This window comes from Streptomyces malaysiensis subsp. malaysiensis, from assembly GCF_040653035.1.
GTDB lineage: Bacteria > Actinomycetota > Actinomycetes > Streptomycetales > Streptomycetaceae > Streptomyces > Streptomyces malaysiensis.
This window is the reverse complement of the sequence record NZ_JBEZNG010000006.1, coordinates 1-457,044: the sequence shown is the minus strand read 5'-3', so window position 1 is coordinate 457,044 and position 457,044 is coordinate 1. Positions and strand designations below refer to the sequence as shown.

Genomic DNA, 457,044 nt, shown 5'->3' with positions numbered 1-457,044 from the left:
CACGTTGATGCCCGCCGTCTCCAGCCACTGCTTGGACCAGGTCTTCAGATCGCGCCCGCTGGTCTCCTCCAGCGCGCCGAGCAGGTCCGACAGCCGGGTGTTCTGGTAGGCGTGGCGCTTGAAGTACGCCTGGACGCCGCTGAAGAACTCGTCCATCCCGACGTACGCGACCAGCTGCTTGAGCACCGAGGCGCCCTTGGCGTACGTGATCCCGTCGAAGTTGACCAGGACGTCGTCCAGGTCACGGATCTCGGCCATGATCGGGTGGGTGGACGGCAGCTGGTCCTGCCGGTAGGCCCACGTCTTCATGGAGTTGGCGAAGCTGGTCCAGGCGTGCGGCCACCTGCTGCCCGGCGCGTGGGCCTGGCAGGCGATCGAGGTGTAGGTGGCGAACGACTCGTTCAGCCACAGGTCGTTCCACCACTCCATGGTGACCAGGTCGCCGAACCACATATGGGCCAGCTCGTGGAGGATGGTCTCGGCCCGCGCCTCGTACGCCGCGTCGGTGACCTTGGAGCGGAAAACGTACTGGTCACGGATGGTCACCGCGCCCGCGTTCTCCATCGCGCCCGCGTTGAACTCCGGCACGAACAGCTGGTCGTACTTGGCGAACGGGTACGCGTAGTCGAACTTCTCCTCGAACCACGCGAAGCCCTGCCGCGTCACCTCGAAGATCGCGTCCGAGTCGAGGTACTCCGCGAGCGAGGGGCGGCAGTAGATGCCCAGCGGCACCGAGCGGCCGTCCTTCTCGTAGGAGCTGTGCACGCTGTGGTACGGCCCGACGATCAGCGCGGTGATGTACGTGGAGATGCGCGGGGTCGGCTCGAACCGCCAGACATTGTCCTTCGGCTCCGGCGTCGGCGAGTTCGAGATCACCGTCCAGCCCTCGGGCGCCGTCACGGTGAACTGGAGCGTGGCCTTCAGGTCGGGCTGCTCGAAGTTGGCGTACACCCGGCGGGCGTCCGGCACCTCGAACTGGGTGTAGAGGTACGCCTGCTGGTCGACCGGGTCGACAAAGCGATGCAGCCCCTCACCGGTGTTGGTGTAGGCGCAGTCCGCGACCACTCGCAGCTCATTGCGCCCGGCCAGCAGCCCCGGCAGGGCGATCCGCGAGTCCTTGAAGACCTCGTTCGGGCTGAGCGCGTCGCCGTTGAGCACCACCTCGTGCACCGTGGGCGCCACCAGGTCGATGAACGACTCCGCGCCCGACTCGGCGGCGTCGAAGCGCACCGTGGTGACAGAGCGGTAGGTACCGCCCTCCTGGGCGCCGCTCAGGTCCAGTTCGATCTCGTACGCGTCCACCGTGAGGAGGCGCGCCCGCTGCTGCGCTTCCTCCCTTGTGAGGTTGGTGCCAGGCACGTCGGCTTACTCCCGTTCGTCATGTGCGGTACGCCATGCGTCAGGCGGATGGCCATCCTCGCATGTCGGACGGTCGGCGCCGGTGGACCGGTTTGTCCACGGCGGAAAGCGCGGGGTGAACACGGCGACGGGGCTGACGGCGGTGGCGGGCGGCGCGGTACGCCGAAGGGGGGAGCACGCCGAAGGGGAGCACGCCGAAAGGGGGGAGCGGCCGGGTGGTCGCCTCCCCCTTCGGGCTTTCGGGCGATGCGCGGGCGTCAGCCCAGTTCGGCCGCCACCAGCTCGGCGATCTGCACCGCGTTCAGCGCCGCGCCCTTGCGCAGATTGTCGTTGGAGAGGAACAGCGCGAGACCGTGCTCGACCGTCTCGTCCACCCGGATCCGGCCCACATAGCTGGGGTCCTGGCCCGCCGCCTGGAGCGGGGTCGGGATCTCCGAAATCGCCACGCCCGGGGCCGCGGCCAGCAGCTCATAGGCGCGCTCCACGCTGATCGGGCGCTCGAAGCGGGCGTTCACCTGGAGCGAGTGGCCGGTGAAGACGGGGACCCGGACACAGGTGCCGGACACCTTCAGCTCCGGGATCTCCAGGATCTTGCGGCTCTCGTTGCGGAGCTTCTGCTCCTCGTCGGTCTCGAACCGGCCGTCGTCGACGATCTTCCCGGCCATCGGGAGCACATTGAACGCGATCGGGCGCGCGTACACCCCGGGCTCGGGGAAGTCCACGGCCGCGCCGTCGTGGGTGAGCTCGGCCGCGCGGTCGGCGGTCTTGCGGATCTGGCCGTCGAGCTCGGCCACGCCGGACAGCCCGGAGCCGGAGACGGCCTGGTAGGTGGTGGCCACCAGGGCGGTGAGCCCGGCCTCGGCGTGCAGCGGGCGCAGCACGGGCATGGCGGCCATGGTGGTGCAGTTCGGATTGGCGATGATGCCCTTGGGGCGGTCCACCGCGGCATGCGGGTTGACCTCGGCGACGATCAGCGGCACCTCGGCGTCCATCCGCCAGGCCGAGGAGTTGTCGATCACGACCGGGCCCTGTGCGGCGACCTTCCCGGCCAGCGCCTTGGAGGTGGCGCCGCCCGCGGAGAACAGGACGATGTCCAGACCCGAGTAGTCGGCCGTGGCGGCGTCCTCGACGGTGATCTCGGTGCCGCGCCACGGGAGCGTACGACCGGCCGAACGGGCGGAGGCGAACAGCCGCAGCTGCTCGGCCGGGAAGTCACGCTCGGCGAGCACCCTGCGCATCACTCCGCCGACCTGGCCGGTCGCGCCGACGATTCCGATCCTCATATCAGCCCTTTTCCTCGGTTGTGCCTGTTCGAGGCGCCTACCCTCCTGCCAAGTGTCTCAGGCGGCTTCGTTACCCGCCCGTGATTTTTCCCATGGCGGGGCCCGGTTCCCAGATCGGATGAACACCGAGTGAGCGGAAGAATTCCTGTTCACAAGGGCGCGATGACCGTTTGCTACCGCCAAGATCCACGTGTCGATATAGGCGATCGGCGTTGCCGTCTCGTTCACTCCCAGGCCATTCCCGATGCCAACGATCCGAGGTGAGGGCAGCCGTGCTGCCCGCCCGTTTCCGCGTGTCCACTCGGGGAGATCGCGCATGTCCCGCATACGGTCCGTACGGTCCGCCGCAGCTGCCGTCGCCACCCTCGACCGGCGCACCTTCCTCGCCGCTGCCGCCGCCACCGGTGCCACGGCCGGTCTGGGGCTCGCCTTCGGGCCCGGCAGCGGTTCGGCCGGCGCCTCGCAGCCCGCCACCGCGCACGCCGCGGGCCGCCGGGTGGTGCAGGCCCCGGCGGCGCCGTCGACGGCCGGTACGACGCTGGAGACGTTCTCGGCCGCACACGGTGCCACCGGCTACCGGCGGCTCGCCGACGGCCCTGCCTGGAGCCGTGAGGTGCGGAGCGAGATCACCGGCGCCAAGGGCGGCCGCGAGGACCGGCGCACCGCGCTCGCCTCGTTCGTCCAGCTCACGGATCTGCATCTGACCGATGTCCAGCACCCGATGCGCTACGAGTTCCTGCGCGCCGGGCGCCCCGGGGCGTGGCGGCCGCACGAGGCGCTGACCATCGCCGGCGTCGCCTCGCTCATCGAGCGGATCAACGGGCTGCGCGGCGGACCCGCCACCGGGGCGCCGCTGTCGTTCGTCATGACCACCGGCGACAACACCGACAACAACGCCAAGATCGAGCTGGACTGGTTCCTGACCGCCATGAACGGCGGCCGGATCACCCCCAACACCGGCGATCCGCGCCACTACGAGGGCGTCCAGAACAGTGGGCACAAGGCGTTCTGGCACCCCGAGCAGGCGCTGCGCGACGCCGACAAGAAGCTCGGCTTCCCGCGCGTCGACGGTTTCCTCGCCGCCGCGCTGCGCACCGTCAACAGCCCCGGGCTGCGACTGCCGTGGTACTCCACCATCGGCAACCACGACGATCTCGCGGGCGGGGTCTACTCCTTCGGGCGCGGCTACTACACGGATTTCGCCACCGGAAAGCGCAAGCTGGAGATCATCCCGGCCGCCGACGCCGAGCGGCTCTTCAAGGGGACACGCGTCGGGGACGACCCCAAGGGCGCGCAGATGAAGGCGCTGCTGGACGCGCACGCCAAGGACATGCGCACGGTCACCCCCGACGAGCGCCGCGCGCCCTTCACCCAGGACGAGTACCTGGCCGCGCATCTGGACCCGGCCGCCACCGGCCCCGGGCCGGTCGGCCACGGCTACACCAAGGCCAATCTCGAACAGGGCACCCTGTACTACTCGTTCCGGATCTCCGAGAACGTGATCGGCGTCAGCCTGGACACCACCGACCCCGGCGGCCACTACACCGGTTCGCTCGGCACCGCCCAACTGCGCTGGCTGGAGCGGACGCTGAAGGCCCACAAGGACGACTACGTGATCGTCTTCAGCCACCACTACAGCCGCAGTCTGGACAACATGAACCGCGACCCGGGCCGGCCGGGTGAGGCCCGCCACGGCGGGGACGAGGTCGTCGCCCTCTTCCAGCGCCACCCCAAGGTGCTGGCCTGGATCAACGGCCACAGCCACAAGAACGAGATCACCCCGCGCGGCACCTTCTGGGAGATCACCACCGCCTCGCATGTGGACTTCCCCCAGTTGGCCCGGGTGTTCGAGGTCGTGGACAACCACGACGGCACGATCTCCCTGTTCACCACGCTCATCGAATCGGCCGCGCCGCGCCGCACGGACTTCTCGGACCTGTCCCAGACCGGTCTCGCGGCCCTCTACCGCGAGCTGTCCTTCAACGCGCCCGGCGCCAGCCAGAAGCTGGCCGGTGACGCGACGGACCGCAACACCGAGCTGCTGCTGCGCAAGCCCTGACCCCTCCCGTTCCCCTCCCGCTGCCCTCCCAGTCCCCTCCCGCTCCCGCGAGGCCCCCTGGGGCGCGTTCCCGCGAAGCCCCAGGGGCGTCAGCGCGGCAGGACCACCACATAGGAGGCCGGGTCGCGGTCGGCCGCCGCGACCAGGGCGGTACGGACCACCGCTGCCTGCTCCTCGGGGGACTCCCGGAGCTTCTTCGGGGTCATGCGCACGACCGTGATGCCGAGCCGCTCCAGGTGCTCGCGCTTGCGGCCGAGGCCGCCGCGCCAGACCTCCTCGTCCTGGCGCGGCGCCCGGGCGTCGATCTCCACCGCCACCGCCTGCTCACGCCAGTAGGCGTCCACCCCGCCGAGGGCGGGCCCGCCGGGCAGCCGCAGCTCCACGTTCCACAGCGGCTCGGGCAGGTGGTGGCCGCGCACCATGTCGTAAAGCCGCCCCTCGGCGATCGCCCGGCCCTCGGCCAGCAGCGCGTCCACGGCGTCCACGACATGCGGGCGGGACAGCAGCCGGGCCGAGTTCAGCTCCGCGACGAGGGCCGCGGCCTCGCAGTGGCCGTGGCGTACGGACTCGGTGAGCAGTCTGCGGACCAGTACGGCGTCGGTGAGCCGGGCGACCGCGTCGGCGAGGGCGCGGGCCACCGGGGCGGTGGGCACCCCCGCGAGGTACTGGGGGCCGGGCAGGGGGCCGCCCCGGACGAAGCGGACGAAGCCGGTGGCGCGCAGCCGCCGGGTGCGCGGCACCAGGACGTCGATGTGGTCCAGGGAGGCCAGCGGGGGAGCGGAGGAGAAGTGGCGCAGGGCGAGCGCGGCCAGCCCGGTGATCATCGCCTCGCCGTACGGACCGCCGTCCGGCCGCGGACCGCCGGCCCCCTGGCCACGGCTCGCGGTGTACAGCAGCGCGGCCAGCAGCCGCTCCTCGCTGGTCGCCGGGCCGGGGTGGAGCAGATGGACACCCGGCAGAAGCTGCTGCCAGGGCCCGTCGGCCCGGCTGCGCTCCGCGGCGACGGACGCGGTCACACCGTGCTCACGCAGCTGACGTGTCGTCAGGACGCGGCGCTGGACATCGGAGAGGTGGTGGAGGGGGCGGGGGGACAGCGGCATGTTGTGGCTCATGCCACCGCCATTCCCGCCTCCGCTCCACCCGCTAACCGCTGTTACACAGTCGTCGACATAAGCGGACAATGCTGTACTAAAGTACGGCAGTTCGAATGCCGAAAGGGCTGCCCGGTGCCGGTGCGGAGCTTGTGCCCCGGGCTCCTGTTCCGGTGCGGCCGTATCGCGCGATACGGCCGCAGGACGTGGTGGGGCGGCCCGACCGCGTGGGGCGGGCGAAGCGGTGCGGCGCGGGGCCGCGGTGTTCGGCTGCGGCGCCGGTCGTGGCGTGGGCGGGCGCCGCACCGGCACCCGGCCGCGTGGCCCGGCCGTGCCCGCGCGACCCCCTGCGGCGCCCGCCCGGCGGTGAGCCGGGGGCGCCGCCGGGCGTCCGTTGGCCGCAGGGCTCCCTCGGGGCCGCCGGGTGCGTCAGGTGGTCGCCCTCGCGTCGCACTCCTGGCCGCGCAGGGCGCGGGCGAGGTCGTCGCGGGCCTCCAGGACCAGCCGGCGCAGTGCGGGCGCCGCGTCCGGGTGGCCGTCCAGCCAGGCGTCGGCCGCCTCCAGGGTGGGGGCGTCGCCTTGGACGGCCGGGAACAGCCCGCGCACGATCGACATCCCGATCTCGATCGACCGCTCCTGCCAGACGCGCTCGATCACCTCGAAGTAGCGCGATGCGTACGGCGCCAGCAGATCCCGCTGCCCCGGCTGGTCGAAACCGGAGATGGTGGCCTCCACCAGCGCGTTGGAGAGCCGGTCGGACTCCACCACCGCGTCCCACGCCTCGGCCTTGACCGCGGCGGAGGGCCGGGCGGCCAGGCACCGCACCTGGTGGCGCTTGCCGGAGGCGGTGTCGTCGCGGGCCAGCTCGGCGGCGATCAGCGCCTCGTCGGCCTCGCCGCTCGAGGCCAGCGCGGCCAGCAACGTCCAGCGCAGCTCCTGGTCCACATCCAGCCCGTCGATCCGGGCCGTGCCGTCCAGCAGCCCGCGCAGCAGCCGCAGCTCGGAGTCGGCGACGGCGACCTGGGCGAAGAACCGCGCCCAGGCCAGCTGGTGCCCACTGCCCGGCTCGGCCAGCCGCAGCTCGCTCAGCGCGCCCTCGGCCAGCCGGGCGGCCGCCTCCTCGCGCGCGTCCGGCGCCGAGTAGTGGTGCAGGGCGGACAGCGCCCACGCCTGGACCATCTGGAGCACCCCGATATCGCTCTCGGCCCCGGCGAACCGCCGCACCAGCTCCAGATAGTCGCGGGCGGGCAGCAGCGCGTCGCGGGTGAGGTTCCACAGCGCGGACCAGCTCAGCGCGCGGGCGAGCGGATCGGTCAGCTCACCCAGGTGCTCGCGCAGGGTGTCCAGCGACCCCTCGTCGAAGCGGATCTTGCAGTAGGTGAGGTCGTCGTCGTTGACCAGGATCAGATCGGGCCGGGCGACGCCGGTCAGCTCGGGGACGACCGTACGGGGGCCGTCGACGTCCACCTCGGCGCGGGCGTAGCGCACCAGCGCCCCGGCGCGCTCACCGATCGGGGCCTCCTTGCGGTACAGCCCCACGGCCACCCGGTGCGGCCGCAGCGTCCCACGCGGCGGAGCCGCATATTCGGAACCAGCGCTCCCGGCGGCCTCCTGGACCACCGCCAGCTCGGTGATGTGCCCCTCGGCGTCATAGGTGGCGTGCGGTGTGAGCACGTTGACCCCCGCGGTCTCCAGCCAGGCGCGCGACCAGGTGGCCATGTCCCGGCCCGAGGTCTCGCCGAGCACCGACAGCAGATCCGACAGCCGGGTGTTGCCGTACGCGTGCCGCTTGAAGTAGCGCCGCGCGCCCTCCAGGAAGGCGTCCTGCCCGACATAGGCCACCAGCTGCTTGAGCACGGACGCGCCCTTGGCGTAGGTGATCCCGTCGAAGTTGAGCTTGGCGTCCTCCAGGTCACGGATGTCGGCCGTGATCGGATGGGTGGAGGGCAGCTGGTCGGCGCGGTAGGCCCATGCCTTGCGGCGGTTGGCGAAGGTGATCCAGCCATCGGTGAAGCGGGTCGCCCCGACCAGGGAGAACGCCCCCATGAAGTCGGCGAACGACTCCTTGAGCCACAGGTCGTCCCACCACTCCATGGTCACCAGATCGCCGAACCACATATGCGCCATCTCGTGCAGGATGACGTTCGCCCGGCCCTCGTAGGACGCCTTCGTGACCTTGCCGCGGAAGATGAACTCCTCGCGGAAGGTCACACAGCCCGGGTTCTCCATCGCGCCGAGGTTGTACTCCGGCACGAACGCCTGGTCGTACTTGCCGAACGGGTACGGATAGTCGAAGTGGTCGTGGAAGAAGTCCAGGCCCTGCTTGGTGACGGTGAAGATGTCGTCCGCGTCGAAGTGCTTGGCCAGCCCCTTGCGGCACAGCGCGCCCAGCGGGATCTCCAGCTCCGAGCCGTCGGGCAGCGTGCGGCGGTAGTGGTCGCTCACATAGTGGTACGGACCGGCGACCACGGCCGTGATGTACGTCGAGATGGGCCGGGTCGTGACGAAGTGGCTGGTGGTGGCCCCGTCGCCGGCGCCGGACGGCTCCACCCGGTCCACGTCCCCGTTGCTCAGCACCGTCCAGCCCTCCGGGGCGGTCACCGAGAAGGTGAACGGGGCCTTGAGGTCGGGCTGTTCGAAGTTGGCGAAGACCCGGCGGCAGTCGGCCGGCTCGTACTGGGTGTAGAGGTAGACCTCGCCGTCCTCCGGGTCCACGAAGCGGTGCAGCCCCTCGCCGGTGCGGCTGAAGGCGCACTGCGCGTCCACCACCAGCTCGTTCTCGGCGGCGAGGCCGTCCAGCGCGATCCGCGAGCCGTCGAAGACCGCCGCCGGGTCCAGCTCCCGCCCGTTGAGCCGCACCGAGGTCACCGAGGGCGCCAGCAGATCGGCGAAGGTCGCCGCGCCCGGCTCGGCGCAGCGGAAGCGGATGGCCGTCGTGGAGCGGTAGGTGCGCGGTCCGGACCCGGTGTGCTCACCGACCGCGGACCGCAGATCGAGCGCCACCTCATACGCCTCGACGGCCAGCAGCTTCGCCCGCTCACGGGCCTCGTCACGGGTCAGGTTCTCACCGGGCACGAGCGACTCCCTCGGCACTGTCTCGCATCTCGGATATCGGACAGCGGGAATCATGTCACGGTGCACCGACAGGCGGAATCGGGGAATGGGCTCCGTCCCGCCCGCGTTGGTTGAAGTAGCCAACTCTCTATTCGTTTGCGATATCTATGTGCCCGCTCGAGGAGAAACCGTGACCGAGACTGCCAAGACCCCCGCTGATTTCTGGTTCGATCCGCTGTGTCCCTGGGCCTGGATGACCTCGCGCTGGATGCTCGAGGTGGAGAACGTGCGCCCGGTCGAGGTGCGTTGGCACGTCATGAGCCTCGCCGTGCTCAACGAGCCCAAGCTGGACGAGCTGCCCGAGGAGTACCGCGAGCTGCTGAAGACGGCCTGGGGCCCGGTGCGGGTCTGCATCGCCGCCGAGCAGAAGCACGGCAGCGAGGTCCTCGGCCCCCTCTACACCGCCCTCGGCACCCGCTTCCACAACCAGGGCCTGGAGAAGAGCCGCGAGACGATCGTGGCCGCCCTGGAGGAGGCCGGCCTCCCCGGCGACCTCGCCGACTACGCCGATTCCGACGCCTACGACACCGAGCTGCGCGCCTCCCACAAGGAGGGCATCGACCTGGTCGGCCAGGACGTGGGCACCCCTGTGATCGCCGTCCCCGGCTCGGACGGTGAGCAGATCGCCTTCTTCGGCCCGGTGGTCACCCCGGCCCCCAAGGGCGAGGAGGCCGCCAAGCTGTGGGACGGCACCCTGATGGTCGCCTCGATCCCCGGTTTCTACGAGATCAAGCGGACCCGCACGGTCGGCCCGATCTTCGACTGACGACCGCTCCCCACGGCCGCCGCTACGGCAGGGCCCCCGCGCGAGTCGACCGCGCGGGGCCCTTTTCCGTTCTCCGCCGGCTCAGCCCCGGCGGCCCACCAGCTTCCAGGCGGCCGGCAGCGCGCCCATCGCCAGCGCGGCCTTCAGCGCGTCGCCGATCAGGAACGGGGTGAGCCCGGCCGCGATCGCCTCGCCGAGGGAGATGTGGGTGGCCAGCGCGAGGTAGGGGACGCCCACGGCGTAGGTGACCGCGGAGCCGACCGCCATGGTGCCCGCGGTGCGCAGCACCCCTCGGTCGCCGCCGCGCCGGGCCAGCGCGCCCACCACGGTCGCCGCCAGCATCATGCCCAGCACATAGCCGAACGACGGCATGGCGGCACCGGAGGAGCCCTCGGCGAACCACGGCATGCCCGCCATGCCGACCAGGGTGTACAGCGCCAGCGACAGGAAGCCGCGCCGGGCGCCCAGCGAGGTGCCCACCAGCAGCGCGGCGAACGTCTGGCCGGTCACCGGCACCGGCGAGCCGGGGACGGGCACCGAGATCTGGGCGGCCAGGCCGGTGAGCACGGCGCCCCCGATGACCAGCGCGGTGTCCCGGGCCAGGACGCGCCGGGCGGGGAAGACCGCGTCCGCGAGGACCGTACCGGGCGAGGCGGCGGCAGAAACAGTGCTCATCAGCGAAGCTCCCAGGTCAGAGGGTGATACCGCGACGCTAACCCGGCGCGGGGGCCCCGGACACCGTCGGATGGCCACAAAGGCGGACGCATCGGGTTGGCGGCTTCCGGCAGACATTCCCGATACGGAGCGTGACATCGGCGTCCGATATCCAGAAAAGATCGTCCGCGATGTTGTCCCGCCAGGGCGCGCCCTTCACACTGGGGACGTTTTGCATCCGCCACCCCCGGCCCTCGTAAGGGACAGAGAAGAAGAATGAACCGGACATCCGCGTCCTCCGCGCCATCCGGCGCCGTCGAGGAGACGGGGGCGGGCGAGACCGCCGCGTCGTCGCTTTCCCACGGCCTCAAGCAGCGCCATCTGTCGATGATCGCTCTCGGAGGTGTGATCGGCGCGGGGCTGTTCGTCGGCTCCGGCGCCGGAATCGCCGCCGCCGGTCCGTCGATCGTGGTCGCCTATGTGCTGTCCGGGCTGCTGGTGCTGCTCGTAATGCGGATGCTCGGCGAGATGTCGGCGGCCAACCCGGCCTCCGGCTCGTTCTCCGTCCACGCCGAGCGGGCGATCGGGCCCTGGGCCGGGTTCACGGCGGGCTGGATGTTCTGGATCACGCTGTGCGTGGCCCTCGCCGCCGAGGCGATCGGCGCGGCCGGGATCATGGTCCAGTGGTTTCCGGGCACCGAATCCTGGATGTGGGTCGCCCTCTTCATGGCGGTCTTCTGCGGAACGAACCTGGCTGCGGTCAGCAACTTCGGCGAGTTCGAGTTCTGGTTCGCCGCGCTGAAGATCGCCGCGATCACCATCTTCCTCGTCCTGGGCGTGCTCGCGATCCTCGGCGTCCTGCCGGGCACCGACGCCCCCGGCGGCTCCCATCTCAGCGGTGACGGCGGCTTCCTGCCCAACGGTGTGAACGGCCTGGTCGTCGGCCTGCTGGCGTCCGTCTTCGCCTACGGCGGCCTGGAGACGGTCACGATCGCGGCGGCCGAGTCCGAGAACCCGGTCAAGAGCGTCGCGGTCGCGGTGCGCACCGTGATGTGGCGCATCGCCCTCTTCTACGTCGGCTCGATGCTCATCGTGGTCACGCTCATCCCGTGGAACGACAAGGCCGTGGTCGAGCAGGGCCCGTACGTGGCCGTGCTCAACTACCTCGACATCCCCGCGGCCGGCGACATCATGAACGTGATCGTGCTGATCGCGCTGCTCTCCGCGATGAACGCCAACATCTACGGCGCCTCCCGCATGTCCTACTCCTTGGTCACCCGCGGAGAAGGCCCCGCCTTCCTGGGCCGGGTCACCGGCGGTGTGCCCCGCCTCACCGTGCTCGCCTCCTCCTTCTTCGGCTTCGTCGCGGTGCTGCTCAGCTACTGGTGGCCGGACACCATCTTCAAATGGCTGCTCAACATGGTCGGCGCCGCGGTGCTGGTGGTCTGGAGCTTCATCGCCGTCGCCCAGCTGCGGATGCGCACCCGCTTGCAGCGCGAGGCCCCGGAGAAGCTCGTGGTGAAGATGTGGCTCTTCCCCTACCTGACCTGGGTCGCGCTGGCCGGCACGGCCGGTGTGCTGGTCCTGATGCTCCGCGAGAGCGACACCCGCAGCCAGCTGTACGCCACGGCCGCGCTGGCGATCGCGCTCGCGATCACCGGAGCCGTACGGCAGCGGATGGCGGTGGCCCGCCAGGAGGGGTGATCAGGGCTGGGTTTCGGCTTCGGCTTGCCAGGCGGCGAGCCACTCGCGGTTCTCCGCGATGAACGGGTGCTCGGGTCCGAGCGCCCGTTCACGTCGTTCGATGAGCTCCTTGAGCGCCGCGATGGCCTCGTCGTACTTGCCCAGCCCGTGCGCGACCCTGGCAGTGAGGCTGAGTGCGGCGAGGGCCAGGGGGTGATCCTGTCCCTGGACGCGGGCTTGGTCGGCCAGTGCGCGGCGAGCCACCGGTTCGGCTTCCGCATAGCGACCGAGCGCTCGCAGCGCGTCGCCGTAGTTGTGGCGAACCATGAGAGCCGAAAGGTGGTCGGGGGGCAGGAAGCGCTCGCAGTCCTCGAGGAGACGGGCTGCCTCCTCGTCGAACTGCTCCCGCTTATCGAGCGCGGACAGCGTCAGAACCAGTAGGGACCGGCTGAGGAAGGTCTCCAACGCATCCGCGCCCAGTACCCGGCGCTGGGTGACGGCTGCTTGGCGGAGCAACTGCTCAGCCTCTTCCGAGCGGTCCAGCAACCTCACTGCCATCGCCAGGCCCGTACAACTCCACAGCGTTTCGGGGTGATCCTCGCCGAGCACGCGCCTGCGTACGGTCCAGATCCGACGATGCAGCGCTTCGGCATCCGTGCGCCGCGCCAGGGAGAGCAACGCCCGCGCCTCGGCGTCGTGCGCGGACAACGTGACGGAGTGTTCTCCACTCAAAGTCCGCTCGGCGGCGTCCGCGGCGTATCGAGCATGCCGTAAAGCGCCCGCGAAGTTTCCCGCGTGCTGCATCTGCCGTGCGACGCGGACCATCAATGCGGCCGACCGTTCCCCCGGAGCGGCCCGCAGCAGACGGGTGACGTGGGGGGCCAGCAGCTCCCACCCGGTGTACGTCTCCGCCGGTACGGCTTCGTCCGGCGGCAACGCCGCCTCCAGCAACCGGCCCGCCGCCTCGGCCAGCACCCCACGCTGCACCTCCGGCACCCCCGCGGCGACGCTGTCCAGCAGCACCCCATGAGCCTGTACGCACCGGCGGCCGTCCGCCTCGACCATGCCGATCAGCGAGTGGTCGAGCAGCCCGCGCAGCGCGGGCTCGACCCGGTCCGCCGCGAGCGGCGGGTCGAGATGGCCGAAATCCACCTCGCCCCGTGCCACCGGCATCAGCAGCGACAGCGGCACCGGGTCCGCCGCCCAGCAGGACAGCAGCCGCAGCAGCGCCGTGGCCTCCGGCAGCCCCTGCCCGGCGAGGGCGTCCAGGGACAACTGCCAGGTGCGGCCGACGAGATGGCGGGACTGGCCGCTGCCGGTGCCCGCCGCGCCCTGGTCGACCAGGGCCGTTGAATCCTCGCTCAGTTTCCGGTCGTACTCGTCCATGGACCACGACTCCAGAAGTTGATGCGACAGATGCGAACCCGCCAGGGTGAGGGCCAGCGGCAGACACCCCAGCCGTCGCGCCACTTTCTGCGCCGACTCCACGGTGCCCGCGTCCGGGGCCAGATCGCACAGGACCTGCGCCGCGTCGGCCTCCGGTAGCACCCCCACCGGGTGCCGGGCCGACCCGATGCCTCGCCACAGCGGCGAGGTCGCGTGCCGGGTGGTCACCAGGACCGTGCCGAGCGGGCTGGTGCGCAGCCAGCCGCCCTCCTCCAGGACCGTCGGGTCGTCGGCGTTGTCCAGGACCAGCAGCCAGCGCTGGGCGGAGTGGTCCAGGTAGTGCCAGACAAGATCGGCCGCGGCGCGCTGACCGCTGGCCGCGGCGGCCAGCTCCCCGGTGGTCGCGCCGCGGTCGCCCGCCACGGCGAGCATCCCCGCGCGCAGGGAGATCCGCTCCGAGGCGTTCACCCAGAGCCCGACGCGCTCGTGGTCCCTTACCGCCTCCGTGAAGAGCGCGTGTGCCACGGCCGTCTTACCGCAGCCGCCCAGGCCGTGCAGGACGTGCACGTCGCCACCGGGGCCGGTGACGGCCGCTCGCAGCCGCTCCATGAGGTCGGCGCGGTCCCGCAGGATGCCCGGTGCCCGGCCGACGAGCGGCACCCTTACGGAGTCGGGGACCGCCGCGCCCTGGGGCGGCCGGGGGCCGACCGGTTGCGGGGCGAGGAGGGACCCCGTTCCGGCCCCGTAGTGGTGGTGATGTTCCTCGATGTGCTGGTCGCCGCTGGTCTGGAAGACCCGGCCCTGGCCGGAAGCGCGGCCGTCGATCGGCATGGGGCCGCTCACCGCTCGGTGATGTGCTGGTCGCGGCCGGCCTGGTAGACCCGGCCGCTGCCGGACGCCTCGGCCGTCATATGGATCTCGCCGACGGCGGGTCGCTCATCGGACAGCCGGGGGTTCAACTCGTCCAGGATGCGGCGCAGTTCGTCCGCGACCTCCGGCTGGGCCACCAGCAGTCGGCGCACCCGGCCCTGCCATTCGGCGGCCAGCTCCGCCTCGGACTCCGCGTCGCCCGTCTCGCGCGCGAGCAGCAGATCGGCGCGGCTCGCCTCGAACTCCTCGCCGATGCCGTCGGCTCTGGCGGGCTGGAACCGCTGCCAGAGCGAGACCAGGCCGTCCCTGGCCGACTCCCAGGCGGTGGTGGCCATCAACGTGACCATGGTGGTGCCCGCCGTCCTGGCGAGATCGGCGATCTGCGGATCCATGCCCTCCCCCTCCGAGCGACCTTTGATCATAGGTCCGCCGCTCAGCCCGTGCATGGCTCAGATCAGGCCACTCCCCGTTCCCGGTTCCCGATCCCCGTCGCCCGGCTCTCGGCCGGAGTACGTCCGGTGGCGCAAAACGCTCTTGCTGCTAGCGTGTACTTGCAAGTTAATTGCAATAAGCGGTCCGAAGGGCTTCGCATGGCCATCTACACACTTCCTGAACTTCCGTACGACTACTCGGCGCTGGCCCCGGTCATCAGCCCCGAGATCATCGAGCTGCACCACGACAAGCACCACGCCGCCTACGTCAAGGGCGCGAACGACACGATGGAGCAGCTCGCGGAGGCACGGGACAAGGATCAGTGGGGCTCGATCAACGGGCTCGAGAAGAACCTGGCCTTCCATCTGTCCGGCCACATCCTGCACAGCATCTACTGGCACAACATGACCGGCGACGGCGGCGGCGAGCCGCTGGAGAAGGACGGGGTCGGAGAGCTGGCCGGCGCCATCGCCGAGGACTTCGGCTCCTTCGCGGGCCTCAAGGCCCAGCTGTCCAAGGCCGCCGCCACCACCCAGGGTTCGGGCTGGGGCGTGCTGGCGTACGAGCCGGTCAGCGCGCGGCTGGTGGTGGAGCAGGTCTACGACCACCAGGGGAACGTGGGCCAGGGCTCGGTGCCGATCCTGGTCTTCGACGCCTGGGAGCACGCCTTCTATTTGCAGTACAAGAACCAGAAGGTGGACTTCATCGAGGCCATGTGGAAGGTCGTCAACTGGCAGGATGTGGCCCGCCGCTACACGGCCGCCAAGGAGCGCGCCCACAACCTGCTGCTGGCCCCGTAACCCGTAACCCGTAACTCCGTAACCCGGAGCGCCCACCAGGCCACCTGCTTGCGTGATCGTCTTCTCACCGAACACACGGGCAGGCGGAAAAGGGGCCCCCGCGCGGTCGACTCGCGCGGGGGCCCTGCGTTTCGTTCGGCGGTCAGCCCGCCGTCTCCGGTTCGCGGTCCCGCGTTCGGCGTAGCGCCCGTGCTGCCATCGGGCCGACCAGGGCGATCAGCGACAGGCACAGGATCGACGCGGAGAGCGGGCGGCTGAAGAAGATCGTCCAGTCGCCCTCGCTGAAGGCCATCGCGCGGCGGAACTGGGTTTCCGCCATCGGGCCCAGTACGGCGCCCAGGATCAGTGGGGCGACGGGATAGCCGGTGCGGCGCATGCCGAAGCCCAGGAGGCCGAAGAGGACCGCGATGCCGAGGTCGACCGCGTTCTGGGACAGTGCGTACACCCCGAGGGCGGCGAAGACCAGGATGCCCGCGGTGAGCAGGGGGCGCGGCAGCCGGAGGAGTTTCACCCACAGCGGGATCAGCGGCAGGTTGAGTACGAGCAGCATCACATTGCCGATGTAGAGGCTGGCGATCAGCGTCCAGACCAGCGCCGACTGGGTCTCGAACAGCTGCGGGCCGGGCTGCACGTTGTACATCTGGAACGCGATCAGCAGCACCCCGGCCGTCGCCGAGGTGGGGATGCCCAGTGTGAGCAGCGGCATCAGCACTCCCGAGAACGCGGCGTTGTTGGCCGCCTCGGGGCCGGCCACGCCCTCGATGGCGCCCTTGCCGAACTGCTTCTTGTGCCGGGAGAGCCGCTTCTCCACGTTGTAGCTGAGGAACGTGGGGATCTCCGCGCCGCCCGCCGGCAGGGCGCCGATCGGCAGGCCGATCGCCGTACCCCGCAGCCACGGCTTCCAGGACCGCCGCCAGTCCTCGGGGCTCATTCCGATCCTGCCGCCCACCGGGAGCATCTGCTCCTCGGGCGCCCGCCGCATCCGGGCCGCGGTGTAGAGCGCCTCCCCGATCGCGAAGAGGCCGACGGCGACGGCCACGATCTGGATCCCGTCGTACAGCTCCGGCACCCCGAAGGTGTAGCGCGCCTGGCCGGTGAGGCTGTCGATGCCGACGAGCCCGATGGCCAGGCCCAGGAAGAGGCTGCACAGCCCGCGCGCCGGGGCGTCGGCCACGACCGCGGTGACGGTGGCGAAGGCGAGCACCATCACCGCGAAGTACTCCGCGGGCTGGATCTTCTCGGCGATCTGCGCCATGGCCGGGCCCGCGAAGGTGATCCCGACGGTGGAGATCGTGCCCGCCACGAACGAGCCGATGGCGGCCGTGGCGAGCGCGGCCCCGGCGCGTCCGGACCGGGCCATCGGATGGCCCTCCAGGGTCGTGGGGACCGACGCCGTCTCCCCGGGCACGTTCAGCAGGATGGCCGTGGTGGAGCCGCCGTACATCCCGCCGTAGTAGATGCCCGCGAAGAGCACCAGCGCGCCGGTGGGGTCGAAGACGAAGGTGAGCGGGAGCAGCAGCGCCACCGTGGTGGCGGGGCCCAGTCCGGGCAACACGCCGACCAGCGAGCCGAGGGTGCAGCCCGCGAAGGCCAGCAGCAGATGCAGAGGGCTGAACGCGCTGCCGAAACCGCCCATGAGGTCGTTGAGGACATCCATGGTCAGAACGCCAATCGGACGATGCCGGGCGGCAGATGGATGCCCAGCAGACGGTCGAAGAGGAAGTACACGGCCAGGGCGAGCACCAGGCCGATCAGGGCGTCACGGACGATCCGGCGGCTGCCGAGCACCCGCGCGACCAGTGCGAAGAGCACGGTGGTCGACTGCCAGTAGCCGCACGGGGCCAGCGCGAAGAGGTAGCAGACCAGCAGTGCGAGCAGGGCCGCCACCGGGCGCCACTCGGTCAGCCGGGCCTCCTCGCGCACCTGCTCGGCCAGCGCCGGGTCGCTGCCGCGGAACGCCTGGACGACGGCGACCGAGGCCGCGGCGCACAGCCCCACGCCGACCAGCAGGGGGAACGCCCGCGGGCCCACGTCCTGGTCGATGGCCCCCTCCGGAATGGCGAAGGCCCAGCCCAGCACGGCGACGCCCGCCGCGAGGAAGAGCAGTGCGGCTATCCGGGGGCTCCAGGGGCGCCCGTCGGGCGGGGCCGTGCTGTCCGTGGCAGCGTTGGCCGGGTTCGCCGTGGTATCTCGTGCGCTCACCGCGCTCACCGCCTCGTCCCGCGCGCTCATGAGCCGAGCCCCACGGACGTCAGCGCCCGGCCGACCTGGCGCTGCTGCTTGTCGATCAGGGCGCCGTACTTCTTCCCCGGCACCCACACCGCCTTCCAGTCGTTCTGTCGCAACGCCCGCTTCCAGCACGAAGTCCGGCGCATCCGGTCCACCACCCTCACGATCGCCCGCTGTTCGTCGTCGCTCAGACCAGGCGGGGCCATCACCCCGCCGACGCTGACCACGCTCTCGTCCCCGTAGCCGAGTTCGGCGAGGGTGGGAGCGTCGATGCCCTCGGGCGCCTTGTCGCCGCTGACCGCGAGGACCCGCAGCTTTCCGGCCTCGATCTGCGGACGGAGCTCCGTCAGCGTGGACAGCCCGACCTTCGAGGCCCCGCTCAGCAGCAGGTTGAGCACCTCACCGCCGCCACCGGTGGGCACATAGGTGACCTTGCGCGCGGAGACGCCCTCCGCCTTGGCGAGGGAAGCCACCATGATGTGGTCCGGGCCGCCCAGCGAACCGCCCACCCAGGACGTCTTCTTGGGGTCCTTCCGCATCGCGGCCAGCACCGAGCGGAGGTCGCGGAAGGGGGAACGCGCGGGCACCACGATCGCGGAGGTGCTCACCGTGAGCCCGGCCACGGGGGTGAGCTCGGACAGCTCCACGGGGGAGTGGTTCTGGATGGCGCCGCCGATCATGGTCACCGTGTCCATGGTCATCAGCTGGTACGGATCGCCTCCCCGCCCCGCCATCCGGGCCAGCCCGATGGTGCCGCCCGCGCCCGGGGCGTTGGTGACCGTGACGTCCTCGTCGATGATCTCGCAGCTGGTGAGTGCGGAACCGATTCCGCGCGCCCGCGAATCCCAGCCGCCGCCGACGCTCCCGGGCGCGAGGATCGACAGACCTCGGGAGGGGTAGTCGGCGACGGCGCCCGAGTCGTCCATCGAACCGATGGCGCACGCACTGCTCACCGTGGCCACGAGGGCGGCCACCACTGCCAGACGGGGGCCGTTCCTGAGGAGAGGGGGCATGGGAACGCTCCAGGCGAGGGAGGGGAAGGCGAAGTGGGCTGGAGCTTGCGCCTCGTCCGACGGCCCCCACAAGACGATTGACTCGAAGCCATCAATGGCCGACGCTGCCCGGATGCCCGTCGTGATCGAACTGGGGTCCGCCCCGGAGCACCACATCAGCACCCGGCTGTCCCCCCTCGCCGAGCTGTGCGCCTGTCTGCACGCGCTGGACGGGCCACGCCACCATCCGGCCAGCAGGCGCTGGGTGGGTGCGGTCCTGCACGGCGCGGACGAGCGGCTGCTGGAGCGGGCCGTCGAGTGGGCACCGCTGTGGGGCGCCTTCCGCGCCCGCTATCTGCTGCCCCTCGCCCCGGGCCCGGAGCGCGAGCTGGAGGAGGAGCTGGCGGAGGTCGCGCGGCTGGACGAGGAGACGTTCAGGACGATGACCGAGCAGGCGCTCGTCGGCAAGAACGGCCATGGTCCTGGCTCCGGACCGCGGCACGGCGGCCGCTCGCCGGAGCGCTTCCTGGCCCGGCTGCGACAGCTCTCCGAGCGCCGGTTCTCCCTGGGGCTGCGGCTGCTGGCCGATCCGGCCGGCTTCCGCGACGGCCTCATCGCCTTCCTGTCCGCCGTGGCCGAGGAGGTCTTCGAGGCGGAGTGGACGCGGCTGCGCGCCACCCTGGAGGCCGACGCCCGGGTCCGCTCCCATGAACACTCCCGCTACGGGGCGACGGTGCTGGCCGGGTTCCCCACCGCCCGGATGGAGCAGGACCCGCCGCGCGTGGTCTTCGACAAGCTCTACAACGCGCGGGCCAGCCTCGCCGACAGCCCCTGTCTGCTGGTGCCCTCGCTGCACATCAACCCGCATCTCGCGATCAAGCACTACCCCGGCTACCCGGTCGTGGTGCAGTACCCGGTGCGCGACGGGGCGGGCGCGGAGCCGACCGCCCTGGACGTGGTGATGCGCGGGCTGCGGGCGCTGGACGAGCCGCTGCGCATCCGGATGTGCCGGGCGCTGCTGCGGCAGTCGATGACGACGACGGAGCTGGCCACCCAGTTCGAGATGACGCCCCCGCAGATGTCACGGCATCTGCGCAAGCTGAGGGAGGCCGGAATGGTGCACACCCATCGGGAGGGGGCCCGGGTGCACTATCAGCTGGACGAGGCGGCGGTGCGCAACCTGGGCGTCGATCTGCTCTCCGCGCTGCACCGCTGATGCCGTCCGAGCGGCTCATGCCGTCGTACGTACGGCCCGCTCATACGGCCTGCTCGTATCGCCCGCTCGCGCCGCCGCTCGTACCGCCGAAGGGGTCGAAGGTATTGACGCTCAGGCGGCAATCATCTTGAGCGGTGTGCGGGCCGTTGCCGATCGTGGCGGCACCCGCGACGGCAGAAGGAAGCGATACGTGACCACCCCCCGCGTCAAGACCACCAAGGCGTTCTACCGCACCGGCTCCACCACCTGGTTCGCCTCACGGCACGACCAGCGGTTCTCGTACTGCCTGCACATCCCGTCCGTGCACGAGACCACCGACACCCCGCTGCCCCTGATGGTGATCCAGCACGGCACCGGGCGCACCGCGGCCCAGTACCGGGACGCGATGGCCGAGTTCTCCGAGCGGCACGGCTGTGTGGTGCTCACCCCGATGTTCCCTGCGGGCATCGGGGACCCGGATGACCTGCACAACTTCAAGTTCATCGAGTACGGCGGCATCCGCTACGACGAGGAGCTGCTCGCGATCGTGGCCGAGGCGGGGGAGCGGTTCCACATCGACACCGAGCGCTTTCTGCTCCAGGGCTTCTCGGGCGGCGGGCAGTTCGCGCACCGCTTCCTGTATCTGCACCCCGAACGGCTCAGCGGGGTGTCCATCGGCGCGCCGGGCCGGGTCACGCTGATCGACCCCGACCGCGAGTGGTGGCTGGGCACGAAGGGGTTCGAGGAGCGCTTCGGGGCCCCGGTGCGGCTGGCGGAGATCCGCAAGGTGCCGGTGCACATGGTGGTCGGATCGGAGGACACCGAGACCTGGGAGATCAACAACCCCGGTGACTCCAACTGGATGGACGGCGCCGACGCCGTCGGCCGCACCCGCGTGGAGCGCATCACCGCGCTCCGGGACAACTACACCGAGCTGGGCATCGAGGTCACCCTCGACATCGTGCCCGGCGTCGGGCACCGGGGCATGGGGGTACTGGACGCGGTCCGGCGCTTCGCGGAGCGGATCCTTCCGCGCGTCGCCTGAGCCGCGGCGCAGGGCCCCTGGGCGTACCCCTGAACACTGCTGTGCCCCTGGGCGGCGGTCTACGGGCCGCCGCCCAGGGGCACGGGGAATCAGCAGAGCGCGCGCTCCTACCGGGCCGCCGTCTCCTCGGCGGAGGCGTCGGTGGCGTCGTCGGCGGACGTGGCCGCGGCGGGCCGGGGGCCGCCGGTGATCCGGTCCCGGACCAGGGCGAGGGCCACCACGAGCACGGCCACCAGCGCGGAGAGGATCACCTGCTCGCGCCCGTCCTTGTCGGTGAGCATATAGACCAGGACGAACGAGATCATCGCGATCGTCGCCCAGGTCAGATACGGGAAGAGCCACATCCGGACGATCAGCTTCTCGGGGTTCTCGCGCAGGATCATCCCGCGCATCCGCAGCTGGCTGAAGCAGATCACCAGCCATACGAAGAGCGCGACCGCACCCGAGGAGTTCAGCAGGAAGGTGAAGACCGTGTCCGGCCACTGGTAGTTGAACCAGACCGCGACGAAGCCGAAGACGACCGAGCCGAGGATGGCGGCCTGCGGGACGCCGCGGCTGTTGGTGCGGGCGAAGGCGGCCGGGGCGTCACCGCGCTGGCCGAGCGAGAAGGCCATACGGGAGGCGGTGTAGAGGCCGGAGTTCAGACACGAGAGCACCGCGGTCAGCACGATCACGTTCATGATGTCGCCGGCGTGCGGAATGCCGATCGAGTCGAGCGCCGCGACATAGCTGCCCTTGTCGGCGATCGCCTTGGCGTCCCAGGGCAGCAGGGTGATCACGACGAAGATCGAGCCCAGGTAGAAGACCGCGATACGCCAGATCACGCTGTTGGTGGCCTTGGTGACGGCCCGCTGCGGGTTCGCGGACTCACCGGCCGCGAGGGTGACGATCTCGCTGCCCATGAAGGAGAAGACCACCAGCAGTATGCCGGTGAGGATGGCGCCCGGCCCGTGCGGCAGGAAGCCGCCGCTGTCGGTGAGGTGGCCCAGACCCGCGCCCTCGTTGTCCGAATGCGGCAGCAGCCCGAAGACCGCGAGCCCGCCGATCACGATGAACGCGCCGATCGCCACGACCTTGATCCCGGCGAACCAGAACTCGAACTCACCGTAGGAGCCGACCGAGACCAGGTTGGTCGCGGTGAGCACCACCATCACGATCAGCGCCCAGCCCCACTGCGGGACGGCCGGCCACCAGCCCTCCAGGATCTTGGCGCCGGCGGTGGCCTCGACCGCCAGCACCACGACCCAGAAGAACCAGTACAGCCAGCCGATGGAGAAACCGGCCCAGCGGCCGAGCGCCCGGTCGGCGTAGGCCGAGAAGGAGCCGGACGTGGGATTGGCGGCGGACATTTCGCCGAGCATCCGCATGACGAAGACGACCATGAGGCCGACCAGCGCATACGAGATGAGAATGCCGGGCCCGGCCTTCGCGATACCCGCGCTGGAGCCGACGAAGAGACCGGCGCCGATCACCCCGCCGATCGCGATCATCGAGAGATGGCGGTTCTTGAGCCCCGCCTTGAGGCCGTCGGGAGAACCCGGGTCGCCGGGTGGCTGCTGCCGCTCCGGCTTGGTCGCAGATTGTGCGCTCATATGCTCGATTCCTTTGCTCTCGGGTTACGAGCGACGCCAGTGAATCTCAGGAGGTCCGCCAGCTGAACCTTTGATTCCAGATCGTTACTTGAGGTTTTCATGAGGTTCTTTGGCATTTCAGAGATTTATGCGAACGCCTACCCGAGGCGGCGGCGATCACACGGCCATGACAGACTCGGCACATGCGCGTGTACCTCGGTTCCGACCATGCCGGTTTCGAATTCAAGAACCACCTTGTGGAGTGGCTCAACGCGGCCGGCCATGAGCCCGTCGACTGCGGCCCGCACATCTACGACCCGCAGGACGACTACCCGCCGTTCTGCCTGCGTGCCGCGGAGCGGACCGCCGCCGACCCGGAGAGTCTCGGCATCGTCATCGGCGGTTCCGGCAATGGTGAGCAGATCGCGGCGAACAAGGTCAAGGGAGTGCGCGCGGCGCTGGCCTGGAGCGAGGAGACCGCGTCCCTCGGCCGTGAGCACAACAACGCCAATGTGATCAGCGTGGGCGCCCGGATGCACACCCAGGACGAGGCGACCAGGTTCGTCGAGGTCTTCCTGAACACCCCGTACTCGGGCGAGGAGCGGCACACCCGCCGTATCGAGATGCTCACCGGCTACGAGACCACCGGCGAGCTGCCGCCCATCCCGGCCCACCACCCGCAAGGCGACTGATGCCCGAAGGGCACACCATCCACCGGCTGGCCGCCGACCACGTCGAGACCTTCGGCGGCCGGCCCGTCCGGGCCACCAGCCCCCAGGGGAAGTTCGCCGACGGCGCCGGGCTGATCGACGGTCAGCCGCTGCGCCACGCCGAGGCGCACGGCAAGCACCTCTTCCTGGACTTCGCGGCCACCGGGTGGGTCCATGTCCACCTGGGGCTCTTCGGTACGTACGCCTTCGGCCCGGCCCCCGCCCCGCCGCCCACCGACACCGTCCGGCTGCGGCTGGCGAACCCCGAGGGGTACGCGGATCTGCGCGGCCCGACCGCCTGTGCGCTGATCACCGATGGCGAGAAGCAGGCGATCCACGACCGGCTGGGCCCCGATCCGCTGCGCCCGGCGGACGACGGGGAGCGGGCCTGGGCCAGGATCTCCCGCAGCCGCGTCAGCGTGGCCGCGCTGCTCATGGACCAGAAGGTGATCGCGGGTGTGGGGAACGTCTACCGCGCCGAGGTGCTCTTCCGGCACGGCATCGACCCCTACCGGCCCGGCCGTGCGCTGACCCGCGCCGAATGGGACGCGATATGGGCCGATCTGGTGGTGCTGATGCGCGAGGGGGTGCGGAACAACCGGATCGACACCGTCCGCCCCGAGCACACCCCCGAGGCGATGGGCCGCCCGCCGCGCGTGGACGACCACGGCGGTGAGGTCTATGTCTACCGGCGCGCCGGACAGCCCTGCCATGTCTGCGGTGGCGAGATCCGCACCGCCGATCTCGCCGCCCGCAATCTCTTCTGGTGCCCCGACTGCCAGAGCCCCTTGTCCTGACCCTTGCCCGGCTGTCGCGGACCCCGAGGTCTCAGAAGCCGTGCGGCAGCCATGGGGCGACCGGGGACGCGAAGGCGGCCGCGGCCTCCGTAAGGGCGCCCTGACGGGCCTCCTGGACGCGTCCCGCACCCGCCAGCGCGGTCAGCGAGACCCCGCCGAGATACGCCGCTCCCAGCTCCCGCACCCCCAGCCGGAGATCGGGGGCGTCGCTCGTGCGCTCGCAGGAGGCGCCCTTGGCGTCGCCGCTCAGCCGCCAGCGCCCCTCGTTCCAGGGGCAGAAGGGGTCCGTGACCTCCAGGACGGCATCCACCGGGGCCGTGTACGCCCGCGCCTCGAGCGCGGCGCCCACGTCCACCAGACGGACGTACAGCGAATCGCGCGTCCTCATGGCGCACCGCCGGATGTCCGAGACCAGATGCTGCCAGGGATCGTCGACCGGGCGGGGGCCGGTCCGCAGCACCGAGGTCAGGTCGAGGTCGAAGAGGAAGCGCCACAGCGCCGCGTAGGACGCCGGGTCGAGGGCCTCCAGATCGCGCAGGAGGACCGTGCCCTTCGCCCCGGTCAGATCCCAGTCGGGCTTGACCGCGAACCGCGCGTAGCCGCTGACCTCGCCGCCCGACTCGGCCAGCACACAGCGCAGCGGGGACGCCCCCTCGCGCTCGCCCTGCGGGTCCAGCACCGGCAGCCGCTCCCAGCCGGGGAGCCGCTCCAGCATGGCCGGCCGCGCGGTCACCCGTCTGGCGTAGACGGCCTCGCACGCCTCGACGGCGGACTCCGGGGGCACGGCGCGCAGCCTCACGTCGTCGGTGCCCTCGGGGACGGCCAGCCGCACCCGGGCGGTGTCGATCTCGGCGTAGGCGTTCTGGGTGGCCGCGCCGTAGCCGAACCGTCCGTAGATGTCCGGTTCCGAAGCGGTCAGAACGGCCAGCGGCTCATCACCGGCGGCACGGATGTCGTCCAACTGCCGCCGCATCATGGCCCGGAGCACCCCGCGCCGCCGGTGCGTGGCCTGCACGCTCACCATCGTGACACCGGCCGCGGGGACGATCCCGCCGCCCGGGACCGACAGCCGGAAGCTGAACAGCCCCGCCGTGCCGACGATGTCGGCGCCGTCCCACGCGCCGATGGAGCGCTCGCATTCGGTCAACTCCCGCCAGAGCGCGGATTCCTCCGGCGCTTCGGGAACTCCCCCGAACGCGAGTACCAGTTTTCCGTACCAATCATCCCAAATCGATGGGTCGAGCACGCGCAGCTCAGTCCTCATATTCCCATCCCTAGCAGCCGTTTCCCGTACACGCGAACGAATTTCGCTTACGATTGCCCCCCTGGCTGGGTGGTTCAACGCGCCACGAATCGACGCGCGTCCGAACGGGTGGGTAGGGTCCCGATGCAATGATTGGCGGCGTGGACACTCCGTGGGCCCGGATGCGCAGAGCTCTGCACCGGGCTCGCACAGGCGTGCGCAAAGCCGGAGTCGACTACTTCCGGGGTGAGGGGTCCGACCGGCTCGCCCTGACCGCGCTGCTCCTCGGCGTCCCCGCCATCGCCGGTGGCACCATCGCCCAGCCCGACTGGTGCTCCCCGTCCGCCCTCGTCCTGCCCATCGTCGCGGGCGGGCTGCTGCTGCGCCCGGCCAGTCTGCTCGCCCTGTACGCGGCGGCCGCCACGGCCCTGATCGTGGAGTCCGCCGTGCTCGGCCCGTACACCGAGGAGGACGCCTCCTCCCGGGTCACTCCCGGCACCATCCTGGTCGTCGCCGCCGTCGGCTTCTTCGGTCTGTTGATCGCCCAGTTCCGCAGCCGCGTCGGGGTGCCCTGGCGGCGCGGCGGCACCATGCTCTTCGACCTGCGCGAGCGCATCCGCGTCCAGAGCAAGCTGCCCGGTCTGCCGCGCGGCTGGCACCGCGAGATGGCGCTGCGCCCGGCCGGGGGACAGTCGTTCTCCGGTGACTTCGTCGTCGCCGCCCGCACCGGCGGCGGCCGCACCCTCGAGGTCGTCCTCACCGACGTCTCGGGCAAGGGCATGGACGCCGCCTCGCGCGCCCTGCTGCTCTCCGGCGCCTTCGGCGGCCTCCTGGGCTCCCTGCCCCCGCACGGCTTCCTCCCGGCCGCCAACGGCTATCTGCTGCGCCAGGACTGGGATGAAGGGTTCGCGACCTCCATTCATCTCGTCCTCGATCTCGACAGCGGCGACTTCGAGCTCTTCTCCGCCGGACATCTGCCCGCGCTCCAGCTGAGCGCGGGCACCGGCAAGTGGGAGGAGAAGACCGCCGATGGCCCGCTGCTGGGCGTCTACGACGGCGCCCAGTTCGACCCCACCAAGGGCACCCTCCGCCCCGGCGACGTCCTGATGCTCTTCACCGACGGCCTCGTCGAGACCGCCGACCGGGACATCAGCGAAGGCATCGACCGCCTTACCGGCGAGGCGGACCGCTATGTCGGCTCCGGCTTCCAGGGCGCGGCCTGGCACCTGATCGAGACGGTCGCGAAGGACGTCAACGACGACCGGGCCCTGCTGCTGATCTGCCGCCAATAGCGAGCGCCCGCTGCTGATCCGCCGATGGCAGCCGCGCTTCCCGGTCCCGCCAGGCCGCCCTGTGGCGCCCAGGGCGGGCCCGGCGGGGGATGGCCCCACCCCGGATACGCCGGTGGCCGTCATGGCCGCCGAGGGGCCGTGATCCCTACGTTCGAGGGGAATCGGGCGAACTCCTGGGAACGGTCACCACCATGTGGCCGCGCAAGCGGCGAGGGACCGCGGCACCGACGCCGCACCACCACGCCCCCGCCATCGAACTCCAGGGCGTCCAGCGCCGCTACGGCCGTGGCCGCACCGCCGTCCATGCGCTGCGCGGTATCGACCTGGCCCTTCCGCACGGCAGCTTCACCGCCGTCATGGGCCCCTCCGGCTGCGGTAAGTCGACCTTCCTCCAGTGCGCCGCCGGGCTCGACCGGCCGACCGCCGGGTCCGTCAAGCTCGGTGGTACCGAAATCACTCGAATGAGTGAGAACAAGCTCACAGCGCTGCGCCGTGCCCGCCTCGGGTTCGTCTTTCAGCCCTTCAACCTCCTCCCCTCCCTGACGGTCGAGCAGAACGTGCTGCTCCCGATGCGGCTCGCGGGCGCACGCCCCGACCGCCGGCGGGCCCGTGCGGTGCTCGCCCAGGTCGGTCTCGAGGACGGACCAGGCGGCGGCCCGGTGAGCTCTCCGGCGGGCAGCAGGGGGCACCTCCCGGCCGAAGGCTGGGGGAGGGTCGCGTGCACACCGGCGGCGGCCGCGGCGCCATCGAGGAGCCCACGCTCGCCAACGCCAAGGCGATGCTCATCGCCCTCGGCGGCTCCTTCGGCGGCATCGCCACCGCCGTGGCCGCCTTCACCACCGCGGGCACCGTCGCCCTCTCCGTCGGCCGGCGCGGCCGCGAGGTGGCCCTGCTGCGGGCCATCGGCGCCACCCGCGCCAGATCCGCCGCTCCGTCGCGGCCGAGGCGATGCTGGTCGCCCCGCTCGCGGGCGCGGCCGGTCTGCCGCCCGGCTACGCCCTCGCCCGCCGGTGGTTCGGGCAGTTCGAGGAGAAGGGCGCCATCCCCGGGCCGGTGGAACTTGCCGTCTCCTGGATCCCGCTCGTCGTCGCCGTCGGCGCCGGCCTCCTCACCTCGCTCCTGGCGGGCCTGCTGGCCGCCCGCCGCCCGGCGCGGATCCCACCGGGGCGGGCGCTCGGCGAGGCGGCCGTGGAGCGGCTGCGGCCCGGTGTCATCCGTACGGTGCTCGGCGTCGCGGCCCTGGCCGGTGGCATCGTCATGACCGGCGTCGCCGCCTCCGCCTTCGGGGACGACGCGGCCAACGCCGCCCTCGGGGTCGTGATGCTGTTCATGCTCGCCGTGGCCCTGCTCGGCCCGCTCATCGCCCGCCCGCGCGCATGGCTGATCGGCCTGCCGCTGCGCGCCGGACCGGCACCGGCCCATCCGGCCTCGGCCAACAGCCGGGCCAACGCCCGCCGCCTGGCCTCGGCGATCACCCCGATCGTGCTGGCCATGGCCTTCGCCTCGACCCTGGTCTTCATGCACACCAGCCAGGACCACGCGGGCGCCCGCCAGCGGCGGGCGGGCATCGTCGCCGACCAGGTGATCTCCGCCCCGGGGACTCCCGGCCGGTACCGCGGCTCGCGCCGCCTCGGTACCGGGCGTGGCCGCGTCGGTGGGGCTGCCGCGCACCGGGGCGCTGGTCCCGGTGGGTTCGGGCGACGGCCGCTGGATGCGGCCCCCGTCCGTACAGGACGTCTCAGGCAGCGGCCGTGACCTGGTGGCCGTGCAGGACCTGGACGTCCGCCAGGGGCGCCTGGACGCCCTGGGGCCGGGCCGGGTGGCCGTGGACGCGCTCCTGGCGAAGGCGGCCCATGCCCGGGTCGGCCACCGGCTCGCCCTCCACCTCCCGGACGGCACGAAGATCTCGCCCACGGTGGTCGCGATCTACGGGCGCGGGCTGGGGATCGCCGAGCTCACCCTCCCCCGAGCGGCACTTATCGGCCATGTGACGTCGTCGTTCGACAGCGATGTGCTGGTGCGGGACGCCGGGGGTGCCGGGCCGCGCTGGGCCGCGCTGGGCCGCGCTGGGCCGGCAAAAGGGCCGGCCCGCGGAGTCAGTCCGCGGGCCGGCCCTTCGCTGTCGTGACCTCGGCGCGCTAGGCCGAGGTCGTCGTACGGCTCCGTGCCTGTTCGGCGGGGTCCTTACGGAAGGCCCAGGCCATCTTCGGCTCCATGGCGAAGCGGAAGGCGCGCTGGACGGGAGGCGTGCACAGCACGGTGATCACCGAGGCGGCGATGATCGTGACCGTGATCTCACCCAGCGGCTTGTGCAGCCACTGGTAGTCGTCGAACCAGCCCCAGAAGCGGGAGCCCTTGGCGAGGAAGCCGTGCAGCAGGTAGCCGTAGAGCGTGCCCGCGCCCAGCACCGTGAACCACATGTGGCGCCGCGGCACCCAGGCGAAGAAGCAGCTGACGAGCACGACCGAGCAGCCGAAGAGGGCGAGCGTCATCACCGGGCCGGTCCACGGCGGCGCGCCCAGCTCCTGGACGCTGTCGCGGTGGTAGAACCACGCCGAGCTCATCCGCGGCGCCGCCCAGTAGGCGAACACGAAGGCACACGCGAAGATCGGCACGGACGCGATCCGCACCGAGCGCCGGCGGATCATCTGGAAGTGCTCGGGCTTCATGCACAGGCCGAGGACGAAGAACGGCAGGAACTGGAGCAGCCGCTGCATGTCCAGGTCGTCGCCGATGTCGGGCGAGACCGCCGCGAGCGTGGCGACCGCGAGCGAGAGCGGGATCGGCCAGCGCACCAGCTTCCAGAGCGGAGTGGACATCCGCCATACGAACAGCGCGATCAGGAACCAGGTGAGGTACCAGGGGTCCAGCAGGCTGAAGTCGTACGTCGGATCGTCGTCCGCCCAGCGCTTGAACAGCGTGTACGCGACCTCGAAGACCAGGTAGGGCACCGCCACCCCGGTGATCAGCCGCTTGAGCCGGTCCGGCCGCATGTCGAAGCTGCGCGAGAAGTAGCCGGAGATCAGGATGAAGGCCGGCATGTGGAAGGTGTACACGATCATGTACAGCGCTTCCGCGGTGCGACTGCTGTCGGTCAGCGGCTCCCACGAGTGGCCCATCGCGACCAGCACGATGGCGAGGTACTTCGCGTTGTCGAAGAACGCGTCCCGCTGTTTGGGCTTCTGTCCGGCGGGGGAGGTGGGGGCGGGCGGGGCCGTCGCCTGCTGCCCTGGTTCTTCGGCCCGCGGCGTGGGGGGAGTGGGCGCGGTCTCCTCGGGGAGCGGGGTCCGCTGATAACCGTGTGGGCGCAGGGAGTTGGTCACAGGCCCTCCCACCAGGAACTGGGGGAGACCACCCGGGACCTCACTGCGCGTGGGGGAGTCATGGCAGCGTGAAACATCTGAGGCACGATAGCGCTGAAACCTGTATTGCGTAAAACCTCGTTCAGTTTGCTTTCCGTTCATAGTCTTCATGGCGCGGCCGATAGTCGGCCCCACGAAGTCGACCGGAGAGTCGACAAAGCGATGCGATCATTCGATATCCTGGCTCAGGCCGTCCGTTCTGACGGCTTTCATCCCACTTAATTGGTGCATATGCCCCGCAGGGGGCTCCGGTGGAATGTCTGATTCATTGGTGTTTTGTCACCCTGCCGAGTGATCGCCGGGCGAATTCGGAATTCCTGTCCTAGATCATCTGGAGCGGTGGGGCGGGGCGGCTCGAATTCATCGCTCGGGCGCTTCGCCGAGTTGTGGGCAGCGTCACCCATGCCCCTTTGAATGAACGGATACCGGACGGGTACCGGTGAGGTGGGTGTCGTGTGCACAAGTGACCGTTTATCGCTCCACCCCACTGCTGAGCGGGGGGAGTTGATGGCACGATGGGGGCTGCGGGGGTGTGCGGGGTCGCGTGCTTCCGGGGCCTGTGAGACGTGTGCGACCGAGGGTGGGATGTTGTGGCCATTTCCCTGTCATTGGTACTGCTGGTGGGCATCATCCTGGTGCTGATGATCCGTAATGGTCGAGTCAAGTGGGGGCCGGCCCTGGTCGCGATCCTCTTCGGGTTCCTGCTCGCCTCGTCCAACGTCGCGCCGGACATCCAGGACTTCCTCAACTCGGCCGCCGAGGCCCTTGCCGACATCAACCCCTGACCCCAGCCCCTGAGCATCGACCCCGAAGCGTCCGCGGCCCCGAGTCACCGGGGCGCGGACGCCCGGGCGTGTGCACATGGGCGAGTGTGCGCGAATGCGAACGGCCCGGTCCGGGGAGTTCCCCGGACCGGGCCGAAAGTCATGGAGCGGGCGACGGGAATCGAACCCGCGTAGCCAGTTTGGAAGACTGGGGCTCTACCATTGAGCTACGCCCGCACACGCCGCGTACACGGATGCACCGGTCTCCCGGAACACCCCGCCCAGGCGTGATCACCCGAACCGCGGCACGGCATGCATCGTAGCGGTTCCTCCCCGCTCCCCGCACACCCTTGCCCACCAGTCGAATAAGCGGCAGCCGGGGGGTCCGCGGGCATGTACCCTACGTGTCGCACCGACGGGGTGTGGCGCAGCTTGGTAGCGCGTCCGCTTTGGGAGCGGAAGGTCGTCGGTTCGAATCCGGCCACCCCGACCATCCACAGACGTCAAGATCGCGTTGTGGGGCCCGTCATGCTTGCGGTTACTATGCAAGCTGCGCGTCTGTGTCTTTTAACCGGACGCGAGTCCGCTGCGACGCGACAGCGCACCGCAGCCGAACACCACACGTCAGCCCCCAAGGAGACCCAACCGTGAAGAGCGCCGTGGAGAACCTGAACCCGACCCGGGTTCGGCTCACTGTCGAGGTGCCCTTCGAGGAGCTCAAGCCCAGCCTCGACGCGGCGTACAAGAAGATCAACCAGCAGGTCTCGGTGCCCGGGTTCCGTAAGGGCAAGATCCCTGCCCGCATCATCGACCAGCGGTTCGGCCGTGGCGCCGTGCTGGAAGAGGCGGTCAACGAGGCGCTCCCGAAGTTCTACACCGACGCGGTCAATGAGGGTGAGCTGAACCCGCTCGGCCAGCCCGAGGTGGACATCACCGAGCTCAAGGACAATGAGCTGCTGACCTTCACCGCCGAGGTCGACATCCGTCCGGCCATCGAGATCCCGGACTACTCCGGTATCGAGGTCACCGTCGACTCCGTCGAGGTCTCGGACGAGGACATCGACAAGTCCGTCGAGCAGCTGCGCGAGCGCTTCGCCACCACCACCCCGGTGGAGCGCGCCGCCGCCGAGGGCGACATCGTCGTGATCGACCTCGAGGCCAAGGTCGACGGCGAGGTCCTGGAGGACGGTGTCGCCACCGGCGTCACCTACACCATCGGCTCGGGCGAGCTGCTGGACGGCATCGACGAGGCCGTGACCGGCCTGGAGGCGGGCGGCGACGCCACCTTCACCTCCGAGCTCAAGGGCGGCTCCGCCCAGGGCAAGGAGGCCGAGGTCTCGGTCAAGGTCTCCGAGGTCAAGGCCCGTGAGCTGCCCGAGCTCGACGACGACTTCGCCCAGCTGGCCAGCGAGTTCGACACCCTCGAGGAGATGCGCGCGGACAGCCGTACGCGCCTGGAGCGGTCGAAGAAGTTCGAGCAGGCCACCCAGGCCCAGGAGAAGGTGCTGGACGCCCTCCTGGAGCTGGTCGAGGTGCCGATTCCGGAGAAGCTCCTCCAGGAGGAGATCAACACCCGTAAGCACAACCTCGAGCACCACCAGCTGGCCCAGATGGGTCTGAACCTCGACTCGTACCTCCAGATGCAGGACAAGACCGCCGAGGAGTTCGAGGCGGAGCTCAAGGAGCAGGCCGAGAAGGGCATCCGGACCCAGTTCGTCCTCGACGAGCTGGTCAACAAGGAGCAGCTGTCCGTCGGCCAGGAGGAGCTCACCGAGCACCTCATGCGCCGTGCGCAGTCCTCCGGTATGAGCCCCGACCAGTTCGCCCAGGCCGTCGTCGAGGGCGGCCAGGTGCCGATGCTCGTCGGCGAGGTCGCCCGCGGCAAGGCGCTGGCCGTGGTGGTCGAGGCCGCCAAGGTCGTCGACGACAAGGGCGAGACCGTCGACCTGGACGACGAGGAGGACGAGACCGGCGAGACGGTCGAGGTCACCTCCGAGGCCGCGGAGAAGCCCGCCGAGGCCGCGACCGAGGCCGCCGAGGAGCCCGCGGAGCCCCAGGAGAAGCAGGACAAGGCCGAGAGCTGATCCCGGCCCGCTCCACAGCCCGTACGAACGGGCCCGAACGTCTGCGCGCGTCCGGGCCCGTTCGTGTTCCGCGACGCCGCCCCGGTGCCGGGACATGCGCTCAGAGCGAACAGTTCCTGATGCGGGATGGCGCCCGCCGACCAGCGCGTTAGGGTCCGTAGATACGAGGGCAGGGGAGTCTCACAAGCCCGCCGGGGCCGCACCGGCACCAGATCCCCGAACCCCAGAAGAAGACGCTGAGACGGCCAGTAAGCCGTCAGAGACGAGCAGGTGGATACGTGACGAATACGATGCCTTCCGCCGCCGGCGAGCCGACCGTCGGTGGCCTCGGCGACCAGGTCTACAACCGGCTGCTCGGCGAGCGGATCATCTTCCTCGGCCAGCCGGTCGACGACGACATCGCCAACAAGATCACGGCTCAGCTGCTCCTGCTCGCCGCCGATCCGGAAAAGGACATTTATCTCTACATCAACTCCCCGGGCGGCTCGATCTCGGCCGGCATGGCGATCTACGACACCATGCAGTACATCCAGAACGACGTGGTCACCATCGCCATGGGCCTCGCCGCCTCGATGGGCCAGTTCCTGCTGAGCGCGGGCACCCCGGGCAAGCGCTTCGCGCTGCCCAACGCCGAGATCCTGATCCACCAGCCCTCCGCGGGCCTGGCGGGTTCCGCCTCGGACATCAAGATTCACGCCGAGCGGCTGCTGCACACCAAGAAGCGCATGGCCGAGCTGACCGCCTTCCACACCGGCCAGTCGGTTGAGCAGATCGTCCGTGACTCCGACCGCGACCGCTGGTTCTCCGCCGAGGAAGCCAAGGAGTACGGCCTGGTCGACGACGTCATGACGTCCGCCTCCAGCGTTCCGGGCGGGGGCGGCACCGGGGCCTGAGTCCCGCCGTCCCGCTAGCCGACCTCCAGCCCCCAGATCGCCACAGGATGGTGAAGACCCAGATGAGCAACTTCCCCGGCAGCGGCCTGTACGACGGCCCGATGGCCGAATCCCGCTATGTCGTTCCGCGATTCGTCGAGCGCACCTCCCAGGGCATCCGCGAGTACGACCCGTACGCGAAGCTCTTCGAAGAGCGCGTGATCTTCCTGGGCGTCCAGATCGACGACGCCTCGGCCAACGACGTCATGGCGCAGCTGCTGTGCCTGGAGTCGATGGACCCGGACCGTGATATCTCGGTTTACATCAACTCGCCCGGCGGCTCGTTCACGGCGCTGACCGCCATCTACGACACGATGCAGTTCGTCAAACCCGACATCCAGACGGTCTGCATGGGCCAGGCGGCGTCCGCCGCGGCCGTACTGCTCGCCGCCGGTACGCCGGGTAAGCGGATGGCCCTGCCCAATGCCCGGATCCTGATCCACCAGCCGTACAGTGAGACCGGGCGTGGTCAGGTCTCCGATCTGGAGATCGCGGCCAACGAGATCCTGCGCATGCGTTCTCAGCTCGAGGAGATGCTGGCCAAGCACTCCACCACGCCCATCGAGAAGATCCGCGACGATATCGAGCGGGACAAGATCCTCACGGCCGAGGAGTCCCTGTCGTACGGTCTTGTCGACCAGATCGTTTCCACCCGCAAGACGTCGGTCGGGCTCGGCTGAATCTTCGGTGGTGACACCCCCCTTGGACCGAGTAGGTCCAAGGGGGGCCCGAACCGGGGGCCCGGCAAGGTACCGTCGTAGAGGGCTGGGGGCCCCGGCCCACGGGAAAAGAAGCAGAAAGCGCAGCGCAAGCACCCGGTTCCGCGGAGCAAAGCGGATCCAAGGCGAAGGGGAAGCACCTCGTGGCACGCATCGGTGACGGCGGCGACCTGCTCAAGTGCTCGTTCTGCGGGAAGAGCCAGAAGCAGGTGAAGAAGCTCATCGCGGGCCCGGGTGTGTACATCTGCGATGAATGCATCGATCTCTGCAACGAGATCATCGAGGAGGAGCTCGCCGAGACCTCCGAAGTGCGCTGGGAGGAACTCCCCAAGCCGCGCGAGATCTATGAATTCCTCGAGGGCTATGTGGTCGGCCAGGAGGCCGCCAAGAAGGCCCTCTCGGTCGCCGTCTACAACCACTACAAGCGGGTCCAGGCGGGTGAGAACGGCGGCCACAACCGCGACGACGGCATCGAGTTGGCCAAGTCCAACATTCTGCTGCTCGGCCCCACCGGCTCCGGCAAGACCCTGCTCGCGCAGACCCTCGCCCGGATGCTGAACGTCCCCTTCGCCATCGCCGACGCCACCGCGCTCACCGAGGCGGGCTATGTCGGCGAGGACGTGGAGAACATCCTCCTGAAGCTGATCCAGGCCGCCGACTACGACGTCAAGAAGGCCGAGACGGGCATCATCTACATCGACGAGATCGACAAGGTGGCCCGTAAGAGCGAGAACCCCTCGATCACCCGTGATGTGTCCGGTGAGGGCGTTCAACAGGCGCTGCTGAAGATCCTGGAAGGCACCACCGCCTCGGTTCCGCCGCAGGGCGGCCGGAAACATCCGCACCAGGAGTTCATCCAGATCGACACCACGAATGTGCTGTTCATCGTGGGCGGCGCCTTCGCCGGTCTGGAGAAGATCATCGAGGCGCGGGCGGGCGCCAAGGGCATCGGATTCGGCGCCACGATCCGCTCCAAGCGCGAGATCGAGGCGAGCGACCAGTTCCAGGAGGTCATGCCCGAGGACCTGGTGAAGTTCGGAATGATCCCGGAATTCATCGGCCGTCTCCCGGTCATCACCTCCGTCCACAACCTCGACCGCGAGGCGCTGCTCCAGATCCTCGTCGAGCCGCGGAACGCGCTGGTGAAGCAGTACCAGCGGCTGTTCGAACTCGACGGTGTGGAGCTGGACTTCGACCGTCCGGCCCTGGAGGCCATCGCCGACCAGGCGATCCTCCGCGGCACCGGGGCCCGGGGGCTGCGCGCCATCATCGAGGAGGTGCTGATGTCGGCGATGTACGAGGTGCCGTCCCGCAAGGACGTGGCCCGCGTCGTCATCACCGAGGACGTCGTGCACTCCAATGTGAACCCCACGCTGGTGCCCCGCTCCCGTGGCACCGAGCCGGGCGAGCGGCACGAGAAGAGCGCGTAGGCGCCCCGCTGAGAGCGTACGAAGAGGGCCCCGGTCTCCCGGGGCCCTCTTCGTGTCGTACGCGCCCTGTGGGCTTCTTGCGGGCGGTTCAGGCGGGCTTGCGGGTGTCCTGGTAGATGCCCGCGGTCACCTTGGCGAAGGCTTCCATGTCGGCGTCCGACGCCGAGGTGTTCTCAGCGTTGACGTCCAGCACCATCGCCGCGTCCGTCTCCACCGCCCAGGCGCAGGCCGGGGCGTAGATCCGGTCGTAGAGCTTGACCACCTCGCACTCCACCGACGGGCCGTCAGCGCCCTCCGGCTGGAACCGCTTGCGCCCCTTCTCCACCGAGGGGGAGCCGTCGCCGCCCTCGAAGCCCTTGAACATCTCGTCCCGGACCGTGTCCGGGTCGCTGATCTCGCCGTACATACCGGAGAAGGCGAGCCCGGAGTTGTCGTCGTCCGACCGCTTGTACTGGGCCAGGACCGAGGTCGCGCCCTCGGGCATGCTGCCCTGCACGCTGGTGCCCTCGTGGTCGAGGTCGTCCGTGCCCTTGTCGAGCGTGTAGGTGCCGTCGGCGAGCGTCTTGGGGGTGACCAGCTTCATCGCCTTCGGGCCGTCGTCGCCACCGGCCAGCACCACGGCGCCGGTGACGATCGCGCCCACCACCACGAGCCCGGCCACCGTCACCGCGATGATCTTGGTGCGGTTGCCGCCCCCGGAGCCCCCGCCCGGCGCGGGCGGCGCGGGGTAGGGCGGCTGGCCGTAGGGACCCGCCTGCTGCGGGTAGCCGTAGCCCTGCGGGGGCTGCTGCTGCGGATAGCCGTAACCCGGCGCCTGCGCGTACGGGTTGGGCTCCGCGGGCTGCTGCTGCCCCCCGCCGTACGGATGGGGCTGAGCGCCCCCGTACGGGCCGGGTCCGCCGCCGTAGGGACCCGGCGGCGGTGGCTGGTTGTGGCTCATGGCTGTGGGGGTCCCCCTCCGGATCGGCTGCTGCCTGTGAACTGGGTGGCCCGCTCGGCTACTTGATCTCCTCGCGCGCGTCGTTGCGGACCTTCGCGGTGATGTCGCCGGCGTCGTCGAGCGACATGCTGTTGCCGGACAGCGCCGCGGCCGCGTCGGAGACGACCACATAGCCCACCGTGCTGTGGTCGCCCCACATGCAGATCGGTATCGAGAAGCCCTTGCTGGGAATGCCGCTGGAGCTCGAGTCCCCGGTCGGGGTGAACTTGGTGTTCTGGCACTTCATCACGGCGTTCTCGAAGCCGCTGGGCGTCACCGACTCCGGGCTGCCCACGAGCTCGGCCTTCATCCCGCTGCTGGTCGAGGAGTCCTTCTCGGCCTCTTCCGCGATCTTCGCGAAGGCGCCGTCGACGACCTTCTCGGGGTCCTTCACCTCACCCCAGACCCCGCTGAGCTGGAGCTTCTTCATGCTCATACCCTCGCCGGACTTGTAGTCCGCGCTCACCGGCTCGGGGTTGCTGACGCCGAACTTCTCGAAGTCGTCCGCGTCCGAGGAGGTGAGCCCGCCCCCGCCGGAGGAGTCCTTGGTGTAGTCGCCGGCCACCGTCTGGGGGGTGATGAGCTTGTACCGCTTGCCGTCGTCGGCGACCTTGCCGCCGCCACCGTTGTCGTCGTCCCCGCCGCCCTGGACCACCAGGATGCCGCCGACGACCGCGGCCACCACGACCAGCGCGCCGATCGCGATCGCCAGGCCCTTCTTCTTGCCGCCCTGCCCCGGGTCCGGCTGGTACGGGCCCGGCATGCCCGGCTGGCCGTACGGCTGCTGCTGGGCGTACGGGTTCGGGGGCTGTCCGTAGGGGCCCGGCTGCCCCTGCGGCTGGCCGGGGTAGCCGTAGCCCTGCTGGGGCGGCTGCGGCGGCTGCCCGTAGGGACCCGGCTGCCCCGGCTGCTGCGGCTGTCCATAGGGACCCGGCTGACCCGGCTGCTGCGGGTAGCCGTAGCCGGGCTGGCCGGCCGCTCCACCCTGTCCGTAGGGACCCGGCTGTTGGGGCTGCTGGCCGTAAGGGCCCGGCTGGTTGTAGCTCATCTTCATCCCTCGTTAGAAACTGCTCTTTTGTTGCCGTCGCCGGTCGCGGGCTAGCCGTCGATCTCGACGCGCGCGTCCTCGCGCACCTTGGCCGTGATGCCGGCGGCGTCCTCAAGGGACATGCCACCGCCGAGCACCGCGGCCGCCGGGTCCGCCATGACCGTGACGCCCAGGGTGTCCTTGTCGCCCCAGACGCACGCGGGCGCCTCCATGGATCCCTGATCCGAGGTGAACTTCATGGACTGGCACTTCAGGACGTCCCCGTCGAAGCCGTCCGGCGAGAACGTCTGGGGGCTGCCCTTGGGCTGCGCCGTGCCGTTGTCCCGCAGCGTCTTGACGATGACCGCCAGCGCGAGGTCCGCGCCCCGCTGCGGGTCGGTCACATCGCCCCAGACGCCGGTGAACTTCAGCATCTCCTTGCCGGAGGTCTGGTAGTCGGCCGCCACCAGATGCGGGTCCTTGACAACCGGCACCTGCTGGAGGTCCTTACGGCCCGCCGCGGACAGATCGCTGTCGTCCGTGCCCGAGCCCTGGCGTTCGTAGTCCGCGGCCACGGTCTTGGGCGTGGTCAGCTTGTACGGGCCGCCGCTGCCGCCGCCGAAGAGCGCGTAGGCCCCCACCCCCAGCGCCGCCACGACCACCACCGCGCCGACCGCGAGACCGGCCTTCCTGCCCTTGCCGGGGCGACCGGACGCCGGTGCGGGGGCCGGGGCGGGCGGCGGCGTCCGGGGACCGCCGTAGTAGCCCGGACCCTGCGGGGGTACCTGGCCCTGCTGGGGCGGGGGGCCCGGCTGGGGCTGCTGGCCGTAAGGGTTCGCGGGCTGGGGGTGGCCGTAGCCACCGGACCCGCCGTACGGACCCGGCTGGCCGTAGCCGCCCTGCGGTGGCCCGCCGTACCCCGGGCTCTGCGCGTACGGATTGGGCACCGGCGGCTGACCGGCGCCGTACGGCCCGGGCTGCCCCCCATAGGGGCCGGGCTGCGGCGGCGGCTGCTGATGGCTCATGTGCCTCTCCTTATGCGCATGACAGGTACCAAACATCCTTCCCGACGCCCCTGGGGGCCTCGGCCCCGGGGCCACAACGGGTTCGTAACGGAAGGCCGCGGCCCTTTACACTGCGGGCGTGACCGAGAACGCTTCGCAGCGCCCCACGAACGGGCCGAACAGCCACCCCGAACTGCCGACCCAGTACGCGCCGGCCGATGTAGAGGGGCCGCTGTACGAGCGCTGGGTAGAGCGCGGTTACTTCGAGGCGGACGCGAAGAGCGACAAAGAGCCCTACACCATCGTCATCCCGCCCCCCAATGTGACCGGCTCGCTCCACCTCGGCCATGCCTTCGAGCACACGATCATCGATGCGCTCACCCGGCGCAAGCGGATGCAGGGCTTTGAGACGCTCTGGCAGCCCGGTATGGACCACGCCGGCATCGCCACGCAGAACGTGGTCGAGCGCGAGCTGGCCAAGGAGGGCGTCTCCCGGCACGACCTGGGCCGGGAGACGTTCGTCGAGCGCGTCTGGCAGTGGAAGCGCGAGTCCGGCGGGCAGATCTCCGGCCAGATGCGGCGCCTGGGCGACGGCGTCGCCTGGAACCGCGAGCGCTTCACCATGGACGAGGGGCTCTCCAAGGCCGTCCAGACGATCTTCAAGCGGCTCTACGAGGACGAGCTGATCTACCGCGCCGAGCGCATCATCAACTGGTGCCCGCGCTGCCTCACGGCCATCTCGGACATCGAGGTGGAGTACGACGACGATGAGGGCGAACTCGTCTCGATCCGGTACGGCGAGGGCGACAACTCGATCGTCGTCGCGACGACCCGTGCCGAGACGATGCTGGGGGACACCGCGGTCGCGGTCCACCCCGACGACGAGCGCTACCGCCATCTGGTCGGCACCGAGATCGAGCTGCCGCTCACCGGCCGCCGGATCCCGATCGTCGCCGACGAGCACGTCGACCCCGAGTTCGGCACCGGCGCGGTCAAGGTCACCCCGGCCCACGACCCGAACGACTTCGAGATCGGGCAGCGGCACGGCCTGCCGAACCTGACCGTCATGGACGAGCACGCGGTCATCACCGCCCACGGCCCCTTCCAGGGCCTGGACCGGCTGGAGGCGCGCAGCGCCGTGGTCGGCGCCCTGCGCGCCGACGGCCGGATCGTCGCCGAGAAGCGCCCGTACACCCACTCCGTGGGCCACTGTTCGCGCTGCAAGACGACCATCGAGCCGCGGCTGTCCATGCAGTGGTGGGTCAAGGTCGGCCCGCTGGCCAAGGCCGCGGGCGACGCGGTCCGCGACGGCCGGGTGAAGATCCACCCGGAGGACATGGCCAAGCGCTACTTCGACTGGGTCGACAACCTCCACGACTGGTGCATTTCGCGCCAGCTGTGGTGGGGTCACCGGATCCCGGTCTGGTACGGGCCGAACGGCGAGGTCGTCTGCGTCGGACCGGACGAGGAGCCGCCGGGCGGCGAGGGCTGGCACCAGGACAGCGACGTCCTGGACACCTGGTTCTCGTCCGGCCTGTGGCCGTTCTCCACGCTCGGCTGGCCCGAGCCGACCGAGAGCCTGGAGAAGTTCTATCCGAACTCGGTCCTGGTCACCGGCTACGACATCCTCTTCTTCTGGGTCGCCCGGATGATGATGTTCGGCCTGTACGCGATGGACGGCACCCCGCCGTTCCACACCATCGCGCTGCACGGCATGGTCCGTGACCAGTTCGGCAAGAAGATGTCCAAATCCTTTGGGAACGCGGTCAACCCGCTGGACTGGATGGACGCCTATGGATCGGACGCGGTCCGCTTCACCCTGGCCCGGGGCGCCAACCCCGGGGTGGACGTCCCGATCGGCGAGGACTGGGTCCAGGCGTCCCGCAACTTCGCCAACAAGATCTGGAACGCGACCCGCTTCGCGCTGATGAACGGCGCCACGGTCGAGGGCGAACTGCCCGCCCCCGAGCGGCTGTCCGCCACCGACCGCTGGATCCTGTCCCGGCTGAACGCGGTGGTCGCCGAGGTCGACGCGTACTACGAGGACTACCAGTTCGCCAAGCTCTCCGACGTTCTCTACCACTTCGCGTGGGACGAGGTCTTCGACTGGTACGTCGAGCTGTCCAAGACCACCTTCGCCAAGGGCGGCGCGGAGGCCGACGCCGCCCGGCGCGTCCTCGGCGAGGTCCTGGACGTCACGCTGCGGCTGCTGCACCCGGTGGTCCCGTTCGTCACCGAGAAGCTGTGGACGTCGCTGACCGGCCAGGAGTCCGTCGTGATCGCGGACTGGCCGGGCGACAGCGGCTTCCGGGACGCGGCGGCCGAGCGGGAGATCGAGAACCTCCAGCAGGTGGTCACCGAGGTCCGCCGGTTCCGTGCCGACCAGGGCCTCCAGCCCGGTCAGCGGGTCCCGGCCCGGCTGGAGCTCTCCGGCACCTCGCTCGCCGCCCACGAGGACGCGATGCGCTCCCTGCTGCGCCTCCAGCCGGCCGGTGAGGACTTCACGGCCACCGCCTCGCTGCCGGTCGCGGGCGCGACCGTGGCGCTGGACCTGTCCGGTGCGATCGATGTCGAGGCCGAGCGCAAGCGGCTGGCCAAGGACCTCGCCGCGGCCGAGAAGGACAAGGCGCAGACGACCGCGAAGCTGTCCAACGAGGGCTTCCTGGCCAAGGCCCCCGACCATGTCGTGGAGAAGATCCGCACCCGGCAGGCGACCGCCGATGCCGATATCGCCCGGATCACCGCCCAGTTGGCGGCCCTCCCCAAGGGCTGACCGAAGGCCGGTCGGCACCGACACACATCACAGCGCCCCCGCCGGGCTCCGGCGGGGGCGCTGCGATGTGTGTGATGTGTCATAGATGCCTTATGTCGCAGATGCCCTGATATCCCCCCACAGACACCTCATAGCCACCTCATAGGAAAGCCCCACCGGGAACCAAACACTGCCTTCCGGGAGTTATCCGGCCGTACGTCCCGGAAGGAGCTCACCCCTCCATGAACAAGCCGCTGCGCAAGGCGTCCGTGTTCTCGCTGCTGCTCGTGCTGGCCCTGCTCATCTGGGTCACCTATGTGCAGTTGGCGAGAGGCGACGGCCTCCGGGACAACACGCACAACGCCCGTGTGGCCATCTCCGAGTACGCGGGACCCCTGGGCGACATCATGGCCGGCGGCAAGCCGGTCACCGGCTCGGCCACCACCCACGGCAACCTGAAGTACAAGCGCACCTACACCGACGGCGAGCTCTGGGCGCCGGTCACCGGCTATGCCTCCCAGTCCTACGGCAGCACTCAGCTGGAGGCCCTGGAGCGGCAGGTCCTCGCCGGCTCCGACAGCCGGCTGAAGAACCCGCTCGAGGCGGTCACGCGGGAGCGGTCCAAGCCGGGCGATGTGATCACCACGATCAATCCGGCCGTCCAGAAGGCCGCCTACGAGGGCCTGGGCGACAAGACCGGCGCGGCCGTGGCGATCGACCCCACGACCGGCGCCGTCCTGGGCCTGGCCAGCACCCCCTCGTACGACCCCGGCACCTTCGCGGGCACCTCCAAGGCGGACGAGAAGGCGTGGGTCGCGCTCCAGAAGGACGAGAAGCAGCCGATGCTGAACCGCGCGCTGCGCCAGACGGACCCGCCGGGCTCGACCTTCAAGGTGCTGGTGGCCGCCGCGGCGCTGGAGAACGGGCTGTACTCATCGGTGGACGAGCCCACCAAGAGCCCGGATCCCTACCGGCTGCCGGGCACGGTCACCGATATGCACAACGAGAACAGGTCGGCGCCCTGTGAGAACGCGACGATACGCACCGCCCTCCAGTACTCGTGCAACACGGTCTTCGCGAAGATGGCCGTGGACCTGGGCCAGACCAAGGTGGCGGCGCAGGCCGAGAAGCTGGGCTTCGACGACTCCAAGCTGGACATCCCGGTGCGCGCCGCGAAGAGCGTCTACCCCAGCGGGATGGACGACTCGCAGACGGCCCTGAGCGGTATGGGCCAGTTCGATGTGACGGCGACCCCGCTTCAGATGGCGATGGTCTCCTCGGCCATCGCGAACGACGGCAAGCTGATGACCCCGTACGAGGTCGACCGCACCACGGACGGCAGCGCGTCCGCGCTGGACCGTACCCGGGCCAAGACCTATAGCCAGGCGATGTCCCGGCACACCGCGTCCGAGCTCCAGTCCGCGATGCGTACGGTCGTGGACCAGGGCACCGGGACCAACGCGAAGATCCCCGGGGTGACGGTGGGCGGCAAGACCGGCACCGCCCAGCACGGTGAGAACAACAGCGCCAATCCGTACGCGTGGTTCATCAGTTACGCGGACGCCGGCGGCGGCCACAAGGTCGCGGTGGCGGTGGTGGTCGAGGACAGCGACGCGGCCCGCGCCGATATCTCCGGCGGCGGCCTGGCGGGCCCGATCGCCAAGTCGATGATGAAGGCCGCGCTGGCCGACACCGGGTCGTGACCGGCGCACCGGCCGATACCGGGCCGATACCGGGCCGTGACCGGCGGATGGCGCTGGCGGGGCTTGTCACCCCCGCCTCGTAGACTTGTCGGCGTGAGCGAGGAGCGCCCCAAGAACGAGTCCGACGAGTTCGATGAGATCGTCGGAGCCGAGACCGACCGCGACCCCGATCTGGCGGTGATCGAGGCCGGCAGCCGGACGCTGCGTGCGCAGTCCGGGCCGCCGCAGGGGGACGGCATCCCCACCCGCCCGGCCGACCCCGAGGTGGACCGCGCCCTGCGGGAGGTGGAGGGCGAGCTGGCCAAGCGCTGGCCGGAGACCAAGCTGGAGCCGTCGCTGGTGCGGATCGAGTCCCTGATGGACATCCTCGGCTCGCCGCAGCGGGCCTACCCCTCGATCCACATCACCGGTACGAACGGCAAGACCAGCGCCGCCCGCATGATCGAGTCGCTGCTGGGCGCCTTCGAACTGCGCACCGGCCGCTACACCAGCCCCCATGTCCAGTCGATCACCGAGCGGATCAGCCTGGACGGCGCGCCGATCTCGGCCGAGCGGTTCATCGAGACGTACCAGGACATCCGGCCGTACATCGAGATGGTCGACGCCCAGCAGGAGCACCGGCTGTCCTTCTTCGAGGTGCTCACCGGCATGGCGTACGCGGCCTTCGCGGACGCGCCCGTGGACATCGCGGTGGTCGAGGTCGGCATGGGCGGCTCCTGGGACGCCACCAATGTGATCGACGCGGGCGTCGCGGTGATCATGCCGATCTCGCTGGACCACACCGACCGGCTGGGCACCACCCCGGAGCAGATCGCCACGGAGAAGGCCGGGATAGTGAAGCAGGACGCCACCGTGGTGCTCGCGCAGCAGCCGGTGGAGGCCGCCTCCGTGGTGCTCAAGCGCGCGGTCGAGGTGGACGCCACGGTCGCCCGTGAGGGCATGGAGTTCGGTGTGCTGTCCCGGGAGGTGGCGGTCGGCGGTCAGCTGCTGACGCTGCGCGGCCTCGGCGGGGAGTACCCCGATGTCTTCCTTCCGCTGCACGGCGCCCACCAGGCGCACAACGCGGCGATGGCGCTCGCGGCCGTCGAGGCGTTCTTCGGCGTCGGCTCCCAGCACGCCCGCACGCTCGACATCGACACCGTCCGCTCCGCCTTCGCCTCCGTGACCTCGCCCGGCCGGATGGAGGTCGTGCGCCGCAGCCCCACCGTGGTGCTGGACGCCGCGCACAACCCCGCGGGCGCCCGCGCCGCGGCCGAGGCGGTCACCGAGTCCTTCGACTTCAGCCGGCTGGTCGGCGTGGTCGGGACGAGCGACGACAAGGATGTGCGCGGTCTGCTGGAAGCCTTCGAGCCGATCTTCGCCGAGGTGGTGGTGACCCGCAATTCCAGCCATCGCTCCATGGACCCGGACGAGCTGGCCGCGATCGCCGTCGAGATCTTCGGCGCCGACCGGGTGCAGGTCGAGCCGCGGCTGGACGACGCCCTGGAGGAGGCCATCACCCTGGCGGAGGAAGAGGGCGAATACGCCGGGGCGGGTGTTCTGGTGACCGGGTCGGTGGTCACGGTCGGCGAGGCCCGGCTGCTTCTGGGAAAGGGCTGATATGCGAACGCTGTGCGCTTCCACCCTCATCGGCGAGTTCTTTGTGATCGGCTTCGCCGGGCTGGTCGCGATGAAGACCTCCGGGCTGTCGATGGGCACCGTCTGGACGGTCAGCGGGATCGCCATGGCGCTGTGCCTGCTGCTGTGCGGGCTGCTGAGCCGTCCGGGTGCGGTGCAGATCGGCTGGGCCCTCCAGATCGGCCTGGTGCTGAGCGGTTTCGTGGTGACCACCATGTTCTTCCTCGGGGCGGTGTTCGCCGGGCTGTGGTGGGCCTCGGTGCACTTCGGCCGCAAGGTCGACGAGGCGAAGGCGCGGTTCGCCGCGTCCTCGGGTGCGTCACCTGACACTGCGTGATCTGGGCGTCGTTCACCCATGTAGCCTCTGCCCCACAGCCCCACCCGCATGACGTTTTCCCAAAAGGAGCCCGCACGTGAGCCAGCGCACGCTCGTCCTTCTGAAGCCCGACGCCGTCCGACGAGGTCTGGTGGGCGAGATTCTGGGGCGGATCGAGAAGAAGGCGGGCTGGACGATCAGCGCCCTCGAGCTGCGTCAGCTGGAGCGCGAGGTGCTGGAGCAGCACTACGCGGAGCATGTCGGCAAGCCGTTCTACGAGCCCCTGGTGGAGTTCATGGCCTCCGGGCCGGCCGTGGCGCTGGTGGTGGAGGGTGAGCGGGTGATCGAGGGGGTCCGGGCGCTGGCCGGGCCGACCGACCCGATCGCCGCGGCGCCGGGCTCCATCCGTGGCGATTTCGGCACCATCGTTCGGGAAAATCTGATCCATGCGTCGGACTCGGCGGAGTCCGCCGAACGGGAAATCAAGATTTTCTTTCCCGGGCTCGCCTGAACCCGATCCGATCGGAACTGATCGGCCATCAGTTTGATCATCGGTTTGCCACACCCCTGCTGACCTGGGGGCGGTCGAATTGCTCGGCTGCCCCCCGGCATATGCGAGCCGATCGGGGGAACGCATCTCCGCGACACGACGTCACCATTAGAGGAGGCGGGGTCGTGTTCTGCTGACAATGGCGGAGGACCCCCGCAGCGTGTTCGAGCGGGCGTGACTACGATGAAGCCTCCGCGCCTCGCAGCGCACACCCATCCTGCCGACCTCTAGCAAGCAATCGCTCCAGCAGGGAAGGCCTGACGTATCCTCATGGGGAACAACATGTCGTTCATCGGCCGTGACATGGCTGTCGACCTCGGGACCGCCAACACGCTGGTGTACGTCAGGGGCCGCGGGATCGTCCTCAACGAGCCATCCGTCGTCGCCATCAACACCAACACCGGCGGAATTCTCGCCGTGGGCGCCGAGGCGAAGAAGATGATCGGCCGCACCCCTGGCAACATCGTCGCTGTGCGTCCGCTCAAGGACGGCGTTATCGCCGACTTCGAGATCACCGAGCGGATGCTGCGGTACTTCATCCTGAAGATCCATAAGCGCCGCTATCTCGCCCGGCCCCGGGTGGTCGTCTGTGTGCCGTCCGGTATCACCGGTGTCGAGCGCCGCGCCGTTATCGAGGCGTCCACCCAGGCGGGCGCCCGCCAGGTGCACATCATCGAGGAACCCATGGCCGCGGCTATCGGTTCCGGCCTTCCGGTCCATGAGGCCACCGGCAATATGGTCGTGGACATCGGCGGCGGCACCACCGAGGTCGCCGTCATCTCGCTCGGTGGGATTGTCACCGCGCAGTCCATCCGGGTGGCGGGCGATGAGCTGGACAACGCGATCATCCAGCACATCAAGAAGGAGTACAGCCTGCTGCTCGGTGAGCGCACCGCCGAGAACATCAAGATCACCATCGGTTCGGCCTACGAGGGTGATGAGGAGGAGCACACCGAGATCCGCGGCCGTGACCTCGTCAGCGGCCTTCCCAAGACCGTGGTGATCTCCGCCGCGGAGGTCCGCAAGGCCATGGAGGAGCCGGTCAACTCGATCGTCGACGCGGTCAAGACCACCCTCGACAAGTGCCCCCCGGAGCTCTCCGGCGACGTCATGGACCGCGGCATCGTGCTCACCGGCGGCGGTGCGCTGCTGCGCGGCCTGGACGAGCGGCTGCGCCGTGAGACCGGGATGCCGATCCATATCGCCGAGGACCCGCTGGACTCCGTCGCGCTCGGGTCCGGCAAGTGTGTGGAGGAGTTCGAGGCGCTCCAGCAGGTGCTGGACGCCCAGCCCCGCAGATGAGACAAACCCGGCGGACCGGCCGTGCGGGTGGTTGGGCGCCCGTGCGGCGGAACGCTGATATACAGGCATAAGGCTCCCCAGGACCGGCCGGTCACCATGTCTCCGGCACCCGGTCCGACTTCGACGAGGAAGGCACGTCGCCGCACGTGAGGGACACACGAGAGAGCCGGCTGCTCCTGGTGCTGCTGGTCGCCATCGCGTTCGCGCTGATCACGGTGGATATCCGCGGCGGCGAGGACTCCCCCCTCGATGGCGCCCGTCAGGCCGCCGCTTCCGTCTTCGGGCCGGTGGAGGACGGCGTGGCGTCCGCCGTGGACCCGGTCGGCAACGCCGTCGCGGCCGTACGGGAATCCGGTGACCGGCATGACCGGGTCCGCCGGCTGGAGGAAGAGAACACCAAGCTCAAGCAGCGGCTCGGCAACAACGCCCGTGACCGGGCCCGCTCCGCCGAGCTCGACAAGCTGCTCAAGACCGCGGGCGCCGGTCAATACGGCATCAAGGGCGCCCAGGTCATCGGCATCGGCGCCGCCCAGGGCTTCTCCTGGACCGTCACCATAGACATGGGCAGCAACGACGGCATCCGCCGCGACATGACCGTCATCAACGGTGACGGGCTGGTCGGCCGGGTCACCACCGTCGGCTCCTCGACGGCCACCGTGCTGCTCGCCATCGACCCGGACTTCACCGTCGGCACCCGTATGGAGGGGTCGGGCGAGCTCGGCTTCGCCACCGGGCGCGGCGACCGCTCGCTCCATGTGCAGCTGCTCAACGGAAAGGCCCGGATCAAGAAGGGCGACCGGATGGTCACCTTCGGCTCCCAGGCGGACAAGCCGTTCGTCCCCGGTGTCCCGGTCGGCAAGGTGGTCCGCGTCGATCCCACGGGCGGTGACCTCACCCGCACGCTCCAGGTGCGCCCCTACGTCCAGTTCAGCAAGCTGGACATCGTCGGGGTCGTCATCCAGCCGCCGCGCGACAACCCGCGTGACACCGTGCTGCCGCCCAAGCCCGCGAAGCCCAAGCCCGCGCCCACGGTCACTGTCACGGCCAACCCCTCCGCCTCCGCCACCAGCCCGGCCGCCAACAGGAGCTGACCGATGCTGCACCTCAACCGGATCGTCCTGTCGACCTGCCTGGTGGTCTTCGCCCTCGTCGTCCAGGTCTGTGTGCTGGCCCGGCTGCAACTGCCCGGCGCCGTCCCGGACCTGCTGCTGCTCGTCGTGCTCGGCCTCGCGCTCGTCTACGGCCACACCGGCGGCGCGCTCATCGGCTTCGGCGCCGGGCTGCTCGCCGACTTCGCCCCGCCCGCCGACCACGCCGCCGGCCGTTACGCCCTGGTGCTGTGCGTCATCGGCTATCTGGCGGGGCTCGCCAAGCCGGAGACCGGCCAGCTCAGGTCGGCCACCGGGCCGATGCTGGTGGTCGTGGCGGCGGCCATCGGCGCCACGCTGCTGTATGCCGGGGTCGGCATCCTCGTCGGCGACGACGCGGCCCGTCAGGTGGGCCTGGGCAAGCTGCTGTTCACCGCGGCCCTCTACGACCTGCTGCTGGCACCCTTCGCCGTGCCGGTGATCATGGGGCTCGCCAGACGGAGTGAGAACGATCCGATGGCCGACAGCGCGGGCGGTGGCGGTGAGGGCCCGTCCCGCTGGATCAGCACGGCGGGCGGCGTCAGCACCGGCCGGCTCGGCCGGATGAGCCGGCTCAGGCGTCCGGGCCGGGCGGCCCGGATCGGCAGCCAGCGCGGCGGGCTGCTGGCCCGCACCGGGAAGAGCAGGACGGCACGCATCAAGGGGGTCAAGCGCCTGTGAGCAATGCCCGCCCGTCGCCCGCCGCCGCCCTCAGGGGATGCCATGAGTAATATTCCTCAGACCGGACGCACCCCCCGGGTCACCATCCGGCTCGTCGGCCTCCAGATCCTGGTCTTCTCGCTGCTGCTGACCCTCGGCGGACGCCTGTGGTACCTCCAGATCCGCAACGGCGACGAGTACACCGCCGAAGCCGCCAACAACCACGTCCAGCAGGTCGTCCACCCCGCCGTGCGCGGCTCCATACTGGACGCCCGCGGGGTGCCGCTGGCCGACAACGAGACCCGTCTCGTGGTCTCCGCGAGCCGCACCGAGTTGATGAAGATGCCGGACGACGGCGAGGCCGTCCTCACCCGTCTCGCCGAGGTCCTGGGCATGAAGCCCAAGGACGTCTTGGACAAGGTCCGGCTGTGCGACGCCAAGACCCCTCAGCCCTGCTGGAACGGTTCCCCGTACCAGCCCATCCCGATCACCGACGAGGCCAGCGCCAAGCAGGCGCTCCAGATCCGTGAGCGCGAAGAGGACTTCCCCGGCATCAGCGCCGAGCCCACCGCGGTGCGCCGCTACGCCGCGCCCGCCGGCTCCAACGCCGCCCAGGTGCTCGGCTATCTCTCCCCGGTCACCGATGAGCAGGTGAAGGAGGCGGAGGACACCAAGTCGCCGCTCCTCCGCTCCGACCAGGTCGGCAGCAACGGCCTCGAGCGCCAGTACGACAGCGAGCTGCGCGGCGAGGCGGGGGTGACCCGCTATGAGGTCGACAACCTCGGCCGGGTCATCGGCCAGCGGGAGAGCCAGCGGGCCCGCCCCGGCGCCAACGTCGTCACCAGCCTCGACTCACGCGTCCAGGCGGTCGCGGAGAAGGAGCTGGACCAGGCGATGCGGGACGCCCGCAAGCAGCACGACCGCAACACCGGCACCAACTACAAGGCGGACTCCGGCGCGGTCGTGGTCATGGAGGCCAAGACCGGCCGGGTGGTGGCCATGGCGTCCAATCCGACGTACGACCCCAACGCCTGGGTCGGCGGCATCTCCGGCAAGGACTACAAGCAGCTCACCGGCAAGAAGTCCAACTTCCCGCTGCTCAACCGGGCGATCCAGGGCCAGGCGGCCCCCGGCTCGATCTTCAAGGTGATCCCGACCACCGCCGCGGTCAACGCCGGCTACGACTTTAACGGCCCGTACGCCTGCACCAGCTCGTTCAACATCGGCGGCCAGGTCTTCAAGAACTTCGAGTCCGAGAACTACGGCGGGATCAGCCTCGGCCGCGCGCTGGAGGTCTCCTGCGACACCGTCTTCTACCGGATCGCCTACGACGAGTGGAAGCGGGACGGCGGCAACAAGCCCAAGAAGAAGCCGGGGGACTGGTTCTACCGGACCGCCCACCAGTTCGGCCTCGGCAAGGAGACCGGCATCGACCTCCCCAACGAGGTCACCGGCCGGGTCCCGGACCGCCAGTGGAAGAAGGACTACTGGAAGGCCAACAAGGACGCCTGGTGCAAGAGCGGCAAGAAGAACGGAAGCTACGGCGAGCGGATCGCCTACGAGAACTGCCTCGAGGGCATGAAGATGCGCGCCGGTGACTCCGTGAACTACTCCATCGGCCAGGGCGACACCCTCGTCACCCCGATCCAGATGGCCACCATCTACGCGGCCATCAGCAACGGCGGAACGCTCCACGACCCGACCGTCGGCAAGGCGATCGTCAGCCCCGACGGCAAGGACATCACGGAGATCAAGCCGAAGTCGCACGGCAAGCTGCCGATCAGCGCCTCGCTGCACAAGAGGATCGACAGCGCGCTCGCGGGCGTGGCCACCCGGGGCACCGCCGCCTGGCGGTTCCAGGGCTGGCCGCAGGACAAGATCCCGATGCACGCCAAGACTGGTACCGCGGAGGTCTACGGCAAGCAGACCACCTCGTGGTTCGCGACGTACACCAAGGACTACACGGTCGTCATGACGATCTCCCAGGGCGGCACCGGCTCCGGGGCCTCCGGCCCCGCCGTGCGCAAGATTTACAACGCGCTGTACGGGGTCGACGCCAAGGGCGGCATCGACAAGAAGAAGGCGCTGCTGCCCCAGCCGCAGGCCAAACTGCCGAAGATCTCGTCGGACGGCTCGGTCGAGGCCCAGCCGCTGGGCAAGCAGTTCGAGGCGGCCGGCCGGGAGCGGCGGCGGGGAGCTGACTCGTGAGCGACGCACGCGCGGCCGCCGGGTCGCAGACGACGATGAAAGGCGCGCTTCTGCGCCGCGCGGGCGGAGAAGCGAACAGGAGGCAGGCGTGAGCGACGCACGCGCGGCCGCCGGGTCGCAGACGACGATGAAAGGCGCGCTTCTGCGCCGCGCGGGCGACGGTGACATGAGCCGCTGCCGCGGCGGGGCGAACAGGAGGCAGGCGTGAGCACATCCACGCATGGGTACTCCGTCCGCCGCTTCACTCCCGAGCGCGGCGCCTGGAGCAAGCTCATGGCGCGCGACTCGGTCGTGCGCCGCCTGGACTGGGTGCTGCTGCTCACCGCGCTGGCCCTGTCCGCGGTCGGCGGGGCGCTCGTCTACTCGGCCACCCGCAACCGCACCGAGCTCAACCAGGGCGATCCGTACTACTTCCTGGTGCGGCACGCCCTCAACACCGGTATCGGGCTGGTGCTCGCCATCGGCACCATCTGGCTGGGCCATCGCACCCTGCGCGGCGCGGTCCCGGTCCTCTACGGGCTGTCCGTCGTCCTCGTCCTCGCCGTGCTCACCCCGCTGGGCTCGACGATCAACGGTGCCCACGCATGGATCGTGATCGGCGGCGGATTCTCCATCCAGCCCGGTGAGTTCGCCAAGATCACGATTATTCTGGGGATGGCGATGCTGCTGGCCGCGCGGGTGGACGCGGGCGACCGGCTCAACCCCGATCACCGCACCGTCGTCCAGGCGCTCGGCCTGGCCGCGCTGCCCATCGCGATCGTGCTGCTGATGCCGGACCTCGGCTCGGTGATGGTCATGGCGGTGATCGTGCTCGCCGTGCTGCTCGCCTCCGGCGCCTCCAACCGCTGGATCGCCGGGCTGATCCTCACGGCCGTGGTCGGCGCACTGCTCATCTGGCAGCTGCACATCCTCGACCAGTACCAGATCGACCGCTTCGCCGCCTTCGCCAACCCCGCGCTCGACCCGGCCGGGGTCGGCTACAACACCAACCAGGCGCGGATCGCGATCGGCTCGGGCGGACTCACCGGTAAGGGGCTCTTCCACGGCACCCAGACCACGGGTCAGTTCGTGCCCGAGCAGCAGACCGACTTCGTCTTCACGGTCGCGGGTGAGGAGCTCGGCTTCCTCGGCGCGGGCCTGATCATCCTGCTGCTGGGGGTCGTGCTGTGGCGCGCCTGCCGGATCGCGCGCGACACCACGGAGCTGTACGGGACCGTCGTCGCGGCCGGGATCATCGCCTGGTTCGCGTTCCAGGCGTTCGAGAACATCGGGATGACGCTGGGCATCATGCCGGTGGCCGGTCTGCCGCTGCCGTTCGTCTCCTACGGCGGATCCTCGATGTTCGCCGTATGGATCGCGATCGGGCTGCTCCAGTCCATCCGTGTGCAGCGGCCCGTCTCCGCTTAGGGCTGAGAAAGGGCTGATAAGCCCGAGTTTGGGTACGTGACACACATGGTGGACACGAAGCGGGAGATCGAGCGCAAATACGAGGCCACCGCCGAGGAAGCCGGTCCGTCCGGGCGGCCCGACCTGCCGGGTCTGCCCGAGCTGACCGGGGCGGGCCCGGTCGCGACCGTGGTGGGCCGGGGTGTCGCCACCCTCGAGGCCACCTACTACGACACCCCCGGCCGACGGCTGCTGGCCGACGGCATCACCTTGCGCCATCGCACCGGCGGCCATGACGAGGGCTGGCATCTGAAGCTGCCCGTCGGCCCGGACGTCCGGGAGGAGCTGCACGCGCCGCTCGGCGGCGAGGTGCCCGCCGAGATGGCCGCGCTGCTGCGCTCGCGGGTCCGCCACGATCCGCTGCGCCCGCTCGCCCATCTGCACACCGAGCGGGACCGCAAGGATCTGGTGGACGCCGACGGCACCGTGCTCGCCGAGGTGTGCGTCGACCGGGTGACGGCCCGGCGGCTGGCGCCCGAGGAGAGCGAGCCCGTGCGGTGGACCGAGGTCGAGGTCGAGCTCGCCGAGGGCCGTGGCCACGATCGGCGGCTGCTCGACGCGGTCGAGGTGCGGCTGCGCGACGGCGGGCTGCACCGCGCCGACACCCCCTCCAAGCTGGCCAAGGCCCTGGCCGAGACGGAGCGGGCCGCGGTCGCCGTCGAGACCGGCGGAGACGGACCCGGCCGGCCGGCCAAGCCCGGGAAGCCCGCGAAGACCGCCCGTCAGGTCGAGCGGGCCGCCCCGGCGCCCCGGCGGCCCCTCGGCGCCGACGATGTCGTCCTGGACTATGTACGCCGTCAGATCGACGCCCTGGTACGGCTCGACCCCGCCGTGCGCAGGGACCTGCCGGACGCGGTGCACCGGATGCGGGTCGCCACCCGGCGGCTGCGCAGCGCCTTCCGCTCCTACCGCGCGGTCCTGGACCGTACGGTGACCGATCCGCTCGGCGACGAGCTGAAGTGGCTGGCCGGTGAGCTCGGTGTGGAGCGCGACCGCGAGGTGCTCACCGAGCGGCTCGAGGGCCGGCTCGCCGAGCTGCCGGGCGACCTCCGGCTCGGCCCGGTCCGGGACCGGCTGCGTCAGTGGTCGCAGGGGCAGCGCGACGGCGCCCGCGCGACCGTCCTGGCCGCGCTGGACAGCGAGCGCTATCTCGCGCTCCTGGACACCCTCGACGCCCTGGCGGCCGATCCGCCGCTGCGCCCCGCCGCCGGAAAGCCGGCCACACCGGTGGTCGTCAAGGCCGTGCTGCGTGACTACGAGCGGCTCGCCGGCCGTATGGCCACCGCCCTGGAGGCGCCCCGGGGGCCGGACCGCGACGTCGCCGTCCACCAGGCCCGTAAGGCCGCCAAGCGTGTGCGCTACGCGGCCGAGACGGCCCGGCCCGCGCTCGGCAAGCCCGCCAAGACCTTCGCCCGCCGTATGCAGGGCGTGCAGGATGTGCTCGGCGACCACCAGGACAGCGTCGTCACGCGCGAGGCGTTGCGGACGCTGGCCACCCAGGCCCATGGCGCGGGGGAGAGCGACTTCACCTTCGGCCTGCTCTACGGCAGGGAGGAGGGGCGGGCCGCCGCCCGCGAGCGTGAGCTGCCCGGCCTGTGGGCCGAGGTCTCGCGCAAGAAGCACCGGGCGGCCCTGGAGGCGTGATCCATGGCGAAGGAGCCCCGTGGGGGCGGGTACGCTTGAGGGTCACCCCTGTCAGCTCACGAAAGTCCGCGATGTCTGTCGAGTCGGTCTTCCCACAGCTCGAGTCCCTGCTGCCGCATGTGCAAAAGCCCATCCAGTACGTCGGTGGCGAGCTCAATTCCACTGTCAAGCCGTGGGAGAGCTGCGATGTCCGCTGGGCTCTCATGTACCCGGACGCCTACGAGGTCGGGCTGCCCAACCAGGGCGTCATGATCCTCTACGAGGTCCTCAACGAGCGCGAGGGCGTGCTCGCCGAGCGCACCTACAGCGTGTGGCCGGACCTCGAGGAGCTGATGCGCGAGCACAAGGTGCCGCAGTTCACCGTCGATTCGCACCGCCCGGTCTCCGCGTTCGACTTCTTCGGCGTCTCCTTCTCCACCGAGCTGGGGTACACCAACCTCCTCACCGCGCTCGACCTCGCCGGTATCCCCCTGGACGCCGCGGACCGCACCGAGGACCACCCGGTCGTGGTCGCGGGCGGCCACGCCGCGTTCAACCCCGAGCCGATCGCCGACTTCATCGACTGCGCGGTGATCGGCGACGGTGAGCAGGCCGTGCTCGACATGACCGGGATCATCCGCGCCTGGAAGGCCGAGGGCCGCCCGGGCGGCCGCGACGAGCTGCTCTTCCGTCTCGCCCGCACCGGCAGTATCTACGTCCCGAAGTTCTACGACGTGGAGTACCTGGCCGACGGGCGGATCGCGCGCGTCGTGCCCAACCGCTCGGGCGTGCCGTGGCGGGTGTCCAAGCACACCGTCATGGACCTCGACGAGTGGCCCTACCCGAAGCAGCCGCTGGTGCCGCTGGCCGAGACCGTCCATGAGCGGATGTCGGTGGAGATCTTCCGCGGCTGCACCCGCGGCTGCCGCTTCTGCCAGGCGGGCATGATCACCCGCCCGGTGCGCGAGCGGTCGATCACCGGGATCGGCGAGATGGTCGAGAAGGGGCTGAAGGCCACCGGATTCGAGGAGGTCGGCCTGTTGTCGCTCTCCTCCGCCGACCACACCGAGATCGGCGACATCGCCAAGGGCCTCGCCGACCGGTACGAGGAGGACAAGATCGGCCTGTCCCTCCCGTCGACCCGGGTGGACGCCTTCAACATCGACCTCGCCAATGAGCTGACCCGTAACGGGCGCCGCTCGGGCCTCACCTTCGCCCCCGAGGGCGGCAGTGAGCGCATCCGTAAGGTCATCAACAAGATGGTCTCGGAAGATGACCTCATCCGTACGGTGGCCACCGCGTACGGAAACGGCTGGCGGCAGGTGAAGTTGTACTTCATGTGCGGGCTGCCCACCGAGACCGACGAGGACGTGCTTCAGATCGCCGACATGGCCACCAAGGTCATCGCCAAGGGCCGCGAGGTGTCCGGTAAGAACGACATCCGCTGCACCGTCTCGATCGGCGGCTTCGTCCCCAAGCCGCACACCCCCTTCCAGTGGGCCCCGCAGCTGAGCGCCGAGGAGACCGACGCCCGGCTGGAGAAGCTGCGCGAGAAGATCCGCGGCGACAAGAAGTACGGCCGCTCGATCGGCTTCCGCTACCACGACGGCAAGCCCGGCATCGTGGAGGGCCTGCTCTCGCGCGGCGACCGCCGGGTGGGCGCCGTCATCCGCGCCGTCTACGAGGACGGCGGCCGCTTCGACGGCTGGCGCGAGCACTTCAGCTACGACCGGTGGATGGAGTGCGCCGAGCGCACCCTGCCCGACTTCGGCCTCGACCTCGACTGGTACACCACCCGCGAGCGCACCTACGAGGAGGTCCTGCCCTGGGACCACCTCGACTCGGGCCTGGACAAGGACTGGCTGTGGGAGGACTGGCAGGACGCGCTCGACGAGACCGAGGTCGACGACTGCCGCTGGACCCCCTGCTTCGACTGCGGCGTCTGCCCGCAGATGCAGACCGAGATCCAGATCGGCCCCACCGGCCGGAAGCTGCTGCCGCTGTCGGTGAAGTAGCCCTCCGGTGCCGGTGAAGTAGCCCTCCGGCGGTGAGGCGGCCGTCCGGCGGCCCTCCGTCACCGGGCCGCCCACAAAGTACGCTGGAAGAGACCGGGGCCCCGGTGGCCCTGGTGTTCGACCGCAAGGAATACAAGGAGACAGTCCCCTGGGCAAGCGACAGCCCGAAGGCCCGCCGCCCGCTCCCGCGGTGCAGCGCATCCGTTTGCGTTACACCAAGCGCGGCCGCCTCCGGTTCACCAGCCACCGCGACTTCCAGCGCGCCTTCGAGCGCGCGCTGCGCCGCGCCGAGGTGCCGATGGCCTACTCGGCGGGCTTCACCCCGCATCCCAAGGTGTCCTACGCCAATGCCGCACCCACCGGCACCGGCAGCGAGGCGGAGTACCTGGAGATCCAGCTGACCGAGGCACGCGACCCCGAGAAGCTGCGGGCGGTCCTCGACGAGTCGTTGCCCGCGGGTCTCGATGTGATCGAGTCCGTGGAGGCCCGCACTCCGGGGCTCGCCGACCGGCTGGAGGCGTCCGAGTGGGAGATCCGGCTCGACCAGGTGGCCCGGACGGACGCCGAGCGGGCCGTCGCCGCCTTCCTGGAGGCCGACACGGTCGAGGTCGAGCGCCGGACGAAAAACGGGTTGCGAACCTTCGACGCCCGTGCCGCGGTGGCCCGGCTGGAGACGCTTCCGCTCCGGGCCGATAGGCCCGGCGACGGTGGTTGTGCGATACTGCGGCTGGTGGTGCGGCATCTGACACCTGCCGTACGACCCGACGACGTCCTGTCCGGCCTCCGCGCTACGGCCGACCTGGCGCCGCCGGTCCCCGCAGCGGTGACCAGGCTGGCGCAGGGGCTGCTCGATGAGGAGTCCGGCACGGTGACCGATCCGCTCGCGCCCGATCGCGAGGCAGCTCAGGCCGCGACATCCGCGGCCGGCGAGCTGACCGCCGCGATGGCGCCGGGAGGTCCCGCGTAGGGCCGCCGTCGATGCGCCGCCGACGCACTTGGGAGCCACCCGGGTCCGGCTGGCGCACTGACCAGAAGACTTTCGCCGGTCCCGACATATCCGGTCCCGGTGAGCGAGACGACAGCTCCCGTGCGGCGCCCGCGCCCCGGACGGCGGCACACGCGCACAGTGCGCGAGTGGCCGGCCGGAAGCAGGCGCGGCGCCCGGGAGCGTGACGGGAGAAACGCCCGCATGCTCGAACCAATTGAGCCGACCGAACACATCCAGTCCCCAGGGCCCATCGCGCCGCGTGCCGCGGCGCCCGGGGAATCCATCGAGAGCACGCCCAGCGACACTCTGCCGCCGCGCCGCCGCCGTGCGGCGTCCCGCCCGGCGGGCCCACCGCCCGGTGCGGTGAGCGAGGCCGAGGTCACCACGTCCTCCGCACCGGCCATACCGGCAGATCAGATCGCCGTCGCCGAGGCCGCTTCCGAGCCCGTCGCCGCCGGTGCCGCCATGGCCACCGCGTCCGCGGCCGGGGCCGACCCCGAATCCGCCGCTCCACCCGCCCGTACGCGGCGCCGGGTGGCGCGCAAGGCGACGTCCCCGGCGGGTTCGCCGGAGGCCGCGGAGACCGTGGTGTCGGCCGATGCCGGACGTGGCGGCGAGGAGACCGAAGCCGCCGCGGAGCCCGTGTCGGAAGCCGTGTCGGAAGCCGCCCCCGAGGCCGCTCCGCCCGCCCGTACGCGCCGTCGTGCGACCCGTAAGGTGACCGCTCCGGCCGGTACGCCGGCGGAGGCGGAGGTCGTGGAGCCGGAGGAGCCCGAAGAGTCCGAGGAGGCCGAGGAGTCCGCGGCCGCTTCTGAAGCCGAGGCCGAGGCGGAGACCGTGCCCGCGGCGGCCGCCCGTTCCCGCCGTCGTGCGACCCGTAAGGCGACGGCCCCCGCCGGTCCGCCGCAGGCGGAGACCGCCGACGCGGACGCGTCGTCCACGGCGGCCGCTGGTGGCAGTGGCGACGAGACCACGGCCCCAGCCGCAGTCGCGGCCGATGCCCCGGCCGACGAGGCCCCGCCCGCCCGTACGCGCCGTCGTACGACCCGTAAGACGACCGCTCCGGCGGAATCCCCCGTGGAGCCGGAGCGGGCCGAGGAGCCCGCGGCCGCTGCGGAGGCCGAGGCGGAGACCGTGCCCGCGGCGGCCGCCCGTACGCGCCGTCGTGCGGCCCGTAAGGCGACCGCTCCCGCCGGAGCGCCCGCGGAGGCCGAGGCTTCCGAAGAGCCCGCCGCCGAGGAGCGGCGGGGCGAGAGCGCCGAGGAGCCCGCCGGTGCGCAGGCCGAGGAGGCGCCGCGCACCCGTACCCGCCGCCGTGCCGTCCGGGGCACCGCCCCCGCCGCCGAGGAGCCGAGCGGCGCCCCGGAGGCGCAGGGCGCCGGGCCCGAGGCCGGGGCCCCGGCCGCCGAGGCCGCTTCCGAGCCGGAGCCCGCGCCCCGTTCGCGGCGCCGGGCGGCCCGCCCGCCGACAGCCGTGTTCCAGGCGCCCGTCTTCACCGAGCCCGTCTTCCAGACGCCGGAGAGCGCCGCCGCCGAGGCCGCCGCCGCGCTGGAGGGCGCCGACGACGCGGACGAGGACGAGGACCAGCCGACCGCCGAGGCCGTCGAGGCCGTCGAGCCCGAGACGTCCGCCGGCCGTCGTCGGCGCCGCCGCCGTGGTGCGCCCGCCGAGGAGCACCCGGAGCCCGAGGAGACCGAGGCCGCCGAGTCCGAGGCCGCCGAGTCCGAGACCGAGGCCGAGTCCGGCCACCCCGAGGGCGAGCACGGCGAGGAGGAGCCGGGCGACCGTCCGGCCCGTCGCCGTCGCCGTGGCGGACGTCGCCGCCGCCGGGGCGAGACCGCCGAGGGCGCTGAGGGCGCCGAGGGGCGTTCCGAGGGCGAGACCGGTGAGCGCTACGAGGACGAGTCGGCCGCCGACGGCGAGGGCGCCGAGGAGCAGGGCGAGGGCCGCGACGAGTCGGGCGCCGAGTCCGGTGAGTCCGGCGGCTCCACCAGCAGCCGCCGTCGCCGTCGCCGCCGCCGTCGCAGCGGCGAGGCCGCCGAGGCGGAGACGACGGGCGGCGACGACCCGGAGCGTACGGTCGTCAAGGTCCGCGAGCCCCGGGAGCGGCGCGGCAAGGAAGCCGAGTCCAGCGCCGACGAGGTGCAGTCGATCAAGGGGTCGACGCGTCTGGAGGCCAAGAAGCAGCGCCGCCGCGAGGGTCGTGAGCAGGGCCGCCGCCGGGTCCCGATCATCACCGAGGCCGAGTTCCTGGCCCGCCGCGAGGCGGTCGAGCGGGTCATGGTCGTCCGGCAGAACGGCGATCGCACCCAGATCGGTGTGCTGGAGGACAACGTCCTCGTCGAGCACTTCGTCAACAAGGAGCAGGCGACCAGCTACGTCGGCAACGTCTACCTGGGCAAGGTCCAGAACGTGCTGCCGTCGATGGAGGCCGCCTTCGTCGACATCGGCAAGGGCCGCAACGCCGTGCTGTACGCGGGCGAGGTGAACTTCGAGGCGCTGGGGCTCGCCAACGGGCCGCGCCGCATCGAGACCGCACTGAAGTCCGGCCAGTCCGTTCTGGTGCAGGTGACCAAGGACCCGATCGGCCATAAGGGCGCCCGGCTGACCAGCCAGGTCTCCCTCCCGGGCCGCTATCTGGTCTATGTGCCCGAGGGCTCGATGACCGGTATCAGCCGCAAGCTGCCCGACACCGAGCGGGCGCGGCTGAAGCAGATCCTCAAGAAGATCGTCCCCGAGGACGCGGGCGTGATCGTCCGCACCGCCGCCGAGGGCGCGAGCGAGGACGAGCTCTCCCGCGACGTCGCCCGGCTCCAGGCGCAGTGGGAGGAGATCAAGAAGAAGGCGAAGAACGGCGGCGCCCCGTCGCTGCTCTACGGCGAGCCCGACATGACCGTCCGGGTCGTCCGCGACATCTTCAACGAGGACTTCTCCAAGGTGATCGTCAGCGGTGACGACGCCTGGCAGACCATCCACGGCTATGTCTCGCATGTGGCGCCCGACCTCGCCGACCGGCTCCAGAAGTGGACCTCGGACGTCGACGTCTTCGCCACCTACCGGATCGACGAGCAGCTGATGAAGGCGCTGGACCGCAAGGTCTGGCTGCCCAGCGGCGGTTCGCTGGTGATCGACCGGACCGAGGCGATGGTCGTCATCGACGTCAACACCGGCAAGTTCACCGGTCAGGGCGGCAACCTCGAGGAGACGGTCACCAGGAACAACCTGGAGGCGGCCGAGGAGATCGTGCGCCAGCTGCGGCTGCGCGACCTCGGCGGCATCATCGTGATCGACTTCATCGACATGGTGCTGGAGTCCAACCGCGATCTGGTGCTGCGCCGACTGCTGGAGTGCCTGGGCCGGGACCGTACGAAGCACCAGGTGGCGGAGGTCACCTCGCTCGGACTGGTCCAGATGACCCGTAAGCGGGTCGGCCAGGGGCTGCTGGAGTCCTTCTCCGAGTCCTGTGTGCACTGCAACGGCCGCGGCGTGATCGTCCACATGGACCAGGCGTCGGCCGCCGGTGGCGGTGGCGGCGGTGGCAAGCGCAAGAAGAAGAAGTCCGCGGCCGGTGCCGGTCAGCAGCCGGCCGAGCAGGAGCCGGCCGCCGTGGCCGGGGCGGAGGCCGAGCCCGAGGACGTCACCGAGGCGGCGGCCGAGATCGCGGCGGAGGCCACCCAGCCGAAGCCGCTGCCCGAGCCGGTCTTCGCGGCCGACGAGGAGCTGTACAGCAGCGCCGCGGAGGCCGAGGCCGCCGCGACCCGTGGGCGTACCCGCCGCCGTGCCACCCGTAAGGTGTCCGCCCCGGCGGGCGCCCCGAAGGCCGCCAAGGAGCCCGAGGGCGTGGTGGTCGTGGTGGCCGACGAGCCGAGGGAGGCGGCCGAGCCGGAGCCGGAGGCGGCCGCCGCGGCCCCCGCTTCCGCTTCCGCCGAGGAGCTGGAGGCCCCGATCGAGGGCGTTCCCGCGCCGCGTACGCGCCGCCGTGCGACCCGTAAGGTGTCCGCCCCCGCGGGCTCGCCGACGGGTTCCGAGGAGGCGGCCGTGGTGGTCGTGAGCGGGTCTTCGGCCGAGCCGGAGCCGCAGTCCGAGCCGGATGCGCGGTCCGAGTCGGAGGCGGCGCCCGAGAGCGCCTCCGCCGAGGGCGAGGCCGAGACCGAGGCGCCGGCGAAGAAGCGGACCGCCCGTAAGGCCGCCAAGAAGGCTCCGGCCAAGAAGGCGACGGCCAAGAAGACCGCCGAGAAGAAGACGACGGCGAAGAAGACGGCCGCCAAGAAGACCACGGCCAAGAAGACGACCGCCAAGAAGACGGCGGCGAAGAAGACCGCGGCGGCGGAGCAGCAGACTCCGCAGTCGGTCTCGGCGGCGGCCGACGACTGACACGGCCGTCCGGCCGACCGGGGGCACACTGTCACGTGGCAGTGTGCCCCTTGGGTTCTGCTAACCTTGACCCTCGGCGTCTGTACGCCAAACCCCTGAGCACATCCCTTCCGCTTCGCCGGAAGAGGCCGTTCGGCCGATGGTGAATCGCATGATCACTCGGTTGTCACGACCCTCGTGGGCCGTGTTGGGCGGCTGGCATCAGAGGTCCTGTTTTCTAGCGAGAGAGTGAGAACCGCGTGTACGCAATCGTGCGCACCGGCGGCCGCCAGCAGAAGGTGGCCGTGGGCGATGTCATCGAGGTCGACCGTCTGGCCGGCAACAAGGTCGGCGACACCGTCGAGCTCTCGACTCTGCTCGTTGTCGACGGCGATGCCGTCACCAGCGACCCGTGGGTGCTGGCCGGTGTGAAGGTTCACGCCGAGGTCGTCGATCACCACAAGGGTGACAAGATCGACATCCTGAAGTACAAGAACAAGACCGGTTACCGGAAGCGGATCGGCCACCGCCAGCTGCACACCGCGCTGAAGATCACCGGCATCGACCCGGCTGCGAAGTAAGGGACTGAGGAGACATGGCACACAAGAAGGGCGCATCGTCCACTCGGAACGGTCGCGACTCCAATGCCCAGCGGCTCGGCGTCAAGCGCTTCGGCGGCCAGGTCGTCAACGCGGGTGAGATCCTGGTCCGCCAGCGCGGTACGCACTTCCACCCGGGCGCGGGTGTCGGCCGCGGCGGCGATGACACGCTGTTCGCGCTGGCCGCCGGTGCGGTGCAGTTCGGCACCAGCCGGGGCCGCAAGGTCGTGAACATCGTCCCGGTCGCCGAGTAATCAGCCCGGGCGTAGACGCACAGCTTTTCCGAGGGCGGACCGCTCTTCCCGTGACGGGAAGCGGGTCCGCCCTCGGCGCGTTACGAGCCTGAGGCACATCACCACACACCTAACCCGTATGTAACTGGAGGCACCCGTCATGACCACCTTCGTGGACCGCGTCGAACTGCATGTCGCCGCGGGTAACGGAGGCCACGGCTGCGCCTCCGTGCACCGCGAGAAGTTCAAGCCGCTCGGGGGGCCGGACGGCGGCAACGGCGGCCGTGGCGGCGATGTGATCCTGGTCGTGGACCAGTCCGTCACCACCCTGCTCGACTACCACCACAGCCCCCACCGCAAGGCCACCAACGGCAAGCCCGGCGAGGGCGGCAACCGCTCCGGCAAGGACGGCACCGACCTGGTCCTGCCGGTCCCGGACGGCACCGTCGTCCTCGACAAGCGGGGCAACGTCCTGGCCGATCTGATCGGACAGGGCACCACCTACATCGCCGCCCAGGGCGGCCGCGGCGGCCTCGGCAACGCCGCGCTCGCCTCGGCCCGCCGTAAGGCCCCCGGCTTCGCGTTGCTGGGCGAGCCCGGTCACTCCGGGGACGTCGTCCTCGAGCTCAAGACCGTCGCGGACGTGGCGCTCGTCGGCTACCCGAGCGCCGGCAAGTCGTCGCTGATCTCGGTGCTTTCGGCGGCCAAGCCGAAGATCGCCGACTATCCGTTCACCACGCTGGTGCCCAACCTCGGTGTGGTCACGGCCGGTTCGACCGTCTACACCATCGCGGACGTCCCCGGGCTGATCCCCGGCGCCAGCCAGGGCAAGGGCCTCGGCCTGGAGTTCCTGCGCCATGTCGAGCGCTGCTCGGTGCTGGTGCACGTACTGGACACCGCGGCCCTGGAGTCCGAGCGCGATCCGCTGACCGACCTCGATGTCATCGAGGCGGAGCTGGCCCAGTACGGCGGTCTGGACGACCGGCCGCGGGTCGTGGTGCTCAACAAGGTCGACATCCCCGACGGCCAGGACCTCGCCGATATCATCCGGCCCGATCTGGAGGCCCGCGGCTATCAGGTCCTCGAGGTCTCGGCGGTCGCCCATCTCGGCCTCAAGGAGCTGTCCTTCGCTCTGGCGAAGATCGTCGCGGACGCCCGGGAGGCCAAGCCCAAGGAGGAGGCGACCCGGATCGTCATCCGGCCGAAGGCCGTGGACGACGCGGGCTTCACGGTCGTCGCCGAGGAGGGCTTCTACCGTGTGCTGGGCGAGAAGCCCGAACGCTGGGTCCGCCAGACCGACTTCGCCAACGACGAGGCCGTCGGCTATCTCGCCGACCGCCTGGCCCGCCTCGGCGTCGAGGAGGAGCTGGTGAAGGCGGGCGCCCACGGGGGCGACGAGGTCGTCATCGGCCCCGAGGACGACGCGGTCGTCTTCGACTGGGAGCCGACCATGGCGACCGGCGCGGAGATGCTGGGCCGCCGCGGCGAGGACCACCGCTTCGACGAGCCCCGTCCGGCAGCGCAGCGGCGCCGCGACCGGGATGCCGAGCGGGACGAGGCGGAGCAGGAGTTCGACACCTTCAAGCCGTTCTGAGGGGTGCGGCTGCCGCGGCGGGGCGCGCCGCCGGCCCGGAGGGCCGCTTCACGGGCCCTGAACGGGCTTCTGGGCGCCGTCCGGCGGGTGTCACGAGGAAGGGCCCGGGGAATCCTCCCCGGGCCCTTCCTCGTGACCTGTGCTTATCGGCGCCTCGGTCCGTTCTGCCGGTGTCTCAGACCGTCGCGGTCTCCTCCGGCTCCGGCGAGCCGGACTCCAGCTCCATCTCCTCCGCCGCGTCCCGGGCCTCGCGCTGCGTGGGGATCTCGTCGGACAGCCGGGTGGCCATCCGGGCCCGGCGCTCGTCGGCCTTGCGGCACAGGTCCTGCGCGGCCTGGTTGAAGCGGACCAGCGACGGCGGGTCGGACGGGCCGAGCAGATGCACCTTCAGCTCGGCGCGGGCGGCCGCGAGGGTGTCCTTCTCGGGGTCCCGGACCGCCTCCAGCAGTTCGGGCACGCCCTCGGCCTCCGGCGTGAGGATCGTGGCGGCGCGCACCGTCGGGAAGCCCGACCGGAACTCCTCCTCCGTCAGTCCGCTGGTGTTCGCCACCGCGTACGGCTTCTCGCTCGTCAGGTAGTCCGAGACCACGCTGGAGACATCGCTGATCAGCACGTCGGCCTGGTTGAAGCAGGTGAAGATCGCCGGACGCGGACCGGTGATGATCTGGTGCTCCCAGACCGGTAGCGAGGCCCAGTAGGCGCTCTCCCAGGCGGTCGTGGCCGCGACGACGGCCGCCGCGCGGTCCCCGTCCGGGGCGCCCTGGAGCTTCATGCGCTCGATCTCGTCCGCGCTGGCGCGGAAGTCGGTGCTGGTGAGGCGGTTGAGCTCATCGGCGCACCGCGTCAGCTCCGCGGCGGCCTCCGGACCGGGGCGGTCGCCGGTGCGCCTGGTGTTCGCCTCGGCGATCATCGCCCTGATGCGGTCGTTGGCACGGCCCGCGCGCGGGTCCACCGAGCCGGTCATCGGGTGCGGCTTGTACAGCAGGCGCACCTTGGGGTCGGCGAGCAGCTCGCGGACGATGTTCTCACCGGCCAGGATCACCGAGGTGTTGCCGGGGTTCCCGTCCCAGCCCTCCCAGGTCGGCGCGTACAGCACGGTGGTGAAGTGCTCGTCACCGGCCCCGCCGAGGGCGCCGGTGGGCACGCCCGCGTAGGGGCGGATGGGGGCCAGCTGCGGCCGCCCGACCTCCACGACGTCCTTGTCCTCGACGCCGATGTCGGCGAGCTGGTAGCGCTCGCGCGCCGCCGGGCCAGCGACCCACACCTCGTCGTACGCCTTGGCGTACGGGTTGCAGCTGGAGAGCTTGTCGCTCTCGCCGTGGTTGATGAAGGCGTGCTTGATCGAGGGGATGCGCAGCACCTGCGAGGTCTTGCCGGAGTTCGCCGGGTGCAGCAGCACCTTGAGCGTGGAGTGCTCCATCCGCATCAGATGCGCGACCTTGGGGAGGCAGACGATCGGCACGTCCGTCGCCTCCAGCTTCTGCACCATGAACCGCTCGCGGAGCAGGATGATCGGCTTGCCGTCGAGCGCGGCGAGCGTGGAGAGCCACATGTTCGCCTGGTACGCCGAGGAGTTGCCGCCGGAGAAGTACATGCCCACGGTCGGCTTGTAGTCGGCCAGCCAGGTGTCCAGCCACCGCAGGGCGGTGGCCTCGTTCGCCACCCGCTTGCCCGGCAGCATCCAGCTGGCGAGGTGGGCCGTGCCACCGATGCCGATCAGCAGCGAGATCGCCAGACCGGCACCGCCCCAGACCGCGTCCTTGGTGGCGGCGGTGATCAGCAGACCGGCGGTGACGGGTGCGGCCAGACGCAGCAGACGGCGCCCGTGCTGGCGGGCGAACAGCCGCGGCGGGGCATCGCTCAGGCGCAGCGCGGACGCGTCGATGTTGCGCGTGACGAACGGCAGCTGCCGGCTCCGGCGGACGAGTATGGCCGCCGCCTGGCACGCGAAGTGCACCAGATAGAAGAGCAGCAGCCCCACGGTCAGGGGCGCCTGCTCATGGAGGGGATTGATGCCCTCGATGCGGAGCAGCCCGACCATGATGAGCATGTCGCGGAACAGCTGGCGCACCGTGACGTCGAGGCGGATCTTGCCCAGCAGCGACAGCAGACCGGGCTGCTTGTGCTGAAGGAAGAGATCGAGCGCGAGACCGCACGCCGAGGCGGCGATGAAAAGCGGTACGTTCGGAAGCACGGCGCCGACGAGCTGTGTGGCGAAGAACACGAGCATCGCGAGCAGCGCCGTCAGCTGTACGACCCGACGTGGGGCGATTCCGGCAGAGGGCACGGGGTGGGCTCCTGGCAGGAGGGCAACGGACTGATGGGGGGACCCCTGACCGTATGCCGCCGCCCTGCCCGGTGACAATCCGCGCCGGTGCCAACCGGTCGCAATCGGTGCCAAAGGTCCCCCGGAGGATCCCCGCGGGGCGCTCATGGCGGTGTGTGAGGCGGTGTGCGCGGGCGGTGTCCGGAGGCTGAAATGCCGAGGCGGGCCGGGGCTCGCCTGTCGTAGATTGCCCACTTGTCATGATGAGTGTGTAGGGCATGCGTTTCTTCGGGGCGTGTGGCGAGCCGGGGACGAGCGAGGGAGCGGCGTGGCGGAGCAGGACGGGTCGGCGGTGCGGGACGAGGTGGCCGCCGCCCGCAGGATCGTGGTCAAGGTCGGCTCGTCCTCCCTCACCACCGCGGCGGGGGGTCTGGACGCGGACCGCGTGGACGCGCTGGTCGACGTGGTCGCCAAGGTGCTCGACGGCGACGGTAAGGGCGACGGCGGCAGGGACGGCGACGGTAAGGGCGGCGCGGGCGGCAAGGAGATGGTCCTGGTCTCCTCCGGCGCCATCGCCGCCGGTCTGGCGCCGCTGGGCCTGGACCGGCGCCCCCGCGACCTCGCCCGCCAGCAGGCGGCCGCGAGCGTCGGACAGGGGCTCCTGGTGGCCCGCTACACCGCCTCCTTCGCGCGCTACGGGCGCCGGGTCGGCCAGGTGCTCCTCACCACGGACGACACCAGCCGCCGCGCCCACTACCGCAACGCCACGCGCACCCTGGACCAGCTACTGGCCATGGGCGCGCTGCCGATCGTCAACGAGAACGACACGGTGGCCACGGACGAGATCCGGTTCGGCGACAACGACCGGCTCGCCGCCTTGGTCGCCCATCTCGTACGGGCGGATCTGCTGGTGCTGCTCTCCGATGTGGAGGGCCTGTACGACGGGGACCCCAGGACCCCCGGCACCTCCCGGATCGACGAGGTCCGGGGCCCGCAGGACCTCGATGGCGTCTCCATCGGCAGCACGGGCCGCTCCGGGGTGGGCACGGGTGGCATGGTCACCAAGGTCGAGGCGGCCCGGATCGCCACCGCGGCCGGCGTCCCGGTGGTGCTCACCTCGGCCAGCCGGGCCGGTGACGCGCTGCTCGGCCGCCCTACGGGCACGTACTTCCACCGCACCGGCCGCCGCTCGGCCAACCGGCTGCTGTGGCTCGCCCACGCCTCCGCGCCGCGCGGCGCCCTCACCCTGGACGACGGCGCCGTACGGGCCGTCGTGGAGCGCCGGACCTCGCTGCTGCCGGCCGGGATCGCGGCCGTGGAGGGGGAATTCACCGCCGGTGACCCGGTCGAGCTGAGGGACACCGAGGGCCGCCCCGTGGCCCGTGGCCTGGTGAACTTCGACGCCAAGGAGATCCCCCAGCTGATCGGCCGCTCGACCAGGGACCTGGCCCGGGAGCTCGGCCCCGCTTACGAGCGAGAGGTGGTCCACCGCGACGACCTCGTCGTCCTGGATTGAGCCGGCGGGCGGCGCAGGCGTCCTGAAGGCGGACCGGGGCCCGGCCTGGCCCCGGAAATAAGCAGCCTCCGAAAAACCTCAAAAGCGCCCCGCGGGCGGGCGAGGACTGGTCAACTTTGTTCAACGGGGTCGCGCGGGGCAGCGCGTCCGCTGTGGGAGACGCGGCGGAGACGGAGCGGAATGCCGCGACCACCGCACCGTCACGAGATGCTCCGCCCGCGCGTGAGCGGAGCAGCGAGTTACAGGAGGCCGCCGGTGAGACGAGGGCGCCCGGGGGCGTCGCCCAGAGGGGCGGCGGAGCGCACGCTGACCAGTGTCGGAACGGGCGAGGCCGGGCCCGGCGACGCCGTGGCGCACGACGCCGCGCGCGCCGAGGCGTCCCGGCTGTGGCACATCACCCTCAGCGTCTCGGGGAGCGAGGCGCCGCTGCGGGAGGTCCGCAGGGCCCTGGAGCAGCTGGCCCATGACCATCCCTTTCTGCTGACCAGCCGCTATGCCACCGATCACGCGGAGATCCGCTACTGGGAGGAGGCCCGCGATCTGCATGACGCCGCGGCGGTCGCGCTGCGGCTGTGGGGCGAGCACCGGGCCTCGGCCAAGCTGCCGCCCTGGGAGATCGTGGGGCTCGAGGTCATCGACCGTGATACGTATCACCAGCGGGTCGCGGAGGGATACGGTCCGCCTCCGGCGTCCCCGGTGGGCGTACATCCGTTCTGAGGACGGATGTGCGGCACCGGGATATGAGAACACCATCTCGAAGTGCGGAATACCGCATGGCCCCCGCCCCTGGGCTCAGTAGGCTTCCTGCATGACCAGCGCACCCACGTCGCCGCTCACCGACCCCTGGCCGAAGTCCCCGGTCCTCCAGGCCGCCTACCGGTCCCGGGCCGCGGCCGCCGATCTCGCGCCGCTGCCGCGCGCCGTCAAGGACGACGCGCTGCTCGCGATGGCGGACGCGCTGGAGGTGCGCACCAAGGAGATCGTCGAGGCCAACGCCGCCGATGTGGAGCGGGCCCGCGAGGCCGGCACCAGCGACGCCATCGTGGACCGGCTCACGCTCACCCCCGAGCGGGTGCGGGCCATCGCCTCCGATGTCCGCGATGTGGTCGCGCTGCCCGACCCGGTCGGCGAGGTGGTGCGCGGCTCCACGCTGCCCAACGGGATCGACCTGCGCCAGGTGCGCGTGCCGCTCGGTGTCGTCGGGATCATCTACGAGGCCCGGCCGAATGTGACGGTGGACGCCGCGGCGCTCTGCCTGAAGTCGGGCAACGCGGTGCTGCTGCGCGGCTCCTCCTCGGCGTCCCACTCCAACGCCGCGCTGGTGAAGGTCCTGCGCGACGCCGTCGGCGGGGCGGGACTGCCCGCGGACGCCGTGCAGTTGGTGCCCGGCGAGAGCCGGGAGTCGGTGCGCGAGCTGATGCGCGCCCGCGGCCTGGTGGACGTGCTGATCCCGCGCGGTGGCGCGTCCCTCATCCGTACGGTGGTCGAGGAGTCCACGGTCCCGGTCATCGAGACCGGCACCGGCAACTGCCATGTGTACGTGGACGCCGACGCCGACCTCGACATGGCGGTCGAGATCCTGGTGAACTCCAAGGCCCAGCGGCCGAGCGTGTGCAACGCGGCGGAGACGCTGCTGGTGCACCAGGACATCGCCCCCGTGTTCCTGCCCCGCGCCCTGGAGGCGCTGGCCGAGGCCGGGGTCACCGTCCATGCGGACGAGCGCGTCATGGCCCTCGCGGAGGGCTCCAAGGCCACGGTGGTCCCGGCGGCGGTCGAGGACTGGGAGACCGAGTACCTCTCGTACGACATCGCCGCGGGCGTCGTGGACTCCCTGGAGGCCGCGGTGGGCCACATCCGGCTGTGGTCCTCCGGGCACACCGAGGCCATCGTCACCTCCTCCCAGCAGGCCGCCCGGCGCTTCACCCAGCTGGTGGACTCCACCACGGTCGCCGTGAACGCCTCCACGCGGTTCACCGACGGCGGGCAGTTCGGCTTCGGCGCCGAGATCGGCATCTCCACCCAGAAGCTGCACGCCCGGGGGCCGATGGCCCTGCCCGAGCTGACCTCGACGAAGTACATCGTCACCGGGGACGGCCACATCCGCTGACTCACCCGTTCGGGGGATGTCCGATTCCTGGCGACGCTGGGGTGGATCTTCCCCCGAATACCATTTCACCCTGCCCAAATTGACCCGTCCGGTCTACTCTGAATGGGTGCCGGACGACGTGGGGGGCAAGCCGTTCCCGGACGGCGACGAGCCCGACGACCGCAGCCACGGCGAGACGAACGACGAGTTCGCCGCCGTGGTCTTCGACGAGGACTTCGTACGGGCGGCCCCGATCCATGAGCCCACCGCCATCGAGCGGATGCTGGCCGCCGCGGAGGCCCGTGCCGAGGCCGAGGCGTCCCGCCGCCGCAGGTCCGGCGTCCCGCCCGAGGACGAGCTCTTCGACGACGGCTACGGCCAGGAGGCCGAGTTCTACGGCGCGGACGACCCCGACGGGCGCTTCGGCCCCGGGCGGGACGCGGACGACGCCTACGGCCCCTATGGGCGCTACGGCAGCGCGGGACGCCCTTACCGCGGCCACGCCCGCTGGCACCGCCCGGTGGCCTGGCTGCTGGCCGTCCTGATGGGCATCGGAGTGGTCGCCCTGGCCTTCACGGCGGTCTACCGGGGCGCCTCTGGCAACCGCCAGGACCCCGCTCCACCGCCCGCAACCAGCGGCGTCGACGGATCGCCCGCGGGGCAGCCGCGGCTGGAGCCGTCGGGGTCGGAGTCGGCCCCGGAGCCCACCGGTGCCAAGGGTTCGCCCGCCTCCGCCGTACCGCCTTCGCGGTGACGTCCTCGCATATCGCTGGGTATTGCCGCATATCGCTCAGCGGATCGGCGGAAGTCGGCCGCTGTTCGCGGGGCGCCCTGAAGGGGCGCGGGGTCGCGTCGATATGCGGCTCCGCCGCGTGGGCGCAGCCGGCCACGGCGGAGCCGCGGACGGCCGAGGGCATCTCAAGGCGCGTCGGCGGAGTGCTTAGCACGTCGCGGCGTATGGGGCGTTTCCTCCCCACCCGCCTCCCAAGTTGTGGAGTACCACCGCGTTTACCGTCGCCCCCCGCGACCTACTCTTGAGATATGGCCGGGCGTGGAGACCCTCCCGAGGGGACACCCGAGGGCGTCCCGGGAGGTGGTGAGGACGAGTACCGCTCCGTCGTATTCGACGAGTCGTTCGTCCGTGCTGCCCGGCTCCAGGAGTTCTCCGCCCAGGAGCGCATGGGCGACCACGCGCGGGCCGTGCGCAGCCGGCACGCCTGGGCCAGGGCCGGGGCGTCACGTCAGGCCGTGGCGCTCGTCCTGCTGATCGCCATCGCCTTCGCCGCGGCCGTCTACATGGGGGTGCGCCACCCGTACCAGACGCCGCAGCCGCAGACCGTCGAGCCACTGCACAGCAGCATGGTGCCGCTCGCGCCGCGCGGTGAGGTGCCCGGAGGGCCGCCGGACCTGTTGTTCCGCCACAGCCCGGCCGCCGAGTTCCGCACCGGCGCCGAAGGGGTCACCGTGCCCGGCGCCGGGCGCACCCAGAGCTTCTCCGAGAGCCAGGTGATGACGGCGCTCACCACCGCCAAGGAGTACCTGGTCAAGTCCGCCATCGACCCGGGTGTGCTCACCGGCGGCCCGGTGCAGGCCGTAAGGCTGCTGCTGGACCCCGCCCAGCAGACCCAGTTCGACCAGAGCTTCGAACACCCGGTCGACGACGGACGGCATGCGGCCACCGGCTGGCTGACCCGCTTCAACCCGGCCGAGGTGAGCATGGTGGACACTCCGGTGCGGGTCCGTGGCACCCTTACGGTCGTCGAGCGCAGCCCGGCCACCCTGGAGGTCGCCGCCGACCACGTCTTCGTCTACGCGCTCCAGCGGGCCCATGAGCGCGGACCGGACCACGCCTCGCTGTTCACCGTGCGCCGTGAGACGCGGTTCCGCTTCGACCGGGACGATCTGCGCGACCACCATGTGGAGCTGGTGCAGAGCACCGTACTGGCGGGCCCGCAGGCATGCGCCGCGAACGCTTCCGGCTATCTGCGGCCGATGCTCGCCGGGCAGAGCGCCAAGGGCGACGCCCCCACGGGCACCGACCCGTACACCACGGGCCGCACCACGGTCTCGCTGTGCGGCGTCATGGCCCCCGGAACCCAGCCCGCCGTCGATGGGCAGTCCTGAGGGCCTCCGCAGGGGCTCTGAGCCCTCCGGTGGCTCTGAGAGCCTCCGCGGGGCCGTGAGGGCCCTCCTCGGGGCCGCCTCAGCCCTTCGGCGGGGTGTCCCCGGGCCCGTCGTTCCCCGGCCGCTCCTCCGGCCCGTCGTCCCCGGGCCGCCGGTCCTGAGCCCCACCCCGGGGCTCGTCCTGGCCGCCGCCCTGGGGCTCGTCCCGGGGTGGCGTGCCCTCATCGGAGGCCGTTTCGCCGTGCCTGGCCCCGGCGCCGCCGGTGAACCGGTCGCGGAGCTTGCTGCCCAGGTCCCCGGCGCCGCCCGCCACGTCCCTGACGAAGGCGAACAGCGGATCCTTGCTGCTGCGGACCGACTCCGCGTAGTGGTTCGCGGACTCCCGGATCGAGTCGCTGACCGAGGTGTCCTTGTCCTCGTCGCGGCGCGGGTAGTGGCCGTCCATGAGCCGCTGGTAGTCGCGGGTCGCGGCCCACTTCTTGAGCTCGGCGGCGCGCACGGTGGTGAACGGATGGCTGCGCGGCAGCATGTTCATGATCTTGAGGACGGAGTCCCGCAGATCGCCGCTCGACTCGTACTCCTCCGCCTGCTCCAGGAAGGCGTCCACGTTCATCTCATGGAGGTGATGGCCGCCCGCGAGCTTCATCAGCCCACGCATCGAGGCCCGCAGATCCTGCCCGACCAGCAGCCCCGCCCGGTCCGCCGACAGCTCCGACTTGCGGAACCACTCCCGCAGCGCCGTCACCAGCGCCAGCACCGCCACATTGCCGAGAGGGATCCAGGCGACCTTCAGCGCGAGGTTGGTGAGGAACAGCAGTATCGTCCGGTAGACCGCGTGGCCCGACAGGGCGTGGCCCACCTCATGGCCGATGACCGCCCGCATCTCCTCCTCGTCGAGCAGCTCGACCAGACCGGTGGAGACCACGATGATCGGCGCGTCCATGCCGATGCACATCGCGGTGGGCTGTGGGTTCTGGGTGACGTACATCGCCGGGACCCGCTCCAGGTCCAGGATGTAGCAGGCGTCCCGCAGCATGTCGTTGAGATGGGCGAACTGCCGATCACCGACCCGCACCGAGTCGGACAGGTAGAGCAGCCGCAGACTCCGCTCGGGCAGCAGACCGCTCATCGCCTTGAAAACCGTGTCGAAGCCGGTCAGCTTGCGCAGCGCGACCAGCGCGGAGCGGTCCGCCGGATGTTCGTACGCCCGTGAGGAGATCCCGGGGAACCGCCGCCGGGCCCGGTCGGGCACATGCTCCCGGGCGTCTCCCGCCCCGTTTCCGCCGCCCGTCTCATGAGTGTCGCTCATCTGGCCCCCTCGTGGATCGCCCGCTCGACGGGGGCCGCCCGGTCCGGGCCCTCGTCCGGCGGACCCCAGCCTAGGCCCTGGAGGTCCGGGGGTTAGCGTGGAGACATGCCCGATATGACTGGCCTCACCGAAACCCTCGCCGCCACCTCCCACAGCAACGACGGCCCGGGAGCGCTGCTGCGCACCGTCATCGTGGTCGGCGTCGTGGGCGCCGGCCTGCTCGCCTGGTTCCTGCTGCGCGGATACAAGCAGGACTGATACGGGCGGGGCCGGTACCGACAGGACCGATACCGACAGGACCGATACCGACAGGGCCGGTACGGACAGCGCCGGTACGGACAGCGCCGGTACGGGCAGGACTGATGCGAGGCAGGACGGACATCAGGACCGAAAACCGCCTCGCATACGATGTGGCCGACGTGTTGTGACGCCTAGACCCGGATAGGTACTGCCGCGATGACCGCTTTCAGCACCGCACATGCCGCCCTGACCACGCTCGCGTCCGAGGGCGGTGAGCACACCGACACCCACCCGAGCATCAGCCCCTTCATGACCGGCGGTGCGGCCCTGGTGATCCTCTTCCTGCTGCTGTGGATCACCACGCGCTTCAACCGGGACCGCTGAGCCGGGCCATAGCCCCTATGGGCCCCGGCTCCGGGCCGGGCCCAGTAGGGTCTGCACGCATGGAAGAGCAGAAAGGGGCCGGCAAGCGGCGGCTGGGTGTGATGGGCGGGACGTTCGACCCGATCCACCATGGTCACCTGGTCGCGGCGAGCGAGGTGGCCTCGCAGTTCCACCTCGACGAGGTGGTATTCGTACCGACCGGTCAGCCCTGGCAGAAGAGCCACAAGAAGGTCTCACCGGCCGAGGACCGCTATCTGATGACGGTCATCGCGACCGCCTCGAATCCACAATTCTCGGTCAGCCGCATCGACATCGACCGCGGCGGGCCCACCTACACCACCGATACGCTCCGGGAACTGCGCGGGCTCAACAGTGACGCGGATCTCTTCTTCATCACCGGGGCCGACGCACTCGCCCAGATCCTCACCTGGCGCGACGCCGAAGAGCTCTTCTCGCTGGCCCACTTCATCGGGGTGACCAGACCCGGGCACATACTGGCCGACCCGGGGCTGCCGGAGGGCGGGGTGTCGCTGGTGGAGGTTCCGGCACTGGCGATCTCGTCATCGGACTGCCGGGCGCGGGTCGCTCATGGCGACCCCGTCTGGTACCTGGTGCCGGACGGCGTGGTGCGCTACATCGACAAGCGCGAGCTGTACCGGCACGACTGCTGAAGGGGTACCGGTGAACGACCGGCAGGATCCTTACGACCCGTACGCACAGGACCCGTATGGCCAGGAGCCGCAGATCTACGGCTATGACGCCTATGGGCGTCCCGTGTACCAGCCGGAGGCGGCACAGCAGCAGGGTTACGACCCGTACGCGCAGCAGCAGGCGCAGCAGTACGGGCAGCAACAAGAGCACGACGGGTACGGCTACGACCCCTACACCCAGCCGCAGCATCACCAGCACCAGCAGCCCCAACAGCAACACCCTCAGCAGCACCACCAGACGCAGAGCTACGACCCGTACGCCCAGCAACAGCAACAGCAACAGCAACAAGCCCAGCAACACCAGGCCCAGCAGCATCAGTACCAACAACAGCCACAGGGCTATGGCTACGACTACCCACCGGCCGCCGCTCCGACCGTCCCCCCGCAGCGCGAGCCGCAACGTGAGCCGCGGCACGAGCCCAACCCCTATGAGGAGCTGAGCCCGGAGCAGCTGCGCGGCGGCTCCGAGACGGCTCCGGCCGAGGAGCCCCGGTCCACCGGGCCCCGCTCCGCGCAGCCGAGGCGGCCCGGGGGCGCCGATCAGGAGGAATACCACACCGAGCAGTTCTCCTTCGTCGAGGAGGAGGACGCCGAGTCCGACGACGTCATCGACTGGCTGAAGTTCGCCGAGACCCGCTCCGAGCGCCGTGATGAACGCCGCCGTAAGGGTCGCAACCGAGTCGTCGCGCTGGTCGTGGTCCTGGTCCTCGCCGCGGCGGGCGGTGTCGGTTACCTCTGGTACGCGGGCAAGCTCCCGGGGCTGTCCGACGGCGCCGACGACCAGGCGGCCGCGAGCGGTCCGCAGAAGCGCGATGTGATCGTCGTCCATCTGCGCGAGACCAAGGGCGGCCGCACCTCCACGGCCCTGCTGGTGGACAACGAGACCACCAAGAAGGGCACCACCGTCCTGCTGCCGAACGCGCTGGCCGTCGCCAACGAGGACGGCGCCTCCACGACGCTCGGCAAGTCGGTGACCGACGAGGGCTCCGACTCCACCCGGGACTCCCTGGGCACCCTGCTGGGTTCGAAGATCCAGGGCACCTGGCGACTGGACACCCCGTATCTGGAGAACCTCGTCGAGCTGGTCGGCGCGATCGGCCTCGACACCGACACGACCGTCCCCAGCCCCAAGAAGGGCGAGGACCCCCTGGTCAAGCAGGGCAAGGACCAGATCCTGAGCGGTCAGGCGGCCGTGGCGTACGCCACGTACCGCGCCCCCGGCGAGGCCCAGACCAAACAGCTCGCGCGGTTCGGGCAGGTCATGCAGGCGACGCTGAAGAAGGTCTCCAGCGATGCGAAGGGCGCCACCAGCACCGTGGAGTCGCTGGCCCAGATCCCCGACCCGTCGCTGTCCGAGCAGCAGCTCGGCGCGTCGCTGGCGAGGCTGGCCGGGCAGGCCAAGAGCGGGGCGTACGACACCGCGATGCTGCCGGTCCAGCCGGACGGGACGCTCAGCAGCCAGGCGACCGACCATGTGGTCAAGGACATCCTGGGCGGCACGGTCAAGAACACCGACAAGAACACCGCGCCCCGGGTCAGTGTGACCAACGCCGGAGGTCCCAAGGACGCGTCGGGCGACGCGCGGGTCGCCCTGGTCAACGGCGGCTTCACGGTCGTGGCGGCCAATGAGGGCGGCGGTACGCCGCAGTCGGCCTCGCGGGTGACCTATGCAGACGCCGCCCAGGCGGGCCAGGCCAAGGAGGTCGCCAAGACGCTCGGGCTGCCCGAGACGGCGGTGCGCAAGGCCAAGGGCGCGGCCAACGCGGACATCACCGTCCTCCTCGGCCCGGACTACGACGCCACGGGCTGAGCCTCCTGGGTGCCCCGGGCGTTCCCCCGGGGTACTCCCGGCGTTCCCCTCGGGCACGCCGGGTGGCCGCTCCTCGGCCGCCCGGCGTGACGGTGGGCCGTGAGACCCTGGGGGGAGCCAGACCTTCGAGGTACCACCGACCGAAAGCCTTGCCTGTGACCGCCACGGACCGCTCCCTCGAGCTCATCAACGCCGCCGCCCAGGCGGCCGCCGACAAGCTCGCGCACGACATCATCGCGTACGACGTCAGCGATGTGCTCTCCATCACCGACGCCTTCCTGCTGGCCTCGGCGCCCAACGACCGCCAGGTCAAGTCGATCGTCGACGAGATCGAGGAGCGGCTGAACAAGGACCTGGACGCCAAGCCGGTGCGTCGCGAGGGCGACCGCGAGGCCCGCTGGGTGCTGCTGGACTACGTGGACATCGTGGTGCACGTCCAGCACAGCGAGGAGCGGGTGTTCTACGCGCTGGAGCGGCTCTGGAAGGACTGCCCGCAGCTGGAGCTCCCGGCCGACGCCGAGGCCACCCGCGGCAAGGGGGCGGAGTACGCGCAGGCGCAGGCCGCGGACGGCGGCTCGGGCGGTGAGCTGAGCTGAACGGCGCGTATGGGGGCCGCGGCCGCCGCATCGTCCTGTGGCGCCACGGCCAGACGGCCTGGAACATAGAGCGGCGTTTCCAGGGCTCCCTGGACATAGAGCTCACGGACACCGGTGTCGCACAGGCGCGCCGCGCGGCCCGGCTGCTGGCCGCCCTGAAGCCGGACGCGATCATCGCCTCCGACCTGAAGCGGGCGGCGGCCACGGCCGCCGAGCTGTCCGCCGTCACGGGGCTGTCCATCTCGCATGACGCGGGTCTGCGCGAGACCTACGCGGGCGCGTGGCAGGGGCTGGTCCACGAGGAGATCATCGAGCGCTACGGCGAGCAGTACGCGGCGTGGAAGCGCGGGGAGGCGGTGCGGCGCGGCGGCGGTGAGCTGGAGACCGAGGTCGCCGACCGGGCGGCCCCGGTGGTGCTGGAGAGCGCCGACAAGCTGCCGGACGACGGCACGCTCGTGGTGGTCAGCCACGGCGGCACGATCCGCACCACCATCGGCCGGCTGCTCGGCCTGGAGCCCAGGACCTGGGAGGCGCTGGGCGGCCTGTCCAACTGCTGCTGGTCCGTGCTGGGCGAGGGCGCGCGGGGCTGGCGGCTGCTGGAGCACAACGCCGGATCGCTGCCCGAGCCGGTGCTCGGCGACGACGACTGAGCGGATTTCCTTTCCCGGCAGGTCACCGGCTATGCTCCTTCTCGTTCGAAGCGCTTCGGCGCAGAGAACAGCGGGGCTATAGCTCAGTTGGTAGAGCGCCTGCATGGCATGCAGGAGGTCAGGAGTTCAATTCTCCTTAGCTCCACAGATTCACGATCCCGCCTCCCTCACCGGGGGGCGGGATCGCTGCTTTCAGCGCCGCTTTCGGGCCCGCTTCCGATACCGTCCCCCGCTCACGCGGATGTTGGCGACCGTAAGGCAGCGGGACGCGGCGGACACCGGCGGAGTTCCGGTGACAGCGGCTCAACTCGGCCTGCTCATCGGTGTCGCGGTCTTCGGGGCGGTGTTCCTGGGCGCAGTGGACGGTACCGTGCCCAGTGCGGATGGCTCCGCGGACGCCCTGCGGGTGACCTGCGTCGCCTTGGCCGGGGCCGCGCCGCGCGAAGCACTGATGAGTCTGTCGAGACGAGTGGGGAATCTCCGCTGACCTGCGCGTCGTCCCGTGGCAGAATCGGACAGCCGGAGGGGGATGGGGCCGACACGTCCGATGGGGAGGGCAGGTGGGATGCCGACCAGCATCCTCGATGCGATCGAGGACCCGTCCCGCGGGGAACTACCGGGCATCGTGTGCCCGTCCTGCGGCTCCGCGAATGTGGCTCAGGTCCTCGGTGACAACGGCGGTGTTTCCTACGTGTGTACGGCCTGCGGCCATAGCTGGAGCTGAGTGAGATGGGCGCCCACAGCCGAAAGTGCGACTGGTGCGGCACCGGCACACCGATCGTCCGCGATATGGAGCCGCTCAACCCCGACTACCAGTACTGGTGCGCGGAGTGCGCGCAGGCGCTGATCATCAGGGGCGATCCCATCGAGACCTACCGTGAGCTCGAAGGGGAGCCGATCTACGGCCGGCTCCTCGACGAGCACTGCACGCTGAAGCGTTTCTATTCGTTCGCGACGGCGTAACGGGCACCTGCTCCGGCCCCCGGTCAAACGATTTGGCGGAAGGCCGGGGCATCCGTGTAATGTAGGCGTCGCCGCCGGGGAAACCGGGCGGAGCGAGACCTGGGGCTATAGCTCAGTTGGTAGAGCGCCTGCATGGCATGCAGGAGGTCAGGAGTTCAATTCTCCTTAGCTCCACATCGAGGAGGCGGGTTGTCCAGTGCGGACGGCCCGCCTTTCGCCTTGCGTGACGGGGGTCACCTCCGTGCGGGCCGTCGGTGCCCTGCGGTAACCTGACCCCATGCGTGCCGTACGCCTTCTGCTTAGCGGGCCGCGCTGATCAGTACCGACCGAGAGCAGCTCCGGTCGGCATCAGCGCGGCGTCCCCTCCTGTGCGAGGGGTCTTTTTGTTTCGGAAAGCAGGGATTCGCTGCGTAGCCGCAGGCAGAGACGACCGATGGAGCTTTGAGGACCATGAGCGAGACCAATGCCGCGGCCGAGGTGGCCGCGCCGCACCGCTACACGGCCGCCCTGGCCGCCGACATCGAAGCCCGCTGGCAGGACTTCTGGGCCGCGCACGGCACGTATGAGGCGGCCAACCCGAGCGGTGACCTGGCCGGCGACGCCGAGGCCGTCGCCCGGCCCAAGAAGTTCGTCATGGACATGTTCCCGTACCCCTCGGGCGCCGGACTGCACGTGGGCCATCCGCTGGGCTACATCGCCACCGATGTATACGCCCGCTACCACCGCATGACGGGCCACAACGTCCTGCACACCCTGGGCTTCGACGCCTTCGGCCTGCCCGCCGAGCAGTACGCGGTGCAGACCGGCACCCACCCGCGGGTCAGCACCGAGGCCAACATCGAGAACATGCGGCGGCAGCTGCGCCGACTGGGCCTGGGCCACGACCAGCGCCGCTCCTTCGCGACGATCGACCCGGACTACTACAAGTGGACCCAGTGGATCTTCGTCCAGATCTTCAACTCCTGGTACGACCCGGAGGCGAAGCGGGCACGCCCCATCGACACCCTGGTCCAGCGGTTCGCCACCGGTGAGCGCGCCACCCCCGACGGCCGCCCCTGGGCCGAGCTGACCGAGTCCGAGCGCGCCGACATCCTGGGCGATTACCGACTGGCCTACGCCTCGGACGCGCCCGTCAACTGGTGCCCCGGCCTGGGCACCGTGCTGGCCAATGAGGAGGTCACCGCGGACGGCCGCTCCGAGCGCGGCAACTTCCCGGTCTTCAAGGCCAAGCTGCGCCAGTGGAACATGCGCATCACCGCCTATGCCGACCGGCTGCTGGACGATCTGAACGAGCTGGACTGGCCCGAGGCCATCAAGCTCCAGCAGCGCAACTGGATCGGCCGCAGCGAGGGCGCCCGGGTCGACTTCCCGGTGTCCGGCCATCCCGACGCCAAGATCACGATCTTCACCACCCGCCAGGACACCCTGTTCGGCGCCACCTATATGGTCCTGGCGCCCGAGCACGGCCTGGTGGACGAGATCGTTCCGGCCGCCTGGCCCGAGGGCACCCACGACGCCTGGACCGGCGGCCACGCCACCCCGGCCCAGGCCGTCGACGCCTATCGCAAGCAGGCCGCGGCCAAGTCCGACGTCGAGCGGCAGGCCGAGGTCAAGGAGAAGACCGGCGTCTTCACCGGCGCCTACGCCATCAACCCGGTCAGCGGCGAGCAGGTGCCGGTCTTCATCGCCGACTACGTCCTGATGGGCTACGGCACCGGCGCGATCATGGCCGTTCCGGCGCACGACAGCCGTGACTTCGCCTTCGCCCGCGCCTTCGAGCTGCCCGTGCGCTGCGTTGTCGAGCCCTCGGACGAGCGTGGCACCGACCCCTCCACCTGGGACGACGCCTTCGTTTCGTACGACGCGAAGATCGTCAACTCGGCGGGGGAGTCCGTATCGCTGGACGGGCTGGGCGTCGTCGAGGCCAAGGCGCGCATCACCGAGTGGCTGGAGTCCCGCTCCATCGGCGAGGGCACCGTCAACTACCGGCTGCGCGACTGGCTGTTCAGCCGGCAGCGCTACTGGGGCGAGCCCTTCCCGATCGTCTACGACGAGGAGGGCGTGGCCCACTCCCTGCCCGAGTCGATGCTGCCCCTGGAGCTGCCCGAGGTCGAGGACTACTCACCGCGCACCTTCGACCCGGACGACTCCGACACCTCCCCGGAGACCCCGCTGTCCCGGAACGAGGACTGGGTCAACGTGGTGCTGGACCTGGGCGACGGGCGCGGGCCGCGGCCGTTCCGCCGCGAGACCAACACCATGCCCAACTGGGCCGGGTCCTGCTGGTACGAGCTGCGCTACCTGGACCCGCACAACAGCGAGCGGCTGGTCGACCCCGAGGCGGAGCGCTACTGGATGGGGCCGCGCGAGGGGCGGCCGCACGGCGGCGTCGACCTGTACGTGGGCGGCGCCGAGCACGCGGTGCTGCATCTGCTGTACGCCCGGTTCTGGTCCAAGGTGCTGTTCGACCTGGGGCATGTCTCCTCGGTCGAGCCGTTCCACAAGCTGTACAACCAGGGCATGATCCAGGCGTATGTCTACCGGGACAGCCGCGGTATCGCCGTCCCGGCCGCCGAGGTCGAGGAGCGGGACGGCGCCTACTGGTACCAGGGCGAGAAGGTCACCCGGCTGCTGGGCAAGATGGGCAAGTCCCTGAAGAACGCCGTCACGCCGGACGAGATCTGCGCCGAGTACGGGGCCGACACCCTGCGTCTGTACGAGATGGCCATGGGCCCGCTGGATGTCTCGCGGCCCTGGGACACCCGCGCCGTGGTCGGCCAGTACCGGCTGTTGCAGCGGCTGTGGCGCAATGTCGTCGACGAGGGGACCGGAGAGGTCACCGTCGTCGACGCCGAGCCCGACGAGGCGACGCTGCGCGCCCTGCACAAGGCCATCGACGGCGTCCGGCAGGACATGGCGGGTCTGCGCTTCAACACCGCCATCGCCAAGATCACCGAGCTGAACAACCACGTCACCAAGGTGCGCGAGGTGCCCCGCTCGGTGGCCGAGGGGCTGGTGCTGCTGATCTCGCCGCTGGCCCCGCACGTCGCCGAGGAGCTGTGGCACAGGCTGGGCCATGACACATCGGTCGTCCACGAGACCTTCCCGGTCGCCGACCCGGAGTATGTCGTGGACGAGACCGTCACCTGTGTGGTGCAGGTCAAGGGCAAGGTCAAGGCCCGGCTGGAGGTCGCGCCCTCGGTCTCGGACGAGGAGCTGGAGGCGCTGGCGCTGGGTGACCCCGCAGTCGTGGCGGCGCTGGACGGCGCGGGCATCCGTAAGGTCATCGTGCGGGCGCCGAAGCTGGTCAATATCGTTCCGGCCTGAGCGGGATCCCACACCGTTCCGGTGTGACCGGGAATTCCGCGCCGTTCCGGCCTGGGCGGGAATCCCGCAGCGTTCCCGCCCGACCGGGGTCCCACGCGTGGGCGGGTTGGGGGTTCGTCAGGAACCTCTGGCCCGCCCGGCGCGTTTACGCTGGGAGGACGACCGCCACCGTGCCGTGACCGCCGCCCAAGGAGCGCACATGGAAGCCATCTGGATCCTGTTGCTGCTTTTCGTCCTGATCATGTTGACCGGGGTCTATGCGGCTGTTCGCGCGATCAGGGCGGCCAAGCGCGGTATCGACCGTACGGTGCACCAGGCCCGCCGCACGGTGGAGGACACCAGACTCCGCGCCCGGCAGCTGGCGCAACCGGGCGCGGTCGGTGAACTCGCCCAGCTCCAGCTCTCCCTGCGCGGCTCGATGCGAGCCACCAGCCAGGCGCTCCAGGCGGCCGCCCCGCAAGACCGGTCCCTGTCGGAGTCGTTGGGCCTGTTCCGGCGGCTGAGCGCCCATGCGAAGGATCTGGAAGCGGATCTCAAGCGGCTGGAGCAGGAGCCCGACAAATCCCGTATCGCAGCCCTGCTGCCCGACCTGCGGCAGCGTACGGAGCGGATCACCCATTCGGCCGACTCGCTGCGCTGGGCGGTGCAGGAGCGGACGACACGGATGGCGCACGACGATCTGGACTCGCTGGGCCGCGAGATCGAGATGGAGGCCGGGGCGCTGCGGCACTGGACGGCGGCGGAGCCGGACGAGCCGGGGGCGGACGCGGGGGCGGCGTGGCCGGAGCCCGGGGCGGGGTCTTCCCGGACGGCGCCCGGGGCCGGGGCGCGGACGTCACCCGAGGCGGGAGCGCGATCGGGGCCCGAGGCGGGGGCGTGGCCGGCGCCCGAGGCGGGGCAGCGGCCGGAGCCGCCGCGGCCCCCGCTCGGTGCGAGGCCCCCGACGGAGCCCCCGGCGTGGCAGAAGCCCTGGCAGAAGTCCCCCCGTCCGGAGAACACGGCCTGAGACCCCGGAACCCGGCCAGAGAACAGGATCTGAGTCACGTCTGAACAGGGCATGATCGGTAAGGCAATTGATCATCCGCTGGGGTCGCGCTATCGGCAGGCTCCATCCCCCGATAACCTCCCAGTCATGTACCGCCATGTCGCGATCGTGACCGATTCCACGGCGTACTTGCCGCAGGATGCGATGGAGCGGCATCGCATCACCGCCGTGCCGCTGACGGTGGTGCTCGGCGACCGGGCCCTGGAGGAAGGCACCGAGATCTCGGCCCGGTCCCTCGCACAGGCGTTGCAGAAGCGGAAGCCGGTGACGACGTCCCGGCCCAGCCCGGAGATGTTCGCGGCCGCCTACCGGGCCGCCGCCGAGGAGGGCGCCACGGGCATCGTCTCGCTGCATCTGTCGGCCGAGTTCTCCGGCACCTACGACGCGGCGGTGCTCGCGGCACAGGACGCGCCCGTTCCGGTGCGGGTGGTGGACAGCGGAATGGTCGCGATGGCGCTCGGCTTCTGCGCACTGGCGGCGGCCGAGACGGCGGAGGGCGGCGGCACGCTGGACGAGGCAGTGGCGGCGGCGGAGAAGCGGGCCGAAGGCACCGCCGCCTACTTCTACGTCGACACCCTCGACTACCTGCGGCGCGGCGGCCGCATCGGCGCGGCCCAGGCCCTGCTCGGCTCGGCGCTCGCGGTCAAACCGCTGCTCCAGCTCGACGAGGGGCGGATCGAGCTGCGGGAGAAGGTCCGCACCGCCTCGAAGGCGATCGCCCGGCTCGAGGAGATCGTGGTGGAGCGGGCCGGCCGGAGCCGGGTGGATATCGCGGTACAGCATCTGGCGGCGAGCGAGCGGGCGGCGGCGCTCGCGGAGCGGCTGCGGGAGCGGGTGCCGGGGCTGGCGGAGCTCTATGTGAGCGAGGTGGGCGCGGTGATCGGGGCACACGCCGGGCCGGGGCTGGTGGGGGCGGTGGTGTCTCCGCGGTAGCGGGGGCGGGGGTGTAGGTGGGGGTGCTGGGGCTGGCGGGGGTGTTGGGGTGGGTGTGCGGGTGTTGGGGTCGTACTTGGGCAATGCGCTTCGCCCGGTGGGGTGACGGAGTTATCCACAACCTGGGGGTTATCCCCGGGAATTGAGGCGGCTCGGCGCGATCGGCGGGACGTGTCTACCGTCAGGTGGCATGAGGTCACGATCACGCACAGTAACCACGGGTCCGGGGCTCGGTCCGGGGCGCGGCCGCCATCGCGACGGCGGGGCGGGCCGCCGCCCACGCCCGCCGTCCGGCCCCGGCCTTTTGCGCGCTGGGAGCCACCACCGCGGCGTCCATCACCGGTCCCACGCCTCCACACCCTCGCCCGCGACCCGCGCGGCGGCGCTCTTCGCCATGTCACCGACGTCGCCCCCGATCGCGGTGGGGTCCACCGCTCTGGGCAGCCGGGACGGACCGAAGGGTGCTGCGGGGACGAGGGGCGAGGAGGAGGCGCCGCCCGAGGGAGCGGAAGAGGTACGGAACGACGAACCGTCAGAGGACCTGCCCGAGCACGGGCCTGAAGACGGGCCCAAGGATGCTCCACTCCGCCGACGTGACCGGGCCGGGCTCGCCCTGCGCGAGCGGCTGCCGATGTGGATTCAGCTGCGCTGCGGAATGGAGCTGAGGACGGTCGCCGCCCTGGCGGTCGCTCTGCTCGCCGCGATGGCCTTCGCGGCCTACCACTTCTGGACCGGCCGTCCCCAGACCGTGCGCGCGCCGGACCCGGAGCCCCCGCGCGCCGCCTCCTCCGAGCCCGCCCCGACGCCTGGTGGGCTCACCCCGTCAGGCGGTGGCCGGACGGTCGTGGTGGATGTGACGGGCAAGGTCCGCAGCCCCGGGCTGCGGAAGCTGCCGACCGGGGCGCGGGTCGCCGACGCCCTGGAAGCGGCGGGCGGGGTACGGCCGGGCGCCGACCTGAGCGGACTGAACCGGGCCCGCCCGCTGGTGGACGGAGAGCAGATCGTGGTCGGCGCTCCCGGGAGCGGACCGCCGCCCGGGCCGGGCGCGGCCGCGGATCCGGCGGTCGGCGCGCCGACCGCGCCCAACGGTTTGAACGCCCCGGCCGGACCCGGGGCGCCCGGTGGCTCAATCAGCCTCAATTCCGCGACCACCGAACAACTGGACACCCTCCCGGGAGTGGGCCCCGTCCTGGCCCAGCACATCATCGACTACCGCACCCAGCACGGAGGTTTCCGCTCCATCGATGAACTCCGCGAGGTGAACGGCATCGGAGAGCGCCGGTTCGCCGACCTGCGCCCGCTGGTCCAGCCATGACGGTCGCGAAGCCGACGCGGACCCGCACCCCGGTCCATGCGGCGGCCGCGTCCCCGCGCGGTGCGTCACAGCCCCGCCAGGAGGGCCCACCCGACCTCCGCCTCGTGCCCCCGGCCCTGGCCGCCTGGGCAGCCGCGGCACTCGCCCTGGACGCACCGGCCCCCGTGGTGGCCCTCGCCTGCACGGCAGCCACCCTCGCCGCGGCCGCCTTGCTCATCCGGACTCGCCGACGCGCCCCGGCCCCGGCCGGACGCCGCCGCGACGCACCCCGTCCCCGCCGCGGGCCAGGCACGCCCGCGCCAATACCGCCCCCGGACGACCGGCGCGCCCCCGAACCCACGACGCCACAGCAGCGCGACGAAGAGCCTCGCCAGCGAGGACGGAAGCCACGACCATCGAGGGCCGGACGACCGCCCGATGCCGCCCCCGGGACCGAGGGGCCGCCGGGCACCGGCGAGGGCCGTAACACGCCGGGGTGGCAGGCCGTCCGGTCGCCGCGTGTTGTCGTGCGGCGTGGGGGTCGTTCGGCAAGGTCGCTGGCGGCCGAGCCGTTGTCCGGGGCGGTCACCGGGCGGCCGTCCGGCGCCGCATCCGGGGCCGAGGGGTCGCCGGGCAGCGGCGAGGGCCGCAACTCGTTGGGGTGGCAGGCCGTCCGGTCGCCGCGTGCTGTCGTGCCGCGTGGGCGGCGTGCGGCAGGTGCGGTGGCGGCTGCGCTGTCGCCTGGCGCCGCATCCGGGGCCGACGGGGCGCCGAGCCTCGGCGAGGGCCGTAACACGCCGGGGCGGCGGGCCGCTCCGCAGTCTCGTGCTGTCGCACCCCGTGGGGGCCGTGCGGCAGGGCCGGTGGCGGCTGTGTCCTCGCCCGGTGCCGCACCCGGGGCTGGCGGGCGGCCAAGAGCTGGCGAGAGCCACAACATGCCGGGCCGACAAGCCAGTTGGCCGCCGCGCGGCGCCCTCTGGTGTGGGCGCCGTATGGCGGGTGCGGTGGCGGCAGTGCTGCTGGGCGGAGCCGCCGCGGGGGCGGTCGCCTGGCTGCACGGTGCGGACGTACATCGCAGCCCCGTGCCCGCGCTGGCCCGGGAGTACGCGGAGGCCACCGTCGAGGTGGCGGTCACGGGGGACCCGCGGCTCACCAGGCCACACGTACGGGGCGCGGCGCTCGCGCCCGCGTCCGTGGTCCTGGAGGCCGAGGCCGACCGGATCACCGCCCCCGACGGCACCACGACCACCACCCGTACTCCCGTGCTGGTGACGATCCACCCCAGGGCCGGTAGGGAGCGGACGGCCTGGCTCGGGCTGCTGCCGTCCACACGTCTGCGGGTCCACGGCCGGCTGGCGCCGCCGATGCGCGACGGGGACCGCGTCGCGGCCGTAGTGCGTGTCAGGGGCGGACCACCGCGGATCACGGGCCCGCCCAGCGCGGTCCAGCGGCTGGCCGGACGGCTGCGCGCCGGACTGCGCACCGCGACCGACGACCTCTCCCCGGACGCGCGGGCGCTGCTCCCGGCGCTGGTCGTGGGGGACACCTCACGGGTGCCGCCCGAGCTGGACGAGGCGTTCCGGGCCACGGACATGCTTCACCTCATGGCTGTCTCCGGCAGCAACTTGACGCTGGTGCTCGCCCTGCTCACGGGGCCGCCGCAGCTGGCCGGGCGGGCCGAGCGGCGCGGTCTCGCGGGCGCGCTCGGCATCCGGCTGCGCACGACGGCTCTCCTCGGTGGCGGGCTCACGCTCGCGTTCGTCATCGTGTGCAGACCCGAGCCCAGCGTGTTGCGCGCCGCCGCCTGCGGGCTGATCACGCTGCTCGCCCTCGGTACCGGACGCCGTCGCTCCCTGCTCCCCGCGCTGGCCGGCGCCGTCCTCGCGCTGGTGCTCTACGACCCCTGGCTCGCGCGGAGCTACGGCTTCCTCCTGTCCGTGCTGGCCACCGGTGCCCTGCTGACCATCGCGCCCGGATGGAGTGCGGCTCTGCGGCGCCGGGGCGTACCGCCACGGGTGGCCGAGGCGCTGGCGGCCGCCGCCGCGGCCCAGGCGGTCTGCGCGCCGGTCGTGGTGGTGATGGCCGCCCGGGTGAGCCTGGTGGCGATTCCCTGCAACCTCATCGCCGAGGTGGCGGTCGCCCCCGCCACCGTCCTCGGGTTCATCGCGCTGGCGGTGGCCGCTGTCGCCCCGCCGATCGCGGAGTGGATCGCCTGGCCGGCGGGCTGGCCCGCCGGGTGGATCGCGAAGGTGGCCCGTACCGGCGCGGAGCTGCCCGGGGCCGAGGCGGACTGGCCGGACGGCTGGACCGGCGGGCTGTTGCTGGCCGCCGTCACCCTGGCCGCGGTCCTCGCGGGCCGCCGCCTCCTGCGCCACCGCCTGCTGTGCGCCGTATGCGCGCTGCTGGTGCTGCTGGCCGTCGTACGCCCGGCGCCACTGGCCCGGGTCATCACCGGTTGGCCGCCGCCCGGTTGGCGGATGGTGGTATGCGATGTGGGCCAAGGCGACGCCCTGGTCCTGGCCGCGGGCCCCGGCACGGCCGTCGTCGTGGACACCGGCCCCGAGCCGCGAGCCGTCGACCGCTGTCTTCGCTCGCTGGGCATCGTCCGGATCCCGTTGCTGGTCCTGACCCACTTCCACGCGGACCATGTGGCGGGGCTGACCGGTGCGTTACGCGGTCGCGCGGTCGGCGCCATCGAGACCACCGGCCTGGAGGAACCACCCGGCCAGGCCGAGTTCGTACGTCGCAGGGCCCGTTTGGCGCATATCCCGGTCATCCAGGCGGCGCCGGGGGAGCGGCGGCGCTTGGGCCCGCTGTCCTGGGAGGTCCTGTGGCCCGCTCCGCCACCCGCCCCGGCCGCCGCCGAGGGGCCGAACGACGCGAGCGTCACCCTCCTCGTCCGTACGTCGGGCCTGACCCTGCTCCTCCTGGGCGACCTGGAACCCCCGGCCCAGCAGGCCCTGCTGACGGCGCACCCCGCCCTCCCCGAGGTCGATGTCCTCAAGGTCGCCCACCACGGCTCCGCCTACCAGGACCCCCAGCTCCTCCGTCGCCTCAGCCCCCGCCTGGCCCTGATCTCCTGCGGCGCCGACAACCCCTACGGCCACCCATCTCCCCGCACCATCGGCTCCCTCCGCGCCCGGGGAGCCGCCGTGCTCCGGACCGACACCGATGGCCCGATCGCGGTGACGGGGGACCCGGGCCTACACGCGGTGCTAGGAGGCCGTAGCACGGCCGCGAAACGCTCTGCGGGCCGACGTGGCGGACGACGTAAGGCCAGGCCGTTCCAGGAGGAGGCCGTAGAGGCCGGGAAAGCCGGGTAAATCACTCCAACTACCGATCATCGCGGGCCGGTTGTACCTTAGAGCCTGTCACCACGGACAAGGCGTGGTTGCTCACCGCCGTCAGGTTGGCCTGACCCCGAAGGGGGAGGGACGGGCCTATCGCAGAGGGCGGTGGGTGGAACCCCTTGGAGGTGGTGACAATGGTCGGCTTCTTCAGGTCGTCCGTGAAAAAAGGAAAAAGGTGTCGCGGCAGTCTCGTGGAGCGCTTCGCGGTGTCCCTAGCGGCGCGAGCCGTCTGGGCGGCGATCGTTGAGGCCCTACGTCACGACTAAGCGGTTTCGGCCGCGAGTGGGGCGCCGGAGGTCTTTCCTTCGACCCTGGCGCCTCACTCATCTCCGCACACCACGATGTAATCGCGGCAAGGCGAGGAAGCTGCGAAGAAGCCGCGCGGAGGGCGTCAGACCCGGTCCAGGGGGCGGTGCGGTTCGGCCGGGAGCTCGGCCCTGATCGGATCGCCTGGGCGGACCGTGCCGCCCTCCTTCACGACGCTCATGATTCCGGCCTTGCGGACGATGTTTCCGGCCTCGTCGCGGCCGACGACCCGCTTCAGGAGGCCGTTCTGGAAGTGGTCGATTTGTAGGCAGGGGTTGCGGAGGCCGGTCACTTCCAGCACCGCGTCATCGCCGATGTGCAGCAGGGTGCCGACCGGTAGGCCGAGTAGGTCGATGCCGCGGGTGGTGATGTTCTCGCCGAGGTCACCGGGCAGAACCTTGAACCCCTCCGCGTCGACCTCGGTGAAGAGCTCTTCGTGGATGAGGTGGACTTGGCGCAGGTTCGGCTGGGTGGGGTCCTGGGCGACGCGTGAGCGGTGCTTGACCGTTACACCGGCGTGTACGTCCCCCTCGACACCGAGGCCGACGAGCAGGGTGATGCTGTCCCGGTTCGGCTTGGTGAACGAGTACTTGCCGTTGCTGCTGACTGCCGTGACTGTTCCACTCACCCTCGGTTCCCCCTTTTCATCGACCACAGTTGGTCCTGCCCTTCGCCGGGACCGGCTATTCGGCCTCCAGCCAGCCGTCGTACTCGTCCGCGAGCGCGTCGAGTGCCGCCGGGTCCAGTTCGCCGGTCGGGTCCTCGATCACCACCAGCCACTGGGCGTCCTCGGCGTCGTCCTCGCCCGCCAGGGCGTCCCGCACCAGCTGCGGCTCCTGGGCGGTGCCGAAGCGCTCGGGGAGAGCCCCGGCCACCTCCTCCGCCGCGTCGCGGTCGGGCAGGACCAGGATATGGCGGGCGCCGGTCAGCCCTTCGCCGGTCAGTCCTTCATCGATCACCGGAACATTGTCGGACATCCGGGCGGACGGGGCTGTCGGCGGTCCGTGGGATGCTGGACCGCGATGGCCAGGAAGACGACGACCGACGATCCGCTCGCCCCGGTGACCCTTGCCGTGGGCCAAGAGGAACTGCTGCTCGACCGCGCGGTGCAGCAGGTGGTGGCGGCCGCCCGCGCGGCCGACCCCGACACCGATGTGCGCGACCTCATGCCCGACGCGCTCCAGCCCGGCACCCTCGCCGAGCTGACCAGCCCCTCGCTCTTCGCGGAGCGCAAGGTCGTGGTGGTGCGCAACGCACAGGATCTGTCGGCCGACACGATCAAGGATGTGAAGGGCTATCTCGGCACCCCCGCCGAGGAGATCACCCTGGTGCTGCTGCACGCGGGCGGGGCCAAGGGCAAGGGGCTGCTCGACGCCGCCCGTAAGGCCGGGGCGCGCGAGGTCGCCTGCCCCAAGATGACCAAGCCCGCCGACCGACTGGCGTTTGTGCGGTCGGAGTTCCGTGCCACCGGCCGGTCCGCCACGCCCGAGGCATGCCAGTCCCTGGTCGACGCCATCGGCAGCGATCTGCGCGAGCTGGCCAGCGCTGTCTCCCAGCTTGTGGCCGATGTCGAGGGCACGATCGACGAGGCCGTCGTCGCCCGCTACTACACCGGCCGTGCCGAGGCGTCCAGCTTCACCGTGGCCGACCGCGCCGTCGAAGGCCGCGCGGCCGAGGCGCTGGAGGCGCTGCGCTGGGCCGTCTCCACCGGGGTGGCGCCGGTGCTGATCACCAGCGCCCTGGCTCAGGGCGTCCGCGCCATCGGCAAGCTGGCCTCCGCGCCGCGCGGCGCCCGTCCCGGCGATCTCGCCCGTGAGCTGGGCATGCCGCCGTGGAAGATCGACCGGGTGCGGCAGCAGATGCGGGGCTGGTCGGCGGACGGGGTGGCGGTCGCGCTGCGTGCCGTTGCCGAGGCCGATGCGGGGGTCAAGGGCGGCGGGGACGATCCGGAGTACGCCTTGGAGAAGGCGGTCGTCACGATTGCCCGCGCGGCGCGGGCGGGGCGTCGTTAGGCGCGATGCGCTGTGCGCTATGCGGTCCGCTGGATGTGCCCTGATCTGCCGTGGGTTGTCTGCGGTGGTGTTGTGGCTGGTCGCGCAGTTCCTCGCGCCCCTTTAGGGCACGTGTTGTTCCCCGCCCCGCCCCTTCCCGAACCGGGGCTGCGCCCCGGGCCCCGCTGGGGCTTCGCCCCCAGGCCCCGCTAGGGCCTCAGCCTCGGGCCCCGTTAGGGCTTCGCCCCGGGCGTTTCCAGGGCTCCCCGCCCAGCCCGGGCCCCGGGCCTTCGGCCGGGCTCCGGGCCTGGGACGGGCGCCGGGCTCCGGCCTCATGCCTGGGCCGGGCTTCATGCCTGGGCCGGGCTCCGGGCCGACGTGCGCCCGGGCCTCCGTGTATCCGGCTCTGTGTGTGTCCGGCCCCAGGCCCGTTCGGCCCGGGTGGTGGTTCGGGCTTGGGGTGGGGCGGTCCCGGTTTACCGCTTCATCTTTTCCAGCGTCGCCTTCGCGCTCTTCTTGAGCATGTCGGTGGCTTCCTCGGGCGTCTTGGCCGTGGCGCTGGCCGAGGACGACACATACTCCGACCAGGTCGACTGATACGTCATCCAGCCGTCCCGCACGGCGAGGATCACATAGGCGCCGGTGGAGCTGGTCCTGCCCTCCTGTTTCACCACATACGCCTCGTCGCCCAGCCCGCTGACCGGGCTCACCTGGTAGCTGTAACTGGAGGTCTTCTGGTCCTCGTAGGCGCGGTACTGGGCCTCGAACTCAGGGGCGGGGTCGGTCTTCTTGTGCAGCGACGCCGTGGTGTAGAGCCACACCGAGGAGTAGTCGCTGCTGCTCGCGGCGTTCGGCTCGAAGTCGATATTGCAGGTCATCGAGTCCAGCGCGGGGTTCTCGGAGCTGCTGTGCTGCGGGTTCGACGTCGACCCGGTGCCGTCCTTCTGCTGATAGCCGGAGTCCTTGAAGCTCTGGGTATCGGTCGGGGTGCACAGATTGGTCGTATAGCGGTAGCCCGCGAGATCGGCCTCCGCGGCGTCCCCGTCGAACCCTCCCGTGGCGAACAGCACCCCGGCCCAGACCGCCGAGGCGACCACGGCCCCGCCCAGCCCCCACAGCCAGCCCTTGCCACCGCCGCCACCGCTCCCGCCGCCGAAGCCAGTGGGCGGGGCACCTGGAGCCATGCCCATCGGCCCGTACCCGCCGCCCACGGGCACGGAAGGCATCGTCGGCTGGGCGTACGGATTGTGCTGGGGCTGCTGGGCCTGGGGCGGCAGCACCTGCCCATACGGGCCGGGCGGCGGGCTCTGCGGCGGGCTCTGCTGCGGTGGCTGAGGTGCCGCCTGAGGCGGCTGAGGCGGCTGGGGCGGCTGCGGCGGCCCGTACGGATTGGGTGTTTCCCCCGGTGTCGACATGACGTGAACATACCCGTATTCAGCGCGAAAGCCCCGCCCTGCCCTGGGGAAAGGGCAGGCACGGGGCCTTCGTGTCGATCGAGTGCGCCGCACCCGCGTGGCGAACGCAGGCCGCGTGCGGCGCGGTGCCGCTGAGGGAGCTGAAGAAGAGCTCTCGGCTGCCGGTTGGAGCGGGTGAGAGGGACCGCTGTGCCCAAATCGGCGGGGTGGGGCGGTGACGCCCCGGAAGGTGTCGGCCTTCGAGATCAGCCGTGCAGGTCGGTCTCGTAAGGTGCCGACCCTGGAGGTCAGCTCCTCCGGCGGGGGTCAGCCCTGGATGCTGGAGACCTGCTGGGCGAGCGCCGACTTCTTGTTGGCGGCGTTGTTCTTGTGCAGAACGCCCTTGCTGACGGCCTTGTCCAGCTTGCGCCCGGCGACGCGGGCGGCTTCGGTGGCCTTCTCGGCGTCACCGGCGGCCACGGCCTCGCGGGTGCGGCGGATGGCGGTCTTCAGCTCGGACTTGACCGCCTTGTTGCGCAGACGCGCCTTCTCGTTCGTCTTGTTCCGCTTGATCTGGGACTTGATGTTCGCCACGTAAAAAGCCTTCGCAGGTTCGATGGGTTTCGCTTGCTTCGTGTGCGTCCGTGCCCACGAGGACGTCCATGGGGATCACCTTCGAGATCACCCTGGAGGTGTCCGTGAAAGAGGGGGCACGAGACACAGTCGACCAGGCTACCAGCAGGGTCCATGGCGTCCCAAACCCGGAAGAGGTCGCCATTCATGGGACCATGGACGGGACTGACCCGATACCGATAACACCGAGTCCCGCCTAGACACAGGACCCTGCGTGCCCGCGACCCCTACCAATGTGCCGGAGCCGAGCCGTACCGACCCGGCTCTGATCCGAAACTTCTGCATCATCGCGCACATCGACCACGGCAAGTCGACGCTCGCCGACCGCATGCTCCAGCTGACCGGTGTGGTCGAGCAGCGGCAGATGCGCGCGCAGTATCTCGACCGCATGGACATCGAGCGCGAGCGCGGCATCACGATCAAGTCCCAGGCGGTCCGGCTGCCCTGGGCGCCGACGAAGGACGAGGGCGGCAAGCCGGCCACCCATATCCTCAACATGATCGACACCCCCGGCCACGTGGACTTCACCTATGAGGTCTCGCGCTCCCTCGCCGCCTGTGAGGGATGCATTCTGCTGGTCGACGCGGCCCAGGGCATCGAGGCGCAGACCCTCGCCAACCTCTATCTGGCGATGGAGAACGACCTCACGATCATCCCGGTCCTCAACAAGATCGACCTGCCCGCCGCCCAGCCCGAGAAGTACGCCGCCGAGCTGGCCCATCTCATCGGCTGCGACCCCTCCGATGTGCTCAAGGTCTCCGCCAAGACCGGCGAGGGCGTGGCCGAGCTGCTGGACCGGGTCGTCGACCTCGTCCCGGCCCCGGTGGGCGTCCATGACGCCCCCGCCCGCGCGATGATCTTCGACTCCGTCTATGACGCCTACCGGGGTGTCGTGACCTATGTGAAGGTCGTCGACGGCACGCTCGGCAAGCGCGAGCGGATCAAGATGATGTCCACCGGCGCCGCCCATGAGCTGCTGGAGATCGGCACCAACTCTCCGGAGATGACCCCCGCCGACGGGCTGTCCGTGGGCGAGGTGGGCTATCTGATCACCGGTGTGAAGGATGTCCGCCAGTCCAAGGTCGGCGACACGATCACCCAGTTCACCAAGGGCGCGCAGGAGGCGCTGGGCGGCTACAAGGACCCGAAGCCGATGGTGTTCTCGGGGCTGTATCCGCTGGACGGCTCGGACTACCCCGAGCTCCGCGAGGCCCTGGACAAGCTCCAGCTCAACGATGCCGCACTGGTCTACGAACCGGAGACCTCGGCCGCCCTCGGCTTCGGCTTCCGCGTCGGCTTCCTCGGTCTGCTGCACCTGGAGGTCATCCGTGAGCGCCTGGAGCGCGAATTCAATCTCGACCTGATCGCCACCGCACCGAATGTGGTCTACCGGGTGGAGATGGAGGACGGCAGCGAGCACACGGTGACCAACCCCAGCGAGTTCCCGGTGGGCAAGATCGACACGGTGCATGAGCCGGTCGTCCGGGGCACCATCCTGGCCCCGAGCGAGTTCATCGGCGCGATCATGGAGCTGTGCCAGAACCGCCGCGGGGTGCTGCTCGGCATGGACTACCTCTCCGAGGACCGGGTCGAGATCCGCTACACCCTGCCGCTGGCCGAGGTCGTCTTCGACTTCTTCGACCAGCTGAAGTCCAAGACCCGCGGCTACGCCTCGCTCGACTACGAGCCCACCGGTGAGCAGACCTCCGACCTGGTCAAGGTCGACATCCTGCTGCACGGCGACAAGGTGGACGCGTTCTCGGCGATCACCCACAAGGACAAGGCGTACGCGTACGGCGTCCGGCTGGTCGCCAAGCTGCGCGAGCTCATCCCGCGGCAGAACTTCGAGGTGCCCATCCAGGCGGCCATCGGCTCCCGGGTCATCGCCCGTGAGACGGTCCGTGCCATCCGTAAGGACGTCCTCGCCAAGTGCTACGGCGGTGACATCTCCCGTAAGCGGAAGCTGCTGGAGAAGCAGAAGGAGGGCAAGAAGCGGATGAAGATGGTCGGCAACGTGGAGGTCCCCCAGGAGGCGTTCATCGCGGTGCTGTCCTCCGACTCCGACGGCAAGGACTCCAAGGCGAAGAAGTAACGGACTCCGGGGCGAAGAAGGGCGAACCGTCCCCCGGGTGGGGGCGGAGCCCCGGGATCAGCCCGGGGAGAGTAGGGTCGGCGGGCCCGGCGTGCGGGATGCGCCGGGCCCGCCGCGCTCGGGGGAACCCCTTGGGCATCTCGTGAGGACAACGTGACGTGGGCCCCCTTACGCCGTAAGGATTCGGCCCCTACTCTGATCACCACTCGAAGGTTACTCGCGAGTCACCAAGCAATGAGGCGGGCCCCGGAGGATGCCGTGACCGACACACAGAACTTGCTCGAGAACCGGCCGCCGTCCTTGGCGACGCACTTCCTCCAGCGCGTCGAGGCGACACCGGACAAGGAGGCGTACCGCTATCCGGTGCCTCCCGCCTCGGGTACGGGCCCCGACGACTGGCGGCCGCTGACCTGGCGGGAAAGCGCGGATCGGGTCTTCGCCATCGCCGCCGGTCTGATCGATCTGGGCATCCGGCCCGAGGAGCGGGTGGCGCTGGCCTCCGCCACCCGCGTGGAGTGGATCCTGGCCGACCTCGGCGTGCTGTGCGCGGGCGCGGCCACCACCACGGTCTACCCGACCACCAACGCCGACGAGACCTCCTTCATCCTCTCCGACTCCGGCAGCCGGGTGCTGATCGCCGAGGACGCGGCGCAGCTCACCAAGGTGCGGGCGCAGCGCGATGAACTCCCCGAACTGGCCCATGTGGTGGTGATCCGGGCCGAGGACGCGGTCCCCGCCGAGGACGACCCCGAGGGCTGGGTGCTCTCGCTCGCCGAACTGGAGAAGCGCGGCACGGCCCTTCTGGAGAGCCGGCCGGATGTCGTACGGGAGCGGATGGACGCCCTGCGCGGCGATCAGCTCGCGACGCTCATCTACACGTCCGGTACCACCGGGCGCCCGAAGGGCGTACGCCTGGCGCATGACTCCTGGTCGTACATGGCCATTGTGATCGGCAATCAGGACGGGCTGCTCTACGCCGACGATGTGCAGTACCTGTGGCTGCCGCTCGCGCATGTCTTCGGCAAGGTGCTGACGGCTGGGCAGATCTACGTCGGCCACACCACGGCGGTGGACGGCCGGGTCGACAAGATCATCGACAATCTGCCGGTGGTCCGGCCGACCTATATGTGTGCCGTGCCGCGGATCTTCGAGAAGGTCTACAACGGAGTGGCCCAGCGGGCGCGCGAGGGCGGGGCGGCCCAGTACAAGATCTTCCAGTGGGCGGCCGAGGTCTCCCGGCAGTACGCCAGGACCTCTCAGGACAACTTCCGCCGTACCGGCACCGCCTCCGTGCCCTTCGGCCTCAGGGCCCAGCACGCGGTGGCCGACAAGCTGGTCTACGCCAAGCTGCGCGAGGCGTTCGGCGGCCGGCTGCGGGCCGCGGTGTCCGGCTCGGCCGCGCTCGCGCCCGACATCGGCTACTTCTTCGCGGGCGCCGGGATCAACATCCTTGAGGGCTATGGCCTGACCGAGTCCAGCGCCGCCAGCTTCCTCAACCCGGAGGACTACCGCACCGGCACGGTCGGCAAGGCGTTCCCCGGCCTGGAGGTGCGGTTCGCCGAGGACGGTGAGGTGCTGCTGCGCGGCCCCGGCATCATGCAGGGCTACCACGGGCTGCCGGAGCTGACCGCGCAGGTGCTGGAGTCCGACGGCTGGTTCCACACCGGGGACATCGGAGAGCTGTCCCCCGACGGCTATCTGCGGATCACCGACCGCAAGAAGGACCTGATCAAGACCTCGGGTGGCAAGTACGTCGCCCCGGCGGAGGTCGAGGGCCAGTTCAAGGCGGTGTGCCCGTTCGTCTCCAACATCCTGGTGCACGGCGCCGACCGCAACTACTGCACCGCGCTGATCGCCCTCGACGAGCCGACGATCATGAAGTGGGCGGCCGACCACGGACTCGCGGGCAAGTCCTACGCGGACGTCGTGGCCACCGATGAGGTGCGGGAGTTGATCGACGGCTATGTGCGGCGGCTCAACGAGGGGCTCCAGCGCTGGCAGACGATCAAGAAGTTCCGGCTGCTGCCGCGCGATCTCGACGTGGAGCACGGGGAGTTGACGCCCAGCCTGAAGCTCAAGCGGCCCGTGGTCGAGCGCGAGTACAAGGACCTGATCGAGGACATGTACGCGGGCGCGCGGGAGGTTTAACGAGCAAGGATACGACCCCGCGCCGGATTTCAGCTGGACCGGCCCGCCGGACACATGAATTTTCCCCTTATCGCGGTTCACTTGCGTAACCCGGTGCATATGAGGGCGGTCCGTCTGTCACCCTGTCGGTGCCGGATACGGTTACGGATACGGCGTTATGACGGAGCTTCTTCAGGAGCCGCACAGTGGGGACGTCATCTTCTGCCACTTCTGGTGGGTCGGTTGAGGACGGTGGGGTGGTTCTACCGGTCGGGGGTGGGGTCGGACCTGTCCGTACCAGCGCCTCGGCGCGCGTCAGCCTGCCCGGTACTCCGCTCGCGGCCTCGGCCGCGCGCCGGTTCGTCCGTGCCGCCCTCGCGGACTGGGCCGCGCTCGAGGTCCCGGCCGCCGACCGGATCACCGACCAGGTCGCGGACGAGGCCGTACTGCTGGTGAGCGAGCTGGTCACCAACGCGGTGGTGCACGCCGGCACCGCCGTCGAGGTGAGCTGTGCGCTGGATGTGTCCGACCGCGAGGGCGAACCGCCGTCCCTGGTGGTGGAGGTGACCGACCGCCATCCCGCCCGGGCGGTGCGCGGCGATCCGCCGGATCCGGACGAGCCGCCGGAGTTCGCCGGTGGCCATGGGCTGCGGCTGGTGGCCGAGATCGCCGAGTCGTGGGGGACGACATACCGGCGGGCGACGAAGTCGGTGTGGTTCCAGATGGCGGTGGCGCCCACGGGCCCGGCCGTCGCGGGGGCGGGCGCCAGGGGCTCCGCCTTCATGGACGCCGCGGTCGCGGTGGACGCGCCGGTGGGCGGGCCGGACGGCGGGTTCGGGGCGGGGGCCGTCGGCGAGGGCCTGGAAACCGTCCCCGAGGGTCTGGCCGCGTCCGACGGCTCGGGACCCGTTCATGAAGGCCGTAAGGAGGCCGTCGAGATCGTCGCGCCCGCGCCGGGCCGCGTCCCCGTCCGCCGCGACCCCGAGTGGATCCAGCGCGGTGCGCTCTCCTTCCTCGCCGAGGCGTCCGATCTGCTGGCCGGGCAGTTCGACGAGGACATGGTGACCTCGCTCGCCGGACAGCTGCTGGTGCCCCGGCTCGCCGACTGGTGCGCGATCTGGCTCGACTCCACGACCGGCCCGCCGCGGCTGGCCCGGGTCTGGCACGCCAGCGAGGGGCGCATCGAGGGCCTGCGGCAGGTGCTGGAGAAGGAGCCGCCCCAGGTGCCCCCCGCCCACCGCGGCAGCGCCGTGGAGTGGCCCTGGCCGGCCGACCCCGCCGCGTACGGGCCGGGCGGCGCGGCGCTGGCCTGCCGGCTGGTCGCGGGCGGCCGCACGCTCGGCACGCTGCTGCTGGGGCGGGCCGGGCTGGTGCGGATGCCGGCCGAAGTGGTCGGCCTCGTCGAGGACTTCAACCGCCGTGTGGCCCTGGCGCTCGCCTCGGCCCGCCGCTACACCCGGCAGGCGACCATCAGCCGGGTGCTCCAGCGCGGGCTGCTGCCGTCCGTCATCCCGCGGATCCCCGGTGTCGAGTCGGCGGTCGTGTACGAGCCGACCGGCGACATCTCGGCCGGGGGCGACTTCTACGACGTCTTCCCGGCCGGTGACGGCCGCTGGTGCTTCGTCCTGGGCGACGTCTGCGGGAACGGCCCGGAGGCGGCCGTGGTGACCGGCCTCGTCCGGCCCTGGCTGCGGCTGCTCGCCCGCGAGGGGTACGGCGTGGGGGAGGTCCTGGACCGGCTCAACCAGCTGCTGGGCGAGGAGGCGGTGGAGCAGGCCGTCGAGGGCGCCGCGGAGGCCGTGGTGGCCGGTATGGAGGCCGCGGAAGGCGTCGGGGTCGTGGAGCTGGTGGACGGCGGTCTGATCGGAGGGGCGGGGCTCCCGGCGGGCGGCGGGGTCGCGCGGTTCCTGTCACTGCTGTACGGGGAGCTGGAGCCGCTGGGCGATGGCCAGGGGGTGCGCTGCACACTGGCCAGCGCGGGGCATCCGCTGCCGCTGGTGCTGCGGCCGGACGGCGAGGTGCGGACCGTCGCGGAGCCGCAGATATTGCTGGGCGTCGTGGACGATGTGACGTACGAGTGTGAATCGTTCGATCTTGCGTCCGGGGAAACGCTGCTGTGTGTGACGGACGGGGTGACGGAGCACCGGTCCGGTGACCGGCAGTTCGACGACGAGGACGGCCTGGCGGCGGCGTTCGCGCTGTGCGCGGGGCTGAGCGCGCGGCAGGTCGCGGAGCGGGTGCGGCGGGCGGTGGACGAGTTCGCGGCGGAGCCGCCGGACGACGACCTGGCGATGCTGGTCCTGAAGGTGCTCTAGGGACCGCTGGGCCGGGGCGTGCGGGGCCCCGCACGCCCCGCACGGGCCCAGCCTGGCGACGATTACCTCATGGTCCCGGGCTGTCCGGCTCGTGGCGGACAATGGGGGCATGCCTTCCGTACTGCCTGATGGTGAGCCCATGCCCGAGGACGGCGCACTGCCCGCGACCGCTTTGGCGGGGGCGGAGCGGCGGCCGCTGGGCTTCTATCTGCATGTGCCGTACTGCGCCACCCGCTGCGGCTACTGCGACTTCAACACCTACACCGCCAGTGAGCTGCGCGGTTCCGGCGGTGTGCTCGCCTCGCGGGACAACTACGCCGAGCAGGTCGTGGAGGAGGTCCGGCTGGCGCGGAAGGTGCTCGGGGACGACCCGCGGACCGTGGAGACCGTGTTCGTCGGCGGCGGCACCCCGACCCTGCTCGCCGCGGCGGACCTCGGGCGGATGCTCGGGGCGATCCGGGACGAGTTCGGGCTGGCCGAGGGGGTCGAGGTCACGACCGAGGCGAATCCGGAGTCGGTCGATCCGCGGTATCTGGAGGAGCTGCGGGAGGCGGGGTTCAACCGGATCTCCTTCGGCATGCAGAGCGCCCGGCAGCACGTCCTGAAGGTGCTGGACCGTACGCACACCCCGGGGCGGCCGGAGGCGTGTGTGGCCGAGGCGCGGGCGGCCGGATTCGACCATGTGAACCTGGACCTGATCTACGGGACGCCGGGGGAGAGCGACGCGGACTGGCGGGCCTCCCTGGAGGCGGCGCTCGGTGCCGGGCCGGACCATGTGTCGGCGTATGCGCTGATCGTGGAGGAGGGCACCCAGCTGGCGCGGCGGATCCGGCGCGGCGAGGTCCCGATGACCGACGACGACGTGCACGCGGACCGCTATCTGATCGCCGAGGAGACCCTGTCGGCGGCCGGGTTCGCCTGGTACGAGGTCTCCAACTGGGCCACCACGCCCGCCGGGCGCTGCCGCCACAACGAGCTGTACTGGCGCGGCGCCGACTGGTGGGGCGCCGGCCCCGGCGCGCACAGCCATGTGGGCGGTGTGCGGTGGTGGAACGTGAAGCACCCCGGGGCGTACGCACAGGCCCTGGGCGAGGGCAGGTCGCCCGGCGCGGGCCGGGAGCTGCTGTCGGCCGAGGAGCGCCGGGTGGAGCGGATCCTGCTGGAGCTGCGGCTGGCCGAGGGATGCCCGCTGGAGCTGCTGCGCCCGGCCGGGGCGGCGGCCGCGGCACGGGCGCTGGAGGACGGCCTGCTGGAGCCGGAGCCGTACGGGCGCGGGCTCGCCGTGCTCACGCTGCGGGGGCGGCTGCTGGCGGACGCCGTGGTGCGCGACCTGGTGGACTGAGCCGGGAGCCGGGAGCCGGGAGCCGGGAGCCGGGAGCCCTGCTCGGCTCTGCTCAGCCCTACGGAGGCGTCAGCCCCGCTCGACCCTCCCGGACCCCCGTCAGCCTTGCGGGGCCGTCACGAAGTCGATCAGCTCCTCGACCTTCCCCAAGAGCTCCGGCTGGAGGTCCTTGTAGGAGTGGACCGAGGACAGGATCCGCTGCCAGGCGGCCCCGGTGTTCTCCGGCCAGCCCAGGGCGCGGCAGACGCCCTTCTTCCAGTCCTGGCCGTGCGGCACCTTCGGCCAGGCCGGGATGGAGAGGGAGGACGGCTTCACGGCCTCCCAGATGTCGATGTAGGGGTGGCCGAGGACCAGCACATGCTCGTCGGTCACCTGCGCGGCGATACGGGACTCCTTGGAGCCCGCCACCAGATGGTCGACCAGGACGCCGAGGCGGGCGTCCGGGCCGGGGGAGAAGTCCTCGACGATGGCGGGCAGGTCGTCCACGCCCTCCAGGTACTCCACGACGACGCCCTCGATGCGCAGATCGTCGCCCCAGACCCGCTCCACCAGCTCCGCGTCATGGCGTCCCTCGACGTAGATGCGCCCCGCGCGGGCGACCCTGGCGCGCGCTCCCGGAACCGCGATCGACCCCGAGGCCGTCCGCCGGGGCGCGCTGGGGGCCGCCGCGCGCGGGCGTACGAGGGTGACGACACGCCCCTCGAGCAGGAAACCGCGCGGCTCCATGGGGAAGACACGATGTTTGCCGAAGCGGTCCTCCAGAGTGACCGTCGGGCCCTGGGCGGTCTTCTCGCAGCGGATCACGGCACCGCAGAACCCGGTGCTGACCTCCTCCACCACGAGGTCCGGTTCGGCGGGAACCTCGGGGGCGGGCCGCTGCCGCTTCCAGGGCGGGGTCAGATCCGGGTCGTACTGTCGCATCCGGGTGACGATAGCGCGCGACGACCGCCCGCTCCCGTAGGCGGACAACTAGCGGACAACTAGGCGGACTACTAGGCGAACGGCTAGATTCGATGTGCGGCTCCGCCGCGGCGGTGTCGATATGCGGCTCCGCCGCGTGGGCGACCAGCCACGACGGCGCCGCAGTCGGCCGACGACGCATCGCGACACTTCCAGCGGAGCGCCTATCCGGACACGCCGAAGCGGGCCGCCAGCTCATCGCGTTGGGCCCGTACGAACGCGGCGTCCACGACCGAGCCGTGCCCCGGGACGTACACCGCGTCCGCGCCGCCGAGGGCGAGCAGCCGGTCGAGGGCGGCGGGCCAGTGGCCGGGGATGGCGTCGGGCCCGGCCTGGGGCGGGCCGGACTCCTCCACCAGGTCGCCGCAGAAGACCACCTCGGGTCGGCCGGGCACCAGAACGGCCAGGTCATGGGCGGTGTGGCCGGGGCCGACATTGGCCAGCAGCACCGGCCGGCCGCCCAGGTCGAGGGTGAGCTCCCCGGAGACCAGGTGATGCGGGCGGACCAGGTGGTCCACGGCCTCGGTGGCGGCGTCCCGGTCCACCCCGTGGCGGATCGCGTCCTCGCGCAGCGTCTCCCGCTCACGGCGCAGCAGCTCGTCCAGGCCCGTGGCCCCGTACACCTCGCAGCCCGCGAAGGCGGCCGAGCCCAGGACGTGGTCGAAGTGCGGATGGGTGAGCGCGATCCGGGTGGGGCGGCGGCCGGTCAGCCGGGTGATCAGGGAGCGCAGCTCGGCCCCGGCGCGCAGGGTCGCGCCGGTGTCCACGACGAGGATGTCGGTGCGGCCGACGACCACGCCGACCGTCTCGTCCCACTCCGGCATCCGACGGCGGGCCACACCGGGGGCGAGCCGCTCCCAGCCTGCCTCTTCCCAACACGTCTCCATACCGCGACGCTAGCTCAACGGGGATGGAGGAGAGTTGCTGCCAGCGGCGGCTCTTGCCCATGCCACCGCACCCCGCCGTACACTGGCGGAGGGGCTCTGGCACTCGTGCCCGGTGAGTGCCAGACGGACGACCTGATGAGACCGCTGGACTGGAGGTGCGCGGGGTGCTCAGCGAACGCAGACTCGAAGTGCTGCGTGCCATTGTCCAGGACTACGTGGGGACGGAGGAGCCGGTCGGTTCCAAGGCGCTCACCGAGCGGCACCGGCTGGGGGTCTCCCCGGCCACGGTGCGTAACGACATGGCCGCTCTGGAGGACGAGGGTTTCATCGCCCAGCCGCATACGAGCGCCGGGCGGATCCCCACGGACAAGGGCTACCGCCTCTTCGTGGACAGGCTGGCCGGGGTCAAGCCGCTGTCCAGCCCGGAGCGGCGGGCCATCCAGAACTTCCTGGACGGCGCGGTCGACCTCGACGATGTGGTGGGCCGCACGGTCCGGCTGCTGGCGCAGCTGACCCGGCAGGTGGCGGTGGTGCAGTATCCGTCGCTGACCCGCTCGACGGTGCGCCATGTGGAGCTGCTGCCGCTGGCCACGGCCCGGGTGATGCTGGTGTTGATCACGGACACCGGCCGGGTCGAGCAGCGCATGGTGGACTGCCCCGCCCCGGTCTCCGAGGATTCGCTGGCCGATCTGCGCGCCCGGCTCAACAGCCGGGTCGTGGGGCGGCGTTTCGCGGATGTGCCGCAGTTGGTGCAGGATCTTCCGGAGTCCTTCGAACAGGAGGACCGGGGGACCGTCTCGATCGTACTGTCAACATTGCTCGAAACGCTGGTGGAGGAGACCGAGGAGCGGCTGATGATCGGCGGCACCGCGAACCTCACGCGTTTCGTGCATGATTTTCCCCTGACGATCCGGCCCGTTCTGGAGGCACTCGAAGAGCATGTCGTCCTCCTCAAGCTGCTGGGCGAGGCCAAGGACTCGGGTATGACCGTGCGCATCGGGCATGAGAATGCTCACGAGGGGCTCAACGCCACCTCGGTCGTCGCGGTCGGCTACGGTTCCGGCGACGAGGCGGTCGCCAAACTCGGCGTGGTCGGACCGACCCGCATGGACTACCCCGGAACGATGGGAGCGGTACGCGCAGTGGCACGTTACGTCGGACAGATCCTGGCGGAGTCGTAAGTGGCGACGGACTACTACGCAGTCCTGGGCGTGCCGCGTGATGCCTCGCAGGACCAGATCAAGAAGGCATTCCGCCGGCTCGCACGCGAGCTGCATCCGGATGTGAACCCGGATCCGAAGACCCAAGAGCGGTTCAAGGAGATCAACGCCGCTTATGAGGTCCTGTCGGATCCGCAGAAGAAGCAGGTCTACGACCTGGGCGGGGACCCGATGTCGGGGGCGGGCGGCGGTGGCGCCGGCGGCTTCGGCGGCGCCGGCTTCGGAAACTTCTCCGACATCATGGACGCCTTCTTCGGCACCGCCTCGCAGCGCGGCCCACGCTCCAGGACCCGGCGCGGTCAGGACGCGATGATCCGGCTGGACGTGGAGCTCAACGAGGCCGCGTTCGGCACCACCAAGGACATCCAGGTCGACACCGCGGTCGTCTGCACGACGTGCAGCGGCGAGGGCGCGGCGCCGGGCACCTCGGCGCAGACCTGCGACATGTGCCGTGGCCGCGGTGAGGTCTCGCAGGTGACGCGGTCCTTCCTGGGCCAGGTCATGACCTCGCGGCCGTGCCCGCAGTGCCAGGGCTTCGGCACCGTGGTGCCGACCCCGTGCCCGGAGTGCGCGGGCGACGGCCGGGTCCGCTCGCGGCGCACCCTGACGGTGAAGATCCCCGCCGGTGTGGACAACGGCACCAGGATCCAGCTGGCCGGTGAGGGCGAGGTCGGACCGGGCGGCGGCCCGGCGGGCGATCTGTATGTGGAGATCCACGAGGTCCCGCATCCGGTCTTCCAGCGGCGCGGCGACGATATGCACTGCACGGTGACCATCCCGATGACGGCGGCGTCGCTGGGCACCAAGGTGCCGCTGGAGACGCTGGACGGCCTGGACGAGGTCGACATCCGGCCCGGCACCCAGTCCGGCCAGTCGATCCCGCTGCACCAGCGCGGCATCACCCATCTGCGGGGCGGCGGCCGGGGCGATCTGATCGTGCATGTCGAGGTGACCACCCCGACCAAGCTGGACCCGGAGCAGGAGGAGCTGCTGCGGCGGCTGTCCAAGCTGCGCGGCGAGGAGCGCCCGACCGGCGAATTCAAGCCGGGGCAGCAGGGGCTGTTCTCGCGGCTGAAGGACGCGTTCAACGGGCGGTAGGCGCCCCGGCCGGGGGTACGGGGGTTGCCCCCGGGGGATGCGGCAAGCCGGGGCAGCAAGGGCTGTTCTCGCGGCTGAAGGACGCGTTCAACGGGCGGTAGGCGCTCCGGCCGGGGGTACGGGGGTTGCCCCCGGGGGATGCGGCAAGCCGGGGCAGCAGGGGCTGTTCTCGCGCTTGAAGGACGCGTTCAACGGGCGGTAGGCGCCCCGGGCCGGGATCGGCCCGTGGTGGGGCCGCCGAGGGTCCCGTGACGCCCCTGATCCGGTGGTGAGCCCGTGCGGAGGGCATGACACGATGTGGCCATGTCCTCCGCGCTGACCGATCTCCACCGGTACCCGATCGTGCAGGCGCCGATGGCGGGTGGAGCCTCCTGCCCGCAGCTCGCCGCCACCGTCTCCGAGGCCGGTGGTCTCGGATTCCTCGCCGCCGGCTACAAGACGCCGGAGGCGATGTATGAGGAGATCAAACAGCTGCGGGGGCTGACCGACCGGCCCTTCGGCATCAATCTGTTCATGCCGCAGCCGCCCAACCCCGACCCGGCCGCCGTCGCGGCCTACGGCGAGCGGCTCGTGGGCGAGGCGGCCTGGTACGAGACCTTGCTCGGCGACCCGGACTCGGGCTCCGACGACGCGTACGACGCCAAGCTCGCGGTGCTCCTCGACAACCCGGTACCGGTCGTCTCGTTCACCTTCGGCTGCCCGACCCGCGCGGTCCTAGACGCCCTCGCCAAGGTCGGCACCCGCACCGTCGTGACCGTGACCTCGCCCGTCGAGGCGCAGACCGCCCAGTGGGCGGGCGCCGACGCCGTCTGTGTGCAGGGCGTGGAGGCCGGCGGCCACCAGGGCACGTACAGCAATGACCCGGCGGCCGACGGGATGGGCGTCGGGCTCGGTCTGCTGTCGCTGATCACGCTGGTCCGTGAGTACGTCCAGATCCCGATCATCGCGGCGGGCGGCATGATGCGCGGTTCGCAGATCGCCGCCGCGCTGGCCGCGGGCGCGGTCGCGGCCCAGCTGGGGACGGCGTTCCTGGTGTGCCCCGAGTCCGGGGCGAACGCGCTGCACAAGCAGGCGATGACGGATCCGCTGTTCGGCCGGACCGAGCTGACCCGCGCCTTCTCCGGCCGTCCGGCCCGGGGCCTGGTCAACCGCTTCATGCGCGAGCACGGCCCGTACGCGCCCGCCGCCTACCCCCAGCTGCACCACATGACCTCCGGCCTCCGTAAGGCGGCCGCCAAGGCGGGCGACCCCCAGGGGATGGCGCTGTGGGCCGGGCAGGGGCACCGGCTGGCGCGTGAGCTGCCCGCCGCGCGGCTTGTGGAGACGCTCGCGGTCGAACTCGACGCGGCGCGGGGCGCGTTGGGCTTTCAGCCCCAGCGGGGTGCGGTGTCGTGAGCGCCCCGGTGTTCGTGGCCGACTCCCTGGCGGGGGCGGTCGCGGGAGCCCGGGTCTGGCTGGAGGGTCCGGAGGGGCGCCACGCGGTGTCCGTAAGGCGGCTGCGCGTCGGTGAGCCGGTGGTGCTGACGGACGGTCACGGCACGGGCGTCCAGGGCATCGTGACGGCCGTGGAGGGCAAGGACCGGCTCCAGGTCGCGGTGGACGAGGTGCGCCAGGAGACGGCCCCGGAGCCGAGGATCACCGTCGTCCAGGCGCTGCCCAAGGGCGACCGGGGCGAGCTGGCGGTGGAGACCATGACGGAGACCGGCGTGGACGCCGTCGTCCCGTGGTCGGCCGCCCGCTGCATCACCCAGTGGAAGGGCGAGCGCGGGCTCAAGGCGCTCGGCAAGTGGCGGTCCACCGCGCGCGAGGCGGGCAAGCAGTCCCGTCGGCTGACCTTCCCCGAGGTCATGGACGCGATGACGACCCGGCAGGTGGCCCGGCTGCTCGCGGAGGCCGCGTTCGCGGCCGTGCTCCATGAGGAGGGCGCCGAACCGCTCGCGACGGCCCAACTGCCCGCGAGTGGCGACATCGTGTTGGTCGTCGGACCCGAAGGGGGCGTCTCCCCGGAGGAGTTGGCGGCCTTCGCCGAGGCGGGCGCGCGGCCGTACCGGCTGGGCCCGAGCGTGCTGCGCACCTCCACGGCCGGAACGGCGGCCGCCGCGCTGCTGCTCGGCCGCACCGGCCGCTGGGGATGAGAAGGCCCTCCGCGGCCTCTGGCGCGCCCTCCACGACCTCTGGAGCGCCCGCCCCTCCGGGGCCTCTTCTGACGGGTCCGCACCTGGCCGAGGACGGCCTTCCGGTTGGCGTCGGCCGATGGGAACCTATCCACCATGGGGGTATTGAGCCAGGCAAGGCGGGGACGGGCGCTGTGTGCCGCCGCGGTGGTCGGCGCGGCGGTGGTCGCGGTGACGGGGTGTGAGCCGACGGGCGGCAGCATCAGCTCCGCGACGATCGCGATCACCACGGACCGGGTGACCACCGAGGCGCTGGAGCGGGGCGGTGTCGGCGTCCGCTGGATGAGCTGCAATGCCGACTTCAGGAGCGGTCGTACGGCAGGTACCGATGCCAGTGCCTCGCCCTCGCGGAGCGAGCGGGCCGGGGAGACCGACGCGCGGGTGGACTGCCAGGGCAGGACCCAGAACGACAAGGACATCAGGATCAGGGGCCGGGTCACCTACGTACGGGAGGACCACTGCGTCCGGGGCGACTTGACCGGCCAGGTGGACGGCCGGAAGGTCTTCCAGGCGAATGTGATCGGAGAGTGTCAGGGCGGCGCCCGGGACACCGAGAGCCCCCGGCCGACCGGCGGTCAGCCCTCGGACGACCGGACCACGGAGGGCCCCGAGCCGACGCGCAGCCATCCCTGGGACCACCGGACGACCGAGGAGCCCGAGCCCACCCGTAGCCACCCGTGGGACCACCGCACCACGGAGGGCCCCGAGCCGACCCGTAGCCACCCCTCGGACCACCCGGCCACCGAGGACGGCGGCGGCCAGGCCGGTGCCGAGGACGGCGCCGGTAAGGACGGCACCGAGGGCGGCGGTCAGGGCACCGGTCCGGGCGAATAGTCCACGATCTCTTCCGCCGGCAGGGCCTCCCGGTACCATCCGGACCGTACGTGCCGACGATCCGTAAGGGAGCCACCGGTGGCGGGAGAACCGCAGGCCGACTGCCTGTTCTGCAAGATTGTGTCGGGGGAGGTGCCGGCCACCGTCGTCCGTGAGACGGACACCACTGTCGCCTTCCGCGACATAAATCCCCAGGCGCCCACGCACGTCCTGGTGATCCCCAAGGTGCACTACTCGGACGCGGCCTCACTCGCGGCGGCCGAACCGCAGATCACCGCGGATGTGCTGCGCGAGGCGGGCGGGGTCGCGGCCGATGAGAAGCTCGACGAGACGGGCTACCGCGTGGTGTTCAACACCGGCTCCGGCGCGGGGCAGACCGTCTTCCACGCACATGCCCACGTCCTCGGCGGCCGCGGGCTCAACTGGCCTCCCGGATAACCCTTGTCCGCACGGGAACTGATCGTCCTCGGCACCGCGAGCCAGGTGCCGACACGGCACCGCAACCACAACGGCTATCTGCTCCGCTGGGACGGTGAGGGCCTGCTGTTCGACCCCGGCGAGGGCACCCAGCGCCAGATGCTGATGGCCGGGGTCGCCGCCCATGACATCGACCGGATCTGCGTCACGCACTTCCACGGGGACCACTCCCTGGGCCTGGCCGGGGTGATCCAGCGGATCAACCTCGACCGGGTGCCGCACCGGGTGACCGCCCACTACCCGGCGAGCGGACAGCGGTTCTTCGAGCGGCTGCGGTACGCGACCGCCTACCGCGAGACCGTGGCGCTGACCGAGGAGCCGGTCGCCGGTGACGGCGCGATGCTGGCCCGCACCTCCGCGTACACCCTGGAGGCGGCCCGGCTCTCGCATCCCGTCGAGTCCTACGGCTACCGCCTGACCGAGCCGGACGGCCGCAGGATGCTGCCCGAGCGGCTCGCCGCGCTCGGCATCCGCGGCCCGCAGATCGGGCGGCTCCAGCGGGAGCGGGTCCTGGAGGTCGAGGGGCGTACGGTCACGATCGAGGAGGTCAGCGAGGTGCGCCGGGGGCAGCGCTTCGCGTTCATCATGGACACCCGGCTGTGCGACGGCGCCGACGCGCTGGCGCAGGGGTGCGATCTGCTGGTCATCGAGTCGACCTTCCTGGACGAGGACGAGGCGCTGGCCGTCGAGTACGGGCATCTGACCGCGGGACAGGCGGCCCGGGTCGCCGCCGGGGCGGGAGTGCGGCATCTGGTGCTGACGCACTTCTCGCAGCGCTACGGCGATCCCACCGACTTCGAGCGCCAGGCGCGGGCCGCCGGGTTCGAGGGGGAGCTCACGGTCGCCCAGGACCTGATGACGGTGGCGGTGCCCAAACGGCGCTGAGCGCGCCGCGGAAGGGTCGGCGGGAGCCGTCCGGACCCGCGGGAAGCCGCGGTACGGCGCGGGCCCGAGACGGGGCAGTCGGGCCCCCGGGCCCGAGATGGGGCGGTGGCGGGCCCCGGGCTGGTGGCGGGCCCCGGTCCCGAGGTGGGGCGGTGGCGGGTCCCCGGGGCTGTGGCGGGGCGGTGGCGGGTCCCTGGGGGCCCGATACGGGGCGGTGGCTGGCTCCGGGCTCGATACGGGCGGTGGCGGGCCCCCGGCCCCGTGGCAGGGCGGCGGCGGGTCCCTGGGCCCGGGGCGGACCCCGGAGGGGGTCGTGGCCGGACCCCGGCCCCTTGTCGGTCCCATCGTGCACACTGGCCGCACCCGCGTCCGACGATGGAGGCGGACCCGCAAGACCTGGGAGAGCGCGGTGACGACACACGACGGCGACAAGCTCATGGCGGGCTACCCCATGCTCGACCCGCTCGCGACCGTGCGTCGGCCCGGTGACCCGGAGTGCGATGTCTATCTCACCGGCACCGTCTTCCTGGACATCATCTTCACCGGTCTCGACAGCGCCCCCGTCCGCGGCACCGAGTCCTGGGCCCGCGGCATGGGTTCGAGCCCCGGCGGCGTCGCCAATATGGCCACCGCCCTGGCCCGGCTCGGTCTGCGCACCTCCCTCGCCGCCGCCTTCGGCGACGACCACTACGGGGACTACTGTCGCGACGCCCTGGACCGCGGCGAGGGCATCGATCTCTCGCTCTCCCGCACCATCCCCGGCTGGCACTCCCCGGTGACCGTCTCCATGGCCTACGAAGGCGAGCGGACCATGGTCTCCCACGGCCATGAGGCCCCGCCGCCCGAGGAGCCCGCGCCCAGCTGCCCGCCCCCGGCCCGCGCCGCCGTGGCCTCCCTGGTGCCCGGCCGCGGCCAGGAGTGGGTGGCCGAGGCCGCCCGCCACGGCAGCAGGGTCTTCGCGGACGTCGGCTGGGACGACAGTGGCCGCTGGGATCCGGCCGACCTCGCCGAGCTGGAGCACTGCGAGGCGTTCCTGCCCAACGCCGAGGAGGCGATGCGCTACACCCGCACCGACTGCCCGCGCGCCGCCGCCCGCGCCCTCGCCGACCTGGTCCCGCTCGCCGTCGTCACGCTCGGCTCCGAGGGGGCGTACGCGGTCGACGGCCGCACCGGCGAGACCGCGCAGGTGCCCGCGATCTCCGTGGAGGCCCTGGACCCGACCGGGGCCGGGGATGTGTTCGTCGCCGGGTTCGTCACCGGCACGCTCGCCGGATGGCCGCTCGCCGACCGGCTGGCCTTCGCCGGGCTGACCGCCGCGCTGTCGGTGCAGGAGTTCGGCGGCTCGCTGTCGGCGCCCGGCTGGGTCGAGATCGCCGCCTGGTGGCAGCACGCCCGCGCCTACGACGACCAGCCCGCCCGCGCGCTGCGCCGCTACGCCTTCCTCGACCGGCTGCTCCCGGGCGCCGCCCGTCCCTGGCCGCTGCGCCGGGCCGTCCCGACGATCGGTTTCCGCCAGGCGTAGGCCGGGCACGGACCGGGCGCGGTGCCGCATCCCGAGCGGAGTGATGAGCGGATGGGAGTAAAAGGGCTCGGGTCTTGTCGGTGCTCCGTCGTACCCTGGAACCCAAGGTTGTCGAGCGGCGAGAACCCTTGTATCGGGAGGTAGGAGCAGGCCAGAGAGCCGGCCCATGACGCAACCAACCACAGCACCGCAGGCGCATGCGCAGTTCACGGTCCCGAACAAGCACCCGATGGTCATGGTGCTGGGATCCGGTGACGCGCTGCTCCGTGTGATCGAGAAGGCGTTCCCGGCGACCGATATCCACGTACGGGGCAACGAAGTCAGCGCCACCGGGGACCCGAAGGAAGTCGCCCTGGTCCAGCGTCTGTTCGATGAGATGATGCTGGTGCTCCGCACCGGTCAACCGATGACGGAGGATGCGGTGGAGCGCTCGATCTCCATGCTGCGCGCGGCCGAGAACGGCGAGGGCGGAGTGCAGGAGACGCCTGCCGAAGTGCTGACCCAGAACATTCTCTCCAACCGCGGCCGCACCATCCGCCCCAAGACGCTCAACCAGAAGCGCTACGTCGACGCCATCGACAAGCACACGGTCGTCTTCGGCATCGGCCCCGCGGGCACCGGAAAGACCTATCTGGCCATGGCCAAGGCGGTCCAGGCACTGCAATCCAAGCAGGTCAACCGGATCATCCTGACCCGGCCCGCGGTCGAGGCGGGGGAGCGGCTCGGCTTCCTGCCCGGCACGCTCTACGAGAAGATCGACCCGTATCTCCGCCCGCTCTACGACGCGCTGCACGACATGCTCGACCCCGACTCCATCCCGCGCCTGATGGCCGCGGGCACGATCGAGGTCGCTCCGCTGGCGTACATGCGTGGCCGTACGCTCAATGACGCGTTCATCATCCTCGACGAGGCCCAGAACACGAACCCCGAGCAGATGAAGATGTTCCTCACCCGGCTCGGCTTCGACTCCAAGATAGTGATCACGGGCGACATCACCCAGATCGACCTTCCCGGCGGGACCAAGAGCGGTCTGCGCCAGGTGCGGGAGATCCTGGACGGCGTCGAGGACGTTCACTTCTCCATGCTCACCAGCACCGACGTGGTCCGTCACAAGCTGGTCGGCCGGATCGTCGACGCATACGACCAGTACGACAGTCGCAACGGAAAGTAACCGCGAACCCACCATGGCGATCGACGTCAACAACGAATCCGGTACCGATATCGACGAGCGGGCGGTGCTCGACGTCGCCCGCTACGCACTCGCCCGGATGCGTATCCACCCGCTCTCCGAGCTCTCGGTGATCGTCGTCGACGCCGACGCCATGGAGCAGCTGCACATCCAGTGGATGGATCTGCCGGGGCCGACCGATGTCATGTCCTTCCCGATGGACGAGCTGCGCCCGCCGGCCAAGGACGACGAGGAGCCCCCGCAGGGCCTCCTCGGGGACATCGTGCTCTGCCCCGAAGTGGCCAAGAAGCAGGGGGAGGAGGCGCCGACCGGGCACTCCATGGACGAGGAGCTCCACCTGCTCACCGTCCACGGCGTCCTCCATCTCCTCGGCTATGACCACGAGGAGGCGGACGAGCGCGCCGAGATGTTCGGCCTTCAAGCCGCCATCATCGACGGCTGGCGCGCGGAGCAGGGCCTGACCGGCCCCTCCCCGGCCCCCACCGTCCGATGAGCGCGCAGCTCGTCACCGCGGCCGTCCTGCTGGTCGTGGTGGCCTGGCTGGCGGCCTGCGCGGAGGCCGGTCTCGCCCGCACCACCCGGTTCCGCGCCGAGGAGGCCGTGCGCTCCGGGCGGCGGGGCAGCGCCAAGCTGATGCTCGTCGCCGAGGACCCCACCCGGTATCTGAATGTGGCGCTGCTGGTGCGGGTCGCCTGTGAGGTCGCGGCGGGCGCGGTCGTCACGTTCGCGTGTCTGCGCGAGTTCCCCGAGACCTGGAAGGCGCTGACCGTCGCGATCGGCGTGATGGTCCTGGTGTCGTATGTGGCCGTCGGCGTCTCCCCGCGCACCATCGGCGCCCAGCATCCGCTCAACACCGCGACCGCGGCCGCCTATGCGCTGATCCCGCTGGCCCGGGTCATGGGCCCCATCCCGCCGCTGCTGATCCTCCTCGGTAACGCGCTCACGCCCGGCAAGGGCTTCCGCAAGGGCCCGTTCGCCTCCGAGGCCGAGCTGCGCGCCCTGGTGGACCTCGCCGAGCAGGAGTCGCTGATCGAGGACGAGGAGCGGCGCATGGTCCACTCCGTCTTCGAGCTCGGCGACACCCTGGTGCGCGAGGTGATGGTGCCGCGCACCGACCTGGTGGTCATCGAGCGCTTCAAGACCATCCGGCAGGCCCTCACCCTCGCGCTGCGCTCGGGCTTCTCCCGGATACCGGTCACCGGGGAGAACGAGGACGACATCGTCGGAATCGTCTACCTCAAGGACCTGGTCCGCAAGACGCATATCAACCGCGAGGCCGAGGCCGAGCTGGTCTCCACCGCGATGCGGCCCGCCGCCTTCGTGCCGGACACCAAGAACGCGGGCGATCTGCTGCGCGAGATGCAGCAGGAGCGCAACCACGTCGCCGTGGTGATCGACGAGTACGGCGGCACGGCCGGCATCGTCACCATCGAGGACATCCTCGAGGAGATCGTCGGCGAGATCACCGATGAGTACGACCGCGAGCTGCCGCCCGTGGAGGACCTCGGCGACGGCACCCACCGGGTGACCGCCCGGCTCGCCCTGGGGGACCTGGGCGAGCTGTACGGCACCGACCTGGACGACGAGGACGTCGAGACGGTGGGCGGGCTGCTCGCCAAGGCGCTGGGCCGGGTGCCGATCGCGGGCGCCAAGGCGGAGGTCGAGGTTCCCGAGGGCGGTGTCGACCCCGCGCTCAAGGCGCTGCGGCTGACCGCCGAGTCCCCGGCGGGCCGCCGCAACCGCATCGTCACGGTGCTGGTCGAGCCGGTTCGCGAGACCGCCGCGGCCGAATAAGCGTTCCGCTGGAAGTGCCGCGATGCGTCGGCGGCCATCCGCGGCGCCGTCGTGGCTGGTCCCACGCGGCGGAGCCGCATATTGACACGGCCGAGGCGGAGCGGCATATCGACGCGGCCGAGGCGGAGCCGCATATCGATACGGCCCCGCGCCCCTTCGGGGCGCTGCGGAACCACAGCGGACTTCTTCCGACCTCTCCGGACCGGCCGCTTCCCGTGCCCCCGCCGTATGCGCGGGGGCGCGGCATCCGGTCGCGCGAAAGCGGGCCGTCGCGCCGGTGCATCGGCAACGCGCGGCTCGCGCTGCGCCATATGAGTGGAATAGCCGTCCGCTCCCTGGCTCATCCGACGTAGGCCCCCGCTTACTTGCAACTACCGACTGGTGGGTCGCCCATACCTCTGTCGGGGGACTGCCGGCTTGTCTGCTTGACGTAGACGGGTCGGCCGTATGGGCACCCCCGTGCAGAGGCCGAGGCCCCGCGTGGCATGCGCCGCGCGGGGCCGGGCGGCTCATCCCCCTGAGATCAGGAAAGGGCGGCCGCTTCCATGTCCACCACCACGGTGACCTCCACACCGAATCCCTCCGTCTTCGGCCAGTCCGTCACCTACACCGCCACCGTCTCCGGCATCACCGCCGGGACCGCTCCGTTCGGAGACGTGACCTTCGTCATCACCGGTGGCCCGACCCTGGGCCCCGTGACGCTCACCGCCACCGGGCCCGACTCCGGCACGGCCAGCGTGGCCGACTCAACCCTCGCCGCCGGGTCCCATCTGGTCACGGCGAACTTCGTCAACTCCACCGATCCGTCGGACAATTCGTCCGGTACGACCATCCAGCAAGTCAACCAGTCGGCGACCACCACCACCGTCACCTTCGTCCCGCCCGCGCCCGTCTGCGGGGAGACCGTGACGCTGACCGCCAGTGTGGCGGCGGTGCCCCCGGGCAGCGGCACCCCCACCGGTACGGTCACCTTCATCATCAGCGCGGACGGGCCCACGGTGACCGGGACCCTCGACGCGTCCGGGAACGCCTCCGTCACCGTCCCCGGGCTGAGCGTGGGCACGCACCAGGTGGCCGCGTTCTACAGCGGCGACGCCGACTTCGCCGCGTCCAACTCGCCGTTGACGCCGCTCACCGTCAACCCGGCGTCCTCCACCACGGCGCTCACCGTGTCCCCCGCCTCGCCGGTCTGCGGTGAGTCGGTGACCCTGTGCGCCCAGGTGTCGGTCGTCGCGCCCGGCACCTGTACCCCGACGGGCACGGTGACGTTCACGGTCGCCGGCGGCCCGACGCTCACGGGCACGCTGGACGCGACCGGCCAGGCGTGTGTGACCACCAGTGACATCCCGGTGGGGACACACGCCGTGACGGCCACCTACGAGGGCAACGGCGATGTCGCGGGCTCGACCGACAGCGGAACGGTCACGGTCGGCCAGGGAGCCTCCACGACGTCGGTCACGGTGACCCCCGCCGCACCCGTCTGCGGTGAGGCGGTGACCATCTGCGCCCAGGTGACGGTGGTGCCGCCGAGTACCTGTACGCCCACCGGCACGGTGACCTTCGTGATCAGCGGCGGCCCGACCCTGACCGGGACGCTGGACGCGACCGGCCAGGCGTGTGTGACCACCAACGCGCTGACCGCGGGGTCGTACACCGTGACGGCCACCTACGGGGGCAGCACGGATATCGCGAGCTCCACCGGCACGGCGTCGATCACCGTGGGCCAGGGCGTCTCGACCATCTCGGTGAACGCCTTGCCCAGCCCGTCCGTCTGCGGTGAGGCGGTGACCATCTGCGCCCAGGTGACGGTGGTGCCGCCGAGTACCTGTACGCCCACCGGCACGGTGACCTTCGTGATCAGCGGCGGCCCGACCCTGACGGGCACCCTGGACGCGACCGGCCAGGCGTGTGTGACCACCAGTGACATCCCGGTCGGCCCCCACACCGTGACCGCCACCTACGCGGGCGACGGGGACGTCATGGGCTCGACGGCGACCACACCGGTCACGGTGAACCAGGCGTCCTCCACGACAGCGCTGACCATCACGCCCCCCTCTCCGTCGTGCGGCCAGTCGGTGACCCTGTGCGCGCAGGTGACGACGACGCCGCCCGGCACCTGCACTCCGACCGGGACGGTGACGTTCACGGTCGCGGGTGGTCCGACTCTGACCGGGACGCTGGACGCGACCGGTCAGGCGTGTGTGACGACCAGCGCCATCCCGGTGGGCACGCACGCGGTGATGGCCACCTACTCCGGGGACACCGGCGTGGCAGGCTCGGGCGACACCGGTTCCGTCACCGTGGGCCAGGGCGTCTCGACCACGACGCTGACCATCACCCCCGCCTCCCCGGTGTGCGGTCAGTCGGTGACCCTGTGCGCTCAGGTGACGGTCGCGTCGCCCAGTACGTGCACTCCGACCGGGACGGTGACGTTCACGGTCGCGGGTGGTCCGACGTTGACCGGGACGCTGGACGCGACCGGTCAGGCGTGTGTGACGACCAGCGCGATCCCGGTGGGTACGCATGCGGTGACGGCCACGTACGGCGGGGATACGGGTGTCGCGGGTTCGTCGGCCTCCGGTTCCGTCACCGTCGGCCAGGCCGCGTCCACGACCGCGCTGACCATCACCCCCGCCTCCCCGGTGTGCGGCCAGTCGGTGACCCTGTGCGCTCAGGTGACCACGACGCCGCCCGGCACGTGCACTCCGACCGGGACGGTGACGTTCACGGTCGCGGGTGGTCCGACGTTGACCGGGACGTTGAACGCGACCGGTCAGGCGTGTGTGACGACCAGCGCGATCCCGGTGGGTACGCATGCGGTGACGGCCACGTACGGCGGGGATACGGGTGTCGCGGGTTCGTCGGCCTCCGGCTCCGTCACCGTCGGCCAGGCGACCACCATGACCGTGCTCACCTCCTCGCCGAACCCCTCCACCCCCGGCCAGAACGTGACCTTCACCGCCACCGTGACCGCGGTGCCGCCGGCCACGGGCACCCCGACCGGGACCGTCACCTTCGTGATCAGCGGTGGGCCCACCCTCACCGGCACGCTCAACGGCGCGGGGCAGGCCACCGTCAGCACCAACACCCTCACCACCGGGGCGCACACGGTCGTGGCCACCTATGGCGGCGACGGCTGCTTCGCCGGTTCGACCTCACCGGCGATCACCCAGAACGTGGCCACGGCGCCGACCGGGACCACCGTGACCGCCACCCCGGCCACCATCCGGCTGCGGTTCAACGGCACGTTCGTCATCCCGACCCTGAGCGCGACGCTGAGGGACTCGTCCAACAACCCGATCCCCGGCCAGACCATCACCTTCGTCGCCAACTCCGTACTGGGCCCGATCGTGTTGGGCAGCGCGGTCACCAACGCCAGCGGCACGGCGACGCTCAGCAATGTCACCGTCCCGCCGACGGTGATCACCGCTTCGACGTACACCGCCTCCTTCGGCGGCGCTCCGGGCCTGAACCCGTCGTCCGACTCGGCCTCGCTGAACTTCCAGCCGACGCCGCTCCTTCCGTAGGGCCCTGAGCACATCTGGGCAGCACACCTGGAGGACACCGCGTATCGCCCGCGCCGGGCCGCCGCACAGCGGTCCGGCGCGGGCCGCCGCGTGCCCGGTGGCGGACCGGGACCGGCTTCCCGGCCGCCCCACCGGAGTCACCCCCGGTCAACGCCCCGCATATGCTCATCCGCATGAGCGAAGCAGCGCAGCTGGACCCCGAAGACCGCAAGATCATCACGCTGGCCCGCTCGGCGCGGGCCCGCAACTCCGTGGCGGAGGGTGCCGCCGTCCGTGATGAGACGGGGCGTACGTATGCCGCCGGGACCGTGGCCCTCGACTCGCTGAAGCTGAGCGCACTCCGGACCGCCGTCGCCATGGCCGTGGCGAGCGGCGCCACGTCCCTGGAGGCCGCGGCCGTGGTGACCGACGCGGAGAGCGCGTCGGAGGAGGACCGCGCGGCCGTACGGGACCTCGGCGGGGCCGGGACCCCGGTGCTGCTCGCGGGCCCGGACGGCACCGTGCGGGCCACGCTGCCCGCCTGACCGCACCCATCGCCGCGGGCGGTCGTACGAGACCGGGACGGCTGGTCGGAGCGGGCCGGGGCATCGGGGAGAATGGGGGCCATGACTGCCGGTACCTCCCCGTCCCCGACCGAGCAGCGGGAGACCCCGCACCGCTCGGGCTTCGCCTGCTTCGTCGGCCGCCCCAACGCGGGCAAGTCGACCCTGACCAACGCGCTGGTGGGGACGAAGGTCGCGATCACCTCGAACCGCCCGCAGACCACCCGCCACACCGTCCGCGGCATCGTGCACCGCCCCGACGCCCAGCTGGTGCTCGTCGACACCCCCGGTCTGCACAAGCCGCGCACCCTGCTCGGCGAGCGGCTCAACGATGTGGTGCGCACCACCTGGGCCGAGGTCGACGTCATCGGCTTCTGCCTGCCCGCCGACCAGAAGCTGGGCCCCGGCGACCGCTACATCGCCACCGAACTCGCCGGGATCAAGAAGACGCCCAAGGTCGCGATCGTCACCAAGACCGATCTGGTCGAGCCCGAGCAGCTGGCCCAGCAGCTGATCGCCATCGACCGGCTCGGCAAGGAGCTGGGCATCGAATGGGCCGAGATCGTCCCGGTGTCGGCGGTCGATGCGGAGAAACCAGAGAAACCAGAGAAACCAGAGAAACCAGAGAAACCAGAGAAAACGGAGAAGGCGGAGAAACCGGAGAAAAGGGGGGCGGGGCGCAGTCCCTCGGGCGAGGGTGGTGGTGGGAGAGGAGCCGGCCAGGTGGATCTGCTGGCGGATCTGCTGGTTCCGCTGCTGCCCGAGGGGCCGGCGCTCTATCCCGAGGGCGACCTCACCGACGAGCCAGAGCAGGTCATGGTGGCCGAGCTGATCCGGGAGGCCGCGCTGGAGGGCGTACGGGACGAACTTCCGCACTCCATCGCGGTGGTCGTGGAGGAGATGCTGCCCCGCGAGGACCGCCCCGCGGACCGCCCGCTGCTGGACATCCACGCCAACCTCTACATCGAGCGGCCGAGCCAGAAGGGGATCGTCATCGGCCCCAAGGGGCGCCGTCTCAAGGACGTGGGCACCAAGTCCCGCAAACACATCGAGGCGCTGCTCGGTACGCCGGTCTTCCTCGATCTCCATGTGAAGGTCGCCAAGGATTGGCAGCGGGACCCGAAACAGCTGCGGAAGCTGGGCTTCTGAGCGCAGCCGCCTGACCCCTACGAGCCCTTCTCCGACGTGACCCCTACGCGCCCTCCTTCAGCACCGTGCGGATCAGTTCCCGCTGGGCGTCGCTCAGCTGGGGGTCCGCGGCGTGGACGGTGCGGCCGTCGACGGTGATCTCGTACTGGAAGCCGTCGGGGACGCCGCGGGCGGCCGTGGTGCGGCCGGTCTCGACGGCCTGGTGGGCCAGGGCGTCCAGATGGGTGGCGTCGGGCCGGCCGGCGGTGTCCAGCTCGGCCCGGCGCTCGATTCCGGCGAATCCGCCGGTGCGGGTGACGGAGATGCGCATGGCTCCATCACTACCCGATGGCGTGCCCTAGCGCGCGCCCACGCGGGCCCGCAGATCGGTGATGCCCACCCCGGCCCACGCCTCCCGCACCGCCGCCTGCTCCTCGCCCTCGCCGTAGCGGGCGTGGGCCGCGGCCACCGTAAGGTGCGCGAAATCGGCGAACTCCGCGTCGGAGGCCAGATCGCCGCCGGTCAGCACGTCGAACCAGATCTGCCCGGCGCGCTCCCAGGCGTTGCCGCCCAGGGCGGTGGCGGCGAGGTAGAAGGCGTGGTTGGGGATGCCGGAGTTGATGTGGACGCCGCCGTTGTCGCGTGAGGTGTGGACGTAGTCGTCCATCGTGCCCGGCTGCGGGTCCTTGCCCAGCACATCGTCGTCGTAGGCCGTGCCCGGGGCCTTCATGGAGCGCAGCGCCACTCCGGTGACCCGGTCGGTCAGCAGCCCCGCGCCGATCAGCCAGTCGGCCTCCTCGGCGCTCTGGCCGAGCACATGCTGTTTGACCAGGGCGCCGAAGACGTCGGACATCGACTCGTTGAGCGCCCCGGACTGGCCGAAGTACTCGAGGTTGGCGGTGTACTGCGTGACGCCGTGGGTGAGTTCGTGGGCCATCACGTCGACCGGGATGGTGAAGTCCAGGAAGACCTCGCCGTCCCCGTCGCCGAAGACCATCTGCTCGCCGTCCCAGAAGGCGTTGTTGTAGTCCTCGCTGTAGTGGACGCTCGCGTTCAGCGGCAGGCCGGAGTCGTCGATCGAGCGCCGCCCGTACGCCTTGAGGAAGAGCTCGAAGGTCGCGCCGAGCCCGTCGTAGGCGCGGTTCACCGAGTCGTCCCCGCCCGCCTCGCCGCCTTCGGCGCGCACCTTCTTTCCCGGCAGCGCGGTCTTGTGGCCGGCGTCGTAGATGGTGCGCACGGGCTTGTCGGAGGGCGCGGCGGCGCGCGCCGCGGGGATCCCGCGCACGGTGGTGATCCGGCGCCGGGTGCGCTGGAGCGCGTCGTGCTCCAGGGTGCGGCGGGCGGGATCGGCCAGCGAGGCGTCCTCGGCGTGGGACAGCTTGTCGAGGACGTGGGGCGGCACGATGGTGCAGAAGGCGCTGTGGCGGCGACGGCGGGCAGGGGCAGGCGCGGGGGCCTGCGCGTGGGCATTGGCGTTGGCGTCCATGGCTGGCAATGTCGCACCGCGTCATCCCGGTGTCACGCCTTGCGGTCATGATTGCTGAAATCGAGTGGAAGATGGGGGAAGGTGTGTATTCCTCCGCGGATCATGTTCTGGTCCGCATAGTGATACAGGTCCGCCATGGCCGTCCGGCTCGGTTAGGCTGCTTCCCATCATGCGTTTCGGGCTGCTTCTCCTTAGCTGCCGCGGCGAGGGCCTGTAGTCGAAGGCCGACCCCCTCCCCGCGGAGTTCGGCGTTGCGGTGATCACGCCCTGTCGGCCGCCCCAGGACCTCCGCGACAGCGGATTCGTCCAGCGGACAGCGGATTCAACAAGGAGCCCCGCGCACCATGACCCACTCCGATACGCCCGGCCAGTCCGAGACCTCCGGTAACGCCGTCGGCCGTCCCACGCCCATCACCGCCGCGACCGTCACCCAGCGCCCCTCGGGGATGCCGATCCACAAGTACGGCCCGTACGAGGCCGTCGACATCCCGGACCGCACCTGGCCGAACAACCGCATCACGGTCGCCCCGCGCTGGCTGTCCACCGATCTGCGGGACGGCAACCAGGCGCTGATCGACCCGATGTCCCCGGCCCGCAAGCGCGAGATGTTCGACCTGCTGGTACGCATGGGCTACAAGGAGATCGAGGTCGGCTTCCCCTCCTCCGGCCAGACCGACTTCGACTTCGTACGGTCGATCATCGAGGAGGGCGCGATCCCGGAGGACGTGACGATCTCCGTCCTCACCCAGGCGCGCGAGGAGCTGATCGAGCGCACCGTCGAGTCGCTGCGCGGGGCGCACCGGGCCACCGTGCACCTGTACAACGCCACCGCCCCCACCTTCCGCCGCGTGGTCTTCCGCGGCACCCGGGAGCAGGTCAAGCAGATCGCGGTGGACGGCACCCGGCTGGTGATGGAGTACGCCGACAAGATCCTGAGCGCTGAGACGGTCTTCGGCTACCAGTACAGCCCGGAGATCTTCACCGACACCGAGCTGGACTTCGCGCTGGAGGTCTGCGAGGGCGTCATGGACGTCTGGCAGCCCGAGGAGGGCCGCGAGATCATCCTCAATCTGCCGGCCACCGTGGAGCGCTCGACCCCGTCCACCCACGCGGACCGCTTCGAGTGGATGTCGCGCCATCTGTCCCGCCGTGAGCACATCTGCCTGTCGGTGCATCCGCACAACGACCGCGGCACCGCCGTCGCCGCCGCCGAGCTGGCGATCATGGCCGGGGCGGACCGGATCGAGGGCTGTCTGTTCGGGCAGGGCGAGCGCACCGGCAATGTCGACCTGGTCACGCTGGGCATGAACCTGTTCTCCCAGGGCGTCGACCCGCAGATCGACTTCTCGCAGATCGACGAGATCCGCCGCACCGCCGAGTACTGCAACCAGATGGAGATCCACCCGCGCCACCCCTATGCGGGCGACCTGGTCTACACCGCCTTCTCCGGCTCCCACCAGGACGCCATCAAGAAGGGGTTCGAGGCGATGGAGGCGAGCGCCGCCGAGCAGGACAAAACGGTGGACGAGATCGAGTGGGCGGTTCCGTACCTGCCGATCGACCCCAAGGACGTCGGCCGCTCCTACGAGGCGGTCATCCGCGTCAACTCGCAGTCCGGAAAGGGCGGCATCGCCTATGTCCTGAAGAACGACCACAACCTGGACCTGCCGCGCAGGATGCAGATCGAGTTCTCCAAGACGATTCAGGCCAAGACCGACGCGGAGGGCGGCGAGGTCACCCCGGGCCAGATCTGGGCGGCCTTCCAGGACGAGTACCTGCCGACCGACGACAACCAGTGGGGCCGGATCGCACTGCGCAGCGCGCAGACCTCCACCACCAGCGAGGGCACCGACGCGCTCACCGTCGAGGCGGTCGTGGACGGCGCCGAGACGGTGCTGACCGGCACCGGCAACGGCCCGCTGGCGGCCTTCTTCGACGCCCTGGCCGCGATCGACCTGGACGTACGGCTGCTGGACTACTCCGAGCACACCCTGAGCGAGGGTGCCGCGTCCCAGGCCGCCGCGTACATCGAATGCGCCATCGGCGGGAAGGTGCTGTGGGGTGTCGGGATCGACGCCAACATCGTCCGGGCCTCCCTCAAGGCGGTCGTCTCCGCCGTGAACCGGGCGCGCAGGTAATTATTTGAACGCGCCGGTGATCTCGCGCCGGTGATCTCTCGCCGGTTTTGCCGGTCCCACCGGTCCGCACCGCGCGGGTCCATCACCCCGCTGACCTGGTCACCCACCGGGGCCCCATGCACCACGAGAGGTGGACGGGGCCCCGGGTTTGGCCTGTTGTCTCCGTTCGGGGTACTGACGTCACATCATGGATGTGGCTAGCATCACGTCAACGCGGCAACGTGGCCGAAGCGTTATGGAGGTGTGACGTGGTGCACCGGCGAGCCCGCCGTGACCGGGACCTGTGTGTGGTAGGCGTACGCACTCTGTGGCGGACCGTCGGCGATGGTGAGTTCTTCTGCCCGGAATGCGGGGGCGACCGCAACTACCGTCGGCGTACCGGCCGGCGCCGCATCGTGGTGCTCGGCCTGCCCGTGCTGCCGCGCGGACCGGTGGCGCCCATCGTGGAATGCGCGGCCTGCGGCGGCCGCTACGGCACGGACATGCTGGACCACCCCACCACCACCCGCTTCTCCGCGATGCTCCGCGACGCGGTGCACACCGTGGCCCTCGCGGTCCTGGCCGCGGGCGGCACCGAGGCGACTGCGGTCCGGCAGGTCGCGGTGGGCGCGGTGCGCGCCGCCGGGTTCGCCGATTGCAGCGAGGACCAACTCCTCGCGCTCATCGAGGCCCTCGCCGCCGACACCGGGCGGCTCCCGGGCGCGTGCGGCGAGCGCGACGGCCTGGACCCGTGCGGTACGGCGCTGGCCATCGAGCTGCACGAGGCACTGGAGCCGCTGGCGCCGCATCTGGCCCCCACCGGCCGGGAGGCCATCCTCCTCCAAGGCGCCCGGATCGCCGTGGCCGACGGGCCCTACCGCCCGGCCGAGCGCGCGGTCCTGGAAACCGTCGGCCGGGCCCTGATGATCGGCCCGGACGACACGGCCCGTCTGCTCGCGGCCACAAGGGCGGCGTTCTGAACCGGCGATTCCGGTTCGCTTCATTACTCCCGCGGGAGTAATCGCCCCCGTCCCGCCCCCGGCGCAGTAGCCGTCATCTCCGTCGTCGGCGCGACGCGTCCGCGCCCCGGCGCCGGAAGCCTGGGGGCATGCAGACGACATCGTCACGGAACCCGAGAGATTCCGAACAACCGGACGCGCCGCCGCCCTCCGCGGCCCGCGGAAAGCGGCGGCGCCGCACACTGCCCTGGGCGGTCATCGCGGGCTGGGTGCTGCTGCTCCTCGTCGCCGTCCCCTTCGCGGGCAAGCTGGAGGGCGCCAAACGGGACACGGCCGTCGACTACCTCCCCGCGGGCGCCGACTCCACCCAGGTGGCCCGGCTCCAGGAGGGGCTGCCCGGTGGCGACGCCATCGACCTCGTCCTCGTCTTCCACCGCGACGGCGGGCTGACCGGTGGCGACCGTAAGGCGGCCGGCGAGCGGGTGGCCGAGGTGGCGGCCCACCACGACCTCGTCGGCGGCCAGGCGCCGCGCGCCGTCCCGTCCAAGGACGGCACGACCCTGATGTACCCGGTGGCGCTCACCGGCCTGACGGACGAGAAGGAGCGGGCGGACGCCGTCAAGGACGTCCGCGCCGAGCTCGCCGCGCACCCCGAGGGGCTGCGCGTCCAGGTCGGCGGCCCCGGTGCGCTCAGAGCCGACTCGCAGGAGGTCTTCGCCTCCACCGACGGCACGCTGATGTTCGCCACCGCCGGGGTGGTCGCCCTGCTGTTGATCATCACCTATCGCAGCCCCCTGCTGTGGCTGGTCCCGCTGGGGGTGGTCGGCGTCGCCGCCATGGCCGCGATGGCGATCGTCTACGGCCTCGTCGAGGGCTTCGACCTCGTCGTCACCAGCATGAGCTCCTCGATCATGACGGTGCTGGTCTTCGGCGCGGGCACCGACTACGCCCTGCTGATCGTGTCCCGCTACCGCGAGGAGCTGCGCCGCCACCGCGCCCCGTACGACGCGATGCGCGAGGCCCTGCGCGGCTGCGGTCCCGCCGTGCTCGCCTCCAGCGGCACCGTGGCCGCCGGACTGCTGTGTCTGCTCGCCGCCGACCTCAACAGCAGCAGCGGACTGGGCCCGGTCGGCGCCGTCGGGGTCGTCTGCGCGCTGGCCGCCATGATGACGCTGCTGCCCGCGGTGCTGGTGCTGCTGGGGCGGCGGGTGTTCTGGCCGCTGATCCCCGCCTACGGCAGCGAGCCGCGATCGACCCGGCGCGGGTTCTTCGAGGCGATGGGCGGCTCGGCCCGCCGCCGGCCCGGGACCGTACTCCTCGGTGGCGCCGCGCTGCTGGGCGTTCTCGCCATCGGTGTGCTCAATCTGCCCGGCGACCTCAAGCAGGAGGACACCTTCACCGACAAGCCCGAGTCGGTGGCCGCGACCGAGACCCTCGCCCGCGCCTATCCGGACAGCAGCAGCCAGCCCATCAGCGTCATGGCGCGCACCGCGGCGGCGGACGAGGCGCTGCGGCTGGCCCGCGCCACGGAGGGGGTGGCACGGGCGGACGCCGGGCGCAGCGGCGGCGGCTGGACGGAGATCGACGTCTTCCCGCGGGGCGCCCCGCAGTCGGCGCGGGAGACGGCCACCCTGCACGCTCTGCGCTCCGGTCTGGTGCGGGTCGAGGACGCCGACGCGTTGGTCGGCGGGCCCAGCGCCCAACAGCTCGATCTGAAGGACACCAACGCCCGTGACCGGATGCTGGTCATCCCGCTGGTGCTGATCGCCGTGCTGCTGATCCTGGCGGCCCTGCTGCGCAGCCTTATCGCGCCGCTGGTGCTGGTCGTCGCCGTGGTCGCGGTGTGGGGCGCGGCGATGGGGCTCGGCGGGCTGTTCTTCGAGCCGGTCTTCGGCTTCGCCGGGGTCGATCCCGGGCTGCCGCTGCTCTCGTTCGTCTTCCTGGTCGCCCTCGGCGTGGACTACGGCATCTTCCTGATGCACCGGATGCGGGAGGAGTCGCTGCGCGGGGCGAACGTCCCGGACGCGGCCGTGACCGCGCTGCGCACGACGGGCGGGGTGATCGCCTCGGCCGGCCTGGTGCTGGCGGCGACCTTCGCGGTGCTGGCCACGCTGCCGATGGTGATGCTGGTCGAGATGGGGTTCGTGGTGGCGGTCGGGGTGCTGCTCGACACCTTCCTCGTACGGACGTACCTGGTGACGTCGGCGAGCCTGCTGCTGAAGCGGTGGGTGTGGTGGCCGGGTGCCCTCTTCCGGCGTACGGCCGCCGCGCCCGGCGTGCCTGACGCTGCCGGGTCGCCCGACTCGTCGGCCCCGGTCGGCCAGGGCGGCCCCTCCGGCGCCGGGTCCCGTCCCGAACCGGCCGTACGCGGCGGCTGACGCCGGGCCGTACGCGGCGGCTGACGCCGTCTCTCAGCCCGGACCGGCCGCACAGGGGACGGCCGGTCCGGAACCCCCCTGGTCCCGCCCCAGGGGATGCGTAGCGCCTTACGGATCCCCACCGTTGTACGGATCCCTGCCGCCCTATGGATCGGCCCGAAGCGGATCCCCGAGGATGGAGCCCGTGCCCGCACCTTCCGCGACCCACTCCGCGAACAACCCACCGGCGCGCCCCGCCGTCCACCGCGCCATCGCCTCCGTGCTGCGTGCCCTGCACAGCGGCCCCCGTCCCGCCGAGAGCCGGGGCGAGACCCGCAGGCGGCGCTGGGTGGACGCCGGGATCGCCGGTGTGGTGCTGGTCCTACAGATCGGGCTGGCCCTGCTGGGGCTCGGCGACAACGGCCATCGGCCCGACGCGATCGGCTGGGCGCTGCTCGCCGCGAGCGCCGCGGTGCTCGTGGGGCGGCGGCACAGCCCGATGGTGGTCACCGCGGCGGTGGTGCTCATGGTCGGGCCGTACCACGCCATGGACAACGTCCATATCGCGGTCGTCCCGGCCGGGCTGCTCGCCGTCTACACCCTCGCCGTGATCGGCCCGCCGCTGCGGTCCTTTCTTACGGTCTCCATCCTGCTCGCGGGCATGGTGACGCTGATGACCCTGGGCAGCAATGTGCAGGCGGGCGCCGACATGCTGCGCAGCTCGGGCTGGGTGCTGTCGGTCGTGGTGATCGGCGAGGCGATCCGTATCCACCGCAAGTACATCGCCGCGATCCTGGAGCGGGCCGAGCGCGCCGAGCGGACCCGCGAGGAGGAGGCGGCCCGCCGGGTCGCCGAGGAACGGCTGCGCATCGCGCGGGATCTGCACGATCTGCTCGCGCACAGCATCACCCTCATCGGCGTTCAGACCTCCGTCGCGGCGCATGTGCTGATCGCCGACCCCGAGCGGCTGGACCGGGAGGCGATGGCCAAGGCGCTCGACGGGATCGCCGACACCTGCCGGGACGCCCGCGCCGAGCTCCGGGCGACCCTCCATGTGCTTCGCGGGGCCGCGGGCGGCGCCTCCGACCGTCCGGACGAGGAGGACACCGGGCCGCTGCCGGGGCTCGCCGGACTCGCCGACCTGGCCGCGGCGGCGGAGGCGGCGGGCGTACGGGTGAACCTTACGGTCGACGTGGAGGCGTCCGAGCTGTCGCCCGCCGTGGGCGCCGCCGCGTACCGGATCGTGCAGGAGGCCCTGACCAACGCAGTCCGCCACGCACCGGGGACGCGGGTGCGGATCACGCTCGTACGGGACGAGGCGGAGCTGTGCGTCGCCGCCGTGGACGAAGGCCCGAGCGGTGAAGGGCCGCCCATGACCGCCGGGGCCGCCGAGCCGGGCTATGGCATCGTCGGCATGCGCGAGCGGGCCCGCAGCGTCTCGGGCACCCTGACCGCCGGGCCACGCGAGGACGGCCCCGGCTTCGCGATCAGGGCCGCGCTGCCGTGGGGCAGGGGCGGCTCGCCCGGCGGCCGCACCGGCAGCGGACAGACCGTCGTACCGCCCAGGGAGGCCACCCCATGACCACGCCAAGGGACCCGGCGTCCGGGACCAGTTCAGCCCCGGCGTCCGGGATCAGCTCGGACCTGGCGTCCGGGACCAGTTCAGCCCCGGCGTCCGGGACCAGCTCGGATCCAGCCTCCGGGATCAACGGCCAAGCGGACCCCGCCCCGGGGGCCACCGCGCCGGACCCCGCGTCCGGGACCGCCGTGCCGATCAGGGTGCTGCTCGCCGACGATCAGACGCTGGTCCGTGCCGCCTTCGCCATGCTGGTCTCCTCGGCCCGCGACATGGACGTGGTCGGGCAGGCGGGCACCGGCCGCGAGGCCGTCGAACTGGCCCGCACCGCCCGTGCCGACCTCGTGGTCATGGACATCCGGATGCCCGATCTCGACGGCATCGAGGCCACCCGCCGTATCGCCGCCGACGAGGACCTCGCCGATGTCAGGGTGCTCGTCCTGACGACCTACGACACCGATGAGCACATCGTCGAGGCGCTGCGCGCGGGCGCGTCCGGCTTCCTCGTGAAGGACACCCGGCCCGCCGAACTCCTCGACGCCATACGGACCGTGGCGGCGGGGGAGTCCCTGCTGTCGCCCGGCCCCACCGCCCGGCTCATCGCCCGCGTGCTGCGCCTGCCGGACGCCCCGCCGCCAGGTGTCCCCGCCCCGGCCGCGCTGGGCGTGCTCTCCGAGCGCGAGCGCCAGGTGCTCGCCCTCGTCGCGCGCGGTCTCAACAACGCGGAGGCGGCCCAGGCGCTCGGCCTCTCACCGCTCACCACCAAGACCCATGTCAGCCGCATCATGGGCAAGCTCGGCGCCCGCGACCGCGCTCAACTGGTCATCGCGGCCTATGAGTCCGGCCTGGTCACCCCGTCCCGCTCCTGACCGGGCCCGCCCGCACGGGGCCGCACGAACGCGCCGCCAGGAGGCGCGAGCGAAGGGCGGCCGGCGCCGTGCGGCCGCCCTGGGCCGTTCCGCGCTCCGTGACCGCTCACGGCCTCCTGCGACCGCTCACGGCCTCCTGCGACCGCTTACGACTTGTCGGCCGGGATCTCCTTGATCTCGGCCGTCGGGGCGTTCTTCTTGACGGATTCGACGCCCTTCTGCGCGGCGGACTTGGACTCGTAGGCTTCGCCGACCGCGATGATCTCGCCGTTGCCCGCCTTCAGCCGGAAGCGGTGCTTGCCGCGCTTGTCCTCGTAGATCTCGAACTTGCCCGCCATGGGTGCCACCTCCATTAGCCGTCGCGGCCCCCTCAAACCACCGTAGAGCGGGCGATGCGGCCTCGCACTCCCGCGTCCGAGCGCATCAGGGGCGCGTATCAGGGGCACATCGGAGGAGCGCGGGGACGCCGTCAGACAGTGCCGAACAGCGGGCGGCACGGCTCCAGTCCGGTGATCTCGACCGGGGTGGTGCGGTGCTCCTCCCAGGCCGCGCGGTCCAGCCGCAGCCGCTGGAGGGTGCGGGCCTCGCCCCTTACGGCGACTACGGACAGCCCGTCGGGGCGGTAGCCGAGCCGCCGGGAGACCCCCAGCGAGCGGCCGTTCTCCACCATCGCGCCCGAGGTGACCGACCGCGCGCCCAGGCCCTCGAACGCCAGGTGTGCCACCGCCGCCCGCATCTCCGTGCCCAGGCCCTTGCCCTGGTGGGCGGCGCCCAGCCAGGAGCCGGTCTCGGCCTCCCGCGTGACCGCGAAGTCGGTCGCCAGCAGGTCCTGCCGCCCGATCACCGTGCCCTCGTACAGCACCGCGAGGCTCAGCGTCCACTGCTCCGGCCGCCATTCGGCGATCGTGCGCAGCACATGCTGGAAGCTGCTGCGGCCGCGCTCCTCCGGGGGCGCGTCGGTCCAGGGGTTGCTGAAGGGCATCTCGGCCGGGTCGTGCACCCCGTCCGCCGCGGCCGCGGCGAGTTCGTCGAGCCGGGGGATGTCGGGAAGCCGCAGTTCAAGGCGTGGCGTGCGGAGGCGAAGCCCGTACAGGGGCCAGTAATGGGAGTCCATGAGGGGAGGCTGCCGGAGGCACGGCCGCCGCGTCGAACCAATTACGGCCCGATTCGTCAACCCATGTTGACGGCGAGCGGAGTGTCAACCTACATTGACGGTATGACCGAAGCAACGGATCTCGCCGAGCGCGCGGGCGACCGGGACCCCCGGATCGGACTGCGCGCCGTCGCCGCGCTGCGCCGGCTGCTGGAGCAGCTGGAGGCCGTCCAGGTGCGCAGCGCCCGCGCACAGGGCTGGTCATGGCAGGAGATCGCCGCCGAGCTGGGCGTCAGCAGGCAGGCGGTCCACAAGAAGCACGGGAGGCGTTGATGTTCGAGAGGTTCACCACCAGCGCTCGCGAAGTGGTGCGCGGCGCCGTCCAGCACGCGGCGGACACCCGCGCCGAGGCGGTCGGCGAGGCCGAGCTGCTGCTCGCGCTCCTGGACCGTACCGGCAGCCCCGCCGCCGAGGTCCTCACCGCCCTCGGCGCGCACGGTCGCCGCGCCTCGATCGAGCGGTCCCTGGCCGAGGTCCGCAGGCGCGGGGGCATCACCGGCGCCGACGCGGAGGCGCTGGCCGGGCTCGGCATCGATGTGGACGAGATCGTCGCCCGCGTCGAGGAGGCCCATGGCGTGGGCGCGCTCGCGGCCGCCGGTTCCACCCCCGCCCGCGCTCCCCGGCGCGGCAGGCGTCTCGCACGCCGCCCGTTCTCCCGCGAGGCCAGGTCGGTGCTGGAGCGCTCGCTGCGGATGGCCGTCGCCCGTGGCGACAGGCACATCGGCGATGAGCATCTGCTGCTCTCCCTCACCGCCCGCCCCGGTGTCGCCGCGCATGTCCTGGCCGACCACGATGTGACCTACATTCAGGTCGAACGTGCCCTCACCACCCGTGCCACGAAGGGCTGATACCGGATCCCGCCTCGTCCCACCTCGCGCGACGACTCGCAATTCGGTTGCCGCCGCGCCGGGTCGGGACGCATCCTGACCCGATGTTGATCCGACGAGAGACCCGCTCCGACATCGACGCCATTCGGGCCGTCACCTCGGCCGCGTTCGCCAAGTCGGACACCGTGAGTACCCCGAACCCCCCGAACCCCCCGGATCCGCCGAACTCCCCGAGCACCCTGGCAACCCGGCACGCTTTGAACACCACCGTCCCGGTCGAGGCCACACTGCTGGACGAACTCCGCGTCAGCGACGGCTGGTTGCCCGCGCTGTCGTTCGTCGCCACCGGCGACCGGGGCGAGGTGATCGGGCATGTGGTGTGCACCCGTGGCCATGTCGGCTCAGATCTGGCCCTCGCCCTCGGTCTCGGCCCGCTCAGCGTGCACCCCGCCCATCAGCGCCGCGGCGTCGGCCTCGCCCTCGTCCACGCGGTGCTCGGCGCCGCGGACGCCTTCGGTGAATCCCTGGTCGCCCTGCTGGGCAGCCCCGCCTACTACGGCCGGTTCGGCTTCCGCCCGTCGACCGAGTACGGCATCACGGCTCCGGACCCGGCCTGGGGCGACTACTTCCAGGTCCGGACCCTGACCGCCTATCAGCCGAGCCTCAAGGGGCCCTTCACCTACGCCGAGCCGTTCGACCGCGTCTGAGCACGAGCCGAGCCCCACCGGATCAGCTGAGCCGCACCAAATCAGCCGAGGCACACCAAATCAGCCGAGGCGGATCGGCCAAGGCTCACTGGATCGGTGAATCGGGCGGCGGAAGCCGGACGATCTGCTCCCGGTCCACCGACTCCACGCCGTCCACCGCCTCCAGCGCCGGGATCCGGTCCTCGGCGATCGTCCCGGACAGCGAGCCGAGGACCGGCTGCTCACCGGTGACCGTCAGCCCGGTCCGGCGCGCGGCCTCCACGACCTGGGCGAACCGGTCCGGGGCGACCGAGAGGATGACCCCGACCGGCCCGGACCGCGGCGCCTGCCCCATAACGCCTCCGTTCACGGGGCCTGGAGCAGACCCGAGCCGACGTCCGCGGCCGGTTGCGCCAGCGGATGGGCGCCGGACCGCAGACGGGCGCTGAGGTCGGCCGCCGAGGCGTCCGGATGGGCCTGGGCCAGCAGCGTGACCACACCGGAGGCATGCGGCGCCGCCATGCTCGTGCCGCTCATCGTCTGGTACGTCCCGTCCGGCGCGGCCGAGAAGATGTCGACCCCGGGCGCCGCGATATTGACCTCCCCGCCTTCGCCGTTGATGGCGTCGCAGGAGAAGAACGCGGTCCCCAGGTCCTTGCCGAGCGCCGCCACCGCCAGGATGGATGGGCAGTTGGCGGGCCGCCCCACGGGCGCCACGAAGCCGGGCCGCCGGCTCTCGTTGCCCGCCGCGGCCACGATCACCGTGCCGCGCCGCAGCGCGCGCCGTGCCACGTTCTCGTACGTCTGCGGGAACAGCTCGCCCGGCTCCACCGGGGCCCCGAGCGACATGGAGATCACCCGGGCGCCCTGGGAGACCGCCCAGGCCATGCCCGCCAGGATCTCGCCGTCGGAGCCCACGCCCTGATCGCTGAGCACCTTGCCCACCAGCACCCGGGCCTCTCCGGCCACGCCGTACCGGGGCGCGGCCGCGGGTTTGGCCGGTCCGGCCACGGTGCCGACGCAGTGGGTGCCATGGCCATGGCCGTCCTCGACGCTCGCCCCGGCCACGAACGAGGCCGTGGCCTCGACGCAGCCGGTCAGATCGGGGTGGTCGGTGTCCACACCGGTGTCGAGCACGGCGACCTTCACTCCGCTGCCCGTCAGATGGGACCAGTTGGCGCGGATTCCCTGGAGTCCCCAGGTGGTGTTCCGCTCGTCCCATGCCGGCCCCAGCGAGGTGGCGAGCTCGGCCCGGGTGTGCCGGGTCACCTCGTCATCGTCGCTGCGGTAGGTCGGGGAGAAGCCGGTCAGCGTGCGCTGCGGCTCGGTGATCACCGACGCGTACACCACGCGCTCCGGCTCCGTCGCGATGATCGTCGGCTCCGCCTCCGCCGTGGTGACCAGTGCGTGGCGCTGGTCCGGCTGCACATCGACGACGGCGACGCCGAGTTCGTCGAAGACCACCGACACATCGGGCCGCCCCAGCCGCTCCGCCGCTCCGGGCTCCGCCCCGCGGACGCGTTCCACCGACGCGATCCCGACGGACGAGCGCAGCGCCTCCATCCCGCGATCGGGTTCCCGCTGATCGAGCAGGACCACATACGGCCCGGTGTACTCCGTCGTCTGCGCCCCCAGCGGCATTCCGGGCCGCTGGGGCCGCTCCCCGTTCGGGCCCTTGCCCACGGGCCCCACGGGTCCAGGTCCGTTCGTCATTGCCTTTCTCCGCTCCTGTACGCGGTCAGTGCCCTCCCCCGGATCGCTCCCCCGGATCGCGGACACACGCCACCGCGCGGAAAGCTCAGGCCCCAAACGACGGTCCGGTGCTCCCGCGTGACCGGCGCGGTCCTCTGCGCTTTTAGCCACTCCACGTTCCCCCGGCCACCACGGTCCCCCTTATGTCCACCGTCACCCCCCGCCCGGGGGCCCGCAACTCGGAGCCGGGGGCTCACCGGAATCGCCCGGGGCTCACCGGAAACGTTTGATGTGAAGCGACCATTGGGCCGAGCGGACGCGTACGGGTATAAGGGGCGGCACGGGAGCGGGGGACCGAGGGTTCGGGGGGGCATGGTGGCGGTCGGCAAGGGCAATGCGGAGGTGCTCACGCGGTTCGGGCTCGTGGTGGCGAGTCTGCTGCCGCCGGCGGTGCTGGGGACGAGGTTCTGGTCGTCGGTCAACGCGCATCCCGCCGTCTCGCTGCTGCTCTTCCTCGGGTACGGGGCGCTGCTGGCGGGGCTGGGATTCCTCGCCAAGGTGTACGGCAAGGTCGCCGACCGGTGGGTCGAGCGGGTCGCCGACGCCGTGGACCGGCGGCTGCGGTGGCGGCTCTCCGGCTTCGAGCGGGACTACCGCGCGTACGTATTGAGCCACCACCGCTTCATCGATCTCAAGGGCCTGGCCACGCGCGGGGATTACACCCCGGGCCTCGAGGAGGTCTTCGTGGACGTCAGCCTGGTGCCGAGGCCGACGCACGAGGCGTCGCGCGAGTCCCTGGCGGGGAGGGAGCCCCTGCCGGGGGCGCTCCCCGGGGACGCCAACGGTGCCGTGGGTGTGCGGCAGTCCGTACGGGACTTCCTCGGCAAGCCGGATGGTGCCGCGCTCGCGGTCATCGGAGCCCCCGGTACCGGTAAGACCACCCTGCTCAAACATCTGGCGCTGGGACTCGCACGGGAGCGGGGCGGACGCGATCTGCCGGTACTGCTGCTGTTACGGGACCACGCCGAGGCCATCGGCGCCCGCCCGGACGTCTCGCTGCCGGAGATCATCGGGGCCTCGCTGCGGCGGCTGAAGGGCGATGAGCCACCGGGGTGGTTCGACCGTCAGCTTCAGGAGGGGCGGTGCGTGGTGCTGCTGGACGGCCTCGACGAGGTGGCCCGCGAGGAGGACCGGCGCCATGTGTCCAAGTGGGTCGAGGAGCAGATCGAGCAGTACGAGGGGAACGACTTCGTCCTCACCTCACGCCCCCACGGCTATGCGAGCGCCCCGGTCAACCGCGCCCGGGTGCTTCAGGTGCGCCGCTTCACCGGCGAGCAGATCCGGCGCTTCGTCCACGGCTGGTACCGCGCGATCGAGCGGCTGAGTACGGGCACGGACGACGCCGCCGTCACCGACCGCGCCGAGGAGGGCGCCGAGGACCTGCTGGACCGGCTGCGCGCCCGCCCCGTCCTGTACGACCTGGCGGCCAATCCGCTCCTGCTGACGATGATCGCCAACGTGCACCGCTACCGGGGCGCGCTGCCCGGCAGCCGGGCCGAGCTGTACGGCGAGATCTGCGAGGTGCTGCTGTGGCGCCGCCAGGAGGCCAAGGGCGGCGCGGCGGTGCCGCGGGACGAGCTGACGGGGGCCAAGAAGGAGGTCGTGCTGCGCGAGCTGGCCTTTGTGATGATGGCCGACCGGATGCGCGACATCCGCGGCGAGTACGCCTCGGACGTACTGCGCCCGCTTCTCTTCCGGGTCTCCTCGATCCTGTCCTCGCAGGAGTTCCTGGACGCGATCGTCGTCAGCGGACTGCTGATCGAGCGGGAGCGCGGGCTGTACTCCTTCGCCCATCTCACCCTCCAGGAACATCTGGCCGCCCTGCACATCCAGCACCGGGGCCGGGTCGACGTCCTGGCCGCCAACGTGGACGACGACTGGTGGCGTGAGACCACCCTGCTGTACGCGGCCCGCGTGGACCCGGCCCCAGTGGTGGAGGCATGCCTGGTCTCGGAGACCGTCAGGGCGCTCGCCCTGGCCTTCGACTGCGAGGAGGAGGCGACCGAGCTCGACGTGTCGATGGCCCGCCGGCTGGAAGCGCTGCGCGAGGAAGCCCTTCGGGAGCCCCTCGACTCGCCCCGGCGCCGTCTGATGACGGCGGTCACGGTCATGCGGTGGCTGCGCGAGACGGTACGGCTCGGCGAGGACACGCTGGTCTGTACGCGGCCGGTGACGCGGGAGATCTTCGATCTCTTCGAGGCGGAGCAGCTCCTGCCGACAGCGCGTGGCCTGGGCGACGGCCTGCCGGAGGCGGTCGCCGTGGGGATGGCCAGGGAGCGGTCCTGGGATTTCGTGCGATGGCTGAACGGCCTCCTGCCCGAGGACGTCAGCTATCGGCTGCCCACCGAAGCGGAAGTCGCCGACCCTGGTTTCCGCCTCGCCTTGCCGACCACCGAGCACACCGTCTGGTACGCCCCCTCGGATGGTGACCCCAGGCCGGTGTCGCTGTGGGTGCCGGAGGGGGCGAGGAACCCATGGTGGCCCGGACCGGAGGACCTGCGGCCCGGTCTCGTGTCCGAGGCGCCCGGCGGGTCCGCCGAGCCGAGGATCGGCTCCGACTCCTGGCTCGGCCGGAGCGAGCGGGACGAGGAGATCCTGAACTTGGGGAAATGGGCGCTCGCCCTGGTGCGGGACCTCACCGTCGAGGGCGGCGTCATCCCCTCCGGGGACGGCTCGCGCCGCACCGGCCGTGGGGCGGCGTCCCGCCCCGCCTCGGGCTGGAGCCACGTGGCGTACCCGACCCGGGTGCTGACCGTGGCCCTCGCCTGTGACGAGCTGCGGTCCATGTTCCCTGCCGGTGCCACATCCGAGGCGCGCCAAGCCGTGCTCCCCGCCCTCCCCGATGCCGCTCGCGGTGCCGCGGACCTGGATCTCGCCCTCGTGCCGGGTCTCGACAACCTCGGACCCTCTGTCCGCGAAACCCACCCCGAGATCCTCGAGCGCCTCTCCCCCCAGGCCCACCGGGCCATGCGGCTGGCCGCCCTTCTGCTCCTGCTGGCCGGACAGCAGCGGGGCTCCCGGCGTGGCACCGTGCGGTCGGACGGATTCCGGCCGCTGGTGCACGGGGTGCTGAACGGCGTCGACTTCACCGCCTCCCGCGTACGGGCCCCGCTGCCGGAGACGCTCTCCATCATGGCGAGGAGCGCGGCGTTGTACATGCCGGGCCCGAGCGAGGGCGCCGCCCCGTTCCGCGGTGCCCTGGAGGACATGGCCGACGAGGTCGCCTCGGCGACAGCCGATCTCGGCACCGCACCGTGGTCCATCACGGCGCCGGAGGCCGGTCTTCTCCGGCTGGAGGCGCTGGCGCTGTCCGAGGTGGCCGTCCGGGTGCTCGGAGATCCGGTGGTGGCCGGCAACTACCGGAACCTCGCGGTCGGCTTCCTCGTACTGGAACGCCGCGCGGAGGGCACGATCACGCCCAACGAGACGATCATGCTGGTCCGCGCGTAAGCGCCCCGCGCGACAAGGGCCGGGCTTTCCGGGGTGGCATGTCCGGAATCGGCCGTTCAACGCAACGGAACCGGACAGTCCGCGGATACACCTCTTTTCATCGATTTTTCTCCCATGGGACAGTCAAGTTCCTTGACGCACATGAACAACGGGGGAGAACCACATGGCCAGGGCACGTCGTTTGGCACTCATCGGCATCGCGGCCGCGACCCTGGGGCTTGCCGCCCCCACGTCGGCCACAGCCGCTGACGTGCCGCCCAGCTGGGACTTCGTCAAGTCGACGAAGTTCTACCAAATCGCCAACGTGTACTACAGCTATGAGGCCGAGTCGCACGGTGGCGAATTCCACGCCTGCATCCACACCACCTGGGGTGGCGAGGCGCAGTACGCCCTCTACGAATCCGACCCGACCAGCTCCCATGAACTGGTGGGCACCATCCGCACCCAGACGGCCGGCGGCTGCGAGACGTGGAACGTCGGCGCCTATGTGGACGGCAGCAACGACAGGGCCGAGCTGTACATCGCCACCAACGACTCCCAGGCGTACAAGGTGGACTTCTACGACTGAGCCACTCCCCGTCGCTCCAATGTCCGCGGGCCCGCCCGGACGACCCCTTACGGCGACGCCGGTCTCATCCGAACTGGCCGGGCTGGTAGTCGCCGGCGGGCTGCTGGACGATGACGTTCAGGCGGTTGTAGGTGTTGATGATGGCGATGATGGCCACCAGGGCGGCGAGCTGCTCCTCGTCGTAGTACTTGGCGGCGTTCGCCCATGCCTCGTCCGTGACACCACCGGCCGCGTCGGCGATGCGGGTGCCCTGCTCCGCCAGCTCCAGGGCGGCGCGCTCGGCCTCGGTGAACACCGTGGCCTCCCGCCAGACCGCGACCAGGTTGAGGCGTGTCACGGTCTCCCCGGCCTTCGCGGCGTCCTTGGTGTGCATGTCGGTGCAGAAGCCGCAGCCGTTGATCTGGCTGGCCCGGAGCTTCACCAGCTCCTGCGTGGCGGCCGGGAGTGCCGAGCCCGTGACCGCCTTGCCCGCGGAGTTGATGTGCTTCAGGAAGGTGCCGAGGAGCGGGTTGCCGAAGAGGTTCAAGCGAGCGTTCATGATGAGCTCTCCTATGCGGTTGCCGTGCTTACACCTCCCTGACGGAGCGGCTCGGAGAGATGTGACAGCGCTGGATGTGACCTGCGTCTCTCCGATGGTGGGATGGCATCGGCCGGTCAGCGGCGGCGCTCCGGGGACTCCAGGACAGCCCACGAGGGGTGCTGGAGCCCCCGGACAGCACACCTAGTGCGTCAGCGTGTACCAGGCGGTGCTGCCCACCGTGATGCACACGGCCCAGGCCCACCGCAGCGCTTTGGGTGAGATGCGGACGGAGAGGGTCACGTGTTCGTCGAGGTTGACCTCGAGGTGTCGCCGGCGCCTGAGTTCGGCCATATGGATTCTCCCTAGATTTCGTGGCCCGCGGTCAGGTGCCGGGGCCCGTCTGGTGAGGGGCTGACGGGGTGTTCGGCTCCAACTGCCAGGAAGGGGGAACACCACGTCGGAACGTACGCCTGCCCGTTGGACAGGTGTCGTGTAGTTAACGCAGCCACGTCGCGCGACGCAACTAAACCCGCACTAACCACTGACAAAGCGTCAGCGATCGTTTGTCGGAGGGTGACCCTACAATTCCCCTCCGCTTGACGGACATTGATCCGCATAGCCCTCATGGCCGACCATAGCGGCCATACTTACCGACGGGTATTCCGCGAGTTTGCGATAGGAAGCGCATGTAAATGCACTTAACGCGCCAGTTGGCCCTGTGTTCGCTATGGCCAACGCCACATTCCAGGTGGCGACAGAACATCCCAAGAAGCCACTTGGCTCGCATATTCGGCGCGTCTTCGTGGAAGCGTCATGTCCGGCATGGGGCGCGGCGACGCTCGGCAGGAGTTTTGGCTCTCCGGTGCAGCTAATTGCCACTCAAATTGGCGGCTGCCTGCTGTCCGGCTAAGTGATTGCCCGAGCGACCTATCCATAGCGGATGCAACGAGATGATCGCGAATGCAAATCATGTGCGGATGGTGCGCGCGAGCGGTGAGCAATGACGGTGTTGGCCGGAAACCGCCGCCCCTCCCTTCCTGGCAGTTGGAGCAGGGGCGGCGGCCCTCACCAGACGTGGAGAACCACGCCCGCTTACTTCGTCGTTGACCCCACGGATGTGCGGGCAGCGTCGCTGTTCCGGCCTCCGCCCAGTCAACGACTGGACCGAGGATAGTGTTTTTCTGTGAGGTTCGGATGCACTACAAGGGGTGAATATGTGTTATTCGCAACACTATTCTGACCGTTCAGAAGAATGAAAAACCTCGACTTCGGTCCCGATCTCTCAGCGCGTTCTGATAGCGGAACCTCTGATCCCGCCAGGACATCGAGGTGCCGCATGGTGAGCAGGTGGCCGGTTTTCGGCACGTTCTAATAGGGCGGCCGAATTGCCGACGACCGCGCGGTTCCCCTACCCGCCCCTTCCCGGAGCCCCGCCACGCGGCGGAGCCGCAAGGGGCGGGTAGGGGAGCTCAGCGGCCGGCCTGTTCGGAGTCGGCGGGCCGGTCGCGCGTCGCGGCTTGGCGGGCGCGGTGGTTGGCGACGTTGACGCGATTGCCGCACAGTCCGGGCATGCAGTAGCGGCGGCTGCCGGGCCGGGTGGTGTCGATGAACGCTCCCCGGCAGGTGGGCGCGGTGCACGCGCGGAACCGCCGCTCGCCGAGGGTGTGGACGACCCCCAGGATGCCCATGCCGCAGATCAGTGAGAGGGCGTCGGCGATGGTCGCCCCGTCCCGGAGTGGGACGGCCCACCGCGTGCGGCCCTCGTGCGCGGGGTCGGGAGCCAGGGTGGCGCCCTGGCCGGGCGAGGTGAGCCTGGTGGCACCGGCGATGAGGTGGGCGCGGTCGGGGTGATCGATCAGGTCCCGCACGGTGGTCCGAAGCGCGTGCACCGCATGGAGGTCGGCTGGGCGTCCGTGGCGGGCGAGTTCGGTCAGCGCGCCCGGAGCGTCGTCGTCGCTTCCGGACCGGTCGCCGTGCAGCTCGGCGAACGCGACGAGGGCGGCCAGGTCGGGCAGGCGGTCGTCGCCGCGCCAGACCTCGGCGGTGGTGTTGACCAGCTCGGTCGCGATCCCCGCCGCCCAGGCGTAATCGTCCAACGCCACTTGCATCGTTGACGTACTCCTCGCTACGTTCGGCTAAAGGCAATTTTAGCCCTTACAGACCATACCGACTGCCGACTGCCGACCCACCCGCCCCTGCTCCGTCAGGAGACCTCGCCCATGTCAGAGCTGAAGATAGACGCCGTCGTCTTCGACGTACTCGGAACGCTCGTCGACGAACCCACCGGTATCCGCGCCGGTATCCGTGAACTTGCCCCATCACTCGACGATTCCGGGATCGAGCGGCTTCTGTCGCTGTGGCAGCGGCACATCGACCGCGAGCAGCGTCGCATCCTCGACGGCGCCCGGCCCTACGCCACCAGCGAGGTCCTCGACCAGGAAGCTGCCCGGCTCGTCGCCGACGCCGCCGGAGTCGACGATCCGGCCGACGTGGCGGCGCTGACCCTGTCCGGCCGCCGGCTCCCGCCGTGGCCCGACACGGTGGCGGGGCTGGCCCGGCTCGCCGAACGGTTCCCACTGATCGGGCTCTCCAACGCGAGCCGGACGGCGCTGCTGGGGCTCAACGCCCACGCCAATCTGCGCTGGCACCAGGCCCTGTCCGCCGAGTGCGCTCGGACCTACAAGCCGGACCCGGCGGTCTACGAGCTGGCCGTCACGGTCTCCGGATGTCCGCCGGAGCGGCTGCTGATGGTCGCCACCCACGCCTGGGACCTGCGCGGTGCGCAGACCCTCGGCCTGCGCACCGCCTACGTCGCCCGCCCCGTCGGCGACCCGCCCGCCCCCTCGGACCGGTTCGACCTGTACGCGGACGGCCTCGTCGAACTGGCCGACCAACTCGACAAGATGTTGCCTCTGCAATAGTCAGCGCTTACAATCAACTGCGTACGCAACTATTGTCTCGAGTCACCTCACACCTGCGAACGGAACGGCTGGAGCGATGACCCGGACGCCCGAACAGACCTTCCACGACCACGGCCAGGCGCTCGGCTCGGGAGACCTGGACAAGATCGCCGCCAACTACGCGGAGGACGCGGTCTTCGTCAGCCCTTCCGGTGTGCTGCGGGGACGCGAAGGAGTGAAGCGGGGCATCGGCGCCCTGCTCGGCGATCTCCCCGGCGCCGCATGGGAGTTGAAGCCCCAGTTCGCGGATGACGTGCTCTTCCTCGAGTGGTCGGCCGCCACCGCCCACGCGCGTGTGGAGGACGGAGTCGACACCTTCGTCTTCCGCGACGGCCTCATCCAGGCCCAGGCCGTGCGGTACACCCTGGTCACGGAAGAGGGCTGAGCCGCGGCGAACCCGCCTGGTCCCGGAGTGAGCCCGGTCTCGGAACGCATCTGATCCCGGAACGCACCTGATCCCGGAACGCACCTAGTCCCGGAACGAACCGTCCGACCTGCGGGCGTGCCTCGACAGCAGGTGCTTGCACTGCGGGCAGTGCCGCCTGAACCCCTTCTTGATCAGATAGCTGATGCCGATCGTCACCACATGCATCAGCCCAACCGCCGCGTTCTGGAGCAGCCGCCCCAGCCACGACCTCGTACACGTCTCACAGTCCCGGCAACCGGCCGCCATGGCGTAATCCCCCCAACTCGTCGCTGACCTGCCCCGCATCACCAGTGTGCGCAACGAAGAAGGCCGCCGAGGCGCCAACTGCCGTCCCCCCGCCGGGTTGTGACCGGCCCAGATCGCGCCCGGCACGCGGCTGTGACAGACCGGATCAATATGTGTAGCGACTCACGGTCTCCGGGTGGATGACGAGACGGACCTGGTCCTCGGCCAGGATCCCGGCGAGGTCGTCGGCGCGGGTCGGGTCGTCGAGGTCCCAGTAGCGAGCGGCCAGCCGGGTGCACAGGTCGTGTGCTCCGCCGGGTTCCACCGTGGTGCGGCCGGCGACCGACACCCAGCGCTCGCGTTCACCCACGGGTGCGGCGACGACGATCGAGGCGCGCGGGTCGCGGCGCAGGCGCCGCACCTTGAGCGAGTCCGGGGCCGTGAACAGCTGGATCGTGCCCTCGTCGGTGGCCTCGAACCACACCGGCCGGGGCTGAGGCGGGAGCGGCCCCCCGGCCACGGACAGGAACCCGTGCAGGGGCCGTCGGAGGAACTCGAGGTCCTGGGGGGTCAGTGAACTGGTGTCGTTGCTCATGACGCCGATTGAACACGGCCGACTCGGACGAACCCATGGGTGAGAAGCCGGATCGCCTGTCCATTCGTCTACGCTCACTGAGATGGACGCGTTCAGTGACCTGATCCGAGGGGTGCGAGCGCACGGCTCGTTGTTCGGCGCCTCGACCCTGTCCCCGCCCTGGGCACTGCACTTCGTGGACGGCGCGCCGCTGACCCTGTGCACCGTCCTCAGCGGGGCGGGCTGGATCGTGCCGGAGCACCGTCCGCCCGAGCCGCTTCGCGCCCGCGAGACGATCGTCGTACGCGGCCCGGCGACGTTCACCTTCGTCGACGAGGTCGGCACCCGGGCCGAACCGATCGCGTGCGGCGAGCACTGTGCGACGCCCGAGCAGGGCGGGACCCGCCACCGCCGAGGCTGGAACGACCCCGGCGAGGACGACCGCGGCGGGGACGCCGGGGACGCCGGAGGCGCCGGATACGCGGGGGACGCCGGTGACGGCCGCGGTGCGACGACCCTGATCGTCGGCGCCTATCCCGTACGCGGCGAGATCAGCCGCCGACTGCTGGACGCGCTGCCCGTCGTGCTGCGCGTGGAGGGCGGGGGCACGGCCGATGCCGTGCTGGACCACCTCGCCGCCGAGGTGTCCGTCGACACGCCGGGCCAGCAGGTCGTACTCGACCGGCTGCTGGACTGGATGCTGGTCTGCACGCTGCGCGAGTGGTTCGACCGGCCCGGCGGCGAGCCCCCGGCCTGGTGGGCCGCCCAGCGGGACCCGGTGGTCGGTGACGCGCTGCGCCTGCTGCACGCCGAGCCGGCGGCGCCATGGACGGTCGCCGCACTGGCCGACCACACGGGGGTGTCGCGTTCGACGCTGGCCAAGCGGTTCGCCGATCTGGTGGGCGAACCACCGCTGACCTACCTCACCCGCTGGCGCATGACGCTCGCGGCGGACCTGCTGGTCGAGCGGCAGGCCGCAACCGTCGCGGACATCGCCCGCACTGTGGGCTACTCCGACCCGTTCGGCTTCAGCGCGGCGTTCAAACGGGTCCGAGGCATCAACCCGAGCGAGTTCCGCCGCACCGCGACCACTCTGACCAGCCTGCGGAACTGACCCGGAGCCGACCTGCGGGACGAGGGCGTCCGACGGGCTGGACGCGGCACCTACGCCCCCCGTCCGTCACGCCGGGATCGCGTTGCCCTCCCCCTGGACGTCAGTGGCGACGACGTTGTCCGGACGGTCGAGCCACACCCGCTGACCGGCGGAGGCAACGGTGAGCCCGAACCTCGTGCGCGTCGGCCGCCCGGCCCGCGTCCACCAGGCGTGTGCCGCCTCCAGCTCGTTCCAGAGCAGCCGTGGGCCTCGCTGCCACACCTCGTAGTCGGTGGCGTCCGGCTCGTAGTCGACGGACGCCCATGAGCCGGAGGCCGAGTCGGCGAGCCAGAGAGTCCACTCACCGTCGGGCCCTGGGCCTACCGCCGACCGGCAGCCCGGGACCAGGACTCCGGCCGCGAACCACGCGTCGTCGTCGCCGAGGAAACCCGGGTCGAGTCGAGTCCGGGAGCTGTCGGCCTCCCCATGGACGACGGCCATAACCTCCCGCTCGGGTGCCTGCGCCCGCAGCCACATGAACGCGCTGTCGCCGACGACCGGGCCGGATGCCACGGGCCCGTCGGGGCCGTCCTCGACGGTGAGCCGCAGCAGCACGCCATTGCGCAGCGCCGTGCCCCAGGGGATGACGATGAGCCCCCCGGGCGCGGTCTGCTCGATCCATGCGCGCGGCACGTCGTGTACGGCGCAGGTGGCGATGACCCGGTCGTACGGCGCGCCCGGGGGCCATCCGTCGACACCGTCCGCGGTGAGCACTGCGGGTCGGTAGCCCGCGGACCTCAGTGCGGCGCGCGCCCTGTCGGCGAGGGCGGGATCGACCTCGACGGTGGTCACCCGCTCGCTGCCGAGTTTGGCGGACAGGAGAGCGGCGCTGTATCCGGTGCCCGCACCGATTTCGAGGACGCGCTGCCCGTCATGGACGTCGAGCGCCTGGAGCATGGTGGCGACGACACTCGGCATGCTCGCCGAGCTGGACGGGGTACGCACCACCTCGGCGCCGGGCCGATCCTCGACCTGGATGACCAGAGCCTCGTCACTGTAGGCCAGCTTCCGCCAACGGTCCGGCTCCGTGGCGCGGTCGACGGGCTCGTACCCGTCCGCGACGCGGACCCAGATGCGATCGGGGAGGAACCCCGCGCGATCGACGCGAGTGAAGGCGCCGAGCCACGCGGCCGGGAGGTGGCCGCCGTCCGAGACCCGCTGAGCGAGGTCGGCCATACCGCCGGGGGTCATCGCTTCGGCGACTCCGGCCGCTTCGGATCGGGCGGCGGGATGGGCTTGTCGGGCCTGTGCCCGTCGCTCTCGGCCGGGTCCGGCTTGCCTCCATGCTTCCCCATCTGACTTCCTCCTCGTCGATTGATACGTCTCATGGTGACGGGCGGTCAGGGCGCATGGCAGGGGCGTGCGGATGCGTTCAGCGAGTGGGCGCCTTCACGGTGGCTGCCGGAGCCGCCCGACTCATTCGGTGAGGGGTTCGCGCAGCTCGAACCAGATGTGTTTGCCGGTGGGGCGCAGCCCGTTCTCCCAGGTGACGCCCCATGCGTAGGCCAACTCCTGCATCAGGAACAGCCCGCGCCCGCCCTCCTCGTCGGGCGCCGCGTCGCGGGGGTACGGGTGGCGTTCCGGGGAGCCGTCGCGTACGGCGATCGTCGCGATGCGGTCGCGGACGAGGGTGTCGATGTGGATCAGCCGGGTGTCCGTGTGCTGATTGACGTTCGTCACGGACTCGGAGACCAGGAGTTTCGCCGTGTCCGCGAGGTCGTGCAGGTCGTTGGCCTGGAGAAGGGCGGCGATGGCGTCCCGGCAGACCCTGGGGCTCTTGGGGGAGTTGGGGGCGCTGAGTCGGTAGGCGTACGGAAGGTTTGCGGTTTCGGGCATGGCGGTTCTCCCAACGCGGTGCGTGGCTGGTTCGTCACGCTGTGATGAGGACCATAGGGCATGGCGATGCACTCGTGCATCACTTCTCGTGATCCCGTGCAACTTTCGTGCCGTCTCGGTAAGGTCGCGACGACACTGTGTGAAACAGGGGAGGGTGACATGCCTCAGAGGCCAGTCCCGACCGTGAGGCAGCGCCGCCTCGGGGCCGAGCTGCGCAAGATGCGCGAGCACGCGGGTATGAACGTGGCGCAAGCCGCTGAGCGGCTGGGCGCGGACCGCACGCGGATCAGCAACATGGAGTCCGGTCGACTGGGCGTCAGTGGCGAGCGCGTCAGGATGTTGGCCGCCATCTACTCCTGTGGTGATCGGCCGTATGTTGACGCTCTCGCGGCCATGGCCGCCGAGCGAGGTCGGGGCTGGTGGGACGACTATCGGGAGCGGATGGCCGTCGACGCGCTGGACTTGGCCGAGCTGGACTCCCACGCCGTAAGTCTGCGCGCGGTGCAGATCATGCACATTCCGGGACTACTGCAAACCGAGGACTACGCGAACGCCGTGTTCTCCACGGCCGAACCCGCACTCACCTCGGCGCAACGGCGAGTGAACGTCTCGTACCGGATGAGGCGACGTGAGGTGCTCGATCGAGATGACCCTCCGCAGTGCATCTTCCTTATTCACGAGGCCGCGTTGAGGATGGAGTTCGGCGGGGCGAAGGTGACCCGTGGGCAGTTGGAGCGCCTGTTGGAGGCGTCGGAATGGGACAACGTAACCGTTCGGGCCATCCCCTTCTCCGCTGGGGGCTTTCCGAACGCTGGAGCCTCCGTGACGTACATGCATGGAGTGGTCCCGCAGTTGGATACGGTTCAGCTCGACGCGCCCACCGGTGTGACCTTCTTGGACGGGGAGGCCCATCTCGCCAACTACCGTCGGGTCCTCGACCGCACGGAAGCGCTGACCCTCGCACCTGCGGACACGCGCGATTTCATCCAAGCCATCGCACAACGACTCTGAAGGCATCGAGATGTCCGACATAAAGTGGCAGAAGTCGTCCTACTCGGCGGACGGCCCCGGCAACAACTGTGTCGAGCTGGCTCACGCCTCCGACGCGGCCATCCTCCTCCGCGAGAGCGATGATCCCTGCGTCGTGATCGCCACCACCCCGGCTGCTCTCCGAGGGCTAGTCGCGAGGATCAAGACCGGCGGGTTCGACCACATGGCTGGCTGAGGGGGGTGGGTATGCATCACTGGCGGAAGTCCTCGTACTCGACCGACGCCGAGGGCAGTAATTGCGTCGAGCTGGGCCAGGCCCCGGACGCCACCGCGATCCTCCTCCGCGAGAGCGACGAACCCGGGACCGTGATCGCTACCACCCCCGCCGCCCTCCGGGCGCTCACTCGGGCCGTCCGGGCCGGGCGGTTCGATCAGCTGTCCCGCTAGGGGACAATGGGCGCCATGAGTCTGTTCCGCGACGACGGCATCGTGCTGCGCACCCAGAAGCTGGGTGAGGCGGACCGGATCATCACCCTGCTCACCCGCAACAACGGCCGCGTCCGCGCCGTCGCGCGGGGCGTGCGGCGGACGAAGTCGAAGTTCGGGGCGCGGCTCGAACCGTTCAGCCACGTCGACGTGCAGTTCTTCTCGCGCGGGGGCGGCGAGCTGATCGGGCGCGGGCTGCCGCTCTGCACGCAGAGTGAGACCATCGCTCCGTACGGCAGCGCCATCGTCACCGACTACGCCCGCTACACCGCCGGTACGGCCATGCTGGAGACGGCCGAGCGGTTCACCGACCACGAGGGCGAGCCCGCCGTACAGCAGTATCTGCTGCTGGTCGGCGCGCTGCGCACCCTCGCGGCCGGGGATCATGAGCCGCATCTCGTGCTGGACGCGTTTCTGCTCCGTTCCCTCGCCGTGAACGGCTACGCACCGAGTTTCGACAACTGCGCCAAGTGCGGGATGCCCGGTCCGAACCGGTTCTTCTCGGTCGGCGCGGGCGGGGTCATCTGCGGAGAGTGCCGGGTGCCCGGAAGCGTCGTACCCTCGGCGGAGTCGCTGACGCTGCTGGGCGCGCTGCTGACGGGCGACTGGGAGACGGCGGACGCATGTGAGCTGCGCCACGCCCGGGAGGGCAGCGGCCTCGTGGCGGCGTATTTGCACTGGCACCTGGAGCGGGGACTTCGGTCGCTGCGGTACGTAGAGAAGTAGCAGTAGCATCACAGAGAGCAAGGGCTGAGGGAGACATGGCAGGCATCGCAGGACGCGGGTTTCTGGGCCGACAGCGGCGCGAGTACCAGACCCCGGAACCGCATCCGTCCGGCGCCCGGCCGCCGAAGATCCCCGGTGAGCTGGTGCCGCAGCACGTGGCATGCGTGATGGACGGGAACGGCCGCTGGGCCAAGGACCGCGGGCTGCCGCGCACCGAGGGGCACAAGGTCGGCGAGGGCGTCGTGATGGACGTGCTCAAGGGCTGTATCGAGATGGGCGTCAAGAACCTCTCCCTCTACGCCTTCTCGACCGAGAACTGGAAGCGCTCGCCCGACGAGGTGCGCTTCCTGATGAACTTCAACCGCGATGTCATCCGCCGCCGCCGCGACGAGATGGACGCGATGGGCGTGCGGATCCGCTGGGCGGGCCGGATGCCGAAGCTGTGGAAGTCGGTGGCGCAGGAGCTCCAGGTCGCCCAGGAGCAGACCAAGGACAACGACGCCATGACGATGTACTTCTGCATGAACTACGGCGGCCGGGCCGAGATCGCGGACGCGGCGAAGGCGCTGGCGGAGGACGTCCGGGCGGGCCGGCTCGATCCGTCGAAGGTGAACGAGAAGACGTTCGCGAAGTACCTCTACTACCCGGACATGCCGGATGTGGATCTCTTCCTGCGCCCGTCGGGCGAGCAGCGCACGTCCAACTACCTGATCTGGCAGAGCGCGTACGCCGAGATGGTGTACCAGGACGTGCTGTGGCCGGACTTCGACCGCCGCGACCTGTGGCGGGCGTGCCTGGAGTTCGCGTCCCGGGACCGCCGCTTCGGCGGGGCGATCCCCAACGAGGAGCAGCTGAAGAAGGACAACTCCCCGTCGGCGTGAGCGCGTAAGCGCGTAAACGCATGGGCGGGTGGGCGCGCGGGGCGGCGCCGGGTGGTGCCGCCCGTGGCTCGGTCGCCCCTACTCCGCCGCCACGATGCGCTCCACCGCGGCCGCCACCAACTGCTCACGCACCTCGTCCGCCGCTGACGTCGGCAGTGGGGCGGGCGAGGCGCTCGGGCCGGGCGCTCAGCGTTCATTGCCCGCGCGCAGCCAGGCGATGTACTCGGCGACCGCGCGCTCGGTGTCGTAGGCGGGCCGGTAGCCGGTGTCCTGCTGGATGCGGGTGATGTCGAGGTAGTTCCGCGGGGTGGTGGCCCCGCCGGTGGGGAGGTCGATCCGGGCGTCGGGGACGACCTTCTTGATGGCGGCGATGATCTCGGCGTTGCTCGTCGCGCGGCCGGAGGCGACGTTGTAGGTGCGGTGGTTGAGACGGTCCGTGAGCTGGAGGAGCGCGATGGCCCGGCCCGCGTCCTTCGCGTAGCACAGATCGAGCGCGTCCTCCGCGTGCGCGGGCGCCGGGAGGGCGGAGAGGTCCGGCTCGGTTCCGCGCGCGGCGGCGTGGACGAGCTCGGGGGCGGCGAAGAACAGCGCGCCGTGGGGCTCGCGCGGTCCCCAGATGCCGGAGATGCGGTAGTTGACGACCTCGATGCCGGTGGCGTCGGCCAGGTGGCCGTTGAGCAGCTCGCCGATCTTCTTGAAGGTCGGGATGAGGTGCCCCGAACTCATCGACAAGGGCGTGTCCTCGGTGAACGGCCCCTCGGCGCCGGAGCCGCCGTAGACGCCGATCGTGCTCGCGATGCCCACGCGCTTCACACCCCAGTCCTGCGCGGCCTGGTACACGTTGAGCAGGCCGCCGATCGCCTTACGGGTCGCCTCGACGGGGTGCTCGGGGTCCGGCGGCCAGGGCATCGACCCGGCGAGGTGCACAATCCCGGTGATCTTGTGGCGTGCGCCGATGTCGAGCAACCCGTCCAGATCGGTGACATCGGCCCGCTCCACCGCGACCGGCGCACTGAAGCGGCCGTCCGGCACCTCGGCGGGGCGCCGCTGCACCAGCACACACTCCTCGCCCGCGTCCAGCAGGGCCTGCACGGTGTGGGAGCCGATGAAGCCCAGCCCTCCGGTAACCAAAATCATCTCAGCACTCTCCTCGCGTCCAACCGAAGCGGATCCTTGTTCCGGTTACGATACGGAACGCCGTTCCGCTTTGTCAACGGCCTTCGGGGAGGGGCCGTGCGGCGTGGACCTCGAAGCGGTGGCGCCCATTTCGCGAGCGGAGATCTCCGGTGTGGTCGGGGGCGTTGGCGGATAGGTCCCGGTCGCGTTCACCGGTTGGTGGCCAGCACTGCCGCGAGGCCCTCTTGTAGGTCTTTGACGAAATACTCGGGAACCTCCAGCGACGGGAAATGTCCCCCGGTTTCGGGGGACCTCCATCGGACGATCTGTCGGTACCGCTCCTGTGCCCAGGGGCGCGGGCACTTCTCGATGTCGCGGGGATACATGCTGATTGCCGACGGGACGTCGACCCGGAGTTCGGGGTCCAGCGAGTTATGGCTTTCGTAGTAAATGCGGGCCGCCGATGCGCCGGTCCGCGTCAGCCAATACAGGGTGACGTTGTCAAGGACCCTGTCCCTGGAAATCGTCTCGAACGGGCTGTCTTCGGTGTCCGACCACTCGGCGAACTTGTCGAGGATCCAGGCGAGAAGCCCGACCGGTGAGTCGACGAGCGAATAGCCGATGGTCTGCGGTCGGGTCGCCTGCTGCTTCGCGTACGCCGCGCGGTGGCGCCAGAAATCGCGGGTCTGCTCGGTCCATATGCGCTCGGCCGCCGTCAGCCCGTCCGTTGTCAACCCGGGCGGGGCCTCCGCGAACGTGGTGTGGATGCCGAGGACGTGTGCCGGGAACCTGCCGCCGAGAACCGTGGTGATATTGCCTCCCCAGTCGCCGCCGTGGGCTGCGAACTTGCCGTAGCCGAGCCTTGCCATCAGCTCCACCCATGCGGCCGCGATCTTTTCGGTTCCCCACCCGGTGGCGGCCGGTTTGTCGCTGTAACCGAAGCCTGGTAGCGACGGGACCACGACGTGGAATGCCGGCGCGTCCGCGTCTTTCGGATCCGCCAGTTCGTCCACTACATCGATGAATTCGGCAATGCTGCCCGGCCAGCCGTGCGTCAAGATCAGAGGAGTGGCATCCGCGCGCGCGGATCGGCGGTGCAGGAAGTGGATTCCCAGATCGTCAATGGTCGTGCGGAACTGGCCGATCCGGTTAAGGCGCTCTTCGAACGACCGCCAGTTGTACCCGGTGCGCCAGTAGTTCACGACATCGACGAGATCGGCGAGCGGAACGCCCTGTTCCCATCGGCGAGGGCCGGGCGCGGCGCGATGGACCGTCTCGGCCTCCGGTAGCCGCGCCGCGGCCAGTCGCGCGCGCAGATCGTCGAGGTCGGCGTCGGTCGCGCGGGCTTCACATGCTTGTACGTCGCTGGTGAGGCGGGGCATGGGACCTCCTGGCCATCGTGGAACCGGCTACGGTCCATCGTGAACCGGCTAAGCCGGTTCTAGCAGTTCTCCGAGCCACGCCGCAACCGGCTAAGGTGGTTCCATGCGTGCTGGGTTCCCTGATTTCCGCCTCGGTAAGGTGCTGGCGACCAGCTTCACGGGGACGCTGTCGGAGCGTTATGGCGACGCTGTGGAGCGCATTCCCACGCCGGGCAGACTCGTCGACTGGCTGGCGGTGTACGGCCTCGCCGTGGACTCCTGCGCCACTGCCCAGCTCGACCTCGCCCGGGAGCTGAGGGAGGCGATTCACGCCGCCGCGACGGCGGCCGCGATCCAGGACGTTCTCCCCGCGTCCGCTGTCCAGGTCATCAATGACTTCAGTGTTCGGGGTCGGGCCGCGGCGATCCTGACGCCCGAGGGCGAGCGCCGATGGCGGCTCGGCGCGGATTCCCGCGTGGAAGATGCCCTCAGCGTGATCGCCGCCGATGCGATCAGCATCATCGCGGGCGAACGAGACGGAAAACTGGCCTTGTGTGCCTCGCCGACCTGCCAAGCCGCCTTCTTCGACGCCAGTCAGAGCCGCACCCGTAGATGGTGTGACATGAACACGTGCGGGAATCGTCAGAAGAAAGCCCGCTTCAACGCCAACCAGCGTAAAAACCCCAGGTCAGCGGAGTGATCGTTACCTCGGTACGGTCAAGTGGGTCTCACGCCCGCAACGCATCCGTCGCGGCGGGCCGTCATCGGTGGCCCCTTATGTGGCCCCTTATGCTGAGGTCGTGACACCGAAAGGCGAGCAAGGGCCTGTGCTGCGGGCGGATGCCGCGCGCAATCGCGCTCGGGTGTTGCGGGTCGCCCGTGAGCAACTGGCCGCCGGGGATGACTCGCTCCAGTTGAACGCCATCGCCCGGCTCGCCGGGGTGGGCGTGGGAACCGTGTACCGGCATTTCCCCAATCGCCACGCGCTGTGGGAGGCGCTGTCGACCGAGCGCTTTCAGGATCTGGTCGATGAGGCGCGGGCGGCGGCCGCCGACGAGGACGCGCTCGCGGGGCTGCACCGTCTGCTGCGGTTCGCTCTGCTGCACGCGCTGAGCGATGCGGGTTTCGCCGCCGTGCTCGAATCCGCCAGCGATACCGATGCGCAGACCGCGGCGCTGAAGGCCGAACTCGACGGGGCCGTCGCCCAGTTGCTCGACCGCGCCCGCCTTGACGGCGTCATCCGGCGGGATGTCGAGGCGGACGATGTGCGCCGGTTGCTCTGCGGGGTCGAGCACGCCGTACGCTCCGGCGACGGCGACCCGGCGCGCACCGAGATCTACCTCGATGTCCTCCTCGAGGGGCTTCGTCCCCCGCGCTGACAACCAGCCCATCTCGCTAACCGGATAGGTATCCGGTCGTGCTAGCGTGCCTCCATCGAATCGGATACTTATCCGGTTGCGGGTCGGTGAGGCCGTGGAGGGCAGACCTATGGGGCAGCGAGCAGTCGTGACGGCGGGGACCGGGGGGATCGGTCTGGAAACCGCGATGGGGCTGGCGGCGAGCGGGCTCGCCGTCACCGTGGTCGGCCGTGACGCCGAGCGCGGCGCCCGCGCGGTCGAGCGGATCGCCGCGGTCGCCACCGGGGGCGAGCCGCGGTTCGTCGCGGCCGACCTCGCGTCGCTCGGCGCCGTCCGGGCGCTCGCCGCCCGGCTGGCGGCCGAGGGGCCACTGAAGGTCCTGGTCAACAACGTGGGTGCGATGTTCGCGGACCGACAGCGGACCGTCGACGGGATCGAGGCGACGTTCGCCGTCAACCACCTCTCGTCGTACCTGCTGACCGAGCTGCTCCTCGATCAGCTCCGGGCCGACGGGCCGAGCCGGATCGTGAACGTCAGCTCCGGAGCGATCCGCGCGGCCAAGCGCTCCTTCGACGCCGTCGAACCGCCGGGTGGCTACTACGCGTTCCACTGGTACGGCCGGGCCAAGCTGGCCAACCTCGTCTACACCCTGGACCTGGCGGAGCGCCTGCGCGGCAGCGGTGTCACGGTCTTCGCGGCCGACCCAGGCGGCGCCGCGACCGACATGACCAACGGCACCCTGCGCTCACCGAAGATCGTCTCCCCGCCACTGCGCCTGCTGTGGCCGCTGGTCCGGCGGACCTTCGAACGCTCCACCGCGGGCCCCGCCGCCATGGCCGCCCGGTCGTCCGTCGCCGCCGCGACCGACGCCTCACTAGACGGCCGGACCGGCCTCCTCATCGGCCCCGAGGCCACCCCCGTCCGCGCCTTCCGCGGAAGCGGCGACCCCCGGACGGTCAAGGACGTGCTCAGGCTCAGTCGGCGGCTCGCACCCCTCGAAGAGCGACCGCCGTCGCGGCCAGGGCCGCGCTGACCCAGGCCGCGCCCCGGTAGTCGCCCGTCGTCCCGGTCGCGATGCCCGCGAGCAGCGGGCCCAGGAAGGCGCCCGCGTTCAGGGCGACCGTGGCGAATGAACCGCCCAACGACGGGGCCCGGGAGGCCGTGTGCATGACGCGGGTGACGAGTGCCGAGCCGATGCCGAATGACAGGGCGCCCTGGGCGATCGTCACCAGGAAGAGCGGGGTTGTGCAGGGGCTGGTCAACGCCAACAGCACCCAGCCCGCCGGGAGGGCGCACAGCGCTAGGAGCAATCCGCGCCCGAGTTCTCCGTCGGCCCTGCGGCCGGCCGCGGTCACGCCCATGAACGCGCCCGCGCCGAACGCCGCGAGGAGGGCCGGGACGGCGGTGTCGGGGAGGTGGGCGACGTCCGTGGCGATGACGGCCAGATAGGCGAAGGTCGCGAAGGTCGCCCCGTTGACCACGGCCGCGAGCAGCATGGCCGACCGTACCGGGCGCGAACGCAGCGCACGGGCCTCGCCCTTGAGCGAGATCTCCCGCCGGGCGGCCGCCGCGTCGGCGGGTGCCTGGTGGAAGACCAGGGCCAGGGCGGGCAGGCACAGGGCGGCCACGGCCCAGAAGGCGGAGCGCCAGCCGGACCAGTCGCCCAGCAGCGCGCCCGCGGGGACGCCCGCCACGCATGACAGGGTGACCCCCGAGAGCAGAACCGCTGTGGCCCTTGCCTGCTTGGCCTTGGGAGCCAGTGTCGTCGCTACGGACATCGCCACCGCCAGGAAACCCGCGTTGACGATCGCGGCGATGACACGGGTTCCGAACAGCACGGCGAAGTCCGTCGTGACCGCGCCGACCATATGCACCACGACGAACGCCGTCAGAAAGCCCGCCAGCGCGCGGCGGCGCGGCCAGCGTGCGCTCAGCGCGGCCATCACCGGGGCGCCGACGATCATCCCGATCGCGTACGCGGATGTCAGGCTCGCCGCGGCGCCCACCGATACGGAGAGGTCGCGGGCGATTCCCGGTACCAGACCGGACAGCATGAACTCGGACGTTCCCTGCGCGAAGACGGCGAGCGCGAGGACGTAAAGGAAGATGGGCAAGAGGTCGACTCCAGCGATGCGATGAGCGTGCGCGGGCAAGAACGGCCGCGTGCTGGGCGCCGATGAGGCGGAACCAGACACACGGAGTCGTGTCCGGTCGCCGGAAGCGAGATCGACCCAAGAGAATCGACCCGGAGACGGGTCGGGTCAGTGGTCAGACAACCGCTCGCCGCCGGGCGACCGGCGGCTCCGCTCTGTCTGATTCGGGGCTCGTCACATCGGGCACCGTACCCATGAGCCCGACCGGGATCAATCGGATTTCGGTGTGCCCCAACCGCCCCGGTACGCGGCCCAGTCGCCCGGTGTCGCCGCGAAGTCCACATACAGCGCGACGCCGAACCGCTCGCGGCGCGCGTCCTCGCGGCTCAGGCCGAGGCGGACGCCCCGCACGGCCGCCGCCACCGTCTCGGCCGACTCGTGATGACCCATGTCGTCGGTGTGGAACGCAGGGAGGCCCATCAGCAGATCGGTGCCGCGCGGGGTCACCTCCAGGGCCAGCCGCGTCTGGTGGGCCACATAGCCCCCGTACAGGCTCTCCAGGGGCATCGACGTGTCGTACGACATCACCGCGATCTGGTCGACCCGGCGGGCCACCGCGCCGAAGTACGACTGCGACCACCACTTGGGGTGGCCGGTGACGAAACCCGCGACGGAGTGGAGGGAGGGGAGCGGGTCGATCTGGTGCGCGGCCACCGACAGCGGTGCGTGGTGGGCGCGGGTGACCGCGCGTACGTCGTCCAGCAGCGAGAGGTAGTCCCGGTCGCCGGAGTGCAGCGGCTCCAGATCGAAGTGGACGCCCGCGAACCCCGCGTCCAGCACCTGGCGCGCCGAGCGCACGATGCGTTCGCGCGTCGCCCGTCGGCCGAGGTCCATCCCCGTTTCGCCCTCGGTGGACAGAACGTCGCCGAGCCACGCCTGTACGCGTACACCGGGCAGTTCCCGCCGCACCGCGTCCACCAGCCGGCGGGCCTTGGGGTAGCGCGAGGCGGGCAGGTCGCCGTCGTGCTCCAGCGGGCCCGCGTGGACGTACAGGTCCCGGACGCCGGTGTCGCGCACCCGCCGGACCAGCCCGGCGAGCTGAGCCTCGCCGTTGCGCCCGTCCACCCAGGCGTGCCCGAGCCACAGCGCGTCCCGCTCACGGGTGCGCGTTCCGGGCGCGGGGTCTCCCGCGTACTGGAGCCGCAGCGACACCCCGGCGGTCAGCATGGGCACCACCAGCAGTACAGCGGCACCCGCCGCCACCCGCTTGGGCCACTTCAGCCGCGGATGCGCCCAGCCCCGCACAAACGCCGTCCGTCCCCGCCCGAGCACGGACGCCGCTCGGCGCAGCACGCGGACGGGGGTGCGGTCGGGCTTTTCCGAGGGCATCGGCGGTCAGCCTCCGTCGTAGGACACGACCGTGCCGTGCAGGGTGTCGGCGACGCGTGACCCGAGGTCGTAGTCGCAGAGGTTGACGGTCCAGTTGCCGGCCGTGACCAGGGTCGCGGGCACGCCCTTGTAGGCGATGGCCTCGCGCAGCACCGCGTTACGGTCGGCGTCCGAGGCGTGCAGGGCGAGGGTGGCGCAGTTGGGTGAGCCGGTGTCCTTGCCGGTAGTGCAGGTCAGGACGGTGTCCGAGCGCTGCTTCCGGTCGTCGCAGCCCACCTCCGCCGCGAGGTCGTCGGCGAGGGCGCCGACGGTCCGGTAGCGGGGGGTGCGGGGGATGTCCGGGAGCGGATAGTCGGGGATCTTGGCCTTCTTGGACGGCAGTACGACACCGCCGAGAGCGGCCGCGACGCGGTTCGCGAAGCGGGGCTCGGTGACCCATACGAACCAGTGACCCGCGGCGACCAACGTGTGGCTGGTCGGCGGCTCTCGGTGGGAGGCGATGGACTCGCCGATCTCGTCGCGGCTGAACTTCTTCGGGTTCAGTACCTGGATGTCGTTCTCGAACTTGACGCCGTCGATGACGGAGGCGCATCCGAGGCCGCTTCCTCCGGCACTGCCGCCCTGCGAGCGGCGGGTGATCTCGCAGGGGATGCCCCCTGCTTCGAGGGCTTTCACGACCGCGTCGGCGTCCGCGTACTCGGGCTTTGTGGGCACATTGCCCGGCATCGTGGCGCTCGGGCCGGGCGACGAGCCGGTGCCGCCCTGCGTGGTGTTGCCGCACGCGGCGAGGACGGCCATGGCCACCCCCACCGCGAACACGCTGATCACTCGCTTCATGAACTCACTTCTTCAGGGGGCCTAGCCCGTCGCCGAGGGACGCGGTGTGAGGCCGGGGCTGGGCTCGGTCGGCTTCTTGTCGCCGCCCCCGCCACCGCCTCCATCGTCGTCGCCACCCGAGGACGGCGGAGTGGGGGACTTCCCAGGCTCCGGCGACGGTGTACCGGGCTCTGGCTCGCCGGTGCCGGTGGCGGGCGTGTCGCCGCCGTAGATCGGGTCGATGGTGAACGAGTGCCCCTTGGGGGTGTCGCCCTCCAACTGCTCCAGGGCCTTCTGGCGCTCTTCGTCGCTCAGGGCCTCCCACGCCTTGGCGTCCTCGAGACGTGGCTGGAGCTTGTCCCAGTTCTCGCCGCGGGCCTTGATGTCGCCCCCTCGGTGGTCCGAGTCGTCCCCGTACTGCTCGTTCTTCTCGCGGACGTCTGGAGTGTCGGCGGCGTAGAGCACGAACAACTGCTTGTCGGTGTCCGAGCCGTACGGATTCTTCCGCAACTCCTGGAGGTAGTACGCGCTCAGGCGGATGTCCTCGTTGGGGTTCTCCTCGATGTACTTGGTGAGTTGGGCATCGCTGAGGTCTCCCAGATAGGTGCCGTCTGGCGTGGTGAACGCCTGTCGGTGTTGCCCGATCACATTACGGGCCGTCCCCAGTTTCATATGCGTGATGCCGAGCGACTTGTCCGGCTTGATCGTCTGCTGGAGCGTCCAGTTGAAGATCCGGCCGAAGCTCGGCAGGAGACCGCGGCCGTCCTTGTCGTAGTTCTGGTACCACTGCTGCTCCTGCCAGAGGATCGACAGCAGCAGTGTCTTGCTCATCCCGGTCTCCTTCGCGGCCCGTTCCACGGCGGCGAGCTGCGAGGGGGAGACATTGATCGGATGCGGGCCGTCGGGCGCTCCCGTCAGGCGCAGCGCGATGGCCAGCGGGCTGTTCTTCTTCAGCGCCTCCTTGACCAGCTCCGGATCGGAGATCTCCGTGAGGCCCCTGATGGTCCGCAGCGCGGCCGACGCCGTGTTGTCGGCCTTGGTCGCGCGGGACAGGGCGCCCTCGATGATGCCCTGGGCGTGCCGGACCGGCTCCGACTGGCTGTCGTCACCGGGACCGGAGGCGGGTTCGGAGCTGGAGACGCGGCCGCTGTCGTCGACGGTCAGCTCATGGTCCCTGGCGTAGCCGAGCGCGCTGGTCAGATCGCGCTGGGCGGCCTCGATCTCGTCGGCCAGGTCGTCGTAGACGCGGCAGAGCTCGCGCAGCGCCAGATTCGCCGCTTCGTAGTCCTCCGCGTGCTTGACGAAAGTGCGGCGGGCGGCGAGCCCGGCGTCGGACACCCACTGCTTCTCGAGCGTGCGGGCCACGTCGTCGCGGGCGAAGGCGCCGATCTCCTCGCAGTGCTTGGCAGCGGTGAGGGCGTCGGCGGCGGCGTCGCGCCAGGCTTGCGGGTTCGCGGAGTGGAGGTCGGGTACGGAGACCATCAGGCACCCTCCAGCCAGCGGGCGTCCTTGCGGAGCTCCGCCTCGATGGAGAGGTCGGTGTCCATGTAGTCGTCCATGGCATCGGTGATGGCGGTGGCCGCCTCCCTGGCCGACTTGCCGAGGTCGTGCAGACGGTTGCGCCATGCCGTGACGCACTCCTGGTTGGGCGCCGCGACCGCCCAGCCCGAATGGGCCTTCCCGGCGGCCTCGGGGTCGTCCAGTTTGACCTTGTTCTGCCCTGTCGCGCTGGCGGTGTGGAAGGCGCCTGCGGTCTTTTTGGGAGACGGTGGATCGACGAAGAGGTCCGGCAGCCCTGGTAGATCAGGAAACAAGGACATCAGGCTTCCCCCCAAGCAGCCGTAATGTTCATGTACTTGGCACCGTACCCGGCACACCGCCGATGAACGCGGGTGACGCGCGTACGACGGCGTCTTCAGTACAAGGCTGTGACGGCCCTGAGGGGAAGCGAACCGTAGGTCTGGGGACGCCGGACCGTAGGGGTGACTCCGTGGAGGAAGCCCATCCGCGGAGTGGGCGTCAATCCCGCGGAGCCTTGGCCGCGGCGCAGTCGCAGCAGGTGCCGAAGATCTCGATCGTGTGGGCCACGTCCACGAAGCCGTGCTCGGCGGCGATCGCTTCGGCCCATTTCTCGACGGCGGGGCCCTCCACCTCGACCGCCTTGCCGCAGGCGCGGCAGACCAGATGGTGGTGGTGCTCCTCGCTGTTGCACCGGCGGTAGACCGCCTCGCCCTCCGTGGTGCGGAGGACATCGACCTCGCCGGCGTCGGCGAGGGACTGGAGGGTGCGGTAGACCGTGGTCAGGCCCACCGAGTCGCCCCGGTGCTTGAGCATGTCGTGGAGCTCCTGCGCACTGCGGAACTCGTCCACCTCGTCCAGCGCCGCCGCCACCGCGGCGCGCTGCCTGGTGGACCGGCCGCGTACTGGGGGACCCGCGGTCACCACAGCTGCCTCCTCAACCTCGCATGCTCCGTCGCTCTCGGGGCTCATTCCGCGCCCGGTGCGCCTTCTGCCCGGCCATTGTGCCAGTTATCGCTTGGGGGACGGACGAGAGCGACGGACTCGGCGACGGGCTCATGGGCAGGGGGCTCATGGACTGCGGACCAACTGCGGACTATACGAGTACATCGTCCCTCAACGTGCACCGTTCCTCGGCCTCGGCCGCCCGCTGAGCACGTCTTTTCGCCAAGGGCGCGGCCAGGGCCGTGATCACGGCGAAGACGCCGATGGCGAGGACGACGATGCTGGCTCCCGGCGGGACGTTCTTGTAGAAGGAGAAGACCGTGCCGGACAGGGTCACCACGACGCCGATGGCGATCGCCAGCGCGAGCGTCATCGCGAAGCCCCGGGTGGCCTGCTGGGCGGCGGCGACCGGGACCACCATCAGGGCGCTGACCAGGAGCAGGCCCACGACGCGCATGGCGACGGTGACCGTGACGGCCGCGGTGACGGCCAGCAGCAGATTGAGCGTGCGCACCGGAAGGCCGGTCACCCGGGCGAACTCCTCGTCCTGGCACACCGCGAACAGCTGGCGGCGCAGCCCCAGGGTGATCAGTACGACGAAGGCGGCCAGGAGGGAGATCGCGACGACGTCCTCGGGGGAGACCGTGGTGATCGAGCCGAAGAGATAGGTCGTGAGGTTGGCGTTGGAGCCGGTCGGCGAGAGGTTGATCAGCAGCACACCGCCCGCCATCCCGCCGTAGAAGAGCATCGCGAGCGCGAGATCGCCACGGGTCTTGCCGTACCAGCGGATCAGCTCCATGAGGATCGCGCCGAGCGCGGAGACGGCGACGGCGGTCCACACCGGGTTGGCGCCGGTCAGGAAGCCGAGGGCGACACCGGTGAGCGCGACATGGCCGATTCCGTCGCCCATGATCGCCTGACGGCGCTGGACGAGGTAGATGCCGACCGCGGGCGCGGTGATGCCCACCAGGACGGCGGCGAGCAGGGCCCGCTGCATGAAGGCGTAGTCGAGGATCTCGAGCATCTCAGGTCAGCAACCCTGTCCGGATCGGTTCGGCGTCGGCCGCCGCATGGGGATGGACATGATCGTGGCCGGGCAGCGCATGCTGGCCCACGGCCTTGGGCGGCGGCCCGTCGTGGACGACACAGCCGTCGCGGAGCACCACCGCGCGGTCGATCAGCGGCTCCAGCGGGCCGAGCTCATGGAGCACCAGGAGGACCGTGGCACCGGCGGCGACCTGCTCGCGGAGGGTGCCCGCGAGGATCTCCTGGCTGGTGAGGTCGACCCCGGCCATCGGCTCGTCCATGATCAGTAGTTCCGGTTCGCCCGCGAGGGCGCGGGCGATCAGCACGCGCTGGTGCTGACCGCCGGAGAGGGCGCCCACCGGGTCCCGGGCGCGGTCGGCCATGCCGACGAGCTCCAGGGCCCGCTGAACCGCCGCCCGGTCGGCCTTGCGCGGCGGGCCGAACCGGCGGCGGGCCAGCCGGCCCGCCGAGACGACCTCGCGCACGGTCGCGGGGACCCCGCTGGCGGCCGTGGTGCGCTGCGGTACGTAACCGATCCGGGCCCAGTCGCGGAAGCGGCGGCGCGGAATGCCGAAGAGCGTCAGCTCACCGCCGCTCAGCGGCACCTGGCCGACGACGGACCGTACGGCGGTGGACTTGCCCGAGCCGTTGGCGCCGAGCAGCGCCACGACCTCACCGCGGCGGACGGTCAGATCGATACCGCGCAGCACGGGGCGGCCACCGAGGGTGGCGGTGGCGCCGCGCAGGGATATCGGGTCCTCGGCGGCGGCCGAGGCGGGGCGCGCGGCCGGATCCGCCGTCGGTGCGGGACGGGCGGCCGGTGCCGCGGCCGTGGCTATGTCCGGCTCCTCGGTCACCCCGGTCTCCCGGGCCTCCTCCGCTTCCATGACTTCCTCCGTCACTTGGCGCCCAGCGCCCGCTGCAAAGCCTTCAGATTGGATCGCATGACCTGGATGTAATCCTCGCCCTTGGACTTGGAGCCGATGCCCTCGATCGGGTCGAGCACATCGGTCCGCAGATGGAGATCGCCCGCCAGCGTCTTGGCCGTCCGGTCGCTCACGAGGGTTTCGAAGAAGACGGTGTTGACCTTGTCCTTCTTGGCGATGGTATGCAGCCCCTTGATCCGCGCCGGGCTGGGCTCGGATTCGGGGTCGAGCCCGGAGATCGCCTCCTGCCGCAGGCCGTAGCGCTCGGCGAGATAGCCGAAGGCGGCGTGGGTCGTGATGAAGGTGTCCGAAGAACGGTCCTTCAAACCGCTCCGGAAGTCCTGATCGAGCGTGTTGAGCTCCTTGACCAGGGTGGTGGTGTTCTTCTGATACGTCTTGGCGTGATCGGGGTCGGCCTTCTCCAGCGCCTTGCCGACGCCCTTGGCCACCTGGGCGTAGCGGACCGGATCCAGCCAGATATGGGGGTCGGCGGCGGCGTCGCCGGAGTGGGCGTGCCCGTCGTGGCCCTTCTCGCCCTCATGGCCCCCCTCGCCCTCGTGGTGGTCGCCCTCCACCTCGGCGCCGTGGTCCTCGAGGGTGGTGTACGAGGTGGCGTCGGCGACGTGCTTCGGGTCGGCCTGGGCGATGGCCCGGTCGACGGAGGGCTGGAGCCCCTTGAGGTAGACCACAAGACCGGCCTCGGTGAGATCGGCGGTCTGCCGGGGGCTTATCTCCAGGTCGTGCGGTTCGACACCGGGCTTGGTCAGGGAGGAGACATGGACGGCGTCCCCGCCGATCCGCTGGGCGAGGAACTGCATGGGGTAGAACGACGCCACCACATCCAGCTTTCCGTCCTTCCTTCCGTCCCCGGCGTCGGAGGAGCAGGCTGTGAGGGTGGTCAGACCCAGTGCGGCGGCTCCGACGAGGGCGGTCATGGGGCTGAGGCGGCGTATGTTCATGACTCTCATTTTCAACAAAGATGGAAACGATTGTCAACAAGTGTCCTCTTCCCGATCGCTTCGGCTATCGATTTGATCCGGGGGGTGCCGCCGCCGGTAACCTGAAGCATTCGCTTCGTCGTCAATGTCGTCATCAATGAAGAGAGCACCGTGGCCGCCGACAAGATCGACACCATCGTCAGCCTCAGCAAGCGCCGTGGCTTCGTCTACCCGTGCAGCGAGATCTACGGCGGCCAGCGCGCCGCCTGGGATTACGGACCGCTCGGTGTGGAGCTGAAGGAGAACATCAAGCGGCAATGGTGGCGTTCCACGGTCACCTCGCGTGACGACGTCGTCGGACTCGACTCGTCCGTGATCCTGGCCCGTGAGGTGTGGGAGGCGTCCGGCCACGTCGCCACCTTCACGGACCCGCTGACCGAGTGCACCTCCTGTCACAAGCGGTTCCGCGCGGACCACCTGGAGGAGGCGTACGAGGCCAAGCACGGCCGGCTCCCCGAGAACGGCCTGGCCGACGTCAACTGCCCGCACTGCGGCAACAAGGGCAGCTTCACCGAGCCCAAGCAGTTCTCCGGTCTGCTCGCCACCCACCTCGGCCCGACCCAGGACTCCGGCTCGATCGCGTATCTGCGCCCCGAGACCGCCCAGGGCATCTTCACCAACTTCCTCGCCGTCCAGCAGACCTCGCGCCGGAAGCCGCCGTTCGGTATCGCGCAGCTCGGCAAGTCGTTCCGCAACGAGATCACGCCGGGGAACTTCATCTTCCGTACGCGTGAATTCGAGCAGATGGAGATGGAGTTCTTCGTCAAGCCGGGCGAGGACGAGAAGTGGCACGAGTACTGGATGGAGCAGCGCTGGAACTGGTACCGGGACCTCGGTCTCCAGGAAGCGAATATCCGGTGGTACGACCACCCCAAGGAGAAGCTCTCCCACTACTCCAAGCGCACCGCTGACATCGAGTACCGCTTCCAGTTCGGCGGCTCGGAGTGGGGCGAGCTGGAGGGTGTGGCCAACCGTACCGACTACGACCTGAAGGCGCACTCCGCGGCGTCCGGCCAGGACCTGTCGTACTTCGACCAGGAGGCCGGCGAGCGCTGGACCCCCTACGTCATCGAGCCGGCGGCGGGCGTGGGCCGCGCGATGCTGGCCTTCATGCTCGACGCGTACGTCGAGGACGAGGCGCCCAACGCCAAGGGCAAGATGGAGAAGCGCACCGTGATGCGGCTCGACCCGCGCCTGGCGCCGGTCAAGGTCGCGGTGCTGCCGCTGTCCCGCAACCCGCAGCTCTCGCCGAAGGCCAAGGGGCTCGCGGCGGACCTGCGCAAGCACTGGAACATCGAGTTCGACGACGCGGGCGCGATCGGCCGTCGCTACCGCCGTCAGGACGAGATCGGCACGCCGTTCTGCGTCACCGTCGACTTCGACACGCTCGACGACAATGCCGTGACCGTGCGTGAGCGCGACACGATGAAGCAGGAGCGGGTCTCCCTCGACCAGATCCAGTCCTACCTGGGCGGCCGCCTGATCGGCTGCTGACCCGGTCCGGGCCCCGCGCCCGGACCACGGGCACCGGACACACACCCGACGACGGGCTCCGGCGCCGCGGACGCGATGTCCGTGGCCGCCGGAGCCCGTCGATCGGCAGAACGGGGGGCAAACCAATCGTGCGAGGAGTGACGCACCACATCACCGCCATCCGCGAGGACGGCACGGTCTTCGAGGTGAGCTACGGCTACGGTCCGGGGCAGCGGCGGCTGCTCGGCTGCCAACACTGCGACTGGCAGGAGCGGATCACCTACGGCGGCGCCCGGCACAAGGGGCTCGACCACCTCGCCCAGGCACACGGGGCCCTCGGCTCACCCCGGATGACCGCCGACGCGGCGGCGCGGCGCCAGGTCGTCCTGATCATGCTGGCCTGTTTCGCGGTGGCCGCGCTCATTCTCTGGTGGGCCGCCTCCCAGGGGTGATCGGGGTTCTCGGGGCGACCGCTGGCCCGGGCGCCGTGGTGGTGCCGACCGTGGTCGCGTCGGTCACCGGCCGCCGTTCCCGGCCGAGCGCCAGCGCCGTGCACAGCGCCGCCAGCGGCAGCTCCGCGCAGACCGCCATCGCGACCGCCGACACCAGCGCCCCGCCCGGCGCGGCCGTCACCGTGTCCCACCACGCGTCCACCACCAGCAGCGCCGCCGTCGCCGCCGCGGTCAGCCGATGGCGGTCGTCGCCACGTCTGCGCAGCGCGGCGGTGGAGAGCAGCCCGAGCGCCTCGAGGGCGTCCAGACCCACCCACGCGGCGTTCCAGCGGCCGACCAGGGCCGTGGACGGCACCGTCCGGGCCAGTACGTACAGCCAGGGGACCAGCGCCGCCCCCGAGACCAGCAGCACCCACTCCGGCCGCACGCGTCGCCATGCAAGCTCGCGCCGCCGGGGAAGCACTCGCCGTCGCGGAAGCGCGCGCCGCGGCCTCCGCGCGGTCCCCCGGCCGGTGGCGGGAGAGGACAGGGTGGTCATGGGGCGGATCTCCTTCCGGGCCCGGTCGGTCGTCCCGGGCGCTCCACCAGCCTCGTCGGCGCGGCCCGCGGTGTCGGTCACACCAGTTGCCGACTTGGGGTGGCACCAGGTGCACCCCGATTCCGGGCATCCGGTCCAGCGCGCGGCCGCCCGGGGCCGCTCTAAGGTCGTCGCATGAGCCTCCGCCCCGCGATACGCCCCGCGTTCGGACGTTCGCCGCACCGGCTGGGGCGCGACGTCCGCTTCGGCTCCGCGGGCATCGCGGTGCAGTTCGTGGCCTGGGCGGCGCCGATGAGCGTGCCGTGGGTGATCTATGACAACGCCTCGTCGCCGGTGGACATCCTGCTCGCGCTCACCGTCCCGCTGATCGGCCCGGCCGTGGCCACCCCGCTGCTGACGCGTGTGCAGCGGCAGCGGTTCGCGGCGCTGCTCGGCGTCGGGATCACCGGCCCCCCAAGGGCCCGGCGGCAGCTGTGGTACCACCTGCTGGCCGGTCCGGCCGTCGCCTTCGGCGGGGTGCTGGCCTGGGGCTTCGCCCTGGTGGGCGTGGCGGCCGCGACCGTGTTCCTCTGGCGGCAGCAGGCCGGACGGCTGAAGTTCCTGCCGGACGCCACGTCGGCCGCGTACCTCACCGTGGGCGGCTGCGCCCTGCTGGCCCTCGCGTACTGGCTCATCGGCGCCCTCGTACGGCTCGACACGCGCGCGGCGACCGCCTTCCTCGGGCCAGGACCCGCGGCGGAGCTGGAGCGGCGGGTCGAGGACCTGACCGAGAGCCGTGCGGGCGCGGTCGACGCGGCGGACGCCGAGCGGCGCCGTATCGAACGCGATCTGCACGACGGCGCGCAGCAGCGGCTGGTCTCCATGGCGGTCAACCTGGGCCTGGCCAAGGCCACGATGGACGATCTGCCCGAAGCGGCCCGCAAGGTCATCGACGAGGCGCACCGCGAGGCCAAGGAGGCCATCGAGGAGCTCAGCAACCTGGTGCGCGGGCTGCACCCCGCCGTCCTGGACGAACTCGGCCTGGACGCCGCCCTCTCCGGCATCGCGGCCCGCGCTCCGCTGCCGGTGCGGCTGCGGGTGGACGTCCCCGAACGGGCCGCCCCGACCGTGGAGGCGGTCGCCTATTTCGTGGTCTCCGAGGCCCTCGCCAACATCGCCAAGCACGCCCGCGCCACCCGGGCCGGGGTCGAGGTCGTACGGGCCGGGGACAGGCTGCGGGTGGTGGTCGACGACGACGGGGCCGGAGGCGCCGACCCCGCCCGCGGCAGTGGTCTGGCGGGGCTCGCCCAGCGGGTGGGCTCGGTGGACGGCACCTTCGACATCAGCAGCCCCCTCGGGGGCCCGACCGTCATCACCGTGGAGCTGCCGTGCGCGCCGTGATCGCCGAGGACTCGGTTCTGCTGCGGATCGGCCTGGTCAAGGTCGTACAGACCGCGGGCTTCGAGGTCGTGGCGGAGACGGACGACGCCGAGGGGCTGCTGGCGGCGGTCGAGGAGCACCGCCCGGACATCGCCGTCGTGGACGTCCGGATGCCGCCCGGTTTCACCGACGAGGGCGTACGGGCGGCCCTGCTGATCCGGCGGCAGTGGCCGGACACCGCCGTGCTGCTGCTGTCGCAGTACGTCGAGGAGCGGTACGCGGCGGACCTGCTGACCTCCCACACCAGCGGGATCGGCTATCTGCTCAAGCAGCGGGTCGCGGACGTGGAGGAGTTCATCGACGCGCTGCGGCGGGTGGCGGGCGGCGGCACCGCGCTGGACCCGCAGGTCGTGGCCCAGCTGCTGGTACGACGGCACAGTGATCCGCTGGACCGGCTGACCTCGCGCGAGCGCGACGTCCTGGAGCTGATGGCCGGCGGGCGGTCCAACGCGGGGATCGCCGGGGCGCTGGTGATCAGCGAGAGCGCGGTGGCCAAGCACATCAACTCCATCTTCGGGAAGCTGGACCTGCCGGTCGCCGAGGCGGACCACCGCAGGGTGCTGGCCGTACTGCGCTTCCTGGGCGTGGGCCGAGGGGCGCCCTGAAGGGGCGCGGGGCTGACTCGATGCGCGGCCCCGCCGCGTGGGCGACGCCCGGCCACGACGGTGCCGCGGACGGGTTACGGCACCGTGCGGTAGCCGCGGATGGGCCACGACATCGTGCGGCAGCCGCGGACCGGCTACGGCACCGTCCGGCAGCCGCGGACGGGTTACGGCACCGTCCGGCAGCCGCGGACGGGCTGCTACGACACCGCGCGCGGCAGCCGCAGGCTCAGCAGCAGGGTCAGCGCGATCGCCCCCAGCTGGGCCACGAGCGTGATGATCAGCGCGTTGGCCATGCCTGCCGACGGCGCCAGGGCCAGGAAGAGCGTGCCGAGCGTCGCCACGCCCAGCGCCAGCGCCGACTGCTGGGTGGTGACCATCACGCCGCTGCCCACTCCGGCCCGTTCGTTCGGCACATCGGCGAGCACGATCCGGATCAGCACCGGAAGCTGGAGCCCCTGCCCGAACCCGGCCAGCGCGACCCCGGGCAGCAGCCCGGTCAGCGACAGGCCCGGCCAGTCGCGCCACACGGCCAGCGTCAGCAGCACGACGCCCACCGCCTGGATCAGCCCGCCCGCGGTCACCACACGGCTGCCGTACCGGCCCACCAGACGCGGTCCCATCAGCGAGGCCACGAAGAACGTCGTCGCCATCGGCGCCAGTGCAAGCCCCGCGTCGACCGGCCCGTATCGCAGCCCCTGCTGAAGCGCGACCGCGATGACGAACATGAAGCCCCCGAAGCCGATCGAGAACGGCACCACCATCGGCAGCCCGCGCCGCAGCCCTTGCAGCGCGAACATGCTCGGCGGCAGCAGCGGCGTTTGCCCCGCCCGGTCCGCGCGCCGCTCCACGACGTAGAACGCGGCGGCCAGGAACGGGAACGCGCCCAGCGTCAGCCAGGTCCACAGCGGCCAGCCCGCCGCCTGGCCCTCGGTCAGCGGCACCATCAGCGTGATCAGCGACAGCGCCAGCAACACGGTGCCCGGCAGGTCCACCGGCGCGGGCCGGGGCGAGCGGGTCTCGGGGACCGTACGGACCGAGAGGAGCAGGCCGATCAGCGCGACCGGCACATTGACCAGGAAGACCGCGCGCCACCCGGTGCCCGCGATGTCCGCGGCCACCAGCACACCGCCCAGGATCTGCCCGGCCACCATGGAGAGACCGGCCGTCGCGCCGTACATGCTGAGCGCGCGGGCGCGGCGCGAACCGCTGGTCGAGGAGTGGATCGTGGCGAGCACCTGGGGAAGCATCAGCGCGGCCGAGGCGCCCTGCGCCACCCGGGCGCCCACCAGGCTCCAGGCGTCCGGTGCGAGCCCGCAGGCCAGCGAGGTCAGCCCGAAGGCCGCCATCCCGGCGAGGAAGAGCCTGCGCCGTCCGAAGGTGTCGCCCAGCCGTCCGCCGAGGACCAGCAGCACCGCGTACGCCACCCCGTATCCGGCGACGACGAGCTCCAGCACGGCCGGACCGGCGTGGAGATCGCGGTCCATGGTGGGCAGGGCCACATTGACGATGAAGAAGTCGATCAGGGGCAGCGCCGCGCCCAGCAGCACGGTGAACAGCCCGAGGGGGCTCAGCGCGGGGCCCGAGGAGGTGCGGGGCCGGCCGGTGGTCTTCGCGGCGTCCGGGCCGGCGGTTCTGTTGCGTATCGTCGGAATCTGCGTTTCGCTCACGCTTACGAAGATCCCGGGTGGCTCAAGCTGGTACCAGAGTGTCTTTATCCTGGTACAAGAACTACCTGGCAACCGGCTGAGACCTTGGGCACCCTGGAACCATGACCACGATCGTGCGTGATGCCGTGGCCGGTGCCACAGCCGGTGCCACGGCCGAGAGCAGAAGTGCGGGGGCCGAGATACGGCGGGGTGAGCTGGCCGCGTTCCTGCGCAGCCGCCGGGAGCGGATCACCCCCGAGCAGGTGGGGCTGCCCCGAGGCCGCCGTCGGCGCACCCCCGGGCTGCGCCGCGAGGAGGTCGCACAGCTCTCGACCGTCGGCGTGACCTGGTACACCTGGCTGGAGCAGGGCCGCGACATCCATGTCTCGGCGCAGGTCCTCGACGCCATCGCCCGTGCGCTGCTCCTGGACCGCAGCGAGCGGACCCATCTCTTCGCGCTCGCCGCGGCCATCGACCCGACCCCGGCGAGCGAGTGCACCGGCGTACCGCAGTCGCTCCAGCTCATGCTGGAACAGCTCGAACCGTTCCCCGCCTGCGTCCAGAACAGCCGCTTCGACCTGCTCGCCTACAACCGCACCTACCGGCTGCTGATGTGCGACCTGGACAAGGTGGCGCCGGAGGACCGCAACTGCCTGTGGCTGGCCTTCACCCATGACGAGTGGCGCTCCAGCCTGGTGGACCGGGACGAGACGATCCGGCTCATGGCGGCCAAGTTCCGCGCCGTGATGGCCGAGCATGTGGCCGAGCCCGCCTGGAAGGCGATGGTGAAGCGGCTGGAGGACGCCTCTCCGGAGTTCCGGGAGATCTGGGCGCGGCACGAGGTGGTGCGGCCCGGCGACAAGATCAAGGTCTATCGCCAGTCGGAGGTGGGCATCGTCCGGCTGGCCGCCACCAGTCTGTGGACCGGCCCCCAGCAGGGCCCCAAGCTGCTCACCTACACTCCGGCGGACGCCGAGACCCATGAGCGCCTGGAGCGGCTGCACGCCCTGGCACTCGCGGCGGAGGCCACGGAGGCCGCCCCGGCGGCGGTCTGAACCCCGGGGCCGGGCGGGCTCCTTACGCATCGGGGGTGCCCGGTGGATGCATCGGGGTGCCCGGTGGATCTTTCCCCTCCCTGCCCCTTCCCGCAGCATGCATGTGCGGCTCCGCCGCGTGGCAGGGGCTCCGCCCCTGGACCCCGGGGCCTGGGGCGGAGCCCCGCCATACGGCGGAGCCGGAGCCCTGCCACGTGGCGGAGCCGCATATCGATGCGTGGGAAGGGGAGCGGAGCCCGGTCCGGGGTCTGGGGCGGAGCCCCGGCGGGGGTCCGGGGCGGAGCTCCGGTTTCGGGGAGGGGCGGGGAGGGGCTGGCCCGCCGCAGGCGGCACCGTACGCCGGACGCCCGCCCCCCCTCGCGCCAACTACGCCTTCGCGCTCGCCGACGTCTGACCCGTCGGCGCGCCCTCCCCCTCGAACAGCGCCGCCGCGTGCCGGGTCGTCCGCTCGGCCCAGCGGCCCGTGGTCACCAGCCCCAGCAGCAGGATCACGGCACCGCATGCGGCGATGATCCACCAGGCGGGGCGGGCGGCGTCCACGAACGCCGTGGCGGCCGCGGGCGAGGCGGCGTGCCCCACCCTGCTCGTCGCCGCCGAGGCGGCGCCCGCCGCCAGCACCGCGCCGATGACCGCGACGCCGAGCGACTGGCCCACCTGACGGCTGGTGGAGGCGACGGCCGCGGCGACCCCGGCCTGGGTGCGGGGCATCCCGGAGACCGCCGTATTGGTGATGGGCGCGTTGACCATGCCGAAGCCGAGGCCGAACAGCACATAGCCGATCAGCAGCCCCGCATCGCTCGCCTGGGCGTTGAAGAGGGCGAACATGACCCCGCTGGCCGTTATGGCCACCCCTGCCACCAGCATCGACGGCCGGGGCCCGCGGGCCCCCACCAGCCGCCCGGACAGTGGCGCGCAGACGAAGCACATGAACGCCATGGGCAGCATCCACAGCCCGGCGTGCAGCGCGTTGAGCCCGCGCACGTCCTGGAGGTAGAGCGTGTTCATGAAGAGATAGCCGCCGAGCGCCGCGAAGGCGCACACCGCGACCACCGTCGCCCCGCTGAACGGCGCGCTGTGGAAGAACCGCACATCGATCAGCGGTTCCTCACGCCGTCCCTCGTAGCGGACCAGGGCGAGGAGCCCCGCGACGGCAATCACGGCACAGGTGACGATCAGCGGCGAGTCCCAGCCGCGGTCCGGCGCCTCGATGATCGCGTAGGTGAGGGTGCCCAGCACCGCGATGACCAGCAACTGGCCGATGGGGTCGGCCCGGCGCGGCTTGGGGGCGCGCGACTCCGGCACATAGCGGGCGGTGAGGATCAGCGCCGCGACCCCGACCGGAATGTTTATCCAGAAGATCGAGCGCCAGCCGACGGACTCCACCAGCAGCCCGCCCACGATCGGCCCGGCCGCCATGCTGATGCCGACGACCCCGCCCCAGGCCCCGATGGCGCGGGCTCGCTCCCTGGGCTCGGTGAAGACGTTGGTGATGATCGACATCGCGACGGGGTTGAGCATCGAACCGCCGATCGCCTGCACCATGCGGAAGATGACCAGCGCCTCCAGATTGGGCGCGAGACTGCACAGCCCCGACCCGAGGGTGAAGATCACCAGCCCGGTCTGGAAGGTGCGCTTGCGCCCCACCCGGTCGGCCGTCGAACCCGAGAGCATCAGCAGGGCGGCGAGCACGAGGGTGTAGGCGTCGATCGTCCACTGCATCCCGGACACGGAAGCGTGCAGATCGCTTCGCATCGAGGGCAGGGCGACATTAAGGACGGTGTTGTCGAGGCTGACGAGCAGCAGGCTCATGCAGCAGATCGCCAGCACAAGCATGCGCCGCCGATGGCTGAGCTCACGCATGGTTGAACGCTACATCGATACCGTCGGTGTGGCGGACATAACCGCCCTGTCGGTCCCTCTGGCGGGTGCGGGACAATGAGAGATCCGCCCCGTCCTCCCACCGTAGTACGCCAGAGGAAGCTCACCTCGATGAACCAGACGCCGCGAACGCCACGCACGCAGCTGCGGATCGGACCGCATACGGTCCGGCCGCCGGTCGTGCTCGCACCCATGGCCGGGATCACCAACGCCCCGTTCCGCACGCTGTGCAGGGAGTTCTCGGGCGGCAGGGGGCTGTTCGTCAGCGAGATGATCACCACCCGGGCGCTGGTGGAGCGGGACGCCAAGACGATGCGGCTGATCCACTTCGACGGCACCGAGCAGCCGCGCTCCATCCAGCTGTACGGGGTGGACCCGGGGACCGTCGGCAAGGCCGTCCAGATGATCGTGGACGAGGACCTCGCCGACCACATCGACCTCAACTTCGGCTGCCCGGTGCCCAAGGTGACCCGTAAGGGCGGCGGCTCGGCGCTTCCGTACAAGCGGCATCTGCTGCGCTCGATCCTGCGCGAGGCGGTGACCGCCGCGGGCCCGCTGCCGGTGACCATGAAGATGCGCAAGGGCATCGACGACGACCACATCACCTATCTGGACGCGGGCCGGATCGCGGTCGAGGAGGGCGTGACCGCGATCGCCCTGCACGGCCGCACCGCGGCCCAGCACTACGGCGGCACCGCCGACTGGGCGGCCATCGCCCGTCTGAAGGAGGCCGTCCCCGAGATCCCGGTGCTGGGCAACGGCGACATCTGGTCCGCCGAGGACGCGGTGCGGATGATGCGCGAGACGGGCTGTGACGGCGTGGTCGTGGGGCGCGGCTGCCTGGGGCGGCCCTGGCTCTTCGGCGACCTGGTGGCCGCGTTCGAGCCCGGTCCCGAGCCGCCGGTGTACGCGCGGCCGACGCTCAAGGAGGTCGCGGCCGTGATGCGCCGCCACGCCGAGCTGCTCGCCGAGTGGCTGGAGGACGAGGAGCGCGGCGTGATCGACTTCCGTAAGCATGTCGCCTGGTACACCAAGGGCTTCTCGGTCGGCTCGGAGATGCGCAAGCGGCTGGCGATCACCTCGTCCCTCGCCGAGCTGGACGCGCTGCTGGCCGAGCTGGACCTGGACCAGGAGTGGCCCCCGGGCGCCGACGGCCCGCGCGGCCGCACCTCCGGCCGCAACCGCGTGGTGCTGCCCGACGGCTGGCTGGACGACCCGTACGACCGCGCGGGGGTCGGCGCGGACGCCGAGCTGGACACCTCGGGCGGCTGAGGCTGGTAGTCCGGGGGTCACACGGGGTCATCACCGGTTAAAGTGATGGGCTCGTGGTCGCGGTGGAATCCAGACGATCTGGGGGGATCGGTGACGAGCGTCGTCTTCGTCCACGGCACGGGGGTCCGGGCCAAGTCCTATGAGAAGAGCCTCGCGCGGGTCGTGAGCGGCCTGGGGCGGGTGAGAGCCGATATCCGGGTCGTCCGGTGTTTCTGGGGCGAGGAGCACGGAGCCTCGCTGGGGCTCGACGGGGCGTCGATCCCGGCGCGGTCGAAGAGCCGCGGCGCCGGCGGTGACGAGGTGCTGGACGAGGACGATCCGCTGGCCGTATGGGCGCTGCTGGAGGTGGATCCGCTCGCGGAGCTGCGGGAGTTCGCGGAGGCTGCGAAGGCGCGGCGCGGCGGGGGCGCGCGGGCCGGTTTCGCCCCCGGCCGTCAGGACCCCTGGCAGGCCGTCGCCGATACGGCGCGCGGGCTGAGCCTGGCGGCGGTGAGCGACGGCGGGGGCAGCCTGGACGAGCTGGTGGCCGACCTCGCGCCGCACCTCGGCCCGGCCGGTGGCCGCGTGGCCCGGGAGATCTCCCGCACCCTGGGCGGCACTCCGCCCGCCGACGGCATCGAGGCGATCGCCGCCCGCGCCGTGTACGCCCTGGCCGTCCAGCGGGCCGAGGGCCCGCACGGCGACGAGGAGCCGCTCGCGGTGGACGGCGCCGACCGGGACACCGTCGTCGGTGCGCTCACCGATCAGCTGGGCGGCGCCGGACGGGGCGGATTCATGGCCGGCGCAGCCAAGGGCGTGGCCGTACGGGCGCTCAACTCCTACCTCTCGCCGCTGTCTTCACTGGCCCACACGTTCCGGGGCGGCATCACCGAGGGAGCCGTCCCGGCCAGTGGCGACATCCTCCGCTACCAGGTGCGCGGCGCCGGGGTGCGGGCCGCGATCCGGGCGGCCGTGCGCGACGCGGTCGCCTCGGGGGACGGCCCGGTGGTGCTGCTCGCCCACAGCCTCGGCGGGATCGCCTGTGTCGATCTGCTCGCCGAGCCCGATCCGCCCGCCGGGGTCGAGCTGTTGGTGACGGTCGGCTCGCAGGCGCCGTTCCTCTACGAGCTGGACGCGCTCACCGCGCTGCGCCGCGGCGAACCGCTGCCCGGCGCCTTCCCCCGCTGGATCAACGTCCACGACGAGCAGGACCTGCTCGGCTTCGTCGGGGAGAAGGTCTTCCCCGGCCGGATCACCGATCTGCGCGTCAACACCCGCCAGCCGTTCCCGCGCGCCCACACCTCGTACTTCGCCCACCGGAGGCTCTACGAACTGCTGGCCCCGGAGCTGCCGGCGTGACGGCGATCGAACACGACTGGCGCCGTACCCATGCCGTGCTGGTGGCGGTCGAGCGCTACAACGGCAGCGACCGCCTGAACCTCGACGGCCCGGTGCGGGACGCCATCGGCATGCGGGAGTGGCTGACCGGGCGGGGCGTACCGCCGGAGAACATCCGGTTGCTGGCCTCGCCCATGGAGCGCAACAGGGCGGCTCTGGAGGCGGCGCACCCGGGCTACCGCCCGGCGGAGCGCGCCGATGTGCGCAAGGTCTTCCGGGAGGGGCTCAGCCACATCGACGGCGACGACTGGCTGTGGGTCTACTGGGCCGGGCACGGGGTGCAGACGCGGGGCGGCCGGTGGAGCCTGCTGTATCCCGAGACCTCGGACACCGACCTCCAGGGGCTCGACGCCGACAGCCTGGTCGATCTGGTGCGCACCGACCATCTGCGCTGGGACGCGGTGGAGCGGGTCACCGTGGTCATCGACGCCTGCCGGCAGGCCCTTCCCCCCGGCACCCACGAGCTGGCCGACATCCCGCAGCCGCTCACCGACTGGCCCCAGACCAAGCCCGAGCGGCCGGTCTACTGGATGCGGGCCTGCCAGGCCGGGGCCGTCGCCATGGAGCGGGACGGCACCGGGCGCTTCACCTCCGTACTGCTGCGGCAGCTCGAAGCGGAGGGTGAGGCCGGGGCGGCGCTCGACCTGGACCGGGTCTGGCAGGGCGTGCGGGACGAGTTCGCCCGGCTGAACGGGGCGGGCAGCGGCCGACAGTACCCATCGGTGCACATCATCGACTGGGACGAGCAGGGGCGGATGGTCCGGCTCGGCCCGCCCGCCCCGCCCCTCGACCCGGAGAAGCGGCGGTTCCGGGAGGTGCTGGTCCTGGAGGCGTCCGGGCTGCTCGGGGCGGATGCGGCCGGATCGGCGGCCAGGGTCGCCGCCCGGCTCTGTGAGCAGTTCGCCACCGCCCCGCCCACGACGCCGCCCTCGGCCGAGGAGCTGGTCGACTGGGCGCTGGAGAACCCGCACGGCACCGTCACCCTCCTCGCCGAGCTGAGCGCGCACGCCCCGCCGCGCACCGAGATCCGCAAGGCGTGCCATCTCCTCCAGAACCAGTGGCTGACCCACGCCGAGTACACCGAGCTGGTCGCGCTGCTGGGCCGTCTGGACCAGCGGGCCCGGTACGACTTCGCCGAGGTCGCCCGCGAGAAGTACCCCACCATGGCGCTGTCGTCCCTCGATCCGGCCGCGCTGGTCGACGACCTCGAAGCGGTGCTGCTCCCCCCGCCGAGACAACTCCCGCAGCTGCTGCGTGTCGTGGAGCACTTCGCCGCGCTGTGCGGGGGAGCGGTCGCGGGAGAACTGCGAGCGTGGTCGCTGGAGTGCGCCCGGCGGATCGATCTCGAGGGCCAGCTGTACGAACGGCGCGGCGAGGCGCAGGAGCACGCCGAGCGCGTAAAGGCCGACCCGGACACCGCCACGGACCAGGGGGCACCTCCCGGCGATAGCCGGGGGAGGATCCAGATAAGGCTCCACGCGCCGGGCGCGGACGGGCAGCGGCGCACCTATGAGGTCTGGTCGCGGCGCGGGGACGACGTCAACTCCCTGGCGAAGGCCGACACCCCCGCCTCCCTGGAGGAGATACAGCGTGGCCTGGACCACCTGCTGAGCAGGCATGCCCGCACCCTCGACACACTGGTGGAGTTCTTCGTGACCCCCACCGATCTGGAACTGGCCGTGCACCGCTGGCAGCTCGACGCCGAGGGGCCCCTGGAGCGCTCGCTCGGCACGGACTACCCGGTCGTCGTGCGCTGCGCCGAACTCCGGGAGCACCAGCCGCATCTGTGGGAGCGGCGCTGGGAGAAGGCCGGTACGGCGGATGCCGGGGAGCTGCACTGGCTGCCCGCCCACTACGACACGTTCAAGCAGGTCAACGGCGATCTCCAGGGTCAGGAGGACGCTCCTGGCGTGGTGCTGACGTCCCCGGTGCGGGCCCGTAAGGAGGTCTTCAACGCCTGTCTGTTCGGCGGTGTGCCCGTCCTCATATGGCATGGCGAAGCCGAAGGCGACGCCGCGCAGGCCGAGTTGAAGACCCTGCTCCGCACCGAGCGGCTGCGGTCCCTGCCCCAGCACTTACGCAGACTCCGGTCGGCGAGCGAGGCCGACGAGAGCCACCACGGCAGGCATATGGCCCTCCTGTGGGACGATCCGCACAGTCCGCTCCCCGACCAACTCGACCTGTCCGCACCCTGAGGAGAGACGAAGACGATGGCACAGGACTGGAGGCTCTTCCAGGGCGGCGCGACCGACCCCCATGAGGTGGAGACCTGGCCCACCGCCCCGCCGTGGCGGCGCTTCGGCGACGACGCCCGCCGCCGGGACGAGGAGCGGGGGCTGCCGTACCTGATCTCCGACGAGGACCGCGACGTGGTCAACATGGCGCTGCATCTGCACCGCCCGCTGCTGGTCACCGGGCGGCCCGGCACCGGCAAGTCGACCCTCGCCCACGCCATCGCCCGCGAACTCATGCTGGGCGAGGTGCTGCACTGGCCGGTCAACAGCCGCTCCACGCTCACCGAGGGCCTCTATTCGTACGACGCGGTGGGCCGGCTGCGCGAAGCCTCCCTCAAGCGGCGCGCCGACGAGACCGCCGGATCCGAGCCGGACATCGGCGACTATCTGCGGCTCGGCGCGCTCGGCACCGCGCTGCTCCCGGCGGACAGGCCGCGGGTTCTGCTCGTGGACGAGCTCGACAAGGGCGATGTCGACCTGCCCAATGACCTCCTCACGGTCTTCGAGGAGGGCGAGTTCGAGATTCCGGAGCTGGCCCGTCTTGGGGAGGGCCGGACGATCGAGGTGCAGATCGCCGGCTCCCGGGAGAAGGCCGCGATCACCGGCGGCTGGGTCAGCTGCGGCGTCTTCCCCGTCGTCGTCATCACCAGCAACGGCGAGCGCGAGTTCCCCCCGGCGTTCCTGCGCCGCTGTGTGCGGCTCGACCTCAAGCAGCCCGACGAGCGGCAGCTCCGGCAGATCGTCACCATGCATCTGGGCGAGGAGGTCGGCGCACGGGCCCAGCAGCTGATCGCCGACTTCGTGGACCGGCGGAACGAACGGGAGCTGGCCACCGACCAGTTGCTCAACGCGGTCCGGCTGCGGTCCTCCGGGGTGCGGGTCGACCAGGACGTCCTCGACAAGCTGTTCCGCTCGCTGAACGAAGTCGACGCCCAATGATCGAGCGGCTGTGGGCCCTGCTGGAGGACGCGGGGGTCGAGCTCTCCGAGGAGGAGCTGCGCGACGTCCTGTGGTTCGCCGCGACCACGGCCCCGGCACGGGACGAGGAGGACGGCGGGAAGCGGACGCCGCCCCCGGGGACGGCCGGACCCGCCTCCGGCGCGGCCGACGGCGAGGACGACGCGAAGGGCGCCCAGCGGCAGCCCGCCGGGGCACAGCTCGCCGTCGACCCCGAGCCCGGACCGCTCGCCCCCGACGGGTTCTACGCCCCCGGCGCCGCCCGCCCCACCGCGGCCCGCCCGGCCCGCGCCGTCGGCGTCCGGGGCGTCCGGGCGCTGCCCGGGACGCGCGGGCTGTCCCGTGCGCTGCGGCCCCTGCGGCGCAGCGTGCCGTCCCGCACGTCCTTCCGCGTCGACGAGACCGCCACCGCCGAGTGGATCGCCGAAACCGGGCTGCCGGACGTGGTGCTGCGCCCCCGCCCGGAGCGCTGGCTGAGCGTCGCGCTCATCGTGGACGACGGCCCGTCGATGGTGCTGTGGCGGCAGCTCGCCGCCGAGGTGCGCGGACTCCTGGAGCGCCAGGGCGCCTTCCGCTCGGTGCGGAGCTACGGCATGGACAGCGCCCAGGAGTCCCAGCCGGTGCTCAGGGCGCGCCCCTACGCACCCGGCGCCCCGCGCCGCACCCCGCGCCAGCTCACCGACACCTCCGGCCGCACCGTGATGCTGGTCCTCTCGGACGGGGTGGGCCCGGGGTGGCGCGGCGGCGCGATCCCGCGACTGCTGCGGCGCTGGGCCCGCCACTCGCCGGTGGCGGTCCTCCAGCCGCTGCCCGCGCGGATGTGGCCCGAGCGCGGTATGCCCACCCAGCGGCTGCTGGTCGACGCCGGGGGCCGGGAGGGGGCGCCGGGCCGTGCGCTGTCCGTGCGCCATCCGGTGCTGCCGCGCGGCCTGGTGTCCTACGACGGCAAGACCCCGGTGCCGGTGCTGGAGCTGGCCGAGGGCGAGCTGGGCGGGTGGGCGGCGCTCACCGGCACGGGCGGCGGCGGGCAGCCGCTGCCGGTGATGCTGCTGGACGGTGCGGAGAAGCCGGTGGCCGCGCGGGCCACGGCCCATGTCCCCGGGCCGACCGCCGAGGAGCGGCTGCGCCGCTTCCGGGGCGCGGCCTCGCCCGAGGCCCAGCGGCTGGCCGGGGCGCTGGCCACCGTCCATCCGCTGACGCTGCCGGTGATGCGGCTGATCCACCAGGCGGGCGCGGGCCGTGCGGAGCGCTTCCACCCGGCGCAGCTGGCCGAGGTGTTCCTGGGCGGGCTGCTGCGCGGCCGGGAGGGGAGCGCGGAGGAGTACGAGTTCCACCCGGGCGTCGTCGACCTGCTGCTCGACGGGGTCCGGACGTCGGACGCGCTGGAGACGGCGGCGCGGGTCACGGAGTTCCTGCTGCACCGGCAGGGCAGCGGCCCCGAGTTCCGGGCCCGGCTCTCCGGCGGCCACGGGGACTCCCGCGTCGCCGAGGAGGCCCGCCCGTTCGCGGCGGCCTCCCCCGAGCTGCTGTCGCGGCTGGGGCTGCTGGAGGAGGCGGGTGAGGAGGAGCCGGTGGCCGAGGAGCCCGTACGGCAGCCCGCCGAAGCACCCGCCCCGCTCCCGGCCGGCGCCGTCCCGCCCCGGTCCTACGCCTCCGAGCGCGTCCAGCCGCCGCTGATCGCGCTGGTGCGGCGGATCGCGGCCGACGACGGACTGCCGAGGTCGGTGCGCGAGCAGGTGGACAACGTGCTGGACAAGGCCGATGAGCGGAACGAGGAATCCGGCTGGTGGGGTGTGCGGCTGCTGCCCAACCTCGCCTATCAGCTCGTCAAGTCCGGATGGCCGGCCTACGCCGATGAGCTCAGACAAGCGGCGCGGGAGCAGATCGCGGGGCTGAGGTCCGCCGAGGACCTCGAATCCCGCAATCTCCGCGGGCATTTGGCGCGCACCCTGAACAGGCTCGGGGAGCACGACGAGGCGGAGCGCGAGCTGCGCGCGGTGGTCGAGGTCTCGACGAGGGAGCACGGCGAGGAGCAGGACTACACGCTCTTCGCCCGTGACTACCTCGTGGACCTGCTGTACGACGCCGGGCGGCTGGAGGCGGCGGCGGAGGAGTGCCGCACCCTGCTCGACGCGTGGGAGCGCCGGGAAGGCACCGACCATCGGGCACACCTCCTGGCCAAGCGCCAGGTCTACGGGCGGGTGCTGCTGGACCTCGCGCGGGTGGAGGAGGCCGCGCGGGAGTTCCGGACCGTGGCCGCCGGGCGCCGGGAGCAGGACGGCCCCGCGCATGTCAGGACCGTCACCGCGCGGGTCTGGCTGGCCGCCGCGCTGCGCAGGCTCGGGCTGTACGACGAGGCCGAGGCCGAGGTGCGGTCGGCGGTCGAGGACTGCCGCCCGGCGGAGTCGGAGCTGGACGAGGCCCTGCTGACGGCGGAGTACGCGCTCGGCGACCTCCTGGACACCAGACAGCGCAACGAAGAGGCCGAGGCGCTGTGGCGGGAGTTGGTCGAGCGGACCTCCGCGGGCCTGAAGCCGTGGAACTGGCGGATCCGCCGGGCCCGTCGCAACCGCATTCACCGGCTGCGCGCCCTGAGCCGGTACGCCGAGGCGGAGGCCGAGCTCGACACGCTGGTGGAGGAGACGGTCGGCTCGCTCGGGAAGTGGCACGAGGACTCGCTCATCGCCCTACGGCTGCGCGCGTTCGTCCTGGAGGACCAGCAGCGTTACGACGAGGCGCGGCCCATCTACCGCGAACTCCTGGAGCAGCAGGTCCCCGTGTTCGGACGGGACCACTCCAACATCCTGAGCACCCGCCACTGCCTGGCGACCAGCATGCGGCTGGCGGGGCGGTACGAGGAGGCACTGGCGGAGTACACCGAGGTGCTCCAGGAGTGGCTGCGGGTCCTCGGACCGGATACCCAGGCGACCCTCATGACCCGGGGCGGCCGGGCCAGGACCCTGGCCGACCTGGAGCGCCGGGAGGAGGCCGAGGCCGAGTACCGCGTGGTGGTGGAGGCGGAGGCCCGGGTCCTGGGCCGCGACGCCCCGGGCGCGCTGACGTCGCGTCTGCACCTGGCGGCGGTGGTGCGCGACCAGGAGCGCTACGAGGAGGCCGAGGCGGAGTTCCGCCAGGTGGCCCAGGGGCGCGCCCGGGTGCTGGGCGCCGAGGCCGAGGCGACGCTGGCGGCCCGGCACAGCTGGGGATATGTGCTCAACCACCTCGGCCGGTTCACCGAGGCCGAGCGGGAGACCCGGGAGACGGTCAGGGGGCGGCTGCGGGTGCTGGGCCCGGAGAGCATCGGCACCCTGTGGACCCGCCACAACCTCGGCATCACCCTCCAGGGCCTCGGCCGCCTGGAGGAGGCCGAGGCCGAGTGGCGGGCCGTGCTGGAGATCAGCGAGCGGGTCCTCGGCGATGAGCACAACTGCACCGTCAAGACCCGCGAGGCGCTGGCCGCTTTGCGGAAGGCCGGGGGCGATCAGGCGCCTTGACCCGCCGCCACCGCGGCCGGTTTGCGGGGGCCGGGGGCGCGATCAGACGCTCTGACCCGCCGCCACCGCCAGGTCCAGCGCCAGCGCGGCCGTCCAGCTGAAACCGCGTGTCCCGCGCGCCTCGCCGGTGTACGGGTCGACGTACTCGGCGAAGCCCGACGCGACCGCCGTCTCCAGCGCTGCGGCGCGCAGCGCGTCGGCCGACGCGGACTCACCGTGCTGCCGCAGCCCCCGCTCCAGCAGCCAGTTGACGTTGAACCAGGCGGGGCCGCGCCAGTAGCGGGCGGCGTCGAAGGCGGGGCCCAGCAGGTCGTAGCTGGGCACCAGCCGCGTCTGGTGGCCCAGCCCGAAGTGGGCGCCGCGGGCGGTGCGTACCAGCGCGGCGGCGATGCCGTGCGGCAGGCCGGGGACCAGCAGCGGCAGCAGCCCCGCCGCGCTCAGCTCGCGGATCGGGCCGCCGCCGAGCACATCCCGGCACAGGAACAGCCCCGCGGCCGGGTCCCACAACCGGTCCACCAGAGCGGCCGTCATACGCGCCGCCCGGTCCCGGTGGACCGAGGCGTCCGCGCCCACCAGGGCGGCGATCTCGGCCAGGGCGTGCTCGGAGGCGATCAGCAGCGCGTTGACGCCGGGGTCCTCGACGACGAACGCCGGCCCGGCCCCGCCGTCGGCGTAGCCGCCGTCCCGGTAGTCCGCCGCGAGCCGTACGTACCGGCCGTAGTCCAGGTCGGTGGGGCGGTCGGAGGCCGCGCCGTGGTCGAGGTCGGCGCGCCGGAAGGTGCCCGGGGGCGCCGGTTCGACGCGGGCCAGCGGGGCGTCCCAGCAGGGGCTGTTGTCCATCCCGGGCTCCCAGGGGTGGACCACGGACACCAGCCCGCCGCCGCCCAGGTCGCGGGCCCCGGTCAGATAGCGGTGCCAGGCGGCGAGCCGGGGGTAGGCGCGGGCGAGGAAGGCGTGGCGCGCCGAGGAGCGCGGATCGGCCCGGTGCACCAGCAGAGCGGCGAGCGCGTGGACCGGGGGCTGGACGATGCCGGAGGTCTCGACGCCGCACGGGGCGCCGGCGGCCGCACCGGCGGTGGAGGAGCGCCAGAAGCCGGGGCCGGGGAAGTAGGCGGCGGGCGGCACCGCCGGGTTGAAGACGATATGGGGGATCCGGCCGTCACCCCATTGGGCGGCGAACAGGGTTTCCAGTTCACGCTGGGCGCGCCGGGGCGAAATATGGCGTGATCCGATCGCGATGAAGGCCGAGTCCCAGCTCCACTGATGTGGATAGAGGCCGGGTGCGGGGACCGTGGAGGAGCCGGTCCAGTTGTCCGTCAGCACGCGCCGCGCGCCGCTCGCCAGGCCGGTCGGGGCGGGCCGTGCGCTGGTCAAGAGCCCTCCTCGTGCTGTCCGACCGTCAACATACCCGTCGGCGCGGCGGGGCCACGCGGTGCGCGCGTGGGGTTCGGCGGATCCGGCCGGGGGCGGTCGGCCGCCCCACGCCATGAAACGCTGAATCGCTCATCTGAGCGGGGCCCCTCTCGTTGTATCCAAAAGGCGAGACAATGGGCCGTGACAAGGCGTGATTCTCGCCACTCTGATCGGGGTGTCGCTCAGATGAGCGGTTGCGGAGGGGTGGTGCGGCGGTTCTCCGCTGTGCTCACCTCTCCAATGCGTGGCACTCAGTGCCACCCACTTGATGTTCGACATCTCGAACCATCGGTTACGTACAGTGAAATTCCAGGCGTCCACCACGGGCGGAGGGTGGGTGTGTGTTCGAGCCTTGAAGGCGACTCAAGGGGGCCTCGTTCGGGCACCACACTTTCGAACACGTGGCAGGCGGGTGGTTACAGCCGTATGACGGTGGAGTGCACATACTCAGGGGCCTTTGATCTGGGTACGCTCCCCGCCGTCAGGGCAGCCGAGCCGAGGAGATCGAGTCCCGTGCCGGAAACACAAGATCAGCAGAAGTTCGTTTACGACTTCACCGAGGGCAACAAGGATCTCAAAGACCTGCTCGGCGGTAAGGGAGCCAACCTCGCCGAGATGACCAATCTCGGTCTCCCCGTGCCACCGGGCTTCACCATCACCACCGAGGCATGCAAGGTCTACCTCGACAGCGGTGAGGAACCCTCGGCCCTGCGCGACGAGGTGAGTGCGCACCTCGAAGCGCTCGAAGCGAAGATGGGCAAGAAGCTCGGCCAGGCCGATGACCCTCTCCTGGTATCCGTACGCTCCGGCGCCAAGTTCTCGATGCCCGGAATGATGGACACCGTCCTCAACATCGGCCTCTCGGACCAGTCCGTGGCCGGGCTCGCCGCGCAGGCGGGTGACGACCGGTTCGCCTGGGACTCCTACCGGCGCCTCATCCAGATGTTCGGCAAGACCGTGCTGGGCGTGGACGGCGACCACTTCGAGGAGGCCATCGAGGACGCCAAGCGCGCCAAGGGCGTCACCGTCGATGTGGACCTCGACGCCGCCGACCTCAAGAAGCTGGTCGGCGAGTTCAAGAACATCGTCGCCAAGGAGACCGGCCGGGGCTTCCCGCAGGAGCCGCGCGAGCAGATGGACCTCGCCGTACGGGCCGTCTTCGACTCCTGGAACGGCGACCGCGCCAAGCTCTACCGCCGCCAGGAGCGCATCCCCCACGACCTCGGCACCGCCGTCAACATCTGCTCCATGGTCTTCGGCAACCTCGGCCCCGACTCGGGCACCGGAGTCGCCTTCACCCGCGACCCCGCCAGCGGCCACCAGGGCGTCTACGGCGACTACCTCCAGAACGCCCAGGGCGAGGACGTGGTCGCGGGCATCCGCAACACGGTGCCGCTGGCCGACCTCGAACGGATCGACCAGCGCTCCTACGAGCAGCTGATGCAGATCATGGAAACCCTCGAGACGCACTACAAGGACCTGTGCGACATCGAGTTCACCATCGAGCGCGGCAAGCTGTGGATGCTCCAGACCCGCGTCGGCAAGCGCACCGCCGGGGCCGCCTTCCGCATCGCCACCCAGCTGGTCGACCAGGGGCTGATCGACGAGGCCGAGGCGCTGCGCCGGGTCAACGGGGCCCAGCTGGCCCAGCTGATGTTCCCGCGCTTCGACCACGAGGTGGCCTCCGGCGACAGCGTCCGGAAGATCGGCCGGGGCATCGCCGCGTCCCCGGGCGCCGCCGTCGGCAAGGCCGTCTTCGACTCGTACACCGCCGTCAAATGGTCGCGCTCGGGCGAGAAGGTCATCCTCATCCGCCGGGAGACCAACCCCGACGACCTCGACGGCATGATCGCCGCCGAGGGCATTCTGACCTCGCGCGGCGGCAAGACCTCACACGCCGCCGTCGTCGCCCGTGGCATGGGCAAGACCTGTGTGTGCGGCGCCGAGGAGCTCGAAGTCGACACCAAGCGGCGCCGGATGACCGTGCCCGACCGGGACGGCAAGGACGGCCTCGTCATCGAGGAGGGCGACGTCGTCTCGATCGACGGCTCCTCCGGCAAGGTCTACCTCGGCGAGGTCCCCGTGGTGCCCTCGCCGGTCGTGGAGTACTTCGAGGGCCGGATGCACGCGGGCGCCGACGATGCGGACGAGCTGGTGGGCGCCGTGCACCGGATCATGGCGTACGCGGACCGGGTGCGCCGGCTGCGCGTACGGGCCAACGCGGACAACGCCGAGGACGCCGCCCGCGCCCGGCGGTTCGGCGCCCAGGGCATCGGGCTGTGCCGCACCGAGCACATGTTCCTCGGCGAGCGCCGGGAGAAGGTCGAGCGGCTGATCCTCGCCCACACCGAGGAGGAGCGGGACACCGCGCTGGGCGAACTGCTGCCGCTTCAGAAGGACGACTTCGTCGAGCTCTTCGAGGCGATGGACGGGCTGCCGGTCACCGTCCGGCTGCTGGACCCGCCGCTGCACGAGTTCCTGCCCGACATCACCGAGCTTTCGGTGCGCGTCGCGCTCGCCGAGTCCCGCAAGGACCACAACGAGAACGATCTGCGGCTGCTCCAGGCCGTCCACCGGCTCCATGAGCAGAACCCGATGCTCGGCCTGCGCGGGGTGCGCCTCGGCCTGGTCATCCCCGGGCTGTTCGCCATGCAGGTACGGGCGATCGCCGAAGCCGCCGCCGAGCGCCGGAACGCCAAGGCCGACCCACGCGCCGAGATCATGATTCCGCTGGTCGGCACGGTCCAGGAGCTGGAGATCGTCCGCGAGGAGGCCGAGCGGGTCATCGCCGAGGTCGAGCGGGCCCGGGGCGTGGACCTCAAGCTCACCCTCGGCACCATGATCGAACTGCCGCGCGCCGCGCTGACCGCCGCCCAGATCGCCGAGTCCGCCGACTTCTTCTCCTTCGGCACCAACGATCTCACCCAGACCGTCTGGGGCTTCTCCCGCGACGACGTCGAGGCCAGCTTCTTCACCGCCTACCTGGAGAAGGGCATCTTCGGCGTCAGCCCGTTCGAGACCATCGACAAGGACGGCGTCGGCGCCCTCGTCCGCGACGCCGCCCACGCGGGCCGCGCCACCCGCCCCGACCTCAAGCTCGGCATCTGCGGTGAGCACGGCGGTGACCCCGAGTCCGTCCACTTCTTCCACGAGGTGGGCCTGGACTACGTCTCCTGCTCCCCGTTCCGCATCCCCGTGGCCCGCCTGGAGGCCGGCCGCGCGGCGGCCAACAGCCGGTAGCCACCAGCGGATCAAGCCACCGGAGCCGGCGCCGGGAACACCCACCCTCACCCCCGGCCTCGGCTCCGGACCTCAAAGGGGGCGGCACCTTGTGCGGAGGTGCCGCCCCCTTATTCGTCCGTCGGCGGTGCCTTACATGACTTCCTCCGTCCGGGCCTGCCGTGCGGCCTCCTCGTAGGCGTGCAGCAGCCGCTCGCCGGTCGCGCACTCGGCGCCGGGGGTCCGGCAGGCCGGGCAGCCCGCGGCGTGCTCGATGGCGGCACGCCATGCCTGGTCGGCGAACGGGTCCTTGGGCTCTTCGGGGGTGGTCATCGGGCCCTGCCCTGGTCGAGGGCGCGGCGCATGGCGGCGGCCTGGGCCACGGTGTCGCGCGGGTGATGCCGGGCGTGGGTGGGGCAGGCGTAGATGGTCGTGGCGGCGACGCTGCCGGTGTGTTCGATGGCGATGGGGATCGGTTCGTCGGTGGGGAGTTGGCAGCGGTGGCAGAGCTGACGGCCGTCCGGTGCCGGGCCCAGGACCTCGTCGACGGCCTGACGCAGGGCGCGGGCCAGCTGATCGGTGCCGGTCAGATACCGGTTCGGGCCCAGGGGGATCCGCCAGTGGGTCCGGTGCTCGGGTCCCCAGGAGACGGGTGGTACGCCGAGGAGCGTGGTTTCGTCCGCGAGTGCGGTGAGGAGGCGGATCCGCCGGATGCACCAGCTGCGGGCGGTGTCGATGCCGATCAGCCAGTACGTCTTGCCGTAGGTGTCGTCCTGGATGACGGCTCCGGACCGGCCGCCGAGCAGTTCCAGGGCGCGGTCCGCGACGGGGGTGGGTGCGGAGATGGCGTCCCACCATTCGCCCACCGGTAAGGGTTCGATGTCCTCGGTGTTGGGTGGTGCCCACGGCAGGGTTCTGGTCGTCGTCATGGTCGGCTCCGTGCACGGTGTGTTTCTTGACCGTCACATCGTGTCGACCTGGCGGGCCGTCAAGTTGCACTGAAGAGTGCAACTTGACGGCCACTGCCCGTGCTACAGGCCGATCCAGTTCGCGAACTCGGATAGTTCGCTGCCGCGTGACCGCTCGCGTGACCGCAGGGCGATGACCGTCTCGCGGGTCGTGGGGTGGTAGCGCGTCTGCTGCGGGGCCGTCCGGCGTGCCTTCTGGAGGCAGCTGAGCGCCTGCGCGGAATTCCCGGTCCATGCGTTTGCCCTGCTCAGGTCCAGCCAGTGATGGCCTGCCCGAGAGCGGTCCCACCGGTTGGGGAAGCGCACGTCGTCCGCCAGTTGGACGGCCTGGTCGTACTCCTCCAGGTCGCAGGCGATCGCGACGGCGTGAACGCCGACGTTCGTCGGCCCCCAGCCGACGCCGTAGGCCGCGGTCTCGCCGGTTCGTCGGGCCAGTTCGCGGGCCTCGGTCACACGGGCCTCGACCTGGTCGGGGTCCTTCATCCGACCGGCGATCACGGCCGCCCGCAGCTGGAGGACACCGGCCATCGCGGCGAGGCCGTGCGGGCGCCGTGCGTCCTGGCCCTCCAGGTCCCGGAGAGTGCTGTCCACGACGCGCATGCCCAGGTCGTATCGGCTGGACGAGAGGGTGGTCTGGGCGCGCAGATAGCCGTACATGGCGGCGAGGCCCGGTTCGTCGGCGCGGGGTGCCGCCCAGTCCAGGCGTTGCAGCGCGACGGTGGCCAGGTCCACGTATCCGAAGGACCAGGCCAGCGTGAAGACGCAGCGGAACGCCCAGGCCAGGCATTCATGGGCCTGGCGCCGCTCCTCGCCACCGGCGGTGTGGATGGCCTGGACGCATTCGTCGATGAGCGCCGGGAGGTCGACGGCCATCGGCAGATACTCGGCTTGCCGCCGCTGTACCAGGACCTTCTCCATATCGGCACGGATGAGCGCGACCGGCCGGGCGGGCACCTGCCAATCGAGGGGGATGTCCCAGTTCTCCATGCTGACCCGGATGGGCTGTATGACCTCGTCGAGCCGCTCACGCCGAAGCTCCTGGGTGTAGGGCTGGCCGAGCAGATCCGAGGTGGTCACGCTGAGCGCGCGTGCGCAGGCCGCGATGAGCGATGGTGAGGCGGGCCGCTGGCCGCACTCCACCTTGGACAGCAGGGACTTCGAGACGTTGGCGCGCATGGCCAGCCCCAATTGGGTCAGGTCGCGTTCGCGGCGGGTGCGAGCGATGCGTGCGCCGGTGTGTTCCTCATTGCTCTGCGGCATGGTGAACTCCGTTCTGGCCTCGACACTCAGAACGGTACCCGCGGGCGGTGGTGCCGGTACGGCTGATCGGTACCGGCCTTCGGGGACGGGCCGTGGTCTCGGGCGTAGACGGTCACTCGCGCCCCGTTGACATGGGTCGTTCCGTACGCGCGGAAGTGGCGCCGCAGGGTGCTTGTTTTCGCCTCCTCCCGCGGGTCGCCCAGCGAGTGCGCACCCGCCGCGCGGACCGCGACGATCCGGTCGAATTCCAGCATGCGTGCCGCGATTTCCCGGGCGGGAAGCTCGACACCCGCGAGTGTGTTCGACGAAACGGGGTCCTGTGCCAGGGCCAGATCCGTCAGGAAACGGGTGTCCTCGGGGTTGGCCGCGGTCAGGATCCGGTGCTGGCCGGCGAGATAGAGCAGCCCGTCGCCGGGACGGCCTGCCTTGCGTACGGTGGCGCCGATGGCGGTGACGTCATTGCTCCGGCTCTGGGGTGTCCTCAGCGACAGGCTCGGCTGGACGAGCGCGGCCAGTACGGCGACCACCGCGATCCACGCGTGGCGGGAAGACCGCCGGAGCCGGTGGAAGTAATCCATCCAAGCGCCCAGCAGCACGGCGATTCCGATATTGCCGTAGACCACATACCGGTCGACGAAAAGGGGCTTGACCAGCGAGGCGATCAGCAGCAGAAGGCCCGGAAGCACAAGAATCGGCACAGCCAGCGCGGAAAGCCGTACGGGCCCCTTCACTCCCAGGGGCGCTCGGGCACACGCCACGCCTATGACCGCCACCACCAGGAAATATTGAAGCCGCACCGGTCCGCCGATCCAGGACACCTGCTCCGACTGCCCCGCACTGTAGATCGCCAGTGGCGACAGCCCGGCCACAACGCCCGCGGCAGCCACACTCCACGCCTTCATCACCGGTCGTGGAACACGGGAGACGACCAGTGTGACGCCGTGTGCGACCAGGGCGAGGACCGCGAACTCATGGAGCAGACAGGCCAGCAGCATGGTGGAGCCATAGACCGCCCACCGCCACCGGGCGCGCCGCGGGACGCTGACCACGAGCGCATAGGTGGCCCAGGTGACCAGGGCACAGACCATGGCATACGAGCGGCCCTCCTGCGCGTACTTCTGTACCTGGGGAAGGAGCGGAAACACCAGCCCGGCCAGCAGCCCGGCACGGGGTCCCGCCAGGCGTAGCGCCAGCAGCCCGACTCCGCTCGCCGCCACGGACATCGCCAGCACGGACGGCAGCCGCAACGTCAGCAGCCCTCCGCCGAAGAGACCGAAGATCTCATGCATCACGGCGTAGTACAGGGCATGGACCAGATCAATGTGCTGGGCGGTGTGCCATATCTGGGAAAGATCGCGGTGCGCGAGCTGATAGGTGACGGACTCGTCCCCCCACATGGTGTTCTGCCTGCGGATACCCCAGAGCCCCAGAGCGATGGTCAGCGACAAGGGCGCGATGACGACGACGGCTTCGGCCGGGCCCGGTGAGGGTCGACGGGCGGGTACGGGAGGGGAAACCGTCGTGGCCACGGCGCGGGCATGTGCGTCAACGGACATCGGCGACAGGGCCTTTCAGCAGTGGCGAGGACATTCCGCCAGCGTGCCGGGACCTCGTTGACCGGTTGCTGATCCAACCTGACCGGCCGATCAGGAAGGCGGGCCGACGCTGTGCGAGGCTGCACCCCATGCGCATCCTGGTGGTCGAAGACGAGGTGGACCTCGCCCACACCCTGCACACCGGTCTGACCTCCGAGGGCTACAGCGTCGACCTCGCCCATGACGGCCGACATGGTCTGTGGATGGCCCGGACCGGCGAATACGCCCTTGTCGTACTGGACTTGATGCTGCCCGGACTCAACGGCTACAAGGTCTGCGCCCAGCTGCGCCGGGAGGGCAACGCGACGCCCATCCTGGTACTCACCGCCAAGGACGGGGAGTGGGATCAGGCGGAGGCCCTGGACACGGGGGCCGATGACTACCTGGCCAAACCCTTCTCCTACACGGTGCTCGTCGCCCGGCTGCGGGCCCTGGTCAGACGAGCCGCCGCGGTCGCCCCGCCTGTCCTTGCCGTGGGCGACCTCTCGTTGGATGTCGCCGGCCGGGTCTGCCGCCGGGCCGGGACCCGGGTGGAACTCACGCCACGGGAGTTCGCCGTGCTGGAGCTGCTGGCCCGCCGGGCGGGCCAGGCGGTCTCCAAATCGGATCTGCTCTATCACGCGTGGCCCGACGAAGCCGAGGATCCCAACCTGGTGGAGGCGCGCGTCAGCGCCCTCCGCAAGAAGGTGGACGCCGCGTTCCACCGGAAGTCCCTCCAGACCGTACGGGGCACCGGCTACCGGCTGGTGGACGACCGTGAACGCGACTGAGCCGCGACGCCGCTGGTGGCCGCGCTCGGTACGAGCTCGCGCGGCCCTGGCCGCCGCCTCGGCCGCCGCCGTCATCCTGGTCGGCACCGGCTGGTGGGTACACCACGACGTCTACCGCCAGAGCGCGCAGATCGCCGAACGACAAGCCCAGACACATCTCTTGGCTCTCGTCGATCAGTTGAAGGAGGGAAGCGTTCCGGTTCGCAGAAGCACTGTGCCGTACGAGGTCGTCGCGACCGGCCGCCGCGCCGCTGTCGCCTACGGCGGAGGCATGGAGGAGTTCGACCCCGGCACCCGCCATGTGCTGCCCGCCCCACCGAAGGCCGAGGTGCCCGCCCCACCGGATGACGGGGCGGCCTGGGGCTATACGAACTGTCCCCTGGACATACCGGCGCGCCACGACGCCAAGCCCTGGGACCGGTTCGGCAAGGACGGCGGGACCTACCTGGGCATGTACGACGACGTCAGGGCCGATAAACTGAGCAGCGACAAAGTCGCCGCCCTCGGCATCGCTCCCGACGCCCAACTTCGGGTCTATGTGGTGGTGCTCCCGCACGCAGCCGAGGAGATCGCCGAGTCGATCACCAAGACCACTGATGTTCTGCTCCTGCGGGCCGGACTGGTCGGCCTCGTACTGATCGCTGCCATCGCCTACTTCACCGTCCGCATCGCGCTGCGGCCGGTCGAGGCCATCCGCGTCCTCACCGCCTCGGTCACCGCGAACGACCCCCGCGAACGCGTCACCGTCCCCGCCACGGGACACGAGATCACCGCCCTGGCCACCACCATCAACACCACCCTCCAGCGCCTCGACAACGCCGCCGCCCAGCAACGCCGCTTCGTCGCGGACGCCGCCCACGAACTGCGCAGCCCCCTCACCACACTGCTGGCCAGCCTGGAAGTCGCGCTCGCCTACCCGGAACGCACCGACTGGCCCGCCGCGGCCACTACCGCCGCACGGCAGACCCGCCGCCTCCAGGCCCTCGCCGAAGACCTGCTGCTCCTCGCCCGCCTCGACACCCGCGCCCCCACAGCCGACCCCGAAACCGTCGACCTGACAGCCCTCGCCTCCCGGCTGACCGAGCAATACCCCCTCACCGAAAGACCGTTGGCCCTCACCTGCGACAGCACCGCCCCCGCACACGTACACGGAAACCCCGATGAATGCGAACGGCTGCTGCGCAACCTCATCGACAACGCCGCCCGCCACGCCGCACACCGCATCCAGGTCACCATCCGGAGCCAGGACGCCTGGGTCGTCCTCACGGTGCACGACGACGGACCGGGCGTGCCCACCGAGGACGCCGAGCGCATCTTCGAACGCTTCGTCCGACTCGACGACGCCCGCTCCCGTGACCACGGCGGCACCGGCCTGGGCCTCGCCATCGCCCGCGACCTGGCCCACCGCCACCGAGGCACCCTCACCCTCACCCCCCGGACCCTCGGAGCATGCTTTCGGCTACGCCTTCCCCGAGCCCCGGCCCCGGCTCCGGCCGAGAAATGACACATTGACCTGGCGGTCGTCGCGCTTCCTCGACACCTCTGTCGCGAGCGTCCCCGGAACTCAAAGGGGGCGGCACCTTGTGCGGAGGTGCCGCCCCCTCCCACTCCCCCCACGGGAGCTGTTGCCGCGCGCATCGGCTACGTGCGGCAACACAAGTGCCCAGTCGCCGTAACGTACTCGTCACCCCCCACGGGAACGAGCAAACTGGCTCCGGGCACCGCCTGTTGAATTCCGGACGGCCCCCGTATGTCTTTACCGGCGGCCCCCGGTTTTCCTGGGGAACAGCTTTCCTGTTCCGGGCTCCGCGTCGCTCCCCGTTTCACATCTGGCCAAAAGGGCGTGGTCACTGACCGTGCCAGCGTGCATACTCAACGGTGATCGGGGGGCGGTCATAATGTCACGTGTGGGGGTCTGGTGCTCCGTGTTCATTTCAGTGAACTCGATCTGGCCCGGGTGCGGGTGGCGGTTCGCCCGGACGCGCTCTGGGAAACCGTTTTAAGTTTCCATCGGCTGCGGGAGAACCGGGCGGAGACCGTATACGGGAAATGGCGTTCCGAGGCGCGAAACCGACTCAACGGTGAAGCGCGGCTGCTCGCGCCGCTCATTCCGTCGCGCGGCTATTTCCCGGACTTCCTGACACCCGCCGAAGGGGTAATCGGTTGCGATGCCGCGATGTCCGCGCTGCGCGCCATACCGGGGGAGCGGCTGAACGCGGAGCTGTCCGGGCTTCCGGCGGCGCGGGCGCTCCCGGGGTGGATACGGGATCTGGCGCAGGGCGAGCGCAAGTCGCTGGACCGGCTGATCAGCACGCTGCGTGCCTATCACCAGGCCGCAGTCGCCCCGTACTGGCCGCATATCCAGGCCCGGATCGAGGCCGACCGGGTGGCCCGGGGCCGCGCGCTGCTGGACGGGGGCGCCGATGGGCTGCTGGCCTCGCTGCCGCCGACGATGCGGTGGCGGGCGCCCGTGCTGGAGGTCGACTATCCGGTGGACCGCGAGCTGTGGCTGCGCGGACGGGGGCTGTTGCTGCTGCCGTCGTTCTTCTGCCGGGGGACGCCGGTGACCTTCCGGAATCCGGATCTGACACCCGTTCTGGTCTACCCCGTCGAACACGCCCGGTGCGGCCTTTCGCTCCGCACCGGACAGCTGCCCGCCGTCGCGTCCGGGGCCGGTGCCAGGGCCGGGTCCGGCTCCGGATCAGGGGCCGGGTCCGCCCGGACGCTCGGCAAGCTCGTCGGGCACACCCGCTCGGCGGTGCTGCTGGAGGTCGGCGGCGGCTGTACGACCAGTGAACTCGCCCGCAGGGTCGGCGTATCGCTGGCCTCGGCCAGCCAGCACGCCAGTGTGCTGCGCGAGGCGGGCCTGGTGCACACCCTGCGGCAGGGCGGCGCCGTCCTGCACACCCTGACCCCGCTGGGGGCGGCGCTGCTGCGCGGCGGGGCGGCGGGGGAGCGGGTCTTCGGCCCACCGGCGCCGCTGCCGCCGGTCGTCACGAGCGGGCGGGGCCCGTCGGCAGGTCGCGGATGAGGCTTCCCGGCCCCCGGCTTCCTCGGCCCTGGGCCCCCGGCCCCCCGGTTGCCCGGTCCTACGCCTTCCGGCCGTCGGCCATCTCGTGGTCGTCCGCCTTCCCCGGTGTGGCCCCGGTGGCGAGTTCGCCGGTGGCCACCTTGCTGTGGCGGCGGCCCCAGCAGAGGTAGATCAGCAGCCCGGCGGCCATCCAGCCCAGGAACCGCGCCCAGGTGATCAGCGGCAGATTGCCCACCAGCAGCAGACACAGCAGCACCGCGACGGCGGGGACGACCGGCACCCACGGGGTGCGGAAGCCGCGCCGCAGATCGGGGCGGGAGCGGCGCAGGTACACCACTCCGACGCAGACGACGATGAAGGAGGTCAGCATGCCGATGTTGCCCAGTTCGGCGAGGTCCCCGATGGGCAGCACCGCCGTCATGAACGCGACCATCAGCCCGAGGGTCCAGGTGATCCGGCGCGGGCTGCGGGTGACCGGGTGCACATGGGAGAACCATTCGGGCAGCAGCCGGTCGCGGCTCATCGCGAGGAACACCCGGCTCTGCCCCAGCAGCATGATCATCACGACCGTGGTCAGCCCGCAGATCGCGCCGATGCCCACGATCCGCACCGCCCAGTCCGCACCCGCCGCCTTCAACGCGCCGGTGATGGGGGCGGCGTTGTCCAGCTTGGAGTAGTGCTGCATCCCGGTCACGGTCAGGGCGACGGCGACGTAGAGCACGGCGCAGACGGCCACGGTGGACAGCAGCGCGATGGGCAGGGTGCGCTGCGGCCGCTTGGCCTCCTCGGCGTTGCTGGCCATGATGTCGAAACCGGAGTACGCGCCGAAGATGATCGCGCCGCCGGTGAGGATCCCCGCCATGCCGAACGTGGCGTCCGCGCCCAGCCCGGCCCAGCCCAGCAGCGGCTGCTGCCACATGTCGCCGTCGCCGCCCACCGGTTGGGACGCCGGGATGAACGGCGACCAGTTGGCCGCGTCCACATGCGTCACCCCGATCGCCAGGAAGATGACGATGGCCGCGAGCTTCACGATCGTCATCGCCGTGTTGATCCGGGAGGTGGTGCGCACCCCGGAGGCGAGGATGGCGGTGAGCACCAGGATGACCAGTACGGCCGGGACGTTGACGGCCGCGTCGGGGCCGGAGACGGAGGCCGGGATGTGGATGTCGAAGGTGGCCAGGAAGTCGGTGACGTACTGGGACCAGCCACTGGCCACCGCGCCCGCGCCCATCGTCATGTCGAGGATCAGGTCCCAGCCGATGAGCCAGGCCACCAGCTCCCCGAGCGAGACATACGCGAAGGTGTAGGCACTGCCCGCGACCGGGACCGTACTGGCGAACTCCATGTAGCACAGCGCCACCAGGGCCGTGGCGACCGCGCCGATGGTGTAGGAGATCGCGATGCTCGGCCCGGCGTAGTTCGCGGCCGCCGTGCCGGTCAGCACGAAGATGCCCGCGCCGATGGTGACGCCGATGCCCATCAGGGTCAGCTGGAGCGGGCCCAGGGCGCGGGCCAGCCGCGTCTCCGGGCTCGCGGCGTCCTCGATGGTCGCTTCGATGGATTTGTTGCGCATGGCGGTGGTCACTCCTTCGTCGGCCCGGCGCACCCGAACCGCACCGGACGTCATCGGCGCCGCTCAGGCCCTGAGCACCCCGGGAAGGCACTCGGCCAGTCGCTCGTAGTCGGAAACGGTGTTGTAGAGATGGGCCGAGAGCCGCAGGAAGCCCCGGCCGTCCCAGGAGGTGATCGCGGTTTCGCAGCCGGTGCCGACCGCGATCCGCCGCTGGAGCGCCTGGGCGGCCTCGTGGTCGGTGGCCAGACCGGCGGGCAGCGGGACCAGCCGCATCGCCGGGGCCTCGCCGAACCTGACGGCGGTCAGGTTCGCGCCCAGGGCGTCGGCCAGCATCCCCTGGGCCACCTCGGCCAGCTTGGTCATCCGCGCGCGGGCCAGGTCCCAGCCGTACGTCTCCTCGATGAACTCCAGCGAACGCGGCGCCGCGAGCCAGGCGGTGAGGTCCAAGGTGCCCTGGATGTCGAAGCGTTGCGGGAAGGGGTCCGGGGCACCCCACGAGTCGGTGAGCGGCCACAGGTCCTGGGCGCCTGGCCCGCTCGCGACCAGCGCCGCCGTACCGCGCGGGGCGCAGCACCACTTGTGCAGATTGCCGACCCAGAAGTCCGCGCCCTGGGCCAGGCCGACCGGATCGGCCAGCATGCCGGGCGCGTGCGCCGCGTCGACCAGGACCTTCGCCCCGACGGCATGGGCGAGCCGGGTGATCTCCGCCACCGGGAAGAGCCGGGCGGTGGCCGAGGTGATCTGGTCCACGACCACCAGCGCGGTGGCCTCGGTCAGCGCGCCCTCGAAGATGGCCGCGATCCCCTCGGCGGTCGACTCCAGCGGGATGTGCAGCGTCCGCACCCGGGCCCCGGCCCGCTCGGCGGCCCGTACCGTGCCCATCGCCGCCGCGCCGTAGGCGTGGTCGGTCAGCAGCACCTCGCCGCCGGGCGGCAGCGCCAGACTGCCCAGGACGGTGCTCACCCCGGCGCTGGCGTTGACCACCAGGGCGGTGTGCTCAGCCGGGACCCGCAGGAACCGCGCCACGGCGGCGCGGGCCAGGCCCACCCGGTCGGGCAGGTCCCGGAACCACGCGTCCGGGTTGGTCTCCATCTCCTCGCGCAGCGCCCGCTGGACGTCCTGAACGGTGCGCGGCACGACGCCGAACGAGCCGTGGTTGAGATGGACGACCGAGGGATCGAGCGTCCAGTGCGACGGGGCGGCGGCCATGGGTCCCTTCCGGTTGGCTGGTGGGGCTGAGAGGTTTGCTTGCCGAGTTGTCCGATGACTTTGCTCAGCTTCCGGGAACCGTAGATGCGCCATGCCGTTCTGAACAGGCCCTCGACGTAAATTGGGGGTAACGAAGGCGGGCGGTAACATGGAGTCATCTGATGACTTCGGCTGGAGCCGGTCGGAAAGGGGTGGCGGGATGGCCGCGACCGACGAGGCGGCGAACGGGCTGCGCGCCATGATCGCCAAGGGTGAGCTGGCGCCCGGTCAGCAGCTGCCCGCCGAGCCCGAACTCTGCGCGCGGCTCGGCGTATCGCGCGGCTCGCTGCGCGAGGCGGTGCGCTCGCTCGCCGCCCTCGGGATGCTGGAGTCCCGCCACGGCGCCGGCACCTTCGTATCGGCGCTGCGCCCCGGGCAGATGCTGGCCGGGTTCGCCGCGACCGTGGACGTCCTGCCGCTCGGTGGGCTGCTGGAGCTCTTCGACGTCCGCCGCCCCCTGGAGGCCCAGGCCGCCGCGCTGGCCGCCGCCCGCGCCGATGAGCGGGTGATCGCGCGGCTGCGCGAGGTGCAGAAGCGGCTGGCCCGGTCCGAGGACGAGGCCGAACGGCATGCGCTGGACCGGGAGTTCCACTCCACCCTCTGCGAGGCGAGCGGCAATGAGGCGCTGGCCGCCCTCGCCGATGTGCTGCGCGCCCGCGGCAGCCACTACAGCATCTACGGCGCCCCCGAAGCCGACACCATCCGGCTGGCCAGCGACCTCGGCCATGAGGCGCTGATCAACGCCGTGGCCGCCCGCGATCCGGCGGCCGCCGCCGCGGCCGCCACCGCGCATCTGTCCCAGACGGAGGTCTGGCTGCGGCGGTACGCCCCGCTGCCGGATGACGGCGCGGGACCGGACGACGCCCCGCCGCCGGGCGGTGACCCGTTGCCGGACGGCGGCCCGGCCCGCTGATCAGCGTCTCAGCCGTCGTCTCAGCCAGTCGTCTCAGCCGTCGTCTCAGTCGTCGATGCCGCTGCGTTCGACGCCCGCGACGATATAGCGCTGGAGCATGAGGAAGACCACCAGCAGCGGCACGATCGACACCGCCGCCGCCACGAACAGCTCATGGAGGTTGACGGTCTGGGCCGTGGTGAACGTCGACAGCGCCACCTGCACCGTCCACGCCTTCCGGTCCTGGCCGATCACCAGCGGCCACAGGAAGGAGTTCCAGGCGCCGATGAAGACGATCGTGCCGACCGCCGCGAAGACCGGCCGGGAGTTCGGCACCACCACCCGCCAGTACGTACGCCAGTAGCCGAGACCGTCCACCCGCGCCGCGTCCTCCAGCTCCCTGGGGAAGCCCAGGAAGTACTGGCGGAAGATGAACGCCGCGACCGCGCTGAACAGCGTGGGCACCACGAGACCGCGCAGTGTGGACACCCAGCCGAGCGAGCTGACCAGTACGAAGCTGGGCACGAAGGTGACCGCCGCCGGGACCATCAAGGTGCCCAGGATCCAGTAGAAGACCACATTGGCGTAGGCGTACGGGATACGGGCCAGACCGTATCCGGCCAGCGAGGCCAGGAGCAGGGTGCCCACGGTGGTGAGGACCGCGATCAGCGAGGAGTTGAGCAGCGCGTGCGCCATCGGCACATTGGGGTCGTCGAACAACTCGCGGACGTTGGACCAGTGCAGCTCGCTCGGGAAGAACGTCCACTCCGGCGAGGTGATGTCCGCCTCGCTCGACAGCCCGTTGCGCACCAGGAGGTAGAACGGGATCAGGAAGAGCAGCGCGAGCGCGAGCAGCAGCACCAGCCGCACCGCGCGCCCCACGCCGACGAGAGCGTCCCGGACGTCCCGCGTCCTGGGAGGGACCCTCGGGGGAGTACGCATCAGTCCTCCTTCCGGCCCAGGCCGAACCAGCGCGCCTGCACCACCGTCACCACGGCGATGATCAGCGCCAGGATCACCGCGCCCGCACTGCCAAGACCCAGGTTCTGCCCCTGGCCCAGCGCCGTGTAGTAGAGGTAGACCAGGGGCGGACGGGCATAGGGCGGATAGCCGCGCGAGTCCGACAGCAGGTTGTAGAACTCGTCGAACGCCTGGAAGGCGTTGATCACCAGCAGCAGCACCACCGCGACCGAGGTCGCCCGCAGCTGTGGAAAGGTGATGTGCCGGAACACCTGCCACCCCGGCCGCGCCCCGTCCACGGCCGCCGCCTCGTACAGCCGCGGGGGGATGCGCTGGAGCCCGGCCAGGAACAGCACCATGTAGAACCCCGTCTGGAGCCACAGCCGTACGGTCACGATGACCAGCCAGTACCAGGGCGGCTCCGTGGTCGACAGCCAGGCGATCTGATCGGCGCCGAACCAGTCCAGCACGGTGTTGGCCAGCCCGAAGCGCACCCCGTTGAAGATCGACATCTTCCAGATCAGCGCCGCCACCACATAGGAGCACGCCACCGGCAGGAAGAACACCGACCGGAAGAACGCCTGTGCCCAGCGCAGCCGGTTGACCATCAGGGCGAGCGCGAGCGAGAGCACATAGGTCGCCGGGACGATGAAGGCCGTGAAGACCAGGAAGGTCACCAGGCTGTCGGTGAACGCGTCGTCGCCCAGCATCGCCGTGTAGTTGCCGAAGCCGACGAAGTCCGTGGGCGACACGGTGTTGTGCGCGTCGAAGAAGCTGAGATAGACGCTCCAGGCCAGCGGGACGTAGGTGAAGAGGGTCAGGCCCAGCACGAACGGGCCGACGAAGATCCAGAACCACAGATGGCGGTTCTGCGGGCCCAGCAGCCTCTCTGCCAGTTTTGTCCGCGGGCCCCGCATCAGCTCTTCTTCTGCACGCGCCGCAGTTCGGCCTCGGTCTTGCGGACCACCGACCGCAACTCGCTCTCGGGGTTGGCCCCGCCCTTGATGATCCGGCTCAGCGCGTCCAGGTAGGCCGTTCGGCTCGCGGAGGTCCACAGCAGCGGTTCGGCGTGGCCGTTGTCGGTGGCGTAGCGCACCGCCTCACCGGCCGCGCCCTGGCGCAGCTTGGCCGCCTTCGTGGCCAGCGAGATCCGGGCGGGGATGTGGAAGCCGTAGCGGAGCGCGAAGTCCTCCTGGTAGTCGGTCCGTTGCACCCACAGCCACTTCACATACGCCTTCGCCACCGACTTGTGCCGGGACCGGGCGCTGACCGCCGCCCCGTACGCGCCGACCGGCACCGCGGGCGCGCCGTGCGCCCCGTCCTGGGGGAACGGCAGCACCCCGAAGTCCTCCCCCAGCGCCTTCTTCACCTGCGGCAGCGCCCACAGCCCGGACCACTGCATGGCGGTGAGCCCCTGGGTGAACGCGGCCGGGTCCGACCAGTCCGAGGGCGCCCCGAGCAGCAGCGACTTCTCGGTGTAGAGCTGACGCAGCTTGCCGAGCGTACGGGCGGCCGCCGGGTCGTCGAAGCCGACCTTGCCGTCCTCGGTGATCAGCGTGAGCCCGGCGGCGTTGAGCGGGGTGCCGCCGAGGACGCCGGGGCCGCCGTCATTGCCCAGGAAGAGCCCCTTGACGTCCCCGGTGGTGAGCTCCTTCGCCGCGTCGATCAGCGCGTCGAGGGTGTTCGGCGGCTCCAGTCCCGCGTTCTTGAGCATGCTCTTGCGGTAGTAGAGCAGCTGGGTGTCGATGACCTGCGGAACGGCCCAGATCTTGCCCTGATACGTCTTCGGGGCGAGCACGGCCGGGTTGAAGTCGTCCTTGGCCTCGGCGAGCAGCTCGGTGAGGTCGACCACCTGACCGCCCTGGATCTGGTCCAGCGTCGGGCCGTTGACCTCGAAGACATCCGGACCGGACGTCGTGAGCAGCGCGGCGGCGGTCTGCTGGTCGTAGGCGCCCGGCCGCCACTGCACCCGGACGCTCGCCTTCTCGAACGCGTCGGCGTACCGCTTGACGGCCTGTTCGGTGCCGGGCTCGCCGTACTGGTGGTACCACTGCTCGATCACCGGCTGGCCGGCGTGGTCATCGCCGTCCCGCCCGGTGTTCGACCCGCAGGCGGAGGCCAGCGCCCCGGTGAGGGCCAGCCCTCCGCCCGCACCCAGCAGCCTTCGGCGGCTCATGGACATTGGTATGCCCCCTCGTCTCCCGGTCCCCGTACGACCCAACGATCAACGATGGAGGCGGATTACGACAGAGGTGTTGCGGCTGGATGTCACTTTTCGGTATCAGAACGTGACGCTGTGTCGACCTTGGTGCTTGTGGTGGTGGCGGTTGTGGTGGTGGTTGTGGTGGTGGCGGTTGTGGTGCTGGCTCTGGTGGTGGCTCTGGTGGTGACGTGCTCGGCGTCGATCTCGTCGAAGACGCGCTGGGCGGTGGCGAAGGCCGAATTGGCCGCCGGGACACCGCAGTAGATCGCGGACTGGAGCAGCACCTCGCCGATCTCCTCACGGGTCAGCCCGTTGGTGAGCGCGGCCCTGATGTGCATGGCCAACTCGGCGTCATGGCCGTGCGCGATCAGCGCGGTGAGGGTGATACAGCTGCGGGTCCGCCGGTCCAGACCGTCACCGGTCCAGATCTCGCCCCATGCGTAGCGGGTGATGAAGTCCTGGAAGCGGGCGGTGAACGGGGTGGTCCGGGCCACGGCGCGATCCACGTGCGCGTTCCCGAGGACGTCCCGGCGGACGGCCATCCCGGCGGCGTGGCGGGAGGCGTCGGTGCGGGGGGTGGTGTCGGTGTGGGGTGTGGCGTCGGTGTGGGGGGTGGTGTTGTGGGGTGTGTGGGTGTGGGGCGCGTCTTTGTGGGGCGTGTCGTTTTGGGGTCGTGCGGTCGCGTCTTTGTGGGGCGTGTCGTTCTGGGGCCGTGTGGTCGCGTCGTCGTGGGGCTGGGCGGTGCTGTCGGTGAGATGGGCGAGCAGCGCCGCCGTCACTGGCTCGGGCCGCTCGACCCCCGCCAGATGCGCCGCCCCGGCGACTTCCAGCAGACTCGCCCCGGGCACCGCGTCCGCGATCCGGCGGGCGTGCGCGGGCGGGGTCGCGGGGTCGTCGCGACCGGCCACGACGAGGGTGGGTACGGCGATCCGCTCCAGGTCGGCCGTGATGTCGTACGCGGCGAGGGCATCGCAGCAGGCGGCGTAGCCCGCGCGGTCCGTGGCGCGCAGATCCTCGATCAGCGCGGCGCCGACGGGCGTGTGGGCGAAGCCGTGCGAGAACCATGTGCCGGGACGGCTCGCCACCATCGCCTCCGTCCCCTCGGCCCGCACCAGCGCGGCTCGTTCCCGCCAGGCGGCGGGGTCGCCGAAACGGGCCGAGGAGCAGACGACGGCGAGTGAGGTGAGGCGTTCGGGGTGGTGGGCGGCGAGATGCAGGCCGACCGCGCCGCCGATCGAGACGCCCGCGTAGGCGAACCGCTCCCATCCCTGCTCGTCGGCGAGCCGCAGTACGAGGGCGGCGAGATCGCCGATGGTGGCCGAGCCGTCGGAGGGCAACAGCGCGGCGGGGGAGCCGCCGTGGCCGGGCAGATCCCAGCGCAGGACCCGGTGTGTCCGGGTGAGCGCGGGTAGTTGGGGCTCCCAGACGGCGAGGGAGGTGCCGATGGAGGGGCCGAGGATGAGTGGTGGGGCGGTGGGGGGTCCGCTGAGGTCGTGGTGCGGTTGGTTGTTGGTCACGGGGGGCTCCGGTGGGTGGGTGTGTGAGGGTGCGTGGGCGGCTGCGGCGGGGTGCATTTCCCCCACCCCGCCCCTCCCCGAAACTGGGGGCTCCGCCCCCAGCCCCCCACTCCGGGGGCTCCGCCCCCAGCCCCCCACTCCGGGGGCTCCGCCCCCAGCCCCCCACTCCGGGGGCTCCGCCCCCGGGACGGCCCCGTCCGCCACGAAGCGGAGCCCTGGGGGAGTGGGGCTCTGAGGGCTCTGGGGATGGGTGGTGGTTGGCTGTGGCGGGGCGTTTTCCCCACCCCGCCCCTTCCCGAATCTGGGGGCTCCGCCCCCAGCCCCCCGCTCCGGGGGCTCCGCCCCCAGACCCCCGGGGGCTCTGCCCCCGAGCGCAGGCGCTCGGCCCCCGAACTGCGGGGGCTTCGCCCTCGTACCTCGGGGCTCTGCTCCTGGGGCCGGGGGTTCTGCCTCCGGAGCCAGCGGTCCTGTTCGCGGGCTCGAGGGCTTCGTTCTCGGGCTTCGGGGGCTTGGTACCCGGACGTGCCTGAGGTGCCGGGTGGGGGTATCTTCCAGCCTCTCCGGCGATTGAGGAGCGGGGGTGCGGGGGCGGAGCCCCCGGGGTGGGGGCTGGGGGCGCAGCCCCCGGATTCGGGAAGGGGCGGGGTGGGGGATGGCCGCCGGAGGCGTTAGGCATCGCGAGCCAGCGCGCGGTCGACCAGAGCCGGGGCCGAGCCCAGGTATGTGCCCGGCTCCGTCAGCTCGCGCAAGCGTTCCGCCGGCAGCACCCCGGCCAGCGCCTCCGCCAGCTCCACCCCCTCCTCCGCGACCCGCCGCGACGCCTCCATCAGCAGTTCCTTCGCGCGGGCCCGGCCGACGGCCGGGGCGAGGGCGGCGGCGAGGCGCTCGCTCACGATGAGCCCGCCCGTCAGCCGCAGATGTTCGGCCATCCGGTCGGGGAACACCTTCAGCCCGGAGGTCAGCTCCACCGCGTCCCGGGCGGAGCCCCCCGCGAGCCGTAGCAGTTCCCGCAGCGTCTGCCATTCGGCGTGCCAGGCCCCACCGGGCCGTTCGTCCTCCGCGGCCAGCGAGCCCAGCAGGGTCGCGGCGAGCTGCGGTGCCTGACGGGCCGCGGCGGCCAGCAGTGTGGCCCGTACGGGGTTCGACTTATGGGGCATCGCGGACGAGCCGCCGCCCGCCCCCTCGGCCACCTCGCCGATCTCCGTACGCGAGAGCACCAGCACATCCGCCGCCACCTTCCCCAGCGCCCCCACGGCGAAGGCGAGCGCGGTGCCCAGGTCGGCGATGGGGGTGCGCAGGGTGTGCCAGGGCAGTTCGGGTTCGGCCAGCCCGGTCTCCTCCGCGAAGCGCGCCAGCAGCTCGGCCCCCGCCCCGAAACCGGCCCCGAACCCGGCCCCGAAACCCGCCCCGGCCCCCGCCTCGAAGGCGGCCAACGTGCCCGCCGCACCGCCCAGTTGCGCGGGCGGCCGCAGCGCCGCGAGCCGGTCACGGGCGTCCAGGACGAGCGCCCGCCAGCCCGCCGCCTTCAGTCCGAAGGTGGTGGGCACGGCGTGCTGGGTGAGGGTGCGGCCGGGCATCGGGGTGTCGCGGTGCGCGGCGGCGAGCCGCGCCAGCTCCGCCGCCGTACGCTCCAGATCGGCCACGATCAGCGGCAGCGCACGCGCGGCCACCAGCATCGCGGCCGTGTCCACGATGTCCTGGCTGGTGGCGCCCCGGTGGACGTACGACGCGGCCTCGCCGTCCGTACGGGCCACCGCCGCCGTGAGGCCGGCGACCAGCGGGATGACCGGGTTTCCCCCGGAGCGGGCGCGCAGCGCCAGGTCGCGTACGTCGTACAGCTCGGCGCGGGCCGCGCCCGCCACCGCCTCCGCCGCCCCGGCGGGGGCCACCACGCGCGCCAGCGCCGCCTCCGCGTCCAGCATGGCCTGGAGAAACGCGATGTCGCCCGTGGCGGCCTCCACCGCCGACCCGGTCCGCACCGGGGACAGCAGCCCCACGTCGTGGCCGTCCGAAACGCCGGAACGATCCGAACTATCCGAACCATCCGTACGACCGGAACCACCAGAACTATCGGAACTCAAGGAAGACCGTCTCCCCCTCGCCCTGCAAGCGGATGTCGAAGCGGTACGTCCCCGGCCGGGACCCCACCGTCGCCACCAGCGTCTCGCGGTGCGCCGGATCCAGCGCGGCGAGCAGTGGGTCGGCGGCGTTGGCCTCGGCGTTCTCGGGGAAGTACACACGAGTGAAGAGGTGGTGCAGGAGCCCCCGGGCGTGGACGCACACGCTGATGTACGGGGCGGCGGGCGCGGCCGGGCCGCCCGGCGGCAGCGTACGGGCCGCCCAGTGGCCGTCCGCGTCGGTGGCGATCCGGCCGAAACCGGTGAAGTCCACGCCGTTGCGGCCGAGGTAGCCGCCGGTCACCGGGTCGCGCCGCATCGACCCGCCCGCCCCGGCGAGGGAGCCGTCCGGGCCCGCCTGCCACAGCTCCACCAGCGCGTCCGGGACGGGGGTGCCCTCGCCGTCGTAGACATGGCCGTGGAGCGTGATGGCGCCGGGGTGGCCCGCCGGGGCCATCTCACCGCCGTCGGGAAAGGGCAGGGCATAGCCGTAGAACGGGCCCACGGTGTGGGACGGGGTGGGCGCGAGCCGCCCGTCGGTGGGTCCCTCGGCGGCCGGTCCCCCGGTGGCGGTGGGTCCCTCGGCGGCCGGTCCTCCGGCGGTGGTGGGCCCCTCGGTGGACGCGAGCCCCCGCGCGGTGGCGGCCCCCTGCGCGGATGCGAGCCTCTCGGTCATCAGCGGCCCTCCTCGATCCAGGTGGCGGACGGCCCGTCCAGCACGATGTCCCAGCGGTAGCCGAGCGACCACTTCGGCCGCGACAGCTCATGGTCGTACGCCGCGACCAGCCGCTGCCGCGCCGCCGGTTCCGTCACCGATTGCAGGATCGGGTCGTAGGCGAAGAGCGGATCGCCGGGGAAGTACATCTGGGTGATCAGCCGCTGGGTGAACGCCGTGCCGAAAACGGAGAAGTGGATATGCGCGGGCCGCCAGGCGTTCTCGTGGTTGCGCCACGGATAGGCGCCCGGCTTGATGGTGGTGAAGTGGTACGAACCGTCGTCGCCGGTCAACGTCCGCCCCACACCGATGAAGTTGGGGTCGAGCGGCGCGGGGTGCTGATCGCGCAGATGGGCGTAGCGGCCCGACGCGTTGGCCTGCCACAGCTCGATGAGCTGCCCCCGGACCGGGCGGCCCCGGCTGTCCAGGAGCCGTCCGGAGACGGTGATGCGCTCGCCGAGCGGTTCGCCCCGGTGCTGTGAGGTGAGGTCGTTGTCGATCTCGGTGATGTCGGTCTGGCCGAAGACGGGAGTGTGCAGCTCCACCGTCTCCGGGTCGCCGTGCACCGCGACCAGCGGCTGCTTGGGGTGGCGCAGCACACTGCTGCGGTACGGGGCGAAGTCGCGCGACGGATGGTCGGCGGCGGGGGCGCCCTCGGCGCGCGCCTTGTCGTACGACTCCCGTATGTGGGTGAGTTCGTGGTCGATGTCGGACTGGGTGAGAGACATGTCTGCCGTCAGCCTTACCTTTCCAACCTTGCCGTTGCGGGCCGTAGCCGATCGTTCCGGGCCGTTGCGGGATTACCTCTCCAGGACGAGGGCCAGGCCCTGCCCGACGCCGATGCACAACGTGGCCAGGCCCGTCCCCGAGCCCCGGGCGGCGAGCTGATGGGCGACGGCCCCGGTCAGACGGGCGCCCGAGGCGCCGAGCGGGTGGCCGATGGCGATGGCGCCGCCGCGCGGATTGACGATCGCGGGGTCGAAGCCGGGGTCCTGGGCGGACCATTCGGCGAGACAGCCCAGCACCTGTGCGGCGAACGCCTCGTTGAGTTCGAGGGTGGCCAGATCGGCGAAGGAGCGGCCGGCCTTGGCGAGGGCGCGGGTCACGGCCTCGACGGGGCCGAGCCCGAAGTACTGCGGCTCGATACCGGTGACGGCCGAGGCGCCGATCCGGGCCAGCGGCTCGCGCCCGGTGGCCTTCAGACCCTCCTCGTCCACCAGCAGCAGCGCGGCCGCGCCGTCGTTGAGCGGCGAGGCGTTGCCCGCGGTGACGGTGCCGCCGGGCTTGCGGAAGGCGGGCTTGAGCTTGGCCAGGGCCTCCGGCGATGTGGTCTCGCGGATGCTCTCGTCGCGGACGAGGTCGGTGTCCGGATACGGCAGCACCTCGGCGTCGTACGCCCCGTCCTTCCACGCCCGCGCCGCCTTCTCATGGCTGCCGAGCGCGAACGCGTCCTGCGCCTCGCGGCTGATGCCGTGCTTGTCGGCGATCAGTTCGGCGCCCTCGCCGAGGGCGACGGTCCACTCGGGAGGCATGTCCGGGTTGGTCATCCGCCAGCCCAGGGTGGTGGAGTACAGCTGCTGATGCCCGGCGGGGAAGGCGCGCTCGGGCTTGGGCAGCACCCAGGGGGCGCGGCTCATCGACTCCACACCGCCCGCCAGGGCGATATGCGCATCGCCGACCGCGATCGCGCGGGCGGCCTGGAGCACGGCCTCCAGGCCCGAGGCGCAGAGCCGGTTGACGGTCGCGCCGGGCACGGTCACGGGCAGCCCGGCCAGCAGCACGGCCATGCGGGCCACATCGCGGTTCTCCTCGCCCGCGCCGTTGGCGTTGCCGAAGTAGACGTCGTCGATGCGCGCCGGGTCCAGGGCGGGGGTGCGGGCGAGCAGCCCGCGCACCACATGGGCGGCCAGGTCGTCGGGGCGCACCCCGGCCAGCCCGCCGCCGTACTTGCCGATGGGGGTACGGACGGCGTCGACGATATAGACGTCACGCAAGGTGGTCATCGGGTCTCCTTCCCGGCGGTCTTCCCGGGCTTCCCGGGGGCCTTCCCGGGCTTCCCGGCGGCCTTGAGGGCGCGCAGCGCCGCCAGCTCATGGGGGGTGGGCGGCTCGGTGGTGCCCACGGTGCCGGCGACGGTCAGCTCCCAGCCGGTGGCGGCCCGCACCCGCTCCACGGTGACGCCCGGGTGCAGTTCGGTCAGCACCAGTTCGGCGGTGGCCGGGTCGGGGCGCAGAACGCCCAGGTCGGTGATGACGGCGACGGGGCCCGCGCCCGGCATGCCGAGCTTCTTACGGTCGCCGGGGCCGCCGCCGTGGCCCATGGTGGTCACGAAGTCCAGCCGCTCCACGAAGTTGCGGGTGGAGTGACGCAGCACCATCAGCACCTTGCCGCAGTTGGAGGCGATCTCGGGGGCGCCGCCCGCGCCGGGGAGGCGGCCCTCGGGCTTGTCCGGGCCGCGGTCCACGACGCTGGTGTTGATGTTGGCGTAGCGGTCGACCTGGGCGGCGCCGAGGAAGCCGACGTCGATCCGGCCGCCCTGGAGCCAGTAGTTGAACATCTCCGGCACCGGGACCACCGCGTCGGCCGTGTCGGCGAGCTCGCCGTCGCCGATGGACAGGGGGAGCCGGGTGGGCTTGGAGCCGATGGTGCCCGACTCGTAGATGAGGACGAGACCGGGGTTGACGGTGGCGCGGGCGAGGTTGGCGGCGGTGCTGGGGAGGCCGATGCCGACGAAGCAGGTGGTGGCGTCGGCGAGCGCGCGGGCGGCGTTGACCTCCATCAGCTCGTCGGATGTGAAGTCCGTCGTCCCTGCGGTGGTCGCGGTCATCGGGTGAGTGCTCCCTCGCTCTTGCGCACGTGCTCGTCGATCCACCGGGTGAACGCCTCGCGGTCGCGGGCGATCGGATCCCATGCCTGGTAGAAGGCGTTGTCGCGGGTCGTGTACCCGGTGGCGTAGGAGGGGCGGGCGCCGTCGGGGACCACGCACACCGCGTCGATCACCCAGGTCGGCAGGACGACTCCGCCCGGCCGTGGCGTCAGCTCCTCGACGATCTCCTCCACGGTCACCAGCACCCGGTTCGCCGCGAGGGCCGCCTCCTTCTGCACCCCGGTCAGCCCCCACATCTGCACATTGCCCGCGCGGTCGGCCTGCTGGGCGTGGATGACGGTGACATCGGGGTTGAGGGCCGCGACGGCGGCCAGCTCCTCCCCGGTGAAGGGGCAGGTGACGGTGGAGACGGTGTCCGTACGGGTCGGGATGTCGCTGCCGCGATAGCCGCGCAACACGGCGAACGGCAGCTTGGAGGCACCGGCCACATAGCGGTTCGCCATGCCCGCGTGGCTGTGCTCGTCCAGCTCCAGCGGCCGCGGCCAGCCGTTCTCGACGGCGTCACGGAAGCGGTGCAGCGAGCCGACGCCGGGGTTGCCACCCCAGGAGAACACCAGCTTGCGGACGAGTCCGGCGCCGATGAGCTGGTCGTAGATGACGTCCGGAGTCATCCGGACGAGGGTCAGGTCGGTGATGCCCTGGCGAATGACCTCGTGCGCGGCGGCGTACGGGATCAGGTGGGTGAATCCCTCCATCGCGACGGTGTCCCCGTTGTGGACGAGGTCCGCCACGGCGTCCTGGAGGCTTCGGATGTCGGCCATCGTCACTCCGCGATCGAGATGCTCATGGATGCTCAGTGTGCTGACTAATGTGCTGCCGATTTCGCACGCTGCCATTGGCTGGTGCGCTCGTCAAGGGAGTCTAGGGTGAATGTCGGCCTCTCGACATGGGGTCTTCCACAGGGCAGAATCGCTCAGTACACGGACTAATGAGCTCATCGAGCGAGCGGTGTGCGGCGAGCGGCAAGCAGTGTGCGGCGAGCAGTGAGTAGCGGGGGAGCCGGGAGGCACGACATGGGCGGCGCGGTGGATCTGAACACGCACCCCGGGCATCTGGCCCGCCGCTTCCAGCAGGCGCACTCCCTGCTGTGGGGCGCGATGGTCTCCGAGGAGACCACCTCGCCGCAGTTCGCGGTGGTCAACGCGCTGATGGAGAGGCCGGAGATCGACCAGCGGACGCTGAGCGAACATGTCCACCTCGACCGCTCCACCATCGCCGACCTGGTCGCCCGGCTGGCCCGGCGCGGTCTGCTGGAGCGGGTGCGGGACCCGAACGACGGCCGCCGCAACGTCCTGCGGCTGACGGACGAGGGCGCCCGCGTCCACCGCAAGCTGGTCACGCGGACGGCCCGGATGAACCGGGTCTTCCTGGCCCCCCTGGACGAGACGGAGCGCGAGACGCTGCTGCGGCTGATCGCACGGGTCACGGACGCGGCGGAGGACTTGCGCGCGTAGCCGCGCGGGTCTTCCCCCTCCCCGCCCCTTCCCGAAACCGGGGGCTCCGCCCCAGACTCCGGACGGGGGCTCCGCCCCCAAACCCCCGGGGGCTGGGGGTCCGGGGCGGAGCCCCCGGTTATGGGAAGGGGCGGGGAGGGGAGCAGCCCGCCGCAGGCGTCACGAACTGGAGGCCGATGGCCTCGTGCCGACGATGACCGTGGCGTCCAGTTCGTCGCATTCGGCCAGCCGCGGCTTCAGCCCGTCGTCCGCCACGATGGCCATGGCCGAGGGCGCCTGTCGGCCGCTCGTCTCGAACAGCAGCGAGCCGCCCGGGGTCAGCCATCCGCCCGCCCCGGCGGTCACCCGGCGCAGTACGTCGAGCCCGTCCGCGCCGCCGTCCAGCGCCACCCGGGCCTCATGGACCCGGGCCTCCGGCGGCAGCAGCTCGACCTCCTCGGTCGGCACATACGGGACGTTGGCGAGCAGGACATCGACGCGGCCGCGCAGCGCGGCGGGCAGCGGCTCGTAGAGATCGCCCTCGTACACCGTGCCGCCCACCGCCTCGACGTTGCGCCGTGCGCAGCGCACCGCGGCGGGGTCGATATCGGCGGCGTACAGCTCCACCTCGTCCAGGGCCGAGGCCAGCGCGGCGCCCAGCGCGCCCGAGCCGCAGCACAGATCGACCACGACGGCCCCGGGCCGGGCCAGCGCCTCGGCCTGATCGACCAGGAACTCGGTGCGCCGCCGTGGCACGAAGACCCCGGCGTCCACGGATATCCGCAGGCCCCGGAAGTCCGCCCAGCCGAGCACATGCTCCAGCGGAAGCCCGGCGGCGCGCCGGTCCACCATGGCGCGGAGACCCGCCGGGGTACGGGCCGTGGCGAGGATGAGCCGCGCCTCGTCCTCGGCGAACACGCACCCGGCGGTGCGGAGTCTGGCGACGACGGTGGGAAAGGGGAGGGGAAGGGATGAAGCCGACATGGGAGCCTGGAAAGCCTTTCGGGAGGTCTCAGGGCGCTCCCGGCGGTCAGCTAGGCCGCGTATGTCGCGGCGACCGCACAGCCCTCAAGGGCGAGCACCCAGCCTGAACTGGCATTGATGGGTCTCACCTCCTCGGTGGGCATTGGCGCGGCAACAGTACCCCAAAACGGGCCCGAGGGACCGGCCGCCCGCGGTGGCGGTAGCGGTGGCGGTAGCGGTGATGGAAAAGACTTCAGCTCGCGAGCGCCTCGTACCGCACCCCGGTCAGCCGCTCGGACGCGGCCCACAGCCCACGCCCCGCCGTATCGCTGAGCGTCCACTTGGCGCGGGCCGAGCGGCCGGGGGAGCCGTGCCACAGCCCCTGGAGCGGCGGGCCGAAGAAGTCGTCCTGGCGGACATCCGGCCCGGTGGCGGCGTACAGGGTCGGGAGTGCGCCCTGCTCCGGGCTCTGGGCGAAGTAGCGGTTGCCGATCTCCATGAAGCGCTGCTTCGCCCGGTGCCCCTCCATCTTCGGCGCGACGGACATGAGGTTGGTCGCGGCGTAGCCGGGGTGCGCGGCGGCCGCCACGAGGTGGGCGCCCGTCGCGCGCAGACGGTGGGCCAGTTCATGGGTGAAGAGGAGGTTGGCGGACTTGGAGCGGGCGTAGGCGGCCCAACGCCGGTATTTGCGCTCCATGTTCAGATCGCGCGGGTCGACCGTCCCCAGCAGGTGCATAAAGCTGGACACGGTGACCACGCGTGCCCCCGGCCCCGCCGCCAGCAGTTTCGGCAGCAGCAGTCCGGTCAGCGCGAAGTGCCCCAGGTGGTTGATGCCGAACTGCGTCTCGAAGCCGTCGGCGGTTCTGCCGTGCGGAAGGGCCATCACACCCGCGTTGTTGATCAGCAGATCGAGCCGGTCGCCCTTGTGCGCGGCCGCGAAGGCCCGTATGGACGCCAGATCCGCGAGGTCCAGCGGCGCCACCCGCACATACGCGCCCGGCGCCTGCGCCTGGATCCGCTCGGCGGCCTCGGCCCCGCGCGTCTCGCTGCGGCACGCGAGCACCACTTGGGCGCCGCGCCGCGCCAACTCCCGGGCGGTGATGAGGCCGAGACCGCTGTTGGCGCCGGTCACGACGGCGGTGCGGCCGGTCTGATCGGGGATGTCGCTCGCGGTCCAGCCCTTCATCGCGCGCTCCTTCACGGTGTGCGCTACCCGCCGGTAGCCCCCTGTGTCCGGCGACAGCCTAAGGGTGGGGTGATGAAGGTGCGAGATGTGCGGGCCCGCGCTTGAAACAGAGATCCTTGCCGGTGGGTGTGGGCGGAATGCCTGCCAGGGGTGTCGGGGCTGCCGGGGCTGCTCTGGTCAGTCAGGGTCGCTGGGGTTGCCGGGGTTGCCTGGTTGCTCGGGTCGGTTGGGTGCCGCTTTCGTCTCGCGCCTTCGGCGCAATTGAGCAGCGGGGCAGGGGGGTGGGGGCGCGATGCCATCGCCGTCCACCGGCCGGTGGTGGCTGGGCCCGGCGGCGGCTTCCGTGCTCGGCGGCCGGGGGTTCGCCGCCGGACTGCGGGCGGTGGCAAGATCCCGGTCAGTGCGATGCCGGGCCGCGCCCAGGGGTGTTTCGGTGGTCCAATGCCGCACTTGGCCCCTCCCGGTACCCCCTTCCTGAAAACGCTTGATCTGGCGCAACTAATCCATCAAGCGATTTCCAAAGGGGTACCCCAACCCCTCCGCTGTCCGGCGTCGGCCTCAACTCCCGGCACGGACGCCGCCGCCGGGCCCAGCCCCTACCGGCCCGTCAGACGGCGGCGCGACCCGCGCCTCCCACCCCCTGCCCCGCTGCTCAATGGCGCCGAAGGCGCGAGACGAAAGCCGCACCCAACCGAGCCCAGCAGCCCCGCTCCCTCCCCCATAGGCAGGCCGGAGAGCCGCTGTCGGAGCCATGAGCGATGATCTGGCCATGGTGTATTCGACGGGGGAGGACGGGGGAGGTCCGATGGCGACCGGTGGCTGGACGGCCGTGGACGACCGGCGGTTGGTGCCCGCGCTGGGCGGGCTCATCGACGGCACGGGGATGTGGCGGACCGGGGTGCTGGCCTCCATCGAGCGGACCGGCCGGTATCTGACCGGGACATGGGATCCGCCGGGCCCCGAGGGCGAGGACGGGCCCGGGATCGCCGGGGAAGGGTCGTGGGTGCGGTTCATCGGCCGGATCGGGGCCGTGGCGCTCCGGGCCGCCGCCGCGTCCACGCGCCCGGAGCGGCGCGAACGGCTGCTGGCGATGCTGGAGATGTGGGCGGAGAGCCCGTTCGCCGATCCGGAGGCCCGGCTGCGCACCGGAATCGTGGTCACCGAGCGGCTGGCGGTGCGGGACGAGCGCGGGGCGGCCGTCAGCGCGGGGTGGAGCCATGAGGGGCGGCGCGGGTTCGTCGAGCTGCGGACGGGGGACGCGGAGCCGCCGAGCCTGGGGACCGTCGAAGAGGTGCGGGACGTGCCGCGCGGCTGGGGGAGCGCGGAGCAGCTGCGGCGGCTGGTGGCGCTGGTCCGCGAGCGGGGCCCGGCCCCGTGGCACCGGGAGGCCGTGGAGCTGCTGCGGGAGCGCACCGGGATGGGCCGCCCCGCCGCGTCCCTCGCGCTCGCCGGGCTCCTGACGCGGGGTTACGTCCCGTTCCTGGACGCCGATGAACGGGCCACGCTGCGGCTCAAGGTGGCCGAGGCCGAGGACGGCGGGTCCGAACTGGCCCGGCTGACCTCGCTGGACCGGCTGGAGCTGCTGGCCGACGTGCTGCCCGAGGACCCCGCCGAGCTATGGGAGCCGGACGGGATGCTGGGCGTGGCGGAGCGGCTCGCCGAGGCGTGGCAGACGCGGTACGGCCCCCGCACCGTGGTGCCCGAGCGCACGCTCAAGGCGGTGGTCGAGCTCCAGCTGCTGCGGCTCTCGGCGGCCGAGTTCTGCGCCGCGTTCACCGACCCCGCCGCCGGACCCGGGCTCAGCGCACCCCTCGACACCTGGATCAAGAACGGCGAGCACGGCCCGCTGCTCACCGACGCCCGGTGGGACATCGTGCGGTTCGAGGACCTTCTGCACTCCGTCGTGCCGCGCCTGTCCTGGGTCTACGCCGAGCTCCCCGCCGGCGACCCGGTCCGCGAGGGGCTGCCCGGTCTGGTGCGGCTGCTGCTCGAGCGGCTGGACCACCCGGGGCTGCTGCTGCGCGCCGGACACCCCGGCGCCGGATCGGGGCGCACGGTGGCCGAGCTGCACGAGCGGTTCGGATTCCGGCCGTACGCGGGCCCGGAGCGGCTGGACGTGGCGAGCATCGACGACGGGCTCACCGTCATCACCGACGGCACGGTCGACCGCAGGGGACACCGCTCCCCGCCCAGGGTGTACTTCCGCCCCGCGTTCTACGGCGACGACGAGCGCTCCCAGGCCCTGGCGGCGACCACCTCCGGCTTCGGCCGTGAGGACCTCCCCCTGGTCGAGTGGGTGCGCGGCCCGGTCTGCGCGCGCATCGTCGAGCGGATCGAGGGCGCCTCGCTGCCGGTCGGCGCGTATGAGTCGGATCCGGCGGTCTCCGCGCCGGACCTCGTGGCGCGGGTCGCCGACACGCTCGGCATCGACGGGGACGCGGCGGCGCTCTACCTCCAGCTGCTGGCCCTGCCCGCGCCGACCGACCGCAACGTCCGCACCTGGAACGGGTGGAAGACCGCCCGGCACCAGAAGGCGGCCACCGTACTGGTCGAGCGCGGTCTCGTCACCGAGGACAAGCGCCCCCGGGCCGGGCGCCAGGTCTTCCTGCCCGGCGAGTGGATCCACGCCAAGAAGCCCTACCAGCCCATGGAGGCGTGGAAGGCGGAGCTGATAGGGCTGCGGCGGTCCTACAACCGACGGCTGGAGAACCCCCTTCCCCTGCCCACCCGCACCCTGCCCGAGCTGTTCGCCCACGCCTGGTCGCTGGTGGAGAAGGGGGAGGGCCCGCGCTGACCCGGCCCCGGGAGCGGCTGGCCGATCCAGCCCGGGGAGTGGCCAGGTCCCACCCGGCCTCGGGAGTGGCCACCCGATCCGGCCCCGGAAGCGGTCAGGTCTGATCCGGCCCCGCGAGCTTCCGGCCGGTCCGGCCCCGGGAGCAGCCAGCCGATCCAGTCCGGGGAGTGGCCAGCCGATCCGGCACTGGTAGTGGCCACTCGATCCGGCCCGGAAGCTCCCCGGTCCGATCCGGCCGCGGGAGCGGCTGGCCGATCCAGCCCGGGGAGTGCCCAAGTCCCACCCGGCCCCGGGAATGGCCAGTCGACCTGGCCCCGGGAGCGGTCAGGTTCGATCCGGCCCCGGGAGCTCCCGGCCAACCCGGCCGCGGGAGCGGCTGGCCGACCCGGCCCCGGGAGTGGCCAGGTCCCACCCGGCCCCGGAAGCTCCCCGGTCCGATCCGGCCGCGGGAGCGGCTGGCCGATCCAGCCCCGGGAGCGGTCAGGTCCGGCCCGCCCGGGGCCGCCCCGGTGCGCTACTTCACCCGCACCTCGCACACCATCCGCCGCCGGTGATCCACCGTGCGCTCGGGCCCGGTCAGCCTCAGCGGCACGGTGTGCCGTACGCCGGAGTCGGCGCTGGAGGAGGCCAGCCGCAGCTCCAGCGCGCCCGGCTCCACCACCCGTGTGCCATCCGCCCCGAGCGGATACGAGGCGAGGTCGGCGTGGAAGGTGAAGTGGACCTCGGCCGACTCGCCCGGCCCCAACGGCACCCGCGCATAGCCGATCAGCCGGGACACCGGCCGGGCGATACGGGCCACCGGATCGTGGAGGTAGAGCTGCACGACCTCCGTCCCGGCGCGGTCACCGGTGTTGCGCACGGTCAGCCGGACCGTGGTCTCCCCGTCGGTCGGCACCTCGGCGGTGTCGGCCTCCGGGCGCTCCCAGGCGAACGAGGTGTAGGACAGCCCGTGCCCGAAGGGGTACAGCGGGGTCGGGTCGATCGAGCTGGCGTCGCCCCGCAGCCCGAGCGGCGGCTGTGCGTACGTCCAGGGCTGACCGCCGGACGCGTACGGAACGCTCACCGGCAGCCGGCCCGAGGGGTTGACGCGGCCGCTGAGCGCCCCGGCCACCGCCGGGCCGCCCTCCTCACCGGGGAAGAACGCCTGCACGGCGCCGGCCAGCAGCCTCGACCAGCGGCCGAGCGCGTAGGGCCGCCCGGTGAACAGCACCAGCACCACGGGGGTGCCGGTGGCCACCAGAGTGTCCAGCAACGCGCCCTGTTCACCGGGGAGTTCGAGGTCGGCCGCGTCGCAGCCCTCGCCCGAGGTGCCCCGGCCGAACAGGCCGGAGCGGTCGCCCAGCACCGCGACGCACACATCCGCGTCCGCCGCCGTCCTGGCCGCCTGCGCCAGTCGGCTCTCGGCGGTGAGCGCCGCCGCGCCCGCAGAGGCCATCGCCCCCGTCTCCCCGGCGTACCCGTCAGGGCCGGGCGCGGCGCACCCCTCGGCACGGGTGATCCGGGCGCCGGGCAGTTCGGCGCGCAACGCGGCGAACAGCGTCGGCACCTCGACGCCCAGGGGCAGTTCGGGGTGCTCCACCCCCACATGGCGGGGGAAGGTGTAGCAGCCGAGCATGGCGGCCGGGTCGTCGGCGAGCGGGCCGACCACCGCGATCCGGGCGTCCGGCGCGAGGGGCAGCACATCGCCGTCGTCCGCGAGCAGCACCACCGACTCCTCGGCCAGCTCCCGCGCCACGGCCCGCATCCCCGGCGGATCGAGATCGAGATCGGGATCGGGATCGGGACCGGGACCGGAGCCGGGTTCCGCCGATGCCGTCGGCTCCGTCGACTCCCCGAGCAGCGCCGGCGGCACCGGCGACCAGTCCGGATCCAGCAGCCCCAGCTCGCACTTCTGCCGCAGCACCCGCAGCGCCGCCCGGTCCACCAGCGATTCGTCCACCTCCCCGGACCGCACCGCGTCCCGCAGCGGGGTGCCGAAGCAGCGCACCGCGGGCAGCTCCACATCCACCCCCGCCGCCAGGGCCAGCCCGGCCGCGCCGCCCCGGCTGTCGGCGACCCGGTGGGCCAGCTCGAGGAAGGACACCCCGAAGTAGTCGGCGACGACGGTGCCGGTGAAGCCCCAGGTGTCGCGGAGCAGTTCGGTCAGCAGCCAGGGGTTGGCGGCCGAGGGCACCCCGTCGATGTCGTTGTAGGAGTGCATGACCGACCGCGCGCCCCCGTCCCGTATCGCCAACTCGAAGGGCGGCAGGACCACATCGGCGAGTTCCCGCGGGCCGATGGAGACCGGTGCGTGGTTGCGGCCGCCCCGGGAGGCGGCGTAGCCCGCGAAGTGCTTGAGGGTGGCGACGATCCCCGCGGACTCCAGACCGCGGACGTACGCGGTGCCGATGGTCGCGACCAGATAGGGGTCCTCGCCGATGGACTCCTCCGTACGGCCCCAGCGCGTGTCCCGCACCACGTCGAGCACCGGGGCCAGCCCCTGGTGGATCCCGGCCGACCGCAGCGAACCGCCGATCAGCTCGGCCGCCCGCCCCACCAGCGCAGGATCGAAGGACGCGCCCCAGGCCAGCGGGGTGGGGAAGACCGTGGCGCGCCAGGCGAAGAAGCCGGTCAGACACTCCTCATGGGCCAGCGCCGGGATCCCGAAGCGGTTCCCGGCGGCGATCCGCGTCTGGAGGCGGGCCAGCGCGGCGGCGCCCTCGGCCGGTTCGACGGGGGAGGTGCCGAAGGGGCGGGTCAGCTGGCCGAGGCCATGGGGGAGGAGGCCGTCGAGGTCCACGGCCTCGGACACCTCGTGCTGGAGCGGGGCGACGTCCTCGCCCTCCTCGGCCTCGGATCCCGGCCATACGCTGGAGAGTTGGGCCAGCTTCTCCTCCAGCGTCATCGAGGAGAGCAGGGCCGCCGCGCGGTCCTCGGCGGAGAGGGAGGTGTCCTGCCAGGGCTGAGGCATGAAGCTCCTTGTCGGGGGGAGGACGGCGGGGCGGGGGAGGACGGCGGGGCGGTGGGAGACGGCGGGGTGGGGGAACGGCTTGACGCGCCGCCGGTACGGCCGTACGGCCTATTTGCCGCCCACGCCCATCAGTCCGTTGATCAGCTGACGACGGGCGAAGAGATAGACCAGGAAGATCGGGACGATGGAGAGCACCACGGCGGTGAGCAGTGCCGGGGTGTCCACCCGGAACTCGCCCACGTAGTCGTACAGCCCCAGGGTCAGCAGCCGGTTGCTCTTGGACTGGGTGAGCAGCAGCGGGAAGAGGAAGCCGTTCCAGGCGTGCAGGGCCGACATCACCCCGACCGTGGAGATCCCGGACCGGGACAGCGGCACCACGAGCTGGAGCAGCACCCGGGTCGGGCTCGCGCCGTCCAGCGCCATCGACTCGTACAGCTCCTCGTCGATGTCGCGCATCGTGCCGACCAGGATCAGCACGCTGACCGGGAGGGAGAAGGCGGCCGTCGGCAGGATCACCGCGAGCAGGGTGTCGTACAGCTGGAGCTTGGTGATGACCAGATAGACCGGGATCACCACCGCCTGGGAGGGGATCGCAAGGCCCAGCAGGAAGATCTGGAAGATCCGGCGGGAGGCCCGGCTGCGGGCGCGGACGACGGTGTAGCCGACGGTCACCGACAGCGTGATCACGATCGCCGCGCATACGGCCGTGACCAGCGCGGTGTTGAGGAGGTAGGAGAGGAAGTCCGAGCGCAGCACCCGCCGGTAGTTGGCGAGCGTGGGGTGGTCGGGCAGGGCCAGCGGACCGTCGTCGATATAGCCGTCGCGGGTCTGGAAGGTGGCGGCCACCAGCACATACAGCGGCAGTCCGACGATGCCGAGCCAGATCAGGGAGCCGAGCCCGGCCGGATAGTTCGAGCGGGGCAGACCCCGGCGGCTGAGGCGGGGGCGAGGGGCCGCCGGGGTCTTCTTCGGCGTATGGACGCCGTTCGGGGGGTGGTTCTTGCGGTCGTGGAGGACGTCGGTCACATCCCCTCCCGGGTGCTGCGCATCGCGGCGAAACCGGTGAGCCGCACCAGCAGCAGCGAGACGGTGGTGGCGACGACGACGAGGATGGTGGCGACCGCGCTGGCATAGCCGAGGTCGAACGCCTGGAAGCCGTTCTTGTACATCAGATACGGCACGATCGTGGTGTCCGTGCCCGGTCCGCCCTTGGTGAGGATCAGGACGGTGTCGAAGAAGGTCAGCGCGCCCACCACCATGATCACCGACGAGGTGACGATGGTGTTGCGCAGCTGGGGCAGGGTGATCGAGAAGAACTGCCGTACGGTACCGGCGCCGTCGATCGCCGCCGCGTCGTAGAGCGAACGCGGGATGGCGCGGGCGCCGCCCTGGTAGATCAGCGTGTGCAGCGGGATGAACTGCCAGGCGGTGACGAAGAGGATCGCGCCGAAGGCGCCCTTGGAGTCACCGAGCAGATCGCCGTCCGCGAAGCCCAGGGCGGGCCCGATATCGGCGATCAGACCGAAGTTGGGGTCCAGCAGTGACTTCCAGACCAGCGCGAGCGCGACGGAGGAGCCCAGCAGCGGCAGGAAGAAGATCGCCGACAGCACGGCCCGGTTGCGCTGCCGCCCGGCCGCCCACACACCCAGCAGCAGTGCGAGCGGGGTCTGGAACACCCAGGTCAGCACGGTCAGCACCAGGCTGAGCCAGATGGCCTGATGGGTTTCCGGGTCGTCCCACAGCCGGGACCAGTTGCTCATCCCGGTCCAGCTCGGGGTGCCGATGCCGTCCCAGTCGGTGAAGGCGAGGGCGAGGACCAGGACCATGGGCGCCACGGCGAAGAAGACGAAGAACAGCGCCCCGGGCAGGGCCCAGACGACCCCGGGCCGGCCGACCGCCGCCCGGCCGACCCCGGCCCTGCCCCCGGCCGTGCCGCTCCGGCGGCCCTCGCCCTTGCCGCCCCGCTCGCTCCTGCCCTTGCCGACTCCGCCCGGACCTGCGCCCCGGCGCGGCTCACGCGCCGGGTGCCGGTCGTGCGTCGCGGCGTCCGCCATCACATGCCCCTCAGGGCGTCGATGAACCCGGCCGGGCTGAGCTGCCCGTTGAACAGCTTCTGCACGGCGGTATGCAGCGGCGGGGTGTACTTGGGGGGCAGCGCCTGGTCCCAGGAGAGCGTGAAGTCGGGGGCCTGCTTGACCAGGTCGTACTGGAACCGCGCGTACTCGGGGTTCTCATGCGCGGTGAGCAGCGAGGTGGCGTTGGAGGTGGTGGGGACGTCGCCGTTGGCGATCAGGTCCTTGGCGTAGTCCTGGTCCGCCGCGAACTTCACGAACTCCAGCGCGGCCTTCTGCTTGTCGCCCTCGACCTTGACATTGATCGACCAGTAGTTGGTCGGGTTGCCGACGACGCTCTTGGGGTCACCGCTGCCGCCGGGGGCCGCCGGGAAGGTGGTCCAGCCCAGCCCCGACTTGGCGAACGCGGGCTGGTTGGCCTTCTGGTTGGCGTACTCCCAGCTGCCCATCAGATGCATGGCCGCCTTGCCCTTGGCGAAGAGCGTGGAGGCCCCGTCGGCCGTGTAGTTGACCGACTTGTAGTTCTTGCCGAACGCGCCCCGGTCGACCAGGCTCTTGACGGTCTGCGCGGCCTTGAGCACCGCCGGGTCGTCCCACGCGGCCATGCCCTGGCTCTGGATCTTCCGGAACACCCCGGCGCCGCCGTGGCGGTCCACCAGGGACTCCACCCACATCAGCTCGGTCCAGGCATCGGTGCCGGCCAGCGCGAACGGGGTGACGCCCGCGCTCTTGAACGTGTCGATGAGCTTCAGCAGATCGTCCCAGGACTTCGGGGGCTCGGCCCCTGCGTCCTCGAAGACGTTCTTGTTGTAGAAGAGGATCACCGGCTGCATACCGCGCATGGGGATCCCGTAGTGCTTCCCGTCGATCGCGCCCGCGTCCAGGATCGTCGGGATGAACGCCTTCTTCAGCTCCGCGTCCTTGGCCATCGCCTGGTCGAGGTCGAGCAGCATGTCCTTCTTGACGAAGTCGTCGATGCTGCCGCCGCCCCAGTTGAAGAAGACATCCGGTGCGTTGGGCGTGCCCATGGAGGTGCGCATCTTGTCCGAATAGCCCTCGCCGGGCACCTGGGTGAGCTTCGCCTTGATGTCGGAGGTCTTGTTGAACCTCTCGACCACCTCGCGCTGCACCTTGGTCGAGGCGTCCTGGTAGACCCAGACGTCGAGGGAGTCGTCGTCCGATCCCCCGGGCCCGCCGCTTCCGCAGCCGGCGAGTGCCGTCCCGACCAGCAGCACGGCCGCAGCCAGGGTGGACGCACGAAGGGTGGACCTTGACCGAGGTAAGCGCATCGTGAGCCTTCCGGAAGTAGCCCGATAATTCTCGGAAGCGGTTTCGTGGAAGGTATGGGGGTGCTGAAGCGGTGTCAAGGGGCCCGACAACGACGCGCTTCTGTTCCCCACCCCACCCCTCCCCGAACGAGGGCTCCGCCCCCGGCCCCGCTGGGCTGTGTCCGGGCCCTGTTGGGCTGTGCCCTGGCCCTGCTGGGGCTGTGCTCGCCTGCTGTGGGGGTCGCGTTACCGGGTTCGGTCTTCCAGCTCTCCGAGCTACCGCTGGGATGTGCCCCTGGACGGGCTGGAAAATCCAGCCCGTCAGGGGGCACCTCCCAGCGGTAGCTGGGGGAGTTTGAGGACCGGGGTCCGGGGCGGAGCCCCGGTGGGGGCGGGGGCGGAGCCCCCGTTCGGGGAGGGGCGGGGTGGGGGATCAGCCCTCGGCGAGCGAAGTGGTGGGGGATCAGCCCTCGGTAGGCGGGGCCGTGCTGGCGCGGACAACCAGCTGCGTGGCCAATTCGACCCTCGGGGACTCGATCTCCTCCCCCCGCGCCTGCCGCAACACCGTACGAGCAGCCAACTTCCCCATATCCGCCAACGGCTGGCGAACCGTCGTCAGCGGCGGCGCCGACCAGCGGACCTCGGGCAGATCGTCGAAGCCGACAATGCTCACATCCTCCGGAACCCGCAGCCCCCGGCGGCGCAGCGCCTCGATCGCCCCCAGGGCCATCTGATCGCTGGAGGCGAAGATCGCGGTGGGCGGGGAGTCGCTGTCCATCAGCTGGTCGCAGCCGTGGAAACCGGACTCGTGGTAGAAGTCGCCCTGCGCCACCAGCGCAGGATCGAACGGCACGCCCGCCGCCTCGAGCGCCGCACGATGGCCGTCCAGCCGGGCCCGGCTGCACAGCAGCCGGGCCGGACCGGCGATCAGGCCGATCCGCCGGTGGCCGAGGCTCAGCAGATGTTCGGTGGCGGCCATGCCGCCCGCCCAGTTGGTGGCCCCGATGGTGGGCGCCTCCAGCGCGGGGGAGCCGGCCGGGTCGACGACCACGATCGGCACGTTCAACCGCCGCAGCTCCTCGTGGACCACCGGCTCCAGTACGGACGTCACCAGGATCACCCCGTCCGAGGCGCGGGCCCGCAGATTCTTCAGCCACTGCCGGGCCGAGCCCGCGCGGCCGTGGATCGCCGAGACCACCGTGCCCACCCCGTCCCGGTGCGCGATCTCCTCCACGCCCCGGATGATCTCCACCGCCCAGGGGCTGTCCAGATCGTTGAAGACCAGGTCCACCAGGGCGGCGCGGTCGCCGGGCGCGCTCTGGCGGCGGCGGTAGCCGTGGATCCGCAGCAGGTCCTCGACCCGGGCCCGGGTCTCGGGCGAGACATCCGAACGGCCGTTGACCACCCGGGAGACCGTGGGCACCGACACCCCGGCCTCCTGGGCGATGGCCGTGATCGTCACCTTGGGCCGGGTGCCGCCCTCGGTGCCCCTGCTCTCCGTAGCCATTTCCGCCTCCTCCATTGACGGGAACCATCCCCGCCTCTGACTTTCCGGGGGCGCGCCCTCGGAACCTTGCAGAAGTCTTCCGGAAAACCGGATCAGACGTGAAGAGACGAGAGAGGGACGTCCCCATGAAGGTCCTGAGCTTACGCAGCGCCGCGCGGCGCCGAAGCCTCGGCCGGGGCTGGCGAGGGGCTGGGGAGGGGCTGGGGAGGGGGATCCAGGAGCGGGGCTCGAGCGCGAGGTGGAAGCGGGGGCTCAGACGACGGGCGCCGGCGCCGACACCGCCGGGCGCGTACGCGTGGCATACGCCTGGACGCCGACCGTCTCGTCGTCCAGACACCGCCCCGTCTCCAGGTCGAAGCGCTGCTTCAGCAGCGGCGAGGCGACGAACGGCCGCCCGTCCGCCGAGCCCAGCAGCCCCCGGGAGAGGACATACGCCCCGCTGAACGGGTCGCGGTTGCCGATCGCGTACGCGCGTCCCGAGCGGTCCAGGAAGACCGCCACCTGGGCGCCGTCCGGCAGCAGGGCGGCCACCCCGCGCCCGGGGGTGAGGTCGGTCAGCTCACAGATGGCGAACCACCGCTGGTCGACGAGGAGTTCCACGCGGACCGCGGTCCGCTCGGCTCCGGGTGCCAAGGTCATCGGCTGGCAGTCCCTTCGAGAGTACGGACGGGGATGGTGGGGCCGGACAGGACCGTCAGATCCGGCTTGACCTGGTCGCGCTCGGGCACGAACCGCACCATCGGGTCCGGTGCCTCCGGCGCGTTGACGAAGGAGACGAAGCGCCGCAGCCGCTCCGGATCGCCCAGGGTCTCGGCCCACTCGTCGCGGTAGCCGGCCACATGGTCGGCCATCAGCGCCTCCAACTCGGCGCACAGCCCCAGCGAGTCCTCGACCACCACATCGCGTACGTGGTCAAGACCGCCCTCGATCCGCTCCAGCCAGGCCGAGGTGCGCTCCAGACGGTCCGCGGTGCGGATGTAGAACATCAGGAACCGGTCGATGAGCCGGATCAGCTCCTTGTCGTCCAGGTCCTGGGCGAGCAGATCGGCGTGGCGCGGGTCCGCCCCGCCGTTGCCGCCCACGTACAGATTCCAGCCGTTGGACGTGGCGATCACGCCGAAGTCCTTGCCGCGCGCCTCCGCGCATTCGCGGGCGCACCCCGAGACGGCCGACTTCAGCTTGTGCGGTGAGCGCAGCCCCCGGTAGCGCAGCTCCAGGTCGATGGCCATCCGGACCGAGTCCTGCACCCCGTAGCGGCACCAGGTCTGCCCCACGCACGACTTCACGGTGCGCAGCGCCTTGCCGTAGGCGTGGCCCGACTCGAATCCGGCGTCCACCAGCCGCGCCCAGATCAGCGGGAGCTGGTCCACCCGGGCGCCGAAGAGGTCGATCCGCTGACCGCCGGTGATCTTCGTATAGAGCCCGAAGTCCCGGGCCACCTCGCCGATCACGATCAGCTTCTCCGGGGTGATCTCCCCGCCGGGGATCCGGGGCACGATCGAATACGACCCGTTGCGCTGGAGGTTCGCCAGGAAGTGATCGTTGGTGTCCTGGAGCGCGGCCTGCTCGCCGTCCAGGACATAGCCGCTCGCGCCCAGCGTCGGGGCCAGCGAGGCGATGATCGAGGCCACGGCGGGTTTGCACACCTCACAGCCCTCGCCCTGGCGGGCCTCCGCCCGGCCGTGGCTGTCCAGCAGCCGTGCGTAGGTGGTGATGCGCAGGGTGCGGACGATCTCGTACAGCTCGGCGCGGGTGTACCCGAAGCAGCCGCACAGCCCCTTGTCGACGCTGACGCCGCTCGCCTCCAGCTCGTCGTTGACCAGCGAGGTGAGCGTCTTGACGCAACTGCCGCAGCCCGTGCCCGCCTTGGTGCACTTCTTCACCTCGGGGACGGTGGCGCAGTGGTGGTCGGTGACGGCTGAACGGATCGCGCCCTTGGTGACGTTGTGGCAGTTGCAGATGATCGCCTCGTCCGGGAGCGCCGACGGGCCGAGGGCGGCGGGCGCGCCCAGCCCCGCCGGCAGCACGAGCTGTTCGGGGGCGACGGGCGGCACCGAGCCGGTGAGCGGCCGCAGCATGCCGTACGACTCGGCGTCGCCGACCAGCACCCCGCCGAGGAGGGCGCCGTCGGCGCCGACCACCAGCTTCTTGTAGACGCCCGCGCGGGAGTCGGAGTAGACGACGTCGAGGCAGCCGTCGGCGGTGCCGTGGGCATCGCCGAAGCTGGCCACGTCCACGCCGAGGAGTTTGAGCTTGGTGGAGGTGTCGGCGCCGGTGAAGTGTTTGGGCGCTTCCGTGGTCCCGGTGGTCCCGGTGGTCTCGGTGGCCTGGGGGGCGATTGTGCCGGCCGCGACCTCGGCCATCTCATAGCCGGGTGCGACCAGCCCGTACACCCGGCCATCGGCGGCCAGCGCGCATTCGCCGATCGCGTACACCGCCGGATCGCTGGTGCGGCAGCGCTCGTCCACAGCGATCCCACCGCGCTCGCCGACCTCCAGACCGCAGTCGCGGGCCAGCTGATCGCGGGGGCGCACGCCCGCCGAGAAGATGACGAGGTCGGTGTCGATGGACGAGCCGTCGGACAGCGTCATGGCGGTGACCGCGCCGTCGCCGTCCGCGGTGATCTCCTTACCGCCGACGCCGGTGTGCACGATCAGGCCCATGTCCTCGACCGTGCGGCGCAGGGCCGTGCCGCCGCCCTCGTCCACCTGGATGGCCATGAGCCGTGGGTTGAACTCCACGATGTGGGTGGTCAGCCCGAGCCCCTTGAGCGCTCCGGCGGCCTCCAGACCGAGCAGTCCGCCGCCGACGACGACGCCGGACGCGCAGTTCTTGGCGTACTCCTCGATCGTGAGCAGATCCTCGATGGTGCGGTAGACGAAGCAGCCGTCGCTGTCGCGGCCGGGGACGGGCGGGACGAACGGGTACGAGCCGGTGGCCAGCACGAGCGTGTCGTAGGCGACGGTCAGCCCGGAGCGGGCGGTCACGGTGCGGGCGGCGCGGTCGATGGACTCGGCCGGGTCGCCCAGGTGCAGCTCGATGCCGTGCCGGGCCATGAAGCCGTCCTCGACGAGGGAGAGTTCATCCGGGGTGCGGCCGGAGAAGTACGAGGTGAGCCGGACGCGGTCGTAGGCGGGGCGGGGCTCCTCGCAGAGCACGACGACGCGGGCGGTCTCGGTGACCCTCCGCTCGGCCAGCGCTTCGAGGAACCGCTGGCCGACCATGCCGTGGCCGACCAGCACGATGGTGGCGACGGCCTCGGTGACGTTCTCGGCGGCGATTTCGTGCTTTGGTGCGCTCGGTGCACTTGGGGTGCTCGGTGCGCTCGGTGCGCTCATCGTCAGGAGCCTCCATCGTTGGTCAGCAGGTGGAGCAAGGGGGTGGCGGGGAGCGGCTCATCGCCCTCCCAGGTCCGGGCGAGCGCGCCGACGGTGCCGAGATCGCCGAGAAGAATGCCGCCGAGAAGGCGGTCCCCGCGGACCACGACTTTGCGGTACGTGTTGCGCGTGGCGTCCGTGAGGTGAATGACGTCGTCGCCGGGGGCGGGGATGGGATTGCCGAAGGCGGCGAGGTCGAGGGGGCCGGGGGCGGAATGCGCTTCCGCGGCCGCGGTGGTGACGGCGAGGGTTGGGCTGCCGGGCACTGCGGTGAGCGTGAGACGGGTGAGGGCGCGGGTGCCGGTGTAACGGGCTGAGGTCTCGTTGCCGGGTGCGGGGTCTGAGTGCCGGGTTGAGCTTTCGTTGCCGGGTGCGGCCCGGTGGCCGGTTTGTGCCCACCCGTTCCGCCCCGCGGAACGATTGCCCACAAACCGGTCTGCGTCAGCGGCCCCCGGGACGGAGCCCTGGCGGGGTTCGGCACCCCAGCCGCCCCGGGACCCAGGGGCGGGGCCCCGGTGGGAGGCTGGGGCGGTGGCCTGGTGTGGCTCGGGGGTGACGCCCTGATGGGACGCGAGGGCGGAACACTGGTGGGCGTTGGGAGCGCAGCCCTGGCAGGGCTCGAAGGCGGTGCCTCGGTGCGGGCCGGGGTCCCGGTGGGCTTCATGGGCGGAGCCCGGATGGGGCCCAGGGGCCGAGCCGCGGCAGGGAGTTGGGGCGGAGCCCGGAAGGGGTTCCTGGGCGGAGCCCTGGTGGGTGTCGGGGGTGGAGTCCTGGCAGGGGTTGGGGGCGGTGCCTCGGCGAGGGTCGGGGGCGGGGTCCCGAAGGGCGTCGTGGGCGGGGATCACGCGGGGGCTAGGGGCGGAGTCCCGGTTAGCGTCAGCGGCGGAGCCCGGACGGGGCCCAGGGGCAGGGTGCCGGGCGTCAGCGGCGGAGCTCGGAGGGGGGCCAGAGGCGGAGATCTGGTCGGCTTCACGGGCGGGGCCCGGACGGGGGTTGGGGGCGGAGCCCCTGTGGGGGGCCGGGGGGCGTAGCCACCCGGTTTCGGGGAGGGGCGGGGTGGGGGAGAGGACCCGCGCCAGCACGTCCGCCTGCTCTTGCGCCGCCCCCGCCAAGCCGTACACGACCCCCGCGTGCTCCGCGCAGTCGCCAATCGCGAACACCCGCGGGTCACTCGTCCGCAGCTCGTCGTCGATGACGATCCCGCGCGCCACCTCGAGCCCGGCCGCCCGCGCCAGCCCCACCCGTGGCCGGACCCCGCACGCCAGCACGACCAAGTCCGCCTCCAGGGCGTAGCCGTCGGCCAGTTCGACGGCGCTCACCGCACGCGCCGCACGCCCCCCGCCGTCCCCGCGGTCCCGGCTGCCGTCGCTGCCCCTGCCGTCCCGGCCGTCTCCGCTGCCCCTGCCGTCTCCGCCGTCTCCGCCGTCCGCGGTGTCCCCGGCGTCCGCGGCGTCCGCGGCGTGGGTGCGTAGGCCGCGGACCCGGCACTCGGTGTGGGTTTCCACGCCCAGCGCCGCCATATGCCGTCGCAGCAGCCGTGAGGCGTCCGGGTCCAGCTGGCGTTCCATCAGGTGTTCGCCCTGGTGCGCCAGGACCACCTGGGCGCCGCGCTGGGCCAGTGCGCGGGCGGCGGAGACGCCGAGGAGGCCGCCGCCGATGACGACGGCACGGGCGCCGGGGCGTACGGCCGCGTCGAGGGCCAGGCAGTCGTCCATGGTGCGGAAGGCGTGGACGCCGTCCGGCAGGTCGTGGCCATCCGGTTCGAACAGGCCGCGCAGCGGCGGCAGTACCGGGTTGGAGCCGGTGGCCAGCACCAGAGCGTCGTACGGTACGCGGCGGCCGTCGTCGCACAGCACCTCCGCCGTGGGGCGGTCGACGCGGACCACCCGTACCCCGCCGAGCCGCCGTACCCCGGCGGCGGGGGTGGGGAGGGCGATGACCTCGGGGGCGTATCGCCCGGCGAGGACCTCGGCGAGGAGCACCCGGTTGTACGCGGGGTGCTGCTCCTCGCCGATGATCGTGACCTCGACGGCGCCCGAGCCCGCGCCCGAGCCAGAGTCCGACCCAGCGCCCGGGCCCGACCCCGGCCCCATCACCCGTCCAGCCAGTTGCTGTGCCAGCCGGGTGCCTGCCAGTCCGCCGCCGACTATCACCACCCGGCGGCGGGGCGGGCTCATCGGCTCCCTGTACGACTCCATGCCAGGAAGCGTGCGGGGCGCCTGTTACCCGATCGCATCACCTCCGTTTCCCGGAGGCAACGCTGCCCTCAGCGCATCCCCTCAGCCGCTGTGAGCCACCCCGGGGCGGGACCCCAGCCGGATGGGGAGCCGTTGCGGGCTGTTGCCGACGAAGCTGGGGTGCGGGACCAGCTCCTCGTCCGGGACCGCGAGGTCCAGGCCGGGGAAGCGGGTGAAGAGGGCTTCGAGGGCGATCACGGCCTCCATCCGGGCCAGCGGGGCGCCCAGGCAGAAGTGGGCGCCGTGGCCGAAGGACAGATGGCGGGCGCTCCGGGTGATGTCGAAGCGGTCGGCGTCCGGGCCGTAGGCCCGCTCGTCGCGCCCGGCGGCGGTGTACGAGACGAGCACGGGCGTGCCCTTGGGGATGACCGCGTCCCCGACCGGCAGGTCCTTCGTGGGGTAGCGGAATGGGAAGTAGCTCACCGGGCCGTCGTACCGCAGCGTCTCCTCGACCGCGTCCCCCCAGGTCGCGGCGCCGGAGCGGATCAGCTCGAGCTGGTCGCGGTGGTTGCACAGCGCCCGTACCGCGTTGGTGATCAGGTTGAGCGTGGTCTCGTGCCCGGCGATGATCGTCAGCATCAGGGTGCCGATCAGCTCCTCCTCGCTGAGCCGGTCGCCGGTCTCCGCCCCGTCGCGGACGTCCCGCGCCGCGATCAGCGCGCTGGTGAGGTCGTCCCCGGGGTCCTTGAGCCGGGCGGCGGCCACCTGGCCGAGGACCGCCACCATCTCGCGGTTGGCGGCCGGGACCCGCTCCGGTGCGGTCTGGGTGGAGACGATCTCGTTGGACAGCTCGTGCAGCCGGTCCTGGTGCACGTCGTCGACGCCCAGGAGCCGGCAGATCACGCTCATCGGCAGCGGCAGCGCGAAGTGGCGGCGCAGGTCGGCCACCCCGTCCGGATCCGCGGCGGCGGCTCCGGCCAGCCGGTCCAGCAGGGTGGCGGTGAGCTCGTGGACGACCGGGCGCAGCGCCTCCACCCGGCGCGGGGTGAACGCCCGGGTCACCAGGGACCGCAGCCGCTTGTGGTCCTCGCCATCCGCGGTGATCATGCCCCGGACCGTGGCGAAGGTCCGCATCGGCCAGCCGGGCGGGAGCTCGTCGTTCTGCAAGGCGGCGAAGTGGCAGGCGTTCTTGGCCACGTCGGGGTGGGTGACGAAGTCCTTCAGCTCCTCGTGCCGGGTGATGGCGTACGCGGGTACGTCACCGGGCAGCAGGACCGGGACCGCGGCTCCGCGGGCGCGCAGCTCTTCGTTGACCGCGTGCTGGCGCGCCCCGGAGGCGTCCAGACGGTGCGGTGCGGCGGGGTCGGCGTGCGACACGGGGCAGCGGCCTTCGGTCATCTGCGGTCTCCTGCGGGGGAGTCGGGGGCGGGCCGTTCGGTCGGAGGGCGGGCCGGTCAGCCGGGAGCGCGGGCTGGTCAGCCGGAGGGCGCGGCCGGTGAGCCGGGAGCCGGAGCCGGAGCCGGAGCCGACGCCGGAGCCGGGGCCGAAGCCGAAGCCGGGGCCGAAGCCGCGGCGTCGGCGGCGAGCTGCGGCGCGGAGAACCGCACGGGCAGCTTGGCCAGGCCCTTGGACCAGGGCGAGGTGATCCACGGAAGCAGTTCCTCCGGTACCGCGATCTCCATATCGGGCAGCCGGTGGCGCAGGGTGTCCACGGCGGTGCGCGTGATCAACCGGGCCGGGTCGCGCGCCGGGCAGCTGTGCGGGCCCGCGCCGAAGGCGAGGTAGGAGCGGTTGCCGACGACCGGACGCCCGTCCTCGGGCAGCACCTCCGGGTCGGCGCTGGCGCCCGCGAGGCCGAGGATGAGCATGTCCCCGGCGCGGATGTCCTGGCCGCCGAAGCGCAGATCGCGGGTGGCGTAGCGGCCGGGGAAGTTCTGGGTGGGCGGCTGCCGCCACAGCACCAGGTCCAGGGCGTCGTCCACGGTGAGGTGGCCACGGGACAGGGAGGAGCGGAACGCGGGGTCGGTGAGCAGGATCTGGAGGGTGGAGGCGATCCAGTTCACGGTGGTGTTGTTTCCGGCGACGATGATCACCACGAGGTTGTGCAGCACCTCCTCGTCGCTGAGCCCGGCGGGGTGCTCCAGCAGCCAGGACGTCAGATCCGCGCCCGGCCGCCGCTTCTTCGTGGCGATCAGCTCCAGCAGGATCTGGCCCATCCGCTTGTTGGCGCCGGTGGCGGCCACGGTCGGGGCGACGATCGTGGTGAGCGTCTCGACCAGCTCGGCCCCGTTCTCCTCGTCCAGCCCCAGCAGTTCGGTGACGACCTGGAGCGGCAGGATACGCGCGTAGCTCTCCACGAGGTCCGCCGCGTGCCGGTCGGCGAACCCGGCGACCAGCCGCTCCGCGGTGGCCCGCACCGTACGGATCAGCTCATGGCCGTCCACCCGCGCCAGCGCGTCGGCCACCGCCGAGCGCATCCGGCGGTGCGCCGCACCGTCGGCGAACAGCAGCGCCGGACGCCAGCCCACCAGCGGCATCAGCGGTGAATCGGCCGCCACCCGGCCCTGGCGCAGCGGGGACCAGCGGCGCGGGTCATGGGAGAAGTACTGTTCGTCGCGGGTGAGATGGAGCAGTTCGCGGTGGCCGATGACCAGCCATGCCTCGACCCGGGGCGCGATCTCCACCGGGACCACCGGACCGTGGTCGCGCCGCATCCGCTCGTAGAGCTCGTTCAGCGGACCGTCGAGCGCGGTCCCGTACAGCGGCACCCGCGAGGCGGCCCGGGCGGTCACGACGCCTCCGTGAGCGTTTCGATCAGATGTGAGACCAGTGAGATCAGCGCCTTGACCGAGGACTGGTGCTCACGGGCGTCACAGATGACCAGCGGGGTGTGCGGGAGCAGATCGAGCGCGGAGCGCAGATCGTCCTCGCTGTGCGGTTTGCTGTCCGGGAAGGCGTTGACCGCGACGGAGAACGGCACATCCAGGTCCTCCAGATGCCCGATCGCGTCGAAGGACGCCTCCAGATCGCGGGTGTCGACCAGCGCGAGCGCGCCCAGCGCACCGCGCGCCAGGTCCTTCCAGGCGGGCAGGAACCGCTGCTGGCCGGGGGTGCCGAAGAGGTACAGCACCAGCTCGCCGCCCAGGGTGATCCGCCCGAAGTCCAGTGCGACGGTGGTCGTGGTCTTCGACGGCCGCACCTTGGTGTCGAGCCGGGCCCCGGCCTGGCTCATCGTCGCCTCGGTGGAGAGCGGCTTGATCTCCGACACCGTGCCGATCAGCGTGGTCTTGCCGACGCCCATCGGGCCGACCACGAGGATCTTGGCCGCCCCGGCCACGCTGGACTGCACGTACATGACGGGTGTGTCGTCCATGTCATCCATGTCGTCCGTATCGCCCGTCTCGTCCGTCTTGCCTGTCTCGTTGGTGTGGTCCATGCGGGTCGTGCGGTCGGGGTGGCCCGGCCGGGCCGTGTGATCCATGTTCGTCGTTGTGCCGTCCGTACCGGCCATCGAGATCTCAGAGCTTGCTCTCAAGCCCATCGAGCACCTTCCTCAGCAAGTCCAAATCGGCACGTTTTCGCTTGACCACCCGGATGGGCGGACGCGCCACGATGTGCCCCCAGTCGATGAGATCCGCGAGCAGCACCTGCACCACTGCCGGGGCCTGACCGAGATGGGCGGCGACCTCCGCCACCGACAGCAGCCCCTGGCAGAAGTCGGCGATCCGCCGGTACTCGGGCTGAAGATGTGGAGGCAGCGCGTTTCCGGACGCCATGACGAGCGTTTCCAGCGGCAGCGCTTCCCGTGAGGAACCGGCCCGCCCCCGTGTGATCACGTAAGGGCGTACCGCGGCCGTGGTGCGTTCCTCGCCGGGAAAGCTCATGACGTCGGGTGGCCCTCCCGTGGCTGGCTGCTCAGATGGGCACCGATCTTCGCGACCAGTAACTGCATCTGCTGGGCCACCAGACCGACATCCGCGTCCGTATCGGTGGCCACTCCCAGCGAGGCGCCCTGACCGGCCGAGGTGAGCAGTACGAACCCGCTGTCGGACTCGATCATCAGCTGTCGCACCCCCGCGTCGTCGCCGAACAGCAGCGACACGGTGGACTGGCTGGTCACCGTCAGCGCGGCACACGCGGCGGCCAGCGACTCCGCCTCGTCCACGCCGATCCGGGACACCTCGCCGGTCAGCCCCTCTGCGGAGTCATGGCCCATGCGCAGGCCGTCCTCCGAGACGACGACGGCATGCCGCACCCCGGGAATCCCGGTCAGCGGACGCAGCATCCACCCAACGTCGGGCAGCCTGGATATGGTTCCGGCCACTACCAGCCTCCTTCTCGGTCTTCTCGGTCCGGACTCGGTTCATCCCCGAGCGGTACGGCCCGCGTCTCCGCCTCCTCCGCCTCCGCCCGTCCGCGGCGGGTTCCGGAGACGACGCTGGTGATGGAGGCGCGGGCGGCCTCGGGTGTCCAGGGGGCCACGACCGGCGCGGTGGGCGCGGCGCCGGAAGCGGTGGCCGCGTCGGCCGGGGCGGTGCCGGTGGCCGGACGGCGGCGGTTGCGGCGCCGGGGCAGTCCGCCGCCCAGCGGCGCGGGGACGCCGGGCGCGTCGGGCACGGACACACCGTTCAGCGGGCCGCCCCCGGCGGGGCCCGAGGCGGCCGGGCCGAGACCGGCGCCGCCCGCGTCCTGGTTCACCTTGCCGACGACCACGGGCTCCACGACCACCGGCTTGTGGTCCGCCGCCCTGACGGCGCCCGCCGGCTCGGTCAGCAGCCGGTGCGGTACGAAGACCACCACCCGCGTACCGCCGTACGCCGACGCCGTGGACAGCTCCACGCCGAAGCCCAGCTCCCGCGACCAGCGCCCCACACAGGCGAGTCCCAGCCGTGGCACCGCGCCCAGCTGGGCCAGGTCGAGACCGTCCCGCAGCTGGCCCGCGGCCTTCTCCAGCACATCCGGCGGCATCCCGAGCCCCGCGTCGTCGATCTCGATGACCGCGCCCGCCGCGACCTCGCGGACGGCGACCGCGACCTGGGTGCGGGAGGGGGAGAACACCGTGGCGTTCTCCAGGAGTTCGGCCACCGCGTGCATCAGGCCCTCCACGGCGGGGGCGACCGCGTAGAGGTTCTGCCCGCCGTGGACGTCCACCCGGCCGAACTCCACGATGCGCGACTGCGCGCCCCGCACACAGTCGAAGAGCGACACCGGCCGGGTCTCCCGCCGCGCGGGCCAGATCCCGCACATCACCAGCAGCGTCTGCGCCTTACGGGTCATCTGGGCGGCGGCGTGGTCCGCCTTCATCACCTCGCCCATCAGCCGCGCGTCCTCGACATGCTGCTCGAGGCCGTCGAGGACCTGCTGCTGGACCATCGACATGGCGTGCATATTGCGGGCCACGGACTCGAACGACGCCTGGACGGAGTCGCGCAGGATCCGCTCCCGGCGCGCCGCCTCGTCCAGCTCGGACCGTACGGCGGCCAGCCGCTTGACCTCTTCGCCGCGCTCGGCCGCCAGCGTCCGCTCTTGTGCGGCATTGGCCCGTTCCCGTGCGGAAACGGCTCGTTCTCGCTCGGTCGCCCTACGCGCGTCCTGGAGCGCGCGGCGCAGTCTGACCACCCAGGTGAGGAACAGGGCGAACACCAGTACCAGCACCGCGGACGCGGCCAGGATGACGGCCCCGGTCCCCGACAGCACCTTTGACACCTCCATCTGGGACACGGCCAAGAAAGGGCAGATACTACTGACCAACTGATCAGTCTGGTCCGGTAGTTGCCAAACTCTCACGACTGGCAAGCCGCGTCCGCACCGGGGTCGGGGTTCGGCTACCCCGCCCGTGGCAGGCGCAACAGCAGGCGAGCGCCGCCCCGCGGGCTGGTGAGCGCCGTAAGGGTGCCGCCGTGGGCGTGAGCGATGTCATTGGCGATGGCGAGGCCGAGACCGGTGCCGCCGTCGTGGCGGGCCCTGGCATCATCCAGCCGGGTGAACCGTTCGAAGACGCGTTCGCGGTCGGCCTCGGGTATACCCGGGCCGTCGTCGTCCACGGCCAGTTCGACCGTGCCGCCTTCGACCGCCACGCCGACCGAGACCGTAGTACGGGTGTGCCGGCGGGCGTTGTCGGCGAGGTTGGTCAGCAGCCGGGACAACTGCACCCGGCTGCCGGTCACGACGGCCACCCCCTCCTGGCCCCCGTCCATCGTGAGCGCGCCCGGGTGGCGGCGTACCTCCTCGGCCGCCAGCGCGCCGAGATCCACCGCCGCGGTGGGCGGCGCCTCCTGGGCGTCGAGCCGGGCGAGCAACAGCAGATCGGAGGCGACGGCCTGGAGCCGGTCGGTGTCCCGCAGCGCCTTGTGCACGGCGGTCGGCCAGTCGGTGCGCGACGGACGGGCCAGAACCAGTTCGAGCTGGGCGCGCACGGCCGCGATGGGGCTGCGCAGTTCATGCGAGGCGTCGGCCACGAACTGACGCTGCCGGGTCATGGCCCGTTGCAGCCGGTCCAGCGTGGCGTTCATGGTCCGGGCCAGCCGGTGGATCTCGTCCCGCGCCCGGGGCACCGGCACCCGGCGGTGCAGAGCGCGCTCGGTGATCTCGGTGAACTCCTGCCGCATCGCGGCCACCGGCCGCAGCGCGCGCCCCACGAGCAGCCAGGTGAGACCCGCCACGAACAGCACAAGACCCGCGGCCGCGGGGGCGGCCTGGCGCAGCAGCAGCCCGGTGGCGCTGTCGAGGGAGGTGGTGGAGGGGCTCACCTTCACGCTGTACGGCTGCCCGGCCCCGAGGGGCTCGGCGAGCTCGGCCGGAGGCGTCGAAAGCCAGGTCGGCTTTGTCGCGGAGGGGTCCGTCGGGGCCACGGGGGTGACCGTCCGGCCGGAGGCGTCCTTGATCGTCACCCCGCCCGGGGCGACGATGAGCGCCCGCTTCGGCATCGTCTGGGTACGCCCCAACTGGCCCTTGATGGCGACGGCGGCCTTCTGGGCGTCCAGGTCGGCGCTGGCGCGGAGGTTGTGCTGAAGGGCCAGCACCAGGGCCAGCATGCACAGCGCGATCGCGAAGGCCACCGTCCCCGCGGCCGCCAGCACGGCCTTGGCCCGCACGCTCAGCCCGGACGTCGGACGACGTGGGCGGCGCGGCGCCGCGTCCGCCGGCTCGTCCTCGTACGCCATGTGCAGCCCCACCGTCTCACCCTCCGTCGCGGGCCAGCAGATAGCCCGCGCCCCGTATCGTGCGGATCGACTTCCGTCCGTACGGCACATCGATCTTCCGGCGCAGGCTCCGGATGTAGACCTCGACCAGATTGGCCCCGCCGTCGTACGCGGTGTCCCAGACGCTCTGCACGATCTCGGACTTGGAGACCACCTGCCCGGCACGGCGCGCGAGGTACTCCAGCACGGCGAACTCCTTGGCCGTGAGCGTGACCTCCTCCGTGCCCCGCGCACAGGCCAACGCCGCGGGCTCCAGCCGCAGATCGCCCATTTCCAGCACCTCGGGCCGGTCCAGCCCGCTGCGCCGCATCAGGGCCCGCACCCGAGCGATCAGGACGACGAAGGAGAACGGCTTGGTCAGATAGTCGTCCGCGCCCACATCGAGCCCATCGGCCTCGTCGTACTCGCCGTCCTTGGCGGTGAGCATCAGGATCGGCGTCCAGTCGCGCTCCTCGCGCAGCCGCGAGCACACCTGGTAGCCGGAGCAGCCGGGGAGCATCACATCCAGCACGATCGCCGCGTATTCGCCGGACCGGGCGAGCGCCAGGCCGCTCGGCCCGTCCGCCGCCGTCTCGATGGTGAAACCCTCCTGCTCCAGACCCTCGGTGAGCAACTCGCGGAGCCGGGCGTCGTCTTCCACCACCAATATGCGCACGCTGTCAGAATGGCATGTGAAAGCTGAGGCTCCGCTGAATCCGGCACCGGGTTCAGCGGGGCCTCAGGTGGTTCAGCGTGGGCTCAGCATCGGTACGCGACGGTGGGTGCGCCGACGGATCAAGGGTCCTTCGGCAGCCAGTTCCACTCCCCGAACGAAGGAGAGCTGTGCCCATGTCCCGTACCCTGCCCCGTGCCTCGGCCGCGAAGCGGCGCGGTGTCGTACTCGCCCTGGCGGCTGGCGCCCTGGCACTGGGGGCCGCGGCCCCCGCCTCGGCCTCCCAGTCCTCCTCGGACTCGGGCTCCGCCGCCAAGGGGAAGACGTCCCACGGCCCGGCCTTCTGTGTGATCCGGGCCGACGACGACAGCGCCACGCCGACCACGCCGACCACGCCGGCCGAGCGGGCCAAGTCGGCCGAGCGGGCTGAGCGGGCCAAGTCGGTCAAGGTGACCGAGGCGGGCAAGGCTGCCGCGGTGTCGAAGGACCTCACCCGCGCGCACGACGACACCTGCATCGTCATCCCCGCCTTCCCGACCGATCCCGGGAAGACCTGCAAGGTCGTGGTGATCAAGCGTGGCACCGGGAAGACGGACTCCATCCCCGCCTTCCCCACGAAGCCGGGCAAGCCCAGCAAGCCGGGCAAGCCGGGGAAGCCCGTGCCCACCAAGCCCGGCAAGCCGGGGAAGCCGGGTAAGACCTGCGTGATCGTCCTGCCCAAGGACGGGCACCGGGCCGCCAAGCCGTCCGATGTCGCGAAGACCGCGGCGGCCGAGGCGATCCGCTCGACCCGCTCCTGATCGATGGGCCGGCCAAGTGGGGGGTCGGCCGCTCCAAGGCCCGGCGCGCATGGCGCGCCGGGCCCTTCCGCGCTGGTGGGCGTAGGACGGGCCGCACGACCCGTGGCTCGTCGGCCAGTTGCTCGCAGGCCGTCGCCAACGGGCCGGAAAGCTCAAATCCTGCTCTGAAACGGCATTGATCTGGGTTCATTACCGTTCAGAAGGACAAAACTGACGGTAATTGAGCAGCTCGGATGCACGTGGATGGACATGGATGGACGGGGGCATTCCGATGTGGGCCATATCCAGACGCCCCGCCTCGGCGGAGCCACAGGCGCTTGACCTCTATGACATCGCCTATCTGGTGGGCGGGCGGCAGTGGGTGATCCAGACCGTCCTGATAGCGCTCCAGGAGCGCGACGCGATCACCCTCCGCCGGTCCCGGATACGGACCACGGCGGGTGAGACCGCCGAGCACCCGGTGGAGCGCGCGCTCATCGAGCTGTGCCCCCGTTTGAAACCGGTGGACCAGGTGGTCACCGCGCTGCTGCGGGGACCCGAGCTGGAGGAGATCCGGCACCGGCTCGCCGCCCGCGGTCTGCTCACCCGTCTCCGGGGCCGCCCCACCCGCACCGGCAGGCGCCGCGTGGAAGCGGCCGTACGGGAAGGGGCGCTCCCCGCGTACGTCTTCTACGGCCCCCTCGTCGTCCCGGAACCGGCGCGGCGCAAGGCCGTCAGCGCGGCGATACCCATCCCGACCGGCGACCCCGCCTACTGGGACCGGAACCTCCTTCTCGCCTATGACCCGGTCTACCCCGACCACGAGTCCTTCTACGAGGCGCACGCATGGGGCGACGACCATGGCGACCATCATGGCGGAAGCCATGGCGGCGACCACGGCGGTGGGCATGGAGGCGACCACGGCGGTGGGCATAGCGGCGACCACGGCGGCGGCCACCACTCCTGCGGTGGTGGTGGCGGTGGTGGCGGCAGCGGCGATTAGGCGGCCGCGCCCGCCTCAGGCGGTGGCCGCCGCCTCCTCATAGGGCGTGGGACAGCCATGTGTGGCGGTCACGGCGGTCAGCAGCACCACCGAGTCCTCCAGCGCCCGCAACCCGTGCCGTTCGTGCGGGATCCCCTGCACCTGGCCCGCGATGAGATCCATCCGGTCACCGCCGCCGGTCAGCCGCACATGCCCGTGCAGCACCTGGAGACTGGCCGCCGGAGGGGCGTTGTGCTCATCGAGCTCGCAGCCGGAGACCATGGCGATCACGCTCTGCCGCAGCGGACCGTCATGCAGGAACAGATGTGCGCTGCGCCCGTGCGGATCGGACTTCGCCTGGTCCAGATGGTGGCGCGCGAGCGTGGTGAGGTCATCCATGAGTGCCCCTCGATCGGTCCGGTCTGATCGTCGGCGGGTTCCCTCAATCCTTACCGGCTAGCGTGGTGAGCGCCAGTTCGCAGCCGCGCCGTGGCACCGTGCCGTGGCATCGCCGTGGAGAGAGGTCCAGCAGCAGTGGCCGACTATCTGACCGTACTGACCACCACCGACACCCCCGAGAAGGCCGAGGCGCTGGCCCGCGGGGCGATCGAGGCCCGGCTGGCGGCCTGTGCGCAGATCAGCCAGCCCGTGACCTCCGTATACCGGTGGGAGGGGACGGTCGAGACGGCGGCCGAGTGGCAGGTGCTGTTCAAGACGACCGCCGCGCGCTACGACGAACTGGAGGCCCATATCCGCGAGGCGCACGACTACGAGACGCCCGAGATCATCGCGACGCCGATCGTGAACGGCGGCGAGGACTACCTGGCGTGGGTGGTGTCGGAGACGACGATCGGCTGAAAGGCGGGGAGACGGCCGGGGCAGGCCGAGCCCAGGGGCCGATGCCCGACCCAGGGGCCGATGCCCGGGACGCCGACTCAGCGGGAGCCGGAGCCGGAGCCGCGCTCCGCCAGCGCCTCCTCGATTCCCCGCTCCCGCGGCCCCAGGAAGTGCGGATCAGGCTCGAACGCCGCGTCCAGGGCCGCCTTGCCCGCCGCCACGACCTCCCGCGTGCCGCCGAAGTACCAGGTCATATCGTGCGGCTCGTCGACCGCGACCCCGTACGCGTCGATGCCCGCCGCCCCGCACAGCGCCAGCGCCCGGCGGACATGGAACCCCTGGCTCACCAGCACCGCCTTGTGCACCCCGAAGATCCGCCGGGCCCGGCTGCACGAGTCCCAGGTGTCGAACCCCGCGAAGTCGCTCACGATCCGCCGGTCCGGGACCCCGCGCTTGACGAGGTATGCGCGCATGGCATCCGGTTCGTCGTAGTCATGGCGGCTGTTGTCCCCCGTGACCAGCAGCGCATGGACCCTGCCGCCCTTGTAGAGCCGTACGGCGGCGTCCAGCCGGTGCGCCAGATACGGCGACGGCTCCCCGTTCCACAGCCCCGCCCCGAAGACCACCCCCACCGGGGCCGAGGGCACATCGGCGACCGTACGGATCCGGTCGTCCGTGCTCAGCCGCAGCCAGGTCGCGGGGAGCAGGGCCAGCACGCAGACGAGGACACCCCCCTGCACCAGCCGCCGCCACCCCCGGCGCGTCCGCGGCAACCGCCCCCGAACCCACCCCAGCATCCGCTCCCCCTCCCGCCTCACCTATCAGCTCGCGCTGTGGGACGCCGGAGAGCGGGATGGCGGTTGCCTTCGGACTACTCGGTGGTTTCCTCCTCTTCGGGCTCCTCGGTCTCCAGGAAGATGTTCGTGTCGAGCTCGAAGTCGAACGGCACGGGGATGGTCAGCGGCTTACCGAACGGGACGGTCATCCGCGCGTGGTACCCGCGGTCCGACGGATCCCAGAATGCCGTGATCTCCTCGGCCTGCATGTCGACCACGAGGTAGACCGGCACATGACGCCCGTAGACCTCGAGCTTCTCCTGCCAGTCGACATCTCGGGTGGAGACGGACGTGAACTCGGCGACGAGGGACAGTGCCTCACTGTCGGCATGTCGTCCCTCAACCCCCCGGAAGGCCTTGCCATCCGCGATGAACAGATCCGGACCGAATGCCCGCTCAACGGAGGGGAAGGTGAAGAGAAAGGGCGAGGTCTCAGCGATGTGCCCCTTGGGCGCATGGGGCTCCAGCCGCAGCCGAAGTTCCCGCATGGGCCACAGGTATGGCAGCCTCGACCACGGCGACACGACGATCTTCCCCCTGATGAGTTCGGCCTTGTAGCCGTCCGGCGTATCCAGTTCCTCCGTGGCCCGGAGCAGTTCCTCGAACCCCTTCACGGGCTCCTCTCGGGGCTGCTCGGCTGCCGGTGTGTTTTCTGTGGTCATCGGCCGCTCCAATATCGCGGTCACCGCGTCCTCCATCTGCTACGGAGCGTACTGTTTCGCTCACCGTGGCGACGGCCTTCCGGCGGTATCCGTCTTTCGTTCGCAGTACCCCCACAAGGGTGATGTATCCGCTCCCGCATAGCCTTGACCAGCCATCCCGTACCGCCGAAAACCAGCAGGTGATCCCCGTCATGCCCCCGATTCCCACCGCAGAGCTCCATCTCCATATCGAGGGCACCCTGGAGCCCGATCTGGCCTTCGCGCTGGCCGGGCGCAATGGGGTCGAGCTGCCGTTCGCCACGCGGGAGGAGCTGCGGGCCGCGTACTCCTTCGGGGGCCTTCAGGACTTCCTGAACCTCTACTACGCGCTGATGACCGTGCTGCGCACCGAGGACGACTTCGCCGATCTCACCGACGCGTATCTCGCCCGCGCCCGTGCGCAGGGGGTGCGCCATGCGGAGATCTTCTTCGATCCGCAGGCGCACACCGCGCGCGGTGTGGAGATCGACACGGTGATCCGTGGGATCGGCCGCGCGCTGGACGCGGCGCCGCGGACGTACGGCATCACCACGCGCCTGATCATGTGCTTTCTGCGCGACGAGAGCGCCGAGTCGGCCCTGGCGACCTTCGAGGCGGCCCGCCCCCACCTGGACCGGATCGCCGCCGTCGGGCTGGACTCGGCGGAGGTCGGGCATCCGCCGTCGAAGTTCCGCGAGGTGTACGCGCTGGCGCGGGAGGCGGGGCTGAAGTGCGTCGCGCACGCGGGGGAGGAGGGGCCGCCCGCGTATGTGTGGGAGGCGCTGGACGTCCTCGGCGTGGACCGCGTCGACCACGGGGTGCGGAGCCTGGAGGACGAGGCGCTGGTGGCCCGGCTGGTCGCGGACCGGACCCCGTTGACCGTCTGCCCCCTGTCGAACGTCCGGCTGCGCGTCGTGGACCGCCTTCAGGACCATCCGCTGCCCGCGATGCTGGACGCCGGTCTGCTGGTGACCGTCAACTCCGACGACCCCGCCTACTTCGGCGGCTACGTGGGCGACAACTACACCGCCGTACGGGACGCGCTCGGCCTCGACGAGGCCACTCTGCGCACCCTGGCCCGCAACTCCTTCCAGGCCGCCTTCCTGGACGAGGAGACGCGGGCGGCGTACCTGAAGGAGGTCGAGGGCTGGGCCCGCTGAGACCCCAGTGCGCGGGGTTCCGGTGCGCGATCAGCCCTCGGACAGCTCCAGCCGTACCGCGCACACCTTGAACTCCGGCATTCGCGAGACCGGGTCCAGCGCCGGGTTCGTCACCGTGTTGGCCCGCCCCGGCCCCGCCCAGTGGAACGGCATGAACACCGTGTCCGGCCGGATGTCCCGGCTGATACGCGCCGGGGCCACGGCGCGGCCGCGCCGGGAGACCACCGCGATCGGTGCCCCCTCGACCGCCCCCAGCCGCTCCGCGAGCCGCGGATGGAGCTGGACGTAGGGGCCGGGCGCGGCCTCGTTGAGCTCGGCGACGCGCCGGGTCTGGGCGCCGGACTGGTATTGGGCCAGCACCCGGCCCGTCGTCAGCAGCACGGGGTACTCGGCGTCCGGCTCCTCGGCCGCCGGGCGGTGGCCGACCGGGGCGAAGCGGGCCCGCCCGTCGTCGGTGGCGAAGCGGTCGAGGAAGAGCCGTGGCGTACCGGGGTGCGGACCTCCGGCCCGCCCGGCACCCCCGGAGCCGGTCCCCTTCGCGCCGTCGGGGTCGGCCCGCTCCGCGCCCTGGGCCCGCTCCGCGCCCTCGGGGTCGGCCGACTCCGCGGCCACGGAGTCGGCTCTCCCCGCGCCCTCGGAGCCGTCCGCCTCCGTCCCCTCCGCCCCCATCGCCCCCTCCGTCCGCTCCGTCCGCTCCGGACAGGGCCAGAAAACCCCGTCCTCCTCCGCGATCCTCCGGTATGTGATGCCCGAGTAGTCCGCCGGGCCCCCGGCCGACGCCCGCCGCAGCTCCTCGAAGACCTCCTCCGCGTCGGCCGGGAACCCCTTCTCCCAGCCGAGCCGGGCCGCGAGCCCGCCCAGTACCTGGAGATCCGTCCGGACGCCCGGCGGCGGGGTGAGGGCCGCGCGGCGGAGGACGACCCGGCCCTCCAGGTTGGTCATGGTCCCGGTCTCCTCGGCCCATTGGGCCACCGGCAGGACCACATCGGCGAGCGCGGCGGTCTCCGAGAGCACGACATCGGCGACGGCCAGGAAGTCCAGCGACCGCAGCCGGGACTCCACATGGGCCGCGCGCGGGGCGGAGACCAGCGGGTTGGAGCCCATCAGCAGCAGCGCCCGGACGTCCCCTCCGAGCGCGTCCAGGAGCTGGTACGCGCTGCGCCCCGGCCCGGGGAGGGCGTCCGGCTCGACGCCCCATACGGCCGCCACATGGGCGCGTGCGGCCGGGTCGTCCAGCTTGCGGTAGCCGGGCAGCTGATCGGCCTTCTGGCCGTGTTCGCGGCCGCCTTGGCCGTTGCCCTGGCCGGTCAGGCAGCCGTAGCCGGACAGCGGGCGGCCCGCGCGGCCGGTGGCCAGGCACAGGTTGATCCACGCGCCGACGGTGTCGGTGCCCTTGGACTGCTGCTCGGGGCCCCGGGCCGTCAGCACCATGGAGTTCTCGGCGCCGCAGAACATCGTGACGGCCTTACGGAGCTCAGGAACCGGTACGCCCGTGATCCGCTCCACCAGCTCCGGCCAGTGGGCCATCGCGGCGGCCCGCGCCTCGGGCCAGCCGCTGGTGCGCCGTTCGACGAACTCCTCGTCCACCCGGCCCTCCGCGACCACCAGGTGCAGCAGCCCCAGCGCGAGCGCGAGATCGGTGCCGGGGCGCGGCGCCAGATGCAGATCCGCCTGCTCCGCCGTACGGGTCCGCCGGGGATCGACCACGATCAGCCGACCGCCCGCCTCCTTCAGCTCGGTCAGATGGCGCAGCGCGGGCGGCATGGTCTCGGCCAGGTTCGAGCCGACGAGGACGACGCATCCGGTGCGGGCCACGTCCGCCAGCGGGAACGGCAGCCCTCGGTCAAGACCGAAGGCCCGCTGATGGGCGGCGGCGGCCGAGGACATGCAGAACCGGCCGTTGTAGTCGATCTGCGAGGTGCCGAGCACCACCCGGGCGAACTTCCCCAGCGCGTACGCCTTCTCGTTGGTCAGCCCGCCGCCGCCGAAGACCCCCACCGCGTCGCGGCCGTACGCCCGGCCGGTGGCCGCCAGGCCCTCGGCGATCCGGTCGAGGGCCTCCTCCCAGGTGGCCGGTTCGAGCCGGCCGGAGTCAGGGCGGCGGACCAGCGGCTCGGTCAGACGCACCCGGGAGGAGAGCACGGCGGGCGCGGTGCGGCCCTTACCGCACAGCGCGCCACGGTTGACGGGGAACGCGGTGCGCTCGACGACCTCGACACCGACCGGCCCGCCGTCCGGCACCACCGGGCGCAGCGCCATACCGCACTGGAGCGAACAGTAAGGGCAGTGCGTGTCGACGGGGTCGGAGGCGGGGGAGTGCTCCCCGGGGACGTACGCCATGCCCAGGAGCGTGCTACGGCCGTGTTACGGCGCGCGTCACCTCGGATTACGCCTGCGGGGCGCGGACCTCAGCGCGGGGCCCGGCGGCCGGTGAAATCGGCGCAACCACCTGTCACGGCGGCGCAACGGCGGTGCAATCTGCCGCTGCCAGGCTCTGGCCATGACGCTCGACCCTGGTCCCCTTGGTCTCTCCGGTCCCCTTCGCCCCGACAGCGGGGCGGCCTTCGACGGCGCGGCAGGCTTGGACGGTAAGGCGGGCTTCGACGGTACGGCGGACTTCGACAGCGCCCAGCGGCTCATGACCCGGTTCACCGCACAGCTCACCACCCAGCTCGACCGGCTGGGCGCCCACGGCGTCCGCCGGGGTCGCCGCGACTGCCCGCCGACGCTCGTCGCCGTCGCCCATGGCAGCCGGGACCCCGAGGCGCTGAGCACCGTGACCGCCCTCCTGGACCGCGTCCGCGCGCTCCGCCCCGGGCTGCCCGTACGCCTCGGCCATATCGAGCTCAACCAGCCGCTGCTGAGCGACACGCTGGCCGCGCTGCGCGGCGAGGTGGTGCTCGTCCCGCTGCTGCTGAGCCGCGGCTACCACATCAAACAGGACATCCCGGACGCGGTCGCCGCCGCGCCCCACCTCACCGCCCGGATCGCCGCTCCGCTCGGCCCCGACCCGCTGCTCGCCGAGGCGCTGGACGCCCGGTTGGCCGAGGCGGGGTGGCGGGCCGCGGCCCCGTACCGCGCGGCTCCTCACCGAGCGGCCCCGCACCGGGCCGGCGTCGTCCTGGCCGCCGCGGGCTCCCGCGACCCGGACGCGGCCGCCGACACGGCCCGGACCGCCGCCCTGCTCGGCGCCCGGCTCGGCGGTGTGCCCGTGCTGCCCGGCTACGCCTCCGGCTCCGGCCCCACCGTGCCCGAGGCCGTACGGGCGCTGGCCGCGCTCGGCCGTGACCGGATCGCGGTGGCCTCCTACTTCACCGCGCCCGGCCGCTTCGCCACCCAGTGCGCGAACGCCGCCCCCGGTGTCGCCGCCGCCCCGCTCGGCGCCCACCCGGCGGTGGCGCGGCTCGTGCTCCGCCGCTACGAACAGGCCCTCGCCTCTGCGCCCCTGCCACACCCGGCGGCTACCGTCGGGGTATGAGCCCCAGCGCGCCCCCTGAACCCGATCCGGCCCCTTGGGCCGGTGCCCCCGAGGCCGACACCCGCCGCGTCCCCGGCTACGCCGCGGCGGACCTCGAGCGCTGGGCGCCCGAGCCCGACAAGCGACCGGGCCGGACCGCCTTCCAGCGGGACCGGGCGCGGGTGCTGCACTCCGCCGCGCTGCGCCGACTGGCCGGGAAGACCCAGGTGGTGCCCGCCGCACCGGCCGCCGACCCCGGACCGGCCGGGCGCGCCCCGGCCTTCGACGGCACGCCCCGCACCCGGCTGACCCACTCCCTTGAGTGCGCCCAGGTGGGCCGTGAGCTGGGGGCCGCGCTCGGCTGCGACCCGGATCTGGTGGAGATGGCCTGCCTCGCCCATGACCTCGGCCATCCGCCGTTCGGGCACAACGGCGAGCGGGTGCTCAACGAGATCGCCGAGCCCTGCGGCGGCTTCGAGGGGAACGCGCAGTCGCTGCGGCTGCTGGCCCGGCTCGAACCGAAGCGGTTCGTGCCCGACCGGAAGACCGGCGAGCCGGTGAGCGTCGGCCTCAACCTCACGCGCGCCGCGCTGGACGCCGCCACCAAGTACCCCTGGCCGCGCGGCGGCCATCCGCACAGCCCCGGCTCCCCGAAGTTCGGGGTCTACGAGGACGACATCCCGATCTTCGAGTGGTACCGGCAGGGCGCCCCCGAGGGCCGTACGACCTTCGAGGCCCAGGTCATGGACTGGTCCGACGATGTCGCCTACTCCGTCCACGATGTCGAGGACGGGCTGCACGCGGGCCATCTGGACCCCGCGAGCCTGCTCTCCGGGCCCGAGCGCCGCGAGGTCTTCGCCGTCGCCGCGGACCGCTACGCCCCCGGGGCCGAGCCCGGGGAGCTGGCCGAGGCGCTGGACCGGCTGCTGGGCCAGGAGTGGTGGCCGCACGGCTATGACGGCTCGTCCGTCGCCCAGGCCCGTCTCAAGGACGCCACCAGCCAGCTCATCGGCCGCTTCTGCCTGGCCGCCGAGGGCGCCACCCGTGCGGCGTACGGCACCGGCCGCTTCACCCGCTACCACGCCGAGCTGGTCGTGCCGCGCGCCATCCACCTGGAGTGCGCGGTCCTCAAGGCGGTCGCCGACCGGTACGTCATCCAGCGCGCCGACCAGGAGCTGCTCCGGGCCGATCAGCGCGTGGTCATCGCCGAGCTGGGCGCCGCCCTGATCGCCCGCGCCCCCGACGGCCTGGACCCCCAGTTCCGGGGCCTCTTCGACGCGGCCGGGGACGACCGCGGCCGGCTGCGGTCGATCGTCGACCAGATCGCCTCCCTGACCGACACCTCGGCCCGGGGGCTGCACGCCCGGCTCACCGCCTGAAGCACCGCCCGCCTGAAGCATCGCCCGCCGGACGCGGTTTCCGTGCACACATACGGCCTACCGGCCCTTCCCGACGCACGCCCGGTGCGGGAGGCTCCCCTTTGACACAGCGTTCGGTACGGCTTTCGGTATTCGGTATACGGTCCAGCACCGTCCGGCACAGCGTTTCCGCTCAGGTTTCCGCACAGCTTCCGGGGCGGTGACGGCACGACCTGATGTGACCGGGGTAAGGCACTGATAGCGGAACTGCTCGGCACCGCTCGGCAGCGAGGAGGACACAAGTGGTCGACGCACACCAGACATTCGTCATTGTCGGAGGGGGCCTGGCCGGGGCGAAAGCCGCGGAAACCCTTCGAGCGGAGGGATTCACCGGGCGGGTGATCCTCATCTGTGACGAGCGCGACCACCCCTATGAACGGCCCCCGCTGTCCAAGGGCTTCCTCACCGGCAGCCAGGAGCGCGACAGCGTCTTCGTCCACGAGCCCGCCTGGTACGCCCAGTCCGATATCGAGCTCCACCTCGGCCTGCCCGCCGTCCACCTGGACCGCGCGGCCAAGGCCGTCACCCTGGGCGACGGCGCCCGGGTCCACTACGACCGGCTGCTGCTGGCCACCGGCGCCGAGCCGCGCCGCCTCGACATCCCCGGCACCGATCTGGCCGGGGTCCACCATCTGCGCCGGCTCGCCCACGCCGAGCGGCTGAAGGGCGTCCTCACCGCCCTCGGCCGGGACAACGGCCAGCTGGTCATCGCGGGCGCGGGCTGGATCGGCCTGGAGGTCGCGGCCGCCGCCCGCGGCTACGGCGCCGAGGTGACCATCGTCGAGCCCGAGCCCACCCCGCTCCACCCCGTCCTCGGCCCCGAGCTGGGCGCCCTCTTCGCCGACCTCCACGGTGAGCACGGCGTCCGCTTCCACTTCGGCGCCCGCCTCACCGAGATCACCGGCCAGGACGGCATGGTGCTGGCCGCCCTCACCGACGACGGCGAGGAGCACCCCGCCCACAGCGTGCTGGCCGCCATCGGCGCCGCCCCGCGCACCGCCCTCGCCGAGGCCGCGGGTCTGGAGGTGGTGGACCGCGCGGCGGGCGGCGGTATCGCGGTCGACGCCTCGCTGCGCACCAGCGATCCGGACATCTTCGCGGCGGGCGACGCGGCCTCCGCCCCGCTCGCGTTCCTCGAGGGCACCCCCGTACGGGCCGCACTCCCGCCGAGCGCGCGGCTGCGCGTCGAGCACTGGGCCAACGCCCTCAACGGCGGCCCGGCGGCGGCTCGCGCCATGCTCGGCCAGGACGTCGCGTACGACCGGGTGCCGTACTTCTTCTCCGACCAGTACGACGTCGGCCTGGAGTACTCCGGCTACGCCCCGCCCGGCTCGTACGACCAGGTGCTGGTGCGCGGCGACGTCGGCAAGCGGCAGTTCATCGCCTTCTGGCTGAACGACGGCCGGCTGCTCGCGGGCATGAACGTCAACGTCTGGGACGTCACCGAATCGATCCAACGGCTCATCCGCGGCGGCCACCAGCTCGACCCGGCGGCCCTGGCCGACCCGTCCGTCCCGCTGAACTCGCTGCTCACGTAGTTGCCTGGCGCGCATTCGCCGGGGTCCGGCAGGCGGCGGATGGCCATGTCGGACCCCGGCCGTAGAATTCGGGCGTGGCAGGCAGGATCAACGATGACGACGTGAAGGCGGTGCGGGCAGCGGTCCCGATCGACGCCGTCGTATCCGAATACCTCCAGCTGCGTAACGCGGGCGGTGGCAATCTCAAGGGCCTGTGCCCCTTCCATGACGAGAAGAGCCCGTCCTTCCAGGTCAGCCCCAGCAAGGGGCTCTACTACTGCTTCGGCTGCCAGGAGGGCGGCGACACGGTCGACTTCATCATGAAGATCGACCACCTCTCCTTCGCCGAGACCATCGAGCGGCTGGCCTCCCAGGCCGGGATCACCCTGCGCTACGAGGAGGGTGGCTACACCCCCGGCCGCCAGCAGGGCGAGCGCACCCGGCTGGTCGAGGCCCACAAGGCGGCCGCGCAGTTCTACATCGAGCAGCTGGACGGCCCCGAGGCGGAGATCGGCCGCACCTTCCTGGCCCAGCGCGGCTTCGACCAGGCCGCGGCGCAGCACTTCGGCGTCGGCTACAGCCCGGCCGGCTGGGACCACCTCGTCCGCTATCTGCGCGGCCGTGGCTTCACCGACAAGGAGCTGATCCTCTCCGGGCTCGTCCAGGAGGGCCGCCGCGGTCCCATCGACCGCTTCCGGGGCCGGCTGATGTGGCCGATCCGGGACATCTCCGGTGAGGTCGTCGGCTTCGGCGCCCGCAAGCTGCGCGACGATGACAACGGCCCGAAGTACCTCAACACCCCCGAGACCCCGCTCTACCGGAAGTCCCAGGTCCTCTACGGCATCGACCTCGCCAAGAAGGAGATCGCCAAGAGCAGCCGGGCGGTGGTGGTCGAGGGCTATACGGACGTCATGGCCTGCCATCTCGCGGGCGTCACCACCGCCATCGCCACCTGCGGCACCTCCTTCGGCGGCGATCACATCAAGATCCTCCGCCGGCTGCTGATGGACAACTCCGGGGCGGAGGTCGTCTTCACCTTCGACGGCGACGCGGCCGGGCAGAAGGCCGCGCTGCGCGCCTTCGAGGACGACCAGCGGTTCGCCGCCGAGACCTCCATCGCGATCACCCCCGACGGGATGGACCCGTGCGAACTCCGCCTGGCCCGCGGTGACGAGGCCGTGGCGGACCTGGTCGAAAGCCGCACCCCGCTGTTCGCCTTCGCGCTGAAGTCGATCGTCTCCCGCTACAACCTGGACACCGAGGAGGGGCGGATCGCCGCGGTCGACGAGGCGGTGCCGGTCGTCGCGGCGATCAAGAACCCGGGGCTGCGGGACCGCTATGCGATCCGGCTGATCGGGATGGTCGGCATCGCCACCCAGGCCGAGGAGCAGTCGATCATCCGCCGGGTGCGCGGGCTGGCCCGCAGCAGGCAGAACGGCGGCCCGGAGCACGGTGGCCGCGGCGATCAGCGGGGCGGCGGCCCGGGGGGATCCCGGTACGGCGGCCGCGGTGACCAGCGCGGCGGCGGCCCCGGCGGTCCGGCTGGTCCCGGTGGGCCCGGAGGACCTGGCGCGGCCGGTGCGCCGCCGGTCCCGCGAGGTCCGGCGCTGAATCTGCGCAGCCCCGCCCACCGCGTCGAGCGCGAGCTGCTCAAGCTGGCGCTGCAACACCCCCAGCTGGTCTCCCCGGCCTTCGACGCCTACGGCATCGACGAGTTCACCGCCCCGCCGTACGCGGCGGTGCGCCGCGCCATCGAGGACGCGGGCGGCGCGGCCGCGGCGGACGCCGACTATCTCGCCCGGGTCCGGGAGGCGGCGCCCGACGACACGGTCCGGGCCATGGTCACCGAGCTCGCCGTCGAGCCGCCGCACACCCGCCGCGACCCGGACGAGATCTACGCGGGCGTGCAGTTGGTGGCCGTACGGCTGGCCGCGGTGAACCACCGCGTGACCGAGGTGCGGGGCGCCCTCCAGCGCCTGGGGCAGCACGCGGACCCCGCCCACCTCGCCGCCGTGCAGAACGAGCTGTGGGTGCTCCAGCAGTACGGCCAGTCGCTCCGGGACCGGGGCGCGGCGGCGCTGTAGGGAAAGCGGGTGCTCAGGGAGTCCGGGGCCGCACCGGACCGGTGAGTGCGGCACGGGGCCGGTGGATGGGTTCCGGCCAGCCCGTTCGTGGGTCGGCGGGCGGACCGTAGGGGTCGCTGTAGCCGCCGGGTAGTCGTACGGTCACGGCCCGCTGAGCAAAAAGTGCCCGCACGCCCCTCGTGGCGGGCCTGCGTCGTACTCCACACTGGTTGCGGTGCCTGAGTCCTCGGAGCGCGGCGGTGTTGGCCGGGTAGGGCCGGAATCCCCCGCAGAGTCGCTCAAGACGTACGGGACGGACGGCGGCGCGGCCGCCGTGCCGTGCCCGATCGTTCTGCCCCCTCAGCAGCGATCACCCTGGAGGTCGCCCCCGTGCAGACCCAGACCCTCACCGACGCGGCACCTTCGCCGCACCCCCGGTCGCCCCACCCGCCCCACGCCACAGCGGTAGCGCCGGCCGTGCCCGAGGACTCGACGGAGCTCGCCCCGGAAGGCGCACCGGATACCGGCCAGGACGCCGCACCGGACCCCCTGGCCGACCTCGCCCCCGACACGGTCTCCGGCCCCGCGGCCGACGGCGCCCCCGAAGCGGAACCCGAGGAGCCCGCCGGGCCCACCGAGCCCGTGGAGGCCGTGGAAGCCGAAGAGCCCGTCGAACCGGTCGGGCCGCCCGCCCGCGCCGACTCCAGCGGCCCCTCCGCCGACCTCTTCCGCCAGTACCTCCGCGAGATCGGGCGGATCCCGCTGCTCTCCGCGGTCGAGGAGGTCGAGCTGGCCCGCCGGGTCGAGGCGGGTCTCTTCGCCGAGGAGAAGCTCGGCAACGCCTCCGACCTGGACACTCAACTCGCCCTGGACCTGGACCGGTTGGTGGTCCTGGGCCGGATGGCCAAGCGCCGGCTGATCGAGGCCAACCTCCGCCTCGTCGTCTCCGTCGCCAAGCGCTATGTCGGCCGCGGTCTGACCATGCTCGACCTGGTCCAGGAGGGCAACCTCGGCCTGATCCGCGCGGTCGAGAAGTTCGACTACGCCCGCGGGTACAAGTTCTCGACGTACGCCACCTGGTGGATCCGCCAGGCCATGTCCCGCGCCCTGGCCGACCAGGCCCGGACGATCCGGGTCCCGGTGCATGTCGTCGAGCTGATCAACCGGGTGGTCCGGGTCCAGCGCCGGATGCTCCAGGAGCGCGGCTACGAACCCACCCCCGAAGAGGTCGCCGCCCATCTCGACCTCCTCCCGGAGCGGGTGAGCGAGGTGCTGCGGCTGGCCCAGGAGCCGGTGTCGCTCCACGCGCCGGTGGGCGAGGAGGACGATGTCGCACTCGGCGACCTCATCGAGGACGGCGACGCGGCCTCACCCGTGGAGTCCGCGGCTTTCCTGCTGCTCCGCGAGCATCTGGAGGCCGTGCTGTCGACGCTCGGCGAACGCGAACGCAAGGTGGTGCAGCTGCGCTACGGACTGGCCGACGGCCGCCCCCGCACCCTGGAGGAGATCGGCCGGATCTTCGGGGTGACGCGGGAGCGGATCCGCCAGATCGAGTCGAAGACGCTCAACAAGCTCCGCGACCACGCCTTCGCCGATCAGCTCCGCGGCTATCTGGATTAGGGCCTGTCCGGGGTTGTGATCTGGTTCCGGCAACGCGGCGAGCGCAGGCGCCACGCCCCGCGAGCCCAGATCACAACCCCGGACAGGCCCTGGCGGCGAAGCCTCGCGCGCGGGCGGGGCCTCCCGTCCGCGGGCCCTCACATGGCCCCGTACTCTCCTGTCGCCTCATGCCTCATGCCTCATGGCCTCCTGGGCGCCCGGCTCGAAGACGCCGGGCTCGAAGGCCCCGGGGTGGGTCTGCTCTCGCACCGCCACGTACTGCTGCCGCACCGACTGCCCCACCGGCAGGTCCTCGCCAGGTTCGAAGACCTGGCTCGCCGCGGCCGGCCAGCGCGGCGGCTCGTGCGGCGACTGGGTGCCGTGCGAGACGCCCAGCGCCCACGCGGCCTGGCGGGCCGCGCCCAGCGCGGCGTAGTCGGCGGGCTGCGGCACCACGATCCGCGCCCCCAGCAGCGCGGGCGCGATCGCGCGGACGGCCTGGAGATCGGCCGCGGGCCCGAGCAGGAAGACGCGCCGCACCTGGACACCGCGCCCGCGCAGCACGTCCAGCGCGTCCGCGAGCCCGCACAGCATCCCCTCGAACGCGGCCCGCGCCAGATGTTCGGGCTTCATCGACTCGCGGCGCAGCCCGGTCAGCGTGCCCGCCGTATGCGGCAGATGCGGGGTCCGCTCGCCCTCCAGATAGGGCAGGAACACCAGCCCGTACGACCCCGGGGTGGACTTCATCGCGAGCGCGGACAGCCCCTCGAGATCCGTGCTGAGCAACTCCGCCGTACCGCGCAGCGTCCGTACCGCGTTGAGCGTATGCACCACCGGCAGATGCATTCCGGTGGCGTCGGCGTACGACAGGATCGTGCCGGTCGGATCGGCCAGCGCCTCATGGTGCACGGAGAAGACCGAGCCGGAGGCGCCCAGCGAGATCACCGCGTCGCCGATCCCGACCCCGAGCCCGAAGGCGGCGGCCATGGTCTCGCCCGTACCGGCGGAGATCAGCAGCCCCTCGGGGGTGTGCCCGGCGGCGTCGGCCGGGCCGATCACCTCGGGCAGCCGCACCTGGTGACCGAGGGCCAGCTGCACCAGGTCGGGGCGCCAGGATCCGCTCGCCGCCGACCAGTAGCCGCTGCTGGAGGCCGTGCCGCGGTCGGTCGTACGCCGCATCGGCCGTCCCAGGAGCTGCCACACCAGCCAGTCGTGCGGCTGCATCAGCTCGGCCACGCGGTGCGCCGACTCCGGCTCGTTCCGCGCCAGCCAGCGCAGTTTGGCCACCGGCTGCGAGGCGGTCGGCACGGCGCCGACCGCCTGGGCCCACGCGGTGCGGCCGCCGAGCGCCTCGGTGAGGTCGGCGGCCGCGGACTGTGCGCGCTTGTCGTTGCCCATCGAGGCGGGGCGCACCAGCACCCCGCCCGCGTCCAGCGCCAGCAGCCCGTGCTGCTGCGCCGAGACGCCGATGGCCTGGACCCCTTCGAGCAGCCCGCCCTCGGCGGCCTCGCCGAGGGACATCAGCCACGTCTGTGGATCCACATCGCCGCTGCCGCCGACCGGGTGCGGGGCGTACCCCTGTTTGATCACGGCACCCGTATCGGTGTCACAGACGACGATTCGTGTGCTCTCGGACGAACTGTCCAACCCGGCGACTATCCCCATGGATCAGATCATGCCACCGCCGCGGCTAGGTGTTGCTGGTGCCCCAGTCGTCCTCTCGTACGGCGCGGGCGTCGCGCTGCCCGATCTTCTCGCGCAGCGGCCGGACCTTGTCCAGCGCCTTCACGGCGGCCTGCCGGCCTCCCTGCGCGGCCGACTCGGCGGTATTGCGGACGGCCGGGTTCTGCGCGAGCTTCTGCGCGCACGCGCGCAACTGCTCGTACCGCTCGCGGCCGGCTCGCGTGCCCAGTACGTAACCCACAGCCATCCCGGTGATGAACGTCAGCCGGTAGCGCATCGACCTGCCCTTCTCGCTGTCCTTCACAACTGGACCCCGGGGTCGTGCCGCACGCCTACCCGCCCGTGCCGCAGATCACCCTCGATCACGTAGAAGATCATCCCTGGATCGGCCGAGGATCGCGCGGGGGCGGACGCGGCGATACCGATTGGCGGAGCACCCCCCTGCTTGCGCTAATGTATGTGTCGCAGCGAGCGCACGCCGTCCGGGAACCGCCGGGCGGGGTCACGGTCGCGGCACACGGAGCAATCCCCTGTAGCTCAATTGGCAGAGCAGCCGGCTGTTAACCGGCAGGTTACTGGTTCGAGTCCAGTCGGGGGAGCTCGGTCCCCTGTAGCTCAATTGGCAGAGCATTCGGCTGTTAACCGGAGGGTTACTGGTTCGAGTCCAGTCGGGGGAGCTGGGAGGAGGACCCCTCGAGGGGTCCTTTTTCATTTCCGGACCCCTCCGCGCGTGATCTACGTCATGATCGAAGCCAGGGGGGCTTCCAGCATCGGCCCTCCGAAGCAGCAGATCGTATGAGCAGCTATGCTGCGGCAGACGGCGCGCGCGGATGTGCACGACGCGCCGTTACGGGGCGGTAGCTCAGCCGGTTAGAGCAGCGGACTCATAATCCGTCGGCCGTGGGTTCGAGTCCCACCCGCCCCACCAGGGCACTACGCGGGCAGACCCATTCTGACCTGCGCAGACGCGAGAACGGGAGCCGCCGCGCCGATGCGGGGGCTCCCGTTCATCCGTTCAGACCAAGATCCAGTGGACACGTAGTGGACGCGGAACCGGTTCAGTGGACGGAGGGCCGTCACGCTGACTTCCGACGCCCGTTCGGAGCTCGGCGAGTGGTCCGGGCTCGGGCTGGCGGCGGCCCCGTCAGCGGTGCCCAGCCGTCCAGGTCTGGGCACTCGGCGCGGACGATGGTGAAGCGCGTGAGTGAGAAGACCGCTCGCTGCTCCTCCGGGTACCGGTCGCTGAAGTTCTCGACCCGGACCAGCTCCAGGTTGTTCGCGGTGCAGTGATCCCGTATCCACTTCACGGCCGCGTTGGCGGCGTCGTCCTGGCCTCGCCCGGCCAGGGTGATCATGCCGAGGACATCGGAGTCGGGTTGCGTCTGCGCCCCAATGGTCCATCTGTCACCTGACCGCTGTGCGCCGTGGGCGAAGAAGACAGCGATGTCGCCTTGCCAGGCACTTTCGGGGATCACCAGCGGGGTGCGCACTTTGAAGGGGATGTCGCGGGGGACGACGGCCATGACGGATTCGGCCTCGGCCCGCATCATCTCGGGCAGCACGCTGGTGTAGGTGTCGGAGGTGATCTGGCGCGAGGAGTGCCCCAGCTTCTCCTGGACCACCTTGATGTCGGTACCGGCGAGCAGGGAAAGGGTGGCGGCGAGGTGACGCAGGTCGTGGAGGCGCACCGGCGGTAGGCCGGACAGCTCTACGAGGCGGGTAAAGCGGCGGGAGATCCAGTCGGGGTGCAGCGCCTCGCCGTTCTCGTGCGTCCACACGCGGCCGGTCTCGACGTAGGCGTCCTCCCACTCCTGGCGCTTCTTCTCCTGCTTCGAGCGGAAGCTGGCCAGGTTGTCGGCGGACTCCAGGCTCAGGGAGAGGGTGCGGACGCTGTCGGCCTTTGGCGCTTCGCCGTAGAGCTCGTACGCGACCTCCACGATCTGCTTGGAGATTCGCAACCAGAGGGCGTCGCTGTTGACCTCTGTCCAAGGCAGCGCGGCCATCTCCCCGCGGCGGGGGCCGAGGAAGATGAAGGAGTGCCACAGCTCGTAGAGCCAGTCGTCCTTGACGAAGTCGAGGAACTGACCAGTCAGCTCCGGAGTCCAGACCATGACCGGGCCGGGCTTCTCGCCGGTGCGCTTCCAGTGCTCGATGCGCTCGGGCGTCCAGACGACGGGCTTCGGCCGGGTCACCGGCGGCAGCTCCACGAGTTGAGCCCAGTTCTTGGCGAACGCCTGCTCGCGTTTTATCCCCCAGGACAGTGCCGAACTGAGGGTGTCGTTGATGCGGTGCATGGTGGTGGCGGAGGTGACTTTCCGTAGCCCTTTCCTGCCCTCGCGGAGCGCGGCGTTCGTGTCGAGGAAGGCTCGGCGGGCGGCTCGACGCGCTTCCTTCTTTCCGGCCGCTTTCACCCAGGCCCGGTGTGCCTCGTCGCGGTCCTTCTGGAGTTGGTCGACGCGGAGACGGTGGAGGATGCGTTCGGCGTTCTCCTTCTCGATCGCGTCGTACATCTTGTCGAGGTGCCGGACCTTGAGGTCTCGGCGCTTGATGTGCCCGAGGTGAGGGAGGAGGTAGTTGTTGATGTGCTCCTCATAGCCGTGGCGGGTGGTGCGGGCGAGGGATTTCTTCGCCTGGATCCACTGGAGGAAGAAGTCGCCGCATGTCTCGTCGGACAGCACGTCGGTGCCGGCCATGGCGGCGTCGTAGAGTTCCTTCGCCTTCTTCTTGGCGTCGTCCTTCTTGGCGAAGCCGCCCAGGCGTACCCGCTGGCGATTCCCCCCTTCGCCGGGTTCGAGCTCGAAGTAGAACGCCCAGGTTCCGTGCTTTGGGCCTAGCTTCGGGCATGTGGTGCCGATGGACCCGATCTTGGGTTTGCCTTCGGTATCCAGGAGAGGTTTGCCCTCCTTGTCCTTCAGCGGCCCCTTGCACTGGCATCGCCGGTAGTAGCTCGGCGAGAACATCTGACCCCCTGCCACTGACTGCCCACGGTCAGCTTTGCTTGTGCGTACGTGTCCGTACGAGTCCGGTGTGATCTTTCTTCATCTTGCTGAGGCTGTCGGACACTGCTGTAAGGTCGTGCGCGAGTTGGCGCGGGGGAGGATGCGACCAACGACATGGCTGCTCAGGAAACAGGGGAACAGGTTCAGTCCGGGGCGATGGGGCTGGAGGAGCTGCTGGCTCTTCCGGCCACGGTGAACGTGACAACTGCTGGGCGTGCCCTCGGGATCGGCCGCGACAAGGCGTATGAACTGATCCGGTCAGGGGGGTTCCCGGTTCGGACGCTCCCGCTGGGTGGGACGATTCGTGTGCCGACGGCAGAGCTGTGGAAGATCCTTGGCGTGGACGCGCGAGGTTGAGCCAGAGTGATGCGTCAGCTTTGAGGAGTGTTGTTGCTTTGCAACAGTGTGACCTATCTCCAGTAGACTTGGTGTGGTAAGGGGGTCGGCTAGGTCAAGGAGTCCAGGGCATGCCTCGGCTATATGGGTTCGATGACATGGCGTACCAGAGGGTGCGCGAGAGCGAGGCCGGGCCCTTGCGGCAGGCGGCCAGCCGTCGCCTTCAGCAGCAGACCTACGAAGCGATCACCACGTGGATGAACGCCGAGGGGTACAGGACAACCCGAGGGGGTCCGTGGCGGCCGTCCGTCCTGGCGAACCTTCTCGACCATCCGGCGATCGCCGGACTCTTCGAGGACGCGAACGGCAACCTGGTGGACTCCGGCGGGCCGCGCATCATTCAGCCCGAGGAGTTCAAAACCATCCGGGCGATCCGGCCGTTGAACAGCCCGACCCACCGTCGGGCTGATCAGCGCGAATACCTCATGCCGGGTGGGCTCACCGATTGTGGTCTGTGCGGGGGCATGTTCGGCTCGTCTCCTGCGAACAGCGGGAGCCGTGGGTATCGCTGCCTCCCGAACAGGCCGCAGCACCCGGGCGGCTGCGGCAAGGTCCGTATCAACGCTGACCTGTTCGAGACCTATGTTGCCGAGCACGTGGTGGCTGAGCTGGCCAAGCCGGAGGTCAGTGTCCTGATCGCGCAGGCGCGTGACGAGGTGCTGGCAGAGGCATCCGAGCTTCGTGCCCGGGTGAAGGCGGACAAGGCGCGGCAGAAGAAGCTCGGTGAGAGCTACGCTCGCTCGCCGGAACTGTCCCTGAGCGCCTTTCGGGCCGCTGACAAGCGGTTGGCCGAGCAGATCCGGGAGAACGCCGCTCAGGCGCGCTTCCTGGAGCAGGTTCGGCATGTGCCGGTGGGGGACGTACCGGATCTTGTCCGGTGGTGGCGGCATGCCCCGCTGGCATCTAAGCAGGGGGTGCTGACCCTCATGCTGGAGCGGGTATCGGTCTACCCGGCTGCCGCACGAGGGTCGCGCACCGTGGACGGTGATCGCGTCGCGCTGACGTGGCGGAAGTGGAACCCCTCGTCCGACAAGGGGACCGCGCCGTCAGCGCAGGGTGACGGGGACCGCCTTGAGGGCGCGTGAGCGGAACGAGGTGCGCCACTGGAGCTGCTGAGGGGGAACAGCGAGATCCAGCTGAGGGAACCGGTGAAGCAGCGTGTGGAGGGCGATCTGGATCTCCATACGGGCCAGCGGTGCACCAAGGCAGTAGTGCATTCCCTGGCCGAGGGCCAGATGCGCCTTGTCCTCGCGGTGGATGTCGAACTCGTCCGGCGAGGGGTACCGCTTGGGATCCCTGTGCGCAGAGGCCAGGCAGAGCATGACGGTGGCCCCCGCGGGGATCTGTGTGCCGCCGATCTCTATGGGTTCGGTGGGGAAGCGCCTGATGGCCATCTGATTGGGGTGGGCGTATCGCAGCAGTTCCTCAACGGCTTCGGGCAGCAGGTCGGGCTCAGCGCGTAGCTCTGCGACCTGTTCCGGATGCTGGAGAAGGGTGACCAGACCGGCGCTGATCAGATGCTGGGCGTTCTCGCTCCCAGCCATGAGGAGCAAGAAGGCCAGGGAGACGAGCTCGTTTTCGGTGAGTTGATCGTCTTCGTCTCGTACGGCGATGAGCGCCGAGAGCATGTCGTCGCCCAGGGTGTCCCGTCGGGCGGCAATGAGGTCCAGGAGGAAGGTGTGGATGTTCTCCACAGCCTCTTTGATCTGGCGGGGGCTTTCGGGTGTGAGCATGTTGCTCACCCATGTGGAGAAGCGGCGCCGGTCGGCCTCGGGTACCGCGAGCAGGTCGCCGATCACCATGAGCGGTAGGGGGAGTGAGAAGGTCGAGACGAGGTCTCCGCCTCCTTGGTCGGCCAGATCATCGGCGAGACGGTCAACCGCGGCCTGGACGCTTCCGCGTAGGTTCTCAACGCGTCGCGCGGTGAATGCTTTCGACACCAGGCGCCGTAGGCGCTGATGGTCTTCTGGGTCGATGTTGAGCAGGTTGGCGTCCAGTGCCGGCGGGAGGGAGAAGCCCTTGTACCCGGTGCCGGAGTGCGCTTTGTTCACGGACAGCCGTGTGTCGGTGAACCGGCGCGTACGTCCTCTTCTCGGAGCACAAGCCAGATGGGCGAGCCGTCCGGGAGCGCGACCTGGTGTACGGGGCTTTCGTCGCGAAGCTGTGCGTACCCCGGATAGGGGTTGTCGAGGAAGGCGGCGTCGAACGGCTGAGGGAGGTGTCCTTCCGGAAGACCGGGCATCACGTGGGGCTCCTGCGTGGTCGGGCGGGTGTGCAAGGTACGGGTGAGGACGGCGGCGACGGTGGGGGAGGTGTCGAAGGCGCGGGCGACCTTGCGCTGGAATGTGATCTCGGAGGCAAGGTCTTGTGGTCCGGCTTCGAGCGGAGAACTCGGGTAGTCCACCGGCTGGATCCCTCGGTCTTTCGCCTGCATCGCTGCTGCGAGCTGGGCGGCTTCAATCGTCGCGGCAAGTTCCTCGTCTCGGAGGCCAGCAGCTTCGGCGTGCTTCCGGGCCTTCTCGGCGACAGTGGGTGTCATCCAGGTGCGTAGTCTCCACTGGGCGTCTCGGATCTCCACCACGAGGCGGTAGAGCCGGGTTCGCATGTCGACGTCGCCTGGATCGAGTACGACATCTGGTGTGTGTGACGTCACTTTTGCGTGCAGGGGTGAGAGTTGGCGGTACGACCGGCGGCAGTCGATCCAGGCCCATATCTTGCTGATGTGGCGTCCCCAGTCCGGGATTGTCCAACCGATGGTTTTGGTGACGGTGGAGACTGTGACGCCGATCTGAGCTGCTGGTTCCCACCCGTGTCCAGTGGTTCCGGCCAGGCCCGCGATGACGTCTGCGAGACGGGAACCGATGTACACCAGCTGGAGCGGCAGAGTCAGGGCGATCAACATGAGGCCCCGCCGTAGCCACGCACTCGGCGCGACCTGGGCGTAGCGCCAGCCAAGTATGCCGACGTCGACTTGATTCACCGTGTGGCCCGTCAAGTAAACGATCATGTAGGCGGGATAGTAGCGAGCATTCGTTACCGCGAAGTCGTCAGGCCGCTCGCCAAAGCTCGATGCCATGCAAAACAGCGTCATCATCGTGGTCAGGACGAGAGCGAGAAATACCAGGCGTGGCACCGATTTACGCCAGGCGATGTGTCTCTCATGACTGAGGTGCAGCAGTACGAGTTGCTGGCAGGCAGCTGACAGGATGACAGTGCTCTGGGAGAGCAGTCCCGATAAGTTGACGATGCCCGCTGCTTGGCTGATTTCCACCCAGACTGGTGGGATGGAGATGGTGAAGGTGATAGTCAGGAAGAGGAAGTGGCCGAGCAGCGCGATCTGTGTGGGGGACCTGTCGGTGCGTAGGACTCTCAGCTTGTAGAGGAAGGCGAGCAGTGATATCGCAGCGACTGTGGGGTACAGGTAGTTATTCACTTCTGTCTCGTTGAATGGGCTTTTCCAGGGCGGACAGTCGTGCCACCAGTTCCTCCGCCTCTGGTGGGATGTTCCAGGTGCGCTCGACGGCCCAGGTGCTGATGCGTCGGCCGATGATGGACCCGACGTATTCGGCTTCTTGCTCGGCCTCGGAATTTGAATGGTCTCGGCCGAGGACTCGGCGGACCAGTTCCGGGTCGAGTGAGGGCAGGAGGAGCCGAGAGGCTTCGGGGGTCATCACGGGGGTTGTCTCGTGATCGCATATGAAGTGCCCCAGTTCGTGGAGCATCACTTGGTGTTGATGCACTGGGGCGAGGCGGTCCTCGACCACGATGAAGTCTCGGTCGTCGGCGGATACCAGTAGGCCGTCGGGGCTGCCGCGGGGGAGGGTGAGGGGAATGACGTGAATCGGACGGCCATACAAGCGGCCGATCCGGGCGCATAGTTCCTCAATAGTGAGGGGCTGGTCATCGGTTAAGCCGATGGCTCGAACCCGCTCCTCGCATCGCCTTTGGAGGGCCTTGCTGTCTTGGCCTGTACCTCTACGTCGCCAACGCATCACCATCACGACACTAACTGTTGGTCTCGTCGGGTTGGTGGTACGGAATATCTTGCAGGGTGTCCTGCGCCTTGGTTGCGGAGTCGAGGATTCCCTTGAGCAAGCCAGTCAGCTCTTGTAGTGAATCAGCAGGAAGTGCCGTCGCGCTGGACTGGCGCAACGCCACGCTTTCGACCCCTTGTTGTCGCAGTTCCTTGAGTGTTTCGAACTCGGCATTGACCTCACGGAAAACCTGTTCATCGAGGAAATAGGCATCCCGTGTGATCCCCAAGGACGAGGCCACTTTGACGAGGGTTTCGATCGTCAGGTTGGAACCGCTGGCCGACTCGGCCTGTGCAAGGGTGCGCTTGGATACATGGGCTCGTTTAGCCAGTGTTTCCAGGGTGAACGGGCCCTCAGGATGATGCTGCCGGACGTAGCGCAGGCGCTTTGCCACCGCCGACTTGGCTTGGCGGATTCGCTCGTCGGTCGACTGATCGTCCGACTCCCCGCGCGGGCTTGCCCTGTCCATGCCACACCTCCTCGGTGCAACACGATGCATCACCGTCGCACCATAGTGCAACATGGCAGCTGATCAAGTTCTTCCACTTGAAGGGTAGTCAGGTGCGGATATGGCGCTGACCTGCGGGCCTTCCATGCGGCGTGTGGTCGGGTCCCACCGAGGAGCTGGGTTGCGCGGGGCGAGCTTCAGGGGTGGGCGAATGCGGACACGTTGGGCGCAGGGGCTCCCGGATATGTGGAGATCTTGAAAGGGTGCCGGGCCGTGGTGACGGGAACGTCGCGGCGTCAGGCAGGAAGGTGGATCGCGTCTCGGGGCGGTCGGGCGGCGGGGGTTCCTCGGCCTCGGGGTGAGCGTGTCAGTTGCTGTGTGTGGGAGGAGTCCATGTCCGAGTTGGACGAGCATCGGGTCGCCGAATTGGCGAAGCAGCCTGCGCAGGTGCTCGAGGGTGAAGGGATCCAGTCGGCGGCCCGCGAGGAGGCGCGCAAGGTTCTGGAGGCTCAGGCGGTGATGCGGCCTGCGGGGGAGCCATCTGACGGCCCAGAGGGAGGCGATGGCTGACTCGGCACTGTCCGCCCTCTATCGAAGAGATAGGTGACAATGTTGAGGTGCTGCTGTAATTTGAGCCGAGGCGGGTGCGGCAGCCGCAGGATCCCGCCCGGTGGTGCCGCTTCGAGCGGCATCCTCCCTGCTCCTCGCGGGTGGCCGACCCCCCGCGCCCCGCCCGCGAGGAGCTGGTCGCGCCAGTGCGGCCTGTGGGGTGTTGTGGGGTGGAGCCCGCCGCGACGGTTCGTCGCGGCGGGCTCACTTGTTCGCGGGGTGTCGATGCAACGCGCCCGGAGGGGCGGGGGTGGATGGGTGTGCTCGGAGCGGGGAATTCGATTTCAGAAATAAGGCAGAATTCTTGAATTCAAAAGCGAATTGAAACTTGCTTTAGGGGTGAATGCCATTAAGATATAAGTACAGAAACCAACGGAAAGCCAAATTGGCTCTCCTTGAATTGGAAAGGTGTGGGAACCGTGTTTGCTGACCTCAAGATTGATGAGATCGCTCCCAACCCCGAGCAGCCCCGCAAGTACTTCGACGAGGAGCAGCACAAGGAGCTGAAGGGCACCATCGAGGAGAACGGCCTCCTTCAGCCGGTCGTTGTCCGCCCGGTCGAGGGCGCAGCGACCCCCTACATGCTGATCGCAGGCGAGCGTCGGTGGAGGGCCTGCAAGGCCATCGGCAAGACTGTCATCCCGGCCAACATCCTCAAGGACATCGACGACGAGACAGCGTACGTCCTCGGCATTGCGGAGAATGTGGGCCGCGCGAACATGACGATCATGGAAGAGGTTCGGCGGCTACGCCGACTTGGCCGCCGCCGGTTGGGACCCCCTGAAGATCGCCAAGCAGTTCGGCAAGACCGAGACCCACATCAAGTGGCGGCTGGGCCTGCTGACTCTGCGCCAAGAGGTCAGCGAGATGGTCGACAAGGGGCAGATCAAGCCCAACCTGGCCTGGCACATCGCCCAGCTCAACCCGGGCAACCAGATGGTCGCGGCTACCCGGTACGTGCGCGGCGACTTCGATAGCGAGGCAGAGGCGCAGCACTTCGCCAACGGACTGAAGATGATGGAGAAGCAGACTTCCCTGACCGGCGAGCAGGCCCCCGACGCCGAGACGCAGGAGAACCGCAAGGTCCAGAAGGCGAAGGCTAAGGACGGGCTCGGGAAGGCCGAGGAGGTACTGCTGCCCCTTCTGGAGGAGCTGGCCGAGAAGAAGCCCGAGGACTTGGCCGTCATTCTCGGTGACGACCTCACCCGTCACGTGAAGGTCATCGGCAAGCTCTACAGCCAGGTTCAACTGGTCCGCAACCTGCTGAGCAAGGCCCAGGGCATCCAGCGTGCGATGGAGGCCGACTTCAATCGCAAGGCGCTGGAGGTCCAGAAGGAGGCCGAGGAGGCGAAGGGCAAGGCCGCAGAAGCGGAGGGTAAGGCCGTGGAGGAAAAGTCGGCCAGCGCGGAGAAGAAGCCCGACGCCAAGCCTGTTGCTAAGAAGGCGGCAGCGAAGCCCACTACTCCTCGTTCCAAGGCTCGCCCGGCTGTGACCACCACCAGGAAGACGGCCGCGCAGAAGAAGTCGGAGGTTAAGCCGGTGGCCGAGGAGCGGGAGGCGACAGCGGCGAAGTGAGGTGCGAGGGGCGCGGCATTGGCCGCGCCTCTCCATCCTTCCCCGAACGACGATGAGCGTGGTCGGAGCTAACCGGCCACGTCCTCTGCGTGTGCTCCCCTCATCGAGCTGAGGTGTGTGTGGGTGCTGGTAGTCGCGCCGAGCCCGCAGGGCCTGCGGGCTCGGCGTCGCTCAGGTCCATACCGGCCTGAGCTGGTGGCACCCAAATCCCGGGCCATTGGCGTAGGCGTCCGCGGGCCCGGCCGTTGAGCAGTACGAAAGGAAGCAGCTGAGTGCTAACCCTGTTCACTAACCGCTATCAGACGTACCAGCCCCCGCAGGGAGTGCCGGTGCGTATCACTCTGGGAGCTCCTCGTTTCCGTCTCACCTATCAGCTCAGGCACGTGGTGCGGGAACTGGCGCCTCGGAGAGAGTATTTCTCCAAGCCTCTGCCGGAGTTCACGTCGGCCTACCGCGCGGATCTGGACCGACTTGGCGCCACATGGCTCGCGGCGCGGCTACAGGAGATAGCCGAGGCGGAGATGGAATACAGGCTGGTCCTGCTCTGTTTTGAGGACCTCACGGACCCGGCGCAGTGGTGCCACCGCCGTATCTTCGCTAAGTGGTGGAAGGACGTCACGGGCGACGAAGTCCGGGAGCTGGGCCCGCTGGCAGACCGCTATGAGCAGGGCACGTTGATGTAAGGGCGCGGCTTGTCTGCACTCCTCTCGCGCACCGCAGCGGCCGGTCGTGTATTCGCTTGGCCGGGCGCTGCGGCTTACGCATGCCGTTGCGGGCGATCCGCACTCCGAGGCGTTCCCTGTGACCATTCCGCAGGCCGGGTCGGTCACGCTCCTTGTCAGCGTGCAGGACTTGAAGTGTCGGCCGCCATGCAGGTAACCGGCCACCATCGGCTTCAGGCCGCTGTAGTGGACGACTGATTTCTGACAGGCCGTCGCCTCAGACCCGGACGCTCAACTCCCATAACAGGCGTTACGAAGGGCGGAGATCCACCCACAACGCGGGGAGCACGGTAAGGCACTCAGCACCAGCCGTCAGGCCGCCGAATCACCCCCATGTCGGCGGGGAGGACGGACCGGTGGAGAGGCCGCAGAGCGCATAGGTCGGAACACCCCCACGTCAGCAGGTAGGACCTGCACCAGCAGCCCAGCCGCTGGCCTTTGAGCGGTACACCCCCACGTCGGCGGGGAGGACCGGGAGCTGGCCGAGAAGAAGGGGTTCGGCACCGGAACACCCCCACGTCGGTGGGGACCACCCCGCCGCCTTCCTCGGAGCCCTCTCCCGAGTTGGAACACCCCCGCGTCGGCGGGGACCACGCGGTGCTGTGTGGAGGGTTTCAGTCATGGTGCGGAACACCCCCGCGTCGGCGGGGAGGACGAAACCATGAGCAAGCGCGGAGCTGTCAGCGACGGAGGACTCCCGCGTCGGCGGGGAGGACTCCGTCGAAGCCGTCCGTACCAGCGGGCTCATCGGAACACCCCCGCGTCGGCGGGGAGGACGTGCGCTGCACCGCCGCGTAGGCCAGCCGGTTCGGAACACCCCCGCGTCGACGGGGAGAACGCTCGGACCGCATCCTTATGTCAACAACATAGCGGAACACCCCCGCGTCGGCGGGGAGGACGACAGAGCGGATCGCACCTTGCCGGGGAATCCCGGAACACCCCCGCGTCGGCGGGGAGGACGTGCAGGAACTCCGACACGCCACCAACGTCAACGGAACACCCCCGCGTCGGCGGGGAGGACCACTTGGTCCACGAGACCGCGCCGCGGGTGTTCGGAACACCCCCGCGTCGGCGGGGAGGACCACTTGGTCCACGAGACCGCGCCGCGGGTGTTCGGAACACCCCCGCGTCGGCGGGGAGGACCAGGGGATCGCGCCCAAGCCTGTTCAAGAGATCGGAACACCCCCGCGTCGGCGGGGAGGACGGTCATGAATCCGCGCCCACGCCTTGCCAAGGCGGAACGCCCCCGCGTCGGCGGGGAGGACGTCACGGACCCGGGAGAGCCGGAGTCGATCCGCGGAACGCCCCCGCGTCGGCGGGGAGGACGGCGCGGGCGGGGAGGTCGAGAACGGTCCAGTCGGAACACCCCCGCGTCGGCGGGGAGGACAAGTGCGGAGGCGGCGCCTACGTCGGCGAGTTCGGAACACCCCCGCGTCGGCGGGGAGGACGGACGAGGACGAGTAGCCCACGGCCCCATCGCCGGAACACCCCCGCGTCGGCGGGGAGGACAGCAGCACCAGCGCCCGCACCCGACCCGTCGACGGAACACCCCCGCGTCGGCGGGGAGGACGGATTCAGACCTGCTTTGCCGAACCCGACGAACGGAACACCCCCGCGTCGGCGGGGAGGACTTGGGGTCCTGCTCCACCTTGGCCAGGTGGGTCGGAACACCCCCGCGTCGGCGGGGAGGACTTCGTCCCGACCACCGGCGCCGTGCCCGTCAACGGAACACCCCCGCGTCGGCGGGGAGGACCCGACCGGGAACACCGGAGCGAACCAGCCGAACGGAACACCCCCGCGTCGGCGGGGAGGACACCCAGCGCGGCGGCATCCGGTACCCGGCGGACGGAACACCCCCGCGTCGGCGGGGAGGACTGCGTGTCTCCGACGCCTCCGAGTACCAGAACCGGAACACCCCCGCGTCGGCGGGGAGGACCCGCGCGGGATCGCCATCAGCCGTTCGCTGGCCGGAACACCCCCGCGTCGGCGGGGAGGACGGAATGACGAGTGGCGGGGGGCCAACCATGTGCGGAACACCCCCGCGTCGGCGGGGAGGACGGATTCAAGTTCCGGGCGATCGTCGCCCAGATCGGAACACCCCCGCGTCGGCGGGGAGGACGCGAGCGCACGCGAGGACGACGCGGAGGCCGTCGGAACACCCCCGCGTCGGCGGGGAGGACTCTTCCTGACCTGCACCTTAAGAGGGGCTTTGCATTTCCTTGACTTTTGGTGGTGCGGTCATGCGGATCAGGGTGAGCCCGTCGAAGTCCTCGGGGACGCGGCGGCGGGTGCCTGCGGTTCGGATTGCGTAGCCCTGTTCGTTGGGGGCCGGGTGGACCAGAACGGCAGCGCCGTTGCCGACGGTTTGGGTGACGGCTTGCCAGAGTTCGTCGCGGACGCGGGCGGAGACGCTGCCGACGAAGATGCCGGGGACGACTTCGCTGGTCCAGCGGCTGAGGGCGCCTCGGAGGTGGTCGGGGACGGCGGTGGTGGCGATCATCAGCATGGAGGCCATCAGTCGCCTCCGGCTGCGTAGTTGACGCCTGCGGGCAGGACGCCGGCTTTGGGGTCCCAGAGGTGGACCATCTGGGCGTCGCGGCGTTCGGTCCGTTCCTCCTCGTCGTCCTCTCCCGCCTCGGCGTTGACGGTGTTGGTGTGGTCGGAGGTCAGCAGGTTCTGCACGTCGCGGACGATGCGTGGCAGGAGCCGCAACAGGCGGAGGTCTTCGCGGAAGCGGCGGCGGGCTTCCTGTTCGGGGTTGGTGGAGTTGTGGAGGGCGAAGGCGATGGGGAGTGTGGTCTCGGCTTTGTAGAGGTCGGCGATGTCGTAGACGAATGCGTGCTGGGTGCCGGCGTGGACGAATCCGAGGGCCGGAGAGAGGCCGAGGGCGAGCAGGGCTGCGTGGACGATGCCGTAGAGGCAGGTGTTGGCGGCGGACAGGGCCAGGTTGACGGGGTCCTGGGAGTCCCATTGGTCGGGTCGGTAGTTGCGGCGGAAGCGGCCGATGCCGTGCTGTTCCGCGAGGATCTTGTAGAAGGCTTTCATGCGCTGGCCTTCCATGCCGCGCAACTGCTCCAGGGTGACGGCCTGGGGGAGGTCGGCGTCCTTGAAGCGCCTCTCGTACATGCGGATGGCGACGTCGAGACGTTTTGCGGGGTCGGACCAGCAGGTGACCTGTTGCTCGAGCCAGTGAGTGGTGAGGGAGTCCGGGAGGATTCCGGCGTAGGCGCGTACACCTCCGGCGCCGACGCAGACGACGCTGGTTCCGTGCCGGGCCAGGGTGGTCAGCGCGGGCGTGGTGATGGAGACGCCGGGCCCGAGCAGGAGGCAGGAGAGGGCCGCAGTGGGTACGTAGACGAGGTCGATGCGCTGGGGATCGACCTGAATCTGAGCGCAGACTCCGGTGTCGTCCTGGACGACGCGGACCATGTCCAGGTAGAGGAAGGACAGTGAGTCGGCGACCCTGGGCAGCATGGCGAGCGTAGGGGAGGCTAGGCGCCGGCGCGCATCGCTTCCCCTTTTCGGTGCGCTCATGCGGCGGTGGCGGGGGCAAGGCTGAGGAGTCCGGCACCGTAGGGTTTTCCGCGTCCGATGCCGTTCAGTACGGCGTCGCGCAGAGCATCGGGGTCGGTGATGGTGGCTGTTCCGTCGTAGCGGATAAGGCTGTGCCTCATCCCGGGGGTGTTCTGTCCTCGGGGGCGGACCGGCTGCATGGTGGTTGGCGTCAGGATGTGCGGCCGCAGGCCGGCGTCGGTGGCGCGGCGCAGCCACCACTGGTCGGCGTCCGCGCCGGACAGCGGCACGATGCGGCCGCGTTTTCCTTTCTCCTTCAGGGAGAGTCGTTCCCGTTTGGCAGGGTTGAGGACGATGCGGTAGCGCACTGCCAGCCCTTTGCGCAGCGCGGTCAACATTGGCGCCAGGCTCTTGGTGTCGGCCTGCCCGTATCCGCTGGGCAGGAGCGAGGGGGTGAGCTGGACGGCCTGGACGAGGAGGGTGCTGGAGGTGTCGGTCTCGTCCAGGCGGTAGAGGATGCCTGCCCGCTGGCGCGGGGAGTCGCCGAGGCCGTCTGGGACCATCCGCATCACCGTCTTGTGCATCTGGGTGGCGTCGCGCAGGTCCCTCTGCACCTCGCGGCTGTAGGGGTTGAGGCGGATCCGGGCGATCACCGGGTGGTCGTTCATGCGCTTTCCTCGGCGTGGGCGTAGTCGATCAGGCGTGTGAGCAGGGTGTGCTGAGGGCCTGCCAGATCTCGGTGCAGCGGTTCCACGGTGCGATAAAGGCGTCGGCCGATGTGAGTACGTCCTTCCTGAGCGAAGCTCACCGGCACGTCGTTGATGTCGATGGCATCGGCCGCCCCGCTGCGGGGCGGCTGTTCGTGGAGGAACTCCACCGCGATGGTGTCGCCTTCCTCCTGGCGGGACGGGGTGCGGCTGAGGGGGACCGCGGTGCGCAGTTCCCTCTCCGGGTCGTCGATGTGGCTGCGCAGGAGGAACGGCTCGTCCGGCGGGCAGGAGCGGCGGCCGAGGTAGGGCGCCCAGTGAGGGCGGCGCAGCGCCTGAGCGAGCTGTTCGACCGTGTCGTCGGGTGCTCTGACGGCGACGACGAACACCGCGTCGGCGAGGTAGTGGCGGCGGGTGACGACGGCCGCACCCTTGTTGCCGCCACCGCTGGTGGCGGCGGTGCGGGCCTTGGGGAAGCCGCCGCCGACCGTGTGGTAATCCACCAGCCGCACGCCAGGACGGTCCACCCGCACTGTGAGCCGCACGTCCTGATAACGGTCCAGGCCACCGTCGCCGCGGCCCATCCCCTGGGCGGCGGCGAACATCCCGATCAGCCCCGAACGGGTCGGGAAGGCGGCGGTGTCCCGCACCGGCGTGAACACCGACCGCTCACCCCAGGACTGCAAGGGCCCGGCCAGCCGCAGCAGCAGTCCGCTCACTGCTGCCCCTCCGCGTTTGTGCCGGAGGCGGGGAAGGCGGCGTCCGCGGCGGCCTCGACGAGTTGGTGGTAGGAGGTGTGCGCCTGGCCGAGGCCGGTGAACTTCTCCTCGGGGTCGATGACGGTGTGCCCGTGGAAGCGCCGGTTGCGCTCGCCGGTCAGGCGGTTGATGTTGCGGGCGTAGTCGTCCAGGGCGTTGCGGGACGGTCGGGAAAAACCGCCCTGGTCCGAGGCGACCGGGGTCTCGAAGGCCGCGGCCAGGGACAGCGGCCGGTGTTCGCGCACCGCGAGGTAGGCGAGGTCGGGGAGGGTGTGCGGGGCGGTGCTGTTCTTCTTGGCCTGCGGCAGGGACAGCAGGAAATGCTCGGCGAAGGAGGCGAGCACGGTCCGGGCGGCTTTGGCGTCACCCTCGAGGTTCTTCAGCAGGTCGGTGATGTTGACGGTCGCGTACCGGTAGAACACTCCGGCGCTGAACTCTGCGGTGTCGAGGTGGCCGCTGCCGGTCTCGGCTTCACCGAGCCAGTCGTCGACCGCAGTGAAGTAGTCGCGCTGCGGCTCGGCCGTGTGGGTGGTGAAGGCGTGTGCGACCTGGGCGGCGCCATCCACGTTGGCGTCGGGGAGTTCGGCGAGCATGCGGCCCAGCAGGCCGATGGAAGCGGTGCGCCGCTTGAGGATTGTCTCGATCCGGTTCGGAGGCAGCAGTTGGCCAGGGGCCTCCTTGCCCTTGGCCTTGCTTTTTTCCTTGGCCATCTCCTGAGCCTCCAAGCCCTTCTTGAGAGCCTCCCGGTGCTCGGTGCACACCACGGCGAGTTCCTCGATGGCAGCCTCGGGCAGGAACAGCAGTACCGAGGTGTGGCCGGCCTTCTCCGTGCCAATGCCCTTTTTCCCGGCGCTCGCCGCGACCTGGGCTCCGGCGAACGCGGCCAACTCTTCCTGCCAGCCCGCCTTTTTCAGGGCCTGCTGCACCTTCACGGGCACCATGCGGGTGCGGGCGGCCTTCTCCCCGAGGTCCTGCTCGACACCGTGCCTGATGACCCGCTTCCAGGACTGGCTGGAGACCCGGATCCGCAGCGCGTCGCCGTAGCGGACCTGCTTGGGCGAGCCAAGATCATCACGGTTGAGGTTGGCGACCGGCACCGACTGCAGGGCGCTCAGGTCAAGGTAGACGGTCATTGCTTGTTCTCCTCGGGAAGATCGGTGGTGGGGTCGGCCTCACCGGTGTCGGTGCGGAAGTAGCTGTCGAGCCAGCGGGTGGCGATGCGGTCGCGGTCGCGGTTCCACCAGGACAGATCCTTCAGCAGGACCGCCCAGTCGACCGTGATGCCGCCGCCGGTGAGCTGTGCGAGCAAGGCGGGCAGGCTCCGGTGGACGGCGTCGCTGCTCTGCCGGGACATCAGGTGTAGGGCGCTCTCCGCCGTGTTCGGCTTGAAGACGCCCTTGGCGACGGCCTGACCGAGCGAGGCCCCCAGGTTGGGGCGCTGATGCCAGGCGGTGGCGCTGGTGTCCTCGGGGGTGTCCCGGCGGGCATTGCGCGGGCGCGCCGCGATCAGCGAAGCGACGCCGTAGTAGGCGCGCCGCACATCGCCGTAACCGTGGTCGTCGTTGTCACGGAGCCACGGAACCAGATGACGGTGCATGTAGTTGCACCGCTCGACCGGCAGGCCCAGACCTCTGCGCAGCTCGGCCCGTTGCCTGTTGTCCTGGCACAGGCTGTGGACGTAGGAAACGAATGTGTCGTACTTGGGCGGAGCAGGGGCCGCCGCGGAATCGGTCATGAGACATTCCTGGTCAGGGGCATGGTGAATGGGCTGAACTCGCCGACCACACGGCCAGCGTGAAAAGGGAACCGGCGAGCGAGAACGTCAGCCGACTGAAGCGGCCTTGGGGCCGAGCAGCGCGAGGAGGAGCGAGCGAGCCCGGTGACGGGCGCGTGCCACCCGTATGTCCGCCCGGTTCGCCGGGCCGATCGCCTCGTCAAGCGCGGTCATAGCCGCGTGGACGAACGGCTTGGCGACCTGATCGGCGCACCGCTCCGGCTTGGCCAGCTGCCAGAACTCCTCTTCGGCCGTGGGCCAGTACCGGGTAAGCGCGGCGGATGCCCACGGGCCGGGCTTGCGCGCATCGAGCTTGATCTTCGCCTTGGGCGAGAGGTCGACGGCGATATCCGTGGCGATCTTCCAGGCAACCCTCGCAGCCCAATCCAGCCGGTCGGCGACCTGCTCGGCCGAGGCGTGGCAGCGTCTGATGTGGTGTGCCATATCCGCGTCGTTCTCCTCCAGCCACCGCAGGACCGGCGGAGTCGTCGAGCGGAACCAGACGCTGTCCTTCTGCTGGCCATCCTGGTCGAAGCCGTAAGCGCGCACCCGCAGAGCAGGCAGCAGCGTCCGCGGCAGGCCCTGCAAGGATGGCGGCCGCTGAGTGTCCTGTCGGCTGTCCTTCAGCAGCAGTGCATCCAGGTCCCGCCACAGAGCCCGGGCTCCATCGGCCTCTCGGGGCTGGAACTCCCCGTCCTTCCTCCGGTCCAGGATCTGGAAGGGATCCCACACCTGCCGGGGTGGCTCATGTGTGGACCACGTGAGGTACGCGTCGGTCACCGACCGGACATCCGGTGACGGGACCAGCAGAACGGCGTGACGGAACCGGCCAGTCAGCATCCCGCCCGGCCATGTGATCGGCGGGAGCGGCCGCAGCGGAGCGCCGAGGCCATCCTCCTCCCATGGGCAGGTGTCATCGGACTCCCAGTCCACCTCGGCCTGTGGGCTCGGCACCGCCAGCACCAGAGTGGTGAACAGATCCGGCGCCCAAGCGAAGTACGACACGGTCTTCCGTAGCGGCGCCGCATCCCCGCTGCCCGCCCGCACGCTGGTGATCCGCCGGGGCGTGCACTGCCCGGACGGGCCGAAGTAGAGCTGCGCGATCAGATGCCAGGCAGCCTCCGCGGCCGGAACCGGCTCGGGCGCCGTGTCGGTGAAATGTCCGAACAACACTGCCCCGTTGATGCCCGTCGGACGGCCCAACACCAGCTTGTTCACTCCGGACGGATTCGGACCGCCCTTGGCGTCCACGCACTCTGCACGCAGCCTCGGGTCTTGAAGGAAGGGCCGCTCGGAGTCGAACAGGTCGAACCGGCCTGATGGCACCCTCTTGTCGAAGTACTCGTCCACCGCATCCGGATCGAACCGGCCGACCTTCAGGACCCGCAGACGTAATGCCAGCCAGTCATCGATGTCCTCGGTGACATCGGCGTCTTCGGCGCCATCAGTGCCATCGAGTCGTACTTCGCCGTCCGTGGCGATCCTGGCCGTTATGACGGCCAGGATGCGCATCAGACCGGCCGCCGCAGGCGGCACCGGCAACTCCAAGTCCGCGATCTCGTGGGCGCGCTTGAACAAGGCCCGTAGCCCAAAGCGCGCCGACTCCCCGGTCAGCAGCCGGATCGGAATCCAGGGCTCATCCCTTAGATCGAACCCCCCAGTCATGAAATCCCCCCTTCAGGAAACGGATCTTCACGACGCATGCACGGCAAAGTCCCCCAACTGACCGCTTGGGCGTCGCAACAGCATTCAAACAGGCACCACCGACAATCGGGGCCTGTCTCGGCAATCGCACCACTAGTAGAGCACCCCTCGGAGGCGTTCGCACCCGCTTCATGAAGGTCGATAGGCAGGGGTACGGGGGGATAGATCAACTTGCGAAGCGCGGCGGCGCTTCGGTAGAAAACGCCACCAGCGACGGCGAGTTGGACCGTCCGACATCGAGGGGAACCATGCAACACTCCATGTCTGTGCCGTGGGCAGTTGCCGCACCGTGGGCACTGGTCGTAGCCATCATCGTGATCGTCATCGGCATGAAGCCGGACCCTGCCACGGTGGGGTCCTGTAGCGCCTTGCTCCTGGGCGCTGTCGAGGCCCATCGCCGTCTCTCCCGGTAGCCTCTCCGCGGGCACGTGCCTCCGAACTTCGGCAGCGGGCATGCCTCCCCGCCGACGTGGGGGTGTACCGGTCGAGAGGCACGGGTCACGTTGTGGCCCGGCGTCTTCCCCGCCGAGGTGGGGGTGTTCCGCCGGGCCACGTTCGTCAACCGCGGACCAGGCCAAGGTCCTCGTCGAGGCGCAGTGTCTTGTCACCGATGTGCACTGCCTGGACAGTTCCTGCCTGTACCGGCTGATAAAGGACGCGGAGGTCTCCCAGCATCGGGTGTTCCGACCAGGACCCCGGCGGGCTCACACTGTCCCCGTCCGAGCTGTGAAGCCAGTCGGAACGCACAGGAATCGTACGACGCATCACCTTGCGTACGGCAGCGGCCGGCACGCGTTCCCCCTCAGACACTGAGGGCAGCGGCTCCTCGCCCTCCGGGTCGAGTGTCACGCGGCCGTCCTCCTGAACGAAGGCGCACAGCAGGCGGACCGAGTCGGCACCGAGCCGGGTGGACAGTTCCCACTCGTCCTCTTCGCCTTCCAGATGATGCAGTTCGACAAGCTGGGCAACCTTTCGCGCACGGAAGACGGCCCGCAGGCCGGCCATGCTCCGCTCGGCCATCTCCTTGCCCTTGTGGGCCACCCATGCCTTCCCTGCAGGGTTGCCGGGGTCATCCCAGTTGAACTGTTCGTCGTCACCGTGGACAGCTTCCACGAGTGCTTGCACATTGTCCGGGATGGAAATCGTCCCGTCCTTGAGCTCCGCAAGTTTCCGGGAGGTGGCACCGAGTAGAAACTCGGAGTAGACCTCTCCCCATTGCACCGGCACCGTCCCGCCACCGGCCATCGGGTCGAGCACGACCAGGTGCGGCCCATCAGCCCACGCAGGGCGCCCACCCCCCTCGGGATATCCGTAGCGGGCCCAGTGATTCTCGTGCCTCCAGCACCGGCCAGCCCGCTGCAACAGCAGGGATAGCGGCGCGAGGTCGCTGATCACAATGTCGGCGTCCAGGTCGAGTGACTGCTCGACAACCTGCGTAGCAACAACAATCCGTCGCCGTGGCCTCGGGCCCTTGCGCCCCAGACCGTCGGTGACGTCACGCGTACGCTCCTCGCGTACGTCCCCCGGAAAGCGAGCGTGGAGCAGCTGCACACTCCCTCCCTCGGCATGGGAGCGCCGGTCGAACTTTCTGCACAGCCGCTGGTACGTCTCCTGCGCGTCGCCGACCGTGTTGCACACCACCAGGGCTGTGCCGCCGTCTCCCTCGGCCACCGGCTGTACCAGCCGCTCGATCACCGCCATCCGGTTCCGAGCCCCTCCCTGTGATCCGTGCACCACCTGTTCCACCGTGACGCCCAGCCTCATGCGCCGGGTGCGGGCTTGCTCCTGCCGCTGGGCCTCTGACATCTGCGTGCACTGGCCACTCTCGGCGTCCACGTACAGCCAGCCGGGGTACGGGGCCGGAAACACCCGCTTGCGCAACGCCTTTGTCGAGTGCCCCGCGCCCTGCAAGTACTCCTTGACCAACCGGTCGCTAACCGAGGCTGGCAGGGTCGCCGACAGCAGCACCACCGGCACCCCGTACGCTCCGAGCCAGTTCAGCAACCGGCCCAACAAGACCTGCATGTACGGGTCGTAGGCGTGTGCCTCGTCCACGATGAACGTCTTGCCCGACAGCGCCAGCAGGCGCAGCGTGTTGTGCCGCACCGGCAGAACCGCCATGAGCGCCTGGTCGACTGTGCCGACCGCGAACTGCGCCAGCAGCGGCCGCTTGGGCCCGCGCAGCCACCGCTGCGGCCTCATGTCGGCCTCCCTGCGGCGGTGCCCGGCCGCAGCCTCATCGCCGTCGCAGGTGACCACCGCCTCACCCTCAAGGCCCTCATCGGCGTAGGCACTGTTGAGCCAGGCCATACTGTGGACCAGCGTCAGCCCAGCGTTCTGACCCGACTGATTCACCAGAGTCTTGGTGATCCGACCGTGCATCTGATCGCTCGTGGCCATCGTCGGCAGTAGAAACGCATATCCCCGCGTCCCGAACCTCTGTGACAGGACCCGTTCGGCCTCCAGTGCCGTCTCGCTCTTCCCGTCCCCCGGCGCCGCGGTCACCAGCAGGATGCCACCACGCTGCCCCGCCCCGACTGCCGTCGGCAATTCGTCCATGACCGATTGCTGCAACGGGTTCGGCTCGCCGACGATGCCGTACGCCTCGGCGAACTCCTTGCGCTCCAGCGGCACCGAAGTCAGCCCGGCATCTCCAAGAAGTTGGGGAGCATCCGCCTGTGAACGCCGGAAATGCTCAGCCAGCGACGGCTCGAGTTCACGCTGGCGTCGCCTCAGGTAGGTCTCCTGGCTCACCAGCCAGTCTGCAAGAATCACCACACCAGTCACCAGCACCGCGGTCGGCGCCTTGAACGACTCCGGCGCCACTGGGAACCCCAACACCTCATGCACCGCGGCGGCATGCGTGACACGCTGCCGACTCCAGGCGTCCCCACCGAGGAAGGCCGGACTGACACCGTCCTCGGCTCGGTGGAAACGGCCGTGATGGCCACCGATGATCTCGGCCACCCGCTGAGTGGCCTTCAGCTCCTCGTCCTCTTCGAAACCCAGCCCCTTCAGCACCTCTGCCGCAGCCGCCATACCAGCGACATCGTGGCTGACACGGTCTGCGCTCATCTTCTTGCTGTCCGCACGTAATTCCGCGCTGAGGTGCTGGACGCCATGCCGTGAACAGAACTGGAACCCGGAGAGCTTGCCGATGTCGTGCAACCCGGCACACAGCCCGACCAGAGCCCGGGCACGCTCCGGTTCGCCCCCCAGCCCCATCCCCTCGGCAATCCGGACCCGCTGGTTCTCCGACAGGTAGATATCCCACAGATGCAACGCCATCGCCGCCGCGTCAAGAAGATGCCTCACCAGCGGGTACGGAGGCCGCTCCGGATCCAGGCCCCGCGACTTCCCCCACGCCGACTCATCTAACGCATCTTGCTTGCGCAGCATGACGTTTTCCTCCCACTTCAACACTGGCTTGCGTCCCGCCACACGGTGGGAGGTCGCTCCGCCGACTGATCCAAGCACCCACCACTGACACCTTGACCCGACTGCTGTCATCCGACGGCCTCGCCATCGAGCGTTGCCCTCCCCGAGCGTGCCCCGGATAAAGTGGGCATCGTGCAGCCCCTGGAGCGTTTCACCTCATCCGACATGGCAAAGAACAAGCAAAGTCGTTTCTAAGTCGCAGGTCAGAAAGGGTCCTCCCCGCCGACGCGGGGGTGTTCCGGCAGCATGCGCTCGGCCGTCGAAGCGAGCGAGGTCCTCCCCGCCGACGCGGGGGTGTTCCGGCGCTCAGAGGGGCACCCAGAGGGCTAGTTGGGTCCTCCCCGCCGACGCGGGGGTGTTCCGCTGAGCACCCGTGAGCGGGCCGCCCGGCGCGTGTCCTCCCCGCCGACGCGGGGGTGTTCCGGCGTACGGCTTTCCGTCCCGGTCGGACTTCCTGTCCTCCCCGCCGACGCGGGGGTGTTCCGTCATCGGGATGCTCACCCGGGCCGCCGACACCGTCCTCCCCGCCGACGCGGGGGTGTTCCGCCAGCCACGACCAACTCTCCTGGGTCCTCCTCGTCCTCCCCGCCGACGCGGGGGTGTTCCGGCTGCCGATCTCTCAGGAGATCGCGGAGTGGCGTCCTCCCCGCCGACGTGGGGGTGTTCCGCCCACCGTGTCCTGTCGGTAAACCATCCCCCGGTCCTCCCCGCCGACGTGGGGGTGTTCCGAGGGGGAATAGAGAATGGCAGAGCATGTTTCCGTCCTCCCCGCCGACGTGGGGGTGTTCCGCGCAGGACCACACATCCACCTCCTCCCACGACGTCCTCCCCGCCGACGTGGGGGTGTTCCGACCATGGGCTCCCAGATCACCTCCGGGGCCCGGTCCTCCCCGCCGACGTGGGGGTGTTCCGTCCTTCCGCTCCACGGCCGTCGGCATGACGTAGTCCTCCCCGCCGACGTGGGGGTGTTCCGGGACAGCCGTCTGCTGGACAGGTCGCCCGACCGTTCTCCCCGCCGACGCGGGGGTGTTCCGGCCCCGTGGGGCCGCGCCGAAGACGGGCGGCCGTCCTCCCCGCGGACGCGGGGGTGTTCCGCCGGGTCCGGCCAGGCCGACGGCGGGGGTGCGGTCCTCCTCGCCGACGCGGGGGTGTTCCGATCCGTCACCTGTTCCACCGCCGTTGGACCACGTCCTCCCCGCCGAAGGGGGTGTTCCAGAGGAGGCAGCCGTCAACGCCGGTGCCTTCCTGTCCTCCCCGCCGTCGTGGGGGTGTTCCGGGAGCCAAGCCGGGCGGCGATGGCCCCCGACCGCGTTGGCCGGGGGCTTCGAGATTCATTCAGCCGAGGTACTCGACCTGGAGGACGGTGAGCTCCTTGAGGCCGTTGCCTATGAGGAGGATCGCGAGGACGTCACGGGTGAGGATCTTGCGCATGACGCCGTCGTCCACGAGCCCGTAGGGTTTTGGTTGCCGCGATGGGGTCCTCGCACGCGTCGGCGAGGGCAAGGGTGAGTTGTTCCCTCGCTTCGGGTGGCAACGCGTCGTGGACGGCCCTGGCAGCAGCGTCGTACTTGAGGCGATACACCGGTGTTATGGTCCTTCGCGTCCATGCGCATGTGATGCGCGTTATCGATCTGCCAGCCCCCTTTGGGAAGCGTAGTCGATCTGACGCGGAGCGTAACCTGATTGTGGGATTAGGCGGCGCCGTAGCCCCGGATCTGCTCGGCTTCCCGCTGAATGCGCTCTGTGGCGTCTACCCATTCCCCCAGGGGCTCTTCGTCGCGGGCATCATGCGTTGCCAGCTCACGGGCTCGCTGGACGGTTGCGAGGGTGTTCTTGGCGATGTGTTCCCAGCGCGCGAATGTCGACAGCAGCTCATGGACCGGCGCCCGGTTGATCTCGCTGAGGAACCGCTGGGCTAGGTCAGGGTCACCGAGAGCATCGCGAATACGTTCGATCGTCCAGGGCGCGTCGCTGCTCATCGTAGATCGCCTTCTGCTCGCCTCGTCGCTTCATCTGTGACGGCTCCACCGTAGCGAAGTGATATCGCCCTTACAGTGCTTCCTGTGCGCTAACTCACCATGAATCCTCGTGGGGATTGTTATTCGACTTAGAATCGAGCAGCTCACGCCTTAATCACTACGTCTCACAACCGGACAGCAGTGCGCCCCGCGACCGGAACGGGTGCCACCGAGCGGTGGGACGGGGCACAGTGTCACGTGCAGGTCTGCGCTGTGTGCTGCTCCTGGCCTGCTGGGGCGGTGCGGGCTGCGGGAGGTCAAGTGGCGGGTGAAGGACTCGGGCCGGTACGTGAACGTGGCGAAGTACCGGGCGTTCAACGCGAGCGTGCCGTTCGCCACCCGTGAGGCGTGGCAGACCTCCCGCGAGGGGGCGCTGCCCGCGCTGGGGCAGAAACTGATGGTCTCCGAGCAGGAACAGATCCTGCTGGAAGCCTCGCACGGCTCGGACCAGGACCGGCTGATCGAGCTGCTGTATGACGATGTCGAGCGGCACGTGGAGGCGATCCAGTCACGCTTGGAGATGGCTGCCGGCGACGTGCTGGCCGACGGGAAGTTCTCGCTGGTGCAGGAGAACGGCCTGACGCTGGAGGTCGACTGGAACGTCCCCGCGGCGAACATGCCTGTCGCGCAACGACCGTGGTGGGACCCGGCATCGGACCCGATCGCCGATGAGTTCCGGTGGATCCAGCACCTGGACGACGTCGGCGCGCCGGAACCGGAACTGGTGGTCACCAGCCGAAAGGCGTTCTCCTACCTGGCGGCGAACAACGCCTACCGGGCGGCGTACTACGGCAGCGTGAACCCGTCGACCACGCCGACGGCGACGCTCACCCCGCAGCAGATCAACGTGGTACGCGGCAACTATTCGCTGCCGCCGATCACGTTCTACAAGGCGCAGGTGCGGGTGGATGGCAAGCCACGCAAGGTGCTGCCGGAAGACCTGTGGTGCCTGATACCGCCGGACCGGGAGAAGTGGGCGCAGACGCAGATCGGTGTGACGGCTGAGGCGCTGGTGCTCTCGCGGGGCACGAACCCGGAGATCATCCGCGAGGATGCGCCGGGCATCATCATCACCCGTGGAGTCCAGGATGATCCGGTGCAGATCTATACGAAGGGTGCGGCGGTCGGCATGCCGGTCATGCACACTCCGGATGCGCACATCGTGGCGAAGGTCCTGTGATGCCAGTGCCTCGACTAAAAGCCGCCGTGTACGTACAGGACCCGGCCACCCGGGAGGAGCTGATCCTCCTGCCTGGCGAGGAACCCGAACCGCGCCTCGCTGCCCTGGTGACGAACGCCGATGCCTGGGAGGTTCCGCCCGGGGATCGCGGGCCGGAACCGATCGCGGTAGGCGAGCCTGACCCGACCGCCGAGAAGACGGTCGACCCGGGGCCGGCGGAGGCCGGCGGAGGCAGCGCGAAGAAGCCCCCGCCGCGCCGCTCGCGGTCCGCCTCGGTGTCGCCATGACCTGCGGCCTGCTACCGAACCCCTCGGTGGCGGGCCGCTCTCGTACAAGAGGAAGGGCAGGCAGGTGGATGAGTTCCAGCGGTCGTGGCTGCTGGCGCAGCTCGGACCGGACACGGACTCAGCCGACCTGGAGCGCCGGTTCTTCCGGCTACGGTCGGCTCGTGCGGTGGCGCTAGAGGTGCTGGGGGAGAGGCGAGCGAAGCTGCTCGGTGACCCGCTGAAGGTCACCGTCGACGGCGTCGTGACCATGGACTTGCAGGAGAATCTACGCGGCATCGAGCGACAGATCGACGCCATATGTCAGACCTCGGCCCCCGATGACCCCGAGGATGGAGACGGGGAGGGGAACACTCTGGCGACGTCATTCATGGTTCCGTCGCGTCGTTACCGGTAGCTGCCCCTTCCGGGTGGACTGCTCAAGCACGCAACGCCCGAGGCCGACAGTTGCTTGGAAGGTTGGTTGTTGGGTCGGGGCGCAGTCCAGGCGCAGATGCGACGTGCTGGTCAGCCCAGATACGTGTGCTTCCATTCCATGGACGACATGCCTTGCGCCGCTTCGGCGAGCGCGAGCGCGGAGGGCGTCTTCAGTTTCGCCCGCGTGGTGTCCACCCATTCCTGGGCATTGCGGTAACCCTGCTCCAGGTACTCCATGCCTTGAAGCATGCACTCGAGCTTGTCAGCGTCGTGTGCCACGAGAACCTCCAGTGAGTCGCCGTTCTCGTACTCGTGGACCACGGCCTTGATCCCCTCCGCTACGGCAGGAGGAGTCTTCGAGACCTGATCGGCAGTGACCCGCTCATTCGAGGCGGCTTCGAGGTAGCGGCGCCCGATCCACGGGATGTCCCCGACACGGGTCTCCTGGGTGTCGTGGAAGGTGCACAGAAGGGCGACCTTCGCTGGGTCAGCGCCTTCCATCATCGCCAGCACCGCGCCGATGATCGCGGTGCGGAACGAGTGCTCGGCGATGGTCTCGGGGTCCTTGACGCCTGCGATCCACCAGCCACTCCTCTTTCCCCGCTTGAGGGCACCCATCTCAAACAGGTAGCCGACAGTTCCCTTGTCAGCCTGGTCATCAGTCATGCAGATCGTCCCCTTCAAGCGGATCACCGGCTACTCAGTCTCAGACCGTAATGCACATTCTCCAGCTCACGCCTGGACTGGCGTGAGATCACATCACTGTCGAGCAGGCGGTCGACTCGGGAGGTCAAGTCGCGGTGCAGTTCCCGGTCAGCTGACAGAACACCGGGCTTCGAGCTGATCAGCGCCCACACCGAGTGGATGTTCAAGTCCACCGCGCCCAGTGACGGATCAAGCCGGTCGGCAAGGTTGCGAAGGAGCGGGAGGGCCTCCCAGGACCGGCCGTCCACGTCGCTCATGAACGCGTCGCTTGCACGGGGCACCGGGTCGAGGCCCAGCCAGTGCGCCCAGTAATTGAGGTTGGCCATCTCGCTAGCGTCTCCTCCCATGCCCCGCTCGATGAATGTCTGCAACGTCTCGCTGTCTCCGTAGCGGGTCAGGGACGTTGCTACCGACCTGGCGTCGGACCAGGCTGGTGTCCACGATGCGTGACGCAGTGGCGTTTGACGGCGTTCCCGCATGTCAGCGAGCCAGGAATGGGTGTCGACGCTGGTGTCGTAGGCACACAGGTAGAGCGCCTGTCGGCGCAGAAGCGAGCCATCTTCCCCCGCCCGGTCAGCGATCTCCGCTGCGCGGCGGAGATTGGCGAACAGCCTGTCTCGCTGGGGGGTTGGCAGGAGTGGTGAGCCAGGCGTAGGGCCTCTCCGTCGGGGAGTCGACGCGGGGGCTTTGGGGAGAATCGTGGGCTGCTCACCGGTCAGGGCCCAAGCGATCATGTGAGTCGATGCCCGGGTAAAGACCCAGCTGTGCAGCGGGTGCTGGGTGATGTCGTCACTGTTGAGCGTGTCGTTGAGCGAGTACTCGATCACGGAGTCGGCCTCGACTGCGAGATCCAAGAGAGGCAGAAGCGTTGGCTCCGCACCGCGTCCTAGCAGATGTCGCTTCAGACGCAGGAATTGCGCGGATGAGATAGCCGCTAGGGAACGACGGCCTGATTCCCAGCCCTGGACGGTTGTCGTGTCGATCCCGAGTTCTTCGGCCAGCCGGGACTGAGTCAGCGGAATGCGCTCGCGGATGATCTTGAGTAGATGGCCGCAGACGATGCCACTCGCAGTGCGGGCTGGCGGACCCTGAGCGGCAGTCAGTGTTCCCGTTTCGGAGCGCGATCGCTTCTGTGGCGCCATGCCGTGCTCCCACGTGGTTGGGCGTGTGCAACTCGTACTCTGTGTCAGTTTTTTTGCCCGCTTGGTCACAGTAAGTTCATCCACAGCTGGTGACCCAGCGCACACCTCGTCCAGCTTAATCGCAGTGAGCGATCAAGCGACTACTCAGGTGGTGACCACGTATGCGCCCTACCAATGAGCAGTGTCAGGGAGTCCGTGAGTGCATGACGTATGAGAAGCGAAACCGCTGGCCGCGAGGGCGGCAATGAGCGTCAGCATCCACTCCCAGAGCTTCCATGCTCCGTCTTCGCTGATATCAGTCCGGCAACTGAGCGGTGAGCGTGCTGGTGGCGCGGTGCCCAGCGGGAAGCAGTGCGATCGCGACCTGATGGAGACCAGCTTCCAGATCGCCGCGGGCGGGTCCGGTGAACCATTGGCTCCGGAAGATGGCTCCCGCGTCGGGGCGATGCACACCCCTTGGGGGACCCCTTGATGACGACTTCTGTGTGGCCGCCGAGAGGCCGGGACGCCGTAGTGGACACATACGCAGATGTGGACCTACTCGGCTGGCCCCTGTTTATCGACGCGGAGTTGATGAACGCACACGAGGTGCAACATGCCTTCGCCCGTAACTCCAGCACAGTCTTGTTGGCCGCCTGCACCAAGTTCGACGCGGTTACCACTCCGCGCAAAGCCGCCACATCTGCGCTGGTCCGGCTGGATCGGAGGGGTACGGCCCTGCCATGCCTCTTGTGTGGCGAGACGGGCACGTTCCTGGTTGCACGCGGCAGCGGGATACACGTCTCCGCACTCGCGGGCGTCCAGGTCATGGCTGGTGCCGACGCACGGATCACTCTGCCGCCGACGAGCGGGGTCCGCTGGGACACTCCGCCGTGGCACCCCACCGAACGAGCTCCGCTGAAGTTGCCCAGTGCGGTCGTCCTTATCTCCTGTCTGGAAGAGGCGCTGCGTCTCTATCCGCGCTGCGAAACAGGCATCAGACCGTGATGGCGGTGGTCTCGACGGCCAGCGTCCAGGAAGTCGACAACTGACGGAGGGCTTCCCTCGGGCCAGGCCGATCGACGTCACTTCATGACCGTGCCAACTGGACCACGCTCACGTCTGGTGAGGGCTGGCCGCCGCCCCTGCTCCAACTGCCAGGAAGGGAGGGGCTGTGGCTAGACCAGGTGTGATGCGGACCTTCTACTCCCTCTTCGGCGTTTTCATCCCGTTCCCCCGCGGAGTCTAGAGGCCGCCGAAGAGGGGCTTTACCCGCAACGAGCACACATCCGAGAGGACGAATATGCGTCGGGACCAGTGCACGTCACCCACCGGCTGGCTGCCGCCTGACCGTCCCAGTGCTGGGCCTCGGCGTCCACGACCACGTCAGTACTTCGCGGGCGGTGTGCGTGTGCCGTACATCGCTGCGTGGACAGGCGAAAACGCGCCTCCGGCCGTGATCACGACGCGGCACGGTCGCGGCGGTATGGGCATCGGTTACGCAGGCGAATACGGTATCGCCGACCGTCGTCGTGGCGCCCTGTGGATCAGGGTGCCGGTCAGGCACGGGGCTGGCGCGCCTCTGCTCGGACGTGTGCACGCTTTGCGTCAGCGGCTGGCGATGAATCACATGCTGTGTCAGTTCTGCGGCCGGCCCACTGATGACCGGCCCGATGGGCGGCATCTGTTCTTGCTGCATGCCACCAGCGGCAAGCCGGTCGCAGATGGGGAGAGGACGGCCACACCGCCTGTATGCGATGGCTGTGCCCTTGAAGTACTGAGCCGTCCTTCCGTGCGGAGGGAGTGTGTGGCGGTGCTGGTGGAGCACGCCGCAGCCTGGGGCGTGGCCGGGGTGGTGCACGCGCCCGAGACTCTCAGGCCGGTGCCCGGCGAGCACGGTGAGCCGTTCACGCTCGTGGCGTACGACGACCCGCGACTGCCCTGGACCCTCGCCTGCCGCGAGGTCGTCGCGCTCCACGGCTGCACGGCTGTGGACCTTGGCGATCTGACGGAGCACACCGCTGCCTGAGCCGGTCATCCCGTGCCAGTACACCGATACGTATCGAAACGAGAAAGGGTCGTTGTGACCAGCCAACCGTCGGGCCGATGGAGGCTATCGGCTCGCGAGCGCGAAGCCCTACAGCTCATAGCGAGCGGTATGACGCCGGCACAAGCGGCCGCGGAGATGGGTGTGGGGACATCCAGAGTGAACGACTGCCTACGGTTCGCCTTGGTGAAGCTCGGCTCCCCCGAACGGCCGGGTGCCGTGCACCGGGCCTACACGCTGGGGGAAATCTCCCCGCCCGAGCACACAAATGACGGTGCGGACCTCGTGCTCAGCGGGGGTCAGCACGAAGTTCTGCACGGCTTGGCAGGCGGTCAGGATCTGCGATGGATCGCTGCGAACGGCAGGGTGCATCTGGACGTCGTACGCAGAGACGTGCGTGCGCTGATGGCACTGGTGGGCGCTAAAACCGCGGCGCATCTTATCCGTCGTGGCTGGGAGCTCGGCGTACTCGGACCGGCACCGGATAAGGCTCGGGTCGCTCGGCTATCCGGGGCCCAGGGAGTGCCGTCTATTTAAGCGACCCCGACGTGAGCATCAGGGATATAAGTGAAGTTACAGGGCGCTCATTCGGGTTCATTTACACGATGCTCAATGAAGCAGGTGTGGAGCTGCGTCCACGCGGCGGATCGTATTCTCGTGATGAGGCGCTGGAGATTTAGAGCGTCGGCAAACGGAGAACAATGCAGTCATGAAGTCGAGGGTGCTCCGCGCGCTCGAATGGCTGGCTTGTCAAGGGGAGATGATGACGATTACTGATCCAGATATGGTGCAGAGCCAAGTCGGTGTGCTCAACAAGGTATCTGCGATCCTCGCCGTGCTGGAAGAGGGGCCGGCGCATCTGGAAACGGTGATTTCCGAAACTGGCCTGAAGCGTCCCACGGTGCGTCGACTCGTTCTCGCTATGCAGGAGCTGGGCCTGGTCGAGGCCGACCAACAGGAGCAGTTCATTGTCGGTCCGAGGCTGATTCGCCTGGCAAGGGCGGCGCACCAGGCGATCGTTGACCGTGAACTGCGGCAGCAACTCAGCGCGCTGCGGGCCACAACCGGCGTACGGTCTGTCCGCCTCGAACGGCGTTGTGACGATCAGCGGATCTGCATGGCCGAGGACCCGCGACTCAACTCGGCGGCCACTGACCGCAAGCCGGCCCGGGTAGCGGCGATGGGAGATGACCCCGTCTCGCGTGTCTTCCTCGCCTGGCAGGAGCTCAGCCAGGGCCGTGAAGTCTGGAGGGATGCCGCCGCTGAGTGCTCCGCTATACGGTGTCGCGGCTGGGTACAGGGCGTTGCCGGCGGGGGCCTGGTTCTGGCGGTGGCGGTGCGCGGCCGTGATGGGGAACTGGCCGCCGTCCTGTCGCTGTCCAGCCGCTTCCAGCGGACACGCCGCGAAGCCTCGTACGGCCATGAAGTGATCACGGTCGCCATCGAGGCTGCCGCCCGCATCTCTCACCACCTCCGCGCCAATGAGACGACCGGCCTGGTCGAGGGGCTGGAAGACCGTGCTCAGCGCGTCGGACCACGGTCCGTCGAATAGGCCCCGCTCGGGGCATCGGTTGATGCCGGGTCCCGGTGCCCCGAGCGGTATCAAATCTCCCGGCGCGAAACCATGCACGAGGTCTCGCACCGGGTTCACGAAAGAAACACTCACAAGGGAGAAGAAATGACAGTTCTCGCCAGCGAACCCCAGGTGGAGCAGCATGCGAATCTCATGCAGCAGCTGCATGACGTACTCAAACAGCATGAGATCGGAGGGGCTTTTCGGCTCATGTTCGTGCCGTCAGAGCTGGAGATCTCCGACGACGAGGTTCTTGTCCAGGCTGTGAATGCGGAGCGGGGCGTGGTCGAGATTCGCCCTCGCAAGCTGACCGAACTGGCCCCCGGGGAGGTTCTTCACGCAACTCAGGTCATCGATCCGTCGGGTGAACCGCTGATCGCCCGTGGCCCGGGACCCTTTGGGAAGGATTGCAAGGCGTCGCTGAGGCTGAATGGATCCAGGGGACACCTGTACGCGACCTAGGAGGACTGGCCGATGGATGCTCATTCGCATCAAGCAGTGGCCTTCAGCTTCCTCGGGCGCCTTGGAACTGCGGTTTGGCCGAGGCTCACGGCAAGCCATCCGGTGCACATCCAGCAGGTGTTTGACGCTGCATGGATCGAGAGTCTCTCCCTCCCCTTGGGAGAGGCGAAGGCAGCGAGCCAGACTGTTGCGCTCATTGACGGGATGGATTTCCATCGCCAGTCCGATAAGGATGCGGTTGCGCATGCTTATCAGGAGCGACAACGTACGCGCGTCTACGAGAGCCTGAACGTTCGCAGCGACGGATGGTTCAGCACAGTGACGCTGCGACTGACCGCGATAATGCGCCACCAAGTGATCTGTACCGCCTACGAGTCACATGCTGGCGACCGCAATCTCGGCGCACACGATGACGAATGGCTCGGCGTGATCACCCAAATGCGTGGTGCGAAACGCTGGCTTGTCTGGCCGGAAACCACCGGTGCACCCGAGGAGATAGTCACCAGGGTTGGAGATGTGCTGATCCTGCCGCAGGGGGTGAAACATGAGGTGAGCACGCCGGATTCTCCCGGACATTCGGTGCATCTAGTGTTCGCCATTACGGACGAACTGGTGTGACGTCCAGAAAGCGCGGTGACTGCTAAGGCTCAAAACAGCCTACAGCTGGGCGCGGCCTGCGTACCCGGAGCTGACCGGGAACCGATCGTCAGGCATAGAGAAGTCGCTACGCTCCGCGCGGTTCCCTGGTCTGAGCACCGCCTGGATCCTTTGACCGTTCATCCAGTTCCCCAGAGCACACCCAAACCCTATGTGCCCTGGGCGCACGAGACGCCGCCTCGACCGGGGCGACGTATCCGACTCGACCTCTGGAGGTCTCGTGGAAGACGAGTTCGAACTCGATATCACTGTCCTGGAGTCCGGTGATCGCTCCGCCAAGCTGATCAACCTCACTGACGACGGCTGCGGCAGCACCTGCTCCAGCCCATGCGCCTCCAGCGTGGCCTGATGGCAGCCGCGCCGTAGTTACGGCGCTGGCTTGTGAGGAGGTGACTCCTCACAAGCCAGCGCCGGAACGGAAGAACTCACGAGAGGAAGCACATGGCCACGAAGAGCTGCTTGCCCTACCGGTGCGCCGGTACGGCGATGGTGCGCGCGTCCGGTCACCGCCTTCCCCTGGCCTCGTGGCCGGACCTCGCGGACAGCTCCCCTCATCGGGTTGCCCGTTGGCGTGGGTGGCTCCAAGCCGCCTGGGACAGAGAAGAGCTGGCGGCGGCCGTCGAGCAGGCCAGCCCGGCCCTGGCCCGGCAAGTTCATGCCGTGTGCGTAGGCGAAGTCGAGGACGCTCGGCGGGTACGGCGCGCTGCTTCCGCCCTCGTGCGATACGCGCTGCGCATGCACGGAAGGGCGACTCCGTTCGGGCTGTTCGCCGGTGTTGTCCCTGTGGCCTTCGCCGACGAACCCCTTGTGGTCTGGGGAGATCAGCACCGCGCCTTCGTGCGGGCCGACGGCACCTGGCTTGCTGATGTCATCAAGCGGCTTGAAGCCTGTCCGGCGGTTCTCCATCGCTTATCCCTGGTGGCGAACAACTGCGCGTTCTTGCGGGGAGGGCGCCTCGTCGTGCCCTACCCCCCACGCTCCGGCCGCGCGGAGGAACCCGCTGCCGAGGTCTCGCTCCGATACACCGCGGCTGTACGGCTGGTGGTGGAAGCCGCCCGCGCTCCGCTCCGGGGCCGCGAACTGGTGGAGAAGGTGAGCGCGGAGTTTCACCAGGTGGCGCTGTCCAAGGTCGAGAGCCTCGTCACCAGCCTGGTCAGCCAAGGGGTTCTGCTCAGTGCTCTGCACGCCCCAGCAGGCACCTTCGATGCCTTCGATCACCTGATGCAACAGATGGCGGGGGCCGGGGTCGAGGACGTCCCGGATGTTGCGCAGCTGACAGCCCGGCTGCAAAAGGTCCAGAGCAAGCTGGCCGCACACAATGCGCCCACCGGACCGGTGGAGGGGCGGAGGCTGCGCGCCGCGCTTCGTACGGACATGCTCGCGGTCAGCACGGTGGTGGAGCAGCCGGTTGCGGTGGACGCGCGGCTGGACTGCACGCTCGTTCTGCCTCACCAGGTTGCCCGCGCAGCGGAGGAGGCCGTCTCATTGTTGGCCCGTCTCAGCCCGTTCCCGTATGGTTCGCCAGCCTGGAAGTCTTACCACAACCGGTTTTTCGAGAGGTACGGCATCGGTTCTCTTGTCCCGGTGCGCGATCTGGTCGACGCGGACCTAGGGCTGGGGTTCCCCGACGGATACCTGGACGCAGAGCCGGAAGCCGGCACCGCGGTGAGCGGCAGGGACCGGCACCTTTTCGCTCTGGTGCAGCAGGCTGCCCTTGAAGGGCGCGACGAGGTCCACCTGGATGAGGAACTCGTCAGAGCGTTGACTCCAGGTGAGCCGGACCGGGTACGACTGCCGCCCCACCTGGAGCTCCGGTTCCGCCTCCAAGCTCCCGACATTGCGGCGGTCGCCCGGGGTGAGTTCACCCTCGCCGTCGTCAGCCCCTCGCGCGGCATCGGCACGACGACCGGCCGATTCATCGGCTTACTGGACCCGGAAGAACAGGCACAAGCCAGAAAGGCGTTCATCCACCTGCCGACGAGCGACTCGGGTGCACGCCCGGTCCAGCTTTCCTTCACGCCTCTCAATCGGTGCGACACCCACGTCACCCGGGCCCCGGACGTGCTGCCCGACGTGATCAGCCTTGCCGAGCATCGCGTCGAGGGCAGCGCAGGGCTCATTGCCCTGGACGATCTGGCTGTGGGCTGCGACCCGCAGCGTCTGTTCTTGGCTTCTCTCTCCCGGCAGCAGCGCCTGGAGCCGATGGCGCCTCACGCTCTTGACCTGCGCGCCCACACCCCGCCGCTGGCTCGATTCCTGTTGGAGATCGCCAAGGCAACGTCCACCGTGGTGACGCCCTTCACCTGGGGTGCGGCCAACGCCCTGCCGTTCTTGCCCCGTGTGCGGTACGGCCGCACGATTCTGTCTCCCGCCAGGTGGCGCTTGCACCGCTCCGACGTTCCCGACCGCCGTGCCGCGTGGCCGCAGTGGCGCGAGGCTCTGGAGCAGTGGCGGCAACGCAGCCGTGTACCGGACTGGGTGGCATTGACTGAAGGCGACAGGGCATTGCCGCTGAACCTCACCGAGGCGGCGCACCTGGAGCTTGTGCGCTCGCACCTGGCCACGTCGGAGTCGGCGGTGCTGACCGAGACACAACCCGGTGCGGACGGTTGGTTGGACGGCCACGCCCACGAGATCACCGTGCCGCTGCAAGCTGACCATCCTGCACTGTCGCGTGCGACGCCGCCGGTCTCTACGGCACGGTTGGTGACGCGCGAACACGGCCACGTCCCCGGCGCCTCCCGGTGGCTGATGGCCAAGATCTACAGCCACACCAAACGTCACCCGGAGATCCTCGGCCATCACCTGCCCGGCCTGTTCGCCCGGTGGGAGCAGCCGCCAATGTGGTGGTATACGCGCTACCGCGACCCGCGCTGGCATCTGCGCCTGCGCCTCGCGCTGGCGGATGTCGGAGACTTCGGCACCGGCGCCGCCCGCGTTGCCGAGTGGGCTACGGAGCTTCGCCGACAAGGGCTCGTCGGAGACGTGCAGTTCGCCACCTCCTACCCGGAGACCGGCCGGTGGGGAACCGCAGGCGGGCTGGAGGCGGCCGAGACGGTGTTCGCCGCAGACTCCGCCGTCCTGGTCACCGCCTTCGCCCAGCCCGCTCGGCCACACCCGCAGGCCCTGGCCGCCGCGAACCTCGTCGCTACCGCAACGGCCTTCACTGGCAGCACCGTTGTGGGAATGGACTGGCTGATCCGCCACGGGCACCTCACCGACCCTGGCCCGCTGGACCGAGCGGTACGCGCCGAAGCACTCAGCCTGGCCGACCCGACAGGTGATTGGGCGGGCCTGCGTGCAGCCCCCGGCGGCACCGCCATCCATGCAACTTGGGCGGCACGGGCCCGCGTGCTGACCGCCTATGGAGACCGGCTGCGCGCCTGTGATGACGGTACCGACCCCGACGCGGTTCTCGACTCGCTGCTGCATGCCCACCACATCCGGGCTGCGGGGATCGACAAGGCGGATGAGCGTAGTTGTATCCGGCTGGCCCGCGCCGCCGCCCTTGCCTGGAAGGCACGACGCGCATGATCACCCCCCAGAATGACCACGACGTACAGACGGCGGTTGATCTGATTGCCGACCGCCTCGCCTCGCCGGAGCAGGCCCGCACATGGAACCTGACGCATGGCTGGTGGCCTCAGTCCCTGGCCAACGGCGCCGTCGGCGTGGCACTGCTGCACATCGAGCGGGCCCGCATTGGCCTTGCCTCCTGGCAGCGCGCTCACGACTGGCTGGCTTGCGCCGCTGCTGGGGGCGCCGTCGGAGGCCCGGACAGTCACCTGTTCTACGGAGTCCCAGCTCTCGCCTTCGCCCTCCACGCTGCCGCCACTGGCTGGCCCGACCGTTACGCCCGCGCCCTGGAAACGCTCGACAAGCACCTGGCCGCCACTGTCCAGGCACGGTTGGCGGCCGCTCACGCACGCATCGACCGCGGGGAGCCGCCGGCTCTGGCCGAGTTCGACGCGATCCGGGGCCTGTCCGGCATGGCCGCCTTGCTGATGTGCCGAGAGGTCCACACCGACCTAGCGCGGCAGGTGATCGCCTACCTGGTACGACTCACCGAGCCCATCGAAGACGGCGAGGAGTTGCTGCCCGGCTGGTGGAGCGCACTGGCACCCTCGGGCGCCCCGAGCACGGACTTCCCCCGCGGACATGGCAACAACGGCATGGCGCACGGCATCGCCGGGCCACTGGCCGCCCTGTCCCTGGCAACGTTCCACGGCATCACCGCTCCGGGGCAGAGCAAGGCGATCGAACGGATCTGCTCCTGGCTCGATCGGTGGCAGCAGCAGGGCCTGGCCGGTCCCTGGTGGCCGTACTGGATCACCCGCGAACAACTGGGCACAGGCGACCCGGGCATCGGTCCGTCCCGACCGTCGTGGTGCTACGGCGCCGCTGGCATCGCCCGCGCCCAGCAGCTCGCCGCCCTCGCTTTGGGTGACACCGCGCGCCAGCACATGGCTGAGGACACGCTCCTACGCGCAGTGACCGACCCGGGACAGCTCGACCAGACCACGGACGCTTCGCTGTGCCACGGCTTCGCCGGGCTCGTCCACCTCACCCAGCTCGCCGCAGCAGACGCGATCAACCCCGGCTTGGCGCAGGCCCTTCCACATCTCCTGCAACGGCTCGTCCCTGCCGGTCCCCAAGTCCTGGCTGACTCCTTGCTGGCGCCCCCGCAAGGTGCGGCCGCCATCGGGCTTCTCGAAGGCGCCGCAGGTATCGCCATGGCTCTGCACAGCACGCAGGAAGGCACATCCGCCGCCACCGTGTGGAACGCCTGTCTCCTGATCAACTAGTCGCAGAGGGAGGGAACCCCGTGCCCGACGACGAGTGGCCTCAGCGCGTCATCGAGTTCACCGACTGGCCCGATGCCGAACGCGTGGCCGTCGCTCACCTTCGACCTATCCTGGACAGTGGTGGCACGCGGCAATGGTCTTTCATCCGCAAGGCCCCGACCTGGCGCCTGCGCTACCGCCCGGACCCGGCAGACCCAACGTGCCTGGACCAGGCTCTCGACACCCTGGTCGCAGATGGAGCGGTGCGCGAGTGGGTGCCGGGCATCTACGAATCGGAGACGGCAGCCTTCGGCGGCCCGGACGGGATGGAACTCGCCCACGAATTCTTCCACCGTGACAGCCGCCACGTCCTGGACCAACTCGCCTGTCAGCAGCAGAATCCAGGCTCCCCGGTTCTTGGACGCCGGGAGTTGGCGATCGTGCTGTTCAGCGCGTGTCTGCGAGCTGCCGGACTCGACTGGTACGAGCAGGGCGATGTTTGGGCCCGGGTGGAGGCCGAACGGCAGCACCCCGACCGCGCACTGTTACGACGGCACCGCGCCGCCGTACGTCGGCTCATGACGGTGGATGTGGGACCGCACAGCAGCCCGGTTGCCGACGGCCGACTGGCGTACCTCACCGACTGGGTCACCACCTTCGAGTGGGCAGGCCAGCAGCTCGCGCACCTCAACCGCCGAGGACGACTGGAGCGGGGCCTGCGCGCCGTGCTCGCCCATCATCTGATCTTCCACTGGAACCGCTTGGGCCTCCCGCGTGAGGACCAAAGCGCCTTGTCAACACTGGCGAAAGAGGTAGTTATGGGAACGAACGACACCGCCGCGTCCACGCCCAGCACGGGTGAGGCGGCCACTACTGTCACCGGGGTGAACAGTGACACCATTGAGACCAGCCCCGATGACCTGCGTGCCCACCTCGTAGACCAACTGGTCCAGGACGGCAGCATCCGCACCGCGCGGGTGGAGCAAGCGATGCGGGCCGTGCCCCGCCACCTCTTCGTCCCCCAAGCGCCCCTGGAGAAGGCGTACTCCAACACCACGGTGGACACCAAGTACGACAGTGCAGGTCGGTCGATCAGCTGTGCTTCCCAGCCCGGCATCGTTGCCCTGATGCTGGAACAGCTCCACGTCGAGCCCGGCATGAAGGTACTGGAGCTGGGCGCCGGAACCGGCTTCAACGCCGGATTGCTCGGACACCTTGTGGGCGAGCAGGGGCATGTCACCACCATCGACGTGGACCACGACATCGTGGAAGGTGCCCGCATCGGCCTGAAGGCCGCCGGCCTGGGCAACGTCACCGTCATCCTCGGCGACGGCGCGCAGGGGTACGCCGCCAACGCCCCCTACGACCGGATCGTGGCGACCGTCGGCGCCCACGCGGTGCCCCTTGCCTGGCTCGACCAGCTCGCCCCCGGTGGCCGACTGCTCTCCCCCCTGCGGCTGCGCGGCAGCGTCTCCCGCTCGATCGCCTTCGAACGCGACGCCGAAAGGCGCTGGCGCAGCGTCGGCTCCGAGATGAACACTTTCATGCCGCTGCGCAGGGGCATCGCCGACGACCCACGGATCTTCGTCCCGCTGACCGAGGACGGCAGCGTGACCCTGGTGACCAACGGCGACCAGACCGTGGACACCGATGCCCTCGCCGACGTCCTGAACCAGCCGCGAGCCGAGGCATGGACCGGCGTGACCTTCCGAGGGCCCGAGTCCCCGGAGTGGCTGGAGCTGTGGCTTACCTGCGCACTCCCCAACGGCCTGAGCCGTATGCCCGCCAAGCGTGAAGCCATCGACAGCGGTCTGCTCACCAACCCCTACGCCAGCTCGACCGCCACATTCGACAAGGGCACGCTGACCTACCTCACCCGGCGCAAGGCCGACCACACCGCCGAGGATGGCGCCACGCTGTACGAGTTCGGAGTCATCGGCCACGGCCCCGACGCCGACCATCTCACCGAACGCGTCACCGAGGCAGTACGCACCTGGGACTCCGACTTCCGGACCCGCAACGTCGCCTTCGAAATCCGACCGCTCGACGCCCCCTCCCCGGAGCAGAAGCCGGGCCGATTCACCTTCGACAACCCGCTGAACCGGATCGTCATCGAGTGGCAGTGATGTGGACGCCAGCCAGATAGCGCGACGCTTCCCACTGATAGCGCGCCCTCGCCCAGCGTGCCCTCCACTCGCCGAGCGGGTGAGGGAGATAAGCGATCTGGCCCGCTCCGCCGAGCATGAGGGGAAGCTGAGCCTGGCAGCGGCAGCGCAGAACAAGGCGGCCCTGATCGCCAGCGACTGCGGTATGCCCGACCTGGCACGCACCCTGTGCTGGCGCCACGCCGAGGTCTACCTGTGCGCACAGCCCCTGAGCGCACAGGAGGCCCGGTACGCCCTGGAACCGGTAGTCAACATCGCCCGACTCCTCATCCGGGACGGAGACGCCAACGGCGCCTACCGCCTGCTCGATGCCCTCGTTCAGGCGGCCCGAACCCGCGGCCGTGCGGAAGTGGACGGCCACACCATCTGCTTCAAGGACCTGATCACAACGGACGAGGAGCACCAACAGCTTCACCAGTGGCTGTGGACCATCCTGCTCGGAGACGGAACCCGGGCCCTGGTGGCGGCGGGAGCCTGGAACCGAGCCCGATCCCAGGCACGCCGACACCGCGGAGTTGGACACCGGCTCCTGGACGGCCGCCAAGTCGAAGTCCTTGGACGATGCCTTGCCGGAGACCCCGATGGCGCCTACGCCTTCTTGGGAGAGAGCGTCCCGACTGAACCTTGGGAACACTCCGTCGCCTCATGCCTTGCCGCCCTTTGCCGACACCTGTCTGGAATCAACGACGAGACCATCATGGCGGCGATGGTGAGGAACTACCTCAACTTGGACACGACTGCGGAACTGGACCTGTTCCGCACTCGCCTCGGACTGACCGCTCTCGACCTCACCGAGACTGACCCCGCACTCGCCACCGCCGTCACGACCCGCCTCCTGCCGGAAGCAGCAAGTTGCCGCAACGGGTATGTCGCCCGAGAGGTGCTCGCTCACCCATCCTGCCGAGAACGCCTCAAGCCCCCCGCGGAGAGAATCCTGTACGCGGCCGTCTACTCGGCAGGACTCGACCAGGGACACATGCCCACGCCCCTGGAAAGAGAGCTCTTACAGGCAGCAGAATCCGGGGCCACGACGACGGAACACCTTCTCGCCCACAAGCGGCCCGCAACGGGCAGCACCTGATCAGGCTTGTCCGACAGCGCACTTAGCGTCGCCTGCATGGACGACAGCAACGAGACCACGCACCGGGTACGCATCACCGCGAGGGGGCCGAAGGCCAAGATCGAGATCGACGGACAGCGGATCGACCCGGGAGCCCTGACCAGCTACACGCTCAGCCACCACACGGGCGAGCCACCGCACCTCATCCTCGACTCCGAGCACCTCGACAGTCTCGCCTTCGACGGCTTGGCCCGCGTCGCGATCGCTGACGTGCCTGCCCCGGGCCCAGCCGCTGCGATCTTCCTGGACGCGATCGACGCCGAGGAACTGGAGCGTGCGGCGCTTGCCCGTCCCGATCTCGGGACGGAGCCGCACTCGCTCACCAAGGCCATGCTCACCCAGCTCGGGGAGTGGGCCCGTTCGGCCCGGCTTCCAGGTCCTCCCGGATGACACCGGCGACCTGCCCGGCTTCGTGTTCATCTCCCCCGGCCCCGACCCCGACCCCGACGCCACGGACCGGATTCGCGGGCGGAGACCTCGGCTATCTCGCCGTTATGCGCTGGGCCGGATGGGGCGTCATCACCGAATCCATGCCCGCGGGTCTGTGGGCCGCCTGCCACCCCGACTACCGGGACAAGCCCTTCCCCCACCTACCTGCCCGTCTGGCCCGCCCCAATGGCGGGCCGGACGGCCACTGACTTCTTGCCTCGCGCGGCAGCCCCGGTCGTCGCGCGGCCCGCGCCCTCTTGGGTGAAGAAGCCCCCGCCCAAGCCCAAGGCCCGTCCCACCGGCAAGATCACGGCCCGGCGCTACGCCGCCGCGCGACCCGCACGAGCACGCCCGCAAGATCGCAGAGAACGTCCTCGACGCCTGATACCAGTCCTTCGGCGGCAGCAGCATCGACGTCCCCCTCGGCACCGTCGCCGGGCTCTCCCTCCTCCGCAACATCCCGGGCCTGGCGGACTGGGCGCTCAACCTCCAGCCGGAAGAGCTCCCACAGCTCCTCAAGGAGATCTACCTCGGCCGCTGGATCAAGCGCCCCGACCTGATCAACCGCGCGATACGCCTCCAGGACTGGGCCTGGAACCCTGACCCCGACAAGCAGCAGCTCCGCGCCGTCCACGCCGTTACTCGCGCCGCCATCAACACCGGCCTGCTCGACCGCACCGGCGACGACGACCCTTGGCAACGCTCCGAGGCCGACGTCCTCAGCCCGCTGCTCCCCGACCTCGACCCGCCGTGGAGAAAAGAGGACACCGACACTCCCGACCGCACCGCCGCCTACCAGCACCCCGAAGGCCACCGCGTCCAGTCTCGCGGCCTCGCCATCCAGACCTGGGTCACCGCTCGCCCCGACCTGCCGCCGATCCCTGACGGCACCGACACCGAGCGGGCCGAGGCACAAGCCGCCAACGACGCCCGGCTCCAGCCGGCCGCACCTGGCACGCCGTCCTCGCCACCCGCACAAGCGACGCCTTGGTCACCGACCTCGGCGCACTGCTCAACAAACGGCTGCTCCCAGCCCTCACGAAGAAGCTACGCCACGTGACAACCGCACAGCCGAAGATCACCAGCGTGCAGCCGCTGGCTGCCGACACCGAACAGCTCGACACCACACCGCACACGGAAGGAACCCGGAAGTGAGCACGCCCGACGACACCATGCAGGTGCCCGGCTACGACGAGGCCATGGCTGAGGCGGGCGGGAAGAAGCTGTGATCCGCGGTGTGAACCGACGGAGTGATCTGCCTCGGGCACGGTGGCGGTCGCACCACTGGAGCGACCGCCACCGGCTAGCTACCGCCGCTGCTCGAACATGACCAGGAACGGGGAGACGAATCCCGACGCTTCGACCGGGCTGGTGTTCTTGAAGATGATCAGCAGCACGCCAGCCACCAGGGCGAGCCCGTAGATTCGGGCCGTGGTGGCGTCGTGACCGTTCCTGACTTCGGGCACGGCGTTGTTTTCGCACATAATGGAGTAGCTCCTGTTCTTTGCTGGACAAGGGCACGGTTACTCACAGCGACTAGGACCCCTGTGGTAACCAGACGGCGGCTGGGGCGGCGGCGCATTGCAGTGCGCATACGCCTCAGCCGTTAGTCATGGGTCGACGTGAAACCTCCTTCAGGGTTCGGCCATACGACCTCGATGCACAGGGATGCGCAGAGGTCGAGCAGGTCCGCCCTCGGCGCCGCGGGCACGAGTAGCGCGAGGGTGGGAGTCGGGTCGAAGAAGCGGCGGTAATCCATGAGGGCGCCGATCGCCGTCCGAACTGCTTGCCGGGCGGCGCTGTGTTTCACCTCGATCAGCCTGTTCCCAGTGACGTCCAGAAGATCGACACGAGTAACCGAGGTTTCGCCCTTCACGCGTACCTGGGCGCTGACGACCTCGCGCCCAAGACCGTTCAGGTGGCTGGCGTACTCCGCAGTCAAGCGTTTGACAATGTCTCCCGCAGTTTCCTGGGGCTGTCGGCGCACACTGGTCAGCCTGAAGTCCAGCGCCCTGGTGATGCGTGTTTCGGTCGGCGGAGTGACCGGCAGGCGCGGTCCGTCGGGGACAGTGGCTCCGACCGGCCGCAGCCGGAAGACGATTACGGTCCGCATGAAGCCGTTGGCATCTGGGGCGTCCGCGACGTAGTACGGCTGCTCAGGGTCGACCTCGAAGCGCCCCAGATGGCGGTAGAGCCGACCTGGTTTGTCTGAGTGCCTCCGGAGCTGGTGGAACAAGTGCACCGCGCGCTCCTGCTCCTTGTGGCGCAGCAGCGCGAGGTTTCCTCGCGTCATCTCCTGGTCGCCGTGCATGCCAGCGCCTGCAAAGTGAAAAACTCCGTCGTCCCCCCACCCAGTGAAGTCGTCCGGGTTAGGTCGCTCGGTGACGAAGGCCATCACCATCTGAGACCGCGTCGATGGTGAGATGCCGCCTTGGGGGGTACCGCCGAAGCGCGCGTGCAGTTCACGCCGCGTCACTACCTCGCCCAACTTCAGCTCGTCCGTGGCCGCCGCCCCAACTCCCATGCCATAAAGACTACCTGAGTCACCGTGATGAGAGAGGGTGACTTCTCGATGTCATGTGGCAGATGAGGGTTGCTTGACCTGTGCTTAAGCCCAGAAATGCGGATGAAAGGTAACGGATCTCCCTGTTGAGCGTTATTGCTTCGTTATTGACGGTCTGAGGTGGAGTGCCAGGCGCGTAGGGTGGCGCCTGTGGCGCCTCACCGCCTATCGTCTGCTGGCCGCGTACGACTGCCGCGCCGACGCGGGGGTTCCCGTTCATCCGTTCAGAGCAAGATCCGGTGGACACGTAGTGGACACGAGGCTGGTTCAGGGGACAGGGAGCCTTCAGCCGCTTTCCGGCGCCCCTTCGGGGGTCGGCGCGCGTGTGGTGGAGCCTACTTCCGGAGGAAGGACTGGAGCATGGCCGTCACTTCCCGCGGCTTTTCCTCGGTCACCCAGTGACCCGAACCCTTCACGACCCGGCCGTGGACGTTCATGGCGTAGTCACGCCATTGGTCGGCGATTTTGCCACCGAATGACGCCTGGCCGCCGATCGCCAGGATGGGCATCCTCAGTTTGCCTTCGGCCAGGAACTTCTTGTTCTGCTGGACGTCTTCGCGGAGCTGGCGGTACATGCGCATCCAGGCCAGCGTGCGGCCCGGCTGTTTCAGGTAGTGGGCGTAGAAGTCGTAGTCGGCCGGCGTGAACGCGGACTTATTGACGAGAAGCTCCCCGATGAAGCCACGGACAAAGACGCGCTCGTGACCGGAGATGAGTTGCTCGGCGAGCGGCAACTGGAACAGGCCGAAGTGCCACATCGACGGGGTCTTCGGGTTGGCCTCCAGAGCCGGGAAGCGGTACAGGCTGTCGTCCGGGATGGGGGCTTCCATCACGGCCATGCGGCGCACCTCGGACGGCCACTGGGCCGCGTAGGCGTAGCTGACCCACAGGCCGACGTCGTGCCCGACGACCTGAACGCCGTCGTTCAGCTTCAGCCGCTTCAGCAGTTCATGCACGTCCCTGGCCATCTGCGCCTTCTGGTAACCGCTCTTGGTGACCTCGGAGTTGCCGGCGCCGCGGAGGTCGACGGCGATCACGGTGTGGTTCTTGGAGAGCGGTCCCATCTGGTCCCGCCACTCGGCCCACGACTGAGGAAACCCGTGGATCAGCACGACCGGTGAACCTTTGCCGCCTCGCAGGTAGTGCATGCGGAAGCCGTTCACGTTCGCGTACTTGGACTGAAAGCCGGGGGGCGGTTTCACTTTCGGGTAGGGCGACGGCGATTGTTTCGTCACGGTGCCATACCCGCGACTCTCGCCCCATGCTCCGGAACTCGCGCCGAGGGAGATCACCAGGACGGTCACCAGTGCCGCGATGAGTGCGGCGAATGTGTTGGTCTTTCCTATTCGGGTGCCCATGATTCACCTACCTGAAGTGATTCACCTGCCGTGCGTCATGAATGCTTCCAACGGAAATGGTGAATGCGGGGCAGAGGGAAGAAATGCCTGCACCCACTGTTGTGGCCCTACCGGACCATGGTGTGCACAGCACGCGGGGATACGCCATTGGAGGTGACGTTCGGGGAGGCTGCCCGCGGATGCGGACCGGCAGCGCTCCTCGGCGATGGCTTCCGTTCATTCGTTCGGACGAAGATCCAGGGGCCCGGCAGGGTGCGGGCGGCTCCAACGGCTCAGGGGTCATCTGACTGCTGTGCGTAGCGATCGAGGCCGTGAGTCCAGGATCGCCTCGGCCTCTTCGCTGATCGTCCGGACCACCTCCGCGGCGGGGCGGACGGCGTCGACGAAGCATGCCGACTGACCGTAGATGATCTCGCTCGTGTCGGGGTCGGGCGGGGCCTCGACGGGGTTGACGTCTTCCGGGGGTGCGAATTCCGCTCTGCGGTTCTGGAGTGTGGACTCACGCTCCGACCACTCGTCGGTGAACCGATTGCGGCGGACGCGTTCGCCGAGGGTTTCCGGCCAGGGCAGCCCCGACACGATGTTGTAGGTCCGCGTCCATACGGTGTCGCCGCCGTCGCTCTCGACGATCAGCCGCTTATGGGCGTCGTGCACCTCGACCGCCTCGGGGGTGGCGAGGAATGCCGTGCCCAGCCAGGCGCCGTCCGCACCGGCGGTGAGGACCGCCGCGAGCGTCCGGCCGTCGCCGATGCCCCCCGCGGCCAGCACCGGGACATCGGGGTGACGCCGCACGATTTCGGCCAGGAATGGCAGCAGGCCCATCGTCCCGGTGTGGCCACCGGCCTCGCTGCCCTGTGCCACGAGCACATCGGCGCCCGCGGCGACGGCCACCTCCGCGTCCTCGTAGTTCTGGACCTGGCACACCACCCGGGCCCCCGCGTCCTTGGCGCGGGCGAGCCACGGCCGGGGGTCGGCGAACGACAGCGCGATGATCTCCGGCCGCTCCTCCAGCGCGGCGTCGAAATGCGGTTCGGTGAAGGGGAGGAACGGCGTGATGAAGCCGACTCCGAACGGGCGGTCCGTCGTGGCGCGGATGGTCGCGATCTCCGCATGGATCCAGTCGGGCCCCTTCCAGGGGTGCGTCCCCGCGAAGGAGCCGAGCCCACCGGCGGCGGATACGGCGGCGGCGAGCGTTCCGCCGCTGTGCAGGCCCATGGGGGCCGCCATCACCGGGTGGGTGATACCGAACATTTCGGTGAATCTCGTATGCAGCACGGGGCGACGCTAACGAACGCGGCGGGCCCGGCCCGCGAGCGACGCGGCGGCTCCGGAGCCGGCTAACGGTCGGCGAACACCCCCCGGAGCAGACCGGTGGCCTGGCCCACCTCGATGAGGTAGCCGTCGGGGTCACGCAGATAGCAGCGCAGCTCGGCCTTGCGGTCGATGGGCTCGGTCAGGAACTCCGCTCCTTTGGCCACGGCGGCGGCGTAGAAGGCGCCGATGTCGGCGACGCGGACGTTCAGAAAACTGGACACGGTGTCACCGTCGTCCGGTGGTACGAGGGTTATGCCGGGCTTGTCCGGAGTGGGGCCGCCTCCGGGGTTCATGATGATCCAGCTGTTGGCCACCTTCACGATGGCCGGATTCTCCTCCAGTACGACCTCGCCGCCGAGGATGTCCGCGTAGAAGCGCCTCGATCTCGCGACGTCGCGCACGGTCAGAAAGTGGGTGAGAACGAGCCCCTGCTCAGGTGCGGGCACATCGCGGGGAGCCGTCATCGCCGTGGTCCCTTCTCGCCGGTGGAGAGCCGGGCCGAGCGCATGCGCGCTTCTCATGCCCGGCTCGTCCCCCTTGGGTAACCCGGTGGGAGCGCGATATGCGCGGGGGCGCGGCCGGCCGCTGTCCCGAGTGCGGAGCCGGGGCTCAGGGGGAGGTGGTCCAGCGTGGTGCGGTCTCGGCCCACTCGGTGTCCCACTCGGCGAGATTGCGCCGGCGCAGGACCACGGTGGTGCAGCGGTAGACGGCGGCACCGGCGAGGGTGACGGTCACGAAGGCGATGAGCGCCCAGCCCATGGTGCGGCTGCGGATCTGCGCATCGGGCATGGGCGGTTCGGCGATCGCCCCGTCCTTGTCGACCCAGACGTGGACGGAGCTCCCCGCGGCCAGGCCGGGCAGGACGTCGGCCTTGGCGGTGCGGGTCCGCCCGTCCGGATCGGTGAAGCGGACCGTGGCCGGGTAGCGGGTCTCTCTCGCCTCCGCCGATCCGGGCTCCGGGTGGCCCGGGGCGTCATGGGTGAGGACGGCGGTGGTGCGGTGCAGGGTCTCCTTCCGGTGCTCGGCGGCCGCGCGGTAGTGGTGCTGGGCGGCGCCACCGGCGATGAACATGGCACCGAGCCCCAGGACCGGCACGAGCAGCAGCAGCGCCAGGGCGATCCAGCCCTGGAGACGGTCGGTGTGCCGGTACAGCGGATTGTGCCGCCAGCGCCACAGCGACAGGGGGTGGACGGGCTTGTCGTGTCGGGGGTCGGGGGGCGGCTGCGCAGGAGGTATCACGCCGGACACTGTGGGTCTCCTTTCCTGGACGGAAGCTGGACAGATTTCCTGGACGGAAGCCGGACAGAAGCTGGGCAGAAGTGGGCGTGCGACCGCGACCGGCGCGCGGCCGGTGCGGTGCGGGAAAAGCCGAGGGGGACCGGGCTCAGCAGGAGAGCGGGCCGGGTCCGGGCGGGGACGTGCCGCCCGCCGAGGGATGGGCGTGCGCGGCTTGCAGGATCTTGGCGGCGCCACGGACCGCGGCGGTATGCGGTGCCGGGACCGCCCGCAGCGGCGCGTGCAGTCCGCCGATGAGCCGGCGGGTGAGGTCGGGGCGCAGGGCGCCGCCGCCGGCCAGAAGGGCTCCCCGGCTCAGGGCATCGGCGGTGAGAGACGTACGGTCCTGCCGCAGCATCGAGGTGATCATGCTGGTGATGGCCTCGCTGATCTCCGCCGTGGCACCGGCGTCGGCGAGGTCGGTGGTGCCCAGGGCGGTGCGGCGGGCGTCGAAGACGATGCCGTCGACGAGGAGCACCACTTCGGTGAGGTGGGCGCCTATGTCCACCACCAGCAGCGGCAGCGAGAGGTCGGCGTTGGCGGCCAGGGCGATGGCCCGCGCGGTGGGCACGGTCAGGACCGCGCGCGGGCGCAGCACCTCCACGGCGGTGCGGGCACGTTCCCGGTAGGCGGGGCCGTCCAGCACCGGCGCGGTGACCACCACCAGCGGCCGGGTGAGGCGGGGCAGCCGGCGGCTGAGCAGCCGGTCGAGCATCCGGGCCGTCCCCGGTACGTCCACGATGGCACCGCGCTGGATCGGATGGACCGCCCCGGCACCGGGGAAGGTGATGGTGGGTACGTCGATGATCGTTCCGCGGCCGGCGATCCAGGCGCGGGTGCGGGCGCTGCCCATGTCGAGGGCGAGGCCGCAGCAGTGCCGGCACAACGGCCAGGGCCGGTGCCGGTGCCTGATGCGGGAGCCGGCCCGGAGGCGCCGGATGACGGTCATCGCCCGGCCTCCCGCACCTGCTGGCACCGTCCGCAGTAGCGGGCCTGCGGAACGATCATCAGGCGTTCCCGTTCGACGGGGCGCCGGCACAGATGGCAGGCGCCGTAGCTGCCTTCGGCGATGCGTTGCAGCGCCGCCTCCACATCGGCGAGGACCATACGCGCGGAGGCGGCGAGTTTGACGTGCACTTCGGCCTGGGCCGCGGAGCGGCGCCGGAGCAGGTCCTCGGCGCGGGGCGCCGAGGCGATCCGCCGCAGCTGTTCCTGGCGGAACAGGCGCTGTTCATGGAGGTTCTCCCGCAGTGCGGCGAGATCCTCGGGCGACAGGTGCGCGGCACGGTCGCCCATGGTCTGGTGGTTCACCACTTCACCCCTTTGAGCAGGGCGGAGACGAAGACGGGTGGGACGGGGCGCCGGTCAGGCGGCGGCGCGGCGCTGGCAGGCCACGCAGTGCCGGGTGTAGGGGAGGATCTCCAGGCGTTCGGCGGGAACGGGCTTGGAGCAGCCCTGGCAGGTGCCGTAGGAGCCGTCGTCGACGCGGGCGAACGCCTCGTCGATCTCGGTGAGGACCCGCTGGATCGCCTCCGTCTGCGCGGACACCAGATGGTCGTCCGTGCTCTGGCCGGTTTCCTTGAGGGCTTGCAGCTGGGCCAGGCGGCTGTTGCGGGCGTGCTCGAGGCGCTGGCGGGCCTCGTGGGCGGTCAGCCGCCCGGGGCGGGGACCGGTCTCGGCGGTGTCGAGCGACACGATGAGGTCCTTTCTCTCAGCGCGCCCGGCGGGCATCGAAGCGCACCGGGCGCAGCAGTGGCCGCCCGGTTCCGCCGGCCGCGGTCTCCCCGACCACGAATCGGCCGAACCGGGCGGCTCGGTCATCTACGACTCTGCTCGACCCGGCGCCGGAAGCCCATCGGGCGCAGACCCCATTTGCCCTGGGCAGTGGTGACCACACGGCGCCGGCGGGGAACGGCGGATGGGTACCCGGCCACCTCGGATATGGGGGCCGGACCCCATCGACCGCGCGCGGTAGGGGAGGCAGGCTGGGCCGGAATCTGTCGTGACCAGTTGCCGCAGCTCCGCCCGGATGCGATGACCGACAGTAGAACTGATCACAGTCGGTACGCAGAAGGAGGAGTTTTCCCGGTGTCGCTGTTCTGGCGGATCTTCGGGCTGAACGCCGTGGTGCTGGGCACCGCCACGGCGCTGCTGCTGTGGGCGCCGGTGACCGTCTCGGTGCCGGTGCTGCTGACCGAGGCGATCATCCTGGTCGGCGGTCTCGCCGTGATGCTGGTCGCCAACGGCACCCTGCTGCGCTGGGGCCTGGCCCCGCTGGAGCGGCTGACCAGGCTGATGACCACCGTGGACCTGCTGCGCCCCGGCCAGCGGCTGCCCGTGCCCGGCGCCGGCGCCGGCAGCGAGGTGTCCGAGCTGATCCGCACCTTCAACGCCATGCTCGACCGGCTTGAGCATGAACGCGCCACGGCCAGCGCCCGGGTGCTGCTGGCCCAGGAGGCGGAACGCCGCCGTATCGCCCAGGAACTGCACGACGAGGTCGGGCAGAGCATGACCGCGATCCTGCTGGTGCTCAAGCGCGCCGCGGACGACGCCCCCGAGCCGCTGCGCGAGGACCTCCATCAGGCCCAGGAGATCACCCGGGAGAGCCTGGACGAGGTCCGCCGCCTGGTGCGCCGTCTGCGCCCCGGCGTCCTGGACGACCTGGGCCTGGTCAGCGCGCTGACCTCGCTCACCCAGGACTTCGCCACCCACACCGGGCTGCGTGTCGTACGCCGCCTCGACGCCGATCTGCCCGCCCTCGACCCGGAGAGCGAGCTCGTCCTGTACCGGGTGGCCCAGGAGAGCCTGACCAATGTGGCCCGCCATGCGGACGCGCACCGGGTCGAGGTGAGCCTGCACCGCTCCGGCGAGGCGGTGGTGCTGGAGATGACCGACGACGGCCGCGGTATCGAGGCCGCCTGCGAAGGCGCCGGGATCCGCGGTATGCGCGAACGGGCCCTGCTCGCCGGGGCCACCCTGGACATCACCTCGACACCCGGCACCGGCACCCGGATCCGCCTCATCACACCCGTCCCCAGGAAGCAGCCCTGACCATGCACGACCCGACCCCGACCGAGCCCACCGAGGCCCCGGCACCGTCTCCCGGGACCACCGCGCCGATCCGTATCCTGCTCGCCGACGACCACGCTCTGGTACGCCGCGGTGTGCGCCTGATCCTCGACCGGGAACCCGACCTGGAGGTCGTCGCCGAGGCCGGGGACGGCGCCGAGGCCATCGAGGCGGCCCGGAACCAGGAGATCGACCTGGCCGTGCTCGACATCGCCATGCCGCGGCTGACCGGGCTCCAGGCCACCCGCGAACTGGCGGCGCTCAAGCCGGGCCTGCGCATCCTGATGCTGACGATGCACGACAACGAGCAGTATCTGTTCCAGGCGCTCAAGGCCGGGGCCTGCGGCTATGTGCTGAAGTCGGTCGCCGACCGCGATCTGGTCGCCGCCTGCCGGGCCGCGATGCGCAACGAGCCGTTCCTCTACCCCGGCGCGGTCACCGCCCTCATCCGCACCTATCTGGATCGCGTCCGGCACGGCGAGGAGGACTCCGACCAGCTCCTCACCCCCCGCGAGGAGGAGGTCGTCAAACTCGTCGCCGAGGGGCACTCCTCGAAGGAGATCGCCGAGATGCTGTTCATCAGCGTCAAGACCGTGCACCGCCACCGCTCCAACATCCTGCACAAACTCGGTCTGCACGACCGTCTGGAGCTGGCCCGCTACGCCATCCGCGCCGGTCTCATCGAACCCTGACCCCCGCCCCCCCCATGAGCGTCCGGGGCTCCGATCGCCTACTCCCCGGCCGGGGCCCCGGACCGACCCCCGCGTCGAGCACTCAGCAGGAAGTCGAGCACCCAGCAGGAAAGGGACGGTGGATGCGCCCGGCACCCCGCACCATCCCGCCCGCCGGCCACCGGCTCGCGGGCACGCTCGTCGTGCTCCTCGCCGTCCTGCTGTCACTGGTTCCCGCCGATACCGCGCGCGCCGCCTCCGCCGCTCCGGCGCCCCACCCCGCCCCGGCGGCCACGAGCGCCGAGCGCCCGGACACCGCTCCCCACGCCGACGACGCGTGGGCCGCCGCCCGCGCGGCCTGGGCCAGGGCCCGGCACGACCACCTCGGCGAGCGCCCCTCCCTACCGGATCACCACGCCACCCACCCTCGCGGTACGGATACCGGCCCAGTTGCCGGCACCCGCACAGCAGGGCCTTGCGCATGCGCACCCGTCCCTTCCGACCGATGGGCCCAGCAGCGCGGCCGGGCACCTCCGGCGTCCCCCGGCACCTGACGCAACCCATCACCCTTCTTCCGCCGCGGCCGCGTGCGCCGCCGCCGCGGCATGCCTGCCGGAGGCTCGTGTTGAAACGCCGGAACAGCCGGAACAGCCGATACAAACGGAACAGCCGGGACAAGTCGCTGCGCCTGCGGGTGCTGCTCACCCTCGTCGTGATCGCCGGATCGCTGGCCATCGCTCTCACCACGCCGGTCCGCCTCGGCCTCGATCTGCGCGGCGGCACCCAGATCATGCTGGAGACCCGCTCCACCCCCACCACCAAGGCCGACAGCGCGGCCACCGACCGCACCGTGGAGGTGCTGCGCGGCCGTATCGACGCGCTCGGCGTGGCCGAACCGACCATCGTCCGCTCCGGCGACCACCGCATCCTGGTCGAGCTGCCCGGCGTGCACGATCCGAAGAAGGCCGCCGATGTGCTGGGCCGCACCGCGCAGCTCACCGTCCACCCGGTCCTCGGCCCGGCCGGGAAGTCCGACCGGGCCGCCGCACCGCCGGCCGATCCGGCCAAGGAGCGTGTTCTGTCGGACGAGTCAGGACAGCCCCTGCGGCTGGGGGCCGCCGATCTGACCGGACAACACGTCAAGGGCGCCGACGCCGGCTTCGACCAGCAGGGCGGTGCCGGATGGCATGTCACCGTCGACTTCACCAAGACCGGCCACGACCGATGGCGGAAGGTCACCGCGGACGCCGCCTGTCATCCGGCCGGTGATCCACAGCGCCGGGTCGCCATCGTCCTCGACAACAAGATCATCTCCGCGCCGCAGGTCGACCCCTCCGTGGGGTGCGGGGCCGGCATCCCGGGCGGCACCACCCAGATCACCGGCTCCTTCGACGACAGCGAAGCCCGCGAACTGGCCCTGCTGATCTCCGGTGGCGCCCTGCCCGTACCGGTCGAGACCGTCGAACAGCGCACCATCGGCGCCACGCTCGGCGATGCGGCCATCGAGGCCGCGGCCTGGGCCGCCGTGGTCGGCACCGCGCTGACCGCGCTGTTCATCATCGCCGTCTACCGGTTCCTCGGCCTGCTCGCGACCGTGGCCCTGGCCTGCTACGGCCTCATCTCCTACGCCGCCCTGGCCGCGCTCGGCGCCACGTTGACCCTGCCGGGCCTCGCCGGATTCGTCCTGGCGATCGGCATGGCCGTGGACGCCAACGTCCTGGTCTTCGAACGGGCCCGGGAGGAGTACGCGGCCCGCAGCCGCCCCAGCCCCCGCTCGGCACTGAAGGCCGGGTTCCGCGGTGCCCTCAGCGCGATCGCCGACTCCAACATCACGACGCTGATCGCCGCGGGCCTGCTGTTCGCCTTCGCCTCCGGTCCGGTACGCGGCTTCGGCATCACCCTGGGCATCGGCGTCCTCGCCTCGATGATCAGCGCCCTGGTGATCACCCGGGTGCTCGCCGAGTTCGCGGTCGGCCGCCCCGCGGTCTTCCGGCGGCCTCGTATGACCGGGATCGCGAGCACCGGATGGGTGCGCGACCGGCTGCTGCGCCGCGACCCGGTCCCGCTGCGCCGTCCGCGCCGCTGGCTGGCCGCCTCCGCCGCCGTCCTCGTCCTGGCCGCGTCGGGCATAGTCGTACGCGGCCTGAACTTCGGCATCGAGTTCACCGGCGGCCGACTGATCGAGTACGCCACCAGCAGCCCCGTCGACCCCGACCGGGCCCGCACCGCCCTCACCGACGCCGGGTTCCCCCGCGCGGTCGTACAGTCCTCCGGCGACACCGGGCTCACGGTGCGCGCCGAGAAGCTGACCAATACCGAAGAGGCCACCGTCACCGAGACCATCAGCGGCCTCGGCGGTGAGACGAAGAAGGTCCGGGATGAGCTGATCGGCCCCAGCATGGGCGATGAGCTGCGCCGCAACGCCCTCATCGCGCTCTCCCTCGCCCTGGGCGCCCAACTGCTGTATCTCGCGGTCCGCTTCCGCATGATCTTCGGGACCTCGGCCGTGGCCGCGCTCGCCCACGATGTGGTGATCCTCGTCGGCGTCTTCGCCTGGCTCGGCAAACCCATCGACGGGGTCTTCCTGGCCGCCCTGCTGACCGTCATCGGCTACTCGGTCAACGACTCCGTCGTCCTCTTCGACCGGGTCCGTGAACTGCTCGACCGCGACCGCGGAACGTCGCTCGGCCGGCTGACGAACAAGGCGATCCTGCAAACCCTGCCACGGACCGTCAACACCGGTATGGGCGCGGCACTCATCCTCACCGCCCTCGCCGTGATCGCCGACGACACCCTCGCCGACTTCGCCCTCGCCCTGCTCATCGGCCTGGCGGTCGGCACCTACTCCTCCATCTTCATCGCCGCCGCGCTCACCATCGAGCTGCATCCGGACCGGAAGCCGTCACGGTCGTAGCCGGTCGATCCGGCGGTCGGGGCCCGCTCGTTCAGCCCTTCACCGCGCCGGAGAGCATGCCGGAGATGAAGTGCCGTTGCAGGAAGACGTAGGAGGCGACGACGGGCAGGGCGACGATGATGGACGCGGCAGCCAGCACGGAGTACTGGGTGGTGTGCTCGCTCTGGAAGAAGGCCAGGCCGAGCGGCGCGGTGCGCTTGCTCTCGTCGGTGATCATGACCAGCGGGAGCAGGAACTCGTTCCAGGTCCACATGAACACCAGCATCGCCATCGTCAGCAGCGCGGGACGGCTGGTGGGCACCAGGATCCGCCACAGCAGCCGCCAGTCGGACGCCCCGTCCAGACGCGCCGCCTCGATGACGCTCACCGGCACCGAGCGGAAGAAGTTGCGCATCCAGAAGACGCCGAAGGCGAGGGACTGGGCGGTCTGCGGGAGGATCAGTGACCAGTAGGAGTCGGTGAGTCCGGTGTCGCGCAGATTGAAGTAGAGCGGGATGACGAAGGCTTCGGGCGGCACCATGAGCCCGATGAGGGTGACGTAGAAGAGGAGTGATCGGCCCGGGTAGTCGAAGTGTGCGAAGGAGAAGCCCGCCAGGATCGCCAGGACGGCCGTCAGGACCACCACCGACACCGCCACCAGCAGGCTGGAGGTCAGATAGGTGGCGAAGTGGCCCTGGCGCCAGGCGGTGCCGAAGTTGCCGAGGTCCAGATGGCGAGGCCAGGTGAAGGAGGGCCCGGACTCCGCGGCGGGGGTCAGCGCGGACGCCACCACGCCGATCAGCGGCAGCAGGGCCAGCGCGGCGAAGATCGTGAGGATGGCGTAGTTGAGCACGCGTTCGCGGCTGGAGATCACTTCTCGTCCTCCCGTGGCTGGACCTTGGTGATCAGGAAGGTGAGAAGGAGGATCACCGCGGTCAGGACGACGGCGATGGCACAGGCCGAGCCGACCTGGCCGGTGCCGAAGGCCCGGTTGTAGACCTCGTAGGCGGGCAGGCTGGTGGCGTTGCCCGGACCGCCGTGGGTGGCGACGTACACCAGGTCGAAGGTGCGCAGGGCGGCGATCACGGTGAGGGTGAGCGCGATGGTGATCTGCCCGCGCAGTCCGGGCAGGGTGACGGCGAGGAACTCCCGTACCGCGCCCGCCCCGTCCAGCTTCGCCGCCTCGTACAGCTCCGTCGGGATCTGTCCGATGCCGGCGATGAACAGCACCAGGCACAGGCCGATCTCCAGCCAGGTGCCGATGAGTCCGACGGCGGGCAGGGCGGTGGAGAAGTCGCCGAGCCAGGGGCGGGCGACCGCCTCGAGACCGATGGCGCGCAGCGCGGTGTTGAGTACGCCGTCCGGAGCGTAGATCGCCGTCCAGGCGGTGGCGGTCACGACCATGGCGACCACCTGCGGCAGGAAGATCATCGCGCGGAAGACGGAGACGCCGCGCAGCCGTCCGGCCCGCGTGGTGACCGCGGCGAGCACCAGGGCGAGCACGATCGGGATGACGGAGAAGAACAGGATCAGGACGAAGGAGTGGAGGAAGCCCGCGCGCAGCCGCGGATCGCGGGCGATCTCGGTGTAGTTGGCGAACCCCGCCCATGCGGAGGCGGAGAGTCCGTCCCAGTGGAACAGGGAGATCTGCACCAGCTGGCCGAGCGGGACCAGCAGGAAGACCGTGAGGACGATCAGGGCGGGGAGGGCGTAGAGGTAGCCCTTCCACTGGATGACGCGGCCGCGGCGCCGGACCGGCTCCCGGGTGGGGGTGCCGGCCGGGCGCTTGCGTGCCGTCGGGCGGTGTGCGGTGGCGGCCATGAGGTTGGGGTCTACCTGCTTGTTCTGGAAGGAGGAGTAGTCGGACTGGAGCTGGGTCGTGAACGCCTTGGGGCTGAGGTGTCCGGCGGTCAGCTCCTGGACGGCGGCGGTGAGGGTGTCGTAGAAGGTCGGCGTGGTGTAGTCGAGGTAGGGCAGCAGCCCGTCCTTCTCGCTCACGGCCTTCCACCGGGTGAGGACGTCCGCGTCGACGGTGCCGGGGGTCGGCTTGTAGTCGGTCGGCGGAATGGCCGGCAGGTTCCCATGGGTGGCGGCCACCTTCATGCCGTTCCGATTGACGAGGAAGTCGATGTACGCGGCGGCGACGTCCGGGTGCCTGGACTTGGAGGTCACGGACCAGGCGAGGCCCTCGCCGCCCTGGGTGAGCGGGGGCTTTCCGGCGGCGGGGGCGAGCGCGGTGAAGCCGACGTTCTTCTTCATCTTCGGGGCGAGGACGGCCGACTGCCAGGTGCCCTCCACCAGGAACAGGGACGTGCCCTGGGCGAAGGAGGCGACGGCCTGGTCCTTGCTCCTGCCGTTGAAGCCGGAGCCCAGATACCCCTTGTCGGCCCAGCGGCGCAGCGTGGTCGCGGCCTTGAGGGTGCCGGAGTTCGTCCACTTGGCGTCGCCCTCGTCGAAGACCAGCTTGCGGACCTCCGGCTTTCCGGCGGTGAGGGCCTGGATGATGCCGAAGATGTGGATGCCCGGGCTCTTGTCGGCGTCGCCGTAGGAAAGGGGTTGCAGGCCCGACGCCTTGGCCTTGGCCAGTGTGGTCTCGAAGTCGGCGAGCGTGGTGGGCGGGGGCAGGCCGAGCGACTTCAGCTTGGCCTTGTTGTAGTAGACGCCGACGATCTCACCGGTCTGCGAGACGCCGTACAGATTGCCGGTCTCCCAGGTCCTGCCGTCGGTGGTGAAGCGGTTGAGGTCGAGCAGCTGGGACGGGAAGGAGGTGTCCCAGCCGTAGGTTTTGGCGTAGCGGTCCACCGGTTGCAGCAGCCCGGCCTTCACGAAGGCGCCCATGTCGGGGTAGCCCTGGTTCGCCTGGACGACGTCGGGTGGGTTGGCGGAGGACAGGGCGAGTTTCAGCGTGGTCTTGAGGTCGGCGAAGGACCGGGAGACGCGCTTGACGGTGATGTTCGGGTACTTCGCCATGAACGCCTTGTTGAGCGCCTCGGTGGCGGCGTCGGCGCCCGCGTCGGTGTTCTGGTCCCACACGGTGAGAGTGACCTTCCCGGCTTCGGCGGGGTTGGTGGCGACCGGGCCGGCGCTCTTCGCGCCGGTGGCGGACGATCCGCCGCTCGGGCCGGGGGAGCAGGCCGCGACACCGGTCAGGACACCGGTGGCGAGCGCCGCCGCGGCGATGAGGCGCCGACGGGGGCGCCGTGGGGTTCTCTCGGCCATGGGGTGGTCCTCCTGGTGCTGGGGGTTCGGTCGCCCGGGGCTGGGGCGGTGTCTGTCGGAAGGTGGCGGGGCGCGGTCGTCCGAGAGCCGAACGGACCGCGGGACGCTACGGCTTGGCCGCACGGATGCGGATGAGGTCCGCGTCCGGAATCCAGGGGGTGCGTTCGAGGAAGGCGTCGATCGCCTCCCAGCGCGGTGCGCTGTTCGCACCGCCCAGGCTTTGCACCGACAGCGCGGCGCACAGTCCGGCGAAGCGGAGCCGGGTGGCGAGGGGCCAGCCGTGGCTCAGGCCGGTGAGCAGCCCCGCGGTGAACACGTCCCCGGCGCCGGTGGGATCGACGGCCGGCACCCGGGGAACGGCGACCCGGACCAGCTCGCCGGTGTCGCCGTCCACGGCGACCGCGCCCTGTCCGCCGTCGGTCACGACGACGTCGGGCACATGGTCGGCGAGTACCTTCACGGCCTCCTCGACCGTGCCGGTGCGGGTGTAGCTCGTCGCCTCGACGGCGTTGCAGACGAACACGTCGGTCTCGGCGAGCCGGGTGAGCAGCTCCCGTGACCAGTGGCCGGTGGGGTCCCAGCCGACGCCGCCCACCACACGGGTGCCGTGGGCGCGGAGCTCGGCCGCCCAGGCGGGCAGCGGCTTTCCGACGCCGAGTTGCAGAAAGCGGACGGCGGGCAGCTCTCCGTCCCATACGTCAGGGCGCAGGGCCCCCTCCTCCTCGTAGGTGAGGAAGGCGCGGTCGTGTTCCTGGGTCACCGCGACCGTGACCGGGGTGTGCACGGCGGGTTCGCGGCGCAGCCAGGTCAGATCCAGGTTCCTCTCGGCCGCGAGCCGGGCGGCGAGGTGCTCGCCGAAGAGGTCGGTGCCGATCACCCCCAGGATCCCGGTCCGCAGCCCGAGGCGGGCGGCGGCGACGGCGCGGGTCGCGGTTCCCCCGGCGGAGACGGCGAACCGGTCGGCGTACACCTCGGTTCCCGGGGTGGGCAGGTGCGGGATGCCGCCGAAGACGAGGTCGCAGAAGACCTCGCCGGCGAAGAGCACGTCGAGCACGGGGACCGCCTCTTTCCGGTGCGACCACGATGAAGTGCTCAACTATGAGCATCGGCCTTACTGAATGACAAGAGTCGATCAGCTACGAGAATGTTTCTTGGATCGATGACTGACTTCAGTCATGCGGTGCTAGGGTCAATGCGTGACATCACGCAAACGACATGCGCAGATCGTTGAGTCACTCCGGTCGACCGGAGTGGCCTCGGTGCGCGAGCTCGCCGAAAACCTGCGGGTCAGCGAATCCACGATTCGCCGGGACCTGACCCTCCTCGACCGCAACGGGGAGCTGATCCGCACCTACGGCGGAGCGGCCCTGTCACCGCGCGGGGCCGCGGAGGCCGCCGGTGCGGAGACGGAGCGCGAGATCCCGTTCGACGTGGTCATCTCGCGCGACGAGGCGATGAAGGAGGCGATGGCCGAGGAGGCCGTGCGGCTGGTCGAGGACGACAGCGTGATCGTCCTCGATATAGGGACCACACCCCTCGCCATCGCCCGCCGTCTGCGGGGCCGTCCCGTCACCGTCATCACCAGCAGTCTGCCGGTGCTCGACGAACTCCGCGACGACGAGGCCGTACGGCTGGTGATGCTCGGCGGTGTGCTGCGCCGCAACTACCAGTCCCTCGTCGGCTCCCTCACCGAGCAGGCGCTCCGCCAGGTCAGCGCCGATCTGCTCTTCCTGAGCTGCACCGGGGTGCGGCCCAATGGCCATGTGGTGGACAACATGGCCGTCGAGGCCCCCCTGAAACAGGCCATGATCGAGACGGCTGGGAAGGTCGTCCTGGTCGCCGCCGAGACCAAGTTCCCCGGCACCGGATCGCTGCGTGTGTGCTCGCTCTCCGATATCGACGTCCTGGTCACCACCAGCGGTGCCGACCCCAACACGCTCCAGCTCTGCCGCGAGGCGGACGGAAAGGTGATACTCGCATGAAGTTGACCGTCCTCGGCGGTGGCGGGTTCCGTGTGCCATACGTCTACCAGGCCCTGCTGAGCGATCAGGGCTCCCCCCGGATCGACGACGTATGGCTGTACGACACCGATCCGGCCCGGCTCAAGGCAATGGCCGAAGTGCTCGCCCGGTTCGCCGACGGCCACGCCGACGCGCCCAGGGTGACGGTCACCACCTCGCTCGACGACGCACTGGAGGGCAGCGACTTCGTGTTCGCCGCCATCCGCGTGGGCGGTCTTGAGGGACGGGTGTGCGATGAGCGCGTCGCCCTCGACCTCGACGTCCTCGGCCAGGAGACCACCGGCCCCGGTGGCCTGGCCTACGGGCTGCGCACCATACCCGTCATGCTCGACATCGCGCACCGGGTACGGCGGCTGGCCCCGCACGCCTACGTCATCAACTTCACCAACCCGGCCGGCATGATCACGGAAGCGATGCAGACCGTCCTCGGCGATCGTGTCCTCGGCATCTGCGACACGCCGTCAGGTCTGGGCCGCCGCATCGCCACGACCCTCGGCCTCGACCCGTCCCGGGCCCAGTTCGACTACGTCGGTCTCAACCACCTCGGCTGGATGCGCCGCGTTCTGCACGACGGTGAGGACATCCTGCCCCGGCTGCTCGCCGATGAGCGCCTCGGCGACCTGGAGGAAGGCGTTGTCTTCGGGCGCGAGTGGCTGCGCGACCTCGGCGTGATCCCCAATGAGTATCTGTACTACTACTACTTCAACCGGGAGGCCGTGCGCTCGATCCTCGACGCTCCGCAGACCCGCGGCGAGTTCCTCGCCCGTCAGCAGCAGGAGTTCTACCAGCGGGTGACGGAGGCCGCCGGGGGCTCGGCCGTATCGCTGTGGCGGAAGACCATCGCCGACCGCAGTGCCAACTACATGGCCGAGGCCAAGGGTGCCGTCCAGGGGGAAGCCCGAGCCGAGGAGGACTTCCGGCCGGACCCCGCACACCAGGGGTACGCCGGGGTCGCCCTTTCGGTCATGGCCGCGATCAGCCGCAACGAACGCGCCACGATGATCCTCAACGTGCGCAACGGAACCACCGTCTCCGCCCTTCCCGGCGACGCTGTCGTCGAGGTGCCGGTCACCGTGGACGCCAATGGCGTCCACCCGCTCACCATCACCCAGCCCGACCTGTCTCAGGCCGGGCTGATGCAGCAGGTCAAGGCGGTCGAGCGGCTCACCATCAGCGCGGCCACCACCGGTTCCCGCGCCGATGCCGCGAAGGCGTTCTCCCTCCATCCCCTGGTCGACTCGGTGACGGTCGGCCGCAAGCTGCTCGACGGCTACATCGACCGCATCCCCGAAGTGGCCGCGGTCTTCGGCGGCCACACGTCCTAGCTAGCACGTTGCTTTCCTTGGCGCCGACGTGTCGTCGATGCGGGGGAGGATCCGGTCGCGTTCGGCCGGCGCGTCGGATATGACAACCCGTCACCGTTCAGCCGGGAATTCAGCCGTCTGTTCGGCGCGCCGCTCAGCCGTGACGCCACCCTCCTGCGCCGGGCCGTGCGCGTTTTCGCCGGCCCCGCGTGCGCCCAGCCTGATGGCGTCCTGACTGGGCGGCGCGCCGAACAGACGCCGGTACTCCCGGCTGAACTGGGATGGGCTCTCGTACCCCACGCGGTATCCGATGTGGGCGATGTCCTTCGGATGTGCCGCGAGGAGGAGCCGGGCCTCATGGAGTCTGATCTTCTTCTGGAACTGAATGGGGCTCATTCCGGTCACTGCCTGGAAATTCCGGTAGAAGGCAGAGGTGCTCATTCCGACCAGCTTTGCGATGTCGTCCACCAAGAACGCATCCCGGTAATTCTCCCGAATCCACTGCACAGCTTTCGAGATATGGGAGAGTTCGCTGTCGGCGAGTCCGATCTGACGTACCGTCGCCCCCTGCTCGCTGGTGATCAGGCGCCATAGGATCTCCCTTTTGACAAGGGGCGCGAGCATGTCCCGGTCCTGCGGCCGGTCGAGCAGCCGCAGCAGTCGCACGGCGGCGTCGAGGAGATCGTCGGTGGCGTTGCTGACGGCGAGGGCCGGGGGTGCGGTGTCGGGGTGGGGGAAGGTGCCGGGAGCGACCTGGAGCATCACCTCGGCGACCTCCGAGGGTCGCAGGAGCAGGCCGAGTCCCAGAGCCGGCCGCTCGGGTGTGGCCTGGACGAAGTGGCCGGTGACCGGTAGGTCGACGGATGCGACCAGGTACTGCCCGGCGTGGTACTCGTACACGTAATCGCCCAGAGCGAGGCGTTTGGCCCCCTGGGCTATCAGCGCCATGATTGTTCCGGTCATGGACGCGTGAGGGGCCTGTGAGTCCTCGCACCCGATCAGTACGTTCTCGATGGCGGTGGTCGCGTCCGCCCGGGCATGACGTGCCAGCAGGGTGCGCAGTTCGTCCAACGACATGTGCCGATTCAAACATTGCTCACGACAAGCAGTCCAGTGATCTCATCGGGCACCTGCGAGAGTCCGAGACGATTGTGCAAGGATTCGCCATTTTTAGGCAGGGGATTCCTCGGGTGGCCTGGTTGAATGTCTGAAGCCTTTGGGTCTTTTTCGACCTGGGCTATTGGATTGAAGAAAGGCAGGGGTATGACGAGTGAAACCCGCAGCGAAATCCATCTCAAGGTAAACGGTCAGGAACATCGTTTGACTGTTGACCATCGCAGGACACTGCTCGACGCCCTCCGCGAGGACACCGGCCACACGGGGCCGAAAAAGGGCTGCGACCGCGGGCAGTGCGGCGCCTGCACGGTGCTGCTGGACGGTCGGCGTGTGGTGTCGTGCCTGACGCTGGCGGTCGCTGCCGACGGTTCGGACGTCACGACGGTCGAGGGCCTGGCCCAGGACGGCGAACTGCACCCGCTCCAGCAGGCGTTCGTGCACCTGGACGGTTTCCAGTGCGGGTACTGCACTCCCGGGCAGCTCTGCTCCGCGGTCGGGATGCTGGCCGAGCACGAGGCGGGCTGGCCCAGCGCGGCCACCGCCGATGTCTCACCCGAGGGACGGGCACCGGAACTGGATGCCGAGGAGGTCCGCGAGCGTCTGAGCGGCAACCTGTGCCGCTGTGGGGCGTACCCGTCGATCGTGCGCGCCGTGCTGGAGACGGCGTCCCGAGGTGAGGTGCGGGGATGAAGGAGTTCAGCTACGAGCGGCCCGAACAGGTCCGGGAAGCCCTCGCCCTGGTCGACGGCGACGACGGTGCCCGGTTCCTGGGCGGCGGCACCAATCTCGTCGACCTGATGAAGGACGGTATCGAGAGTCCGGCCCGGCTGGTGGACGTGCGCCGGTTGCCAATGGCCGGCATCCGCGAGTCGTCCGACGGCGGGCTCGTCATCGGCGCGACGACGACCAACAGCGATCTGGCGGCCCATCCCGAGGTGCGCCGCCGGTTCCCCGCTCTCAGTCAGGCAGTGCTGGCGGGCGCCTCGGGGCAGTTGCGCAACATGGCCACGGTGGGTGGCAACCTGTTGCAGCGGACCCGGTGCCCCTACTTCGCGGATCTCTCCCAGCCGTGCAACAAGCGCAGCCCGGGCAGTGGCTGCCCGGCGATCGAGGGAGAGCACCACAACCACGCGATTCTCGGCTGGTCCGACCACTGCGTGGCAACCCACCCGTCGGACATGACCGTGGCCCTGGCCGCGTTCGACGCGGTCGTGCGCTACGAGACCCTGGACGGCGGGCACGAGATCCCGCTGTCCGCGTTCTATCTGCCGGTCGGCGAGAGCCCCGAGCGGGAAACGGCGCTGCCCCCGGGCGCCCTGATCACCGCGGTCGCCCTCCCGGCCGCCGCGGAAAACCCGCGATCGCGCTACCGCAAGGTCCGCGAGCGTGCGTCCTACGCCTTCGCCAACGCATCCGTCGCCGCCGCGCTGGACATCGAGGGGGGCCTTGTGCGAAGCGCGCGGATCGCGCTCGGCGGCCTCGCCGCACGGCCCTGGCGCGCCCACACCGCTGAGTCCGCCCTGAGGGACGTCCCCGCCACCGCCGACCGGTTCGGCGACGCCGCGGATGCGGAGCTGGCCGCCGCGCGGCCTCTGCGCGACAACGCGTACAAGGTCGCGCTCGCCCGCAACCTCATCACGGCGGTCCTGACCGAACTCGCCCACCGGGCCGAGTGACGAACCGGTCCTCCTACGCGTCCTGAAGGAGATCACATATGACCCTCTCCCCGGCCAGCCCGTCCCCAGCATCAGCCGAACACCCGGCCTCCGGGCCGGAGATCCCCGGCACACCCGCCTCACCGGCCGGTACCAGGGAGCCTCCCCTGGGAGCCATTGGCACGGCCCGGCCCCGTATCGAGGGACCGGCCAAGGTCTCCGGCGCGGTGCGCTACGCGGCCGACGAGCCGATGAGCGGCGTGGCGCACGGCTGGGTCGTCACGTCCACGGTGACCCGCGGGCGCATCCGCGACATCGACACCTCCGTCGCGCTGGCCATGCCCGGCGTGGTGGGGGTGATCGACCACCGCAACGCCCCCGAGGTCAACCTGGAGGCCGGATCGTTCTTCGGGCCCGACGGTGGCATGCACCTGCTCCAGAGTGCTGAGATCCCCCACTCGGGACGGCCGATCGCGCTGGTGGTGGCCGATACGGCGGAGCAGGCCCGGTCGGCGGCCCTGGCGCTGCGGGTGACGTACGACGAGGAGCCGTACGACGTCGACTTCCACCGTGAACACCCGGCCGCCCGGCCGGCGACGTCGTTCTTCGGGGAAGACGCCACCGTCGGCGACGTGGACGAGGAACTGGCCACGAGCACGGTGGTCGTCGATGAGTCCTACGCCACCCCCGAGGAGCATGGTGCCGCCATGGAGCCGCACGCCGCGACCGCCTGGTGGGAGGACGGGCGCCTCCAGATCATCGACTCCAACCAGGGGCCCTTCCTGGTCGCCATGACCGTGGCCACGCTCTTTCGCCTCGACCCGAAGCAGGTACGCGTTCGCTCCGCACACGTCGGCGGCGGCTTCGGGTCAAAATCAGGAGGGTGCGGGCCCCAACTTGTCCTGGCGGTGATGGCCACGGGCATGTTCGACCGCCCCGTACGCGTCACCCTGACCCGGAACCAGGTGTTCCAGACAGTCTCGATGCGGCCCGCGACCGACCAGCGGGTGCGCATCGGGGCCGATGCCGACGGCCGTCTGCGCGCCATCGACCACACAGCGGCCTTCGAGGTCTCCAAGCTCGCGGAGTACCTCGAGAACTGCACCGAGCTCACCAACACGCTCTACGCCGCACGGGCGATCCGCACCCGCCGCACAGCGGTGCCGATCGACATCCTGCCGCCCTACTCGCTGCGCGGGCCCGGCGCGACACCCGGTTCCTTCGCGCTCGAATCCGCCATGGACGAGGTGGCGGAGCGGTTGGGCATCGATCCCCTCGAACTCCGGCTGCGCAACGAGCCCTCTGCCGGGCCCGTGTCCGGCCTGCCGTTCAGCCGCCGCAACCTCGTCGCCTGTCTGAAAGAGGGCGCTCGCCGGTTCGGCTGGACCACACGTGACCACCGGCCGCGGAGAAGGACGGAGGGGCACCTGCTCGTCGGCACCGGGATGGCGGCCATGTCCTTCGGGGCCGGAGCGTTGCCCTCCTCGGCATCGATCACCGCCGAGGCCGATGGGACGTTCACCGTTGCCATCGGCGCCAGCGACATCGGGACGGGCGCGCGCACCGCGCTGACCGCGGTGGCCGCCGAGGCATTGCGGGCAGATCCTGAGCGGATACGGTTGCTGATCGCGGACAGCGATCTCGGCCCCGCCTGGGGCGCCGGCGGGTCCCGGGGAACGACATCCTGGTCCTGGGCGATCACCGAGACCGCGGCGAGGCTGCGCTCCCGGCTGGACGGCGCCACCTTGCCGCTGACCGTCTCGTTCGACACCACCGAATCGCTCGGCGAGCTCGCCCTCCTGGAACGACACTCCTACGGCGCCGTGTTCAGCGAGGTCACCGTCGATCCGGCGACCGGCGAGGTCCGTGTCCGGCGCCTTCTTGGGATGTTCGCCGTGGGCCGTGTGGTCAATCCGCTGCTCGCACGCAGTCAGCTCGTCGGCGGCATGATCATGGGACTGTCGATGGCCCTGCATGAAGAGGGCGTCCGTGACCGGGCCAGCGGCCGCCACGTCAACGCCGACTTCGCCGGCTACCACATCGCCGCCCACGCCGATGTACCCGACATCGAAGCCGACTTCGTACCCGACTACGAGCCCGGCGACCCATCGGGCATCAAAGGCGTCGGTGAAATCGGCACCGTCAGCGCCGCCGCCGCGATCGCGAACGCTGTCTGGCACGCCACCGGACGCCGCCAACGGACACTCCCGATCCGGCTGGACCGCGTACTCGAAGAAGACCCGCTGCCGCCACCGGCTCCTGCGACGATGCCGGCACGGTCGATTCTGTGACGTGCCGGAATCACCTGCCCGGATATCGGAGCCGGGTAGGGTCCGGCCACCGACGTCACTTCGACGGACGAGCGTTCGTGGTGCGTCGTATAGTCCGTCGATGAGCGACGAAGCACCACTGCCGGGCGCGCTCCGGCTTCCGGACGGCTCCTGGGTCCGTGGCCGCGGTCTGCGCCGCCCACGACCGGACGGGCCCCTGCCCGGCTTCGGCCTCTATCTGGGGTCCGCCCGGCTGCGCGACCGGCATGACGGGGAGCTGGAGTGGGAGCGCGCGTGGATCGAGTGGCCCGATTTCCTGCTGCCCCGCGACCGCGACCTGGCCGTGCGGCGGATCCGCGAGCTGCATGAACGGGCGCGGGCGGGTACGTCCGTCGAAGTCGCCTGCGGGGGCGGTGTCGGCCGCACCGGAACGGTCATCGCCTGCCTGGCCGTCCTCGCGGGTGTGTCCCCCGCGGACGCCGTCGCCTGGACGCGCGCACACCATCACCCCCGGGCCGTCGAAACCCCTTGGCAGCGGCGCTGGGTGGCCCGGTTCCCGGCGGGCTGACGGCGCGAAGGCCCGGCGCCCGTGCTTCCGTTCCAGTGGGCGCCGGGCCTTCACGGCTGTCGGTCCGTGGGGTCGCTCAGCCGTGGGAGACGGTCAGCCCGTAGAAGCCGACCCGCGCTCCGTTCGTGGTGCTCTCGGAGGACGACTGGTTGTACGAGCCCGCCTTGAAGTACTGCTTGTACTGGAAGAAGGACGACGGGATGTTGTAGTGCGTCGTGCTGCCGTTGACCGTCAGGTCGATGGTGTTGCCGCCGGAGACGCCGATCGTGTAGTTCCACGTCTTGCCGATCGACACATGGCCCACGTCGTGCAGCGTCTGGCCGCCGTCGGGCGAGTTCTCCGTGCCGAGGACGATGTCGCCATTGGCGCGGTAGTACAGCTCCACCAGCGGCTTGGTGGAGGACCCGCCCGAGCCGAGGTGGATCTGCCCGACGCAGACGTTCTTCGTCACCGACACCACGCGCAGCGTCGCCTGCAACTTGTGCGAGCCGCTCAGCGACCAGTCGGCGGCGCTGCCGTTGCGGTTCATCTCGCGCAGTTCGGAGCGGGCGTAATTGGAGTTCGGGGTGGTGACGCCCTTCTCCGGCGCCCAGAACGTCATCGCCCCGTCGCGCTTGTCGGTGTAGAAGTAGTCGTCCTGGAATCCGCTCGCCCCCTGGAGCCGGGACGAGGGGATGGTCGTCGGCTTGCCGGGGGAGCCGACCGGCTCCTGGAGTTGCCACACCGACAGGTCGAAGTTGCCGCCCGGCGCCTTCGACGGGTCGGCGAAGGTGGCCGTGGGGGAGGCGCCGGCGGGGACCGCGAGAGCCAGGCCACCGATGACGGTGGTCACGGTCGCCAGCGCGGTGAGCAGCGTTCGGATGCGCATGGGAGTGCCTTCCCGTGGGGGGTGGGATGACCTCGGCGTTCATGTAGGTGAAGAGTGTGTTTCGTTATGAACGACGAGACCTGTCGTGACGGTAGAGTCGTGGTGTGTCCGCGTCAATCCTCTGAACGGAGGAAAGCCGCCCCAGGGCCGCCTCATACGCTCTTCAGCGCAGGCGCTGTGCCTTCTCATGGAGCGGCTCGGTGAGCGCGGTGGTGAACCGCGGTCCCACCAGATGACGTACGCACACCGGGTCCCCCTCGTCGTCGCAGCCCGCGCCGGTGGCGTCCATACGGCCGGACCGCGTGTTGACGCCGACCAGGGCGCCGTGTCCCGTGGTGGCCGAGAAATCGCCGAAGCGCGGGCCGCCGCTCGCGCCGCCGCCCTTCCACCGGGCTCCGTCGGCCGCGTCGTGGGGCGGGTTGTCGGAGAGCGGGGTGTTCAGGGCGGCGATGCGCTCCGGGGTCCAGTGGGCGCGGACGCGCCGCCCGTCCTGGGCCGTCGACGCCATCGCGTGGACCGCCACCTTCACTTCGGCCGGGGAACCGGCCTTCGGGGCGGTGGCGGGATGCTCCGTTCGCTGGGGTGGAAGGGCGTTCATGTCGTCAGACGTGCGGCGGGGGCCGAGGTTGCGAGTGGGGCGACGACATGTCACTGGGACACCGGGCGACTGAGACGGCGTCGGCTTCCCGCGACCCCGCCAAAACGAACTGTCACTCGGCCACGCCGTGCGATATGTTCCGCACGGCGACTCCTCCGACCTGCCATAAGGACTGAAGCCCATGGACTCGGCGTCCCCCAGCGGCCGCCGTCGGCACTGAGCGATCGGTGCCACACCGCGTCTCCTCACGGCGGCCCCACGCGTTCGCGCACCGTTTCCGCTTCCCGCGGCGCCTTCCGCCGCGTTTTCCCGTGAGGTTCACATCACCATGGGCACTGACGTCCAGAGCTTTGCCGTCGCCAACCTCCGCCGCCGCCCCGTGCTCGTCGAGACCGGGGGCTTTGTGGCGGGGTTCGACCCCGGCACCACCAGCCCGTACATCAACTACGCGACCCCTCTTCCCGGCGCCCGGCCCACCGCCCGGGACGTCATCGAGCTGATCGAGGCGTTCCGGGTACGCGATCTCAAGCCGCGGCTGGAGTTCGCGCCGGACGCCGCACCCGTCGTGGAGCCCGCGCTGCGCGCGGCGGGGTTCACCGTGGAGGCGGTGCACGCGTATCTGGTGTGCACACCGGAAGGGCTCGCGATTCCCCAGGGCGCGGCGGCCCTTCCGGTGGCGGTTCCGTCCACGGACGAGGACTACCTGACGATCGACGCCACGCTGTCCGAGGCGTTCGCGGGCGAGTTCGCCGCCTCCCCGGAGGGGGCGGCCCGGCTGCGCCGCGTCCAGGAGCACGGGGGCGCGGTCCGGTTCGTCCGGGCACCCGACGGGGGCTGCGCCGGAGGGGCCACCTGCTCGGCGCCCGCCGTGGGCACCGCGGAACTGGCGGGCGTGGGCACCCGGCCCGCCTTCCGCGGCCGGGGCATCGCCGCCGCGGTCACCGCCGCGCTGACGGAGACGATGTTCGTCCGAGGGGCCCGGTCGGTGTGGCTGGAGTACTCGGGCGAGGGCTCCCGCCGCGTCTATGAACGCGTCGGCTACCAGCCCCGGGGCACCCGCCTGTACATGAGTCTGGAGAGCTGAGAGCTGAGAGCTGAGAGGGGGACGGGGGAGGGGCGGGCCGTTCTACGGGCGCCCCTCTTCCGGCCCTCTTCGGCTCTCTTCCGGCCCTCTTCGGCCCCGTGCCAGGGCCTACCGGGGGGCCGCCGCCTCCAGCTCGTCCACGCTTGCGGACATCACCGTGCGGACATGGGCCGTGAGGTGCTCGAGCGGCCAGTCCCACCAGGCCAGGGCCAGCAGCCGGGCGATGTCCGCGTCGTCGTAGCGGCGGCGGATGAGCCTGGCCGGGTTGCCGCCGACGATGCCGTAGTCGGGAACGTCGTCCACCACCACGGAACCGGAGGCGATGACCGCCCCATGGCCGATGCGGACGCCGGGCATCACCGTCGCCCGGTAGCCGAACCAGACATCGTGACCCACCACGGTGTCGCCCCGCCCCGGCAGACCGGTGATCAGGTCGAAGTGGTCGGCCCATGACCCGCCCATGATGGGAAAGGGGAAGGTGGAGGGGCCGTCCATGCGGTGGTTGGCGCCGTTCATGATGAACCGCACCCCTTCGCCCAGCGCGCAGAACTTCCCGATGACCAGCCGCTCGGGCCCGTAGTGGTACAGCACATTGCGGGTCTCGAAGGCGGTGGGGTCATCCGGGTCGTCGTAGTACGAGAACTCCCCGACCTCGATCAGCGGCGAGGTGATCAGCGGCTTCAGCAGCACCACCCGCGGCTGCTCGGGCATCGGGTGCAGCACCGTCGGATCGGCGGGTATGGCCGGCATCGCGTATCGCCCTTTCTTCCCTCAGGGGAGGTTTCGCGACATGATCGCAATTTTGGCGCCCCGGTGTCGCGTGCATTCCGCGGGGCGCCCGTGAGGCAACCCGGGAGTGCTCCCTGGAGTCCTTGAGCGGTGAAGCCTTCGTCCGCGTCCGTACCCATATCCCCGTCCGCGTCCCTGCCCATATCCATGTCACCCGTGTCCGTCGTCCGTGTCCGCTCGATCCGCCCCGCGAGGTGCCGCCGTGCGTCCGTCCGTTCCCGTCGCCGCCGTGGCCGTGTCCGTGCTGCTGCTCGCCGGGTGCAGTGAGGGCGGCCACGGGGGTCGGGGGCCCGTGGAGGGGGCCACGAAGGGAGCGGCCGGTGCGCCGCTGGGGGACTTCAACGGCGACGGCTACGACGACTTCGCCACCGCCATCCGCCCCACCAGCGCCTCCCGGGGACCGCTGCCCGCCCGCCTCGCGGTGGTCTACGGCTCGGCCCACGGTCTCGACCCGCGCCACCACCTGGTGGTCGACGGCGCCGAGGACGACTATGTGGGGCCCTTGCTGCGGACCGACCTCGACGGGGACGGATTCGCGGATCTGGTGGTGGCGCGGTTCCGGCACGGGAGTTCACCGGGCGCCGAGCGGGTGGGGCAGACCGTCGTGCTGCGCGGCGGCCCCCGGGGGCTGGCCGCGCCGCGCCCGCTCGGGGGCGGCGCCGCCGGACTTCTGGCGCTGGCCGCCGGGGACTTCGACGGGGACGGCGCGGCCGACCTGCTGGCCTCGACGGCCGACGGCCGGGGCGCGGTACGGGTGCTGTACGGGCCGTTCGGCACCGGGACCCGCCCCGCGCGTACCACCCCGCTTCCCACCGACCGGCCCCGCCGCACCGCGCCCGCCACCGCCACCGCAGGGGACTTCGACGGCGACCACCGCACCGATGTGGTGCTGACCTACCGCTACGACGTCGGACAACTGGATCAGCCGGATCAGCCAGCGCAGCCGGATCGCCCGGACCAGCCGGAGCCCGACGACACCGCCCCCCTCGACACCCCTGTCGCCCACTACCGCGGTGGGCCCGAGGGCCTGGTGCGGGACCAGCGGCCCGAGGCGCGCCTGGCGCACGCCCTCGGCACGGAGGGCGGTCCGCGCGAGCCCGCGGCCGGGGACGCCGACCACGACGGGATCGACGATCTGCTCGCACCCGGCCAGGGGACCCTCGGCCCCGGCCGGCACCGCGGCTCCGGTCGGCTGACCGTCGTCCACGGCGCCAGGTCCGGGCTGGGCCGGGGGCGTTCGGACCTCACGGTCGATCAGTCCGGTCCGGGCCTGTCCCGCGACGCGCGGCGCGGCGACGGCTTCGGCGGCTCGCCGTCCGTCGGCGACATCACCGGCGACGGCCGCCCCGACCTGGTGGTGGCCACCCCGGAGAAGAACGACGGCAACGGGCGGCTCACCCTGCTGCCCGGCTCACGGCACGGGCGCGGCGGCGAGTACGACCCGGCCGCGGGGGCGCGCGAGGGGGACGGCGGGGTGCAGGCGCTGGACCTGGACACCCCGGGTGTGCCCGGCCGGCACACTCCGTACGGCTCCGATGCCTTCGCCCCGCAGCCGCCGCTGCTCGACGTCGACGGGGACGGACACGACGACGTGATCGCCGCCGCGCCCGGCTACGGCCGGGGCAGGACGGGCGGCTTCTGGGTCTTCCGGGGCACCGACCATGGCCTGTCCACCTCGGACGTACACCGCTTCACCCCCGCCGACCTGGGCATACGCTTCCGTACGGCCTAAGGGTCTGTCCCCGCCACCGGCCCGGAATAACGGCGGACGGTGGCGGGGTTACCGTCGATGTGGCATCTGCCGACGTAGGGAAGCGGGTAACGCAGGCATGAGCACTAGCACCGTTCAGCTCACCAAGGACAACTTCGACGAGATCGTGTCCGGGAGCGAATTCGTACTGATTGACTTCTGGGCCTCCTGGTGTGGGCCGTGCCGGATGTTCGCACCCGTCTACGAGAAGGCCGCCGAGCGCCACCAGGACCTGCTGTTCGCCAAGGTCGACACCGAGGCCCAGCCCGAACTGGCCGCCGCCTTCGACATCCAGTCCATCCCCACGCTGATGATCGTGCGGGACAACATCGCGGTCTTCGCCCAGCCCGGCGCCCTCCCCGAGCAGGCCCTGGAGGACGTCATCGGCCAGGCCCGCGACCTCGACATGGACGCGGTGCGCGCCTCCGTCGCCGCCGCGGCGAACGAGAAGCGGGCCATCGACGAGGAGAAGGAGCAGGCGGTCGCGGGCGAGGAGAAGGCATCCGGCGACCGTGGCTGACCTGCTGCTGGTCCGGCACGGCGAAACCGAGTGGAGCCGGTCGCACCAGCACACCAGCTGGACCGACGTGCCCCTGACGCCGCGCGGTGAGCAGCAGGCGCGCTCCCTGCGTCAGCGGCTCGCCGTGCGGAAGATCGGGCTGATCCTGGTCAGCCCCATGGAGCGAGCCGTGCGGACCGCACGGCTCGCCGGGCTCGAGGACCTCACGGTCGAGCCCGATCTGCGCGAATGGGACTACGGCGGCTACGAGGGCATCACCACCGACGAGGTCCACCGCACCCGCCCCGACTGGGACCTGTGGACCGACGGCGTCCCGCCGGGCGGCCCCGACCACCCCGGGGAGTCGCCCGAGGGAATCGGCGCCCGGGTGGACCGGGTGCTCGCCCGGATCGCCCCCGAGCTGGCGGCGGCGGACGGCGCCGATGTGGTGCTGGTGGCGCACGCCCATGTACTGCGGGTGCTCACCGCCCGGCGGCTGGGCCTGCCCCCGTCCGCCGGGGCGCTCTTCCGGCTGGACACCGCGACCGTGAGCCGACTCGGAACTGAGCATGGTCGCCCGGCCATGGTCGCCTGGAACGTAGGCTCGGAATCGATCTCCGGGCAGGGGGCGACCGACAGCGGTGGCACCCCTGCCGGGTGATCGTCTCCGACCCGTATCTCACGTCCGGCCTGTCATCACCGACAGATGGACGTCACCGACAGGAAGCAGGGAACAGCGAGCATGGCTACGACGCGTACCGCGCACACCGTCTGGCAGGGCAATCTGGCCGAGGGCAAGGGGACCGTCACCTTCGACTCCTCCGGCATCGGTGAGCAGGCGGTCTCCTGGCCGTCCCGCGCCGAGCAGGCGAACGGCAAGACCAGCCCGGAGGAGCTGATCGCGGCGGCCCACTCCAGCTGCTTCTCGATGGCGCTCTCGCACGGCCTCACCCAGGCGGGCAACCCGCCGACCCAGCTGACCACCCAGGCCGATGTCACCTTCCAGCCCGGCACCGGGATCACCGGTATCCACCTCACCGTCGAGGGCACGGTGGAGGGTCTGGACGAGGCCGGGTTCGCCGCGGCGGCCGAGGACGCCAAGAAGAACTGCCCGGTGAGCCAGGCGCTCGCCGGTACGGAGATCACCCTGTCGGCGAAGCTGGCCTGACGTTCTCCATGCGCTGTAGCAGTCCCCAGGTGAACTCCGCCACGTAGTGGCGGAGTTCACCGTTTTCCGCCTCCGGTGCGTCGAAGGCGAGCCGCCAGCGGGTGGGCGCCGAGCCCTCCATGGGGCGTGCGGGCGCGAAGGCGCGGGCCACCTCGTCCACCGTGCAGGACCAGGGCACGAGGTCGTCGGCCGTACGCAGCCGCGGTCCGGGCGCGCCGGGAGCGCGTACCAGCCACTCGTTCCACACCGCCCCGTTCGGCGCGGTGAGCACCTCGAACCGCAGATCCGGCCACAGCGGTACGGACCAGCTCAGCGCCTCGCAGGTCAGATCGCCGATCCGGCGGGTGGCGGTGGACTCGGGCGGGCCCAGCACGGCGCGATAGCGGGCGACGGCCGAGCGCCGCCGGGGCGAGCGCTGCATGGCCTGCCAGCGGCGGTTGGCCTCGCGCATCACCGCACGTCCGAAGCCCAGCTCGCGCAGTGCGTCCTCGACCAGCCCCGGCTGATGGTCGGCCATCCGGCGCAGCAGCACGAGGACGAAGGGGAAGGGGGCGGGGAACGAGTCGGCCTGAGGGAACGAACCGGGCGCGGAATCCATGGCTCCTATCGTGGCGCACGGTCGCGTCGTCCCCGTCCCGGGGCCCATGACGTACCGGCGGCGCGCGTGCTCACACAGCGTGCCTTTGCCGGACCATTGCCGGGAGAAGTCCCCTCCGCATAATCTGTGTTCGCGATACCGGCCATCAGCCGGAATCTCGAACGCTTGCCATCTGAACCAGAAGGGGAGGGCGAGCACTATGGGACGCCTGGTGCCCGCGGTGACTCGGGCTCTGGACATACTCGAGCTCTTCCTGGACGGAGACGGCACACTCTCCGCACCCGAGATCACCCGTCGGCTCGGACTGCCCCGTACGACGGTCCACGAGCTGGTCACCACTCTGGCCGCCCGCTCCTATCTGGTCCAGGTGCCCGACCAGCCCGGCCGCTACCGGCTCGGGGTGCGGCCGTACCAGCTGGGCAGCCGCTACGCCGAGCAGCTCGACCTGGCCGCCGAGGGCCAGCAGGTGGCCCGGAGCGTCGCGGAGACCTGCGACGAGACCGTGCATGTCGCGATCCTCGAGGGCATGGACGTCATCTATATCGCCAAGGTCGACTCCACCCACGCCGTCCGCATGGTCTCCGCCGCGGGCCGCAGACTGCCCGCCCACTGCACCTCGGTCGGCAAGATGCTGCTCGCCTCCCTCCCGGAGGACGCCCTGGACGCGCGGCTGTCCGGTGATCAGCCGCTGGTCGCGATGACGGACAACAGCATCACCTCCGCCGGTGAACTGCGCCGCCACCTCGACGCTGTGCGCGAGCGCGGTGTCGCGGTCGAGCAGCGGGAGTCCAACCCGGATGTGAACTGCGTGGCGGCCCCCGTACGGGACTCCACGGGGAGGGTGGTCGCGGCGCTGTCGATCTCGGTGCCGACGATCCGCTGGAGCGAGGAGCGCCAGACCGAGTTGGAGGGTCTCGCGGCCAAGGGCGCGGGAGAACTGTCGGTGCGGTTGGGACATCGGAGGCGGGACATATGAGCACACGGCCGTCGCTCGAGATAGCGGTGCGCGCGAGCGCCGTGCTCGGTGAGGGACCCACCTGGGACGCCGCCGCCGGGCGGCTGATCTGGGTGGACATCCTCTCCTCCCGCGTCCACGGCTACGACCCCGCCACCGGCCGCCGCACCACCTTGGCCACCGAGCAGCACGTCGGCGCGGCCAAGCCCCGCGCGGGCGGCGGGCTGGTGGTCAACCTCCGCGACGGCATCGGGGTCTACGGCGCCGACGGCGGCTTCGACTGGCTGCTGCGCGAGCCGGTCCCCGGCCGCCGTGGCAATGACGCCGCGGTGGCGCCCGACGGCTCGCTCTGGGCGGGCACCATGCGCTACGACGAGGCGGCCGGCGGCGGCACGCTCTCCCGGGTCGGTTCCGACGGCTCCCCTACGGAGATCCTGCCTGAGGTGACGGTCAGCAACGGCATCGGCTGGAGCCCCGACGGCCGTCTCATGTACTACATCGACACCCCCACCCGCCGTATCGACGTCTTCGATGTGGACCCCGATATGGGGGCGGCGGCCGGTGCCGACGGCCCGGCGGTTTCGGGCCGCAGGCCGTTCGCCGAGGTCGAAGAGGGCGCGGGCTTCCCGGACGGGCTGTGTGTGGACGCCGATGGCGCGGTGTGGGTCGCCCTGTGGGACGGCGCCGCGATCCGTCGCTACGCCCCCGACGGGACACTCGATCGGGTGGTGGAGCTTCCGTTCCCGCGCCCGACCGCGTGTGCCTTCGGCGGTGCGGACCTCACCGATCTGTATCTGACCTCGGCACGGGTCGGGCTCGGCGCCTCCGCACCGCCACTGGCCGGGTCGCTGCTGGTCATCGAGGGCGCCGGGCAGGGTCTCGCACAGCCCGCCTTCGCCGGCTGAGCGGGGCCGGACGGAGCCCGGCTGTCCCGGGGACACGGCCTGACAAGGGCTTTCGTACGATTCTTTGCACAGGATCCTCACCCCGCGTCCTGCTGACCTACCTGCTGGTCACATAACCTGCCCGGCGAAATGGATTACTGCTCTCCCTGCCGCCGCCATCTCAACGGAGCCGTCTCCTGCCCTGGGTGCGGAAGACCCGCCGAGGAACTCGGGCTGCCCTCCGCCGCGGCGGCGGACGCGGGGGAGGTGGGCGGCGGGGGCGATGTACCCGCGCCGCGTGCGGAGCGACGTGCGGAGCGCCGGGCCGACAGGCGTGCGGGTGCGCGTGCCGAAGGGCGGGCCGACCGGCGTGCGGCGCAGGCGTCCCATGCCGCCGGTGGCTCGGGTGGCGCTGGCGGCGCTGGCGATTCCGGTGGCGCTGGCGGCTCCGGTGGCACCCGTGCCTCGCGCCGTAAGCCCAAGTCCCGTGGCATCTTCGGCCGCCGCGCCCGTAGGGCCCGCCGGGGCCGGGGGCGCCGAGTGGCGATCATGGCGGCGGTGCTCGGCCCGGTGCTGGCCGCGTTGTTCGTGGCCGAGCTGGCCACCGAGGGGCACTGGCGGGAGTCCTCCCCGGCGCCCAGTCGGCAGGAGCCGGTGGCCGACCGCAGCGGCGGGGTGACGGATTCCGACGAGCCGGCCACCCGGGACCCGGACGACCCCAGCGCGGTCCCCTCGGCGGGGGACAGCGGGGACGGAGAGTCCGCCAAGGGCAAGGACAAGGGCAACGGCAAGGACGGCGGGAAGTCCAAGGACGGGGACGGCGACACCTCGCCCGATCCGGACGGGGGCTCGTCCTCCGATCCGTCCGACGACTCCTCCTCGGCCGCGGGCGGCCCCGGCACGACCCATCGGCCCACCCCGTCGAATCCGAGGCCCACCGCCCCGGCGACCGTCGTGCCGACGCCGACCCCGACGCCCTCGGAGACCTGCACCCGCTTCCTGTGGTGGTGCACCTAGCCGTGTCTTCCGGTGCGCCCGGCCGGGCGCACCGGAGCGTCACGGGCCGGTGGTGTCCGGTGCCCTTACGGCGCGATGCCGAGCATCCGTTTGAGCAGATCGCGCAGGATCGTGCGCTCCTCGTCCGAGAGCTCGGCCAGCGGTTCGCGTGCGAAGTCGAGCGAGCCCCGGAGCCGTTCGGAGGTGGCCCGGCCCGCCTCGGTGGCCGCGGCCAGCTTGACCCGGCGGTCGGCCGGGTCCAGACGGCGCTCGGCCAGCCCGCGGGACTCCAGGCGGTCCACGATCCCGGTGACGTTCGACGGTTCGCACTTCAGCCGCTGTGCGAGCCGGCGCATCGGCGTCGGCCCGCCGGCCAGCAGGCTCAGCACCCGGGCCTGCGCCCCGGTCAGGGAGTGCTGGGCCGCCGCCTCCTCGTACTCCTCGTGATAACGGGCCACGATGGTGCCGATGAGCTCGACGACCTCGAGGGACAGCGGATCGATGCGGGGCGTCATGCCCACCAGCGTACCCATTTACTTGACAGCATGAAATATCCAGCAGCATGATTGTTTCATCTGCTGAAACGTCGGAGAGGCTCCCTTCCATGTCCGTCATCCCCACCACCGGCCGTGAATGGCACCTGGTCGCCCGCCCCCAGGGGTGGCCGAAGCCGGAGGACTTCGCACTGCGCGAGGCCCCGGTCTCCGAACCGGCCCCCGGGCGGGCGCTGGTCCGCAATCTCTATATGTCGGTGGACCCGTACATGCGCGGGCGCATGAACGACGTGAAGTCGTACTCGCCGCCCTTCCAGCTGGACGAGCCGATGCAAGGTGGTGCGGTCGGCAAGGTCATCGCCTCCAACGCGGAGGGGCTCTCCGTCGGCGACCACGTCCTGCACTTCGGCGGCTGGCGTGAGTACGCGGTGGTGGACGACAAGAGCGCCGTCAAGGTCGACCCCGAGATCGCCCCGCTCCCCGCCTACCTCGGCGTGCTCGGCATGCCCGGCCTCACCGCCTACGCGGGGCTGCTGGAGGTCGCGTCCTTCAAGGAGGGCGACGCGGTCTTCGTCTCGGGCGCGGCGGGCGCGGTCGGCAGCGAGGTCGGCCAGATCGCCAAGCTCAAGGGCGCCTCCCGGGTGATCGGCAGCGCCGGTTCGGACGAGAAGGTCCAGCTGCTGCTCGACGAGTACGGCTTCGACGCGGCGTTCAACTACAAGAACGGCCCGGTCGGCGAGCAGCTGAAGGAGGCCGCGCCCGATGGGATCGACGTCTACTTCGACAACGTCGGCGGTGAGCACCTCGAGGCCGCCATCAGCCGCCTCAAGGTGCACGGCCGGATCACGGCCTGCGGCATGATCGCGCAGTACAACGCCACCGAGCCGCCCGCCGCCCCGCGCAACCTCGCGATGGTCATCGGCAAGCGGCTGCGGATCCAGGGCATGCTGGTCGGCGACCACCAGCACCTCCAGGACCAGTTCTTCCAGGAGGTCGGCGGCTGGATCCGCGAGGGCAAGCTGCACTACCGCGAGACCGTCGTCAAGGGTGTGGAGAACGCGGTGGACGCCTTCCTCGGGATGCTCCGTGGGGAGAACACCGGCAAGATGATCGTCGCCTTCGAGGACTGACGGACCGGGAAGGCTTTCGCGTCGAGCGGACCGACGACCCACCGGCCCGGTGCCCCTGCCACCCGCTGGCAGGGGCACCGGGCCGTGGGGTGGGTCAAGGGGTGCCGTGGGGGTGGGGCGTGGTGGGGGTGGGGGCTGGGCGGTGTGGATGTCTGCGGCGCTGTCTCGCGCCTTCGGCGCATTTGAGCAGCGGGGCAGGGGGTGGGGGCGCGGGCTGCGTCGCCGGCCGCCGGGCCGGTGGGGGCGAGCTTCGGTGGCGGCTTCCCCGGCCGGGGGCTTGGGCCGATGCCGGACAGCGGGGGTTGGGGGTACCTTCTCGAAATCGCTTGATAAATTAGTTGCTTCAGATCAAACGTTTTCAAGAAGGGGGTACCGGACCCCGGCCCGTCAGCCGACGACGCCGCGCCCCGGCGCCCAACTTCCGTCAGTCCGGCGAGGGCCTGGCCCCCGGATGACAGCAGCCGCCACCGGCGTCGCGCCCCGGGGGCCTGTCAGTCGGCGGCGTGGCCGCGCCCCGGAACCCCCGCCCCCGCTGCTCAATCTGCGCCGAAGGCGCGAGACGAAACCCGCGCCCAACCAAGCCGCGCAGCCCGGACAACCCGACTCGCCCCGCCATTGACGCACGCCGTGGCGAGATCTTACGGTCGCGTTCGGAGAAACGAGCGCTGGTCGAGATATCGAATAGCCGTGTTGGCCGTGTAGCCGCGTATTCGCGACACCCGAAGAGATGGGCCGCCATGCCGCCGCAAACCGCATCCGCTTCCTCTGCCGCTTCCACTTCCGTTTCCGCTTCCGCCCGCTTCACCCTCGACCCCGCCTTCGCCATCGGCGACGTCAACCCCCGCCTCTTCGGCTCGTTCGTCGAGCACCTCGGACGTTGTGTCTACACCGGTATCCACGAGCCGGGCCACCCGGCCGCGGACGAGGCCGGGCTGCGTACCGATGTCCTCGCGCTGATCAGGGAGTTGGGCGTCAGCGTCATCCGGTATCCCGGTGGCAACTTCGTCTCCGGCTACAAGTGGGAGGACGGCGTCGGCCCGGTCGAGGCGCGGCCGCGGCGGCTCGATCTCGCCTGGCGTTCCACCGAGACCAATCGGTTCGGGCTCTCCGAGTACATGGACTTCGTCCGTAAGGTCGACGGCGAGCCCATGATGGCGCTCAACCTCGGCACACGCGGTGTCGCCGAGGCCCTTGAGCTCCAGGAGTACGTCAACCACCCGTCCGGTACCGCGCTCGCGGACCTCCGGATCGGCCACGGCGACAAGGACCCGTACGGCATCAGGCTGTGGTGCCTGGGCAATGAGATGGACGGCCCCTGGCAGACGGGCCACAAGACGGCCGAGGAGTACGGACGGCTCGCCGCCGAGACCGCCCGCGCGATGCGCCAGATCGACCCGGACGTGGAGCTCGTGGCCTGCGGCAGTTCCAACCAGTCGATGCCGACGTTCGCCACCTGGGAGGCGACGGTCCTGCGGGAGACCTACGACCTCGTGGACCACATCTCGCTGCACGCCTACTACGAGGAGCGCGACGGCGACCGCGACTCCTTCCTCGCCTCGGCCGTGGACATGGAGTCCTTCATCGAGAACGTCGTCGCCACCTGCGACCACATCGGCGCCCGGCTGAAGTCGAAGAAGAGGATCAACCTCTCCTTCGACGAGTGGAACGTCTGGTACCAGACCCACCACCACAACGCCGAACCGCCCAACTGGGACGAGGCCCCGCGCCTCCTGGAGGACAACTACTCCGTCACCGACGCCGTCGTGGTCGGCTCGCTCCTGATCGCCCTGCTCCGCCACGCCGACCGCGTCACCGTCGCCTGCCTCGCCCAACTGGTGAACGTCATCGCCCCGATCATGACCGAACCGGGCGGCCCCGCCTGGCGGCAGACCACCTTCTACCCCTTCGCACAGGCGTCGGCCCACGGGCGCGGACGGGTGCTCCAGGTCAACGTCGACGGCCCGACGTACGAGACCGCCGTCCACGGCGAGGTCCCGCTGCTGCACGCGACGGCCGTCCTCGACGAGTCCACCGGCGCGGTGACGGTCTTCGCGGTCAACCGCGACCAGCGCCGCCCCCTCCCGCTGGAGATCGCCCTGCACGCACTGCCGGTGACCCGCGTGGTGGAGCACACCGTCCTGGCGGACGCCGACCCCGAGGCCCGTAACACCCTCGCGGACCCCGAGCGCGTCACCCCGCACCCCGGCGAGGGCACGGCGCTCGTGGACGGCGCCCTGCGCGCCACGCTGGAGCCGCTGTCCTGGAACGTCATCCGCCTGGCCTGAGCCTGATCCCGAGCCGGGACCGGGTACCTGGAATCTGGTGCCCGGCCCCGGCGGGGCAAAGCCGGTCCGCGTCAACTCTCGATTCGGCCAACTCCCTTACCCCAGTGGGGTGTTGACAGTTCCGCAAGCGCTTACTAGCTTCTTCCGGGATGGCTGCTGTCCGCCGGGGCGGTTCTGACCGCACCGCCCGGCGTCAGGGCCCGCACCGTCAGAGCCGCACCTTTGGCGATCTCCACCGGTCTTTGTGATCAGCCTGCTTGCCGCTCACCCTCACTCATTTAGCAAGCGATTACCCCTCCCGTGTGGAGATCCTCCCGATGAGAGGACTCCCCTATGCGCTCGACGCACGATCACGGCACCACGGACGGCTTCGGCGATGTCCCCAGAGGCATCCGCGTGACCAGCGTGACCAGCACGATCAACGCCACCAGCGAGACCGACGCCCTCGGCGTATCCGTCGCCGCCCGCCGCCGACGCCGGCTGACCGCGGTCGCCGCGGGCGTCACCGCGGCGCTCGCCCTCGGCGGCCTCTCCGCGGTCTCCGCCCATGGCACGGACCCGGCCGACTCCGCACGCTCCAACAGCACACGTGCCACCGCCACCCGCCCCGCCGCCGAGACCACCCCCATCGGCTTCGGCGCCGGCACCACGGGCGGTGGGAACGCCACCGCCACCACCGTGACCTCCCTGGACGCCTTCAAGACGGCCGTCACGGGCGACAAGGCCAAGGTGGTCAGGGTCTCCGGGCTGATCTCCCTCACCGGACAGGTGGACATCGGCTCCAACACCACCGTGCTGGGCGTGGGTTCGGGCTCCGGTTTCACCGGCGGCGGACTGCGGCTGAAGGAGTCGACGAACGTCATCGTCCGCAACCTCGACATCAGCAAGCCCCGGAAGCCGTCCGACGGCATCACCGTGCAGAAGTCGACAAAGGTGTGGATCGACCACAACACCTTCTCGGCCGACCGCGAGCACGACAAGGACTACTACGACGGTCTGCTGGACATCAACCACGGCTCGGACAACATCACCGTCTCCTGGAACAAGTTCGCCGACCACTTCAAGGGCAGCCTGGTCGGCCACAGCGACAACAACGCGAGCGAGGACACCGGTCACCTCAAGGTGACGTACCACCACAACTGGTTCACCAATGTGTACTCCCGCATCCCCAGCCTGCGCTTCGGCACCGGACACTTCTACGACAACTACGTCCAGGGCGCGGAAACCGGAGTGCACTCCCGGATGGGCGCGCAGACGCTGGTCGAGAACAACGTCTTCCGCGACACCGAGGTGGCCGTCACCACCAGCCGGGACAGCGATGTCGACGGCTATGCGGTGCTGCGCGGCAACGACCTGGGCGGGGCGGCCACCGAGATCTCCCGGACGGGCGGCTTCACCACCCCGCCGTACGCGTACACGGCGGAACCGGCGTCCTCGGTCGTGGCGACCGTCACCGCCCAGTCGGGCGCGGGCAGGCTCTGAAAGCCGTCAGCCCCCGGTCGTCCGCGGCGGCGGCGTGCACGTCGGGGGAGTCGGAGTCGACTTCTCCTGGCACCCCCCGACGTGTCACACCGGGCCAGTAGGCTTCGGCCCATGCGTGATCTTGTGAGTGGCTTCGGCTATCTGATGAAGGGGCAGCGCTGGGTGGCCCGGCACGGGAGATGGTGGGGGTTCGGGATGATTCCCGCCCTGATCACCCTCGTCGGATACGCGGCGGCCCTCGTCGCCCTCTTCTTCTGGACCGATGACGTCATCGCATGGGCCACGCCCTTCGCCGACGACTGGTCCTCGCCCTGGCTCGGCATCTTCCGCGGCGCGCTCTCCATCCTCTTCGCCGCCATCTGCCTCTTCCTCGCCATCATCACCTTCACCGCGGTCACGCTCCTGGTCGGCCAGCCCTTCTACGAGTCGCTCTCCGAGGAGGTCGACCGCTCCGAGGGCGGTGCGGTCCCCGAGTCCGGGATGTCGACCTGGGCGGAGGTGTGGATCGGCCTGCGCGAGGCCATCGTGCTGCTCATCCGCGTCACCCTCTGGAGCGTGCTCTTCTTCGCGCTCGGCTTCATCCCGGGCGTCGGCCAGACCGTGATCCCCGCGCTGGCCTTCTGTGTGACCGCCTTCTTCCTCACCGAGGAGCTGACCTCGATAGCCCTGCTGCGCCGTGGCATCCTGCTGAAGGAACGCCGTCACATGCTGCGCTCGCGCCGCCTGCTCTCCCTCGGCTTCGGCGTTCCGCTGTCCGTCCTCTTCCTCCTCCCCCTGATCGCGGTCTTCCTGATGCCGGGCGCCGTCGCGGGGGCGACCCTGCTGGTGCGCGATCTGACGGGCGAGGACGAGCCCGCACCGCGGGGCGAGACCGCGGCGGGCGCCTTGAACGGCGCCAACGGCGGGTCGTAGCGCCGCACGGCCCCTGAAAACCAAGCGGCGTACGGCTCAAGCGGCGCACAGCCCAAGCGGCATACGGCCGACCGGCTACCGCCCCGTGCTCCCGGGCGCCGGCCACCACCCTGCCCGCTCGACCGGGGTCGCGGGCGAGCCGGTGATCCGCGGGACCACATCGGTCACCGCGGACACCTCGCCCTTCGCGATGGCCTGGTACCACGAGATCCAGCTCTCGATCTGCACTCCGCTGATGCCCTGCCGCCACCGCCGCGCGAAGGCTTCCTCCACGCTCTCGGGGACATAGCGATAGGGCCGCCCGGTGGCCGTGGCGATCCGGGAGACCATCTCCTCCAGGGTGAGGGCCTCGGGGCCGGTGACCTCCAGGGTCGCCCCGTCGTATTCGGAGCGGGGTCCGTCGTCCAGGGCGACGGCCGTGATCACATCGGCGATGTCGTCGTGGGTGACGAAGGCGGCCCGGCCGTCGCCTCCGGGCCCGCTCACCACGAGTTCCTCATCGGCGAGTGCGGCCGGTGTGGACGCGTAGATGCCCGCCCTGAACACCGTGTGGCGTACCCCGGACTCCACCAGGAACCGCTCGGTCAGCCAGTGGTCGCGTGCGTTGCGGTAGATGGCGGTGGGCCCCGCCCCGATGAGGGACACATACAGCACCCGCCGCACCCCGACCGCCACCCCGGCCTCGACCGCGGTGGCGTGCTCCTCCAGCCGCCGCCCCAGGGGGCGCCCCGAGACCAGCACGAGCGTCGACGCGCCCGCGAGCGCGGTGCGCATCGCGGACGCGTCGGCGTATGCGGCCGGCCCCCGCCGCTCGGCCCCCGGCAGTTCGGGGATGCGATCGGTGTCGCGCCCCACGAGCAGTTGGGGAACGCCGCGCTCGGCGAGCCTGGCCGCGATCCGGCTGCCCAGCGCCCCGGTGACGCCCGTGACCGCTACCGTGGCGCGTGCCTGCTCAGACATGAGCCTTCCTTCCACGTTCAATGTACGAAGTATCTCGTACATTGCAGTGGATCACGCATGAAGGTACGGGGCAAGTCGTACAGGGGGTGTCACGGGGCCCGCCCGTCTCAACGGGTCGTCGCCGCGACCACGGTGAGGACCGAGCGGACCTGGGCGGTGATGGCCTCGCGGTTACGGACGAAGTCGGGGTCGGTGACCTGGCCGGTGGCGGGGTCCGTGTTGCCCGCGCCGAACTGGAGGACCGGGGTGTGCAGATGGCCGCCCGGGGCCTTCAGCCCGACCGCGTCGCGCAGCAGCGTGGCACGGTAGGCGATCTCGTTGGAGAGGTAGTCGCCACCACCGCCCGCGCGGGCCGTCGAGCCGGCCGTCGGGCCGTCCGGGCGGACCACCGGGGTCGTGGCGCCCGCCGGGATCTCGGTGACCTCGGTGTGGTCGTAGACGGGAACGGGACCGGTGGCCGCCGCGACGATCTTCTCGTAGGGAAGCGTGGTCGTCGTCCACTGCGGCTGCGGGCTCGGGGTCGGCACACCGGCCGGGATGGGGACGGTCTCGGTGCGGGAGACATTGGCGTTGTCCGGGTAGCCGCCCCGCCAGGCGCCGTTGGTGCGCTCGACGTCGAAGCGGCCCGCCCGGCCCTGGCTCACCGTCATGAACGCGTCCACCCGGCGCGGACCGGGACCGAAGGAGGGCAGCAGGGTCCGCTCGACCGTGCCGTCCGCGAAGTCCGCCCAGCGGACGGGGAAGACGGCGGTCTCGACGCGGGCTGTGCCGCTGTCCGTACGGATCGTCGTCCCGTCCAGCGCGAGTGCCGCCGCGCCGGAGGGGTTGGAGCGGCGTACGTCGGCGTCCAGCTGGAACGGGTCGAAGCCGGTGACCACGATGCGCTTGACCTTCGTACCGGCCGGCAGGTCCAGCGAGTCCTGTCCGCGTGAGGTGCGCTCCAGCGCGGCGAGGAGCGCGGCGCGGCGGGCGTCGGTGAGCGGGAAGCCCGGCTGCCACTGGCCGAGCGCGCGGGTCATCCCGAGCCGCGCCCAGTACAGCGGCCGGTCGTCGCCCCTGCTGAGGTCCCCGCCCGCGGGCCCCCGGCCCTGGACGCGGTCCACGGCACGCCGCCACAGCGCCCGGCCGTCACGGGTGATCACGCGCTCGGCCTCGGCGGCGGAGTGCGTGCCCGCCAGGGCGCGGGCGAAGTCCGGTGCCACATCGTCGAAACCGCTGCGGCGCAGGATCTCCTGGGGCGCGGCCTGGTCGAGCCGCTGTTCCTCGACGGTGGGGGTGGCCGCGGAAGCGGCGGTGGTCTGTGGCGCGGCCACGGCGGGGGCGGCGATGGCCAGGGAGACGGCGGCCACGGCGACCAGGGTGCATATCGGTCTCATACGGGGTCCTCTCGAATGGCGGGGAAACGACGAAGCTCCCGCCCCGCGCGAAGGCGGGACGGGAGGGGAACCGATGAACTACAGGGCCGCGCGCGGCGGAGCCGCTCAGCGCGTGGAGAACGAGTGCACCGTCGTCGACCGGTAGGTCTGCCCCGGCCGCAGCACCGTCGACGGGAACGACGGCTGGTTCGGCGAGTCCGGGAAGTGCTGGGTCTCCAGGGCGAAGGCGTCACCCTGCCGGTAGACCCGCCCCGATGTGCCCGCGAACGTGCCCGTCAGGAAGTTGCCGGTGTAGAACTGCACACCGGGCTCGGTCGTGGCGATCCTCATCACCCGGCCGGACTCCGGCTCGGTCACCGTCAGGAAGTGTTCCGGACGGCTGGTGATGCCCTTGTCCAGTACGAAGTTGTGGTCGATCCCCTGTCCGTAGAGCACCTGCTGATGCGCCTCCCGGATGTCCCGGCCGATCTCCTTGGCGCGGCGGAAGTCGAACGGGGTCCCGGCCACCCGGGCGAGTTCGCCGGTGGGGATGAGGGTCTTGTCGACCGGGGTGTAGCGGGCGGCGGCGATCTCCAGCCGGTGGTCGTAGACGGAGCCGCCGCCCTCCCCGGCGAGGTTGTAGTACGTGTGGTTGGTGAGGTTCACGACCGTGGCCTTGTCGGTCGTGGCCTCGTAGTCGATGCGGAAGTCGCCCGCCGCCGTGAGCGTGTAGTCCACCCGCACGGTGAGCGTGCCGGGGTAGCCCATCTCGCCGTCGGGGCTCACCCGGCGCAGGGTGAGCCCCACGTCCGCGCCCCTGCGGAACGCCTCCACGGACCAGACGTGCTTGTCGAAGCCCTTGTCGCCGCCGTGCAGGCTGTTCGGCCCGTCGTTGATCGGCAGTTGGTACTTCTTGCCGTCCAGCGTGAAGGTCCCGCGTGCGATGCGGTTGCCGTAGCGGCCGATGAGGGCGCCGAAGTACGGGCTGTCGGCCACATAGGAGTCCAGGTCGGCGAAGCCGAGCGAGACATTGGCGCGGCGGCCGTGGCGGTCGGGGATCTCCAGGGCCTGGACGATGCCGCCGTAGCTGAGCACGCGCAGCCGGGTGCGGCCGTTCTCGATCGTCCAGCGGTCGACCTCGGTGCCGTCCTCGAGCGTGCCGAAGTGCTCCTTCACCGCGCCTCCCCGGCCCACGGAGTCCGCTCCGCGCCCGGCGCTCTCCTCGCTCACCGCTCCTCCTCCGCCCTTCGCGTAGGCGGTGCCGGTCGTGGCGGCCGAAGCCGCCAGTCCGGCCGCCGCCGCCGTGATCACCGTGCGTCTGCTCGTGGTCATATGCGGCTCCATAAGGCTAGTTCCATGAGGGACAGCTGATGGGTTACGACCCGACCTTGCGCTTGTTCCAGACATCGAAGCCGACCGCGGCCAGCAGCACCAGACCCTTGATCACCTGCTGGTAGTCGGTGCCGATGCCGACCAGGGACATACCGTTGTTGAGCACGCCGAGCACCAGACCACCGATGATCGCGCCGAGCACCGTGCCCACACCGCCGCTGGCCGAGGCGCCGCCGATGAACGCGGCGGCGATGGCCTCGAGTTCGAAGTTGAGGCCCGCACTGGGGGTGGCGGAGCCCAGCCGGGCGGCGAAGACCAGACCGGCGAGGGCGGCCAGCACGCCCATGTTGACGAAGACCATGAAGGTGACGCGCTTGTCCCGGACGCCCGAGAGCTTGGCCGCCGGCTGGTTGCCGCCGAGGGCGTACACATGCCGCCCCACCACGGTGTTGCGCATCACGAAGCTGAAGAGGACGAAGAGCACGGCCAGGATCAGCAGCCCGTACGGCGCCCCGTGCCAGCTGGAGAGCGTCATGGTGAACGCCATCACGGCGGCCACGATCGCGGCGCACTTGACGAAGAACAGCCCCAGCGGCACCACGTCCAGCTCATAGGTGGCCCGCTGCTGCCGGGCGCGCCACTCCTGCCAGACGGCGGCGGCGCAGACGACCAGGCCGATCACCATCGTGGGGTTGTGGTACTGCGTGTACGGGCCCATCTCCGGGATGAAGCCGGTGCTCAGCTTCTCGAAGTCGTCGGGGAACGGCGACAGGGACTGACCGTCCAGCAGGATCTGGGTGCCGCCGCGGAAGGCCAGCATTCCGGCCAGGGTGACGATGAAGGACGGGATGCCTATGTACGCGATCCAGAAGCCCTGCCACGCCCCGGCGGCCGCGCCGATCAGCAGGCAGAGAACGACCGCGAGGCCCCACGGCATATCGTGTTTGATCATCATCGCGCCGGCGGCCGCGCCGATGAAGGCGACGAGCGATCCCACCGACAGATCGATATGCCCCGCGATGATCACGATCATCATGCCGATCGCGAGGATGAGGATATAGCCGTTCTGCTGCACCAGGCTGGTGACGTTGCCGGGCCGCAGCAGGATGTCGTCGGACCAGATCTGGAAGATGACGATGATCAGGGCGAGCGCGACCAGCATCCCGTACTGCCGCATATTGGACCGCATGCTCTCCAGGAGCAGCGTCCCGACGCTGGGCGAGCCCTCGGCCGGCGGTGGGGCCGGGCTCTCGGTCTTCTGGGTGGCCGTGCTCATCCTTCGTCTCCTCTGTCCCTTGTCATATGGCGCATCAGGACTTCCTGGTTCGCCTCGGCCCGGGGAACCTCCCCGGTCAGCCGCCCGGCCGCCATCGTGTAGATCCGGTCGCACATCCCCAGCAGCTCGCCCAGCTCGGAGGAGATGAAGACGACGGCCTTGCCCTGCGCCGCCAGGTCGTTGATGACCGTGTAGATCTCGTACTTGGCCCCGACGTCGATGCCACGGGTCGGCTCGTCGAGGATCAGCACCTCCGGACCTGCGAAGATCCACTTACTGAGGACGACCTTCTGCTGGTTGCCGCCGCTGAGCCGGCCGACCCGCTCGAAGACCGTGGGTGCCTTGATGTTCATCGTCTTGCGGAACCGCTCGGCGACCCGCGACTCCTCGTGCTCGTTGACCACACCGCGGCGCGCCACCTTGGTCAGCGAGGAGAGCGAGACATTGCGGCTGATGGTGTCATCGAGGTTGAGCCCGAAGGTCTTGCGGTCCTCGGTGACATACGCGATGCCGTGGTCGATCGCCTCCGGGACGGTACGGGTGCGGACCTCCTGGCCGTCCCGGAACACCCGGCCGCCCGAGTAGCGCCCGTAGGTCCGGCCGAAGACGCTCATGGCGAGTTCGGTGCGGCCGGCGCCCATCAGCCCGGCGATGCCGACGATCTCCCCGCGCCGCACGTTCAGCGACACCCCGTCCACAACCTTGCGCTGCTGGTCGATGGGGTGGTGGACGGTCCAGTCCTCGACGGCCAGGGCCACCTCGGAGGCGTCCTCGCCCTCGTAGGGGGTGCGGTCGGGGAAGCGGTGGTCGAGGTCGCGGCCGACCATGCCGCGGATGATGCGGTCCTCGGAGACCTCGGGGGCCGCCTCGGGCGTCTCCCGGACGGTCAGCGTCTCGATGGTCTGGCCGTCGCGCAGGATGGTGACGGAGTCGGCGACCCGGCGGATCTCATTGAGCTTATGGGAGATCAGAATGCAGGAGATGCCCTGCGCCTTGAACTCCAGCAGCAGATCGAGGAGTTTTCCGCTGTCCTCGTCGTTGAGCGCCGCTGTCGGCTCGTCCAGGATGAGCAGCTTCACCTCCTTGGAGAGCGCCTTGGCGATTTCCACCAGCTGCTGTTTGCCCACGCCGATATCGGTGACGCGGGTCTGCGGGGAATCCGTCAGACCGACCCGCTTCAGCAGCGCGGTCGCGTGTCTGAGCGTTTCGTTCCAGCTGATGAGGCCGCGCCTGGAGTGCTCATTGCCGAGGAAGATGTTCTCGGCGATGGACAGATAGGGGATCAGCGCGAGTTCCTGGTGGATGATGACGATGCCGCGCTGCTCGCTCGCGCGGATGTCCCTGAAGGCGCAGGTCTCGCCCTCGAAGAGGATCTCGCCTTCGTAGCTGCCGTGCGGATGGACGCCGCTGACCACCTTCATCAGGGTGGACTTTCCGGCGCCGTTCTCCCCGCAGAGGGCATGGATCTCGCCCTCGCCGACCTGGAGATTGACATTGGAGAGCGCCTTCACACCGGGGAACGTCTTGGTGATGGAGCGCAGTTCGAGAATGGTGCTCATGGCCCGGTACCGCCCTACTTCAGCTGCGACGCGGTGTAGTAACCCTGGTCCACCAGCACCTGGGTGTTGGACTTGTCGATGCTGACCGGGTTGAGTAGATAGGTCGGCACGACCTTCTTTCCGTTGTCGTACGACTTGGTGTCGTTGATCGGGGCCTTGCCGCCGGTCAGCTCCGCCTTGGCTATCTGCACGGTCGCCTTCGCCAGCTTGCGCAGGTCCTTGTAGATGGTCTGCGTCTGCTGGCCCCGGGCGATGGACTTCACGGAGGCGAGCTCGGCGTCCTGCCCGGTCACCACCGGGAACGGCTTGGCCTTCGTGCCGTAGCCGGCGCTCTTGAGCGCGGAGAGGATGCCGATGGACATGCCGTCGTACGGCGAGAGGACGGCGTCGACGTCCTCGGTGCTGTACGACTTGTTGAGCAGGTCCTCCATGCGGTCCTGCGCCGCGCTTCCGCTCCACTTCTCGGTGTAGAGCTGGTTGAGGCTGGTCTGCTTGGAGCGGACGACCAGCTCGCCCTTGTCCATGTACGGCTTGAGCACGCTCATCGCGCCGTTGTAGAAGTACCGGGTGTTGTTGTCGTCCGACGAGCCGGCGAACAGCTCGATGGAGAACGGGCCCTTGCGGCCCTTGGCCAGCCCCAGCTTGTCGACGATGTACTGGCCCTGGAGCCTGCCGACCTTCTCGTTGTCGAAGGTCGCGTAGTAGTCGACGTTCGGCGTGCCCAGCAGCAGCCGGTCGTAGGAGATCACCGGAATGTTGGCGTCATGGGCCTGCTTCAGGACGTCGTTGAGCGCCCCGCCGTTGATCGGCGCGATCACCAGCAGCCGGTGGCCCTTGGTGATCATGTTTTCGAGCTGGGCCACCTGGGTGCGGACGTCGTCCTCGCCGAACTGCAAGTCCGTCTTGTAGCCCGCCGCCTTGAACTGCTTGGCCACATTGCGGCCGTCGGTGATCCACCGCTCGGAGGACTTCGTCGGCATCGCGATGCCGATCGTTCCTCCCTTTTCCTTGCTCTTGTACCGGCTGCCGCCGACCGCTTCCTGGCCGCAGGCCGTGGCGGTCAGCGAGAGCGCGAGGAGGCCGGCGCCTATCGCCGCGGCTCGTGCTCCTCTTACCGTGCGCATGGTGTTGGGGTCCTTCCCTGGAGCGTCGTTGTGTCGGGACGTCAGAATTCGCGGTGGTCCGCGTCGGCGGTGAAACGCCGCAGCGGACCTGGCAGCCGGGAGCCGAGCGGGGACATCCCGCCGTCCGCGCCCAGCCGGGTGAGCAGGTCGAGCACGAGCCGCCCGCGACGCACCCGCTCACGGGCGCTGCCCAGCGCCACGTCCCGCAGCTGGGCGCCGTACGGGTAGATCCCCGGGGATTTGCTGAGCCCGAACTTCAGATAGATGGGGGCGCCGCGCCGGATCAGCTCCGCCGCGTCATAGAGGCGGACATAGCCGCCGAGGTCGTCCGGGGCCTCGACGTAGAAGTCCATCGGGGCGCGGGAGACCCGGCGGATCTCGGTGAGGTGCTCCAGCGTCAGGTCCGACGGGATGTTGATGGAGTCGGCCCCGAGCTGCTCGTACACCGCGAACGAGGCCGGGTTGACCGGGCCGACCAGCGCGGACAGCTTGAAGGTGGTGTCCGCGGGCAGCTCGCCGCGCTGCCGCAGCCGGTTCAGCAGCCACAGCACCCCCTCGTCCGCGACCAGCAGGCACTTCACACCGAGTGAGACCGCGCGCAGCGCGTCCTCCACACATCCGGCCACCGCGTCATGGCCACGGGCACGCAGCCCCCCGCCGCCGGAGTCGGAGCGGGTGGCGGCGCCGATGTCCCAGGTGCCGCGGGGGCCGGTGAACAGGCACAGCTCGGCGTTCCGCTCGGCGCAGCACTCCACCATCTCGGTGATCTCGGCATCGGTGAGCATCCAGACGCCGCTGCCCTGGCTGATCCGGTGGATCGGCACATCCAGCCGCCCGGCCTCCTTGAACACGGTGGCCAGCGCCTCCGGACCCTCGACGGACGGGATCTCGGTGCGCCAGGTGCCGCCGTCGGGGAAGGTGTGCGCGGAGGCGTCGGCGGGGTCGGGGGCGGGCGCGGCGTGGCCGAGCGAGGCGAGGGCCGCGTCGGCGGGGCGGCGGGGGCCGGGAGAGGCGGATGAGGCGGCGGTCACGGTGCTCCCTGTGGAGTGATGGCCGGTGGTTCGGCGTCCGGCTGGTGCTGCCCAGGACATCGTTGTCCGGGTGGGGCTGGGGTGATGACTAGAGACGGTCCGGGAGTCTGGTGGGATGACTGGAGACGGGTACGGGAGGCTTGCCATGAGTGCCCATGTGCGCTATCCGACGCCCCGCGGGCGCAGCAGCACCTTGCCGACGGCCGGATCGCCGCTGCCGACCAGTTCGATCGCGGAGGCGAAGTCGGTGAGCGGCAGCTCATGGGTGATCAGCGGCCGCAGGGTCAGCAGCCCCGCGTCGAAGACCTGTACGGCGTGCGACCAGGCGGCGGGCGGGGCCCCGAAGACCGTCTGCACCTCGATCTGGCGGACCACCAGATCGGTGGGGTCGAGACCCTCAGCGCCCGCCGCCGGAATGCCGGTGAGCACCAGCCTGCCGCCGCGTCTCAGCAGCGAGGCGGAGGTACGGGCGGCGGAGGCCGATCCGGCGGTCTCGATGACCACGTCATAGCCCGAGAGCTGGTCGGACAGCTGGTCGCGGACGCGGAAGGCGGTGGCGCCGAAGGACCGCGAGAGCTGCTCACGGTCCGGGCGGGTGCCCACCACCAGCAGCCGCGCGGGGGAGACGGCGGCGAGGAACTGCACGGCGATCATGCCGAGCGTGCCGGTGCCGACCACCGCGACCCGCTCACCGGGCCGGGCGCGGGCCTTGAGCGCGGCGGCGGCGACACAGGCGGCGGGCTCCAGCAGCGCGGCCGCGCCCAGGTCGGCGTCGTCGGACAGCGGGTGCAGCAGCCGGGCCGGCAGGGTGAGGCTGTCGGCCATCGCCCCGGGCTGGGTGAAGCCGGTCTCCTCGTACCCGGCGGTGCACAAGGTGGTGTCCCCGGCGTGACAGCGGTCGCACACCTGGCAGTTGCGGAACCCCTCGCCGACGACCTTACGGCCGACGAGCGCTTCCGGGACGCCCGCGCCGACCGCCTCGACCGTCCCGGACCACTCATGGCCGGGGGTCACGGGGTAGCGGACGTATCCCTCGGGCCGGTTCCCCTGGTACAGCTCGCGGTCGCTGCCGCAGATCCCGGAGGCGTGGACCCGCACCCGGGCGTCCCCGGGGCCGGGTGCGGCGACCGCCCGGCTCTCCAGCCGGTGGCTGCCGGGCCCGTCGAGCACCAGGACGTCTTCGGCGCGGCTCATATGCCCGGCGGCGGCGCGAGGTTCCGCGGCGCTCATTCGCCTCGCCCCCCGGTGGGATCCCGCTTCTCCCAGCCCTCGGCCCACAGGTCGAAACGGGCCTGCTGCTGGGGGAATTCGGCCGCCGCGTCGGTGTCCAGCTCCACACCGAGACCGGGTTCATGGGAGAGCTGGAAGTAGCCGTCCACGACCTGCGGGGCGCCCTTGACCACCTTCTTGATCTCCGCGTCGGCGAAGTCGTTGAAGTGCTCCAGGATCTTGAAGTTCGGGGTGCACCCGGCGAGTTGGAGCGAGGCGGCGGTCAGCACCGAACCGCCCACATTGTGCGGGGCGATCAGTACGTAGTGCGTCTCGGCGGTGGCGGCCAGCTTGCGCGTCTCACCGATGCCGCCGATATGGCCGACGTCGGGCTGGATGATGTCGGCGGCCTGCGACTCGAACAGCTCGCGGAACTCGATCCGGTCGTGGATGCGTTCACCGGTGGCGATCGGCAGCGGCGTCTTGTCCGCGACCTTCGCGAGCGCCTTGAGGTTCTCCGGCGGCACCGGCTCCTCCAGCCAGGAGGGGTGGAACCGCTCCAGCTCCCCCGCGATCCGGACGGCGGTGGCCGGGCTGAACCGCCCGTGCATCTCCACCAGCAGCTCGGCCTCCGGCCCGATCGCGTCCCGCACGGCCTCCACGAGGGAGATCGAATGCAGGGTCTCGGCGTGGTCCAGCTCGAAGTGGCCGGTGCCGAACGGGTCCAGCTTCAGCGCCCGGTAGCCGCGCTCGACCACCTTGGCGGCCGCCTTGTGGAACGCCTCGGGCGTGCGCTCGACGGTGTACCAGCCGTTGGCGTACGCCTTGACCCTGTCGGTCACCTTTCCGCCGAGCAGCTGCCAGACGGGCACCCCGAGCGCCTTGCCCTTGATGTCCCAGCAGGCCATCTCGACACAGGCGATCCCGGACATCACGATCTCACCGGCCCGGCCGTAGTCGCCGTACTTCATCCGGCGGACCAGGTCCTCCACCGCGAACGGGTCCGATCCGGCCAGGTGATTGGTCTCGGCCTCCCGCAGATAGCCCAGCAGCGCATCGGTCCGCCCGAGCATGCGGGTCTCGCCGACGCCGGTGATCCCCTCGTCCGTGTGGACCTGCACATAGGTGAGGTTGCGCCAGGGGGTGCCGACGACATGCGTACTGATACCGGTGATGCGCACAGCAATCGACCCTTCGCGATGTTCGATATTTCGTCACACGTTCGAAATCTTGGCGTGACCGTAGTCAGGGCACGTCGGGGGTGTCAATGGTTGTGCGTCGAATGACGTTCGAACGTGACGACCCATCATGACCGATCAATAACCATCATGACCGATCATCCCGCACGACAACATGGCTATAGGGATGTTCATTGCGGCGCGTGGACTACCGGCCGCCGCGCTGCGCCGCCACCAGCACCTCGCCGGCCGTCGTCCGGTCGTAGAGCACCGACCGTCCCGCCCGGCGCCGCCGGACCAGGCGGGCCTCGCGCAGGACGCGCAGATGGCGGCCGACCGAGCCCAGGGTCTGGCCGGTGAGGGCCACCAGGTGGGTGGTGCTCTTCGGGGTGTCGAGGAGGAGCAGAACGCCCGCGCGGGCCGGGCCGAGGAGGCGGGCCAGGGAGTCGGGGGCCGGGGGAGGGCCGGGGGAGGTCAGTGCCCCGGCGCAGGGGTAGACCACGGCGTAGCGGTGCGGCGCATCCCAGGAGACCCATCCGGCGACGGGGGTGACGGGCACGAAGAGCAGTTGGGCGCCGTGGACGGCGCGGGGCGGGTTGTCATGGGCGTTGATCTGGAGCCGGCTCCCGCCCAGCCACCGCATCCCCGGCCGTATACCGTCCAGCACGGCCGCCCAGCCGCCCTGGCTCACCTGGCCGGTGCGCGCCACCACATCGGCCTCGATGATCCGGCGGCGGCGCGGCCAGGAGGGGCGTACGGCCTCCGTCCACACCCACTCCAGCAGATCCGCGAGCCGCCCCGGCAGATCGTCGCGGCACAGCGCGGCCGGGAGCGGGGAGCGGCCCAGGGAGACGGCGAGGTCGCGGCGCGCGGCGTCCGGGGCCGTGGCGCGCATCCGGTCCAGCCCCTCTTCGAGAGACGGCTCGTCCCCGCCCGTCGGCGTCGGGGTGAGGAAGTCCGCGAGCCAGGTTTGGCCCAGCGCGGCCCGTACGAGCAGCGCGGTGACCGGGTCGTCGGCCAACCGCGCCCGGTAGGCGGGCAGATGGGCGTCCAGCCAGGCGCGCTCGCCCGGGTGCGCGGCGGCCGCACGCTCCAGGGTGATCAGGGCCGCGGTGGTCTCGGCCAGGGGAGAGGGGACGAACCGGCTGCCCGCGAGGGTATCCGCGTCGATCAGCCACAGCCCCATCCGGCCACCTCCGCCACCCCGTGGTCCCGCGTCCTTTCGCGTCCTTTCGCGTCCGCGCGAAACATTAACGCCGCCGGGCGGGCACTCCCGAGCCTGAGGCCATGCGCACCTATCGAGAAGTGTTCCGGACGCCGGAGTTCACCCCGCTGTTCCTGACCTCCGCCACCCAGGTGGCCGCCTCGACGTCGAGCGGCCTCGCCCTGGGCATCCTGGTCTACGCGGCGACCGGCTCACCGCTGCTCTCCGCGCTCAGCATGTTCGGCCCCTCGCTCGCCCAGGTGGCGGGCGCGCTGGCGCTGCTGTCGGCGGCCGACCGGCTGCCGCCGCGCGCCGCGCTGTCCGGGCTCGCGGTGCTCTTCGCCCTGGGGACCGCCGCGCTGGCCCTCCCCGGGCTGCCCATGGCGGCCGTCCTCGCCATCGTGTTCGGGCTGGGCGCGGTGGCCGCACTCGGCGGCGCCGTCCGCTACGGATTGCTCACCGAGATCCTGCCCAAGGACGGCTATCTGCTGGGCCGTTCGGTGATCAACATGTCGGGCGGCACGATGCAGATCGGCGGATACGCGGCCGGTGGCCTCCTCGTGACCGCACTCTCGGCGCGCGGCACCCTGCTCACCGCCGCCGCGCTGTATCTGCTGGCCGCGGCCGTCGCCCGGTTCGGCCTGAGCCCGCGCCCGGCCCGGACCGGCGGCCGGCCCTCGGTCGCCGAGACCTGGCGCGGCAACGCCCGGCTGTGGTCCTCCGCACCCCGCCGCCACGTCTATTACGCGCTCTGGGTGCCCAACGGGCTGATCGTCGGCTGTGAATCCCTCTTCGTGCCCTACGCTCCCCGCCACGCCGGACTGCTCTTCGCCGTCGGCTCCCTCGGCATGCTGACGGGGGACCTCCTCACCGGACGGCTGCTGGCGCCGCACCGGCGGGAGCGGCTCGCGGCGCCCCTGCGGCTGCTGCTCGCCGCGCCGTATCTGGTCTTCGCCCTGCGCCCGCCGCTGCCGCTCGCACTGGCCGCCGTCGCCCTCGCCTCGATCGGCTTCTCGGCCACACTGCCGCTCCAGCAGCGGCTGATGGCCCTGACGCCGGACGAGATGAGCGGCCAGGCCCTGGGGCTGCACTCCTCCGGCATGCTCACCATGCAGGGCGTGTCCGCCGCCCTCGCGGGCGCGCTGGCCCAGCCCACCTCACCGGCCGTGGCGATGGCCGTCATGGCGGCGGTCTCCGTCGCCGTCACCCTGACCCTGGCCCCGGGGCTGCGGGGCGATCCCGTGACACCGCGCCAAGTGAATCCAGCGGAGGGGACGTTCGGGGAGGCGGCCCCGGAGGGACGGGCACCGTAAGGGCGCCTCGGAGTCAACAGGGCGCCCGGCGGCCACCCATTGGGCGGTGCCGGACACGCCGCCCGGGGGTGAGGTTCCCCCGGACGGATTCGGGCGCCCGGTAGCTGTACGGGCAATGAGCTCCCGCTCACGGGCATCCGTTCCGGCGACTCCGCCCGGGAGGACGCGGCGGAATCCGCGGCGGGGGCCCGCGGCGGAACATCCGCCGTGGGAATCGGCAACGGGAATCCGCTCCCCGCCCCAGGAGGTACGTACGTCCATGCGCAACCGCCGCCGCGCCCTCGGCGCCCTTACCGCTCTCCTCATGGCGGCACCGGCCGCCCAGGCCGCGCCCGCCGTGCCCGACCGCCCGTCACCGCGGCCCGGCTCGGGCCCGGCCGCCTGGGGGGAGCGACCCGACGGGCCGCGTGTGCCCATGCTCTGGACCGACGACCTGACCATCGACCGCACCGGGGACGTCACCCCGGACGGGTCGGTTTCGCTGTACGGCAGCTACCGGTGTGTCCCGGGAGAATCGGAGAACGTACGGGCGAGCGTTCTCATCACCCTCGCCCAGGGCCAGGAGCGCCACGGCCTCGGCGGCCACAACGCGGTCTGCGACGGACAGCGGCACCGCTGGGTGATCGACGGGGCGGATGTGGGGCGGTACGGGCCGGGCCCCGCGGACGCCGAGGGCACGCTGCTGAAGTTCGACGACGGAGGCTCCGTCGTTCCGCTGCCGAGGACCACGGTCGGCGTCGAGCGGGAGGTCAGACTGGTGGCGAGCCGGGGGACTTCGTCCGTTCCCACGGCCGTCGACGGCTGAGCCGCGCCCACCGCGCAGCCGACGGCCGAGCCGCCGTCATGGACGGCCCGCGGGCGCCGTCACCCCCGGGCCGTTTCGTCTCCCTGTCCCAGCAGGGAGACGAAGGCCCGGAAGAGGGCGGGCATGTCCACCGCGTCCCGGTCGTGCAGCCACTGGAACTGGAGCCCGTCCATCACCGCCACCACCAGCGGCGCGGCGGCCTCGGGGGTGAGCCCGCCGGGGAGCCGGTCGCCGAACTCGCCGCGCAGGGTGGCCGCCATGTCGGCGCGCACCTTCTCATAGCGCTGGGTGAAGAAGGCGCGTGCGGGGTGGTCGTCGGTGACGCTCTCGCCGAGGAGCGCGGAGAAGGTCTGGACGATACCGGGGCGCATCGCGTTGTACTCCACCAGCGAGGTGAGCAGGTCCAGCGGCCATACGTTCCCCCCGTCGCGCCGCGCGGAGCCGGTGTCCCACTGGTCTCGCTCCTCGAGCACTGCGATGAGCAGGGAGTTCTTGGTGGGGAAGTAGTGGAGCAGCCCCTGTTGGGTGAGCCCCACCCGCTCGGCGACCGCCGCGAGGGTCGCGCCCCGGTAGCCGCGCTCGGCGATCACTTCGAGCGCGGAGCGGACGATCTCCGCGCGCCGTTCCGCACCGCGCCTGGTACCGCGCTCCGTCGCCCTCTCCATGCTCGTACCGTAGAGCATGTTTGGTAACGAGTCGATAACGGTACCTACCAGATGACAGGTTCTCGGGTCCACGATGGCCGCGAACGAGACCGGACGAGACTGAATGAGACTGAACGAGACCGGACGGGAACCGCACCGGGAGGGGCGAGCGATGGCGGACGCGATCGGCGAGGACGGCACGGCCCAGGCCGTGGAGAAGGCCCTGGGCCTGCTGGATCTGGACACCAAGGCGCGGCTGCTGTCCGGGCGGGACATGTGGAGCCTGCCCGCCGTTCCGGAGATCGGGCTGAGCTCCCTGGTGATGTCGGACGGCCCGATCGGCGTCCGCGGCGTCCACTGGACCGCCGACGACCCCTCCATCGCCCTGCCCAGCCCCACCGCGCTCGCCGCGTCCTGGGACCCGGAGCTCGCCCGGCGGGCGGGCCGCCTCCTCGCGCAGGAGGCGCGGCGCAAGGGCGTCCATGTGCTGCTCGCGCCCACGGTCAATCTGCACCGCTCCCCGCTGGGCGGCCGCCACTTCGAGGCGTACAGCGAGGATCCGTATCTCACCGGCGAGATCGGCACCGGCTATGTGACGGGGGTGCAGGAAGGCGGAGTGGGCACCACCGTCAAGCACTTCGTGGCCAACGACGCCGAGACCGAGCGCTTCACCGTCGACAATCAGATCGGTGCGCGGGCGCTGCGCGAGCTGTACCTCGCCCCCTTCGAAGCCATCGTCAAGAACGCGCGCCCCTGGGGCGTCATGGCCGCCTACAACGGGGTCAACGGCGCGAGCATGACCGAGCACCGCCAGCTCCAGCAGGGGGTGCTGCGCGGGGAGTGGGGCTTCGACGGCTTCATCGTCTCCGACTGGCTGGCGGCCCGTGACACCGTGCGGGGGATCAAGGGCGGGCTCGATGTCGCGATGCCCGGCCCGCGCACCGTCTATGGCGAGGCGCTGGCCGCCGCGGTGCGCGACGGCCGGGTGACCGAGGCGGAGCTGGACGAGGCGGTGCGGCGGCTGCTCACCCTGGCCGCCCGCGTCGGCGTCCTGGACGGCGCGGCCCCGGCCGTCGCCCCCGCCGACCGGCCTGGCCCCATCGACGGGGACGCGCTGGCCCGCGAGATCGCCCGGCGGTCCTTCGTGCTGCTGCGGAACGAGCCCGCGGGCGGCCGGGAGGCGGTGCTGCCCCTCGACACCGCCGCCTCCGGCGGGGTGCGGTCGCTGGCCCTGATCGGCGCCGCCGCGCGGGACGCCCGGGTGCTGGGCGGCGGCTCGGCGGTGGTCTTCCCCGACCATGTGGTCTCCCCGCTGGACGGGCTGCGGGCCGCCCTGCCGCCGGGCGTCCGGCTCGACTACGCCGTGGGGGCCGACCCCACCAAGGAACTCGCCCCCGCCGCCCAGGGGTTCGAGCTGCGCGCCGTGGTCCGGGCGGCCGACGGGCGGGTGCTCGGCGAGTCCCGGCTGCCGGGCGGGCAGGTCCAGTGGATCGGCGACTTCCCCGAGGGCGTGCGCTTCGAGGAGCTGCACACCGTCGAGACGGTCGGCACCTTCACCCCGCGCGAGAGCGGCGCGCACTTCTTCGGCACCAGGGGCCTGGGTGGCCTCCGGCTGGTGGTGGACGGCAAGGTGGTCTTCGACGGTGAGGAGCTCCCGCCGGACGTCGACGACCCCTTCGAGGCGTTCATGGGCTCACCGGTGCCCCGGGGCCAGGTGGAGCTCACGGCGGGCGAGCCGGTGGAGGTCAGCCTCACCTGTGCGGTGGCCCGGCCCGAGGACGCCCTGCTCGACGCCGTCTCCTTCAGCCTGCTGCACCGGGTCCCGGAGCGGGACGGCGAGGAGCTGATCCGGGAGGCCGTCGCCGCGGCCTCGGCGGCCGAGGTGGCCGTGGTGGTGGTCGCCACCACCGAGCGGGTCGAGAGCGAGGGGTTCGACCGCCGCCATCTGAGGCTGCCGGGCCGTCAGGACGAGCTGGTGCGGCGGGTCGCCGCCACCGGCACCCCCACCGTGGTGGTGGTCAACGCCGGCTCCCCGGTCGAGATGGAGTGGCGGGAGGAGGTCGCCGCGGTGCTGCTGAGCTGGTTCCCGGGCCAGGAGGCGGGGGCCGCGCTCGCCGATGTCCTGCTGGGCGCGGAGGAGCCCGGCGGCCGGCTGCCCACCACCTGGCCCCAGCGGCTCGAGGACGCCCCGGTCAGCGAGGTGACACCGAGCGAGGGCCGACTCGCCTACGACGAGGGCGTGTTCATCGGCTACCGGGCCTGGGAGCGGCGGGACGGGATCGCTCCGGCGTACTGGTTCGGGCACGGCCTCGGATACACCGACTGGGCGTACGAGGCGATGGACTTCGTCCCCGCGAAGGACGGCGAATCGCTGGGCACGGTGACCGTGCGGGTCCGCAACACCGGGACCCGGGCCGGGCGTGAGGTCGTGCAGCTGTACCTCACCGTGCCCGAGCGCGACGCCCAGGACGACGCCGAGGAGCGTCCGGTCCGGCGCCTCGCGGGCTTCGCCTCGCTCACCGCGGACCCGGGGGAGACGGCGGAGGCGGTCATCCCCCTGCCCCGCCGGGCGGCGGAGATCTGGGACGAGACGGCAGGCACCTGGCGCCTGATCCCGGGCGACTACACGGCGGAAGCAGGCCGCAGTGTCGCCGACCGCCGCGTATCGGCGCCGGTGCCCGTGCGGACGAGGAGCTGAGCTACGCCGTCCGGCGCGCGGCGAGGTTGCTCGTGTCCGCCGGTCAGGGGGTGGCCGAGGAGTCGCGACGCCTGCGGCGGGCTGTTCCCCTCCCCGCCCCTTCCCGAACCTGGGGCTCTGCCCCAGACCCCAGAGGGCAGGGGCCGCACCTCTGGCCCCCTGGGGCCAGAGGCGGTGCCTCTGCCGTGTGGCGGTGCCTCTGCCGTGTGGCGGTGCCTCTGCCGTGTGGCGGTGCCGCATAAAGGGAGGGACGCCCCGCGCTCGGCACCCGGCCCCGCGTCCCGCGCCCGGCCCCGGCTCCCGCACCCGGCTCCGGCCGGGGGCCGGGAGCCGGGCCGCCGTTCGGGGTCAGGGTGCGGAGGCGGTGATGCGGCGGTAGGCCATTTCGGCGAGTTGCCGCTGGCCCGCCTTGCTGGGGTGGAACCAGTCCCATTTGCTCAGCTCATCGGTGGTGAAGCGGTATTCGTGCACCGCCGGGTCGTACCGGCACAGCACATCCCGCCCACAGACGTCCTTCAGCACCTTGTTGTACTCCGTCACCTGGTCCGCCACCCGCTGCCTGCGGTCGTTGGAGGCGGCGTCCAGGTCCTGGGAGTCCTTCAGCATCGACGGGCAGATGCCCAGCTTCCAGATCTGCCTGCCGAAGACGTTCTTCCGGCCCTCCGACCACAGCCGCTTCAGATCCGGCACGCTGGCCACATACACCTGGGTCTTCGGCAGATCGCGGCGCAGCCGGGTGAGCGCCGAGGTGAAGGTGGTGCGGAACTGCTCGGTGGAGGTCATGTCGTCGGCCGAGTTCCGGCAGGCGTCATTGGCGCCGATCATCACGGTGATCAGCTTCGGCTTGCGGGCCGCGGCCGCCTCGATCTGGCCGGGGAGGTCGGCCACGACGGCGCCGGTCTTGGCGAAGTTCCAGCTGTGCGTCCCCGCGCGGGCGGTGGCGGCGGGCAGCAGCCGCTGGGCGAGGCTGTCCACATCGGTGCCGGTGGACCAGGACACCTCGGGGCAGTCGGAGAGCACGGAACAGGCGTCGAAGCCGCGGGTGATGGAGTCGCCCAGGGAGGCGATCGACGTCGGCTTGGTGTTCCAGACGATCGCCGGCTTGGCGCCGGGGCTCTTGTCCGCACGGGTCGGACCGTGCCGGGAGGGGTTGTCCGAGCTGCCGAAACAGCCCGCCGAGCTCAGCACCGCGGCGGTGGTGAACAGCACCGCACCGGCGCGCCCGAAGGCGCGCGGGGTGGTACATGAGGTGGTGCGCGGGGACGGGCGCACAATCGTACGCGTGGTCGAAGAAGCGGCCGCCGATCGCTTCCGGCGTGTCGCACTGACCCGCATGGCTGTTCCCCCTCCGGCTGTTGGGTGATATCTATCCGGACCGACGGTACGTCACTCCTCCGGCTGGTCCGCACGGTACGTTTTTCTTGTCCGGATGAGCGCCGCCCCGGCGACATGGCGCGCTATGCGGTACCAGCACATTACGCCCCGTCACATCCTGTCCACTTTCTAGAGAATTCTGCGCGATAAATTTCACTGAAGGTGACGTCGAGACTGGTGTGGGAGTGATCACTAGGGCAGAATGTGATCCGATGTCCCGGGCGGAACCGTTACGGGCACGAGGCCGCTGGGGAAGGCGTACCTCGAACCGCACAGGAGGCCCCGGTGACGACACGTGGAGTTCTGTATGTCCACTCCGCTCCGCGCGCGCTGTGCCCGCATGTCGAATGGGCCATCGCGGGCGTCCTCGGCGTGCGTGTCACCCTCGACTGGATCAAGCAGCCCGCGGCGAACGGCACCTGGCGTGCCGAGTTCTCCTGGCAGGGCGAGGTCGGTACGGCCTCCAAACTGGCCTCCGCGCTCCGCGGCTGGCATCTGCTGCGCTTCGAGGTGACCGCCGAGCCCTGTGCCACCGCCGAGGGTGAGCGCTATAGCTCCACCCCTGAGCTGGGCATCTTCCATGCGGTCACCGGAATGCACGGCGACATCCTGATCCCCGAGGACCGGCTGCGCGCCGCCCTCGCCCGTTCCGTCCGCGGCGAGAGCGACCTCGAAGCGGAGATCGCCAAGCTGCTGGGCAAGCCCTGGGACGATGAGCTGGAGCCGTTCCGCTACGCGGGTGAGGGCGCCCCCGTCCGCTGGCTGCACCAGGTCGTCTGATCGCCTGACGCGCCGCCATCCCTTTGGCCCGGAGCGCGCTACGGGTCTTAGCGTGGCGGAATGACCGAACAACTCCCGGCAACGTCCGTCGCGGTCCTCGGCACCGGCATCATGGGCTCCGGTATGGCCCGTAACCTCGCCCGCTCCGGGCTCGAGGTCCGTGCGTGGAACCGCACCCGATCCAAGGCCGAGCCGCTCGCCGCGGACGGCGTACGCGTCACCGACACCCCGGCGGAGGCCGTGGACGGCGCCGATGTCGTCCTGACGATGCTCTACGACGGCGCCGTGGCGCTCGAGACGATGCGGCGGGCCGCCTCCGCGCTGCGCCCCGGGACCGTATGGGCCCAGGCCACCACGGCGGGGCTGGAGGCGCTGGAACCTATCGTCGCGTTCGCCCGTGAGAAGGAACTCGCCCTCATCGACTCGCCGGTCCTCGGCACCAAGCAGCCCGCCGAGAACGGTCAGCTGCTGGTGCTGGCCGCCGGGCCCGCCTCCGTCCGCCCGGTGGTCTGGCCGGTTTTCGACGCCATCGGCAGCCGTACGGTGTGGGTCGGCGACAGCGCGGAGTCCGCCGCCGCCACCCGGCTCAAGCTGGTGCTCAACAGCTGGGTCCTCAACGTCACCCACGCCACCGCCGAGGCGGTGGCCCTCGCCAAGGGGCTTGGCGTGGACTGGCAGGGCTTCCTGGACGGGGTGGCGGGCGGACCGCTGGACAGCGGCTATATGCGGGCCAAGTCGGCCCAGGTGCTCCGGGGCGACCTGGAGCCCAGCTTCGCCACCAAGACCGCCGCGAAGGACGCCCGGCTGATCGTGGAGGCCGGGGAGCGTGCCGGAGTGCGGCTGGATCTGGCGGCCGCGGGCAGTGAGCGGTTCCGCCGCGCCATGGCGGCGGGCCACGGCGACGAGGACATGGTGGCCTCGTACTTCGCCAGCTTCGACGGCGAGGCCCCCTGACACACCGACCCGGCATACGAGCGGCCCGCCCCCGGCCGGAGCCGGGGGCGGGCCGCACCCGCGTATCGCCGCGTCAGGCCGGCAGCGCGCCGGACGCGTCAGATGTGTCAAACGCGTCAGACCGTGCGGAAGGCCAGCACCACATTGTGGCCGCCGAAGCCGAACGAGTTGTTGAGCGCCACGATCGGGCCCTCGGCCGGCAGCGCCCGCGCCTCGCCGGTCACGATGTCCGCGTCCGCCTCCGGGTCGAGCGTGCCGATGTTGATCGTCTGCGGGGCCAGCCGGTGGTACAGCGCGAGCACGCTGGCCACCGTCTCCACACCGCCCGCGCCGCCGAGCAGATGGCCCGTCATGGACTTGGTGCCGGAGACCGCCATGTGGTCCACATCGTCGCCGAACACCTTGCGCAGCGCCTTGATCTCCGCCAGGTCGCCCTGCGGCGTCGAGGTCGCGTGCGCGTTGACATGCGCGATCTCGGCACTGCTGATGCCGGTGTTCTCCACCAGGTTCTGGAGCGCGTTCCCGATGCCGTTGCCGGACGGCTCGGGCTGGGTGATGTGGTGGGCGTCGGCCGAGATGCCCTGGCCGATGGCCTGTGCGTAGACCCGGGCGCCGCGCGCGGCCGCGTGCTCGGCCGACTCCAGGACGATGGCGCCCGAGCCCTCGCCCATCACGAAGCCGTTGCGGTCCACGTCGAACGGGCGCGAGGCGCCCTGCGGGTCGTCGTTGCTCTTGGACATCGCCATCATGTTGCCGAAGGCGACCATGGGCAGCGGGTGGATGGATGCCTCGGTGCCGCCCGCGACGACCACATCGGCACGGCCGGTGCGGATCATCTCGATGGCGTACCCGATGGCCTCGGCGCCGGAGGCACACGCGCTCACCGGGGTGTGCGCGCCCGCCCGGGCGTTGAGGTCGATGCTGACGTTCGCCGCCGGGCTGTTGGGCATCAGCATCGGCACGGTGTGCGGGGAGACCTTGCGGACGCCCTTCTCGCGCAGCACGTCGTACTGGTCGAGCAGGGTGGTGACGCCCCCGATGCCGGAGGCGACGACCGCGCCGAGCCGGTCGGGGTCGATCGACGAGTCCTCGCCCGCCCTGGCGGTGAAGCCCGCGTCCGCCCATGCCTCACGAGCCGCCAGCAGCGCGAACTGCGCCGAACGGTCGAGCTTGCGGGCCTGCGGACGCGGAATGATCGTGCCCGGCTCCACCGCGATCTTCGCGGCGATGCGGACCGGCAACTCGGCCGCCCATTCCTCCTCCAGGAGGCGGACGCCGGACCGGCCGGCCAGCATGGCCTCCCAGGTCGTTGAGGCGTCGCCACCCAGCGGCGTCGTGGCACCAACACCGGTGACGACCACGGTGCGATTGGTCGAGTTCACAGGAATTCCTACTCCACGTGTAGAAGGTGCTGGACCTGCCACCGCATGGGTGGCGACAACCGGCCTTGATTCGGGCTCAGCCCTGGTGCTTGAGGATGTAGTCGACGGCGTCGCCGACGGTCTTGAGGTTCTTGACGTCGTCGTCCGGGATCTTCACGTCGAAGCGCTCCTCGGCGGCGACGACCACCTCGACCATGGACAGCGAGTCGACGTCCAGGTCGTCGGTGAAGGACTTGTCCAGCAGGACGTCCTCGGTCGGGATACCGGCGATCTCGTTGACGATCTCGGCGAGACCCTCGAGGATCTCTTCCTGAGTGGCGGCCATTGCGGCGCTCCTTCTTCGGTGTGTTGCGGTGGTGGCGCAGCGTCCGACTTCTGCGGGGCTGCGTGGATATGGACTATGGAGCCTAAGGGAGGGTAACGACCGTCGCTGCGTAGACGAGACCCGCTCCGAATCCGATGACGAGCGCGGTGTCGCCGCTCTTCGCCTGCCCCGTCGCCAACAGCCGCTCCATGGCGAGCGGGATGGAGGCGGCCGAGGTGTTGCCGGTGGTCTCCACATCACGGGCGACCGTGACGTGCTCCGGCAGCTTGAGGGTTTTGATCATCGAGTCGATGATCCGCATATTGGCCTGGTGCGGGATGAACGCGTCGAGGTCGTCCGCGCTGACCCCGGCGTCGTCCAGGGCCTGCTGGGCGACCTTCGCCATCTCGTAGACGGCCCAGCGGAAGACGGCCTGTCCCTCCTGGCGCAGCGCCGGGTAGCGCACCTCCGCGGCGTCCTGCTCGCGGTAGACGTCCCAGGGCAGCGTCTGGGTGATGGTGTCGGACTTGTCGCCCTCCGAGCCCCAGACGGTCGGGCCGATCGCGGGCTCCTTGGAGGGGCCGACCACCACGGCGCCGGCGCCGTCACCGAACAGGAAGGCCGTCGCCCGGTCCTCCAGATCGGTCAGATCCGAAAGCCGCTCGACCCCGATGACCAGCACATGCTCCGCGGTGCCATCGGTGACCATGCCCTTGGCGAGGGTCAGTCCGTAGCCGAAGCCCGCACAGCCCGCCGAGATGTCGAACGCGGCCGGCTTGCCGGTGCCCAGCAGATGCGCGATCTCGGTGGCGATCGCCGGGGTCTGCTTGAAGTGCGAGACCGTCGAGACGATCACGCCGCCGATCTGCTCCGGTGTCAGTCCGGCGTCGGCGATGGCCTTGCCACCCGCCTCCACGGACATGGTGGCGACGGTCTCGTCCGGACCGGCCCAGTGACGCGTGGCGATGCCCGAACGGGAACGGATCCACTCGTCCGAGGAGTCGATGTGCTTCAGGATCTCCTCGTTCGGCACCACCCTGGTGGGACGGTAGCCACCGACGCCGAGAATGCGCGCGTGCGGGGCGCCCTTACTGGGCTTGATCTTCGCGGTCATGCTTCTCGGAGCTCCTCTTCGGCCGGTGTGGCGAGGGCGGGGACGGCGTGCTCCTCGATCAGCGCACGGGCCGCGTCGAGATCGTCCGGAGTCTTCAGCGCCAGGTTGGTGACGCCCGGCAGGGCGCGCTTGGCGATGCCGGTGAGGGTCCCGCCCGGGGCCACCTCGACCAGCGCCGTGACGCCCAGCTTCTGGAAGGTCTCCATGCACAGATCCCACCGCACCGGGTTGGACACCTGGGCGACCAGCCGCTCGATCACCCTGGCCCCGGACGTCACGACCCCGCCGTCACGGTTGGAGACGTAAGCGGTCCGCGGATCGGCCACCGGAACACCCGCGACCAGAGCCTCGAGGGCGGCGACCGCCGGGGCCATGTGGTCGGTGTGGAACGCGCCGGCCACCTTGAGCGGTACGACCCGGCGCACCCCCTCCGGCTTGTCCTCGGCCAGCGCCGCCAGCTGCTCGGCGGTGCCCGCGGCCACGATCTGCCCGGCGCCGTTGACGTTCGCCGGGGTCAATCCGTGCTTGTCGAGGTGGGCGACGACATCGTCCTGCTCACCACCCAGTATGGCGGCCATTCCGGTCTCGGTGCGGCTCGCGGCCTCCGCCATGGCCAGTCCGCGTCTGCGGACCAGCACCATGGCCGCCTCGTCGGTGAACACACCGGCGGTCGCGGCCGCGGTGATCTCGCCGACGCTGTGGCCCGCGACCGCGCCGATACGGTTCGGCAGCCCCGCGAGTCCGGTCGCGCCCCCGATGCCCTCGAACAGCGCGTGGGCGGCGACCAGACCCGCGGCCACCAGCAGCGGCTGGGCCACCGCGGTGTCGCGGATCTCCTCCTCATCGGCCTCGGTGCCGTAGTGGATGAGGTCCAGGCCGCAGACGGCCGACCACCACGTCAGGCGTTCGGTGACGCCGGGGAGGTCGAGCCAGGGGGTCAGGAAGCCGGGCTTTTGAGCGCCCTGGCCGGGAGCGACGAGTACGAGCACTCTCACACTCTCTCTTGCGGACGGGTCGAATCGCCCGTGAGGACAAGGACGAAGAACCGTCAGGGGAATTGTGGGGGTCCAACAAACGGTCAGGGCAATATGTTCGCGTCCGCGAGACGGCCCAGGATCAGGGCTATGCGCAGAGTAAACGCTGACCTGACGTCCGAAGGTGACCATCCGGTGACGTCCGTCACACGTCGTAGCCGGTAGCGGACGGTGTTCGGGTGAACGAAGAGCATTCGGGCCGCGCCTTCCAGACTGCTCGCCTGTTCGAGGTACACACTCAGCGTCTCGAGCAGGGCCGAGCCGGCTTCCTCCAGCGGTCTGTAGATCTCCTCCACCAACTGCTCGCGGGCAGCCGGATCTCCGGCCATCGCGCGCTCGGGCAGCAGATCGTCGGCGAGCACCGGGCGGGGTGCGTCCGGCCAGGCGGTGCACGCCTTCAGCCCGGCCGCCGCCGCCCCCGCCGAGCGGGTGGCGGCCAGCAGGTCGGAGACCACGGGACCGGCCACCACCGGACCCGGGGCGTACGGCCCGATCAGCGCCTTCGCCGCCTGGAGCGGATTGTCCGAACCGCCCGCGACCACCACAAGACGGTCACCGAGCACCCCGGTGAGGACCTGGAGCTTGGCGTGGCGGGCGGCCCGCCGGATCGCCTCCACGGTCAGCTCGCTGTCCCCGTCGGGGGCGGTGCCCAGCACCACACATACATGCTCGGGGGAGTTCCAGCCCAGGGCGGCGGCGCGGGACAGCGCCCCCTCGTCGGCCTCGCCGGACAGCACCGCGTTGACCACCAGCGACTCCAGCCGGGCGTCCCAGGCGCCGCGCGCCTCGGCCGCCTGCGCGTACACCTGGGCGGTGGCGAAGGCGATCTCCCGCGCGTACACCAGCAGCGCCTCGCGCAGCACCGACTCATCGCCCGGGGCCGCCACGTCGTCGATCGCCGACTCCATGACCTCGATGGTCGTGCGGACCATCTCCACGGTCTGCCGCAGGGTGATCGCCCGGGTCAGCTCGCGCGGCGCGGTGCCGAACACATCGGTGCTGATCGCCTGGGGCGCCTCGGGGTGGCGAAACCATTCGGTGAACGCCGCGATGCCCGCCTGCGCCACCAGCCCGATCCAGGAGCGGTTCTCGGGCGGCATCGCGCGGTACCACGGCAGCTGCTCGTCCATGCGCGCGATGGCGTTGGCGGCGAGCTTCCCGGAGGACTTCTCCAGGCGGCGCAGGGTGGCACTGTGCGGATGCGGGGTGTTCGAGGCTGGTTCAGGCACGAGGACAAGACTGCCTTATCGGGTGGTGTGCGCTGGGGGCGGGAGGTTTACGCGGGGGTAGGGGGTGGGGCAGGGGCGGGCGGTCCGGGGCGCACTACCGTGGACCGGGTGATGTGGATACAGCGGTCCGATGCACGGTATCCGGGCGGGGAGGGCGCGGGCATCGAGACGCGCCACGCCTTTTCCTTCTCTGGGCACTACGACCCCGGCAATGTGCGGTTCGGGTCCCTCGTCGCCTGCAACGAGGAACGGCTCGCCCCCGGTGCGGGCTTCGCCGAACATCCGCATCGCGACATGGAGATCGTCACCTGGGTCGTCGAGGGCGAGCTCACCCACGAGGACTCCACCGGTGCGCGGACCGTGGTGCGCCCCGGCGACGTACAGCGGCTCAGTGCCGGCAGCGGAGTGCGTCACACCGAGCGTAACGCGGGTGCGGAACCCCTCACCTTCGTCCAGATGTGGCTGATGCCGGGCCCCGCCGCCGCGACGGACCCCGGGTACGAGGTGGTGCGCGGCATCGCGGACGGTACCCCGTACGCGCTGGAGCGCACCGAGGCGGTGCTGCATGTGCGGCGGCTGGCGGACGGTGAGCGCACCGCGCTGCCGGACGCGCCCTGGGTGTACGCGCACGCGGTGCGCGGCGCGGTGCGGATCGAGGGGGAGACCCTCACCCCCGGCGACGCGGCCCGGATCTCCGGCGCGGAGGGGCTGGCGGCGCGCGCCGAGGGCCCCGCCGAGCTGCTGATCTGGGAGATGCACACCGAGCCGGTCTACGGCTGAGGGGCCCGAGCGCCCTGCGGCTCCGAGGGCTGGAGCTCGGCCAGGATCGCGTCGGTGAACGTGGGCCAGACCTCGATCGCCCAGGGGCCGAAGGCCCGGTCGGTGAGGGTGACACAGGCGGCGCGGGCGTCCGGGTCCACCCAGAGGAACGTCCCCGACTGGCCGAAATGGCCGAAGGTGCGCGGCGAGGAGGAGGCCCCGGTCCAGTGCGGCGACTTGCCGTCGCGTATCTCGAAGCCGAGCCCCCAGTCGTTGGGCCGCTGGTGTCCGTAGCCGGGCAGCACACCCGTCAGGCCCGGGTGGACCACGGAGGTGGCCTCGGCCAGCGTCTCCGCCGCCAGCAGCCGCGGGGCCTGGAGCTCCGCCGCGAAAAGCGCCAGGTCGTCCACGGTCGAGACGCCGTCCTTGGCGGGCGAGCCGGGCAGCTCGGTGGCGGTCATGCCGAGCGGCTCCAGCACCGCCTGGCGCAGATACTCCGGGAACGGGATCTCCGTGGCCTTGGCGATATGGTCGCCCAGCACCTCGAACCCGGCGTTGGAGTAGAGCCTGCGATTGCCCGGCGCGGCGACCGGGCGGTGCTCGTCGAAGGCGAGCCCGGAGGTGTGCGCCAGCAGATGGCGCACCGTGGAGCCCTCGGGCCCCGCCGGTTCGTCCAGCTCCACCGCGCCCTCCTCCACGGCGACCAGCGCGGCGTACGCGGCGAGCGGCTTGGTGACCGAGGCGAGGGGGAAGCGGTGGCCGGTCGGGCCGTACGATCCGGCCAGGGTGCCGTCCGCGCGTACGACGGCGGCCGCCGCCGTCGGGACCGGCCAGTTCTCGATCATCCGCAGGCTCTCCATGACCCAGAGCCTAGTGCCGGGCACCGCGCCGACTCACGGCGCCCAAGGTTCCCCCAAATCTCCCCTTGCTTGGAGTGCACTCCAAGTCAATAGCGTTGAGGACGTCGATGAGGCGTGCGGATCGGCGACCTGCGAGAGGTGAATCGGCATGACCGTGATGGAGAGAGCTCCGGTGAAGGCGCGGAACACCTGCGCGGAGGACACCGGGCACCCCCGGCCCACCGGGCAGGACCGCTACTCGATCAGCGAGGTCGTCGCCCACACCGGGCTGACGGCGCACACCCTGCGCTGGTACGAGCGGATCGGGCTGATGCCGCACGTGGACCGTACGCACACCGGCCAGCGCCGCTTCACCAACCGCGACCTGGACTGGCTCGACCTCGTCGGCAAGCTGCGGCTGACCGGGATGCCGGTCGCGGACATGGTCCGCTACGCCGAGCTGGTGCGGGAGGGCGAGCACACCTTCGCCGAGCGCGAGGAGCTGCTGACCGCGCACCGCGAGAACGTGCGGGAGCGGATCGCCGAGCTCCGGAGCACGCTCGAAGTCCTCGACCACAAGATCGACGTCTACGCTGACGCCCGAAGGGCGTCGGAGAGGGTCTGAACCCCGTATGAGCGACAGCACCAACGAGACGATCGGGACCGCCGCCCTCGGAGTCGGCGGTCCCGAGGTCGGCGTCCAGGGCCTGGGCTGCATGGGCATGAGCTGGGCCTACGGACCGACCCACGACGAGGCGGAGGCGCGGGCCACGCTGGAGCGGGCCCTGGAGCTGGGCGTCACGCTCTTCGACACCGCCGATGTCTACGGCTTCGGGCGGAACGAGGAGTTCATCTCCCCCTTCGTCCGGGCCAACCGCGATCGGATCACCCTGGCCACCAAGTTCGCCATCGTGCGCGAGGAGAACGATCCGTACGGCCGCCAGCGGATCCGCAACGACCGCCCCTACATCCGCGAGGCCATCGAGCGCAGCCTGCGCCGGCTCGGCGTCGACCACATCGACCTGTACTACATGCACCGGCGCAACCCCGAGGTGCCGCTGGAGGAGAGCGTCGGCGCCATGGCCGAGCTGGTGGCCGAGGGGAAGGTCAAGCATCTCGGGCTGAGCGAGGTCACCGCGAAGGAGCTGCGCGCGGCGCACGCCGTGCATCCGATCGCGGCGTTGCAGTCGGAGTGGTCGCTGTTCAGCCGAGACATCGAGAAGGACGTCGTGGGGACCGCCCGTGAGCTGGGCGTCACCGTCGTCCCGTACTCGCCGCTCGGCCGCGGCTTCCTCACCGGCTCCTTCGTCCAGGCCGAGCAGGAACTGGGCGAGGGCGACTTCCGCCGCCTCCAGCCCCGGTTCACCGGCGACAACGCGGCCACCAACGCCGCGCTGCTGGAGCCGCTCCGGAAGATCGCCGAGGTCCGCGGGGCCACGCTCGCCCAGATCGCGCTGGCCTGGGTGCAGCAGCAGGCCCAGGTGCACGGGCTCGCCGTGGTGCCGATCCCCGGCACCCGCACCCGCGCCCGCGTCGAGCAGAACACCGGCGCGACCCGCATCAAGCTCAGCGCGGAGGAACTGGCCGCGCTGGAGCCGATCGCGGCACAGGTGGCGGGCGCCCGCTACGCCGATATGAGCGCAACGAGCGCGGGCCGCGAATAGCGCCTGGCGGCGCATGGCGCGTCGGCGCATGGCGCGGCGGTGTATCGCGCGGCGGCGGCCCGGGGTCTGTCTGTGAGGGGCGCGGTCAGGTGAGGCCCGCGTGGCAGTCCGGGGCCGGGGCCGGGGCCGGATCGGGCTTTGCGCAGCGGACCGCCTCGAAGTCCCCTAGCGCGATCCGCGAGAAGTTGCGCAGCGAGTCCGTGCCCGGGGCGAAGTAGCCGGTGTGGCCGTGGGCGCTCTCGGCGGAGACCACCCGGGCGCCGAAGGATGGATCGGTCGGGTCGTCGCCGTGGCCCAGGCCCAGGAAGTCATAGCCGGTCACCCGGCGGATCCAGTCGGTGCGGTCCCGCGCCGCCCAGACCCGGGCCCCGGTGCGCAGCCCCTCGGCGCTGTCCGCGCGCATCCCCGGGCTGCCCAGCACCACCAGGTCCGAGACGCGGGCGCGGTCCATCGCGGAGGCGGCGAGGCCGCAGACCACCGAGCCGTAGCTGTGGCAGAAGACGGTGGGCGGGGCGTCGGCGGTCGCTGCGGTGGTCACGGCGAGCCCGGCCAGAAACCGGTCGAGGCGGGGCGCGCCCGCCTCGGCCAGCCGGCTGGTGGCGGCGTCCGGGCCCAGACCGACCGGGGTCGTGTAGCCGACCCAGGCGATCACGGCGGTCGGGGTGGCGGGCGCGTCCTCGGCCATCCGCGCCCGCAGCGACCGGGCCATTCCGGCGGGGGCGCCGTACGGGTCGCCCGCGCGGTCGAAGTCGTCCAGGTCGATGTCCGAGCCCGGCACGATCACGGCCGTGCGCCGGGCCGTCGCCAGGTCCCCGTACACCTCCGCCACCTGGCCGCGTCCGCGCGGATCGAAGGCGAGGATCTGGCGGCCAGGTTCGAGGAGCGCCGCGTACCGCCGGGCCGGCGTGCTCTTGGGGTCGGAGGCCCGCTCCTTGTGCCAGGCCGCCCGGATCGCCCGGGCGTTGGCCTCGTAACGCAGGCCCAGCGGTGCGCCGTCCAGATTGCCCACCACGTCCGGATGCCGGATGACCAGCGCCTTCCGCTGGACGTCGGTGAGCCGGCCGAAGAACCGGGCGATCTCGGCGGGCGAGGCGGTGGCCGGATCGGGCAGCTCGCGCCCGGCCCCGCCCAGCGAATGGTCCGACCGCCATGCCGCGGTCCCCGGCGGCGGCCCGGTGATGGCCTGCTCCTCGTGCGCCACGGTCCAGCCGGCCGTCCCGGCCATGACGGTGACGGTGAGCGCGGCGGTGATCAGGCGTCGCGCGTAGTGCCCGGTGCGTGGCGTCTGGGACATGGCCGCGCCCTCACCCCTTCCCTCGGTGGTTCCATCGGTGTTTCCACCGGTCGCGGAGGGAAAGGTAGGGAGCCGTCGGGTGGCGGTACGTCACCCCCCGGTGCCAAGTGGGATGTCATACCCCAGTAGGGGGTCGCGGCCGGGCCGGGGTCATTGACCCGGGGTCACCAGGCCGGACTCATAGGCGAAGATCACCGCCTGGGCGCGGTCGCGGAGCCCCAGCTTGGCCAGCACCCGGCCGATATGCGTCTTCACCGTCTGCTCCGCGAGCACCAGCGACTCGGCGATCTCCTGGTTGGAGAGGCCCCGCGCGATCAGCTCCAGCACCTCGGTCTCCCGCGGTGTCAGCCCGCCCAGCCGCAGGGCGGGGCCGGCGCGGCGCGGGGCGGGGCGCTGGCGGGCGAAGTCGGCGATCAGCCGGCGGGTGACGGACGGGGCGAGCAGCGCCTCGCCCGCCGCCACCACCCGGACCGCGGAGATCAGATCCGCCGGTGGGGCGTCCTTGAGCAGAAAGCCGCTGGCCCCGGCGCGCAGCGCCTCGTAGACGTAGTCGTCCACATCGAAGGTGGTGAGCATCAGGACCTTGGGCCGGTGGGTGACCCCGCGTGGCGGGTCCAGCAGCTTCCGGGCCGCCTCGAGCCCGTCCATCTCGGGCATCCGGACGTCCATCAGCACCACATCGGGGTGGGTGCGGCGGCTGACCGCCACGCCCTCCCGCCCGTCCGGCGCCTCGCCGACGACGTCGATATCGCTCTGCGCGGCGAGCAGGGCGGCGAACCCCGCCCGCACCATCGCCTGGTCGTCGACGATGATCACCTTGATGGTCATGACGGGTCCGTCTCTTCGAGGTCTACCAGGGGCAGGCGGGCCGCGACGCGGAAGCCGCCGTCGGGGAGCGGGCCGGTGTCGAGCATGCCGCCGACCAGCCGTACGCGTTCGACCATGCCGATGAGGCCATGGCCGGTGCCGCTGGTCTCCAGGGGCTTGGTGGGCGCGCTGTCGGGCGGGCCGTTGACCACCAGCAGGGTCAGCGCCGAGCGGTCCTCGGCCGAGATGGCCACCCGGGTCGCGGCGCCCGGCGCGTGGCGCACCACATTGGCCAGCGCCTCCTGCACGATGCGGTACGCGGACAGCCCCACGGCCTGCGGCAGCGGTTCGAGCCCGGCCACATCGTCCGCGACGGTCAGCGTGGTCGGTATCCCGGCCCGTACCGTCGCCTCGACCAGCTGTGGCACCTGCCCGAGACCCGGCTGCGGCGCCCGCTCGCCACGGGTCTCCTCGCTCCGCAGCACGCCCAGCAGCCGCCGCATTTCGGCGAGGGACTCCCGGGCGGTGGCGGCGATGGTGGAGAACTCCCGCTCCGCGTCGGACGGCAGCCCGCCGATCCGGTACGGGGCGCTGTCGGCCTGCACGGTGATCACGGACATATGGTGGGCGACCACGTCATGCAGCTCACGGGCGATCCGGGCGCGCTCCTCCAGCAGGGTGCGACGGGCCCGTTCGGCCTCGCTGATCGTCTCCTGCTCGGCCAGCCGCCGCTGGGCGTCGCCGCGCTCGCGCAGCGCCCCGGCGACGAGCAGCACCACCCCGCTGAGCACGAACATGATCACATTGCTGCCGTTGCTCTTGTCCGGGAAGGCCATGCCGAGGGCCAGTCCCGCGGCGCCGGTGACCAGCCACACCGCCACCAGGGTGCGGCGCGGTTCGCGCAGCGCGAGGGCGAGCAGCAGAAAGAGATAGCCGATGATGCCGCCCGGCAGCCAGGGCCACACCCGGTTCTGGAGGTGGTCCGCGGTGCCGAGCACCACGAAGGCGCAGACGAGATCGGCGAGGAAGACGATCCACCACGCCTGGAGGGGGCGGGTGACGGACAGCAGCAGCGGGGTGGTCTGGGCGATGCCGAGCAGTGTGGCGACGCCGCCGCCCACCCCGTAGTCATGGGAGAGGACTTGGGCGGTGCTGGGGACCAGGATCGCGGTGAGGACCATCGCCACGCCGTACGGCACCCGGCGCAGCCGCCGCCTGGGCGACTGGGCGAACAGCGGGGTCGCCGGATAGCTGGGGGTCACCAGGGCGCGGGCGAGGGCGCCCGCCTGCCGCCGGGCGGCCTTGGGCAGGCTCTCGTGCGCGGTGGAGGAGGCGGCGGCCGGTGCCGGGCCGGTGGCCGCGGAGGAGGGGCCGGACACCTACAGCTCCGCCAGCAGCTCGGCCTTCTTCGCGCTGAACTCGTCGTCGGTCAGCAGTCCGGCCGTGTGCAGCTCGCCCAGATGACGGATGCGCTCGGCGATGTCGGCGGGGTCGCGGCGCGGGGCGGCGGCCCGATTCGGGGCCTGGGCGCCCTCGGCACACGGCACGGGGGAGGAGGCCCGTACGGCCTCCAGGACGGCCGCGGCGAACGGCAGCGACTGGTGGACGAGGCCATAGCCCATCCCGAAGACGACGGCGGCGGGGTCCTGGTCGGGGCGGCCGGGGGGCTGGTTCTCGGTGGCGCGCAGCAGCAGCCGCAGATGGCCGTGGCCACCGCCCTTGGGGGAGCCCCTGCCGATGCCGTTCCTGGCCGTGCCGTCCTTGGCGGCACCGCCTTTGGCGGCGCCCTCCCTGGGGGCGGTGCCCGCCGAGCCCCGGCTCTCCGGGGAGCGCCACTCCACACCGGTGAGCTCGTCGATCCGGAAGCGCTGGTCCCCGACCTTCCACTTCTCCGAGGAGGCGCCGGTCCAGAACCAGCGGAAGGAGATCGCCTTGCCGTCGAAGGACGCCTTGCCGTCGTACGCCTTGAAGGACAGCGGCGGCGTCGGCACGGTCACCAGATGTGCCTCGGCGGGAAGGTCCGCCTCGGGGCCGAGGGACTCGCGTATCCGCTCGGCGTAGTAGTCGGCGAGCGTCTCCCGCTCGGCCGGCAGCACCAGGCGGTACGGGTCGTACGCGTCCTTGAGCTGGCCGTCGGCGGCGTCCATCAGTGGGTCGGCACCTGGTCTGGGCACGGCGCGCAGCACCACCGTGCCCCGTTTGCCGACGGCGAGCTCCACCCCGGACAGCGCCTCGAAGGGGATGCGGCGTTCGCCGAGCGCCTGGAGCAGCTTCGGCGTACGAATCCCCCGTTCGAAGCGGATGAGCATGGAGTCGGTGTCGAACTCCCAGACGGTCTGAAAACCGGCCAGCACATCACCCATGCGGCTCATCGTATGCGGCGGCGGCCCGCCCGTCCCCCTTTGAGGCTACGCGCGTCACTAGAGTTTCCGGTGTTTGCGCCCGGCCTCAGCGTAGCCCCGCGGTGCAGTCGTCGCCGTTGCCGCAGCTCACGGACTGGACGGCACCGATTCCCACCCGTGCGAAGTTGTCCAGGCTGGTCGTGCCCGGTTCGAAGTATCCGGCGTGTCCATCCGCCCCGTCCGCGGACAGCACCCGGGCGCCGAACCCGGAGGAGACCGGGTCCGCGCCATGGCCGAGCCCGCCGAACTCCAGATGCGGAATGTCCTGGATCCAGTCGCCGGAGTCGCGCATCGCCCACACCCGGGCGCTGGTCCCCAGATCGGAGACGCGGTCGGCGCGCATCCCGGGGCTGCCGGCCACCGCGATATCGGTGACCTTGGGCGGCAGATCGCGGGCGGCGACCCCGCACACCACCGAGCCGTAGCTGTGGCACATCAGCGAGACCCGGGAGAGCGAGGGCAGCGCGTCGACCAGCGCGCGCAGCCGCACCGCGCCCTGGGCGGCCAGCTTGCCGGTGGCCGCGTCCATGCCGATCCCGGCCGGGGAGGTGTAGTCGGCCCAGGCGATGACGGCGGTCTTGGCGTCCGGGGCGTCGGCCCGCTGGTTCTCGTAGAGCGCCCGGGCCATCCCGACCGTCGCGGTGTACGGGCGCCCGGTCTTCTGGAACGTCAGTATGTCGGTGTCCACGCCCGGCACCACGATCGAGACCCGGTTGGCGTGGGCGAGGTCGCCGAAGACCTCGGCGGCCCGTCCGGCGCCCGAGGGGTCGAAGGAGAGGATCTGCCGCCCGGTGATCAGCAGGTCCTCATAGCGGTGCATCCGGCGGGCCGCGTCGGAGCGGCCCAGCGGGGTGAGCCGGGTGTCGTGCATCCGCTTGCGCTCATCGGCGCGCGCCCGGGTCAGGGCGACACGGTTGGCGCGGTAGCGCAGGTCCACCGGCGCGCCGTTGAGATTGCCCACGGCCAGCGGATAGCGCCGCACCAGACGGTCCGTCTGGGCCTTGGTGAGCGAGTCCAACCAGCGGCCGAGGGTGCGCGGCGAGCCGTACGGATCGGGCAGCGCGCGGCCGCCGAGCGATCCGTGGCGCCAAGCGCTGATCGACGCGGAGAGCGCGTCCGGAGCTCCTCGATGGCTCTTCACGGCCGTCCAGCCGGTGGTGGCGAGGAGGATGAAGACCACCGCCAGCGCGAGCAGGGCGCGCCAGGCGGTGGAACCAGGAGAGGGGGAGCCGAGCTCCGAGAAGGAAGTCACCGCGGGACACCCTAGGAGAAGCGTGGTGCCGGGTGCCAAATGCCGTGATTCATCTCACGTTTGAGGGCGGGAATTCCTGGGAGCTATGTCGGAATTGATGCTATTTATCCCATTGTTCGGCGAGGCTGGGGCCCACGTAATCAAGATGGAACGCGGTGAGGTCTCGCAATGTGACCACGCTGTCCCCCTCTCCCCCCTCTTCTTCGTCTTCCTCGCCTCTCTCGCCCCACAGCTTCCCGGCGACCCGGATCACCCCGCCGAACATCGCGACCACCAGCCGCGGCCGGGGATCGGCGTCGATGTCCAGCCCCTCGCGGCGGGCGATCTCGCGCGCCAGCCGCTCCTCCATCTCGGCGATACGGCGCAGATGCACGGCGAGCAGACTCGGCGTCGACTCGATCACCCGGTACATCCGGATGTGGAGCTCGGGCGACACCATCTGCTCGATGGAGTCCCCGATGCTCCCCCAGGCGTCGAGCGCCGCACCGCGCAGCGCGGCCAGCGGCGCCTCGTCCGCGGGACGGCCGCACAGGGCGGCGAAGAAGTGACACTCGGCCGCCTCCTGGCTGGCGAAGGCGACGTCCTCCTTGCTGGTGAAGTACCGGAAGAAGGTGCGCTGGGAGACCTCGACCGCCTCGGCGATCTCGTCGACCGTGGTCCGCTCGTATCCCTGACGGGTGAACAACTCCAGTGCCGCACGCACCAGGGCGCTCCGCGTCCGCCGCTTCTTGCGCTCGCGCAACCCGGCCGGTGGCGGTGTCCCTGTGTCCGCCACTGCCTCGTCCGTCGTCACCTATCGGCTCGCTTTCTACCGGTTTCGGGCCGCGTCGCGGCTGCTCAGGATACCTGTGACTAAAACGTCAGTTACCGGCGGATGAATCAGTTTGTCAATTGTCAGATGCTGACATTAGCCTCCGGTCATGACCTCTTCGACCGCCGTCGCCGATTCGGCGCCGGAACCTCCCATAACCGAACGCCCGAAGGGGCTTCGGGGTCATCCATGGCTGACGCTTCTCACCGTCGCCCTCGGCGTGACGATGGTCGCCCTCGACGGCACGATCGTCGCCATCGCCAACCCGGCCATCCAGAAGGACCTCGGCGCCTCGCTGGCCGATGTGCAGTGGATCACCAACGGCTATCTGCTGGCCCTCGCCGTCGCGCTGATCACCGCCGGCAAGCTGGGTGACCGCTTCGGCCACCGCCAGACCTTCCTGATCGGCGTTGTCGGCTTCGCCATCTCCTCCGCGGCCATCGGCTTCTCCGGCGAGGTCTCGCTCGTCGTGGCGTTCCGGGTGCTCCAGGGGCTGTGCGGCGCGCTGCTGATGCCCGCGGCGCTCGGGCTGCTGCGCGCCACCTTCCCCGCCGAGAAGCTCAACATGGCCATCGGCATCTGGGGCGCGGTGATCGGCGCCTCCACCGCCGCCGGGCCCATCGTCGGCGGACTGCTCGTCGAGCATGTCAACTGGCAGTCGGTCTTCTTCATCAACGCGCCCGTCGGCGTGCTGGCCGTGGTCCTCGGGCTGCTGCTCCTGGTGGACCACCGCGCCGAGAAGGCACCGCGGTCCTTCGACATCCCCGGCATCGTGCTGCTGTCCGGCGCGATGTTCTGCCTCATCTGGGCGCTCATCAACGCCGCCGACTGGCACTGGACCGATCAGCGCACACTGCTCTTCCTGGGGCTGGCGGTGGTCTGCTTCGGCCTCTTCGTCTTCTGGGAGAGCCGGACGCCGGAGCCGCTGCTGCCGCTCAGCATGTTCCGCTCGGTGCCGCTGAGCGCGGGCACCGTGCTGATGGTGCTGATGGCCTTCGGCTTCATGGGCGGGCTGTTCTTCGTCACCTTCTATCTCCAGAACGTGCACGGGATGAGCCCTGTCGACAGCGGACTGCGGCTGCTGCCGCTCACCGCGATGATGATCGTCGCCTCGCCGCTGGCCGGTGCGGTGATCACCAAGTTCGGGCCGCGGACGCCGCTGGTGATCGCCATGGTGATCACCGCCGTGGCGATGTTCGGCATGTCCCGGCTGGACGTGGACAGCGGCGGCCTGGAGATGGCCGTGTGGTTCGCCCTGCTGGGCCTCGGCCTCGGCCCGGTGATGGTCGGCGCCACCGAGGTCATCGTCGGCAACGCCCCGATTCAGCACGCCGGTGTCGCCGGCGGCCTCCAGCAGGCCGCGATGCAGGTCGGCGGCAGCCTCGGCACGGCCGTCCTGGGAGCGGTCATGGCGGGCCGGGTGGACAGCACGCTGTCGGACAAGTGGGCCGACGCCGGGTTGCCGCCGATGCCCGAGGGCGCGGAGTCCAAGGCGTCGGACGCCGTCGAGGTCGGCATCGCCCCGGTCGCCAAGGGCACTCCGCCGGAGATCGCGGGCAAGATCACGGCCGTCGCGCATGACACCTTCGTGTCAGGGATGGGCCTCGCCTTCACCGTGGCCGCTGTCGTCTCGGTGGTCGCGGCCTTGGTCGCGGCCTTCACCAAGCGCGGCGAGAACGCGGACGCGGCCGGAGGGGCCGTTCATATCTGACCCCTCGCGGTCAACCCCCTATCAGGGTGGACCTTGATCGACCCCATGGTGGGGAACGGGAGCCGGCGGACACGCTGGCTCCCGTTCTGTTCTTTCCACACGGGGAGCGAAAGCACCATGCGCAAGATCATTACGGCCGCCGTCTCGGCTCTGGCCCTCACCGCCACCCTCGCCCCGGCCGCGGCGGCCCGGTCCGCGGCGCCACCGCGGCTGGGCAACTGCGCCGCGGGTCAGCTGTGCCTGTGGCGCGGCGGCGGCTTCACGGGGGCGCGCCAGGCCCATGAACTGGCCGACGTCGACATCGAAAGCTGTGTGCCGCTGCCGGCCGGCACCACCGCGGCCTCCCTTGCGAACCGCACGGGCCGTCCGGTGACGGCGTATCAGAGCCGCGAATGCGCCGAGACGGCGGAGTTCCACACCTATCCCACGGGCTCCTGGTCCCCCGAAACCCCGTACCAGGTACGGGCCTTCAAGATCTGGGAACGCTGACCCGGCAGGGGCCCGCACCGGATCCCGCCGCCGCCCGGGGTGCGGGGCTCTTCCCGGCCCCCGGGCGGTCGGTCATCGGGGGCTGATCGTTCCCCACCCCGCCCCTTCCCGAACCATGGGCTCCACCCCTGGACCCCGACGCCCATCCGACGGCTCCGCGCCCGCCGGACGCCCATGCCCCGATGCGACCCCGCCACGACGGCAGGCTCTCGGACCCCGGACGGATGGGCCCCGCCTCCCCGACGTTCTCCCGGCACGGGAACCGCTGGACGCTCTGGCGCCGGACGACCTCGAGGCACGTGGACCGCGGCCACGATACGCCGCGGCCCGCTGCTCTCCGGCCCGGGGCACAGTGCCGGTCCGGCGGCGGGGCTCCGGAGCGGCGCCGTCCATCCACCGGGGCGGGACCCGGTGTACCGGGCGGGGCCCGGACCGTACCGGCTCCCGGCGCCCTGCCCGGAACGGAGGCCCGGGGGCGGGGTCCCGCACCCCGGGTGGGGGTGCGGGTGGAGGTCCCCCGGACCCCCACCCGGGGGGCGGGGGCTAAGCCCCTGTGCTTGGTTGTGCTGGGCAGGGGAGGGCATACGACGACGCGGGGGCGGGCTGGGGATCCAGCTCGCCCCCGCGTCACGGGTCACTGCCGTCGTAGACGGCTACGCGTCGCCGCCCGCCGGGCCCGGGTCGGCCGCGGCGACGTCCAGCAGCTGGTAGCGGTCGATCGCCTGCTTCAGGACCGAGCGGTCGATCTTGCCGTCACGTGCCAGCTCCGTCAGCACACCGAGCACGATCGACTCGGCGTCGATGTGGAAGAAGCGCCGCGCCGCGCCGCGGGTGTCGGCGAAGCCGAAGCCGTCCGCGCCCAGGGACTGGTACGTGCCGGGCACCCAGCGCGCGATCTGGTCGGGAACCGCCCGCATCCAGTCGGAGACGGCCACCTTCGGGCCCTCCGCCTCCGCCAGCTTCCGGGTGACGTACGGAACGCGCTGCTCCTCCTCCGGGTGGAGCAGGTTGTGTTCCTCGGTCTCGACGGCGTCCCGGCGCAGCTCGTTCCAGGACGTGGCCGACCAGACGTCCGCCTTGACGTTCCAGTCCTCGGCCAGGACGCGCTGGGCCTCCACGGCCCACGGCACCGCGACACCGGAGGCGAGGATGTTCGCCGGGATGGCGCCCTTCTCGCCCTGCCGGTAGCGGTACAGGCCCTTGAGGATGCCCTCGCGGTCCACGTTCTCGGGCTCGGCCGGGTGCTGGATCGGCTCGTTGTAGACGGTGAGGTAGTAGAAGACATCCTCGCTGTTCTCGCCGTACATCCGGCGCAGACCGTCCTGGACGATATGGGCGATCTCGAAGCCGAACGCCGGGTCGTACGCGACGACCGCCGGGTTGGTCGAGGCCAGCAGCTGGGAGTGGCCGTCCGCGTGCTGGAGGCCCTCACCGGTCAGCGTCGTACGGCCGGCGGTCGCGCCCAGAACGAAACCGCGCGCCAGCTGGTCGGCCATCTGCCAGAACTGGTCGCCGGTGCGCTGGAAGCCGAACATCGAGTAGAAGACGTAGACCGGGATCAGCGGCTCGCCGTGCGTGGCGTACGCGGAGCCCGCCGCGATCAGCGAGGCCGTACAGCCCGCCTCGGAGATGCCGTCGTGCAGCATCTGACCGGTCGCCGACTCCTTGTAGGCCAGCAGCAGCTCACGGTCGACCGACTCGTATGTCTGGCCCAGCGGGGAGTAGATCTTCGCCGAGGGGAAGAGCGAGTCCATACCGAAGGTGCGGTACTCGTCGGGCGCGATCGGCACGAACCGCTTGCCGATCTCCTTGTCCCGCATCAGGTCCTTCAGCAGCCGTACGAACGCCATGGTGGTGGCGATCTGCTGCTGTCCGGTGCCCTTCTTCAGCGTGGCGTAGGTCTTGTCGCCCGGCAGCTGGAGCGGCTTGGCCCGCACGACCCGGGTCGGCGCGTAGCCGCCCAGCGCCTTGCGGCGGTCGTGCATGTACTGGATCTCCTCGGAGTCCCGGCCCGGGTGGTAGTACGGCGGCAGGCCGGACTCCAGCTCCTTGTCCGGGATCGGCAGGTGCAGCCGGTCGCGGAAGCGCTTGAGGTCGTCGACCGTCAGCTTCTTCATCTGGTGGGTCGCGTTGCGGCCCTCGAAGTTCGGGCCGAGCGTCCAGCCCTTGACGGTCTGCGCGAGGATCACCGTCGGCTGGCCCTTGTGGGCCTTGGCCGCCGAGTACGCCGCGTAGATCTTCTTGTGGTCGTGGCCGCCGCGGCCCAGGTGCAGGACCTGGTCGTCGGTCATGCCCTCGACCATCTTGCGCAGCCGCTGGTCCTCACCGAAGAAGTGCTCGCGGATATACGCGCCGGTCTCGGTCGCGTACGTCTGGAACTGACCGTCCGGCGTGGTGTTCAGCTTGTTGACCAGGATGCCGTCGCGGTCCCGCGCCAGCAGCGGGTCCCAGGTGCGGTCCCAGACCAGCTTGATCACATTCCAGCCGGCGCCGCGGAACTGCGACTCCAGCTCCTGGATGATCTTGCCGTTGCCGCGCACCGGGCCGTCGAGCCGCTGGAGGTTGCAGTTGACCACGAAGGTCAGGTTGTCCAGGCCCTCACGGGCGGCCAGGGAGAGCTGGCCGAGCGACTCCGGCTCGTCCATCTCGCCGTCGCCCAGGAACGCCCAGACATGGGAGTTGGAGGTGTCGGCGACGCCGCGCGCCTCCATATAGCGGTTCATCCGCGCCTGGAAGATCGCACCGAGCGGGCCCAGACCCATGGAGACCGTCGGGAACTCCCAGAAGTCCGGCATCGACCGCGGGTGCGGGTAGCTGGACAGCGCGTGACCGAGCTTGGACTTCTCCTGACGGAATCCGTCCAGATGGGCCTCGCTCAGCCGGTCGAGCAGAAAGGCTCGGGCGTAGATGCCGGGGGAGGCATGGCCCTGGAAGAAGATCTGGTCGCCGCTGTCGTGGTCCTTGCCGCGGAAGAAGTGGTTGAAGCCCACGTCGTACAGTGAAGCGGACGAGGCGAAGGTGGCGATGTGGCCACCGACCCCGATGCCCGGGCGCTGCGCCCGGGAGACCATCACCGCCGCGTTCCAGCGGGTCGCGTTGAGGACCTTGCGCTCGATCTCCTCGTTGCCCGGGAAGAACGGCTCGTCCTTGGTGGCGATGGTGTTGACGTAGTCCGTGCTGCGCATCTCGGGCACGGCGACGCGCTTCTCGCGGGCGCGCTCGATCAGGCGAAGCATCAGGTAGCGGGCACGTTCCCGGCCTCGCTCATCGACGGCTGCGTCGAGCGAGTCGAGCCATTCCTGGGTCTCTTCGGGATCGAAGTCCGGGACCTGGCTGGGAAGGCCGCCAATGATGATCGGGTTGCGATCGGATCCGGAAGCCACGCTATTCCTTCGCTTTTCGGTCGTGCTGTGCACGGACATGGATTCGTGCTCTGCTGCTGTCGCGCCGTTCTCCATCGTGTACCTCGGGTACGGGATACGTCACCTCTACCCAGTGGTAACCATCACCGGGGGAGACGGGCGCTCCGACGGCTCTCGGCGTGCGACGGCCGAATCGCAACCTTACGCCCACGACCGGGGTCGTCTGCGTACGACCGTTCGGCCCCGTGGCGGCGTAAGGTGGCTAGTCACACACGTAAGCCGGACATCTCCGGGCAATCCGGTCGGCCGTGCGGCGTCGCGTGTCGTTCCTCCATGATGGGAGTTGCGGCGACACGTCAACGTTTGGGCGGGATCGCTGGCCGGGTACTTGCGCGATCCGCCCGGCCCGTGTGGACTACGCCCAAGCCCCCGCGTACGCGCGCGGGGCGTACAGACTCGAAGAGTGAATGCAAGATGACAGGAGGCAATCCGTGAGCGCGACCGCGGACCACGCGGAGGAGCGGACCAACCCTGCCGCGAGGCTGGGTTTCCAGCCCGAACAGGTGGTCCAGGAGATCGGCTACGACGACGATGTCGACAAGGAGCTCCGCGAGGCCATCGAGGAGATCACCGGCCAGGAGCTCGTCGACGAGGAGTACGACGATGTGGCCGATGCCGTTGTGCTGTGGTTCCGAGAGGACGACGGCGATCTGACGGACGCGCTGGTGGACGCCATCCAGATGATCGACGACGGCGCACCGGTCTGGCTGCTGACGCCCAAGACCGGCCGTGACGGCTATGTCGAGCCGAGCGACATCAACGAGGCCGCGACTACCGCCGGCCTGTCCCAGACCAAGAGTTTCAACGCGGGCAAGGATTGGACGGGCAGCCGTCTGGTCACGCCCAAGGCCGCTCGCAGCGGCAAGCGCTGAAGCCGGCGAATCCACACCCCAGAGCCCCCCTCCGTGCCCTTTCGGAGGGGGGCTCTGCACATAGGGTGGACGCGCACCACATGATCATTCGAGCATGATCAATTCGAGCGTCCTTCGAACATGATCTTTCGAACGTGATCTTTCGAACGAGAACGAAGGGATATCCCCATGGCGATAGAGGTCGGCGCGAAGGCCCCCGACTTTCAGCTGAAGAACCAGCACGGCGAGTCGGTCAGGCTCTCCGACTTCCGGGGCGAGAAGAGCGTCGTGCTGCTCTTCTACCCGTTCGCCTTCACCGGCGTGTGCACCGGCGAGCTGTGCGCGCTCCGCGACGAGCTGCCGAAGTTCGTGAACGACGAGGTCCAGCTGCTGGCGATCTCCAATGACTCGCCCTTCAGCCTGCGCGTCTTCGCCGAGCAGGAGGGTCTCGACTACCCCCTGCTGTCGGACTTCTGGCCGCACGGCGAGACCAGCCGCGCCTACGGCGTCTTCGACGAGGACAAGGGCTGCGCGGTGCGCGGCACCTTCGTGATCGACAAGGAGGGCGTGGTGCGCTGGACGGTCGTCAACGGCCTGCCCGACGCCCGGGACCTGAACGACTACGTCAAGGCCCTCGAAACCCTGTAGCGCCCGGGAACCGCTCACTAGGATCGACGCGTTGATCCTGATGGGAAACCTTTGATGAAGGGGCACGCAGTGCTCCTGACGAACCTTTTTTGGGAGGACTCGTGGGAGTCAGCCTCAGCAAGGGCGGCAACGTCTCGCTGACCAAGGAAGCCCCGAACCTGACCGCGGTCGTCGTAGGTCTGGGCTGGGACGCCCGTACCACCACGGGCACGGACTTCGACCTCGATGCCAGCGCCCTGCTGACCAACACCGAGGGCAAGGTCGCCAACGACCAGAACTTCGTCTTCTTCAACAACCTCAAGAGCCCCGACGGCTCCGTCGAGCACACCGGTGACAACCTCACCGGTGAGGGCGAGGGCGATGACGAGCAGATCAAGGTGAACCTGGCGGGTGTCCCCGCCGATGTCGCCAAGATCGTCTTCCCGGTGTCGATCTACGACGCCGAGACCCGCCAGCAGAGCTTCGGCCAGGTGCGCAACGCCTTCATCCGCGTGGTGAACCAGGCCGACGGCAACGAGCTGGCCCGCTATGACCTCTCCGAGGACGCCTCGACCGAGACCGCCATGGTCTTCGGCGAGCTGTACCGCAACGGCGCGGAGTGGAAGTTCCGCGCCATCGGCCAGGGGTACGCCTCGGGGCTGCGCGGTATCGCGCAGGACTTCGGCGTCAACGTCTGAGCGGGTAGTTCCAACGACCGCCGCAGGCCGTCGAAAGCCGCCGCAGGCTGTCGAAAACCGGCGGAGGCCGGTCAAGGGCCCGTACGAGGCCGTATCGGGCCCCGCGAGGCCGCGTCCGGCCCGTACGAGGCCATATCCGGCGCCGCATCCCCGCGCCCCAGAGGCAGGGGTGCGGCGCCGGACGCGCATCACCCACGCATCACCCCGGGGAGGAACCAGCATCATGGGCGTCACACTCGCCAAGGGGGGCAATGTCTCCCTCTCCAAAGCCGCTCCGAATCTCACGCAGGTGCTCATCGGCCTGGGCTGGGACGCGCGCTCCACCACCGGAGCGCCGTTCGACCTCGACGCCAGCGCGCTGCTGTGCCGGTCGGGGCGGGTGCTCGGCGATGAGTACTTCGTCTTCTACAACAACCTCAAGAGCCCCGAGGGCTCCGTCGAGCACACCGGCGACAACCTCACCGGTGAGGGCGAGGGCGACGATGAATCCCTGCTGATCGATCTGAGCAAGGTTCCGGACGAGGTCGACAAGATCGTCTTCCCCGTCTCCATCCATGAGGCCGAGGCCAGGCGCCAGACGTTCGGGCAGGTCAGCAATGCCTTCATCCGGGTGGTGAACCAGGCGGACGGCCAGGAGCTGGCCCGCTACGACCTCTCCGAGGACGCCTCCGGCGAGACCGCGATGATCTTCGGTGAGGTCTATCGCTACGGCGGCGAATGGAAGTTCAGGGCCGTGGGGCAGGGGTACGCGTCGGGTCTGCGCGGCATCGCTCTAGACTTCGGAGTCAACGTTTCGTAAAGCCGCGTATCTCGCGCGGGGGAGACCTTACGACGAAGGATTGGGTAGGCAGTGCTCCTGAAAACCTTTGGTTGGTCGTTCGCCGTCACGGCGATCGGTCTGGCCCTGGCCGGCGTCCTCTGGGGGTGGCAGGGGCTCGCCATCGTCGGGATCCTCTCGATCCTGGAGATCTCGCTCTCATTCGACAACGCGGTCATCAACGCAGGCATCCTGCGCAAGATGAACGCCTTCTGGCAGAAGATCTTCCTGACCGTCGGCATTCTGATCGCCGTCTTCGGTATGCGTCTGGTCTTCCCGGTGATCATCGTCGCCGTCACGGCGAAGCTGAGCCCCATCGAGGCCGTCAACCTCGCGATCAACGACAAGGACAAGTACGAGCACCTGGTCACGGCGGCCCATCCGGCCATCGCGGCCTTCGGTGGGATGTTCCTGCTGATGATCTTCCTCGACTTCATCTTCGAGGAGCGGGACATCAGGTGGCTGGGGTGGCTGGAGAAGCCGCTTGCCAAGCTGGGCAAGCTGGACACGTTCTCCATCGTCGTCGCCCTGGTCGCGCTGCTGATCGCCGCCACCACCGTGGCCACCGACGTGGCCCACGGCGGCGGTGACAAGAGCGCCACCGTCCTGTTGTCCGGCGTCGCCGGTCTGCTCACGTACCTGATCGTCGGCGGGATCTCCGGCTACTTCGAGGACAAGCTCGAAGAGGACGAGGAGGACGACGAAGAGGCCGACGGCGACGAGGCCGTGGAGGAGGGCGAGGGCGTGAAGACCGCCGCGAGCCCCCAGCAGAGCGGCAGTGGCGCCCGTGGTTCCAGCGGCGCCTCCGTGGTCGGCCTCGCCGGTAAGGCCGCGTTCTTCCTCTTCCTCTACCTCGAGGTCATCGACGCGTCCTTCTCCTTCGACGGCGTCATCGGCGCCTTCGCGATCACCAACGACATCTTCGAGATGGCGCTGGGCCTGGGCATCGGCGCCATGTACATCCGGTCGCTGACCGTCTTCCTGGTCCGCAGGGGCACCCTGGACGACTACGTCTACCTGGAACACGGCGCGCACTACGCGATCGGCGCGCTCGCCGTCATCCTGCTGGTCACGATCAAGTACGAGATCAACGAGGTCATCACCGGCCTGGTGGGCGTGGTGCTGATCGCCGCCTCGTACTGGTCCTCGGTCGTGCGCAACCGCCGGGAGGCGGCCGCCGGGGAGGGCTCGGAGACCAAGACGGAAGTCACCTCCGGAGTCTGACCTCCGGGAGTGTGACGCGGCGGCGTTTGAGGAACGCTCTCAGCGGGGCGGCCGAGGTCTTCGACCTCCCGGCCGCCCCGCGGCAGTTGGGCAGGTTTTCGGGCGGCTTTGAAGCAGCGGAGCCACGAAGGGTGGGGGTGCGCACCATGGCGTTCTGGAGCAACTGGGGACGGTCCGCATGGCGTCAGTTCGACAGCGGTGACGCGTCCGGTGTGGTCGAACTGACCAAGAGGCACGCGACGATCTCACTGACCAAGCAGGGGGCCGCCACCGGCAATCTGCGGATCAACCTCTCCTGGCAGATGCGCACCTCGGACTTCAACAGCAGGGCGGGGCGCGGCTCGCTGCGCCACCCCCTGCGGATGTTCAAGCCCGAGCCGGTGCAGGCCCAGGGGCCCGCGATGGTCAACGTCGACCTCGACCTCGCGGTCATGTACGAGCTGAAGAGCGGCGCCAAGGGCGTGGTGCAGCCGCTGGGCGAGTTCTTCGGCAATCTCAACGAACCGCCGTACATCAAGCTCAGCGGGGACGACCGGTTCGGCTCCGGGTCCGGTGAGACGGTCTACGTCAACATGGACCACAAGGACGACATCAAGCGACTGCTCGTCTTCGTCTACATCTACGACGGCACCCCCGCCTTCGACCGCACCCACGGCCTGGTGACGCTCTATCCGAGCAATGGGCCGCGGGTGGAGATCCCGCTCGACGAGCGGGCCCCGCAGGCGCGCTCCTGCGCCGTCGTGCTGATCGAGAACGTCAAGGGCGAGATGACGGTCCGCCGCGAGGTGAAGTACGTCTACGGCTTCCAGGCGGAGCTGGACCGGCTGTACGGATGGGGGCTCCAGTGGGGCCGGGGCTACAAGTCCAAGGTGTGACCCGGGTCCGGGGTGCGGCCCCGGGCCCCGGCGCGGCCCCGGGCCGGGTGTGACCCCGGTCCGGGGTCGGGGTGTGGCAGGTCCGTCCCGCGGCCCCGCCGCCCCTCGTCCGCTATCTGTTCTGGAACTGCGGCCCCTGCGGCGGCAGGACGAAGTGCGGGTCCGGCACCTGGGCCGGGATCGGTGGCGGGGGCGGCGGCACCGGCCCCGTCGGCTGCACCTGCTGCGGATAGCCGTACGCGGGCGGCTGCGGATAGCCGTACGCCGGCTGCGGGGGCGGATAGCCGTAGCCGGGCTGTGCCGGGGCCTGGGCGGGCGGCTGGGGGTAACCAGCACCCGGGGCCTGCGGGGGCGGTGGCGGCGCCTGCGGCGGCATATAGGCGTAGCTGTCGCCCGGCCCGGGGGGCTGTATGGGCTGGGTGCGATGCGGGTCCCAGGGGTCGGGCGCAGGATGCGGATAGCCGTACGCCGGCGGGTGGGCCTGGGTCGCCTCCTCGGACGACGGCGGGGGCGTGGTGCCGGGGGCCGCCGGGGACGCCGCGACAGGCGGTACGGGGGGTGCGGACGCCGCGGCGGCCATGGGCTCGGGCGCCCCGGTGGACGGGGGTTCCGGGGCGGCGGCCGGGGGTTCGGGAGCGGATGCGGCCAGGGGCTCGGGAGCGGCGGTGGCTCCCGGCGCGGCCGTGGCTCCGCCGCCGTCCGAGCCGCCCTCGTCCTCGCCGTCCTCCACCGAGATCCCGTACTGCGTGGCCAGCCCGACCAGTCCCGACTCATAGCCCTGCCCGAGGGCCCGGAACTTCCAGGAGTCGCCGCGCCGGTAGAGCTCCCCGCAGATCAGCGCGGTCTCCTTACCGGTCTCCGGCAGCACCGCGAAGATCGCGATCGGCTCGGCGTCCGGCCCGTCCGGCGCACCGGGGGAGGCGTCGTACAGCAGCAGGCTCAGGTCCCGTACCTGCCCGAAGGCGCCCCCGTCGGCGGACGCGGCGAGTACCACCCGGCGCACCCCCGGCTCCAGCCCGGAGAACTCGGCCTCGATGGTGTCCGTCAGCGCGTCCTGGAACGGCTTCTTGGGCAGATGCCGGACCAGACCCGAGGGGTGGTTCGGCTGGTTGTAGAAGACGAAGTCCTCGTCCGAGCGCACCCGGTCGTCCGTGCCCAGCAGCAGCGCCGAGGCGTCGACATCGGGTACGTCCGTGCCGGGGGTCCAGCGCAGCACCGCGCGAATGGCTGTGGCCTCCAGCGGGATGTTCGATCCCTTGAGCATCGCCTGCGTCATGGCGGCAATCCTGCCTTCCCGGTGGGTGCCGGGACAACGCAGGGGTGCGGGGCGGGTGGCGGTGCGGAGGTGGTACGGGACGGCAGGGCGGGCATGCCGGACACCGTGTGGACGCACATGGGTTACGTGATTTTCACGCCCTTGGGGAACTTTTGACCCATGGCCACACGTACGATTATCGGCCAACCGCGGGTCGGCGTGACCGAGGCGGCGTACCGGCAGTACGGGGAGTAACATGCGGCATTTCGAACATCTGCCGGGCGAGGTGCGGGCGAGCCTCTTCCACCAGGAGCCCGGTGAATTCGGCGTGGATTCCCCCGCCCGGACGCTGGCCGTCGCACTCGGCGCGACCCTGTACTGCCCGGCGACCCGGCCCCGGCTCGCCGAGGACATCGTCAAACAGGCAGGTCACGGCGTGGTGTCCATGGTGCTGTGCCTGGAGGACTCCATCGACGACGCCGAGGTGCCGGGGGCGGAGGAGAACCTCGTACGGCAGCTCGCGGAGCTGTCCCGGCTCGGCCCCGGCACCCAGCTGCCGCTGCTCTTCATCCGGGTCCGCACCCCGGAACAGATCGTCGATCTCATCGACCGGCTCGGAGCGGGCGTACGGCTGCTGTCCGGATTCGTACTGCCGAAGTTCACCGAAGAGCGTGGCGGAGCCTTCTTCGAGGCGCTGATGTCGGCCGAAAACGCCCAGGTGACCGAGGCGTTGGGCGGTCGGCCGCTCTTCGCCATGCCGGTTCTCGAATCGCCCGAGCTGATGCACCGCGAGACGCGCACCGACACCCTGAGCGGAATCAGCCGGATTGTCGACAAGTACCGGGAGCGGGTGCTGGCGCTGCGCCTCGGGGTCACCGATCTGTGCTCGGCGTACGGGCTGCGCCGGGCGCCGGACATGACCGCCTACGACGTTCAGCTGGTCGCGTCCGTGATCGCGGACGTGGTGAACATGCTGGGCCGGGCCGATGGCACGGGCTTCACGATCACCGGGCCGGTGTGGGAGTACTTCAAACCCCATGAGCGGATGTTCAAACCGCAGCTGCGGATCAGCCCCTTCAGCAGCGGCCGCGCCGAATCCCTGCGCACCGCGCTGATCGAACACCACATGGACGGGCTGCTCCGCGAGATCGAGCTGGACCGGGCCAACGGCCTCCAGGGCAAGACCTGCATCCACCCCACCCATGTGGCCCCCGTGCACGCGCTGTCCGTCGTCAGCCATGAGGAGTTCAGCGACGCGGTGGACATCCTCGAGCCCCAGCGCGGCGGGGGCGGGGTGTTGCGTTCCTCGTACACCAACAAAATGAACGAGGTGAAGCCGCACCGTGCCTGGGCCGAGCGGACCCTGCGCCGAGCGGAGGTCTTCGGGGTGGCCCGGGAGGATGTGAGCTTCGTGGAACTGCTGGCGGCGAGCCTGCGGACGTAGAGCGAACCGGGCCGGGACGGGCCCGGGGCGTCCCCGGGCGACTGACGACGGAAACGAGGCGCAGGACGGCGTGAGCGTGGGCAACGTGTGGTCGGGGCAGTGGGTCGCGGACCGGCTGGGAGTACGGCTGGACGGCGATGGCGACGGCGACGGCTGCTGGGTCGGCGAGGAGCGCCTGGGCGGCGCGGGCGGCTGGGTCGGCGACGGTGGTCAGGGCGCCGTCGGCGGCGACGGCGGCAGCGGTCCGGGTGGCGTCGGCGGCAGCGGTGCCAGTGGCGGCGGTGTCCGGGTCGGCGGCACCGACGGCGACGGCGGCGGCCGTCAGGTCATCCAGGGCGGTAGCAGCGACGGCGGCGGCCGTCAGGGCATCCAGGACGGCGACGGCGATGGCCGTCAGGGTGTCCACCGCGGCGACGGCGGCGCCGCCCTGCGCGAGTTGCTCGGGCTCGCCCTGCGGCGTAACCCCAAGCGGGCGCATCTGCTGGTCTCCAACGTCCTCGGCAAGCATGTCCCGCAGCGCCCCGCCACGGTCCACGGCGCGGGGGTGCGGCTCGGCCGCCGGGTGCGGGAGCTGCTGGGCGACGAGGCGGCGGCGCGCGCCGTGGTGCTGGGGTACGCGGAGACCGCCACCGGCCTCGGCCACAGCGTCGCGGACGGCCTCGCCCTCGCCCCGTACCTGCACTCCACCCGCCGCCCGGTCCCGGGCGTCGCCACGGTGGGCGGCTTCGAGGAGGAGCACAGCCACGCCACCTCCCATCTGCTGCTCCCCGAGGACCCCGGACTGCTGGCCTCGACCGGCCCCTTGGTGCTCGTGGACGACGAGTTCTCCACGGGCCGTACGGTCCTGAACACCATCGCCGCCCTCCACCGCCGCTTCCCCCGCGACCACTATGTGGTGGTCGCCCTGGTGGACATGCGCTCGCCCGGGGACCGCGCCCGCCTGGACGCCTTCGCGGCCGACCTCGGCGCCCGCGTCGACCTGGTCGCCGCCGCGGCCGGAGCGGTCCACCTCCCCGACGACGTCCTGGAGCGCGGCGCGCGACTGGTGGCCGCGCACGAGGCGGCCGCCGCGGACCAGGAGGGCGCGCCCGGCCCCACGGCACCCCCGGCGGGCGCCGCCCTCCGCGTGGACCTCGGCTGGCCCGAAGGGCTCCCGGACGGCGGCCGTCACGGCTTCACCCCCGCCCACCGCGCCCGCCTGGAAGCGGCCCTCCCCACCATGGCGACCCGCCTCGCGGCCGCCCTGACGCGGGGGCCGGACCTGCCCCGCCGCCCCCTGCGCCGCGTCCTGGTCCTCGGGTTCGAGGAGCTGATGTACGCGCCGCTGCGCATCGCGGAGGCGCTCGACGAGGCGCTCGACGGGGTCGAGGTGCGGTATTCGACCACCACCCGCTCGCCCGTGCTCGCCGTGGACGACCCCGGGTACGCCATCCGGACCCGGCTGACCTTCCCCGCGCACGACGGGCCCGCCGACGGCCCCGGGCCCCGCTACGCCTACAACGTGGCGCCCGGCACCGATCCGGACCGCCGCTTCGACGCCGTCGTCGCCGTTGTCGACTCGACCGCGGACACGCCCGCGCTGCACGCCCCCGACGGGCTGCTCGCCGCGCTGGGCGCGCAGACGGACCGGCTGGTGCTGGTCGCCCTGCCGTCCTACCGCCCCCAGACCCCACCCACCCCCCGCTCCGTCCCCGAACGACAGGCCCCGCACATGCACCAACCGTCGTACGAGCCCCTGCGCGGACCGGACTTCTCGTCCTACGCGCCCGAAGAGGTCGGCTGGCTGCTCCAGGACTTCTCCCACGTCACCCTCGAAGCGCCCACCGAGGAGCGGGAGGAGGCGATCCAGAGCGGGGGCGCGCACTACGCCGAGTCGCTGCCCGTGGAGTACCAGCCGAACGAGCGCTACCAGGAGCTGTTCCGGGCCGCCCTGGACGCCTCCGCCGCCCGGATCGCCCGCGCCGTCGGCGCGGTCACCGAGCTCGTGCTCGCGGAGCGCTCCCCACGCCCCGTCCTGGTCTCGCTCGCCCGCGCCGGCACCCCCGTCGGGGTGCTGATGCGCCGCTGGGCGCGCCATGCCCACGGTCTCGACCTCCCGCACTACGCGATCTCCATCGTGCGCGGCCGCGGTATCGACACCGCCGCGCTGCGCTGGCTGGCCGACCACCACGACCCGTCCGACGTCGTCTTCGTCGACGGCTGGACCGGTAAGGGCGCCATCACCCGCGAGCTGTCGGACGCCGTCGCCCCGTACCCCGACTTCGACCCGCGGATCGCGGTGCTCGCCGACCCCGGCCGCTGTGTGGACACCTACGGCACTCGGGACGACTTCCTCGTCCCCTCCGCATGCCTCAACTCGACCGTCTCCGGGCTGATATCGCGCACCGTGCTGCGCGCCGACCTCGTCGGGCCGAACGACTTCCACGGCGCGAAGTACTACCGCGAACTGGCCGGTTCCGATGTCTCCGGGCACTTCCTGGACACCGTCTCGGCCCGCTTCACCGAGGTCGCCGAGGCGGCCGCGGCCGACGCCGGGCGGCTCGCGGCCACCGACCGCACCCCCACCTGGGAGGGGTGGGCGGCGGTCGAGCGGATCAGCCAGGAGTACGGCATCCACGACGTCAACCTCGTCAAGCCGGGCGTCGGCGAGACCACCCGGGTGCTGCTGCGGCGCGTCCCATGGAAGATCCTCGCCCAGCGCGGCGCGGGCGCGGACCTGGACCATGTGCGGCTGCTCGCCGAGCAGCGCGGAGTGCCGGTCGAGGAGATCGACGGGCTTCCGTACACCTGCGTCGGGCTGATCCACCCGCGCTACACCCGGGGTGCCACCGGAGCCGACGGTAAGGCGGTCGGCACGGCGCACACAGCGACCAGTAAGGCGAACACGGCAGACATCGCCGGTAAGGCGAACACCGCGGACATCGCTGGCAGAGACGAGAGAACGGTGGCGGCACGATGAGCGTTCTGGTGGCAAGCGACCTCGACCGCACCCTGATCTACTCGGCGGCCGCGCTCGGCCTCGAGATGCCGGACGCCGAGGCCCCGCGGCTGCTGTGCGTCGAGACGTACGAGGGCCGGCCGCTTTCGTACATGACGGAGACCGCCGCCGGTCTGCTCGCCGAGCTGGTCCGCACCTCCGTCTTCGTCCCCACGACCACCCGCACCGTCGAGCAGTACCGCCGCATCCGCCTCCCCGGCCCCGACCCCCGCTTCGCGATCTGCGCCAACGGCGGCCAACTGCTGGTCAACGGCGAGCCCGACACCGACTGGCAGCAGCGGGTGCGCACCGCGCTCGCCGACGGATGCGCGCCCCTGGAGGAGGTGCGCGCCCACCTCAGCGCCACCGCCGACCCCGCCTGGCTGCTCAAGGAGCGAGTGGCCGAGGACCTGTTCGCCTATCTCGTGGTCGAACGGGAGCTGCTGCCCGGGAGCTACGTCAAGGAGCTCACCCAGTGGGCCGAGCCGCGCGGCTGGACGGTCTCCCTGCAAGGCCGCAAGATCTACGCCGTGCCCAAGCCGCTCACCAAGAGCGCGGCCGTCGCCGAGATCAAGAGCCGCACCGGGGCGGACGAGGTGCTCGCCGCGGGCGATTCGCTGCTCGACACCGATCTGCTGCTCGCCGCCGACCGCGCCTGGCGCCCTGGCCACGGCGAACTGGCCGACGTCGGCTGGACGGCACCCCAGCTGACCGTGGTCGAGGAGACGGGCGTCGCGGCCGGCGAGGCCATCGTCCGCGCCCTGGGCGAGCGCTCCTCCGTCACCTGGGCCCGTGCCCGCAGCCAGGTCATCCGCGCCGTCTCCCGCGGCCGGGACTGACCACATCACCCCCGAGCGGGACGGCCGCGCCCATACCGGCCGGAACCGAGATCACGCCGCGGAAGACCGGCACCTCGCGCCCGAAGAAGACCGCCTTGGTGCCGTGCGGCCCGAAGCGGCGCTCGGTCCGGCCGATATCGGCGGGCCGGACCGGCGGCGGCCGTCCGGCGCGTCCCTCAGACCGCTGGCCCGGCCGGTGATCCGACCGGACGGCGCCGGTCCGGCGGCGGCGGTCGCGCTGTGTCCCGCGGCGCCGTCGAGAAGCACATCAGTCCCGCGACCGCCGTCGAGAAGCACATCAACGCCATCTTCGAGAAGCTCGAACTCCGGGGAACCCGGGTTGCGGCCGCCGGGTGCTCGCCGTTCCGCGCCATCTGGGAAGCTGAACGCGAGGGGTCGGGGAGCCGAGGAGCCGAAGAGGAGGCCGCGATGGCCGAGAGCAAGAGCACACCGGTGACGGCCGAGCTGTACGACTACGTCCTGCGGCACAATCCGCCGCTCGACCCCGTCCTGCGCGAGCTCGTCGAGGTCACCCACCGCAACCTCCCCCAGCAGGCCGGAATGCAGTCCGCCGAGGAGCAGGCCCCGCTGCTGGCCTTCCTGGTCCGGCTGACCGGCGCCCGCCATGTGGTCGAGGTCGGCACCTTCACCGGCTTCTCCGCGCTGGCCATGGCCCGGGCGCTGCCCGCCGACGGCCGGCTGATCGCCTGCGATGTGTCGGAGGAGTGGACGGCGTACGGGCGGAAGGCGTGGGCCAAGGCGGGCGTCGAGGACCGTATCGACCTGCGGATCGCGCCCGCGCTCGACACCCTGCGCGCGATGCCCGCCGAGCCCCATATCGATCTCGCCTACCTCGACGCGGACAAGCAGAACTACATCCCGTACTGGGAGGAGCTGGTCCCGCGGCTGAACCCCGGCGGTCTGATCGTCGCGGACAACGTGTTCTACCACGGGCAGGTCACGGAGGCGGCGCCGCCGTCCGCGGGCGCCGCGATCCAGGCGTTCAACGACCATGTGGCGGCGGACGCCCGGATGGAGGCGGTCATGCTCACCGTCGCCGACGGCCTGACGCTCGCGCGTCGGCTCGGCCGTGGCGGCGGGCGCGGAGCCTCCGAGGGCTGAGCCGCCGGGCGTGGAGGCGTCGGGGGCTGAGCCGCCGGGGACGGACGCGCCGCCAGACCCGGGCCCAGCGCCGGGGGGTCGACCGCGTCCAGCGATGGGGCTTCCCGGGCCCGCCGACGGGTTCGGTCCGTGGGGCGGGTTCGGTCCGTTCGGCCGACTCGGTCCGTTCGGCGGGTTCGGTCCGTTCGGCGGGTTCGGCTGGCTCGTTTCGTTCGGCGGTGGGCGGCTGTGCGGCGTGCTCGGCCCCGCCGGGCCGGTCCAGCTCGCCCCACTTACCGGGCGGCCGAGCGGGCCGTTTGCCGGGCTCCTCACCGGGCCCACGCGGGGTGCCCGGGGCGCCGGGTGCGCCGGGTGCGCTCGCGGCGCCGGGCATGAGCGGGGTGCCCGGTGTGAGCGGGGTGCCGGGCGGGACGGCCGCACCGGCCTGTTCGGCGGCGAACTCACGCGCGGCGATCAGCTCACGCGCGTGGGCGGCCTCGCGCTCGGCCTGCTCGGGGTGGCGGGTCCGCCAGTACGGATTGTCATGCGGTAGCCCGCCGCTGACCCGTCCGTACATCCCGAACCACATCAGCAACAGCCCCACCACAAAGCTGAACAGCACGTTCTGCAACCGGAACGCCAGGAAGTTGAACGAGGTCTCCAGCAGCGCCAGATTGACGAACCCGCTCAGCAGGAAGAGCACCCCGAGCACGAGGTTGAGCGTGGAGGCGAAGTTGCCGCCGATGAGCATGCCGATGAAGAGCAGCAGCCCGATGGCGATGGAGAGCACGCTCAGCGTGCCGTTGGTGTTCAGTCCGGCGACCGTGGCACCGCCGATGTCGAAGAAGCCGACCCGGTCGATCAGGCCCAGGATGCCGAAGGCGACGAGCACCAGCCCCATGAGCCCGGCGCCGACGCGATAGAACTTGCTGAGCCGGTGATCGATCGGCAGGTGCTCATCGAGGGTGGTGTGCCCGCCGATCCGCTCCGGCCAGTGCCGTGCGACTCCGGCGGGGTGGGGACCGATGGGGGAGGGGCGGCCCGTAGCCATCTCCGGCCTCCTTCTGCTGGCGCCGGACCTCGGCTTCGCGCTCTTCGCGGTCGAGGCCGTACCCGCGGTGGCCACGTCACCGTCGCGTACACGAGGTACACGCGCACATCCGGCGGCGTCGCGTACGTCCGGGGACGCGGCACGGGTACGTACCTCCCAGCATCCGCCCGCGCCCCCCGAGGCTCAACCTCGGCCCGATCCCGGCCCCATCCCGGCCCGGCCTCAGCCGCAGCAGCCGCCCCCGCAGCAGCCGCCACCGCCACCGCCGCCGGACGGGGGCCGGGCGGAGGAGGCGGCAGAGGAAGAGAACGAGGACGAGGCGCCGGTGACGGCCACGGTGGACAGCAGCTTCACCGTGTCGTCGTGCCCGTCCGGGCAGGACGCGGGAGCGGAGGACTCGGCCATGGGCCGACTCAGCTCAAAGGTGGTTCCACAGGCGCGGCAGCGGTATTCATAGCGAGGCATGGCAGGAGGATAACCACCCAAACGCGGCTCAGCTCCCCGAACAGCCCCCCTGAGCCCTGCGGCCCTCGGAGGGGGCTGAGGAACTGAGGGCCGAGGGACTCGGGGCCCGGAGCCTCGGGGCCCGGAGCTTCGGGGGCCCAACGCGCCGGGGGCTCAACGCGGCCGGGCCCAACGTGGGCGGGCCAACGCGCCGGGGGCCCAATGCGGTGGGGGCAATGTGGTGGGGGGCTCAACGTGGCCGGGGCAATGCGGCCGGGTTCAACGTGGCCGGGGCAATGCGGCCGGGCCTAACGTGGCCGGGGCTCAACGCGGCCGGGCTAAAGGCGGCGGGGGCCCAACGCGGCGGGGCTCAACGTGGCCGGGGCAATGCGGCCGGGCCTAACGTGGCCGGGGCTCAACGCGGCCGGGCTAAACGCGGTGGGGGCTCAGCGCGGCGAGGCCCAATGTGGCCGGGGCCCAACTCGGTGGGGGCCCAACGCGGCCGGGCTAAAGGGCGCTGGGGGGGGGGCTCAATGCGGCCCGCCCCGCTCCTCCCGGATCTCCTGGACGACCCGGGCGACGGTCTGCCGCACGGCCTCGGTCTCGGAGAGGAAGTGCCACCAGTCCGGATGCCGCCCCTCGAGCCCCGCGATGGCCCGGTCCAGGCGCTCCACGGCGTCGTCCAGCGGGCGCGCGTGGCGCGGATCGGGGGTGCTGCGCCCGGCCATGGCCAGCCGCTGCGCGTCGCGGATCGCGAACCGGGTGCGCTCGATCTCCTTCTGCTGGTCGTAGGACACCTCGTCCAGCCGCCGCAGCCGGTCCCCGGCCGCCGAAACGGCCTCGTCCGTGCTGTTGAGCAGCGCCCGTACGGTGGCCAGCAGCGCGGTGGCGTCCGGCCAGCGCTGCTCCTCGCGCGCCGCCTGCGCCTCCTTGAGTTTCTCCTCGGCCTGTGCCACATCCCGCGCGGCCTGCGCGGGGACCGGCTGGAGATCCTGCCAGCAGGCCGCGCTGTAGCGGCGGCGCAGCTCGCTGAGGACGGGCTCGACCCCGGCGGCCCGGGTGGTGATCGCCTGGGCGCGGGTGCGCAGCGACACCAGCCGCTTGTCGATCTCCGCCGCCCGCTCCGGCAGCCGCTCGGCCTCCCCGCGCACCGCCTCCGCCCTGCGCAGCACATCGTCGGCGCGCCGCAGGGTCTCCTGCACACCGTGCTGCCCGGCCCCCTGGTTGAGCTTGGTCAGCTCGGGCGACAGCGCCGCCAGCCGGGCCGCCAGATCGTCCGCCCGCAGCCCCGAGGCACGCACCGCGTCCAGCGCGTTACTCGCCGCGAGCAGCGCCTGCCGGGCCCGCTCCACCGCCGGCGCCAGCCGCGCCAGCCGCGTCTCGGCCTGCTCGAGCAGCGGCCCCAGCCCTTGCGCGAACCGGTCCAGATCCGCCTTGGTGCGCTCCAGCGCGTCCTTCGCCCTGGTCAGATCGGCGCGGGCGCGGGAGGCCGTGGCCCCGTCCAGATCGTCGCGATCCAGATCATGGGCGTCCACCGCCGTGATGTAGTCCCGGCTGACCTGGTCGATCCGCTGCCCCAGCGCCGAGAAGTCGGCAGCTGTCCGGCGCGCGGCGGGCGAATCGTCCACGGCGGTGATCGTCTCGATGGAGATCCGCAGATCCCGCTGCGCGGTGTCCAGCTCATAGAACGCCGCCGCCGCGGCGTCCTTCGCCGCCTGCGCCTCCGCCCGCTGACTCTCCCCCCGCCCCCCGAACCATCGCCGCCCCCCGCTCCCACCGGCGAACGACAACGCCCCCACCACCGCCAACAACGGGACCGGCAACAGCACCAGCCCGAGCACGGAGGGACGCCGCGCACGGCGCGCGCGGTCGCCGGCCGGACGGAGTGGACGGTGCGGACGGCGCGATGGACGCGCAGAGTGTCCAGATGTCGCCGCCACTACCCGCTCCCGATGGATCGCCCAGGTCCGAATGTCATTCTCCCACCCGACACTGACGAACACAGTGCTCGGTTCGGTTCGCGATCTGCGGACATCTCCCACCCGAACCCGACCCCCGACCCCGACCCCAAACCTGCCCCGTCCCAGGCCCCTCCCCACCGACCGCACGATTGCGGCCCCGCCCCGGGAACCCTGTAGGCTGACAGCTCCCCTGGGGCGCATAGCTCAGCGGTAGAGCGCTGCCCTTACAAGGCAGATGTCGGCGGTTCGAACCCGTCTGCGCCCACAGTGATTGAGCGTAGGAAAGAGGCGGTAGCTGCCCCCCGGCTGAGTTGGGGGGCAGTCTCAGGCTGATCGCCCGCGCGCTCGGCGTAGAGATCGTTGCACTGTTCTGTCGCCGCATCCTCGACGAGCTCGGCGCACGACGCGCCGCGCCTAACGTCCATGGTCAGTACGGCTAGAGGTCGATGACGACCTTGCCGTGCACATGTCGGCCCGCTTGCAGCTCGACCGCCGCGCGGATCCGCTCCACCGGGAAGCTCGCCGCAATGGGCACACGGAGCCGGCCCGCCGCGATCAGGCGGGCAATCTCCTCTATGCCGCCGGGGGCGGCGTTGGCGCCGTTTGCCGGTGTGATTCCGTCGACCTGCGCGGCGATGGTGGTGATGCGCTCGTCCGGAACGCCGAGTTCTCGTGCCGCCCGCACCGTGTCCGTCCCGAAGAGGTCGATGGCCGTGGTGACGCCGGTGGGGGCCAGGGCGCGGAGCCGGTCGGCCAGGCCGTCGCCATAGGCGACCGGCTCGGCCCCGAGGGCGCGCAGGGCATCGGCCGATGTCGCCGATCCCGTCCCGATCACTCGGGCGCCCGCGAGCCGAGCGAGCTGGACGGCGAACACGCCGACCCCGCCTCCCGCGCCGCCGATGAGCAGCGTGTCGCCCGGGCCGGGGTTGACGACGGCGAGGGCGGCGGCGGCCGTGCACCCCGCTATGGCAAGGGTGGCGGCGGTGCGGTCGTCGACGCCGTCGGGGGTGTGGTGTGCGTCGCCGCCCGCCGCAATGGTCCCTGCCACGTCGATGACTACGTAGTCGGCGACCGCGCGGGAGAGGGCGCCGCCGAACACTCGGTCGCCGGCCGCGAACCCGGTCACGCCGTGACCGACCTGGTCCACGACCCCGGCATAGTCGGTTCCGAAACCGGACGGCAGGCTCAAGCCGAAGCGGGTGGCGGTGTCCGCGTCAGAGGTCATGAACCAGTCCATCGGGTTCAGGCCAGCCGCGGTGACTCGCACGCGGATCTGCCCCGAGCCGGCCTGCGGCGCGGGTACTTCGCGGATGTTCAGGACCTCAGGACCGCCGAATGACTCGAGCCGGACCGCCCTGCTGGTGGTCGCCGACGTGTTGACGCTCGGTTCTTGCATGCTCACTTGTTTCCCTCAGGGACGAACGAGAGGAGCGAAAGGAAAGTGGACTATGCTCCGTTTGCAAGCGACACCCTAGCGCAATCGGAGCGTGATCCGTTTTGGAAGAGTTGCAGACTCGCGAACTTCGAGCGGATGCGACTCGCAACCGCAACCAACTCCTCGAAGTGGCAACTCGCATGTTCGTGTCCGCCGACACCGAGCCGTCCATGCGCGCGGTCGCACGCGAAGCCGGGGTCGGCATCGCCACGCTCTACCGGCACTTCCCCAACCGCGAGTCCCTGGTTGACGCGGTCTATCGCGATCAGGTCGCGCGGCTCACCGCCGGTGCCCGCGAACTACTCGCTCAGCTGTCCCCGCCCGCGGCGCTGCGACGCTGGATGGACCTGTTCGGCGAATGGATCGCGACGAAGAACGGCATGCTCGACACGCTGCTCGCGATGATCGAATCGGGCGAGATCGCCCATGCCCGGACCCAGACCGAACTGCTCGCGGCCATCGACGACATCCTCGACGCCGGCCGCGCCACGGGCGAGCTGCGTGCCGATGTCACCGCCGAAGACATCGCCGCCAGCCTCATCGGCATCTTCACTGTGGCCCCCTCGCCCGAGCATGAGGCCAGGGCAAGCCGGCTGCTGAATATTCTGATGGACGGCCTCCGACCTACGCCCTGAGCCGCTCATCTACGGCGTTCCGGCTACGAGTGCGTGTCCGCCTGCCCCTCGTCCCCGGTCGCCCGCACCGGCAGCGCCGCCACCGCGTCCAGCCGTACTGCCCCGAGAGGTTGGGGCCGCGCATCGAGGCCCCGCACTGACTCCGGGTGTGCGGGGAGCCCCTCCCGGTCCGGAGGCCGCCGTCTCCAGTACCAACTTGAAACCAGCATCCTCACGACGCCCGCATGCCGCCGTCGACGGAGAGGACCACTCCGGTGACGTAGGAGGCGCGGTCGCTCAGTAGCCAGGCGGCGGCCTCGGCGATTTCCTCGGGCTGGGCCGCGCGGCGCAGCGGGGTGCGCGCGTTGAGGTGGTCGATGATGCCCGGCGACTCCGCTTCCCAGTGGCGCATCATCTCGGTCAGCGTGGTGCCGGGGGCGATGGCGTTGACGCGGATGCCCTCCGGGCCGTAGGCGACGGCGGCCGACTCGGTGAGGCTGTGGACACCTCGCTTCATCGCGCTGTACGCGGGCAGTACGGGGTTGCCCTTCCAGCCGCCGACGGACGAGGTGTTGACGATGGCGCCCGTGCCGGCGGTCGCCCTGATCGCGGCGACCTGGGCGGCCAGGGCCAGCCAGACGCCCTTGAGGTTGACGCCGTACTGCTCGTCGAAGTCCGCCTCCGGCACCTGGTCCATCGGGCCGGGCTGCCGCGTGCCGATCGCGCCGTTGTTGAAGGCGGCGTCGAGTCGGCCGTACGCCTCCACCGTGCGGTCGACGGCGGCGCGCACGCTGGTCGCGTCGGCCAGGTCGCACACCGCGTACTCCGCGGTGCCGCCCGCCGCCCGGATCTGTTCGGTCACCGCTTTGAGCTGGTCCTCGGTGCGGGCCGCGAGCAGTACCCGGGCGCCTTCCCGGGCGAAGAGGCGCGCCGCGGCGGCGCCGATGCCGCGGCCGGCTCCGCTGATGAAGGCGACCTTGCCCGTCAGCAGACCCGGGGCGGTGGGGGCGGAGGTGTCGGAGGTGTGGGTGGTGTGGGTGGTAGGGGTGGTGTTCATGCCGATGAGCCTGGGGCCGGTCGGATACCCGCATCCAGGCACCGGCGGTACCTGGATCGGCTTCGTCGGCCCGCTGACACTGGGGGACATGGACAGGCGAGAGCTGGCCGGCTTCCTGCGCAGCAGGCGCGAGCGGATCACCCCCGCCGATGTGGGGCTGCCCGCCGGGCCGAGGCGCCGTACCCCGGGGCTGCGGCGCGAGGAGGTGGCGCAGCTGGCGTTCATCTCGACCGAGTACTACACGCGGCTCGAGCAGGCCCGCGGCCCGCGCCCCTCGCGCGAGGTGCTGGCCGGACTGACCCGCGCCCTGCGCCTGTCGGACGCCGAGCGCGCCCATCTGCACTACCTCGCCGGTGCCCCGCCCGCCCCGCCGCCAGGGCCCTCCCGAGAGGTGCGCCCGAGCATCCTGGACCTGCTGCGGCGGCTACCGCACGCCGCGGCGCTCGTACTGTCCGCGGCCTATGAGGTGATCGCGCACAACGACCTGGCGGCCGCACTCCTGGAGGACTTCTCCGCCCTGCCCCGGCACGAGCGCAACTTCCTGCGCCGCACCTTCCTCGATTCTTCGGCGGGGGAGCGGCAGTGGTACAGCCGGTCCGGTATGGAGATCTTCGGCCGCACCGCGGCCCGGCACCTGCGGGCCGCCGCCGCTCGCTACCCCGACGACCCCGAAGTGGCCGCGCTGGTGAAGGACCTGCTCGCCGGCAGCGCGGAGTTCGCCCGGCTGTGGGCCGCCTACGACATGTCGGTCGAGCCCGCCCCGCAGAAGACCTTTCGGCACCCCCTGATCGGTCCCATCACGCTCAACTGCGATGTCCTGGACATCGCCGACCGGGACCAGCGGGTCGTGATCTACACGGCCGATCCCGGCTCCCCGGCGGAGGAGGCTCTGCGGCTGCTGTCGGTGATCGGCACACAGCGCCTGGACGTACCCGGCTGACCGCGGCTCAAAGGCTCGATATGCCATGGACGGCCGCCGGCTCCGGACTCAGGTGGGCGAGGAGCGCCTCTACGAGCGCTTCCAGGGCCGCGACGGTGGCCGGTTCGGTGAACCGGCCGTCCTCGGCGGCGATCGCGTCGGCGCGTGCGAGGGCGACCTGTGGCGCGGCGATGAGCACCGCGCCCGAGCGCTCCAGCACCGTCCGCAGTCCCGACTGGGCCTCCATCGCGCCGCGGGCACTCGTACTCGCGCTGAGCATGGCGACCGGCTTGTCGGTCAGGGCGCTGTCCCCCCAGGGCCGGGAGAGCCAGTCCAGCGCGTTCTTCAGCACCCCGGAGACCAACCCGTTGTAGGACGGTGTGGAGATCAGGACGGCGTCGGAGGCCGTCACCAGGTGGCGTGCGGCATGTACGGCCTCGTGCCGCTTGCCGCTCTCGTCATCGCTCTGGTGGTAGTAGGGCAGTTCCTCGATGGCGAGCCGTACGGCCGCCGCCGGTTCGGGGCGAGCGGTGAGCATTCGTTCGATGGTCGCGATCGCCATGGTGTTGAGCGAGTCGTGACGAAGGCTGCCCGAAATGAGAACGATCCTGGTCATGCTGCTCTCCTTGGTTTTCCGGGAGTACGGCGAGCAGGGGTCCTCTCCATCATGCAACGCCGACTCACTCATTGTTGACACCGGCCGTGTAAATAAAACGGGAAACATACTTCACCCGGAATCGGTCGCTCTGTCGCAAATGCAGTGAGAAGGGTGCCGGGATTCGTCGAGGGTGATGGGGGTTCGGCCGTGATTCGCGGAGAACTCGCTGGTGAGAGCGGTGGTATGGAACTGGTACAGATAAGGAATCGGACTGGTAGCCCCGGTGGGCAATCTAGTCCCTGCCTGAAGTTCGCGGCGTCGCAACGCGTTTTGTTTCGCCGTTGGGCTCCGGGCGTGCAACCCGCCCCATCCGTTTTCACGGAATGTTCGTGGGTGACGATCCGTAACCCGGATCAAGCCCTGGTGTGTGGGTTCACAAAAGCGCCCCTCGATTCGGCGAAGGAGGTGAATTCAGATGACCAAGCTCGTCCGCCGCGTGACTCGCGCCGCCATCTGAAGAAGGGATCCGGTTCCACCGGACCCGTACTGCGGGAACAGGACACGTCGCCGACAGCCAGGCTGCTCGGCCACGTGATTGACCCGCCCTGAGCCCTGACGCACCTTGTCGAGGGTCTTGCCCCCGGGGGGAGGTCACCTCCCCCCGGGGGCGCATCGCATCGTAGCCGTCCAGACAGGGAGGAGTCCGGTCTCATGGGCGCGCTTGAACGGATCACCCGCATCGTCAGTCAACCCGGACACGGACTGTTGGCCTGTGACGTCCGGGGTGGGCTGCACTGGCTCGACCGCAACCTCAACATCCGCGTCTCGTCCCCCCTCCCGGCGACTGCCCAGGCCCCCTCCGGGGACCCCGTCTACGCGGTGAAGGTCGTCGGCGACTGGATCATCACCCGGGACAAGGCCGGCAACATCTGCCGCTGGGACACCGAGACGCTCCGTCTGAGCGATCGGCTCGATGCGGCGTCCACCGCCAACACCGAACATCTGCTGGAGGGCGAGCAGCCGTCGCCCACCATGCTGCGCGGCATCGGCGTGTGGCAGGGCAAGGCGTACCTCAACAACGGGTACTTCCAGGTCGTCGTCCTGGACGTCGAGTCGTTCACCGTCGACCGCATCTCCCTGTGGCCGCACGGCTACGACATGCTGGAGTGGTTCTGCACGGACGCGCCCGGTGTGCACGCGGTCTCCGACCGCAGCGGCCATATCCATCTCGGCTCCCTGCCCGACCTGGACTTTCCAACGGTGGTGCAGGTCGACACCTCGAATGTGCACCGTGTGGTCTACGACGAGCGCCACGACAGGTACTGGGCCATCTGCGACGCGGGGCTCGGCCCCACGCGCAACATCAGCAACGGCGTGGTCACCCTGGGCCTGGACGGCGAGATCGACCAGCGCATGGACATCGCGCGCAACGACGTGGAAGGTCTCGTCTTCTCGCCCGACTTCTCCCGGGCCTACATCGGCGGCTTCGACGGGGAACTGGTCGTCTTCGACAACTCCACGCCGCGACTGAGGATCGAACAGCGTATCCGCGGCTTCAGCCACCAGATCATCGATGTCACCGTCGACGAGGACGGCAGGATCTACACCCTCACCCAGGACGGTGAGGTGACGGCCCTCTCCCCGCAGGGCAAGGTCCTCACCCGGCTCGGCCATCCCCGCCAGTGCGTATGGGACATCCAGCCGCACCCGGCGGAGCCCGGGGCGCTCGTCGTGGCCACCGACGACGGTGCCTTCGAGGCCCGTATGCGCACCTCGCCCGCGGGGCACGCCTCGCTCGAGGTGACGGGCCGCCACCGCACCGGGCTCGGTTTCTCCCGCCGGATCCGCGCCGCCTCCGACGACCTGGTGGGGGCGTTCTGGCCATCGCGGCTGCGCCGGTTCACCACCGCGGACACCACGGTGTGGGAGGCACAGCTTCCCGGCATCATCCACACCGTGGCCGTGTCGCCGGACGGCGGCCGGGTGCTGGCCGCCTGCAACGCCGGCGGATACGAGTTCGACGCCGCGACCGGCGAGCCGACCTGGCAGGTCGAGGACCTGCCCGCCAGCGCGTGGGCCTGCGCCTATCTGGACGACGGCCGCCGGCTGCTGGCCACGCGCAACGGACAGCTCACCGCCTACGGCGACCAGGCCGAACCATCCTGGTACGCCGAGCTGAACAGCTACCCCAAGCGGCTCATCACCGACGGGGACCGGGTGCGGATCACCGGGGGCGGCGGCGTCAAGGAGATCGTGGTGGGCGAGGACAAGCCCACCCGCCAGTTCACCGAACTGCTCGACAACACCGCCGAGAACTGCGTCCTGATCGACGGGGTGCTCTGCGTCGTCACATACGGCATGCAGGTCGCCGCGTTCGACTACGACACCGCCGAACTGCTCGACTTCCACGAGGACTTGCCCGACTTCGGCAAGGGCATGGCCGCACTGCACGGCCCGGACGGCCGCGCCTATGTCGTGGTCGGTGGCCGCGGCGGATTCCTGCGGCTGTATCTGATGGAGCGCACGGGCGGTGGCCGAGTCCTCACTCCGCTGCGCGACCTGTGGCTGCCGCTCTCGGACCGGCCGGTGTCCTCCGCCGGTACGACCGGGTCGGCGGGTGCCACCGGTTCGGCGGGTACGACCGGTTCGGCCGGAGCCACCGGTGCCGCCGGTGCCACCGATGAGGAGGCCGCCGTACGATGACCGACGCAGGGACCGCGGAGGAAGCGGGCTCCGTGACACCGGACGGAGCGGGCGCGCACGCGGCCGACGAGTCCGTGGAACCCAACCCGCTCGCCGACCGCAGGTTCCTCGTCTTCGCCGCGGGCAACGCGGCGAACAACGTCGGCGAAGCCCTGTACGCCACGGCCCTGCCCCTGCTGGCCTACCAACTCACCGATTCCTTGGTGGTGATGGCCTGGCTGGCCGCCGCCGTCCCCGTGAGCGACCTGTTCGCCCCCGCCCTCGGGGCGTGGGCGGACCGGCGGGGCGTGCGCGGCCTGATCGTCCAGGGCCTGCTGGCGCAGGCCGGCGCGGCGCTCGCCATGAACCTGCTGCTGCTCGGCGGTCATTCGGCGCCGTGGCTGCTGTTCCTGTGCGCGGTGGTGCTGGAGACCGGGGGGCTGGCCTACCGCACCGGCTGGATGACTGGGGTTCCCGCTCAGTTCCCCGACTGTCCCGTACGGGCCAGAGGCACGCTCAACAGCCTCTTCCTGGCGACCACTCTGGCGGGTCCGCTGCTCGTGGCCGCGCTGCTGCCCTGGGTGGGGTACCAAGGGCTGCTGTGGCTCAACCTGCCCACGTTCTTCGCCCCGCTGGTGGTCTGGGCCGTGGGGGTCAGGCCCGCACGCTCCGCCCCCGCGTCCCCGCACAAAACCGCCCCCGCATCCCCGGACGAAACCGCCCCCGCGTCCCTGGACAAGACCGCCCCCGCGCCCTCGCACGAAGGCGGCCGGACCGACGGCGGGGCCCGGCGTACGGCACCGCGGTGGGTGAAGCGGCGGGCGGCCGGGGCCCAGGCGCGGGCCGGGGCCGAGGCGCCACCGTCACGTATCCGCGACGGCTGGGACGCCATCAGGCAGGACAAGCGCATCAGCGTCATGCTCGTGGCGGACATGGTGCTCAGTGCGGTGTGCGGCACCGGACTGACCTCGCTCATCGTTTACCACCTGCGGCACGGGTGGGCCCTTTCGGGCCAGCAGGCCGGCCTCGCGATCGCGGGGATGAACGTGGCGTCATTGGTCGGCAACCTGCTGGTCTCCCAGCGCCGCCGACTGCGGCCATGGACACCGATGACGCTCGGTGTGGCCGCGCGGTCCGTCGCGCTGATTCTGATGATCGTGCCCGTATGGCCTGTCTTCATGTTCGCGGTCGTGCTCGGGGCCCTGGGACAGGGCGCCGTGATGGCGACGGTGGTCATGGCACGCGTCCGGTACCTCCCGCCCGGTGTCCTGGGCCGCGCTTCCGGTCTCATCTGGCTGCTGACCGGCGGTGCGGCTCTGCTGTCCCCCGTGTTCGTGTCCGCACTTGACGATGTCGTGGGCACGCCCCCCACCTTCCTGGTGCTCGGGATCGCCACTACGACGGTGCTGCTGCACCTTCGACTCACGCGTGCCGCGTGGCGGCCCGTGCCGAGGCCGCAAGAACCGGCAAGGAGGACGAACGAACCATGATCGAGCCACGCGACGACGCCCATCCGCAGGCCGAGGCCGAGCCGTCTGTGAGCCTGCTGGACGGCGACACCGGCGCGCTGCCCGCCGCACGGATCCGCCGCAAGGTGCGCATCCCGCTGCACCACGGCTCGGCGGAACCCATCGCAGCCGACGTGATGACCTTCGGCGGGCTCCTGGACGGACGCGAGCACCTCGCGCTGCGGCTCGGGCCCCGGCACCCCGAAGTGCCCCTGGTGCGGGTCCACTCGGAGTGCCTCACCGGTGAGGTGCTCGGTTCGGCGCGCTGTGACTGCGGGCCGCAGCTGCGGGAGGCGATGCGCCTGATCAATACCGCCGGTGGCACCCTGCTGTACCTGCGGCAGGAGGGCCGCGGCATCGGCCTGTACAACAAGCTGGACGCCTACAGCCTCCAGGACCAGGGCCTGGACACCTTCAGCGCCAACCGGGCGCTCGGCCTCGACGACGACCTGCGGGACTACGGGGTGGCCGCGCAGATGCTGCGAGCGCTCGGCGAGGTCGAGATCGACCTGCTCACCAACAACCCCGACAAGCGCGAACAACTGCGCCACTACGGCATCGCGGTGCGGCACACCGTGTCCACCGGCGTGTACGCCAACCCCCACAACAGGGGGTATCTGACCGCGAAGGTCGCCCGCACCGCGCACACCATTCGGCTCGAGGAGTCAGCATGATCCGTCATCTCGGACCCATCAGCGGCGTGGCCGCCCACGGTGGGAACCTCATCGCCACCGCGGGCTACGACAACCAGGTCATCCTCTGGGACGCCGCGACCCGCACCTCGATCAGCCGCGTCTACCACGACCACCTCGCCAACCAGGCGGCCTTCAGCCCGGACGGGCGGCATCTGGTGACCTCGTCGAGCGACTACACGGCACGGCTGTGGTCCGTGCCCGACCTCAAGCTCATCGCCGTCCTCGGCGACCACAAGGACGACGTGGAGATGTCGGCCTTCCACCCCACCCTCGAACTGGTGGCCACCGCCTCCCGCGACCACGGGGTGCGGGTGTTCGACTTCTCCGGCAGGCTGACGGCCTCCTTCGAGGGGCACACCGCCGACGTGATCTCCGTCGCCTGGGCGGGGGACAGCAGGGAACTGCTGACCTCGAGCGACGACGGGACCGTCAAGCGCTGGTCGCTCGATGCCGGCGGACTCGTCTCCGAGGTCGACCTGGGCGGGGCGGAGACCGACACCATCGCCATCACCCCGACCGGCACCGTGTACGCGGGCAACGACGATGGCGAGATCGTCATCATCGCCGACGGGACCGCCAACGCCACCCCCGCGCACGAGGCGGGGATCAAGCGCCTCGTGCACAACGCCTCGTCGCGGTCGCTGGTCAGCCTCAGCTACGACAGGACGCTGCGGGTCTGGGACACCTCGGGCCCCGGGGGCGAGCTCAACCTCCTGCACACCAGCGAGTATCCGGCCGAGGTGTGGGCCCGCTCCTGCGACTTCCTGGACGACACCACACTCGTCTTCGCCACGTTCGGCTCCACCTACGCCACCTACCACCTCACCGATCAGCGGTGGGACCTGTCCGGCGTCATGCCCACGGCCTGTGTCAACTCCGTGGTCGCCGATGCGGCGGGGCGTGTGTGGACGGTCGGTGACGCGGGGATCGTGTGGCGGGACGGCGCGGAGGTCTCGCGCCCCGGCAGCCTGTGCAACTTCCTCGTCGAGGCCGGTGGCCGGATGCTGACGGGCGGTCAGCTCGGCCAGGTGTTCGACGCGGCCGACGGCCATGTCATCCATCAGCACAGGTCGCCGCTGAACTGCGGTGCCGCCTTCACCAGGGACGGCAGGCCGCACGTGGTGATCGGCGCCTACACGGGCGAGGGTCTGGTCTTCCAGCTCACCGAGGGGGGAACCTTCGAGCTCGTCGCCACGCTGCCGCTGCACACCAACGCGGTCAAGGGCGTCGCCGTCTCCGGGAACACCCTGTTCGCGGTGTGCGCGGACACCTCGGTCTCCTGGTTCTCGCTGGACACCCTGACCGAGACCGGCCGCCTGGACGACGCCCACGGACGGATCGCCAACGGCTGCGCGGCCCTGCCCGGCGGGGTGTTCGTCAGCGTTTCCCGCGACCTGACGCTGCGCACCTGGCAGCGGGAGAAGTGCGACACGATTCCCACGCCCCACGACCACTCGGTCAAGTGTGTCGCGGCATCTCCCGACGGCCGTCTCGTCGCGACGGGCTCGTACGCGGGCGCCATCGCCGTCCACGACCTCCGCACCGGCGCGTGGCCGTTCATCGGCCGCCCGACGACGGCGGGCATCTCCTCCCTCCACTGGGACGCGGTGGGAGCCCGCTTCCTCGCCTCGTCGTACGACGGATCCGTCCACCCCGTAGACCTCGCACCGGTCGGGGCGGCCGGATGAGCACCACCGTATCCGTCGTCAATCCGAACGATCTCTCCGACCGGGCCGCCATGGGACTGCCCGACTCCTTCGTGGACCGCACCGACCACGCGGGACTCGCCGCCCGCACACGCCGTCTGGCGCGCGAATCGCCGACGACACTGGTACGTCTCGTCCAGGACCCGGCCAGGACCCCGACGACCCGGCTCGCCGCGGGCAGACTGCTCGGCCTGCTCGGGGATCCGCGTATCGACACCTTCGACCCGGCCATGGTCGACGTACCGGCGGCCCGCGTATGGCTCGGACTCGACTCGGCGGACGTCGACGCGGTCGTGCGGAAATGGGGCCACGTCGGTGTGGTGCGCGATTGGATCGAGAAGGAGACCCCCAGGTACGAGGCGGACATCGGCGCGTTCCGCATCGCCCGCTTTCCCGTGACCAACCAGGAGTACCGGGACTTCCTCGGTGAGAACCCGGACGCCTCGCTCCCCACGTCATGGACGTTCGGGGTGTATCCGGCCCACCTGTCCAACCACCCGGTGTGGACCGTGGCGCCCCGGGACGCCGACGCCTACGCCGCCTGGCTCGCGCGCCGCACCGGCAGGGCGTTCCGGCTGCCCACGGAAGCGGAGTGGGAGTACGCGGCGAGCGGTGGTGACGGCCGTGACCACCCCTGGGGCGACGCACCGAACGAGGACCATGCCAACACCGTGGAGACGGGGCCGCTGTCCACCACACCCGTGGGGATGTATCCCGCGGGGCGCGGGCCGTTCGGCGCCGACGACATGGCGGGCAACGTGGAGGAGTACGTGGCCGACGACTACCGGCCCTACCCCGGTGGCCGGTCCATCGACGACGACCTCGGCAGCGGTGTGGACACCTACCGGGTCAGCAGGGGCGGCAGCCACACCCGCTACGACGACCTCGCCCGCTGCACCCGCAGACACGGCTATCACCACCGGCTCATCTACGCCATGGGCTTCCGGCTGGCCGAGACGCCGGACACCGGCGACACGGTGCGATGACGCGGATGCCGGAAGCACCGTGGGGCGCGGGCCGCTCCGACCGTTCCTCCGAAGGTATGGATCATGGAGATCGACTACTGGAACCCCAATGTGCACTACCACCCGTGGATCCTCGACAGCATCGGCGACCACCCCCGTGAAGCACTCGACATCGGCTGCGGCGACGGTCGTCTGGTCCGGGCCCTGGCAGATCGGGCGCGGCATGTCACCGGCCTGGACTCGTCGGCCGCCATGGTCGAGCACGCACGCTCCGCCAACCGGGACGTCACGAACGCCGACTTCGTGGAGGGCGACGTCTTCGACCTGGTCGGCACGGCCCTGCCGCATGAGCACTACGACGTGATCACCATGGTCGCCGTCGCCCACCACCTGGGTACGGACCGCGCGATCCGGACGGCGGCCTCGCTCCTCGCGCCCGGTGGGCGGCTCGTCGTGGTCGGCCTGGCCGCGCCCCGCTCCGCCGTCGACTGGGTGGCGCTCGTTGCCGCTCTCCTCGCCATCCGCCGCGAGGCCAAGCGGCACGGCGGGAAGCGCGCACAGGACGGCCTTCCCGTGGCCGAGCCCGATATGACCTGGTCCCAGGTCCGCCACACCGCTCACCTGCTGCTCCCGGGCTCGCGATGGCGCCGCCGTCTCATGTGGCGCTACTCGCTGCTGTGGGAGAAGCCCGGAGCCCCCGCTCGTGAGCACACCGCTCCGGACTTCTGACACCTCAGCTCCCCGTCAGCCGCCCATCAGCCGCCCTTTGCCGCCCGTCCTGGCCGAGCGGGCGACACACTGTCGGCCGAAGGGGGCTGCGCCTGTTGGCAGAGGGCCATGGCTCTGCTGAGCTTGGCCGCGTGATGGCTCAGGCCCTGCTGGCGGGCCTGGCTGATGATGGCGAGGATGTTGCTCCGCTCGCGGTCCAACCACCGCAGCGCGTGGTCCGGGCCGCCGTGCGGCGGCGACGCGCTGCCGTTGCCGATCGACCAGGCCGGGCGGTAACGCACCTGGCCGGTCAGCAACACATCACAGGCACTCTCCACGCGTGTCACGGTCTGGGCGGCCAACCGAGCGACGGCCTCGGTCTCCTCGGCGGAGTTCGGGGCGGGCAGGGAGCGGGCGAAACTGTGGACGAGGCCGTGGAAGGAGTACCTGCCGAACTCGAACTGCTGAAGAAGGTTCACATCCAGCAGGTACTCCAGGATCCGCTCCGCGCTGTCCGGACCCGTGCCCAGCAGGGCGGCGGCCGCGGACACGTCGAAATCGGCGCCCGGGTGCAGAGTCAGCAGCCGGAAGGCGTCCTGATGGGCCGGCTCCATCACCCGGTAGGACGTGCGCAGCACCCCGGCGACGCTACGGTCACCCGACTCCAACTCCCTCAGGGCGTGGGTGTCGTCTTCGAGCCGGTCCGTCAGATGGCGCACGCTCCAGTGCGGCCGCTTGCGCAATCGGGCCGCGCAGATCCGCAGCGCCAGCGGAAGGCCCCCACAGAGGCTCACCAGGCGGGCGGTCGCCTTCGGTTCGGCGGCCACCCGGTCGTGGCCCAGGAGCCGGCGCATCAGCTCCACACCGTCCTCCTCGCCCAGCACGGCGAGCGAGAGCTCCTCGGCACCTTCCAGCTCCGGCAGCCGGACGCGGCTGGTGATGAGCACGAGACTTCCCGCCGCGGTGGGCAACAGCGGTCTCACCTGGGCGACATCCCACGCATCGTCCAGGATCAGCAGTATCCGCCGCTTCGCGCTGGTCATCCGCCACATGGTCAGACGGCAGTCGTCGTCATCGGCGACGCACTCGTCCGCCGCTCCCAGGGCCCGCAGCAGATCGCCGAGACCCCGCTCGGGGGAGAGCGGCTCCTCCGCCGAGGCGAAGCCGCGCAGGTCGAGATAGAGCTGGCCGTCCGGGTAGTCGCCCGCCAGCCGATGTGCGACATGCATGGCGAGGGCCGTCTTGCCGCTTCCCCCCATTCCCTCGATGACCACGATCCGGGGGCCCGTCTGCTCGGCCACGGGGTGCGCCATCGTCGTCAGCCGGCGTAACTCGTCCTGGCGGCCGGTGAAATCGGCGAGGTCGCGCGGGATCGAGCGTGGAGCGGCCACGATCGAAGGCTCTTCTACGGGAGGCTTCTGGTCCCGGCCCGCGGTCAGCCAGGCTTCGCCGCGCAGGATCGCCTCGTGCAGCTCCGTCAGCTCGGGGCTGGGGTCGATGCCCAGCTCCCCCGCCAGCAGTGACCGTATCCTGGCGTATTCCTCCACCGCCTCGGCCTGCCGGCCCGCCCGGTACAGGGCGAGCATGAGCTGACGCATCAGGGTTTCCCGGAAGGGGTGGGCGACGACGGACTCCCGGAGGTCGGCGATGAGTTCGCTCGTCTCACCCAGGTCCAGCCGTAGGTCGAAGCAGTGCTCGAGCGCGGCGATATGACGTTCTTCCCAGGCGGGCCGCAGGGTGTCGATCAACGGTCCGCCCGCTCCGACGAGTATGGAACCGCGCCACAGCCCCAACGCGGCAGTCAAATCGGCGACCGCGTCCTTGAGGCGGCCCTCCGCGTGGGCGGTCTGCGCACGATGCGTCCAGAGGTCGAAGAGCCGCAGATCCAGGCTGTCGTCGTCGACCACCAGGCGGTACCCATGGCGCTCGGTGAGGATGATCTCCTGGCCGGACGGGATCTGGTGTCGCAGCCGGGCGACGGCCTTGCGGATCTGCTGGGTCGCCGTGGAAGGGGGGTCTTCGCCCCATACCGCTTCGACCAGTCGGGGAATCGGCACCACCCATCCCGACTCGAGGAGCAGCAACCCGAGGACGCGCTCGTTGACAGGGCCATCGAGATTTAATCGCCTGTCACCGTCCCATGCCTCCAGCGCGCCGAGAATTTTGAAACACAGATGGTTTGGGGGGTTCGACTGCATGATTGTGCTCCCACTGGTCGCGTCCCCCGTACACGCACAGAGCCTCCGCGTGGCCTTCCCGCACTGCTTGCAAGGTGCTTGTTGCCCCTCAGATGGTCATGCCATACATGTGGTCGGATCAAGAGTTGCACTTATTGGAGTCTGCCTCCGCTGCGGTTCCTTGACATCCAACTTCACTGAACATAACCGTGGGTAGTCAAGGCGGGGGCCGGGTGCTTCTCGAGCAGGTGTCGTGCGAATTGCGCGGGAGCGATGACCTTGTGGGGAATGTCCCACTGTTGGGGTCTCATGGTCCCGTGTATGTGCTTACCGGTGCCTTCAATTGAACTGTGCCGATATCGCTGATATCGGGTCACAAGGTCTGGTCCGGCGGCAGCGGCACGATGGTCACCGCGCGGTAGTCGTACCCGTCCTGTTCGAAGCCGGGCGCTTCCCATACGAGGTCGACCCGCTGGCCGGGCGAGAGTGTGCGGAAGCCGGTCACCTGGATGTCGGAGAAGTGGCCGAAGCAGCCGCCGGGGGTCTCGGGGGAATCGAGCACGCCCCACCCTTCCTCGTCGCTCCACTCGCGGACGGTCGCCATCACCATGGGGTGGACCCTATGGGCTCCGGCGGCCTCGGCGCAGTTGGATTTCGAGGGCGCGCGGCCGTGCGGGTCGCCCCGGCTCCTCCATCGGACCCGACGGCCGGGGCGGTCGATCCGGACATCCGGCACTCGTACGGCTGTCGGCGGCGGCCCAAGATCCACAACTCGGCCGCCGCGTGTGGGACCGCTCACGGCAACCGACCGGCATCCGCCGGCCCACCGACCAGTACGGCGGTACCAGGTCCCCGGTCCTCGGCTCCGGCCGACACACGATCATTCGCAAGCCCGATGCCTCCTTCCACCGGCGGGAGCCACCATGCTGGTGGAGACCTGCGAAGAGGAGCGCGTCATGTCATATCCGGAATTCCTCGAGTACCCGGAGCCCCGCTACCACGGCGACACGGGCGAAGTGAACGCGGCCTTCCGCCCGGCCAATACCCCACCCGACATCTCCTCGCCCGGCGGTTCTACCCACTACCTCGCCACCAATGAATCGACGGGTGGGGAATTCGGCCTGTACAAGATGGAGTTGGGCGCCCGGTCCGCCGGAGCGAAGACCCACTTCCACAAGGCCATGTCGGAGTCCTTCTACATCCTCTCCGGTGAACTGGAGCTCTACAACGGCGAGAGGTGGGTCACCGGCCGTGAAGGCGATTTTCTGTATGTACCGGTCGGCGGCCTGCACGCCTTCAAGAACGAAACCGATGAACCCATGTCCATGCTCTTGCTCTTCTCCCCGGGCGCCCCGCGCGAGGAATACTTCGAGCGGGTCGCGGAGATGACGCGGCGCGGCGGGGAGGAACTCAAGCGGTTTCGCATCCGGCACGACAGCTACTTCGTGGAGGACTTCGAGCCCGAGGGGGAGTAGCCGCAACAGGGGTCTCGTCCGATCAGGCCGGCGAGGCGATCACGGGACGAGTATGAGCTTGCCGCCGGGTCGGCGGGACCGGCTGAGTTCGGCCGCCTCCTGGAACTGGTCGAGCGCGTAGGCGCGGGCGACCGATACGACCAGGACGCCTTCACCGGCCAGCCGGGCGAACTCGTCCATCCGGTCGTAGCGCAGGTCGATTTGGGTGACCCTGGCGCCCAGCTCGGCCGCGGCGGCGAAGTCCGAGACGGTGAGGACGCGGTCGGAGTCGCCGGTCAGCCCGATCAGGGTCGGCAGCGAGCCGCCGGCCGGGCTGGCCTGGTCGGCACGGTCGATCCGGCCGCCGGTCGGAGCCGTGTCCAGGGCGCGGTCGAGGCGGCCTCCGGCCAGTGCGGCGACGCGGTCGGCCATGCCGTCGCCGTAGCCGGTCACCCGGGCGCCGATCTCTTCCAGGGCGGCGGCCCGCGCCGGCCCGGCGGTGGCGATCACCCGGACGCCCCGGTGCAGCGCGAGGCGCACCGCCGCCTCACCCACAGTGGAGCCCGCTCCGTGGACGAGCAGCAGCTCACCCGGCTGGACGCCGAGGTCGTCGAGCGCATGCCACGCCGTCTCGGCCGCCATCGGCAGCGCGGCGGCCTGCTCGGCGGTGACGCCCTCGGGAATCCGCGCCCAGGCCGCCATCAGCGCATACTCGGCGGCCCCGGCCGTCGGGCCGTCGAAGGCCGCCGGGCCGAACACGCGGTCGCCGATCTCCACGCCGGTGGTGCCCTCCCCGAGCGCATCGACGGTGCCCGCGATCTCGAAGCCGATCCCGCGCGGCAGCGGCGGCAGACGGTCGGCCAAGAGGCCGTCGATCACCGCCCAATCGGACGGGTTCAGACCACACGCCCGCACGGCGATCCGGATCTGACCGGGGCCCGGCTCCGGCTTCGGGACGTCGCGGAGCACGATCACGTCCGGGGATCCGAACCGGTCGAACTGAAGGGCCTTCATGACGATCTCCCTGTGTGATGACAGCATCTGCTGTCATCGACCCTAACACCCATGACGACAGCATCTGCTGTCATATCCTGGTGGGCATGCCACGATGGGAATCCGACGCACAGGGCCGACTCGAGCGGGCGGCGCTCGAACTATTCGAGACGCAGGGGTTCGAACGCACCTCGGTCGCGCAGATCGCGCGCACCGCCGGTCTGACCGAGCGTTCCTTCTACCGCTACTTCCCCGACAAGCGGGAAGTCCTCTTCGCCGACAACGAGCTGGAGGCTCACCTCGTCGCCCAGGTCGAGGCGGCCGACCCGAGCCTCAGTCCGATCGAGGCGCTGCTGACCGCGCTGGGAACCGCGGACGAGGTCTTTCACCCTCGCGACTTTCTGCTGCGCCGCATCAAGGTGATCGCCGCCAACCCGGCACTGGCCGAGCGTGATCTGATCAAGCTCGCCGACATCGCCGACGCGCTGGCACGGGCACTCGAACGCCGCGGCGTCGAGCCCGGCAAGGCACGCTTCATCATCGACGTGGCGATAGCGATCTCCCGGCGCGCCACATCCCGCTGGCTGGCCGAGCCGGACACGGCGCTCTCCGAACTCGTCGCCCAGGCCGCCGCTGAACTCTGCGAGACGGTCACGCCGCCGGCCCCGACGGCCCGCTGAGTCCGCCGTGCGAAGGGGGCGGCTACGGCCCCGCCGGGCTCGGTTCGATGTTGTGGTTGAGCCGGAAGACGTTGCCCGGGTCGTACTGGGCCTTCACCGCGGCCAGGCGCCGGTAGTTCTCGGTGCCGAACCCCGCGACACGCGGTCCCGGCCCTCCGTGCCGATGAAGTTCAGGTAGACCGCGCCGTGGGACCACGGCCGGGGGCTCAGGGTGATCACGGCGGCCGTGTGGCGGGGTGGCGGTCGGCGGCGGCGAAAGGGTGTGGTGTGCCCCGTCGGCACGAGTCCGGCGTACGTGCCGACGGGGCGCGGGCGGCCGTCGCCCGGTCAGCAGTTGACGTATTTCATGGCGAGCCGGACGAACGGGTCACCGGTCCCGGCATCCAGGTACACGGGGGACGAGTCGCCCTTCGGCCCGGCCCAGTCGCTGTCGACGGTCCGGCCGTACAAGGTGTACCCACGCACGTAGGGGCACCGGCCGTCGGCCTTGGTGTCCGTGACGGTGCCGATGGCGAGGTCCTTGTTGTAGCACCACTGGCCGGAGGCAACGCCCTCCGCGCTCGAGACGGTCCAGTTGTGCGGACATCCGGGGACCTGGACCGAGGATGCGCTGGTGGGCGTTGCGGCGTGGGCAGCCGAGAAGGGAAACGCGGCCAACAGCCCTGCGCCGGCGATGGCCGTCGCGAGGTACTTCTTGAGCATGGGTGTCTCCTGGGTGATGTGTGACGCGGTGACACGCGGACCCGAGGCGGTCGACGTGCGGAGGAACAACCCGATCGTGTGGGCAGCGCGTGCCGACGTCCACGGACCCGCCGTCCGGGACATGTCCCGGACGGCCTGGGACAGCAGAACCGCAGGTCTACGCCGCTACCGCGAGGGTGCGCCGGGTGTCACAGGGCGCGATATCCGCCCATCCCGCGGCCGATCGAGAGCCGCTATCGGGTTCGGGGCCGGCCGCCGTTGCCCGTGCCGTTGAGCGGGATCAAGGACTCCAGGGTGGCGCCCCGTACCCAGGCGCCGAGGAGGTTCCGGTGCATGGCGAGGATCTCGTGTTTCACCGCGAGCCTCTCCGCGGCCCGGGTGAAGTCGCAGGTGGCGACGAACACCGCGACATCCGCGCCGTGTTCGGCCTTCGCGGTGCCGAGGAACTTCTGCATATCGCCGCTCGGCACGGTCCGGTGGGGTGCGTAGTGCTTGCACTGGATCACCAGCCGGCGCCCGTCCGGCATCCGGCCGACGACATCGGCGCCCAGGTCGCCCGACTTCCCCGAGACGATGACGTGGGTGCAGCCGTCCCGGCGGCACAGCTCCGCGACGTACCGCTCGAACCGCTGCCAGGTCATGGTGTCGATCTCGGCCATGGAGCGCTCACGTGCGGCGTTCTCCTCCTCGGCCCGCCAGGCCCGGTGTTCCGCCACGGTGCGCAGATGGGTTCGCCACAGCCACCAGCCGACGCCGCCGAGCAGACCCACGAGGACCACCCCGACGACGTACGGCCACACCGTCTGCCAGGTCAGGGCCAGTGCGAGGACCGCCACGGCACCGCCGGTCCAGGCCGTGCGGCGCAGCCGTGCCTTCGCCCGCCGTAACGCCGTTCCACGTCGCCGTCGCACAGCCATCGCGTCCCCCAGTCGGCTTCTTTCCCGGCAGTTTCGGGAGTGGCGGGCCGCCCACGCAAGAGCGCCTTTCGGGCCTCTTATGGACGCCGCCTTTTGGATCGGGTCTGCCGTGGGCGAATCTGCTGCGGGCCGAGATTCCTTACCGGACAAGCGAATTGGGTTGATGGTGAAAGGACCGCGGCGGTGTGGGCCGCGGCACTCACGAGGAGGTCCGATGGGAACATTCGCCACCGGCTGGGAGCCGGCAAGGAGTCCACGAGCCGCGGAGGGGGAGACGACTCCCACGCGGTTCGACGATCATCTGGCCGCGCAACTGCTGACCCAGCGCATCGTCTTTCTCGGCACGCAGGTGGACGAGGTGTCCGCGAACCGGGTGTGTGCGCAGATGCTGCTGCTGTCGGCCGAGGACCCGCGGTCGGACATCAGCCTCTACGTCAACAGCCCGGGCGGTTCGGTGACGGCGGGGCTGGCGATCTACGACACGATGCGGCTGATTCCCAACGACGTGTCCACGCTCGTGATGGGATTCGCCGCGAGCATGGGGCAGTTTCTGCTCACCGTGGGAACGACCGGAAAGCGCTACGCACTGCCGAATTCCCGCATCATGATGCACCAGCCGTCCGCCGGTATCGGAGGGAGCACGGCCGATATCGCGATTCAGGCCGAGAATCTCGAATTCATGAAGCGGTCGATCGAGCGGATCACGGCGGAGCACACCGGACAGAGCGTGGAGACCATTTCGCGCGACGGCGACCGCGACCGGTGGTTCACCCCGGCGCAGGCGAAGGAGTACGGAATGGTCGACCGGGTCGTGGAGTCGCTCGCGGACGTACGGCCGGCCGGTACACGGCGCAGGATGGGGATCTGACATGGGGCAGTACACGATTCCGACGGTCGTCGAGCGCACCACGCAGGGGGAGCGGGCGTACGACATCTACAGCCGGCTGCTGTCCGAGCGGATCATCTTCCTCGGCACCGAGATCGACGACGGCGTGGCCAACGTCGTCATCGCGCAACTCCTCCACCTCGAATCGTCGAGCCCGGAGCAGGAGATCGCGATCTACATCAACTCGCCGGGCGGCTCCTTCACCTCGCTGATGGCGATCTACGACACGATGACGTTCGTGACCGCGCCCATCTCGACGTTCTGCGTGGGGCAGGCGGCCTCGACCGCGGCGGTGCTGCTGGCCGGGGGAGACCCCGGGCGGCGGTTCGTGCTGGAGCACTCCCGGGTGCTGCTGGGGCAGCCGGTGAGCGGCGGTCAGCAGGGGACGGTCTCGGACCTCAGCCTCCAGGCCAAGGAGATGCTGCGGATCCGCGCGCAGGTCGAGGAGGTGCTCGCGCGCCATACGCCCCACGACGCGGCCACGCTCCGCGCCGACATGGACCGCGACAAGGTCTTCACGGCGCCGGAGGCGGTGGCGTACGGGCTCGCCGACGAGGTGCTGAGCCGGCGGACGGCCGGGGCTTTCTGACGGGAGGGCCGGGGCTCGGGTGGCGGGGGTCGGTGCCTCAGGCGGCCAGACGTACGTCGCCCTGCCGCCCGGCGTGCCGGGACGGCCCACGGTCCGCGACGGATGTGGTGGACGTGACGGAGGTGACGGACGTGGTGGACGCGACGGACGTGAGGGACGCGACGGACATCGCCGCGCCGCCGCGCCGCCGCGGACCGGAGGCAAGGCGGATCAGCTCGCCCTGCGCCATGGCGAGGAGGTCGGCCAGACCGAGACCGAGCGCGCGGGCGGCGGCCGCGAGGACCTCGGACGACGCCTCCTTGCGGCCGCGTTCGAGTTCGGAGAGGTACGGCATCGAGATACGGGCCGCCTCGGCCACGTCCTTGAGCGTGCGCTGCTGGGCGAGCCGCTCGCGCCGCAGCACACCGCCGACGAGGTCCCGCCACAGGGGCTCCTTCACCGGCTCCCGGCCGGGCTGCTCCCGCCCGGCCGGGACGGCCGGAACGCGCGGAGCGGCGGGGGCCGCCGGGGCGGGGGCGGCCGCGGGGGCTTCGGCCCCGGCGGTGGCTCCCGACCGGGGCGCCGGGTCCGCGGTGGCCGGACGCAGGGGAATGACGCGGGCTCGGTTCGACGCGTGGCTGCTCACCCCCTCAGGGTAGGAGCGCCGCGCCCGACGGGAAGGGGGACAACGTTCTGCCCTTGGCGAATCGCTCAAACGTTCGGGTGCGGGCGGGTGGCGCAAACCGGGCCGCGCACACCCCGCGCATCCCCGGCGAGGAGCCCCGTTGTCAGTGCCGGGCCCTAGCGTATGGCTGTCCTTATTCACGCTTGCTGGGCTGCTTGCGTAACTCGGACACGGCGGGGACCGGACCCAACAGCGCGGGTCCGGCCCCCGACAAAAAGACGGTTCGACCGCCCGGGGCCACGGGGGCACCGCGCCGGGTCAGGAGGTGATCCGCAGCTCCGGCGGATAGCCGGTCCAGCGCAGCGGCGCGGGCAGGTGCGCCATGTCATTGGAGAAGAGCACCGAGGGCGGCCGACCGGGCGGGGGACAGCGGATGACGGTCAGCGCCGCGTTGCACTGGTTGAGGCCGAGCCAGCGCCACTTCGGGGCGTCGAGCACGGCCCGGACCAGCCAGCCGATGAGGAAGTTGTGCGTTACGACCAGCTCATGGCGGTCCTCGGGCCCGTCCACCGGACCCGTGAAGCGCTCCTCGGCGGCACGCGCCAGCAGCGGGCCGCGGGCGCGCTCCTCAAGGGGAAAGCGATGGACGAACTCGAGCAGGAAGTCGGCGGAATCGGCGGGCAGTTCGTCTCGCCGGGGCGTGTACGGCACATAGTCCCCGGCCGGTTCGCAGACATGGGCCGGTACGCCGTCGAGTCGGTCGCCGATCAGCTGGGCGGTCTCGGCCGCCCGGGGCAGCGGACCGTGGTGGATCGCCGATAGCGGAACGCCCCGGAGCCGCTCGCCGAGCAGCGCGGCCTGGCGGCGGCCGGTGGGCGTGAGCCCGCTTTCGTCCGGCATGGCCTCGCCGTGGCGGGTCAGATAGAGATAGCGGGTGGCGTGGGGTGTGTCGGTCGTGTGAGCCGTGTGGGTCGCGGGCATGGTCCCTGTCCGTCGAGAGTCGCTGGAAGGGACGGTCGGTGAGGGGCTGCGGGTTCCGGCGGTATCCCGACTGTTCCGGCGGCACCGCAGTACGGCCCGCTATCGCTGGTCCGGGGATCTGCGGTCGAGGTCAGCCGGCGCGAGCGCCCGACAGCAGGAGCGCGGCGGTGCCCACCGTGGCGCTGATCAGCATGCCCGCCAGGGCGCCGAGGAAGACCAGGACCAGCGCGTCCCGCAGCCGGTCCACGGCGGGCCGGAAGCCCACGCGTCGCAGCAGCAGATACGAGCAGACCGGGGCCAGGGTGTTGCCCGCCACGATCGCGAGGACCGCCGGGGGCGACGGGCCGATGGGGGCGTTGACCGCGACGGCGCCGAGGGCGATGCCCGGCCAGGCCATCGGGCCCAGCGTTAGCAGACACGCCAGCGCGATGCCGGTCGGTGGCCACAGGGTGACCTGACCGCGTACCAGCTCCTGGAGCAGTCCGATCCTGGCGCCCGCGTAGTAGAGGGCGGGGACGGCCACGAGCCGTAGCGCGGTGGTGCCTTGGCGCCGGAGGCCGTTCTTCCGCCGGATCCCCATGTCGCGTGCCACAGCCGCCATCACACTACGGGCGCCCCGGGCCGGCGCGGCTGACACGCGGCCACCGGGTCGGGCCCGCCCGTACGCAGCACAGCACGCGCACGATTTCATCAGGTTCCTCCGCGGGCACTCCGCCGTTCACGGAGGAACCTGATGAACGGAAACACCCGGGGCTACGCCGCCTACAAGGTGGGCTCGAACGTCACCAGCCATGAGGCGTGGGGGCTGGTCAGCACTGCTACCGGCGTCCGCTTCCACCACATGGTCACCGTGTCGCACGGCGGCACCGGCACCATCAGCCGCGTCGTCAACAACAAGGGCGGCCGTCCAATTCCGGCAACAATGTGGCGAACCTCGTGAACTCCCTCTGGGACCCCCGCCCAACGGACGACCCCGTGCCCGCGATAAGGCCCCTTCCCGGGGCGTATCGCGGGCACGCATATGCGCACCGGGCTTGCCCACCTCTGCGGGAGACGTCACCGTTGACCCCCACGGGCACGCGCCGCGCGCCCGTATTCGACTGGGATCGGAGGTGCCATGGGACCGATCGTTCCACCCCTCGTTCCACCGTATGAAACCGTCGGCGACGGGCCGCACCGGGTGATGGCGGTGCATGGCTGGTTCTCGGACCGGGCCGCGTACGCCGCGATGCTGCCGCATGTCGACCGGCGCGGATTCACCTATGTACTGCCCGATCTGCGCGGCTACGGCGAGGCGCGCGACATCCCCGGCTCGTACACCACCGGCGAGGCCGGGGGCGACCTCCTCGCGCTCGCCGATCACCTCGGCTGGGAGCGGTTCTCGCTCATCGGCCACTCGATGGGCGGGGCCGTTGTGCAGCGCGTGGTGGCGGCCGCGCCGCACCGGGTCCGCCGGCTGGTCGGGGTCGCGCCGGTGCCGGCCAGCGGGGTGCCGATGGAGGGCGAGCAGTGGCAGCTGTTCGCGGACGCCCCCGACCGCCCGGAGAACCGCCGGGCGATCATCGACCGCACCACCGGCGGCCGCCACCCGGCCGCCTGGCTGGATCTGATGGTGCGCCACTCACTGGAGCACAGCGACCCCAAGGCGCTCCGCGCATGGCTGGACTCCTGGGCGCTGGAGGACTTCCACGAGGACATAGCCGGCGCCCAGGTGCCGGTGCGGATCGTGGTCGGCGCCCATGACCCGGCGCTCACGGCCGAGGTGATGCGGCAGACCTGGCTGCGCTGGTACGTCAACGCCGAGCTGGTGGAGCTGGAGTACGCCGGACACTACCCGGCCGATGAGACACCACAGGAACTGGTGCGGGCCGTGGAGGACTTCATCACGGCTGACGCGTAGCCGACGGTGAGACGCCGGAGGCGGTCGCTGACGGATCGGTGGAGGGCGAGGGTGAGGATGGGGCGGACGGGGCGGCGGAGGCGGGGTCGGTGCGCCGGTGCTTCGCCTCGCTCCGCTGGTACCTCTCCTCGCTCTCCTCGTACTTGGGCAGCAGATCCGTCAAGATCTTGTCGACATATTCCTGGGTCTCGAGGATCTTGGGGATGCCGCGCGCCCGGAGCACCGCGTTCGGCCCCGCGTTGTACGCGGCGAGCGCGAGCCGGGTCGAGCCGAGTCTGGTCCCGCTGCCCGGGACCGCCTTGACCACGTCGTAGAGATGGCACATGTAGCGGGCCTGTGAGGGGATGGCGTCGCGGGGCTCCCAGACATCGGCCTTGCCGTCGCCGTTGCCGTCCTTGCCCCACTCCTTCCAGGTGACCGGGGAGAACTGCGAAATGCCCTGGGCGTGCCCGGAGTCCGCGTCCGGCCGCCAGCCGCTCTCCGCGTCGATCTGGGCGGCCAGCAGCGGCACGCTCAGCGGGGAGCAGGCGCCGCGGACCGCCGCCTCCAGCACGGGGCGCCGAGTGTCGGGGACCACCGGCAGCTCCGGTTCCGAGGGCTCGGTGAGATGCCGTACGACCAGAACCGCGGCGACGACCAGCGCGAGGCCCGCGACGAAGGCCGCGGCCATCCCGGCCGCGCGGGTCAGCATGCCGGAACCGGCACGGAGGGGGTACGCATGCAGGGACCGTAGCCGGTATCGCGGGCCGATCCGTAATCGGTCGCCGACACGGTTCTATCGTGCCTGGTGGGCCGGGGGCATGGGCGGCCCGGCGGGGGCCGCGGGGAGCGGGCCGGACCCGCCCTCGGCCGGGCGCTTCATCACATACGCCGCACCGGCGCCCGCCGCGAACAGCGCCAGCACCGAGACCGCGGTGCCCAGCCAGGTGGCGCCGAGCCACTGGCCGCCGACATAACCGAGGGCCACGCTGTACGCCGCCCAGGCGAGCCCGGCCACCGCCGACCACGGCAGGAATTCCTTCACCCTCCGATGGGCCGCGCCCGCGCTCAGGCTGACGACCGAGCGGCCCGCGGGCGCGAAGCGGGCTATCACCACGAGCGGACCGCCGCCGCGCACCAGCGCGGTGCCCAACTTCTCCTGGGCCGAGGTGAGTCTGCGGGAACGGGCGATGGCGCGGTCGAGCCGGTCGCTGCCGCGCCAGGCCAGCCGGTAGGCGACCATGTCGCCGAGGACGGAGGCGGTCGCGGCGCACAGCATCAGCCCGAACATGGCGGGGAAGTCGGCCGCGCCCGCCTGGCGCACCACGCCGACGGCGTCAACGGTGGTGCCGGCGGCCGCGGTGGCGGCGGTGATGACCAGAACTCCGCTGGGCAGAACGGGCAGAAAGACATCGAGCAGGACGGATGCCCCGATCACCGCGTAAATCCATGGGGTGTTGGTCAGCGACCCCAAATGTTCCAACAACGTTCGACTCCCGATCCCGGTCCCCCCGCTGCGCATGTCGCCGGGAAGCGGCAGGCGTCAGCCTGTAACAGCCATACAGCGTACGCCTGTGACTGAAGAGGATAACGGTAAGGGTTGTGATGATGTTGTTCGAATCACGCCATGCGGGGCGTTCGGCCCCGCATGGCGCGATGGGTGATGTGACGCCGGATCCGAATACCGAATACGGCGAACCAGCATCTATCGGACGATGGACGGCTCGCGCCGCGCTTCGGGCGCCGCCTCGCTCTCGCGAGCCGGGCCCGAGCCGAATATTCGGTCCAGCGCCCAGGGGCCGGGGCCGGTGAAGACGAGCAGCAGCAGGGTCCAGCAGAACATCGCGGCGGGTTCGCCGCCGTTCTGGATGGGCCACAGCTTCTCGGGCTGGTGCTCATGGAAGTACGCGTAGGCCATCGAGCCCGAGGAGATGAAGGCCGCGCTGCGGCTGCCGAGGCCGAGCATCACCAGCGCGCCGCCGATGAGCTGGATCACGGCCGCGTACCAGCTCGGCCAGGTGCCGGCGTCGATGGTCTTGCCGGTGCCCATGATGCCGCCGAACCAGCCGAGCAGCGATGAGGCGCCGTGGCAGAAGAACAGCAGTCCGACCACGATGCGGAAGAGGGACAGGACGTACGGCTTGGCGTTGTCGAGCGCCTCGCCGAGGTTGCGGGGGGTGGAAGAAGACATGAGTGGGGAGCTCCTTGCTCCGGGGACGGAGTACAGCGGAACCGCCAGGTTAGGTACGCCTCACCTTTTGTTGCAAGTTCAAGTTCCTGCCAATGTGAAGGCCCCGAAATGCCTTTTGTCCTGCCCTGGAAGCCGCTCCTCAGAGCCCCACGGCGCACATCGGGGCACCTTCCTGACGGGGTTCCCCGGTGGTCACCACGCGGAGCGCCGCCCGTGCCACCGCGTCCGTGTCGCAGAGGGTGACCGAGTTCACGCCCGGCCGCGCACCCGCGGCGGTCACCCAGTGGACCCCCTCGGTCGGCACCCCGATGGCGAACCGCCGCGGATGCGGGCGGCCGTGGGCGTCCACCAGCCGGTAGGGGGCGGTGGTGACGTCGAGGCCGCCGGTCTCATAGCCCTCCACCCGATGCGGACGGCACTGCCCGGTCTCCAGCAGATGGTTCAGCAACTCATCGGCGGTCCGGCGCACATCGGGCTCCGGCAGCCGCGCCTCGATCAGGGTCGTGGCCGCCACCGGTGCACCCGGCACCTCGGCCGACCGCGCGGCGAATCCAGCCATGGCGGCCCCTTGGTCTGGACTTTCCAAGGTCACTTCAAGCCGTGGACCGAGGACGTCCAGGACGCCCGCCTCGATCAGCGCGGCCATCTCCTCGATCCGGCGGCGCGGCGGGCCGATCGAGAGAAAGGCGTTGAGCGGGGTGTACCAGCGGTCCAGATGCGCACGGCGGGACGCCCCCGTCAGCCCGCCGTGGTCGACGATCAGCCGCACCTCGTTGCGGACGTCACGCAGAACGTCGAGGGCCGCCTTGACCGGGCCTTCGACGTTGCCCAGCCGGGCGTGCGCCACGTCCTGGCGGGCGTAGGCCAGCAGCCAGCGCCGGAAGTCGTCACGCCCCGTGAACCGGCGTCCGCGCAGCGGCTGGGCCACCGCGTCCCAGGACCAGCGCTCGGCTTCCGGAATGCCGTACTCCGAGAGCACGGCGGCCTCTTCGGGGCTGCCGTGGCCGGTGGCCAAAAAGTGACCCCTGAAGCGTGCTGGGGTGAACGAGACGGGGGTGCCGGAGCCGGACCCGGGGGCTTCGGGGGCTTCTGGGACGGCCGGGGCGCGGGTGTCGGGCGCGCGGAGGGCCAGCAGCGCCTCGTAGTAGACCGTCTCGGCCTCCTTGGCCACCAGCGGCCAGATCTCGGTGAGGAAGTCCGGCGGATCGCCGGAGTCCGCGCGCTTGCGGAAGTGGTCGAGCACATCGGGGGTCAGCAGCAGCGGGGTGTGCCGGCCGCACGGCCCCTTCGCGTTGTCGCCCCGTGCGTGGTACGGGATGCCGCGCCGCGACCCCGCGTACAGCCGCGGCTCGCGGCCCGAGGGCCGGTAGACCAGACCGCCCTGGCCGTTCGGTGCGAAGGTGCCGCCCCGGCCCGCCGTCAACAGCGCCATATGGTCGAAGAAGTTGAGGCCGAGACCGCGCAACAGCACCGGTTCGCCCGGGGCGATGGGCGACAAGTCGATATCGGCGGGGTTGGCGGGCGGGTAGTAGCGCAGCCCGTGCCGCTCCGCGTGGGCCGCGTACCGCCGCTCCGTGGGGTCGGCGGCCGCCGGCAGATGGCCCTGCGCCAGGACGACCGCGCGCAGCCCCGTCAGACGGCTTCCGTCGTCCAGTGTCAGCACCTGCTCGCCGTCGGCCCGCTCCTCCAGCCGTACGGCGCGGGCCCGGTGTGTGCGGACCGTCACGGTGTCCGGCGCGCCCCGCACCACCTCGCCGAACACCCACTCCAGATAGCGGCCGTAGAGCGCGCGGCTGGGGTAGTCGTCCGGACCGAGACCGGGCGCCAGACCGCGCGCCGTGACCCATTCGTACAGGCTCGGCCCGGTCCGCACCGGTCCGCCGCATTCGACGCTCGCGTCGGTGAACAGGGTCACCTGCGAGGCCACGGTGTTCATCAGCAGCTCGTCCGGCTGGGCGGTGCGCCAGACCCGTCCCGCGCCGGGCGGGGAGGGATCCACCATATGGACGGTCAGCGGGGTGCCGGACGCCAGTTCCGGGGCCGAGGCGCACAGGCGCTCCAGCACGCTGGTGCCGCGCGGCCCGGCGCCGACGACGGCTATCGCGTGGAGATCTCCGGCCAAGGTTGTGTCTCCCGGGGCAGATGTGACGCGTGTAGGCAAGGATGCGCGCCCATCATGCCGTTCGCTCGACACGATTCGAGCCGGTCTCCGGAACGTAGCGCTCCGTTGTGGCCTGTATCACGTGGCATATGCCATGGAATGGCACCCAAAGGGGCCGACTACCCCGCCCAGTCCGTCTCCAGAGCCGCCACCAGCCGGGCCTCGCCGCCCGCCGGGTCCGACTGCGCCTGGTCCAGCCGCAGATGGGCGCTGCGGCCCTGGAGGGTCAGCGTCATCAGCTGGTTGCCGAACCAGGGCCCGCCCGTCTTGTGCCAGCTCAAGTGGGAGTGGGGCACCCGCCCATGGCGCTTGAAGACCCGGCCCAGGGCGCGGCCCGCCGCGCTCCAGCCGAAGCGGAAGCCGAGCCGGATCGAGGCGTAGATGCTGTTGTGGACCGGGGAGCAGGTCAACTGCCGCACCTGGCTGCGGGGCGGCCGGGACGGCCACCGCGACCAGTCCGGGGTGGCCACATAGGCGTGGTGCACATCGCCGGAGAGCACATTGATCGTGGCCGGTGCCCCCGGTGCGCCGCCCACCGCGGCGATGGTGTCGGTGAGCGCGTCGAACGACTCGGGGAACGCGGCCCAGTGCTCCAAGTCGCCACGCTGCCGCAGGTCCTCGCCGATCCGCGCCCAGCGCCCACCGCGTCTGCCGCCGCACACCGAGGCGTTCCACGCCTCCACGTCGTGGACGAAATGCGGCAGCAGCCAGGGCAGCGAGGTGCCGAGCAGCAGATGGTCATAGCCGCCGCGGACCCCGGGCTCCTCCGGACCGCGGACCCCGGGCCCTTCCGGGCCGGTGGCCCCGGGCCCTTCCGGACCCGGACCGGGGAAGCCGGACGCGCCGCCCAGCCCGTCCATGGCCTGCTCCCGCACCCAGATGAGCTCCTTGTCGGTGAGCATCGCCCGCCGGCCCTCCTCCAGCACCCGCGCCGCGCGGGTGTCGACCATCAGCAGCCGGGTGCGGCCGAAGTCGCGGCGGTAGCTCCAGCGGGTGTACGCCGGATCGGCGTCGGCGCGGGCGGCGAACTCCCGCAGCGCCTCGGTGCCGTCCTCCGCCGCGCGCACCTCCGCGTAGAGCGGGTCGGCGGCCAGTTCGGCGGGGGAGAGGTTGCCCAGGTGCTGATGGACCCAGTAGGACATCAGCCCGCTCAGTATCCGCTCCCGCCACCACGGGGTCGCGCGCATCCGGCGCTGCCACGCCTCGCTGGTGTTCCAGTCGTCGATGACATCGTGGTCGTCGAAGATCATGCAGCTGGGGACGGTGGAGAGCAGCCAGCGCACCTCGGGGTCCAGCCAGGACTCGTAATAGAGGCGGGTGTACTCCTCGTAGTCCGCGACCTGCTCGCCCGGCGGCTCGCTCAGATCGCGGCGCTCGGCCAGCCAGGCACGGGTCTCGGCGGAGGTCTCGTCCGCGTACACCTGGTCGCCCAGCAGCACCAGCACATCGGGGCGCGGCAGCTCCGGGGCGCGGGCCAGCGCCTGCGCGAGGGTGTCGAGCGCGTCGGGCCCCACCGGGTCGTGCGAGGCGTCGGAGGGCGGCGCGGCCCAGCGGCAGGAGCCGAAGGCCACGCGCACGGGCGCGGGGCCGGGGGAGTCCGTACCCGGGGCGGGGGTGCGGATGGTGCTGTCCGGGAAGGGGGAGCCGGGCAGCGGCCAGACCTGCTCGCCGTCCAGCAGCACCCGGTACGCGGTCTCCCCGCCGGGCCGCAGCCCGGCGACCGGGATCAGCGCGTAGTGATGGCCCGCGATCCGCCAGGTGCGGGCGGTGCCGCCGGCGCCGTCGGCGCACCGCACCTCGGCCTCACAGGGCCGGTCGGCCTCGACCCAGACGGTCGCGCCGGTGCCGGTCTCCCAGTCGACATGGCGCAGCAGTGGTCCCAGGCGCAGCCCGGCCATCCGGACCTCCTCCGTCGTTCTTCGATGTGCACGTCATGCGTACGGTACGGAACGACGGAGGAGGTGCGGCGGTTCCACCGGGCGGTGTGCCGTTGGGCGTGCCGTTCGGTGCGCCGTGCGGTGCGCCGTGCGGTGCGCCGTGCGGTGCGCCGTTGGTGTGCGGTTCGGTGTGCGGTCTCAGCAGCCGTTGAGGATGCCGCTGAGCGCGGACTTCTCGGACGAGTCGAGGGTGAGCTTGTAGGTGTACTTCACCGAGACCCACATACGGGCGTACATGCAGTGGTAGGCGCTCCGGGGCGGCAGCCACTCGGCGGGGTCCTGGTCGCCCTTGGACTGGTTGACGTTGTCCGTCACGGCTATCAGCTGGGAGTGGGTCAGGTCGTTGGCGAACGCCTGGCGCTGGGCGGTGGTCCAGCTGTTCGCACCGGACTTCCACGCCTCGGAGAGCGGCACGACGTGGTCGATGTCCACGTCGGAGGAGGCGGACCAGGTCGCGCCGTCGTACTCGGAGTACCAGGTGCCGCTGGTGGCCGCGCAGCTGGAGTCGGTCTGGACGTTCTTGCCGTCCCGCTTGAGGACTTCCTCGCGGGTGTTGCAGGAGCCGCTCTGGGTGATCCAGTGCGGGAACTTGTCGCGGCTGTAACCGTCCGACGAGCCTTCGGCCTTGACGGTCAGCGAGGCCAGCTGGGTCCGGGCGGTGGCGGCGCTGGGCGGGGCGGGCGGAGACGCCTGGGCGGTGGGCCCGCTCAGGACGAGCGTGCCCAGCAGGGCGACGAACCCGCCGAAGACGGAGGCGCGACGCGCGTAGACGCGACGGCGAGTGGGATGACACTGCATGTCTGACATGCGAACTCCCTTGAGGGTGGGGGGTCGTTGGCCGCTGGTGCCCGGCCATGGTGGCGACGCCGGGTTGCCGTGGGGTGGGCGCCAGGTAACAGGGTGACGACGCGGTCATGTCAACGCAAGGGGTTCAAAGGGCGGTTGGGGCCACGTTTGCGATCCGGCGCGGGCGCCAGCGCCGTGAGCTGGGCGCGCGTCCCCCCGCGCCCGCGCTCGACGGCCGTGGCGTTGCTGCCGGTCGACGCCACGCCCGGGGTGGGGCTCGCCGCGCTCCCGCCCGGCGCGCGTACGCCCGGCCCACGGGCTTCCGCGGGCCGGGCGCGTGGGTGGTGAGGGCGCTCCGGGCGGCGGGGTGGAGTCGCTACCGGGCCCCGGCGGCAGCGCGCCCCGGGCCACCGGGCGGGCGGTCTACGGCCCCCGGCCCGGCGATCCTGCCCTGAGCCCCGCCCGGACTGTGGGACTGGTCACACTTCCCGGCGGTGGCGGGCCGGTTCCGGTGGACCGGGGGCTGCCGCGCCGGAGGGTTCCCGTATCCTTGTCGGCAGCAGAAGGGGAGTAGCTCCTCGCCGGACCGTCGACATACTGCCCGCCCCTCGAGGTGCGGGCCGGCGCCCGGAGCGTACGGAACCACCGCGCGACGCGGAGGCCGTGCGCCAGCGAGACCTTCGGCCGCAGTGTCCGACGCTGCCGTGCCGAAGCGATCCCTCCCCGGGGCCCTTGGTGCGGCCCGATCTACGAGGTATCCATTCCGTGTTCAGTATCACCGTCGCCGCCGTGGTCTTCGGCGTCGTCTTCCTCGCCGAGCTGCCCGACAAGACCGCCCTGGCCGGGCTGATGCTCGGCACCCGCTACCGCGCGTCGTACGTCTTCGTCGGCGTGGCCGCCGCCTTCGCCATCCACGTCGGGCTCGCGATCGCGGCGGGCAGTGTGCTCACCCTGCTGCCGCACCGGCTGCTGGAGGCGATCGTGGGGGCGCTCTTCCTCGGGGGAGCGGCGGTGCTGCTCCTCAAGAAGGACGACGGCGAGGAGGAGGTCCGCAAGCCCGCCGACCAGAGCTTCTGGAAGGTCTCCGGGGCGGGCTTCATGCTGATCCTGGTGGCCGAGTTCGGCGATCTGACCCAGATCATGACCGCGAACCTCGCCGCCCGCTACGACGACCCGCTGTCCGTGGGCGTGGGCGCCGTGCTGGCCCTGTGGGCGGTCGCCGGACTGGGCATCCTGGGCGGCCGCACCCTGATGCGATACGTCCCCCTGCGACTGATCACCAAGATCGCGGCCCTGGTGATGCTGGCCCTGGGCGCCTTCAGCCTGTACGAGGCCATCGTGGCCTGAGCGCCCACGAATGGCTTGGTTGTCGGGGCTGTCCGGGGCGCTGGGGTGTCCGGACACCCCAGCGCCCCGCACGCCGGGCGGGGTTTCCACGCATCCGGGGACGTGGGGCGTCTACGCGCCCCCCCCGGGCGCCGGGCTGACCGGGCGTTCGGGCGCCCGGTGGGGTTCCCTCGCGCCTGGGCATCCGCACGCGCGGCTGTCCGGGGCGCGCGGGGAGTCCCCACGGACAGGTTTCCGCGGACGGGTGCCCCGGGTGCCCGTACGGCGGCTACACGCCCGCGTGCCCCGGGCATCACGGGGCGCGCGGGCGTTCGAGCTTCCGGTGGAGTTCGCGCCGTCTGGCTATCCGGGCGCGTGGCCGTCCGGGGCGCCTGGGAGCGTCTCGGCGGGCGGGTTTCCGTGGGCCCGGGTGTCCCGGGTCATCTGCGGGTCGTGTGCCCGGGGGTCCGGCGCAAGGGCTTCCGGGCGGCGTTCGAAGGCCGGGCTTCCGCACACCTGGGGTCCGGGGTGTCCGGCGGGCGGGGCTCGGGTGTCCGGGCGTTGCGCGACCGCGAGCCCCGGTGTCCGTGCGCCCGGGGCGACCGCGCGCCCGGGGCGTCCGTACGGCCGTGCGTCCGGGGCGTTTCCGGTGTCCGGGGCGGCGCCCCCGTCGGCGCGAGGGTCAGTCCTGGACGTGGACTCGTAGCGTGCCGTCCGGGAGTGCCTCGACGTGTACCTGCTCCAGGTCCTGGACGTGTACGTCGGGGGCGTGTGTCGCGGCGCGTGGGCCCACGCCGATCACGCGCATTCCGGCTGCCCGGCCCGCCGCGATGCCGGCTTGCGAGTCCTCGAAGGCGATGCAGTCGGCGGGGGCGAAGCCCAGTTCGGCCGCGCCCTTGAGGAAGCCCTCCGGGTCCGGCTTGCTCGCGCCGACGTGTTCCGCGGTGACCCGGATTTCCGGCAGCCGCAGCCCGGCGGCGCCCATGCGGGCGCGGGCGAGTGCCTCGTCGGCGGAGGTCACCAGGGCGTGGGGCAGACCGGTCAGCGAGGCCATGAACGCGGGCGCGCCGGGCACCGGCACGACGCCGTCGAGGTCGGTGGTCTCCGCCTCCAGCATCCGCTGGTTGTCGGCCAGGTTCCGCTCGACCGGCCGGTCGGGGAGCAGCGCCGCGATCGTCGCGTGGGCCTGCCGCCCGTGGGCGATCGCGAGTACGCGCTCCGCGTCCAGCCCCTGCTCGGCCGCCCACCGCCGCCAGTAGCGCTCGACCACGGCGTCGGAGTTGACGAGGGTGCCGTCCATGTCGAGGAGGAGTGCGCGGGCGGTGAGGGACATCGAGACTCCTGGTCGCGGGCGCGGGATGAGCGAGGAGACAAGCGGCTCCGCCCGCCGGTCAGGGAGAGCGGGCGGAACCACTTTGTTCCTTCACGATACAAAGCGTGGCCCATCTGCGCCAGTGGGGGCGGGGCCCCTCTACGGCTCGTCGGTTCTGGATTCGAGGTCGCGGCGGGTGTTCTCGCCGTAGACGCCGTCCGGATCGTCCGTGATGTCGTGCTGGTTCTGGTAGCTGGAGACCACCCTCCGCAGCCCCGCGTCGTACTCCCCGTCCGCCACGCCGATATAGAGCAGCAGCTGGGTCAGCCGCTTCTGGAGTTCGGCCACCTCGGGCCCGCTGTCGCCCTCGCGCAGCACCGGCGGGCCGGGCGGCTCGGACGATTCGGACGGGTCGGCGGTCGGGCCGCCGGACGCGCTCGGTCCGGGCTTGGTCGCCTCGCTGGTCGCGGAGGCCGACGCCGAGGAGCGGGCGGTGGCCGGGGGGCCGCCCTCGCGCGGGCTCGCGCTCGCCCGCGCCGAGCCGGACACGGAGGGGTGGGGCGTCGCACTCGCCGAGGGGGTGCCGGACGGCGCGCCCGCCTCCTCGGCCGGAAGCTCCTCCTCGGCCGGAGGGCTGACGGTGCTGTCGGCCAGCGTGTGCTCGCTCGCACCGCTGCCGCCGTCGTCCTTCTGGTCACCGCCGAGCAGCCCGGTGCCGATCGCCAGCGAACCGGCCACGGCCACGGCCGCAGCCCCCGCCAGCACGGTCGCCACGACCTTGCGCTTGCTCTTGCGGTGACGGGCGTGGCCGGGGCCGTGCCCGTCGGCGTCGCCGGCCGCCGCCTCGTCCCCGTCCTCGACCTCGTCCCCGCCCTGGTCCTCATCCCCGCGGGGTCTCTCCTCGACGCGGTCGATCATCCGCGTCTCCTCGGTGCCCCCCTTCTCCGCCTTCTCCCGCTCCGCCCTCTCGGCCTCCTCGAACAGCCGCAGATCACGTGGATCCGGTCCGTCCGGGCGCTCCTCCGAGAGCGTCGCGATGGGTTGCGTATGGGTCTGGTCATCGGTCTCGCCTGCCGTCGCGACGGACGCGGCGGCGCGTTCGGCGCACGTACAACCGGGGCGGCCATTGGCGCGCGCCGGTGCGAAGCAGTGCGGGCAGGACTCTGCCGTCACGGAACTTTCCCTCCCTGGAGTCGCTGCGATTATGCGCAGGCGATCCCCTTCCGCGCAGGTGTTCGCCCGCCGTGCGGACCGGCCCGGCGGGCCGTAACAGGGCATAAAGGTGAGGATGGGGTGAGGATGAGGAGGGGACGGAGGATCGAGGAGGAACAGCCATGGCGCGGGACGCCGGCAGCCCGGCTCCGCCCCCCGGAGCCCCCGGCGCCGTGACCCGCGGCCCAGAAGAGGGCCGGCCGCGGCGCTCGGTCCTGGTGGCCATCGGCGCGCTGCTGCTCGGCATGCTGCTCGCCGCGCTCGATCAGACGATCGTCTCCACCGCGCTGCCCACGATCGTCAGCGACCTCGGCGGTCTGGAGCATCTGTCCTGGGTCGTCACCGCGTATCTCCTCGCCTCGACCGCCGCCACCCCGCTGTGGGGCAAGCTCGGCGACCAGTACGGCCGTAAGAAGCTCTTCCAGACCGCGATCGTCCTCTTCCTGATCGGCTCCGCGCTGTGCGGGCTGTCCAGGAACATGGCGGAACTCATCGCCTTCCGCGCGGTGCAGGGGCTGGGCGGCGGCGGCCTCATCGTGCTGTCGATGGCCATCGTCGGCGATATCGTCCCGCCCCGTGAGCGCGGCCGCTACCAGGGCCTCTTCGGCGCCGTCTTCAGCGCCGCCAGTGTGCTGGGGCCGCTGCTGGGCGGGGTGTTCGTGGACCATCTCAGCTGGCGCTGGGTCTTCTACGTCAATCTGCCCATCGGCATCGTCGCCCTCCTCGTCGTCGCCTCCGTGCTGCACATCCCGGTGCGCCGCGCCGCGCACACCATCGACTACTTCGGCACCTTCCTGATCGCCGTGGTCGCCGCCGCCCTGGTGCTGATGACCTCCCTCGGCGGAGTCACCTTCGGCTGGGGCTCCTGGCAGATCGTCGGGCTCGCGGTGGTCGGCCTGCTGCTGCTGGCGGCCTTCGTACGGGTGGAGACCCGCGCGGCCGAGCCGGTGCTGCCGCTCGCGCTCTTCCGCAGCCGCACCTTCACGATCTGCGCGGTCATCGGCTTCATAGTCGGGTTCGCGATGTTCGGCAGCATGACCTATCTGCCGACCTTCCTCCAGATCGTGCAGGGCGTCTCGCCGACCATGTCCGGCCTCCATCTGCTGCCGCTGGTCTTCGGCACCCTGCTCGCCTCCACCGTCTCCGGCCATCTGGTCAGCCGCACCGGCCGGTACAAGGTCTTCCCGGTCCTGGGCACCGCGGTCACCGCCGTCGGCCTGCTGCTCCTGCACCAGCTGCGGGAGTCCAGCGGGCTGGTGGAGATGAGCGCGTACTTCTTCGTCTTCGGCTGCGGTCTCGGCCTGGTCATCCAGGTGCTGGTGCTGATCGTGCAGAACTCCGTCCGCTATCAGGACCTGGGCGTCGCCACCTCCGGCGCGACCTTCTTCCGCTCGATCGGCGCCTCGTTCGGCGTCTCCGTCTTCGGCACGATCTTCGCCAACAACCTCGGCCCGCAGATCGCCACCGCCCTCGCCGGACGGCGTCTGCCGGCCGGCATCACGCCCGGCTCCCTCACCTCCGACCCCCGGACCCTCGGCCGGCTGCCCCCGGCGGACCAAGCGGCGGTGCGGCACGCGTTCTCCGTCTCCATCACCGATGTCTTCCTGTACGCGGTGCCGGTCGTGCTGGTCGCCTTCCTCCTCGCCTGGTACCTCCGGGAGGAGCCGCTGCGCGGCAGCGTCACCGCGCCGGACGGCAGCGAGATACTGGCCAGCAACCCCGTCCAACGCACCTCGCGCGACGAATGCGCGCGGGCGCTGTCCCTGCTCGGCAGCCGGGAGGGCCGCCGGAAGATCTACGTGGACATCACCCGGCGCGCCGACCTCGACATCAGACCGGCCGCGAGCTGGATGCTCCTGCGCATCCACCACTACGGCTCGGTCGAACCCGCCCTGCTCGCCGCGCGCTCGTCCGTACCGCTGAGGGAGATCACCGAGGCGGCCCGGCAGATCGAGGAGCGCGGCCTGGGCCGCCGCTACGGGCTGGAACTGATCCTCACCGACGACGGCCGCGACGCCGCGACCCGGCTCTACCGGGCCCGTGAGGCGTCCCTCGCGGAACTCCTGGGCGACTGGTGGTCACCCGACCGCCCCACCGACCTGACCAAGCTGGTGAACGAGCTGACACACGAACTGTGCGGCTCCGACGCGGAACAACCCAGAGAGGGCAGCCCCCGCCCCGACCACCGCCGCCCACCCCCACCGCGAACGTAGGGCCCTTCGGGCCGTAGACCCTTGATGAGGTAGTTGCGCCACATCAAGCATTTTTACGAAGGGGTACCCGGACCCCCGGGCCCACGGGCCCGCCGCCTGGCGGCGGATCGACCCACCGACCACCGGTCCGTCAGCCCACGGGCCCGCCGCTCGGCGGCGGATCGACCCACCGACCACCGGTCCGTCAGCCCACGGGCCCGCCGCCCGGCGGCGGACCGGTGCCGTCGCCCCCGGGCCCATGCTCAATTGCGCCGGAGGCGCGAGACGAAGGCCGCACCCAGCCGAACACGGCACTCCGGCGCACAGCGTCCCGCCCCACGGGCCCGCCGCCCGGCGACGAACGGATGCCGCTGCCCCCGGGCCCCTGCTCAATTGCGCCGGAGGCGCGAGACGAAGGCCGCACCCAGCCGAACACGGCACTCCGGCGCACAGCGTCCCGTCCCACGCGCCCGCCGCTCGGCGGCGGACCGGTGCCGTCGCCCCGGGCCTCTGCTCAATTGCGCCGGAGGCGCGAGACGAAGGCCGCACCCAGCCGAACACGGCACTCCGACGCACAGCGTCCCGTCCCACGGGCCCGTCGCCCGGCGGCGGACCGGTGCCGCTGCCCCCGGGCCTCTGCTCAATTGCGCCGGAGGCGCGAGACGAAGGCCGCACCCAGCCGAACACAGCACCTCAACGCCCGACGCCCCCTCGCCTCAGCCCAACTCCTTGCCCATCCACACCTCGGCATACGGCCCCTCCGTAAAGGCCGGAACCTCCCGATACCCATGCCGCGCGTACAACGCACGCGCCTCGACCAGATCGCGCCGGGTATCGAGCACGATCCGCCCGGCGCCCAGCGCGCCCGCCGCCGCCTCGACGGCCGCGAGCAGGGCGGCGCCCCCGCCCAGCCCCCGCTTGGCGGGCCGTACGAACACCCGCTTCAGCTCCGCCGTATGCGCGTCCAGCAGCCGCAGCCCCGCACAACCGGCGAGTTCGCCGTCGTGGTGCGCCAGCAGGAACACCCCACCCGGCGGGGCGAGATCGTCGCTGGGCATCTCCGCGTGCGCCTGCTCGATCTCCTCCCGCGTCGAGTCCCGGCCCTCGTGGAGCTGGTAGTAGCGGTCGGCGACATCGACGAGGTACTCACGCAGCAGCACGGCCGAGACGGGATCGTCGACGGGCCGCGCGGCCACCGTCCACGCGGGGGACGCGGGATACGGGGGATACGGGGGATACGCGTCGCCGCTCGAACCGGCTTGGGCAAAGGGCGTACTCGTCATGGTCGGCATCCTGGCACCCACCACCCCCGCGCCGCACCGCAGTTTGAGGGCCGAAGACCGGGCTACCCGGATAAAGGAGCCCCCGAACGCGGAGGGGGAAAGCCAGCGGGAAGGCAGAAGCAGCCCATGTCAACTGGTGCGATCAGCATCGTGGTTGTCGTCGCGGTCGTCCTCGCGGCCGCACTCATCGTCCGCGTCGTCCGTGCGGGCGCAGGCCGCAGGGAACGCGCTCTGCGCCGCCGCTTCGGACCCGAGTACGAACTGAACGTCGCCCAGCACGCGGGCGACACCAAGGCGGCGCAGCGTGAGCTCGAGGAACGGCTGCGGCTCTACGGCGAGCTGCGGACCCAGCCCCTGCCCGGTGAGCTGCGCGAGCGGTACGTGGCCGAGTGGGCCGGTATACAGGAGCTGTTCATCGAATCCCCGGAACGCTCGGTGACCGGCGCCGATCGGCTGCTGGCCCGCCTCGCCCACGACCGAGGCTATCCATCGAACCGCTACGAGGAGCAGATCGCGGCGCTGTCCGTACACCACGCCGACCACATCCAGGGCTACCGGCAGATCCACGACTCGGCCGCGCGCGCCCGCGAGGGCCGCGCCGACACCGAGGAGCTGCGCGAGGCCGTGGTGCACGCCCGGCCGTTCTTCGAGGACCTGGTCAGGCCCCCGCACCACGCCACGACCCGCCCCGAGACCGCACGGCAGCACCACCACGGCGAACGGCACAGCGGTAACCGGCTCCAGCGGTGGCTGCCCGGGGGCGGCGCCGGGACCGGGACGCGGTTCGGCCACACCAGGAAGGGCGGCGCGTGGTGACGGCCCCGACGGACCCGACGGACCCCATCGAACCCACCGCACCCACCGCACCCGCCGCACCCATCGCACCCGCCGCCCCCGCCCAGCCGTCGAGCACCCCGAGCGGCCCCAGCTTTCCGGTGCTGCCGAAAGATGTGCACGACAAGCTGGTCCAGCGGCTGCGGTATTCGGTCAGCGGCTTCGTGGACTCCCCACGCGGCGCCGTCGAGGAGGCCGACACCCTGCTCACGGAGGTGGTCACCCGGCTCACCGACCTCCTGGCCGAACGCCGTGCCACGCTCCGAGCCGCCTGGCACGAGAACGACGCGGCCGTCTCGGAGACGGAAGAGCTGCGCCTGGCGATGCGGGGCTACCGCAATGTGCTGGAGCGCCTCATCAGCATCTGACGGCCGTACGGGGGTGTGTGGGCGGCTGCTTGTTCCCCACCCCGCCCCTCCCCGAAACCGGGGCTCCGCCCCGGGCCCCGCTCCTCAATCGCCGGAGGGGCTGGGGGACGGGTGACGCCGAAGCGGCGATATGCGGCTCCGCCGCGTGGCAGAGGCTCCCCCGGAACCCGGGGCCTGGGGCGGAGCCCCAGTTGTGGGAAGGGGCGGGGAGGGGAACAGCCCGCCGCAGGCGGCGCGATCCATCGGGCACCCCCCCCGCGCCGCTACGCCGCGTCCCACAGCTCGGTGCCGTGCGCCCCCACCAGCGCGCCGATCCGCGCCAGCGCCTCCCCGGCCGGCTGCGGGTCCAGCCTGCGGCCGTCCCGCAGCCGCAGGGCCACCTGGCCCTCGCCCGCCTCCCTGGCGCCGATGACGGCCTGGTACGGGACGAGGCGGTACTCGCGGATCCGGGCGCCCAGGCTGCCGCGCTCGGGTCCGGAGAGCTCCGCGCGCAGCCCGAGCCCCGCGCAGCGCCGCACCACCTCCTCGGCCTGCTCCAGCTCCGCCTCGGAGATCGGCAGGACCACCAGCTGGGTGGGGGCCAGCCAGGCGGGGAACGCCCCGCCGTGCTCCTCGATGAGATGGGCCACGGCCCGCTCCACACTGCCGATGATGCTGCGGTGGACCATGACCGGACGGTGCCGGGCGCCGTCCGGGCCGACGTAGTGCAGATCGAACCGCTCGGGCTGGTGGAAGTCGACCTGGACGGTGGACAGGGTGGACTCCCGGCCGGCGCCGTCCGCCACCTGCACATCGATCTTGGGGCCGTAGAACGCCGCCTCGCCCTCCTCGGCCTCGTACGGCAGGCCGGAGCGGTCCAGGACGTCGGTCAGCAGGGCGGTCGACCGGCGCCACATCCCGGGCGCGGCGACGTACTTGCCACCGGGCCCCGGGAGGGAGAGCCGATAGCGGGCCGGGACGATGCCGAGCGCCTCATAGGCCCGGCGGATCAGCTCCAGGGCCGCGCCCGCCTCGTCGGCGACCTGGTCCAGGGTGCAGAAGATATGGGCGTCGTTCAGCTGGATGGCCCGGACCCGGGTCAGCCCGCCGAGCACCCCCGACAGCTCCGAGCGGTACATCCCGCCCAACTCGGCCATCCGCAGCGGCAGTTCGCGGTAGCTGTGGGCGCGGGAGCGGTAGATGACCGCATGGTGGGGACACAGGCTCGGACGCAGCACGACCTGCTCCGCGCCCGGCTCGGTGCCCAGCTCCATCGGGGGAAACATGTCGTCGCTGTAGTGCGACCAGTGCCCCGACAGCTCGTACAGCTCCCGCTTGCCGAGCACCGGCGAGTACACATGCCGGTAGCCCGCCCGCCGCTCGGCGTCGCGGATGTACTCCTCCAGGGTGTGCCGTACGGTCGCGCCGTCGGGCAGCCAGTACGGCAGGCCCGCGCCGATCAGCGGGTCGGTGTCGAACAGGCCCAGTTCACGGCCGAGCTTGCGGTGGTCGGGCATCGCGGTCTCCTCGTTGGACGTCGGTGCGCATCGCGGCGGACGTCGCGGGTACGCCGATGGACATCGGGCGAGTGACCGCACGGCGAAGCCCCGGGGCACTCGCCCCGGGGCTTCGGATCAGAACATCGGTCAGCGCGCCGGGACACTCTCCGGCGTCGTCGTCATGGCAGTGCCAGCGCGCTTCATGCCGATCACGGTAGCAAGGCCCGGCGCGCCCCGCCCGCCAATTTTCCGACGGCGAACCACACCGGCCCACGGTAGGCCACGGCTTATACGGCGGCCGTTCCGCCCAGCCAACGGCTTACGCGGTCGTACCGCCCAAGCCACAGCGCACGGCGGCCGTACCGCCCAGCCCCCGATTCACCGTGACCGTCCCGGGCCTACGCCCCCTCCCGCACCAGCTCCCCCACCGCGTCCCGCCACGCGGCCCGCGTCGCGACGGCCTGCCGCCATGTGCGCACCGCCTTCGGCGGCATCCCGACGGCCAGCACACCGGCCACCCGGTCCCCCGAGCGGTAGGCGGCCAGGAACTTCCGCTCCTCCAGCGCGCCCTCCACGACCGCGACCTCCTCATGGCCGCGCAGCCAGCCATGCGCCTGGATCCGGAAGTCGTACTGGTCCGACCAGAAGTACGGCACCGGCGCGAACGGCTTCCGCGCCTCCGGGCTGAGGAGGTTGCGGGCCACGGCCATGCCCTGCTCGGTGGCGTTGGTCCGGTGCTCGATCCGCATCGCCGTGCCGAACAGCGGATTGTGCCAGCGGGCCACATCCCCCGCGCCGTACACATCCGGCGCGGCGGCGCTGTACTCGTCGCACTCCAGGCCGTCGCCCAGGGTCAGGCCACTGCCCTCCAGCCAGCCCGTGTTGGGCACCGAGCCGATCGCGACCAGCACCTCGTCGGCCTCGACCAGCGTGCCGTCCGACAGCCGCACCCCGCCGTCGGCCACCTCGGCCACCATGACCCCGGTGCGCAGATCGACGCCGTGGTCGTGGTGGGCGCGGGTGAGCATCCGGCCGACCCGTTCGCCGACCGCCGGGGCCAGCGGCACGGGCGCGGGCTCCAGCAGCGTCACCTCCGTACCGAGTCCGCTCGCGACGGCGGCCGCCTCGGCGCCGAGGAACCCGGCGCCGACCACCACCAGCCGCCGCCCCGGGCCCAGCCGGTCCCGCAGGGCCAGGGCGTCGTCCAGGGTGCGCAGCACATGCGCGCGCTCCGCGCCGTCGCCGGGCAGCCGACGCGGGCGGACGCCGGTGGCGATGACCAGGCCGTCGTACGGCACCCGCGCCCCATCGGCCAGCGCCACCGTACGGCCCGCGAGGTCGAGGCCGGTCGCGGTGACGCCGAGGCGCAGATCGAGGCCGAGCGCGTCCAGATCGGCGGCCGAGCGCAGCGGCACCCGGTCGGGTTCCCACTGGCCGCCGAGGATCTGCTTGGACAGCGGTGGCCGGTCGTACGGGTGGTACGGCTCATCGCCGATGAGCGTGAGCGTGCCCTCGTAGCCCTCCCGGCGCAGCGTCTCCACCGCCGCCAGACCGGCGGCGGAGGCGCCGACCACCACAAGCTGTTTCACCGGGTACCTCCGAGGATGCCCCGGCCTTCGAGCCGGGAAGGAATGGGACCCCTGCGGAGCAGGGCAAGGAAAGTGGAATCGCTGTCAGGGCGATTCGTTGTCTGCCGAGATGTCGCCGCGCCCGGCCTCAAGCCGGTGCAGGATCTCGGAGTTGAGGGACCTGCGGGCGCGCTTGGCCTCGGCGACCAGCCACGCGTGAAGGTCGGCGGGTAGGCGGAGCGTGATGCGTACTTCATGGTCCATGAAACCGAGCGTAGTGGTAAAATGGTGTCATGGCGACACTGCGGAAGGGTTCGGGAGATGCCGGGCATGTCCGGTACACCTATCGGCTTCGCATGTCGTCGACCGCTCGCACGGCGCTGCGGGCCGAGTGGGACCGGTGTCGGTGGGTGTGGAACGAGTGCGTGGCCAAGTCCCGCCAGGTACACGTACACAACCGGCAGCACCCCGAGAAGCAGACCTGCGGTCCGGCGCAACTGGACAAGATGCTGACCGAAGCCCGCGCCAAGACGCCGTGGCTTTGCGAGGGCGCCTCGGTGCCGCAGCAGCAGACCATCCGGGACTTCGCCAAGGCCCGCTCCAAGGCACTCAAGGACATCGAGAAGCGACTGCCGGTCTGGCAGCGTGCAGGCATGCCCCGGCCGAAGAAGAAGCGGGAGGCGTTGCCGACCCTGAACTACACCACCCGGGGCTTCCGGCTGAAGGACGGTCGTCTGCACTTGGCGGGCGGCATCGTTGTGACGGTGGTGTGGTCGCGGGAGTTGCCATCTGCGCCGTCCTCGGTACGGGTGTACCGGGACAGCCTCGGGCACTGGTACGCCTCGTTCGTCGTCGCCGCCGAGACGCGGCCGCTCCCCGCCACCGGTCGAGTGATCGGCGTGGACTGGGGCGTCAAGGAGACCGCCACCACCACGTCTGACGACCACGACCTTCCGCACGTCCAGCACGGGAAGACCGCGGCACAGCGCCTGGCCCGCTATCAGCGGATGATGGGCCGCCGGAAGCCCGCTCGTGGGCAGGCCGCGTCCAGGGGCTACCGCGAGGCGCGGCGGCAGGCCGCGAAGATGCACAAGAAGGTCGCCCGCCGGCGGCAGGACACCGCACGCAAGTGGGCGAAGAAGGTTGTCCGCGACCACGACGCCATCGCCGTGGAGGACTTCCGGCCGAAGTTCCTCGCCAGAACCACTATGGCCCGCAAAGCGGCCGACGCGGCGATAAGCACCACCAAGACGACCCTGATCGAGATGGGTCGCAAGCACGGGCGGGACGTCCGCCTCGTGTACCCCGCGCACACCACGATGGACTGCGCGTCGTGCGGAGCGAGAACCAAGCACGCACTTCCTCTTTCGGAACGTACCTACACCTGCACCGCGTGCGGAGTCATGTCCCCAAGGGACAAGAACTCCGCACGTGTGATGCTGGTCCGGGCTGGTCTCATCCCGGCTGGTGTTGAGGGCGTAAGACCTCCGGGAGCGCTGCTCCCGGAGGGAGCCTGAGTCAGGAATCCCCCTCCTTCAGGAGGGGGAGGACGTCAATTCTCGACCACCCGTATCGCCGCCGCCGGGCAGACCACCGCGGACTCCCGCACATCGGCGTGGAGTTCGGACGGGGGCCGCTCGTCAAGCAGCACCACGATGCCGTCCTCCTCCCGCTGGTCGAACACATCGGGCGCGATCATCACGCACTGCCCCGACGCCACACACTTGGGAACATCGACTTCCACACGCATGGTGACTCCCTTGTCCTCGCCGCTGCCTACACCGCCGCCCGCGCCGCTCATGACGTCCAGGTGACCGGCAGCTCGTAGACGCCGTAGACCAAACCGTCTTCTTTGAACGGTAGTTGGTCGATCCCGGTCGCCAGCCGCAGGGTGGGGATACGGCGGTAGAGCGTGCCGTAGACCACCTGGAGCTCCACCCGGGCGAGCGGCTGGCCCAGGCACTGGTGGATGCCGAAGCCGAACGCTATGTGGCGGCGGGCGTCGCGGCCGATGTCCAGCCGCTCGGGCTCGGGGAAGACCTCGGCGTCCCAGTTGCCGGTGCCGGTGTAGACGATGATCCCGTCCCCGGCGCGGATGGTCTCGCCGCCGATCTCGATGTCCTCCAGCGCGACCCGGCGCCTGCCGTTGTGCACGATGGTGAGATAGCGCAGCAGTTCCTCGACGGCCCTGGCGATCGCCTTCGGGTCATCGGTCTCCCGCAGGACGGCGAGCTGGTCAGGGTTCTCCAGCAGGGCGACGGTGCCAAGGGCGATCATGTTGGCGGTGGTCTCATGACCGGCGACCAGCAGCAGTACGCCCATGTTGGCGGCATCGCGCTGGGTCAGCTCACCGGCCCTGACCCGCCCGGCCAGCTCGGAGAGCATGTCGTCGGCGGGGTCGGCGAGTTTGGCGACGACCAGCCCCTCCAGATAGTCGGTCAGCGCCTCGTTGGCGCCGACCACGTCCTCGACCGAGGAGTGCCGGTTGATCAGGAGCGAGCTGTTCCGCTGGAAGAAGTCGTGGTCCTCGTACGGCACCCCGAGCAGCTTGCAGATCACCAGCGACGGCAGCGGCAGCGCGAGCGCGCGCACCAGGTCCACCGGGGTCGGCCCGGCCAGCATGGCGTCGATCAGATCGTCGGTGATCTTCTGGATCTCGGGCCGCAGCGCCTCGATCCGCTTGATCGCGAACGGTCCGGTGACCATCCGGCGGATCCGGGCGTGCTCGGGGTCGTCCATGGTGATGAAGGACCGCCGCCGCCCGGCGTTCTCGCGGAAGCCGGCGCTCGCGTGCGGAAACCCGGGCAGCGTGGCCTCGGAGCTGACCCGCGGGTCGCCGAGCAGGGCGCGCTGGTCGGCGTACCGGGTCACCAGCCACGGGGCGCTGCCGTCCCACAGCCGTACACGCGTGACCGGCCGTTCGGTGTGCAGCGCCCGGGTGGTCGGGGGCGGGTCGAAGGGGCAGCCGGCCGCCCGCGGCATCGGAAACTCCGGAAGCGGCTCTTCCGCTTCGGTCGTGGTCTCTGCCAGCGTCTCGGTCATGTCTCTCCTCGGGTGGGGTTCCGACGGGAGCGGAGCCTGAACCTTCGCGTCAGGGGAACGGGAACTTTCGCGTTACGGGGACGTGATGACCAGCGAACCCGCTCGACCTGACACCCCCCGGTCAGTTACCTGACGAATCGCTGACCGTGCCGACTGTGGGGAAGGCCACAGTGACCGTCGTGCCGCGGTCCGGTGCGCTGCGCACGCTCACCTCGCCGCCGTGCCGCTCCACCACCCGCCGCACGATGGTGAGGCCGAGGCCGCCGCCCAGCTCGACCCGGCCGTCCTCGACCCGGCCGTCCTCGGCGCGGGGGGAGGTGAGCCGGGCGATATCGCGCGGGCTCATGCCCGGCCCCTGGTCGCTGACCGACAGCTCCACACACGGCCGGCCACCGGCCCCGGCCACCGGACCGCGCACCGCCACGGTCACCGGGGACCCGGCGGGGGTGTGCCGCAGCGCGTTGCCCAGCAGATTGCGGACGGCGTGCCGCAGCATGCGGTTGTCGGCGACGACGGTCGCCCGGCCGCAGTTCTCGCGGGCGATGGGACGTTCGGGATCGAGCAGCCCCAGATCCGCCACCGCCTCGTCGGCCACGTCCCGCAGATCCACCGGCTCCGGGTCCAGCGGCCGTACCCAGGAGGAATCCGTCGGCGGAAACACCTGCTGCACCGCCTGGTGCATATGGTCGGCCTCGTCCTGGATACGGCGCAGGGCGCGCACCATCAGCTCGGGGTCGTCGCTGAGCCCTTGCAGCGGGAGTTCGGCCCAGCCGCGGATGGTGGTCAGGGAGGTGCGCAGCTCGTGCAGCAGGACCTCGAGCCGCTGCTGGCGCTCGTAGGCGTCCTCGCCGCGGGCCTGGCCGTCCTCGTGGCCTTCGCCCCTATGGCCCTCGTTCACGCGGAGGCGAGGCGGCCGAGCCAGTAGCCGAAGCCACGGCGGGTGTGGATCAGGGCGGGCCCGGTCTCGTCGACCTTGTGACGGAGGCGGGAGACCAGCTTCTCGATGGCGTTGTCCCCGTACCGCCCGTGGTCCGCGACCCACAGATGCTCGCCGATCTGCTCCTTGGACAGCACCTGCCCCGCGTTGACCAGCAGATAGCGCAGCAGCCTGAACTCGGCCGGGGTCAGCTCCAGCGCCCGCCGCCCGCGCAGCGCCTGACGGGTCGTATCGTCCAGCACCAGATCCGCGTAGCTCGGCGACGGCTCCTCGCGCCGCTGGTTCCGGGTGCGCAGCAGGGCCTGCACCCGGGCCAGCACCTCGGCGATCCGGAACGGCTTGGTGACGTAGTCGTTCCCACCGATGCCGAGGCCGGTGACCAGCGAGTCCAGCGAGTCGCGGGCGGTGAGGAAGAGCACGGGCGGATGGTTCTCGTCGGCCGCGACCAGGCGCCGGCACACCGTGAAGCCGTCCAGATCGGGCAGCATCACATCGAGGATCACCAGGTCGGGCCGGTCCCGCCCGACCCGGTCGAGCGCCTCCCCGCCGGTGGCCGCGGTGCCGACCCGGTAACCGGCCAGCTCCAGGGTGGTCGAGAGCAGTTCGGCGATTCTCGATTCATCGTCGACGACCAGGATGCGCTGCCCGTTGCCACGGGCGGGCGCCGGTTTCTCGCTGACACTCCCGTACACGCCACGACACTACGTGAACCGACCGTTCCGGGGCACGGGGGCCTTGACCGCGACCGACGAGATCCGGACAGGGCGGGGCCTCCATGACGGTTCGCGGTGTGCCGTTCCCACATCACAGCGTGAATGGGTCCTCGTCGAGCTTTTCCGCCAGGTGCTCAAGAGTGTCCGTAAGGCTTGGCGGCGCGCCGGTCAGTTTTTCGTGCTGCTTGGCGACGTGACCGATGAGGCGGAGGGTCCGTTCCGAGGAGATTCCGGGTGCGGCGGTGACCAGGGACCTGACGACGTCTTCCGCGTCGCGCCAGGCATTGACATCCAGTAGGCATTGTGCGAGCCGTGCGGATGACATACCGGCGTAGCCGGTCGCGACGCCACTCCCTGGCTGTGCGGATTGCAGTAGCCGCTCGATGGCTTTCTGTACGTCACCTGAGATCTGAAGAGTGTGACCCCAGTGGCCGTCAATTTCCCTGTGGGTCACCCACCATGACCAGTCCGGTTCGCCGACATCGTTACGGTCCTCGATGAGCGACCGGGCACGTTGAAGCGACTCGATGGCATCCGACGTACGTCCCGTGCCGACCAGTCCCTTCGCTTCACGGATGCGGAACATAGCCTCGACACGCGGGGACAGCCGTCTACGGTTGAGAACCGACCGGGCGATGGACAGCGCCTCCTGGTTCCGTCCGCACCATTCACTGTGCATCGCCATGTTTTGCAGCGTCAGCAGTGCCATGGAGCGGTCCCCCGAGAGGTTGGCGAGGAACAGCGCCTCGTGGTTGAAGCGCCGGGCGGCGCCGTGTATTTCCGCGTCGAAAAGAGCCCAGCCGGCGACTTCGGCGAGTTCCGCGGCGGCCGATTGAATGTCGCGCTCATACCGCGGCTCGTAGTCTCCGGCTCCGAGCCGCCGATGCACGACCTTGAACGCACGGCCTGCGGGCTCTGCGATGGATACTCCGCTGAGTTCGTTGTCCAGGACGACCAGCCGATGGGAGGTCTCCCGGATGGCGTGTGCGAAGTCGGCTCCACGTGCCTCGTTGAGTCTGAGTATCCGATCAGTGATGGCCGGTGATTCAGCAACTTCCGACGAAACCGTTGGGGGCGTCACTCGTGCCGCGATTTCGGCGAGTTTCCCGTTTGCCCTGAGCAACTGGTCCAATCCCGCGACGAGTTGCGTCGATGGCCGCTGCTTCCCGGAGAGCACGCGGGACAGATAGGCGTGGTCGTAGTTCAGGTGGCGGGCAACCGCCCGGACGCTCATGTCCCGGTCGCGAAGCAAGTCGCGGACTCTCTGGCTGAACTCCCCGCTGTCCATGGTGACCAGGGTACGGCTGTCACCTCGCAGTCACCACGTGGTCACCACCCGCGACCGCACATTCGCGGTTGTCTTTACGTACGTGAGGACCCCCGCGACCGTGCGACCGGCCCGGGGGCATGGCCATCGCTAACAGGAGCGACAACGTGTCGGACACTAGCCCAGCCACCCCACCCGCGAACATGCCGCCCGACGGCGACTGCGATGTGTGCGGGGCGCTGTTACGGCAGCAAGCCGAAGCAAGGCGCAACGGGGATCAAAAGTGGGCGACCATCTGTCTCGTCGAACTCCAGCGGCACCACGAGGGCCCGTTTCACGGTGGGGCGGCCCGGTGACGGGCCGCGCGATGATGACCATGCGTGTGTCACGGGGACAGCGGGAAGACCTACGGGCCGACACGCGTGGTCAAGTCCACCGAGCCCCTGAGGCCGCTGGAGACGTCGGTGTGGCCGCCATGCCAGTGCGTCCGATGTGTACCGGCGCGAGTGACCGGCCGCCAGTCGTTCTGACGGGCGGTACGAAATCGCCGGCCCCCGTGCCAAGGGCAGGGGGCCGGCGAGGGGCGCGCGGGGACTCGGCTCAGCCTTGTTTGGGGGCGGCCTGCTGGACCACCTCGAAGGACCACAGGGTGGAGCCGGAGGCGGCGGGCTTCTGCTGGGGCGCGTCTTCGCCGCCGCGCTGGTGGGCGGCCTTCATGGGGCCCTCCATCCACGCCTGGAAGTCCTCCTCGCTGCGCCAGCGCGTGTAGACGAGGTACTGGTCGGTCCCCTCGACCGGGCGCAGCAGCTCGAACCACTCGAAGCCGTCGGAGTTCTCCACGGCCCCGGCGCGGGACGCGAAGCGCTTTTCCAGCACCTCGCGCTGTTCCTCCGGCACGGTCAGGACATTGATCTTTACGACGCTGGGCACAGGACACCTCTCACGCGGCGGGCGCCTGGTCGGCGCCCTGAGCTCGACTCTCTGGGCGCAGTCTGCTACATCCGATGGTCAAAGACGCGTGAAGACGTCGGTCAGTGGCTGATGACGACCTTGCCGAAGCGGGGTCCCTTTTCGAAGTGGGCGAACGCCTCCGGCGCCTGGTCGAAGGGGAAGACGCGGTCGATGACGGGCCGGAGCCGGTTCTGGGCGATGACCTTGTTCATGCGTTCGAAGTCGCCGCGGCTGCCGACGCTGATCGATCTGAGGGTCGCGGCGCGGCGGAAGAACCGGTTCACATCCATGCCGTCGCCTGCCGCGAGATTGCCGACGAGGGCGATCTGGCCGCCGTGGGCGACGGCGTCGATGGACTGGGAGAGCGTTCCGGCGCCGCCGATCTCCACGACGCGGTCGGCACCGCCGTCGGTGAGTGCGCGTACCCGCGCGCCCCACTCGGGTGTGCTGGTGTAGTCGACGACATCGGATGCGCCGAGGGCGCTGAGGCGCCGGGCCTTGGCGTCGCTGGATGTCGTGGCCAGGACGCGGGCGCCGGCCAGGCGGGCGAGCTGTAGGGCGAAGACCGATACCCCGCCCGAGCCCTGGACCAGTAGCGCGTCCCCCGGGCCGACTCCGCTCACGGCCGACCACGCGGTGAGCGCGGCGCAGGGCAGCGTGGCGGCTTCCTCGAAGGTCAGATGGTCCGGTACGGCGACCGCGCTCTGTTCGTCGAGGGCGATGTATTCGGTGAGCCAGCCGTCGCGATGGGTGCCGCGCAGCTGCCCCCACTCGGGGAACGGGCCGTACAGCCATGTGGGATGGAAGGTGCCCGCGACACGATCTCCCACTCGGAACCGCGAGACCCCGTCCCCGACGGCCTCCACGACGCCCGCGCCGTCGGAGAGCGGGATGCGCCCCGGCGGTACGTCGACGGAGTACCTGCCGGTGACGATCAGCAGATCGCGTGCGTTGAGGGAGCTGGCTTTCACCCGTACGAGTACTTCGCCCGCCGACGGGCTCGGCACCGGGCGCTCCGCCGAGGTGATCAGGCCGCCGCCCGTTCTCACCTGGAAAGTTCGCATTTGCTGCCCTTCGTTCGTATCTCGCCTCCACGATAGGCGCGCCGGGCTGGACGATATGTATCTTGGCGTCCACTGTTTGGCGCAGATCGTCCAGGGGAGTCCAGGGGAGTGGAGATGGATCCGATCGATGACCTCCTCGCCACGATGAGGATCGAGGACGCCCGGTATGTGCGGGTGGACGCCCGTGCGCCATGGGGAATCTCGTTCCCTCCCCGGCACCTCGCCCGGCTGGTCCTGATCTCCAGTGGCTCGTGCCGGCTCGTCGCGGACACGCTCCCCGGGCCGCAGCGGCTGGAGGCGAACGACTGCTTCCTGGTCCGTGCGGGGGTGGGATTCACGCTTCAGGACGAGACGGGCGGCGAGGTGGTCGACTGCGATGGCCTGATCTCCCAAGCCCCCGGCAACGCGGCGCGGGTCGGGGGCGACGGGGAGCTGACCCGGATCGTCTCCAGCCGGTTCGCCTTCGATTCCGTGGCGGCGGAACCGCTGTTCGCGCTGCTGCCCCCGGTGTTCCGGCTGAATCTGGACAACACGTCCGGTCAACTCCTGCGCGGCACGTTCGACCTCATCGCACGGGAGAGCGCGGCGGGCGCGCTCGGCGGCGGTTTCATCATGAGCCGTCTGTCCGATGTGCTCTTCGTCCAGGCGCTACGGACCTGCTGTACGGATGTCGGCAGCGGTACCGTCGGCTGGATCGCCGCGCTGCGGGATCCACGGCTGGCGGTGGCCATGCGGGAGTTGCACGCGGATCTGGCCCATCCGTGGACGGTGGACGAACTCGCCCGTAAGGCCGGGATGTCACGCTCGGCGTTCGCCGCCCTGTTCAAGGAGAAGACCGGGGACACCCCGCTCGGCTACCTCACGTCATGGCGCATGTATCGGGTGAAGCTCCTGCTCAGGGAGACACCGCTGAGCGTCCAGGAGATCGCGGTCAGGGTCGGCTACGACACCGGCAGCGCGTTGAGCCGCGCCTTTTCGAACCGGGAAGGCGTCACGCCCGGCGCCTGGCGCGTGCGGTCGGCGCGTCCAGGACCCGCGTAGCGTGACTCAGCCGTGCAGCCTCAAGCCCCTGGTCACCTTGTCCACCTGGTTGCGCGGCCCATAGACCGCGAGGCCCACCAGGTCCAGCGCGTCGGCCTCGACGGCCCGGACCGCGGCGCGGTTGTCGTCCTCGTTGTTGGTGCCGAAGAGCTCGTGCGTGTAGAGGGCCATCGGCAGGCCGCGGGAGAGGCCGCGGGCGTGGGTTCGGCTGAGGGCGGGGGCGTCGGCGGCGTAGACGAGGACGGGCTCGCGGAACATCGGAAGGTAGGCATTGCCGGTGGCGTCCTCGTACGGCTTGCCGACGATCTCGTCCGTGGCGTGCGCCACGCCGCTGGAGAGGAAGGCGGTCACATTCAGCTTCTGCCAGTCGGCGAGGTCGGTACGGACGATGACGGCGATCTTGGTGTCGAAGCGCATGCCGCCACTCTCGTCGCTCTCCCGGGCCGCGGTCTTGAACGCTGGTGCGGGGCGATCCGCCGCGGCCCATCGGTACGGGCGACGCACGGCGCCACGGCACAGGTGATGCACGGCGTCACGGCACAGGTGACGCACGGCGCCATCGCGCAAGCGATGCGCGGGGCCACGGCACAGGCGATGCGCCGCGCACCGGCACAATGGAGGCGTGCGTACGGTCGGAGAAGAGGAGCGGGGGCGGCGGGCGGACTGGGCCCGGTACTGGCGCGATCCCGACCGGCCCGTGGAGGCCATGCACGCGCACTTTTTCAGCCATCGTTTCCATCCCCACAGCCATGACGCCTACTCCTTCGCCGTCACCGAGATCGGCGCCCAGCGCTTCCGGTGCCGGGGCGCGCTGCGTACCAGCGGGGCGGGGATGGTGATGGTCTTCAACCCCGACGATCCGCATGACGGGGAGGCGGCCGCCGAACTCGGCTACAAGTACCGGATCGTCCACATAAGTCCCGATGTGGTGAGGAACGTTCTCGCCGATGTGGCCGGTGGCACGGACGGTGGTGCGGACGGCCGGGCGGCGCTGCCGCTGTTCGAACAGCCCGTGGTCTCCGACCCCGTACTGGTCCGCGCCCTGCTGCGGCTGCACACCGCCCTGGTCGACGGCGCCGGTCCGCTGGTGCGGGACGAGCGGCTGACCGCGGCCGTCGGGGCGATGGTGCGGCGCGGGGCCACCGGGGCGCTGCGGACCCGGGAGCTTCCGGGCGGGGGCGGTGGGCAGGCGCGGGCGGCGCGGCGGGCCAGGACGCTGCTGGAGGAGGCGTACGCACAGGAGATCCCGGCGGCGCGGCTCGCGGAGGCCGCCGGATGCAGCCGCTTCGCGCTCTACCGGGCGTTCCACGCCGCGTACGGGATGGCGCCGAGCGACTTCCAGCGGCAGCTTCGGCTGCGCCGGGCGCGCGGACTGCTGGTGGCGGGCCATAGCGCGGCCGAGGCCGCGGCCCAGGCGGGGTTCGCCGATCAGAGCCACTTCCACCGGTGGTTCGTGCGGTGCTTCGGAGTGACGCCGGGAACATTTCAGCGCGCGGCGAGTCCCGATTCGCGGCGCACCCCCCAGCCCTGATGAAATTGGGCCGGACCATACGGACTCGTGCGGAGCGCAAGCACCCTGCCAAAGCCTGACATCTTTCGGACAACCCGGGACGACGGTCAGGTGAAGAGGGGGTGTTCCGCGTCTGAGTAGTGGGCTCAGTAGGGTCTCCAGAATCCGGGACAGATGAAGAGGGCGAGTGGGGGAGCGGCAGGGCGTGGCGAACGTGGAGCGGAGCGGACTGGGGAGAACCCCGGATACGGGGTCGGGCCCCGGCGCCGTCGGGGTGCGGACGTCACGGACCAGAATGGGGCTCGCGGCCCTGTGGCTCCTGGCGGGCCTGCTGGCGGTCCGTCAGGCGGCGGCGGTGCTGCGGCTGCCGCCCGAGGAGCGGCTGACCGATCTGGAGACCTGGATCGGTGAGCACGGTGTGCTGCACGTCAGCGGGTCGCTGTACGACGGGGACTCCTTCACCGGCACCCCGTTCTCCGGGCTCGTCCTCAAGCCGCTGACCCGGGCCGCCGAGCAGAGCCTCGGGGTCGCCTGGACCTTCGGCACCCTGCTGCTCGTCGTGATCCTCGGACTGGTGGTGGCCCGCGCGCTGCCCGGTCCGGTCTCCCGCCGCACCTCGCTGATCGCCGCCCCGCTGGCCATCAGCCTGCTGGTGCTGTCGCTTCCGGTGCGCAACACCTTCACCCTCGGCCAGACCAGCATCATCCCGGTGCTGCTGGTCGTCCTCACCGTGCTGCCCAGAACCTCCGGTCGGCAGGCCGGGGTACTCATCGGGGTGGCCGCGGCGCTCCAGCCCGCGCTGCTGCTGTTCGCCGTCGTGCTGTGGCTGATCGGACGGCGCCGGGCCGCGGCGCTCGCGGGCGCCACGTTCGCCACGTGCACCGCGCTCGCCTGCGCGGCCATGCCGCACGACTCATGGACGTACTGGGTGCACCACATCGGTGGCGCCGGGCTCGGCGCTCCCGCCGACAGCCTGGCCAACCAGTCGCTGCACGGGCTGCTGCTGCGCATCGGTCTCGAGGGCCCGATGGAGCTGGCGCTGCTGGCCGTGCTCGCGGTCGCGGTCGCGGTGATCGGCCTGCGGCGCGCGGTGCACTACGCCCAGGACGGACAGCTGCTGCTCGCCGCCGCCATCACCGGCAGCGTGGCGCTCGCGGTCTCGCCCACCTCCTGGCAGCACCAGCAGCTGTGGATCCTGCTGGCCGTGGTCGGCCGGGTGGGGCGGCGCGGCTCCGACCGGCTGGTGTGGCCGGTGCTGGTGGTGCTGGCGATGTCGCTCAACCGCACCGCGCTGCTGCCCGACATCGAGATCCTGGGCCATATCGGCTACAATGCGCCGCTGCTCGCCGCGCTCGCCGCCGCCTGTGTGGTGCCGTTCCTCTCCCGCACCTCGCCGCGCTGGGACGAACCCGAGCCGACGCCGATCGCCGAGCCGGCCAGGAGCCGCTTCGCCTGGGTGCCGTTGCTGCGCCTGCTCAAGCGGCCGCTGTCCCGCCCGAACCTGATGCTCGAGCTGATGCTGATCCGCGTCGGCTACTTCGCCTACTCCTGGATCCGCGGCCACGCCCCGGACGAGCGCAGTGTGGCCGAGGGGCATGGAGACCAGGTGCTCACCCTCGAGGGCTGGCTGCATATCGACATCGAGCACTGGTTCAACGCCATCGTGGCGGACACCGAGTGGCTCAAGCTCTTCATGAACTGGTACTACAGCACCTTCCACTTCCTGATTCCGCTGTCCCTGCTGGGCTGGCTGTATCTGCGCCGCCCGGCGACGTACCGCTGGGCCCGCACCCCGCTGGCCTTCGCCACACTGCTCGCCCTGGTCGGCTTCTGGCTCTACCCGCTGGCCCCGCCGCGGCTGATGGGGCTCGGGTACGTGGACACCGCGCACGGCCCGCAGGACCTGAACAACCCGGACTTCGGCGCGCTCACCAAGCTGTCCAACCAGTACGCGGCCATGCCGTCGCTGCACGTGGGGTGGTCGCTGTGGTGCGGGGTGGTCATCGCGATCGTGGCGCCGTACGTCTGGGCGAAGGTGCTCGGCATCCTGTATCCGCTGCTGACGACGGCGGTCATCGTGGGCACCGCGAACCACTATGTGCTGGACGCGATCGGCGGCGCGGCCATCGTCTCGGCCGGGTTCGGGCTTCAGTATCTGCTGCTCGGCGTGGGCAGGCGCCCGCAAGAGGAGGCGCCACCGCTGTCGGCGGCGATGGGCACCGCGGTCGCCCGGGCCCGGGAACTGGTACCGGGGCTGGTGCGGCAGCGCGGTGGAGGGCATGACGACGCCGAGCCGGCCGAGCAGGCCCGGTCCGGGGAGGGGGCCCAGTCCGCCGCGGATGAGCCCCCAAAGGGGGGTGACGCTCGCGTTGAGCGGCATGACCAGCGGGTCTAGCGTGGTGAGAAGGGGGCGCGAAGTCGGACAAGCGCGTTAAAACGGGGGGATCTGGGAATCGAGACGGGGAGCGGGGACCCCGACTGAGGAGGGATCAACGATGTCCCTGGTGAAGGCAGTAACCGCGGCGGTGGCGATGGGTGCCTCGATGGCCATTGCGACACCCGCGGTCGCCGCGCCGCCACACCCCTTCGTCTTCGTCCACGACAGGTTCCAGCCGGCCGCGCAGGCGAAGAGCGCCGGAGCGGTGACGTACGACAAGTCGCTGGTGCCGACGTCCGCGAGCGTGTTCATCGCGGAGGCGCGGGTGGGTGGCAAGGGCATGAAGAACCGCGAGGGCGCGCAGGGCCACGGCCAGTACAAGATGCACAAGGGCACGTTCGTGTTCATCAGCGTGCGTGGCCTCGCGGCCGATCACCACTTCGGGATCCATGTCCATACGAAGCCGTGTGGCACCAAGCCCGACTCGTCGGGGCCGCACTACCAGAACAAGCCGGACCCCAAGCAGCCCTCGACCAACCCGAAGTACGCCAACCCGCACAATGAGGTGTGGCTCGACGTCACCACCAAGAGCAACGGCAAGGGCTGGGCCAAGTCCTGGGTGAAGTGGAACTTCCGGTCCGGGGAGGCCCATTCCGTGGTGATCCACAAGCATGCCACGGGCACCACATCGGGTAAGGCCGGGCAGGCCGGCGCCCGGGTGGCGTGTGTGAACGTCCCGTTCAAGTAGCGGCGTTCGGACAGCCCTCTCGGTCCGGACGGCTCATAGGGTCCGGACGGTTCGGGACCGCGGGGTTCCCGGGGCGGGGCGGCGCGGCTCAGGGCGGCAGCAGCCCGCCCTCCACCGAGGCGTTCCTGATCTCCTCGTACAGCGCGCGCAGCGTCTCGCTCACGGCGACCCGTGGCAGATGCAGCCCGTCGAGCGCCTCGGCGTCCACGGGAGCGTGGCTGTCGGTGGCCATGTCGCCCCAGCCCTGGCCGGTCAGACAGCGCATCAGGGTGGGATTGAGCCGGTCCACCCCGCGCACCAGACACGCCTCGGGCGTACGGCCCTCCTCGTACTCCCGCCACAGCGCGAGCAGTTCGGCGCCCAGCGGCGCGGGGAGCGAGGCGAAGCGCGGGGGCTCACCGCCCGCGGCGCCCCGCTCCACCGCGTCCATCTCGACGAGGTCGTGCATCAGGCACAGCTTGAGCATCTTGGTGAGGTCCAGGCGCTGCCCGGCCTCGCGTTCGAACTCGGCGTGCAGTATCCAGCTCACCATCGCCAGGTGCCAGGAGTGCTCCGCGACGCTCTCCTTGCGTTCCGCGGTGGCGTTGTTGGCGCGCTCGATCTCACGGAGGCGGGCGGTGAGGGCTATGAAGTCGAAGAGTCTTCGCCGATCGCCCGCCGCGCCGTGCGGGCCGTTCATCTCGCTCATGGCGGTCAGTGTGCCCGCGCCCGGGGGGTTGTGGGACTCCTGGCGCGGCACGAACAGGCTACGTGTAGGTCACCCTCAGCTCCTTGATCCCGTTCAGCCAGGCCGAGCGCAGCCGCCGGGGCTCACCCGTGAGCCGGATGTCCGGGAGGGTGTCCGCGATGGCCTCGAAGATCAGCCGGATCTCCAGCTCCGCCAGGCTCTTGCCGAGGCAGAAGTGCGGTCCGCCACCGCCGAAGCCGAGATGGGGGTTGGGGTCGCGGGCGATGTCGAAGACCTCCGGGCGGTCGAAGACCTCGGGGTCGTTGTTGGCGGAGGAGTAGAAGACGCCGACCCGTTGGCCCGCCTCGATGCGCTGACCGCCCAGCTCGGTGTCCTGGGTGGCGGTGCGCTGGAACGACATCACGGGGGTGGCCCAGCGCACGATCTCGTCGGCGGCGGTGGCGGGGCGCTCGGCCTTGAACAGCTCCCACTGGTCGGGGTGGGTGAGGAAGGCGTGCATCCCGTGGCTGATGGCGTTGCGCGTGGTCTCGTTGCCGGCGACGGCGAGCAGCAGCACGAAGAAGCCGAACTCGTCGGAGCCCAGATTGCCCTCGTCCTCGGCGGCCACCAGCCGGCTGACGATGTCCTTGGCGGGGCACGCCTTGCGGTCGGCGGCGAGGTTCATGGAGTACGAGATCAGCTCCATGGCCGACTCGGCGCCGATCTCCTCGGTGATGGCCAGCTCCGGATCGTCGTAGGCGACCATCTTGTTGGACCAGTCGAAGATCTTGGTCCGGTCCTGCTGGGGGATGCCGATCAGCTCGGCGATCGCTTGCAGCGGCAGTTCGCAGGCGACATCGGTGACGAAGTCCCCGCTGCCGCTCTCCCTGGCCCCGGCCACGATACGGGTGGCGCGGTCGCGCAGGGCGTCCTCGAGGGCGCGGATGGCACGCGGGGTGAAACCGCGCTGGACGATCTGGCGGACCCGGGTGTGCTCGGGCGGATCCATATTGAGCATGATCAGCTTCTGGACGTCGATCTGATCGCGCTGGATGTGCTCGTTGAAGCGGATGATCGCGGTGTTGGCGTGGGAGGAGAAGATGTCCGGCCGGGTGGAGACCTCCTTGACGTCGGCATGGCGGGTAATGGCCCAGTAGCCGTCGTCGTCGAACCCGGCGATGCCGTGTGGCTGGGGGATCCAGCACACGGGGGCGGTCTGCCGCAGCCGGGCGAGCTCCGGGAGTGGCACCCGATGCTGGTGGAGGTCGGGGTCGGTGAGGTCAAAGCCTTCGGGGAGCGCTGGACAGGTCATCGGCCACTCCAGATATCTGACGGCCTATCAGAAGTGTCCGCAAGGTAGTAACGGGTTCTACAAGTAGCAAGAGAAATCGCGGCCATTGTTTCGGGGGAATGGTGGAGCCCCAGGTCCGCTCAACCCCTGCACAACCCTTGCGCCCTTGGGGCGGGCCTCAGCAGACTGAGTCGAAGAACTAGAACGCGTACTAGTTCTGGCGCGGGCGCTGCCGGGAGCCCCGCGGATGCGATGAGAGGACGAGACACCCATGGCCGCGGAACCCGTCATCGTCGAAGCCGTACGCACCCCCATCGGCAAGCGCGGAGGCGCGCTCGCCAACCTCCACCCCGCCTATCTGCTCGGCGAGACCTACCGCGAACTCCTCGCCCGTACGGGCATCCAGCCGGACTGCGTCGAGCAGATCGTCGGCGGCACGGTCACCCACGCCGGGGAGCAGTCGATGAACCCCGCGCGCACCGCCTGGCTGACCATGGGGCTGCCCTACGAGACGGCGGCGACGACGGTGGACTGTCAGTGCGGCTCCTCGCAGCAGGCCAACCACATGGTGGCCAACATGGTCGCCACCGGTGTCATCGACATCGGCATCGGCTGCGGGGTCGAGGCCATGTCGCGGGTGCCGCTGGGCAGCGGCTCCAAACACGGACCGGGCAAACCGTTCCCCGAGGAGTGGAACGTGGATCTGCCCAATCAGTTCCAGGCGGCCGAGCGGATCGCCCGCAACCGCGGCCTGACCCGGGAGAACGTGGACGCCCTCGGGCTGATCTCCCAGGAGCGGGCGGCGCGGGCCTGGGCGGAGGAGCGGTTCAAGCGCGAGACCTTCGCGGTGCAGGTGCCCACGACGGAGGAGGAGCAGACCGCCGGAGAGGGCATGTGGCGGGCCGTCGACCGGGACGAGGGGCTGCGCGACACCACCATGGAGGGGCTGGCCGGGCTCAAGCCCATCATGCCGACCGCCGTGCACACCGCGGGCAACTCCTCCCAGATCTCCGACGGCGCGTGTGCGGTGCTCTGGGCCTCCAAGCGGATGGCCCGCGCCCTCAAGCTCCGCCCCCGCGCCCGGATCGTGGCCCAGGCCCTCGTCGGCACCGATCCGCACTTCCATCTGGACGGGCCGATCGACGCCACGAAGGCGGTGCTGGGCAAGGCCGGGATGACGCTGAAGGACATCGATCTGATCGAGATCAACGAGGCGTTCGCCTCGGTGGTGCTGTCCTGGGCGCGGGTCTTCGAGCAGGACCTGGCGAAGGTGAACGTCAACGGCGGCGCGATCGCGCTGGGGCACCCCGTGGGGGCCACGGGGGCACGCCTGATCACCACCGCGCTGCATGAACTGGAGCGCGCGGACAAGGAATTCGCGCTGATCACCATGTGCGCGGGCGGTGCGCTGGCCACGGGCACGATCATTCAGCGGCTCTAGGGTCTGGATCATTCAGACCAGTTCGGGCTGAGGTTCCGGCCGCGGCGCCGGTGCGGCCTTCGGTTCCCACAGTCTGGTGGTCCGTACATAGCCGTGGATCACCGAGGCCATCGCCAGCAGGAGAAGCGGTCCGAACAGCCACGGGTATGCGGCCATCTCCCTCGGCAGATAGCGATAAGCCACCAGAAGCGCGGCGAAGACCGTCGCGCCATGTGCGACCAATTGGATTCCCGCCCGGTCCCAGCCGTGCGCGAACGAGCGCAGCGCCGCCTCGACCGTGAGCGCGAACACCACACCGGCGATGAGATCCACGCCGTAGTGGTAACCGAATCCCAGCGTCGCGCCGAGCGTGGCGATCAGCCAGAACGTGCCCGCGAAGCGCAGAATTCGGGGGCCTCTGCGGGAGTGAAGGAAGATCGTGGTGGCCCATGCCGTGTGCAGACTGGGCATGCAGTTGCGCGGGGTGATCTCGTCGAACGGCATCGGATGCGGGGCAATGAGCGCCGGCGCCGTCTCCGGCCATACGTTGGCCACCGCCCAGTGCCCGCCGTCGGCGCCGTAGGCGAAGACCGGTCCGACCACGGGGAAGATCATGTAGATGGCCGGGCCGAGGAGGCCGATCGCCAGGAAGGTGCGCACCAGATGGTGGGCCGGGAAGCGGCGCTCGGCCGCCACGTTGCGCAGCTGGTAGAGCGCGACGACGACCGCGGCCACCGCGAGCTGTATGTAGACGTAGTCGAGAACATGGGCGCCGATCGGGCCGGTGGCCCTGACGAGACGGCCCACCACCCACGATGGATTGCCCAGTGCGTGATCGGCGGTCGCCACGTACTGGTCGAGCACCGCCGGGCGGGTCTTGGACGTGATGAGCAGCCAGGTATCACCCGTCTTGCGACCGGCCACCAGCAACAGGGCCAGCCCGACGCCCTTCAGCAGCAGGGCGCGCTCCCGGCCGGTGCGGCGGGTGACGGCGATGACCGCATAGCCCAGAAGCACCCACAGCGCACCGTTGCCGAAGGGGTGGCCGTCGGTCACCTTTACGTCGGCCGCCCACCGTGTCAGTACGAACGCGATGTCGATGCCGACCGCGACACCGAATGCGATGAAACGTTCCCGCCAGGTGAGCACCACCATCATCAACGCCATACCGGCGTAGAGGAGGAAGCCCGATTTGGGGGGAAATATCACCTCGCGCGCCTGGTTGGTGATCGGCCCCGGCAGACCATAGCGACGGGACGCGATCTCCAGCGCGATGAGGAATCCAAGGGTCGCCACACCCGCCGTGGCCCACAGCATCGCCCGTGGTTGACGCCATGCGGTGAACCTTGTTCTGTGCTTTATTCGCGAAATCACCCGCGATGATATGGGTATCAATTGTTTGGCCGATTTGCTTGGTGTTGGATATGTGGGTCACTTTTTGCACCGGATAGCGAGGCTTTCCGGTGAAAGGCGGGCGATGGGGGCGCTCGTCGTGAGGCCGATCATGTTATCTGAGCGGTGCGGGTGGGGTGGTTTCTCTGGTTGGGGGGCGGTGGCCAGGAGACTCTTATGGTGTCCGGTCCGGTGGGCGGTGGGCGGTGGGCGTTCAGGGGCTCAGGCCGAACTACCGCCGTCGGCTTGGCGGAACGGGGCCGGGTCCTGGGCGGCGGCCGGAGCTTTGAATGTGACCGGGGTCTCGAAAGTGATGGGGTCCTCGAAGGCGACTTTGGCTTCGAGGGCCGGGTCCTCGAACGCGACCGGGGCTTCGAAGGCGATCGGGGCCTCGAAGGCCGCGCGGCGGGTGGCGCGGCGCAGGGCCTTGAGGATGGCGCCGCCGAGTGTGAGCGTGAGGACCATCGTGACCACGGCGCGTGGCAGGTCCCAGCCCAGCGAGGTGGCCAGGCAGTACGCCACGAAGCGGGCGAGGTTCTCGTCGAGCGGATCGCCCGGGACGTAGGAGATCCCCGAGGCCATGCCCTGCATCAGGGTCCAGCCCTGGAGGTTCATGACCGTTCCGTAGGCCACGGACGCCACCGCCCCGTACCCGGCGAGCAGCAGCGTCTCCGCCCGGCCGCGCAGCCGGGCGGCGCCCGGCAGCAGCCCCGCGCCCATCGCCACCCAGCCCATGGCCAGCATCTGGAACGGCATCCACGGCCCCACCCCGCCGGTGAGCAGTGCGGACGCGAACATCGACACGGCGCCGAGGACAAAGCCGAAACCGGGGCCCAGCACCCGCCCCGACAGCACCATCAGAAAGAACATCGGCTCGATCCCGGCCGTCCCCGCGCCCAGCGGCCGCAGGGCCGCCCCCGCCGCCGCCAGCACCCCGAGCATCGCGACGGCCTTGGCGTCCAGACCGGTGTCCGCGATGGTCGCCACGACCACGGCCAGCAGCAGCGGAAGCAGCGCGGCGAACAGCCAGGGGGCGTCGGCGGCGTGGGTGGTGATCCCGGAGTCGCCCGGTGCGAAGAGCGGCCAGCCGAAGGCGACGGCACCGACGGCGGATACGAGCGCGAGCGCCGCCACCGAGCGCGGGCCGAGACGCACAGCACGGATGCGGCCACGGCCGCCGGGCGCCGTTGAGGTCGGTTTGCGTTGTGTCCGGGGTGGTGCGCCTTGTGTCTGGGGTGGTTCGGTCTGTGCCTGGTGCGGCTCGCCCTCGGCCCGGTGTGGCTCGCTTTGCGTTCGGCGCGGCTCGTTCTCCGTTCGGCGTGGCTCGTTGCTCAGGGGGCGCCCGGTCACGGGGCTCCCTCCAGCGCCTCGCGTACTTGCGGCACGGTCAGCCATGGCAGTGGCGCCAGGACCTTGGCCACCTGTGGGGCGAAGGCGGGGGAGGACACCACCACCTCGGCCGTGGGCCCGTCCGCGACCACCTCGCCCTCGGCCAGGATGACGACACGATGGGCGATCTCGGCCGCCAGCTCCACATCGTGGGTGGCCAGCACGATCGCATGGCCGTCCGCCGCCAGCCCACGCACCACCTCCACCAGGCGCGCCTTCGCCGCGTAGTCGAGCCCGCGCGTCGGCTCGTCGAGCAGCAGCAGCGGCGGGCGCGCGGTGAGGATGACGGACAGGGCCAGCGCCAGCCGCTGTCCCTCCGACAGATCGCGCGGATGCGAGGTGTCCGCCACCTCCGCCACTTCCGGCAGCAGTCGGCCGACCAGCTCACGGCAGGTACCGGGCGCCGCGCCCGCGTCCTGGTCGGCCGCCGCGCATTCGGCGGCGACCGTGTCCGCGTAGAGCAGATCGCGCGGCTCCTGAGGCACGAGGCCCACCTGGCGCAGCAGTTCGGCGGGGCGGGTGCGGTGCGGTACGACCCGGCTCGGGCCGACCCGTACCGACCCGGAGGCCGGTTCGTGCAGTCCGACCAGGCTCGCCAGCAGTGTGGACTTGCCCGCCCCGTTGCGTCCCATCAGCGCCACCGTCTCGCCCGGCCGCACCGACAGCTCCACCCCGCGCAGGGCTTCCACTCGGCCGTGGCGGACCGAAAGCCGCGCGACCTCGGCCACCGGCTCGCCCGGCGGCGGATCGGCCACCGGCCGCGGGGCGAGCCGCGCGAGCCGTTCCCGCAGCGTGCCCGCCTTACGGCGTGCGTCCCGTATTGACAACGGCACCGGCGACGGCCACCCCGCCAGCCCGCTCAGCGCCACCACGGGCGGCTGGACGGGCGACACCGGCAGCAGCTCGGCCGGTGCGCCGGTCAGCGGGGCGGCGCCGGGGGAGGGCAGCAGGATCATCTGGTCCGCGTACTGCGCCACCCGCTCCAGGCGGTGCTCGGCCATCAGCACGGTGGTGCCCAGGTCGTGCACCAGCCGCTGGAGGACCGCCAGCACCTCCTCGGCCGCGGCCGGGTCGAGCGCGGAGGTCGGCTCGTCCAGGACCAGGACGCGGGGGTGGGTGGTGAGCACCGAACCGATCGCCACGCGCTGCCGCTGCCCGCCCGAGAGCGTGGCGATGGGGCGGTCCCGCAGCTCGGCGAGGCCCAGCAGGTCAAGCGTCTCCTCGACCCGGCGGCGCATGGTGTCCGGGGCGATGCCGAGGGACTCCATGCCGTAGGCCAGCTCGTCCTCGACGGTGTCGGTGACGAAGTGCGCGAGCGGATCCTGGCCCACGGTGCCGACGACGTCGGCCAGTTCACGCGGCTTGTGGGTACGGGTGTCCCGGCCCGCGACGGTGACGCGGCCGCGCAGGGTGCCGCCGGTGAAATGCGGTACGAGACCGGAGACGGCGCCCAGGAGTGTCGACTTGCCGACCCCGGACGGCCCGACCAGCAGACACAGCTCCCCCTCGGGAACGGTCAGGTCCACCCCTGCCAGGGCGGGGCGCGCCGCCCCGTCGTAGTGGACCGACACCTGCTCGAACCGGATCACTGCGTGGCCTCCTCGGGCCCCGCCTCGGCTCGCGCGCTCCCGCGCTCGCCACCGGGCGAGGTGTGTGCGGTGGGGTGGTTGTCGGGGGCATCCGCCGGACGCGAGTCGGATGACGCACCGGAGCCCGGGCCGCACAGCCCGCCCCGCCCTCGGGCGGGTCGGGCGGGGGCTTCGTCCGCCGGAAGCGGTTTGCGGGACGTGGTCGGCTGCGGGTCGGGGTGCGGTTTCGTCGTCGTGTCGCCGGGCTGCGGGTGGGGCGCGGTGGCGGGGCGGGTGCTGTGGGCGGCGTCCGTGTCCGGGCGGGCGCCGGGGGCCGGACCCCGGTGCGCGTTGGTGGCTGTGTTCGGGTGTGGTTCCGTCGTTGTGCTGTTGGGCTGCGGGTGTGGTTCGGCGGCGGGCGGGGTGCTTGGCTCCGGGCGGCGCCGGTTCCGCACCTGGAGCGGTCCGGCGGGGGCTTCGTCCGCCGGAAGCGGTTCGCGGGACGTGGCCGGTTGCCGGTCGGGGTGCGGTTTCGTCGTCGTGTTGCCGGGCCGTGGGTGTGGGTCGGGGGCCGGTTGCTCCGGGCGGCGTTGGTTGCGCACTGCCCGGGCCGGAGCGGCGGGGAGCTCGTTCGGCGGAGGTGGTTCGTGGGTCGGTGCCGGAGGCGAAAGCGGGGCCGGGGCCGCGAGGGACGGGAGGAGGCCCAGCAGGACTCCCGCCGCCGGCCACAACGGCAGGGTCGGGGCCGTGAGGGGGACGACGGACGGCTGGAGGGCCTGCGGGGCGGCGGTCGCGGCCCAGATCATCAGGGCCGCGACCATCCAGGTACCGGTGATCGGGGCGCCCCGCTCCTGTTCGGAGCCGGACGACGGCTGGTCGATGAGGGGC

General features: G+C 70.8%; 391 protein-coding genes, 8 tRNA genes, 9 pseudogenes and 1 CRISPR repeat array (1 of these 409 only partly in view). Of the genes and pseudogenes, 211 read left to right on the top strand and 197 right to left on the bottom strand.

Going from position 1 to position 457,044, the window contains the following annotated elements; all coding sequences use genetic code 11:
- Positions 1-1,359: the 5' portion of an aminopeptidase N gene (pepN, locus tag AB0E24_RS16395; protein ID WP_102934662.1), read on the bottom strand. Its footprint begins 1,212 nt before the window's first position; only the first 1,359 of its 2,571 coding nucleotides appear in the window; it begins with the start codon at positions 1,357-1,359; its stop codon lies beyond the left edge, outside the window.
- A 257-nt stretch (positions 1,360-1,616) separates the two neighbouring features.
- Positions 1,617-2,642 (bottom strand): aspartate-semialdehyde dehydrogenase, encoded by a 1,026-nt coding sequence (locus tag AB0E24_RS16390; RefSeq protein WP_351382707.1) that lies wholly within the window; start codon positions 2,640-2,642, stop codon positions 1,617-1,619.
- A gap of 316 nt (positions 2,643-2,958) precedes the next feature.
- Here AB0E24_RS16390 and AB0E24_RS16385 point away from each other — a divergent pair, with 316 nt between their 5' ends.
- On the top strand, positions 2,959-4,701 hold the full coding sequence (locus AB0E24_RS16385) for a TIGR03767 family metallophosphoesterase (RefSeq protein WP_232638246.1): 1,743 nt from the start codon (positions 2,959-2,961) through the stop codon (positions 4,699-4,701).
- A gap of 89 nt (positions 4,702-4,790) precedes the next feature.
- Here AB0E24_RS16385 and AB0E24_RS16380 read toward each other — a convergent pair whose 3' ends face one another.
- Complete coding sequence (locus AB0E24_RS16380) at positions 4,791-5,813, bottom strand: hypothetical protein (RefSeq protein ID WP_359377567.1); 1,023 nt, start codon at positions 5,811-5,813, stop codon at positions 4,791-4,793.
- Between the two features lie 408 nt (positions 5,814-6,221).
- Positions 6,222-8,867, bottom strand: a complete 2,646-nt coding sequence (gene pepN, locus AB0E24_RS16375) for an aminopeptidase N (protein ID WP_359377565.1) — start codon at positions 8,865-8,867, stop codon at positions 6,222-6,224.
- Between the two features lie 169 nt (positions 8,868-9,036).
- Between pepN (AB0E24_RS16375) and AB0E24_RS16370 the strand changes: the two genes are divergently transcribed.
- Entirely contained in the window at positions 9,037-9,672 is a 636-nt protein-coding gene (locus AB0E24_RS16370) for a mycothiol-dependent nitroreductase Rv2466c family protein (RefSeq protein ID WP_359377563.1), read from the top strand.
- 81 nt (positions 9,673-9,753) lie between these two features.
- On the opposite strand, the gene AB0E24_RS16365 is transcribed toward AB0E24_RS16370, so the two are convergent.
- Complete coding sequence (locus AB0E24_RS16365) at positions 9,754-10,347, bottom strand: biotin transporter BioY (protein ID WP_069865798.1); 594 nt, start codon at positions 10,345-10,347, stop codon at positions 9,754-9,756.
- A gap of 255 nt (positions 10,348-10,602) precedes the next feature.
- On the opposite strand from AB0E24_RS16365, the gene AB0E24_RS16360 reads away from it, so the two are divergent.
- On the top strand, positions 10,603-12,030 hold the full coding sequence (locus AB0E24_RS16360; RefSeq protein WP_093702090.1) for an amino acid permease: 1,428 nt from the start codon (positions 10,603-10,605) through the stop codon (positions 12,028-12,030).
- Here AB0E24_RS16360 and AB0E24_RS16355 read toward each other — a convergent pair whose 3' ends face one another.
- Together AB0E24_RS16355 and AB0E24_RS16350 are read right to left on the bottom strand one after the other, a co-directional pair.
- Positions 12,031-14,226, bottom strand: coding sequence for a tetratricopeptide repeat protein (locus AB0E24_RS16355; protein ID WP_359377561.1), 2,196 nt, complete (start codon positions 14,224-14,226; stop codon positions 12,031-12,033).
- Between the two features lie 8 nt (positions 14,227-14,234).
- The gene (locus AB0E24_RS16350) at positions 14,235-14,657 is read right to left on the bottom strand and encodes a hypothetical protein (RefSeq protein ID WP_093702088.1); all 423 of its coding nucleotides are present in this window, start codon (positions 14,655-14,657) and stop codon (positions 14,235-14,237) included.
- A gap of 198 nt (positions 14,658-14,855) precedes the next feature.
- Here AB0E24_RS16350 and AB0E24_RS16345 point away from each other — a divergent pair, with 198 nt between their 5' ends.
- A complete protein-coding gene (locus AB0E24_RS16345; RefSeq protein WP_069865806.1) occupies positions 14,856-15,497 on the top strand; it encodes a superoxide dismutase in 642 nt (213 codons plus the stop codon).
- Between the two features lie 142 nt (positions 15,498-15,639).
- Here AB0E24_RS16345 and AB0E24_RS16340 read toward each other — a convergent pair whose 3' ends face one another.
- From AB0E24_RS16340 to AB0E24_RS16330, 3 genes are read right to left on the bottom strand one after another with little or no spacing between them, the layout of a single operon-like run.
- Positions 15,640-17,154 (bottom strand): tripartite tricarboxylate transporter permease, encoded by a 1,515-nt coding sequence (locus AB0E24_RS16340; RefSeq protein WP_359377559.1) that lies wholly within the window; start codon positions 17,152-17,154, stop codon positions 15,640-15,642.
- A gap of 2 nt (positions 17,155-17,156) precedes the next feature.
- Positions 17,157-17,729: a tripartite tricarboxylate transporter TctB family protein gene (locus tag AB0E24_RS16335; RefSeq protein ID WP_359377556.1), complete on the bottom strand. Its 573-nt coding sequence runs from the start codon at positions 17,727-17,729 to the stop codon at positions 17,157-17,159.
- Positions 17,726-18,739: a Bug family tripartite tricarboxylate transporter substrate binding protein gene (locus AB0E24_RS16330; protein WP_093702086.1), complete on the bottom strand. Its 1,014-nt coding sequence runs from the start codon at positions 18,737-18,739 to the stop codon at positions 17,726-17,728. The genes AB0E24_RS16335 and AB0E24_RS16330 overlap by 4 nt, the downstream gene beginning before the upstream one ends.
- Before the next feature lie 112 nt (positions 18,740-18,851).
- On the opposite strand from AB0E24_RS16330, the gene AB0E24_RS16325 reads away from it, so the two are divergent.
- Both AB0E24_RS16325 and AB0E24_RS16320 read left to right on the top strand, forming a co-directional pair.
- On the top strand, positions 18,852-19,934 hold the full coding sequence (locus tag AB0E24_RS16325) for a DUF5937 family protein (RefSeq protein WP_069866277.1): 1,083 nt from the start codon (positions 18,852-18,854) through the stop codon (positions 19,932-19,934).
- Between the two features lie 190 nt (positions 19,935-20,124).
- The gene (locus AB0E24_RS16320) at positions 20,125-20,958 is read left to right on the top strand and encodes an alpha/beta hydrolase family protein (protein WP_069865814.1); all 834 of its coding nucleotides are present in this window, start codon (positions 20,125-20,127) and stop codon (positions 20,956-20,958) included.
- Positions 20,959-21,065: 107 nt separating this feature from the next.
- Here AB0E24_RS16320 and AB0E24_RS16315 read toward each other — a convergent pair whose 3' ends face one another.
- Positions 21,066-22,550 carry an amino acid permease gene (locus AB0E24_RS16315; protein WP_147965902.1) on the bottom strand — a complete coding sequence of 495 codons (1,485 nt, stop codon included), beginning with the start codon at positions 22,548-22,550 and terminating at the stop codon, positions 21,066-21,068.
- Between the two features lie 182 nt (positions 22,551-22,732).
- On the opposite strand from AB0E24_RS16315, the gene AB0E24_RS16310 reads away from it, so the two are divergent.
- Positions 22,733-23,221, top strand: coding sequence for a ribose-5-phosphate isomerase (locus AB0E24_RS16310; protein ID WP_069865818.1), 489 nt, complete (start codon positions 22,733-22,735; stop codon positions 23,219-23,221).
- A complete protein-coding gene (locus AB0E24_RS16305) occupies positions 23,221-24,036 on the top strand; it encodes an Fpg/Nei family DNA glycosylase (protein ID WP_069865820.1) in 816 nt (271 codons plus the stop codon). Before AB0E24_RS16310 ends, AB0E24_RS16305 begins: the two co-directional genes overlap by 1 nt.
- A gap of 31 nt (positions 24,037-24,067) precedes the next feature.
- On the opposite strand, the gene AB0E24_RS16300 is transcribed toward AB0E24_RS16305, so the two are convergent.
- Entirely contained in the window at positions 24,068-25,300 is a 1,233-nt protein-coding gene (locus tag AB0E24_RS16300) for a GNAT family N-acetyltransferase (protein ID WP_232639588.1), read from the bottom strand.
- A gap of 128 nt (positions 25,301-25,428) precedes the next feature.
- On the opposite strand from AB0E24_RS16300, the gene AB0E24_RS16295 reads away from it, so the two are divergent.
- The 3 genes and pseudogenes from AB0E24_RS16295 to AB0E24_RS16285 form a co-directional block, all read left to right on the top strand.
- Positions 25,429-26,571 (top strand): PP2C family protein-serine/threonine phosphatase, encoded by a 1,143-nt coding sequence (locus AB0E24_RS16295; RefSeq protein WP_069865824.1) that lies wholly within the window; start codon positions 25,429-25,431, stop codon positions 26,569-26,571.
- Positions 26,572-26,762: 191 nt separating this feature from the next.
- Positions 26,763-27,253 (top strand): annotated as a pseudogene (locus AB0E24_RS16290) (ABC transporter ATP-binding protein); the annotation flags it as partial.
- 33 nt (positions 27,254-27,286) lie between these two features.
- Positions 27,287-28,660 (top strand): annotated as a pseudogene (locus tag AB0E24_RS16285) (FtsX-like permease family protein); the annotation flags it as partial.
- 49 nt (positions 28,661-28,709) lie between these two features.
- On the opposite strand, the gene AB0E24_RS16280 reads toward AB0E24_RS16285, so the two are convergent.
- On the bottom strand, positions 28,710-29,894 hold the full coding sequence (locus AB0E24_RS16280) for an acyltransferase family protein (protein ID WP_069865830.1): 1,185 nt from the start codon (positions 29,892-29,894) through the stop codon (positions 28,710-28,712).
- Between the two features lie 629 nt (positions 29,895-30,523).
- Here AB0E24_RS16280 and AB0E24_RS16275 point away from each other — a divergent pair.
- Entirely contained in the window at positions 30,524-30,718 is a 195-nt protein-coding gene (locus AB0E24_RS16275; RefSeq protein ID WP_079257628.1) for a hypothetical protein, read from the top strand.
- Positions 30,719-30,860: 142 nt separating this feature from the next.
- Here AB0E24_RS16275 and AB0E24_RS16270 read toward each other — a convergent pair.
- Positions 30,861-30,934, bottom strand: a tRNA-Gly gene (locus tag AB0E24_RS16270).
- Positions 30,935-31,113: 179 nt separating this feature from the next.
- On the opposite strand from AB0E24_RS16270, the gene AB0E24_RS16265 reads away from it, so the two are divergent.
- The 5 genes from AB0E24_RS16265 (at position 31,114) to clpX (ending at position 35,862) form a co-directional block, all read left to right on the top strand.
- Positions 31,114-31,190, top strand: a tRNA-Pro gene (locus tag AB0E24_RS16265).
- A gap of 154 nt (positions 31,191-31,344) precedes the next feature.
- On the top strand, positions 31,345-32,781 hold the full coding sequence (tig, locus tag AB0E24_RS16260; RefSeq protein WP_158525906.1) for a trigger factor: 1,437 nt from the start codon (positions 31,345-31,347) through the stop codon (positions 32,779-32,781).
- A 278-nt stretch (positions 32,782-33,059) separates the two neighbouring features.
- On the top strand, positions 33,060-33,674 hold the full coding sequence (locus AB0E24_RS16255) for an ATP-dependent Clp protease proteolytic subunit (RefSeq protein WP_069865836.1): 615 nt from the start codon (positions 33,060-33,062) through the stop codon (positions 33,672-33,674).
- A gap of 62 nt (positions 33,675-33,736) precedes the next feature.
- Positions 33,737-34,393 (top strand): ATP-dependent Clp protease proteolytic subunit, encoded by a 657-nt coding sequence (locus AB0E24_RS16250; RefSeq protein ID WP_069865838.1) that lies wholly within the window; start codon positions 33,737-33,739, stop codon positions 34,391-34,393.
- Between the two features lie 182 nt (positions 34,394-34,575).
- On the top strand, positions 34,576-35,862 hold the full coding sequence (gene clpX / locus AB0E24_RS16245; protein WP_069865840.1) for an ATP-dependent Clp protease ATP-binding subunit ClpX: 1,287 nt from the start codon (positions 34,576-34,578) through the stop codon (positions 35,860-35,862).
- Positions 35,863-35,950: 88 nt separating this feature from the next.
- Here the strand turns inward: clpX and AB0E24_RS16240 are convergent, their stop codons facing one another.
- The 3 genes from AB0E24_RS16240 to AB0E24_RS16230 are packed head-to-tail and all read right to left on the bottom strand — an operon-like array spanning position 35,951 to position 38,893.
- Positions 35,951-36,802, bottom strand: a complete 852-nt coding sequence (locus tag AB0E24_RS16240; RefSeq protein ID WP_100807248.1) for a hypothetical protein — start codon at positions 36,800-36,802, stop codon at positions 35,951-35,953.
- Positions 36,803-36,860: 58 nt separating this feature from the next.
- On the bottom strand, positions 36,861-37,889 hold the full coding sequence (locus AB0E24_RS16235; protein WP_232639587.1) for a hypothetical protein: 1,029 nt from the start codon (positions 37,887-37,889) through the stop codon (positions 36,861-36,863).
- Positions 37,890-37,939: 50 nt separating this feature from the next.
- A complete protein-coding gene (locus tag AB0E24_RS16230) occupies positions 37,940-38,893 on the bottom strand; it encodes a hypothetical protein (protein ID WP_069865844.1) in 954 nt (317 codons plus the stop codon).
- Between the two features lie 118 nt (positions 38,894-39,011).
- Here AB0E24_RS16230 and AB0E24_RS16225 point away from each other — a divergent pair, with 118 nt between their 5' ends.
- The 17 genes from AB0E24_RS16225 (at position 39,012) to obgE (ending at position 63,958) form a co-directional block, all read left to right on the top strand.
- Positions 39,012-41,645 carry a valine--tRNA ligase gene (locus tag AB0E24_RS16225; RefSeq protein WP_359377547.1) on the top strand — a complete coding sequence of 878 codons (2,634 nt, stop codon included), beginning with the start codon at positions 39,012-39,014 and terminating at the stop codon, positions 41,643-41,645.
- Positions 41,646-41,866: 221 nt separating this feature from the next.
- Positions 41,867-43,327, top strand: a complete 1,461-nt coding sequence (locus tag AB0E24_RS16220; RefSeq protein ID WP_359377544.1) for a peptidoglycan D,D-transpeptidase FtsI family protein — start codon at positions 41,867-41,869, stop codon at positions 43,325-43,327.
- A 93-nt stretch (positions 43,328-43,420) separates the two neighbouring features.
- Complete coding sequence (folC, locus tag AB0E24_RS16215) at positions 43,421-44,926, top strand: bifunctional tetrahydrofolate synthase/dihydrofolate synthase (RefSeq protein ID WP_100807251.1); 1,506 nt, start codon at positions 43,421-43,423, stop codon at positions 44,924-44,926.
- Position 44,927: 1 nt separating this feature from the next.
- Positions 44,928-45,281 carry a DUF4233 domain-containing protein gene (locus AB0E24_RS16210; RefSeq protein ID WP_069865852.1) on the top strand — a complete coding sequence of 118 codons (354 nt, stop codon included), beginning with the start codon at positions 44,928-44,930 and terminating at the stop codon, positions 45,279-45,281.
- 76 nt (positions 45,282-45,357) lie between these two features.
- Positions 45,358-45,771: a nucleoside-diphosphate kinase gene (gene ndk / locus AB0E24_RS16205; RefSeq protein WP_020871339.1), complete on the top strand. Its 414-nt coding sequence runs from the start codon at positions 45,358-45,360 to the stop codon at positions 45,769-45,771.
- A 321-nt stretch (positions 45,772-46,092) separates the two neighbouring features.
- Entirely contained in the window at positions 46,093-47,112 is a 1,020-nt protein-coding gene (locus tag AB0E24_RS16200) for a rod shape-determining protein (RefSeq protein WP_037946248.1), read from the top strand.
- A 146-nt stretch (positions 47,113-47,258) separates the two neighbouring features.
- Positions 47,259-48,203 carry a rod shape-determining protein MreC gene (gene mreC, locus AB0E24_RS16195; protein ID WP_069865854.1) on the top strand — a complete coding sequence of 315 codons (945 nt, stop codon included), beginning with the start codon at positions 47,259-47,261 and terminating at the stop codon, positions 48,201-48,203.
- Between the two features lie 3 nt (positions 48,204-48,206).
- Positions 48,207-48,920 (top strand): rod shape-determining protein MreD, encoded by a 714-nt coding sequence (gene mreD, locus AB0E24_RS16190; RefSeq protein WP_374345287.1) that lies wholly within the window; start codon positions 48,207-48,209, stop codon positions 48,918-48,920.
- Between the two features lie 42 nt (positions 48,921-48,962).
- A complete protein-coding gene (gene mrdA / locus AB0E24_RS16185) occupies positions 48,963-51,107 on the top strand; it encodes a penicillin-binding protein 2 (RefSeq protein ID WP_099013733.1) in 2,145 nt (714 codons plus the stop codon).
- A gap of 273 nt (positions 51,108-51,380) precedes the next feature.
- Positions 51,381-52,514 (top strand): rod shape-determining protein RodA, encoded by a 1,134-nt coding sequence (gene rodA, locus AB0E24_RS16180; RefSeq protein ID WP_202544301.1) that lies wholly within the window; start codon positions 51,381-51,383, stop codon positions 52,512-52,514.
- 45 nt (positions 52,515-52,559) lie between these two features.
- Positions 52,560-54,197, top strand: a complete 1,638-nt coding sequence (locus AB0E24_RS16175; protein ID WP_359377541.1) for a CYTH and CHAD domain-containing protein — start codon at positions 52,560-52,562, stop codon at positions 54,195-54,197.
- Positions 54,198-54,268: 71 nt separating this feature from the next.
- A complete protein-coding gene (locus AB0E24_RS16170; protein WP_069865864.1) occupies positions 54,269-56,191 on the top strand; it encodes a TIGR03960 family B12-binding radical SAM protein in 1,923 nt (640 codons plus the stop codon).
- Between the two features lie 190 nt (positions 56,192-56,381).
- Entirely contained in the window at positions 56,382-57,158 is a 777-nt protein-coding gene (locus AB0E24_RS16165; protein ID WP_283886629.1) for a TIGR03936 family radical SAM-associated protein, read from the top strand.
- 222 nt (positions 57,159-57,380) lie between these two features.
- The gene (locus tag AB0E24_RS16160; protein ID WP_359377538.1) at positions 57,381-61,553 is read left to right on the top strand and encodes an Rne/Rng family ribonuclease; all 4,173 of its coding nucleotides are present in this window, start codon (positions 57,381-57,383) and stop codon (positions 61,551-61,553) included.
- Between the two features lie 239 nt (positions 61,554-61,792).
- A complete protein-coding gene (gene rplU, locus AB0E24_RS16155) occupies positions 61,793-62,113 on the top strand; it encodes a 50S ribosomal protein L21 (RefSeq protein WP_069865868.1) in 321 nt (106 codons plus the stop codon).
- A gap of 14 nt (positions 62,114-62,127) precedes the next feature.
- Positions 62,128-62,385: a 50S ribosomal protein L27 gene (gene rpmA / locus AB0E24_RS16150; RefSeq protein ID WP_046090457.1), complete on the top strand. Its 258-nt coding sequence runs from the start codon at positions 62,128-62,130 to the stop codon at positions 62,383-62,385.
- 139 nt (positions 62,386-62,524) lie between these two features.
- Positions 62,525-63,958, top strand: a complete 1,434-nt coding sequence (gene obgE, locus AB0E24_RS16145) for a GTPase ObgE (protein WP_079257620.1) — start codon at positions 62,525-62,527, stop codon at positions 63,956-63,958.
- Between the two features lie 175 nt (positions 63,959-64,133).
- On the opposite strand, the gene AB0E24_RS16140 is transcribed toward obgE, so the two are convergent.
- The gene (locus AB0E24_RS16140; RefSeq protein ID WP_069865872.1) at positions 64,134-66,245 is read right to left on the bottom strand and encodes a CDP-glycerol glycerophosphotransferase family protein; all 2,112 of its coding nucleotides are present in this window, start codon (positions 66,243-66,245) and stop codon (positions 64,134-64,136) included.
- Between the two features lie 343 nt (positions 66,246-66,588).
- On the opposite strand from AB0E24_RS16140, the gene proB reads away from it, so the two are divergent.
- The 5 genes from proB to AB0E24_RS16115 all read left to right on the top strand — a co-directional run bounded on the left by proB (position 66,589) and on the right by AB0E24_RS16115 (position 71,950).
- Entirely contained in the window at positions 66,589-67,740 is a 1,152-nt protein-coding gene (proB, locus tag AB0E24_RS16135; RefSeq protein WP_359377606.1) for a glutamate 5-kinase, read from the top strand.
- Between the two features lie 255 nt (positions 67,741-67,995).
- On the top strand, positions 67,996-68,457 hold the full coding sequence (locus tag AB0E24_RS16130) for a DUF8830 family protein (RefSeq protein WP_069865876.1): 462 nt from the start codon (positions 67,996-67,998) through the stop codon (positions 68,455-68,457).
- A gap of 91 nt (positions 68,458-68,548) precedes the next feature.
- Positions 68,549-69,847: a glutamate-5-semialdehyde dehydrogenase gene (locus AB0E24_RS16125; protein ID WP_069865878.1), complete on the top strand. Its 1,299-nt coding sequence runs from the start codon at positions 68,549-68,551 to the stop codon at positions 69,845-69,847.
- A 106-nt stretch (positions 69,848-69,953) separates the two neighbouring features.
- Entirely contained in the window at positions 69,954-70,580 is a 627-nt protein-coding gene (locus AB0E24_RS16120; protein WP_079153078.1) for an SCO2584 family spore wall biosynthesis protein, read from the top strand.
- A 287-nt stretch (positions 70,581-70,867) separates the two neighbouring features.
- A complete protein-coding gene (locus AB0E24_RS16115; protein WP_359377534.1) occupies positions 70,868-71,950 on the top strand; it encodes an SCO2583 family membrane protein in 1,083 nt (360 codons plus the stop codon).
- 79 nt (positions 71,951-72,029) lie between these two features.
- On the opposite strand, the gene AB0E24_RS16110 is transcribed toward AB0E24_RS16115, so the two are convergent.
- Positions 72,030-73,259, bottom strand: coding sequence for a M48 family metallopeptidase (locus AB0E24_RS16110; protein WP_232639651.1), 1,230 nt, complete (start codon positions 73,257-73,259; stop codon positions 72,030-72,032).
- 105 nt (positions 73,260-73,364) lie between these two features.
- On the opposite strand from AB0E24_RS16110, the gene AB0E24_RS16105 reads away from it, so the two are divergent.
- The 15 genes from AB0E24_RS16105 to AB0E24_RS16035 all read left to right on the top strand — a co-directional run bounded on the left by AB0E24_RS16105 (position 73,365) and on the right by AB0E24_RS16035 (position 88,534).
- A complete protein-coding gene (locus tag AB0E24_RS16105) occupies positions 73,365-73,517 on the top strand; it encodes a hypothetical protein (RefSeq protein ID WP_158525905.1) in 153 nt (50 codons plus the stop codon).
- Positions 73,518-73,715: 198 nt separating this feature from the next.
- Complete coding sequence (locus AB0E24_RS16100) at positions 73,716-73,883, top strand: hypothetical protein (protein ID WP_037945979.1); 168 nt, start codon at positions 73,716-73,718, stop codon at positions 73,881-73,883.
- 59 nt (positions 73,884-73,942) lie between these two features.
- A complete protein-coding gene (gene nadD, locus AB0E24_RS16095) occupies positions 73,943-74,554 on the top strand; it encodes a nicotinate-nucleotide adenylyltransferase (RefSeq protein WP_069865886.1) in 612 nt (203 codons plus the stop codon).
- Positions 74,555-74,564: 10 nt separating this feature from the next.
- Positions 74,565-76,403 (top strand): LCP family protein, encoded by a 1,839-nt coding sequence (locus AB0E24_RS16090; RefSeq protein WP_079257615.1) that lies wholly within the window; start codon positions 74,565-74,567, stop codon positions 76,401-76,403.
- Between the two features lie 155 nt (positions 76,404-76,558).
- The gene (gene rsfS, locus AB0E24_RS16085; protein WP_069865890.1) at positions 76,559-76,999 is read left to right on the top strand and encodes a ribosome silencing factor; all 441 of its coding nucleotides are present in this window, start codon (positions 76,559-76,561) and stop codon (positions 76,997-76,999) included.
- Complete coding sequence (locus tag AB0E24_RS16080; RefSeq protein ID WP_079257614.1) at positions 76,996-77,649, top strand: histidine phosphatase family protein; 654 nt, start codon at positions 76,996-76,998, stop codon at positions 77,647-77,649. Before rsfS ends, AB0E24_RS16080 begins: the two co-directional genes overlap by 4 nt.
- A 72-nt stretch (positions 77,650-77,721) precedes the next feature.
- Positions 77,722-77,794: transfer RNA gene (locus tag AB0E24_RS16075), tRNA-Ala, on the top strand.
- 147 nt (positions 77,795-77,941) lie between these two features.
- Positions 77,942-78,136: a hypothetical protein gene (locus AB0E24_RS16070; protein ID WP_359377529.1), complete on the top strand. Its 195-nt coding sequence runs from the start codon at positions 77,942-77,944 to the stop codon at positions 78,134-78,136.
- A 242-nt stretch (positions 78,137-78,378) separates the two neighbouring features.
- Positions 78,379-78,612 (top strand): hypothetical protein, encoded by a 234-nt coding sequence (locus AB0E24_RS16065; protein WP_069865896.1) that lies wholly within the window; start codon positions 78,379-78,381, stop codon positions 78,610-78,612.
- Positions 78,613-78,713: 101 nt separating this feature from the next.
- A tRNA-Ala gene (locus AB0E24_RS16060) sits at positions 78,714-78,786 on the top strand.
- A gap of 276 nt (positions 78,787-79,062) precedes the next feature.
- On the top strand, positions 79,063-81,939 hold the full coding sequence (gene leuS, locus AB0E24_RS16055) for a leucine--tRNA ligase (protein ID WP_206332433.1): 2,877 nt from the start codon (positions 79,063-79,065) through the stop codon (positions 81,937-81,939).
- A gap of 199 nt (positions 81,940-82,138) precedes the next feature.
- Positions 82,139-82,945: a hypothetical protein gene (locus tag AB0E24_RS16050; protein ID WP_359377525.1), complete on the top strand. Its 807-nt coding sequence runs from the start codon at positions 82,139-82,141 to the stop codon at positions 82,943-82,945.
- Between the two features lie 126 nt (positions 82,946-83,071).
- Positions 83,072-83,917 (top strand): DegV family protein, encoded by an 846-nt coding sequence (locus AB0E24_RS16045; protein ID WP_069865902.1) that lies wholly within the window; start codon positions 83,072-83,074, stop codon positions 83,915-83,917.
- Between the two features lie 394 nt (positions 83,918-84,311).
- Entirely contained in the window at positions 84,312-85,232 is a 921-nt protein-coding gene (locus AB0E24_RS16040) for a ComEA family DNA-binding protein (RefSeq protein WP_435865287.1), read from the top strand.
- Positions 85,233-86,203: 971 nt separating this feature from the next.
- Complete coding sequence (locus AB0E24_RS16035) at positions 86,204-88,534, top strand: ComEC/Rec2 family competence protein (protein ID WP_359377520.1); 2,331 nt, start codon at positions 86,204-86,206, stop codon at positions 88,532-88,534.
- Between the two features lie 418 nt (positions 88,535-88,952).
- On the opposite strand, the gene AB0E24_RS16030 is transcribed toward AB0E24_RS16035, so the two are convergent.
- Positions 88,953-89,495: an MOSC domain-containing protein gene (locus tag AB0E24_RS16030; RefSeq protein ID WP_359377517.1), complete on the bottom strand. Its 543-nt coding sequence runs from the start codon at positions 89,493-89,495 to the stop codon at positions 88,953-88,955.
- Between the two features lie 55 nt (positions 89,496-89,550).
- Positions 89,551-89,844, bottom strand: a complete 294-nt coding sequence (locus AB0E24_RS16025; protein WP_069865908.1) for a hypothetical protein — start codon at positions 89,842-89,844, stop codon at positions 89,551-89,553.
- Between the two features lie 45 nt (positions 89,845-89,889).
- Between AB0E24_RS16025 and holA the strand changes: the two genes are divergently transcribed.
- A complete protein-coding gene (gene holA / locus AB0E24_RS16020; protein ID WP_093706172.1) occupies positions 89,890-90,879 on the top strand; it encodes a DNA polymerase III subunit delta in 990 nt (329 codons plus the stop codon).
- A 455-nt stretch (positions 90,880-91,334) separates the two neighbouring features.
- Here the strand turns inward: holA and AB0E24_RS16015 are convergent, their stop codons facing one another.
- Together AB0E24_RS16015 and rpsT are read right to left on the bottom strand one after the other, a co-directional pair.
- A complete protein-coding gene (locus tag AB0E24_RS16015; RefSeq protein ID WP_359377515.1) occupies positions 91,335-92,273 on the bottom strand; it encodes a hypothetical protein in 939 nt (312 codons plus the stop codon).
- Between the two features lie 306 nt (positions 92,274-92,579).
- Positions 92,580-92,846, bottom strand: a complete 267-nt coding sequence (gene rpsT, locus AB0E24_RS16010; protein WP_069865912.1) for a 30S ribosomal protein S20 — start codon at positions 92,844-92,846, stop codon at positions 92,580-92,582.
- A 253-nt stretch (positions 92,847-93,099) separates the two neighbouring features.
- On the opposite strand from rpsT, the gene lepA reads away from it, so the two are divergent.
- From lepA to hemW, 4 genes are all read left to right on the top strand, one after another.
- Entirely contained in the window at positions 93,100-94,977 is a 1,878-nt protein-coding gene (gene lepA / locus AB0E24_RS16005; protein ID WP_069865914.1) for a translation elongation factor 4, read from the top strand.
- 258 nt (positions 94,978-95,235) lie between these two features.
- Entirely contained in the window at positions 95,236-97,125 is a 1,890-nt protein-coding gene (locus tag AB0E24_RS16000) for an AMP-dependent synthetase/ligase (RefSeq protein ID WP_079257606.1), read from the top strand.
- Between the two features lie 236 nt (positions 97,126-97,361).
- Positions 97,362-99,419, top strand: coding sequence for a SpoIIE family protein phosphatase (locus AB0E24_RS15995; RefSeq protein WP_359377512.1), 2,058 nt, complete (start codon positions 97,362-97,364; stop codon positions 99,417-99,419).
- Between the two features lie 109 nt (positions 99,420-99,528).
- Complete coding sequence (gene hemW / locus AB0E24_RS15990) at positions 99,529-100,761, top strand: radical SAM family heme chaperone HemW (protein WP_359377509.1); 1,233 nt, start codon at positions 99,529-99,531, stop codon at positions 100,759-100,761.
- 99 nt (positions 100,762-100,860) lie between these two features.
- On the opposite strand, the gene AB0E24_RS15985 is transcribed toward hemW, so the two are convergent.
- Together AB0E24_RS15985 and AB0E24_RS15980 are read right to left on the bottom strand one after the other, a co-directional pair.
- Positions 100,861-101,682: a DUF3097 domain-containing protein gene (locus AB0E24_RS15985; protein ID WP_359377506.1), complete on the bottom strand. Its 822-nt coding sequence runs from the start codon at positions 101,680-101,682 to the stop codon at positions 100,861-100,863.
- A gap of 203 nt (positions 101,683-101,885) precedes the next feature.
- Positions 101,886-102,608, bottom strand: coding sequence for an MBL fold metallo-hydrolase (locus tag AB0E24_RS15980; RefSeq protein WP_069865923.1), 723 nt, complete (start codon positions 102,606-102,608; stop codon positions 101,886-101,888).
- Positions 102,609-102,772: 164 nt separating this feature from the next.
- On the opposite strand from AB0E24_RS15980, the gene hrcA reads away from it, so the two are divergent.
- The 14 genes from hrcA (at position 102,773) to AB0E24_RS15910 (ending at position 119,019) form a co-directional block, all read left to right on the top strand.
- Positions 102,773-103,789: a heat-inducible transcriptional repressor HrcA gene (hrcA, locus tag AB0E24_RS15975; RefSeq protein ID WP_069865925.1), complete on the top strand. Its 1,017-nt coding sequence runs from the start codon at positions 102,773-102,775 to the stop codon at positions 103,787-103,789.
- Positions 103,790-104,926, top strand: coding sequence for a molecular chaperone DnaJ (dnaJ, locus tag AB0E24_RS15970; protein ID WP_069865927.1), 1,137 nt, complete (start codon positions 103,790-103,792; stop codon positions 104,924-104,926).
- Between the two features lie 303 nt (positions 104,927-105,229).
- Entirely contained in the window at positions 105,230-106,321 is a 1,092-nt protein-coding gene (locus tag AB0E24_RS15965; protein WP_069865929.1) for a nitronate monooxygenase, read from the top strand.
- On the top strand, positions 106,318-107,061 hold the full coding sequence (locus tag AB0E24_RS15960; RefSeq protein WP_359377503.1) for a 16S rRNA (uracil(1498)-N(3))-methyltransferase: 744 nt from the start codon (positions 106,318-106,320) through the stop codon (positions 107,059-107,061). The genes AB0E24_RS15965 and AB0E24_RS15960 overlap by 4 nt, the downstream gene beginning before the upstream one ends.
- A 144-nt stretch (positions 107,062-107,205) precedes the next feature.
- Positions 107,206-107,934: a hypothetical protein gene (locus tag AB0E24_RS15955; RefSeq protein ID WP_359377500.1), complete on the top strand. Its 729-nt coding sequence runs from the start codon at positions 107,206-107,208 to the stop codon at positions 107,932-107,934.
- A 78-nt stretch (positions 107,935-108,012) separates the two neighbouring features.
- A complete protein-coding gene (locus AB0E24_RS15950) occupies positions 108,013-108,372 on the top strand; it encodes a histidine triad nucleotide-binding protein (protein ID WP_069865935.1) in 360 nt (119 codons plus the stop codon).
- Between the two features lie 3 nt (positions 108,373-108,375).
- The gene (locus AB0E24_RS15945) at positions 108,376-109,296 is read left to right on the top strand and encodes a ribonuclease Z (RefSeq protein ID WP_102934634.1); all 921 of its coding nucleotides are present in this window, start codon (positions 108,376-108,378) and stop codon (positions 109,294-109,296) included.
- A gap of 436 nt (positions 109,297-109,732) precedes the next feature.
- On the top strand, positions 109,733-110,818 hold the full coding sequence (locus AB0E24_RS15940) for a carbohydrate kinase family protein (protein WP_359377601.1): 1,086 nt from the start codon (positions 109,733-109,735) through the stop codon (positions 110,816-110,818).
- A 166-nt stretch (positions 110,819-110,984) separates the two neighbouring features.
- On the top strand, positions 110,985-111,989 hold the full coding sequence (locus tag AB0E24_RS15935) for a PhoH family protein (RefSeq protein ID WP_069865939.1): 1,005 nt from the start codon (positions 110,985-110,987) through the stop codon (positions 111,987-111,989).
- A 13-nt stretch (positions 111,990-112,002) separates the two neighbouring features.
- Positions 112,003-112,500, top strand: a complete 498-nt coding sequence (gene ybeY / locus AB0E24_RS15930; RefSeq protein WP_069865941.1) for an rRNA maturation RNase YbeY — start codon at positions 112,003-112,005, stop codon at positions 112,498-112,500.
- Positions 112,497-113,801, top strand: a complete 1,305-nt coding sequence (locus AB0E24_RS15925) for a hemolysin family protein (protein ID WP_069865943.1) — start codon at positions 112,497-112,499, stop codon at positions 113,799-113,801. The genes ybeY and AB0E24_RS15925 overlap by 4 nt, the downstream gene beginning before the upstream one ends.
- A 545-nt stretch (positions 113,802-114,346) precedes the next feature.
- Entirely contained in the window at positions 114,347-117,328 is a 2,982-nt protein-coding gene (locus AB0E24_RS15920; protein WP_359377497.1) for a beta strand repeat-containing protein, read from the top strand.
- Between the two features lie 173 nt (positions 117,329-117,501).
- Positions 117,502-117,852, top strand: a complete 351-nt coding sequence (locus tag AB0E24_RS15915) for a cytidine deaminase-like protein (RefSeq protein ID WP_359377494.1) — start codon at positions 117,502-117,504, stop codon at positions 117,850-117,852.
- A gap of 72 nt (positions 117,853-117,924) precedes the next feature.
- On the top strand, positions 117,925-119,019 hold the full coding sequence (locus AB0E24_RS15910; RefSeq protein ID WP_435865286.1) for a GTPase Era: 1,095 nt from the start codon (positions 117,925-117,927) through the stop codon (positions 119,017-119,019).
- A 43-nt stretch (positions 119,020-119,062) separates the two neighbouring features.
- Here AB0E24_RS15910 and AB0E24_RS15905 read toward each other — a convergent pair whose 3' ends face one another.
- A complete protein-coding gene (locus AB0E24_RS15905; RefSeq protein ID WP_069865945.1) occupies positions 119,063-119,329 on the bottom strand; it encodes a protealysin inhibitor emfourin in 267 nt (88 codons plus the stop codon).
- Positions 119,330-119,356: 27 nt separating this feature from the next.
- On the bottom strand, positions 119,357-120,484 hold the full coding sequence (locus AB0E24_RS15900) for a M4 family metallopeptidase (protein WP_217489618.1): 1,128 nt from the start codon (positions 120,482-120,484) through the stop codon (positions 119,357-119,359).
- Between the two features lie 344 nt (positions 120,485-120,828).
- Here AB0E24_RS15900 and leuA point away from each other — a divergent pair, with 344 nt between their 5' ends.
- From leuA to AB0E24_RS15875, 5 genes are all read left to right on the top strand, one after another.
- Positions 120,829-122,622, top strand: coding sequence for a 2-isopropylmalate synthase (gene leuA, locus AB0E24_RS15895; RefSeq protein ID WP_069865947.1), 1,794 nt, complete (start codon positions 120,829-120,831; stop codon positions 122,620-122,622).
- A gap of 248 nt (positions 122,623-122,870) precedes the next feature.
- The gene (locus AB0E24_RS15890) at positions 122,871-123,581 is read left to right on the top strand and encodes a TerB family tellurite resistance protein (protein ID WP_069865949.1); all 711 of its coding nucleotides are present in this window, start codon (positions 122,871-122,873) and stop codon (positions 123,579-123,581) included.
- 128 nt (positions 123,582-123,709) lie between these two features.
- Positions 123,710-125,938 carry an MMPL family transporter gene (locus AB0E24_RS15885; protein WP_359377488.1) on the top strand — a complete coding sequence of 743 codons (2,229 nt, stop codon included), beginning with the start codon at positions 123,710-123,712 and terminating at the stop codon, positions 125,936-125,938.
- A 175-nt stretch (positions 125,939-126,113) separates the two neighbouring features.
- A complete protein-coding gene (locus AB0E24_RS15880) occupies positions 126,114-127,499 on the top strand; it encodes a sensor histidine kinase (RefSeq protein WP_359377485.1) in 1,386 nt (461 codons plus the stop codon).
- A gap of 185 nt (positions 127,500-127,684) precedes the next feature.
- Entirely contained in the window at positions 127,685-128,362 is a 678-nt protein-coding gene (locus AB0E24_RS15875) for a response regulator transcription factor (protein WP_079260457.1), read from the top strand.
- A 146-nt stretch (positions 128,363-128,508) separates the two neighbouring features.
- On the opposite strand, the gene AB0E24_RS15870 is transcribed toward AB0E24_RS15875, so the two are convergent.
- Both AB0E24_RS15870 and AB0E24_RS15865 read right to left on the bottom strand, forming a co-directional pair.
- On the bottom strand, positions 128,509-128,700 hold the full coding sequence (locus tag AB0E24_RS15870; RefSeq protein WP_069865955.1) for a YegP family protein: 192 nt from the start codon (positions 128,698-128,700) through the stop codon (positions 128,509-128,511).
- Positions 128,701-128,831: 131 nt separating this feature from the next.
- A complete protein-coding gene (locus AB0E24_RS15865) occupies positions 128,832-129,476 on the bottom strand; it encodes a GNAT family N-acetyltransferase (RefSeq protein ID WP_359377482.1) in 645 nt (214 codons plus the stop codon).
- Positions 129,477-129,578: 102 nt separating this feature from the next.
- Here AB0E24_RS15865 and AB0E24_RS15860 point away from each other — a divergent pair, with 102 nt between their 5' ends.
- The 3 genes from AB0E24_RS15860 to AB0E24_RS15850 all read left to right on the top strand — a co-directional run bounded on the left by AB0E24_RS15860 (position 129,579) and on the right by AB0E24_RS15850 (position 131,049).
- A complete protein-coding gene (locus AB0E24_RS15860; RefSeq protein ID WP_069865957.1) occupies positions 129,579-129,788 on the top strand; it encodes a helix-turn-helix domain-containing protein in 210 nt (69 codons plus the stop codon).
- Positions 129,788-130,363, top strand: a complete 576-nt coding sequence (locus AB0E24_RS15855; protein WP_099013711.1) for a Clp protease N-terminal domain-containing protein — start codon at positions 129,788-129,790, stop codon at positions 130,361-130,363. The genes AB0E24_RS15860 and AB0E24_RS15855 overlap by 1 nt, the downstream gene beginning before the upstream one ends.
- A gap of 83 nt (positions 130,364-130,446) precedes the next feature.
- Positions 130,447-131,049, top strand: a complete 603-nt coding sequence (locus AB0E24_RS15850; RefSeq protein ID WP_079257591.1) for a GNAT family N-acetyltransferase — start codon at positions 130,447-130,449, stop codon at positions 131,047-131,049.
- 85 nt (positions 131,050-131,134) lie between these two features.
- Here AB0E24_RS15850 and AB0E24_RS15845 read toward each other — a convergent pair whose 3' ends face one another.
- Positions 131,135-131,383 carry a hypothetical protein gene (locus tag AB0E24_RS15845; protein WP_359377479.1) on the bottom strand — a complete coding sequence of 83 codons (249 nt, stop codon included), beginning with the start codon at positions 131,381-131,383 and terminating at the stop codon, positions 131,135-131,137.
- An 11-nt stretch (positions 131,384-131,394) separates the two neighbouring features.
- Entirely contained in the window at positions 131,395-132,741 is a 1,347-nt protein-coding gene (locus AB0E24_RS15840) for a S8 family serine peptidase (RefSeq protein ID WP_359377477.1), read from the bottom strand.
- Between the two features lie 351 nt (positions 132,742-133,092).
- Between AB0E24_RS15840 and AB0E24_RS15835 the strand changes: the two genes are divergently transcribed.
- Complete coding sequence (locus AB0E24_RS15835) at positions 133,093-136,230, top strand: NACHT domain-containing protein (protein ID WP_359377474.1); 3,138 nt, start codon at positions 133,093-133,095, stop codon at positions 136,228-136,230.
- Positions 136,231-136,393: 163 nt separating this feature from the next.
- The gene (locus tag AB0E24_RS15830) at positions 136,394-136,798 is read left to right on the top strand and encodes a YndA family protein (protein WP_347213522.1); all 405 of its coding nucleotides are present in this window, start codon (positions 136,394-136,396) and stop codon (positions 136,796-136,798) included.
- Between the two features lie 64 nt (positions 136,799-136,862).
- Here the strand turns inward: AB0E24_RS15830 and AB0E24_RS15825 are convergent, their stop codons facing one another.
- From AB0E24_RS15825 to AB0E24_RS15815, 3 genes are all read right to left on the bottom strand, one after another.
- Complete coding sequence (locus AB0E24_RS15825; RefSeq protein WP_147966409.1) at positions 136,863-137,336, bottom strand: carboxymuconolactone decarboxylase family protein; 474 nt, start codon at positions 137,334-137,336, stop codon at positions 136,863-136,865.
- A gap of 183 nt (positions 137,337-137,519) precedes the next feature.
- Positions 137,520-137,669, bottom strand: a complete 150-nt coding sequence (locus AB0E24_RS15820; protein WP_174884033.1) for a hypothetical protein — start codon at positions 137,667-137,669, stop codon at positions 137,520-137,522.
- 1,118 nt (positions 137,670-138,787) lie between these two features.
- Complete coding sequence (locus AB0E24_RS15815; protein WP_214659812.1) at positions 138,788-139,426, bottom strand: CGNR zinc finger domain-containing protein; 639 nt, start codon at positions 139,424-139,426, stop codon at positions 138,788-138,790.
- 111 nt (positions 139,427-139,537) lie between these two features.
- Between AB0E24_RS15815 and AB0E24_RS15810 the strand changes: the two genes are divergently transcribed.
- Together AB0E24_RS15810 and AB0E24_RS15805 are read left to right on the top strand one after the other, a co-directional pair.
- A complete protein-coding gene (locus tag AB0E24_RS15810) occupies positions 139,538-140,239 on the top strand; it encodes a haloacid dehalogenase type II (protein WP_359377471.1) in 702 nt (233 codons plus the stop codon).
- Positions 140,240-140,315: 76 nt separating this feature from the next.
- On the top strand, positions 140,316-140,663 hold the full coding sequence (locus AB0E24_RS15805) for a nuclear transport factor 2 family protein (protein ID WP_174884034.1): 348 nt from the start codon (positions 140,316-140,318) through the stop codon (positions 140,661-140,663).
- An 84-nt stretch (positions 140,664-140,747) separates the two neighbouring features.
- On the opposite strand, the gene AB0E24_RS15800 is transcribed toward AB0E24_RS15805, so the two are convergent.
- Positions 140,748-140,951, bottom strand: a complete 204-nt coding sequence (locus AB0E24_RS15800) for a hypothetical protein (protein ID WP_069865967.1) — start codon at positions 140,949-140,951, stop codon at positions 140,748-140,750.
- A gap of 145 nt (positions 140,952-141,096) precedes the next feature.
- Complete coding sequence (locus AB0E24_RS15795; protein WP_359377468.1) at positions 141,097-141,525, bottom strand: pyridoxamine 5'-phosphate oxidase family protein; 429 nt, start codon at positions 141,523-141,525, stop codon at positions 141,097-141,099.
- A gap of 82 nt (positions 141,526-141,607) precedes the next feature.
- Here AB0E24_RS15795 and AB0E24_RS15790 point away from each other — a divergent pair, with 82 nt between their 5' ends.
- Positions 141,608-142,618 carry an AraC family transcriptional regulator gene (locus tag AB0E24_RS15790; RefSeq protein ID WP_359377466.1) on the top strand — a complete coding sequence of 337 codons (1,011 nt, stop codon included), beginning with the start codon at positions 141,608-141,610 and terminating at the stop codon, positions 142,616-142,618.
- A 66-nt stretch (positions 142,619-142,684) separates the two neighbouring features.
- Here the strand turns inward: AB0E24_RS15790 and AB0E24_RS15785 are convergent, their stop codons facing one another.
- Both AB0E24_RS15785 and AB0E24_RS15780 read right to left on the bottom strand, forming a co-directional pair.
- On the bottom strand, positions 142,685-143,833 hold the full coding sequence (locus AB0E24_RS15785; protein ID WP_359377463.1) for a methyltransferase domain-containing protein: 1,149 nt from the start codon (positions 143,831-143,833) through the stop codon (positions 142,685-142,687).
- 240 nt (positions 143,834-144,073) lie between these two features.
- The gene (locus tag AB0E24_RS15780; RefSeq protein WP_359377461.1) at positions 144,074-144,493 is read right to left on the bottom strand and encodes an ATP-binding protein; all 420 of its coding nucleotides are present in this window, start codon (positions 144,491-144,493) and stop codon (positions 144,074-144,076) included.
- Between the two features lie 159 nt (positions 144,494-144,652).
- Here AB0E24_RS15780 and AB0E24_RS15775 point away from each other — a divergent pair, with 159 nt between their 5' ends.
- The 5 genes from AB0E24_RS15775 to AB0E24_RS15755 are packed head-to-tail and all read left to right on the top strand — an operon-like array spanning position 144,653 to position 147,576.
- Positions 144,653-145,504 (top strand): helix-turn-helix domain-containing protein, encoded by an 852-nt coding sequence (locus tag AB0E24_RS15775; protein WP_100807277.1) that lies wholly within the window; start codon positions 144,653-144,655, stop codon positions 145,502-145,504.
- Between the two features lie 10 nt (positions 145,505-145,514).
- A complete protein-coding gene (locus tag AB0E24_RS15770; RefSeq protein WP_069865977.1) occupies positions 145,515-145,718 on the top strand; it encodes a DUF397 domain-containing protein in 204 nt (67 codons plus the stop codon).
- Between the two features lie 11 nt (positions 145,719-145,729).
- On the top strand, positions 145,730-145,930 hold the full coding sequence (locus AB0E24_RS15765) for a DUF397 domain-containing protein (protein WP_359377458.1): 201 nt from the start codon (positions 145,730-145,732) through the stop codon (positions 145,928-145,930).
- Between the two features lie 15 nt (positions 145,931-145,945).
- Positions 145,946-146,695, top strand: a complete 750-nt coding sequence (gene recO, locus AB0E24_RS15760; protein ID WP_069865982.1) for a DNA repair protein RecO — start codon at positions 145,946-145,948, stop codon at positions 146,693-146,695.
- A gap of 44 nt (positions 146,696-146,739) precedes the next feature.
- The gene (locus AB0E24_RS15755) at positions 146,740-147,576 is read left to right on the top strand and encodes an isoprenyl transferase (RefSeq protein WP_100809376.1); all 837 of its coding nucleotides are present in this window, start codon (positions 146,740-146,742) and stop codon (positions 147,574-147,576) included.
- Between the two features lie 186 nt (positions 147,577-147,762).
- Here the strand turns inward: AB0E24_RS15755 and AB0E24_RS15750 are convergent, their stop codons facing one another.
- Both AB0E24_RS15750 and AB0E24_RS15745 read right to left on the bottom strand, forming a co-directional pair.
- Positions 147,763-148,713, bottom strand: coding sequence for an NAD-dependent epimerase/dehydratase family protein (locus AB0E24_RS15750; RefSeq protein ID WP_099013701.1), 951 nt, complete (start codon positions 148,711-148,713; stop codon positions 147,763-147,765).
- Between the two features lie 188 nt (positions 148,714-148,901).
- Complete coding sequence (locus AB0E24_RS15745) at positions 148,902-150,074, bottom strand: epoxide hydrolase family protein (RefSeq protein WP_359377453.1); 1,173 nt, start codon at positions 150,072-150,074, stop codon at positions 148,902-148,904.
- A 103-nt stretch (positions 150,075-150,177) separates the two neighbouring features.
- Here AB0E24_RS15745 and AB0E24_RS15740 point away from each other — a divergent pair, with 103 nt between their 5' ends.
- The 3 genes from AB0E24_RS15740 to AB0E24_RS15730 all read left to right on the top strand — a co-directional run bounded on the left by AB0E24_RS15740 (position 150,178) and on the right by AB0E24_RS15730 (position 152,444).
- Positions 150,178-150,753, top strand: a complete 576-nt coding sequence (locus tag AB0E24_RS15740) for a CGNR zinc finger domain-containing protein (protein WP_359377451.1) — start codon at positions 150,178-150,180, stop codon at positions 150,751-150,753.
- 100 nt (positions 150,754-150,853) lie between these two features.
- Positions 150,854-151,432 (top strand): TetR/AcrR family transcriptional regulator, encoded by a 579-nt coding sequence (locus tag AB0E24_RS15735; RefSeq protein ID WP_283886663.1) that lies wholly within the window; start codon positions 150,854-150,856, stop codon positions 151,430-151,432.
- 109 nt (positions 151,433-151,541) lie between these two features.
- Complete coding sequence (locus AB0E24_RS15730) at positions 151,542-152,444, top strand: SDR family NAD(P)-dependent oxidoreductase (RefSeq protein WP_359377442.1); 903 nt, start codon at positions 151,542-151,544, stop codon at positions 152,442-152,444.
- Here the strand turns inward: AB0E24_RS15730 and AB0E24_RS15725 are convergent.
- The 9 genes from AB0E24_RS15725 to AB0E24_RS15685 all read right to left on the bottom strand — a co-directional run bounded on the left by AB0E24_RS15725 (position 152,386) and on the right by AB0E24_RS15685 (position 161,083).
- A complete protein-coding gene (locus tag AB0E24_RS15725) occupies positions 152,386-153,525 on the bottom strand; it encodes a Cmx/CmrA family chloramphenicol efflux MFS transporter (protein WP_359377440.1) in 1,140 nt (379 codons plus the stop codon). The genes AB0E24_RS15730 and AB0E24_RS15725 overlap by 59 nt on opposite strands.
- Positions 153,526-153,774: 249 nt before the next feature.
- Positions 153,775-154,893 (bottom strand): glycoside hydrolase family 18 protein, encoded by a 1,119-nt coding sequence (locus tag AB0E24_RS15720; RefSeq protein ID WP_359377437.1) that lies wholly within the window; start codon positions 154,891-154,893, stop codon positions 153,775-153,777.
- Between the two features lie 6 nt (positions 154,894-154,899).
- Entirely contained in the window at positions 154,900-155,730 is an 831-nt protein-coding gene (locus AB0E24_RS15715; RefSeq protein ID WP_359377434.1) for a hypothetical protein, read from the bottom strand.
- 21 nt (positions 155,731-155,751) lie between these two features.
- Positions 155,752-157,191, bottom strand: coding sequence for a hypothetical protein (locus AB0E24_RS15710; protein ID WP_359377432.1), 1,440 nt, complete (start codon positions 157,189-157,191; stop codon positions 155,752-155,754).
- Complete coding sequence (locus AB0E24_RS15705) at positions 157,191-157,529, bottom strand: hypothetical protein (RefSeq protein WP_347235447.1); 339 nt, start codon at positions 157,527-157,529, stop codon at positions 157,191-157,193. The genes AB0E24_RS15710 and AB0E24_RS15705 overlap by 1 nt, the downstream gene beginning before the upstream one ends.
- Positions 157,530-157,728: 199 nt before the next feature.
- The gene (locus AB0E24_RS15700; protein WP_069866000.1) at positions 157,729-158,154 is read right to left on the bottom strand and encodes a Fur family transcriptional regulator; all 426 of its coding nucleotides are present in this window, start codon (positions 158,152-158,154) and stop codon (positions 157,729-157,731) included.
- Between the two features lie 169 nt (positions 158,155-158,323).
- Positions 158,324-159,196 (bottom strand): metal ABC transporter permease, encoded by an 873-nt coding sequence (locus AB0E24_RS15695; protein WP_079257576.1) that lies wholly within the window; start codon positions 159,194-159,196, stop codon positions 158,324-158,326.
- 1 nt (position 159,197) lies between these two features.
- A complete protein-coding gene (locus tag AB0E24_RS15690; RefSeq protein WP_232639460.1) occupies positions 159,198-160,085 on the bottom strand; it encodes a metal ABC transporter ATP-binding protein in 888 nt (295 codons plus the stop codon).
- 11 nt (positions 160,086-160,096) lie between these two features.
- A complete protein-coding gene (locus AB0E24_RS15685) occupies positions 160,097-161,083 on the bottom strand; it encodes a metal ABC transporter substrate-binding protein (RefSeq protein WP_206332333.1) in 987 nt (328 codons plus the stop codon).
- Between the two features lie 150 nt (positions 161,084-161,233).
- Between AB0E24_RS15685 and AB0E24_RS15680 the strand changes: the two genes are divergently transcribed.
- Entirely contained in the window at positions 161,234-162,616 is a 1,383-nt protein-coding gene (locus tag AB0E24_RS15680) for a glycine--tRNA ligase (RefSeq protein ID WP_069866006.1), read from the top strand.
- Positions 162,617-162,753: 137 nt separating this feature from the next.
- Positions 162,754-163,047 carry a hypothetical protein gene (locus tag AB0E24_RS15675; protein WP_231981465.1) on the top strand — a complete coding sequence of 98 codons (294 nt, stop codon included), beginning with the start codon at positions 162,754-162,756 and terminating at the stop codon, positions 163,045-163,047.
- Here the strand turns inward: AB0E24_RS15675 and AB0E24_RS15670 are convergent.
- Positions 163,016-163,474 carry a hypothetical protein gene (locus AB0E24_RS15670; protein ID WP_180990644.1) on the bottom strand — a complete coding sequence of 153 codons (459 nt, stop codon included), beginning with the start codon at positions 163,472-163,474 and terminating at the stop codon, positions 163,016-163,018. The two genes, AB0E24_RS15675 and AB0E24_RS15670, sit on opposite strands and share 32 nt — an antisense overlap.
- A 285-nt stretch (positions 163,475-163,759) precedes the next feature.
- Between AB0E24_RS15670 and AB0E24_RS15665 the strand changes: the two genes are divergently transcribed.
- Together AB0E24_RS15665 and AB0E24_RS15660 are read left to right on the top strand one after the other, a co-directional pair.
- Positions 163,760-164,965, top strand: a complete 1,206-nt coding sequence (locus AB0E24_RS15665) for a sensor histidine kinase (protein WP_359377427.1) — start codon at positions 163,760-163,762, stop codon at positions 164,963-164,965.
- Positions 164,953-165,609, top strand: coding sequence for a response regulator transcription factor (locus AB0E24_RS15660; protein ID WP_079257572.1), 657 nt, complete (start codon positions 164,953-164,955; stop codon positions 165,607-165,609). Before AB0E24_RS15665 ends, AB0E24_RS15660 begins: the two co-directional genes overlap by 13 nt.
- Positions 165,610-165,806: 197 nt before the next feature.
- Here AB0E24_RS15660 and AB0E24_RS15655 read toward each other — a convergent pair whose 3' ends face one another.
- The gene (locus tag AB0E24_RS15655) at positions 165,807-167,180 is read right to left on the bottom strand and encodes an MFS transporter (RefSeq protein ID WP_359377598.1); all 1,374 of its coding nucleotides are present in this window, start codon (positions 167,178-167,180) and stop codon (positions 165,807-165,809) included.
- Between the two features lie 197 nt (positions 167,181-167,377).
- Here AB0E24_RS15655 and AB0E24_RS15650 point away from each other — a divergent pair, with 197 nt between their 5' ends.
- Positions 167,378-168,310: a helix-turn-helix transcriptional regulator gene (locus tag AB0E24_RS15650; protein ID WP_079257571.1), complete on the top strand. Its 933-nt coding sequence runs from the start codon at positions 167,378-167,380 to the stop codon at positions 168,308-168,310.
- Positions 168,311-168,676: 366 nt separating this feature from the next.
- On the opposite strand, the gene AB0E24_RS15645 is transcribed toward AB0E24_RS15650, so the two are convergent.
- The gene (locus AB0E24_RS15645; RefSeq protein ID WP_359377424.1) at positions 168,677-170,170 is read right to left on the bottom strand and encodes an MFS transporter; all 1,494 of its coding nucleotides are present in this window, start codon (positions 170,168-170,170) and stop codon (positions 168,677-168,679) included.
- A gap of 129 nt (positions 170,171-170,299) precedes the next feature.
- Between AB0E24_RS15645 and dusB the strand changes: the two genes are divergently transcribed.
- The 5 genes from dusB to AB0E24_RS15620 all read left to right on the top strand — a co-directional run bounded on the left by dusB (position 170,300) and on the right by AB0E24_RS15620 (position 179,522).
- Entirely contained in the window at positions 170,300-171,460 is a 1,161-nt protein-coding gene (gene dusB, locus AB0E24_RS15640) for a tRNA dihydrouridine synthase DusB (RefSeq protein WP_093707525.1), read from the top strand.
- 90 nt (positions 171,461-171,550) lie between these two features.
- Positions 171,551-172,798 carry a lipase family protein gene (locus AB0E24_RS15635; RefSeq protein ID WP_359377421.1) on the top strand — a complete coding sequence of 416 codons (1,248 nt, stop codon included), beginning with the start codon at positions 171,551-171,553 and terminating at the stop codon, positions 172,796-172,798.
- Entirely contained in the window at positions 172,795-175,032 is a 2,238-nt protein-coding gene (locus AB0E24_RS15630; protein WP_359377418.1) for a VMAP-C domain-containing protein, read from the top strand. The genes AB0E24_RS15635 and AB0E24_RS15630 overlap by 4 nt, the downstream gene beginning before the upstream one ends.
- 15 nt (positions 175,033-175,047) lie before the next feature.
- Complete coding sequence (locus tag AB0E24_RS15625; RefSeq protein WP_102934612.1) at positions 175,048-176,010, top strand: AAA family ATPase; 963 nt, start codon at positions 175,048-175,050, stop codon at positions 176,008-176,010.
- Complete coding sequence (locus AB0E24_RS15620; RefSeq protein ID WP_359377415.1) at positions 176,007-179,522, top strand: SAV_2336 N-terminal domain-related protein; 3,516 nt, start codon at positions 176,007-176,009, stop codon at positions 179,520-179,522. The genes AB0E24_RS15625 and AB0E24_RS15620 overlap by 4 nt, the downstream gene beginning before the upstream one ends.
- Before the next feature lie 42 nt (positions 179,523-179,564).
- On the opposite strand, the gene AB0E24_RS15615 is transcribed toward AB0E24_RS15620, so the two are convergent.
- Positions 179,565-181,010, bottom strand: coding sequence for an MGH1-like glycoside hydrolase domain-containing protein (locus tag AB0E24_RS15615; protein WP_435865285.1), 1,446 nt, complete (start codon positions 181,008-181,010; stop codon positions 179,565-179,567).
- 438 nt (positions 181,011-181,448) lie between these two features.
- Here AB0E24_RS15615 and ppdK point away from each other — a divergent pair, with 438 nt between their 5' ends.
- Entirely contained in the window at positions 181,449-184,175 is a 2,727-nt protein-coding gene (gene ppdK / locus AB0E24_RS15610) for a pyruvate, phosphate dikinase (protein ID WP_283886677.1), read from the top strand.
- Positions 184,176-184,307: 132 nt separating this feature from the next.
- Here ppdK and AB0E24_RS15605 read toward each other — a convergent pair whose 3' ends face one another.
- The 4 genes from AB0E24_RS15605 to AB0E24_RS15590 form a co-directional block, all read right to left on the bottom strand.
- Positions 184,308-184,487 carry a hypothetical protein gene (locus tag AB0E24_RS15605; protein WP_147966539.1) on the bottom strand — a complete coding sequence of 60 codons (180 nt, stop codon included), beginning with the start codon at positions 184,485-184,487 and terminating at the stop codon, positions 184,308-184,310.
- Positions 184,484-185,083: a hypothetical protein gene (locus tag AB0E24_RS15600; RefSeq protein WP_102934609.1), complete on the bottom strand. Its 600-nt coding sequence runs from the start codon at positions 185,081-185,083 to the stop codon at positions 184,484-184,486. The genes AB0E24_RS15605 and AB0E24_RS15600 overlap by 4 nt, the downstream gene beginning before the upstream one ends.
- 102 nt (positions 185,084-185,185) lie before the next feature.
- The gene (locus AB0E24_RS15595) at positions 185,186-186,382 is read right to left on the bottom strand and encodes a helix-turn-helix domain-containing protein (RefSeq protein ID WP_359377407.1); all 1,197 of its coding nucleotides are present in this window, start codon (positions 186,380-186,382) and stop codon (positions 185,186-185,188) included.
- A gap of 26 nt (positions 186,383-186,408) precedes the next feature.
- Complete coding sequence (locus AB0E24_RS15590) at positions 186,409-187,938, bottom strand: glycosyltransferase family 39 protein (RefSeq protein WP_359377404.1); 1,530 nt, start codon at positions 187,936-187,938, stop codon at positions 186,409-186,411.
- A 128-nt stretch (positions 187,939-188,066) separates the two neighbouring features.
- Between AB0E24_RS15590 and AB0E24_RS15585 the strand changes: the two genes are divergently transcribed.
- From AB0E24_RS15585 to AB0E24_RS15575, 3 genes are all read left to right on the top strand, one after another.
- Positions 188,067-188,747 (top strand): response regulator transcription factor, encoded by a 681-nt coding sequence (locus tag AB0E24_RS15585; protein ID WP_079257558.1) that lies wholly within the window; start codon positions 188,067-188,069, stop codon positions 188,745-188,747.
- Positions 188,734-190,251, top strand: coding sequence for a sensor histidine kinase (locus tag AB0E24_RS15580; RefSeq protein ID WP_359377401.1), 1,518 nt, complete (start codon positions 188,734-188,736; stop codon positions 190,249-190,251). The genes AB0E24_RS15585 and AB0E24_RS15580 overlap by 14 nt, the downstream gene beginning before the upstream one ends.
- A gap of 414 nt (positions 190,252-190,665) precedes the next feature.
- Positions 190,666-191,778, top strand: a complete 1,113-nt coding sequence (locus AB0E24_RS15575) for an ArsR/SmtB family transcription factor (protein ID WP_359377398.1) — start codon at positions 190,666-190,668, stop codon at positions 191,776-191,778.
- Between the two features lie 58 nt (positions 191,779-191,836).
- Here the strand turns inward: AB0E24_RS15575 and AB0E24_RS15570 are convergent, their stop codons facing one another.
- On the bottom strand, positions 191,837-193,351 hold the full coding sequence (locus AB0E24_RS15570; RefSeq protein WP_079257556.1) for an APC family permease: 1,515 nt from the start codon (positions 193,349-193,351) through the stop codon (positions 191,837-191,839).
- 63 nt (positions 193,352-193,414) lie between these two features.
- A complete protein-coding gene (locus AB0E24_RS15565) occupies positions 193,415-194,560 on the bottom strand; it encodes an aminotransferase class V-fold PLP-dependent enzyme (RefSeq protein ID WP_359377395.1) in 1,146 nt (381 codons plus the stop codon).
- A 199-nt stretch (positions 194,561-194,759) separates the two neighbouring features.
- On the opposite strand from AB0E24_RS15565, the gene AB0E24_RS15560 reads away from it, so the two are divergent.
- Positions 194,760-195,512, top strand: a complete 753-nt coding sequence (locus AB0E24_RS15560; RefSeq protein ID WP_359377391.1) for a FadR/GntR family transcriptional regulator — start codon at positions 194,760-194,762, stop codon at positions 195,510-195,512.
- Positions 195,513-195,557: 45 nt separating this feature from the next.
- On the opposite strand, the gene AB0E24_RS15555 is transcribed toward AB0E24_RS15560, so the two are convergent.
- The 10 genes from AB0E24_RS15555 to AB0E24_RS15510 all read right to left on the bottom strand — a co-directional run bounded on the left by AB0E24_RS15555 (position 195,558) and on the right by AB0E24_RS15510 (position 206,651).
- Positions 195,558-196,433 (bottom strand): carbohydrate ABC transporter permease, encoded by an 876-nt coding sequence (locus AB0E24_RS15555; RefSeq protein WP_359377388.1) that lies wholly within the window; start codon positions 196,431-196,433, stop codon positions 195,558-195,560.
- Entirely contained in the window at positions 196,433-197,368 is a 936-nt protein-coding gene (locus AB0E24_RS15550; RefSeq protein WP_100807301.1) for a carbohydrate ABC transporter permease, read from the bottom strand. The genes AB0E24_RS15555 and AB0E24_RS15550 overlap by 1 nt, the downstream gene beginning before the upstream one ends.
- Entirely contained in the window at positions 197,368-198,633 is a 1,266-nt protein-coding gene (locus tag AB0E24_RS15545; RefSeq protein WP_359377386.1) for an ABC transporter substrate-binding protein, read from the bottom strand. Before AB0E24_RS15545 ends, AB0E24_RS15550 begins: the two co-directional genes overlap by 1 nt.
- Before the next feature lie 86 nt (positions 198,634-198,719).
- The gene (gene pcaDC / locus AB0E24_RS15540; protein WP_359377383.1) at positions 198,720-200,171 is read right to left on the bottom strand and encodes a bifunctional 3-oxoadipate enol-lactonase/4-carboxymuconolactone decarboxylase PcaDC; all 1,452 of its coding nucleotides are present in this window, start codon (positions 200,169-200,171) and stop codon (positions 198,720-198,722) included.
- Between the two features lie 668 nt (positions 200,172-200,839).
- On the bottom strand, positions 200,840-202,168 hold the full coding sequence (gene pcaB, locus AB0E24_RS15535; RefSeq protein WP_359377381.1) for a 3-carboxy-cis,cis-muconate cycloisomerase: 1,329 nt from the start codon (positions 202,166-202,168) through the stop codon (positions 200,840-200,842).
- Positions 202,169-202,238: 70 nt separating this feature from the next.
- On the bottom strand, positions 202,239-202,964 hold the full coding sequence (pcaG, locus tag AB0E24_RS15530) for a protocatechuate 3,4-dioxygenase subunit alpha (RefSeq protein WP_359377378.1): 726 nt from the start codon (positions 202,962-202,964) through the stop codon (positions 202,239-202,241).
- Positions 202,964-203,731, bottom strand: a complete 768-nt coding sequence (pcaH, locus tag AB0E24_RS15525; RefSeq protein WP_359377376.1) for a protocatechuate 3,4-dioxygenase subunit beta — start codon at positions 203,729-203,731, stop codon at positions 202,964-202,966. Before pcaH ends, pcaG begins: the two co-directional genes overlap by 1 nt.
- 72 nt (positions 203,732-203,803) lie before the next feature.
- The gene (locus AB0E24_RS15520; RefSeq protein ID WP_079257550.1) at positions 203,804-205,006 is read right to left on the bottom strand and encodes a thiolase family protein; all 1,203 of its coding nucleotides are present in this window, start codon (positions 205,004-205,006) and stop codon (positions 203,804-203,806) included.
- The gene (locus AB0E24_RS15515; protein WP_359377373.1) at positions 205,003-205,830 is read right to left on the bottom strand and encodes a CoA-transferase subunit beta; all 828 of its coding nucleotides are present in this window, start codon (positions 205,828-205,830) and stop codon (positions 205,003-205,005) included. Before AB0E24_RS15515 ends, AB0E24_RS15520 begins: the two co-directional genes overlap by 4 nt.
- Positions 205,827-206,651: a CoA transferase subunit A gene (locus AB0E24_RS15510; protein ID WP_093701838.1), complete on the bottom strand. Its 825-nt coding sequence runs from the start codon at positions 206,649-206,651 to the stop codon at positions 205,827-205,829. The genes AB0E24_RS15515 and AB0E24_RS15510 overlap by 4 nt, the downstream gene beginning before the upstream one ends.
- Positions 206,652-206,903: 252 nt before the next feature.
- On the opposite strand from AB0E24_RS15510, the gene AB0E24_RS15505 reads away from it, so the two are divergent.
- A complete protein-coding gene (locus AB0E24_RS15505; protein ID WP_359377369.1) occupies positions 206,904-207,344 on the top strand; it encodes a MarR family winged helix-turn-helix transcriptional regulator in 441 nt (146 codons plus the stop codon).
- Positions 207,345-207,503: 159 nt separating this feature from the next.
- On the opposite strand, the gene AB0E24_RS15500 is transcribed toward AB0E24_RS15505, so the two are convergent.
- Complete coding sequence (locus AB0E24_RS15500; RefSeq protein WP_359377366.1) at positions 207,504-208,307, bottom strand: putative protein N(5)-glutamine methyltransferase; 804 nt, start codon at positions 208,305-208,307, stop codon at positions 207,504-207,506.
- A 232-nt stretch (positions 208,308-208,539) separates the two neighbouring features.
- Positions 208,540-209,472, bottom strand: coding sequence for an oxidoreductase (locus AB0E24_RS15495; protein ID WP_359377363.1), 933 nt, complete (start codon positions 209,470-209,472; stop codon positions 208,540-208,542).
- 751 nt (positions 209,473-210,223) lie between these two features.
- Here AB0E24_RS15495 and AB0E24_RS15490 point away from each other — a divergent pair.
- The gene (locus tag AB0E24_RS15490) at positions 210,224-212,266 is read left to right on the top strand and encodes a hypothetical protein (RefSeq protein ID WP_359377361.1); all 2,043 of its coding nucleotides are present in this window, start codon (positions 210,224-210,226) and stop codon (positions 212,264-212,266) included.
- A gap of 514 nt (positions 212,267-212,780) precedes the next feature.
- Here the strand turns inward: AB0E24_RS15490 and AB0E24_RS15485 are convergent.
- From AB0E24_RS15485 to AB0E24_RS15405, 16 genes are all read right to left on the bottom strand, one after another.
- On the bottom strand, positions 212,781-215,216 hold the full coding sequence (locus AB0E24_RS15485) for a beta-xylosidase/alpha-l-arabinosidase (RefSeq protein WP_359377359.1): 2,436 nt from the start codon (positions 215,214-215,216) through the stop codon (positions 212,781-212,783).
- Positions 215,217-215,324: 108 nt separating this feature from the next.
- Positions 215,325-216,242, bottom strand: coding sequence for a carbohydrate ABC transporter permease (locus tag AB0E24_RS15480; RefSeq protein WP_069866066.1), 918 nt, complete (start codon positions 216,240-216,242; stop codon positions 215,325-215,327).
- A complete protein-coding gene (locus tag AB0E24_RS15475) occupies positions 216,239-217,270 on the bottom strand; it encodes a carbohydrate ABC transporter permease (RefSeq protein WP_069866068.1) in 1,032 nt (343 codons plus the stop codon). Before AB0E24_RS15475 ends, AB0E24_RS15480 begins: the two co-directional genes overlap by 4 nt.
- Positions 217,270-218,577: an ABC transporter substrate-binding protein gene (locus AB0E24_RS15470; RefSeq protein WP_359377356.1), complete on the bottom strand. Its 1,308-nt coding sequence runs from the start codon at positions 218,575-218,577 to the stop codon at positions 217,270-217,272. The genes AB0E24_RS15475 and AB0E24_RS15470 overlap by 1 nt, the downstream gene beginning before the upstream one ends.
- 442 nt (positions 218,578-219,019) lie before the next feature.
- Complete coding sequence (locus tag AB0E24_RS15465) at positions 219,020-220,063, bottom strand: LacI family DNA-binding transcriptional regulator (protein ID WP_099013669.1); 1,044 nt, start codon at positions 220,061-220,063, stop codon at positions 219,020-219,022.
- Positions 220,064-220,315: 252 nt separating this feature from the next.
- Positions 220,316-220,702 carry a nitrite reductase small subunit NirD gene (gene nirD, locus AB0E24_RS15460; RefSeq protein WP_359149708.1) on the bottom strand — a complete coding sequence of 129 codons (387 nt, stop codon included), beginning with the start codon at positions 220,700-220,702 and terminating at the stop codon, positions 220,316-220,318.
- The gene (gene nirB, locus AB0E24_RS15455; protein ID WP_359377595.1) at positions 220,699-223,287 is read right to left on the bottom strand and encodes a nitrite reductase large subunit NirB; all 2,589 of its coding nucleotides are present in this window, start codon (positions 223,285-223,287) and stop codon (positions 220,699-220,701) included. Before nirB ends, nirD begins: the two co-directional genes overlap by 4 nt.
- A gap of 116 nt (positions 223,288-223,403) precedes the next feature.
- Positions 223,404-225,638, bottom strand: coding sequence for an NAD(P)/FAD-dependent oxidoreductase (locus tag AB0E24_RS45995; RefSeq protein WP_435865284.1), 2,235 nt, complete (start codon positions 225,636-225,638; stop codon positions 223,404-223,406).
- 81 nt (positions 225,639-225,719) lie between these two features.
- A complete protein-coding gene (locus AB0E24_RS15440) occupies positions 225,720-227,015 on the bottom strand; it encodes a cytochrome P450 family protein (protein ID WP_079257538.1) in 1,296 nt (431 codons plus the stop codon).
- A 77-nt stretch (positions 227,016-227,092) separates the two neighbouring features.
- Positions 227,093-228,409 carry a cytochrome P450 gene (locus AB0E24_RS15435; RefSeq protein ID WP_359377353.1) on the bottom strand — a complete coding sequence of 439 codons (1,317 nt, stop codon included), beginning with the start codon at positions 228,407-228,409 and terminating at the stop codon, positions 227,093-227,095.
- Positions 228,406-229,152 carry a GTP-binding protein gene (locus tag AB0E24_RS15430; protein WP_231981471.1) on the bottom strand — a complete coding sequence of 249 codons (747 nt, stop codon included), beginning with the start codon at positions 229,150-229,152 and terminating at the stop codon, positions 228,406-228,408. The genes AB0E24_RS15435 and AB0E24_RS15430 overlap by 4 nt, the downstream gene beginning before the upstream one ends.
- Positions 229,136-229,501, bottom strand: a complete 366-nt coding sequence (locus AB0E24_RS15425) for a DUF742 domain-containing protein (RefSeq protein WP_069866082.1) — start codon at positions 229,499-229,501, stop codon at positions 229,136-229,138. Before AB0E24_RS15425 ends, AB0E24_RS15430 begins: the two co-directional genes overlap by 17 nt.
- The gene (locus AB0E24_RS15420) at positions 229,498-229,941 is read right to left on the bottom strand and encodes a roadblock/LC7 domain-containing protein (protein ID WP_069866084.1); all 444 of its coding nucleotides are present in this window, start codon (positions 229,939-229,941) and stop codon (positions 229,498-229,500) included. Before AB0E24_RS15420 ends, AB0E24_RS15425 begins: the two co-directional genes overlap by 4 nt.
- Complete coding sequence (locus tag AB0E24_RS15415; protein ID WP_147968486.1) at positions 229,941-231,314, bottom strand: ATP-binding protein; 1,374 nt, start codon at positions 231,312-231,314, stop codon at positions 229,941-229,943. The genes AB0E24_RS15420 and AB0E24_RS15415 overlap by 1 nt, the downstream gene beginning before the upstream one ends.
- A 128-nt stretch (positions 231,315-231,442) precedes the next feature.
- On the bottom strand, positions 231,443-232,792 hold the full coding sequence (locus AB0E24_RS15410) for a sensor histidine kinase (RefSeq protein ID WP_359377350.1): 1,350 nt from the start codon (positions 232,790-232,792) through the stop codon (positions 231,443-231,445).
- A 4-nt stretch (positions 232,793-232,796) separates the two neighbouring features.
- Positions 232,797-233,474 carry a response regulator transcription factor gene (locus AB0E24_RS15405; RefSeq protein WP_069866088.1) on the bottom strand — a complete coding sequence of 226 codons (678 nt, stop codon included), beginning with the start codon at positions 233,472-233,474 and terminating at the stop codon, positions 232,797-232,799.
- Between the two features lie 173 nt (positions 233,475-233,647).
- Here AB0E24_RS15405 and AB0E24_RS15400 point away from each other — a divergent pair, with 173 nt between their 5' ends.
- Positions 233,648-234,271, top strand: a complete 624-nt coding sequence (locus AB0E24_RS15400) for a hypothetical protein (RefSeq protein ID WP_359377347.1) — start codon at positions 233,648-233,650, stop codon at positions 234,269-234,271.
- A gap of 253 nt (positions 234,272-234,524) precedes the next feature.
- The gene (locus tag AB0E24_RS15395) at positions 234,525-235,253 is read left to right on the top strand and encodes a TIGR04222 domain-containing membrane protein (protein ID WP_359377344.1); all 729 of its coding nucleotides are present in this window, start codon (positions 234,525-234,527) and stop codon (positions 235,251-235,253) included.
- A 15-nt stretch (positions 235,254-235,268) separates the two neighbouring features.
- Here AB0E24_RS15395 and AB0E24_RS15390 read toward each other — a convergent pair whose 3' ends face one another.
- Positions 235,269-235,631 carry a cupin domain-containing protein gene (locus AB0E24_RS15390; RefSeq protein WP_079257534.1) on the bottom strand — a complete coding sequence of 121 codons (363 nt, stop codon included), beginning with the start codon at positions 235,629-235,631 and terminating at the stop codon, positions 235,269-235,271.
- A gap of 135 nt (positions 235,632-235,766) precedes the next feature.
- On the opposite strand from AB0E24_RS15390, the gene cutA reads away from it, so the two are divergent.
- Positions 235,767-236,090 (top strand): divalent-cation tolerance protein CutA, encoded by a 324-nt coding sequence (cutA, locus tag AB0E24_RS15385; RefSeq protein WP_069866094.1) that lies wholly within the window; start codon positions 235,767-235,769, stop codon positions 236,088-236,090.
- 77 nt (positions 236,091-236,167) lie between these two features.
- On the opposite strand, the gene AB0E24_RS15380 is transcribed toward cutA, so the two are convergent.
- Entirely contained in the window at positions 236,168-236,866 is a 699-nt protein-coding gene (locus tag AB0E24_RS15380) for a SanA/YdcF family protein (protein ID WP_069866096.1), read from the bottom strand.
- Between the two features lie 74 nt (positions 236,867-236,940).
- Positions 236,941-237,603, bottom strand: coding sequence for a Uma2 family endonuclease (locus AB0E24_RS15375; RefSeq protein ID WP_359377340.1), 663 nt, complete (start codon positions 237,601-237,603; stop codon positions 236,941-236,943).
- A 155-nt stretch (positions 237,604-237,758) separates the two neighbouring features.
- Between AB0E24_RS15375 and AB0E24_RS15370 the strand changes: the two genes are divergently transcribed.
- Positions 237,759-238,745 (top strand): adenosine deaminase, encoded by a 987-nt coding sequence (locus tag AB0E24_RS15370; RefSeq protein ID WP_359377338.1) that lies wholly within the window; start codon positions 237,759-237,761, stop codon positions 238,743-238,745.
- A 30-nt stretch (positions 238,746-238,775) separates the two neighbouring features.
- Here AB0E24_RS15370 and AB0E24_RS15365 read toward each other — a convergent pair whose 3' ends face one another.
- Entirely contained in the window at positions 238,776-241,085 is a 2,310-nt protein-coding gene (locus AB0E24_RS15365) for a molybdopterin oxidoreductase family protein (protein WP_359377335.1), read from the bottom strand.
- 298 nt (positions 241,086-241,383) lie between these two features.
- Between AB0E24_RS15365 and AB0E24_RS15360 the strand changes: the two genes are divergently transcribed.
- From AB0E24_RS15360 to AB0E24_RS15340, 5 genes are all read left to right on the top strand, one after another.
- Positions 241,384-242,223 carry a sirohydrochlorin chelatase gene (locus tag AB0E24_RS15360; RefSeq protein ID WP_359377592.1) on the top strand — a complete coding sequence of 280 codons (840 nt, stop codon included), beginning with the start codon at positions 241,384-241,386 and terminating at the stop codon, positions 242,221-242,223.
- Positions 242,220-243,581: a deoxyguanosinetriphosphate triphosphohydrolase gene (locus tag AB0E24_RS15355; protein ID WP_079257530.1), complete on the top strand. Its 1,362-nt coding sequence runs from the start codon at positions 242,220-242,222 to the stop codon at positions 243,579-243,581. Before AB0E24_RS15360 ends, AB0E24_RS15355 begins: the two co-directional genes overlap by 4 nt.
- Positions 243,582-243,862: 281 nt before the next feature.
- A complete protein-coding gene (locus AB0E24_RS15350) occupies positions 243,863-245,158 on the top strand; it encodes an NAD(P)/FAD-dependent oxidoreductase (RefSeq protein ID WP_069866104.1) in 1,296 nt (431 codons plus the stop codon).
- Between the two features lie 74 nt (positions 245,159-245,232).
- Positions 245,233-247,221: a DNA primase gene (gene dnaG / locus AB0E24_RS15345; RefSeq protein WP_069866106.1), complete on the top strand. Its 1,989-nt coding sequence runs from the start codon at positions 245,233-245,235 to the stop codon at positions 247,219-247,221.
- Between the two features lie 261 nt (positions 247,222-247,482).
- On the top strand, positions 247,483-248,820 hold the full coding sequence (locus tag AB0E24_RS15340) for an RNA polymerase sigma factor (RefSeq protein WP_435865289.1): 1,338 nt from the start codon (positions 247,483-247,485) through the stop codon (positions 248,818-248,820).
- A gap of 165 nt (positions 248,821-248,985) precedes the next feature.
- Here AB0E24_RS15340 and AB0E24_RS15335 read toward each other — a convergent pair whose 3' ends face one another.
- Both AB0E24_RS15335 and AB0E24_RS15330 read right to left on the bottom strand, forming a co-directional pair.
- Positions 248,986-250,464, bottom strand: a complete 1,479-nt coding sequence (locus AB0E24_RS15335) for an FGGY family carbohydrate kinase (protein WP_359377329.1) — start codon at positions 250,462-250,464, stop codon at positions 248,986-248,988.
- Positions 250,465-250,489: 25 nt separating this feature from the next.
- Entirely contained in the window at positions 250,490-250,759 is a 270-nt protein-coding gene (locus tag AB0E24_RS15330) for a hypothetical protein (protein WP_069866112.1), read from the bottom strand.
- A gap of 249 nt (positions 250,760-251,008) precedes the next feature.
- On the opposite strand from AB0E24_RS15330, the gene AB0E24_RS15325 reads away from it, so the two are divergent.
- From AB0E24_RS15325 to AB0E24_RS15315, 3 genes are all read left to right on the top strand, one after another.
- A tRNA-Asn gene (locus AB0E24_RS15325) sits at positions 251,009-251,081 on the top strand.
- A 5-nt stretch (positions 251,082-251,086) separates the two neighbouring features.
- Positions 251,087-251,159: transfer RNA gene (locus AB0E24_RS15320), tRNA-Asn, on the top strand.
- A 174-nt stretch (positions 251,160-251,333) separates the two neighbouring features.
- Positions 251,334-251,410, top strand: a tRNA-Ile gene (locus tag AB0E24_RS15315).
- 148 nt (positions 251,411-251,558) lie between these two features.
- Here the strand turns inward: AB0E24_RS15315 and AB0E24_RS15310 are convergent.
- Positions 251,559-253,442 carry a tyrosine-type recombinase/integrase gene (locus AB0E24_RS15310; protein WP_359377326.1) on the bottom strand — a complete coding sequence of 628 codons (1,884 nt, stop codon included), beginning with the start codon at positions 253,440-253,442 and terminating at the stop codon, positions 251,559-251,561.
- 153 nt (positions 253,443-253,595) lie between these two features.
- Between AB0E24_RS15310 and AB0E24_RS15305 the strand changes: the two genes are divergently transcribed.
- Entirely contained in the window at positions 253,596-253,838 is a 243-nt protein-coding gene (locus AB0E24_RS15305; protein ID WP_359377323.1) for a helix-turn-helix domain-containing protein, read from the top strand.
- A 137-nt stretch (positions 253,839-253,975) separates the two neighbouring features.
- Positions 253,976-254,962 carry a recombinase family protein gene (locus tag AB0E24_RS15300; RefSeq protein WP_359377320.1) on the top strand — a complete coding sequence of 329 codons (987 nt, stop codon included), beginning with the start codon at positions 253,976-253,978 and terminating at the stop codon, positions 254,960-254,962.
- On the opposite strand, the gene AB0E24_RS15295 is transcribed toward AB0E24_RS15300, so the two are convergent.
- From AB0E24_RS15295 to AB0E24_RS15275, 5 genes and pseudogenes are all read right to left on the bottom strand, one after another.
- Positions 254,924-255,928 (bottom strand): cytochrome P450 family protein, encoded by a 1,005-nt coding sequence (locus tag AB0E24_RS15295; RefSeq protein ID WP_359377318.1) that lies wholly within the window; start codon positions 255,926-255,928, stop codon positions 254,924-254,926. The two genes, AB0E24_RS15300 and AB0E24_RS15295, sit on opposite strands and share 39 nt — an antisense overlap.
- Positions 255,925-257,310 carry an MAB_1171c family putative transporter gene (locus tag AB0E24_RS15290; protein ID WP_359377316.1) on the bottom strand — a complete coding sequence of 462 codons (1,386 nt, stop codon included), beginning with the start codon at positions 257,308-257,310 and terminating at the stop codon, positions 255,925-255,927. The genes AB0E24_RS15295 and AB0E24_RS15290 overlap by 4 nt, the downstream gene beginning before the upstream one ends.
- Complete coding sequence (locus tag AB0E24_RS15285; protein WP_359377613.1) at positions 257,303-257,548, bottom strand: hypothetical protein; 246 nt, start codon at positions 257,546-257,548, stop codon at positions 257,303-257,305. The genes AB0E24_RS15290 and AB0E24_RS15285 overlap by 8 nt, the downstream gene beginning before the upstream one ends.
- 69 nt (positions 257,549-257,617) lie before the next feature.
- Positions 257,618-257,869, bottom strand: a pseudogene (locus tag AB0E24_RS15280) (hypothetical protein); the annotation flags it as partial.
- A 13-nt stretch (positions 257,870-257,882) separates the two neighbouring features.
- Positions 257,883-258,380, bottom strand: a complete 498-nt coding sequence (locus tag AB0E24_RS15275) for a helix-turn-helix domain-containing protein (RefSeq protein ID WP_206332298.1) — start codon at positions 258,378-258,380, stop codon at positions 257,883-257,885.
- 372 nt (positions 258,381-258,752) lie between these two features.
- Between AB0E24_RS15275 and AB0E24_RS15270 the strand changes: the two genes are divergently transcribed.
- From AB0E24_RS15270 to AB0E24_RS15255, 4 genes and pseudogenes are all read left to right on the top strand, one after another.
- Entirely contained in the window at positions 258,753-258,929 is a 177-nt protein-coding gene (locus tag AB0E24_RS15270) for a hypothetical protein (RefSeq protein ID WP_359377312.1), read from the top strand.
- 449 nt (positions 258,930-259,378) lie between these two features.
- A pseudogene (locus AB0E24_RS15265) lies at positions 259,379-259,666 on the top strand (ParB N-terminal domain-containing protein); the annotation flags it as partial.
- A gap of 58 nt (positions 259,667-259,724) precedes the next feature.
- The gene (locus tag AB0E24_RS15260; protein ID WP_359377611.1) at positions 259,725-260,543 is read left to right on the top strand and encodes a ParB-like helix-turn-helix domain-containing protein; all 819 of its coding nucleotides are present in this window, start codon (positions 259,725-259,727) and stop codon (positions 260,541-260,543) included.
- Positions 260,544-260,872: 329 nt separating this feature from the next.
- Positions 260,873-261,226, top strand: a complete 354-nt coding sequence (locus AB0E24_RS15255) for a DUF488 family protein (protein WP_359377309.1) — start codon at positions 260,873-260,875, stop codon at positions 261,224-261,226.
- A 2,236-nt stretch (positions 261,227-263,462) separates the two neighbouring features.
- On the opposite strand, the gene cas2e is transcribed toward AB0E24_RS15255, so the two are convergent.
- From cas2e to AB0E24_RS15210, 9 genes are all read right to left on the bottom strand, one after another.
- Positions 263,463-263,780, bottom strand: coding sequence for a type I-E CRISPR-associated endoribonuclease Cas2e (gene cas2e, locus AB0E24_RS15250; protein ID WP_359377306.1), 318 nt, complete (start codon positions 263,778-263,780; stop codon positions 263,463-263,465).
- On the bottom strand, positions 263,780-264,739 hold the full coding sequence (gene cas1e / locus AB0E24_RS15245; RefSeq protein ID WP_359377304.1) for a type I-E CRISPR-associated endonuclease Cas1e: 960 nt from the start codon (positions 264,737-264,739) through the stop codon (positions 263,780-263,782). The genes cas2e and cas1e overlap by 1 nt, the downstream gene beginning before the upstream one ends.
- A 56-nt stretch (positions 264,740-264,795) precedes the next feature.
- Positions 264,796-265,446, bottom strand: a complete 651-nt coding sequence (gene cas6e, locus AB0E24_RS15240) for a type I-E CRISPR-associated protein Cas6/Cse3/CasE (protein ID WP_359377301.1) — start codon at positions 265,444-265,446, stop codon at positions 264,796-264,798.
- Positions 265,443-266,204 (bottom strand): type I-E CRISPR-associated protein Cas5/CasD, encoded by a 762-nt coding sequence (gene cas5e, locus AB0E24_RS15235; RefSeq protein ID WP_359377298.1) that lies wholly within the window; start codon positions 266,202-266,204, stop codon positions 265,443-265,445. The genes cas6e and cas5e overlap by 4 nt, the downstream gene beginning before the upstream one ends.
- A complete protein-coding gene (gene cas7e, locus AB0E24_RS15230) occupies positions 266,201-267,376 on the bottom strand; it encodes a type I-E CRISPR-associated protein Cas7/Cse4/CasC (protein ID WP_359377295.1) in 1,176 nt (391 codons plus the stop codon). Before cas7e ends, cas5e begins: the two co-directional genes overlap by 4 nt.
- Entirely contained in the window at positions 267,373-267,978 is a 606-nt protein-coding gene (gene casB / locus AB0E24_RS15225) for a type I-E CRISPR-associated protein Cse2/CasB (protein ID WP_359377293.1), read from the bottom strand. Before casB ends, cas7e begins: the two co-directional genes overlap by 4 nt.
- An 87-nt stretch (positions 267,979-268,065) precedes the next feature.
- Positions 268,066-269,682 (bottom strand): type I-E CRISPR-associated protein Cse1/CasA, encoded by a 1,617-nt coding sequence (casA, locus tag AB0E24_RS15220; RefSeq protein WP_359377290.1) that lies wholly within the window; start codon positions 269,680-269,682, stop codon positions 268,066-268,068.
- A gap of 597 nt (positions 269,683-270,279) precedes the next feature.
- On the bottom strand, positions 270,280-273,120 hold the full coding sequence (gene cas3 / locus AB0E24_RS15215; protein ID WP_359377288.1) for a CRISPR-associated helicase Cas3': 2,841 nt from the start codon (positions 273,118-273,120) through the stop codon (positions 270,280-270,282).
- 251 nt (positions 273,121-273,371) lie between these two features.
- Positions 273,372-274,315: a CRISPR direct-repeat array (repeat unit 29 nt; unit sequence GTCCTCCCCGCCGACGCGGGGGTGTTCCG).
- A 535-nt stretch (positions 274,316-274,850) separates the two neighbouring features.
- Positions 274,851-275,138, bottom strand: coding sequence for a hypothetical protein (locus tag AB0E24_RS15210; RefSeq protein ID WP_079257519.1), 288 nt, complete (start codon positions 275,136-275,138; stop codon positions 274,851-274,853).
- Between the two features lie 202 nt (positions 275,139-275,340).
- Here AB0E24_RS15210 and AB0E24_RS15205 point away from each other — a divergent pair, with 202 nt between their 5' ends.
- Positions 275,341-276,357: a major capsid protein gene (locus AB0E24_RS15205; protein ID WP_359377284.1), complete on the top strand. Its 1,017-nt coding sequence runs from the start codon at positions 275,341-275,343 to the stop codon at positions 276,355-276,357.
- A gap of 351 nt (positions 276,358-276,708) precedes the next feature.
- The gene (locus tag AB0E24_RS15200; protein ID WP_079257518.1) at positions 276,709-277,038 is read left to right on the top strand and encodes a hypothetical protein; all 330 of its coding nucleotides are present in this window, start codon (positions 276,709-276,711) and stop codon (positions 277,036-277,038) included.
- Between the two features lie 110 nt (positions 277,039-277,148).
- Here the strand turns inward: AB0E24_RS15200 and AB0E24_RS15195 are convergent, their stop codons facing one another.
- Together AB0E24_RS15195 and AB0E24_RS15190 are read right to left on the bottom strand one after the other, a co-directional pair.
- Positions 277,149-277,724 (bottom strand): HD domain-containing protein, encoded by a 576-nt coding sequence (locus AB0E24_RS15195; RefSeq protein ID WP_079260442.1) that lies wholly within the window; start codon positions 277,722-277,724, stop codon positions 277,149-277,151.
- A 23-nt stretch (positions 277,725-277,747) separates the two neighbouring features.
- Entirely contained in the window at positions 277,748-278,905 is a 1,158-nt protein-coding gene (locus AB0E24_RS15190) for a helix-turn-helix domain-containing protein (protein WP_359377280.1), read from the bottom strand.
- Between the two features lie 1,786 nt (positions 278,906-280,691).
- Between AB0E24_RS15190 and AB0E24_RS15185 the strand changes: the two genes are divergently transcribed.
- The 12 genes from AB0E24_RS15185 (at position 280,692) to AB0E24_RS15125 (ending at position 292,330) form a co-directional block, all read left to right on the top strand.
- The gene (locus AB0E24_RS15185; RefSeq protein ID WP_079257516.1) at positions 280,692-280,913 is read left to right on the top strand and encodes a hypothetical protein; all 222 of its coding nucleotides are present in this window, start codon (positions 280,692-280,694) and stop codon (positions 280,911-280,913) included.
- A 566-nt stretch (positions 280,914-281,479) separates the two neighbouring features.
- Positions 281,480-281,611: a helix-turn-helix domain-containing protein gene (locus AB0E24_RS15175; RefSeq protein ID WP_383124456.1), complete on the top strand. Its 132-nt coding sequence runs from the start codon at positions 281,480-281,482 to the stop codon at positions 281,609-281,611.
- A gap of 29 nt (positions 281,612-281,640) precedes the next feature.
- The gene (locus AB0E24_RS15170; RefSeq protein WP_359377275.1) at positions 281,641-282,483 is read left to right on the top strand and encodes a helix-turn-helix domain-containing protein; all 843 of its coding nucleotides are present in this window, start codon (positions 281,641-281,643) and stop codon (positions 282,481-282,483) included.
- 126 nt (positions 282,484-282,609) lie between these two features.
- Positions 282,610-282,966, top strand: a complete 357-nt coding sequence (locus tag AB0E24_RS15165; RefSeq protein WP_359377272.1) for a hypothetical protein — start codon at positions 282,610-282,612, stop codon at positions 282,964-282,966.
- Between the two features lie 12 nt (positions 282,967-282,978).
- Entirely contained in the window at positions 282,979-283,584 is a 606-nt protein-coding gene (locus tag AB0E24_RS15160) for a JmjC domain-containing protein (protein WP_359377268.1), read from the top strand.
- A gap of 259 nt (positions 283,585-283,843) precedes the next feature.
- Entirely contained in the window at positions 283,844-283,972 is a 129-nt protein-coding gene (locus AB0E24_RS15155) for an FxLD family lanthipeptide (protein WP_232564462.1), read from the top strand.
- 92 nt (positions 283,973-284,064) lie between these two features.
- Positions 284,065-287,157: a lantibiotic dehydratase gene (locus tag AB0E24_RS15150; protein ID WP_359377265.1), complete on the top strand. Its 3,093-nt coding sequence runs from the start codon at positions 284,065-284,067 to the stop codon at positions 287,155-287,157.
- On the top strand, positions 287,154-288,428 hold the full coding sequence (locus tag AB0E24_RS15145) for a lanthionine synthetase C family protein (RefSeq protein ID WP_359377262.1): 1,275 nt from the start codon (positions 287,154-287,156) through the stop codon (positions 288,426-288,428). Before AB0E24_RS15150 ends, AB0E24_RS15145 begins: the two co-directional genes overlap by 4 nt.
- Before the next feature lie 20 nt (positions 288,429-288,448).
- The gene (fxlM, locus tag AB0E24_RS15140) at positions 288,449-290,533 is read left to right on the top strand and encodes a methyltransferase, FxLD system (protein ID WP_359377259.1); all 2,085 of its coding nucleotides are present in this window, start codon (positions 288,449-288,451) and stop codon (positions 290,531-290,533) included.
- 79 nt (positions 290,534-290,612) lie between these two features.
- Positions 290,613-291,653, top strand: coding sequence for a hypothetical protein (locus tag AB0E24_RS15135; protein WP_359377256.1), 1,041 nt, complete (start codon positions 290,613-290,615; stop codon positions 291,651-291,653).
- Between the two features lie 36 nt (positions 291,654-291,689).
- The gene (locus tag AB0E24_RS15130) at positions 291,690-292,082 is read left to right on the top strand and encodes a hypothetical protein (protein ID WP_359377254.1); all 393 of its coding nucleotides are present in this window, start codon (positions 291,690-291,692) and stop codon (positions 292,080-292,082) included.
- A 104-nt stretch (positions 292,083-292,186) separates the two neighbouring features.
- On the top strand, positions 292,187-292,330 hold the full coding sequence (locus tag AB0E24_RS15125; protein ID WP_158525902.1) for a hypothetical protein: 144 nt from the start codon (positions 292,187-292,189) through the stop codon (positions 292,328-292,330).
- A 98-nt stretch (positions 292,331-292,428) separates the two neighbouring features.
- Here AB0E24_RS15125 and AB0E24_RS15120 read toward each other — a convergent pair whose 3' ends face one another.
- A complete protein-coding gene (locus tag AB0E24_RS15120; protein ID WP_359377251.1) occupies positions 292,429-292,935 on the bottom strand; it encodes a hypothetical protein in 507 nt (168 codons plus the stop codon).
- 173 nt (positions 292,936-293,108) lie between these two features.
- Between AB0E24_RS15120 and AB0E24_RS15115 the strand changes: the two genes are divergently transcribed.
- On the top strand, positions 293,109-293,276 hold the full coding sequence (locus AB0E24_RS15115) for a hypothetical protein (protein ID WP_158525901.1): 168 nt from the start codon (positions 293,109-293,111) through the stop codon (positions 293,274-293,276).
- A 152-nt stretch (positions 293,277-293,428) separates the two neighbouring features.
- On the opposite strand, the gene AB0E24_RS15110 is transcribed toward AB0E24_RS15115, so the two are convergent.
- The 9 genes from AB0E24_RS15110 to AB0E24_RS15070 all read right to left on the bottom strand — a co-directional run bounded on the left by AB0E24_RS15110 (position 293,429) and on the right by AB0E24_RS15070 (position 300,326).
- Entirely contained in the window at positions 293,429-293,587 is a 159-nt protein-coding gene (locus AB0E24_RS15110) for a hypothetical protein (protein WP_359377248.1), read from the bottom strand.
- Positions 293,588-293,727: 140 nt separating this feature from the next.
- A complete protein-coding gene (locus AB0E24_RS15105) occupies positions 293,728-294,645 on the bottom strand; it encodes an SRA domain-containing endonuclease (RefSeq protein WP_359377246.1) in 918 nt (305 codons plus the stop codon).
- Positions 294,646-295,019: 374 nt separating this feature from the next.
- A complete protein-coding gene (locus tag AB0E24_RS15100) occupies positions 295,020-296,042 on the bottom strand; it encodes an alpha/beta fold hydrolase (protein WP_359377243.1) in 1,023 nt (340 codons plus the stop codon).
- 279 nt (positions 296,043-296,321) lie between these two features.
- The gene (locus AB0E24_RS15095; RefSeq protein ID WP_359377240.1) at positions 296,322-297,317 is read right to left on the bottom strand and encodes an NAD(P)H-dependent flavin oxidoreductase; all 996 of its coding nucleotides are present in this window, start codon (positions 297,315-297,317) and stop codon (positions 296,322-296,324) included.
- A 62-nt stretch (positions 297,318-297,379) separates the two neighbouring features.
- Positions 297,380-297,820 carry a VOC family protein gene (locus AB0E24_RS15090; protein ID WP_069866116.1) on the bottom strand — a complete coding sequence of 147 codons (441 nt, stop codon included), beginning with the start codon at positions 297,818-297,820 and terminating at the stop codon, positions 297,380-297,382.
- Between the two features lie 145 nt (positions 297,821-297,965).
- The gene (locus tag AB0E24_RS15085; RefSeq protein WP_359377237.1) at positions 297,966-298,595 is read right to left on the bottom strand and encodes an Rv1733c family protein; all 630 of its coding nucleotides are present in this window, start codon (positions 298,593-298,595) and stop codon (positions 297,966-297,968) included.
- Between the two features lie 145 nt (positions 298,596-298,740).
- The gene (locus tag AB0E24_RS15080) at positions 298,741-299,580 is read right to left on the bottom strand and encodes a rod shape-determining protein (RefSeq protein ID WP_359377234.1); all 840 of its coding nucleotides are present in this window, start codon (positions 299,578-299,580) and stop codon (positions 298,741-298,743) included.
- Positions 299,577-299,945 (bottom strand): TraR/DksA family transcriptional regulator, encoded by a 369-nt coding sequence (locus tag AB0E24_RS15075; protein ID WP_069866122.1) that lies wholly within the window; start codon positions 299,943-299,945, stop codon positions 299,577-299,579. The genes AB0E24_RS15080 and AB0E24_RS15075 overlap by 4 nt, the downstream gene beginning before the upstream one ends.
- 51 nt (positions 299,946-299,996) lie before the next feature.
- Positions 299,997-300,326, bottom strand: a complete 330-nt coding sequence (locus tag AB0E24_RS15070; protein WP_069866326.1) for a TraR/DksA family transcriptional regulator — start codon at positions 300,324-300,326, stop codon at positions 299,997-299,999.
- Positions 300,327-300,719: 393 nt separating this feature from the next.
- Between AB0E24_RS15070 and AB0E24_RS15065 the strand changes: the two genes are divergently transcribed.
- From AB0E24_RS15065 to secD, 4 genes are all read left to right on the top strand, one after another.
- On the top strand, positions 300,720-301,682 hold the full coding sequence (locus AB0E24_RS15065; RefSeq protein WP_079257502.1) for a HAMP domain-containing sensor histidine kinase: 963 nt from the start codon (positions 300,720-300,722) through the stop codon (positions 301,680-301,682).
- A gap of 2 nt (positions 301,683-301,684) precedes the next feature.
- Positions 301,685-302,392, top strand: a complete 708-nt coding sequence (locus AB0E24_RS15060; RefSeq protein WP_351376212.1) for a response regulator — start codon at positions 301,685-301,687, stop codon at positions 302,390-302,392.
- Between the two features lie 122 nt (positions 302,393-302,514).
- Positions 302,515-302,925, top strand: coding sequence for a hypothetical protein (locus tag AB0E24_RS15055; RefSeq protein WP_359377231.1), 411 nt, complete (start codon positions 302,515-302,517; stop codon positions 302,923-302,925).
- Positions 302,926-302,996: 71 nt separating this feature from the next.
- Entirely contained in the window at positions 302,997-305,285 is a 2,289-nt protein-coding gene (gene secD, locus AB0E24_RS15050) for a protein translocase subunit SecD (RefSeq protein ID WP_359377228.1), read from the top strand.
- 31 nt (positions 305,286-305,316) lie between these two features.
- Here the strand turns inward: secD and AB0E24_RS15045 are convergent, their stop codons facing one another.
- The 3 genes from AB0E24_RS15045 to AB0E24_RS15035 all read right to left on the bottom strand — a co-directional run bounded on the left by AB0E24_RS15045 (position 305,317) and on the right by AB0E24_RS15035 (position 309,537).
- Positions 305,317-306,138, bottom strand: a complete 822-nt coding sequence (locus AB0E24_RS15045; protein ID WP_069866132.1) for a carbohydrate ABC transporter permease — start codon at positions 306,136-306,138, stop codon at positions 305,317-305,319.
- A complete protein-coding gene (locus AB0E24_RS15040) occupies positions 306,135-308,483 on the bottom strand; it encodes an extracellular solute-binding protein (RefSeq protein ID WP_359377225.1) in 2,349 nt (782 codons plus the stop codon). Before AB0E24_RS15040 ends, AB0E24_RS15045 begins: the two co-directional genes overlap by 4 nt.
- A 106-nt stretch (positions 308,484-308,589) precedes the next feature.
- Entirely contained in the window at positions 308,590-309,537 is a 948-nt protein-coding gene (locus AB0E24_RS15035) for a carbohydrate kinase family protein (protein ID WP_069866137.1), read from the bottom strand.
- A gap of 142 nt (positions 309,538-309,679) precedes the next feature.
- Between AB0E24_RS15035 and AB0E24_RS15030 the strand changes: the two genes are divergently transcribed.
- Together AB0E24_RS15030 and AB0E24_RS15025 are read left to right on the top strand one after the other, a co-directional pair.
- A complete protein-coding gene (locus AB0E24_RS15030) occupies positions 309,680-310,465 on the top strand; it encodes a DeoR/GlpR family DNA-binding transcription regulator (RefSeq protein WP_069866139.1) in 786 nt (261 codons plus the stop codon).
- On the top strand, positions 310,462-311,829 hold the full coding sequence (locus AB0E24_RS15025; RefSeq protein WP_069866141.1) for a 6-phospho-beta-glucosidase: 1,368 nt from the start codon (positions 310,462-310,464) through the stop codon (positions 311,827-311,829). The genes AB0E24_RS15030 and AB0E24_RS15025 overlap by 4 nt, the downstream gene beginning before the upstream one ends.
- 90 nt (positions 311,830-311,919) lie before the next feature.
- On the opposite strand, the gene AB0E24_RS15020 is transcribed toward AB0E24_RS15025, so the two are convergent.
- Positions 311,920-312,885 carry an AraC family transcriptional regulator gene (locus AB0E24_RS15020; protein WP_435865283.1) on the bottom strand — a complete coding sequence of 322 codons (966 nt, stop codon included), beginning with the start codon at positions 312,883-312,885 and terminating at the stop codon, positions 311,920-311,922.
- Positions 312,886-313,071: 186 nt separating this feature from the next.
- Between AB0E24_RS15020 and AB0E24_RS15015 the strand changes: the two genes are divergently transcribed.
- The 4 genes from AB0E24_RS15015 to AB0E24_RS15000 all read left to right on the top strand — a co-directional run bounded on the left by AB0E24_RS15015 (position 313,072) and on the right by AB0E24_RS15000 (position 317,417).
- Positions 313,072-313,614 (top strand): (2Fe-2S)-binding protein, encoded by a 543-nt coding sequence (locus AB0E24_RS15015; protein WP_069866143.1) that lies wholly within the window; start codon positions 313,072-313,074, stop codon positions 313,612-313,614.
- Entirely contained in the window at positions 313,611-314,600 is a 990-nt protein-coding gene (locus AB0E24_RS15010) for an FAD binding domain-containing protein (RefSeq protein ID WP_174884096.1), read from the top strand. The genes AB0E24_RS15015 and AB0E24_RS15010 overlap by 4 nt, the downstream gene beginning before the upstream one ends.
- A 38-nt stretch (positions 314,601-314,638) precedes the next feature.
- The gene (locus AB0E24_RS15005; protein ID WP_359377221.1) at positions 314,639-316,870 is read left to right on the top strand and encodes a xanthine dehydrogenase family protein molybdopterin-binding subunit; all 2,232 of its coding nucleotides are present in this window, start codon (positions 314,639-314,641) and stop codon (positions 316,868-316,870) included.
- 100 nt (positions 316,871-316,970) lie between these two features.
- The gene (locus tag AB0E24_RS15000) at positions 316,971-317,417 is read left to right on the top strand and encodes a phosphatase domain-containing protein (RefSeq protein ID WP_147968553.1); all 447 of its coding nucleotides are present in this window, start codon (positions 316,971-316,973) and stop codon (positions 317,415-317,417) included.
- Between the two features lie 76 nt (positions 317,418-317,493).
- Here the strand turns inward: AB0E24_RS15000 and AB0E24_RS14995 are convergent, their stop codons facing one another.
- Together AB0E24_RS14995 and AB0E24_RS14990 are read right to left on the bottom strand one after the other, a co-directional pair.
- Positions 317,494-318,285: a polysaccharide lyase family 7 protein gene (locus tag AB0E24_RS14995; protein ID WP_069866148.1), complete on the bottom strand. Its 792-nt coding sequence runs from the start codon at positions 318,283-318,285 to the stop codon at positions 317,494-317,496.
- A gap of 163 nt (positions 318,286-318,448) precedes the next feature.
- Positions 318,449-318,883 carry a hypothetical protein gene (locus tag AB0E24_RS14990; protein WP_359377218.1) on the bottom strand — a complete coding sequence of 145 codons (435 nt, stop codon included), beginning with the start codon at positions 318,881-318,883 and terminating at the stop codon, positions 318,449-318,451.
- Positions 318,884-319,211: 328 nt separating this feature from the next.
- Between AB0E24_RS14990 and AB0E24_RS14985 the strand changes: the two genes are divergently transcribed.
- Positions 319,212-319,967, top strand: coding sequence for a GNAT family N-acetyltransferase (locus AB0E24_RS14985; RefSeq protein ID WP_359377215.1), 756 nt, complete (start codon positions 319,212-319,214; stop codon positions 319,965-319,967).
- A 108-nt stretch (positions 319,968-320,075) separates the two neighbouring features.
- On the opposite strand, the gene AB0E24_RS14980 is transcribed toward AB0E24_RS14985, so the two are convergent.
- The gene (locus tag AB0E24_RS14980; protein WP_069866154.1) at positions 320,076-320,717 is read right to left on the bottom strand and encodes a CatB-related O-acetyltransferase; all 642 of its coding nucleotides are present in this window, start codon (positions 320,715-320,717) and stop codon (positions 320,076-320,078) included.
- Between the two features lie 241 nt (positions 320,718-320,958).
- On the opposite strand from AB0E24_RS14980, the gene AB0E24_RS14975 reads away from it, so the two are divergent.
- The 4 genes from AB0E24_RS14975 (at position 320,959) to AB0E24_RS14960 (ending at position 324,173) form a co-directional block, all read left to right on the top strand.
- Positions 320,959-322,488, top strand: coding sequence for an FG-GAP and VCBS repeat-containing protein (locus AB0E24_RS14975; RefSeq protein WP_359377212.1), 1,530 nt, complete (start codon positions 320,959-320,961; stop codon positions 322,486-322,488).
- Positions 322,489-322,585: 97 nt separating this feature from the next.
- Positions 322,586-323,026: a thioredoxin gene (gene trxA, locus AB0E24_RS14970; protein ID WP_069866158.1), complete on the top strand. Its 441-nt coding sequence runs from the start codon at positions 322,586-322,588 to the stop codon at positions 323,024-323,026.
- A complete protein-coding gene (locus AB0E24_RS14965; protein WP_069866159.1) occupies positions 323,019-323,666 on the top strand; it encodes a histidine phosphatase family protein in 648 nt (215 codons plus the stop codon). The genes trxA and AB0E24_RS14965 overlap by 8 nt, the downstream gene beginning before the upstream one ends.
- 81 nt (positions 323,667-323,747) lie before the next feature.
- Complete coding sequence (locus AB0E24_RS14960; RefSeq protein WP_069866161.1) at positions 323,748-324,173, top strand: OsmC family peroxiredoxin; 426 nt, start codon at positions 323,748-323,750, stop codon at positions 324,171-324,173.
- On the opposite strand, the gene AB0E24_RS14955 is transcribed toward AB0E24_RS14960, so the two are convergent.
- The gene (locus AB0E24_RS14955; protein ID WP_069866163.1) at positions 324,148-324,771 is read right to left on the bottom strand and encodes a hypothetical protein; all 624 of its coding nucleotides are present in this window, start codon (positions 324,769-324,771) and stop codon (positions 324,148-324,150) included. The two genes, AB0E24_RS14960 and AB0E24_RS14955, sit on opposite strands and share 26 nt — an antisense overlap.
- A 199-nt stretch (positions 324,772-324,970) precedes the next feature.
- Here AB0E24_RS14955 and AB0E24_RS14950 point away from each other — a divergent pair, with 199 nt between their 5' ends.
- From AB0E24_RS14950 to AB0E24_RS45990, 3 genes are all read left to right on the top strand, one after another.
- Positions 324,971-325,747, top strand: a complete 777-nt coding sequence (locus AB0E24_RS14950) for an IclR family transcriptional regulator (RefSeq protein WP_093705285.1) — start codon at positions 324,971-324,973, stop codon at positions 325,745-325,747.
- Positions 325,744-326,631 (top strand): SMP-30/gluconolactonase/LRE family protein, encoded by an 888-nt coding sequence (locus AB0E24_RS14945; RefSeq protein ID WP_079257488.1) that lies wholly within the window; start codon positions 325,744-325,746, stop codon positions 326,629-326,631. Before AB0E24_RS14950 ends, AB0E24_RS14945 begins: the two co-directional genes overlap by 4 nt.
- A gap of 129 nt (positions 326,632-326,760) precedes the next feature.
- Positions 326,761-327,627 (top strand): SCO2400 family protein, encoded by an 867-nt coding sequence (locus AB0E24_RS45990; protein WP_435865282.1) that lies wholly within the window; start codon positions 326,761-326,763, stop codon positions 327,625-327,627.
- 65 nt (positions 327,628-327,692) lie between these two features.
- Here AB0E24_RS45990 and AB0E24_RS14935 read toward each other — a convergent pair whose 3' ends face one another.
- Positions 327,693-328,121, bottom strand: coding sequence for a MarR family winged helix-turn-helix transcriptional regulator (locus AB0E24_RS14935; protein WP_079260441.1), 429 nt, complete (start codon positions 328,119-328,121; stop codon positions 327,693-327,695).
- An 89-nt stretch (positions 328,122-328,210) separates the two neighbouring features.
- Here AB0E24_RS14935 and AB0E24_RS14930 point away from each other — a divergent pair, with 89 nt between their 5' ends.
- From AB0E24_RS14930 to AB0E24_RS14915, 4 genes are all read left to right on the top strand, one after another.
- The gene (locus tag AB0E24_RS14930; protein ID WP_079257486.1) at positions 328,211-329,230 is read left to right on the top strand and encodes an NADP-dependent oxidoreductase; all 1,020 of its coding nucleotides are present in this window, start codon (positions 328,211-328,213) and stop codon (positions 329,228-329,230) included.
- A gap of 737 nt (positions 329,231-329,967) precedes the next feature.
- A complete protein-coding gene (gene arfA, locus AB0E24_RS14925; RefSeq protein ID WP_359377205.1) occupies positions 329,968-331,515 on the top strand; it encodes an arabinosylfuranosidase ArfA in 1,548 nt (515 codons plus the stop codon).
- Between the two features lie 333 nt (positions 331,516-331,848).
- Positions 331,849-332,997, top strand: coding sequence for a pectate lyase family protein (locus tag AB0E24_RS14920; protein ID WP_359377203.1), 1,149 nt, complete (start codon positions 331,849-331,851; stop codon positions 332,995-332,997).
- Positions 332,998-333,108: 111 nt separating this feature from the next.
- Entirely contained in the window at positions 333,109-333,909 is an 801-nt protein-coding gene (locus AB0E24_RS14915; protein WP_359377201.1) for an EI24 domain-containing protein, read from the top strand.
- A gap of 75 nt (positions 333,910-333,984) precedes the next feature.
- Here AB0E24_RS14915 and AB0E24_RS14910 read toward each other — a convergent pair whose 3' ends face one another.
- The 10 genes from AB0E24_RS14910 to AB0E24_RS14865 form a co-directional block, all read right to left on the bottom strand.
- Complete coding sequence (locus AB0E24_RS14910) at positions 333,985-334,869, bottom strand: NAD(P)H-binding protein (protein ID WP_069866178.1); 885 nt, start codon at positions 334,867-334,869, stop codon at positions 333,985-333,987.
- A 107-nt stretch (positions 334,870-334,976) separates the two neighbouring features.
- Positions 334,977-336,245 (bottom strand): pyroglutamyl-peptidase I, encoded by a 1,269-nt coding sequence (locus tag AB0E24_RS14905; RefSeq protein WP_359377197.1) that lies wholly within the window; start codon positions 336,243-336,245, stop codon positions 334,977-334,979.
- 105 nt (positions 336,246-336,350) lie between these two features.
- Positions 336,351-337,556, bottom strand: a complete 1,206-nt coding sequence (locus AB0E24_RS14900; protein ID WP_359377194.1) for an aldose epimerase family protein — start codon at positions 337,554-337,556, stop codon at positions 336,351-336,353.
- A 43-nt stretch (positions 337,557-337,599) separates the two neighbouring features.
- The gene (mmsB, locus tag AB0E24_RS14895) at positions 337,600-338,832 is read right to left on the bottom strand and encodes a multiple monosaccharide ABC transporter permease (protein ID WP_069866184.1); all 1,233 of its coding nucleotides are present in this window, start codon (positions 338,830-338,832) and stop codon (positions 337,600-337,602) included.
- On the bottom strand, positions 338,829-340,391 hold the full coding sequence (gene mmsA, locus AB0E24_RS14890; RefSeq protein WP_069866187.1) for a multiple monosaccharide ABC transporter ATP-binding protein: 1,563 nt from the start codon (positions 340,389-340,391) through the stop codon (positions 338,829-338,831). The genes mmsB and mmsA overlap by 4 nt, the downstream gene beginning before the upstream one ends.
- Positions 340,392-340,405: 14 nt before the next feature.
- Positions 340,406-341,515, bottom strand: a complete 1,110-nt coding sequence (gene chvE, locus AB0E24_RS14885) for a multiple monosaccharide ABC transporter substrate-binding protein (RefSeq protein ID WP_069866188.1) — start codon at positions 341,513-341,515, stop codon at positions 340,406-340,408.
- Positions 341,516-341,556: 41 nt separating this feature from the next.
- Positions 341,557-342,546, bottom strand: a complete 990-nt coding sequence (locus AB0E24_RS14880; RefSeq protein WP_069866190.1) for a hypothetical protein — start codon at positions 342,544-342,546, stop codon at positions 341,557-341,559.
- 162 nt (positions 342,547-342,708) lie between these two features.
- On the bottom strand, positions 342,709-343,776 hold the full coding sequence (locus AB0E24_RS14875; RefSeq protein ID WP_435865281.1) for a zinc-dependent alcohol dehydrogenase: 1,068 nt from the start codon (positions 343,774-343,776) through the stop codon (positions 342,709-342,711).
- Positions 343,773-344,936: a mandelate racemase/muconate lactonizing enzyme family protein gene (locus tag AB0E24_RS14870; RefSeq protein WP_069866194.1), complete on the bottom strand. Its 1,164-nt coding sequence runs from the start codon at positions 344,934-344,936 to the stop codon at positions 343,773-343,775. The genes AB0E24_RS14875 and AB0E24_RS14870 overlap by 4 nt, the downstream gene beginning before the upstream one ends.
- A 205-nt stretch (positions 344,937-345,141) precedes the next feature.
- On the bottom strand, positions 345,142-346,119 hold the full coding sequence (locus AB0E24_RS14865) for an ArsR family transcriptional regulator (RefSeq protein ID WP_069866196.1): 978 nt from the start codon (positions 346,117-346,119) through the stop codon (positions 345,142-345,144).
- Between the two features lie 101 nt (positions 346,120-346,220).
- Between AB0E24_RS14865 and AB0E24_RS14860 the strand changes: the two genes are divergently transcribed.
- The gene (locus AB0E24_RS14860; RefSeq protein ID WP_359377188.1) at positions 346,221-347,450 is read left to right on the top strand and encodes an MFS transporter; all 1,230 of its coding nucleotides are present in this window, start codon (positions 346,221-346,223) and stop codon (positions 347,448-347,450) included.
- Positions 347,451-347,709: 259 nt separating this feature from the next.
- Positions 347,710-348,255: a DUF6299 family protein gene (locus tag AB0E24_RS14855; protein ID WP_099013627.1), complete on the top strand. Its 546-nt coding sequence runs from the start codon at positions 347,710-347,712 to the stop codon at positions 348,253-348,255.
- A 59-nt stretch (positions 348,256-348,314) separates the two neighbouring features.
- Here the strand turns inward: AB0E24_RS14855 and AB0E24_RS14850 are convergent, their stop codons facing one another.
- Entirely contained in the window at positions 348,315-348,920 is a 606-nt protein-coding gene (locus tag AB0E24_RS14850) for a TetR/AcrR family transcriptional regulator (RefSeq protein WP_069866337.1), read from the bottom strand.
- A 151-nt stretch (positions 348,921-349,071) separates the two neighbouring features.
- Between AB0E24_RS14850 and AB0E24_RS14845 the strand changes: the two genes are divergently transcribed.
- The gene (locus AB0E24_RS14845; RefSeq protein WP_359377588.1) at positions 349,072-351,597 is read left to right on the top strand and encodes a beta-glucosidase; all 2,526 of its coding nucleotides are present in this window, start codon (positions 349,072-349,074) and stop codon (positions 351,595-351,597) included.
- A gap of 348 nt (positions 351,598-351,945) precedes the next feature.
- Here AB0E24_RS14845 and AB0E24_RS14840 read toward each other — a convergent pair whose 3' ends face one another.
- Positions 351,946-352,932, bottom strand: a complete 987-nt coding sequence (locus tag AB0E24_RS14840) for an SGNH/GDSL hydrolase family protein (protein WP_173963300.1) — start codon at positions 352,930-352,932, stop codon at positions 351,946-351,948.
- A gap of 324 nt (positions 352,933-353,256) precedes the next feature.
- Between AB0E24_RS14840 and AB0E24_RS14835 the strand changes: the two genes are divergently transcribed.
- Both AB0E24_RS14835 and AB0E24_RS14830 read left to right on the top strand, forming a co-directional pair.
- The gene (locus AB0E24_RS14835; protein WP_069866205.1) at positions 353,257-353,751 is read left to right on the top strand and encodes a DUF3145 domain-containing protein; all 495 of its coding nucleotides are present in this window, start codon (positions 353,257-353,259) and stop codon (positions 353,749-353,751) included.
- Between the two features lie 60 nt (positions 353,752-353,811).
- Positions 353,812-354,705, top strand: a complete 894-nt coding sequence (locus AB0E24_RS14830) for an NAD(P)-dependent oxidoreductase (RefSeq protein ID WP_232637321.1) — start codon at positions 353,812-353,814, stop codon at positions 354,703-354,705.
- A 116-nt stretch (positions 354,706-354,821) separates the two neighbouring features.
- Here the strand turns inward: AB0E24_RS14830 and AB0E24_RS14825 are convergent, their stop codons facing one another.
- The 5 genes from AB0E24_RS14825 to AB0E24_RS14805 form a co-directional block, all read right to left on the bottom strand.
- Positions 354,822-356,087, bottom strand: coding sequence for a beta-ketoacyl-[acyl-carrier-protein] synthase family protein (locus AB0E24_RS14825; RefSeq protein ID WP_069866209.1), 1,266 nt, complete (start codon positions 356,085-356,087; stop codon positions 354,822-354,824).
- Positions 356,088-356,163: 76 nt separating this feature from the next.
- Positions 356,164-356,412: an acyl carrier protein gene (locus AB0E24_RS14820; RefSeq protein WP_020871568.1), complete on the bottom strand. Its 249-nt coding sequence runs from the start codon at positions 356,410-356,412 to the stop codon at positions 356,164-356,166.
- An 82-nt stretch (positions 356,413-356,494) separates the two neighbouring features.
- A complete protein-coding gene (locus AB0E24_RS14815) occupies positions 356,495-357,505 on the bottom strand; it encodes a ketoacyl-ACP synthase III (RefSeq protein ID WP_069866211.1) in 1,011 nt (336 codons plus the stop codon).
- A complete protein-coding gene (locus AB0E24_RS14810) occupies positions 357,502-358,494 on the bottom strand; it encodes an ACP S-malonyltransferase (RefSeq protein WP_093701896.1) in 993 nt (330 codons plus the stop codon). Before AB0E24_RS14810 ends, AB0E24_RS14815 begins: the two co-directional genes overlap by 4 nt.
- Before the next feature lie 89 nt (positions 358,495-358,583).
- On the bottom strand, positions 358,584-359,768 hold the full coding sequence (locus AB0E24_RS14805) for a PucR family transcriptional regulator (protein WP_020871571.1): 1,185 nt from the start codon (positions 359,766-359,768) through the stop codon (positions 358,584-358,586).
- Between the two features lie 111 nt (positions 359,769-359,879).
- Between AB0E24_RS14805 and AB0E24_RS14800 the strand changes: the two genes are divergently transcribed.
- Positions 359,880-360,548, top strand: a complete 669-nt coding sequence (locus AB0E24_RS14800) for a pirin family protein (RefSeq protein ID WP_093703513.1) — start codon at positions 359,880-359,882, stop codon at positions 360,546-360,548.
- On the opposite strand, the gene AB0E24_RS14795 is transcribed toward AB0E24_RS14800, so the two are convergent.
- Positions 360,539-361,387: a serine hydrolase domain-containing protein gene (locus AB0E24_RS14795; protein WP_359377179.1), complete on the bottom strand. Its 849-nt coding sequence runs from the start codon at positions 361,385-361,387 to the stop codon at positions 360,539-360,541. The genes AB0E24_RS14800 and AB0E24_RS14795 overlap by 10 nt on opposite strands.
- 148 nt (positions 361,388-361,535) lie before the next feature.
- Here AB0E24_RS14795 and AB0E24_RS14790 point away from each other — a divergent pair, with 148 nt between their 5' ends.
- Both AB0E24_RS14790 and AB0E24_RS14785 read left to right on the top strand, forming a co-directional pair.
- Complete coding sequence (locus AB0E24_RS14790) at positions 361,536-361,991, top strand: MerR family transcriptional regulator (protein ID WP_069866219.1); 456 nt, start codon at positions 361,536-361,538, stop codon at positions 361,989-361,991.
- A 7-nt stretch (positions 361,992-361,998) separates the two neighbouring features.
- The gene (locus AB0E24_RS14785) at positions 361,999-363,030 is read left to right on the top strand and encodes an aldo/keto reductase (protein WP_069866221.1); all 1,032 of its coding nucleotides are present in this window, start codon (positions 361,999-362,001) and stop codon (positions 363,028-363,030) included.
- Positions 363,031-363,115: 85 nt separating this feature from the next.
- Here AB0E24_RS14785 and AB0E24_RS14780 read toward each other — a convergent pair whose 3' ends face one another.
- The 6 genes from AB0E24_RS14780 to AB0E24_RS14755 form a co-directional block, all read right to left on the bottom strand.
- Positions 363,116-364,324 carry an alpha/beta hydrolase gene (locus AB0E24_RS14780; RefSeq protein WP_359377175.1) on the bottom strand — a complete coding sequence of 403 codons (1,209 nt, stop codon included), beginning with the start codon at positions 364,322-364,324 and terminating at the stop codon, positions 363,116-363,118.
- A 150-nt stretch (positions 364,325-364,474) separates the two neighbouring features.
- Positions 364,475-365,152, bottom strand: a complete 678-nt coding sequence (locus tag AB0E24_RS14775; RefSeq protein ID WP_069866225.1) for a response regulator — start codon at positions 365,150-365,152, stop codon at positions 364,475-364,477.
- Positions 365,149-366,510, bottom strand: a complete 1,362-nt coding sequence (locus AB0E24_RS14770; RefSeq protein WP_069866227.1) for a sensor histidine kinase — start codon at positions 366,508-366,510, stop codon at positions 365,149-365,151. The genes AB0E24_RS14775 and AB0E24_RS14770 overlap by 4 nt, the downstream gene beginning before the upstream one ends.
- The gene (locus AB0E24_RS14765) at positions 366,511-367,494 is read right to left on the bottom strand and encodes a DUF4429 domain-containing protein (RefSeq protein ID WP_251772138.1); all 984 of its coding nucleotides are present in this window, start codon (positions 367,492-367,494) and stop codon (positions 366,511-366,513) included. It lies immediately after the preceding gene.
- An 85-nt stretch (positions 367,495-367,579) separates the two neighbouring features.
- A complete protein-coding gene (locus AB0E24_RS14760; RefSeq protein ID WP_069866231.1) occupies positions 367,580-368,785 on the bottom strand; it encodes an alpha/beta hydrolase in 1,206 nt (401 codons plus the stop codon).
- Between the two features lie 100 nt (positions 368,786-368,885).
- A complete protein-coding gene (locus AB0E24_RS14755) occupies positions 368,886-369,560 on the bottom strand; it encodes a TetR family transcriptional regulator (protein WP_359377170.1) in 675 nt (224 codons plus the stop codon).
- Between the two features lie 145 nt (positions 369,561-369,705).
- On the opposite strand from AB0E24_RS14755, the gene AB0E24_RS14750 reads away from it, so the two are divergent.
- Together AB0E24_RS14750 and AB0E24_RS14745 are read left to right on the top strand one after the other, a co-directional pair.
- Positions 369,706-371,307 (top strand): MFS transporter, encoded by a 1,602-nt coding sequence (locus tag AB0E24_RS14750; RefSeq protein ID WP_079153099.1) that lies wholly within the window; start codon positions 369,706-369,708, stop codon positions 371,305-371,307.
- Between the two features lie 117 nt (positions 371,308-371,424).
- On the top strand, positions 371,425-371,796 hold the full coding sequence (locus tag AB0E24_RS14745) for a peptidase inhibitor family I36 protein (RefSeq protein WP_100807355.1): 372 nt from the start codon (positions 371,425-371,427) through the stop codon (positions 371,794-371,796).
- Positions 371,797-372,449: 653 nt separating this feature from the next.
- On the opposite strand, the gene aceE is transcribed toward AB0E24_RS14745, so the two are convergent.
- Positions 372,450-375,179 carry a pyruvate dehydrogenase (acetyl-transferring), homodimeric type gene (gene aceE / locus AB0E24_RS14740; protein WP_359377165.1) on the bottom strand — a complete coding sequence of 910 codons (2,730 nt, stop codon included), beginning with the start codon at positions 375,177-375,179 and terminating at the stop codon, positions 372,450-372,452.
- Positions 375,180-375,649: 470 nt separating this feature from the next.
- Here aceE and AB0E24_RS14735 point away from each other — a divergent pair, with 470 nt between their 5' ends.
- From AB0E24_RS14735 to AB0E24_RS14710, 6 genes are all read left to right on the top strand, one after another.
- The gene (locus AB0E24_RS14735) at positions 375,650-376,090 is read left to right on the top strand and encodes a DUF3052 domain-containing protein (protein WP_069866239.1); all 441 of its coding nucleotides are present in this window, start codon (positions 375,650-375,652) and stop codon (positions 376,088-376,090) included.
- Positions 376,091-376,258: 168 nt separating this feature from the next.
- Positions 376,259-376,717, top strand: coding sequence for a peroxiredoxin (locus tag AB0E24_RS14730; RefSeq protein WP_359377161.1), 459 nt, complete (start codon positions 376,259-376,261; stop codon positions 376,715-376,717).
- 101 nt (positions 376,718-376,818) lie between these two features.
- Positions 376,819-377,394: a TerD family protein gene (locus tag AB0E24_RS14725; RefSeq protein WP_069866243.1), complete on the top strand. Its 576-nt coding sequence runs from the start codon at positions 376,819-376,821 to the stop codon at positions 377,392-377,394.
- Positions 377,395-377,617: 223 nt separating this feature from the next.
- Positions 377,618-378,193, top strand: coding sequence for a TerD family protein (locus tag AB0E24_RS14720; protein WP_079257463.1), 576 nt, complete (start codon positions 377,618-377,620; stop codon positions 378,191-378,193).
- Positions 378,194-378,244: 51 nt separating this feature from the next.
- Positions 378,245-379,435, top strand: coding sequence for a DUF475 domain-containing protein (locus AB0E24_RS14715; RefSeq protein ID WP_359377157.1), 1,191 nt, complete (start codon positions 378,245-378,247; stop codon positions 379,433-379,435).
- 146 nt (positions 379,436-379,581) lie between these two features.
- Positions 379,582-380,310: a TerD family protein gene (locus tag AB0E24_RS14710; RefSeq protein ID WP_359377154.1), complete on the top strand. Its 729-nt coding sequence runs from the start codon at positions 379,582-379,584 to the stop codon at positions 380,308-380,310.
- Between the two features lie 112 nt (positions 380,311-380,422).
- On the opposite strand, the gene AB0E24_RS14705 is transcribed toward AB0E24_RS14710, so the two are convergent.
- The gene (locus AB0E24_RS14705; RefSeq protein WP_359377151.1) at positions 380,423-381,586 is read right to left on the bottom strand and encodes a TerD family protein; all 1,164 of its coding nucleotides are present in this window, start codon (positions 381,584-381,586) and stop codon (positions 380,423-380,425) included.
- 235 nt (positions 381,587-381,821) lie between these two features.
- Between AB0E24_RS14705 and AB0E24_RS14700 the strand changes: the two genes are divergently transcribed.
- The 3 genes from AB0E24_RS14700 to AB0E24_RS14690 all read left to right on the top strand — a co-directional run bounded on the left by AB0E24_RS14700 (position 381,822) and on the right by AB0E24_RS14690 (position 386,825).
- The gene (locus tag AB0E24_RS14700) at positions 381,822-383,009 is read left to right on the top strand and encodes an HpcH/HpaI aldolase/citrate lyase family protein (RefSeq protein ID WP_069866251.1); all 1,188 of its coding nucleotides are present in this window, start codon (positions 381,822-381,824) and stop codon (positions 383,007-383,009) included.
- Between the two features lie 367 nt (positions 383,010-383,376).
- The gene (locus AB0E24_RS14695) at positions 383,377-385,968 is read left to right on the top strand and encodes a phosphoribosyltransferase (protein WP_435865288.1); all 2,592 of its coding nucleotides are present in this window, start codon (positions 383,377-383,379) and stop codon (positions 385,966-385,968) included.
- Positions 385,965-386,825, top strand: coding sequence for an HAD family hydrolase (locus tag AB0E24_RS14690; RefSeq protein ID WP_079257460.1), 861 nt, complete (start codon positions 385,965-385,967; stop codon positions 386,823-386,825). Before AB0E24_RS14695 ends, AB0E24_RS14690 begins: the two co-directional genes overlap by 4 nt.
- Before the next feature lie 31 nt (positions 386,826-386,856).
- On the opposite strand, the pseudogene AB0E24_RS14685 reads toward AB0E24_RS14690, so the two are convergent.
- Positions 386,857-386,994, bottom strand: a pseudogene (locus tag AB0E24_RS14685) (DedA family protein); the annotation flags it as partial.
- Between the two features lie 260 nt (positions 386,995-387,254).
- Between AB0E24_RS14685 and AB0E24_RS14680 the strand changes: the two are divergent.
- Positions 387,255-387,947 carry an O-methyltransferase gene (locus AB0E24_RS14680; RefSeq protein ID WP_099016907.1) on the top strand — a complete coding sequence of 231 codons (693 nt, stop codon included), beginning with the start codon at positions 387,255-387,257 and terminating at the stop codon, positions 387,945-387,947.
- 475 nt (positions 387,948-388,422) lie between these two features.
- Here AB0E24_RS14680 and AB0E24_RS14675 read toward each other — a convergent pair.
- The 3 genes and pseudogenes from AB0E24_RS14675 to AB0E24_RS14665 all read right to left on the bottom strand — a co-directional run.
- Positions 388,423-388,977 (bottom strand): annotated as a pseudogene (locus tag AB0E24_RS14675) (DUF4383 domain-containing protein); the annotation flags it as partial.
- 222 nt (positions 388,978-389,199) lie between these two features.
- On the bottom strand, positions 389,200-389,442 hold the full coding sequence (locus tag AB0E24_RS14670; protein WP_359377147.1) for an FmdB family zinc ribbon protein: 243 nt from the start codon (positions 389,440-389,442) through the stop codon (positions 389,200-389,202).
- A gap of 509 nt (positions 389,443-389,951) precedes the next feature.
- Positions 389,952-391,250 (bottom strand): coiled-coil domain-containing protein, encoded by a 1,299-nt coding sequence (locus AB0E24_RS14665; RefSeq protein WP_173963468.1) that lies wholly within the window; start codon positions 391,248-391,250, stop codon positions 389,952-389,954.
- A 325-nt stretch (positions 391,251-391,575) separates the two neighbouring features.
- Between AB0E24_RS14665 and AB0E24_RS14660 the strand changes: the two genes are divergently transcribed.
- Positions 391,576-391,647: transfer RNA gene (locus AB0E24_RS14660), tRNA-Val, on the top strand.
- A gap of 171 nt (positions 391,648-391,818) precedes the next feature.
- Here AB0E24_RS14660 and AB0E24_RS14655 read toward each other — a convergent pair.
- Complete coding sequence (locus AB0E24_RS14655) at positions 391,819-392,778, bottom strand: NADP-dependent oxidoreductase (protein WP_359377143.1); 960 nt, start codon at positions 392,776-392,778, stop codon at positions 391,819-391,821.
- Positions 392,779-392,879: 101 nt separating this feature from the next.
- On the opposite strand from AB0E24_RS14655, the gene AB0E24_RS14650 reads away from it, so the two are divergent.
- On the top strand, positions 392,880-393,452 hold the full coding sequence (locus AB0E24_RS14650; protein ID WP_102934454.1) for a TetR/AcrR family transcriptional regulator: 573 nt from the start codon (positions 392,880-392,882) through the stop codon (positions 393,450-393,452).
- 211 nt (positions 393,453-393,663) lie between these two features.
- Here AB0E24_RS14650 and AB0E24_RS14645 read toward each other — a convergent pair whose 3' ends face one another.
- The gene (locus tag AB0E24_RS14645) at positions 393,664-394,488 is read right to left on the bottom strand and encodes an SDR family NAD(P)-dependent oxidoreductase (protein ID WP_359377139.1); all 825 of its coding nucleotides are present in this window, start codon (positions 394,486-394,488) and stop codon (positions 393,664-393,666) included.
- 88 nt (positions 394,489-394,576) lie between these two features.
- On the opposite strand from AB0E24_RS14645, the gene AB0E24_RS14640 reads away from it, so the two are divergent.
- Entirely contained in the window at positions 394,577-395,428 is an 852-nt protein-coding gene (locus tag AB0E24_RS14640) for a helix-turn-helix transcriptional regulator (protein WP_359377136.1), read from the top strand.
- A gap of 7 nt (positions 395,429-395,435) precedes the next feature.
- On the opposite strand, the gene AB0E24_RS14635 is transcribed toward AB0E24_RS14640, so the two are convergent.
- Positions 395,436-396,023, bottom strand: coding sequence for an NADPH-dependent FMN reductase (locus AB0E24_RS14635; RefSeq protein ID WP_347235542.1), 588 nt, complete (start codon positions 396,021-396,023; stop codon positions 395,436-395,438).
- A 693-nt stretch (positions 396,024-396,716) separates the two neighbouring features.
- Here AB0E24_RS14635 and AB0E24_RS14630 point away from each other — a divergent pair.
- The 6 genes from AB0E24_RS14630 to AB0E24_RS14605 all read left to right on the top strand — a co-directional run bounded on the left by AB0E24_RS14630 (position 396,717) and on the right by AB0E24_RS14605 (position 404,290).
- Positions 396,717-398,708: an outer membrane protein assembly factor BamB family protein gene (locus AB0E24_RS14630; RefSeq protein WP_359377132.1), complete on the top strand. Its 1,992-nt coding sequence runs from the start codon at positions 396,717-396,719 to the stop codon at positions 398,706-398,708.
- The gene (locus AB0E24_RS14625) at positions 398,705-400,177 is read left to right on the top strand and encodes an MFS transporter (RefSeq protein ID WP_206332219.1); all 1,473 of its coding nucleotides are present in this window, start codon (positions 398,705-398,707) and stop codon (positions 400,175-400,177) included. Before AB0E24_RS14630 ends, AB0E24_RS14625 begins: the two co-directional genes overlap by 4 nt.
- Positions 400,174-400,869, top strand: coding sequence for a GTP cyclohydrolase II (locus tag AB0E24_RS14620; RefSeq protein WP_079153428.1), 696 nt, complete (start codon positions 400,174-400,176; stop codon positions 400,867-400,869). The genes AB0E24_RS14625 and AB0E24_RS14620 overlap by 4 nt, the downstream gene beginning before the upstream one ends.
- Positions 400,866-402,578, top strand: coding sequence for a WD40 repeat domain-containing protein (locus AB0E24_RS14615; RefSeq protein WP_079257447.1), 1,713 nt, complete (start codon positions 400,866-400,868; stop codon positions 402,576-402,578). The genes AB0E24_RS14620 and AB0E24_RS14615 overlap by 4 nt, the downstream gene beginning before the upstream one ends.
- Positions 402,575-403,582 carry a formylglycine-generating enzyme family protein gene (locus AB0E24_RS14610; RefSeq protein ID WP_359151887.1) on the top strand — a complete coding sequence of 336 codons (1,008 nt, stop codon included), beginning with the start codon at positions 402,575-402,577 and terminating at the stop codon, positions 403,580-403,582. The genes AB0E24_RS14615 and AB0E24_RS14610 overlap by 4 nt, the downstream gene beginning before the upstream one ends.
- Before the next feature lie 63 nt (positions 403,583-403,645).
- Positions 403,646-404,290, top strand: coding sequence for a class I SAM-dependent methyltransferase (locus tag AB0E24_RS14605; RefSeq protein ID WP_359377129.1), 645 nt, complete (start codon positions 403,646-403,648; stop codon positions 404,288-404,290).
- Between the two features lie 26 nt (positions 404,291-404,316).
- Here the strand turns inward: AB0E24_RS14605 and AB0E24_RS14600 are convergent, their stop codons facing one another.
- Positions 404,317-406,467, bottom strand: a complete 2,151-nt coding sequence (locus AB0E24_RS14600) for an AfsR/SARP family transcriptional regulator (RefSeq protein WP_359377126.1) — start codon at positions 406,465-406,467, stop codon at positions 404,317-404,319.
- A 352-nt stretch (positions 406,468-406,819) separates the two neighbouring features.
- Entirely contained in the window at positions 406,820-407,056 is a 237-nt protein-coding gene (locus AB0E24_RS14595; protein WP_069869140.1) for a cold-shock protein, read from the bottom strand.
- A gap of 346 nt (positions 407,057-407,402) precedes the next feature.
- On the opposite strand from AB0E24_RS14595, the gene AB0E24_RS14590 reads away from it, so the two are divergent.
- Complete coding sequence (locus AB0E24_RS14590; RefSeq protein ID WP_069869362.1) at positions 407,403-407,921, top strand: cupin domain-containing protein; 519 nt, start codon at positions 407,403-407,405, stop codon at positions 407,919-407,921.
- Positions 407,922-407,960: 39 nt separating this feature from the next.
- Here the strand turns inward: AB0E24_RS14590 and AB0E24_RS14585 are convergent, their stop codons facing one another.
- Entirely contained in the window at positions 407,961-408,914 is a 954-nt protein-coding gene (locus AB0E24_RS14585; RefSeq protein WP_102934447.1) for an NADP-dependent oxidoreductase, read from the bottom strand.
- A gap of 86 nt (positions 408,915-409,000) precedes the next feature.
- Here AB0E24_RS14585 and AB0E24_RS14580 point away from each other — a divergent pair, with 86 nt between their 5' ends.
- Complete coding sequence (locus tag AB0E24_RS14580; RefSeq protein WP_359377124.1) at positions 409,001-409,573, top strand: TetR/AcrR family transcriptional regulator; 573 nt, start codon at positions 409,001-409,003, stop codon at positions 409,571-409,573.
- 22 nt (positions 409,574-409,595) lie between these two features.
- On the opposite strand, the gene AB0E24_RS46185 is transcribed toward AB0E24_RS14580, so the two are convergent.
- The 3 genes from AB0E24_RS46185 to AB0E24_RS14565 form a co-directional block, all read right to left on the bottom strand.
- The gene (locus AB0E24_RS46185) at positions 409,596-409,670 is read right to left on the bottom strand and encodes a BBE domain-containing protein (protein WP_518524787.1); all 75 of its coding nucleotides are present in this window, start codon (positions 409,668-409,670) and stop codon (positions 409,596-409,598) included.
- A gap of 230 nt (positions 409,671-409,900) precedes the next feature.
- Positions 409,901-410,275 (bottom strand): hypothetical protein, encoded by a 375-nt coding sequence (locus tag AB0E24_RS14570; protein WP_069869143.1) that lies wholly within the window; start codon positions 410,273-410,275, stop codon positions 409,901-409,903.
- A 233-nt stretch (positions 410,276-410,508) separates the two neighbouring features.
- A complete protein-coding gene (locus tag AB0E24_RS14565) occupies positions 410,509-411,192 on the bottom strand; it encodes a restriction endonuclease (protein ID WP_251772165.1) in 684 nt (227 codons plus the stop codon).
- Positions 411,193-411,406: 214 nt separating this feature from the next.
- On the opposite strand from AB0E24_RS14565, the gene AB0E24_RS14560 reads away from it, so the two are divergent.
- On the top strand, positions 411,407-412,060 hold the full coding sequence (locus tag AB0E24_RS14560; RefSeq protein WP_359377121.1) for an ATP-dependent Clp protease proteolytic subunit: 654 nt from the start codon (positions 411,407-411,409) through the stop codon (positions 412,058-412,060).
- 1 nt (position 412,061) lies between these two features.
- The gene (locus AB0E24_RS14555; protein ID WP_069869146.1) at positions 412,062-412,667 is read left to right on the top strand and encodes a ClpP family protease; all 606 of its coding nucleotides are present in this window, start codon (positions 412,062-412,064) and stop codon (positions 412,665-412,667) included.
- Positions 412,668-412,704: 37 nt separating this feature from the next.
- On the opposite strand, the gene AB0E24_RS14550 is transcribed toward AB0E24_RS14555, so the two are convergent.
- From AB0E24_RS14550 to AB0E24_RS14540, 3 genes and pseudogenes are all read right to left on the bottom strand, one after another.
- Positions 412,705-413,292 (bottom strand): helix-turn-helix domain-containing protein, encoded by a 588-nt coding sequence (locus tag AB0E24_RS14550; RefSeq protein ID WP_308403592.1) that lies wholly within the window; start codon positions 413,290-413,292, stop codon positions 412,705-412,707.
- Between the two features lie 297 nt (positions 413,293-413,589).
- Positions 413,590-414,252, bottom strand: coding sequence for a histidine phosphatase family protein (locus AB0E24_RS14545; protein WP_359377119.1), 663 nt, complete (start codon positions 414,250-414,252; stop codon positions 413,590-413,592).
- Between the two features lie 142 nt (positions 414,253-414,394).
- Positions 414,395-414,832 (bottom strand): annotated as a pseudogene (locus tag AB0E24_RS14540) (MASE1 domain-containing protein); the annotation flags it as partial.
- Between the two features lie 153 nt (positions 414,833-414,985).
- On the opposite strand from AB0E24_RS14540, the gene AB0E24_RS14535 reads away from it, so the two are divergent.
- Together AB0E24_RS14535 and AB0E24_RS14530 are read left to right on the top strand one after the other, a co-directional pair.
- Positions 414,986-415,192: a hypothetical protein gene (locus AB0E24_RS14535; protein ID WP_069869149.1), complete on the top strand. Its 207-nt coding sequence runs from the start codon at positions 414,986-414,988 to the stop codon at positions 415,190-415,192.
- 177 nt (positions 415,193-415,369) lie between these two features.
- Complete coding sequence (locus AB0E24_RS14530; RefSeq protein WP_069869150.1) at positions 415,370-416,152, top strand: alpha/beta fold hydrolase; 783 nt, start codon at positions 415,370-415,372, stop codon at positions 416,150-416,152.
- Here the strand turns inward: AB0E24_RS14530 and AB0E24_RS14525 are convergent.
- The 6 genes from AB0E24_RS14525 to AB0E24_RS14500 all read right to left on the bottom strand — a co-directional run bounded on the left by AB0E24_RS14525 (position 416,136) and on the right by AB0E24_RS14500 (position 423,227).
- Entirely contained in the window at positions 416,136-416,843 is a 708-nt protein-coding gene (locus AB0E24_RS14525; RefSeq protein ID WP_147968685.1) for a lytic transglycosylase domain-containing protein, read from the bottom strand. The two genes, AB0E24_RS14530 and AB0E24_RS14525, sit on opposite strands and share 17 nt — an antisense overlap.
- 84 nt (positions 416,844-416,927) lie before the next feature.
- On the bottom strand, positions 416,928-417,617 hold the full coding sequence (locus AB0E24_RS14520; RefSeq protein WP_079257435.1) for a DedA family protein: 690 nt from the start codon (positions 417,615-417,617) through the stop codon (positions 416,928-416,930).
- A 219-nt stretch (positions 417,618-417,836) separates the two neighbouring features.
- Entirely contained in the window at positions 417,837-418,322 is a 486-nt protein-coding gene (locus tag AB0E24_RS14515) for a DoxX family protein (RefSeq protein WP_069869153.1), read from the bottom strand.
- Positions 418,323-418,461: 139 nt separating this feature from the next.
- Positions 418,462-420,444 (bottom strand): FAD/NAD(P)-binding protein, encoded by a 1,983-nt coding sequence (locus AB0E24_RS14510; protein WP_359377114.1) that lies wholly within the window; start codon positions 420,442-420,444, stop codon positions 418,462-418,464.
- 158 nt (positions 420,445-420,602) lie between these two features.
- On the bottom strand, positions 420,603-422,381 hold the full coding sequence (locus AB0E24_RS14505; RefSeq protein WP_359377110.1) for an alkaline phosphatase D family protein: 1,779 nt from the start codon (positions 422,379-422,381) through the stop codon (positions 420,603-420,605).
- A 177-nt stretch (positions 422,382-422,558) separates the two neighbouring features.
- Entirely contained in the window at positions 422,559-423,227 is a 669-nt protein-coding gene (locus tag AB0E24_RS14500) for an HNH endonuclease family protein (RefSeq protein WP_093702115.1), read from the bottom strand.
- A gap of 744 nt (positions 423,228-423,971) precedes the next feature.
- Here AB0E24_RS14500 and AB0E24_RS14495 point away from each other — a divergent pair.
- Positions 423,972-424,553, top strand: coding sequence for a TMEM165/GDT1 family protein (locus AB0E24_RS14495; protein ID WP_069869157.1), 582 nt, complete (start codon positions 423,972-423,974; stop codon positions 424,551-424,553).
- Positions 424,554-425,214: 661 nt separating this feature from the next.
- Here the strand turns inward: AB0E24_RS14495 and AB0E24_RS14490 are convergent.
- Complete coding sequence (locus AB0E24_RS14490) at positions 425,215-425,865, bottom strand: HAD-IA family hydrolase (protein WP_359377106.1); 651 nt, start codon at positions 425,863-425,865, stop codon at positions 425,215-425,217.
- A 138-nt stretch (positions 425,866-426,003) separates the two neighbouring features.
- Positions 426,004-427,017 (bottom strand): peptidoglycan-binding domain-containing protein, encoded by a 1,014-nt coding sequence (locus tag AB0E24_RS14485; protein WP_359377104.1) that lies wholly within the window; start codon positions 427,015-427,017, stop codon positions 426,004-426,006.
- A 161-nt stretch (positions 427,018-427,178) separates the two neighbouring features.
- Between AB0E24_RS14485 and AB0E24_RS14480 the strand changes: the two genes are divergently transcribed.
- Entirely contained in the window at positions 427,179-429,269 is a 2,091-nt protein-coding gene (locus tag AB0E24_RS14480; protein ID WP_093702599.1) for an MFS transporter, read from the top strand.
- A 695-nt stretch (positions 429,270-429,964) separates the two neighbouring features.
- Here AB0E24_RS14480 and AB0E24_RS14475 read toward each other — a convergent pair.
- On the bottom strand, positions 429,965-430,531 hold the full coding sequence (locus AB0E24_RS14475) for a GNAT family N-acetyltransferase (RefSeq protein WP_359377101.1): 567 nt from the start codon (positions 430,529-430,531) through the stop codon (positions 429,965-429,967).
- A 126-nt stretch (positions 430,532-430,657) separates the two neighbouring features.
- Between AB0E24_RS14475 and AB0E24_RS14470 the strand changes: the two genes are divergently transcribed.
- Positions 430,658-431,347 (top strand): hypothetical protein, encoded by a 690-nt coding sequence (locus AB0E24_RS14470; protein WP_283886787.1) that lies wholly within the window; start codon positions 430,658-430,660, stop codon positions 431,345-431,347.
- Positions 431,344-431,733 (top strand): hypothetical protein, encoded by a 390-nt coding sequence (locus AB0E24_RS14465; protein ID WP_359377096.1) that lies wholly within the window; start codon positions 431,344-431,346, stop codon positions 431,731-431,733. Before AB0E24_RS14470 ends, AB0E24_RS14465 begins: the two co-directional genes overlap by 4 nt.
- Before the next feature lie 263 nt (positions 431,734-431,996).
- Here AB0E24_RS14465 and thrS read toward each other — a convergent pair whose 3' ends face one another.
- The 3 genes from thrS to AB0E24_RS14450 form a co-directional block, all read right to left on the bottom strand.
- A complete protein-coding gene (gene thrS / locus AB0E24_RS14460) occupies positions 431,997-433,328 on the bottom strand; it encodes a threonine--tRNA ligase (RefSeq protein WP_435865280.1) in 1,332 nt (443 codons plus the stop codon).
- 281 nt (positions 433,329-433,609) lie between these two features.
- Positions 433,610-434,800 (bottom strand): NAD(P)/FAD-dependent oxidoreductase, encoded by a 1,191-nt coding sequence (locus tag AB0E24_RS14455; protein ID WP_187286878.1) that lies wholly within the window; start codon positions 434,798-434,800, stop codon positions 433,610-433,612.
- Positions 434,801-434,884: 84 nt separating this feature from the next.
- Positions 434,885-435,043 (bottom strand): Arc family DNA-binding protein, encoded by a 159-nt coding sequence (locus AB0E24_RS14450; RefSeq protein ID WP_107471709.1) that lies wholly within the window; start codon positions 435,041-435,043, stop codon positions 434,885-434,887.
- A 29-nt stretch (positions 435,044-435,072) separates the two neighbouring features.
- Here AB0E24_RS14450 and AB0E24_RS14445 point away from each other — a divergent pair, with 29 nt between their 5' ends.
- Positions 435,073-436,296 carry an RNA-guided endonuclease InsQ/TnpB family protein gene (locus AB0E24_RS14445; protein WP_079257425.1) on the top strand — a complete coding sequence of 408 codons (1,224 nt, stop codon included), beginning with the start codon at positions 435,073-435,075 and terminating at the stop codon, positions 436,294-436,296.
- A 35-nt stretch (positions 436,297-436,331) separates the two neighbouring features.
- On the opposite strand, the gene AB0E24_RS14440 is transcribed toward AB0E24_RS14445, so the two are convergent.
- From AB0E24_RS14440 to AB0E24_RS14410, 7 genes are all read right to left on the bottom strand, one after another.
- Positions 436,332-436,529, bottom strand: a complete 198-nt coding sequence (locus AB0E24_RS14440) for a ferredoxin (RefSeq protein WP_347213682.1) — start codon at positions 436,527-436,529, stop codon at positions 436,332-436,334.
- Between the two features lie 47 nt (positions 436,530-436,576).
- Positions 436,577-437,821, bottom strand: a complete 1,245-nt coding sequence (locus AB0E24_RS14435; RefSeq protein WP_347213683.1) for a cytochrome P450 — start codon at positions 437,819-437,821, stop codon at positions 436,577-436,579.
- A gap of 121 nt (positions 437,822-437,942) precedes the next feature.
- Positions 437,943-438,719: a sensor histidine kinase gene (locus AB0E24_RS14430; protein WP_359377090.1), complete on the bottom strand. Its 777-nt coding sequence runs from the start codon at positions 438,717-438,719 to the stop codon at positions 437,943-437,945.
- Positions 438,716-439,450 (bottom strand): response regulator transcription factor, encoded by a 735-nt coding sequence (locus AB0E24_RS14425; RefSeq protein ID WP_069869166.1) that lies wholly within the window; start codon positions 439,448-439,450, stop codon positions 438,716-438,718. Before AB0E24_RS14425 ends, AB0E24_RS14430 begins: the two co-directional genes overlap by 4 nt.
- A gap of 112 nt (positions 439,451-439,562) precedes the next feature.
- The gene (locus AB0E24_RS14420; protein WP_359377087.1) at positions 439,563-440,759 is read right to left on the bottom strand and encodes a helix-turn-helix domain-containing protein; all 1,197 of its coding nucleotides are present in this window, start codon (positions 440,757-440,759) and stop codon (positions 439,563-439,565) included.
- Positions 440,760-441,338: 579 nt separating this feature from the next.
- Entirely contained in the window at positions 441,339-441,668 is a 330-nt protein-coding gene (locus AB0E24_RS14415; RefSeq protein WP_069869168.1) for an antibiotic biosynthesis monooxygenase family protein, read from the bottom strand.
- A 101-nt stretch (positions 441,669-441,769) separates the two neighbouring features.
- Positions 441,770-442,753, bottom strand: coding sequence for a zinc-dependent alcohol dehydrogenase family protein (locus tag AB0E24_RS14410; RefSeq protein WP_359377084.1), 984 nt, complete (start codon positions 442,751-442,753; stop codon positions 441,770-441,772).
- A gap of 114 nt (positions 442,754-442,867) precedes the next feature.
- Here AB0E24_RS14410 and AB0E24_RS14405 point away from each other — a divergent pair, with 114 nt between their 5' ends.
- On the top strand, positions 442,868-443,794 hold the full coding sequence (locus tag AB0E24_RS14405; RefSeq protein WP_359377081.1) for an AraC family transcriptional regulator: 927 nt from the start codon (positions 442,868-442,870) through the stop codon (positions 443,792-443,794).
- A gap of 6 nt (positions 443,795-443,800) precedes the next feature.
- Here the strand turns inward: AB0E24_RS14405 and AB0E24_RS14400 are convergent, their stop codons facing one another.
- Entirely contained in the window at positions 443,801-444,211 is a 411-nt protein-coding gene (locus tag AB0E24_RS14400) for a PTH2-like family protein (protein WP_100807390.1), read from the bottom strand.
- 289 nt (positions 444,212-444,500) lie between these two features.
- Between AB0E24_RS14400 and AB0E24_RS14395 the strand changes: the two genes are divergently transcribed.
- The 3 genes from AB0E24_RS14395 to AB0E24_RS14385 all read left to right on the top strand — a co-directional run bounded on the left by AB0E24_RS14395 (position 444,501) and on the right by AB0E24_RS14385 (position 448,429).
- Positions 444,501-445,325, top strand: a complete 825-nt coding sequence (locus AB0E24_RS14395; protein WP_359377580.1) for an AraC family transcriptional regulator — start codon at positions 444,501-444,503, stop codon at positions 445,323-445,325.
- 274 nt (positions 445,326-445,599) lie between these two features.
- Entirely contained in the window at positions 445,600-447,699 is a 2,100-nt protein-coding gene (locus AB0E24_RS14390) for a bifunctional glycosyltransferase 87/phosphatase PAP2 family protein (protein WP_359377577.1), read from the top strand.
- Between the two features lie 100 nt (positions 447,700-447,799).
- Positions 447,800-448,429: a superoxide dismutase family protein gene (locus AB0E24_RS14385; protein WP_102934423.1), complete on the top strand. Its 630-nt coding sequence runs from the start codon at positions 447,800-447,802 to the stop codon at positions 448,427-448,429.
- A gap of 88 nt (positions 448,430-448,517) precedes the next feature.
- Here the strand turns inward: AB0E24_RS14385 and AB0E24_RS14380 are convergent, their stop codons facing one another.
- The gene (locus AB0E24_RS14380) at positions 448,518-449,117 is read right to left on the bottom strand and encodes an HD domain-containing protein (RefSeq protein WP_079260431.1); all 600 of its coding nucleotides are present in this window, start codon (positions 449,115-449,117) and stop codon (positions 448,518-448,520) included.
- 58 nt (positions 449,118-449,175) lie between these two features.
- Positions 449,176-450,408 carry a cytochrome P450 gene (locus AB0E24_RS14375; protein ID WP_079257418.1) on the bottom strand — a complete coding sequence of 411 codons (1,233 nt, stop codon included), beginning with the start codon at positions 450,406-450,408 and terminating at the stop codon, positions 449,176-449,178.
- A 250-nt stretch (positions 450,409-450,658) separates the two neighbouring features.
- On the opposite strand from AB0E24_RS14375, the gene AB0E24_RS14370 reads away from it, so the two are divergent.
- Positions 450,659-451,828, top strand: a complete 1,170-nt coding sequence (locus tag AB0E24_RS14370; RefSeq protein ID WP_069869174.1) for a steroid 3-ketoacyl-CoA thiolase — start codon at positions 450,659-450,661, stop codon at positions 451,826-451,828.
- A gap of 12 nt (positions 451,829-451,840) precedes the next feature.
- On the opposite strand, the gene AB0E24_RS14365 is transcribed toward AB0E24_RS14370, so the two are convergent.
- The 4 genes and pseudogenes from AB0E24_RS14365 to AB0E24_RS14350 all read right to left on the bottom strand — a co-directional run.
- On the bottom strand, positions 451,841-453,124 hold the full coding sequence (locus AB0E24_RS14365) for a phosphatase PAP2 family protein (protein ID WP_206332192.1): 1,284 nt from the start codon (positions 453,122-453,124) through the stop codon (positions 451,841-451,843).
- Between the two features lie 441 nt (positions 453,125-453,565).
- A pseudogene (locus tag AB0E24_RS14360) lies at positions 453,566-454,363 on the bottom strand (ECF transporter S component); the annotation flags it as partial.
- Between the two features lie 182 nt (positions 454,364-454,545).
- Positions 454,546-456,177, bottom strand: coding sequence for an ABC transporter ATP-binding protein (locus AB0E24_RS14355; RefSeq protein WP_359377074.1), 1,632 nt, complete (start codon positions 456,175-456,177; stop codon positions 454,546-454,548).
- Positions 456,174-457,044: pseudogene (locus tag AB0E24_RS14350) on the bottom strand (hypothetical protein); the annotation flags it as partial. The gene AB0E24_RS14355 and the pseudogene AB0E24_RS14350, both read right to left, overlap by 4 nt.

What these genes read in the sequence shown, in the direction of transcription:
- AB0E24_RS14405 (WP_359377081.1), top strand. Translation starts at nt 442,868, where the DNA reads ATGGATCCGATCGATGACCTCCTCGCCACGATGAGGATCGAGGACGCC.
- AB0E24_RS15710 (WP_359377432.1), bottom strand. Translation starts at nt 157,191, where the DNA reads ATGGTCTCCGTACCCGACCTCCACTCCGCGAACCCGCAAGCCTGGCGC.
- AB0E24_RS15845 (WP_359377479.1), bottom strand. Translation starts at nt 131,383, where the DNA reads ATGGGGCAGGCGCCGCGGTCCGGGCCGGTCGGGGTCATCCTCTCGGTC.
- AB0E24_RS14370 (WP_069869174.1), top strand. Translation starts at nt 450,659, where the DNA reads ATGGCCGCGGAACCCGTCATCGTCGAAGCCGTACGCACCCCCATCGGC.
- AB0E24_RS14780 (WP_359377175.1), bottom strand. Translation starts at nt 364,324, where the DNA reads ATGTCCCAGACGCCACGCACCGGGCACTACGCGCGACGCCTGATCACC.
- AB0E24_RS15105 (WP_359377246.1), bottom strand. Translation starts at nt 294,645, where the DNA reads ATGGGAGTTGGGGCGGCGGCCACGGACGAGCTGAAGTTGGGCGAGGTA.
- AB0E24_RS15850 (WP_079257591.1), top strand. Translation starts at nt 130,447, where the DNA reads ATGTTGATCCGACGAGAGACCCGCTCCGACATCGACGCCATTCGGGCC.
- leuS (WP_206332433.1), top strand. Translation starts at nt 79,063, where the DNA reads ATGAGCGAGACCAATGCCGCGGCCGAGGTGGCCGCGCCGCACCGCTAC.
- AB0E24_RS14765 (WP_251772138.1), bottom strand. Translation starts at nt 367,494, where the DNA reads ATGGGTGATGTGCTGGCCGGTTTTCAGACCGTCTGGGAGTTCGACACC.
- AB0E24_RS15090 (WP_069866116.1), bottom strand. Translation starts at nt 297,820, where the DNA reads ATGACGGCTCCCCGCGATGTGCCCGCACCTGAGCAGGGGCTCGTTCTC.
- hemW (WP_359377509.1), top strand. Translation starts at nt 99,529, where the DNA reads ATGCCTTCCGTACTGCCTGATGGTGAGCCCATGCCCGAGGACGGCGCA.
- AB0E24_RS14475 (WP_359377101.1), bottom strand. Translation starts at nt 430,531, where the DNA reads ATGACGAGTACGCCCTTTGCCCAAGCCGGTTCGAGCGGCGACGCGTAT.
- nirB (WP_359377595.1), bottom strand. Translation starts at nt 223,287, where the DNA reads ATGGTCGGCCAGCGGTTCCTCGAAGCGCTGGCCGAGCGGAGGGTCACC.
- AB0E24_RS15600 (WP_102934609.1), bottom strand. Translation starts at nt 185,083, where the DNA reads ATGACGACGACCAGAACCCTGCCGTGGGCACCACCCAACACCGAGGAC.
- AB0E24_RS15150 (WP_359377265.1), top strand. Translation starts at nt 284,065, where the DNA reads ATGGCCACGAAGAGCTGCTTGCCCTACCGGTGCGCCGGTACGGCGATG.
- AB0E24_RS16045 (WP_069865902.1), top strand. Translation starts at nt 83,072, where the DNA reads ATGTACCGCCATGTCGCGATCGTGACCGATTCCACGGCGTACTTGCCG.
- AB0E24_RS15625 (WP_102934612.1), top strand. Translation starts at nt 175,048, where the DNA reads ATGGCACAGGACTGGAGGCTCTTCCAGGGCGGCGCGACCGACCCCCAT.
- AB0E24_RS45990 (WP_435865282.1), top strand. Translation starts at nt 326,761, where the DNA reads ATGGATTACTGCTCTCCCTGCCGCCGCCATCTCAACGGAGCCGTCTCC.
- AB0E24_RS16240 (WP_100807248.1), bottom strand. Translation starts at nt 36,802, where the DNA reads ATGAGCCACAACCAGCCACCGCCGCCGGGTCCCTACGGCGGCGGACCC.
- pcaH (WP_359377376.1), bottom strand. Translation starts at nt 203,731, where the DNA reads ATGTCTCTCACCCAGTCCGACATCGACCACGAACTCACCCACATACGG.
- AB0E24_RS16330 (WP_093702086.1), bottom strand. Translation starts at nt 18,739, where the DNA reads ATGCCCCCTCTCCTCAGGAACGGCCCCCGTCTGGCAGTGGTGGCCGCC.
- AB0E24_RS15550 (WP_100807301.1), bottom strand. Translation starts at nt 197,368, where the DNA reads ATGCGGGGCCCGCGGACAAAACTGGCAGAGAGGCTGCTGGGCCCGCAG.
- AB0E24_RS14875 (WP_435865281.1), bottom strand. Translation starts at nt 343,776, where the DNA reads ATGAGCGCCGCGGAACCTCGCGCCGCCGCCGGGCATATGAGCCGCGCC.
- AB0E24_RS15055 (WP_359377231.1), top strand. Translation starts at nt 302,515, where the DNA reads ATGCGCCCGGCACCCCGCACCATCCCGCCCGCCGGCCACCGGCTCGCG.
- AB0E24_RS15010 (WP_174884096.1), top strand. Translation starts at nt 313,611, where the DNA reads ATGAAGGAGTTCAGCTACGAGCGGCCCGAACAGGTCCGGGAAGCCCTC.
- AB0E24_RS15490 (WP_359377361.1), top strand. Translation starts at nt 210,224, where the DNA reads ATGAGCGATGATCTGGCCATGGTGTATTCGACGGGGGAGGACGGGGGA.
- AB0E24_RS14620 (WP_079153428.1), top strand. Translation starts at nt 400,174, where the DNA reads ATGATCGAGCCACGCGACGACGCCCATCCGCAGGCCGAGGCCGAGCCG.
- cas7e (WP_359377295.1), bottom strand. Translation starts at nt 267,376, where the DNA reads ATGACCGTCTACCTTGACCTGAGCGCCCTGCAGTCGGTGCCGGTCGCC.
- AB0E24_RS14905 (WP_359377197.1), bottom strand. Translation starts at nt 336,245, where the DNA reads ATGAGACCGATATGCACCCTGGTCGCCGTGGCCGCCGTCTCCCTGGCC.
- rodA (WP_202544301.1), top strand. Translation starts at nt 51,381, where the DNA reads ATGGCGCGCGACTCGGTCGTGCGCCGCCTGGACTGGGTGCTGCTGCTC.
- AB0E24_RS16340 (WP_359377559.1), bottom strand. Translation starts at nt 17,154, where the DNA reads ATGGATGTCCTCAACGACCTCATGGGCGGTTTCGGCAGCGCGTTCAGC.
- AB0E24_RS16115 (WP_359377534.1), top strand. Translation starts at nt 70,868, where the DNA reads ATGGCCGGGCGTGGAGACCCTCCCGAGGGGACACCCGAGGGCGTCCCG.
- AB0E24_RS14670 (WP_359377147.1), bottom strand. Translation starts at nt 389,442, where the DNA reads ATGCCTCGCTATGAATACCGCTGCCGCGCCTGTGGAACCACCTTTGAG.
- AB0E24_RS15005 (WP_359377221.1), top strand. Translation starts at nt 314,639, where the DNA reads ATGACCCTCTCCCCGGCCAGCCCGTCCCCAGCATCAGCCGAACACCCG.
- AB0E24_RS14420 (WP_359377087.1), bottom strand. Translation starts at nt 440,759, where the DNA reads ATGGACAGCGGGGAGTTCAGCCAGAGAGTCCGCGACTTGCTTCGCGAC.
- AB0E24_RS15305 (WP_359377323.1), top strand. Translation starts at nt 253,596, where the DNA reads ATGGCTGCTCAGGAAACAGGGGAACAGGTTCAGTCCGGGGCGATGGGG.
- AB0E24_RS16390 (WP_351382707.1), bottom strand. Translation starts at nt 2,642, where the DNA reads ATGAGGATCGGAATCGTCGGCGCGACCGGCCAGGTCGGCGGAGTGATG.
- mreD (WP_374345287.1), top strand. Translation starts at nt 48,207, where the DNA reads ATGCTGCACCTCAACCGGATCGTCCTGTCGACCTGCCTGGTGGTCTTC.
- AB0E24_RS15020 (WP_435865283.1), bottom strand. Translation starts at nt 312,885, where the DNA reads ATGTCGTTGGACGAACTGCGCACCCTGCTGGCACGTCATGCCCGGGCG.
- AB0E24_RS14820 (WP_020871568.1), bottom strand. Translation starts at nt 356,412, where the DNA reads ATGGCCGCCACTCAGGAAGAGATCCTCGAGGGTCTCGCCGAGATCGTC.
- AB0E24_RS14990 (WP_359377218.1), bottom strand. Translation starts at nt 318,883, where the DNA reads ATGAACGCCCTTCCACCCCAGCGAACGGAGCATCCCGCCACCGCCCCG.
- AB0E24_RS16160 (WP_359377538.1), top strand. Translation starts at nt 57,381, where the DNA reads ATGCTCGAACCAATTGAGCCGACCGAACACATCCAGTCCCCAGGGCCC.
- AB0E24_RS15745 (WP_359377453.1), bottom strand. Translation starts at nt 150,074, where the DNA reads ATGCCCCGCCTCACCAGCGACGTACAAGCATGTGAAGCCCGCGCGACC.
- AB0E24_RS14470 (WP_283886787.1), top strand. Translation starts at nt 430,658, where the DNA reads ATGTCAACTGGTGCGATCAGCATCGTGGTTGTCGTCGCGGTCGTCCTC.
- AB0E24_RS16325 (WP_069866277.1), top strand. Translation starts at nt 18,852, where the DNA reads ATGCCCGTCGTGATCGAACTGGGGTCCGCCCCGGAGCACCACATCAGC.
- AB0E24_RS14745 (WP_100807355.1), top strand. Translation starts at nt 371,425, where the DNA reads ATGCGCAAGATCATTACGGCCGCCGTCTCGGCTCTGGCCCTCACCGCC.
- AB0E24_RS15615 (WP_435865285.1), bottom strand. Translation starts at nt 181,010, where the DNA reads ATGGCGTGGGGCGGCCGACCGCCCCCGGCCGGATCCGCCGAACCCCAC.
- AB0E24_RS14705 (WP_359377151.1), bottom strand. Translation starts at nt 381,586, where the DNA reads ATGACGCAGGCGATGCTCAAGGGATCGAACATCCCGCTGGAGGCCACA.
- AB0E24_RS16200 (WP_037946248.1), top strand. Translation starts at nt 46,093, where the DNA reads ATGTCGTTCATCGGCCGTGACATGGCTGTCGACCTCGGGACCGCCAAC.
- AB0E24_RS15935 (WP_069865939.1), top strand. Translation starts at nt 110,985, where the DNA reads ATGACGCAACCAACCACAGCACCGCAGGCGCATGCGCAGTTCACGGTC.
- AB0E24_RS14545 (WP_359377119.1), bottom strand. Translation starts at nt 414,252, where the DNA reads ATGCCCGCGACCCACACGGCTCACACGACCGACACACCCCACGCCACC.
- AB0E24_RS15835 (WP_359377474.1), top strand. Translation starts at nt 133,093, where the DNA reads ATGGTGGCGGTCGGCAAGGGCAATGCGGAGGTGCTCACGCGGTTCGGG.
- AB0E24_RS15775 (WP_100807277.1), top strand. Translation starts at nt 144,653, where the DNA reads ATGCCTCAGAGGCCAGTCCCGACCGTGAGGCAGCGCCGCCTCGGGGCC.
- AB0E24_RS14750 (WP_079153099.1), top strand. Translation starts at nt 369,706, where the DNA reads ATGACCTCTTCGACCGCCGTCGCCGATTCGGCGCCGGAACCTCCCATA.
- AB0E24_RS14845 (WP_359377588.1), top strand. Translation starts at nt 349,072, where the DNA reads ATGGCGGACGCGATCGGCGAGGACGGCACGGCCCAGGCCGTGGAGAAG.
- AB0E24_RS15605 (WP_147966539.1), bottom strand. Translation starts at nt 184,487, where the DNA reads ATGACCACCCCCGAAGAGCCCAAGGACCCGTTCGCCGACCAGGCATGG.
- AB0E24_RS15165 (WP_359377272.1), top strand. Translation starts at nt 282,610, where the DNA reads ATGACAGTTCTCGCCAGCGAACCCCAGGTGGAGCAGCATGCGAATCTC.
- AB0E24_RS14640 (WP_359377136.1), top strand. Translation starts at nt 394,577, where the DNA reads ATGGACAGGCGAGAGCTGGCCGGCTTCCTGCGCAGCAGGCGCGAGCGG.
- AB0E24_RS16355 (WP_359377561.1), bottom strand. Translation starts at nt 14,226, where the DNA reads ATGCCGATCGACGGCCGCGCTTCCGGCCAGGGCCGGGTCTTCCAGACC.
- AB0E24_RS15375 (WP_359377340.1), bottom strand. Translation starts at nt 237,603, where the DNA reads ATGGAGGACGCGGTGACCGCGATATTGGAGCGGCCGATGACCACAGAA.
- arfA (WP_359377205.1), top strand. Translation starts at nt 329,968, where the DNA reads ATGCCGCCGCAAACCGCATCCGCTTCCTCTGCCGCTTCCACTTCCGTT.
- AB0E24_RS15365 (WP_359377335.1), bottom strand. Translation starts at nt 241,085, where the DNA reads ATGGCGTACGTCCCCGGGGAGCACTCCCCCGCCTCCGACCCCGTCGAC.
- AB0E24_RS14980 (WP_069866154.1), bottom strand. Translation starts at nt 320,717, where the DNA reads ATGCCGGCCATACCCGCCGATCCGACGGTGCTGCACCCGATGCCCGAG.
- AB0E24_RS14985 (WP_359377215.1), top strand. Translation starts at nt 319,212, where the DNA reads ATGGGCACTGACGTCCAGAGCTTTGCCGTCGCCAACCTCCGCCGCCGC.
- obgE (WP_079257620.1), top strand. Translation starts at nt 62,525, where the DNA reads ATGACCACCTTCGTGGACCGCGTCGAACTGCATGTCGCCGCGGGTAAC.
- AB0E24_RS16385 (WP_232638246.1), top strand. Translation starts at nt 2,959, where the DNA reads ATGTCCCGCATACGGTCCGTACGGTCCGCCGCAGCTGCCGTCGCCACC.
- AB0E24_RS15520 (WP_079257550.1), bottom strand. Translation starts at nt 205,006, where the DNA reads ATGACCACCTTGCGTGACGTCTATATCGTCGACGCCGTCCGTACCCCC.
- AB0E24_RS15750 (WP_099013701.1), bottom strand. Translation starts at nt 148,713, where the DNA reads ATGATTTTGGTTACCGGAGGGCTGGGCTTCATCGGCTCCCACACCGTG.
- AB0E24_RS15470 (WP_359377356.1), bottom strand. Translation starts at nt 218,577, where the DNA reads ATGCGCTTACCTCGGTCAAGGTCCACCCTTCGTGCGTCCACCCTGGCT.
- AB0E24_RS15860 (WP_069865957.1), top strand. Translation starts at nt 129,579, where the DNA reads ATGACCGAAGCAACGGATCTCGCCGAGCGCGCGGGCGACCGGGACCCC.
- AB0E24_RS15785 (WP_359377463.1), bottom strand. Translation starts at nt 143,833, where the DNA reads ATGGCCGACCTCGCTCAGCGGGTCTCGGACGGCGGCCACCTCCCGGCC.
- AB0E24_RS15080 (WP_359377234.1), bottom strand. Translation starts at nt 299,580, where the DNA reads ATGACCGTCATCCGGCGCCTCCGGGCCGGCTCCCGCATCAGGCACCGG.
- AB0E24_RS14910 (WP_069866178.1), bottom strand. Translation starts at nt 334,869, where the DNA reads ATGTCTGAGCAGGCACGCGCCACGGTAGCGGTCACGGGCGTCACCGGG.
- AB0E24_RS14775 (WP_069866225.1), bottom strand. Translation starts at nt 365,152, where the DNA reads ATGACCATCAAGGTGATCATCGTCGACGACCAGGCGATGGTGCGGGCG.
- cas3 (WP_359377288.1), bottom strand. Translation starts at nt 273,120, where the DNA reads ATGCTGCGCAAGCAAGATGCGTTAGATGAGTCGGCGTGGGGGAAGTCG.
- AB0E24_RS15440 (WP_079257538.1), bottom strand. Translation starts at nt 227,015, where the DNA reads ATGACCGAAGGCCGCTGCCCCGTGTCGCACGCCGACCCCGCCGCACCG.
- AB0E24_RS15855 (WP_099013711.1), top strand. Translation starts at nt 129,788, where the DNA reads ATGTTCGAGAGGTTCACCACCAGCGCTCGCGAAGTGGTGCGCGGCGCC.
- AB0E24_RS14610 (WP_359151887.1), top strand. Translation starts at nt 402,575, where the DNA reads ATGAGCACCACCGTATCCGTCGTCAATCCGAACGATCTCTCCGACCGG.
- AB0E24_RS15870 (WP_069865955.1), bottom strand. Translation starts at nt 128,700, where the DNA reads ATGGCGGGCAAGTTCGAGATCTACGAGGACAAGCGCGGCAAGCACCGC.
- AB0E24_RS16365 (WP_069865798.1), bottom strand. Translation starts at nt 10,347, where the DNA reads ATGAGCACTGTTTCTGCCGCCGCCTCGCCCGGTACGGTCCTCGCGGAC.
- chvE (WP_069866188.1), bottom strand. Translation starts at nt 341,515, where the DNA reads ATGCGCACGGTAAGAGGAGCACGAGCCGCGGCGATAGGCGCCGGCCTC.
- AB0E24_RS15695 (WP_079257576.1), bottom strand. Translation starts at nt 159,196, where the DNA reads ATGCTCGAGATCCTCGACTACGCCTTCATGCAGCGGGCCCTGCTCGCC.
- AB0E24_RS14435 (WP_347213683.1), bottom strand. Translation starts at nt 437,821, where the DNA reads ATGACCGAGACGCTGGCAGAGACCACGACCGAAGCGGAAGAGCCGCTT.
- AB0E24_RS15495 (WP_359377363.1), bottom strand. Translation starts at nt 209,472, where the DNA reads ATGAAGGGCTGGACCGCGAGCGACATCCCCGATCAGACCGGCCGCACC.
- AB0E24_RS14795 (WP_359377179.1), bottom strand. Translation starts at nt 361,387, where the DNA reads ATGGAGAGCCTGCGGATGATCGAGAACTGGCCGGTCCCGACGGCGGCG.
- AB0E24_RS15210 (WP_079257519.1), bottom strand. Translation starts at nt 275,138, where the DNA reads ATGAGCAGCGACGCGCCCTGGACGATCGAACGTATTCGCGATGCTCTC.
- cas6e (WP_359377301.1), bottom strand. Translation starts at nt 265,446, where the DNA reads ATGAACGACCACCCGGTGATCGCCCGGATCCGCCTCAACCCCTACAGC.
- AB0E24_RS14615 (WP_079257447.1), top strand. Translation starts at nt 400,866, where the DNA reads ATGATCCGTCATCTCGGACCCATCAGCGGCGTGGCCGCCCACGGTGGG.
- AB0E24_RS15370 (WP_359377338.1), top strand. Translation starts at nt 237,759, where the DNA reads ATGCCCCCGATTCCCACCGCAGAGCTCCATCTCCATATCGAGGGCACC.
- AB0E24_RS15270 (WP_359377312.1), top strand. Translation starts at nt 258,753, where the DNA reads ATGTCCGAGTTGGACGAGCATCGGGTCGCCGAATTGGCGAAGCAGCCT.
- AB0E24_RS14440 (WP_347213682.1), bottom strand. Translation starts at nt 436,529, where the DNA reads ATGCGTGTGGAAGTCGATGTTCCCAAGTGTGTGGCGTCGGGGCAGTGC.
- dusB (WP_093707525.1), top strand. Translation starts at nt 170,300, where the DNA reads ATGAACCAGACGCCGCGAACGCCACGCACGCAGCTGCGGATCGGACCG.
- AB0E24_RS14960 (WP_069866161.1), top strand. Translation starts at nt 323,748, where the DNA reads ATGGCTACGACGCGTACCGCGCACACCGTCTGGCAGGGCAATCTGGCC.
- mmsB (WP_069866184.1), bottom strand. Translation starts at nt 338,832, where the DNA reads ATGAGCACGGCCACCCAGAAGACCGAGAGCCCGGCCCCACCGCCGGCC.
- AB0E24_RS14630 (WP_359377132.1), top strand. Translation starts at nt 396,717, where the DNA reads ATGGGCGCGCTTGAACGGATCACCCGCATCGTCAGTCAACCCGGACAC.
- leuA (WP_069865947.1), top strand. Translation starts at nt 120,829, where the DNA reads ATGACCCACTCCGATACGCCCGGCCAGTCCGAGACCTCCGGTAACGCC.
- AB0E24_RS15000 (WP_147968553.1), top strand. Translation starts at nt 316,971, where the DNA reads ATGAGCGACGAAGCACCACTGCCGGGCGCGCTCCGGCTTCCGGACGGC.
- AB0E24_RS15025 (WP_069866141.1), top strand. Translation starts at nt 310,462, where the DNA reads ATGAAGTTGACCGTCCTCGGCGGTGGCGGGTTCCGTGTGCCATACGTC.
- AB0E24_RS16105 (WP_158525905.1), top strand. Translation starts at nt 73,365, where the DNA reads ATGCCCGATATGACTGGCCTCACCGAAACCCTCGCCGCCACCTCCCAC.
- AB0E24_RS16110 (WP_232639651.1), bottom strand. Translation starts at nt 73,259, where the DNA reads ATGAGCGACACTCATGAGACGGGCGGCGGAAACGGGGCGGGAGACGCC.
- AB0E24_RS16025 (WP_069865908.1), bottom strand. Translation starts at nt 89,844, where the DNA reads ATGTCCGACAATGTTCCGGTGATCGATGAAGGACTGACCGGCGAAGGG.
- AB0E24_RS15825 (WP_147966409.1), bottom strand. Translation starts at nt 137,336, where the DNA reads ATGAACGCTCGCTTGAACCTCTTCGGCAACCCGCTCCTCGGCACCTTC.
- AB0E24_RS15720 (WP_359377437.1), bottom strand. Translation starts at nt 154,893, where the DNA reads ATGCCCTCGGAAAAGCCCGACCGCACCCCCGTCCGCGTGCTGCGCCGA.
- AB0E24_RS15330 (WP_069866112.1), bottom strand. Translation starts at nt 250,759, where the DNA reads ATGCGCTACCGGCTGACGTTCATCACCGGGATGGCTGTGGGTTACGTA.
- holA (WP_093706172.1), top strand. Translation starts at nt 89,890, where the DNA reads ATGGCCAGGAAGACGACGACCGACGATCCGCTCGCCCCGGTGACCCTT.
- AB0E24_RS14935 (WP_079260441.1), bottom strand. Translation starts at nt 328,121, where the DNA reads ATGACGCCCCGCATCGATCCGCTGTCCCTCGAGGTCGTCGAGCTCATC.
- AB0E24_RS15925 (WP_069865943.1), top strand. Translation starts at nt 112,497, where the DNA reads ATGAGCGCGCAGCTCGTCACCGCGGCCGTCCTGCTGGTCGTGGTGGCC.
- AB0E24_RS15475 (WP_069866068.1), bottom strand. Translation starts at nt 217,270, where the DNA reads ATGGCGGACGCCGCGACGCACGACCGGCACCCGGCGCGTGAGCCGCGC.
- AB0E24_RS15555 (WP_359377388.1), bottom strand. Translation starts at nt 196,433, where the DNA reads ATGCGTACTCCCCCGAGGGTCCCTCCCAGGACGCGGGACGTCCGGGAC.
- AB0E24_RS14515 (WP_069869153.1), bottom strand. Translation starts at nt 418,322, where the DNA reads ATGTCTTCTTCCACCCCCCGCAACCTCGGCGAGGCGCTCGACAACGCC.
- AB0E24_RS15910 (WP_435865286.1), top strand. Translation starts at nt 117,925, where the DNA reads ATGGGGGCCATGACTGCCGGTACCTCCCCGTCCCCGACCGAGCAGCGG.
- AB0E24_RS16230 (WP_069865844.1), bottom strand. Translation starts at nt 38,893, where the DNA reads ATGAGCCATCAGCAGCCGCCGCCGCAGCCCGGCCCCTATGGGGGGCAG.
- AB0E24_RS15645 (WP_359377424.1), bottom strand. Translation starts at nt 170,170, where the DNA reads ATGCGTGAGCTCAGCCATCGGCGGCGCATGCTTGTGCTGGCGATCTGC.
- AB0E24_RS14595 (WP_069869140.1), bottom strand. Translation starts at nt 407,056, where the DNA reads ATGGTGATGGCGACCGTCCGCGAGTGGAGCGACGAGGAAGGGTGGGGC.
- mrdA (WP_099013733.1), top strand. Translation starts at nt 48,963, where the DNA reads ATGAGTAATATTCCTCAGACCGGACGCACCCCCCGGGTCACCATCCGG.
- trxA (WP_069866158.1), top strand. Translation starts at nt 322,586, where the DNA reads ATGAGCACTAGCACCGTTCAGCTCACCAAGGACAACTTCGACGAGATC.
- AB0E24_RS14565 (WP_251772165.1), bottom strand. Translation starts at nt 411,192, where the DNA reads ATGGCTGTGCGACGGCGACGTGGAACGGCGTTACGGCGGGCGAAGGCA.
- AB0E24_RS14530 (WP_069869150.1), top strand. Translation starts at nt 415,370, where the DNA reads ATGGGACCGATCGTTCCACCCCTCGTTCCACCGTATGAAACCGTCGGC.
- AB0E24_RS14445 (WP_079257425.1), top strand. Translation starts at nt 435,073, where the DNA reads ATGGCGACACTGCGGAAGGGTTCGGGAGATGCCGGGCATGTCCGGTAC.
- AB0E24_RS14850 (WP_069866337.1), bottom strand. Translation starts at nt 348,920, where the DNA reads ATGGAGAGGGCGACGGAGCGCGGTACCAGGCGCGGTGCGGAACGGCGC.
- AB0E24_RS14625 (WP_206332219.1), top strand. Translation starts at nt 398,705, where the DNA reads ATGACCGACGCAGGGACCGCGGAGGAAGCGGGCTCCGTGACACCGGAC.
- AB0E24_RS14525 (WP_147968685.1), bottom strand. Translation starts at nt 416,843, where the DNA reads ATGCTGACCCGCGCGGCCGGGATGGCCGCGGCCTTCGTCGCGGGCCTC.
- AB0E24_RS14720 (WP_079257463.1), top strand. Translation starts at nt 377,618, where the DNA reads ATGGGCGTCACACTCGCCAAGGGGGGCAATGTCTCCCTCTCCAAAGCC.
- AB0E24_RS14555 (WP_069869146.1), top strand. Translation starts at nt 412,062, where the DNA reads ATGGGGCAGTACACGATTCCGACGGTCGTCGAGCGCACCACGCAGGGG.
- AB0E24_RS15300 (WP_359377320.1), top strand. Translation starts at nt 253,976, where the DNA reads ATGGCGTACCAGAGGGTGCGCGAGAGCGAGGCCGGGCCCTTGCGGCAG.
- AB0E24_RS15915 (WP_359377494.1), top strand. Translation starts at nt 117,502, where the DNA reads ATGAGCGAAGCAGCGCAGCTGGACCCCGAAGACCGCAAGATCATCACG.
- AB0E24_RS15545 (WP_359377386.1), bottom strand. Translation starts at nt 198,633, where the DNA reads ATGTCCATGAGCCGCCGAAGGCTGCTGGGTGCGGGCGGAGGGCTGGCC.
- mmsA (WP_069866187.1), bottom strand. Translation starts at nt 340,391, where the DNA reads ATGAGCACCATTCTCGAACTGCGCTCCATCACCAAGACGTTCCCCGGT.
- AB0E24_RS14570 (WP_069869143.1), bottom strand. Translation starts at nt 410,275, where the DNA reads ATGCTCAAGAAGTACCTCGCGACGGCCATCGCCGGCGCAGGGCTGTTG.
- AB0E24_RS14535 (WP_069869149.1), top strand. Translation starts at nt 414,986, where the DNA reads ATGAACGGAAACACCCGGGGCTACGCCGCCTACAAGGTGGGCTCGAAC.
- AB0E24_RS14920 (WP_359377203.1), top strand. Translation starts at nt 331,849, where the DNA reads ATGCGCTCGACGCACGATCACGGCACCACGGACGGCTTCGGCGATGTC.
- AB0E24_RS15840 (WP_359377477.1), bottom strand. Translation starts at nt 132,741, where the DNA reads ATGACGAACGGACCTGGACCCGTGGGGCCCGTGGGCAAGGGCCCGAAC.
- AB0E24_RS14800 (WP_093703513.1), top strand. Translation starts at nt 359,880, where the DNA reads ATGTGGATACAGCGGTCCGATGCACGGTATCCGGGCGGGGAGGGCGCG.
- AB0E24_RS15195 (WP_079260442.1), bottom strand. Translation starts at nt 277,724, where the DNA reads ATGACTGATGACCAGGCTGACAAGGGAACTGTCGGCTACCTGTTTGAG.
- AB0E24_RS15130 (WP_359377254.1), top strand. Translation starts at nt 291,690, where the DNA reads ATGGACGACAGCAACGAGACCACGCACCGGGTACGCATCACCGCGAGG.
- AB0E24_RS14815 (WP_069866211.1), bottom strand. Translation starts at nt 357,505, where the DNA reads ATGACCGCGAAGATCAAGCCCAGTAAGGGCGCCCCGCACGCGCGCATT.
- AB0E24_RS14450 (WP_107471709.1), bottom strand. Translation starts at nt 435,043, where the DNA reads ATGGACCATGAAGTACGCATCACGCTCCGCCTACCCGCCGACCTTCAC.
- AB0E24_RS14855 (WP_099013627.1), top strand. Translation starts at nt 347,710, where the DNA reads ATGCGCAACCGCCGCCGCGCCCTCGGCGCCCTTACCGCTCTCCTCATG.
- AB0E24_RS15425 (WP_069866082.1), bottom strand. Translation starts at nt 229,501, where the DNA reads ATGAGCTTTCCCGGCGAGGAACGCACCACGGCCGCGGTACGCCCTTAC.
- AB0E24_RS14690 (WP_079257460.1), top strand. Translation starts at nt 385,965, where the DNA reads ATGAGCGTTCTGGTGGCAAGCGACCTCGACCGCACCCTGATCTACTCG.
- AB0E24_RS14390 (WP_359377577.1), top strand. Translation starts at nt 445,600, where the DNA reads ATGGGGCTCGCGGCCCTGTGGCTCCTGGCGGGCCTGCTGGCGGTCCGT.
- AB0E24_RS15465 (WP_099013669.1), bottom strand. Translation starts at nt 220,063, where the DNA reads ATGGCTACGGAGAGCAGGGGCACCGAGGGCGGCACCCGGCCCAAGGTG.
- AB0E24_RS14400 (WP_100807390.1), bottom strand. Translation starts at nt 444,211, where the DNA reads ATGCGCTTCGACACCAAGATCGCCGTCATCGTCCGTACCGACCTCGCC.
- AB0E24_RS14950 (WP_093705285.1), top strand. Translation starts at nt 324,971, where the DNA reads ATGGGACGCCTGGTGCCCGCGGTGACTCGGGCTCTGGACATACTCGAG.
- AB0E24_RS14560 (WP_359377121.1), top strand. Translation starts at nt 411,407, where the DNA reads ATGGGAACATTCGCCACCGGCTGGGAGCCGGCAAGGAGTCCACGAGCC.
- AB0E24_RS15570 (WP_079257556.1), bottom strand. Translation starts at nt 193,351, where the DNA reads ATGCGCAACAAATCCATCGAAGCGACCATCGAGGACGCCGCGAGCCCG.
- AB0E24_RS16360 (WP_093702090.1), top strand. Translation starts at nt 10,603, where the DNA reads ATGAACCGGACATCCGCGTCCTCCGCGCCATCCGGCGCCGTCGAGGAG.
- AB0E24_RS15805 (WP_174884034.1), top strand. Translation starts at nt 140,316, where the DNA reads ATGACCCGGACGCCCGAACAGACCTTCCACGACCACGGCCAGGCGCTC.
- AB0E24_RS15690 (WP_232639460.1), bottom strand. Translation starts at nt 160,085, where the DNA reads ATGGAAGCGGAGGAGGCCCGGGAGACCGGGGTGACCGAGGAGCCGGAC.
- AB0E24_RS14945 (WP_079257488.1), top strand. Translation starts at nt 325,744, where the DNA reads ATGAGCACACGGCCGTCGCTCGAGATAGCGGTGCGCGCGAGCGCCGTG.
- AB0E24_RS16170 (WP_069865864.1), top strand. Translation starts at nt 54,269, where the DNA reads ATGTCTGTCGAGTCGGTCTTCCCACAGCTCGAGTCCCTGCTGCCGCAT.
- AB0E24_RS14500 (WP_093702115.1), bottom strand. Translation starts at nt 423,227, where the DNA reads ATGTCAGACATGCAGTGTCATCCCACTCGCCGTCGCGTCTACGCGCGT.
- AB0E24_RS16250 (WP_069865838.1), top strand. Translation starts at nt 33,737, where the DNA reads ATGAGCAACTTCCCCGGCAGCGGCCTGTACGACGGCCCGATGGCCGAA.
- AB0E24_RS15900 (WP_217489618.1), bottom strand. Translation starts at nt 120,484, where the DNA reads ATGGACGCCAACGCCAATGCCCACGCGCAGGCCCCCGCGCCTGCCCCT.
- AB0E24_RS16175 (WP_359377541.1), top strand. Translation starts at nt 52,560, where the DNA reads ATGGTGGACACGAAGCGGGAGATCGAGCGCAAATACGAGGCCACCGCC.
- AB0E24_RS14680 (WP_099016907.1), top strand. Translation starts at nt 387,255, where the DNA reads ATGGCCGAGAGCAAGAGCACACCGGTGACGGCCGAGCTGTACGACTAC.
- AB0E24_RS15765 (WP_359377458.1), top strand. Translation starts at nt 145,730, where the DNA reads ATGCATCACTGGCGGAAGTCCTCGTACTCGACCGACGCCGAGGGCAGT.
- AB0E24_RS16295 (WP_069865824.1), top strand. Translation starts at nt 25,429, where the DNA reads ATGATTGGCGGCGTGGACACTCCGTGGGCCCGGATGCGCAGAGCTCTG.
- AB0E24_RS14605 (WP_359377129.1), top strand. Translation starts at nt 403,646, where the DNA reads ATGGAGATCGACTACTGGAACCCCAATGTGCACTACCACCCGTGGATC.
- cas2e (WP_359377306.1), bottom strand. Translation starts at nt 263,780, where the DNA reads ATGGCCTCCATGCTGATGATCGCCACCACCGCCGTCCCCGACCACCTC.
- AB0E24_RS15170 (WP_359377275.1), top strand. Translation starts at nt 281,641, where the DNA reads ATGAAGTCGAGGGTGCTCCGCGCGCTCGAATGGCTGGCTTGTCAAGGG.
- AB0E24_RS15770 (WP_069865977.1), top strand. Translation starts at nt 145,515, where the DNA reads ATGTCCGACATAAAGTGGCAGAAGTCGTCCTACTCGGCGGACGGCCCC.
- AB0E24_RS15190 (WP_359377280.1), bottom strand. Translation starts at nt 278,905, where the DNA reads ATGGCGCCACAGAAGCGATCGCGCTCCGAAACGGGAACACTGACTGCC.
- AB0E24_RS14700 (WP_069866251.1), top strand. Translation starts at nt 381,822, where the DNA reads ATGCGGCATTTCGAACATCTGCCGGGCGAGGTGCGGGCGAGCCTCTTC.
- AB0E24_RS14840 (WP_173963300.1), bottom strand. Translation starts at nt 352,932, where the DNA reads ATGCGGGTCAGTGCGACACGCCGGAAGCGATCGGCGGCCGCTTCTTCG.
- AB0E24_RS15790 (WP_359377466.1), top strand. Translation starts at nt 141,608, where the DNA reads ATGGACGCGTTCAGTGACCTGATCCGAGGGGTGCGAGCGCACGGCTCG.
- AB0E24_RS15715 (WP_359377434.1), bottom strand. Translation starts at nt 155,730, where the DNA reads ATGAAGCGAGTGATCAGCGTGTTCGCGGTGGGGGTGGCCATGGCCGTC.
- AB0E24_RS15880 (WP_359377485.1), top strand. Translation starts at nt 126,114, where the DNA reads ATGGAGCCCGTGCCCGCACCTTCCGCGACCCACTCCGCGAACAACCCA.
- recO (WP_069865982.1), top strand. Translation starts at nt 145,946, where the DNA reads ATGAGTCTGTTCCGCGACGACGGCATCGTGCTGCGCACCCAGAAGCTG.
- AB0E24_RS14585 (WP_102934447.1), bottom strand. Translation starts at nt 408,914, where the DNA reads ATGAAGGCCCTTCAGTTCGACCGGTTCGGATCCCCGGACGTGATCGTG.
- AB0E24_RS15380 (WP_069866096.1), bottom strand. Translation starts at nt 236,866, where the DNA reads ATGCTGGGGTGGGTTCGGGGGCGGTTGCCGCGGACGCGCCGGGGGTGG.
- AB0E24_RS16235 (WP_232639587.1), bottom strand. Translation starts at nt 37,889, where the DNA reads ATGAGCTACAACCAGCCGGGCCCTTACGGCCAGCAGCCCCAACAGCCG.
- AB0E24_RS14915 (WP_359377201.1), top strand. Translation starts at nt 333,109, where the DNA reads ATGCGTGATCTTGTGAGTGGCTTCGGCTATCTGATGAAGGGGCAGCGC.
- AB0E24_RS15905 (WP_069865945.1), bottom strand. Translation starts at nt 119,329, where the DNA reads ATGCGCATCTCCGTCACCCGCACCGGCGGATTCGCCGGAATCGAGCGC.
- AB0E24_RS15100 (WP_359377243.1), bottom strand. Translation starts at nt 296,042, where the DNA reads ATGGGCACCCGAATAGGAAAGACCAACACATTCGCCGCACTCATCGCG.
- AB0E24_RS14790 (WP_069866219.1), top strand. Translation starts at nt 361,536, where the DNA reads ATGACCGTGATGGAGAGAGCTCCGGTGAAGGCGCGGAACACCTGCGCG.
- AB0E24_RS15360 (WP_359377592.1), top strand. Translation starts at nt 241,384, where the DNA reads ATGACCCGGTTCACCGCACAGCTCACCACCCAGCTCGACCGGCTGGGC.
- AB0E24_RS15585 (WP_079257558.1), top strand. Translation starts at nt 188,067, where the DNA reads ATGCGCATCCTGGTGGTCGAAGACGAGGTGGACCTCGCCCACACCCTG.
- AB0E24_RS15505 (WP_359377369.1), top strand. Translation starts at nt 206,904, where the DNA reads ATGGGCGGCGCGGTGGATCTGAACACGCACCCCGGGCATCTGGCCCGC.
- AB0E24_RS15310 (WP_359377326.1), bottom strand. Translation starts at nt 253,442, where the DNA reads ATGTTCTCGCCGAGCTACTACCGGCGATGCCAGTGCAAGGGGCCGCTG.
- nirD (WP_359149708.1), bottom strand. Translation starts at nt 220,702, where the DNA reads ATGACCTTGGCACCCGGAGCCGAGCGGACCGCGGTCCGCGTGGAACTC.
- pcaG (WP_359377378.1), bottom strand. Translation starts at nt 202,964, where the DNA reads ATGACCGAGAGGCTCGCATCCGCGCAGGGGGCCGCCACCGCGCGGGGG.
- AB0E24_RS16315 (WP_147965902.1), bottom strand. Translation starts at nt 22,550, where the DNA reads ATGAGCGCACAATCTGCGACCAAGCCGGAGCGGCAGCAGCCACCCGGC.
- AB0E24_RS14590 (WP_069869362.1), top strand. Translation starts at nt 407,403, where the DNA reads ATGTCATATCCGGAATTCCTCGAGTACCCGGAGCCCCGCTACCACGGC.
- AB0E24_RS14930 (WP_079257486.1), top strand. Translation starts at nt 328,211, where the DNA reads ATGTCCGTCATCCCCACCACCGGCCGTGAATGGCACCTGGTCGCCCGC.
- AB0E24_RS15590 (WP_359377404.1), bottom strand. Translation starts at nt 187,938, where the DNA reads ATGTCCGTTGACGCACATGCCCGCGCCGTGGCCACGACGGTTTCCCCT.
- AB0E24_RS14380 (WP_079260431.1), bottom strand. Translation starts at nt 449,117, where the DNA reads ATGAGCGAGATGAACGGCCCGCACGGCGCGGCGGGCGATCGGCGAAGA.
- AB0E24_RS16100 (WP_037945979.1), top strand. Translation starts at nt 73,716, where the DNA reads ATGACCGCTTTCAGCACCGCACATGCCGCCCTGACCACGCTCGCGTCC.
- casB (WP_359377293.1), bottom strand. Translation starts at nt 267,978, where the DNA reads ATGACCGATTCCGCGGCGGCCCCTGCTCCGCCCAAGTACGACACATTC.
- AB0E24_RS16220 (WP_359377544.1), top strand. Translation starts at nt 41,867, where the DNA reads ATGAACAAGCCGCTGCGCAAGGCGTCCGTGTTCTCGCTGCTGCTCGTG.
- AB0E24_RS15285 (WP_359377613.1), bottom strand. Translation starts at nt 257,548, where the DNA reads ATGACCCCCGAAGCCTCTCGGCTCCTCCTGCCCTCACTCGACCCGGAA.
- AB0E24_RS16350 (WP_093702088.1), bottom strand. Translation starts at nt 14,657, where the DNA reads ATGGATCCGCAGATCGCCGATCTCGCCAGGACGGCGGGCACCACCATG.
- AB0E24_RS16345 (WP_069865806.1), top strand. Translation starts at nt 14,856, where the DNA reads ATGGCCATCTACACACTTCCTGAACTTCCGTACGACTACTCGGCGCTG.
- AB0E24_RS15940 (WP_359377601.1), top strand. Translation starts at nt 109,733, where the DNA reads ATGGCGGGCTACCCCATGCTCGACCCGCTCGCGACCGTGCGTCGGCCC.
- AB0E24_RS14655 (WP_359377143.1), bottom strand. Translation starts at nt 392,778, where the DNA reads ATGCAAGAACCGAGCGTCAACACGTCGGCGACCACCAGCAGGGCGGTC.
- AB0E24_RS14710 (WP_359377154.1), top strand. Translation starts at nt 379,582, where the DNA reads ATGGCGTTCTGGAGCAACTGGGGACGGTCCGCATGGCGTCAGTTCGAC.
- AB0E24_RS15060 (WP_351376212.1), top strand. Translation starts at nt 301,685, where the DNA reads ATGCACGACCCGACCCCGACCGAGCCCACCGAGGCCCCGGCACCGTCT.
- AB0E24_RS14365 (WP_206332192.1), bottom strand. Translation starts at nt 453,124, where the DNA reads ATGCTGTGGGCCACGGCGGGTGTGGCGACCCTTGGATTCCTCATCGCG.
- AB0E24_RS16335 (WP_359377556.1), bottom strand. Translation starts at nt 17,729, where the DNA reads ATGAGCGCGCGGGACGAGGCGGTGAGCGCGGTGAGCGCACGAGATACC.
- AB0E24_RS15865 (WP_359377482.1), bottom strand. Translation starts at nt 129,476, where the DNA reads ATGGACTCCCATTACTGGCCCCTGTACGGGCTTCGCCTCCGCACGCCA.
- AB0E24_RS15685 (WP_206332333.1), bottom strand. Translation starts at nt 161,083, where the DNA reads ATGAACATACGCCGCCTCAGCCCCATGACCGCCCTCGTCGGAGCCGCC.
- AB0E24_RS15125 (WP_158525902.1), top strand. Translation starts at nt 292,187, where the DNA reads ATGCGCTGGGCCGGATGGGGCGTCATCACCGAATCCATGCCCGCGGGT.
- AB0E24_RS16310 (WP_069865818.1), top strand. Translation starts at nt 22,733, where the DNA reads ATGCGCGTGTACCTCGGTTCCGACCATGCCGGTTTCGAATTCAAGAAC.
- AB0E24_RS14730 (WP_359377161.1), top strand. Translation starts at nt 376,259, where the DNA reads ATGGCGATAGAGGTCGGCGCGAAGGCCCCCGACTTTCAGCTGAAGAAC.
- AB0E24_RS14505 (WP_359377110.1), bottom strand. Translation starts at nt 422,381, where the DNA reads ATGGCCGGGCTGCGCCTGGGACCACTGCTGCGCCATGTCGACTGGGAG.
- AB0E24_RS15980 (WP_069865923.1), bottom strand. Translation starts at nt 102,608, where the DNA reads ATGGAGACGTGTTGGGAAGAGGCAGGCTGGGAGCGGCTCGCCCCCGGT.
- cas1e (WP_359377304.1), bottom strand. Translation starts at nt 264,739, where the DNA reads ATGCTGCCCAGGGTCGCCGACTCACTGTCCTTCCTCTACCTGGACATG.
- AB0E24_RS14860 (WP_359377188.1), top strand. Translation starts at nt 346,221, where the DNA reads ATGCGCACCTATCGAGAAGTGTTCCGGACGCCGGAGTTCACCCCGCTG.
- AB0E24_RS14900 (WP_359377194.1), bottom strand. Translation starts at nt 337,556, where the DNA reads ATGACCACGAGCAGACGCACGGTGATCACGGCGGCGGCGGCCGGACTG.
- AB0E24_RS15705 (WP_347235447.1), bottom strand. Translation starts at nt 157,529, where the DNA reads ATGTCCTTGTTTCCTGATCTACCAGGGCTGCCGGACCTCTTCGTCGAT.
- AB0E24_RS15565 (WP_359377395.1), bottom strand. Translation starts at nt 194,560, where the DNA reads ATGGCCGCCGCCCCGTCGCACTGGACGCTCGATCCCTCGGTCGTCCAT.
- AB0E24_RS14600 (WP_359377126.1), bottom strand. Translation starts at nt 406,467, where the DNA reads ATGCAGTCGAACCCCCCAAACCATCTGTGTTTCAAAATTCTCGGCGCG.
- AB0E24_RS15740 (WP_359377451.1), top strand. Translation starts at nt 150,178, where the DNA reads ATGCGTGCTGGGTTCCCTGATTTCCGCCTCGGTAAGGTGCTGGCGACC.
- AB0E24_RS15800 (WP_069865967.1), bottom strand. Translation starts at nt 140,951, where the DNA reads ATGGCGGCCGGTTGCCGGGACTGTGAGACGTGTACGAGGTCGTGGCTG.
- AB0E24_RS16040 (WP_435865287.1), top strand. Translation starts at nt 84,312, where the DNA reads ATGTCACCGACGTCGCCCCCGATCGCGGTGGGGTCCACCGCTCTGGGC.
- AB0E24_RS14635 (WP_347235542.1), bottom strand. Translation starts at nt 396,023, where the DNA reads ATGACCAGGATCGTTCTCATTTCGGGCAGCCTTCGTCACGACTCGCTC.
- AB0E24_RS15810 (WP_359377471.1), top strand. Translation starts at nt 139,538, where the DNA reads ATGTCAGAGCTGAAGATAGACGCCGTCGTCTTCGACGTACTCGGAACG.
- AB0E24_RS15620 (WP_359377415.1), top strand. Translation starts at nt 176,007, where the DNA reads ATGATCGAGCGGCTGTGGGCCCTGCTGGAGGACGCGGGGGTCGAGCTC.
- AB0E24_RS16050 (WP_359377525.1), top strand. Translation starts at nt 82,139, where the DNA reads ATGGAAGCCATCTGGATCCTGTTGCTGCTTTTCGTCCTGATCATGTTG.
- AB0E24_RS15040 (WP_359377225.1), bottom strand. Translation starts at nt 308,483, where the DNA reads ATGGCCGAGAGAACCCCACGGCGCCCCCGTCGGCGCCTCATCGCCGCG.
- AB0E24_RS15015 (WP_069866143.1), top strand. Translation starts at nt 313,072, where the DNA reads ATGACGAGTGAAACCCGCAGCGAAATCCATCTCAAGGTAAACGGTCAG.
- AB0E24_RS15160 (WP_359377268.1), top strand. Translation starts at nt 282,979, where the DNA reads ATGGATGCTCATTCGCATCAAGCAGTGGCCTTCAGCTTCCTCGGGCGC.
- AB0E24_RS15400 (WP_359377347.1), top strand. Translation starts at nt 233,648, where the DNA reads ATGTCCCGTACCCTGCCCCGTGCCTCGGCCGCGAAGCGGCGCGGTGTC.
- AB0E24_RS14645 (WP_359377139.1), bottom strand. Translation starts at nt 394,488, where the DNA reads ATGAACACCACCCCTACCACCCACACCACCCACACCTCCGACACCTCC.
- AB0E24_RS15595 (WP_359377407.1), bottom strand. Translation starts at nt 186,382, where the DNA reads ATGCCGCAGAGCAATGAGGAACACACCGGCGCACGCATCGCTCGCACC.
- AB0E24_RS15500 (WP_359377366.1), bottom strand. Translation starts at nt 208,307, where the DNA reads ATGTCGGCTTCATCCCTTCCCCTCCCCTTTCCCACCGTCGTCGCCAGA.
- AB0E24_RS15780 (WP_359377461.1), bottom strand. Translation starts at nt 144,493, where the DNA reads ATGCCCGAAACCGCAAACCTTCCGTACGCCTACCGACTCAGCGCCCCC.
- AB0E24_RS15795 (WP_359377468.1), bottom strand. Translation starts at nt 141,525, where the DNA reads ATGAGCAACGACACCAGTTCACTGACCCCCCAGGACCTCGAGTTCCTC.
- AB0E24_RS14865 (WP_069866196.1), bottom strand. Translation starts at nt 346,119, where the DNA reads ATGGGGCTGTGGCTGATCGACGCGGATACCCTCGCGGGCAGCCGGTTC.
- AB0E24_RS14995 (WP_069866148.1), bottom strand. Translation starts at nt 318,285, where the DNA reads ATGCGCATCCGAACGCTGCTCACCGCGCTGGCGACCGTGACCACCGTC.
- AB0E24_RS16380 (WP_359377567.1), bottom strand. Translation starts at nt 5,813, where the DNA reads ATGAGCCACAACATGCCGCTGTCCCCCCGCCCCCTCCACCACCTCTCC.
- AB0E24_RS15275 (WP_206332298.1), bottom strand. Translation starts at nt 258,380, where the DNA reads ATGGACAGGGCAAGCCCGCGCGGGGAGTCGGACGATCAGTCGACCGAC.
- AB0E24_RS15510 (WP_093701838.1), bottom strand. Translation starts at nt 206,651, where the DNA reads ATGGCCGACATCCGAAGCCTCCAGGACGCCGTGGCGGACCTCGTCCAC.
- AB0E24_RS15515 (WP_359377373.1), bottom strand. Translation starts at nt 205,830, where the DNA reads ATGACCGCGACCACCGCAGGGACGACGGACTTCACATCCGACGAGCTG.
- AB0E24_RS15650 (WP_079257571.1), top strand. Translation starts at nt 167,378, where the DNA reads ATGACCACGATCGTGCGTGATGCCGTGGCCGGTGCCACAGCCGGTGCC.
- nadD (WP_069865886.1), top strand. Translation starts at nt 73,943, where the DNA reads ATGGAAGAGCAGAAAGGGGCCGGCAAGCGGCGGCTGGGTGTGATGGGC.
- AB0E24_RS15145 (WP_359377262.1), top strand. Translation starts at nt 287,154, where the DNA reads ATGATCACCCCCCAGAATGACCACGACGTACAGACGGCGGTTGATCTG.
- AB0E24_RS16125 (WP_069865878.1), top strand. Translation starts at nt 68,549, where the DNA reads ATGACCAGCGCACCCACGTCGCCGCTCACCGACCCCTGGCCGAAGTCC.
- AB0E24_RS14410 (WP_359377084.1), bottom strand. Translation starts at nt 442,753, where the DNA reads ATGCGAACTTTCCAGGTGAGAACGGGCGGCGGCCTGATCACCTCGGCG.
- AB0E24_RS16035 (WP_359377520.1), top strand. Translation starts at nt 86,204, where the DNA reads ATGGCGGGTGCGGTGGCGGCAGTGCTGCTGGGCGGAGCCGCCGCGGGG.
- AB0E24_RS16300 (WP_232639588.1), bottom strand. Translation starts at nt 25,300, where the DNA reads ATGAGGACTGAGCTGCGCGTGCTCGACCCATCGATTTGGGATGATTGG.
- AB0E24_RS14830 (WP_232637321.1), top strand. Translation starts at nt 353,812, where the DNA reads ATGACCGAACAACTCCCGGCAACGTCCGTCGCGGTCCTCGGCACCGGC.
- AB0E24_RS15815 (WP_214659812.1), bottom strand. Translation starts at nt 139,426, where the DNA reads ATGCAAGTGGCGTTGGACGATTACGCCTGGGCGGCGGGGATCGCGACC.
- AB0E24_RS15965 (WP_069865929.1), top strand. Translation starts at nt 105,230, where the DNA reads ATGTCCTCCGCGCTGACCGATCTCCACCGGTACCCGATCGTGCAGGCG.
- AB0E24_RS15335 (WP_359377329.1), bottom strand. Translation starts at nt 250,464, where the DNA reads ATGGGGATAGTCGCCGGGTTGGACAGTTCGTCCGAGAGCACACGAATC.
- AB0E24_RS15830 (WP_347213522.1), top strand. Translation starts at nt 136,394, where the DNA reads ATGGCCAGGGCACGTCGTTTGGCACTCATCGGCATCGCGGCCGCGACC.
- AB0E24_RS15730 (WP_359377442.1), top strand. Translation starts at nt 151,542, where the DNA reads ATGGGGCAGCGAGCAGTCGTGACGGCGGGGACCGGGGGGATCGGTCTG.
- AB0E24_RS15355 (WP_079257530.1), top strand. Translation starts at nt 242,220, where the DNA reads ATGAGCCCCAGCGCGCCCCCTGAACCCGATCCGGCCCCTTGGGCCGGT.
- AB0E24_RS14490 (WP_359377106.1), bottom strand. Translation starts at nt 425,865, where the DNA reads ATGTCCCTCACCGCCCGCGCACTCCTCCTCGACATGGACGGCACCCTC.
- AB0E24_RS15395 (WP_359377344.1), top strand. Translation starts at nt 234,525, where the DNA reads ATGGACGGGGGCATTCCGATGTGGGCCATATCCAGACGCCCCGCCTCG.
- AB0E24_RS16305 (WP_069865820.1), top strand. Translation starts at nt 23,221, where the DNA reads ATGCCCGAAGGGCACACCATCCACCGGCTGGCCGCCGACCACGTCGAG.
- AB0E24_RS15485 (WP_359377359.1), bottom strand. Translation starts at nt 215,216, where the DNA reads ATGCCTCAGCCCTGGCAGGACACCTCCCTCTCCGCCGAGGACCGCGCG.
- AB0E24_RS14375 (WP_079257418.1), bottom strand. Translation starts at nt 450,408, where the DNA reads ATGACCTGTCCAGCGCTCCCCGAAGGCTTTGACCTCACCGACCCCGAC.
- AB0E24_RS15920 (WP_359377497.1), top strand. Translation starts at nt 114,347, where the DNA reads ATGTCCACCACCACGGTGACCTCCACACCGAATCCCTCCGTCTTCGGC.
- AB0E24_RS14385 (WP_102934423.1), top strand. Translation starts at nt 447,800, where the DNA reads ATGTCCCTGGTGAAGGCAGTAACCGCGGCGGTGGCGATGGGTGCCTCG.
- AB0E24_RS45995 (WP_435865284.1), bottom strand. Translation starts at nt 225,638, where the DNA reads ATGGAGTCGTACAGGGAGCCGATGAGCCCGCCCCGCCGCCGGGTGGTG.
- AB0E24_RS15560 (WP_359377391.1), top strand. Translation starts at nt 194,760, where the DNA reads ATGGCCGCGACCGACGAGGCGGCGAACGGGCTGCGCGCCATGATCGCC.
- AB0E24_RS14395 (WP_359377580.1), top strand. Translation starts at nt 444,501, where the DNA reads ATGCACGCGCACTTTTTCAGCCATCGTTTCCATCCCCACAGCCATGAC.
- AB0E24_RS14785 (WP_069866221.1), top strand. Translation starts at nt 361,999, where the DNA reads ATGAGCGACAGCACCAACGAGACGATCGGGACCGCCGCCCTCGGAGTC.
- AB0E24_RS15885 (WP_359377488.1), top strand. Translation starts at nt 123,710, where the DNA reads ATGCAGACGACATCGTCACGGAACCCGAGAGATTCCGAACAACCGGAC.
- AB0E24_RS14480 (WP_093702599.1), top strand. Translation starts at nt 427,179, where the DNA reads ATGGCGCGGGACGCCGGCAGCCCGGCTCCGCCCCCCGGAGCCCCCGGC.
- casA (WP_359377290.1), bottom strand. Translation starts at nt 269,682, where the DNA reads ATGACTGGGGGGTTCGATCTAAGGGATGAGCCCTGGATTCCGATCCGG.
- AB0E24_RS16210 (WP_069865852.1), top strand. Translation starts at nt 44,928, where the DNA reads ATGCGAACGCTGTGCGCTTCCACCCTCATCGGCGAGTTCTTTGTGATC.
- AB0E24_RS15820 (WP_174884033.1), bottom strand. Translation starts at nt 137,669, where the DNA reads ATGGCCGAACTCAGGCGCCGGCGACACCTCGAGGTCAACCTCGACGAA.
- AB0E24_RS15665 (WP_359377427.1), top strand. Translation starts at nt 163,760, where the DNA reads ATGAGCCTCCGCCCCGCGATACGCCCCGCGTTCGGACGTTCGCCGCAC.
- AB0E24_RS16015 (WP_359377515.1), bottom strand. Translation starts at nt 92,273, where the DNA reads ATGTCGACACCGGGGGAAACACCCAATCCGTACGGGCCGCCGCAGCCG.
- rpmA (WP_046090457.1), top strand. Translation starts at nt 62,128, where the DNA reads ATGGCACACAAGAAGGGCGCATCGTCCACTCGGAACGGTCGCGACTCC.
- AB0E24_RS14955 (WP_069866163.1), bottom strand. Translation starts at nt 324,771, where the DNA reads ATGGATTCCGCGCCCGGTTCGTTCCCTCAGGCCGACTCGTTCCCCGCC.
- AB0E24_RS15985 (WP_359377506.1), bottom strand. Translation starts at nt 101,682, where the DNA reads ATGCGACAGTACGACCCGGATCTGACCCCGCCCTGGAAGCGGCAGCGG.
- AB0E24_RS15390 (WP_079257534.1), bottom strand. Translation starts at nt 235,631, where the DNA reads ATGGATGACCTCACCACGCTCGCGCGCCACCATCTGGACCAGGCGAAG.
- AB0E24_RS16065 (WP_069865896.1), top strand. Translation starts at nt 78,379, where the DNA reads ATGGGCGCCCACAGCCGAAAGTGCGACTGGTGCGGCACCGGCACACCG.
- ybeY (WP_069865941.1), top strand. Translation starts at nt 112,003, where the DNA reads ATGGCGATCGACGTCAACAACGAATCCGGTACCGATATCGACGAGCGG.
- AB0E24_RS14580 (WP_359377124.1), top strand. Translation starts at nt 409,001, where the DNA reads ATGCCACGATGGGAATCCGACGCACAGGGCCGACTCGAGCGGGCGGCG.